This is a genomic window from Microbacterium sp. C7(2022), from assembly GCF_028823665.1.
Classification (GTDB): domain Bacteria; phylum Actinomycetota; class Actinomycetes; order Actinomycetales; family Microbacteriaceae; genus Microbacterium.
Window position 1 is genome coordinate 1 of record NZ_JAPEHV010000004.1, and the last position, 427032, is coordinate 427032.

At 67.2% G+C, this 427032-nt stretch carries 404 protein-coding genes, 3 tRNA genes, 2 pseudogenes and 1 riboswitch; of the genes and pseudogenes, 247 read left to right on the forward strand and 162 right to left on the reverse strand.

Features of this window, described 5'->3' with window-relative positions; all coding sequences use genetic code 11:
* Positions 1-290: 290 nt before the first annotated feature.
* The 4 genes and pseudogenes from ON062_RS06300 to ON062_RS06315 all read right to left on the reverse strand — a co-directional run.
* Positions 291-548 (reverse strand): annotated as a pseudogene (locus ON062_RS06300) (transposase); the annotation flags it as partial.
* Between the two features lie 253 nt (positions 549-801).
* Positions 802-1044 (reverse strand): hypothetical protein, encoded by a 243-nt coding sequence (locus ON062_RS06305; protein ID WP_274646290.1) that lies wholly within the window; start codon positions 1042-1044, stop codon positions 802-804.
* Positions 1041-2150 carry a tyrosine-type recombinase/integrase gene (locus ON062_RS06310; protein ID WP_274646291.1) on the reverse strand — a complete coding sequence of 370 codons (1110 nt, stop codon included), beginning with the start codon at positions 2148-2150 and terminating at the stop codon, positions 1041-1043. Before ON062_RS06310 ends, ON062_RS06305 begins: the two co-directional genes overlap by 4 nt.
* Complete coding sequence (locus tag ON062_RS06315) at positions 2147-2662, reverse strand: helix-turn-helix transcriptional regulator (RefSeq protein ID WP_274646292.1); 516 nt, start codon at positions 2660-2662, stop codon at positions 2147-2149. The genes ON062_RS06310 and ON062_RS06315 overlap by 4 nt, the downstream gene beginning before the upstream one ends.
* Positions 2663-2756: 94 nt before the next feature.
* Between ON062_RS06315 and ON062_RS13965 the strand changes: the two genes are divergently transcribed.
* The 3 genes from ON062_RS13965 (at position 2757) to ON062_RS06325 (ending at position 4923) form a co-directional block, all read left to right on the forward strand.
* Positions 2757-2999, forward strand: a complete 243-nt coding sequence (locus tag ON062_RS13965) for a helix-turn-helix domain-containing protein (RefSeq protein WP_368859977.1) — start codon at positions 2757-2759, stop codon at positions 2997-2999.
* 317 nt (positions 3000-3316) lie between these two features.
* Positions 3317-3676 carry a YciI family protein gene (locus tag ON062_RS06320; RefSeq protein WP_274646293.1) on the forward strand — a complete coding sequence of 120 codons (360 nt, stop codon included), beginning with the start codon at positions 3317-3319 and terminating at the stop codon, positions 3674-3676.
* Positions 3673-4923, forward strand: coding sequence for an RNA polymerase sigma factor (locus ON062_RS06325; RefSeq protein ID WP_274646294.1), 1251 nt, complete (start codon positions 3673-3675; stop codon positions 4921-4923). The genes ON062_RS06320 and ON062_RS06325 overlap by 4 nt, the downstream gene beginning before the upstream one ends.
* Before the next feature lie 147 nt (positions 4924-5070).
* Here the strand turns inward: ON062_RS06325 and ON062_RS06330 are convergent, their stop codons facing one another.
* Positions 5071-6321 carry an IS256 family transposase gene (locus ON062_RS06330; RefSeq protein WP_274646295.1) on the reverse strand — a complete coding sequence of 417 codons (1251 nt, stop codon included), beginning with the start codon at positions 6319-6321 and terminating at the stop codon, positions 5071-5073.
* A 308-nt stretch (positions 6322-6629) separates the two neighbouring features.
* On the opposite strand from ON062_RS06330, the gene ON062_RS06335 reads away from it, so the two are divergent.
* From ON062_RS06335 to helR, 6 genes are all read left to right on the forward strand, one after another.
* Entirely contained in the window at positions 6630-7055 is a 426-nt protein-coding gene (locus tag ON062_RS06335; protein WP_274646296.1) for a hypothetical protein, read from the forward strand.
* Between the two features lie 2 nt (positions 7056-7057).
* Positions 7058-7768: a hypothetical protein gene (locus ON062_RS06340; protein ID WP_274646297.1), complete on the forward strand. Its 711-nt coding sequence runs from the start codon at positions 7058-7060 to the stop codon at positions 7766-7768.
* A 109-nt stretch (positions 7769-7877) separates the two neighbouring features.
* Positions 7878-8627 (forward strand): ABC transporter ATP-binding protein, encoded by a 750-nt coding sequence (locus ON062_RS06345; protein ID WP_274646298.1) that lies wholly within the window; start codon positions 7878-7880, stop codon positions 8625-8627.
* A gap of 1 nt (position 8628) precedes the next feature.
* Positions 8629-9384 carry an ABC transporter permease gene (locus tag ON062_RS06350; RefSeq protein WP_274646299.1) on the forward strand — a complete coding sequence of 252 codons (756 nt, stop codon included), beginning with the start codon at positions 8629-8631 and terminating at the stop codon, positions 9382-9384.
* A gap of 279 nt (positions 9385-9663) precedes the next feature.
* Positions 9664-11160 (forward strand): DHA2 family efflux MFS transporter permease subunit, encoded by a 1497-nt coding sequence (locus ON062_RS06355; RefSeq protein WP_274646300.1) that lies wholly within the window; start codon positions 9664-9666, stop codon positions 11158-11160.
* On the forward strand, positions 11157-13376 hold the full coding sequence (helR, locus tag ON062_RS06360; protein ID WP_274646301.1) for an RNA polymerase recycling motor ATPase HelR: 2220 nt from the start codon (positions 11157-11159) through the stop codon (positions 13374-13376). The genes ON062_RS06355 and helR overlap by 4 nt, the downstream gene beginning before the upstream one ends.
* 28 nt (positions 13377-13404) lie before the next feature.
* Here helR and ON062_RS06365 read toward each other — a convergent pair whose 3' ends face one another.
* Positions 13405-14025, reverse strand: a complete 621-nt coding sequence (locus ON062_RS06365) for a TetR/AcrR family transcriptional regulator (RefSeq protein WP_274646302.1) — start codon at positions 14023-14025, stop codon at positions 13405-13407.
* 163 nt (positions 14026-14188) lie between these two features.
* Here ON062_RS06365 and ON062_RS06370 point away from each other — a divergent pair, with 163 nt between their 5' ends.
* Entirely contained in the window at positions 14189-14827 is a 639-nt protein-coding gene (locus tag ON062_RS06370) for an alpha/beta fold hydrolase (protein ID WP_274646303.1), read from the forward strand.
* A 284-nt stretch (positions 14828-15111) separates the two neighbouring features.
* On the opposite strand, the gene ON062_RS06375 is transcribed toward ON062_RS06370, so the two are convergent.
* Complete coding sequence (locus ON062_RS06375; RefSeq protein ID WP_274646304.1) at positions 15112-15300, reverse strand: hypothetical protein; 189 nt, start codon at positions 15298-15300, stop codon at positions 15112-15114.
* Between the two features lie 114 nt (positions 15301-15414).
* Between ON062_RS06375 and ON062_RS06380 the strand changes: the two genes are divergently transcribed.
* Positions 15415-15624 (forward strand): hypothetical protein, encoded by a 210-nt coding sequence (locus ON062_RS06380; RefSeq protein WP_274646305.1) that lies wholly within the window; start codon positions 15415-15417, stop codon positions 15622-15624.
* 269 nt (positions 15625-15893) lie between these two features.
* Positions 15894-16064: a hypothetical protein gene (locus ON062_RS06385; protein ID WP_274646306.1), complete on the forward strand. Its 171-nt coding sequence runs from the start codon at positions 15894-15896 to the stop codon at positions 16062-16064.
* 97 nt (positions 16065-16161) lie between these two features.
* Here the strand turns inward: ON062_RS06385 and ON062_RS06390 are convergent, their stop codons facing one another.
* The gene (locus ON062_RS06390; RefSeq protein WP_274646307.1) at positions 16162-16491 is read right to left on the reverse strand and encodes a hypothetical protein; all 330 of its coding nucleotides are present in this window, start codon (positions 16489-16491) and stop codon (positions 16162-16164) included.
* A 799-nt stretch (positions 16492-17290) separates the two neighbouring features.
* On the opposite strand from ON062_RS06390, the gene ON062_RS06395 reads away from it, so the two are divergent.
* From ON062_RS06395 to ON062_RS06425, 7 genes are all read left to right on the forward strand, one after another.
* On the forward strand, positions 17291-17554 hold the full coding sequence (locus ON062_RS06395; protein WP_274646308.1) for a hypothetical protein: 264 nt from the start codon (positions 17291-17293) through the stop codon (positions 17552-17554).
* A complete protein-coding gene (locus tag ON062_RS06400; RefSeq protein WP_274646309.1) occupies positions 17551-18096 on the forward strand; it encodes an HAD domain-containing protein in 546 nt (181 codons plus the stop codon). The genes ON062_RS06395 and ON062_RS06400 overlap by 4 nt, the downstream gene beginning before the upstream one ends.
* 102 nt (positions 18097-18198) lie before the next feature.
* Positions 18199-18381, forward strand: a complete 183-nt coding sequence (locus ON062_RS06405) for a helix-turn-helix domain-containing protein (protein WP_274646310.1) — start codon at positions 18199-18201, stop codon at positions 18379-18381.
* 2 nt (positions 18382-18383) lie between these two features.
* Positions 18384-21638, forward strand: a complete 3255-nt coding sequence (locus ON062_RS06410; protein WP_274646311.1) for a helicase-related protein — start codon at positions 18384-18386, stop codon at positions 21636-21638.
* Positions 21635-22300, forward strand: coding sequence for a DUF4391 domain-containing protein (locus ON062_RS06415; protein ID WP_274646312.1), 666 nt, complete (start codon positions 21635-21637; stop codon positions 22298-22300). The genes ON062_RS06410 and ON062_RS06415 overlap by 4 nt, the downstream gene beginning before the upstream one ends.
* A gap of 18 nt (positions 22301-22318) precedes the next feature.
* Entirely contained in the window at positions 22319-24271 is a 1953-nt protein-coding gene (locus ON062_RS06420) for a site-specific DNA-methyltransferase (RefSeq protein WP_274646313.1), read from the forward strand.
* A 4-nt stretch (positions 24272-24275) separates the two neighbouring features.
* Positions 24276-27353, forward strand: a complete 3078-nt coding sequence (locus ON062_RS06425) for a type III restriction-modification system endonuclease (protein ID WP_274646314.1) — start codon at positions 24276-24278, stop codon at positions 27351-27353.
* Between the two features lie 213 nt (positions 27354-27566).
* Here ON062_RS06425 and ON062_RS06430 read toward each other — a convergent pair.
* The 9 genes from ON062_RS06430 to dnaA all read right to left on the reverse strand — a co-directional run bounded on the left by ON062_RS06430 (position 27567) and on the right by dnaA (position 37622).
* Positions 27567-27639: transfer RNA gene (locus ON062_RS06430), tRNA-Ala, on the reverse strand.
* An 11-nt stretch (positions 27640-27650) separates the two neighbouring features.
* Positions 27651-27724, reverse strand: a tRNA-Ile gene (locus tag ON062_RS06435).
* Positions 27725-27809: 85 nt separating this feature from the next.
* Positions 27810-28214, reverse strand: coding sequence for a DUF3566 domain-containing protein (locus tag ON062_RS06440; RefSeq protein ID WP_274646315.1), 405 nt, complete (start codon positions 28212-28214; stop codon positions 27810-27812).
* Positions 28211-30766, reverse strand: coding sequence for a DNA gyrase subunit A (gyrA, locus tag ON062_RS06445; RefSeq protein WP_274646316.1), 2556 nt, complete (start codon positions 30764-30766; stop codon positions 28211-28213). The genes ON062_RS06440 and gyrA overlap by 4 nt, the downstream gene beginning before the upstream one ends.
* Before the next feature lie 40 nt (positions 30767-30806).
* Positions 30807-32843 (reverse strand): DNA topoisomerase (ATP-hydrolyzing) subunit B, encoded by a 2037-nt coding sequence (gyrB, locus tag ON062_RS06450; RefSeq protein WP_274646317.1) that lies wholly within the window; start codon positions 32841-32843, stop codon positions 30807-30809.
* 124 nt (positions 32844-32967) lie between these two features.
* The gene (locus tag ON062_RS06455) at positions 32968-33474 is read right to left on the reverse strand and encodes a DUF721 domain-containing protein (RefSeq protein ID WP_274646318.1); all 507 of its coding nucleotides are present in this window, start codon (positions 33472-33474) and stop codon (positions 32968-32970) included.
* Positions 33467-34624, reverse strand: coding sequence for a DNA replication/repair protein RecF (recF, locus tag ON062_RS06460; RefSeq protein ID WP_274646319.1), 1158 nt, complete (start codon positions 34622-34624; stop codon positions 33467-33469). The genes ON062_RS06455 and recF overlap by 8 nt, the downstream gene beginning before the upstream one ends.
* Positions 34625-34656: 32 nt before the next feature.
* Complete coding sequence (gene dnaN, locus ON062_RS06465) at positions 34657-35808, reverse strand: DNA polymerase III subunit beta (RefSeq protein ID WP_274646320.1); 1152 nt, start codon at positions 35806-35808, stop codon at positions 34657-34659.
* Positions 35809-36182: 374 nt separating this feature from the next.
* Entirely contained in the window at positions 36183-37622 is a 1440-nt protein-coding gene (gene dnaA / locus ON062_RS06470; protein WP_274646321.1) for a chromosomal replication initiator protein DnaA, read from the reverse strand.
* A 308-nt stretch (positions 37623-37930) separates the two neighbouring features.
* On the opposite strand from dnaA, the gene rpmH reads away from it, so the two are divergent.
* From rpmH to ON062_RS06515, 9 genes are all read left to right on the forward strand, one after another.
* Positions 37931-38068: a 50S ribosomal protein L34 gene (rpmH, locus tag ON062_RS06475; protein WP_005054680.1), complete on the forward strand. Its 138-nt coding sequence runs from the start codon at positions 37931-37933 to the stop codon at positions 38066-38068.
* 8 nt (positions 38069-38076) lie between these two features.
* Positions 38077-38412: a ribonuclease P protein component gene (rnpA, locus tag ON062_RS06480; protein ID WP_274646322.1), complete on the forward strand. Its 336-nt coding sequence runs from the start codon at positions 38077-38079 to the stop codon at positions 38410-38412.
* Positions 38409-38765: a membrane protein insertion efficiency factor YidD gene (gene yidD, locus ON062_RS06485; RefSeq protein ID WP_274646323.1), complete on the forward strand. Its 357-nt coding sequence runs from the start codon at positions 38409-38411 to the stop codon at positions 38763-38765. The genes rnpA and yidD overlap by 4 nt, the downstream gene beginning before the upstream one ends.
* Before the next feature lie 8 nt (positions 38766-38773).
* Positions 38774-39874 (forward strand): membrane protein insertase YidC, encoded by a 1101-nt coding sequence (gene yidC / locus ON062_RS06490; RefSeq protein WP_274646324.1) that lies wholly within the window; start codon positions 38774-38776, stop codon positions 39872-39874.
* Between the two features lie 36 nt (positions 39875-39910).
* Positions 39911-40438: a R3H domain-containing nucleic acid-binding protein gene (locus ON062_RS06495; protein ID WP_274646325.1), complete on the forward strand. Its 528-nt coding sequence runs from the start codon at positions 39911-39913 to the stop codon at positions 40436-40438.
* A gap of 4 nt (positions 40439-40442) precedes the next feature.
* Positions 40443-41093: a 16S rRNA (guanine(527)-N(7))-methyltransferase RsmG gene (gene rsmG, locus ON062_RS06500; protein WP_274646326.1), complete on the forward strand. Its 651-nt coding sequence runs from the start codon at positions 40443-40445 to the stop codon at positions 41091-41093.
* A 113-nt stretch (positions 41094-41206) separates the two neighbouring features.
* Positions 41207-42139, forward strand: coding sequence for a ParA family protein (locus tag ON062_RS06505; protein ID WP_274646327.1), 933 nt, complete (start codon positions 41207-41209; stop codon positions 42137-42139).
* Entirely contained in the window at positions 42139-43122 is a 984-nt protein-coding gene (locus ON062_RS06510; protein WP_274646328.1) for a ParB/RepB/Spo0J family partition protein, read from the forward strand. The genes ON062_RS06505 and ON062_RS06510 overlap by 1 nt, the downstream gene beginning before the upstream one ends.
* Positions 43123-43149: 27 nt before the next feature.
* Positions 43150-43488, forward strand: a complete 339-nt coding sequence (locus tag ON062_RS06515; RefSeq protein ID WP_274646329.1) for a tryptophan synthase subunit alpha — start codon at positions 43150-43152, stop codon at positions 43486-43488.
* 70 nt (positions 43489-43558) lie between these two features.
* Here ON062_RS06515 and ON062_RS06520 read toward each other — a convergent pair whose 3' ends face one another.
* The 5 genes from ON062_RS06520 to ON062_RS06540 form a co-directional block, all read right to left on the reverse strand.
* Positions 43559-44737, reverse strand: coding sequence for an IS30 family transposase (locus tag ON062_RS06520; RefSeq protein ID WP_274646665.1), 1179 nt, complete (start codon positions 44735-44737; stop codon positions 43559-43561).
* A 306-nt stretch (positions 44738-45043) separates the two neighbouring features.
* The gene (trxA, locus tag ON062_RS06525) at positions 45044-45490 is read right to left on the reverse strand and encodes a thioredoxin (protein WP_274646330.1); all 447 of its coding nucleotides are present in this window, start codon (positions 45488-45490) and stop codon (positions 45044-45046) included.
* Positions 45435-46418, reverse strand: a complete 984-nt coding sequence (gene trxB / locus ON062_RS06530) for a thioredoxin-disulfide reductase (protein WP_274646331.1) — start codon at positions 46416-46418, stop codon at positions 45435-45437. The genes trxA (ON062_RS06525) and trxB (ON062_RS06530) overlap by 56 nt, the downstream gene beginning before the upstream one ends.
* Positions 46419-46480: 62 nt before the next feature.
* Positions 46481-48106, reverse strand: a complete 1626-nt coding sequence (gene murJ / locus ON062_RS06535; protein ID WP_274646332.1) for a murein biosynthesis integral membrane protein MurJ — start codon at positions 48104-48106, stop codon at positions 46481-46483.
* Complete coding sequence (locus tag ON062_RS06540; protein WP_274646333.1) at positions 48103-50205, reverse strand: DUF6049 family protein; 2103 nt, start codon at positions 50203-50205, stop codon at positions 48103-48105. The genes murJ and ON062_RS06540 overlap by 4 nt, the downstream gene beginning before the upstream one ends.
* A gap of 108 nt (positions 50206-50313) precedes the next feature.
* On the opposite strand from ON062_RS06540, the gene ON062_RS06545 reads away from it, so the two are divergent.
* The 10 genes from ON062_RS06545 (at position 50314) to ON062_RS06590 (ending at position 63332) form a co-directional block, all read left to right on the forward strand.
* A complete protein-coding gene (locus tag ON062_RS06545; protein WP_274646334.1) occupies positions 50314-51843 on the forward strand; it encodes a methyltransferase in 1530 nt (509 codons plus the stop codon).
* 21 nt (positions 51844-51864) lie between these two features.
* The gene (locus tag ON062_RS06550; RefSeq protein WP_274646335.1) at positions 51865-53292 is read left to right on the forward strand and encodes a CCA tRNA nucleotidyltransferase; all 1428 of its coding nucleotides are present in this window, start codon (positions 51865-51867) and stop codon (positions 53290-53292) included.
* 61 nt (positions 53293-53353) lie between these two features.
* Positions 53354-54655: a GAF domain-containing protein gene (locus ON062_RS06555; RefSeq protein WP_274646336.1), complete on the forward strand. Its 1302-nt coding sequence runs from the start codon at positions 53354-53356 to the stop codon at positions 54653-54655.
* Positions 54656-54752: 97 nt separating this feature from the next.
* Complete coding sequence (locus ON062_RS06560; protein WP_274646337.1) at positions 54753-56303, forward strand: aldehyde dehydrogenase family protein; 1551 nt, start codon at positions 54753-54755, stop codon at positions 56301-56303.
* 4 nt (positions 56304-56307) lie between these two features.
* On the forward strand, positions 56308-56694 hold the full coding sequence (locus ON062_RS06565) for a DUF779 domain-containing protein (protein WP_274646338.1): 387 nt from the start codon (positions 56308-56310) through the stop codon (positions 56692-56694).
* Between the two features lie 28 nt (positions 56695-56722).
* The gene (locus ON062_RS06570) at positions 56723-57775 is read left to right on the forward strand and encodes a mechanosensitive ion channel family protein (RefSeq protein WP_274646339.1); all 1053 of its coding nucleotides are present in this window, start codon (positions 56723-56725) and stop codon (positions 57773-57775) included.
* Between the two features lie 124 nt (positions 57776-57899).
* Positions 57900-59537, forward strand: a complete 1638-nt coding sequence (locus ON062_RS06575; protein ID WP_274646340.1) for an ABC transporter substrate-binding protein — start codon at positions 57900-57902, stop codon at positions 59535-59537.
* Between the two features lie 66 nt (positions 59538-59603).
* Positions 59604-60692: an ABC transporter permease gene (locus tag ON062_RS06580; protein WP_274646341.1), complete on the forward strand. Its 1089-nt coding sequence runs from the start codon at positions 59604-59606 to the stop codon at positions 60690-60692.
* Position 60693: 1 nt separating this feature from the next.
* Positions 60694-61686 carry an ABC transporter permease gene (locus ON062_RS06585; protein WP_274646342.1) on the forward strand — a complete coding sequence of 331 codons (993 nt, stop codon included), beginning with the start codon at positions 60694-60696 and terminating at the stop codon, positions 61684-61686.
* The gene (locus tag ON062_RS06590; protein ID WP_274646343.1) at positions 61686-63332 is read left to right on the forward strand and encodes an ABC transporter ATP-binding protein; all 1647 of its coding nucleotides are present in this window, start codon (positions 61686-61688) and stop codon (positions 63330-63332) included. The genes ON062_RS06585 and ON062_RS06590 overlap by 1 nt, the downstream gene beginning before the upstream one ends.
* A 1-nt stretch (position 63333) precedes the next feature.
* Here the strand turns inward: ON062_RS06590 and ON062_RS06595 are convergent, their stop codons facing one another.
* A complete protein-coding gene (locus ON062_RS06595; protein ID WP_274646344.1) occupies positions 63334-64503 on the reverse strand; it encodes a hypothetical protein in 1170 nt (389 codons plus the stop codon).
* A complete protein-coding gene (locus ON062_RS06600) occupies positions 64500-65513 on the reverse strand; it encodes a hypothetical protein (protein WP_274646345.1) in 1014 nt (337 codons plus the stop codon). The genes ON062_RS06595 and ON062_RS06600 overlap by 4 nt, the downstream gene beginning before the upstream one ends.
* Positions 65514-65541: 28 nt before the next feature.
* On the opposite strand from ON062_RS06600, the gene ON062_RS06605 reads away from it, so the two are divergent.
* The 12 genes from ON062_RS06605 (at position 65542) to rplI (ending at position 75345) form a co-directional block, all read left to right on the forward strand.
* A complete protein-coding gene (locus ON062_RS06605; protein WP_274646346.1) occupies positions 65542-66741 on the forward strand; it encodes an acyl-CoA dehydrogenase family protein in 1200 nt (399 codons plus the stop codon).
* Complete coding sequence (locus ON062_RS06610) at positions 66738-67868, forward strand: CaiB/BaiF CoA-transferase family protein (RefSeq protein WP_274646347.1); 1131 nt, start codon at positions 66738-66740, stop codon at positions 67866-67868. Before ON062_RS06605 ends, ON062_RS06610 begins: the two co-directional genes overlap by 4 nt.
* Before the next feature lie 25 nt (positions 67869-67893).
* Positions 67894-69297 carry an adenosylhomocysteinase gene (locus ON062_RS06615; protein WP_274646348.1) on the forward strand — a complete coding sequence of 468 codons (1404 nt, stop codon included), beginning with the start codon at positions 67894-67896 and terminating at the stop codon, positions 69295-69297.
* Positions 69294-70601 (forward strand): amidohydrolase family protein, encoded by a 1308-nt coding sequence (locus tag ON062_RS06620; RefSeq protein WP_274646349.1) that lies wholly within the window; start codon positions 69294-69296, stop codon positions 70599-70601. Before ON062_RS06615 ends, ON062_RS06620 begins: the two co-directional genes overlap by 4 nt.
* Entirely contained in the window at positions 70598-71050 is a 453-nt protein-coding gene (locus ON062_RS06625; RefSeq protein ID WP_274646350.1) for a cupin domain-containing protein, read from the forward strand. The genes ON062_RS06620 and ON062_RS06625 overlap by 4 nt, the downstream gene beginning before the upstream one ends.
* A 34-nt stretch (positions 71051-71084) precedes the next feature.
* A complete protein-coding gene (locus tag ON062_RS06630; protein WP_308209616.1) occupies positions 71085-71945 on the forward strand; it encodes an ABC transporter substrate-binding protein in 861 nt (286 codons plus the stop codon).
* Between the two features lie 4 nt (positions 71946-71949).
* Complete coding sequence (locus ON062_RS06635; RefSeq protein WP_274646351.1) at positions 71950-72816, forward strand: amino acid ABC transporter permease; 867 nt, start codon at positions 71950-71952, stop codon at positions 72814-72816.
* On the forward strand, positions 72813-73547 hold the full coding sequence (locus ON062_RS06640; RefSeq protein WP_274646352.1) for an amino acid ABC transporter ATP-binding protein: 735 nt from the start codon (positions 72813-72815) through the stop codon (positions 73545-73547). Before ON062_RS06635 ends, ON062_RS06640 begins: the two co-directional genes overlap by 4 nt.
* Before the next feature lie 149 nt (positions 73548-73696).
* Positions 73697-74077, forward strand: coding sequence for a 30S ribosomal protein S6 (gene rpsF, locus ON062_RS06645; protein WP_274646353.1), 381 nt, complete (start codon positions 73697-73699; stop codon positions 74075-74077).
* 5 nt (positions 74078-74082) lie between these two features.
* A complete protein-coding gene (locus ON062_RS06650; RefSeq protein ID WP_274646354.1) occupies positions 74083-74595 on the forward strand; it encodes a single-stranded DNA-binding protein in 513 nt (170 codons plus the stop codon).
* Positions 74596-74627: 32 nt separating this feature from the next.
* Positions 74628-74882, forward strand: a complete 255-nt coding sequence (gene rpsR / locus ON062_RS06655; protein WP_274646355.1) for a 30S ribosomal protein S18 — start codon at positions 74628-74630, stop codon at positions 74880-74882.
* Positions 74883-74892: 10 nt separating this feature from the next.
* Positions 74893-75345: a 50S ribosomal protein L9 gene (gene rplI / locus ON062_RS06660; protein WP_274646356.1), complete on the forward strand. Its 453-nt coding sequence runs from the start codon at positions 74893-74895 to the stop codon at positions 75343-75345.
* Between the two features lie 120 nt (positions 75346-75465).
* Here rplI and ON062_RS06665 read toward each other — a convergent pair whose 3' ends face one another.
* The 3 genes from ON062_RS06665 to ON062_RS06675 form a co-directional block, all read right to left on the reverse strand.
* Positions 75466-76785, reverse strand: coding sequence for an HNH endonuclease signature motif containing protein (locus ON062_RS06665; RefSeq protein WP_274646357.1), 1320 nt, complete (start codon positions 76783-76785; stop codon positions 75466-75468).
* A 321-nt stretch (positions 76786-77106) separates the two neighbouring features.
* The gene (locus ON062_RS06670; RefSeq protein ID WP_274646358.1) at positions 77107-78999 is read right to left on the reverse strand and encodes a chaplin family protein; all 1893 of its coding nucleotides are present in this window, start codon (positions 78997-78999) and stop codon (positions 77107-77109) included.
* Between the two features lie 99 nt (positions 79000-79098).
* The gene (locus ON062_RS06675) at positions 79099-80256 is read right to left on the reverse strand and encodes a hypothetical protein (protein WP_274646359.1); all 1158 of its coding nucleotides are present in this window, start codon (positions 80254-80256) and stop codon (positions 79099-79101) included.
* Between the two features lie 464 nt (positions 80257-80720).
* Here ON062_RS06675 and dnaB point away from each other — a divergent pair, with 464 nt between their 5' ends.
* Both dnaB and ON062_RS06685 read left to right on the forward strand, forming a co-directional pair.
* On the forward strand, positions 80721-83291 hold the full coding sequence (gene dnaB, locus ON062_RS06680; RefSeq protein ID WP_274646360.1) for a replicative DNA helicase: 2571 nt from the start codon (positions 80721-80723) through the stop codon (positions 83289-83291).
* Positions 83291-83536: a hypothetical protein gene (locus ON062_RS06685; RefSeq protein WP_274646361.1), complete on the forward strand. Its 246-nt coding sequence runs from the start codon at positions 83291-83293 to the stop codon at positions 83534-83536. The genes dnaB and ON062_RS06685 overlap by 1 nt, the downstream gene beginning before the upstream one ends.
* Before the next feature lie 221 nt (positions 83537-83757).
* Here ON062_RS06685 and ON062_RS06690 read toward each other — a convergent pair whose 3' ends face one another.
* Positions 83758-84120 (reverse strand): carboxymuconolactone decarboxylase family protein, encoded by a 363-nt coding sequence (locus tag ON062_RS06690; RefSeq protein ID WP_274646362.1) that lies wholly within the window; start codon positions 84118-84120, stop codon positions 83758-83760.
* Between the two features lie 288 nt (positions 84121-84408).
* Complete coding sequence (locus ON062_RS06695; protein WP_274646363.1) at positions 84409-84546, reverse strand: hypothetical protein; 138 nt, start codon at positions 84544-84546, stop codon at positions 84409-84411.
* Between the two features lie 514 nt (positions 84547-85060).
* Here ON062_RS06695 and ON062_RS06700 point away from each other — a divergent pair.
* The 3 genes from ON062_RS06700 (at position 85061) to ON062_RS06710 (ending at position 86112) form a co-directional block, all read left to right on the forward strand.
* On the forward strand, positions 85061-85309 hold the full coding sequence (locus ON062_RS06700) for an addiction module protein (RefSeq protein ID WP_274646364.1): 249 nt from the start codon (positions 85061-85063) through the stop codon (positions 85307-85309).
* Positions 85306-85626 carry a hypothetical protein gene (locus ON062_RS06705; protein ID WP_274646365.1) on the forward strand — a complete coding sequence of 107 codons (321 nt, stop codon included), beginning with the start codon at positions 85306-85308 and terminating at the stop codon, positions 85624-85626. The genes ON062_RS06700 and ON062_RS06705 overlap by 4 nt, the downstream gene beginning before the upstream one ends.
* Before the next feature lie 216 nt (positions 85627-85842).
* Positions 85843-86112 carry a hypothetical protein gene (locus ON062_RS06710; protein ID WP_274646366.1) on the forward strand — a complete coding sequence of 90 codons (270 nt, stop codon included), beginning with the start codon at positions 85843-85845 and terminating at the stop codon, positions 86110-86112.
* Positions 86113-87061: 949 nt separating this feature from the next.
* On the opposite strand, the gene ON062_RS06715 is transcribed toward ON062_RS06710, so the two are convergent.
* From ON062_RS06715 to ON062_RS06725, 3 genes are all read right to left on the reverse strand, one after another.
* Entirely contained in the window at positions 87062-87256 is a 195-nt protein-coding gene (locus tag ON062_RS06715) for a hypothetical protein (RefSeq protein WP_274646367.1), read from the reverse strand.
* 130 nt (positions 87257-87386) lie between these two features.
* The gene (locus ON062_RS06720) at positions 87387-88433 is read right to left on the reverse strand and encodes a TM2 domain-containing protein (RefSeq protein WP_274646368.1); all 1047 of its coding nucleotides are present in this window, start codon (positions 88431-88433) and stop codon (positions 87387-87389) included.
* A gap of 42 nt (positions 88434-88475) precedes the next feature.
* Complete coding sequence (locus ON062_RS06725; RefSeq protein ID WP_274646369.1) at positions 88476-89108, reverse strand: hypothetical protein; 633 nt, start codon at positions 89106-89108, stop codon at positions 88476-88478.
* A 187-nt stretch (positions 89109-89295) separates the two neighbouring features.
* On the opposite strand from ON062_RS06725, the gene ON062_RS06730 reads away from it, so the two are divergent.
* From ON062_RS06730 to ON062_RS06795, 14 genes are all read left to right on the forward strand, one after another.
* Entirely contained in the window at positions 89296-91308 is a 2013-nt protein-coding gene (locus tag ON062_RS06730) for a hypothetical protein (protein ID WP_274646370.1), read from the forward strand.
* Positions 91309-91316: 8 nt separating this feature from the next.
* Complete coding sequence (locus tag ON062_RS06735; protein WP_274646371.1) at positions 91317-92927, forward strand: class I SAM-dependent DNA methyltransferase; 1611 nt, start codon at positions 91317-91319, stop codon at positions 92925-92927.
* Complete coding sequence (locus tag ON062_RS06740; protein ID WP_274646372.1) at positions 92924-94087, forward strand: restriction endonuclease subunit S; 1164 nt, start codon at positions 92924-92926, stop codon at positions 94085-94087. The genes ON062_RS06735 and ON062_RS06740 overlap by 4 nt, the downstream gene beginning before the upstream one ends.
* Positions 94088-94130: 43 nt before the next feature.
* Positions 94131-94643 carry a hypothetical protein gene (locus ON062_RS06745; RefSeq protein ID WP_274646373.1) on the forward strand — a complete coding sequence of 171 codons (513 nt, stop codon included), beginning with the start codon at positions 94131-94133 and terminating at the stop codon, positions 94641-94643.
* Positions 94644-94646: 3 nt separating this feature from the next.
* Positions 94647-95867 (forward strand): exonuclease domain-containing protein, encoded by a 1221-nt coding sequence (locus ON062_RS13935; RefSeq protein ID WP_274646374.1) that lies wholly within the window; start codon positions 94647-94649, stop codon positions 95865-95867.
* A 77-nt stretch (positions 95868-95944) separates the two neighbouring features.
* Positions 95945-96613 carry a hypothetical protein gene (locus ON062_RS06755; RefSeq protein ID WP_274646375.1) on the forward strand — a complete coding sequence of 223 codons (669 nt, stop codon included), beginning with the start codon at positions 95945-95947 and terminating at the stop codon, positions 96611-96613.
* 30 nt (positions 96614-96643) lie between these two features.
* Positions 96644-97948, forward strand: a complete 1305-nt coding sequence (locus tag ON062_RS06760; protein ID WP_274646376.1) for a hypothetical protein — start codon at positions 96644-96646, stop codon at positions 97946-97948.
* A 113-nt stretch (positions 97949-98061) separates the two neighbouring features.
* The gene (locus ON062_RS06765; protein WP_274646377.1) at positions 98062-101247 is read left to right on the forward strand and encodes a type I restriction endonuclease subunit R; all 3186 of its coding nucleotides are present in this window, start codon (positions 98062-98064) and stop codon (positions 101245-101247) included.
* Positions 101240-101869, forward strand: coding sequence for a hypothetical protein (locus ON062_RS06770; RefSeq protein WP_274646378.1), 630 nt, complete (start codon positions 101240-101242; stop codon positions 101867-101869). The genes ON062_RS06765 and ON062_RS06770 overlap by 8 nt, the downstream gene beginning before the upstream one ends.
* A gap of 31 nt (positions 101870-101900) precedes the next feature.
* Positions 101901-108392, forward strand: coding sequence for a DUF3320 domain-containing protein (locus ON062_RS06775; protein WP_274646379.1), 6492 nt, complete (start codon positions 101901-101903; stop codon positions 108390-108392).
* 109 nt (positions 108393-108501) lie between these two features.
* A complete protein-coding gene (locus ON062_RS06780; protein ID WP_274646380.1) occupies positions 108502-109239 on the forward strand; it encodes a tyrosine-protein phosphatase in 738 nt (245 codons plus the stop codon).
* A gap of 45 nt (positions 109240-109284) precedes the next feature.
* Positions 109285-109647, forward strand: coding sequence for an SdpI family protein (locus ON062_RS06785; protein ID WP_274646381.1), 363 nt, complete (start codon positions 109285-109287; stop codon positions 109645-109647).
* Positions 109648-109667: 20 nt separating this feature from the next.
* Positions 109668-110234 (forward strand): AAA family ATPase, encoded by a 567-nt coding sequence (locus ON062_RS06790; RefSeq protein ID WP_274646382.1) that lies wholly within the window; start codon positions 109668-109670, stop codon positions 110232-110234.
* 94 nt (positions 110235-110328) lie between these two features.
* Complete coding sequence (locus ON062_RS06795; protein WP_274646383.1) at positions 110329-110823, forward strand: GNAT family N-acetyltransferase; 495 nt, start codon at positions 110329-110331, stop codon at positions 110821-110823.
* Here ON062_RS06795 and ON062_RS06800 read toward each other — a convergent pair.
* The 6 genes from ON062_RS06800 to ON062_RS06825 are packed head-to-tail and all read right to left on the reverse strand — an operon-like array spanning position 110798 to position 114386.
* On the reverse strand, positions 110798-111586 hold the full coding sequence (locus ON062_RS06800; protein WP_274646384.1) for a gamma-glutamyl-gamma-aminobutyrate hydrolase family protein: 789 nt from the start codon (positions 111584-111586) through the stop codon (positions 110798-110800). The two genes, ON062_RS06795 and ON062_RS06800, sit on opposite strands and share 26 nt — an antisense overlap.
* Positions 111587-111616: 30 nt before the next feature.
* A complete protein-coding gene (locus ON062_RS06805) occupies positions 111617-112060 on the reverse strand; it encodes a GNAT family N-acetyltransferase (protein ID WP_274646385.1) in 444 nt (147 codons plus the stop codon).
* Positions 112061-112069: 9 nt separating this feature from the next.
* Positions 112070-112750: a Pr6Pr family membrane protein gene (locus tag ON062_RS06810; RefSeq protein ID WP_274646386.1), complete on the reverse strand. Its 681-nt coding sequence runs from the start codon at positions 112748-112750 to the stop codon at positions 112070-112072.
* 6 nt (positions 112751-112756) lie between these two features.
* Positions 112757-113182, reverse strand: coding sequence for an NAD(+)--rifampin ADP-ribosyltransferase (gene arr / locus ON062_RS06815; protein WP_274646387.1), 426 nt, complete (start codon positions 113180-113182; stop codon positions 112757-112759).
* A 53-nt stretch (positions 113183-113235) separates the two neighbouring features.
* Positions 113236-113616: an HNH endonuclease gene (locus tag ON062_RS06820; RefSeq protein ID WP_274646388.1), complete on the reverse strand. Its 381-nt coding sequence runs from the start codon at positions 113614-113616 to the stop codon at positions 113236-113238.
* On the reverse strand, positions 113613-114386 hold the full coding sequence (locus ON062_RS06825) for an EI24 domain-containing protein (protein WP_274646389.1): 774 nt from the start codon (positions 114384-114386) through the stop codon (positions 113613-113615). The genes ON062_RS06820 and ON062_RS06825 overlap by 4 nt, the downstream gene beginning before the upstream one ends.
* A 134-nt stretch (positions 114387-114520) precedes the next feature.
* Here ON062_RS06825 and ON062_RS06830 point away from each other — a divergent pair, with 134 nt between their 5' ends.
* On the forward strand, positions 114521-115192 hold the full coding sequence (locus tag ON062_RS06830) for a VOC family protein (RefSeq protein WP_274646390.1): 672 nt from the start codon (positions 114521-114523) through the stop codon (positions 115190-115192).
* Positions 115189-115680, forward strand: a complete 492-nt coding sequence (locus tag ON062_RS06835; RefSeq protein ID WP_274646391.1) for a hypothetical protein — start codon at positions 115189-115191, stop codon at positions 115678-115680. Before ON062_RS06830 ends, ON062_RS06835 begins: the two co-directional genes overlap by 4 nt.
* 23 nt (positions 115681-115703) lie before the next feature.
* On the opposite strand, the gene ON062_RS06840 is transcribed toward ON062_RS06835, so the two are convergent.
* The gene (locus ON062_RS06840) at positions 115704-116954 is read right to left on the reverse strand and encodes a CdaR family transcriptional regulator (RefSeq protein WP_274646392.1); all 1251 of its coding nucleotides are present in this window, start codon (positions 116952-116954) and stop codon (positions 115704-115706) included.
* A gap of 132 nt (positions 116955-117086) precedes the next feature.
* Between ON062_RS06840 and ON062_RS06845 the strand changes: the two genes are divergently transcribed.
* From ON062_RS06845 to ON062_RS06870, 6 genes are all read left to right on the forward strand, one after another.
* Positions 117087-118844: an aldehyde dehydrogenase family protein gene (locus tag ON062_RS06845; protein WP_274646393.1), complete on the forward strand. Its 1758-nt coding sequence runs from the start codon at positions 117087-117089 to the stop codon at positions 118842-118844.
* 43 nt (positions 118845-118887) lie between these two features.
* Positions 118888-120480 carry an AMP-binding protein gene (locus ON062_RS06850; protein WP_274646394.1) on the forward strand — a complete coding sequence of 531 codons (1593 nt, stop codon included), beginning with the start codon at positions 118888-118890 and terminating at the stop codon, positions 120478-120480.
* Positions 120477-122117, forward strand: coding sequence for a GMC family oxidoreductase (locus tag ON062_RS06855; protein ID WP_274646395.1), 1641 nt, complete (start codon positions 120477-120479; stop codon positions 122115-122117). The genes ON062_RS06850 and ON062_RS06855 overlap by 4 nt, the downstream gene beginning before the upstream one ends.
* Positions 122118-122263: 146 nt before the next feature.
* Positions 122264-122560, forward strand: coding sequence for a SelT/SelW/SelH family protein (locus ON062_RS06860; protein ID WP_274646396.1), 297 nt, complete (start codon positions 122264-122266; stop codon positions 122558-122560).
* Positions 122557-122958, forward strand: a complete 402-nt coding sequence (locus ON062_RS06865; RefSeq protein ID WP_274646397.1) for a PPOX class F420-dependent oxidoreductase — start codon at positions 122557-122559, stop codon at positions 122956-122958. The genes ON062_RS06860 and ON062_RS06865 overlap by 4 nt, the downstream gene beginning before the upstream one ends.
* A 53-nt stretch (positions 122959-123011) precedes the next feature.
* Positions 123012-123806 carry an alpha/beta fold hydrolase gene (locus ON062_RS06870; RefSeq protein ID WP_274646398.1) on the forward strand — a complete coding sequence of 265 codons (795 nt, stop codon included), beginning with the start codon at positions 123012-123014 and terminating at the stop codon, positions 123804-123806.
* A 28-nt stretch (positions 123807-123834) separates the two neighbouring features.
* Here ON062_RS06870 and ON062_RS06875 read toward each other — a convergent pair whose 3' ends face one another.
* Complete coding sequence (locus tag ON062_RS06875; RefSeq protein WP_274646399.1) at positions 123835-124878, reverse strand: isopenicillin N synthase family oxygenase; 1044 nt, start codon at positions 124876-124878, stop codon at positions 123835-123837.
* A gap of 255 nt (positions 124879-125133) precedes the next feature.
* On the opposite strand from ON062_RS06875, the gene ON062_RS06880 reads away from it, so the two are divergent.
* The 3 genes from ON062_RS06880 (at position 125134) to ON062_RS06890 (ending at position 128059) form a co-directional block, all read left to right on the forward strand.
* Complete coding sequence (locus tag ON062_RS06880; protein ID WP_274646400.1) at positions 125134-126651, forward strand: MATE family efflux transporter; 1518 nt, start codon at positions 125134-125136, stop codon at positions 126649-126651.
* Positions 126652-127001: 350 nt separating this feature from the next.
* The gene (locus ON062_RS06885) at positions 127002-127739 is read left to right on the forward strand and encodes an acyl-CoA synthetase (RefSeq protein ID WP_274646401.1); all 738 of its coding nucleotides are present in this window, start codon (positions 127002-127004) and stop codon (positions 127737-127739) included.
* Positions 127736-128059 carry an amino acid transporter gene (locus ON062_RS06890; protein WP_274646402.1) on the forward strand — a complete coding sequence of 108 codons (324 nt, stop codon included), beginning with the start codon at positions 127736-127738 and terminating at the stop codon, positions 128057-128059. Before ON062_RS06885 ends, ON062_RS06890 begins: the two co-directional genes overlap by 4 nt.
* 19 nt (positions 128060-128078) lie before the next feature.
* Here the strand turns inward: ON062_RS06890 and purB are convergent, their stop codons facing one another.
* Entirely contained in the window at positions 128079-129461 is a 1383-nt protein-coding gene (gene purB / locus ON062_RS06895; protein WP_274646403.1) for an adenylosuccinate lyase, read from the reverse strand.
* Positions 129462-129495: 34 nt separating this feature from the next.
* Positions 129496-130002 (reverse strand): low molecular weight protein-tyrosine-phosphatase, encoded by a 507-nt coding sequence (locus ON062_RS06900; RefSeq protein ID WP_274646404.1) that lies wholly within the window; start codon positions 130000-130002, stop codon positions 129496-129498.
* Between the two features lie 149 nt (positions 130003-130151).
* Here ON062_RS06900 and ON062_RS06905 point away from each other — a divergent pair, with 149 nt between their 5' ends.
* The gene (locus tag ON062_RS06905) at positions 130152-130439 is read left to right on the forward strand and encodes a hypothetical protein (RefSeq protein ID WP_274646405.1); all 288 of its coding nucleotides are present in this window, start codon (positions 130152-130154) and stop codon (positions 130437-130439) included.
* Positions 130436-131839, forward strand: coding sequence for a hypothetical protein (locus ON062_RS06910; protein ID WP_274646406.1), 1404 nt, complete (start codon positions 130436-130438; stop codon positions 131837-131839). Before ON062_RS06905 ends, ON062_RS06910 begins: the two co-directional genes overlap by 4 nt.
* Here ON062_RS06910 and ON062_RS06915 read toward each other — a convergent pair.
* Positions 131808-132203: a phage holin family protein gene (locus ON062_RS06915; RefSeq protein ID WP_274646407.1), complete on the reverse strand. Its 396-nt coding sequence runs from the start codon at positions 132201-132203 to the stop codon at positions 131808-131810. The two genes, ON062_RS06910 and ON062_RS06915, sit on opposite strands and share 32 nt — an antisense overlap.
* 83 nt (positions 132204-132286) lie before the next feature.
* Here ON062_RS06915 and ON062_RS06920 point away from each other — a divergent pair, with 83 nt between their 5' ends.
* The 17 genes from ON062_RS06920 to ON062_RS07000 all read left to right on the forward strand — a co-directional run bounded on the left by ON062_RS06920 (position 132287) and on the right by ON062_RS07000 (position 147745).
* On the forward strand, positions 132287-133393 hold the full coding sequence (locus ON062_RS06920) for a histidinol-phosphate transaminase (RefSeq protein WP_274646408.1): 1107 nt from the start codon (positions 132287-132289) through the stop codon (positions 133391-133393).
* Positions 133394-133403: 10 nt separating this feature from the next.
* Positions 133404-134567, forward strand: coding sequence for a thiamine pyrophosphate-dependent dehydrogenase E1 component subunit alpha (locus tag ON062_RS06925; protein ID WP_274646409.1), 1164 nt, complete (start codon positions 133404-133406; stop codon positions 134565-134567).
* Complete coding sequence (locus ON062_RS06930) at positions 134564-135547, forward strand: alpha-ketoacid dehydrogenase subunit beta (RefSeq protein ID WP_274646410.1); 984 nt, start codon at positions 134564-134566, stop codon at positions 135545-135547. Before ON062_RS06925 ends, ON062_RS06930 begins: the two co-directional genes overlap by 4 nt.
* Positions 135548-135575: 28 nt before the next feature.
* Positions 135576-136964, forward strand: coding sequence for a dihydrolipoamide acetyltransferase family protein (locus ON062_RS06935; RefSeq protein WP_274646411.1), 1389 nt, complete (start codon positions 135576-135578; stop codon positions 136962-136964).
* Between the two features lie 83 nt (positions 136965-137047).
* Positions 137048-138061 carry a metal ABC transporter solute-binding protein, Zn/Mn family gene (locus tag ON062_RS06940; RefSeq protein WP_274646412.1) on the forward strand — a complete coding sequence of 338 codons (1014 nt, stop codon included), beginning with the start codon at positions 137048-137050 and terminating at the stop codon, positions 138059-138061.
* A gap of 44 nt (positions 138062-138105) precedes the next feature.
* Positions 138106-138930: a metal ABC transporter ATP-binding protein gene (locus ON062_RS06945; protein ID WP_274646667.1), complete on the forward strand. Its 825-nt coding sequence runs from the start codon at positions 138106-138108 to the stop codon at positions 138928-138930.
* 13 nt (positions 138931-138943) lie between these two features.
* Complete coding sequence (locus ON062_RS06950) at positions 138944-139807, forward strand: metal ABC transporter permease (protein WP_274646413.1); 864 nt, start codon at positions 138944-138946, stop codon at positions 139805-139807.
* Positions 139808-139867: 60 nt separating this feature from the next.
* Positions 139868-140278, forward strand: a complete 411-nt coding sequence (locus ON062_RS06955; protein ID WP_274646414.1) for a Fur family transcriptional regulator — start codon at positions 139868-139870, stop codon at positions 140276-140278.
* Positions 140279-140357: 79 nt separating this feature from the next.
* Positions 140358-141287 (forward strand): permease, encoded by a 930-nt coding sequence (locus ON062_RS06960; protein ID WP_274646668.1) that lies wholly within the window; start codon positions 140358-140360, stop codon positions 141285-141287.
* Positions 141280-142044 (forward strand): TIGR03943 family protein, encoded by a 765-nt coding sequence (locus ON062_RS06965; RefSeq protein WP_274646415.1) that lies wholly within the window; start codon positions 141280-141282, stop codon positions 142042-142044. Before ON062_RS06960 ends, ON062_RS06965 begins: the two co-directional genes overlap by 8 nt.
* A complete protein-coding gene (locus ON062_RS06970) occupies positions 142034-143491 on the forward strand; it encodes a hypothetical protein (RefSeq protein WP_274646416.1) in 1458 nt (485 codons plus the stop codon). Before ON062_RS06965 ends, ON062_RS06970 begins: the two co-directional genes overlap by 11 nt.
* Entirely contained in the window at positions 143470-144192 is a 723-nt protein-coding gene (locus ON062_RS06975; RefSeq protein ID WP_274646417.1) for a DNA-3-methyladenine glycosylase, read from the forward strand. Before ON062_RS06970 ends, ON062_RS06975 begins: the two co-directional genes overlap by 22 nt.
* Before the next feature lie 140 nt (positions 144193-144332).
* Positions 144333-144569, forward strand: a complete 237-nt coding sequence (rpmB, locus tag ON062_RS06980; RefSeq protein WP_116195225.1) for a 50S ribosomal protein L28 — start codon at positions 144333-144335, stop codon at positions 144567-144569.
* Positions 144569-144739: a 50S ribosomal protein L33 gene (gene rpmG / locus ON062_RS06985; RefSeq protein ID WP_005051772.1), complete on the forward strand. Its 171-nt coding sequence runs from the start codon at positions 144569-144571 to the stop codon at positions 144737-144739. Before rpmB ends, rpmG begins: the two co-directional genes overlap by 1 nt.
* 3 nt (positions 144740-144742) lie before the next feature.
* A complete protein-coding gene (gene rpsN / locus ON062_RS06990) occupies positions 144743-145048 on the forward strand; it encodes a 30S ribosomal protein S14 (protein WP_274646418.1) in 306 nt (101 codons plus the stop codon).
* Positions 145049-145311: 263 nt separating this feature from the next.
* On the forward strand, positions 145312-145599 hold the full coding sequence (locus ON062_RS06995; RefSeq protein ID WP_274646419.1) for an HU family DNA-binding protein: 288 nt from the start codon (positions 145312-145314) through the stop codon (positions 145597-145599).
* 166 nt (positions 145600-145765) lie between these two features.
* Positions 145766-147745 carry a cytochrome c oxidase assembly protein gene (locus tag ON062_RS07000; protein ID WP_274646669.1) on the forward strand — a complete coding sequence of 660 codons (1980 nt, stop codon included), beginning with the start codon at positions 145766-145768 and terminating at the stop codon, positions 147743-147745.
* Positions 147746-147793: 48 nt separating this feature from the next.
* Here the strand turns inward: ON062_RS07000 and ON062_RS07005 are convergent, their stop codons facing one another.
* On the reverse strand, positions 147794-148975 hold the full coding sequence (locus tag ON062_RS07005) for a hypothetical protein (RefSeq protein WP_274646420.1): 1182 nt from the start codon (positions 148973-148975) through the stop codon (positions 147794-147796).
* A gap of 68 nt (positions 148976-149043) precedes the next feature.
* Here ON062_RS07005 and ON062_RS07010 point away from each other — a divergent pair, with 68 nt between their 5' ends.
* Complete coding sequence (locus ON062_RS07010) at positions 149044-150402, forward strand: ATP-dependent RecD-like DNA helicase (protein ID WP_274646421.1); 1359 nt, start codon at positions 149044-149046, stop codon at positions 150400-150402.
* 61 nt (positions 150403-150463) lie between these two features.
* Here ON062_RS07010 and ON062_RS07015 read toward each other — a convergent pair whose 3' ends face one another.
* Together ON062_RS07015 and ON062_RS07020 are read right to left on the reverse strand one after the other, a co-directional pair.
* A complete protein-coding gene (locus ON062_RS07015) occupies positions 150464-151117 on the reverse strand; it encodes a heme oxygenase (biliverdin-producing) (RefSeq protein ID WP_274646422.1) in 654 nt (217 codons plus the stop codon).
* A 90-nt stretch (positions 151118-151207) separates the two neighbouring features.
* On the reverse strand, positions 151208-151519 hold the full coding sequence (locus ON062_RS07020; protein ID WP_274646423.1) for a DUF2470 domain-containing protein: 312 nt from the start codon (positions 151517-151519) through the stop codon (positions 151208-151210).
* Positions 151520-151596: 77 nt separating this feature from the next.
* Here ON062_RS07020 and ON062_RS07025 point away from each other — a divergent pair, with 77 nt between their 5' ends.
* A complete protein-coding gene (locus tag ON062_RS07025; RefSeq protein WP_274646424.1) occupies positions 151597-152865 on the forward strand; it encodes a serine hydrolase in 1269 nt (422 codons plus the stop codon).
* A complete protein-coding gene (locus ON062_RS07030) occupies positions 152862-153731 on the forward strand; it encodes a DMT family transporter (RefSeq protein ID WP_274646425.1) in 870 nt (289 codons plus the stop codon). Before ON062_RS07025 ends, ON062_RS07030 begins: the two co-directional genes overlap by 4 nt.
* A gap of 392 nt (positions 153732-154123) precedes the next feature.
* Here the strand turns inward: ON062_RS07030 and ON062_RS07035 are convergent, their stop codons facing one another.
* Genes ON062_RS07035 through ON062_RS07045 form a run of 3 tightly spaced genes read right to left on the reverse strand, consistent with a single transcriptional unit; the run spans position 154124 to position 158344 of the window.
* On the reverse strand, positions 154124-155494 hold the full coding sequence (locus ON062_RS07035; protein ID WP_274646426.1) for an aminotransferase class V-fold PLP-dependent enzyme: 1371 nt from the start codon (positions 155492-155494) through the stop codon (positions 154124-154126).
* Positions 155495-155528: 34 nt separating this feature from the next.
* Positions 155529-157244, reverse strand: a complete 1716-nt coding sequence (locus ON062_RS07040) for an amidase (RefSeq protein WP_274646427.1) — start codon at positions 157242-157244, stop codon at positions 155529-155531.
* Positions 157241-158344 (reverse strand): agmatine/peptidylarginine deiminase, encoded by a 1104-nt coding sequence (locus tag ON062_RS07045; protein WP_274646428.1) that lies wholly within the window; start codon positions 158342-158344, stop codon positions 157241-157243. The genes ON062_RS07040 and ON062_RS07045 overlap by 4 nt, the downstream gene beginning before the upstream one ends.
* A gap of 73 nt (positions 158345-158417) precedes the next feature.
* Here ON062_RS07045 and ON062_RS07050 point away from each other — a divergent pair, with 73 nt between their 5' ends.
* The gene (locus tag ON062_RS07050; protein WP_274646429.1) at positions 158418-159050 is read left to right on the forward strand and encodes a TetR/AcrR family transcriptional regulator; all 633 of its coding nucleotides are present in this window, start codon (positions 158418-158420) and stop codon (positions 159048-159050) included.
* A gap of 64 nt (positions 159051-159114) precedes the next feature.
* Here ON062_RS07050 and ON062_RS07055 read toward each other — a convergent pair whose 3' ends face one another.
* From ON062_RS07055 to ON062_RS07065, 3 genes are read right to left on the reverse strand one after another with little or no spacing between them, the layout of a single operon-like run.
* On the reverse strand, positions 159115-159444 hold the full coding sequence (locus ON062_RS07055) for a TraR/DksA C4-type zinc finger protein (RefSeq protein ID WP_308209617.1): 330 nt from the start codon (positions 159442-159444) through the stop codon (positions 159115-159117).
* A 21-nt stretch (positions 159445-159465) separates the two neighbouring features.
* Positions 159466-159936 (reverse strand): hypothetical protein, encoded by a 471-nt coding sequence (locus tag ON062_RS07060; RefSeq protein WP_274646430.1) that lies wholly within the window; start codon positions 159934-159936, stop codon positions 159466-159468.
* Between the two features lie 38 nt (positions 159937-159974).
* The gene (locus ON062_RS07065; protein ID WP_274646431.1) at positions 159975-160181 is read right to left on the reverse strand and encodes a three-helix bundle dimerization domain-containing protein; all 207 of its coding nucleotides are present in this window, start codon (positions 160179-160181) and stop codon (positions 159975-159977) included.
* A 310-nt stretch (positions 160182-160491) separates the two neighbouring features.
* Between ON062_RS07065 and ON062_RS07070 the strand changes: the two genes are divergently transcribed.
* The 3 genes from ON062_RS07070 to ON062_RS07080 all read left to right on the forward strand — a co-directional run bounded on the left by ON062_RS07070 (position 160492) and on the right by ON062_RS07080 (position 161289).
* On the forward strand, positions 160492-160692 hold the full coding sequence (locus tag ON062_RS07070; RefSeq protein WP_274646432.1) for a hypothetical protein: 201 nt from the start codon (positions 160492-160494) through the stop codon (positions 160690-160692).
* Positions 160689-161030 (forward strand): type II toxin-antitoxin system PemK/MazF family toxin, encoded by a 342-nt coding sequence (locus ON062_RS07075; RefSeq protein ID WP_274646433.1) that lies wholly within the window; start codon positions 160689-160691, stop codon positions 161028-161030. The genes ON062_RS07070 and ON062_RS07075 overlap by 4 nt, the downstream gene beginning before the upstream one ends.
* 97 nt (positions 161031-161127) lie before the next feature.
* Positions 161128-161289, forward strand: a complete 162-nt coding sequence (locus ON062_RS07080; protein ID WP_274646434.1) for a hypothetical protein — start codon at positions 161128-161130, stop codon at positions 161287-161289.
* Between the two features lie 265 nt (positions 161290-161554).
* Here ON062_RS07080 and ON062_RS07085 read toward each other — a convergent pair whose 3' ends face one another.
* Positions 161555-162028, reverse strand: coding sequence for a hypothetical protein (locus ON062_RS07085; protein ID WP_274646435.1), 474 nt, complete (start codon positions 162026-162028; stop codon positions 161555-161557).
* Between the two features lie 10 nt (positions 162029-162038).
* Entirely contained in the window at positions 162039-162425 is a 387-nt protein-coding gene (locus tag ON062_RS07090; RefSeq protein ID WP_274646436.1) for a hypothetical protein, read from the reverse strand.
* A 376-nt stretch (positions 162426-162801) separates the two neighbouring features.
* Between ON062_RS07090 and ON062_RS07095 the strand changes: the two genes are divergently transcribed.
* From ON062_RS07095 to ON062_RS07110, 4 genes are all read left to right on the forward strand, one after another.
* On the forward strand, positions 162802-163668 hold the full coding sequence (locus ON062_RS07095) for a GyrI-like domain-containing protein (RefSeq protein WP_274646437.1): 867 nt from the start codon (positions 162802-162804) through the stop codon (positions 163666-163668).
* A gap of 105 nt (positions 163669-163773) precedes the next feature.
* Entirely contained in the window at positions 163774-164037 is a 264-nt protein-coding gene (locus tag ON062_RS07100; RefSeq protein ID WP_274646438.1) for a ribbon-helix-helix domain-containing protein, read from the forward strand.
* Positions 164034-164273 (forward strand): toxin, encoded by a 240-nt coding sequence (locus ON062_RS07105; RefSeq protein ID WP_274646439.1) that lies wholly within the window; start codon positions 164034-164036, stop codon positions 164271-164273. The genes ON062_RS07100 and ON062_RS07105 overlap by 4 nt, the downstream gene beginning before the upstream one ends.
* Positions 164274-164347: 74 nt before the next feature.
* Positions 164348-164719 (forward strand): hypothetical protein, encoded by a 372-nt coding sequence (locus tag ON062_RS07110; RefSeq protein WP_274646440.1) that lies wholly within the window; start codon positions 164348-164350, stop codon positions 164717-164719.
* Between the two features lie 21 nt (positions 164720-164740).
* Here ON062_RS07110 and ON062_RS07115 read toward each other — a convergent pair whose 3' ends face one another.
* Positions 164741-165040, reverse strand: a complete 300-nt coding sequence (locus tag ON062_RS07115) for a hypothetical protein (protein WP_274646441.1) — start codon at positions 165038-165040, stop codon at positions 164741-164743.
* 95 nt (positions 165041-165135) lie between these two features.
* On the opposite strand from ON062_RS07115, the gene ON062_RS07120 reads away from it, so the two are divergent.
* From ON062_RS07120 to ON062_RS07135, 4 genes are all read left to right on the forward strand, one after another.
* Entirely contained in the window at positions 165136-165657 is a 522-nt protein-coding gene (locus ON062_RS07120) for an NUDIX domain-containing protein (protein WP_274646442.1), read from the forward strand.
* A gap of 177 nt (positions 165658-165834) precedes the next feature.
* Entirely contained in the window at positions 165835-166524 is a 690-nt protein-coding gene (locus tag ON062_RS07125; protein WP_274646443.1) for a uridine kinase, read from the forward strand.
* A 111-nt stretch (positions 166525-166635) separates the two neighbouring features.
* Positions 166636-167688 carry a hypothetical protein gene (locus tag ON062_RS07130; protein ID WP_274646444.1) on the forward strand — a complete coding sequence of 351 codons (1053 nt, stop codon included), beginning with the start codon at positions 166636-166638 and terminating at the stop codon, positions 167686-167688.
* A gap of 175 nt (positions 167689-167863) precedes the next feature.
* Positions 167864-168082, forward strand: a complete 219-nt coding sequence (locus ON062_RS07135; protein ID WP_274646445.1) for a hypothetical protein — start codon at positions 167864-167866, stop codon at positions 168080-168082.
* A gap of 100 nt (positions 168083-168182) precedes the next feature.
* Here ON062_RS07135 and ON062_RS07140 read toward each other — a convergent pair whose 3' ends face one another.
* The 3 genes from ON062_RS07140 to ON062_RS07150 form a co-directional block, all read right to left on the reverse strand.
* Positions 168183-168452 (reverse strand): hypothetical protein, encoded by a 270-nt coding sequence (locus ON062_RS07140; RefSeq protein ID WP_274646446.1) that lies wholly within the window; start codon positions 168450-168452, stop codon positions 168183-168185.
* 116 nt (positions 168453-168568) lie between these two features.
* Entirely contained in the window at positions 168569-169012 is a 444-nt protein-coding gene (locus ON062_RS07145) for a hypothetical protein (RefSeq protein ID WP_274646447.1), read from the reverse strand.
* A gap of 102 nt (positions 169013-169114) precedes the next feature.
* Positions 169115-169576 (reverse strand): Lrp/AsnC family transcriptional regulator, encoded by a 462-nt coding sequence (locus ON062_RS07150; protein WP_274646448.1) that lies wholly within the window; start codon positions 169574-169576, stop codon positions 169115-169117.
* A 111-nt stretch (positions 169577-169687) separates the two neighbouring features.
* Between ON062_RS07150 and ON062_RS07155 the strand changes: the two genes are divergently transcribed.
* Both ON062_RS07155 and ON062_RS07160 read left to right on the forward strand, forming a co-directional pair.
* On the forward strand, positions 169688-170305 hold the full coding sequence (locus tag ON062_RS07155) for a LysE family translocator (protein WP_274646449.1): 618 nt from the start codon (positions 169688-169690) through the stop codon (positions 170303-170305).
* 28 nt (positions 170306-170333) lie between these two features.
* The gene (locus ON062_RS07160; RefSeq protein ID WP_274646450.1) at positions 170334-171014 is read left to right on the forward strand and encodes an alkylmercury lyase family protein; all 681 of its coding nucleotides are present in this window, start codon (positions 170334-170336) and stop codon (positions 171012-171014) included.
* Positions 171015-171069: 55 nt separating this feature from the next.
* Here the strand turns inward: ON062_RS07160 and ON062_RS07165 are convergent, their stop codons facing one another.
* A complete protein-coding gene (locus ON062_RS07165) occupies positions 171070-171330 on the reverse strand; it encodes a hypothetical protein (RefSeq protein WP_274646451.1) in 261 nt (86 codons plus the stop codon).
* A gap of 415 nt (positions 171331-171745) precedes the next feature.
* On the opposite strand from ON062_RS07165, the gene ON062_RS07170 reads away from it, so the two are divergent.
* From ON062_RS07170 to ON062_RS07200, 7 genes are all read left to right on the forward strand, one after another.
* A complete protein-coding gene (locus ON062_RS07170; protein ID WP_274646452.1) occupies positions 171746-172027 on the forward strand; it encodes a metal-sensitive transcriptional regulator in 282 nt (93 codons plus the stop codon).
* Between the two features lie 32 nt (positions 172028-172059).
* The gene (locus tag ON062_RS07175; protein WP_274646453.1) at positions 172060-172389 is read left to right on the forward strand and encodes a heavy-metal-associated domain-containing protein; all 330 of its coding nucleotides are present in this window, start codon (positions 172060-172062) and stop codon (positions 172387-172389) included.
* A gap of 256 nt (positions 172390-172645) precedes the next feature.
* On the forward strand, positions 172646-174652 hold the full coding sequence (locus ON062_RS07180; RefSeq protein ID WP_274646671.1) for a heavy metal translocating P-type ATPase: 2007 nt from the start codon (positions 172646-172648) through the stop codon (positions 174650-174652).
* Positions 174653-174687: 35 nt separating this feature from the next.
* The gene (locus ON062_RS07185; RefSeq protein WP_274646454.1) at positions 174688-175125 is read left to right on the forward strand and encodes a DUF6153 family protein; all 438 of its coding nucleotides are present in this window, start codon (positions 174688-174690) and stop codon (positions 175123-175125) included.
* A gap of 97 nt (positions 175126-175222) precedes the next feature.
* Positions 175223-175834 carry a DUF305 domain-containing protein gene (locus ON062_RS07190; RefSeq protein ID WP_274646455.1) on the forward strand — a complete coding sequence of 204 codons (612 nt, stop codon included), beginning with the start codon at positions 175223-175225 and terminating at the stop codon, positions 175832-175834.
* A 71-nt stretch (positions 175835-175905) separates the two neighbouring features.
* Positions 175906-176787: a F510_1955 family glycosylhydrolase gene (locus ON062_RS07195; RefSeq protein WP_274646456.1), complete on the forward strand. Its 882-nt coding sequence runs from the start codon at positions 175906-175908 to the stop codon at positions 176785-176787.
* A gap of 54 nt (positions 176788-176841) precedes the next feature.
* On the forward strand, positions 176842-177435 hold the full coding sequence (locus tag ON062_RS07200) for a DUF305 domain-containing protein (protein WP_274646457.1): 594 nt from the start codon (positions 176842-176844) through the stop codon (positions 177433-177435).
* 102 nt (positions 177436-177537) lie between these two features.
* Here the strand turns inward: ON062_RS07200 and ON062_RS07205 are convergent, their stop codons facing one another.
* Both ON062_RS07205 and ON062_RS07210 read right to left on the reverse strand, forming a co-directional pair.
* Entirely contained in the window at positions 177538-177810 is a 273-nt protein-coding gene (locus tag ON062_RS07205; RefSeq protein WP_274646458.1) for a DUF1905 domain-containing protein, read from the reverse strand.
* A 159-nt stretch (positions 177811-177969) separates the two neighbouring features.
* The gene (locus ON062_RS07210) at positions 177970-178707 is read right to left on the reverse strand and encodes an NYN domain-containing protein (RefSeq protein ID WP_274646459.1); all 738 of its coding nucleotides are present in this window, start codon (positions 178705-178707) and stop codon (positions 177970-177972) included.
* A gap of 83 nt (positions 178708-178790) precedes the next feature.
* Here ON062_RS07210 and ON062_RS07215 point away from each other — a divergent pair, with 83 nt between their 5' ends.
* Together ON062_RS07215 and ON062_RS07220 are read left to right on the forward strand one after the other, a co-directional pair.
* Complete coding sequence (locus ON062_RS07215) at positions 178791-179783, forward strand: nuclease-related domain-containing protein (RefSeq protein WP_274646460.1); 993 nt, start codon at positions 178791-178793, stop codon at positions 179781-179783.
* A 121-nt stretch (positions 179784-179904) separates the two neighbouring features.
* Positions 179905-181503, forward strand: coding sequence for a hypothetical protein (locus tag ON062_RS07220; RefSeq protein WP_274646461.1), 1599 nt, complete (start codon positions 179905-179907; stop codon positions 181501-181503).
* 9 nt (positions 181504-181512) lie between these two features.
* Here ON062_RS07220 and ON062_RS07225 read toward each other — a convergent pair whose 3' ends face one another.
* The gene (locus ON062_RS07225; protein ID WP_306802374.1) at positions 181513-181791 is read right to left on the reverse strand and encodes a metalloregulator ArsR/SmtB family transcription factor; all 279 of its coding nucleotides are present in this window, start codon (positions 181789-181791) and stop codon (positions 181513-181515) included.
* 144 nt (positions 181792-181935) lie between these two features.
* On the opposite strand from ON062_RS07225, the gene ON062_RS07230 reads away from it, so the two are divergent.
* From ON062_RS07230 to ON062_RS07245, 4 genes are read left to right on the forward strand one after another with little or no spacing between them, the layout of a single operon-like run.
* Positions 181936-183267, forward strand: a complete 1332-nt coding sequence (locus tag ON062_RS07230; protein ID WP_098408595.1) for an NAD(P)-binding domain-containing protein — start codon at positions 181936-181938, stop codon at positions 183265-183267.
* Between the two features lie 48 nt (positions 183268-183315).
* Complete coding sequence (locus tag ON062_RS07235; protein ID WP_144882518.1) at positions 183316-183675, forward strand: helix-turn-helix transcriptional regulator; 360 nt, start codon at positions 183316-183318, stop codon at positions 183673-183675.
* The gene (locus ON062_RS07240) at positions 183672-185588 is read left to right on the forward strand and encodes a cation-translocating P-type ATPase (RefSeq protein ID WP_274646672.1); all 1917 of its coding nucleotides are present in this window, start codon (positions 183672-183674) and stop codon (positions 185586-185588) included. Before ON062_RS07235 ends, ON062_RS07240 begins: the two co-directional genes overlap by 4 nt.
* Positions 185585-185893, forward strand: coding sequence for a hypothetical protein (locus tag ON062_RS07245; RefSeq protein WP_098408598.1), 309 nt, complete (start codon positions 185585-185587; stop codon positions 185891-185893). The genes ON062_RS07240 and ON062_RS07245 overlap by 4 nt, the downstream gene beginning before the upstream one ends.
* A gap of 135 nt (positions 185894-186028) precedes the next feature.
* Here ON062_RS07245 and ON062_RS07250 read toward each other — a convergent pair whose 3' ends face one another.
* From ON062_RS07250 to ON062_RS07280, 7 genes are all read right to left on the reverse strand, one after another.
* Entirely contained in the window at positions 186029-186433 is a 405-nt protein-coding gene (locus ON062_RS07250; RefSeq protein WP_098408599.1) for an arsenate reductase ArsC, read from the reverse strand.
* Positions 186434-186448: 15 nt separating this feature from the next.
* Positions 186449-187453, reverse strand: coding sequence for a metalloregulator ArsR/SmtB family transcription factor (locus tag ON062_RS07255; RefSeq protein ID WP_144882516.1), 1005 nt, complete (start codon positions 187451-187453; stop codon positions 186449-186451).
* Positions 187450-188538, reverse strand: coding sequence for an ACR3 family arsenite efflux transporter (gene arsB / locus ON062_RS07260; protein ID WP_144882515.1), 1089 nt, complete (start codon positions 188536-188538; stop codon positions 187450-187452). Before arsB ends, ON062_RS07255 begins: the two co-directional genes overlap by 4 nt.
* Positions 188535-188861, reverse strand: a complete 327-nt coding sequence (gene trxA / locus ON062_RS07265; protein WP_144882514.1) for a thioredoxin — start codon at positions 188859-188861, stop codon at positions 188535-188537. The genes arsB and trxA (ON062_RS07265) overlap by 4 nt, the downstream gene beginning before the upstream one ends.
* Positions 188858-189832, reverse strand: a complete 975-nt coding sequence (gene trxB, locus ON062_RS07270; RefSeq protein ID WP_098408603.1) for a thioredoxin-disulfide reductase — start codon at positions 189830-189832, stop codon at positions 188858-188860. The genes trxA (ON062_RS07265) and trxB (ON062_RS07270) overlap by 4 nt, the downstream gene beginning before the upstream one ends.
* A gap of 150 nt (positions 189833-189982) precedes the next feature.
* Positions 189983-190159 (reverse strand): hypothetical protein, encoded by a 177-nt coding sequence (locus tag ON062_RS07275; RefSeq protein ID WP_274646462.1) that lies wholly within the window; start codon positions 190157-190159, stop codon positions 189983-189985.
* 45 nt (positions 190160-190204) lie between these two features.
* Positions 190205-190588: a hypothetical protein gene (locus tag ON062_RS07280; protein ID WP_274646463.1), complete on the reverse strand. Its 384-nt coding sequence runs from the start codon at positions 190586-190588 to the stop codon at positions 190205-190207.
* A gap of 55 nt (positions 190589-190643) precedes the next feature.
* Here ON062_RS07280 and ON062_RS07285 point away from each other — a divergent pair, with 55 nt between their 5' ends.
* The 3 genes from ON062_RS07285 (at position 190644) to ON062_RS07295 (ending at position 193018) form a co-directional block, all read left to right on the forward strand.
* Positions 190644-191120 (forward strand): DNA alkylation repair protein, encoded by a 477-nt coding sequence (locus ON062_RS07285; RefSeq protein WP_274646464.1) that lies wholly within the window; start codon positions 190644-190646, stop codon positions 191118-191120.
* A gap of 75 nt (positions 191121-191195) precedes the next feature.
* The gene (locus ON062_RS07290; RefSeq protein ID WP_274646465.1) at positions 191196-192086 is read left to right on the forward strand and encodes an alpha/beta fold hydrolase; all 891 of its coding nucleotides are present in this window, start codon (positions 191196-191198) and stop codon (positions 192084-192086) included.
* A 53-nt stretch (positions 192087-192139) separates the two neighbouring features.
* Positions 192140-193018, forward strand: coding sequence for a hypothetical protein (locus tag ON062_RS07295; RefSeq protein WP_274646466.1), 879 nt, complete (start codon positions 192140-192142; stop codon positions 193016-193018).
* A gap of 224 nt (positions 193019-193242) precedes the next feature.
* On the opposite strand, the gene ON062_RS07300 is transcribed toward ON062_RS07295, so the two are convergent.
* A tRNA-Gly gene (locus ON062_RS07300) sits at positions 193243-193316 on the reverse strand.
* 56 nt (positions 193317-193372) lie between these two features.
* Between ON062_RS07300 and dcd the strand changes: the two genes are divergently transcribed.
* Positions 193373-193978: a dCTP deaminase gene (dcd, locus tag ON062_RS07305; protein ID WP_274646467.1), complete on the forward strand. Its 606-nt coding sequence runs from the start codon at positions 193373-193375 to the stop codon at positions 193976-193978.
* A 39-nt stretch (positions 193979-194017) separates the two neighbouring features.
* Here dcd and fdxA read toward each other — a convergent pair whose 3' ends face one another.
* The 9 genes from fdxA to ON062_RS07350 form a co-directional block, all read right to left on the reverse strand.
* Positions 194018-194341, reverse strand: a complete 324-nt coding sequence (fdxA, locus tag ON062_RS07310) for a ferredoxin (RefSeq protein ID WP_274646468.1) — start codon at positions 194339-194341, stop codon at positions 194018-194020.
* Positions 194338-195756, reverse strand: coding sequence for an FAD-dependent oxidoreductase (locus ON062_RS07315; RefSeq protein WP_274646469.1), 1419 nt, complete (start codon positions 195754-195756; stop codon positions 194338-194340). The genes fdxA and ON062_RS07315 overlap by 4 nt, the downstream gene beginning before the upstream one ends.
* Positions 195749-196567, reverse strand: a complete 819-nt coding sequence (cobA, locus tag ON062_RS07320; protein WP_274646470.1) for a uroporphyrinogen-III C-methyltransferase — start codon at positions 196565-196567, stop codon at positions 195749-195751. The genes ON062_RS07315 and cobA overlap by 8 nt, the downstream gene beginning before the upstream one ends.
* Before the next feature lie 63 nt (positions 196568-196630).
* Complete coding sequence (locus ON062_RS07325; RefSeq protein WP_274646471.1) at positions 196631-197944, reverse strand: sulfate adenylyltransferase subunit 1; 1314 nt, start codon at positions 197942-197944, stop codon at positions 196631-196633.
* Positions 197944-198909 (reverse strand): sulfate adenylyltransferase subunit CysD, encoded by a 966-nt coding sequence (gene cysD / locus ON062_RS07330; RefSeq protein WP_274646472.1) that lies wholly within the window; start codon positions 198907-198909, stop codon positions 197944-197946. The genes ON062_RS07325 and cysD overlap by 1 nt, the downstream gene beginning before the upstream one ends.
* On the reverse strand, positions 198906-199649 hold the full coding sequence (locus tag ON062_RS07335) for a phosphoadenylyl-sulfate reductase (RefSeq protein ID WP_274646473.1): 744 nt from the start codon (positions 199647-199649) through the stop codon (positions 198906-198908). Before ON062_RS07335 ends, cysD begins: the two co-directional genes overlap by 4 nt.
* Positions 199646-201421, reverse strand: coding sequence for a nitrite/sulfite reductase (locus ON062_RS07340; RefSeq protein WP_274646474.1), 1776 nt, complete (start codon positions 201419-201421; stop codon positions 199646-199648). Before ON062_RS07340 ends, ON062_RS07335 begins: the two co-directional genes overlap by 4 nt.
* A gap of 96 nt (positions 201422-201517) precedes the next feature.
* On the reverse strand, positions 201518-202219 hold the full coding sequence (locus ON062_RS07345) for a sirohydrochlorin chelatase (protein WP_274646475.1): 702 nt from the start codon (positions 202217-202219) through the stop codon (positions 201518-201520).
* A gap of 89 nt (positions 202220-202308) precedes the next feature.
* Entirely contained in the window at positions 202309-203001 is a 693-nt protein-coding gene (locus tag ON062_RS07350; RefSeq protein ID WP_274646476.1) for a MarR family winged helix-turn-helix transcriptional regulator, read from the reverse strand.
* Between the two features lie 112 nt (positions 203002-203113).
* Between ON062_RS07350 and ON062_RS07355 the strand changes: the two genes are divergently transcribed.
* On the forward strand, positions 203114-203746 hold the full coding sequence (locus ON062_RS07355; protein WP_274646477.1) for a MarR family winged helix-turn-helix transcriptional regulator: 633 nt from the start codon (positions 203114-203116) through the stop codon (positions 203744-203746).
* A 90-nt stretch (positions 203747-203836) separates the two neighbouring features.
* Entirely contained in the window at positions 203837-205777 is a 1941-nt protein-coding gene (locus tag ON062_RS07360; RefSeq protein ID WP_274646478.1) for a BCCT family transporter, read from the forward strand.
* Between the two features lie 12 nt (positions 205778-205789).
* Here ON062_RS07360 and ON062_RS07365 read toward each other — a convergent pair whose 3' ends face one another.
* Complete coding sequence (locus ON062_RS07365) at positions 205790-207100, reverse strand: MFS transporter (protein ID WP_274646673.1); 1311 nt, start codon at positions 207098-207100, stop codon at positions 205790-205792.
* A gap of 459 nt (positions 207101-207559) precedes the next feature.
* Here ON062_RS07365 and ON062_RS07370 point away from each other — a divergent pair, with 459 nt between their 5' ends.
* The 10 genes from ON062_RS07370 to cls all read left to right on the forward strand — a co-directional run bounded on the left by ON062_RS07370 (position 207560) and on the right by cls (position 218361).
* Positions 207560-208048 carry a cation:proton antiporter regulatory subunit gene (locus ON062_RS07370; RefSeq protein ID WP_274646479.1) on the forward strand — a complete coding sequence of 163 codons (489 nt, stop codon included), beginning with the start codon at positions 207560-207562 and terminating at the stop codon, positions 208046-208048.
* A gap of 5 nt (positions 208049-208053) precedes the next feature.
* The gene (locus ON062_RS07375) at positions 208054-209250 is read left to right on the forward strand and encodes a cation:proton antiporter (RefSeq protein ID WP_274646480.1); all 1197 of its coding nucleotides are present in this window, start codon (positions 208054-208056) and stop codon (positions 209248-209250) included.
* Between the two features lie 525 nt (positions 209251-209775).
* On the forward strand, positions 209776-211641 hold the full coding sequence (dnaK, locus tag ON062_RS07380) for a molecular chaperone DnaK (protein ID WP_274646481.1): 1866 nt from the start codon (positions 209776-209778) through the stop codon (positions 211639-211641).
* Positions 211642-211643: 2 nt separating this feature from the next.
* Positions 211644-212243 (forward strand): nucleotide exchange factor GrpE, encoded by a 600-nt coding sequence (locus ON062_RS07385; protein WP_274646482.1) that lies wholly within the window; start codon positions 211644-211646, stop codon positions 212241-212243.
* A 13-nt stretch (positions 212244-212256) separates the two neighbouring features.
* Positions 212257-213267 carry a DnaJ C-terminal domain-containing protein gene (locus tag ON062_RS07390; RefSeq protein ID WP_274646483.1) on the forward strand — a complete coding sequence of 337 codons (1011 nt, stop codon included), beginning with the start codon at positions 212257-212259 and terminating at the stop codon, positions 213265-213267.
* Positions 213268-213305: 38 nt separating this feature from the next.
* Entirely contained in the window at positions 213306-213746 is a 441-nt protein-coding gene (locus tag ON062_RS07395) for a heat shock protein transcriptional repressor HspR (protein ID WP_274646484.1), read from the forward strand.
* A gap of 85 nt (positions 213747-213831) precedes the next feature.
* Complete coding sequence (locus tag ON062_RS13940) at positions 213832-214938, forward strand: DUF998 domain-containing protein (protein WP_274646485.1); 1107 nt, start codon at positions 213832-213834, stop codon at positions 214936-214938.
* A complete protein-coding gene (locus tag ON062_RS07405) occupies positions 214935-215729 on the forward strand; it encodes a potassium channel family protein (RefSeq protein WP_274646486.1) in 795 nt (264 codons plus the stop codon). Before ON062_RS13940 ends, ON062_RS07405 begins: the two co-directional genes overlap by 4 nt.
* Entirely contained in the window at positions 215726-216841 is a 1116-nt protein-coding gene (locus ON062_RS07410; protein WP_274646487.1) for an AI-2E family transporter, read from the forward strand. The genes ON062_RS07405 and ON062_RS07410 overlap by 4 nt, the downstream gene beginning before the upstream one ends.
* Before the next feature lie 53 nt (positions 216842-216894).
* Entirely contained in the window at positions 216895-218361 is a 1467-nt protein-coding gene (gene cls / locus ON062_RS07415; RefSeq protein ID WP_274646488.1) for a cardiolipin synthase, read from the forward strand.
* A gap of 97 nt (positions 218362-218458) precedes the next feature.
* Here cls and ON062_RS07420 read toward each other — a convergent pair whose 3' ends face one another.
* The 3 genes from ON062_RS07420 to ON062_RS07430 form a co-directional block, all read right to left on the reverse strand.
* Positions 218459-218824 carry an SHOCT domain-containing protein gene (locus ON062_RS07420; RefSeq protein ID WP_274646489.1) on the reverse strand — a complete coding sequence of 122 codons (366 nt, stop codon included), beginning with the start codon at positions 218822-218824 and terminating at the stop codon, positions 218459-218461.
* Positions 218821-219273, reverse strand: coding sequence for a DUF6325 family protein (locus tag ON062_RS07425; protein ID WP_274646490.1), 453 nt, complete (start codon positions 219271-219273; stop codon positions 218821-218823). The genes ON062_RS07420 and ON062_RS07425 overlap by 4 nt, the downstream gene beginning before the upstream one ends.
* A gap of 103 nt (positions 219274-219376) precedes the next feature.
* The gene (locus ON062_RS07430) at positions 219377-219970 is read right to left on the reverse strand and encodes a hypothetical protein (protein WP_274646491.1); all 594 of its coding nucleotides are present in this window, start codon (positions 219968-219970) and stop codon (positions 219377-219379) included.
* 120 nt (positions 219971-220090) lie between these two features.
* Between ON062_RS07430 and ON062_RS07435 the strand changes: the two genes are divergently transcribed.
* The 3 genes from ON062_RS07435 to ON062_RS07445 all read left to right on the forward strand — a co-directional run bounded on the left by ON062_RS07435 (position 220091) and on the right by ON062_RS07445 (position 223781).
* Positions 220091-221308, forward strand: coding sequence for a glycosyltransferase (locus ON062_RS07435; RefSeq protein ID WP_274646492.1), 1218 nt, complete (start codon positions 220091-220093; stop codon positions 221306-221308).
* Between the two features lie 3 nt (positions 221309-221311).
* Positions 221312-222520: a glycosyltransferase gene (locus ON062_RS07440; protein ID WP_274646493.1), complete on the forward strand. Its 1209-nt coding sequence runs from the start codon at positions 221312-221314 to the stop codon at positions 222518-222520.
* Between the two features lie 271 nt (positions 222521-222791).
* A complete protein-coding gene (locus ON062_RS07445; protein WP_274646494.1) occupies positions 222792-223781 on the forward strand; it encodes a GlxA family transcriptional regulator in 990 nt (329 codons plus the stop codon).
* Between the two features lie 29 nt (positions 223782-223810).
* Here ON062_RS07445 and ON062_RS07450 read toward each other — a convergent pair whose 3' ends face one another.
* The gene (locus ON062_RS07450; protein WP_274646495.1) at positions 223811-225028 is read right to left on the reverse strand and encodes a DUF2254 domain-containing protein; all 1218 of its coding nucleotides are present in this window, start codon (positions 225026-225028) and stop codon (positions 223811-223813) included.
* Between the two features lie 147 nt (positions 225029-225175).
* Here ON062_RS07450 and ON062_RS07455 point away from each other — a divergent pair, with 147 nt between their 5' ends.
* Together ON062_RS07455 and rraA are read left to right on the forward strand one after the other, a co-directional pair.
* On the forward strand, positions 225176-227386 hold the full coding sequence (locus tag ON062_RS07455) for an ATP-dependent Clp protease ATP-binding subunit (protein ID WP_274646496.1): 2211 nt from the start codon (positions 225176-225178) through the stop codon (positions 227384-227386).
* Positions 227387-227820: 434 nt separating this feature from the next.
* A complete protein-coding gene (gene rraA / locus ON062_RS07460; RefSeq protein ID WP_274646497.1) occupies positions 227821-228288 on the forward strand; it encodes a ribonuclease E activity regulator RraA in 468 nt (155 codons plus the stop codon).
* Positions 228289-228394: 106 nt separating this feature from the next.
* Here rraA and ON062_RS07465 read toward each other — a convergent pair whose 3' ends face one another.
* Complete coding sequence (locus ON062_RS07465; RefSeq protein ID WP_274646498.1) at positions 228395-228991, reverse strand: nitroreductase family protein; 597 nt, start codon at positions 228989-228991, stop codon at positions 228395-228397.
* A gap of 108 nt (positions 228992-229099) precedes the next feature.
* A complete protein-coding gene (locus ON062_RS07470) occupies positions 229100-230380 on the reverse strand; it encodes an MFS transporter (protein ID WP_274646499.1) in 1281 nt (426 codons plus the stop codon).
* Between the two features lie 57 nt (positions 230381-230437).
* On the opposite strand from ON062_RS07470, the gene ON062_RS07475 reads away from it, so the two are divergent.
* The 8 genes and pseudogenes from ON062_RS07475 (at position 230438) to ON062_RS07510 (ending at position 238769) form a co-directional block, all read left to right on the forward strand.
* Entirely contained in the window at positions 230438-230977 is a 540-nt protein-coding gene (locus tag ON062_RS07475; RefSeq protein ID WP_274646500.1) for a transcriptional regulator, read from the forward strand.
* A 27-nt stretch (positions 230978-231004) separates the two neighbouring features.
* Positions 231005-231205, forward strand: a pseudogene (locus ON062_RS07480) (hypothetical protein); the annotation flags it as partial.
* 268 nt (positions 231206-231473) lie between these two features.
* Positions 231474-232463 carry an ABC transporter substrate-binding protein gene (locus ON062_RS07485; RefSeq protein ID WP_274646501.1) on the forward strand — a complete coding sequence of 330 codons (990 nt, stop codon included), beginning with the start codon at positions 231474-231476 and terminating at the stop codon, positions 232461-232463.
* A 95-nt stretch (positions 232464-232558) separates the two neighbouring features.
* Positions 232559-234094: a sugar ABC transporter ATP-binding protein gene (locus ON062_RS07490; RefSeq protein WP_274646502.1), complete on the forward strand. Its 1536-nt coding sequence runs from the start codon at positions 232559-232561 to the stop codon at positions 234092-234094.
* The gene (locus ON062_RS07495; protein ID WP_274646503.1) at positions 234091-235143 is read left to right on the forward strand and encodes an ABC transporter permease; all 1053 of its coding nucleotides are present in this window, start codon (positions 234091-234093) and stop codon (positions 235141-235143) included. Before ON062_RS07490 ends, ON062_RS07495 begins: the two co-directional genes overlap by 4 nt.
* Positions 235140-236159: a sugar ABC transporter permease YjfF gene (locus ON062_RS07500; RefSeq protein ID WP_274646504.1), complete on the forward strand. Its 1020-nt coding sequence runs from the start codon at positions 235140-235142 to the stop codon at positions 236157-236159. Before ON062_RS07495 ends, ON062_RS07500 begins: the two co-directional genes overlap by 4 nt.
* A gap of 61 nt (positions 236160-236220) precedes the next feature.
* Complete coding sequence (locus ON062_RS07505) at positions 236221-237747, forward strand: sugar ABC transporter ATP-binding protein (RefSeq protein ID WP_274646505.1); 1527 nt, start codon at positions 236221-236223, stop codon at positions 237745-237747.
* On the forward strand, positions 237744-238769 hold the full coding sequence (locus ON062_RS07510) for a LacI family DNA-binding transcriptional regulator (protein ID WP_274646506.1): 1026 nt from the start codon (positions 237744-237746) through the stop codon (positions 238767-238769). The genes ON062_RS07505 and ON062_RS07510 overlap by 4 nt, the downstream gene beginning before the upstream one ends.
* Positions 238770-238782: 13 nt before the next feature.
* Here the strand turns inward: ON062_RS07510 and ON062_RS07515 are convergent, their stop codons facing one another.
* Positions 238783-240150 (reverse strand): glucose-6-phosphate dehydrogenase, encoded by a 1368-nt coding sequence (locus ON062_RS07515; RefSeq protein WP_274646507.1) that lies wholly within the window; start codon positions 240148-240150, stop codon positions 238783-238785.
* Positions 240151-240170: 20 nt separating this feature from the next.
* Between ON062_RS07515 and ON062_RS07520 the strand changes: the two genes are divergently transcribed.
* Positions 240171-241994, forward strand: a complete 1824-nt coding sequence (locus ON062_RS07520; protein ID WP_274646508.1) for a glycoside hydrolase family 15 protein — start codon at positions 240171-240173, stop codon at positions 241992-241994.
* A 43-nt stretch (positions 241995-242037) separates the two neighbouring features.
* Here the strand turns inward: ON062_RS07520 and ON062_RS07525 are convergent, their stop codons facing one another.
* The 5 genes from ON062_RS07525 to ON062_RS07545 all read right to left on the reverse strand — a co-directional run bounded on the left by ON062_RS07525 (position 242038) and on the right by ON062_RS07545 (position 247058).
* The gene (locus ON062_RS07525) at positions 242038-243153 is read right to left on the reverse strand and encodes an ABC transporter permease (RefSeq protein ID WP_274646509.1); all 1116 of its coding nucleotides are present in this window, start codon (positions 243151-243153) and stop codon (positions 242038-242040) included.
* Positions 243150-244034 (reverse strand): ABC transporter ATP-binding protein, encoded by an 885-nt coding sequence (locus ON062_RS07530; protein ID WP_274646510.1) that lies wholly within the window; start codon positions 244032-244034, stop codon positions 243150-243152. The genes ON062_RS07525 and ON062_RS07530 overlap by 4 nt, the downstream gene beginning before the upstream one ends.
* 77 nt (positions 244035-244111) lie before the next feature.
* Positions 244112-244807 carry a response regulator transcription factor gene (locus ON062_RS07535; protein WP_274646511.1) on the reverse strand — a complete coding sequence of 232 codons (696 nt, stop codon included), beginning with the start codon at positions 244805-244807 and terminating at the stop codon, positions 244112-244114.
* Positions 244804-246087, reverse strand: a complete 1284-nt coding sequence (locus ON062_RS07540; RefSeq protein WP_274646512.1) for a sensor histidine kinase — start codon at positions 246085-246087, stop codon at positions 244804-244806. Before ON062_RS07540 ends, ON062_RS07535 begins: the two co-directional genes overlap by 4 nt.
* A gap of 131 nt (positions 246088-246218) precedes the next feature.
* On the reverse strand, positions 246219-247058 hold the full coding sequence (locus ON062_RS07545; protein WP_274646513.1) for an exodeoxyribonuclease III: 840 nt from the start codon (positions 247056-247058) through the stop codon (positions 246219-246221).
* 58 nt (positions 247059-247116) lie between these two features.
* Here ON062_RS07545 and pyrE point away from each other — a divergent pair, with 58 nt between their 5' ends.
* Entirely contained in the window at positions 247117-247695 is a 579-nt protein-coding gene (pyrE, locus tag ON062_RS07550) for an orotate phosphoribosyltransferase (RefSeq protein ID WP_274646514.1), read from the forward strand.
* Between the two features lie 45 nt (positions 247696-247740).
* On the opposite strand, the gene pntB is transcribed toward pyrE, so the two are convergent.
* From pntB to ON062_RS07570, 4 genes are all read right to left on the reverse strand, one after another.
* Positions 247741-249141, reverse strand: a complete 1401-nt coding sequence (gene pntB, locus ON062_RS07555; protein ID WP_274646515.1) for a Re/Si-specific NAD(P)(+) transhydrogenase subunit beta — start codon at positions 249139-249141, stop codon at positions 247741-247743.
* Positions 249138-250682: a Re/Si-specific NAD(P)(+) transhydrogenase subunit alpha gene (locus tag ON062_RS07560; protein ID WP_274646516.1), complete on the reverse strand. Its 1545-nt coding sequence runs from the start codon at positions 250680-250682 to the stop codon at positions 249138-249140. Before ON062_RS07560 ends, pntB begins: the two co-directional genes overlap by 4 nt.
* Positions 250683-250960: 278 nt before the next feature.
* A complete protein-coding gene (locus tag ON062_RS07565; RefSeq protein ID WP_274646517.1) occupies positions 250961-251536 on the reverse strand; it encodes a YdeI family protein in 576 nt (191 codons plus the stop codon).
* 62 nt (positions 251537-251598) lie between these two features.
* Entirely contained in the window at positions 251599-252408 is an 810-nt protein-coding gene (locus tag ON062_RS07570; RefSeq protein WP_274646518.1) for an HAD-IIA family hydrolase, read from the reverse strand.
* A 41-nt stretch (positions 252409-252449) separates the two neighbouring features.
* Here ON062_RS07570 and ON062_RS07575 point away from each other — a divergent pair, with 41 nt between their 5' ends.
* Complete coding sequence (locus ON062_RS07575; protein ID WP_274646519.1) at positions 252450-253394, forward strand: SDR family NAD(P)-dependent oxidoreductase; 945 nt, start codon at positions 252450-252452, stop codon at positions 253392-253394.
* Between the two features lie 35 nt (positions 253395-253429).
* Here ON062_RS07575 and ON062_RS07580 read toward each other — a convergent pair whose 3' ends face one another.
* The 3 genes from ON062_RS07580 to ON062_RS07590 form a co-directional block, all read right to left on the reverse strand.
* Positions 253430-254119 (reverse strand): metal-dependent transcriptional regulator, encoded by a 690-nt coding sequence (locus ON062_RS07580; RefSeq protein ID WP_274646520.1) that lies wholly within the window; start codon positions 254117-254119, stop codon positions 253430-253432.
* 58 nt (positions 254120-254177) lie between these two features.
* Positions 254178-255527, reverse strand: a complete 1350-nt coding sequence (locus ON062_RS07585) for an HNH endonuclease signature motif containing protein (RefSeq protein ID WP_274646521.1) — start codon at positions 255525-255527, stop codon at positions 254178-254180.
* A gap of 218 nt (positions 255528-255745) precedes the next feature.
* Entirely contained in the window at positions 255746-257053 is a 1308-nt protein-coding gene (locus ON062_RS07590) for an Nramp family divalent metal transporter (RefSeq protein ID WP_274646522.1), read from the reverse strand.
* A 184-nt stretch (positions 257054-257237) separates the two neighbouring features.
* Between ON062_RS07590 and ON062_RS07595 the strand changes: the two genes are divergently transcribed.
* Together ON062_RS07595 and ON062_RS07600 are read left to right on the forward strand one after the other, a co-directional pair.
* Positions 257238-257678 carry a thioredoxin family protein gene (locus ON062_RS07595; RefSeq protein ID WP_274646523.1) on the forward strand — a complete coding sequence of 147 codons (441 nt, stop codon included), beginning with the start codon at positions 257238-257240 and terminating at the stop codon, positions 257676-257678.
* Positions 257662-258192, forward strand: coding sequence for a DUF4395 domain-containing protein (locus tag ON062_RS07600; RefSeq protein ID WP_274646524.1), 531 nt, complete (start codon positions 257662-257664; stop codon positions 258190-258192). The genes ON062_RS07595 and ON062_RS07600 overlap by 17 nt, the downstream gene beginning before the upstream one ends.
* Positions 258193-258239: 47 nt before the next feature.
* Here the strand turns inward: ON062_RS07600 and ON062_RS07605 are convergent, their stop codons facing one another.
* Complete coding sequence (locus ON062_RS07605; protein WP_274646525.1) at positions 258240-258440, reverse strand: helix-turn-helix transcriptional regulator; 201 nt, start codon at positions 258438-258440, stop codon at positions 258240-258242.
* Positions 258437-258859, reverse strand: coding sequence for a hypothetical protein (locus tag ON062_RS07610; RefSeq protein ID WP_274646526.1), 423 nt, complete (start codon positions 258857-258859; stop codon positions 258437-258439). Before ON062_RS07610 ends, ON062_RS07605 begins: the two co-directional genes overlap by 4 nt.
* 135 nt (positions 258860-258994) lie before the next feature.
* Here ON062_RS07610 and ON062_RS07615 point away from each other — a divergent pair, with 135 nt between their 5' ends.
* A complete protein-coding gene (locus tag ON062_RS07615; protein ID WP_274646527.1) occupies positions 258995-259645 on the forward strand; it encodes a TrmH family RNA methyltransferase in 651 nt (216 codons plus the stop codon).
* Here the strand turns inward: ON062_RS07615 and ON062_RS07620 are convergent, their stop codons facing one another.
* Complete coding sequence (locus ON062_RS07620) at positions 259646-260350, reverse strand: GNAT family N-acetyltransferase (protein WP_274646528.1); 705 nt, start codon at positions 260348-260350, stop codon at positions 259646-259648. It abuts the gene before it with no gap.
* Positions 260351-260427: 77 nt separating this feature from the next.
* Complete coding sequence (locus ON062_RS07625) at positions 260428-261750, reverse strand: MATE family efflux transporter (protein WP_274646529.1); 1323 nt, start codon at positions 261748-261750, stop codon at positions 260428-260430.
* 68 nt (positions 261751-261818) lie between these two features.
* Between ON062_RS07625 and ON062_RS07630 the strand changes: the two genes are divergently transcribed.
* Positions 261819-263783, forward strand: a complete 1965-nt coding sequence (locus tag ON062_RS07630) for a M13 family metallopeptidase (RefSeq protein WP_274646530.1) — start codon at positions 261819-261821, stop codon at positions 263781-263783.
* Between the two features lie 168 nt (positions 263784-263951).
* A complete protein-coding gene (locus ON062_RS07635; protein ID WP_274646531.1) occupies positions 263952-264803 on the forward strand; it encodes a serine hydrolase in 852 nt (283 codons plus the stop codon).
* A 40-nt stretch (positions 264804-264843) separates the two neighbouring features.
* Here the strand turns inward: ON062_RS07635 and purU are convergent, their stop codons facing one another.
* On the reverse strand, positions 264844-265725 hold the full coding sequence (purU, locus tag ON062_RS07640; protein WP_274646532.1) for a formyltetrahydrofolate deformylase: 882 nt from the start codon (positions 265723-265725) through the stop codon (positions 264844-264846).
* 124 nt (positions 265726-265849) lie between these two features.
* The gene (locus ON062_RS07645) at positions 265850-266353 is read right to left on the reverse strand and encodes a MarR family winged helix-turn-helix transcriptional regulator (protein WP_274646533.1); all 504 of its coding nucleotides are present in this window, start codon (positions 266351-266353) and stop codon (positions 265850-265852) included.
* Positions 266354-266440: 87 nt separating this feature from the next.
* Here ON062_RS07645 and ON062_RS07650 point away from each other — a divergent pair, with 87 nt between their 5' ends.
* Positions 266441-266803: a hypothetical protein gene (locus ON062_RS07650; RefSeq protein WP_274646534.1), complete on the forward strand. Its 363-nt coding sequence runs from the start codon at positions 266441-266443 to the stop codon at positions 266801-266803.
* A gap of 37 nt (positions 266804-266840) precedes the next feature.
* Here the strand turns inward: ON062_RS07650 and ON062_RS07655 are convergent, their stop codons facing one another.
* From ON062_RS07655 to ON062_RS07670, 4 genes are all read right to left on the reverse strand, one after another.
* A complete protein-coding gene (locus ON062_RS07655; protein ID WP_274646535.1) occupies positions 266841-268580 on the reverse strand; it encodes a threonine/serine exporter ThrE family protein in 1740 nt (579 codons plus the stop codon).
* A 467-nt stretch (positions 268581-269047) separates the two neighbouring features.
* Entirely contained in the window at positions 269048-270634 is a 1587-nt protein-coding gene (locus ON062_RS07660) for a peptide MFS transporter (RefSeq protein WP_274646536.1), read from the reverse strand.
* A 59-nt stretch (positions 270635-270693) separates the two neighbouring features.
* Complete coding sequence (locus tag ON062_RS07665) at positions 270694-272094, reverse strand: MFS transporter (RefSeq protein ID WP_274646674.1); 1401 nt, start codon at positions 272092-272094, stop codon at positions 270694-270696.
* Positions 272095-272150: 56 nt separating this feature from the next.
* A complete protein-coding gene (locus ON062_RS07670) occupies positions 272151-273503 on the reverse strand; it encodes a peptide synthetase (protein WP_274646537.1) in 1353 nt (450 codons plus the stop codon).
* A 104-nt stretch (positions 273504-273607) separates the two neighbouring features.
* Here ON062_RS07670 and ON062_RS07675 point away from each other — a divergent pair, with 104 nt between their 5' ends.
* The 5 genes from ON062_RS07675 to ON062_RS07695 all read left to right on the forward strand — a co-directional run bounded on the left by ON062_RS07675 (position 273608) and on the right by ON062_RS07695 (position 277761).
* The gene (locus tag ON062_RS07675; protein WP_274646538.1) at positions 273608-274384 is read left to right on the forward strand and encodes an alpha/beta fold hydrolase; all 777 of its coding nucleotides are present in this window, start codon (positions 273608-273610) and stop codon (positions 274382-274384) included.
* 23 nt (positions 274385-274407) lie between these two features.
* The gene (locus ON062_RS07680) at positions 274408-275097 is read left to right on the forward strand and encodes a GNAT family N-acetyltransferase (RefSeq protein WP_274646539.1); all 690 of its coding nucleotides are present in this window, start codon (positions 274408-274410) and stop codon (positions 275095-275097) included.
* Positions 275098-275165: 68 nt separating this feature from the next.
* Positions 275166-275345 (forward strand): hypothetical protein, encoded by a 180-nt coding sequence (locus ON062_RS07685; protein ID WP_274646540.1) that lies wholly within the window; start codon positions 275166-275168, stop codon positions 275343-275345.
* Positions 275346-275367: 22 nt separating this feature from the next.
* Positions 275368-276501 carry an o-succinylbenzoate synthase gene (gene menC, locus ON062_RS07690; RefSeq protein WP_274646541.1) on the forward strand — a complete coding sequence of 378 codons (1134 nt, stop codon included), beginning with the start codon at positions 275368-275370 and terminating at the stop codon, positions 276499-276501.
* Positions 276502-276867: 366 nt separating this feature from the next.
* The gene (locus tag ON062_RS07695; protein ID WP_274646542.1) at positions 276868-277761 is read left to right on the forward strand and encodes a hypothetical protein; all 894 of its coding nucleotides are present in this window, start codon (positions 276868-276870) and stop codon (positions 277759-277761) included.
* Between the two features lie 116 nt (positions 277762-277877).
* Here the strand turns inward: ON062_RS07695 and ON062_RS13870 are convergent, their stop codons facing one another.
* Positions 277878-284063: an SGNH/GDSL hydrolase family protein gene (locus ON062_RS13870; protein ID WP_306802391.1), complete on the reverse strand. Its 6186-nt coding sequence runs from the start codon at positions 284061-284063 to the stop codon at positions 277878-277880.
* A gap of 571 nt (positions 284064-284634) precedes the next feature.
* Between ON062_RS13870 and ON062_RS07710 the strand changes: the two genes are divergently transcribed.
* The gene (locus ON062_RS07710; RefSeq protein WP_274646675.1) at positions 284635-286023 is read left to right on the forward strand and encodes a glycine--tRNA ligase; all 1389 of its coding nucleotides are present in this window, start codon (positions 284635-284637) and stop codon (positions 286021-286023) included.
* 81 nt (positions 286024-286104) lie between these two features.
* Here the strand turns inward: ON062_RS07710 and ON062_RS07715 are convergent, their stop codons facing one another.
* Together ON062_RS07715 and ON062_RS07720 are read right to left on the reverse strand one after the other, a co-directional pair.
* Positions 286105-286527: a DUF1801 domain-containing protein gene (locus ON062_RS07715; protein ID WP_274646543.1), complete on the reverse strand. Its 423-nt coding sequence runs from the start codon at positions 286525-286527 to the stop codon at positions 286105-286107.
* Positions 286527-287117: an HhH-GPD-type base excision DNA repair protein gene (locus ON062_RS07720; protein WP_274646544.1), complete on the reverse strand. Its 591-nt coding sequence runs from the start codon at positions 287115-287117 to the stop codon at positions 286527-286529. The genes ON062_RS07715 and ON062_RS07720 overlap by 1 nt, the downstream gene beginning before the upstream one ends.
* 83 nt (positions 287118-287200) lie before the next feature.
* Here ON062_RS07720 and ON062_RS07725 point away from each other — a divergent pair, with 83 nt between their 5' ends.
* The 9 genes from ON062_RS07725 (at position 287201) to ON062_RS07765 (ending at position 293503) form a co-directional block, all read left to right on the forward strand.
* Complete coding sequence (locus ON062_RS07725) at positions 287201-287644, forward strand: helix-turn-helix domain-containing protein (protein ID WP_274646545.1); 444 nt, start codon at positions 287201-287203, stop codon at positions 287642-287644.
* Positions 287641-287991 (forward strand): HepT-like ribonuclease domain-containing protein, encoded by a 351-nt coding sequence (locus ON062_RS07730; protein WP_274646546.1) that lies wholly within the window; start codon positions 287641-287643, stop codon positions 287989-287991. Before ON062_RS07725 ends, ON062_RS07730 begins: the two co-directional genes overlap by 4 nt.
* A 61-nt stretch (positions 287992-288052) precedes the next feature.
* On the forward strand, positions 288053-289564 hold the full coding sequence (locus ON062_RS07735; RefSeq protein ID WP_274646547.1) for an NAD(P)/FAD-dependent oxidoreductase: 1512 nt from the start codon (positions 288053-288055) through the stop codon (positions 289562-289564).
* Positions 289565-289662: 98 nt separating this feature from the next.
* Positions 289663-290091, forward strand: a complete 429-nt coding sequence (locus ON062_RS07740; protein WP_274646548.1) for a hypothetical protein — start codon at positions 289663-289665, stop codon at positions 290089-290091.
* Position 290092: 1 nt separating this feature from the next.
* Positions 290093-290494 carry a phage holin family protein gene (locus ON062_RS07745; protein WP_274646549.1) on the forward strand — a complete coding sequence of 134 codons (402 nt, stop codon included), beginning with the start codon at positions 290093-290095 and terminating at the stop codon, positions 290492-290494.
* The gene (locus ON062_RS07750) at positions 290484-290762 is read left to right on the forward strand and encodes a hypothetical protein (RefSeq protein WP_274646550.1); all 279 of its coding nucleotides are present in this window, start codon (positions 290484-290486) and stop codon (positions 290760-290762) included. The genes ON062_RS07745 and ON062_RS07750 overlap by 11 nt, the downstream gene beginning before the upstream one ends.
* A gap of 188 nt (positions 290763-290950) precedes the next feature.
* Positions 290951-291751: a uroporphyrinogen-III synthase gene (locus ON062_RS07755; protein WP_274646551.1), complete on the forward strand. Its 801-nt coding sequence runs from the start codon at positions 290951-290953 to the stop codon at positions 291749-291751.
* Complete coding sequence (cofD, locus tag ON062_RS07760; RefSeq protein ID WP_274646676.1) at positions 291751-292731, forward strand: 2-phospho-L-lactate transferase; 981 nt, start codon at positions 291751-291753, stop codon at positions 292729-292731. The genes ON062_RS07755 and cofD overlap by 1 nt, the downstream gene beginning before the upstream one ends.
* Before the next feature lies 1 nt (position 292732).
* Entirely contained in the window at positions 292733-293503 is a 771-nt protein-coding gene (locus ON062_RS07765) for a sulfite exporter TauE/SafE family protein (RefSeq protein ID WP_274646552.1), read from the forward strand.
* Positions 293504-293906: 403 nt separating this feature from the next.
* Here the strand turns inward: ON062_RS07765 and cofC are convergent, their stop codons facing one another.
* Genes cofC through cofG form a run of 4 tightly spaced genes read right to left on the reverse strand, consistent with a single transcriptional unit; the run spans position 293907 to position 299810 of the window.
* Entirely contained in the window at positions 293907-294752 is an 846-nt protein-coding gene (gene cofC, locus ON062_RS07770; protein WP_274646553.1) for a 2-phospho-L-lactate guanylyltransferase, read from the reverse strand.
* The gene (gene fgd / locus ON062_RS07775) at positions 294749-295768 is read right to left on the reverse strand and encodes a glucose-6-phosphate dehydrogenase (coenzyme-F420) (protein WP_274646554.1); all 1020 of its coding nucleotides are present in this window, start codon (positions 295766-295768) and stop codon (positions 294749-294751) included. The genes cofC and fgd overlap by 4 nt, the downstream gene beginning before the upstream one ends.
* On the reverse strand, positions 295765-297282 hold the full coding sequence (locus ON062_RS07780; RefSeq protein WP_274646555.1) for an NAD(P)/FAD-dependent oxidoreductase: 1518 nt from the start codon (positions 297280-297282) through the stop codon (positions 295765-295767). The genes fgd and ON062_RS07780 overlap by 4 nt, the downstream gene beginning before the upstream one ends.
* The gene (gene cofG, locus ON062_RS07785; protein ID WP_274646556.1) at positions 297279-299810 is read right to left on the reverse strand and encodes a 7,8-didemethyl-8-hydroxy-5-deazariboflavin synthase CofG; all 2532 of its coding nucleotides are present in this window, start codon (positions 299808-299810) and stop codon (positions 297279-297281) included. Before cofG ends, ON062_RS07780 begins: the two co-directional genes overlap by 4 nt.
* A gap of 104 nt (positions 299811-299914) precedes the next feature.
* Between cofG and ON062_RS07790 the strand changes: the two genes are divergently transcribed.
* From ON062_RS07790 to ON062_RS07800, 3 genes are read left to right on the forward strand one after another with little or no spacing between them, the layout of a single operon-like run.
* Positions 299915-300367: a hypothetical protein gene (locus tag ON062_RS07790; RefSeq protein WP_274646557.1), complete on the forward strand. Its 453-nt coding sequence runs from the start codon at positions 299915-299917 to the stop codon at positions 300365-300367.
* Between the two features lie 10 nt (positions 300368-300377).
* Positions 300378-301058 carry a phosphatase PAP2 family protein gene (locus ON062_RS07795; RefSeq protein ID WP_274646558.1) on the forward strand — a complete coding sequence of 227 codons (681 nt, stop codon included), beginning with the start codon at positions 300378-300380 and terminating at the stop codon, positions 301056-301058.
* 28 nt (positions 301059-301086) lie between these two features.
* The gene (locus ON062_RS07800) at positions 301087-301887 is read left to right on the forward strand and encodes a DUF1206 domain-containing protein (protein WP_274646559.1); all 801 of its coding nucleotides are present in this window, start codon (positions 301087-301089) and stop codon (positions 301885-301887) included.
* Between the two features lie 3 nt (positions 301888-301890).
* Here ON062_RS07800 and ON062_RS07805 read toward each other — a convergent pair whose 3' ends face one another.
* Together ON062_RS07805 and ON062_RS07810 are read right to left on the reverse strand one after the other, a co-directional pair.
* A complete protein-coding gene (locus ON062_RS07805; RefSeq protein ID WP_274646560.1) occupies positions 301891-302706 on the reverse strand; it encodes an ABC transporter permease subunit in 816 nt (271 codons plus the stop codon).
* Complete coding sequence (locus tag ON062_RS07810; protein ID WP_274646561.1) at positions 302703-304175, reverse strand: ABC transporter ATP-binding protein; 1473 nt, start codon at positions 304173-304175, stop codon at positions 302703-302705. The genes ON062_RS07805 and ON062_RS07810 overlap by 4 nt, the downstream gene beginning before the upstream one ends.
* A gap of 105 nt (positions 304176-304280) precedes the next feature.
* Here ON062_RS07810 and ON062_RS07815 point away from each other — a divergent pair, with 105 nt between their 5' ends.
* Both ON062_RS07815 and ON062_RS07820 read left to right on the forward strand, forming a co-directional pair.
* Positions 304281-305342: an enoyl-CoA hydratase/isomerase family protein gene (locus ON062_RS07815; RefSeq protein ID WP_274646562.1), complete on the forward strand. Its 1062-nt coding sequence runs from the start codon at positions 304281-304283 to the stop codon at positions 305340-305342.
* Position 305343: 1 nt separating this feature from the next.
* On the forward strand, positions 305344-306273 hold the full coding sequence (locus ON062_RS07820; protein ID WP_274646563.1) for a DnaJ domain-containing protein: 930 nt from the start codon (positions 305344-305346) through the stop codon (positions 306271-306273).
* A gap of 352 nt (positions 306274-306625) precedes the next feature.
* On the opposite strand, the gene ON062_RS07825 is transcribed toward ON062_RS07820, so the two are convergent.
* On the reverse strand, positions 306626-308251 hold the full coding sequence (locus tag ON062_RS07825) for a D-alanyl-D-alanine carboxypeptidase family protein (protein WP_274646564.1): 1626 nt from the start codon (positions 308249-308251) through the stop codon (positions 306626-306628).
* Positions 308252-308289: 38 nt separating this feature from the next.
* Positions 308290-308399: riboswitch (TPP riboswitch) on the forward strand.
* Here ON062_RS07825 and ON062_RS07830 point away from each other — a divergent pair.
* The 5 genes from ON062_RS07830 (at position 308391) to ON062_RS07850 (ending at position 313322) form a co-directional block, all read left to right on the forward strand.
* A complete protein-coding gene (locus ON062_RS07830; protein ID WP_274646565.1) occupies positions 308391-309047 on the forward strand; it encodes an ECF transporter S component in 657 nt (218 codons plus the stop codon). Its footprint overlaps the riboswitch before it by 9 nt.
* 57 nt (positions 309048-309104) lie before the next feature.
* Positions 309105-310571 carry an ABC transporter ATP-binding protein gene (locus ON062_RS07835; protein WP_274646566.1) on the forward strand — a complete coding sequence of 489 codons (1467 nt, stop codon included), beginning with the start codon at positions 309105-309107 and terminating at the stop codon, positions 310569-310571.
* Positions 310568-311356 (forward strand): energy-coupling factor transporter transmembrane protein EcfT, encoded by a 789-nt coding sequence (locus ON062_RS07840; protein ID WP_274646567.1) that lies wholly within the window; start codon positions 310568-310570, stop codon positions 311354-311356. Before ON062_RS07835 ends, ON062_RS07840 begins: the two co-directional genes overlap by 4 nt.
* A 93-nt stretch (positions 311357-311449) precedes the next feature.
* Entirely contained in the window at positions 311450-311677 is a 228-nt protein-coding gene (locus ON062_RS07845) for an RNA-binding S4 domain-containing protein (protein ID WP_274646568.1), read from the forward strand.
* A gap of 181 nt (positions 311678-311858) precedes the next feature.
* Positions 311859-313322 carry an HNH endonuclease signature motif containing protein gene (locus tag ON062_RS07850; protein ID WP_274646569.1) on the forward strand — a complete coding sequence of 488 codons (1464 nt, stop codon included), beginning with the start codon at positions 311859-311861 and terminating at the stop codon, positions 313320-313322.
* 248 nt (positions 313323-313570) lie between these two features.
* Here the strand turns inward: ON062_RS07850 and ON062_RS07855 are convergent, their stop codons facing one another.
* Positions 313571-313957: an MmcQ/YjbR family DNA-binding protein gene (locus tag ON062_RS07855; protein WP_274646570.1), complete on the reverse strand. Its 387-nt coding sequence runs from the start codon at positions 313955-313957 to the stop codon at positions 313571-313573.
* 64 nt (positions 313958-314021) lie between these two features.
* Here ON062_RS07855 and ON062_RS07860 point away from each other — a divergent pair, with 64 nt between their 5' ends.
* Positions 314022-315014 carry a hypothetical protein gene (locus ON062_RS07860; RefSeq protein WP_274646571.1) on the forward strand — a complete coding sequence of 331 codons (993 nt, stop codon included), beginning with the start codon at positions 314022-314024 and terminating at the stop codon, positions 315012-315014.
* A gap of 202 nt (positions 315015-315216) precedes the next feature.
* On the opposite strand, the gene arfB is transcribed toward ON062_RS07860, so the two are convergent.
* Positions 315217-315654, reverse strand: coding sequence for an alternative ribosome rescue aminoacyl-tRNA hydrolase ArfB (gene arfB / locus ON062_RS07865; RefSeq protein ID WP_274646572.1), 438 nt, complete (start codon positions 315652-315654; stop codon positions 315217-315219).
* A gap of 142 nt (positions 315655-315796) precedes the next feature.
* Between arfB and ON062_RS07870 the strand changes: the two genes are divergently transcribed.
* The 6 genes from ON062_RS07870 (at position 315797) to ON062_RS07895 (ending at position 321575) form a co-directional block, all read left to right on the forward strand.
* On the forward strand, positions 315797-316564 hold the full coding sequence (locus ON062_RS07870) for an SDR family NAD(P)-dependent oxidoreductase (RefSeq protein ID WP_274646573.1): 768 nt from the start codon (positions 315797-315799) through the stop codon (positions 316562-316564).
* 11 nt (positions 316565-316575) lie between these two features.
* A complete protein-coding gene (locus ON062_RS07875) occupies positions 316576-317412 on the forward strand; it encodes an enoyl-CoA hydratase/isomerase family protein (RefSeq protein WP_274646574.1) in 837 nt (278 codons plus the stop codon).
* On the forward strand, positions 317409-318248 hold the full coding sequence (locus tag ON062_RS07880; RefSeq protein WP_274646575.1) for an NAD(P)-dependent oxidoreductase: 840 nt from the start codon (positions 317409-317411) through the stop codon (positions 318246-318248). The genes ON062_RS07875 and ON062_RS07880 overlap by 4 nt, the downstream gene beginning before the upstream one ends.
* Positions 318249-318510: 262 nt before the next feature.
* The gene (gene rlmN, locus ON062_RS07885) at positions 318511-319782 is read left to right on the forward strand and encodes a 23S rRNA (adenine(2503)-C(2))-methyltransferase RlmN (RefSeq protein WP_274646576.1); all 1272 of its coding nucleotides are present in this window, start codon (positions 318511-318513) and stop codon (positions 319780-319782) included.
* A 305-nt stretch (positions 319783-320087) separates the two neighbouring features.
* A complete protein-coding gene (locus ON062_RS07890) occupies positions 320088-321098 on the forward strand; it encodes an aldo/keto reductase family protein (RefSeq protein WP_274646577.1) in 1011 nt (336 codons plus the stop codon).
* Between the two features lie 6 nt (positions 321099-321104).
* Positions 321105-321575, forward strand: a complete 471-nt coding sequence (locus ON062_RS07895; RefSeq protein WP_274646578.1) for an NUDIX domain-containing protein — start codon at positions 321105-321107, stop codon at positions 321573-321575.
* A 93-nt stretch (positions 321576-321668) separates the two neighbouring features.
* Here the strand turns inward: ON062_RS07895 and ON062_RS07900 are convergent, their stop codons facing one another.
* From ON062_RS07900 to ON062_RS07915, 4 genes are read right to left on the reverse strand one after another with little or no spacing between them, the layout of a single operon-like run.
* The gene (locus tag ON062_RS07900; RefSeq protein WP_274646579.1) at positions 321669-322646 is read right to left on the reverse strand and encodes a zinc-binding dehydrogenase; all 978 of its coding nucleotides are present in this window, start codon (positions 322644-322646) and stop codon (positions 321669-321671) included.
* Between the two features lie 17 nt (positions 322647-322663).
* A complete protein-coding gene (locus ON062_RS07905; RefSeq protein WP_274646580.1) occupies positions 322664-323125 on the reverse strand; it encodes a GbsR/MarR family transcriptional regulator in 462 nt (153 codons plus the stop codon).
* The gene (locus ON062_RS07910) at positions 323122-324735 is read right to left on the reverse strand and encodes an ABC transporter permease (protein WP_274646581.1); all 1614 of its coding nucleotides are present in this window, start codon (positions 324733-324735) and stop codon (positions 323122-323124) included. Before ON062_RS07910 ends, ON062_RS07905 begins: the two co-directional genes overlap by 4 nt.
* Positions 324732-325715 carry an ABC transporter ATP-binding protein gene (locus tag ON062_RS07915; RefSeq protein WP_274646582.1) on the reverse strand — a complete coding sequence of 328 codons (984 nt, stop codon included), beginning with the start codon at positions 325713-325715 and terminating at the stop codon, positions 324732-324734. The genes ON062_RS07910 and ON062_RS07915 overlap by 4 nt, the downstream gene beginning before the upstream one ends.
* Before the next feature lie 135 nt (positions 325716-325850).
* Between ON062_RS07915 and ON062_RS07920 the strand changes: the two genes are divergently transcribed.
* The 11 genes from ON062_RS07920 to ON062_RS07970 all read left to right on the forward strand — a co-directional run bounded on the left by ON062_RS07920 (position 325851) and on the right by ON062_RS07970 (position 336188).
* On the forward strand, positions 325851-326534 hold the full coding sequence (locus ON062_RS07920) for a DUF6345 domain-containing protein (RefSeq protein WP_274646583.1): 684 nt from the start codon (positions 325851-325853) through the stop codon (positions 326532-326534).
* A gap of 26 nt (positions 326535-326560) precedes the next feature.
* Positions 326561-327541 carry a hypothetical protein gene (locus tag ON062_RS07925; protein ID WP_274646584.1) on the forward strand — a complete coding sequence of 327 codons (981 nt, stop codon included), beginning with the start codon at positions 326561-326563 and terminating at the stop codon, positions 327539-327541.
* A gap of 79 nt (positions 327542-327620) precedes the next feature.
* On the forward strand, positions 327621-327992 hold the full coding sequence (locus tag ON062_RS07930; RefSeq protein ID WP_274646585.1) for a VOC family protein: 372 nt from the start codon (positions 327621-327623) through the stop codon (positions 327990-327992).
* A gap of 116 nt (positions 327993-328108) precedes the next feature.
* Entirely contained in the window at positions 328109-328801 is a 693-nt protein-coding gene (locus ON062_RS07935) for a GntR family transcriptional regulator (protein WP_274646586.1), read from the forward strand.
* Positions 328798-330318, forward strand: a complete 1521-nt coding sequence (locus ON062_RS07940; protein ID WP_274646587.1) for an MmgE/PrpD family protein — start codon at positions 328798-328800, stop codon at positions 330316-330318. The genes ON062_RS07935 and ON062_RS07940 overlap by 4 nt, the downstream gene beginning before the upstream one ends.
* On the forward strand, positions 330318-331220 hold the full coding sequence (gene prpB / locus ON062_RS07945; RefSeq protein WP_274646588.1) for a methylisocitrate lyase: 903 nt from the start codon (positions 330318-330320) through the stop codon (positions 331218-331220). The genes ON062_RS07940 and prpB overlap by 1 nt, the downstream gene beginning before the upstream one ends.
* 1 nt (position 331221) lies before the next feature.
* Positions 331222-332403 (forward strand): bifunctional 2-methylcitrate synthase/citrate synthase, encoded by a 1182-nt coding sequence (locus ON062_RS07950; RefSeq protein ID WP_274646589.1) that lies wholly within the window; start codon positions 331222-331224, stop codon positions 332401-332403.
* A gap of 182 nt (positions 332404-332585) precedes the next feature.
* Positions 332586-333800, forward strand: a complete 1215-nt coding sequence (locus ON062_RS07955) for a sugar MFS transporter (protein WP_274646590.1) — start codon at positions 332586-332588, stop codon at positions 333798-333800.
* A 62-nt stretch (positions 333801-333862) separates the two neighbouring features.
* Entirely contained in the window at positions 333863-334426 is a 564-nt protein-coding gene (locus ON062_RS07960; RefSeq protein WP_274646591.1) for a dihydrofolate reductase family protein, read from the forward strand.
* Positions 334427-334452: 26 nt separating this feature from the next.
* The gene (locus tag ON062_RS07965; protein WP_274646592.1) at positions 334453-335004 is read left to right on the forward strand and encodes a hypothetical protein; all 552 of its coding nucleotides are present in this window, start codon (positions 334453-334455) and stop codon (positions 335002-335004) included.
* A gap of 20 nt (positions 335005-335024) precedes the next feature.
* Positions 335025-336188: a thiolase family protein gene (locus ON062_RS07970; RefSeq protein ID WP_274646593.1), complete on the forward strand. Its 1164-nt coding sequence runs from the start codon at positions 335025-335027 to the stop codon at positions 336186-336188.
* Between the two features lie 72 nt (positions 336189-336260).
* Here the strand turns inward: ON062_RS07970 and ON062_RS07975 are convergent, their stop codons facing one another.
* Both ON062_RS07975 and ON062_RS07980 read right to left on the reverse strand, forming a co-directional pair.
* A complete protein-coding gene (locus ON062_RS07975) occupies positions 336261-336725 on the reverse strand; it encodes a type VI secretion system tube protein Hcp (protein ID WP_274646594.1) in 465 nt (154 codons plus the stop codon).
* 594 nt (positions 336726-337319) lie between these two features.
* The gene (locus ON062_RS07980) at positions 337320-340982 is read right to left on the reverse strand and encodes a choice-of-anchor I family protein (protein ID WP_274646595.1); all 3663 of its coding nucleotides are present in this window, start codon (positions 340980-340982) and stop codon (positions 337320-337322) included.
* Between the two features lie 249 nt (positions 340983-341231).
* Between ON062_RS07980 and pulA the strand changes: the two genes are divergently transcribed.
* The 5 genes from pulA to ON062_RS08005 all read left to right on the forward strand — a co-directional run bounded on the left by pulA (position 341232) and on the right by ON062_RS08005 (position 352026).
* On the forward strand, positions 341232-347468 hold the full coding sequence (pulA, locus tag ON062_RS07985; protein ID WP_274646596.1) for a pullulanase-type alpha-1,6-glucosidase: 6237 nt from the start codon (positions 341232-341234) through the stop codon (positions 347466-347468).
* Positions 347469-347625: 157 nt separating this feature from the next.
* Positions 347626-348405, forward strand: a complete 780-nt coding sequence (locus ON062_RS07990; RefSeq protein WP_274646597.1) for an enoyl-CoA hydratase — start codon at positions 347626-347628, stop codon at positions 348403-348405.
* Between the two features lie 127 nt (positions 348406-348532).
* The gene (locus ON062_RS07995) at positions 348533-349309 is read left to right on the forward strand and encodes an electron transfer flavoprotein subunit beta/FixA family protein (protein WP_274646598.1); all 777 of its coding nucleotides are present in this window, start codon (positions 348533-348535) and stop codon (positions 349307-349309) included.
* 8 nt (positions 349310-349317) lie between these two features.
* Complete coding sequence (locus ON062_RS08000) at positions 349318-350286, forward strand: electron transfer flavoprotein subunit alpha/FixB family protein (protein ID WP_274646599.1); 969 nt, start codon at positions 349318-349320, stop codon at positions 350284-350286.
* 6 nt (positions 350287-350292) lie between these two features.
* Positions 350293-352026, forward strand: coding sequence for a cytochrome b/b6 domain-containing protein (locus ON062_RS08005; RefSeq protein ID WP_274646600.1), 1734 nt, complete (start codon positions 350293-350295; stop codon positions 352024-352026).
* 14 nt (positions 352027-352040) lie between these two features.
* Here the strand turns inward: ON062_RS08005 and cofE are convergent, their stop codons facing one another.
* Both cofE and ON062_RS08015 read right to left on the reverse strand, forming a co-directional pair.
* Positions 352041-352796 carry a coenzyme F420-0:L-glutamate ligase gene (gene cofE, locus ON062_RS08010; RefSeq protein WP_274646601.1) on the reverse strand — a complete coding sequence of 252 codons (756 nt, stop codon included), beginning with the start codon at positions 352794-352796 and terminating at the stop codon, positions 352041-352043.
* A 27-nt stretch (positions 352797-352823) separates the two neighbouring features.
* Positions 352824-353330 (reverse strand): GNAT family N-acetyltransferase, encoded by a 507-nt coding sequence (locus tag ON062_RS08015; RefSeq protein ID WP_274646602.1) that lies wholly within the window; start codon positions 353328-353330, stop codon positions 352824-352826.
* 180 nt (positions 353331-353510) lie between these two features.
* Here ON062_RS08015 and ON062_RS08020 point away from each other — a divergent pair, with 180 nt between their 5' ends.
* The 8 genes from ON062_RS08020 to rocD all read left to right on the forward strand — a co-directional run bounded on the left by ON062_RS08020 (position 353511) and on the right by rocD (position 363552).
* Positions 353511-354950 (forward strand): HNH endonuclease signature motif containing protein, encoded by a 1440-nt coding sequence (locus tag ON062_RS08020; RefSeq protein ID WP_274646603.1) that lies wholly within the window; start codon positions 353511-353513, stop codon positions 354948-354950.
* A gap of 98 nt (positions 354951-355048) precedes the next feature.
* Positions 355049-355609, forward strand: coding sequence for a thioesterase family protein (locus ON062_RS08025; protein ID WP_274646604.1), 561 nt, complete (start codon positions 355049-355051; stop codon positions 355607-355609).
* Between the two features lie 58 nt (positions 355610-355667).
* Positions 355668-359489 carry a proline dehydrogenase family protein gene (locus ON062_RS08030; RefSeq protein WP_274646605.1) on the forward strand — a complete coding sequence of 1274 codons (3822 nt, stop codon included), beginning with the start codon at positions 355668-355670 and terminating at the stop codon, positions 359487-359489.
* A 120-nt stretch (positions 359490-359609) separates the two neighbouring features.
* Positions 359610-360044, forward strand: coding sequence for a hypothetical protein (locus ON062_RS08035; RefSeq protein WP_274646606.1), 435 nt, complete (start codon positions 359610-359612; stop codon positions 360042-360044).
* Positions 360044-360259, forward strand: a complete 216-nt coding sequence (locus tag ON062_RS08040; RefSeq protein WP_274646607.1) for a helix-turn-helix transcriptional regulator — start codon at positions 360044-360046, stop codon at positions 360257-360259. Before ON062_RS08035 ends, ON062_RS08040 begins: the two co-directional genes overlap by 1 nt.
* A gap of 1 nt (position 360260) precedes the next feature.
* Entirely contained in the window at positions 360261-361262 is a 1002-nt protein-coding gene (locus tag ON062_RS08045) for an NAD(P)-dependent alcohol dehydrogenase (RefSeq protein ID WP_274646608.1), read from the forward strand.
* A 191-nt stretch (positions 361263-361453) separates the two neighbouring features.
* Entirely contained in the window at positions 361454-362323 is an 870-nt protein-coding gene (gene ddaH / locus ON062_RS08050; protein WP_274646609.1) for a dimethylargininase, read from the forward strand.
* Between the two features lie 11 nt (positions 362324-362334).
* Entirely contained in the window at positions 362335-363552 is a 1218-nt protein-coding gene (gene rocD, locus ON062_RS08055; RefSeq protein ID WP_274646610.1) for an ornithine--oxo-acid transaminase, read from the forward strand.
* Between the two features lie 12 nt (positions 363553-363564).
* Here the strand turns inward: rocD and ON062_RS08060 are convergent, their stop codons facing one another.
* Complete coding sequence (locus ON062_RS08060) at positions 363565-365166, reverse strand: molybdopterin-dependent oxidoreductase (RefSeq protein WP_308209619.1); 1602 nt, start codon at positions 365164-365166, stop codon at positions 363565-363567.
* A gap of 124 nt (positions 365167-365290) precedes the next feature.
* On the opposite strand from ON062_RS08060, the gene ON062_RS08065 reads away from it, so the two are divergent.
* From ON062_RS08065 to ON062_RS08075, 3 genes are read left to right on the forward strand one after another with little or no spacing between them, the layout of a single operon-like run.
* Complete coding sequence (locus ON062_RS08065) at positions 365291-367045, forward strand: circularly permuted type 2 ATP-grasp protein (RefSeq protein ID WP_274646611.1); 1755 nt, start codon at positions 365291-365293, stop codon at positions 367043-367045.
* On the forward strand, positions 367026-367955 hold the full coding sequence (locus tag ON062_RS08070) for an alpha-E domain-containing protein (protein WP_274646612.1): 930 nt from the start codon (positions 367026-367028) through the stop codon (positions 367953-367955). The genes ON062_RS08065 and ON062_RS08070 overlap by 20 nt, the downstream gene beginning before the upstream one ends.
* On the forward strand, positions 367952-368797 hold the full coding sequence (locus ON062_RS08075) for a transglutaminase family protein (protein WP_274646613.1): 846 nt from the start codon (positions 367952-367954) through the stop codon (positions 368795-368797). The genes ON062_RS08070 and ON062_RS08075 overlap by 4 nt, the downstream gene beginning before the upstream one ends.
* A gap of 100 nt (positions 368798-368897) precedes the next feature.
* Here the strand turns inward: ON062_RS08075 and ON062_RS08080 are convergent, their stop codons facing one another.
* The 7 genes from ON062_RS08080 to ON062_RS08110 all read right to left on the reverse strand — a co-directional run bounded on the left by ON062_RS08080 (position 368898) and on the right by ON062_RS08110 (position 376625).
* Positions 368898-369056: a hypothetical protein gene (locus ON062_RS08080; protein ID WP_274646614.1), complete on the reverse strand. Its 159-nt coding sequence runs from the start codon at positions 369054-369056 to the stop codon at positions 368898-368900.
* 61 nt (positions 369057-369117) lie between these two features.
* The gene (locus tag ON062_RS08085; protein WP_274646615.1) at positions 369118-370095 is read right to left on the reverse strand and encodes a serine hydrolase; all 978 of its coding nucleotides are present in this window, start codon (positions 370093-370095) and stop codon (positions 369118-369120) included.
* A gap of 199 nt (positions 370096-370294) precedes the next feature.
* Positions 370295-371737, reverse strand: a complete 1443-nt coding sequence (locus ON062_RS08090; RefSeq protein ID WP_274646616.1) for a rhamnulokinase family protein — start codon at positions 371735-371737, stop codon at positions 370295-370297.
* Positions 371734-373770, reverse strand: a complete 2037-nt coding sequence (locus ON062_RS08095; protein ID WP_274646617.1) for a bifunctional aldolase/short-chain dehydrogenase — start codon at positions 373768-373770, stop codon at positions 371734-371736. The genes ON062_RS08090 and ON062_RS08095 overlap by 4 nt, the downstream gene beginning before the upstream one ends.
* Before the next feature lie 157 nt (positions 373771-373927).
* Positions 373928-374974 carry an alpha/beta hydrolase fold domain-containing protein gene (locus ON062_RS08100; protein ID WP_274646618.1) on the reverse strand — a complete coding sequence of 349 codons (1047 nt, stop codon included), beginning with the start codon at positions 374972-374974 and terminating at the stop codon, positions 373928-373930.
* Positions 374975-375090: 116 nt separating this feature from the next.
* Complete coding sequence (rhaI, locus tag ON062_RS08105; protein ID WP_274646619.1) at positions 375091-376257, reverse strand: L-rhamnose isomerase; 1167 nt, start codon at positions 376255-376257, stop codon at positions 375091-375093.
* Positions 376254-376625 carry an L-rhamnose mutarotase gene (locus tag ON062_RS08110; protein WP_274646620.1) on the reverse strand — a complete coding sequence of 124 codons (372 nt, stop codon included), beginning with the start codon at positions 376623-376625 and terminating at the stop codon, positions 376254-376256. Before ON062_RS08110 ends, rhaI begins: the two co-directional genes overlap by 4 nt.
* A gap of 86 nt (positions 376626-376711) precedes the next feature.
* Here ON062_RS08110 and ON062_RS08115 point away from each other — a divergent pair, with 86 nt between their 5' ends.
* The 3 genes from ON062_RS08115 (at position 376712) to ON062_RS08125 (ending at position 379357) form a co-directional block, all read left to right on the forward strand.
* Positions 376712-377725: a LacI family DNA-binding transcriptional regulator gene (locus tag ON062_RS08115; RefSeq protein WP_274646621.1), complete on the forward strand. Its 1014-nt coding sequence runs from the start codon at positions 376712-376714 to the stop codon at positions 377723-377725.
* Between the two features lie 97 nt (positions 377726-377822).
* On the forward strand, positions 377823-379013 hold the full coding sequence (locus ON062_RS08120) for a nucleoside hydrolase-like domain-containing protein (RefSeq protein ID WP_274646622.1): 1191 nt from the start codon (positions 377823-377825) through the stop codon (positions 379011-379013).
* A gap of 44 nt (positions 379014-379057) precedes the next feature.
* Entirely contained in the window at positions 379058-379357 is a 300-nt protein-coding gene (locus tag ON062_RS08125) for a D-arabinono-1,4-lactone oxidase (protein ID WP_274646623.1), read from the forward strand.
* Here the strand turns inward: ON062_RS08125 and ON062_RS08130 are convergent.
* Together ON062_RS08130 and ON062_RS08135 are read right to left on the reverse strand one after the other, a co-directional pair.
* Positions 379354-380766, reverse strand: a complete 1413-nt coding sequence (locus ON062_RS08130) for an MFS transporter (RefSeq protein ID WP_274646624.1) — start codon at positions 380764-380766, stop codon at positions 379354-379356. The two genes, ON062_RS08125 and ON062_RS08130, sit on opposite strands and share 4 nt — an antisense overlap.
* Positions 380763-381203: a MarR family winged helix-turn-helix transcriptional regulator gene (locus ON062_RS08135; protein WP_274646625.1), complete on the reverse strand. Its 441-nt coding sequence runs from the start codon at positions 381201-381203 to the stop codon at positions 380763-380765. The genes ON062_RS08130 and ON062_RS08135 overlap by 4 nt, the downstream gene beginning before the upstream one ends.
* 153 nt (positions 381204-381356) lie before the next feature.
* On the opposite strand from ON062_RS08135, the gene ON062_RS08140 reads away from it, so the two are divergent.
* From ON062_RS08140 to ON062_RS08160, 5 genes are all read left to right on the forward strand, one after another.
* Positions 381357-382208 (forward strand): alpha/beta hydrolase, encoded by an 852-nt coding sequence (locus ON062_RS08140; RefSeq protein ID WP_274646626.1) that lies wholly within the window; start codon positions 381357-381359, stop codon positions 382206-382208.
* A gap of 74 nt (positions 382209-382282) precedes the next feature.
* A complete protein-coding gene (locus ON062_RS08145; protein ID WP_274646627.1) occupies positions 382283-383332 on the forward strand; it encodes a biotin/lipoate A/B protein ligase family protein in 1050 nt (349 codons plus the stop codon).
* On the forward strand, positions 383311-384291 hold the full coding sequence (locus tag ON062_RS08150) for a site-specific DNA-methyltransferase (protein WP_274646628.1): 981 nt from the start codon (positions 383311-383313) through the stop codon (positions 384289-384291). The genes ON062_RS08145 and ON062_RS08150 overlap by 22 nt, the downstream gene beginning before the upstream one ends.
* Before the next feature lie 114 nt (positions 384292-384405).
* Positions 384406-385392 (forward strand): LLM class F420-dependent oxidoreductase, encoded by a 987-nt coding sequence (locus ON062_RS08155; protein WP_274646629.1) that lies wholly within the window; start codon positions 384406-384408, stop codon positions 385390-385392.
* A gap of 16 nt (positions 385393-385408) precedes the next feature.
* Positions 385409-386506 (forward strand): crosslink repair DNA glycosylase YcaQ family protein, encoded by a 1098-nt coding sequence (locus ON062_RS08160; RefSeq protein ID WP_274646630.1) that lies wholly within the window; start codon positions 385409-385411, stop codon positions 386504-386506.
* Positions 386507-386510: 4 nt separating this feature from the next.
* Here the strand turns inward: ON062_RS08160 and ON062_RS08165 are convergent, their stop codons facing one another.
* Entirely contained in the window at positions 386511-387146 is a 636-nt protein-coding gene (locus tag ON062_RS08165) for a TetR/AcrR family transcriptional regulator (RefSeq protein WP_274646631.1), read from the reverse strand.
* Positions 387147-387295: 149 nt separating this feature from the next.
* Between ON062_RS08165 and ON062_RS08170 the strand changes: the two genes are divergently transcribed.
* Entirely contained in the window at positions 387296-389578 is a 2283-nt protein-coding gene (locus tag ON062_RS08170) for a glycoside hydrolase family 3 C-terminal domain-containing protein (protein ID WP_274646632.1), read from the forward strand.
* Between the two features lie 235 nt (positions 389579-389813).
* Here the strand turns inward: ON062_RS08170 and ON062_RS08175 are convergent, their stop codons facing one another.
* The 3 genes from ON062_RS08175 to galT form a co-directional block, all read right to left on the reverse strand.
* Positions 389814-390656, reverse strand: a complete 843-nt coding sequence (locus ON062_RS08175; RefSeq protein ID WP_274646633.1) for an alpha/beta fold hydrolase — start codon at positions 390654-390656, stop codon at positions 389814-389816.
* A 526-nt stretch (positions 390657-391182) separates the two neighbouring features.
* Positions 391183-392373 (reverse strand): galactokinase, encoded by a 1191-nt coding sequence (gene galK, locus ON062_RS08180; RefSeq protein ID WP_274646634.1) that lies wholly within the window; start codon positions 392371-392373, stop codon positions 391183-391185.
* Positions 392370-393581 (reverse strand): galactose-1-phosphate uridylyltransferase, encoded by a 1212-nt coding sequence (gene galT, locus ON062_RS08185; RefSeq protein WP_274646635.1) that lies wholly within the window; start codon positions 393579-393581, stop codon positions 392370-392372. Before galT ends, galK begins: the two co-directional genes overlap by 4 nt.
* A gap of 208 nt (positions 393582-393789) precedes the next feature.
* Here galT and ON062_RS08190 point away from each other — a divergent pair, with 208 nt between their 5' ends.
* The gene (locus ON062_RS08190) at positions 393790-394803 is read left to right on the forward strand and encodes a LacI family DNA-binding transcriptional regulator (RefSeq protein ID WP_274646678.1); all 1014 of its coding nucleotides are present in this window, start codon (positions 393790-393792) and stop codon (positions 394801-394803) included.
* 75 nt (positions 394804-394878) lie between these two features.
* Here the strand turns inward: ON062_RS08190 and ON062_RS08195 are convergent, their stop codons facing one another.
* A complete protein-coding gene (locus ON062_RS08195) occupies positions 394879-395577 on the reverse strand; it encodes a ThuA domain-containing protein (RefSeq protein WP_274646636.1) in 699 nt (232 codons plus the stop codon).
* Positions 395578-395672: 95 nt separating this feature from the next.
* Here ON062_RS08195 and ON062_RS08200 point away from each other — a divergent pair, with 95 nt between their 5' ends.
* Entirely contained in the window at positions 395673-396866 is a 1194-nt protein-coding gene (locus tag ON062_RS08200) for a glycerate kinase (protein WP_274646637.1), read from the forward strand.
* Positions 396867-396948: 82 nt separating this feature from the next.
* Complete coding sequence (locus tag ON062_RS08205) at positions 396949-397923, forward strand: alpha/beta hydrolase (protein ID WP_274646638.1); 975 nt, start codon at positions 396949-396951, stop codon at positions 397921-397923.
* Positions 397924-398001: 78 nt separating this feature from the next.
* Here ON062_RS08205 and ON062_RS08210 read toward each other — a convergent pair whose 3' ends face one another.
* From ON062_RS08210 to ON062_RS08265, 12 genes are all read right to left on the reverse strand, one after another.
* Positions 398002-399450 (reverse strand): aldehyde dehydrogenase (NADP(+)), encoded by a 1449-nt coding sequence (locus ON062_RS08210; RefSeq protein ID WP_274646639.1) that lies wholly within the window; start codon positions 399448-399450, stop codon positions 398002-398004.
* A complete protein-coding gene (locus ON062_RS08215) occupies positions 399447-400661 on the reverse strand; it encodes a mandelate racemase/muconate lactonizing enzyme family protein (RefSeq protein ID WP_308209620.1) in 1215 nt (404 codons plus the stop codon). The genes ON062_RS08210 and ON062_RS08215 overlap by 4 nt, the downstream gene beginning before the upstream one ends.
* Entirely contained in the window at positions 400658-401557 is a 900-nt protein-coding gene (locus tag ON062_RS08220) for a 5-dehydro-4-deoxyglucarate dehydratase (protein ID WP_274646640.1), read from the reverse strand. The genes ON062_RS08215 and ON062_RS08220 overlap by 4 nt, the downstream gene beginning before the upstream one ends.
* Positions 401554-402510, reverse strand: a complete 957-nt coding sequence (locus ON062_RS08225) for an NAD(P)-dependent oxidoreductase (protein WP_274646641.1) — start codon at positions 402508-402510, stop codon at positions 401554-401556. Before ON062_RS08225 ends, ON062_RS08220 begins: the two co-directional genes overlap by 4 nt.
* Positions 402507-403859: a Gfo/Idh/MocA family protein gene (locus ON062_RS08230; RefSeq protein WP_274646642.1), complete on the reverse strand. Its 1353-nt coding sequence runs from the start codon at positions 403857-403859 to the stop codon at positions 402507-402509. The genes ON062_RS08225 and ON062_RS08230 overlap by 4 nt, the downstream gene beginning before the upstream one ends.
* 415 nt (positions 403860-404274) lie before the next feature.
* The gene (locus tag ON062_RS08235) at positions 404275-405276 is read right to left on the reverse strand and encodes a LacI family DNA-binding transcriptional regulator (protein ID WP_274646643.1); all 1002 of its coding nucleotides are present in this window, start codon (positions 405274-405276) and stop codon (positions 404275-404277) included.
* A 41-nt stretch (positions 405277-405317) separates the two neighbouring features.
* A complete protein-coding gene (locus ON062_RS08240) occupies positions 405318-406352 on the reverse strand; it encodes a LacI family DNA-binding transcriptional regulator (protein ID WP_274646644.1) in 1035 nt (344 codons plus the stop codon).
* A gap of 62 nt (positions 406353-406414) precedes the next feature.
* Positions 406415-407539 (reverse strand): acetylxylan esterase, encoded by a 1125-nt coding sequence (locus ON062_RS08245; RefSeq protein ID WP_274646645.1) that lies wholly within the window; start codon positions 407537-407539, stop codon positions 406415-406417.
* Positions 407540-407549: 10 nt separating this feature from the next.
* Positions 407550-408437, reverse strand: a complete 888-nt coding sequence (locus tag ON062_RS08250; protein WP_274646646.1) for a sugar phosphate isomerase/epimerase — start codon at positions 408435-408437, stop codon at positions 407550-407552.
* Positions 408434-409651 (reverse strand): dihydrodipicolinate synthase family protein, encoded by a 1218-nt coding sequence (locus ON062_RS08255; protein ID WP_274646647.1) that lies wholly within the window; start codon positions 409649-409651, stop codon positions 408434-408436. Before ON062_RS08255 ends, ON062_RS08250 begins: the two co-directional genes overlap by 4 nt.
* Positions 409652-409729: 78 nt before the next feature.
* A complete protein-coding gene (locus tag ON062_RS08260) occupies positions 409730-410923 on the reverse strand; it encodes a Gfo/Idh/MocA family protein (RefSeq protein ID WP_274646648.1) in 1194 nt (397 codons plus the stop codon).
* Between the two features lie 433 nt (positions 410924-411356).
* On the reverse strand, positions 411357-412349 hold the full coding sequence (locus tag ON062_RS08265; RefSeq protein ID WP_274646649.1) for an NADP-dependent oxidoreductase: 993 nt from the start codon (positions 412347-412349) through the stop codon (positions 411357-411359).
* A gap of 199 nt (positions 412350-412548) precedes the next feature.
* On the opposite strand from ON062_RS08265, the gene ON062_RS08270 reads away from it, so the two are divergent.
* The 4 genes from ON062_RS08270 to ON062_RS08285 all read left to right on the forward strand — a co-directional run bounded on the left by ON062_RS08270 (position 412549) and on the right by ON062_RS08285 (position 415422).
* Complete coding sequence (locus ON062_RS08270) at positions 412549-413379, forward strand: DUF4397 domain-containing protein (RefSeq protein ID WP_274646650.1); 831 nt, start codon at positions 412549-412551, stop codon at positions 413377-413379.
* Positions 413380-413408: 29 nt separating this feature from the next.
* On the forward strand, positions 413409-414050 hold the full coding sequence (locus tag ON062_RS08275; protein ID WP_274646651.1) for a class F sortase: 642 nt from the start codon (positions 413409-413411) through the stop codon (positions 414048-414050).
* Between the two features lie 21 nt (positions 414051-414071).
* A complete protein-coding gene (locus ON062_RS08280; protein WP_274646652.1) occupies positions 414072-414626 on the forward strand; it encodes an RNA polymerase sigma factor in 555 nt (184 codons plus the stop codon).
* Positions 414627-414747: 121 nt separating this feature from the next.
* The gene (locus ON062_RS08285; protein WP_274646653.1) at positions 414748-415422 is read left to right on the forward strand and encodes an anti-sigma factor; all 675 of its coding nucleotides are present in this window, start codon (positions 414748-414750) and stop codon (positions 415420-415422) included.
* A gap of 264 nt (positions 415423-415686) precedes the next feature.
* Here ON062_RS08285 and ON062_RS08290 read toward each other — a convergent pair whose 3' ends face one another.
* Positions 415687-416103 carry a hypothetical protein gene (locus ON062_RS08290; RefSeq protein ID WP_274646654.1) on the reverse strand — a complete coding sequence of 139 codons (417 nt, stop codon included), beginning with the start codon at positions 416101-416103 and terminating at the stop codon, positions 415687-415689.
* A 77-nt stretch (positions 416104-416180) separates the two neighbouring features.
* On the opposite strand from ON062_RS08290, the gene ON062_RS08295 reads away from it, so the two are divergent.
* The gene (locus ON062_RS08295; RefSeq protein ID WP_274646655.1) at positions 416181-416792 is read left to right on the forward strand and encodes a rhamnogalacturonan acetylesterase; all 612 of its coding nucleotides are present in this window, start codon (positions 416181-416183) and stop codon (positions 416790-416792) included.
* A gap of 494 nt (positions 416793-417286) precedes the next feature.
* Here ON062_RS08295 and ON062_RS08300 read toward each other — a convergent pair whose 3' ends face one another.
* The 4 genes from ON062_RS08300 to ON062_RS08315 all read right to left on the reverse strand — a co-directional run bounded on the left by ON062_RS08300 (position 417287) and on the right by ON062_RS08315 (position 421153).
* Complete coding sequence (locus tag ON062_RS08300; protein WP_274646656.1) at positions 417287-418294, reverse strand: LacI family DNA-binding transcriptional regulator; 1008 nt, start codon at positions 418292-418294, stop codon at positions 417287-417289.
* A gap of 120 nt (positions 418295-418414) precedes the next feature.
* Positions 418415-419128 carry a cupin domain-containing protein gene (locus ON062_RS08305; protein ID WP_274646657.1) on the reverse strand — a complete coding sequence of 238 codons (714 nt, stop codon included), beginning with the start codon at positions 419126-419128 and terminating at the stop codon, positions 418415-418417.
* The gene (locus ON062_RS08310) at positions 419125-420027 is read right to left on the reverse strand and encodes a PmoA family protein (RefSeq protein WP_274646658.1); all 903 of its coding nucleotides are present in this window, start codon (positions 420025-420027) and stop codon (positions 419125-419127) included. Before ON062_RS08310 ends, ON062_RS08305 begins: the two co-directional genes overlap by 4 nt.
* A gap of 139 nt (positions 420028-420166) precedes the next feature.
* The gene (locus ON062_RS08315; RefSeq protein ID WP_274646659.1) at positions 420167-421153 is read right to left on the reverse strand and encodes a Gfo/Idh/MocA family protein; all 987 of its coding nucleotides are present in this window, start codon (positions 421151-421153) and stop codon (positions 420167-420169) included.
* 120 nt (positions 421154-421273) lie between these two features.
* Between ON062_RS08315 and ON062_RS08320 the strand changes: the two genes are divergently transcribed.
* From ON062_RS08320 to ON062_RS08330, 3 genes are all read left to right on the forward strand, one after another.
* Positions 421274-422290, forward strand: a complete 1017-nt coding sequence (locus ON062_RS08320) for a LacI family DNA-binding transcriptional regulator (protein ID WP_274646660.1) — start codon at positions 421274-421276, stop codon at positions 422288-422290.
* A gap of 164 nt (positions 422291-422454) precedes the next feature.
* Entirely contained in the window at positions 422455-423234 is a 780-nt protein-coding gene (locus ON062_RS08325; protein ID WP_274646661.1) for a tyrosine-protein phosphatase, read from the forward strand.
* Entirely contained in the window at positions 423231-423887 is a 657-nt protein-coding gene (locus ON062_RS08330; protein ID WP_274646662.1) for a TetR/AcrR family transcriptional regulator, read from the forward strand. The genes ON062_RS08325 and ON062_RS08330 overlap by 4 nt, the downstream gene beginning before the upstream one ends.
* A 41-nt stretch (positions 423888-423928) precedes the next feature.
* Here ON062_RS08330 and pgm read toward each other — a convergent pair whose 3' ends face one another.
* On the reverse strand, positions 423929-425569 hold the full coding sequence (gene pgm, locus ON062_RS08335) for a phosphoglucomutase (alpha-D-glucose-1,6-bisphosphate-dependent) (RefSeq protein ID WP_274646663.1): 1641 nt from the start codon (positions 425567-425569) through the stop codon (positions 423929-423931).
* An 84-nt stretch (positions 425570-425653) separates the two neighbouring features.
* On the opposite strand from pgm, the gene pheA reads away from it, so the two are divergent.
* Complete coding sequence (gene pheA, locus ON062_RS08340) at positions 425654-426640, forward strand: prephenate dehydratase (RefSeq protein ID WP_274646664.1); 987 nt, start codon at positions 425654-425656, stop codon at positions 426638-426640.
* Positions 426641-427032: the final 392 nt, after the last annotated feature.

Sequence of the window (427032 nt, forward strand, 5' to 3'; positions counted from 1 at the left end):
GAGGTTCTCCCCTTTCACAAGACCGGAAACGCCACCAACCTCATGGCCGGGTACACCTAGAACTGAACCCGGCAGGCACCACGATCGGCAGTGTGTGGGTGGTTCTGCCGGCGGGGGAGCCCCCGCTGAGGTTACGCCTCCAGGAGCTCCAACCGAAGCAGCGCCGCCTGCTCGCCCGACTGACGTCGTGAGCCTCCCGGACCTGACGGGCACCCGCCCGCCGCGACTGCGAGATCGCGCACGAATGGGCGGGTGGGGTGTCGCCTGGTTGTTCGCTGCCGTGTTCCGGGCTGCTCCAGTTCGGTGAAGACTCCCGCGTCGATCCATTCGTCGCGTCGCCGACGGATCGTGGTTGCCGAGCAGGTGCTGTCCGCGATCTTCGCGTACGCGGCGCCGAGCACGAGGACCTGCACCAGCTTGTCGAACACGATCCGATCCGGCACGCGAGGCCGATGACACCCGAGCGGGTGATCATCGACGGGAGTCGGGATGAGCGCTTCAAGCTGGTGCCAGATCGGGTCAATGACCGAAGATGGAACAGCGGGCACGAGGTGTCCTGGAGACCAACGGATTCTTCACACGATCGTGGTTAACAGACCTCGTGCCCGTCACGACGTTAACGCGCCGCCATCACCACCTATCGGCGCGACCTCTAAGTCCACCGGCTGACCGCTTGCAGGGATCAGGTCGGGTACACGGAACCTCCAGTACTGCCCCTTGCCGTCCTCTTGGAGGTACTGGTCAACGCTCACGTTCGCCACGTTATCCGGAGACCACGGCGTTGGCCCAAGCCGAGACTACTCAGATCTCGTCGGTCTGTAGCGGGCTGGGTTCGTCACTGCTCACGGTGCTCGGCGGGTGAATCGTGTCGTGGACACGGGCCTGGATCCGTTGCAGCCGCTCAGCGCGTTCGCGACTGGCCATGAAGCGGATCGCTTCGCGGAGGAGCGCATCCCTGTCTCCGTCGGCGTAGATGTCCGCGAGCCGATCGAGTTCGGCGACGTCATGGGAGTCCATCGAGAACTCCACAATCTCACCGCTCATGATGCACTCGCCCCCACGAGCGCATCAAGCTTTGCCATCAGCGGAGCGAGGCCCGCCGGCGCTAGGTGCCCGTACTTGTCGAGAGTGATGGAGGGCTTCGCGTGGCCCATCGCACGGGAGACCGACAGGATGTCGCCGCCTGCCTCGGAGAGCGTGATGGCCGCGAACGTGTGTCTGAGACCATGCACCGTGATCCGCTTGATCGGCTCCGCCCGGCCGACGTTGGCTTGCGCGACGGCGCGAGTCAGCGCCTGACTCGGATAGGTCTTGGCGACAGCCCGTCCGGCTCGCCTCGGGCTGGCGAAGATCTCCGCGCTCTTTGGCCGATCGCCGATGACTGCGGCCAGCCATGGGCGAACAGTCTCGGGCACTGGCAACGTACGGCGACTCGCGCGAGTCTTGGTGGTGTCGGTGCCGCTCCCGGCGTTCTTGACCGTGAGTTGGCCCGCCACGAGGTCGCCGACGAGCAGCGATCGCGCCTCACCGCTGCGCAGCCCCATGAGGCCAAGGACGCCGAGCAGCGCCCGATCGAAATCCGACGGCGCGGCCGTGAGCACCGCCATGAGCTCAGCCGACGACCAATGCTCCACCTCGTGGTGTCCGAGCGACACCACGATCCCATCTGTCGGATCCGAGTCAACGAGCTTGTCCCGAATGCCTCGCTTGATCGCGGCGCGGAGGATCTCGAGCTGCTTCTTCCGCGGCTCCTTCGCTGAGCCGGAGCGCTGCGACCAGATCTCGATCTCTGTCGGTTCGAGCGTGGTCACCACACGCTCACCGAACTGCATGCGGACGACCGAGGCGTGGTAGGCGTCGGCTGCCAGCGTCGCCGGCGCCCGGTCGGCTTTCGCCGCGAGGTGCCGATCCAGCAGGGTCGCCACGGTGATCGAATCGCGTCGGATGCGAGTAGCCCTCGGCTGAAGCTTGTGCGTCGCGTCGTCCAGGTCCGCCTGGGCCTTCTGTGCTTCCTTGTAGAACTGCTTCGCCTGCTTTGCGTCGCGACCCGCTCCTTCGCGCCAGCGCCGCACCCACCGCGGCGCGTTCTTGGCACGCTTCTCGGCGATCTCTGCCTTCGAGAGGCCCTTCCAGAGGTCGTTCACGCTCATCCGGGCCACTGATCCGTTCGGAGCGTGTCCGCGACGTCGTCCCAGGCCTCCCGGTCAATGCTCTCGTGCTCGGCTCGATCGCGACGTTCGAGTTCGGCTCGCAGCTCCTCCGCCGCAAAGAGAGCTAGCACTTGTCGAGCGAGCGCAGACCTGCCGGTCACAACCGCCTGCGCGTTGAGATCAGAAGGAATCGGAGACACGGCGGATGCCTCACTGGCCTCCGCAAGCAGTTCGGATGCGCGTTGTCGATCATGCGCGCGCAGAACCTCAGGGTGGATGCGCAGCACCGATGCGAGTTTGACCAGAGTGCGATCCGCAGGGACGGCAACTTTGGCTCTGCCATCTCGATATCGGATGCCACTCAGCGCGATGTTCACGGTGCCAACACTGAGCCCCGTGGCCGAGGCCAAGTCGGCGACGGTGAGTCCCGACTTCTTGTAGGCGTCGCGAAGCATCGACGACTCGGCGGGCGGGACGAGCTCGCTTTCGGATGGTTCCTGTGACGTGGGCATGATCACTCTCGGTAGTCATCTGGTAGTGAAACTCTACACGAGACACGCTGCAGATTGCTACCAGATGTCACCCTTGGTATCTATTTTGGTAGTCATGAGCCCTACTACCACTCACCTTCGAACGACTCCCAATGACACCGCCCTCCTTAACGTCCGGGAAGCGGCCGACGCCCTCGGCGTCACGCCATGGTGGACCCGCCGGCTCATCGCCTCCGGCGATTTGCGTGCGATCAACGTCGGCGGCCCGGAAAAGTCCGCACGGTGGCGCGTGGTTCCCGAGGACCTCGCGGCGTTCATCCGGGCCCGCGAAAACCGCAGTAGGGACCTGCTCCGATGAGAACCGAGTACCGGATCCCGGGGTCGCTCCCCGCTGAGCATCTCGAGCGCTTGGATGTCGACGACACCGGGGATGCTGCCAACGGCGTCGATAAGGCTCGGACGACCGTCGGTTCAGATACGAGACCTGATCGGCAGCCGATCCCGCTATGCGTAGCGCGGACCCAGTTGCTTTCGAACATGCGTCGGCATGATGGTTCAAGTAGCACTTTCGCATGGAGTCGCCGATTCGAGAGAAAGATGTCGGATCAGGGGGGTGCCGTTCGTAGTACTGGTGAGAGGCGCCCATCCGGGTTGCCCTACGGAGAAGGAGGAACGATGGCACAGTACGCACTGATGGTCTGGGGACCGAGCGAAGCCGGCGAGTTCGACAGCTACCCGACGGCCGAGGAGCGAGACGCCCAGATGGCGGCGACCGGCGCATTCAACGCCAAGCTCCAGGAGGGTGGACACTTCGTCTTCGCGAACGGCCTCGCCGAAGCGTCGGCAAGCACCGTCGTCGACAATCGAGGCGCCACACCGATCATCACCGACGGGCCCTACGCGGAGTCGAAGGAGTACATCGCGGGCTTCTGGATCATTGAGGCGGCCGACCTTGACGAGGCGCTCACGCTGACGACCGAGGCATCGCGCGCGTGCGGGCGACCGCTGGAAGTCCGTCCCATGCACGGCGGATGACCGAATCCACGAGCGTCCAAGCAGCCATCGCCCGTGTTCACCAAGCAGAGTGGGCACGGGTGGTGGCTTTCCTGGCGCGCCGCTTCAGTGACCTCGATCTGGCGGAGGAGATGACTGCGGAGGCATTCGCCGTCGCCGTCGAACGGTGGCCGCGCGACGGTCTGCCGCCGAACCCCGGCGGGTGGATCACCACCACCGCGGCGCGAAAGGCAATGGATCGTGTGCGGCGCGAGGCGCAGCGCAGATCGAAATACGAGGAGGCGTTCATGCTCCACGAAGATTGTAGGGACGAGCCGGTTGGCGCGATTGACGACGACCGGCTCCGGCTGCTGTTCACTTGCTGCCATCCCGGACTGGCGATGGAGGCGCGAGTGGCACTCACACTGCGGATGGTTGGTGGACTGACCGTAACTGAAATCGGTCGAGCATTCCTGGTGCAGGAGCCCGCGATGGGTCAACGCATCACGCGTGCGAAGCGGAAGATCAAAGCCGCCCGGATCCCGTACCGTGTGCCCCAGTCCGAGGACCTGCCCGCCCGGATCGACGGCGTCCTGACGGTGCTCTACCTCATCTTCAACGAGGGTTACCTCGCATCAGGCGAGGACTCCGAACCGATCCGGCGGGACCTCACTGCGGAGGCGATCCGGCTGACGCGGCTCGTTAGAACCCTGCTCCCGCATGACGGCGAGGTGGTGGGCCTGCTGGCGCTCATGCTGCTCACTGAGGCGAGAGCGGCCACACGCCTATCGGTGACGGGCGAACTGGTGCGGCTCGACGAGCAGGATCGCGGCGCATGGGATCAAGAACTCATCGCCGAGGGTCTCGATCTGGTGCGCGAGTGTCTCTCCGCGGTCCCCGCATGCCGACATGCCGCCGGACGCTACCAGATCCTCGCTGCAATCAACGCTGTTCACACCTCCGTGCTCGATGCCCGCGACACCGACTGGTCACAGGTGGCCGCCCTCTACGATCAACTGGCCGAGGTTGACCCGAGCCCCGTCGTGACCCTGAACCGGGCCATCGCGATGGCCGAGTTGGATGGTCCCGAGGCGGCCCTGGGGGTGGTCAACCGGCTCCGTGCGAGGCTGGAGGGGTACCATGCCTTCCACGCCACCCGTGCAGACCTGCTTAGGCGACTCGGCCGTTCGACGGACGCGCGCGCCGAATACGATCGGGCAGTTGAGCTTGCGCGCAACTCCGCAGAAGTCGCCTACCTTGAGCGGCGTCGCGGCGAGCTCGCCGGCTGATCAGTGGACGGAGCCGCACGGGATCTTGAACTCCAGCTGGGACAGCTCCAGGCCTCATGCCAATGACATTACGTAGGGTGAGCTGCGCGATTCTTCGGTCAAGCCCCAGGTAGTGGTGTAGCTCGGGTCCCTTCGATCTGTTGATGGTCAGGCTGTGAGCTCGAGGGTGGTGTCGGTGTTCACCTCCTCGGTGTCGGTGTTGTCGACGAGGGTGAGGTGGGACTTCGCGAGGATCTCGAGGCCGAGGTAGCGGCGGCCTTCGGCCCACTCGTCGGTGATCTCGGCGAGCACGGCGCCGACGAGGCGGATGATCGCGTCCCGGTTCGGGAAGATCCCGACGGAGTCGGTGCGGCGGCGGATCTCGCGGTTGAGGCGTTCGTTGGGGTTGTTGGACCAGATCTGCTGCCAGAGCCCTTCGGGAAATCCGGTGAACGCGAGGATGTCCGCCCGTGCGTTGTCGAGGTGCTCGTGCGCGTCGGGCAGCTTCCCGTCGACGTAGTCCAGCAGCCGGTCGAACTGGGCGTGCACCGGCTTCGCGTCGGGCTGGTCGTAGACCGAATGCAGAATCGCCTTCACTGCGGGCCACATGGTCTTCGGCGTCACGCTCATCAGGTTCGCTGCGTAGTGGGTTCTGCATCGTTGCCAGACAGCGCCGGGCAGGTTCGCCGCGATTGCTTCGACGAGCCCGGCGTGAGCGTCGCTGGTGACGAGGCGGACCCCGCCCAGGCCGCGGGCGACGAGGTCGGCGAAGAAGCTGTTCCAGGCAGCCCCGGTCTCGCTGGTCGCAACTCGCAGGCCGAGGACCTCGCGGCGTCCGTCGGCGTTGACCCCGGTCGCGACGAGCACGACCGCGTTGATCACACGGCCGCCCTCACGAACCTTCATCGTGAGCGCATCGGCCGCGACGAACGTGAACGGGCCCGCGTCACCGAGCGGCCGGTGCCGGAACTGTTCGACGTGTTCGTCGAGGTCCGCCGCCATCCGGGACACCTGCGACTTCGACAGGGAGTGGATCCCGAGCGTCTTGACCAGCTTGTCCATCCGCCGGGTCGACACTCCGGCGAGGTAGCAGTCCGCGACGACGGTGATCAGTGCGGTCTCGGCTCGTTTGCGGCGCTCGAGGAGCCAGTCCGGGAAGTAGGTGCCCTGCCGAAGCTTCGGGATCGCGACGTCGATCGTCCCAACCCGGGTGTCGAGATCGCGGTGCCGGTAGCCGTTGCGCTGGGCGACACGGTCGCTGGAGCGTTGGCCCGATTCCGCGCCGACGACAGCGTCCGCGTCCGCGGACAGCAGGGCGTTGACCATGGTCTGCAGCAAGCTGCGCATCAGATCCGGCGACGCATCCGCCAGGGCTTCGCCGAGCAGGCCGGCAGGGTCGACAATATGAGGAGCGGTCATCGTGAAGATGCCTTTCGAGTGGGTTGTAGGAGATTCCTCGAAGGGACTACACGGTGACCGCACCCACGTCTACGACGGCGCGGAGCGGTCACCGCGAACTACACCACGCTAAGGGGCACTACTGATTCTTCAGACACTCGGCGGCAACCGAGCATTCTCCAGCCACTTGCATTGCGTGTGAAACCGTGCCCACGCAGGCAGGACAGGCCAAACCTTTGGGTGAGCCCGCTGCTTGGCCTGAAAAGGCTTCGGTGCGTTCGTCGTGTAACCTCAGGGGTGACAGTCGGTCGGAGAGGAGGGTCTCGATCATGGGAACTCAGCTGTTGGAGCAGGAGGTGTCCGACTGGGGCGCAGTGCTGGCGCACCGGCCCGACGAGGCGACGATCGCCGCCGTGCGGGCGAGGTTCGTTGGTGCCGGTGTCTCTGCTGAGGCTGTCGCGGCGGTCCTGCGCGACGGCGGAGAGTCGCTGTTCCGGGCTGCGTCCTCCGAGCATCCTGACTGGGCGGCGCGCTTTGGTGGACTGCTGGCTGCGGCGCTGCTGGCGGGCGAAGTGGCGGCCTACTCGTCCTACCTGGTCGCTCGGGCCTCCTCTGTGCGATCGGTCGCCGTTGATTCGCTCTTGGAGGACTTGAGTGCGGTGTCGGTGGCTTCGGAGCTGGGGGTGTCGCGGCAGAAGGTGTACGAGATCGCCCGCGGTGGGGCAAGGCTGCGAGAAGCGAGAGGACGGGACTGACCATGAGCGGGTGGTCTGATCGAGCGAGCGTGCCGGCGTCCGATTCGGCGTTGCATCCGCTCGACGTCGATGAGGCTCGGGGCTATTACCTTGTTGCCGCGTTGCTGCGGTGGTTCGTGTCGCCGTCGGTCCTCACGGCCCTGATGCTGCTGTTGTGGGTCGTCAGCGATAACGTGTGGACCCCGGTCGTGGGGCCGCTCCTCGGATTGACCGTGACAGCCTATGTCGAGCGCCGGTTTCGGTTTGATGCTTGGGCATACATCCCGCGCCGGCGCCAGGACGCTGGTCGCGATGAGCCGATCGTGCTGGCGGGGCTTGCTCGGGGCGCAGAGGTCGCGTTCCTCTTCGGGGCAGTGAGTGCTTTCGTTTCCAGCGTCGGTGTCCAGGAGGTGCCGACAGCAGCTGGCTCGGTTGCGCTGGGTTCGCTCGCCGGACTTGCCCTGGCGGTCGTTGTGACGTTCTGCTGGGATCACTCCGCGCCGCGCGATCACCGATTCGCGCCGTCGCCAACGATCGTGACCGACCTGGCCAGTGTCGCGACGCTCCTGATCCTCGGTGGGGGAATGCTCCTGCTCTCCGCGCGGATCGCGATCGATCTGGCGGGCACGATGATCGGGTTCGCGGTGATCGTGGGCGCCCTGACGGTGTGGCTGCTGTTGCGCCTCGTGCCGGTGCGGGTGCGGTGCATTCCACCGAATGTGGACATGCCCTGACGTCTAGGAGCTGTAACCCCAGGGTTGACACTAGACACTCGTTGTGTGATTCTAGTGGCAACCCAGGGATGACATCCGGTGCTCCTGGCTCGAGTCAGGATGGTGAACCATGCCCGTCATCAGCGTTGAATCGCTACGCAAGACGTTCGGCGACGTCGTCGCGATCGACGACGTCACCTTCGCCGTCGACGAGGGTGAAATCTTCGGCATCCTCGGTCCCAACGGTGCCGGGAAGACGACAACGGTGGAGTGCATCGCCGGCGCATGCATCCCGGACGCCGGCCAGGTCAGCGTTCTCGGCGTCAACCCTGCTCGCCAGCGGCGTTTCGTGCAGGACCGGGTGGGCTACCAACTCCAATCGACTGCGCTGCCCCCCGCGTTGCGGGTCGGGGAAGCCCTGGAGTTGTTCGCGACCTTCTACGAATCTGCCGCTGACACCTCGGAGCTGCTCGAACTGGTCGGTTTGACGGCGCAGCGCCGTCGTCCGTTCGGCAAGCTCTCCGGAGGGCAGCAGCAGCGGCTCTCGATTGCCCTCGCACTGGTTGGAAACCCGAGGGTAGCGGTCCTCGACGAGCTGACCACGGGTCTCGACCCCCAAGGCCGACGAGACGTGTGGCGGCTGATCGAACAGATCAGCGCGACCGGCATCACCATCATCCTCGTCACGCACTTCCTCGAAGAGGCCGAGCGGCTATGCGACCGGATCGCCATCATCGACCGCGGTCGATCTCGCTTCATCGGATCGCCCAACGAACTGATCGAGTCGACCCGCACCGTATCCCATTCAGCGCAGCGTCTCGAAGACGCCTACCTGAGTCTCCTCGACTCCGATGCCGCCGACCACCTCACAGGAGCCTGAGATGCGTTCCCTCACCGCGATTACCAAAGTTGAAACCCTGCTGTTCCTGCGCAATCCGACGAGCGTCTTCATGGCTCTGCTGCTTCCTTCCCTGCTGCTGCTGATGCAGGCGTACGTGATCCCCGGCACGATGGACCCCATCGGCGGCGCCGACGCTGCGTTCGCGGCGCTGCGGCCCATCGATTTCTTCGTTCCCGTGTCGGTGGCGGTGGCACTGGCGAGCGTCGCCATCACGAACTATCCCTCGTCAGTGGGTGCCTACCGTGAGTCCGGTGTGCTCCGGAGGTTGGGGGTGACGCCTGTGGGTGCTCATCGCATCCTCTTTGCACAATGGGCCGTAAGCGGAATATCCCTCGCGGCAGCGCTCGTGATCGCGCTCGCTCTGTCGCGGTTCGCGTTCGACGCCGCCACTCCCCGCAATCCCGCGGCGGCCGCGGCCGTCATCATCACAGGCACCATCGCCATGATGGCCCTCGGATCAGTGATCGCCGCCGTCGCCGCGAGCGCGCAGGTCGCCTACGGGCTCGGGCTGCTGGTGTTCATGGCTGCCATGTTCACCGCGGGCATGTGGACTCCCGGACCGCTGATGCCCGAGTCGATACGCATCATCTCAGGATTCACGCCCATGGGTGCCATGACCCAAGCCCTCACCGACGCGTGGTACACCGGCGCAGTCTCCGGAGCGCCCTTCCTTGTCATGTTCGCCTGGGCGCTGCCGTGTGGCGCGCTCGCCCTGAAGGTCTTCAAATGGAGGTGACACGTCCCGGCAAACCGCCCGATAGGAACGAAACTCAGGACGAATCACGGTGGCAGTGGCGCGGACGAACACGTCAATGCAGCACAGGTCAGCTCTCCCATGGTTAGGGATGCGCAAACAGAATTCGGGGCTCAACCAAGTGTTCGGGAGCCGCTAAGGCGGAGAGAATCTCGCCGCATTTTCAGAATATAGCGGAGACGGGGGCTTGCCGCAAGACCCCCCTGGCGAGGGATACTCGTTGGCTGCCGCGCTAAACCACTCGACTTTATAAGGGGAAATGTGTCTCCAATCCGCTCTGCCAGCCCGCTCATGGTCGCTCTGACGGTGATCGTCGGCACGGTGCTGATCGGCATCGACATGACGATCGTGAACATCGCGATCCCGCAGCTGACCCGCGACACGGGTGCGCCGCTGACGATGATCCAGTGGGTCGTCACGGGATACACGCTCGCGCTGGCCACAGTCATGCCCGCGACCGCGTGGGCGATCGCGCGGTTCGGTGCCAAACCGGTCTTTCTCGTCTCGATCGGCCTGTTCACCGCCGGGTCGGCGCTGGTGGCCGCGTCGTGGAGCCCGGAGTCGCTCATCGCGTTCCGCGTTGTCCAGGGCATCGGTGGCGGTTTTGTGATGCCAGCATCCATGACACTTGCGCTCGCTGCGACGCCCGGTGAGCAGCGCGGCAGGATCATGGCCGTGCTCGGGCTCCCCGTCCTCATCGGCCCCGTCCTCGGCCCCGTGGTGGGCGGGCTGCTGCTGGACAACCTGTCCTGGCGGTGGATGTTCCTCATCAACGTGCCCTTCGGGATCGCCAGCCTCCTCCTCGGACTGCGCAACCTCCCGAAGACACCGAAAGGCCCCGCCCTCCCCCTCGATGTGCGCGGGCTGCTGCTGCTCCCGCCCGCGATGGCATTGCTCGTCCTCGGGACCTCGTTCGCGGGCTCCAGCCTGCTGACCGCCCAGGTGCTGCTCCCGGTCGGCATCGGGCTCGCGCTGATCGCGTTCTTCATCCGTCACGCGCTCCGCGCGAACGCCCCGCTGCTCGACATCCGGGTGCTGACACAACCGTTCACCGGGTCCGCCGCGATCGTCCTTTTCCTGTTCACGAGCGGCTGGGGCGCGGGCATGCTCCTAGTACCGCTGTACTGGCAGGTGGTGCGCGGCGAGAGCGCAACCACCGCGGGACTGTTCGTAGCCCCAGCCGGGCTCGCGGCGGGCATCGCCATCCAGATCTCCGGACGGCTGATCGACCGCGTCGCACCGCTGAAGGTCATCGGCACCGGCCTGACCGTCGCCACGGCAGCCACGACCGCACTGCTTCTGCTGATGGGCACTGAAACCCCCGCCTGGATGCTGGTCGCGCTGTGGACCACCGTCGCGGCGGGGGCTGGGTTCACCATCATGCCGATGTCGACAGTCGCCACCCGCGCCCTCGACGGACCCGCCATCCCCGCAATGGCGACCGTGCTCGGTGTCATCAACTACATCTCCAGCGCAATCTGCATCGCGGTCGTCTCTGTCGTGCTCACCTGGCAGCTCGCCGCCCGCCTTCCAGACCTCCAGGGCGAAGGCATCGGCGCCCTGCTCGCGCTGGACCCGGACGAGTTCGCCGTCATCGCGCCCCAGGTCGCCGCGGCCGTGCAGTCCGCCCTCTGGGTGCCGGTTGCGCTCATGGCGGCAGCGCTGATCACCGCCAGCGTGGCACTGTGGAACGCGCGGGCACCGCAGAACGCGGACACCTCCGAGACCGCGCCGTCGACGACATCGGAGAACGCATGAACAGGACCGGACAGGACGTCTTCGATCTGCCCGAACGCCTCGCCGCGAAAGGCGATCCCGCACTCATCGGGGCCGACCGCGACCAGTTCGCGGCGATCGCCGCGAGCCTTGCCGACCGACGGACGCAGATGACCACGAGGCTTGACCAATTACGCCGGTCTCCGGGTGGCTCCGGGCAGGCGGCGATGGAACGCGACCTGGAGATCCATCAGCTGACTGCTCAGCTGCGGATGCTGGACCGGTTCGACATCGACCTGTGCCTAGGACGGATGAGCCCGGTCGATGGGAGCCCTCCCGTCTACATCGGGCGAACGGGGCTGACGGACGAGTCCGGGCAGCGGCTTCTGATCGATTGGCGCGCTCCCGCCGCCGAGCCGTTCTTCGCTGCCACGCTGCAGAATCCGATGGGGCTCGCCAGCCGTCGCCGCTACCGGTGGACCGGCGGACGGGTGACCGACTACTGGGACGAGGCGCTCACCGCTGCGGGGCTCGAGAACGATGCGGCACTCGACGATCAGTCGGCGTTCATCGCCACCCTCGACACGCACCGGTCGTCACGGATGCGGGACGTGCTCGCGACGATCCAAGCGGACCAGGATGCCATCATCCGGACCGACTCCCGCGGCGCCCTGATCGTCGACGGCGGGCCGGGCACCGGCAAGACCGTCGTCGCCCTGCATCGCGCCGCGCACCTGCTCTACTCCGAGCCGCGCCTGACGCAGGGTGGGGGCGGGATGCTGTTCGTCGGTCCCACCCCGGCGTATCTCGCCTACGTCGAGGACGTGCTGCCGAGCCTCGGCGAGGAGAGCGTGCGGATGTGCACGCTGCGCGATCTCGTCCCCGAAGGCGCCACCGCACGCGACGAGCCCGACCCGCGGGTGGCCAGGCTCAAAGAGACGCTGGATGCGGCCGCGCTGATCGAAGCGGCGGTGCGGGCCCGGGTCAGTCCGCCGCGCCGAGCGGTCCAGGTCGAGACGCCGTGGGCGGACCTGATCATCGGCAGAGCCCAGTGGGACGAGGCCTTCGACGCCGCCGACTCCGGCGCACCGGTCAACGAGGCACGCGACGAGGTCTGGGAGGAGGTGCTGGAGATCCTCGCCGATCAGCTGGACGATCCGGAGATCCCGGCACACGTGGTGCAGCGCTGGCTGCGGCAGGACGAGGAGCTCACCAGCGTCTTCGTGCGAGCCTGGCCGTTGCTGGACCCCGCCGACCTCGTCGCGAGCCTGTGGTCCTCGCCCGAGCTCCTCCAGCGATGCGCCCCGCAGCTCTCCGCCGACGACGTGGAACTGCTCCAACGTGAGGACCCCGACGCCTGGACCCTCGCCGACCTTCCCCTCCTCGATGCCGCCCGCCAGCGCATCGGCGACCCGGAGACCGTGCGGAGCCGGCATCGCCGCGAAGCGGTCGTCGCGGCCGCCCAGGACCAGATGTCGCACGTGATCGACGATCTCATCGATAGCGACGACAGCGAGATGCAGATCATGTCGATCCTGCGCGGTCAAGACGCGCAGAACGTCCTCGCAGGCGTGGACGCACCACCGGTCGCACACCCCGACCTGCTCGCGGGTCCGTTCGCCCACATCGTGGTCGACGAGGCACAAGAGCTCACCGACGCGCAGTGGCGGATGCTGCTCAGCCGCTGCCCCTCGCGCAGCTTCACCATCGTCGGCGACCGCGCCCAGGCACGACACGGCTTCCCCGGGACCTGGCAGGAACGCCTGGAGCGGATCGGGTTCCGCGACATCCGCCAGTCATCGCTCACCATCAACTACCGCACCCCCGAAGAGATCATGGCGGTCGCCGAACCGGTCATCCGCGCCACCATCCCAGAGGCCAACGTGCCGACCTCGGTGCGCAGCAACGGCATCCCCGTCGCCTACGCCCCGGCGACCGCGCGCGACGCGATCCTGACCGAATGGCTCGACCATCATGCCGACGGTCTTGCCTGTGTCATCGGCGATCCCGTGTTCGCCGGCACGGCGCGAGTGCGATCGCTGACTCCCGAGGGAGCGAAGGGACTGGAGTTCGACCTGGTCATCGTCATCGACCCGGAGAAGTTCGGCGACGGCATCACCGGCGCCGTCGACCGGTACGTCGCGATGACACGCGCCACCGAGCGACTCGTCGTCCTCACCACCTCACCAACCGACACAGATCGACCGGACGGGGACGTTTCGCCCGGGTCCGGAGGCTTGCACTCCGAGCATCACTGAGTTATAACCCGCGAAGCAGCCACTCGGGCTACTCCCTTGGCATTCCGTATGCACGAACAATCGTCGTGGCCACCGCCGCCGCGATAGCTCGCGCCTCCGGAAGGCGCGAGACACCGAATAGGAGCCCGGAGTCGATCGGATCTCCGATAAGCATCCATAGGAACTGCGATGCGACTGCATGAGGCTCGGCGTCTGTGATCGTTCCGCGCCGCTGCATGGCCGCGAAGTAGTCAATCAGCGAGTCCGTCGCGGCGACAACGGTCGTGCGTCGCCACAACTCCGCGAACAAGGGATGTCGTGGCTGCTCCGCGATCATGATGCGGCGTAGGGCCAACACTTCCGGGTCGAGGGCGGTCTGGACCAAGTCGACACCGATCGCGGTCAGAGCGTCGTGCAGTTCAGAGACATCGACCGTCGGGTCGAGAGGAGGGCCGCCGGTCGAGCGTCCCGCGATCACCCAATCGAGCACGCTCGTGAAGAGCTTCTCCTTCGAGTTGAAGTGGCTGTAGATGGTCACCTTCGACACTTCTGCAGCAACGGCGATGTCATCAAGGTTGGCCGCCGCAAAGCCGTGGCGCAGGAAGGCCAGCTTGGCGGCCTCCAGGATGGCATCGCGTTTGCGGGCGGAGCGAGCGGTTGCGGATGGCATGTACTCAAGAGTACGGTGACTTAATGAACTTGTGAGTACAGATTGGAGTGTCATGCAAGGCCAACTATCCCGTGCGGGGTACACCATCCACTTCGAGTCGTCGGGTGTGGGCCCGCGCCTGATCTGGGTCGATCCCGCTCTCGGGTCCAGTTCGATGCGGCCCATGCAGGAGGCGCTCGCAGGACTGGCAGAGCGATTCGAAGTGGTGACCTACGATCGGAGGGGCCGAGGACGAAACGAGAGTGCCGACATAGTCTCGGCGACCGCCGAGGTGGACGATCTCCTTGCGCTCGTCGAACACGTGGGAGGAACCGCTCTCATCGCCGGATTCTCGTCGGGAGCTGGACTCGTACTGCACGCGGCTGGTCAGTTGCCCGCCGCGACTGTGGTGCTAGTGGAGCCAGCGGTCGGCGGTACGCCTGACGAAAGCGGCCTCCGTGAGAGCGTACAGCGTCGGGTTGCTGATGGTGACTTGGAAGGCGCGGTCCGAGAGTTCTATGAGGCTACCGGAACGCCGGAGGAGATCATCCAGGGGCTGTCGGACTCACCAGTTTGGGGAGACGTCGTTCGCTGTGCGCCGACGCTGATCGCCGACATCGATCTTACGTTCGTGGACGATGATGTGCTCGCTGCGGTCCAGAAACCCGTGCATGTGATCGTCAGCGACGGCTCACCACCGGAGATCACCGGAATGGGCACGGAGTTGGCCGCTCGCGTGCATGCTCCCGTTTGGCGAGAACCAGGAGGGTGGCATGGTGTGGATGCGTCCGCCCTCTGCGCACGCTTGGTGGCTCTGGACTGATACCCCTGCTGTGAGGGCTAACGCCGCCTGGCGGCCGGAGAGTTCAGCCTGCGGGGGCATGGGCCCTCGCTTCCGCCCCTGCCCGTGCCTTCCGGGATGCAAGCGTCCGACAGAGCACCTGGTCAGCATCTGGCGGTGCTATAGGGCCGGCACGGGCTCGTCGAAGTTCCTCTGCACCTATCTGAACGATCGTCTGGTTCCACGCCTGAGTGTCGTCGATAGGTTGGGGTCCTAGGTGTCAAGGCCGGGCCCGGCATGGACGCGGGGTGGTCGCCGGAGCGAGGTCAGTTCCAGCCGGTAGTGGCCTGCACGCGAACCGCGAACTGCGCGAAGAGGTCGGCGCGAAGTGGGCATTCGAGACCGACCTCGACCCGCGACTCGAACGCAACTAACAAGACGGCTCGCGACCACTCCTCGCGACGGCTCCGCCGGCGCCAGGGATCGACAAGCAGGCTCACGATCTCCGGGAACATCGCGGAGCAGATCCGGGATCGGGAGGGGCACCCGAGAACGCCCCAGTGGGGCGTTGGAGGGCGAGGCCGCTTGCGGCCGAAGTAAGGCCCCCGAGGAGCGCAGCGACGAGTGGGGTGAGCGGGCACCGGAGCGAAGCGCAGGGGCACGCGAAGGGGCGGTCGGCTGTGCCGACCCGCCGTGACGAGGAGCGCAGCGACGACGGCACGGTGGCAGCCCCCCTTATGCCCTTTCTGTTCCCCCTCCGCATCTGGCGCGGCAGCGACAGATCGGGGATCGAGATCGTTGAGATCTCGCGGCAGAAGCGTGGATCATCCCTTCGTTGATCCATGGCCGCCGCAGGCGGATCCATCATCGTTACACGGATCAACGGCATCGCTTCAGGCGCGGAAAGACGGCGTAGTTGCGGATCATCGGTTTCATCGAAGATGCCACCGATGATCCATGGGGTGTGGAGCGCAGCGGAGCACACCGCCTCCAGGGGGATACACGCAGTGGAGCCTCCTGGTCCAGCCGTCGTCACGGCCCCGGAAGGGCCGTGCTGATTCTGATCTCAGCGGCACGGTGAGCGTCTCATCGAAGCAGCTCTGCCACCGTGATCTGGGACGGGTGTCTCGAAGTCGCACCGGTCGGCTACGACATCGTGCGTGACTCGTGCGAGCCTAGTGCGTCGACCGTGCCGCTCGGCGTCGTCTTCACGCGCGTGCGCAATTCGTGCGTCGTCGAAGACGCGATCGTGCGGGGCCTGCGCCACGCTCCTGCGTGAAACATGCGCGCGCTGGACCGTGCGGAACCCGTGCGGAACTCGTGCGGAACTCCTGCGGTAATCGAGCGCAAAACGATCGACGGGTGCGCGTGAACCGTTAGAGATAGATTCCGTGCGCGGTGAAGTAGGGGTACACGAACATCGGCTCGTCCGAGAGACGGATCGGGCGGTCGAGCTCAGGGAGATCATCGAGCTCGGCAAGGTTCGGATACTCGTTGATCACGCGGTCGAGGGCACCCTTCTGCGCGAGCAGATGCTTGAGCAGGTGTTTCGTCTCGGCGCTCACGCGCGTGAGATCAAGCGAGCCGATCTCGTCGCTGCGCCGACCACCGTCGTTCAGGAATAGGCGGTTGAGGTAGCGGAACAGCGCGTAGTAGTCGGCGGGGCGCCAGTCGCCTTGGTCCTCGTAGTAGATGCGCTCGCGCAACTCCGCCCCCTGCCCGTCCTGTCCGCCCCGGCGGAGTGATGCCGGATGCTCTCGACGTGACCATTCTTGCGGCAGGCTGCGCGCCGGGCCTCCAGGGTCTGTGACGCTTCTCGTGACGGATTCCCGACCGGGAGCGGAATGACCATAATTCGCTTCTCACCTGGGAAAATCATGGCGACAACGGATCCCAATCGTGACGGTTTCTTCGACCCTCCAAAGAGGGTCGTCACACGAAAATCCCAGGTAAATCGAGATTTCCAAGCATCTCGTGACGCTTGTTCCAAGTTCTGAAGAGATACGCACTACCCACACGCGTGCACGCGCGCGCACGCATGCAAACTCTCCCGAATCCGTCACAAGCGTCACATAGGAGGGGAGTTCACCGTCGACACGCGCAACAACCTGTGACGACTTCGCTTCAGGCTGCTACCGGAAGCGTCACCCACGCGTTCTCCTCATCCGGCGAGCTTTGGGGTAGATGCGCTGATCAGATGACTATTCCAAGGCAATCGGAGCTCGCGCTGACGTCTGTGACGGTTCCGCGTCACACGGATCATTGCCGTGCCATCCGGAGGCATGAGCCGCGACACGCCGGCGGCGCGGGGCAGAGCATCGTTTCGGCACTACCGTGCAGCCCGCGGAGCTGTGCGGCAAAGAAGCAGATCTCCTCATCTATGAGGATGAATCCATGCCGCGCCGCGGAGTTACCTGATTAGGGAGAGAATCCCTGTTCAGATCAATTATCTGAGCCCGGGCTTGAATACCAAGCGTCACGCTGGATCCGCCCTACGGTGTCCGCATGAACCAATCACAGAACACAACGGACGCGGTCGGCTTCGCGCGTAGCGCTATCGCTCTCGTGACCCGTAGTCGTCAACGGGATGAGCCATCGCCGAGTGAAGAAGCAGATGCCGAGGAGCGCGCATCAGCCGAACGAGAGCTGCAGTCGGCTCTGGAACAGCACGGCTCATCGTCCGTCATCCTGTGTGCGACCGACGAGGTGTCGCCTGCCGCCATGCGAGCGGTCGCCGCGAGCATCCGCTCTCTCGAATCAAGCCAATGAGCGCACGGCAACAGCCCCAGGATCCGGGCGGCCCCTCCGTGCTGATGGTGTTCGACGTGGATGGCACGATCTCTCGCTTCTATCGCGAGGAGGAGTACGCCGAGCACCATGATGATCCGAACTGGTACGAACTATTCCCGCTCGACGAGGCGGTCGTCGACGCGCTCGATGAGCTCGCCCACGTCCCCGGGGTCGACGTGGCGTGGCTGACCTCGTGGGCACCTGATCAGGACTACCTCGATCACTTGATCAACGGTTCACGATTCCGTGGCCGCCTCGCGGGACGCTGCGTGCCATGGATCGGCGAACCTGACAAAGGGTGGCGCCTGCGCAGTCTTCTCGCCTTTGCCGAGCAACATCGTCCGCGTGCGCTCGTCTGGGCTGACGACCAGTCGCCCGGCAACGCGGGCCAACGCATCGGCGATCACCTCACCATCCCGCGGCTCGTGTTGCGCCCGCACCGGAACGTCGGCCTGACCATGGATGATGTTCATCGCGTGCACGCGTTCGTCAACGAGCACGCACGCCAGCAGCCCTGGTGATGCGCCACGCCAGATTGCGTCGCTTCCAAGTCGACGTACGGGGCTCGGACTAGGCTCGGACATATCCGCAAAGATCGGGTTCATTCCGCATTGGGGGCGTGTATGTCCGAGCCGTGGCTGTCCGCCGACGACATCGCTGTGCACCTCGGCGTCACCAAGGACACGATCTACGCCTGGATCGCCGAGAAGGGGATGCCCGCGCACAAAGTCGGTCGCCTCTGGAAGTTCCAGGCGAGCGAGGTCGACGACTGGGTGCGTGGTGGCGGTGCGAGGAGCGGCGCCTGACCATGCGGATCATCGACAACGTCTCTGACGTCTTGGGTGACGACCTCAAGTCCGAGATCGGCCGCGGCTCGAAGGTGCGCATTGCCGCGTCGACCTTCTCGATCTTCGCTTTCGAGGCACTGCGCAAAGAGCTCGAGCACGTCGAGGAGCTCGAGTTCATCTTCACCTCGCCGTCGTTCAGCAACGGACAGGCGACGGACAAGCTGCGCAAAGACCGTAGGGAGTTCTTCATCCCGCATGCAGAGTCCTCGCTGTATGGTTCCGAGTTCGAGATCCGACTCCGTAACCAGCTGACGCAGCGTGCGATCGCCCGCGAGTGTGCGGCCTGGGTGCGTGAGAAGGTCACGTTCCGATCGAACGCCAGCGGCCATCAGATGCAGCAGTTCGCCGTGGTCGACGACCGCGCCGCATACATGCCGCTCCAGGGCTTCACCACCGCCGATCTCGGCTACGAGCGGGGCAACGCCGTCTCCAACATGGTCACGAAGTTCGAAGGCGCCCCCGAAACGAGCAACTTCCTCAACCTGTTCGACCAGGTCTGGGCGAGCCCGGGCCAGCTCAACGACGTCACCGAGGCCGTCTACGAACACATCGCGAGCGTGTACGCCGAGAACTCGCCGGCGCGCATCTACTTCCTCATGCTCTACAACATCTTCGCCGAGTTCCTCGACGACATCAGTGAGGACGTGCTTCCCAACGATCGCACGGGTTACCAAGACACCAAGGTGTGGCAGAGCCTGTACAACTTCCAACGGGATGCCGCGACGGGAGTCATCAACAAGCTCGAGACCTATAACGGCTGCATCCTCGCCGACAGCGTCGGCCTCGGAAAGACGTTCACCGCCCTGGCCGTGATCAAGTACTACGAACTGCGCAACAAGTCTGTGCTCGTGCTGGCCCCGAAGAAGCTCGCTGAGAACTGGACGAACTACAACGCCAACCTGACGACGAACATCTTCGCGAGCGATCGCTTCAACTACGACGTTCTCGCCCATACGGACCTCTCGCGCACGCGAGGCGAGTCGCTCGGCCTCCGGTTGGATCGCATCAACTGGGGCAACTACGACCTCGTCGTCATCGACGAGTCGCACAACTTCCGCAACGCCGACTACGCCGAAGAGAAGGAGTCGCGGTACCAGCGACTGATGAGGCAGGTCATACGTGAAGGCGTGAAGACCAAGGTGTTGATGCTCTCGGCGACGCCGGTGAACAACAGATTCAACGACCTCAAGAATCAGCTGCAGCTCGCGTACGAGGGCGAGAGCGACAACCTCGCCGCCAAGCTCACGCTCTCGACGTCGGTCGAGCGTGTCTTCCGTGACGCACAGACGGTGTTCAACGAGTGGTCGAAGCTGCCCGCGGAAGAGCGCACTGCCGACCGGATCCTGCAGATGCTCGACTTCGACTTCTTCGAGCTGCTCGACGCGGTCACCATCGCGCGGTCGCGCAAGCACATTCAGGCGTTCTACGACACGAGCGAGATCGGCCCCTTCCCGAAGCGTCTGCCGCCGGCATCCATCCGCGAAGCTCTCACAGACCTGCCCGACGTTCCCTCGTTCAACGAGATCTTCGAGCAACTGCAAGCCCTCGAGCTCGCTGTCTACACACCACTCAGGTACGTCTTCCCCAGCCGCATCAGCAAGTACGAAGACCTCTACAACGTCACGGCCGGCAACGCCCGCTCGAACCTCGGCCAGAAGGGGCGCGAAGAGGGTCTGAAGAAGCTGATGACGGTGAACTTGCTCAAGCGGCTCGAGAGCTCGGTCGAGGCCTTCCGACTCACGCTGGCGAAGATCGAGAGTGCAGTCGACAGCACCCTCATCCGACTGAACAACCATGCGGGAGCTATTCCCGAGATCCGCGACCTCGACGATCTCGATTTCGACCTCGACGATGAGGACGATGCCAACGTCGAGGCACTGTCGTTCGGCGAGAAGATCAAGATCGACCTCGACGATGTCGACATCGAGTCTTGGCAGCGCGACCTCTGGAACGACCGCGAGACGCTCCGAGAGCTGCTCGACGAGATGCAGAAGGTGACCCCTGACCACGATCTCAAGCTCCGAAAGCTCCGGCATCTCGTCGAGCAGAAGGCGGAGCATCCACTCAATGCCGACAACCGCAAGGTCCTGATCTTCTCCGCCTTCGCCGACACCGCGAACTACCTGTACCGCGAGCTCGCGCCGACGCTGCAGCAGGCAGGGCTCGAAAGCGCCGTGATCACAGGCGGCAGCCACGGCGCGAAGTCGACGCTCGGCACGGGCTTCGACTTCCAGCAGATTATGTCGATGTTCTCGCCACGGTCCAAGCAGCGTCACCTGACGATGCCCCACGAGACGCGCGACATCGATGTCTTGATCGGCACGGATGTGATCAGCGAGGGTCAGAACCTTCAGGACTGCGACTATCTCGTCAACTACGACATCCACTGGAACCCTGTGCGGATCATCCAGCGGTTCGGCCGGATCGACCGCATTGGGTCGACGAACGAAGTCATCCAGCTCGTCAACTTCTGGCCCGATATCTCTCTCGATGAGTACATCAACCTCAAGGAACGCGTCGAGAACCGCATGGTCATCGCCGACCTCGCAGGTTCTGCCGATGACAACGTGCTGAACCCCGAGGACTCGGATGCCGCGTTCCGCAAGGAGCAGCTGCGCAAGCTGCAGAGCGAGAACATCGAGCTCGAAGACGTGCGCGCGGGTGTGTCGATCACCGACCTCGGTCTCAACGACTTCCGGATGGACCTGCTCGCTTACATGGAGGAGTACGGCGGCATCGCGGCGGCCCCGCGGGGTCTGCACGCCGTGATCCCCGCGGATGCCTCGAAGGGACTCCTGCCGGGAGTGATCTTCGCGCTGAAGAACGTCAACGCCGACCCCGCAGTGAACCGTGGAAACAGGCTCCACCCCCACTACCTCGTCTACGTGGACGACAGCGGCGACGTCATCGCCAACCACACCGAAGCGAAGCGCCTTCTCGACCTCGTCCGTGCGGGATCGCGCCCCTACGACGAGCCCGTCTCCGATGTCACCCGCATCTTCAACGTGGCCACCCGCGAGGGCTCCGACATGGGCAAGTACTCGGCGCTCCTGACGGATGCGATCCGGTCGATGATCGACGTCGCCGAGGAACGCGACATCGACAGTCTGTTCAGCGGTGGCCACACCTCCGCCCTCACCCAGCAGATCGCGGGCCTCGACGACTTCGAGTTGATCGCGTTCATCGCCGTCGTCGACCCAGAGGGCGACTCATGACCGACATCCTGTACCAGTGGCCGGTGGGTGCCCGATTTGGTGCGCGTGTCCCCAAGGAGCGGTTCTACGAGCGCACAGCGTCGACGGCCGCGCTGCGTGAGAAGTTCGTCGCGGAGGTGAACCGCATCAGCTGGGCCTACAAGCTCGCAGCGGAGACCATCAACCTTCCAGGCTCGTCAGAAGTGCCTGAGATCGAGATCATCCAGTTGGACGCCAAGGCGAACGACATCAGTGCACAGGTACTTGCATCGATCGATAAGGCAATACCGAACCCTGTGATCTTCGAGATCCACCGCGACGACGCCCACGGCCGCGGCGTGCGGATGACAGCAGCACACAAACTGGCCGGCTCCCCTGCACCCAAGGCGAATGCCTACTTCTCAACGGGCTGGATGCGAAACGACACACCTCGCACCCCGCTACCAACCGCGATCACGATGACGGCGCTGTACTCAGAGCTCATCGGTCCACTCACGCCGCTCGCGCCTCGGCCTGGGGAGAGCCCCGCCGTCGTCGGCGAACGGCTCGATGCCGTGCGCCGACTCGAGCGCGAGATCAGCGCCCTAGAACGCAAGCTCCGGTCCGAACCGCAACTCAATCGCAAGGTCGAGCTGCGCCGCGAACTGCGAGCCAAACAAGCCGAACTGAACCAGACGAGGTAATCCATGGAGAGACTGCGAATGACTTCACCCGATCTCACCCGAGCCAACATCGACAAGATCGCAGCACTCTTCCCGATGGTTGTCACGGAGACGCTCGATGCCGACGGTGAGCCGTCGCGGGCCATCGACTTCGACCAGCTGCGCCAGGAGCTATCCGACCACATCGTCGACGGGGCTGCGGAGCGCTACCAACTTGACTGGCCCGGGAAGCGCGCAGCCGCGTTCGTGGCGAACGCGCCGATCGCCAAGACCCTCCGTCCGGCGCGCGACGAGTCGGTCGAATTCGACACAACGAAGAACCTCTTCATCGAGGGCGACAACCTCGACGCGCTGAAGCTGCTCCAAGAGTCGTACCTCGGCAAGGTCAACGTCATCTACATCGACCCGCCGTACAACACCGGCAACGACTTCGTCTACAGCGATGACTTCGCGGAGTCGAGCGCGGACTATCTGGAACGCTCTGGACAGAAGTCTGATTCCGGCGACCGGCTCGTCGCGAACCTGGATTCCAGCGGCCGGTTTCATTCGGACTGGCTCAGCATGATGTACCCACGCCTGAAGCTTGCGCGCGGTCTACTTCGCGACGATGGCGTCATCATCGCCGCGATTGGCGACCAGGAGCACGCGAGCCTACGTCTACTCCTCGATCAGGTGTTCGGAGCCGACAACTTCATTTCCGATGTGGTCTGGCAGGGAGGCCGCAAGAACGACTCTCGCTACGTGTCCAACGGCGCCGACTACATGCTGATCTACGCGAAGAACGAGGCGAAGCTCAGCGAGCTCGGCGTACGGTGGCGCGAGCCCAAAGTCGGTCTCGACACTGCGCTGGCCAAAGCCGCCTCGATCTGGTCGACTCGTCAGAGCGACGACGATGCCTCTGCCCAGTGGAAGGCATGGCTCAAGAGCAAGAAGTCCGCCGGTGAGATAACCGATTCAGTAGCGCGGTACGACCAGCTGCAGCCCGGAACCGGCCGACCGATGAACACATACGGCAACATCACATGGCCCGGAGGCGGCGGTGGCCTCACCTACGAGATTCTCCATCCGACGACTCGGAAGGCCGTATCGCTCCCAAAGACCGGTTGGCGCTTCCAGAAGCCCGAGATGGATCGCAGGATCGCGGCGGGGGAGATCTGGTTCGGCGCTGACGAGACCGCCATTCCTCGCGGGATCTCCTTTCTGGACGACACGAGTGAGCAGGTCGCGATCTCCGTGTTCGAGCAGGACCGGAAGGCCGCGAGCACCGACATGCGCAACCTGATGGGCGAGATCGTCTTTGAGAACCCCAAGGACCGGCGCGTCCTTGCGCGTTGGCTGCGTCTCGTTACCGGTGGGTCGAAGGACGCCGTCATCCTCGACCTCTTTGCGGGCTCTGGCTCCACCGGCCACGCCGTCATGGACCTCAATGCGGCAGACGGCGGGCGGCGCCGATTCATCCTCGTTCAGCTCGACGAAGCCGTCGACCACCCCGACTACGACACCATCGCCAGCATCAGTCGTGAACGACTCCGGCGGGCGGGTGCACAAGCGAAGCAAGCTGCTGGGTTGCTCGGTGACGATGTCGACTTCGGCTTCCGGTCCCTGCACGTGGCGACCACCAACATGGCTGACACGCTTACGACCGCGGACGACCTGGTGCAGGCAGCACTGTCCGACGCCATCGACAGCGTGAAACCGGGGCGCACAGATGAGGACTTGCTCTTCCAGGTCCTGCTCGGCTGGGGGCTCGACCTTGCCGAGCCGATCGAGATCGAAGAGGTCGCTGACCGACGAGTACTGTCGGTCGCCGATGAGGCGCTGATTGCGTGCTTCTCTCGTGATGTGAGTGACGCAGCCGTCAGGGCCATCGCCGCCCGGCATCCGCTCCGCGCGGTGTTCCTCGACGCGGGATTCGCTACGGACGCGGCTCGAATCAACGCCGAGCAGATCTTCCGTGAGGTATCGCCCGAGACCGAGGTAAGGGCGATCTGACCCGATGAAGCTCCAGTTCAAGGTCCAGCAGTACCAGACCGAAGCCGTCGACGCGGTCGTCAACGTGTTCGCCGAACAGCCATATGCAGACGGCGTGAAGTACCGCATCGATCCCGGCAAGAGCAACTCGGTGAGCCTCTTGGAGGACGCCGGTCTGCGTAACGCCGCCATCGCACTCACGCCACCGCAACTCCTAGCCAACATTCACGCAGTGCAGCGGGCGCGCGGGCTGGACCTCTCGACGGGCCTGAAGGACCCGGCTAAGAAGTCCGCGGCCCCGATCAACCTCGATATCGAGATGGAGACCGGCACCGGAAAGACCTACGTCTACATCAAGACGATCATGGAGTTGCACAAGCGGTATGGATGGTCGAAGTACATCGTCGTCGTGCCATCAATTGCGATCCGTGAGGGTGTGCAGAAGTCCTTCGACATCACCGCCGAGCACTTCCAGCAGCTCTACGGCACCAAACCTCGCACCTTCATCTACAACTCCTCGCGTCTTCATGAGATCGAGCGGTTCTCGTCAGACGCAGGCGTGCAGGTGATGATCATCAACGTCCAGGCATTCAACGCCACCGGCAAGGACGCTCGGCGCATCTACGAGGTGCTCGACGATTTTCAATCACGGAAGCCGATCGACGTGATCGCGGCGAACCGTCCGATCCTCATCATCGATGAGCCGCAGAAAATCGAAGGCGACGCGAAGAAACCCTCGAAGTCATTGGAGGCCCTGAGCTCGTTCAACGCCCTCTTCGCGCTGCGCTACTCCGCCACCCACAGGATCGAACGCACCAAGGTGCACCGACTCGACGCCATCGACGCGTATAACCAGAAGTTGGTGAAGAAGATCGCGGTGCGTGGCATCACCGTCAAGCACCTGGCGGGCAGCAGTGCGTATTTGTACGTGGACGGCCTCGAGATCGGTAAGGGCGCCGACTTCCCGAAAGCACGAGTCGAGCTTGAGGTGCAGACCGCTCAGGGCATCAAGCGGCAGGTGAAGCGTCTCAGCCAGGGGATGAACCTGCATGACATCTCCGGAGGGATTGAGGCCTATAAGGGTCTCTTCATCCGAGACGTGGACGCTACGCGGGACATCATTGAGTTGAGCAATGGTGACATCATCGGCGCTGGCGAGGTCACCGAGGACGTCGCCGAGGACCAGAAGCGACGCATCCAGATCCGCGAGGTCATCCGCGCCCACCTCGCTAAGGAGCGCGAGCTGTTCGCGCAGGGGATCAAGACGCTGTCGTTGTTCTTCATTGACGAAGTTGCCAAGTACCGCGACTACGAGCGCGAGGACACCCTCGGCGAGTACGCCAGAGTGTTCGAGGAAGAGTACGAGGCTGTGCTCGCCGACTACCTCGGCGAACTCGACCTGGATGAAGCGGCTGAACGCTATCGAGACCACGTCCAGGCGATCGCGGTGCGCTCGACCCACGAGGGGTACTTCTCGATCGACAAGAAGACCAAGCAGTTCGTCGATGGCAAGATTGCCGCCCGTGGCGACTTCGCAGGTCAATCGGACGACGTCGACGCCTACGACCTGATCCTGAAGAACAAAGAGAGGCTGCTCTCGTTCGAGGAGCCGGTCCGATTCATCTGGTCACATTCCGCGCTCCGCGAGGGCTGGGACAACCCGAACGTCTTCGTGATGGGCATGCTCAAGAAGAGCGACAACACCACGACGCGCCGGCAAGAGATCGGCCGTGGTCTGCGACTCTCGGTCGACCAGCACGGCGAGCGAATGGACAACCCCGTCACCGTCCACGACATCAACGAACTCACCGTTGTCACCGACGAGTCCTACACCGACTTCGTGACCGCGCTCCAGAAGGAGATCATCGAATCGCTGTCGGCGAGGCCACGCAAAGCAAGCGTCGAGTACTTCGTCGGCAAGCCGATCACGCTTGGCGACGGATCCACAAGCGCACTCGAGAAGACCGTCGCTCAGGCGCTCTACTTCCACTTAATCAAGAACGACTACATCGACGAGTCAGGCCTGGTCACCCAGGCCTACAAAGACGCGCGCGCCGACGGAACTCTCGCGACGCCGACCTCCGAGGTACTTAAGCCCGTCATCGACTTCGTCTGGCCGCTCGTCGACGCTCTGTACCTCGACGTCCCAAAGCCAACCGACGGTCGCAAGCCGAAGAAGATCCCGCTCAACGAAACGAACTTCAACAAGCGCGAGTTCCAGGAGCTCTGGGGACGCATCAACCACAAGGCGGTCTACCAGGTCGACTTCGACTCACAAGAGTTGATCGACAACTGCATCCGCGTGCTCGACACCTCGCTCAATGTCACGGTCATGCAGTACCTCGTCGAGAGCGGCAACCAAATCGTCGGCCTCGAAGTGGAGCAGCTGGAAGCCGGTACGGGTTTCAAAGTCTCGGAGACGAAGGTCGAGCACTCGGCCGTGTCAGCAGGTTCGACCGTCAAGTACGACCTTCTGGGCGAGATCGCGGAGAAGACGCAGCTCACCCGCCGCACGTGCGCGGCGATCCTCACCGGCATCCACCCGGGCACGTTCGCGAAGTTCAAGCAGAACCCCGAGCAGTTCATCACCGAGGCAGCTCGACTCATCAACGAGCAGAAGGCAACCGCGATCGTCGAGCACCTCAGCTACGACCCGCTCGACAACAGCTACGACTCATCGATCTTCACGGAGAACCAGACCGCACAGGACCTGTCCAAGGCGGGCGACAAGCTGAAGAAGAGCGTCTATGAGTATGTCGTCACCGACTCCAAGGTTGAGCGATCGTTCGTCGAACAGCTCGACGTCAGCGATGAGGTCGTCGTCTACTCGAAACTGCCTCGGGGGTTCTTCATCCCGACGCCGGTCGGCGACTACAACCCCGATTGGGCGATCGCCTTCCGCGAGGGCAGTGTCAAGCACGTGTACTTCGTCGCGGAGACCAAGGGCTCGATGTCCACTCTTCAGCTCAAGGGTGTCGAGGACGCGAAGATCGAGTGCGCCCGCAAGTTCTTCGCTTCACTGAACGAGAAGTCCAATGTGTCGGGCGTCACTTACGACGTCGTGAACAGTTACGACTCTCTGCTCCAGCTCGTCGGGGCGTGACGGGCGTATCAGGGCGCACGCGCGGCGCCCCGAGCGCGGAGGGCAAGAGGGCTCCGCGTGATCATGCGGGAGTTGAGGCACACGTAGGCGCACTCAACACAACACGCATAACTACCTTATAGCTACCGTTTCACTACCCGATGGACTGGCTGAGAAACAGAAAAACCCCGGAATCTCGCGGCATACGCGTGATTCCGGGGTTCTGATGTTCTGTGGAGCCTAGGAGATTCGAACTCCTGACATCCTGCTTGCAAAGCAGGCGCTCTACCAACTGAGCTAAGGCCCCGGGGCACTGCGTGGGGCTACCAGGACTTGAACCTGGGACCTCTTCATTATCAGTGAAGCGCTCTAACCGCCTGAGCTATAGCCCCGTTGTTTTCGCCGCTCTCGCGACGTCAACCTCCAAGACTTTACCTGACTTGGAGCGGATATGAAAATCGGTGTCTTCGGTGCCGGTCAGTTCGACGTAAAGCCGACCAACAGACCACCCGTCACCTTGACCGCGAGATTGTAGATGCCCGCCACCACCGCGCCGAGCACGGTGATCACCACGAGGTTGAGGATCGCGACAACAGCCGAGAAGGCCAGTACCTGCGGCAGGCTCAAGTACTGCGACAGCGTGAAGTTGTTGTCGGACAGCAGCCCGATGAGATCATCGGCCTGGCTGATGAGGCCGGTCGTCTGCACGACGAAGTAGACCATCACGAGGGAGACCACCGTGACGATGGCGATCGCGATCGCGGCCAGGAACGACAGTTTCACTGCCGACCAGAAGTCGATGTAGACCAGACGCAGGCGTACCTGTTTGGCGTTCGCCTTCTGACTCGACTTCTTGGCAAGCTTGTCGGCTACCGTACTCATTCGTCCGTGCTCTCTTCGGGGGTTTCGGGAGAGGCCTCGGGGGTGGCGGATTCTTCGTCCGCGGCCACGGCATCTTCTGCCAGGCCCCGCTCGCCGTTTCGCGCAATGGCGATGATGCGATCATCGCCACCGGCACGAGCGAACAGCACACCCATGGTGTCTCGGCCCTTGGCAGGCACCTCGGCCACGGCAGAGCGTACCACCTTGCCACTGGCAAGAACCACAAGAACCTCGTCGTCGGCACCAACGATCAGACCGCCGGCGAGATCACCGCGATCATCGTTGAGTTTCGCCACCTTGATCCCCAATCCACCACGGCTTTGCGTGCGGTACTGGTTCACATCGGTGCGCTTGGCGTAGCCACCCTCGGTCACAACGAAGACGAATCCGTTGTCGGTCACGTGGGAAGCTGACAGCAGGCTGTCGCGGTCGCGGAACGACATTCCCTTCACGCCTTCGGTGCTGCGACCCATCGGGCGCAAGGCGTCGTCGGTCGCCGTGAAACGCAGTGACATTCCGTGCCGGCTGATCAACAGGACGTCGTCGCCCTCGTCGACCAGAAGTGCGCTGACCACTTCGTCGCCCTCACGTAGCTTGATGGCGATGACGCCACCCTGGCGGTTGGTGTCATACTCGGTCAGTCGTGTCTTCTTAACCAGGCCACCCTTTGTGGCGAGCACCAGATACGTGGCGACGTTGTAGTCACGGATGTCGAGTACCTGAGCGATCTCTTCGTCTGGTTGCAGCGCCAGCAGGTTCGCAACGTGCTGACCCTTCGCATCACGCCCGGCCTCGACCACGTCGTAGGCCTTCGTGCGGTACACGCGGCCCTTGTTGGTGAAGAAAAGCAGCCAGTGGTGTGTGGTCGTGACGAAGAAATGCTCGACGACATCATCGGCGCGCAGCTGCGCACCCTTCACACCGCGACCACCGCGGTGCTGCGACCGGTAGTTGTCGCTGCGCGTGCGCTTGATGTAGCCGTCGCGCGTCACGGTGAGAACCATCTCCTCTTCGGGAATCAGGTCCTCATCGGTCATGTCACCGTCGAAACCGTGCATGATCTGCGTGCGACGGTCATCCCCGAACTTGTCGACGATGGCGGTCAATTCGTCTCGGATGATGGCGCGCTGGCGCGAGGGATCCGCGAGGATTGCGCGGAAGTCGGCGATCTGCGCTTCGAGCTCGGCAGCCTCGTCGATGATCTTCTGACGTTCAAGAGCGGCCAGGCGTCGCAACTGCATCTGCAGAATTGCATCCGCCTGGATGTCGTCGATTTCGAGAAGCGCCTTGAGGCCCTCGCGTGCGTCATCGACGGTGGGCGAACGACGAATGAGTGCGATGACCTCGTCGAGAGCATCGAGTGCCTTGAGGTAGCCGCGCAGAATGTGCATGCGCTCTTCGGCCTTGCGCAAACGGAACGTCGTGCGCCGAACGATGACTTCGATCTGGTGATCCACCCACAGAGAGATGAACCCATCGATCGACAGCGTGCGCGGCACGCCATCGACGATCGCCAACATGTTGGCACCGAAGTTCTCCTGCAGTTGCGTGTGCTTGTACAGGTTGTTGAGCACAACCTTCGCGACCGCGTCACGCTTGAGGACGACAACGAGGCGCTGTCCGGTGCGGTCACTGGTCTCGTCGCGGATGTCGGCGATTCCGGTGATCTTGCCGTCACGAGCGAGATCACCGATCTTGACCGCAAGGTTGTCGGGGTTCACCTGGTACGGCAGTTCCGTGATCACCAGGCACGTACGACCCTGGATCTCTTCGATCGCGACGACCGCGCGCATCTTGATCGAACCGCGGCCGGTGCGATACGCCTCACGGATACCCGTGGTGCCCAGGATCTGGGCGCCGGTGGGGAAGTCGGGTCCAGGGATGCGCTCGATGAGCGCATCGAGGAGCTCTTCGCGCGTAGCATCCGGATTCTCCAACGCCCACAGCGCACCCGACGCGACCTCGCGCAAGTTGTGCGGGGGGATATTGGTCGCCATACCCACGGCAATACCGACGGATCCGTTGACCAGCAGATTCGGAAAGCGGGCAGGGAGGACCGACGGCTCCTGAGTTTGACCGTCGTAGTTGTCCTGGAAGTCGACGGTCTCTTCTTCAATGTCGCGCACCATCTCGAGCGCGAGCTGAGCCATCTTGGTTTCGGTGTATCGGGGAGCGGCGGCGCCCATGTTCCCGGGCGAGCCGAAGTTCCCCTGCCCCTGTGCCAGCGGGTAGCGCAACGACCACGGCTGGACCAACCGGACGAGGGCGTCGTAAATCGCTGAGTCACCGTGCGGGTGATACTGACCCATGACTTCGCCGACAACACGCGCACACTTCGAGAACGACTTGTCGGGCCGGAACCCACCGTCGTACATGCCGTAGATGACGCGGCGGTGGACGGGCTTGAGTCCATCACGCACGTCGGGCAGCGCACGCCCGATGATGACGGCCATCGCATAGTCGAGGTAACTGCGCTGCATCTCGAGCTGGAGATCGACCTGGTCGATCTTGCCGTGCTCGTGGATCTCTTCGGGACGCTCTTGGTCAGTCATGAATCACTTTCAATGTCGATCGCCGGCTCGGCGTCGATGATCAGATGTCGAGGAAGCGCACGTCTTTCGCGTTGCGCTGGATGAATCCGCGCCGCGATTCGACGTCTTCGCCCATGAGAACAGTGAAGATCTCGTCCGCGGCGGCAGCGTCGTCGATCGTCACCTGGCGCAGGGTCCGGGTGTTGTGGTCCATCGTGGTTTCCCACAGTTCTTTGGCGTTCATCTCGCCCAGACCCTTGTACCGCTGGATGCCCGAGTCCTTCGGGATGCGACGGCCGCGTGCCAATCCGTCCGCGAGCAACGCGTCGCGCTCCTTGTCGGAGTACACATATTCGTGCGGCGCGTTGGTCCACTTCAGTCGGTACAGCGGGGGCATCGCCAAGTACACGAATCCCGCCTCGATCAGTCCACGCATGTAGCGGAACAGCATGGTCAGCAGCAACGTCGTGATGTGCTGGCCGTCGACGTCAGCATCGGCCATCAGGACGATCTTGTGATAGCGGGCTTTGTCGATATCGAAGTCTTCACCGATCCCGGTGCCGAAAGCCTGGATCATCGCCTGGACTTCTTTGTTGGCCAGCGCTTTGTCGAGCCGCGCGCGTTCGACGTTCAGGATCTTCCCTCGCAGCGCCAGGATCGCCTGGGTATGAGGGTCGCGGCCCGAAACGGCCGAACCGCCGGCCGAGTCACCCTCGACGAGGAAGATCTCGCTGATCGACGGGTCTTTGCTCGTGCAGTCCTTGAGCTTGTCGGGCATAGCGGCCGACTCGAAAACGCTCTTGCGTCGCGCGGTCTCGCGCGCTTTGCGCGCGGCCATACGAGCGGTGGCGGCGTCGATCGCCTTGCGCACGACGTTCTTCGCTTGCTGCGGGTTTCGTTCGAACCAGTCGCCGAGCTGGTCGCCCACGACCTTCTGGACGAACGCCTTCGCTTCGGTGTTCCCGAGCTTCGTCTTGGTCTGACCCTCGAACTGAGGCTCGGAGAGCTTGACCGAAATGACCGCGGTCAACCCCTCACGGACGTCGTCACCGGTGAGGTTGTCCTCTTTTTCCTTCAGCAAGTTCTGTGCTCGTGCGTACTTGTTGACAAGTGTCGTGAGCGCCGCACGAAAGCCCTCTTCGTGCGTGCCACCCTCGTGAGTATTGATGGTGTTGGCGTACGTGAAGACGTTCTCGGTGTAGCTCGTCGTCCACTGCATCGCGATCTCGAGAGCGATGTTGCGCTCGGTGTCTTCGGATTCGAAATCGATGATCTCTTCGTTCACGACTTCTGCATGGCGCACCTTGTTGAGGTGTTCGACGTAGTCGACCAGACCGCGCTCATACAAGAACGTGTCTTCTCGCGGCACCATTGTTGTCTCGCCAGGCTCGCCCTGTTCGACGAAAAGCTCTTCGCGTTCGTCACGCAGGCTGATCTGCAGTCCCTTATTGAGGAACGCCATCTGCTGGAAGCGCGTGCGCAGCGTGTCGTAGTCGAAATCCACGGTGTCGAAGATCGTGGCATCGGGCCAGAAAGTGATCGTCGTTCCGGTGTCGGTGCTGTCTTCGCCTTGCGCGAGCGGAGCGAGCGGCATTCCGCCGTCACGATACGACTGACGCCAGACCGAGCCTTGACGCTTGACCTCTACCTCAAGGCGCGTCGAGAGTGCGTTCACAACCGAAGAGCCCACGCCATGCAGACCACCCGAGACCGCGTATCCGCCGCCACCGAACTTGCCACCGGCATGAAGGACCGTCAGAACCACCTCGACGGTGGACTTCCCCTCGGTCCGGTGCATGTCGACCGGAATACCGCGACCGTTGTCGACGACACGTACCGCGCCATCGGCGAGGATCGTCACTTCGATCGTGTCGCAATAGCCGGCGAGGGCTTCGTCGACAGAGTTGTCAACGATCTCCTGCACCAAGTGGTGGAGGCCTCGCGCTCCCGTGGAGCCGATGTACATACCGGGGCGCTTGCGGACTGCTTCGAGTCCTTCCAGCACCTGGATGGCATCAGCCCCATACTCGTTCGGAACTGCCGACGCGGTGGGCGTTTCGGGTTCTTCGTGAACGCTCTCAGGGGTTTCAGACGTCATAAGGCTTCAAGCGCTCCACATCGATAGGCGAGGATGCCGACAGTCTACCAAGCGGAGCCGAGTCCGTGAGTGTTCTACGCCGCTGTGACGCGATGAAATTGCGTACGACGACCCGGATGGTGGTTTATCCGTAGGTATCGCGTGGGCCGCGCCCTGGAATCGTTCTCTGACCCCATTTCCACGAGGGGACGTCCGGCCCGATGAAGCGGATGGTCTCGACCCCGGCTTCTGGGAACCGTCGGACGATCTCCGACAGGATGTGCGCACGCATCAGCTGAAGCTGCTTGGCCCACGCGGTCGAGTCCGCTTGTACCGTCAAAGTTCCGTCGGTGAAGGCGACGGGACGAGTGCGTTCGGCAGTCTCTACGCCCGCAACTTCTGCCCATGCACGGACGACATCTTCGCGCGCCAGCTCCTTGTCCCACCCGGACTGCCGCGTGAGATCTCCGATGACATCGCCGATCCCCCGTGGATCTCGACCGGCAGCGAAAGGAACGTTCTCGTCATCCTCGGTTCGACGCCGTTTCTTGCGGAATGTGCGAGCCGAGGGCGCCAACCCCCGCAATCGCAGGTACGTCGCGACGGTTTCGGGGATGTCGGATGCCGCATCCGCCGCACTCGAGTCAGTCATCGAGCTGCTCCAGGATCGTTCCGTGCGCTACGCGCACGACGCGAGCCCGCAATTCACTCGGCACATCTTCTTCGACGGCCGCCGTCACGATCACCTGTTCGTAATCCGCGGCAACATGGGCGAGCCGGGTACGGCGGTCGGAATCGAGCTCGGCGAAAACATCATCGAGAATCAGCACCGGGTCACCCAGGCGTGATTCCGCTCGCAAGAGCTGCGCCGAAGCCAATCGCAATGACAGCGCGACGGACCAGGACTCGCCGTGTGACGCGTACCCCTTGACCGGAAGCCCGCGCACCCGCAACACAAGATCGTCGCGGTGCGGCCCCACAAGCGTAATTCCCCGGTCGAGTTCTGCGCTCTGTCGCGCGGCGAGGGCGGCGCGGAACGCGTCGGCGATGTGCCCGGCCGCGGCATCCGCGCCGTTGTCCGCCGATCCTTCCTCGGGATCTGCACCGGTGACCGAGAGCGACCATGTCGCTTCAGGCTGATGATCGGCGCCGGCGATCGCCGTGTACGACGCGGTCAGCGGACCGGCGAGTTCGGCTGCGAGAGCCAGGCGCGCCTCGATGATTTGGGTGCCCAATGCCACGAGCTTGTCATTCCACACTTCGAGGGTGGTGAGGGCGTCCCCCTTGATTCCGCGCGCCTTGGCTGACTTCAGGAGTGCATTTCGCTGCTTGAGGACACGTTCGAAATCGCCGATCACGCCCGCAAAACGAGGAAATCGCTGCACGAGAAGCTGGTCCGAGAAGCGTCGGCGTACCGATGGATCGCCGCGCACGATCTGCAGATCCTCCGGCGCGAACAGCACGACCTGCGCATAGCGGGGAAGTTCTGCCGGCTTGACGCCCGCGCCATTCACGCGCGCTTTGTTGGATCCCTGGCGGTTGATCTGAGCTTCGAGGAGGACCCGACGCTCGCCGTGCGCCAACAGCGCTCGAATGATTGCCGCATCGACACCGTCGCGCACCATGGGTGCGTCGTTCGAGACGCGATGTGAGCCGAGTGTCGCGAAGAAGCCAATCGCCTCGGCGAGGTTCGTCTTGCCTTGGCCGTTTCTTCCCACGAAGACGTTGGGTCCGCCCGCGAGAGTCACGTCGGCTTCCGCGTAATTGCGGAAGTCCACCAAACTCAACTGCTCGACGATCACCGCGACAGACTACCTGGCGCCTGCGACGTGAGTCACCGAAGCAGAAGGTTCGGCTGCAGCAGGTAGCGGAACGACTCCTCACCCGACTTGTCGACCGACGTCTGCGGGGTGATGAGCACAGGACTCAGCTTGTTCGCGTTGTCGCTGGATGTGAACGTGATGCGCACGAACTCGCTCTTCACCGCGCTGAGCGACTCGAGCAGGTACTGCGGGTTCAGGCCCAGCGTCACATCTTCGCCGACAAGGTTGGCGTCAACGGTCTCGGTGGCACGCGCCTGCTCGGTGCCCGAAGCATCCATCGACACACTGTCAGTGGTGAAAGTGAACCGCAGCGGAGCAGAGCGATCGAGAACGAGCGCGACACGACGCACAGCTTCTGCAAGCTCGGCCGTGTTCACCACGGCGTGGTGCTCGGTCTGCTCGGGGAACAGCCGCCGCACGGGCGGGAAGTTTCCCTTGATCAGCAGTGACGTCACCGTCTTGTTGCCGGCCGTGAACGCGATGATCTCGCGGTCGCCCGATCCTGAGAAGGCGATCGAGATGTTCCCACTGTGGGAGAACGTCTTGCCGACTTCGGTCAGCGTGCGCGCCGGGACGAGAGCAGTTGTCGCCTCGTCTGAGTCGGAAGCTCCCCCGTCCCACGGGATGTTGCGCAGTGCGACACGGTAACGGTCGGTGGCGACCAAGCTCAGATTCGTACCTGTCACCTCGAGCTGAACACCCGTGAGGACGGGTGTTACATCATCGCGCGATGCGGCGAACGCGACCTGGGCGATCGCCGTGGCGAAATCTTCCGCGGGTACGAGACCGGAGTCACCGGAAACCTCGGGGATTGCGGGGTATTCCTGAACAGGCATCGACGCGAGGGTGAATCGGGCCGATCCACACGTGAGAAGGATCCCGCCGTCTTCTTCCACCTCGATCTGGATCGGCGCGTTCGGCAAGCGACTTGCGATCTCAGAGAGCAGACGTCCGTGGACGAGAATCGTCCCGGGTTCGTCGACGGTGGCCTCGATGACGGTCCGCGCGGATGCTTCGTAGTCGAATGCCGCCAGCGACAATCCGGCGTCGCTGGCTTCGATGAGGACTCCGGCGAGGATCGGCTGCGGATTGCGCTGTGGCAGGAGCTTCACAACGAACGACACGGCCTCGCTGAACACATCGCGATTGACGTGGAACTTCACGAATGCTCCCTTGACTGCGGGTGGGGTTTTCTCATGCTAGTGCCCTGCGTTCGGCTTCGTGCACTTCGCAAAGGTCATTGGATCGGTCTTCACTAAAAGTATTTGTCATGGTGTTAACGGCTGTGGAAACTGTGGATAACTGTCGCGTTCCCAGTCGAGACACCGAAATCACATTCGTGTGAGTTGTGGATGCGCTGCGGATCCAACAGTGCACAGGGTTTTCGCGCATCCGTCGTTTTCCCCAGTCATCCACAGGCGCCGGTGTTTCGTGCACACGTCATCCGCAGGGTTGTGTAGTTATCCACAGGTTTTCCACACTGTGAAGAACGCACATATTGGCGCGCCGATGAGGTGCTGTCAAGAGTGATTCTTGATCAGCGTCCGTTGCGGCCGAGCTGCGTGGTGATTTCAGAGACCTGGTTGTAGATCGACCGGCGCTCTTTCATCAGTTCGCTGATCTTCTTGTACGCGTACATCACCGTGGTGTGGTCGCGGTTGCCGAAGAGCTGACCGATTTTGGGCAACGAAAGGCTCGTGCGCTCACGACACAGGTACATGGCGATCTGCCGCGCAGTGGCGACGGACTGGGAACGCGAGGACCCGTAGAGATCGTCGACGGTGAGCTTGAAGTACTGTGCGGTCGCCGAAATGATGTCGGTCGGCGAGATGATGTTCGCGTCGTCTTGATCCACGATGTCGCGGAGCACCGTCTGGGCCAGTGCGATGTCGAGCGACGATCGGTTGAGACTGGCGAACGCCGACACGCGGATCAGCGCGCCCTCAAGTTCGCGAATGTTGGATGACACAACTGTCGCGATGTACTCGAGCACCTCGTCGGGAATGTGGAGGCGTTCGGACTGCGCCTTCTTTCGAAGAATCGCGATACGCGTTTCGAGGTCGGGTGCCTGTACATCGGTGATGAGGCCCCACTCGAAACGGCTCCGCATGCGGTCTTCGAATCCGGTGAGGTGTTTGGGGGGAACATCGCTTGTGATGACGACCTGCTTGTCATGGTCGTGCAGCGTATTGAAGGTGTGGAAGAAGGCCTCTTGTGTCTCGGCACGGCCCTGGAGGAACTGGATGTCGTCGATCAGCAGAATGTCGACGTCTCGGTAGCGCGCTTGGAACGCGGAGCCGCGGTTGTTGGCGATCGAGTTGATGAAGTCGTTCGTGAACTCTTCGCTTGAGACGTACCTCACGCGGATTCCGCTGTACAAGTTCATGGCGTAGTCGCCGATGGCGTGCAGAAGGTGTGTCTTGCCCAGGCCCGAGTCTCCGTAGATGAAGAGAGGGTTGTAGGCCTTCGCCGGCGCCTCGGCCACGGCGACGGCGGCCGCATGGGCGAAGCGGTTCGATTGACCGATGACGAAGTTGTCGAACGTGTACTTCGGGTTCAGCCGGGTGTCATTGCGGGATGCCGCGGGGGCGGCATCCGTCGGTCGCTCCAGAGGCGACCGGGTGAGCCCGACGGCTTCCGACGCGGGCGGGGTCGGTTGTTCTTGCGCGGGTGTGGTCGGCGCGGGACGTGCATCACCGAGTTCGGGATTGACAACGACGCGGAATGTCGCCGTCGGCGGCTGATCGCCTTGGCCGACCTGCGCGAGCGCCTCCATGATCGGTGCACGCATGCGCTTGGTGAACTGTGCGCTGGTGAGATCGTTGGGAACGTCGAGGTATAGCGTCCCGCCCATGACACCCTGAGGTACGGCCAGACTGAGAAATCCGTGCAGCTGCGGCGTGATGCGGTCATCCGACGAGAGCACCTCGAGCACGGCGGTCCAGACGGGGACATCCGGAATATCGTGCGCTGACATGGCCCCCCCGGGTTGTTGATGACTCCAACTCGTTCCGCGGAAAAATCACGAGAAACCTGTGGATAACTGACGGAGCAACGCTAGTTCTCGCGGCCCGGTTCAGCAAACTCCACTGTAGATCGCGGCCGCGTGTCACTGCGCGCGTTCCTGAGAGCTTTCGGCATAATGGTGCGCTTGCGCGATCTCGGTTTGAGTTAATCGGCATCTCGACGTAGCCTTAATCGGTTGACTTATGCCCTTCGTGGGCTGTCCCTTGTACGAACGTCCCGGCAGAGCGTCCCGGTGACACCCTGATCCGGAGGATCCTCATGAGCAAGCGCACTTTCCAGCCCAACAACCGTCGTCGCGCCAAGAAGCACGGCTTCCGCGCACGCATGCGTACCCGTGCCGGCCGCAGCATTCTGTCGGCACGTCGCGCCAAGGGTCGCACCGAGCTCTCGGCCTGACCCGAGCGGTGCTGGCACGGCCGAACCGACTCACCCGCGGAGCGGATTACAAGGCCGTCGTCCGTCGGGGTCGTCGGTGTGCCGGTGCACACACGGTGACCTACGTCACCCCCGCAACTTCAGCTACGCCCACCCGGTTCGGCTTCATCGTGAGCCGCCAGGTGGGCGGTGCTGTTGTGCGCAACACCGTGCGTAGACGTCTCAAGGCGATCTGCGCCGAATCACTCGACTCGCTGACCGTCGGGAACAACATCGTGATCCGCGCCCTACCGTCCGCAGCCACGGCATCTTTCGCCGACCTGCGTGATGAGGTTGCGCGCTGTTTGGTTCGGAGAGCCGGATGAGTGTACTCCCGGCCTACGCGCGCGGCGATGCCCACCTCGCGGCATCCGATCTTCTTCAGACCATCCCACTGCTCCCCCGCAACGTCGCGCTGGGTCTGCTGCACGGGTATCGCGCGACGATCTCGCACACCTACGGCGATGTTTGCAAGTACTACCCGTCATGTTCGGCGTACGCCGTGGGCGCGTATCAGCAGCATGGAGTGTTCAAGGGTTTCGCGATGACGGCCGCGCGACTTGCCCGCTGTCATCCCTGGGCGCAAGGGGGCGTCGACGACGTGCCCGCGCATAAGAACTTTCGTCACGCACTCACCCCACACGGGTTTGTCGTGCCATCTCCCACCGGAAAGGACTGATCCTCCGCATGGATCTCTTGTTTGCAGCCACTCCGACCGCTGAGGCGTCGACGGGTGGAGGGTTCGACCTCTTCGGCATCATTCTCTGGCCACTGAAGTGGGCGGTGGAAGCGGTGCTCGTCTTCTGGCACTGGTTCTTCACGCTTCTGGGCCTTCCGGCTGCCGAGGGCATCACGTGGGTGCTGTCGATCGTCGGTCTCGTGATCGTCGTCCGCAGCGCGCTGATTCCGCTCTTCGTCAAGCAGATCAAGAGCCAGCGCAAGATGATGGAAATTGCTCCTGAACTGCGAAAAGTCCAAGAGAAGTATCGCGGCAAGAAGGATCAGCTCTCGCGTGAGGCGATGAGTCGCGAGACCATGGCGCTGTATAAGAAGCACGGCACGACTCCGGTCTCAAGTTGTCTGCCGCTGCTGGTGCAGATGCCGATCTTCTTCGCCTTGTTCAGCGTGCTCAACGACGTTCAGAAGATCGGCGACGACCCCACCTTCAGTGGTGTGGGTCTCCTCAATACCGAACTCACGCAGGAGTTCTACGACGCGAACCTGTTCGGCACCGTGTCGTTGCACGAGACGCTCATTGACGCCGTCAACACGGGCAACATCACGGCCATCATCACTTTGGTCACGCTCGTCGTCTTGATGATCGCCTCGCAGTTCTTCACGCAGCTTCAGATCATCTCGAAGAACCTGTCCCCCGAGGCCAAGACCGGCCAGGCGTACCAGATGCAGAAGATCATGCTCTACGTGCTGCCGTTCGCATTCGTCTTCTCGGGCGTCTTCTTCCCGCTGGGTGTCGTTATCTACTGGTTCGTGTCGAACCTGTGGACCATGGGTCAGCAGTTCCTCGTCATCCGTGAAATGCCGACTCCGGGATCGGATGCTGCGAAGGCGCGCGAAGAGCGTCTGGCACGCAAGGGTAAGGCGATCGACTCGTCCGGCAAGGTCGTCCCGATGGAGAAGTACCAGGCCGAGCAGCAGCGCATGCTCGAGGAAGCTGAGCGTGCGAAGGCGGCAGCACCCAAGCGTCAGCAGCCGGTGGGGAAGCAGCGGGCAAAGAAGCAGGCGGGTAAGGGCGGCAACTCCGGTCCCTCATCCCCTAACTCCAAGTGACGCTCTTCTTCGATTCGAATCCCTCGTGAGGTAATCATGACCACTTCTGACACCACCACCGAAGCATCGACGACCCACGTGTCGCACGAGCGAGTCCCCGCGACCGTTGAGCAGCTTGAGCAGGAAGGCGACATTGCGGCGGATTTCCTCGAAGCTCTCCTCGACATTGCAGACATTGACGGAGACCTCGACCTCGACGTGCGCTCGGGACGCGCGTACGTATCCGTCGAGGCGCCCGAAAGTGGCTCGGTTGAGCTGATCTCACAACCTGACACTGTTCAGGCGCTGCAGGAACTCACGCGTATCGCTGTGCAGACTCGCACCGGACGCTTCTCTCGTCTGATCCTCGATGTGGGTGGGTCACGCGACGCGCGTCAGCGTCAGTTGGCGAACCTCGTCGATCGCGCTGTTGCGCGTCTCGATGAAGGCGCATCACAGGCATCGCTTCCGGCGATGTCGAGCTACGAGCGCAAGCTTGTTCACGACATCGTCTCGGAGCGCGGTTATGTCTCCGAGTCCTACGGTGAGGGCGCGGATCGTCACACCGTAATTCGGCGCGGTTGATTCCATGAGCGACGATGTTTCACGTGAAACATCCGCAGTCGAGTCTGAACCCTCGACTGCGGTCGAGATCTTTGGCGATCGAATCGACCTCGCACGTCGATTCACAGCTGCGCTCGGTGAGTTCGGTGAAGAGCGCGGTCTGATCGGCCCTCTGGAGCCACCGCGTCTGTGGACACGGCACATCCTGAACAGCGCGGTCATTGCGCCGTTGTTCTCCCCGGGTCGTGTGGGTGACGTAGGTTCGGGTGCTGGGCTTCCGGGCCTCGTGCTTGCCATCGCTCGCCCCGACGTTGAATGGGTGCTTATCGAACCCATGGAGCGGCGTGTGGCATGGCTGTCAGAACAAGTCGCCGAGCTCGGGTTGGATAACGTTGAGGTCATCCGCGCTCGCGCAGAGGATTGGCAACACGGTCCTTCACTGGATGCCGTGACCGCACGCGCTGTCAGTGCACTCCGCACATTGCTCCCTATCACCGCTCCGCTCGTGCGCGATGGTGGTGAACTCATCCTCCTCAAGGGCGCCAACGCCGGAAACGAGATCGCGAGTGCCGAGAAGGCGCTGCGGAAGTTCCGCGTGACAGGTGCACGCGTTGAGATTGTCGGCGAAGGCCTCCTTAACGAGCCCTCACGTGTGATTCGTGGCACGGTTCGCTGATCACACCACACGATGTTTCACGTGAAACATCCACGATCGCCGCAGTCGTGCGGGGGGTGGAAGGTAGAGTGGAACACGTTGTTGCAGGCTCGCGAAAGAGAGAAGCGTTTCACGTGAAACACGCCGACGAGTCGGAGACGACATCCGCCTTCTCCCTCGACGACACTCCCCTCGCTCGAGAAATCGCCGACCTTTCTGCACGGCGCCGCGCTCTCGAAGCTGCCAACGTCACTCTCTCGGGAAAGACGCGCGTTCTTACGGTCTCGAATCAGAAGGGCGGCGTCGGAAAGACGACGACGTCCGTCAATATCGCGGCCGCGCTGGCGAGCGTAGGTGCGCGAGTGCTCGTCATCGACCTGGACCCGCAGGGAAACGCATCCACCGCGCTTGGGGTCCCGCACACGGCGGATACACCGAGCATCTACGACGTGCTGATTGATGAGTTCCCTCTCTCGGACATCATCCAGGAGAGTCCCGAGTCGGACCATCTGTTCTGTGCACCCAGCACGATCCACCTCGCCGGCGCCGAAATCGAACTGGTATCGCAAGTTGCTCGGGAGCACCGGCTGCGGACGGCGCTTGAGGACTATCTCGCGTCACCCGACAACACGATGGACTTCGTGCTCATCGATTGTCCCCCGTCGCTGGGCTTGCTCACGATCAATGCGTTCACCGCGGCATCCGAACTCATGATTCCGATTCAGTGCGAGTATTACGCGCTTGAAGGCCTGAGCCAGTTGCTGAGCACGGTGCGGATGATTCAGAAGCACCTCAACCCGCGACTGTTCCTCTCGACGATCATTTTGACGATGTTCGACGCACGCACGCGTCTCGCGCAGCAGGTTGCCGACGAAGTTCGCGAGCATTTTTCTCAACAGGTGCTCGACACCGTGATCCCGCGTTCGGTGCGGGTTTCTGAAGCGCCAAGTTTCGGTCAGACGGTCATCGCCTACGATGGCCAATCTGCGGGGGCGATCGCATACCGCGAAGCCGCGATTGAAATCATCCGACGCGACAACGCGTCACCCACAGAAGGGGGCGCCTGATGGCAAAGCGCACAGGACTCGGCCGCGGAATCGGCGCACTCATTCCCACTAGCGAGGCAGCAGACGATCGTCCCTCTGACGTCTTCTTCCCTCGTGCAGTCGCCACGGAAGATGTTTCACGTGAAACGGACGTTTCACGTGAAACATCTGAAGAGTCCGACGAGTTGGTTGCGGTACCGGGTGCCCGCCTTGCGCACATCGACCCGCACAACATCGTTCCGAACCCGCGACAGCCGCGAACGGAATTCCGCGAGGATGACCTGGCCGAGCTGGTGCACAGTGTTCGCGAGTTCGGTGTCCTGCAGCCCGTCGTCGTCCGCGCGAAGGAAGACGGTACCTATGAGCTGATCATGGGTGAGCGTCGCACGCGTGCGTCACGTGAAGCCGGGCTGACCTCGATCCCCGCCATCATTCGCGAGACGGCGGATGAGCACCTCCTCCGTGACGCACTGCTCGAGAACCTGCACCGATCCGAGCTCAACCCCCTCGAGGAAGCCTCTGCGTATCAGCAACTCCTCGATGACTTCGGGATCACCCAGGACGAGCTCGCGACACGCATCGGGCGGTCGCGTCCGCAGATCAGCAACACCATTCGTCTGCTCAAGCTGCCGGTACCGGTCCAGCAGCGTGTTGCCGCTGGCGTGTTGAGTGCCGGGCACGCACGGGCGATCCTCTCACTGGAATCCACCGACTCGATGCAGCGGCTGGCTGACAAGATCGTCAACGAGGATCTCTCGGTGCGCGCCGCAGAGGCGGCTGCGAAGCTGCCCGAGGCGGGTGCATCACGTACGCCGAAGCCTCAGGCCGGGTCGCGGCGCGCGCACCTCGACGACGTCGCCGAGCGGTTGGGTGATCGACTCAACACTCGCGTGAAGATCTCATTGACTGCGCGTAAAGGCCAGATCAGCATCGATTTCGCTAGCATCCAAGACCTCAATCGGATTCTCGACGAAATCGGTGAATCCGGGTACGGCGCGTCCTGAGTTCACGAGGGCGCGTACCCTTGATGAGTGGCCCACGAAGACAACGCGCCAAGACGTAGAGCGAGTCTCGAACTCCTGCGCGCTGAGGCGGCGGATGAACTCTCCGTGCTCGTCTCGGAGCGACTTCGCGGCGGCGAAGACCCGTGGGATTTCATGGAGGATCTCCCTTCGGTCGACGAGTTGGTCGTCTTCATCCTTCGCGCGGAGAACATCGCCGAAAATGGTGGCGCACGGCCGTCCGCCGCACGCCACTACCGTGTTCTGCGGCAAATCGCCCTCGACTATCCCCCGCTCACACCTGCCGTGTGGCGTCTTCTGGGTGACGCCAACACGCATCGTCGGTGGGATGCGAACGTGGGAGCCTGAGACCTGACAGACACGAAAGTCCCCGGTAGATCGGGGCGGATTCAAGGGGTCGTCGCAACACCGAAGCGAATTAGACAAGTTCTAGCAGACGCTCGGCTGGAGTCTTCCAGCCGAGCGTCTTGCGTGGGCGGCGGTTGAGTTTTTGGGCGACGTGCTCGAGGTCTTCGGGCCCGTAGATGGTGAGGTCCGTGCCTTTGGGGAAGTACTGTCGCAGGAGTCCGTTGGTGTTCTCGTTTGATCCGCGCTGCCAGGGAGATGCGGGGTCGCAGAAGTAGACGGGGACGCCGGTCGCGATCTTGAACGCCTTATGTGCGGCCATCTCTGCTCCTTGGTCCCAGGTCAGCGACCCGCGCAGGTGTTCCGGCAGGCTGCCGATCAGGCCTACGAGGACATCGCGGACGGTCTCGGCGGTGTGGTCGCCGTTGGGCAGGTGGCCGAGCATTACATAGCGTGTTTGCCGTTCGACGAGTGTGACGATTGCGGACTTGTTCAGCTGCCCGGTGATCAGATCGCCTTCCCAGTGCCCGGGAACCGCACGGTCCTCGACTTCTGCGGGGCGATCACTGATCATCACCATCGGATCGGTGAATCGGGACGTGCGATGCTCGAGTGACCGATGCGGCTTTCGGCGCGTGCGTCCGGTGCGCAACGCGCTCTGAATCTCGCGCTTGAGACCGCCGCGGGCCTGAACGTAGATGGCCTGGTAGATCGTCTCCGCGCTCACCCGCATGCCCTCATCGTCTGGATGGTCCTCGCGGATCCTGTTGCGGATCTGCTCCGGAGACCATTGTCCCCGCAGGCCATCAGTGACGTAATCCCGTAACCGGCCCGGCTGGGCGAGCATCGCCAGCTTCGGGCGAGCGCGAGCAGCTGCCGCGTCCCGATGCGCCGCATACGGCAGATACCGGCCAGCGATCGTGCGTGCGTCGAGCTCGCGTTTGATCGTCGACGCCGGGCGGCCCAGCTCTTTCCCGATTGCGCGGAGCGACAAGCCGTGCCGGCTCAGATCCGCGATCTTCTCCCGCTCGAGCAGTGACAGCAACCGGGATCCGACATGTTCCGGGACGGGCGGGATATCCGGCGAGGACGGCGACGTCATAGACTCCATCGTCGTCTCGCCGGTCGCGTAATTCACCCGACGGCCGTCCGGATAAAACCGCGAGTTCCGCGATCGACGCGCTCCGCGCTCCCAGTCTCGACCGGTGCGGATATTCACCCCGACCCGCGATGCCGCTTGTCGCTGCAGCACGCCCTGCTCCCTTAGTTGCAAGTACTCGGCCTTACGGTGATGTCCCAGACGCCGCGAGGACAATCCCGCCTGCCGAGCCCACCCGAACGCCGTGTTCCGATTGACGCCGAGCCGGCTCGCAACCACGGTCACGCTCCCGATCTCGTCCATCAACGCCAAGAACTGCGCCCTCAACGACGCTGACTCCTCCAAAGACGACACGGTGGTCGCAACCTCCCGAAACTCGGGGTGTTGCGACCACCGCTAGAACCCGCCTCGGTCTACCGGGGATTTCTCATACGCGGGATGAATCCCGCCGGGAGGCTGTCAGCCGATGAACTCGGCGAGGTCCTGCTCGAGAGCGAACTTCGGCTTGGCGCCGATGATCGTCTTGGCGACGTCGCCCTTGTTGAAGACCTTCATCGCCGGGATCGACGTGATTTGGTACTTCATCGCGAGGTCGGGGTTCTCGTCGACGTTGAGCTTCAGGATTGTGATCTTGTCAGGGTGCTCGCTCTGGATTTCGTCCAACACGGGCGCGACCATGCGGCACGGCCCGCACCACTCGGCCCAGAAGTCCACGAGGACGGGGCCGTCGGCCTGAAGAACGTCTTGCTCGAAGGTGGCAGAAGTCGTTGCCTTGGCAGTCATGGTGTTTCTCCTTTTGTGAGGTCTGTCTGTCCGAACGTCACCCGTGCGGAAATTGTTCCAGCGTGGATCAGACGTCGGCGCCGGCCAGGCTGTCGATCTGAGACGCGTCGGACTCGGGAGCACCGGCTTCGTTCAACGCGGCCAGGTAGTGCTCGACGTCGAGGGCTGCGACCGTACCGCTCCCGGCAGCCGTCACGGCCTGGCGGTAGGTCGGGTCGAGAACGTCACCGGCAGCGAACACACCGGGAACCGACGTGTGCGACGAGCGACCGTCCACCCAGATGGTGCCAGCGTCGGTGATGTCGACCTTGCCGTGGACGAGGTGCGTGCGGGGGTCGTTGCCGATCGCAACGAAAACACCCTGGAGCGGCAGCTCGCGCTGCGATCCGTCAACCGTTGACTCGACCAGTACGCCGGTGACGGCATCCTCTCCGAGGACTTCGGCGACACGAGAGTTCCACACGAACTCGATCTTGGGGTTGTCGAAGGCACGCTGCTGCATGATCTTCGAGGCGCGAAGTTCGTCGCGACGGTGAATGAGATAGACCTTCGATGCAAACTTCGTCAGGAATGTCGCCTCTTCGATGGCCGAATCGCCACCGCCGACGACCGCGATCTCACGCTCGCGGAAGAAGAAGCCGTCGCACGTGGCGCAGTAGGACACGCCACGACCCGAGAGCTTCTCTTCGCCCGCGACGTCGAGCTTGCGGTGGGCCGATCCGGTCGCATAGATGAGCGACGCACCCTCGAACGACTTTCCGCTGCCCAGAGTGACCTTCTTGACCGGGCCGTCGATGTCGAGCGACACCACATCGTCGTAGAGAACTTCGGTGCCGAACTTCTCGGCCTGCTCCTGCATCTTGGCCATGAGTTCGGGGCCCTGGATGCCCTCGGGGAAGCCGGGGAAGTTCTCCACCTCGGTGGTGTTCATCAGCTCGCCACCCGCTTCGACCGAGCTGGCGATGAGCAGCGGCTCGAGGTTTGCGCGAGCCGCGTAGATGGCGGCGGTATAGCCGGCCGGGCCCGAACCTATGATGATGACGTTACGCACGAGCGTCCCCTTCTGAAGTCTGCGGCGTGACGCACGATGGGCGCCACTTGCCTCAACCCATGCTAATCGCGAGACATTCCCCCGGGAATGACGCGTCGCAGCATCGCGACGGCCGGTGCGAGCTCGGGGGCGCGCAGCAGCATCAGCATCGGGACGTACACGACGAGTGCGACCGCGCAGATCACGCCGGTGCCGACGGCGCCGAGCAGTTGGCTCGAGACCATCCAGCCCTCCACGCCGCCGGACCACACGAACACCAGCCACCCGGCGATACCGGCGGGAATGGCCGCGAGAGTGAATCGGCCGAGCGCCAGCATCCATCTCGACACACCGATGTTGCCGAGGCGGCGGCGCAACAACCACGTGGCCACGATGACCTGCACCAGAGTGGCGCACGACTGTCCGAGTGCGACGGCCGAGGCGAGCATCGTGATGTCGATCACGTCACCGACGGCCAAGGCTTCGGCCACCAATGCGGTGATCACCACGAGGCTCGCCTGCACGATCGTGAAGAAGAACGGAGTGCGCGTGTCGTCGTACGCGTAGAACGTGCGCTGAATGACGAACAGAACCGCCAACGGGATGAGGCTGATCAGGTACGCCCCGAGGAGCCATGCGCTGCTGACGGCCTCGTCGGCCGAGGTCGTGAGGATTCGGGATGCCGGGACCGCCGCGGCCGCGACCCCCGCCGTGGCGACGACGACGAAGAGCCCCAGCGTGCGGATGCTCTGCGGAATGTCGCGGCGCACCTCGTCATGGCGGCCGGCCTTCGCGTGCTCGCTCAGCTGGGTGAAGTAGGGGGTCCCGATCGACAGCACGATGATCGAGTAGGGGAGCATGAACAGCAGCCACGCGTTCCCCGAGGCGAAGTTGGCTGGTCCGAGGTCGGTCGCGAGGGACAGCACGCGCGACTGGACGATGCCGGCGAGCTGACCCACGATGACCATCAGGAAGGTCCAGCCGGCTAGGCGCCCGATGTGCCGGAGGCCGATACCGCGCCAGCGAAAGTCGGGGCGAAGGCGCAGCCCGGCGCGGCGCCAGAAAAGCAGCAAGACCAGGGTTTGCGCCACGATTCCGAGTGTTGCCGTTCCGGCGAGGAGCGCCACCATCTGCGGCGTCCACCCGATCGCCGAGGACTGGCCGCCACCAAAGAGCACGATGAACGCGACGAATCCGACGATCGACACGACGTTGTTGATGATCGGCGCCCACGTGTAGGGGCCGAACACTCGTCGTGCGTTCAGCGTCTCACCCAGCAGGGCGTACATCCCGTAGAACAGAATCTGCGGCAGGCACCAGTAGGCGAATGCGGTTGCGAGGGCGAATTGGTCTGGGCCGAAGCTCGGGGCGTACAGCTGCACGAGCAGCGGGGCGCACGCTGTCGCCAGGACGGTGACCGCCAGCAGCGCGACGGTGCCGAGCGTCATGAGTTTTGAGATGAACGACTGCCCGCCGTCGGGGTCTCGCGAGGCGCGCACGATCTGCGGCACGATCACGGCCGCGACGAGGCCGGTCGCGACGATCGCGTAGATGTTGTTCGGCAGTTGGTTGGCGACGCCGAATGCGTCACTCGCCCGGCCGATCGAGCCGATCGCGGCGACGAGGACGGCAGATCGTACGAAGCCCGTCAATCGTGAGACAACCGTGCCGGCGCCGATCAGGACGCTTGCGCGCCCGACGCCGCTCACTCGTCGCCCTGCCTCTTGGACGCGCGCACACGCAACACGGTGCGCACGACACCCGCCACCAGGAGGCCGCCGACGACGATCGCGAGGGCGGCGATTCCCACGGTCTCCCACTCGGCGCGCACGTTGACTTGCACGCTCTCGCTGTCACCGATGGCCACGCTCGACGGACTGCGCAGCTGCAGCTCGAGGGTCACTTCGCCGTTGGCGACACGAGCCTGCACGGGTACTTCGACCCGCGTATTACTCGACGCCGTCGCGGTCACCGGGGTGGCACGCTGCACGTCGAGGCGCAGATCATCCGGCGCCGTGTAGAGGATCAAGTTGACCGGATAAGGCAGGTCGTTGCGAACCCAGAAGCCCAGGCCCGCCCCCGACCCGAACAGGTTGATCGTGCTACTGGGCAGGAGGCCCACCGAGTCGAGGGTCTCGGCACTGCCCAGGCGATGCTCTGCAGCGGCAACGTGCCACGCCTCGGTGTCGGCGGTCCACCCGACCGACAGCAACTGGAGCAGTTCGGCGCGCTCGGGGCCGGTGATCAGGCTCACGTCGTCGAGGATCGTGGCGAACCGGCCGAGTTCGGCCTCGTCGTCGAGCATGTGGGAGACCGTATCGATGCGCTCGGGCGATACTTCGGCGTCGACCACCTGGGCGCGCCGTGCCGATGCATCCGTGAGCTCGGTGAGGTCGGCCTCGATGAATCCAGGCGCATCGGTGATCGCGCTGATCGCGGTGCGCAGCGCAACGTGTGAGCGCGAGGCTTCACGCCCCACGGTGACCAGCAGTGGGACGCCCCGAGTGTCGGCGGCAGCGAGCACGAGGTTCGCGGTCGCCGCGGTGAGATCCGCCGCTCGAAGGGCGCCGCTGCCCTGCAGGGACGCGGACTGCAGATACGTCGAGACCGTGCTGTCGTAGACGAGTGTTCGTGCGTCGTCGATCCGGGCGCGGGCGCCCACGGTTGCACCGGCCGCGCCGGCGGCGATTTCGTGCGAACTGAGAACGGTGAACGACGGCTGATCATCGACGGTCAACGCGCCGAGCGTCGACAGCGCGTCGTCGGTGATGGCATCGGGCGCGGGCCAATAGATGTTCTCGACGGCGCCGCCGATGTCGGTGAGTGCGTCCGTCGTGGGAAGCGGGGACGCGGCATCCTCTCCCCCGTCTGAAGGCGACGGGGAGGCAGCAGGCGCGTTCGACGACGACATGTAGGGCGCGAGCGACCGGGGTGACAGCGGGCGTGACAGACCTGCGGAGAGCTGGACCGCAACATCCGCATCGCCGAACTGCAAAGCGAAGCGCGAATTCGGCAGTGCGAGCAGCTGGTCGAGCCAGTCGACGGCCGATGCCGGTGCGGCGCTGCCGAGGGCGCGAATCGCCGCAACGATCGCGGGGTCGATCGCGAGAATGGCGGGGGTACCGTCGACGGCGCGCAGTTGATTCGTGAGGTCACCCGCCGGTGCCGTGAGTTCTTCGAGCTCGTCGGCGGTGAGCAGGCCGGATGAGCGCGGCGCAGCGGTGATCGGCACGATGAGACCGACGGATGCCGCATCCGCCGTGTCATCCGGGATGATCATCACGCTGGTCGACGTGACCGTGGATGACTCATCCTCGTACGACGCGACCAGCGGGTACACACCCGCCGTCATGTCGGCCAGGGCCGGATCCTCAGCGGGAACGAGGATCCCCTTGGATGCCTCACTGTCGGGGTCGACGGAGGAGAGAGTCGCCGTAGCGACCTCGCTCGTCGTCGCGACCGAAGTATCGCCCTCTAGCCACGCCGCGAGAGTCCGTCGATCGGCGATCTCCTCGGTTCCGACGCTGAGCGAAACGGTGTGGTCCGGGGTGGGGCGCGTCGTGGCGTTCTGCAGAGTGACCGTGACCGTGAGCCCCTCGCCGGGTGTCACGATGCCATTGCCCACCGGTGACAGGGTGAACGCCGTGGTGCCGATGGGGATCGCCGGCGCGGGGGTCGGCTCGGGAGTCGGGGTGGATGCCGCGGCCGACGAGGAAAGAAGCGTCGACGTCATGAGGACCGTCGCCAAGAGCGCCGCACCAAGCGCACGGAGGCGGCGGGCGGGCTGAGTTGTCGTGGTCGCGGTCATGCTGTGGTTCGCTCCTGTGCGATAGGGGACCGCACGATCGACTGCGATTCTACGTTGACGAACCTCGGAGCCTCCCCAGCGCACCGCCGCGGACGGTTGAATGGAGTCATGTTGCCCGAACCTGACTCTCGGATCGCCAGCGCCCTCGCGACCGATCTCGCCACCGCTGGATTCACCTCGGAGGGGGTTCGCGACGCGTGGGGTGCCGCCGCCGATGACGCGATTGCGCGGGGGCTGCGTCGCCCCGCCGATCGCGCACTCGACGGGCGAGAGGATGCCCTGGCGACGCTGGCGCGACTGTTCGTGCTGGGGATGCCGCAATCCGTTGAGCGTGTGAACGCTGCGCTGCCCCGCGCGGGCGCCGGGGGCGTCGTTTCCCTGGGCCTCGCAGCGATCGACGACGATGTCGTGATACCTCAGGCGGTCGTGCGGCCCCAAACCTACGAAGACTCACACGGCACACGCGAGTGGTGGATTGCGAGCGACCTCGACGAGGCGGCGCTGGGCGGCCCCCTCCCCGAGGACCATGTGCTCGGTGTGGGCGGCGCGTCACTCACGCTGGCGGCCCTTCAGTTGCCCACCCCGGCGCTCCGCGCGCTCGACATCGGGGCTGGGTGTGGCATCCAGGCCCTGCGGGCTCGCAGGAGCGCGGCGAGTGTGGTGGCGACGGACATCTCGGCTCGAGCGCTGTGGTTCACGCGCCTCAATGCCGTCCTGAACGGAGTCGACAGCATCGACACTCGGCTTGGCAGCCTGTTCGGGCCGGTGGCGGGTGAACAGTTCGATCGCATCGTGTCGAATCCGCCGTTCGTGATCACGCCGCGGCACGGCGACGTGCCGGCGTACGAGTATCGCGATGGCGGAATGGTCGGCGACGACTTGGTCGCGGCCTTCGTTCGCGGCGTGGGTGCACACCTCGAGCCGGGCGGTGTGGCGCAACTCTTGGGAAATTGGGAGACGCGCGACGGGATCGACGGCCTCGATCGGGTGCGCGCATGGGTCGAATCCTCGGATATTCCGCTCGAGGCATGGATCGTCGAAAGGGAGAGTCTCGACCCGCTGTCCTACGCCGAATTGTGGGTACGTGACGGCGGAACTCTGCCCGGTACCGAGCGATTCGCCCGACTGATCGACGCGTGGCTCGACGACTTCACCGAGCGCACGGTCACGGCCGTGGGCTTCGGCTACATCCTGCTGCGGCGTCCGATCGACGGTGCTCCCACGCTCCAGCGATACGAGAAACTTCACCACGCGCTCGGCAGCGACAACCTCGGCGGGCATCTCGCTGAGGCGCTCGCGGCGCACGACCACATGGCCTCGCTCGACGACGCGGCGGTTGCGGCATCCATATTCCGCGTTGCCCCGGACGTCACCGAGGCGCGTCACCACCTGCCCGGGGCGGAGGACCCCACGGTGATCGAACTGCGCCAAGGCGGCGGCTTCGCTCGTTCACTGGGCGTTGACCCGGGACTGGCGGCGCTCGTGGGCGCGTGCGACGGAGACCTCGAGGTCGGTGTGCTGATCGACGCGATCGCCCAGTTGATGGAGGTGGATGCCGCGGCCTTGCGCGCCGATCTCATCCCCCGAGTACGAGAGCTGGCGTTCACGGGGTTCCTCACTCTGGTGGGCGAGCGCTGACCCCTCGGTAGGCTGGTACTCATGCTCAACATGGCCGAGGGCGTGGCGCGCCTCGGCGCGCTCGCCGAGTCTCCGATCGTTTCGACGCTCGCCCAGGCGTTCGCCGATGCCGGGTTCGACCTGGCTATCGTTGGCGGCCCGGTGCGCGACGCGCTGCTCGGGCGCTCGACGAACGATCTGGACTTCACCACCGACGCGCGCCCCGACGACATCCTGCGTGTGGTGAAACCCGTCAGCAGCATCCAGTGGGACATCGGCCGCGCGTTCGGCACGATCGGCGCGCGCGTGCAGGGTGAACAGGTCGAAATCACGACGTACCGCGCCGACAGCTACGACGGTGTCACGCGCAAACCCACGGTCGAGTTCGGCGACACGCTCGAGGGCGATCTGATCCGGCGCGACTTCACCGTCAACGCGATGGCGCTGCGGGTTCCTTCGCGCACGCTGGTCGACCCGACCGGTGGTGTCGAAGACCTCGTCGCCCAGCGCTTGCGGACGCCCACCGATCCTCGCGTGAGCTTCGGAGATGACCCCTTGCGCATGCTGCGCGGCGCGCGATTCTCGTCGCAGCTCGGCTTCGACATCGACCCCGCCACGCTCGAGGCGATGGGTGAACTGCGTCAGACGCTCGAGATCGTGAGCCCCGAGCGGGTGCAGGGCGAACTCGTGAAGCTGCTCCAGAGCGACGACCCGGTTCGCGGCATCCGCACCCTGGTCGAGACCGGGCTCATGAACGAGTTCCTCCCCGAAGTCCCCTCCCTGCGCCTCGAGGTCGACGAGCACCACCACCACAAGGACGTCTACGAGCACTCCCTCACGGTGCTGCAGCAGGCGATCGACCTTCACGCGCAGCGCAGCCCCGAGGCAGTCCCCGACCTGCCGCTGCGGCTTGCTGCGCTGCTGCACGACATCGGCAAGCCCGCGACCCGGCGACTCGAGTCCGGCGGCGGCGTGACGTTCTATCACCACGACGTCAAGGGCGCACGCCTGGCGCGCAAGCGCCTGCAGGCACTGCGGTTCGATACCGACACGATCAAGACCGTGACCCGACTGATCGAGTTGCACCTGCGCTTCTTCGGCTACGCCGAGGGCGCGTGGACCGACTCGGCCGTGCGGCGCTACGTGCGCGATGCCGGCGACGAGCTCGAGCGCCTACACATCCTCACGCGCGCCGACGTCACGACCCGCAATGCGCGAAAGGCCCGACGCCTGGCGAGCGCGTACGACGACATCGAGCGGCGCATTGTCGCGCTCGCCGAGGCCGAAGAGCTCGACGCCATCCGCCCCGAACTCGACGGCAACCGGATTCAGGAGGTGCTCGGCATCTCACCGGGCCGCGAGGTCGGTGAGGCGTACAAGTTCTTGCTCGAGCTGCGGCTCGACGAAGGCGTGCTGGGTGAAGACGAAGCCGAGCGCCGATTGCGGGAATGGTGGGAGAATCGGGGGTAGATCCGCTCCACCGATGCTGATCGGAGCCCGTATGTCTTCGCCGTGGTCGTCGAGACGTGAGGTGACACCTGAGTCCTCGCGTTTGCTGATCGAGCGCGCGCACGAAGAACTCGTGGCGGGCAACACCCACGATCAGCGATTGGGTGACGTGCGACCCCTCGTGCGGGACTCATGGCGCCGCGCGCTAGATTCCCTCGTCGGCGCCGAAGGGCTTCCCCCCCTCGACCTGACGGCGGCCGAGCTTGACGAGTACCGGCGCACCCACCCCTTGTCGGGCGTGATCGACATGGTGCGCGGGCTGCTGCTGCCGGGTGACGCGCTCGATTCGGGCGTGGTCGTCGCGGTCGGGGACGCCGCCGGTCGCTTGTTGTTCGTCGAAGGTGACCGCGCGATCCGCTCACTCACGGGCGAAATGGGCTTCGTGGCGGGCGCGAACTGGTCCGAAACGTCGGTGGGCACCTCGGCTCCGGGCACGGCCCTCGCTCTGGATCGTTCGGTGCAGATTCGCGGGGCCGAACACTTCAACCGGCTCGTGCACCCGTGGTCGTGCACGGCGGCCCCGGTGCACGACCCCGAAACTCGGCGCTTGCTGGGGGTGATCGATGTCACCGGAGGCGACCCGGCCGTCACGCCGCAGGCGCAGATGTTGGTGGATGCCACCGCCCGCGCCGTCGAAGGGGAATTGCTCGTCACGCGCCTGCGCGAGCGCGCCGAACCCGTGCGTCGACCATCGCGCTCTCGCACCCAGGCGCCGCGCCGCGAGACCACGCGCGCGACGTTGCGCGTCCTCGGCCGCGACCGAGGGATGCTCGAGATCGCCGATGACACCTCCGAAACGCTGCTCGAAGTCGGGCCGCGTCATGCCGAACTGCTGTTGATGCTCGCGACGCACCGCCAGGGCCTGTCAGCAGAGCGGCTCGGTGAACTCGTGTACGGGGAGGGCGAAGCATCCGTCACCCTGCGCGCCGAAATGGTGCGACTGCGCAAGGTGCTCGAAAAGCGCGCGCCCGCACTCGTGCCTGCATCGCGCCCGTACCGGTTGAACATCGACCTCGAGACCGACGCCCATCACGTGCTGTCGCTCCTCGATCGGGGTGCCCATCGCGTCGCGCTCGCGGCGTATCGCGGCGACGCTCTGCCGGATTCCGTCGCCCCCGGTGTCGAGGAGTTTCGCGCCTCGGTGCGCTCGACACTGCGCGACGCGCTGATGGCAGAGGCATCGATCGAGGTGCTGCTGGCATTCGCCGATACCGAGGTCGGCTCCGAAGACGTCGACCTGTTGCACCTGTGCCTGTCGATGCTGCCGCAGCGGTCGCCGCGCCGCGCAGGGCTGGTCACCCGTATCGAGCGCCTCGAGGGCTGAGCCTCACAGACCTGGGTGCAACTTCGTGCAACGTTGCGCGACCTACCGTCGACTCATCGCGACACGGACGTCGCGCATACGTCGAAGGAGACCAGCAATGACCATCGTCGAAGAAGGCGTCTCGAGCGTCTACGCCGCCCCCAACACTCGCGGAGCCGTCGCCGACTACCGCTCACGCTACGGCCACTACATCGGCGGCGAATGGGTCGAACCCATCGAGGGCCAGTACTTCGAGAACATCTCCCCCGTGAACGGCAAGCCGTTCTGCGAGGTCGGGCGCGGCACGGTCGAAGACATCGACCGCGCTGTCGACGTCGCGTGGCAGGCATTCGAGTCGTGGAAGCGCACCACGCCGGCCGAGCGCTCGGTGATCCTCAACAAGATCGCCGACCGGATCGAGGCGAACCTCGAAGCCATCGCGGTGGCCGAAACGTGGGACAACGGCAAGCCCGTGCGCGAGACCCTCGCCGCCGACATCCCGCTCGTGGTCGACCACTTCCGTTACTTCGCCGGAGTGCTGCGGGCACAAGAGGGGTCCCTCAGCCAGCTCGACGAAGACACCGTGGCGTACCACTTCCACGAGCCCCTCGGAGTGGTCGGGCAGATCATCCCGTGGAACTTCCCGATCCTGATGGCCACGTGGAAGCTCGCCCCCGCTCTTGCCGCCGGAAACTGCGTGGTGCTCAAGCCGGCAGAGCAGACACCGGCATCCATTCTCTTCCTGTTCGACATCATCGGAGACCTGCTGCCGGCCGGAGTGGTCAACATCGTCAACGGCTTCGGTATCGAAGCCGGCGCACCGCTGGCCTCGCACAAGCGCATCCGCAAGATCGCGTTCACGGGTGAGACCACGACCGGGCGTCTCATCATGCAGTACGCGTCGCAGAACCTCATTCCGGTCACCCTCGAACTCGGGGGCAAGAGCGCGAACGTCTTCTTCGACGACGTCGCCCGCGACACCGGTGACGACTACTACGACAAGGCGCTCGAAGGCTTCACGTTCTTCGCGCTCAACGGCGGCGAGGTGTGCACGTGTCCGTCGCGCGCACTCATCCAGCGCTCGATCTACGACCGGTTCCTCGGCGACGGCCTCGAGCGCGTCGGCAAGATCGTGCAGGGCAACCCGCTCGACCCGGCGACCATGCTGGGCGCGCAAGCGTCGAACGACCAGCTCGAGAAGATCCTCAGCTACATCGACATCGGCAAGGCGGGCGGCGCGAAGCTCCTCACCGGCGGCGAGCGGGTCGACCTCGGCGGCGACCTGAGCGAGGGCTTCTACGTGCAGCCGACGGTGTTCGAGGGCACGAACGACATGCGCATCTTCCAGGAGGAGATTTTCGGGCCCGTCGTTTCGGTGACGAGCTTCGACGACTTCGACGACGCCATCTCGATCGCCAACGACACGCTCTACGGCCTGGGTGCCGGCGTATGGAGCCGCTCGGGCGACACCGCCTACCGCGCCGGTCGCGCAATTGAAGCCGGTCGCGTGTGGACGAACACGTACCACCAGTACCCCGCGCACGCCGCGTTCGGCGGGTACAAGCAGTCCGGCATCGGTCGCGAGAACCACCTCAAGATGCTCGACCACTACCAGCAGACGAAGAACTTGCTCGTCTCGTACGCCGATGGCGCGATGGGCTTCTTCTAAGCCGATGAGCACCGAGTTCAGCAGGGTGGCTGTGACGGATGCCGCAGCCGCCCTGCTGCGCGATCTCACCGCTCAGCACGGGCCCCTGATGTTCCATCAGTCGGGCGGATGCTGCGATGGATCGGCGCCGATGTGCTACCCGGTGGGGATGTTCCTCACCGGGCCGTCGGACGTGCACCTGGGGTCACTCGAGGTCGGTCTGGACGACCCGATCGAGGTGTTCATCTCGCAGGCGCAGTTCGAGTACTGGAAGTACACCCACATCACCATCGACGTGGTTCCCGGCCGCGGGGCCGGGTTCAGTGTCGAGGGTCCGACCGGCAACCGGTTCATCATTCGGTCGCGCATGCTCGAGGAGGCTGAACTCGACGCGTTCGGGTTGACCGCCTAGCGTGGAGGGCAGTCAACGAAGGAGCGCGGTGGATATCGAGATTCTGGAAGAGACAGCCGACGTCGCGAGTTGGACCACGTGGGCCATGCTGCTGGGGGTGCTCGTCGGCATCGTCGTGGTGATCTCGGTGATCACCACGGTGACCCTCGCATTAATCGGTCGCCGCAAGCACTGGCCGGCCGAACTCAGTGAGCGGGTGCGCTGGCCGTTCCGGGTCACCCTGCTGCTCATCGCCGTGCTCGCCTCGACGGTCGCGATGCCTCTCGACGAGGCGCTGGTGCAGGGAATCTTCCACACTCTCGCCATCGCGGTGATCATCGCGGGGGCGTGGCTGTGCGCCCAGCTCTTCCTCTTCTTCGTCGATAGCGGCACGCGGCGTTATCGCCTCACCGAGACCGATACATTCTCGGCTCGAAAGATCCGCACGCAGCTGCAGATCGTACGGCGCCTCGTGATCGTGGTGATCGTAGTGATCGCCGCCGGCACGATCCTCATGACCTTCGATGCGGTGCGGGCGGTGGGTGCCAGTGTGCTGGCCTCAGCGGGTATCGCTTCTATCGTTGCCGGTCTCGCTGCGCAGACCGTGTTGTCGAATCTGTTCGCCGGGGTACAGCTCGCTTTCAGTGAAGCGATCCGTGTCGGCGATGTCGTGGTGGTGCAGGGCGAGTTCGGTCGCATCCGCGAGATCACGCTCAGCTATGTGGTGCTCGAACTTTGGGACCAGCGCACCCTGGTTCTGCCGTGCACGTACTTCACCACGACCCCCTTCGAGAACTGGACCAAGCTCGGCAAGGCGCTGCTCGGCACCATCTACTTCGACCTCGACTGGCGCATCTCGGTCGATGGCATGCGCGCAGAGCTCGAGCGCATCCTCGCCGAGACCGATTTGTGGGACGGCGTCTCGCACGGAGTTCAGGTGACGGATGCCACGGGTGGCAACCTGCAGGTGCGCATCGTCGTGAGCGCACGTGACTCCGGTCAGATGTGGGATCTGCGATGCCTGGTGCGCGAGCAGATCGCCGACTGGGTGCGCCGCGAGATGCCCGAGGGCCTGCCGCTGCAGCGCGTGACGATGGACTGATAGGACGCGTTTCGTTCTGGTTACGAATCGTTCACCCGATTGCTTCCGAACCCTCTGCGGAGAATGATGTGTCGAGGGCCGCGCCCACCGACGCGGTCGACTCCTTCACAGCAGAGGTAACACCATGTCACTGCACACCCCCGCGCGCGGCCGACTCGGCCTCGCCGCCGGAGCGCTCGGCGTTTCGGCTCTTCTCCTCGCCGGCTGCGCCGGCGGCGGCAGCACGGATGGCGACGGCGGTGACGCCGCGTCGGACGAGCCCATCATCGTCGGCACCACCGACAAGGTCACCACCCTCGACCCCGCCGGCTCGTACGACAACGGTTCGCTCGCCGTCCAGACGCAGGTCTTCCCCTATCTGGTGAACACCGACTACAACAGCACCGAGGTCGTCCCCGACCTGGCCGAGTCGGCCGAGTTCACGGCGCCCAACGAGTACACCGTGACCCTCCCCGCCGGCCTGAAGTGGGCCAACGGCAACGACCTCACCTCGTCAGACGTGAAGTTCTCGTTCGACCGGAACCTCGCCATCGCTGACCCCAACGGTGCATCGAGCCTGCTGTACAACCTTGACAGCGTTGAGGCACCCGATGACACCACGGTCGTCTTCACGCTGAAGACCGACAACGACCAGGTCTTCCCGTACATCCTCACCAGCTTCCCCGGCGCCATCGTCGACGAAGAGGTCTTCTCGGCCGACGCCGTCACCCCCGACGACGAGATCGTGGCGGGGAACGCGTTCGGCGGTCCGTACGCGATCACGTCGTACGACTTCAACAAGACTGTCGAGTTCACGCCCAACGAGAGCTACCAGGGTCTTCTCGACCCGGCCGAGAACGCGGGCGTGATCCTCAGCTACTTCGCCGACTCGTCGAACCTGAAGCTCGCCGTGCAGGAGGGCGACATCGACGTGGCGTACCGCAGCCTGTCGGCTACTGACGTCGACGACCTGAGCGGCAACGAGAACGTCCAGGTGATCGACGGTCCCGGTGGCGAGATCCGTTACATCGTCTTCAACTTCGACACGCAGCCGTACGGCGCGACCACGCCCGAGGCCGACGCTGAGAAGGCGCTCGCCGTGCGTCAAGCTGTCGCAGACCTGGTAGACCGTGAAGAGATCTCGGAGCAGGTCTACAAGGGCACCTACACCCCCCTGTACTCGTACGTCCCCGAGGGCTTCGCGGGCGCCACGGAGGCGCTCAAGGGGCTCTACGGCGACGGAGACGGTGGTCCGGATGCCGCGGCCGCCGCCGCGCGACTCGAAGCGGCCGGTGTCGAGACGCCGGTGCAGCTGAGCCTGCAGTACAGCCCCGACCACTACGGCCCCTCGTCGGGTGACGAGTACGCCCTGGTGAAGTCGCAGCTCGAAGCGGATGGACTGTTTGAGGTTGACCTGAAGTCGACCGAGTGGGTGCAGTACTCCAAGGACCGCACCGCCGACGTATACCCCGCGTACCAGCTCGGCTGGTTCCCGGACTACTCCGACGCCGACAACTATCTGACGCCGTTCTTCCTGACGAACAACTTCCTCGGGAACCACTTCAGCGATGAGCAGACCGAGGAGCTCATCCTGCAGCAGGCCGTCGAGACCGACCCGGCCGCCCGCACGGCGGAGATCGAAGACATCCAGGCGCGGGTCGCCGAGCTGCTGTCGACGGTCCCGCTCCTGCAGGGCGCACAGGTCGCGGTAGCCGGCACCGACGTCGACGGGGTCATTCTCGACGCGTCGTTCAAGCTGCGCTTCGCGCCGATCGTCAAGTAGCACCTGCGATGACGGGGGCGGCCCGCCCGGCCGCCCCCGTCACTCCTTCCCAGAGATTGGCCTCCTATGACCGGTGACGTCGCCTCGACGTCGGTCGAATCCCCGCCCGCGCTCGATCCCACGAAGACCCGATCGCACGGATCGTTCGGCCGATATGTGGCCATCCGATTCCTGCTGATGGTGCCCACGGTGCTCATCCTGGTCACCCTGGTCTTCTTCCTCATCCGCCTCACCGGCGACCCGATCACGGCAGCCCTCGGCGGCCGCCTGCCGGCCGATCAACTCGCCGAGCGCATCGCCGAGGCCGGCTACGACCGCCCGGTGCTGGTGCAGTATTTCGAGTACCTGGCGCAGATCTTCACCTTCGACTTCGGCACCACGATCACCGACAATCGCCCGGTGGCCGAGGTGCTGCTCACCTATGGCGGTGCCACCGCCGAGCTGGTGTTCTACTCCCTGATCGTCGCGTTCATCCTCGGCATCCCGCTCGGCATGGTCGCCGCGGCGCTGCGCGATCGCTGGCCCGACGCGATCCTGCGCGTGAGCGCCATCCTCTTCTACGCCACTCCGGTCTTCTTCTCGGGCCTGGTGGCGAAGCTCGTCTTCTCGGTATGGCTGGGGATCTTCCCGGTGAGCGGCCGCGCGAGCGTCCGCACCGAGATCGCCCTCACCCGCGAGGGTGGCACGGGCATCTACCTGATCGACGCGATCGCCTCGGGGAACCCCGCCTACGTGCAGGACGTGCTGATGCACGCTGTTCTTCCCGCGATGACGCTGGGCCTGCTGACGGCCGGCATCTTCCTGCGTCTCGTGCGCACGAACGTGATCGGCACGTACAACATGCCCTATGTGGATGCCGCGCGCTCGCGCGGTGTGAGCGAGTTCCGCCTCGTCCGCAAGCACGCTTATCGCCCGGCGCTCATTCCCATCATCACCGTCATCGGCCTGCAGATTGCGCTCCTGCTCGGCGGCGCGGTTCTCACCGAGACGACCTTCGAATGGCAGGGACTCGGGTTCCAGCTGGCGAAGTACCTCTCGGCGCGCGACTTCGTGGCAGTGCAGGGCATTGTCGCGATGATCGCGATCATCGTCGCCCTCACAAACTTCGTCGTCGACATCATCGCGGCGTTCATCGACCCGAGGGTGAGGTACTGACATGGCCAAGCGCCGCATCCTCGACCGTCTTCCGGTCGTCCATCAGCTTCGACAGAGCGTCGGCCTTCAGCGCGGCATGCTCGTCGCGGGGTTGCTGATCACCGCGTTCTTCCTGTTCTTCGCGCTGTTCGCCCAATGGGTCGCTCCGTATAGCTACGACCAGTTGCGCGGGCCCGATGGTAACTTCGGTGCGCAGCAGCCGCCGAGCGCCGAGCACTGGCTGGGAACGACCGTCGGCGGATACGACGTGCTGTCCCGTGTGATCTGGGGGGCGCAGACCGCGCTCCTGGTGATCGTCGTCGCGCTCGTGCTTTCGGTGTTCATCGGGATCCTGCTCGGCCTGGTGTCGGGTTACCTGGGCGGCTGGGTCGACCGCGTGCTGGTCGTTGTTGCCGATGCGATCTACGCCTTCCCGAGTCTGCTCCTCGCTATCGTCGCGGCGATTGCGATCAGCGGTGGGCAGTCCGGGTTGTGGCCCGGAATCATGGCCGCAGCGGTGTCGATCACCGTTGTGTTCATCCCGCAGTACTTCCGTGTCGTGCGCGCCGAGGTTGTGCGGGTCAAGTCCGAGGCGTTCGTCGAGTCGGCGCGCGTGATCGGAGCATCCACCCCGCGCATCATGTTCCGCCACGTGCTGCGCAACTCCACGCGCACGCTGCCGCTGATCCTCACGCTCAACGCCTCCGAGGCGATCGCGACGCTGGCCGCCCTCGGCTTCCTCGGGTTCGGCATCGAGCCCACCGCAGCAGCCGAGTGGGGCTACGACCTCAACAAGTCGATCAGTGACGTCGCCGCCGGCATCTGGTGGACGGCGATCCCACCCGGGATGGCGATCGTGCTCGCCATCCTCGGCATGACACTCATCGGCGAGAGCCTCAATGATCTGGCCGACCCGCGGCTGCGGGCACGTCGCCGCGCAGGCCGAAAGACGGCGGCGGACGCCGTGTCGACCAGCGAGCCCGTCTCGCGCCGAGAACTGGGAGAGGTTCCGTGATGGCCGACGCCGTGCAGATCCGCGATCTGAACATCATGTTCGCCACCGACGGCGGTGACGTTCGTGCAGTGCGGGGCGTGTCACTCGAGGTGCACCGGGGCGAGGTGCTCGCGATCGTCGGCGAGTCCGGTAGCGGAAAGTCCGTCACCGCGCGATCGATTCTGGGCCTGCTGCCAGAGACCGCCCTGACCACGGGTGCCGTCGTCCTCGACGGAACGGACGTCGTCGGACTCACCGGGCGCGAGTTGCACGAGGTGCGCGGCGCGAAGGCGGCGATGATCTTCCAAGAGCCGTCGACGGCGCTGAACCCGGTGTACACCGTGGGGTGGCAGCTTGCCGAAGGTTTGCGGGCCCACGGCAAGTACTCCAAGGCTGAGGCGAAGGCGCGGGCTGTCGAGATGCTCGGACGCGTCGGCATCCCCGAGCCCGACAAGCGGGTGAACGACTATCCGCACCAGTTCTCGGGTGGGCAGAAGCAGCGCATCGTGATCGCGATGGCGCTTGCGCTCGATCCGACGGTGATCATCGCCGACGAGCCGACGACAGCGCTGGACGTGACGGTGCAGGCTGAGATCCTCGACCTGCTGCGTCGGCTGCGCGACGAGGACGGCACCGCGATCGTGCTGATCACGCACAACATGGGTGTCGTCGCCGATCTGGCCGATCGCGTAGCCGTGATGTGGAATGGCGAGATCGTCGAGACGGCTCCGGTGAACGAGCTGTTCGCCGCGCCGAAGCACGAGTACACCCAGAAGCTGCTCGCCGCCGTGCCGCGGCTCGACATCGCCGACCGACGACTGGCCGAGCCCGAGCATCCGGTCGATCCGCTTGTCGAGGCGAAGGACCTCGTCATCGAATACGCGGGGCGCTTCCGCCGGGCGGCGTTCCGCGCGGTGGATCGCGTGAGCTTCACCATTGCGCCCGGCGAGGTGCTGGGGCTGGTCGGCGAGAGCGGGTCGGGCAAGACGACGATCGGGCGTGCGATCGCGGGTCTCACGCCTGTCGCGGGCGGGTCACTGCGGGTGCTCGGCACCGAGATGAACGGGGTGCGGGAGCGCGAGTTCCGGGCCAAGCGCAACGAGCTCGGCTTCGTGTTCCAGGATCCGGCGACGAGCTTCAACCCGTTGCTGACGGTGGCCGAAAACGTGGCGGAGCCTCTGGTGGTCCACACCGGTGCGCGGGATGCGTCCGATGCGCGGGACAAGGTCGACGAGCTGCTTGATGCGGTGCAGCTGCCGAAGGACTTCGGCGACCGATTCCCGCATGAGCTGTCGGGCGGTCAGCGTCAGCGGGCCTCGCTCGCACGTGCGCTTGCGCTCGACCCGAAGCTGCTAATCGCCGACGAGCCCACGAGTGCGCTCGACGTGTCGGTGCAGGCGCGCGTGCTCGAGCTGTTCGCCGAGCTGCAGGAGCGGTTCGGGTTCGCGACGCTGTTCATCACGCACGATCTCGCGGTCGTCGACATGCTCGCGCATCGCATTGTGGTGCTGCACCACGGCACGATCGCCGAAGAAGGTTTCACTGCCGACGTGTTGGGGAACCCGCAGGACGCCTACACCCGGCGCCTGATCGCCTCGCTTCCCGTGCCCGACCCCGCCGAGCAGGCGGTTCGTCGCGAACAATGGCGGGCGACGCTCGAGGGCTGACCTAGGGGGCGCCGAGCAGCCCGCCGAACAACGCCGCCATCCCGCCGAACTGCAGGAACAGCCAGAACAGCCCGAAGCCCCCGATGAGCGCGATCGCCACCCATGGGATGCGTCGCTTCAGGCGCTGACCGGGCTGGGCGACGCCGGGCGGCGGAGAAAGCGCAGGCGTCGGCGGGGTGAACGGCAGCGAGTCGTGCGCGGGCGCGGCATCCATACCCATTCGATCGTCCCTCAATCGATCGTCGCGCCAGCGCGCCCACTGCTGCAGCTTGTCGAGCAGGGCTCCGACCACCGAGAACAGCCACGCCCAGGTGGCCGGGTCGAGGGTGGAGAAGTCGCGTTTGGCGTAGAGGAACAGCCAGTCGTCGACGATCTCGACGTCGAGCGCGGCGGCGTTGTCGATGAAACGCGCCATGATGTCTGGGGTGAACAGGTAGAGCGCGTCGCGCTCGTACCCAGCCGGGCAGTAGAGCGAGAAGTAGCGGTCGAAGTCGCCCTCGAGACTGAGGCGCTGGTTCTTGTCGAAGGATGCCGGGAGGTTCGACCCGAACAGCGCATTGTTGCCCAGCGCGTCCAGCACGATGTGGGGAAGCGGCACGTCGAGCTTCACGGCGACATAGCCCCACGTGTGCGTCGTCTGGTTCTTGCCCGATCCCGTCGTGTAGCGGTAGTTCGCGAACTCGACGAAGCGGGGCTGGTATCCGCGCACCAGGTCGGTCGAGCGGCGTGACGATCCCTGGCCGAAGATCATCCCCGGCAGGCCGGGATTGTCGAAGCGCGGCTCGTACGCCATCGCGTTGTCGCGTGCGAAGCGATCGAGGCGGTACATTCGCTCGGCGCTCGCCGAGGACCCCCGCACGATGACGATCACAACGGCGACGGCACCGGCGACGAACAGGAGCGGCACGATGCTGAACGCGCCTCCGACCACCAGGCCCGGCATGCCCTCGCCGGCGAAAGCCGCGAACACGGCGGTGAACACCGTCACGAAGATCGGCAAGATGAATCCGACGAACACCACCCCGATGATGACCAGCACGATCACACTGGACGCCGAGCTGCCGAAGCCCGATGTCTTGCGGCCTGACGCGCGCATCGCGTCGCGGAACCGCTTCACCTCGGCCTTGTCGACGGGCGCCAGCAGCGCCGAGGTGTGGAAGGGGTAGCTCACCGGTTGACCTCGTCCGAGCTCCAGGTCAGCATCGCGCCTTCGCGGATGATGCCGGCCTCGATTCGGGGGTCGGCGCACAGGGCGCGGGCGAGTTCGACGGAGCCAGCGACGATCGTCGAATCCCAGTCGACTTCGCTCAGCATCACCCATGCTCGGTCGGCGGGCCAGATGATGCTCGGCGACTCGGCGCTCGGCTGTGCACCGTACTGTTCCATCTCGCGGTCGCGCCACGGTGCATCGAGCACCCACGACGGGTCAGCGAGCGCACTCGGGTCGCCCTCGAATAGGACGTGGCCGCGGTTCGGCAGCTGCAGACGCGGACCCTTCGACACGTCGTCGGGCAGGATGCCGGGCTGCCAGCTCGGGCGCCGGAACACGTTGTTGAGCAGGTCTTTCGCGGACGCCGCCAGAAAGTCCCGGTGGCGCTTGGCCGTGGCATCCGTCACTTCATCGTCTTCAGTGAAGGTGAGGATGCTGCGCGCCGGGCCGTACCCCACTCCGCCGACGAGTCCGCCCCAGCCTTCCCACACGGCGATGTATCCGTCATGCGGAGTCGAGGTGTGGGCGCGGGCGGTATCCATGACGGCGGCGAGTGTCTCGGCCGCAAGCTGTCCTTCACCCGGGGCGTCGTATTGCCAGCCGTCCGGACCGTTCACCTGCTGCCACCCGTCGGGATTCCACTCGTCGCCCGCCGCGCGCACGAGTGCCCCCCACTGCGCGTCGGCGTGCATTCGGGTGCCGAACGCGTCGGCGGCGTCGTGCCAGCGGATCGCGACGGTGTCGATGTCGTGCTGCGCCGCGGTGAACTCCTCCCACGCGCGACTGTTCTTCTCGTACGGCAATGCCGGCCACGCGGTGCCATCGGCGGGCTTCGAGCGCGTCGCCGGATGGAAGATGCGGGTGTAGGTGGTGAATCCGCGCGGCACGATGTCGTGCATCGTGCCCGCCCACGGGTCATCGATGCGAGCGCGCAGCCAGTCGCCTGCGGAGACGTCCGCGGTCCACTTCATGGCCATACGCTATCCAAAGGAGGCATCAATGGCTGATCACACCCGCGACCCCGAAGACATAGAGGCGCTGCGCGCGGCATCCGACATCCTCGGAATCGATGCGCTGCTGACCGAGGAAGAGCGCGCGACGCGCGACCGGGTGCGGGCGTTCGTCGACGACGTGATCCGCCCGAACATCGCCGACTGGTTCGACCGCGCGCACTTCCCCGCTGAGCTCGCCCCTGAATTCGGAAAGCTTGGTGTGCTGGGCATGCACCTGGACGGGTACGGATGCCCGGGCCGCAGCGCCGTGGAGTACGGCCTCGCCGCGCTCGAACTCGAGGCGGGAGACTCGGGGCTGCGCACCTTCGTCTCGGTGCAGGGGTCGCTCGCGATGGGCTCGATCCACCGCTGGGGCAGCGAAGAGCAGAGGGCCGAGTGGCTGCCGCGCATGGCGGCGGGTGAGGTGATCGGCAGCTTCGGCTTGACCGAACCGACGGCAGGATCGGATCCGTCCAGCATGAAGACGTTCGCCCGGCGCGACGGCGACGACTGGGTTATCACGGGCGCCAAGCGCTGGATCGGCCTCGCCTCCATCGCGCAGCTCACGATCGTGTGGGCGCAGACCGACGAGGGCGTGCGCGGATTCATCGTGCCCACCGACTCTCCCGGCTTTCAGGTGACGGTGCTCGAGCCGAAGGGGTCGATGCGCGCCTCGATCCAGACCGAGTTGCACTTCGACGAGGTGCGGGTGCCGGCATCCGCTCTCCTTCCCGGCGCCCGAGGGCTGCGGGGCCCGTTCTCGGCGCTCAACGAGGCACGCTACGGCATCGTGTGGGGCGCACTCGGCGCCGCGCGCGACAGCTATGAGGCCGCGCTGCGCCGGTCGCTGCGGCGCGAGCAGTTCGGGGTGCCGATCGCGTCGTTCCAGCTGACGCAGCAGAAGCTCGTGAACATGGTGGTCGAGTTGCAGAAGGGCGCGCTGCTGGCCCTGCAGATCGGGCGGATGAAGGATGCCGGAACCCTGACGCCCACCCAGATCTCGCTCGGCAAGCTCAACAATGTGCGCGAGGCCATCGAGATCTGCCGCGAAGCGCGCACGATCCTCGGTGGTGATGGCGTGCTGCTCGAGAACTCGCCGATCCGGCACGCGGCGAACCTCGAGTCGGTGCGCACGTACGAGGGCACCGACGAGGTGCACACGCTGATCCTCGGCCAGCACCTCACGGGCATCGGCGCGTTCCGGTGACCGAGGTGCGCGGCCCGCTGGAGGGTCTGGTCGTCGCCGACTTCACCCGCGTGCTCGCCGGTCCTTACTGCACGATGCTGCTTGCCGACCTGGGCGCGACGGTCATCAAGGTCGAGGGTCCGGCCGGCGACGAGACGCGGAACTGGACTCCGCCGGTACGCGACGGCGAGGCCACCTACTACCTGTCGGTCAATCGCGGCAAGCGGGCGATCACCCTCGACCTCGACTCTCCCGACGACCTCGCGACGGCGCAGGCGATCGCCGCGCGCGCTGACGTCATGATGCAGAACTTCAAGCCCGGATCGCTGTCGAAGTTCGGTCTCGACTACGACGCCGTGCACGAGGCCAACCCCGGCGTCGTGTACGTGTCGATCACGGGGTTCGGCGCGGCATCGGCTCTCCCCGGCTACGACGTGCTCGCGCAGGCCGTCTCGGGTCTCATGAGCGTGACCGGCGACCCGGGTGGCGAGCCGACGAAGGCGGGCGTTGCGATCGTGGATGTGGTGACCGGTCTGCACGCCGGCCTCGGCGCGCTCGCCGCACTGCGTCACCGTGATGTGACGGGTGAGGGGCAGCACGTCGAGGTCAACCTGCTGTCGTCGGCGCTGTCGGCGCTCGTGAACCAGTCTGGGGCGTACGCGCTCGCGGGTGTCGTGCCGCAGCGCATGGGCAACGACCACCCGAGCATCTTCCCGTACGGCCCCTTCCCCACCGCCGATGGCGACCTCGTGCTGGCGATCGGCAACGACATGCAGTTCGGCGCCCTGTGTCGGACGATCGGGGTTCCGGATGCCGCGGCCGACGCCCGCTTCGCACGGGCGGCGGACCGCAATCGCCATCGCGACGAACTGCGTCCCGTGCTGGTCTCGGCGCTCGCCGAGCGATCGGCGGCCGAGTGGGCGGGTGTGCTGGGCGCGGTGAACGTTCCGTGCGCGCCGATCCTCGGGATGGACGACGCGTTCCGGTGGGCCGAGGGTGCGGGGCTTGACCCGGTGGTGACGGCGGGCGGGGTTCCCGGCATTCGCAATCCCGTCTCGTTCTCGCAGACCCCGCCGGCCTATCCGCTCGCGCCGCCGGCACCCGATGCCGACCGCGCGTGGGTCGAGGAGTTCCTGGCACGAGGGTGATCCCCGTGCCGCTTAGGCTTGCGGGGTGGATCAGGTGAGTGCGGCCGAGCAGATGATTCGCCGTTTCGCACGGCAGACCAACCTGCTCGTCGCGGGACGACCGGCGTTGGTGAGATGCGTGCCAGGCGCTTCTGACGGCGTCGCCCGAGCGCTCGAGCGGATGCTGCGCGACCTCGGCGCGCCCCGAGGTCACGCCGGTGACCCCGGCCTTGTGGAGTACGTACTCGCTGCAGATGCGGCCGACAGCGAGATCTTGCTCGAGGGTGCCGCGCTGCCCGATCGCGCCGATGGCGCGGCACGCATCGCCTTCGCGGGGCGGCACATGCCCGTCTCGACCGAGATCGCCTCGACTCTCGATGTCGCGGGGGTGCGGATCGGCATCGCCATGGTCCTCGAGCCCAAGACCGCGCAGCTTGCGCTGCTGTTGCGCGACGCGGGTGCCGAGGTGGCGGTGTACGCCCACCCGGACGAGACCGATGTGGCTGTCGCCGACGCGCTACGCGCCGAAGGGGTTCCGGTCGTCGCCGACCCGACGCTCTCGGGCGCAGCCGAGAAGCAGGCTGCCACCGACTTCCTCGCGCGCGGCTTCGACGTATTCGTCGATGACGGGTCGCACCTGATCCGCCTGGCTCACGAAGTCGCCCCCGACCTCGTCGATCGCTGGTGGGGCGCCGCCGAAGAGACCACGAGCGGCCTCACGCCGCTGCGATCGATGGCCGCGCGCGGACTGCTACGTACCGGTGTCATGGCCGTCAACGACGCGCAGACCAAGACGCGCTTCGACAACCGGTACGGCACGGGGCAGTCGTGCGTGTTCGCGATCGCCGATCTGCTCGATCCGCTGCAGATCACGGTGCGCGACCAGCCGGCGCTCGTGATCGGATACGGACCCGTCGGCGAAGGCGTCGCGGCGCATCTGGCCGCGCTCGGCGCCGATGTCGCCGTTGCCGAACACGATCCGGTGCGCGCCCTCGTCGCCCGCCACGACGGATACCGCGTCGGTGATGCCGCGGCGCTCGCCGAAGGCGCCCTCGTCGTGTCGGCCACGGGCGTGCGCCACACCGTGACCCCAGATCTGCTCGCGGCCGCCCGCATCGTCGCGGTCGCCGGGGGCGTGCCCGACGAGGTCGACCTCTCCGCGGGCGCGCACGGAGCGCTCGTTCTCGCCGACGGCGGCTGCATCAACATCACGGCCGCCGAGGGCAACCCGATCGAGATCATGGACCTGTCGTTCGCCGTGCAACTCTCGGCGATCGCCCACATCGTCGCCGAGCGCCCCGCGGTGGGCGTGCACGCGCTCCCGGCGTCGGTGGATGAGCGCGTGGCGAAAGCGGCGCTGAGGCGGCGCGACGCGGAGGTCGTGGCATCCCACACGGATGACACCGACGACTGGCGCTCAACGCGCTACACCCGCGAGGACGCCTCATGACCGCGCCGGTCATCGTCTACTCGGCCGACCTCGTGGTGCCGATCACGGCGCCGCCGATCCCGCACGGTGCGATCGCCGTGCGCGCGGGCCGCATCCTTCACGTCGGCGACCGTTCGTGGGTGTGCGCCGAACTGGCGTCGCGCGGCATCGCGTACGACGAGGTGCACTGGCCCGGGGTCATCACGCCCGGGCTCGTGAACGCGCACACTCACCTGCAGTACACCGGCATGGCCGCCGTCGGTGCGGGCACCTACAGCGGATTCGACGCGTGGGACGACGCCTTCACCGACGCCTATCACTCGGGCAGCGATTGGAGAGCGGATGCCGCCACCGGCGCCGCACTCGCGCTCGCCGCCGGCACGACGGCCATCGCCGACGTCGTCACCGATCCCGAAGCGGCATCCGCTCTGCACGACGCCCGCGTGCACGGCATCACCTACTGGGAGGTGATGAGCTGGACGAACCAGGAGTGGGCGGCGCGCGGCCGGGCCGAAGTCGAGGCGCGGCTGGATGCCCTCCCCTCCCCGCCGGGAACCGGGCTCAGCCCGCACGCGCCCTACTCGCTCGACGTGCAGCCGTTGCACGAGATCCCCGACATCGTGCGTGAGCGCGGCGGCCGCATCCACCTGCACTTGGGTGAAGCGGCGCTCGAGCGCGAGTTCGAACACGCGCATCCCGACCCATGGCACAGCCGGCGACTCGGGAGCTTCCGCGAGCTGCGCGGCGCAGGCTTCGGCACGGGCGCGACGGAGTTCGTCGATCAGCTCGGCGTCCTCGGGCCGGACTGCCACATCGCGCACGGCGTCTACATGACCGCGCGGGACCGTGCGATCCTGCGTTCGCGCGGGACGACGGTGGCGCTGTGCCCGCGGTCGAACGCTGTCATCGGACTCGACGAACCGCCCGTGGCGGCGTACCTCGTCGAGGGCAATCCGCTCGCCGTTGGTACTGACTCGCTCTCGTCGAGCCCGTCGCTCGACCTGATGGCCGACGTTGCGGCGCTGCACGTGCTCGCCCGGTCGCAGGGGTACACGGGTCGCGATCTGTCTGAACTGCTGCTTCGCGCCGCTACCCTCGGCGGTGCCCACGCGATGGGCCTCGACACCGGCCCCGATCGCACCGGCTACCTGGCGGTCGGCGCGCTCGCCGACCTCACCTTCTTCGACATTGCGGTGACGACAGTTGACGACACGATCGAGCATCTCGTGACCGCCGGGACTGGCACCGCCAGTGCCACCGTGATCAGCGGCGAGGTGCGTCACGCCTCGACCGCGTTCACCGAGCAGACCGGAGTCACCGCATGAGCGCCATCACCGCGACCCCCGACACCCCCGCGACCGCACGCCGCCTGGGGCTCGAACCCCACCCCGAGGGCGGGTGGTTCCGGCGCACGTGGACGGCGCAGCATCCGATCTCCACCGACAACGGGCAGCGCCCTGCGGCAACCTGCATCCACTATCTGCTGACGCCCGGCGAGCACAGCGCGTGGCACGTGGTGTCGAGCGACGAGATCTGGCTGTGGCACGGCCCCGGCACCCTCGAACTGTCGCTCGGCGGGGACGGTGATCAGCCCGGCGAGGCTGCGCGCTCGATCCTCGGTCCGGATGCCGCGGCCGGCCACGTCGCTCAGGCGGTCGTTCCCGCGGGAGTGTGGCAGGCGGCCCGACCGGCGGGCGCCGAAGAGGTGCTGGTCAGCTGTGTCGTGTCTCCAGGTTTCAGCTTCGATGATTGGCGTCTGGCGAGCGTGAATTAGGCTTCTCGGTCGAACATTCTCTTCAAGGAGCCCCGTGATCTCTGCATCTTTGCGCCGTGCCGCCACCGTTTCGGCGGTTGTCGCCGCTGCCGCCCTCACGCTGTCGGCGTGCGCGTTCTCGAGCGAAGGCCCGTCCTCGTCGGCCGGCGTCGAGGAGGGCGAACTGGCCACCCTCACGCCCGGAACCCTGACCATTGCCACGGGCGACCCCGCCTACGAGCCGTGGGTGAGCGACAACGACCCGGCCTCGGGCGAGGGCTTCGAAGCCGCCGTCGCGTACGCGGTTGCCGAAGAGCTCGGCTTTGCCGCCGAGGATGTCGTGTGGGTCCGCTCGACGTTCGACAGCGCGATCGCACCGGGTCCGAAGGACTGGGACCTCAACATTCAGCAGTTCTCGGTGACCGAAGAGCGCAAGAACGCCGTCGACTTCTCGTCGCCGTACTACGTCACTGCTCAGGCCGTGGTCACCACTTCGACTTCGCCTGCCGCGTCGGCCACCAGCATCGACGAGCTCTCGGAGTATGTCGTGGGCGCGGCATCCGGAACCACGAGCTACACGATCGCCGCCGACCAGCTCGGAACCGACAACCTGCAGGTCTTCAACAACAACGACGATGTCGTGGCCGCGCTCAACTCGGGCACGATCGACGCGTTCGTCATCGACCTGCCGAGCGCGTTCTACCTCTCGGCCGCCGTGCTTGATGACGGCGTGATCGTCGGCCAGTTCGCCGACTCGAGCGAGGGTGGCGACGAGCTTGCGTTCGTGCTGCCGAAGGACTCCGAGCTCACTGCTGATGTGACCGCCGCCGTCGACGCGCTTGAGGCCGACGGCACGCTTGCCGCACTCGAGCAGGAGTGGCTCAGCGACGCGGTCGACGTCCCCGTCCTGAAGTAAGACCATGACCGACATGACGGCGGCCGCCGCGTGGCAGCCGAGCGATCTCGAACTCGCTCGGCGCGGCACGCGGCGCCGCCAGTCGGCGCGGTCGGTGCTGATCGCTCTCGTCAGCTCGATCGTCTTCGTCGGTCTTATCGCGATCGGCCTGGCCTCGAGCCCGGGCTGGGAGCGCGTCAAAGAGAGCTTCTTCAACTGGGACATCGCCGTCGCGAGCTTCCCGTCGATCCTTGCGGGCTTGTGGGTCAACGTGCAGGTGCTCATCGTGGCGGCCATCGCAGTCGCGATCGTCGGCACGCTGCTCGCCGTCATCCGCTCGTTGCGCGGGCCGGTGTTCTTCCCGCTGCGCGCGCTGGCGACGGTGTACACGGATCTGTTCCGAGGGATGCCGCTACTCATCGTGCTGTACGTAGTGGGCTTCGGGATTCCCGCCCTCGAAATCTTCGGGCGCGTGCCCGTCGTGCTGTGGGGCACGATCGCCATCGTGCTGTCGTACTCGGCCTACGTCGCCGAGGTGCTGCGCGCGGGTATGGAAGCGGTGCATCCGTCGCAGCGCATCGCGGCACGGTCGTTGGGCCTGAGCCACGCCAAGACACTGCGCATCGTCGTCATCCCCCAGGGCGTGCGCAAGGTCGTGCCGGCGCTCATGAATGACTTCGTCTCGATGCAGAAGGACGTCGGTCTGATCTCGGTGCTGGGTGCGGTGGATGCCGTGCGCGCGGCGCAGATCGAGGTGGCGCAGACCTACAACTTCACGCCGTATATCGTCGCGGGGTTGCTGTTCGTCGCGCTGAGTCTGCCGATGATCCGCCTGACCGACGCGGTGTCGGCGCGCTTGGCTCGCCGCGAGCAGATGGGCGGTGTCGTATGAGCGTGCTCGAGGTGCGCGGTGTGCGCAAGGCGTTCGGCGATCACGTGGTGCTCGATGGGGTCGACCTGGTGCTCGAACCGCACGAGGTGGTCGTGCTCATTGGTGCATCGGGGTCGGGCAAGTCGACGTTGTTGCGGACGATCAACCTGATCGAGCGGGTCGACGACGGACAGATCCTGTTGGGTGGGGACGACATCACCGATCCCGCGGTGGATCAGGATGCCGTGAGGGCACGCATCGGCGTCGTTTTTCAGCACTTCAACCTCTTCCCCCACATGCGCGTGATTGACAACGTCACCCTCGCGTCGCGGCAGGTGCACAAGGTCTCGAAGGCCGAGGCGCAGCGACGGGGCATGGAAATGCTCAAGACGCTGGGGCTCGACGCGAAAGCGCGCGAGTACCCGGATCGTCTGTCGGGTGGTCAGCAGCAGCGCGTCGCCATCGTGCGTGCGGTGATGACGAACCCTGAGTTGTTGTTGCTGGATGAGATCACGAGTGCGCTCGATCCCCAGCTCGTCGGCGAAGTGCTCGACCTCGTGCGGCTGCTGGGGAGTCGCGGGTCGACGATCTTGATGGCCACGCACGAGATGTCCTTCGCGCGCGAAGTGGCTGACCGGATTGTGTTCATGCAGGGCGGCCGCATCGTCGAGCAGGGTGCACCGGCGGACGTGTTCGACAACCCCCAGCATCCCGAAACCGTGCGGTTCTTGGAGCGCGTGCGGCACCACTGACGCGTGCGTTGGCCGTCTGAGGGCTCTTCGGGTAGTATTGGAGGGTTGTCTGGCTGCACCCCTGTGTGCGGAAGTCCCGACACGTGCAACACACCCTCCTGCTTTCGGGAAATGCCCGGAAGCCGTTCTAGTCCGAAGGAGGTGGGTTAGTGACGCACCAGTACGAACTCATGGTCATTCTGAACCCTGAGATCGATGAGCGCCAGGTCGCTCCGAACCTCGACAAGTTCCTCAAGGTCATCACGAACGATGGTGGCACCATTGAGAACATTGACATCTGGGGTCGCCGCCGTCTGGCGTACGAGATCCAGAAGAAGAACGAAGGCATCTACGCCGTCGTCAACTTCACCGCGACGAGCGAGACCACGCAGGAGCTCGACCGTCAGCTCGGCCTCAACGAGCAGGTCATGCGCACCAAGGTGCTCCGCGCCGAGGAAGCCATCGCCATGATCGCTTCTGAGAAGAAGCGCGCTGACGAGAAGGCTGCTCGCAAGGCTGCTGCTCCCGCCAAGGCCAAGAAGGACGCGTAACGCGTATGGCCGGCGAGACGATCATCACCGTCGTGGGAAACCTCACGGCTGATCCCGAGCTGCGTTACACGCAGAACGGACTCCCCGTTGCGAACTTCACGATCGCATCGACGCCGCGCAACTTCGACCGCCAGGCGAACGAGTGGAAGGACGGCGAAGCGCTGTTCCTCCGCGCGAGTGTGTGGCGCGAGTTCGCCGAGCACGTCGCGGGTTCGCTGACGAAGGGCATGCGGGTCATCGCGACCGGTCGCCTGAAGCAGCGTTCGTACGAGACGCGCGAGGGCGAGAAGCGTACGGCTATCGAGCTCGAGGTCGACGAGATCGGCCCGTCGCTGCGTTACGCCACCGCTCAGGTGACGCGTTCCGCCGGTGGTGGTGGAGGCCAGGGTCGTCAGGCTCAGGTCTCGGACGAGCCGTGGTCGACGCCGGGTTCGGCGAACGCGGGCGGTAACGCCGGCGGTCAGCAGGCCGACGCGTGGAGTGCTCCCGGCGCCTACGGCGACGACACCCCGTTCTGATTCAGATCTCAATTTCTCAGTAAGGAAACACAATGGCTGGAAAGTCAAGCGGCGACCGCCGCAAGCCGCGGAAGGGCGCGAAGAACGCCGCCCCGGCAAAGCCCACCCGCGTTGGCGTCATCGACTACAAGGATGTCGCGACGCTTCGTAAGTTCGTTTCGGAGCGCGGCAAGATCCGTGCCCGTCGTATCACCGGTGTCTCGGTGCAGGAGCAGCGTCTGATCGCGAAGGCGATCAAGAACGCGCGCGAAATGGCGCTCCTGCCTTACGCCGGCGCTGGCCGCTAAGGAGCATCCGATGGCAAAGCTGATTCTCACGAATGAGGTCACCGGGCTCGGTAGCGCCGGTGACGTAGTCGAGGTCAAGAACGGGTACGCCCGTAACTACCTCATCCCCCAGGGCTTCGCTGTGGCGTGGACCCGCGGTGGCGAGAAGCAGGTCGCGTCGATTCGCGCTGCTCGTGACGCCCGTGCGATCCACGACCACGAAGAGGCTGTGGCGCTGAAGGACTCGCTCGAGTCGAACAAGGTCAAGCTCGCCGTCAAGGCGGGTGCAGAGGGTCGCCTCTTCGGTTCGGTCAAGACCGGCGATGTGGCGGACGCTGTGAAGGCTGCCGGTCTCGGTGACCTCGACAAGCGCAAGATCCAGATCCCCTCGGCGATCAAGTCGACCGGGGAGCACGAGGCGACGGTTCGTCTGCGCGACGACCTGACCGCCGTGATCACCCTTCAGGTGGTTGCTGCTAAGTAGTAGCGATTTCTCGACCGTCGGGTCGAATCGGATGCCGCGGGCCTACGGGTCTGCGGCATCCGTCGTTAACGCGCGGGTGCCAGCGCGGGCCCACGCCGCGCGGGCCCAGCGCCGCGCGGTTCAGAAGGGCGCGTCAGTATCGCCGGATGGCCGGAAGACAGGGGTGCGGCGTTCGGGGTGCACGTCGTAGTGTCTGCCGCTGGGTGAGGTCCAGTGCATGGTGCCGCCGGTGTCGGGCAATTGCTCGACGGTCCATCTGCCGTGGTGTTTGACCCGATGGTGTGATTTGCAGATCGGGTTGAGGTTGTTGAGGCTGGTTGTGCCGCCGTGTTCCCAGGCCACTGTGTGATCGATTTCACAGCGGGATGCCGGTTGGTGGCATCCGGGAGCCATACATCGTTCGGCCCGCCATCTCAGCAGCTTTCGTAAGGCTGCGGGTGGTCGGTATTGGTCTCGTCCGACGGAGAGGACCATTCCGGTCTCGGGGTGGGTGAGGATTCGCATCCAATCGCTGCTCCCGCCGCAGAGTTCGCGTGCGCGTGCGTGCGGGATGGGCCCGATGCCTTCGATTTCGGCGGGTGCGTTCCCGCGTTCGGCGCGTTCCTCTTCAGTTTCGTCGAGCAGGGTGAGGGCTGGAACGGTGACGGTGACCGTGGCGCGGATGCCGGTGGGGAATGTGGGGTCGGTGGGGATTGTGCCGTCGATGAGAAGGTCGCAGGCGGTATCGCACCGGATCTGATCGAGAGTGCGTTCTTCACCCTCGACGGCGGCCCGGATGCGCGCGAGCTGGGTGTTGCGATTGTCGAGGGCGACCAGCTCGACCATGGGACCGTAGATGCTGTACCAACCCATCCCGTCTTCGGCCGGGCTCAGGACTGTGCGCCGGAGCTCGAGGGCTTCCTCATGCCGCTTCGTGAGGGTGATCGCGCGGGCCTGGTCGATGAGTTTGCGGAGCTTGACCCGGAACGTGCCGACGGGTTCGGTTTCGGCGAGTTCGATCGCTTCGGGCAGAAGGGCATCGCGCAGCTCGGGCTCGGCTGAGTCGAGGCCGGTGACGAGGATCTCGGCGTGGTCTTGCGTCATCCGTGCGCCGCGCAGTGAGTCGAGCACGACCGGGTACCGGTCGATGACACCCTCGGCGAGGGTGAGGAGTTTGTCGGCGCGATACTCGGTGATCCGCAATGCCGCGGCCAGTTCAAGGCGGATGCCGCGCTCGATCACGTCAGTCAGGTCGCGCCCTGCGAAGGCTGCCTCCGCGAGCGAGGTGCGATGCAGGTCATAGATGACGTGAAGCTGCTCGGCCGCGAGCCGGGTGATGTGTGCACCGAGCCCGACGACGCGATCCACCGAGTCCGGCGCCGCGTCCGGACCGCCCGCTGTTTCCGTGGCAAGGGTGCCGGGCGTGGCATCCGATGCGAGGAAACGCGGGTCGTTCGACATGCCTAAAGACTAGAACATACCTCCGACACTGGGTCCGGCTCGCGCTCACATTTCGGTGAGGCGGACCGTCGTGCATGAGACGGGCCCGGGGAACGTCCGCCTCACGCACGAGCGTCCGTCTCAGCGTTTAGCGCAGGTGTGAGCGCAGACGGTGAGCGCAGGGCGCGACGAACCCGCAGGGGGCCAGCCCAGGCACGGTGCTGGACCCCTGCGGGATGTCGAGTGGGGATGTGCGGGAGAGCGGTGGCTTGGGCCGCTCTCCCGCACGGCTCACGCGGAGCTACGCGGGCGTGGCGCTTGGGGTCGCCGCGCCCGGCGTCATCACGCGGAGCGTCGCCGTGACACGAATGCCGCCGCGGCGCCAAGCGCGAGCAACAGCATGCTCGTCAGCAGCGCGGGCAACACCCCCGTCCCTCCGGTCACGGCGAGTGGAGTGGCCGCGGATGCCGCCACCGTGCCGGTCATCGTGGTTGTGGTGCCGGTACCTCCGTTGGTGCCGGTACCTCCGTTGGTTCCGTTGGTTCCGTCGGTGCCGTCGGTGCCGTCAGTCCCATCGGTCCCGTCAGTCCCGTCGGTCCCATCGGTTCCGTCGGTCCCATCGGTTCCGTCGGTTCCGTCGGTCCCGTCGGTTCCGTCGGTTCCGTCGGTTCCGTCGGTGCCGTCCGTTCCGTCGGTGCCGTCCGTTCCGTCGGTTCCGTCCGTTCCGTCGGTCCCATCGGTTCCGTCGGTTCCGTCGGTCCCGTCGGTTCCGTCGGTTCCGTCAGTCCCATCGGTTCCGTCGGTTCCGTCAGTCACGTCGGTGGTGGCATCACCGATCACCGAGATCGCGTTTCCGTCGACCGTGATCGGCAGTGCGATGGGGACGAGAACCTGCAGACCGCCCAGGATGCTGCCCGCACCGCTGGTCGTTCCGACCGTCGATCCGCCGGTCATCGGACCGCCGGTCGCGCCGGTGGATTCGCTGTCTCCGATGACGGAGATGGCGTTGCCCACAACGCTCACGGGTGCGACCACCGGGGCGAGCACCTGGGTGCCGCCGAGGATGGAGTCCTCGCCGCTGGTCCAGCCGTCGGTGACGCCGCCGGTTGCGGCATCCGATCCCGAGCCCGAGGTGGCGCCGGTGGACGTGCTGTCTCCGATGACGGAGATGGCGTTGCCGATGACGCTCACGGGTGCGGTGATGGGTGCGACGACCTGCGTGCCGCCGGCGATGGAGTCCTCACCGTCCGTGGTGGCGACGGTCTCGGGACCCGTGCCGCTGGTTGCGGCATCCGATCCTGAACCCGAGGCGCCAGTGGATTCGCTGTCTCCGATGACGGAGATGGCGTTGCCCACAACGCTCACGGGTGCGACCACCGGGGCGAGCACCTGGGTGCCGCCGAGGATGGAGTCCTCGCCGCTGGTCCAGCCGTCGGTGACGCCGCCGGTTGCGGCATCCGATCCTGAACCCGAGGTGGCGCCGGTGGATTCGCTGTCTCCGATGACGGAGATCGCGTTGCCGATGACGCTCACGGGTGCGGTGATGGGTGCGACGACCTGCGTGCCGCCGGCGATGGAGTCCTCACCGTCGGTGGTGGCGACGGTCTCGGGACCCGTGCTGCTGGTTGCGGCATCCGATCCTGAACCCGAGGTGGCGCTGGTGGACTGGCTGCCTCCGATGACGGAGACAGCGTTGCCCGACACGGTGATCGGAGCGTCGACCGAGACGATGGCCTGCGTGCCCGAGAGCACGCCGTCCTCGCCTGAGGTCTCAGCGACGGTCGCGGGCTCGGATTCCGCGGGCTCGGATTCCACAGATTCGGATGTCGGTTCCGCAGCGGGCGCCGACTCTGACGAGCTGTCGCCGACGACCGACACCGCATTGTTCTCGACAGTCACCGGAACGCTGACGCTCACGATGGCCTGCGTGCCCGAGAGCACACCTTCGAGTCCGTCGGTAACGGTGATGCTCGGCTGAGGAGCCGGCGCGCTGGCCGGTTCGGAAGCCGGCTCGCTCGCAGGCTCGGCGGCCTGCTGCGAGGTGGAGTCGCCCAGAACCGATACGGCGTTGCCGCTGACGGTCACCGGGAGAGTGACGTCGATGAGGGCTTGCGTGCCCGAGGCGACGCCGTCCTCTCCTGTTGTTTCGGCCGCCTGTGCGACCGTGGCGCCGAACAGCGTGATGCCGCCGGCAACCAGCGTGCCCAGCAGGGCGCGCGTGATGAAAGTACGCATGATGATGTCTCCTTTGAAGACTGATCGATTGGTGCGCGCCAAGAGGGCGCGCGAAAGCCGCTGCGCGTCGCGTCAGGGGGAAGCGCGACCGGGGCGTGATCAGTCGGGGGAGACGTCGGTGCTGCCGAGGGGTGCCGGCGGCGCGTGCTCATCGTCTGGTCCAGCGCGTCGCACCCAGGCACGGTGAGCGACGAACGGAATCAGGGCGAGGAGCGCCCAGGCACCAGGACCCGCACCACTGGGTCCTGCGGAGGAAGCCGTCGACAGGCAGAGTCCTGGTATAGACGGCGAGTCTGCGGGCGCGAGAGCGCCGCGAGCAAGGGAGATGACGGATGCCACGGCCTGGCCGGCCGCGACCGTGAACTGCGCCGCGAGGGCGCCGTCTGCGGCCCATGAGAGCGGCGTTGCCGACGCGAAGCGCGCGAGCAGTGCGGCCTCGGCGAGTTCGGCGTCGGTCAACCTCGAGTCGGGCGCAGATGTGCTCGACGAGTCACCGGGCGCGGTGCCCGGTGACTCAGGGAGTGAAGGAGTCCCGGGAAGACCAGGAAGTGTGGGGAGCGTCGGCAGCACGCCGTCAGGCCCGGTGCTCGGGACCGACGGGCCGGTCGGAAGCACGCCATCGACCGTGGTCTCGACCGTTCCGACGGTGTCGACGAGTGTGCGGTCGACGGTCTGGGTCACGTCGGTGACGGCGCCCGGCAGTTCGGCCACGACATCGTCGAGTTCAGAGACGACCTTGTCGACACCCAGGTCGGTGACGATATCGCCGACGATCGGGACTTCTTTCACCGTCTCAACGACCGGCTCGGTGACCTTCTCGACGACCTTGGCTACCGGCTTCGTCACGGTTTCGACGACCGCCACGACCGGCTTCGCGACCTTCTCGACAACACCCTTGTCGACGACTTCTGCGACCGGCTCGGTGGCTTTCTGCACGACCTGCTTGACCGGTTCGGTGACTTTCTGAACGGGGGCCTTCACCGGCTCGGGGGCCTTCTCGACAACCTCGTCGACCACGTCGGTGACCGTCGTGGTGACGCTCTTGACCGTCGTGGTGACGGTGGAGGTCGTCTTCTCGACGAGACCCGTGACGGCACCCAAAACGCTACGTTCGTCGTCGGATCCGTCGGCTGCACGCGCATCTGCGGAGCCGAGTCCGAGGGTGAGGGAGAGTCCCAACCAGGCGAATGCGACACCGGCGCCGATCACGGCGAGTCGGGGCAGAGTGCCCAGACGATGTGCAACTGCGGTGTCCATTTCACCTCCCACGACGAGTAACGCCACGTCCATCCGGATGGGTGAACGCTTGAGGGTGCCTGGAACACCCACGATACGCGCGTGCATGCAGTGTGTCTACGAACTCGTGCAAAAAAGTCGCGATCCGGGGGAATCCGTGGGCGTGCGGGCAGTCGAAGTTGTGCACAGTTGGCGCTAGCATCCACAACCTTCAACTGACACTTCAACCCACAGTTCCTCCACAAGCTGTGAAAACTACAATCCCTGATCAAATAGGCTTTTGGTTGGCAAGAATGGCGAATCCACCGAATCTATCCACAGTGGTTGTGCACAGGAAGATCGGCGTTTCGCGCAGGCTCTCCACAGAGTTATCCACAGGCTGTGTTGCAGGTGTCCGACCCCCTCCATAGCGTGGGGTGCGGCTCGCGCGAGGGCAACCTCGCGCCCGCGAAACCCGACGCCGGCCGATACGGAGGAACGCACCTATGTCGATCGCCGACATCTCTGACGACCGTCTGGGTGGACCCCGCGAGTTCGAGCGCACGCCGCCGCACGATCTTCTCGCCGAGCAGAGCGCACTGGGCGGCATGTTGCTCTCGAAGGACGCCGTCGCCGATGTCATCGAGACGCTGCGCGGCACCGACTTCTACATCCCCAAGCACGAGCTGATTTTCGAGGCGATCCTCACGCTGTACTCGCACGGCGAGCCGACCGACGTCGTTGCGGTCACCGACGAGCTGATCAAGACGGGTGAGCTTCAGCGCGCCGGCGGGGCCGACTATCTGCACACGCTGACCTCGATTGTGCCGACGGCAGCCAACGCCGGGTACTACGCGTCGATCGTGTCGGAGCGCGCACTTCTTCGTCGATTGGTGGATGCCGGTACCCGCATCGTGCAGATCGGATACTCCGGTCAGGGCGAGGCGCTGGACCTCGTCAACAACGCGCAAGCCGAGATCTATTCGGTTACGGGTGCCGAGGCCGCGGAGGACTACGTTCCGCTGACGATCGCCGTCGATGCGGCGGTGGAAGAGATCGAGGCCGCGCGTGGGCGCGACGGCCAGATGACCGGCATCCCGACCGGGTTCAGCGGCCTGGACCAGCTGACGAATGGTCTGCACCCGGGGCAGATGATCATCATCGCCGCTCGACCCGCGATGGGGAAGGCGCTCGCTCTCGACACCCCGCTGCCCACTCCGACCGGGTGGACCACCATGGGTGCCGTCCGAGTGGGTGACGAGCTTTACGATCTGAACGGACGGCCCACGCGCGTGGTCGCGGCGACAGAGGTCATGCACGATCGACCCTGCTACGAGGTCGAGTTCTCGGACGGCTCGACGATCATCGCGGACGCCGAGCACCAGTGGCTGACCGAGTCGCGTTCTTCGCGGCGGGGCGCGGGCGACGCATCCATCGTCACAACAGAACAGATGCTGGCGACGTTGACCGTGGGGGCGGATGGCCGCGCGAACCACTCGGTCCCCAACGCTGCACCGCTGCGTGCACCCGAAGCCGACCTGCCGGTTGCGCCGTATGCGCTCGGCGCATGGCTGGGCGATGGGCACAGCGACGGTGCGCGGATGACCAGCGAAACCGACGAGATCCCGTTGCGCGTCGCGCGCAGTGCGGGACTTCGGGTCGAGTCTCGTGGCGGCATGCTGTACTCGCTCCAGCTCCTCGAGCGCGAGGCCAACGTCCGCGCATGTGAGGTCTGCGGCGTTGAGTTCACTGCGCGGCACCCGCATGTGCGCACGTGCGGCCGCACTTGCGGCCCCAAGAACAAGGGTGCGCATCCCGAGCGCCTGTCGTGTCCTGACTGCGGTGGTGCCTACTCCGGTGAGGCGCAGCAGTGTGCTGCTTGCTACCGTGACCACGGTTCGTTCACGGCTCTGCTTCGCAAGGCGGGCGTGCTGGGCGACAAGCACGTCCCGGCGGCGTACCTGCGGGCGTCGGAATCGCAGCGTCGAGAGTTGTTGGCTGGCCTGCTTGATACTGATGGCACCGTCGTCAAGGGCGTCGGCTCGTGCCAGTTCGCCGTCACGAGCAAGAAGCTCGCCGATTCGGTGTACGAGTTGATCGTCAGCCTTGGCTACCGTTGCGGACGCGCAACCAGGCGGGTGAAGGGTCGCTCAGAAGAGTCTTCGGTCTGCTACATCTTGAATTTCTCGACGCCCGACGAAGTGTTCTTCCTCGAGCGCAAGCGGGCGCTCCACCAGCAAGAACGTCCGATGAACACCCTGCGTACGGGCAGGCGCTATGTGAAGGCGATCCGCCCCGTCGCGAGTGTGCCGGTGCGTTGCGTGCAGGTCGACAACGACGATCACCTCTATTTGGCTGGTGAGTCGATGATCCCGACGCACAACTCGACGCTCGCACTCGACTTCGCTCGTACGGCGGCGATCGGCAACAACATGCCGACGATCTTCTTCTCGCTCGAAATGGGGCGCAGTGAGATCGCGATGCGTCTGATGAGTGCCGAGGGCGCGATCCCGCTGCAGGCGATGCGTAAGGGCACGCTCGACTCGCGCGACTGGACGACGATCGCCTCGACGCGCGGGCGCATCAACGACGCTCCCCTCTATATCGACGACTCGCCGAACATGACGCTGGTCGAGATTCGCGCGAAGTGCCGACGACTCAAGCAGCGCGTCGGCCTGAAGATGGTGGTGATCGACTACCTGCAGCTGATGACGAGCGGCAAGCGCGTCGAGTCCCGTCAGCAAGAGGTGTCGGAGTTCTCGCGCGCGCTCAAGCTGCTCGCGAAGGAGCTGGGTGTGCCGGTGGTTGCGCTGTCACAGCTGAACCGTGGTGCCGAGCAGCGGCAAGACAAGAAGCCCGCGTTGAGCGACCTGCGTGAGTCGGGCTCGATCGAGCAGGATGCCGACATGGTGGTGTTGCTACATCGTGAGGCCGCCTACGAGAAGGACAGCCCCCGCGCCGGCGAGGCCGACCTGATCGTCGCCAAGCACCGAAACGGCCCGACCGACACCATCACGGTCGCCTTCCAGGGCCACTTCTCCCGCTTCACCGACATGGCCCCCGGCGACTTCGGGTGATGTCGGATCCCGACGATCCTTGCGTAAACCGCGATACCGACCGGGCGATTTCGTTCTACGTTTACGGGGCGGATGCCGGTGAGATCATCTCCCAGAGAGACGTCGAACGAGATCGCCTCGAGAGACTTCATGAGACGTTCAAGCTCCGGCGGCGGGTCGACCGGGGCGTACTCGCGAAGAGTTTCCTCGTCAAACATGAGGCCCTTCCGGAGGGCAAGCCAGCGCTTGAAGTCCTTGGGAGTTGAACTTCCCTTGGTTGTTCGTTCGAGTTCGTGCTCACGTCGGAGCTGTTCCCAGGACGGGTCCGCAGGTTCAGCCTCTTCCACGGTCGCGAACGGACGCTCGGCGAGTTCGCTGATCCGTGCGTGACTGAAATGCGTGTCCGAGGTGACGAAGTCCACCTGGTCGAAGTCAAACCACGGATCATCCGTGAAGAGAATAGGAGCGTCCGCCCCGTCACGCCGAGTCAGTCTGCGACAGGCTCTGAGGCCGCGAGGAACTGCGACAGCGCGAGTTGCGCTTCGCCGCCGTAGACGATCGAAGGGCCTCCGCCCATCAGGATCGCGACGCCGATGGTCTCGTTGACCTGCGTGGGAGTCGCGCCCGCTTTGAGGGCGTCCTTGACGTGGCAGGCTATGCAGCCTTCGCAACGGATTGCGATGGCGATCGCGAGCGACATGAGCTCCTTGGTCGCGGCGGAAAGGGCACCCTCCTCGAGGGCCTTCTTGTGCAGGGTTGCGAACCCGTTGATCGTGCCGGGAATCTCGGCGGACAGGCCCGCCAAGCCCTTCATCACGTTGGCTTCGATCTCGACGAAGTTCTTCGACATGGCTCTTCCTTCCTCCGAGGCGCCGGGTCGGCGCCGATCGGCCCCCGAAGCGGGTGACTCCGGGGCCTGATCACAGAATAGCTTCTGTGGTCTGACCACACAAGGATCAGGGACATGTAGCGGCCTGGCCCCGCCTGGTGGGCCCCGGGTCGGCCCGGGGCTCGGAGCGACGAGCCGCGGGGCGCGATCACAGATACGGAGCGAAGTTCGACAGCACCACGGCGTACTCTTGATTAGCGCGGTCTGAAACGTCTCCCATCGAGGATTCTGGGTCAGGGCCTTCGTTCCTCAGGCATCGCGCTTTCCCGCCGTCATCCGCCACCGCAGACGGGCACGAAGGTCGCCCGCACCCTCATCCCCTCGTCGGAGGGGCGGTATCGAGAAGCCGAAGGACACGCTCCACGAGCCGGTCGCCGCCGTGTTCACTCGCTGACCTCGCCACGACGGACCAGAGGATGCGGGCGTAGTCGAGTGCCGCCTCCTCGCCGAACTGCCGCAGATCGACGGCGAACCAATCCGCGCCGGCGGATTCGACCGAGCGATGTCCTCGATGCTCTGGGATTGCTAGGTGACCGCGACGCCGCGGGCGCGATCTTGATCGCGCACTCGGTCGCGGAGATATCGCCGAGGTTGACCGGTGACGAGTTTTTGACGCGGGTTCACGAGACGTGGAAAGCGGCGCAGGTGTAGACAAGTCCTAGCCCTCGCGCCGGAATCCGCAAAGTATCGCGCCGCGAACGTCGACGAGTTGCCGCAAAGTAGCGCGGATTGCGAGCCGCGCGCGCAAACCAGATCGGGATCCGACAGTGATTGTAGGTTCCACGCCTACTTCGCGGTTTCTACGGACAGATGACGGCTACTCGGCGGTTCCGCCACATTCCGTGGACGGCCGCGACCCCACTCCCGGCGCGGTGTCCCTGGGCCGGCGTACACTCATGCCATGACGCCAAAGCTCGCTGAGTATATTGCCGCAGGCAAGCAGCTCACCGTCGATGAACGGCTCGAGGTCGCCCACGAGCTATTGATGAGTGTGCATGGCGCCGGGTGTGATGACGCGTCTACCGAAGATGAGTGGGTCGCGGAGGTCCAGCGACGCGCGAGCGACATCCTCTCGGGCGATGTCGCGGGGGTTGATGGTCCGGCGAGCCACGCGCGCATCCGGGCCGAACTTGCCGCACGTCGTCGGTGACGCGCACGTGGCGGGAGCATCCCGCGGCCGTTGAAGAACTGCGTGCTTCAGCCCTGTGGTACGACGATCGACGGGCGGGCCTCGGTGACGACTTCATGGATGCCGTCGGAGCCGCGATCGCCAGCATCCTCGATCCGACCATCACCTGGGGTCGATACCTCGGGCGCGAGAGCTCGCCGCAGTACTACTCCCGTAGCGTGCCGGGGTTCCCATACGACATCGTCTACCTCCAGATCGACGGCGGGATCTTCATCTTGGCGTACGCGCAGGAGCGGATGCGTCCCGGCTACTGGAGCGACCGGCTCAAGGACATCTGACACCTCATGAGAGTCGCCTGAGTCATCCCGGCCCGACCGTCTGCGCGGGCGCCACTCGGTCGAGTCTGTGTAGGAATCCGCCACTTGCCGTGGAATCCCGTCCGCGAGATCGATGTCATTTGCCGTGGAATCCCGGCAGTCTCCACCATCTCGAGCGGGAACCTACAGTGATGTTGTAGGCACTCTCCTCGGCGAGGCAGCGGCGATAATGGGGCAATGACTTCTTCCGTGGAACGCCAATCGAACCCGACCGCATGGGTCGCCTTCTGGCTCGCACTGGGCGGCCTTGTGCTGATGCCCATCCCGGTGTTCATCGGACTGATCCTCGGCGGAGGCCTCTCCATCGTCGCCGCGGTGTTTGCGGTGATTGGCCTTCTCAAGGGACTCGCGCGCGGAGGCACGGGCATCGCTCCGGTCGTTTTCGCCGCGATATTCATCGCACTCACGTGGGGTGGCATCTCGCTCGGCGGCGGCATCATTTGGTAACTGCCGCTGCGACGTCGGGGTCTTCCTGCTCGTCGTCGAGCGAGGGTCGATGCGCGGACCGGGCCGCGCCGTGCGAGCTTGACGGCATCGCCGCTCGTGTTCGACGTAGAGTAGCTCGCGGCTCCAGGCCTCGACGACGGTGAACGAGATGGGCGCGTACTCATGGGGGTCGACACCGACGTGAAACTGGCGCCCGTTGGGTCCGCGGTCGTGGGTGTGACGGCGCAGTAGCCGGATCCAGTCATTACAGTTCGATTCGCCCGAGCGCAACGTCCCCCAGGTGCAGCAAGTGCAACCCAAGTGGGACCCGAGGCGCGCTAGCGTCGCTTCCCGTGACCGGGTAGCCCGGCGCTAGCGGCTCTGACATCACCACCCCTGGGAACTTTCCCAACCTCGCGTGTACGAAATGGAGGGAGCCCTCCCTTGCACCACGCTCCCGTCGCGCGGGATCGGTGCGGACGGAGATCGTCGCGGTCGGGGAGCAAGCGGGGAACTGTCCTGCCACACTCACGACACTTGAGAGATGTTGGCACAGGTTCATCGGCAGCTGTGGCAGCGCTCCGCCTCGCTTCCGCCTTCCGCTGTCTCGCGTCAACGGGATTGAGTCGAATCGCCTGACATACCGTGCCAGCGGGGGTGACGTGGGTCGCGAGATAACCTCCCTCTGCAGGAACGCTCGTTCCACAGCCTGGGCACCGCACAGGTTTCGCCATCAACCCTCCCACTGCCAAGTATCGAGGACAAGCGGTGCTGATGCCATCGCCAGACCATGTGCTTCGACATAGACGCCCATCGCGAGGAGCAGATGCACGACGGTGTCAACGTGAGGCGTGACCGGATGGTTGGCACCCGCGATCCTGGCGTGGTGGTGCAGGGCGGGTCGCGCTGCTCGAGTCACCCGCGTGACCCGGGGACCTGCCCGCCACTGCGTCCCGCCCCCTCTCTCATATCAAGCCGCCACGCTCGTCAAGTGATAGCCGCGGCACGCGTCGCATTCGTAGCAGCGCACCTCTCGGCGCCGAGACGGCTGCTGTGCTTCCTCGGCCAGCAGGCGCAGGGTGGTGACATTGTGGAGCGCCGACACCGCCTCGCGGTGATCGCGAAAGCGAACCTTGCGGCAGGTGTGGGATCGGTGCAAAGACATGTGGATCACTTCCTTCGTGCGAGGGCGGATGAAAGCCTGCGGGTCACGGCTTGCAGCAGTGCAACGGTCAGGCGGCGGTGCAACGGCGGGTGGGTCGAGCCACACCGCGGTGACTCGACCCCGCGACGGATCACTCGATCGCGAGCGTCCAGTTCCCATCCGCGTTGACGCTCAGCACCGACGGCCCAGCTGACAGCGGGACGGTTCCTGAGTACGGACCGATCTCGTTCACCAGCAAGCCCAGGTTGAACAGCTCGGATGTCTCTTCGATCACGACGAAGTTGCGCTCGCCGTCGTGGGTCGCGGTCAACGCCCCTGCCCCGCCGTCATAGAGGAAGACGGCATCTCCGGCGCCGGAGTCCGCGACCATCGGCGCCGAGCCCATCGGGCTGATGCGGATGGTCCATGCACCATCGGCGGTCACCTGCAGACGCGCGCCCTCGGCGAGTGAGTTGAGTCCCCATGCGGTCGTTCCCGCGTACGAACCGATCGTGTTGACCAGCAGCTCGCCCGTCGAGTCGTTCGAAGCGTCGAGTACCGAGATCGCGAAATTGCGCTCGCCGTCGTGAGTTGCGACCACGATGCCGCCGGTCGATCCGTCGGGCAGAGTCAGCAGGGTGTCACCCGTTCCGGATTCCTCGACCGCCGCGAAGTCACCCCACTCGCCGTTCGCCCAGCCCGAGACACCGGCGTCTTCGGGCTCCTCGGCCGGCACCTCCTCGACTGTCTCCGGCTCCTCAGCAGCAGGCTCTGCGTCTTCGCTCTGTGCGACGACGGGCGCCGTGGTGTTCTCGTCGCTGGGAGCGCCTGAGTTTCCGCCGCCACCCAGGGCGCTGAGGCCGATGCTCAACGCGAGGACGGCGCCGGTCACGATCCATGCGACCACCCGGTGCTTGCCATAGCCCTCAAGAGGACGCCCCAGCTTGTCGCGGGTTGCGCCGGCGAGCACCATGATCAGGTCGACGAGGATCCAGATGCCGAGCCCGCCGAACGTGATGAGCTTGAGGATGCCGGTTCCTACCTTCCCGAGGTAGAAGCGGTCGACGCCGAACACGCCGAGCAACCATGCGAACAGCCAGGTCGCGATAAAGGACTTCGGTGGGGCCGCCGGCGGTGCCGCGGATGATGCGGCCATCGGTGCGGGCACCTGCGGGGCAGGCGTGTACGGGTCAGTCATTGTTCATTCTCCTTGGTGTGGGTGAAGTGGCAGCGAGCGGGCTCAGTACGCCCACTCCCACCCGTTGCTGGCGCCCATCGTCAAGACGACGGCGCCGTGGTCGGTGGGAAGGTCAAGAACGATCCAGCCCGAGACGCTCTGCGCGGGGCCGATGTCGGAAGGCAGCTGGTCGCTGGCATCCATGCACCACAGGCCGGTACCCATGGGGTCGTTCACGCGCTTGTCGTCGGCGTCGAACGCTTGCCAACCCCACTCGGAGAACGACACCGTGCCGATCTCGTCCTGTGCGAGTTCCGGAGTCGTTTCGATATTGAGGTGGATGCCGACGAGGTGCCCGTTCTCCGCCGAATCGGCGTACTCGCTGGTGCAGTCGATGTCGACCACGATGTCGGTGACTGCGAACTGCGCGGCCGTGACGTCACTGTCGCCGAGCGTGATGCCGGCCAGCTGCCCGACCTCTTTGACGAGATTCCCGCGGTCATTGATGATGCGTTCGCCGTACGTCGCGTCGTCGGCGAGGTCATCAGTCGGTGTCGGCGTCGCAGAGGGAGTTGCAGTCGCGACAGGCGCAGTCTCCGGAAGATGATCCGGGTCGGGCGCAGCCTGCCCCGCGGAACAGCCGGTCAGCGTCATCCCGGCCACTACGGCCAGCGGGAGCAAGAGTGAAGTTCGCATTGTCAGTCCTTTCTCGGAGCGAGCGGACGGACCGTCCCCAGTAGGTCCGTCCGCTCCGACGAGCTGATTCGTTCGTCGCGGAGCAAACGTACGGAAACTGCGCTGCCCGGCTGAGGACTCATCTGATAACCCCACTTATCGCATCCAGTTGGCCTGACGAGCATCCATCCGCGCTAGCGTGGCCACCATGATCACCGCGAGTACCGACCTGCGAGAGGCAGAGGGGCGTCCGGCCCTTCGGCTCTCACTGTCAGACGTCGCTGCGCTCGCGAAGGTGCGCCGGCCGGTGGCCTCGGTGTGGCGCACTCGCTTCGCGACAGGGGAAGATGCCTTCCCCGCGCCGATCACTCGCCGCTCTGGTGTTCCGCTCTTCGATGCGGCCGAAGTAGCCGATTGGCTCATCCGCACGGGGCACGGCAACAACCCCGAAGCACGCGCTGATGCTGCCGCCTCGGCCACGCCCGCCGACTTCGAGTGGGCCGATGAAGAGCATGTGGCCGAACTCGACGCGCTCATCGTGCTCGCGAGCCATCTTGATGCTTTGACGGGAGTCGACCCGACCGAACTGCGCCGGGGCGCCCGCGACATGGACCCGGACGACGCCTTCCTCACCCGTGAGGTCTCGAAGCACCTTGAGCGGGAGCAGGGGTGGACGACATACGCGGATGCCCTGATTGACGCTGCGTACTCGCCCGAGGGCGCCCTCGAGTTCTCCCGCACTCGCCTCGCCGCAACGACTGCCGCAGATGGCTCGGCGGGCGCTCTCGCAGAGACTGCTCTTGACCTGTTCGTCGATGCGACGAGATCGCTCGTTCAGCAGTCGGCTGCGACGTGCCTGGTGATCGATCGAGGCATCGATGAGAGCACCGCCGTGCGCACCGCCACGGGTCTTGCCGAGGATGTCGCGGTCTCGGTCGCGCCGTCCCGCCGGGAACGCAGCATCCGGCGCCACCTTTTCGGCTCCCGCGTGTGGATCGATGACCACATCGACGGCGGGGCCCCGGCAGTGCGGATCGCACGCGTACCGGGCGTACCTGGCGACAGTGTCGAGCGGATGCTCGCGGATGCCGATGACGTCGCCCTCTCTCTCCGCAGCGACGATGTGGCGGTGATCATCGGGCCGGCTCGCGCGCTGATCGACGCGTTGCCTCCCGATGTTCGAGCGTCTCGCGACGACGTTCTGCGGTCAGGGCGGCTCCGAGCGGCCGTGCGCTTGCCGCACGGCCTGGCGACCGCAGCGGCGCGGGAGCCGCTCGCGTTGTGGATTCTCGGCCCTACCGTCGGCGATGTTCCGCGCGGCGACCGAGTGACAGCGGTCGCCGATCTCATTGATCACGAGCTCACGGACGCGACGCGCGCCGACCTCGTCAGTGACGTGCTCGCGGGGATGGGCAGCCGCGCCGACGCTATGGCACGCACGTTCCGGTTCGCTCGCCTCGTCCGCACCGCGTCTCTGCTCGCGCGATCGGGTGCGCTCCTTCCCGCGCGCACAGCGCAGGCGACTTCCCAGACTCGGGCCGCGACGCTCGCCGCCCGCCTGGACGCCGCTGAGCGAATCGCCGGGTCTGACTTGCCGAAGAGCATCGCCCCCATCAGCGGGGACGCAAGCGCCGTGGCCCCCGCGATCCTCGGCGACCTGGTGTCGCAGCGCCACGCACGGATCGTGCCGGGGACAAGACTCGCGCCCGAGCACCTCGGCGACACCGGTCTGATCGTCATCACCGCCGAGAACCTGGGTAGCGAGCGCCCCAATCGCGGGCGCATCGATCCATTGGTGTTCGCACAACAGCATCCCTCGGCGCAGCTCTCCCGCCCCGGGGACGTCATCTTTCGCACCGCGCCGACGGCGATGGCATGGGTCGATCACGAGGGCTCGCATGTCGTTGCCTACCCCGCGCGCACCCTCCGGATCACCGCCGCCGACCCCGGCGGGCTCGTCCCCGAACTGGTCGCCGCCGACATCGCCACCCAACCCTCCGGGCCTGGTGCTTGGAAGCGGTGGATGCTGCGCCGGGTCGCCCCCGCGGCCATCGCGCCGCTTCGCAGCGCCCTCGCGGACATCACAGCCGCTCGCTCCGAACTCGAGAGCCGCGTCGCGAACCTGGACCACTACATCGATACGCTGACAGCGGCCGTGGCTGCCGGCGCCGTGACATTGACCGACCGGGATGCCGCGCCCGCGGCATCCGACATGCAGTAAGGAAGCACATGCCCCGCACACCGAAAGCCGCACCGCAGGCGCCGTCGACGATGAAAGAGCTGAAGGACACGCTCTGGAAGGCTGCCGACAAGCTGCGCGGCTCGATGGATGCATCGCAGTACAAGGACGTCATCCTCGGGCTCGTGTTCTTGAAGTATGTGTCGGATGCCTTCGACGAGCGCCGCGCGGCTATTCGCGCCGAGCTTGCCGCCGATGGCTATGACGATGAGCAGATCGCCGAGCTGATCGACGACACCGACGAGTACACCGGGCGCGGCGTGTTCTGGGTGCCCGCGAACGCGCGATGGGGGTTCCTCGCCGAGAACGCGAAGGGGTTCGGTCCGTCGATGGATGGTCCGGAGAAGTCCATCGGCGCGCTGATTGATGAGGCGATGGATGCCGTCATGCACGCCAATCCGTCGCTCGCGGGGACCCTTCCCCGCATCTTCAATCGCGACAGTGTCGATCAGCGCCGACTCGGTGAGCTGCTCGACCTGCTGAATTCGGCGCGCTTCTCGGGCCAGGGCCAGTCGGGCGAGAGTGGAAAGCGCGCCCGCGATCTGCTGGGCGAGGTGTACGAATACTTTCTCGAGAAGTTCGCCGCTGCCGAAGGCAAGCGGGGCGGTGAGTTCTACACGCCTGCCGGTGTGGTTCGCGTGCTCGTCGAGTTGCTGCAGCCGACCCATGGACGTGTCTATGACCCGGCGTGCGGGTCGGGCGGTATGTTCGTGCAGGCCGAGAAGTTCATCGATGCCCACCACGGTGAGGGCTCTGACATCTCGGTGTACGGGCAGGAGCTCAACGAGCGCACGTGGCGCATGGCGAAGATGAACCTCGCGATCCATGGCCTGTCGGGCAACCTTGGGCCGCGATGGGGCGACACCTTCGCCCGCGACCTGCACCCCGACCTGCAGGCAGACTTCGTGATGGCGAACCCGCCGTTCAACATCAAGGACTGGGCGCGCAACGAAGAAGACCCGCGCTGGCGCTTCGGTGTGCCGCCAGCCGGCAACGCGAACTATGCGTGGATCCAGCACATCCTCTCGAAGCTTGCCCCGGGTGGGCAGGCCGGTGTCGTCATGGCCAACGGCTCGATGTCGTCGAACTCGGGCGGGGAGGGCAAGATCCGCGCCGAGATCGTCGAGGCCGACCTCGTGTCGTGCATGGTTGCGCTGCCGACCCAGCTGTTCCGGTCGACCGGCATTCCGGTGTGCGTCTGGTTCTTCGCGAAGGACAAGGGTGCGCGAGCAGGCGAGGTGCTGTTCATTGACGCCCGCAACCTCGGCCACATGGTCGACCGCGCCGAGCGTGCCCTGTCCGACGAGGACATCGCTCGGATCGCGGGGACGTTCCACGCATGGCGAGGAGTCGATTCGGATGCCGCGCCCGAAGAATACGCGGACGTGCCGGGCTTCTGCTATTCGGCGTCACTCGCCGAGATCAAGGCCGCCGATTACGCACTGACGCCGGGTCGCTACGTCGGCGCAGCAGAGGCGGAGGACGACGGCGAGCCGATCGAAGAGAAGCTCGCGCGCCTGCGGGCCGAGCTCGAGGCGCACTTCGTCGAGTCGGCGCGGCTGGCTGAGGTCGTGCGTGAACAACTCGCGAGGGTTTCATGAACGCGCTTCCTGATGGATGGACCCGCCGACGCGTGGAGGAGTTGGTGCGGGTAACTCGAGGAGCTTCCCCGCGACCCATCAACGATTGGATCGCGCACGAAGGTACTCCGTGGGTCAAGATCTCCGATGCCACCGCCTCACGCGCGCGCGTGATCAGCGCAACTCGAGAGTTTATTCGAAACGAGGGACGGGCCCGGAGCGTAGTCGTGCATCCAGGCGATCTGATCGTCTCGAACAGCGCTACACCCGGGATTCCTCGATTTATGGGGATCGAGGCATGCATTCACGACGGTTGGCTCTTGCTCCGCGACCTTCGCGGGCTCGATCCGTCTTTTATGTACTACACGATCGAGAACGATCGATCATTGCTCTTGGAGCAGGGCAACGGGTCCATCTTCACGAATCTCAAGACGGAGATCCTGAAGCGGCATCAAATCGCGGTCCCCCCATTGGCTGAGCAGCAGGCGATCGCCGAGGTGCTGAGCGCCCTCGACGACAAGATCGCCGCCAACACGGCCCTCGCCGAGCGAGCCGATGAACTCATGCACCGCACCTTCAGGAGCATGACCGCGGCCAGCGAGGTTCCGCTCTCGGGCACTGCGGATTTCGTCAACGGAAAGGCTTTCACGAAAGGCGCGAGCGGAACCGGTCGCGTGGTGGTGAGGATCGCGGAGCTCAACGGGGGTATAAGCGGGTCGACGGTGTTCTCCGATGCGATTGTCGACGACAAGCACGTGGCACGGCCTGGAGACATTCTGTTTGCCTGGTCTGGTTCACTGACTCTTCACCGTTGGTTCCGTGACGAGGCAATCGTTAACCAGCACATCTTCAAGGTGATCCCGCGAGATAGATATCCCGCATGGCTCGTGTACGAGCTGGTGAGGCAGAAGCTCGTCGACTTCAAGGCGATCGCCGCTGACAAAGCCACCACCATGGGTCACATTCAGCGACACCACCTCGACGAGGTCGTGGGGATTCCCTTCTCGAGCGAGGTCGACCGTCTGAACCCGCTGATGTCCGCGCTCTGGGGTGCGGCGCTGAACGCCGAGCAAGAGTCGCGCACGCTCGCGGCAACCCGCGATGCGCTGCTTCCGCAGCTCATGTCGGGGAAGCTGCGCGTGCGCGATGCTGAGGAAGCGGCATCCGCCGCTGGGGTCTGATCCACACTTTCAACACAACTGTTCGTCTGGGGAAAGGGAAAGCATGGGGGTTCTGCTTGAGGTCGCTGTCGAATACGACAAAGACTGGACGGTCTGGTGGTGGGTCGGCGCGGCCGTGATCGGCGCGTTGGCGGTGGCGCTCGCTGCGACCGCCCCGACGCTGTGGGGCGTCATCGATGATCACGAGAATGAGGGCGGTCGCGGCGCGCTGCTGATGCGAATCCTTCTGAGCATTGCGGGGATCGCCGCTCTTGTCGTGCTTGTCGTTCTCCCCGGAACGATGATGAGGCACATCGAGATCCACTCGCACGTATGGTGGGTCGTCTTCGGCTGGGGACTCGCTGCGGTGTTCCTCTGGTGGGCGGGGTCAGCCTGGTACACCCGCTGGCTGGCGTGGGTACCCGCGATCGCGATCGGCGCCGGAGTGATCGTCGGCGCCGGCAACGACGCGTTGCATCGCCTGGCCTCGTGGATTCCGATGGCCGCGGGCACCTTGCTCACGCTCATCGTTGTGGGCGTGGTGGCATTGGTCCTCTACAACAAGGCGCAGGACTGAACCGTGGGTTTCGCAGTAGTCGACTTTGAGACCACCGGCATCCTGCCGTCTTACCATCACCGCGTCGTCGAGATCGGCGTGACGCACGTCGAAGACGATGGCACGGTTACCGCGCGGTGGGAAACGCTGATCAACCCGGAACGCGACCTCGGACCGCAGCACATCCACGGCATCCGCGCTGCGGACATTCTTGATGCGCCCGTCTTCAGTGACATCGCGGCTGAGTTCGCCGACCTCTTGCGCGGCCGCGTGTTCGCCGCCCACAACGCGGCATTCGACCTGCGATTCCTGCGGGCTGAGTTCGAACGCGCGGGGTATCGACTTGAAGGCGACGCGCCGAGCATGTGCACAATGAGGCTCGGCGAGAACTTCGGCCTCGGTGCCTCCGGGTCTCTCGCGCACGCATGCGCGACACATTCCATCGAGCTCGCCCACGCGCACAGCGCTGGGTCGGATTCGTTCGCTGCGGCGCAGCTTCTCTCGCACTACCAGCGCTCGAGCGCCACCTGGCCGGGTTGGGGTGACTACTGGGCCAGTGCCGCCGCCGCGGGTCGTGCCTACCGGTACCCGGTGGGCACGCCGACCGGCGTGCTCGGCAAGCCGCGCTCTGAAGCATCCGCTGCTCCGGCAAGCTTTCTCGAACGCATCTCAACCGATGCTGTGCGCGAGACGGTCGATGGGGCCGCGGCCGAGTACTTGGCGCTCCTTGACCGATGCCTGCTCGACGGGTTCATCTCGACGTCAGAAGGCGCGCAACTGGCCGAGGTTGCTGGAGAGCTCGGACTTGCCCGCGCCGCGATCGACGGCATTCACCGCGACTACTTTGTTGACCTGGAGCGTCGAGCGTGGGCGGATGGCGTCCTCACCGACGACGAGCGCGCAGACCTGCGAGCAGTGGGCGCATTACTCCAGCTCGATGAAGCGTCGATCGCTGCTGCCATCGACGATGAGCCGCCCGCGGCGGCCGCCGACTTGGAGAGAGCCGGACACTTCGAGGTGCCCGACGGTGCCGTCATCGTTCTCACCGGAGACATGGCGCGGGAGCGGTCGTACTGGGAAGCCGCTCTGCGCTCCCGTGGGTATGTGCCGCATCCGACGGTCACGAAGAAGGTCGCGCTCGTTGTCGCCGCCGACCCCGACTCTCTGTCTGGCAAGGCGAAGAAGGCGCGTGAGTACGGAATCCCGATCGTCGGCGAGAGCTGGCTTGAGGGCTTCCTCGCCTGACGGGCGACGACCGACTGTCCGACACCGGGTAGATTCACAGGACTGGAAAGTCGCATGCATCTGGGGAGATACAACGCATGACAACCACGGCCACGCCGCCAGCCTCGACCGCACGACCGCAGAAGCCGGCCAAGAAGACGCCGCTGTGGGCGAAGATCATGCTCGTCCTGGTGATCCTGGCGGCAATCGCCGGCGCCGCCCTGGTGGCCTTCAACGTCGGCAAGATCTTTGGGGCAACCGAGTCTCGCGACACGCAGGTGATCCGCTCGATCACCGGCGAGGAACAGGTGATTCTTGTCACGGCTGGCATGACCGACGTGCAGGAGGAGCGTGAAGACGGCCTGGAATTTGCGATCGGCGACTGGAGCCTGTTCACATTGCCCGGTAGCGACCGTTCTGTGTTGGTGCGATACGAGTACGACGCGAAGTTCGGCATCGAGGGCAAGGATGTGGAAATCGTCCAGACGGGCGACGACTCGTACCTCATCACGATCCCGGAATTCATCTACCTCGGCTACGCGAACCCCGATCTGAGTGTCGCCAACGAAGAAAACGGCCTTCTGAGCTGGACCACCCCCGAGATCGATACGACGACGGTGTTTGAAGATTTGCTTTCGCAGCAGGCCGTCGAGCAGCACATCGACGGATTCCGTCCGGTGCTCGAGGAGCAGGCCGAAACCTTCTACACCCGGATCGTTGAAGCCATCGATCCGGCGATCACACTCGAGTTCGAGTTCACAGACTGACTCCGCCAGCATCCGAAGAGAGACGACGACATGACCGATGAGACCGAAGCCCTCGCGGCCGCGGATGACGAGCTTCAGCTGATCAGTGACGGCGACGGGATCGTCGTGTTTGGCGATCCGAGCGCGGTCGACCGATTCGTCGCGTCGACAGGTGCGCCGTCGCGCGAACTGGATCTGCGGCCGCTCAACACCGTGCTGGCGAAGGGCGGGTCAGCGCTTCAGGCGACGTCCGAAATTTCGGCGAACGCGGGCCGCTGGATGAAGCTTACAGAAGAATCAGCGCGCGCTGCGCAGGTCGCCTCGCTGGGCTCGAAGAGTTCGAGGTTCGTGAAGCGCAGCGAAGGTGTCGTGCAAGCGACGACCCGCGGCGCCAACGGGCAGTTCACCAAGAACCTGCAGTTCATCAAGCCCGGGAAGGTCGGCGCGACGTTGACTAATCCGGCGCTCCTCACCGGCGTCGGTGGACTCATGGCGCAGTACGCCATGGAGCAGCAGATGGCGGAGATCACGGAGTACCTCGCGAAGATCGACGCGAAGGTTGACGACATTCTGCGTGCGCAGAAGGACGCAGTGCTCGCCGACATGATCGGCGTCGAGCTGATGCTTGACGAGGCGATGGTCGTTCGGGCAGAGGTCGGCCGCGTCTCCGAGGTGACGTGGTCGAAGATTCAGGGATCGGCATCCACGATCGCGCGAACCCAGGCGTACTCGCTCCGGCAGCTCGACGCGCTCGCCGAGAAGCTGGAGAAGGAAACGAAGATCGGCGACCTCGCTGAACTCTCCAAGGAGGCACAGGACACCGTCGTGGAGTGGCTCGCCGTTCTCGCGCGATGCTTCCAGTTGCAGGACGCCATGGCGGTGTTGGAGATCGACCGGGTGCTCGATGCATCACCCGAAGAGCTCGACCGTCATCGCCTTGCGCTGCACACAGCGCGCCAGCGGCGCACGGATGCGATCGCGAAGGCGACGACGCAACTCGTCGGCAGGATGGATCAGGCCGCAAGTCGCGCGAACGCGAAAGTCTTGCTCAATCCCATTTCAGCCAAGACCGTCGTCAACGCGAGCAACGACGTTGCTGCAGGTGTCAAAGACTTGCACCTCACGCTCGGTCTTGCCGATGAACGCGAGTTTCTCGAAGCTCGCCGGTGGTCCGCTGCCGCGGCCGATGTTCGCGACGGGGTCGTCGGCGCGGGCAAGGACGGGCTGCAGACGGCGGGTCGATTCGGGACAGAGACGCTGGAGAGCGCACGCATGTCGACGGGCCGCCTCGCGGAGAAGCTCGCGAACCGACTTCAGCGCACGGGGCAGGCCGACGATTCAGCCCAGGAAGACTGACGAAACGTGGGTCGCCTTGCAAGCTGCCGTCACGCTTTCGTGGGCGCCCGCACACTTCCGTTTGCGCTTGCATACATTCGTGCGAGCGGTGGCATCGGAGAAAGGGCCTCACTATGACAACCGCGCTCCCCGAGTCAGCATGGGAGAACGACGCTCTCGAGACGCTCTCCGAGCCACTCGGGTGGCGTCCGTCGAGAGGTGAGGCGATCGCTCCCGGCAGTGGGGAGCGCGAGTCGTGGGACGATCTGCTCATCCGGCCCCGACTGCTCGACGCCCTTCGCCGACTCAACCCCGGCGTGCCGGGCGAGTATCTGCAACAGGCCGTCGCTGAGATCGCAGCACCCAAATCGCAGGACGCGATCACCGAGAACCACCGGATCCACCAGTACCTCGTTAGCGGGTACCCGCTGAGCTATCTCGACTCGGACGGCGTCGAGCAAAACCCGCGACTTCGCCTGCTCGGCACGCAGCCACATGAGAACGACTGGCTCGCCGTCAATCAGCTGACGCTTCGCCAAGGCGACCTGCACCGCCGCTTCGACATCGTGCTCTTCGTCAACGGCATGCCCCTGTCCATCATCGAACTGAAACGCGCTGGCTCAGCGTCCACGGGTGTTGCTCCCGCGCACGCTCAGCTGCAGACCTATCTGCGCGAGTTCCCGATGGCATTCCGATTCTGCGTCCTCACGCTCGCCACTGACGGGCTCGAGGCGAAGTACGGGACGCCTTTCACACCGCTCAACCACTTCGCTCCCTGGAACGTCGACGACGATGGTGCCCCGCTCACGCAACCGCGCATCGAGCACGGGACGTCGGTGGAGCCCATCGACGACGCGCTCAACGGTCTGTACAACCAAGAGCGCTTCCTGCAACTCGTTCGCAGTTTCACCGCGTTCGACGAGAATGCGGACGGTCTCACCAAGCGGCTGGCGAAACCGCACCAGTACTTCGCCGTGACGAAAGCCGTCGGCAGCACCGTGCAAGCCGTCGAGACGAACGGTAAAGCAGGCGTGGTGTGGCACACGCAGGGGTCCGGCAAATCCATGGAGATGGAACTGTACGCGAATCTTGTGTCGCGGCATCCGAAACTCAAGAACCCCACCGTCGTCGTCGTCACCGATCGCACAGAGCTGGACGGACAGCTCTTCCAGACATTCGATCAGAGCCTGCTGCTCGCGGAGAAGCCCGTGCAGGTGCGAGAGCGTGCTCAACTGCGCGATGAGCTCGGCAACCGTGTGACGGGAGGCATCTACTTCACGACGCTGCAGAAGTTCGGGCTTACCGAGGCTGAGAAGCAGGCGGGCACACAGCATCCGCTCCTCACTGATCGACGGAACGTGATCGTCGTCGTCGACGAAGCCCACCGCAGCCACTACGACGACCTCGACGGATACGCCCGCCATCTGCGCGATGCGTTGCCGAACGCCACACTCATCGCCTTCACGGGAACACCGATTTCGTTCGCGGAGCGCGACACCCGCGCGGTGTTCGGCGACTACATCGACATCTACGACCTCACGCGCGCCGTCGACGACGGGGCCACCGTCCCGGTGTACTTCGAGCCCCGGCTGATCAAAGTCTCGTTCTCCGACGGCGCGAGTGAGGAAGACATCGATCGCGCGGCAGACGAGTACACGCGCGGCCTCGACGACACTGAGCGCGCCCGGCTTGAAGCATCCGTCGCTGTCGTCAACGCGGTCTACGGTGCACCGGAGCGCATCGACACGCTCGCTCAGGACCTCGTGAAGCACTGGGACGAGCGACGGGAGCGCATGAAGCCGTTCCTCGACTCGCCGGGGAAGGCGCTCATCGTGGGAGGCACGCGCGAGATCTGCGCACGTCTCTATTCTGCGATCGTCGCCCTCAAGCCGGACTGGCACTCGGACGCACTCGACAAGGGCCGCATCAAGGTCGTGTACTCGGGTTCGGCATCGGACCAGCCGCCAGTAAGCGATCACGTACGGCGCGACTCTGAGAACAAGGCGATCAAGGCGCGGTTGAAGGATGCCTCGGACGAACTCGAACTCGTGATCGTCAAGGACATGATGCTCACGGGTTTCGACGCGCCGCCGCTGCACACGCTGTATCTGGACCGACCTCTCAAGGGCGCGCTGCTGATGCAGACGCTTGCTCGGGTGAATCGCACGTTCCGCGGAAAGAAGGATGGACTGCTGGTGGCGTACGCGCCGCTCGCCGACAACCTGGCCAAGGCACTGTCGGAGTACACCGTCTCAGACCAGGAGAACAAGCCGATCGGCCGCGACATCGACGAAGCGGTGTCGATCGCCACTGAGCTGGTCGCACAGATTCGCGACATGCTCGCTGACTGCGATTGGCGCGCGTTGGTGCGCCAAGGCGGTTCGCGTGCATGGCGCACGGCCGCGACCATGGCGACGAACTACCTACGCGACGTCACCAACCCTCTGAACGCAGAGGAGCTTGGCACGGAGCGGTTGTCGTCGCGATATCGCACAGCGACGGGACAGCTTGCGCGGGCATGGGCACTTGCCTCAGGGCGGGATGCGCTCGCCGAACTGCATGACGAGATCGCTTTCTACGAAGAGGTGCGCGTGTGGATGGCGAAGTTCGACGCCGCCGAGCGCCAGTCGCGCGATGAGCCGATCCCCGAGGAGATCTCCCGCCTGCTCGGCACGCTGGTGGCTGACTCGATCGCACCCGGCGAGGTCGTCGACATCTATGATGCGGCCGGGTTACCGCGCCTGACTCTCGACAATCTGGGACCGGAGTTCCTCGCCAAAGCGCAGGCGGCGCCGAATGCCCACCTAGCGATCGAAGCACTGCGAAAGTCACTGACGGATGCCGGCTCGGCGGCGACACGGGGTAACCTCGTGCGGCAGCGTGCATTCTCAGAGCGGATCTCAGAGATCATGGCCCGGTACACGAATCAGCAACTGACCTCCGCAGAGGTCATTGCCGAGCTGGTTGAGCTTGCGAAGGACGTCGCGGCGGAAGCATCCAGAGGCTCAAACTTTACGCCCGCGCTGTCGAACGACGAGCTCGCGTTCTACGACGCGGTCGCCGCGAACGAGTCGGCGGTCACCGTCCAGGGCGAGGACGTGCTTGCGCAGATCGCGCGGGAATTGGTCGCCGTGATGCGGCGGGACGTTCGCACCGACTGGACGGTGCGCGACGACGTGCGAGCGAAGCTGCGCTCGTCCATCAAGCGACTGCTGGTGAAGTACAAATACCCGCCCGACAAGCAGCCCGAGGCGATCAAGCTCGTTATGGATCAAATGGAGGGCATGGCGCCGCGGTACGCGGAGGAGCGGCATGGGTAGCGTGATGGTCGAAATGGAGGGAACGAAGATGGTCCTAGCTGTTAGCGACGACGGGATGGTTGTGGAGCTCCGGAGCGATGGAACTTGGGCGGTTGCCTCAACGGTGAGCACCGCGTCGGGTGACTTCCGGGGGCTCTCTTGGGGCTCGTCGGTCGCAGATGTCCGGGCGCGAGAGCGCCGCGACGCCAAACTTGAAGGTCAGGACGTATTGGTGTTCCCGGAGCGGGTCTCCGACATGGAGGCGGACGCCGCATACATTTTCGTGGCAGGTCGCTTGACTCGTGCGAAGTACATATTCACCGAGAAGTTCACCAGCCCGAATCGCTATCTCGTTGCCTATCAGCAGGTGAAGACGCTGTTCTCAGGAAAATACGGAGAACCAGATGAAGACCTACCTGTATGGCACGACAACCATTACCGCGATGATCCTGATGGCTGGGGCTTGGCAGTCGAGCGCGGCGATCTGACGTTCTTCACTTCGTGGACGACAACGCGAACTGAGATTTCCCTGATCCTGCACGGGAACGACTACGAATCGCAACTCAGCGTGGAGTACACGTCCTCTGCGCTCAAAGCGTGGGCTGAATCCGTGCAGCTCGAAGCCGAACATGATTTGATCTGATGTTCAGCGCGGACCTGGCGCGAGGAGTGTGATGAACGAGCTCGATACACGAGACCATATCGAGGAGGCGTTGGCTGCCCTCGGTGAAGGGCTTGCGCCACTGGTCGCCGCTCGTTTTCACGAACTTGCGCCCTCCGTTTCGGAGTGGACAGACATCCTGGAGCGCAAGGACAGGCAGGCAGGACGCAGCTTTTCGCGATACAACCCACGCGACCTGTCGCTGATCCTGCGAGCGTTCACCGAATCGTTCGGGACGATCGGGTACCCGTTCGCTGGACTCCTCGGTAGGCAGGCGCAGAACTGGGCGAGCGAGCTACGCGACGTACGCAACAAGTGGGCCCACAACGAAGAGTTCTCAACAGCCGAGACCTATCGAGCGCTCGATTCTGCCGAGATGCTGCTACGCGGCTTACGCGTTGAACCGGAAGCGATCCGGGTCCACGAACTCAAGACTGCGGTCCTCGCAGCGATGGCCGCGGAGTCGGGCACGGTTGATGCGCCACCCGGACCGTCTATGAGCCCAGCCCCTATGACGGAAGCATCGCCCGCTGGCTCCCCGTCAGAAGACCCAGTGGTCGCTGCACCCGTCTTCGCGCCACCCGCTGCCTCTGGCGCGAGCGGCAGAGCTGTGATTTCGGTCAGCGCGCTGCCGGATCTGAGCTACGCACACGCCCGCAACGCCATCGCTGTGGTCGACGAGGTCCGCATTGACTACCAGGGTGATGAGATGCGTGGAGCGTCCGTAGAGATCGAGGCGATCTGTACCCTCGGATCTCTTGGCGACCCGAAGGTCGTGATCGCAGACCTCGACGGCACCACCCCGACGACCCTGCGAAACGCTGACCTGGTGCTCGATCCTGCGCGTATGCTCGCCGTCGAACATCCGACATCGGGTGTCGTCCGCGTCACTCTGCGCGACGCTCGTGGCTCTGTCGTCGCCCACCACGACACCGCAGTCACCGTTCTCGCCGCCAATCAATGGCGCGCGAACCCGCCACAACTGAGTCTCGAACTGCTCGCCTCGTTCGTTCAGCCCAATTCTCCGGCGATCGCACCTCTGCTGGTTGAGGCATCCGACCGCCTCCAAAGAGCAACCGGGAACGCAGCCCTCGACGGGTACCAGCAGGGCTCACCCGAGCGCGTGGATGCGATTGTCGAGGCGATCTACGAGAGCATGCGCGCACGCGACATCCGGTACGCGGAGCCTCCCGCAAGCTGGGGGCTGGAGGGACAGAAGGTTCGCACGCCGTCTGAAGTATTGGAGGGCAGGCTCGGCACATGTCTCGACACGACGGTGACGCTCGCTGCCGCGCTCGAGGAAGCGGGAATCAACTCCACCCTCTGGTTGCTCAGCGGACACATCTTCCTCGGGTACTGGCGTGACGACGCAAGCCTCGACGGGCCAGCGCAGATGGACGCGGCAGAGGTGGCGAACTACGTCGGTATCGGTCAGATCGAAGTCCTTGAGACCACGTTCCTCACCGGCGGCCAGGCTTCGAAGCCGTTTGCTGCCGCCCGCCGACAGCATCACCTCACGACCCTCGCCGGCGATGTTTCAGCGGTACAAGGGATCACCGACGTGATGCAGGCGCGCCTCGCACGCATCTACCCGTTGCCAAGCCGCGCCATCGACGCGTCGGGTGAGGTGAAAATCCTCGAGTACACGAGCGCGCAGACCCCGGAGGCATTGCACTATGTGCCGACCGATGCTGCGGTAGCGGGCGGGACGGCCAGTGATGTGCCGCCGCGTGTCTCGCTGTGGAAGAACGCGCTTCTTGACCTCAGTTTGCGAAACCGACTCATCAACTACGGCGACAAGTCCGGGTACCCGATCGCGATTCCGCAACCGTCGCTCGCCGAATTCGAAGACATGATCAACAAGGGCACGACGGTCACGTTGCTGCCCAGCGACCGTATCTCGACGATCGACGAGCATCGGGGTATCCGATTCGCGCAGGACCTGCCCGAGGCTACTCGGGCGGCGATTCTGACCGAGCGGAAACAGGCCTTTGTCGGTGTCACGGAGGCGACATACACAACCCGGTTGCGGGCTCTTGCATATAAAGCTCGCACCATCTTGGAGGAAACCGGAGCAAACAACCTCTATCTGGCGTTCGGGATGCTGCGATGGACCTTCAACGACCGTGAGCTACGCTCCCCGCTCGTGCTCGTTCCGGTGTCGCTTGAGGCCATCGGTGGGGGCAACGCCTTCCGCCTGAGCATCGACGAGGCTGGCGAGTCGACACCGAACTTCTGCCTCCTGGAGAAGCTTCGCCTGAGCTTCGGGCTCGACATTCCCGGCCTCGCCAACCCCTCCAAGGACGAGTCTGGCATCGATTTGTCTGCGGCACTTACGGCGACGCGTCGAGCCCTCACGGCGGCTCGGCTGCCGTTCACCGTGGAAGACACCGTTGACCTGTCGATCCTGCAGTTCGCAAAGTACCGGCTGTGGAAGGACCTCGATGAGAACTGGAAGGAACTTGCGCAGAACTCACTCGTTAAGCATCTGATCCGGACGCCGACCGCGGAGTACAGCGATCCTTACTCGGAGCCCACAGACGTCGACCTCGACGCTCTGAACAATGCCGTGCCGGTACCTGCTGACTCGTCTCAACTCGACGCTGTCGCGGAGGCGGAGGCCAGCCGCACGTTCGTGCTCGAGGGCCCGCCCGGGACAGGCAAATCGCAGACCATCACCAACCTCCTCGCGCATTCTCTCGCCAACGGCAAACGTGTTCTGTTCGTCGCCGAAAAGCGCGCAGCGCTCGACGTTGTTAAGGACCGACTCGACGCAGTCGGCTTGGGGCCATTCTCGCTAGACCTGCATGACAAGGGTGCGCGCCCGAACGCGGTACGTGCACAGATCCGGGCCGCGATCGACGCGATCGCACGGCCCGATGCAGCGGCACTCAAGGCAGACACTGAAACGGCGGCGACGAGCCGTGGGTCGCTGAAGCGATACGCGCAGCGCCTGCACGAGCCAAACTCTGCCGGGCTCTCGATCTACTCTGCACGCCAGCAGTTGTTGGCCTCGGCGGACGACATCGAACCACTCGAACTCCCCGCAACCCTGGTTGCGACCGGTACGGAAGAGCAGTTCGCCTACCTTCGTGACCTGCTCCGCACACTCCCCGAGACGGCCGACCTCGCCCATCCGTCACCGTCCCATCCCTGGGGTTTCGTGCCCGTATCAGAAGGCAACGCGCTGGACACCTCCGCTGTCCATGCCGCAGCGCAAGAGTTCGACGCGGCACTCCGTGACCTCCTTGCCCGCCAGGCCGATCCCGAGCTGCTCGCGCTGACGTCGGGGCCGGCGCACCTCGACTGCTGGGCTTCGCTCGCCAACGCCCCCCGTCACTCGCTCGACGTTGTCGACGCCTTGTACGCGCGCACCCTTTCGGGCGAGGTGTCGCGGATTCAGGAGCAATTGAGCTCCGCCACCAGCGACCGTCCGTGGTTCGCCACCGTCGGGCCCGAGGCACTTGATGGTGACCTTCAGAGCCTGCACCGCGCGGCGACCGAAGCTGACGGCTCAGGCTTCTTCGGCAGGCGAAAGAGGCAACGCGCCGTGCTTTCCGGCTTCGGTACCGCGCTGCGAGTCGAGGCACGTGCTTTCCCGGCCCGCGACGTCACCCCGCTTGTTATGGAGGTGGCTCGTGCCGCTGACGAAGTCGCAGCGTTACGAGCAACGCTCGCGGCACTGCCACTACCGCTCGTGTCGTCCGACTGGAACCCATACGTTCGCGAGGGCATTGAACCCGCCCAGTCCGCTCTTGCGTGGGGAGTCTGGCTGGGTGCAGCTCTGTCATCGAGCGACGGCCAACCGGATCTCCGTTCAGCGCTTCGCAGGTACTACGCCGCGAGCACGCCCGACCCAGACTTGTCGGGCGCCATTGCGCGCCTCGCGGCGGCCTGGCGCACCCTCGCAACTTCGAGCGGTCTGAGCGAACCACCGGGGGACGGCACTGACGCCTTCTCCGCGTGGGCTGGCGACTACGGGACATTCCAGATGTGGATGGCGACAGCGCGCGCCCGAAACCTCGCAACAGGTGGACCCGTCACACTTGATCGGTGGGTTGCGTTCCGGCGTCACATTGAGCCGCTCACTCGCTACGGAATGACCGCAGCCCACGCCGCGCTCCTGACAGGCGCTATGCCGGCGGATCTGGCTTCGCTCGCCCTCGACAAGGGCATCGCGCACGCTTCCGTTCTCGAACGCGCGGAGTCCCAAGCGATGACGGCCTTTGATGTCCCCGCACACAACCGCACGATTGATCGGTTCACCTCGAGCGCGACGGCCATTCGGAACGCATTGCCCCGTTGGATACCAGCCGAAATCATCGCAAAGCGTCGCATCGATCCGGCCTACGAAGGCGGAATGATGGGCGAGCTGAAACGTCAACTTGCTCGCCAACGGGGCGGGATGACAGTGAGGGCTCTCTTCGAGAATTATGGTGATCTGATCACACAGATCGCACCCTGCGTGCTGATGAGCCCAGAGTCCGTCGCTCGCTTCTTCCCCGCCAAGGCGAAGATGTTTGACATCGTCGTCTTCGATGAGGCGTCCCAGATCCGCGTCGCAGACGCGGTCGGCGCGATGGGACGAGGTACATCCGTGGTTGTCGTCGGCGATAGTAAGCAGATGCCACCATCGAGCTTCGCCGATGTTGGCGGCGACATCGAGTCGGATGCTTCGGCCGTCGCGGACGTCGTCGCTGACGAAGAGTCAATTCTCACCGAGTGCGTGCAAGCGCGCGTTCCGCGCAAATGGTTGTCCTGGCACTACCGCAGCCAGGATGAAGCCCTGATCTCGTTCAGCAACCACGCATACTACGACAGCCGATTGTCGTCATTCCCCGCACCGTGGCCTGCCGCCGATGCAAGGGACGACTTGGATCACGGAATCTCCATCGTGCGAGTCGCGGGAACCTTCAACCGCTCCGGACGCGGTCGTGACCTTCGAACGAACATCGTCGAAGCGCGTGCCATCGTGCGCGAGGTAGAGCAACGCTTTGCCTCATCCCTGCACGAGACTCCGTCGCTCGGCATCATCACGTTCAACGCCCAGCAACGCACTCTCATTGAGACGCTGTTGCGCGAGTCGCCCGACGCGCGCCTCGCCCAGGCGTTGGACGAACGAGACGGACTCTTCGTCAAGAACCTCGAAAACGTGCAGGGAGACGAACGAGACACCATCCTGTTCTCCGTCGCTTTCAGCGCGAACGATCGCGGCGTGATCCCGCTTAACTTCGGCCCCCTCTCGCGCGCTGGAGGCGAACGCCGACTTAACGTCGCGATTACCCGCGCCCGCCGACAGGTGATTCTGTTCGCGAGCTTCGACCCATCCGAACTACGAGCCGAGGAAACCGCGTCGATCGGCATCAAGCATCTGAAGGGATACCTGGAGCTTGCGGCGTCCGGAGTGGAATCCACCACCGACAGCGCCCATCGTGAACAGTTCATCGACCGCCACCGCGACGAGATCGCCGACGAGCTCCGGCATCGCGGGTTCGTGGTGCAGACGGATATCGGTCTCTCCGACTTTCGGGTCGATCTTTCCATTGCGGAGGCATCTAACCCGTCACAGCCACTCGTTGCGGTCCTCCTCGACGGAGAGAGCTGGCGATCGCGCCGCACGGTCGCAGACCGCGACGGGCTCCCCGTCGATGTACTGAAGGGCCTCATGAAGTGGCCGAGCGTTGAGCGAGTCTGGATGCCGGAGTGGCTGCAGCAGCGCGAGACAACCCTCGCGCGCCTCTCGGCTGCGGTGACAGCCGCCAGCGCGGTCCAGATGCAGTCTAGGAAGGAAGCTGAGGAGAACGCTGCCCGCGCGCCCGAGCCGGCACCCACGCTTACGCGCGCAGCGCACGCTCAACCCAACACGGACGAACCGGTCTCGCCGGTCCGTGCGGCGCCAGCACCCGTGGGAGCATCTCGCGAAACCGAGCTGCGCCACCAAGACTTGCGTCAGTACGTCGAGTGGGCGCCCAAGCGGTTTGGCTCCGTAGAGACACTCGACAGGCTTCCGCAGGGCGCCGCAGCAGAGAAGGTGCGGGCGGTACTGCGGGAGATCGTTCAGAAAGAAGGACCCATCCACAAGATGAGGCTCGCTCGCCTCGCCGCCGAAGCCTTCGGCCTCAACCGCGTGGCGGCCGCCCGGTCGGATGCGATCCTACGATGCCTTCCTCAGGAGAACCTGCGCGCGTCCGACAGGGCGTGCGCGTGGCCGACGGGGATCGACCCGCGCGACTGGCGAGAGGTTCGTCGCAGTCAACCTGGAGACGGTCGGAACCTCGACCATGTCCCGCTGGAGGAAGTCGCCAACGCGATGGCGGTCGTATCCGAGCTCGGAGGCGGAATGAACGAAGACGAGCTCAAACGGCAGGCGCTCGCGCTGTTCGGCGGGAAGCGAATGACTGAAGGCGTATCGTCACGCTTGGATGCCGGACTTCAGCGAGGCGTCGAGACCGGGAGGATCGAGCGGGACGATCGCGGACTCTTTCGGGCAGTAGCGCGAGACTGAACTAACCTCGCTTGGGGTTCCTGCGGACTCGTCCACTGTGAAGCTCGCTTTCGCGAGCAGGACAGTTCGTCTCGTCGCCGCGTTCACCTACCCGTGACAGGCTGGTGCAATGAGCACTGCTCTTGCGGTTGACGGTCTCGCGAATGCGCGAGACCTCGGCGGCATGCAGCGGGTTGACGGATCGCTGACTCCGGCGGCTGTATTCGTTCGCGCCGAGATGCTGGATCGCATGAGCGATTCTGGGTGGACCACGCTTCGCGACCTTGGCGTGCGCACAGTCATTGACTTGCGTCGACCGGACGAGGCCACCGGTGCCGCGCCTGAGGACATGACCCTGTTGCGTATCGACCTCGACGGCGATGAACGCGAGTTCTGGAAACCACTCGAGGCGGACGGGCGATGGGGCACCCCGCTCTACTACACCGCGCATCTGCATGAGCTGCCCCATCGGCTCGCACAGGTGATTCGGGCGATCGCGTCTGCACCGGACGGTGCGATCCTCTTTCATTGCGGAGCGGGGTGGGATCGAACAGGGCTGGTCGCCGCTGTCCTGCTCAAGGCGATAGGCGTCACTGAAGACGCGGCGGTCGCTGACTACCTCGCATCGTTCGCCAACGCCGACGCGATGACAGCGCTTCATCAGCGGTCGTTCGATGTCGACGAGCGCCACAGGGTGCTCGAAGCGTTCGGTCACACGCCGGACTCGGCGTTCCGTGAGATGTACCGACAGCTCGATGTCCACGAATGGTTCCGTCACGCCGGGATCGACGGAGACGACGCGCGCACGATCCTCACCTGGCGGGGGCACGTCACCGCGAGCGCTGATGCTGCCCGCTCGGATAAGTAGTGCTCTCGCGAGCACGCGTACCTAGAGGCAGGTAGCGTCGAAGCCGTGGAAAGCGAGTGGATTGCGAGAGGCGCGTTGCTGGTGACGATGGTCGGCGCGGGCGTCCTCCTGATCTGGATGGCCAACGCCGCGGCATCCGGGCGACTGAAGCGCAATCACCTCGCGGGCATCCGTGTTCCCAGCACGATGGCGAGTGAAGAGGCATGGCTCGCAGCACATGTTCGAGCTCGCACAGCAACGATCTACGCCGGCGTCATCAGCATCTTCGGTGGGGCAATCGCTCTCGTTCCCGTTCCGATGCCTGTCGTGACGATCGGGATCCTTGTTGCCGCGGTCATCACGCTCGGCTTCGTCCTCTACGGGGCGCGCGTCGGTAGCGCGGCGGCGAAAGCCACCTCCCAGTCCTGAATCACTCGATCGGTCTCACCGTGTTGCGCTTCGATGATCCCCTTCCGCTACGGCCCAGGCGGGTGCTGGTTGCGGGGGTATCCGGAGTAGGAAAGACAACCCTCGCGCGACGGATCGCGCAGGTCATCGATGCTCCTCACACCGAGATCGACGCGCTGTACCACGGGCCAGGCTGGGTTCCACGCGCCCAGTTCCTCGACGACGTTCGCACGTTCGTCGCGGCGGAGTCGTGGACAACCGAATGGCAGTACGCGTCCGCCCGACCGGTCCTCACGGAAGCTGCCGACCTGATGGTCTGGCTGGACCTTCCGTTCGCCACCGTGACCCTCCCTCGCGTCGTGCGCCGCACAGTACGCAGGCGGGTGAAGCGCGAGGTTCTCTGGAACGGCAACATCGAGCGCCCGTTTCGCACGATCTTCACCGACCGCGAGCACATCGTGCGGTGGGCCTTCGCCACGCGCAACAAGTATCGGGAGCGTATTCCCGCGCTCGAAGTGGATCAGCCGCAGCTGACGGTGGTCCGCCTTCAATCCCCCCGCGAAGTTGAGAGCTGGGTGACGGGACCCCTCGCAGACTCCACCCGCTAACCACCGACGACCGTCCGAAGTACGGTGTGAGGCATGCCCTTCGCCCACGCACTGACTGGGCCCACGGCTTCAACGGTCATGGCACGATGAGCGGGTGACCTTCAGCATCCGCTCTCCTGAACTGTCCGATGCCGCGGCCCTCGCCGAACTCCATGTCGCGACCTGGAAAGAGGCGTACACGCACCTCCTGCCCGCGGGCTACTTCTCGCAGGAGTACATCGACGGCCGCCACCGCATGTGGAATCGCGTCCTCAGCGACGCGCGCACCGACATGACCATCGCGGTGGCCGAGCTCGGCGGCCAGATCATCGGGTTCGCCTGGGCCGGGCCTGCGATGGGCATCGACCAGCAGGACCCGCCGCGCGACCGGCAGCTGTATGCGATCTACGTCTCGGCCGCGCACTACGGCACGGGCGCCGGGCAGGCGCTCCTCGATGAGGTCTTAGGTGAAGGCCCCGCGATGCTCTGGGTCGCGAAAGAGAATCCGCGAGCGACGGCGTTCTACCTGCGCAACGGCTTCCGCTTCGACGGGGTCGAGCAGATCGACCCGCACGCGCCGATGATTACGGATGCTCGGATGCTGCGCTGAGCACCACTTCGGGCTCGGCGACCGACGGCGCGGCGTGCGCGGCGTGCGCGGCCGGTGCGGTGCTCGCCGCCAAGTCGCGGAGCAGGGCCCGCAACTGCCGCGGGTCGCTACCGGGGTCTTCCGGATGCCACTGAACTCCCACGACCCACGGGGTTCCCGCGCGCTCGATCGCTTCGATGACCCCGTCAGACGAGGTCGCCGTCACGACCAGTCCTTCGCCGAGCTCGGCCACCGCTTGGTGGTGAGCCGACCGCACCGGGTGTTCGCCCGCGCCAAGTGCTGCGGCTACGCGCGTGCCGGGGAGTACCTCCACGGGGTGGGTGACCATGTCGACCTCGGGATTCGCATCGCGATGCATCCCGTCGCCCAGGTGCTGCACGAGGGTTCCGCCGAGCGTAACGTTCAGCAGTTGCATCCCTCGACAGATCGCGAGCACAGGCGTGCCGCGGTCGATGGCTTCGCGCATGAGTTCTGCTTCGAACGCGTCGGCGGAGGCATCGGCCGAATCCATCCACGCCCCGTCGGGCGCCTGCCCGTACAACGCCGGGTCGACGTCGGCCCCGCCAAGCACGATCACTCCCGTGGTGCCTGCGACGAGCGCCGCCGCCGAAGAATCTGGGTCGGCCGCGTTCACCCAGCGCACACCGAGCCCCGCCTCGCGAGCAACCTTCTCGGCCGCATCGGCCAGCATCCGCAATTCTCGGGCGAAGCCCGCGTCGTGGCGCGGTGTTGCGCTGGAGAAAGACATGACGACCGGGATCACGATCGCCATCCTAAGCGCGCGAAGGCGCTGCTACGCGCGAGTCATGGGGACGTGCGGGATCCCGTCCTCTTCGAACGGCGGACCGCTGATCTCGAACCCGTATCGGCCGTACCACGGCGCGAGGTGCGCTTGGGCGTCGAGGTGGATCGCCCGTTCGGGCCACTTCTCCACGGATCGCGCGACCGCTCGTTCCATGAGGTCACCCGCGAGCCCCGCGCCGCGCGCGGACTTCGTTGTCGCCACGCGCCCGATTCGAGCGGCATCCCCGTCGTCCAGCAGGCGCAGTGTCGCGAGCACGTTGCCCGAGTCGTCGGACACCCAGAAGTGTTCGGTCTCGGGCTCGAGGTCGCGCCCATCGAGTTCGGGGTAGGCGGCTGCTTGCTCGACCACGAACACGGCGACGCGAAGCCACATCATGCGGTACAGCGTCTCTGGGTCGATGTCGCGGAGCGCGGCGCGCTGGATTTCGGGCATCCGGCAACACTACCCAGCCGCAGCGGCGGAGACTCGCCGACGGGTGAGGGCCCAGGCGAGTCGGTCTAGCGCGACGACCGCGAGGGCGATCGCCGCAAGGATCAGGACGACGCGCCCCAGCGCGGGGATCATCCCGGCGACGCCCGCCGTTGTCGGGTCGAGGAACGGATAGGGCCACCGATCGTTGACGTCGGGCAGCAGCATCCCGCGCGTGATCATGACCACCCCGTAGCCGATTGGGAAGAGCAGCCAGAGCAGGGTGTCACGCCAGCGGACGATCCCGTGTGGACCGAAGACGAGCCAGTCGAGCAGCACCAGGGCCGGCGACACGTAGTGCAGCAGGAAGAGCCCGGTGTTGTCGATCGCCACAATCGGGTTGGGGTCGAGCAGGCCCGGGATCGGGCTTTCGCCGTGGTTGTTCAAGAAGTGCGAGATCAGGGCCGTGGTCAGCAGCCAGAACGTCACGGCAGCCCGCAGGCGTGGCGCGGGTGCGGCCGGCGCGCGGCGCTGCACCATAAGCACGAGCGTCGTAACGAAGTAGCCGAGCGCGATGAGATTGCTCTGGCTGGTGAAGAACGGGAACCGGCGCTCGCCGAGGAGGAGGCCCGCGACGATGACGATCACGATCGCCGCGCGCACCACGAACGCTGCGGAGAAGACGCCGGGGTTCCGTGAGTTCGCGCGCGCCATCATCGGCTAGTTGATGATCTCGGCGTCGCTGTCGAGGAGTGCTTTCAGCCGAACCCGCCACTCCTCGAGAGCAGCGGGTTCGAGGCGCGTCCAGTCGAGCACTTCCTCGACGACGACGAGCGGCGCACTGGTTCGGTACGAACGCGTCGGGTTTCCGGGGAACTTCTTGTCGGTGACGTTCGGATCGTTCTCGAATTCACCCGTCGGCTCGACGAGATAAACATGGGGTTCGGATGCCGCGGGGCCGAGCATCGCCGCGATCTCAGCGGCCAATCCCGCACCGTCTCGCGTCGCGGTGAAGTAGACGTGATTCATGATCACGTCGGGCTTGTAGTTCGACCGACGCCCCGCGACGACCTCGTCGCCCGTGCGCAGCTTCGCACGCGTGCCATGGAAGAACGGACCATCATCGAGTCGGCTCGCCTCGCTCATCGCGCCATTGTTGCACTTCTGGGCGCGTGAGCGGGGGCCCGCCACGGCGGCGCTCAGCCGAGCGGGTCGTCCGTCGAGAGCTGGTGCAAGAACTCGGCGTGACGCAGAAGGAACGCGCGCTCGTCGAGCCGCTTGCGGCGAAGCCAGCCCGAGACCTCGTTGTTGTGCTTGCTCGCGTTGCACGATGCGCACGCCGGAACCACGTTCGTGAGCGTGTACCTGCCGCCGCGCGAGATCGGGAGGACACAGTCCTTCTGCAGAGCCGCATCGGTTGCTCCGCAGTACGCGCACCCGCCCCAGTGCGCGACCAGCTCTCCCCATTCGTCGGCGGTGAGATCGTTGTCGACACGATCGAGCCGGCGCTGACGCCGCTTCGCGTAGCGGGCACGGGTCGTCGCCGACGCGTTCTTCGGAAACCGTCGCCGGGCGCTCACGTCGGCTCCTCGTTGCGGGGGGCTGTCGTGCCTGGCGAAGGGCTCGAACGCAGGGAGCGGGCGAGCAGCGTCGAGCCCGCGACGGCCGCCGGCATGGTGATGACCGCGCCCAAGGGGAGCATGAAACACAACTGCGTCGCCACGCCGAAGCCGAGAACTCGTGCGCGATGGTGACTTCGCGTGCGCTGACGTTCGCGGTGGTGGATGCCGCGGGCAGACAGTGCACGGGATGAGAGTTCGTCGGCGAGCAACCACCCCGTGAAGCACACACCGAAGACGAGGCTCAGGACGCTTCCGACCACGGGGATGAAACCCAAGAGCGCCGCCACGAGGGCGATACCGATGCCGCGCAGCAACAGGGAAAGCCCATCACGTACCGACGCCCAGAACCCGTAGCCGACGTCGATGTCATTGCTTTCCGGGTCGTGCTCGAGTTCGACCGCGCGCCAGATCCGCTCATAGAACGGCTCGCCCACGATCAACGTCACGGCGGTGAAAGACACAGCGATCAGCACGAGTGCCGCACCCATGACCGCCGTTCCGGCCGCGATGCGAATCACTGTCGCCCACAGCGTCGGCCACCCGGTGGCGAACGGCGTCATCGCCTCGGTGAGCCCGGGCAGTGAGGCCGCGAGTGCGATCAAGCCGGCCAGCAGAATCAGCGACACGATCGCCGCCGGTACGAGGCCAAGCGCCATCAGCCCGGGGCGCCTCCGCCAGTACGAAAAGCCGCGCCCGAGCGTACCCACACCCCGCAGGAACTCTCTCATCGTGCTCAGCCTAGGTGTTGCGACGTCGAGGCATCGGGCGCGCGGGGGCGCAGTGAGGCGGTCGCCTCTCTTGTGAGTGCCCTACCCCGTGAGTAGCGTCGAATGACCGTGGTGCACAAGCGAAGGAGCGGGCGATGACGGATCCGGCCGAGGAACCCGAGCTGATCTCGGCCGCTGCATTCCACCGGGCGCAGGGGGTCGCCGACTGGCGGGTCGTCGGTACGGGTGCGCAAGCCGTCTTCGTCGCCACGTCGTTCGCGGACGCAGCGCGATTGCTTGCGCCGATCATCGTGGCGTCTGAGAAAACCGGCATCCAGCCTGACATCGATGTTCGGCCCGAGGGCGTGGTCGTGGGAGTGCCCTTTCGCGACGGCGAGGGGCTTCCTGCAGCAGTGACCCGCTTCGCGGCAGCCGTCTCGGTTGCGGCCGCCGAGTTGCACTTAAGGGCCGACCCCTCGCGCGCGCAATCGGTCGGCATCTACGTCGCCCAGCATTCCCAGGCAGATACGCGCCCGTTCTTTACCGCGGCGCTCGGCTATGAGGTGCTCGGCGACACCGACGCCGTCCATCCCCTGCGCAGCGGGCCGCAGCTCGCGTTCAATCCCCTGACCGGCGACGTACCGTCGCGCGGTCGCACGCACTTCGATGTGTTCGTCCCCGCCGATCAGGCGCAGGCGCGAGTCGATGCCGCGCTCGCCGCGGGCGGAAGGTTGGTCGACGACTCGCACGCGCCCGCATGGTGGACTCTCGCATCGCCAGACAATCACGGCGTCGACATCGCCTCGTGGACCGACACCTACGAATGAACCTGACACTCACCGTCGGCGGGAGCGACAGCGCCGAACTCGTGCGCCGGATGCTCGGGAGCGGCATCCATCTCAATGAGCACGCCGAGACGCTCATGCGCGACATCGACTTCGCGACCGCCGATGTCGCGACTCTTCGCGTCGTGAGCCGATCCGTTGCAGAACTCGGTCTCACCGCAGGGGGCACGTTGCCCGAGATCTTCGCGTCCGCACGCGAGCAGGGCTTCGCGTTGTGCCCACCACAGATCGGCCCGTATCTGAGGCTCGCCCTCACGGCCCAGCAGGGGTCGACCGATGCCAACCTGTCGGTCGGCCGGGCGCCGGACGGATCGCTCACCGTGGCATCCGACCCCCTCCGCGACGACGACGAGTACCCGAAGGGTTTCTACCTGCGCGTCGTCGACGGCCAGTCGTGGCTGCGCGGCTATCGCTGCGACGACGAGTTCGTCTTCTCGCCCGGCGACCGCTTCGTGTTCCTGCTCCTCTGAGCGTTCGTGCTTCCCGAGAACATCTAGGCCACTGCCACCAGCGAGGTCGCCGCGAGCCGTGCGGGGTCCCGAGACGATCGCCCATCCGAGAGAAGGCGATGCACGCGCAGCGCCGCATAGAGGGCGACAGCGTCGGAAGGGCGCGACACCGATCGCCCGGTGAGCTGTTCGATTCGTCCGAGTCGGTAGCCGACGGTGTTGCGGTGACAGTGCAGAATCCGTGCGGCCTCGGCCGTGGACCCATCGGCGGCGAACCATGCATCGAGCGTGTCGAGAAGATGCGCCTGGTCAGTCGAGTCGGCCAGTGCCCCAAACACCGTCGCGGCGAGCTCCGACGCACGTTCGGGCTGCGATACCAACAGGACATCGATGGGGGCTGCCCCGTAGCGGTGCGCCCCGGCAACGCCCTGTGGCAGGCACTCGAGCGCAAGTCGTGCCTCGCGCAGTGCTCGGGGAGCATCGGCCACACCCGAAAAACCGCGCGAAATGCCGGCCCGCGAACCGGTCACCGCTTCGACCGCGCGTAGGGCCGATGCTTCATCGGCATCGCTGCGACAGCCGATCACCCCGACAAGCTCGGCGCTCCACGTCGACCACGTCGACGGAAGGCCGAGCTGGCGCACGCGCGCATCGATATGGGGAAGCGGGTCGCTGCCCTCAGCGTCGAGCTCGGCGCAGACCACCACAAATCGAGACGCGTCTGCCAAGCCCAGTGTGCGAAGGATGCTGACCGCTTCGCGCGCCGGAGTCTCGCCGCTCAACAAAGCGAGGAGCATCACGCTGCGCGTGTGCTGATTGCGCCGGTCGCGCTCGTCGGCGACGGCACGATATGCCTCGGCTGCGGCGCTAGAGAATCGGTCGATGATGCCCCACACATCTGATGACGCTCGCAGCAGGTGCTCTGATTGTTGACGAGTAGATGAGCGGCTCACCATCTCATCCCACAGGGCGAGGCCGGCCAATCGATACGCGTGCAACAGGCTCGCCAGGGGAATTCCATACTCGGCTTTCAGACGCCCGGCATCGCGAGCAGCTTGGAGCGACTCGCTCTCGCCAGCCATGCAGCGAAGCAACGCTTCGATATTCACGGTGACGATCTGACGCAACGCGCCATCGGGGATCGCCGCCTCGACGTAGGCGTGTTCTCCGGTGAGGATCTGCGCGACGACGGTGTCGGTGAGCGCGTCGGCCGACGCCATCAGTTCGCGGCACAGTGACTCGGTTGTCGACACGTGAGCGTCGTTGTTCCTGACCACTTCTTCGTGGGGTGACATGACGACACAGTACACCGCCGCGGCCGGGCGCCTTTGTGCAGCGGCACAAAAACCGGCGGTGAAGTACGGGCGCCGGCCTATGGAGCTTAACGACATGACGGCGCAGACTCGGTGCACGATCAAAGGAGATCTATGAGCACCATCGCTCCCGAGTCACCCTCGGCAATGGCCGACCACAGCGCCCTCGGACGCACCGAACGATCCGCCCTCGACCAGGCGATCAGCGACCTCGCCGCGGGCGAGCGCAGCTGGGCCGCGACGCCCCTCGCCGAGCGCGCCGCTCTCTTGCAACGCACTCACACGACGATTGCCGCGTCGGCAGAAGACTGGGCGCTCACCGCCGGTCGCGTGAAGGGGCTGAGCCCTGATTCGCCGTTGATGGGTGAGGAGTGGATCTCTGGCCCCTACCCGACGCTGACGGGGTTCGGGCAGCTCGCCCACTCTCTGGCCGCGCTCGCGGCTCGGAAGAGCCCCCTGGAGGGGACGAAGTTCGGTACCGCGCCGGGGCGACGCACGACCGTGAAGGTGCTGCCGCACAGCGCGTACGAGGCGATTCTGCTCCATGGCTTCCATGCCGAGGTCTGGCTGCGTCCGGGCATCGCCGCGTCGACGGCCAGCGCGCACGCCGGTCTGGCTCAGCACCACCCGGCGCGCACGAACGGCATCGGCCTCGTGCTCGGTGCGGGCAACATCACGTCGATCGCTCCGCTCGACGTCGCGTACGAGCTGATCGCCCACAACCGGGTCGTGTTGCTCAAACTCAATCCCACGATGGATGACATGCACCCCGTCTTCACGCGGGCGCTCGCCCCGCTGATCGAGGCCGGGGTGTTGCGCATCGTGCGCGGAGGAGCTGAGGCAGGTCGCTATCTCACCCGGCATCCTGACATCTCTCACGTCCACATCACGGGAAGTTCGATCACTCACGATGCGATCGTCTACGGCGCCGGGGACGAGGGCGCCCAGCGCAAGGCGGACAATGACCCTGCCCTCCAGATTCCCATCACGAGCGAACTCGGCGGTGTCGCCCCGGTGATCGTGGTGCCAGGAAAGTGGTCGAAGAAGGATCTGCGCTACCAAGCCGAGCACGTGGCGACCATGCGTCTGCACAACGGCGGATACAACTGCATCGCGGGGCAGGTGGTGTTCATCAGCGAGCACTGGCCGCAGAAGCACGAGTTCCTCGCCGAGCTTCGCGACGCGATGAACCGGGCGCCCGCGCGCCCCGCCTGGTACCCCGGCAGTGACACTCGGCTGGCTTCGGCGCTGGAGTCATACCCCGACGCGACCCGCACGGGCGAGAGCGGGTGCCGCGTTGTGGTGGAGCTTGATGCACAGTCGGATGCCACGCCTCTGCAGCGCACCGAGTATTTCGCGCCGGTACTGGGCGTGCGCGAACTCCCGGCAACCGGGCAAGACTTTCTCGACGCTGCCGTGTCGATCGCGAACGACGAACTGACCGGCACACTCGGCGCGAATGTCATCATTGCTCCCCGCGATCGCAAGCGCATGGGTGCGGGATTCGACCAGGCGATCGCCGCGCTGCGATACGGCACCATCGGGGTCAACGCGTGGACCGGCGTCGGCTACCTGACCGCAAACGCGCCGTGGGGTGCGTACCCGGGCCACACGTTGGACGACATTCAGAGTGGACGCGGTGTCGTGCACAACGCCCTGCTGATCGCCGACACCGAGCGCACCGTGGTGACCGGGCCATTCCGTCCGTTCCCTCGTTCCATCGCGGGGGGCGAACTCGCCCTGTTCCCGAAGCCGCCGTGGTTCGTGACCGCGCGCAGCGCCGCGGCCACGGGGCGCTTGCTCGCAGGCTTCGCCGCCGCGCCCGGTTGGCTGAAGATGCCGGCCGTCTTCGCTGCGGCCTTCCGCGCCTAACACCACTCGCCCGACCCGACCCGAACCCGTCAAAGGAGACGACATGCCCTTCACCAGCCCGCTCGCCGACGTTGAAATTCCTGACGTCAGCCTCTACGACTTGCTCTTCACCGGCATCCCGGACGAAGACCTCGACCGCCCCGCGACCATCGATGGAGCATCCGGCGCCGCAACCACATACCGTGGGCTCATCGCGCAGGTCGACGCCGTCGCCGGCGCGCTTGCCGCGCGCGGGATTGGCGTCGGTGACATCGTCGCGCTGCACTCCCCCAACGTCCCCGCGTTCGTCGCCGTATTTCATGGCATCCTCCGTGCAGGTGCGACCGCTACCACGGTCAATGCACTGTCTACCGGGGATGAGATGGCCCGGCAGTTGGCAGACTCGGGCGCCCGCATGATCATCACGGTGTCGCCCCTGCTGCCGGCAGCGCTCGCCGCGGCCGACGCGGTGGGGCTCGCTCACGAGAGCATCATCGTCATGGACGGTGCCGAGGGCCACCTGTCGTTGCGGGATCTGCTGGGCGAGGGCCACGCGGCGCCGACGGTGACGTTCGACCCCGCGACTCACCTCGCCGTCTTGCCGTATTCGTCGGGCACCACCGGGCGGGCGAAGGGCGTGATGCTGACGCACCGCAACCTCGTCGCCAACGTCGTGCAGATCGCCGACATGGTCGACGTCCACCGAGACGACCGGGTCCTCGCGGTGCTCCCCTTCTTTCACATCTATGGCATGACCGTGCTGCTGAACCTGACCATGCTGCGCCGCGCGGTTCTGGTGACGATGCCCAGATTCGATCTGGTGGAATTCCTTCGCATCACGCAGGAGCAGCAGTGCACGTACCTTTTCATTGCGCCGCCGATCGCGGTCGCGCTGGCGAAGCATCCGCTCATCGGCGAGTACGACCTGTCGAGCGTTCGCGTGGTGTTCTCGGGCGCAGCACCGCTGGACGGCGAGATCGGAGGAGCGGTGGCACGCCGCCTCGACTGCGAGGTGCGTCAGGGCTACGGCATGACCGAGATGAGCCCGGCCTCGCACATCATCCCCGCGGGTGCCGATGGCCTTTCGCTGTCGACGGTCGGCTACACGATCCCGAACATGACCTGCAAGTTGATCGATCCCGAGACGGGCGCCGAGATCGACGTGCCCGAAGCGGGTGTCAGTGCGCCGGGCGAGCTGCTTTGCAAGGGCCCGAACGTCATGGTCGGCTACCTCGGCAACCCCGAGGCCACGGCCGAAACGATCGACGAGGACGGCTGGCTGCACACCGGAGACATCGCCACGGTCTCGTCCGAGGGTGCGGTGACATTGATCGATCGACTGAAAGAACTCATCAAGTACAAGGGCTATCAGGTCGCACCGGCCGAACTCGAGGCGCTGCTGCTCACGCATGATGCGATCGCTGATGCCGGGGTGATCGCCGGTCATGACGACGAGGGTGAAGAGGTTCCGAAAGCGTTCGTCGTGCTTCAGCAAGGGCGCGAGCTCACCGCGGAGGACGTCATGGCGTTCGTCGCAGAGCGGGTCGCGCCGCACAAGAAGGTGCGCCAGGTCGAGTTCATCACTGCGATCCCCAAGTCGGCGAGCGGCAAGATCTTGCGAAAGGACCTGCGTGCAGGTCAGGAGGTGTCGGCATGAAGGCCGCCGAGCGGGCGCAGCAGCCCCATGATTTCGTTATCGTCGGCGCCGGTTCGGCCGGAGCGGCACTCGCCGGGCGACTGAGTGCGGATCCGTCCGTCAGCGTCCTGCTCCTGGAGGCGGGCCCCGCCGACAAGAAGATGGAAGTGCACATTCCGGCCGCGTTCGCGAAGCTCTTTCGCTCAGAGATCGACTGGAACTACGACACCGAACCACAGGAGCACTTGGCCGGTCGTCGCATCTTCTGGCCGCGCGGTCGCGTATTGGGTGGATGCTCCTCGGTGAACGCCATGATGTGGGTGCGTGGATTTCCCGAGGACTATGACGACTGGGGGCGAGCAGCCGGAGCCGAATGGTCGTGGGCGGGGCTCTTGCCGTACTTCCAGCGCGTGGAGGGAGTGTCGGCCGATGTGGACCGCGACAATCCCGATCAGACGGGCCGCGATGGCACCATGCGCGTCAACAACCAGCGAAGCCCTCGCAGCGTGACCCGCGCGTATCTCGCCGCGGCCGAACAGACCGGCATGCCCGTTGTTCCGGGGAACGGTGCCGATCAACGCGGCTTCAGCCAGACGCAAGTCAGCCAGCACAACGGGTCGCGATTCAGTACCGCGGATGCGTACCTGGTGCCTGCGCGTAAGCGCGGCAACCTCACCGTCGTGACCGATGCCCACGCGACACGAGTCGTGTTCGAGGGGACCACGGCTGTGGGGGTCGAATACGTCAGCGGTGGACGTACCTTCACGGCTCGCGCCACGCGCGAAGTGGTGCTCTCGGGCGGGGCGGTCAACACACCGCAGCTGCTGATGCTGTCGGGCATCGGTGATCGCGACGAGTTGACCACACTCGGCATCCCCGTCGTCGCGCACAGTCCCGAGGTGGGGAAGAACCTGCGTGATCACCTGATGGCGATTCTCGCCGTCGAAGCGAAGGAGGACACGCTGTTTCTTGCGGAGAAGCCGGGGCAACTCGTGCAGTACCTCACGCGGAAGCGAGGCATGCTGACATCCAACGTGGGTGAGGCCTACGGGTTCATCTCTTCGGATGCTTCGGTCGAGCTTCCCGACGTCGAGCTCATCTTCGCGCCGGTCGCGTTCATCGGCGAGGGGCTCGTCGCGCACGAAGGCCATGCCATCACCTTGGGCGCAATCCTGGTGCAGCCCGAAAGTACCGGCACCATCACGCTCGCCAGCGCGGATCCGTTCGAGAAGCCACTGATCGATCCGCGCTACCTCAGCGACCCGGAGGGCAAGGACCGTGCCGCACTCCTGGCGGGCCTGGCGCGCTGTGAAGAGATGTTGGTCGCACCCGCGCTTCGTGCCGTGACGAATGGGACCTTCGTCCAGCCCGCGGGCGGCGAGAAGATGACACGAGCCGAGAGAGACGAGATCGCGCTCGTCGATCATGCCCATACTCTGTATCACCCGGTGGGTACCGCGCGAATGGGCTCGGATGCCGAATCGGTTGTCGACGAAGAGCTGCGCGTGCGCGGCGTCACGGGATTGCGCGTCGCTGATGCGTCGATCATGCCCACGATCATCCGCGGGCACACGAACGCCCCGGCGATCGTGATCGGCGAAAAAGCGGCCGACCTGTTGCTGGGTGTGCGTGTGCCTGCTCGCGCGTCGGTCGCGTAGCGCACGACCCACGACACAGATCCACGACACGCAGGTCCCCATGCTGCGCGGTGCGGCATGGGGACCTTTGCGTGCCCGCTGATCGTCCGCCTCTGTGATGTCCTGTGCCGGGTACGCTCTCGGTGAGGTCGTATCGGGAGGAAGCCATGACGCACACCGTCGATGTCATGTACTGCACGCAGTGCAACTGGCTCGCGCGGGCGAGTTGGGTCGCGCAGGAATTGCTCACCACTTTCCCGAGCGAACTGATGGGCGGAGGGGTGCGCCTGGTTCCGGGAACCGGTGGCATCTTCGAGATCCACGCCGACGGTGAGCGCATCTGGTCGCGCGCCGACGATAACGGGTTCCCCGACATCGTTGATCTCAAGCGCCTCGTGCGCGATCGGATCGCGCCTGACCGCGTCCTCGGCCACGCTGATCGCGCACGGAAGGACACTGAATGACCATCGACGTCGCCGCGATGCTCTCCGAAGACGGCCATCGCTTTCTCAGCGACTATCACCTCGCCACGCTCTCGACGATGGCACGTGACTCGTCGTTGCACGTCGTTGCAGTGGGCTTCACGCTCGCCGATGGCGTGGTGCGCATCATCACCAGCGACGGCAGCCAGAAGGTGCGCAACATTGAGCGCGATCCGCGCGCGACCGTCGCCCAGGTGGCCGGAGCCGAGTGGCTCTCCATCGCGGGTCACGCGGTGATCGAGAGAGATCCGGATGCCGTCGCCCGCGCCGTCGAACTCTACGCGGCGCGCTACCGGCAGCCCCGGCCCAACCCGAAGCGGGTGGTCATCCGCATCGAGCCGACCAAGCTGCTCGGATCCTCGGGGCTGCGGTCGATCTGAGGGCGCGCGTCACGAACGGGCCACACAGCCCGGATTCGCGACACAATGGCGGAATGACCCCCGCCGTCGCACCCCTGACCGAGATGCCCGACCCGCAGTTCGTGATGTCGGGCGAGGGGGTCGCCATCGCCACATACACGTGGGGTGAGCCTGACGCCGACACCGTTTTGTGCGTGCACGGCTTCGCCTCGAGCACCCGGGATAACTGGGTGAACACCGGCTGGGTGCGTGACCTCACGCGCGCGGGCTACCGCGTGCTGGCCGTCGACCAGCGAGGTCACGGGGCCAGCGAGAAGCCCCACGATTCGCGCGCCTACTCGATGGCGGCGCTCGTGGGAGACCTCGTCACGGTGCTCGACACGTACCTGCTCGACGACATCAAGTACGTCGGCTACTCGCTCGGCGCCCGCGTCGGGTGGCAGTTCGCGGTCGACGTTCCCCACCATGTCTCGCGCTCCGTCCTGGGCGGAGTGCCTGACGGAACACCCTTGGCACGCCTCAAGATCGACCAGGCGCGATCATATGTCGAAGAGGGCATAGAGGTCGAAGACCCCGTCACCCGCAACTACGTCACGCTGGCCGAGCGGGTGGCTGGCAACGACATCAGGGCGTTGATCGCGTTGGCGGAAGGCATGCGGCTCGGTGACAACGACCCCGATCCGACGAAGCCGCCGCAGCAGCCGGTGCTCTTCGCCACCGGTACCGAAGACGCGATCTTCGAGCGGTCGAGGGCGCTCGCCGAGGCGACCCCGAACGGCATGTTCGCGCCGATCCCGGGACGCCACCACTTCAATACGCCGGGTTCGCGCGACTTCCGTCAGCGCGCCATCGCGTTCCTCGCCGACTGATCGGGCCGACGAGGAACGCGCGCGGAAGCTACCGCTGACTCGACAGCACGCGTGCCGACTCGCGTTCGGCCCGCTCGTTGCGGACTCCCGCGCGCGAGCCCGCGAGCTTGGCGGTGATGTGCTCGCCGATCGTCACCGGGTCGTAGATGCGCGGGTGCGCGTCGTCGATGAACGCCGGCAGCGTATCGATCACGGCATCCACATCACCGTCGTGGAAGAAGGCGACGCTCCGACGCCGCTCGATCGTGCCGTTGATGACCGGCGGCTTCACACGGTGCAGCGTCGACATCCACTGCTCGTTCGTCAGCCGGGCAGTGACGTCGCCGAGATTCACGAGGAATGCGTCGTCGTCCGGTGCCACGTCATGCCAGCCACCGTCCGAGCCGAGCACCTGCAGGCCGCGCACCTGGTCGGCCCACAGGATCGTGACGATCCCGAAGTCGGTGTGTTCGCCCATTCCGGTGAGGTCGCCATCGAGCGTGACATCGGTGCCGGGCGGAAGGGCGTAGTTGTTCATGCGCAGCACGTCGAGCGAGTGCCCGGCGCGTGCGGCGAAGTAGTCCTCTTCGACGCCCAGCGCGTCGGCGAAGATCCGCGTCATGGTGCGGGCGACCCGCGCCGTCTCAGTGAAGTAGGTCCAGATGTGCGACTCGAACCCGTCGATGGCGGGCCACACGTTCTCGGCGTAGTCGTTCTCGGGAAGGCCGACTGCCTCGGGGTAGCTTGCCGCGGTGGCGCCGACATTGAACGCCTCGAAGAAGTCGTTCATGCGGTTGGCCGATTCCACGCCCAACGACAGGCTGAGCGACTCGGACTTCGGGGGCGAGTAGCCGCGGTTGATCGACGGTGGCGTGCGGTACGACTTCTTCTGGTCCAGATCGAGGGCGAAGAACTGGTCGATGGACTCGGTCATCGAGCGGATGACGTCGTCAGGAACGCCGTGGCCGACGATCTGCATGAATCCGACCGTGCGACACGCCTCGTCGATCGCTCGTGCGACCGCGGCGCGGTCCTCGTCGGTGCCGCCGTTGACGTAGGCGGAGATGTCGACGCGGGGAACATGGAATGCCATGGATGACTCCTTCGTATGGGTTGCCTGTCGGCAACCGGTGATTGGTAGCCGCTACAGGTTTTCCCCACCCGTTCAGGTGTCGCTTCCGTGTGCGTAGTTCCGAAGGTAGCGCCGCGGTGTTGCGCGCGCGTTACGGTTCGCTCCACGTTGTGCCCGGGTGCGGCATCCAGACATTTTCAAGATTGAGTCGAATCGATTCGATATAGTGACTCGTCGCGTTCGCGATCTCCCGCCCCTCTTTTCCTGAGTACCGCTATGTCCACTTCCCTCACCACGGGCCGCCCCTGGCTCGTCATCCTGCTGTTCTCCGTCCCCTTGCTCATCGGCAACGTGGTGCAGCAGATGTATCAGGTCGTCGACGCCGTCGTCGTCGGCCGGCACCTGGGTATCGACTCGCTCGCAGCGGTAGGCGCCACCGGAAGCCTGCTGTTCTTGCTCCTCGGCTTCGCGTGGGGGCTCACCTCGGGCTTCGCGATCCCGACGGCCCAGGCCTTCGGCGCGGGGGATGCCGCAGCGGTGCGCCGCTCGGTGGCATCCGGAACCATCCTCACCGGCATCACGACCGTGATCCTCACCGTCGGAGCGCCGTTCCTCGCCGCACCCGCACTGCGCCTCATGCAGACGCCCGACGAACTGATGGCCGACGCGACGATCTTCGCGCAGATCAGCTTCCTGGGCGCGGGCGCCATGATGTTCTTCAACTACCTGTCGGCGATCATCCGTGCCATCGGCGACTCGCGCACCCCGCTGGTCTTCCTCACGATCGCGTGCGGGCTCAACGTGGCCCTCGTGGTCCTGATGGTCGGCCCGCTCGCATGGGGCATCGCCGGCGCCGCGATCTCGACCGTGGTTTCGCAGGCGATTTCGGTACTGCTCTGCCTCGAGTACGTGCGTCGTCGCGTGCCCGTGCTGCACATGCGCCGCGCCGACTGGAAGGTGACGCGCGCAGATCTCGGCGACCACCTGCGCCTCGGCCTTCCGATGGGATTCCAGGCGTCGATCATCGCGATTGGCACGCTCGCCGTGCAGGTTGCGCTCAACGAACTCGGTGCCGACGCAGTCGCGGCGTACACCACCGCCTCGCGCGTGGACGGACTCGCCGTGGCCCTGCTGCAGTCGCTCGGCCTCGCGGTGTCGATGTACGTCGCGCAGAACTACGGCGGCGGGCGGCCTGATCGCATCCGCCGCGGAGTCGTGCAGGGCGTCTGGATGTCGATCATCGCCAGCATCGTGCTCGGCGCCATCCTCGTGCTCGCCGGTGCGTCGCTCGTGCGCCTTTTCGTCGGCGATGGAGCAGAAGGATCGGATGCCGTCGTCGACCTCGCCGCGCAGATGTTGGTGGTCAACGGCGTGACCTACAGCGCCCTGGGGGTGCTGTTCATCCTGCGCGGTGCGCTGCAGGGGCTCGGCCACACGATGATCCCCACGGTGACCGGGGTCATCGAGCTGTTCATGCGCGTCGGCGCCGCCGTCGTATTGGGCGCGGTGTTCGGGTACATCGGCGTGGTGTGGAGTAACCCGCTCGCGTGGCTGGGCGCCGTGGTGATCCTCGTGCCCGCGTACATCCGCGCGCACCGCGAGCTCGGTCGCCTGCCGATCGCGCCGGCCGTGATCACCCCCACGACGCCGATCCCCGTGATCGGGCCTACCGACGGCTCGATGGTGGTCGATGCGATCGTCACGCAGTCGATCACCCTCCCGGTCACGGCCGACCGCCGCCACCTCGTGCGCGTCCTCGCGCGCCGCAAGTCCGTCCGCGCGCGGGTGAAGTAGCGGGCGGTTCCGCTGGTGCCGGTGCTGGTGGCCTTCCGCCTCTCCGCGGCAGCGCCCGCCCGGCGACAGCGCCCGCCCCGCGGCAGTTCCTGAGGAGGATTCGCTTGGAGAGGACAATCCACAGCAAAACGCTCCTCATGGAGTGAATCCTCCTCTCGGAGTGCTGCGGTGCTCGGAGTGCTGCGGTGCTCGGAGTGCTGCGGTGCTGCGGTGCTCGGACGCTGTGGTGGTGGCGAGCGCGGCGCGGGCGCGGGGCGCCGAGCAGGCCCCGCCGCCGGGCTCTCAGCGTCACGACCTAGACTGAACAGAAGCGCCTGCGCTCGCAGGCCGGTATTCTTCGCAGGACTCTTGTGACTTCAGCTGCTCGCACCCCCACGTTCGACGTGCGCCATGTGCAAATCGCGCGCGCCGCTTTCGCGGCGCTTGCCGCGGTGATGATCACGTTCTCGCCCGACCACTCGGCGCTCATCGGCACCACGGTCTTCAGCGGGTTCGCGGTCGCCACCGGTCTGGTGTTCCTGCTGTCGGTGTGGCTGGTCTACCCGGCAGGAGTGCGCTGGCCGTCGGTGCTGCTCGGCATCACGACGATGGTCGCCGGTATGGTCGGCAGCCTCGGGCCGGTGCGCACCATCAACGGATTCTTCGCCCTCGTCATCGTGTGGGCGGCGATCACCGGCATCATCGAAACCGCCGCGGGCGCGCGCACGCTGCGCCAGTTGCGCCGGCCCGCAGGCACCGCGCCGACGATCGGGGGCGTCGAGCAGCGTGTCGCGCCATCGGTGACGGATGCCGCCTCGCGGCCGACCGCGCGCGGTGAAGCCCGCGATGCGATCGTGGTGGGTGTCCTCACACTCATCCTCGCGATCGCCCTGCTCTGCGTCCCCACCGGCTTCGCCTTGCAATACAGCATCGAGGACGCACCCGAACCATTCACCCTGACGGGCATCATCATCGGCGTCGGCATCTTCGGCGGGTACGCCGCGATCGTCGCCGTGTACCTCGGCATCGCCGGGTTCTCGCCGCGTGCGAACGAGCCCGATGCGGCCGTCGTGGCATCCGTCTCTGCCGACCAGAAAGACTCCGCGTGAACGACCAGACTCCCTCTCGCCGTGAGCTCATGAAGCCGGTTCAGCTGCTCGGCATGGCCTTCGGCGCTGCCATGTTCGCCGGCATCGTGACCCTCATCTCGATGGGCTTCTTCCAGCAGCGCACCGCCGAAGAGGCGCAGGTCGCCGTCATCACGGCCCTCGTGGTCGCCGGCATCTCGTTTATCGCCGTGCTGCTGATCGTGTCGCTGCTGCTGCTGGCCGTCGACCCGGCCGACCTCACCAAGACGATCGACAAGCCGGTGCTGTTGCCCGAAGAAGAGACTCCCGACGAGTCGGGCACGCAGGCTCCGAAGGCCTGACGGTCAGCCCGGATCCCGATCAGCCCAGTTCGTCGACCAGCTGCGACGCGAGGCCGGTGTAGCCGGCGGGCGTGAGGGCGAGCAGGCGCTCCTTGGCGGCGTCGCCGATGTCGAGCCCGCGCACGAACTCGGCGAGCTCAGGGCCGCCGACGCGGCGACCGCGCGTGAGGTCCTTGAGCAGCGCGTAGGGGTCGGTGATCTGCGAGCGACCGGCAGCGATCTCAGCGCGCACCACGGTCTGGATCGCCTCGGCGAGGACCTCCCAGTTCGCGTCGAGGTCGGCCAGCAGCACGTCTTCGGCCAGCGAGATCTCGCCGAGACCGCGCGTGAGGTTGTCGAGAGCGAGCAGCGAGTGCCCGAGCGCGACGCCGATGTTGCGCTGCGTCGTCGAGTCGGTCAGGTCGCGCTGCATGCGTGAGGTCACGAGGGTCTGCGACAGCGTCGCGAGTAGCCCACCCGAGATCTCGAGGTTCGCCTCGGCGTTCTCGAAGCGGATCGGGTTGATCTTGTGGGGCATGGTCGACGAACCGGTGGCACCGGCGACGGGAATCTGCGTGAAGAACCCGATCGAGATGTACGTCCAGATGTCGGTCGCGAGGTTGTGCAGGATGCCGCCGGCGTGCCGCACGCGATCGTAAAGCTCCACCTGCCAGTCGTGGGACTCGATCTGCGTGGTGAAGACGTTGAACCCGAGGCCCAGGTCTTCGATGAACGAGCGCGACAGCGACGGCCAATCCACATCGGGCTCTGCGGCCAAGTGTGCCGACCAGGTGCCGGTCGCACCGGAGAACTTCGCCAGATACTCGCCCCCGGCGATCTGCTTCGCGACGCGCTCGAGGCGCCACGCGAAGACACCCAGCTCTTTCCCCATGGTGGAGGGGGTAGCCGGCTGCCCGTGCGTGCGCGACAGCATCGCGGCATCCCGGTGCTGAACTGCGAGGGCACCGAGCTTCGTGATCACCGCGTCGAGCTTCGGTAGCCAGACACGCTCGATCGCCCGCTGCACCGTGAGCGCGTACGCGGTGGAGTTGATGTCTTCGCTCGTGCACGCAAAGTGGGTGAGCTCGGCGATGGCGTCGAGGCCGAGTGTCGAGAGGCGGTCGCGCACGAGATACTCGACGGCCTTCACATCGTGCCGGGTGACCGCTTCTTTCGCGGCCAGCCAGTCGATGTCGTCCTGGCCGAACTTAAGGTACAGCTCGCGCAGCCGCGCCTTGTCGTCGGGCGCGAGCGGCGAGGTGCCGAACAGCGCGCGGTCGGTGAGGGCGATCAGCCACTCGACCTCGACCTCGACGCGGGCACGGTTGAGGCCCGCTTCAGAGAGGTAGTCGGCCAGTTCGCCGACGGCGGCTTGGTACCGGCCGTCGAGGGGGCTGAGGGGCTGAGGGGGGAGAGAAGTCACGATGCTCCCAAGGCGCATGGGGCGACCGGCGGCGTCAGGGCGTCGCGCGAATCGCGGGTTCGAGCTGCCGGAAGAGGGACCGGCTCGCGCTTTCGATCATACCGAGCACCTCGTCGAACATCTCGGGGCCCGCGTAGTAGGGGTCGGGAACGTCGAGGGTCTGCGCCGCGGGATCGAACGACAGCAGCAGTGCGATCTTGTCGGCGTCGCCCTCGGTGCGGGCCCATTCGCGCAGGATGCGTTCGTGCGAGCGGTCGAGGGCGATCACCAGATCGTTGTGCGAGAAGTCTCCGTGCGCGAACTGACGGGCGCGGTGGGCCGAACCGTCGTAGCCCGCGCGATCGAGGGCGTCGATGGTGCGATGGTCGGCGCGCTCACCCACGTGCCAGTCGCCCGTGCCCGCACTGGTCGACAGCACGCGGCCGGCCAGGCCTGCGGCATACGTGATCTGACGAAAGACGACGTCGGCCATCGGAGAGCGGCAGATGTTGCCGGTGCAGACGAAGACGACGCGAAAGGGCTCGGGCGCGCGCGCGGTCATGATGCCCATTCTGGCCCGATCGGCGCCGATTCATCGAGTGATTACGTGCGGGCGCGCATGGCTCCTCCCCAATCGGGCTTGTCGGGCGATCTTCCACAGATGCTCTTGGTGTCCGGATGCCGCGCCCCCGCGCGCCGCACGATGGGGCCATGTTCGCTTCTTCGTGTTCACCGCCGGCCGTGGACGCCCATGGCCAGCTGTCAATCGTTGCCCGCGAGCTCGAGGCGCTCACGCAGCCGCTGTGCCACATGCTGTTGCGTGCGAACGCGATGCGCGCGGTCGTGCACTGGAGGTCGAAAGCCGCCGAAGAGTTCGATCGCGCGGTGGACGAGTGGGCGACAGAGCTCTTCGCTGCGCTCGCCATGCTCGAAGACGCAGCCGCGGCCGCACGGCGAGAGCGCGACTACGCCGCGTTTCTCGCGTGGGGGTGCGAGTGAGCGGTGAGCTCGACATCCGGGGTGGCGGTGCGGTCGCCGTCGACACGGCGACGCTGCACTCGGCGGCGAGCGGGTTCGATGCCGTCGCCGTCGAGATCGCCGAGATCCGCGACCGTATCGGCGCGCTGCAGAACACGCTGTTCTTCTCTTCGGGCTACGCGTTGCGCTGTCTCGACGCCCTGCGGGTGCTCGACGCTCACTGCGCCGCGTCGGCGGCGCGGGGTGTGGTGATCGGCGATAACCTCCGCGCGGCGGCGGCCGTGTACGAACTGGTCGAACTCGACGCGGCACGTGCCGCGGCTGTGGCGGCGGGTGACGCCGTAGAGATCGGACGGCTCGAGGCCATGCGTCAGGCGATCGTGGCCGAGTACCCCGACGCGCCCGGCCTGGCGATGCTGGCGACCACCGAGCGCACGTTGCTGTGGCCCGGCGCCATCGTGCGTCAGGCGACCGAGGGTGGACACGACCTCGGCGACCTGTTCGAGAAGTCCGGTGCGATGAAAGGGCGCCCAGAGATGCTGGGCACCGTGGTTGGCGGCGTGGCGCTGGGCGGCGCAGCCATCGGCGGCGCGATTCTCGTCGGTGTCGGCGGATGGGGGCGCGTCCCGCGTGACACCGTGCTCAAGGGCAGCGGGCCGCCGGTCACGTTGACGGCCAAGCGCGCACCCGTGACGGCGGCGCCCGGCTCGCTGACGGCCGCCGGCCAGCGCATCCCGAGCGGGCAGGGCAGTCAGGTGCGCGTGGAGAAGTACACGATGGCCGACGGTTCGCGGCGCTTCGCGGTGTACGTGTCGGGGACGAAAACGCTGGCCGCAGTCGGCGACGAGCCATGGGACTCGCGTTCCAACGCCGAGCTGTACACCGGCCACCGCTCTGCGTCGTATGAGGCGACCGAGCAGGCGCTACGCGCCGCCGGCGCACAGCCGGGTGACATCGTCCACGCGTTCGGGCACTCGCAGGGCGCCATGATCACGGCGCACTTGGCACTTGAGGGCGACTACGACACGCGATCCCTGGTGTCATTCGGCTCGCCGGTCGAAGCCGATGTGGCCGAGTCGACGCTGAGTGTCGGCATCCGTCATACCGATGACCCCGTCGCTGCGCTCGCCGGGGGCGGGCACATGGAATCCGTGGGTGCTTCAGGAAGCTTCGTCGCCGAACGCGAGGCTCACCCTGCGGCCGACATGGAGGACCTTGCGCTCCGTGCCCACCTGATGGAGAGCTACCTCGAGACGGCTGAACTGGTTGATGACTCAGGTGACCCGCGCGTCGCGGCGTGGGAAACGGTGGTCGACGAACTGAATCAGGCGGTGAGCGTCGAGGCGACCGAATTCACCGCGACGCGCGTGACCGCCGGGCCCGGATCGGTCAGCGCTTCTTCTCCTGCGGTCGCAAGATGATGCCGAAGATCCAGTTGATGAGCGTGATCACGATGGCCGCGACGATGCCCCACCAGAAGTCCTCGACGCGCAGACCGAACTCCCAGAACTCGGTGATCCAGCCGGTCAGCCACAGCAGGAAGGCGTTGATCAGCAGTCCGATCAGGCCGAGCGTGAGGATGTACAGCGGGAACGCGAGCACCTTGATCACAGTGCCGATGATCGTGTTCACGAGCGCGAAGATCAGCGCGACGAGCAACAGCGTCAGCACCATCTGCAGCGTGTGGCCCGGCGCGAACGGGATGACGGAGACCTGCAACGCGGGGATCAGGGTGACGACCCAGATGGCGAAGGCGTTGACGACGATGCGAATGAGGAAGCCCATAGTGCGCATAGTCTCGCACGCGCCGCGGACTTCACGCACTACTTCATCGCCGGCGGCGTACGTCGCACTCGTAGACTCCTCTCGTGACCGACGCCGCAGACATCCCCGTTCGCGTCCGCCCTGAGATCGCCTCACTCCCCGCGTACAAGCAGGGGCGCCAGGCCGGGGCCGATGCCTTCAAGCTCTCGAGCAACGAGAACCCGTTCGACCCGCTGCCGGGCGTGCTGAAGGCGCTGAGCGAAACGACGAGTGTCAACAGATATCCGGATGCCACGGCCACCCGGCTGCGCACGCGCCTGGCTGACCGTTTCGGCGTCACTCCCGACGAGGTGCACGTCGCTGCGGGCAGCGTGTCGATCCTCGCCCAGCTGGTGCTCGCGGTTGCCGGCCCGGGCGACGAGGTCATCTACGCGTGGCGCTCGTTCGAGGCGTACCCCTGGCTCACCGTCGTCCCCGGAGCCGTTGGCGTGCAGGTACCGCTCACCGACGACGCACGGCACGACCTGCCGGCGATGGCCGAGGCGATCACCGATCACACGCGCGCCGTCATCCTCTGCACGCCGAACAACCCGACCGGTCCGATCATCACCCAGGACGAGTTCGACGCTTTCGTCGAGCGTGTGCCATCGGACGTGCTGGTAATCCTCGACGAGGCGTACGCCGAGTTCGTCACCGCACCCGGCGCCGTCAGCGGTGATGCCGTTCTCGCGCGCGGCACGCACACCAACGTCGTGGTGCTGCGGACGTTCTCCAAGGCATGGGGGCTCGCGGGACTTCGCGTCGGATACGCGATTGGGCACCACCGCATCCTCGATGCCGCGCGCAGCACGGGCATCCCGCTGTCGGTGACCGGTCAGGCAGAAGCGGCGGCGCTGGCGAGCCTCGATGTCGAAGACGAACTGATGACGCGCGTCGCGGTGATCGCCGAGCGTCGCGACCGCCTCGCCGCCGGCCTGCGCGAGCGCGGGTGGCGCGTCCCCGACGCCCAGGGGAACTTCGTCTGGTTGCCCACGTACGCAGAAACAATGGACGCGGCGGCAGCGTTCGAGGCGGGCGGTCTGATCGTCCGGCCCTTCGCGGGCGACGGCATCCGGATCTCTGTCGGCGAAGAGGAATCTGTTGAGATTGTCCTACGAATCGCGGAATCCGTTGTGAATGACCTCCCGTCCGAGCACTCTGGCCGACGATAGCGTAGGGATCGTGACGTCTGCAGATGCGGTGACGACCGACGCCCCAGCGGCCCCTGACGCGCCAGGACTGGTGCGCTTTCTGGCACCCGACGGGTCCTTCGCCCCGACGGATGCGGCAGAGCAGTACCGAGACCTCGTGGACGGTTTGACCGACTCTGACCTCGAGGGTCTCTACCGCGATATGGCGGTGATCCGAGCGTTCGACGTGCAGGCCACCAACCTGCAGCGGCAGGGTCAGTTGGCGCTGTGGCCGCCGAGCTACGGTCAAGAGGCTGCCCAGGTCGGCTCGGCCCGCGCCGCACGTACGCAGGACCACCTGTTCCCGTCGTATCGCGAGCACGTGGTCGCACGCATTCGTGGTGTTGACCCGATCAACATCCTGCGGGTGATGCGTGGGCTCACGCATGGCGGGTGGGATCCGAGCGACCCCCGCAACGGCAACACTCACCTGTACACGCTCGTCCTCGGTTCGCAGACACTGCACGCGACGGGCTTCGGCATGGGCCTGGTGTTCGACGGCCGGTGCGGCACGGGTGATCTCGACCGCGATGAAGCCGTCATCGTCTACTACGGCGACGGCGCATCCAGCCAGGGCGACGTGCACGAAGCGATGGTCTTCGCGGCCAGTTACCGCACGCCCGAGGTCTTCTTCCTGCAGAACAACCAGTGGGCCATTTCGGTGCCGGTGGCCACGCAGTCACCCGCCCCGCTGTACAAGCGCGGTGAGGGGTACGGCATGCCGAGCATCCCGCTCGATGGCAACGATGTCCTCGCCAGCTACGCCGTCACGCGCCGCGCCCTCGATGAGGCGCGCGCCGGTGAGGGACCGCGAGCCATCGAAGCGATGACCTACCGCATGGGCGCGCACACCACCAGCGACGACCCGACGAAGTACCGCTCGAGCGAAGAGGAAGAGTCGTGGCGTCGCCGCGATCCCATCGCCCGCATGCGCGCGTATCTGCTCGGGCGCGGCGCCACGGAAGCTTTCTTCGCCGACGTCGAGGCCGAGTCGGCCGCGGTGGCAGACGACATCCGCGTGCGCACGAACGAACTGGGCGGACTCGAGCAGTCGGCGATCTTCGACCACGTCTACTCGGCACCGCATCCGCGCATCGACGAGCAGCGCGCGTGGCTTGCTTCGTACGAGCAGACCCTCGAAGGGGGTGCCGAATGAGTGACGTCACGACGATGCCCCTCAGCCGCGCGCTGAACGCAGGCCTGCGCGCGGCGATGGCTGCCGATGACCACGTGCTGCTTATGGGCGAAGACATCGGCAAGCTCGGCGGCGTGTTCCGCGTGACCGAGGGGTTGCAGGCTGAGTTCGGCGATCGCCGCGTGCTCGACACGCCCCTGGCGGAGTCGGGGATCGTGGGCACGGCCATCGGGCTCGCCATGGCTGGCTTCCGCCCCGTGGTCGAGATCCAGTTCGACGGGTTCGTCTTTCCCGCGTTCGACCAGATCACGACGCAACTGGCGAAGCTGACCTACCGCCACGAGGGCGCCCTCCAGATGCCCGTCGTGATCCGCATTCCCTACGGCGGGCACATCGGAGCTGTTGAGCACCACCAGGAGAGCCCCGAGACCTACTTTGCGCATACTCCCGGATTGCGTGTGGTGGCGCCATCGACCGCGAATGACGCGTACTGGATGATTCAGGATGCCATCGCCTCGCCCGACCCGGTCATCTTCCTCGAGCCGAAGGCGAAGTACTGGCAAAAGGGCGAGGTCGACCTTTCGGCCCGCGCCGTCGACCTGCACGCCTCTCGCGTGGTGCGCCGCGGCACCGACGTCACGCTCGTCGGGCACGGCGCGATGGTGACGACCCTCCTGCAGGCGGCCGCGCTCGCCGAGTCCGAGGGCACCAGCTGCGAGGTCGTCGACGTGCGCTCGCTGTCGCCCGTCGACTACGGGCCGGTGCTCGACTCGGTGCGTCGCACCGGGCGCATGGTGTACGCGCAAGAGGCCCCGGGATTCGTCTCGGTAGGCAGCGAGATCGCGGCGACGGTCATGGAGAAGGCGTTCTACGCGCTCGAAGCGCCGGTGATCCGTGTGTCGGGCTTCGACACGCCCTTCCCGCCCGCGAAGCTCGAGGGCACGTACCTCCCCGACGCTGACCGCATTCTCGAAGCCGTCGATCGCGCGCTGGCGTATTGAGTCCGACCCCGCTGTTCAAGGAGAACCGATGAGCACTCCCGCAGAATCGACTTTCGTCCTCCCCGACGTCGGTGAAGGTCTCACCGAGGCCGAAATCGTCCAGTGGCGCGTCGCGCCGGGCGATGCGGTCGCCGTCAACGACGTCCTCGTCGAGATCGAGACGGCGAAGTCGCTCGTCGAGCTCCCGTCGCCCTTCGCGGGCACGGTCGGCGCTCTCCTCGTGTCCGAGGGAGAGACGGTGAACGTCGGGCATCCGATCATCACGATCGCGTCGGGGGCGGATGCCGCACCTGCCACGATCGGTCAGAGTGAGCACGGCGAGCCCGCCGATTCCGACGAAGGCGGCGGCGCTGTGCTGGTCGGCTACGGCACCGGTGGCGCGGTGAAGTCACGGCGCCGGAAGCCGGCGGCAACGGCGCAAGAGCGTGTGACGGCGTCGGTCGGGGTGATCGCCAAGCCCCCGATTCGCAAGCTCGCACGCGATCTGGGCGTCGATCTCGCGAGTGTCGTGCCCAGCGGCGCAGCCGGTGAGGTCACGCGCGACGACGTCCTGAAGCACGCGTCGCAGGCGAGTGTGTTCCGCAACATTGAGACGCCCGAGTGGGGCACGGTGCGCGAAGAGTCCATCCCGGTTCCGCGGCCGGTCAGTGCGCCGGATGCCGCTCCCGCCGCAGTCTCAGAGCGCTCGGCGGTCCCGGGTGAGAACGGCAACGGCGACCGCGAAGAGACGATCGCGGTGAAGGGCGTGCGCAAGGCGACGTCGTCGGCGATGGTGCAGTCAGCGTACTCGGCGCCGCACGTGAGCGTCTGGACCGACGTGGATGCCACGCGCACCATGGAACTGGTGAAGCGCCTCAAGGCCTCGCCCGACTTCGCCGACGTCAAGGTCTCGCCGCTGCTCATCATGGCGCGAGCCGTGATCTGGGCAGCCCGCCGCACGCCGATGGTCAACGCCGCGTGGGTCGATGGCGAAGATGGCGCGCAGATCACGATGCGTCGTTATGTCAACTTGGGGATTGCTGCCGCGACGCCCCGGGGGCTGCTGGTGCCGAACATCAAGGACGCGCAGGACCTCTCGATGCGTGATCTCGCCCGTGCGCTGGAGAAGCTCGTGCTGACGGCGCGGGACGGCAAGACGAGTGTGGCGGACCAGCAGAACGGCACGATCACGATCACCAACATCGGGGTGTTCGGCATGGACGCGGGCACGCCGATCATCAACCCCGGCGAGGCCGGAATCGTCGCCATGGGCACGATCCGCCAGAAGCCGTGGGTCGTCGACGGTGAAGTGCGCCCGCGGTTCGTGACGACCGTGTCGGGCTCGTTCGATCACCGCGTCATCGACGGAGACGGTATGAGCCGTTTCATCGCGGACGTGGCATCCATCCTCGAAGAGCCCGCACTCCTCCTGGACTGAGCCGTCCGCGCGGGCGCCAACGCCGCGTGGGTCAGCTCTGTTCTCAGTTTGAGAACGATTATCAATAGCGTTAGAGTGAGGGCATGAACACGTCACGCTCTCTTTCGCTGCTCGGCCTGGGCGCAGCATCCGCCCTCGCTCTTACCGGATGTGCGGCGGCCGCCGACACGACCGAGACGGCAGCAAACGCGAGCGACGACGTCATCACGGTCGTCGCGTCGACCAACGTGTACGGGCAGATCGCTGAAGAGATCGGCGGCGACAGCGTCGAGGTCACGTCGATCATCACGAACGCCGCGCAGGACCCGCACTCGTTCGAAGCCAGCGCGCGCGACCAGCTCACCGTGTCGGACGCCGACCTCGTGATCGAGAACGGCGGCGGATACGACGGCTTCATGGACGCGATCATCGAGTCGACCGAGACCGACGCGCACGTGATCACCGCGGTGGAGTTCTCACACGACTGGCCCGAGAACGACGGCCACGACGACGCAGAGGATGAGCACAGCGACGACGAAGACGACGACCATGCCGAAGATGACCACGACCACGCCGACCACGGCCACGTCGAGGGCTTCAACGAGCACGTCTGGTACGACCCGCACACCATGGTGCACGTCGCCGAAGCGATCGCCGATGAGCTGACCGAACTTGATCCCGAAGCCGCCGACGTGTTCGCCGCGAACTTCGACGCCTTCGCCGCCGAGATCGAAGCCCTCGAGGCCTCGCTCGCCGAGATCGACGACGCCCACGACGACGAGCACGCGTTTCTCACTGAGCCCGTCGCCGGCTACCTGGTGGCCGAAGCGGGCCTTGAGAACGTGACTCCGGATGCTTTCAGCGAGGCCGTCGAAGAGGGTCAGGACGTCCCGCCCGCAACCCTGCTCGAGGCGCTCGACCTGATCGCGGACGGCGATGTTCGCGTGGTCGTCACCAACACGCAGACCGGCGGAGCAGAGACCGAGCGCGTCGTGAGCGACGCCGAATCGGCGGGAATTCCCGTCGTGGCGTTTTCAGAAACGCTCCCCGAGGGCCAGACTTACATCTCGTGGATGCAGAGCAACATCGTGGCGCTGCAGGCAGCGCTCGAGAAGTGAGCGGGGGCCCGCTGCCCCTCGGCGAGCCTCACACGCACCGCGAGATTCCGGCAGACGCCCCCATCGCGCTCGAGATTCGGGATGCCGCGTTGCGGCGCGGCGGTCGCGAACTGTGGTCGGGGCTCAACCTCACCGTCCGTGCGGGTGAGCTCGTCGCCATCCTCGGGCCGAGCGGCTCGGGCAAGACGACTCTGTTGCGCGCGATTCTCGGCCTCGAGCAGCTGAGCGAGGGCGAGATCACCGTGCGCGGCCAGCGCGTGGCTTCGAAGGGCAACCGGGGGATCGGCTACATTCCGCAGTCGCGCCCTCTCCCCCGCGACACCGCGCTGCGCGGTCGCGACCTCGTCGCCCTCGGCGTGAGCGGGCATCGCTTCGGGCTGCCGATCCCGCGCCGCGGTGAGAAGCAGCGCGTCGACGAGTTGATCTCTGCCGTCGGCGCCACAGCTTTCGCCGATCGGCCGGTGGGCCTGCTCTCGGGCGGCGAACAGCAACGACTGCGCGTCGGGCAGGCGCTCGCCGACGAGCCGGGGCTGTTGCTGTGCGACGAGCCCCTGACCAGCCTCGACATGGCGAACCAGCAGGCGGTGGTCTCCCTCATCGACCGCCATCGGACCGAACGGGATGCCGCGGTGCTGCTCGTCACTCACGATGTCAATCCGCTGCTGCACCAGGTCGATCGCATCCTGTACCTCGCCCACGGGCGCTTCACCCTCGGCACTCCCGAGGAGGTGCTCAACTCGACGGTGCTGAGCGCGCTCTATGGCGTGCCGGTGTTCGTGCTGCGCGCCGGTCACCGGCTCGTCGTGGTCGGCGCGCCCGACGCCGAAGAGACGCATCATCACCACCACGACGAGGAGCCGAGCCTGTGAACGGGGGTGCTTCGTGAACTGGGATGCCATCGCCGACGCCATGTTCGGTGGACTGCCGTACTACGGCGAGATCTTCGCGCTCGTGTCGAACTCGGTGTGGGCCGGTGCCGTTCTCGGGCTTGTCGGCGGACTGATCGGCGTCTTCGTCATCCAGCGCGACATGGCCTTCGCCGTCCACGGCATCAGCGAGCTGTCGTTCGCCGGCGCCGCCGCCGCGCTGCTCATCGGCGTCGACGTCGTGACGGGCTCGATCGTCGGTTCGCTGATTGCGGCGGCCATCATCGGATGGCTCGGCGCACGCGCGCGCGATCGCAACTCGATTATTGGCGTGCTGATGCCGTTCGGGTTGGGTCTCGGCATCCTGTTTCTCGCGCTGTACGACGGCCGCAGCGCGAGCAGTTTCAGCCTGCTCACCGGGCAGATCGTGTCAGTGCAATCCGACCAGCTCGGCTGGCTGATCGTGATCAGCGCCTTCGTCTTGATCGCCCTGCTTCTGGTGTGGCGGCCCCTGCGGTTCGATTCGCTCGACCCGCAATCCGCGGCCGCGCGCGGTGTGCCGAACACCGCGGTCTCGCTGACGTTCATGCTGCTCCTCGGGCTGACCGTGGCCGTGGCCGTACACATCATTGGCGCTCTGCTCGTCATGGCGTTGCTCGTCACCCCCGCCGCAGCCGCCATGCGCGTGGCATCCGGCCCCCTCGCCGTCCCGCTGCTGGCGGCACTGTTCGGGTTCGTCTCGGCCGTCGGCGGGATTCTCCTCGCGATCGCCGGCACCCTTCCCGTGAGCCCCTACATCACCACCCTGTCGTTTGCGATCTACATCGTGTGCCGCGTGATCGGCGCTCGCCGCGACCGCGTGACGCGTTCGCGCGTATGACACCGCGCGCCCCGGGTCTTCCCAGCGAGGCCCTCCGGGATGGCCGGTAGACTCGCCCCCATGGCTCAGCGCAACACGTGGCAGCGCGAGCGGGTGCGCGAAGCGCTCGCTGACGCGCCGGGATTCGTGAGCGCCCAGTCGTTGCACGCTACGCTCCGCGACGAGAACACCGGGATCGGCCTGGCGACGGTCTACCGGGCCCTCGCGGGCCTCGCCGCTCAAGGTGACGCCGATTCGCTGCAGAGTCCCGATGGCGAGTCGCTCTACCGCGCGTGCACGAGTAGTGGTCACCACCACCACCTGATCTGTCGCTCGTGCGGCACGGCGGTCGAGATCGAAGCCACCGCCGTCGAGCAGTGGGCGCGGACGACGGCCGAAAGCCACGGCTTCACCGACGCCGAGCACATCGTCGACATCTTCGGCCTGTGCGCCAATTGTGCAAAGGCCCGCGACGCGCGTGTCGAGAACTGACACGAGGCCCGCCGCGACCTCGTCTTCGACCGGCCGCACCTTCATCGCGCTGGTGATCGGCGCGGCCGTGATCGCGGGGCTGTTCGCGATCGACGCGTTCGCGCCGGCGCTGTTCGACGACCCGCTGTCGACGCGGGCACAGGACGCCCTGACGCTATCGATCAGCGTGCTGATCGAGTCGCTCCCCTTCGTGGCGCTCGGTGTGGCGCTGTCGATCGTGGTGCAGGTCTGGATCCCGCCCGGAGTGATCGAGCGATGGATGCCACGGCGAGCGTGGGCGAGACGCGCGGTGCTCTCGTTGCTCGGCATGCTGATCCCTGTATGCGAATGCGGGAATGTACCGTTCGCGCGCGGTCTGCTCATGCGTGGATTCACCGTTTCAGAGACGCTGACCTTCCTCATCGCGGCGCCCATCGTCAACCCGATCGTGATCATCACGACACACCAAGCGTTCGGCTTCGACGACGGCATCCTGGTCGCTCGACTCCTTGGTGGGTACGCGATTGCCAACCTCATCGGTTGGCTGTACAGCCGGCATCCCTCCCCCGACGCGCTGCTCACCGACCGGTTTCGCGACACGTGCGAGCTCGTCACTCACGAGCCAGGCGGTCGCGGTCGTCGCTCGCTCGCTCAGTTCGTGATCGAGCTGCGTGCCGTCATGCCAGCGCTCATCATCGGCTCGGGGCTCGCGGGGCTGGTGCAGGTGATCGTTCCACGTGAAACGCTCCTCGCGATCGGGTCGAACCCCGCTCTGTCGATCGTCGCGATGATCGCACTGGCGATGGTGGTGTCGATCTGCTCGAACGTCGACTCGTTCTTCGCGCTCTCGTTCGCGTCGACCTTCACACCCGGCTCGATCGTCGCGTTCTTGCTTGTGGGCCCGCTGGTCGACGTGAAGATGCTGGCGCTGATGCGCACGACCTTCACCACCCGCACGCTCGCTGGCATCGTTGTTGTCGTCGTGCTTGCCGCATTCGCGATCGGAACGGTGGTGAACCTCGTTGCCTGATCTGCACTCTCTTGCCACGCGCTGGCTCGGCGTGGGCCTCGCGTCGATCCTGTCGGTGGTGACCCTGAGCCTGGCTTTCACCGATCGGCTCGGGCTCTACATCAACCCCGACTCGACATGGTTCGCCGTCTCGATGGCCATCTTCGTGCTCGTCGGCGCGATCGCGTCGTTCGCGTTGCCGCTCGGCGCCGAAGCCGATCACGGCCATGACCACGGGGATGCTCCCGCCCCGGCGGTCGCCCATGACCGAGGCCACCCGGGCGCGATCGCTGCGAGCGCGGTCGGCGGGGTCGCGGCATCCGGAATCGTCGTTCTCACTCTCGTCCTCCCGCCGGCGTCCCTCTCGGCCGAACTTGCGATGTCGCGCGATACCGGCGCCGCTCCGCTGTTCGCCGGGCAAGACACGGTCGCGCTCGCCACGACCGGAGACACTGACTCGTTCGGCGTCGGCGAATGGGCGAGCGTCTTCGCGACCGCTACCAACCCCGACGCGTTCGACGGCGACGAGGTCGAACTCACGGGGTTCGTCACGCCTGGCGACGGCGGCGAATTCGACCTGACGCGACTGGTCATCACCCACTGCGTCATCGACGCCCAACCCGCGAGCCTCCCGGTGGTGGGGGTGGATGCCGCACCCGAGACCGGCCAGTGGGTCACCATCACCGGCACCGTGCGGGCAAGCTCTGACGGACGCCTCGCGGTCGATGCCGCATCGGTGACACCGATCGACGAACCCGAGAACCCGTATGAGTTCTGATTCTTCACGCCGCGCGGGCACCCCGTCGACGCGCCGCGGTCGCGCGCGGCAGCGTCAGGGGCGCGCGTTCGTGCGCGCCTTCGCCATCGTTGTGGGTGCGCTCGCGGTCCTCGGTCTCGTGGGCGCGGCCGCGAACGTGACGCAGGGCCCTCGCATCACCGACGTGCAGCTCGATCCCGAGGCGGCGGTGGCGGCATCCGGCTCACGCCTCATCGTCACCACGTCGCAGTCGCTCGCCGAGGTCGATCCCTCGCAGGTGAGCGTCAACCCGGCGGCACCGTTCGCTGTCGATACTTCAGGGCGCAGCGTCGGCGTGCGCTTCGCGCTGCCGCTGTGGGACGACACCGAGTACACGATCACCATCGATGGCCTGACGGCGTTCGGCGGCGGGCCGGCCACGCGCGTGAGCGAGTCGTTCACGACGCCGGCGATCGATGTGCACCTGATGCGACGCGACGCCAACGGCGACACGATCTTCCGCACCGACCTCAGCGGAGAGAACGCCGTTGCCGTATTCACCGACCCGCACATCGAAGACTTCCGGGCGACCGCGACCCACCTCGTGATCTCGACGCGCACCGACGACGACCGCGCACGCGTGCTGATGACCGACCTCGACGGACAGAATCCGGTCGAGCTCCCTTTGCCCGGCGACGGGTTCGTCACCAACCTGCAGAGCGCCGATCGTGGCGAGCTGATCGGCTACACGTTCTCAGATGCGAGCCTGTCTGAGGACTCCGGCCGCGAAAGTATGCTCTTTACGGCATCTTTGAAGAATCCGGATGCCGCGCCCGTGCCGATCACCGTCGAAGGCGCCGATCCACGCATCGCCGACTGGCGGTTCGTGCCCGATACCGACAGCATCCTGCTGCTTTCGTTCGACGGCACGCTGCTGCTGGGAAGCTCCGAGGGGCTGGGCGCGACCGAGGGCAGCGACGGGGGCGACGGGACGAACCTCGGGACCGCGGTCGGCATCGAAGGCATCGCCCGCGGCTCGACCGTCGCGATTGTGGAGCGCGTTGATCAGCGAACGACGATCGACCTCACCGACGCGAGCGAAGCGCCGCTCGTCGATGCCGATGCCGGGCTCCCCCTCGTGACGAGCGTCACCCCGCTGCCCGACGGCACAACGCTGCGGGCCGGCGCCGTGCTCGAGGGCGACACCCCGACCGGCCGAACCGCCGTGGACTACGTTGACGTCGACGGCGCCACGACACCGCTGTTCGAGTTGCCGTCAACGGACGCACTGCTGCAGGTCTGCGCGTCGCCCAGCGCGCGGTATGCCGCGCTGATGATCGCGCCGGACGTGGTGAACAACTCCTACGACACGTACCAGCTGCCGTTGCCGTCGGTGGTCGAAACCCGGATCGTTTCGATCGCAGACGGCGCCGAGGTGGTGGCGATGACCGGATCGGCGATCTCGTGGTGCCAGACTCCCCCGATGTAGCCGGCGACTGGACGCCTGCGACCCGCGACCGGCTCGTCGGTCTGCCGGTCGATGTCGCACCGATGCTGTTGGGTGCGCTGCTGGAAACGACGGTGGACGGCGAGAGGGTGGTGGTGCGGCTGACCGAGGTAGAGGCGTACCACGGCCTCGGGACCGGCGACGTGCCGGACCCGGGCTCTCACGCCCGGATGGGACCCACCCCGCGCAATGCGACGATGTGGGGCGAGCCGGGGCACCTGTACGTATATCTCAGTCACGGCATACACTCGTGCGTCAACGTTGTGTGCGGGACGGACGGCACCGCCGGCGGAGTCCTCTTGCGCGCGGGTGAGGTCATCGGCGGTGCCGATGTGGCACGACGGCGACGCGCCGCGAGAGGGGCATCCGGTGTCATCGCCTCACGCGACCTCGCACGCGGACCCGGGCGGGTCGGGTCTGCCGTCGGCCTGCGTCATCCGATGCACGACGGGATCGATGCGGTCACGGGCGAGGTGCTCACGGGGGCGAGCGCCCGCTTGCTCCTTGCCGTCACGCTGCCGCCGGCGATCGCGAGCGGCCCGCGGGTGGGGGTCGCAGGGGTTGCGGGTACGGATGCTTTTCCGTGGCGGTTCTGGATCTCAGGCGACCCGACCGTCTCGGCGTTCCGCTGGGGGAGGGGCGCTGGCCCCGTCAAGGCGACACGCCCGGGCGTGCTAGACTGACTCTTTGTCTGCGCGCACTCCAGCACGCAGTACGCCTCCCACACCTCTTACTGACCGGAAACGGTCGTGTGTCGTGCGGGATGCAGACAAGGGATCTTGGGTGGAGCCGTCCGGCTTCACGGTATTAAGGAGAAATCACTATGGCAGCAGTGTGCCAGGTGACTGGAGCAGTTCCCGGCTTCGGTCACAACATCTCGCACTCGCACCGCCGGACGAAGCGCCGCTTCGACCCGAACGTGCAGAAGAAGACGTACTTCGTTCCGTCGCTGGGGCGCAGCATCAAGCTGAACGTCTCGGCAAAGGGCATCAAGGTCATTGACGCTCGCGGTATCGAGGCAGTCGTTCGCGACCTCCAGGCGAAGGGTGTGAAGCTCTAATGGCCAAGAAGGCACAGGACGTACGTCCCATCATCAAGCTGCGCTCGACCGCTGGCACGGGTTACACCTACGTCACGCGCAAGAACCGCCGCAACAACCCCGACCGCATCGTGCTGAAGAAGTACGACCCGGTCATCCGCAAGCACGTCGAATTCCGAGAGGAGCGCTGATCCATGGCTAAGAAGAGCAAGATCGCGCGCAACCAGCAGCGCCAGGAAGTCGTCGACCGCTACGCCACCAAGCGTGCAGAGCTGAAGAAGGCTCTGGTCGACCCCAACTCGACCGACGAGCAGCGCGAAGCCGCTCGCGTGGGCCTGCAGAAGCTGCCCCGCAACGCATCGCCGGTTCGCCTGCGTTCGCGTGACGTCATCGACGGCCGCCCCCGCGGTGTCCTCACGAAGTTCGGCATCTCGCGTGTCCGCTTCCGTGACATGGCACACCGTGGCGAGCTGCCCGGCGTGACCAAGTCGAGCTGGTAAGCACCCGCGACATACGTCGTTCGAAGGGCCCGGAGTCCTCGGTGACTCCGGGCCTTTCGCATACCACCAAACGCCTCACGCGTCCCACAAACCCCATGCGGACCGCGACACGCCGACGAATTGCGCCGATTCCCGCGGAAATCCGCGTTTTTCCGCGGGTTTCTGGCTATAGTCGAGGCGGTCGATCCGACCAGCCGGGGGGCTCTCAGCCGTCCGGTCCATGCAATGAGCGGGCGATTCCGCCCCCTTTGGAGGACATACCCATGGCCGACAAGTCCATCACCAAGACCGAACTCGTCGCGAGCATCGCGAGCGCCACCGGACAGAGCCAGGCCGCCGTTTCGGGCGTGCTCGACTCGCTCTTCGCCACCGTCTCGGAGGCCGTCGCCAAGGGCAGCAAGGTTGCGATCCCGGGCTGGATCTCGTTCGAGCAGGTTGCCACCTCGGCACGCACGGGCCGCAACCCGCAGACCGGTGAAGAGATCAAGATCCCCGCGGGCAAGCGCGTCAAGGTCACCGCTGGCTCGAAGCTCAAGGCTGCCGTCAAGTAAGACGCACCAGTCGAAAAGGGGGCACCGCGCACGCGGTGCCCCCTTTTCGCGCTTGGCCGGTTCTGACGAGGTCTGGGTGGGGCCGGGTGGGACGTAGGCTGAATGGGTGACTCGCACGCCCACTCATCGCGGCGCTCCCGCCGCGCGCGGAGCGGCCGAGCGAGGTATCCCCGCCACGGCGCTGCGCATCCTCGGCCCCGCGGTACTGCTCGCCGCCGCACTCGTCGCCCTGGTCGTCGCGCTCGCCTACGGTGGCGGCGCCGACCCGCTCACGATCGGTGACCCGGGTCCCTTCGCGCGGTGGGGCCTGCCGATCGCCAAACTGATGGTCAACGTCTCGGCCGCCGGTATGGCGGGTGTGCTCGTCACGGCGCTGTTCGCGCTGAAGGCGGGGGAGCGAGAGTTCGACATCGCGTTGGATACGGCATCCGTCTCTGCCGCGATCTTCACGATCGCCTCGGCGATGACCGGGTTCCTCACGTTCATCGACGCGTTCAACCCTGAGATCAACGCAGGCCCCGAGTTCGGTTCCCAGCTCGGCCGCTACCTCGTCGACACAGAGGTGGGCCGCACGTGGCTGATCACCACGGTCGCCGGCGCGGGCCTGACCGTGCTCACCTTCGCCGTCCGCTCGTGGACCGCCACGTTCTTCGTCGCCCTCCTGGCCCTGGCGAGCCTCGTCCCGATGGGCACGCAGGGGCACTCGGGTGACGCCGCCGACCACCACATCGCCATGACGGCGACGATCTTGCACATCATCGGCGCCGCCGTGTGGCTGGGTGGTCTGCTGCTGCTCGTGGTCGTCCGCCCGGCGCTCAAACGCGGCCCGCTCGCCGACGTGGTCGCGCGGTATTCGAGCATCGCGATCGCCGCGTTCGTGATCGTCGCCGGGTCGGGTGTGATCCGCGCGGTCGTCGGTCTGCGTTCGTGGGACGCCCTGCTGTCGCCCTACGGCGCGATCCTCATCGCGAAGGTCGTCGCGCTCGTCGCGCTGGGCATCCTCGGCGCCTGGTACCGGGGCCGGCTGATCTCGCGGCTGCGCGAGGACGCGGCATCCCGCATCTTCTGGATCCTGATCGTGGGCGAACTCGCGATCATGGGTATCGCGAGCGGTGCCGCTGCTGCGCTCGCACGAACGCCGCCTCCGCCGGGGGCAGAACCCGCGTTCGTGCAGACGCCGGCCGAGATCCTCACCTACCAACCGCTGCCGGATGAGCCCACCCCGATCGACTGGATCATCGGGTGGAACATCGACTGGCTGTGGGCGTTCATCTCCGCGTTCGCCGTCTTCTTCTACCTCGCCGGTGTGTGGCGCCTGCACCGCCGCGGCGACGCCTGGCCGATCTATCGCACCGTGCTGTGGGTGCTGGGCATGGCGATGCTGTTCTGGGTCACCGGCGGCGTGGTGAACGTCTACCAGGCGTACCTTTTCAGCTTCCACATGATCGGGCACATGCTGCTCACGATGGCGATCCCGGTGATGCTCGTGGCCGGCGCCCCCGTCACTCTCGCCGCACGTGCGATCCGTAAGCGCCAGGACGGCACTCGCGGCGGGCGCGAATGGATCCTCTGGGCCGTGCACTCGCCGGCCATGCGGGTGCTCACGAACCCGTTCGTGGCGGCGGGGCTGTTCGTCGGGTCGCTGTGGATCTTCTACTACACCGATCTCTTCCGCTGGTCGCTGTACGACCACCTCGGCCACGAGTGGATGACGGCGCACTTCCTGCTCACCGGGTATCTGTTCGTCCTCACCCTCATCGGCATCGATCCGGTGCCCTATCGCCTGCCGTACCCGGGCCGCCTGCTGCTGCTCATCGGTGTCATGGCGATGCACGCGTTCTTCGGCATCGCGATCATGATGCAAGAGGGCCTCATGGTCGCCGAATGGTTCGGCTCGATGGGGCGCACGTGGGGTGCGACTCCGCTCGAAGACCAGCGCGCCGGGGGTGGCATCGCGTGGTCGATCGGTGAGATCCCGACGCTGATCCTCGCGATCACGGTCGCCATCCAGTGGAGCCGCAGCGACTCTCGCGACCAGAAGCGCCGCGATCGCCACGCCGACCGCACCGGCGACGCCGAGCTCGAAGAGTACAACGCCAAGCTCGCTGCGCTTGCGGAGAAGGATGCCCGGGCGGCGCGTCGCTGAGGCGGTGCCCGCCCCGCGGGCTCAGCGCCTATCGCCCGCGCCGCGGACTCACTGCGTGTCGGTACCGCTCACCGCGATGGTGACGCTGCCGTCCGCGAGGACCCGGATGGTGCCGGTCAACCGGAACGGAACCTCGTCTTCGGTCGCGGTGATGCTGCCGTCGAAGAGTGACTGGATGTCGACGGAGATTCCCGCGACGGCGTCGGTGGCGGGGATGCTCCAGTTCGCGCCGTTGGGGACGAGCTCGATCGTCGGCTGGGCGAGGATCGACCACTTCGGCGTGCCGACGATGCGGTCTTCGACCACGTAGCCGAACGGGCACCCGGTCGGCTGGAGCACCTCTTGCGTCGCGCACGTGGTGAGGAACTCTTCGACCCGCTGCTGCACGACCTCGGTGAACTGCTCGGTCGGCTGGGCCTGAACGCGCACCGGCACTTCGGCGAAGGGGGCGTCCGAGAGCACCGCGACGCCTGCGGTCGACGCAATCGCGCTGTTCACCGAAACGGAGTACAGCCCGGGTGTGAACACCAGCAGATCGACGGGATCAGCCGGGTCGGCGTCGGCACCGTCGGGGGAGACCTGTCGCTTATCGAGAGCGAATCCGTTTACGTCGAAGGTCGTCGAGCCGCGCACGTCGAGCGTCAAGACCGCGAGCGGACTCGTCGCGAAGCGCCATGTCGGGGCGATCCCCACCTGGCCCTCGCGGATGACCTCGAACGTCGATGTGCCCTCGTAACGCCCGGCCTTGTACTCGACCGTGACCTCGTACACGTCGCCGTGGAGTACCTCAGAGATGACGTGCGCGTCGCTCAGCGACCCCATCGCGCTCGAACGCAGCAGAGCGTCGTGCGCGGTCGGGGGCAAGTCGGCCGACTCGAGGTCGGTCGAGGCCACCGAGACTCCGGGCACGGTCAGCGCCTCGGCGGCGTTGCCATCGGCGAGCAACGACAAGTAGCGCTCGACGAACGCGGTCGGCGAATACAGTTCACGCTGCACTGCGCCGAATGCTGCGGCGACAGCGGCAATCAGCAGGACGCCGATCACGGCGAGGATCGACAGATCGACCGCGAGCCGTCGCTTCGCTCGGCGACCGCTCGCCGGAGGTGACGTGGGGGTTCCGGATGCCGCGCCCTGAGGCCCGGCAGATGTGGCATCCGATCTGGGGCTCTCTGCGGGAGCCGCAGGCGCGAGCGCATCTGCGGCGGGATCCTTCACCACCCCTGAGTCCACCCCCACAGTCTAGGAACCCGAGGCTTCACGATGGCTGTGCGCCGACATCTGGTGGCTAACATGAATCGGTGAGCACCCCCGCCCTCTCTGCCGAACAGGAAGCACTGTTTCGCCTGATCGAGGACACCAACGAGCACGTGTTCGTCACGGGCCGCGCGGGCACCGGCAAGTCCACCCTGCTGCAGCACTTGGCCTGGAACACCAGTAAGCAGATCGCCGTGTGTGCGCCGACGGGTGTGGCCGCGCTCAACGTGGACGGCCAGACGATCCACTCGCTGTTCCGCCTGCCGATCGGGCTCATCGCCGACAGCCAGCTCGAGCAGTCCGACCCGGTGCGCAAGATCCTCAACGCGATCGACACACTCGTCATCGACGAGATCTCGATGGTGAATGCCGACCTGATGGACGCCATCGACCGTTCCCTGCGGCAAGCGCGCGGTCGGCGCGCCGAGCCGTTCGGCGGCGTGCAGATCGTGATGTTCGGCGATCCGTACCAGCTCGCCCCGGTCCCGCCGCGCGGCGACGAGCTGCGCTACATCCGTGATCACTATCGCTCGTTCTGGTTCTTCGACGCGAAGGTCTGGGTCGGGCAGGCGGCGAGTGACGGCATCCTCGACATCGGCGCCCACGGCGCACACCTCAACGTGCGCGAGCTCGTCGACATCCACCGGCAGTCCGACCCGGCGTTCAAAGCCATGCTCAACGCCGTGCGCTACGGGCGCGTCACCGCCGACATTGCGCAGGTGCTCAACGACACCGGTGCGCGCACACCCCCGGATCCGGCGGACGGCGAGCATCCGATCATCACCCTCGCCACGCGCAACGACATCGTCAACAACATTAATCGGCGCCACCTGAACGAACTGGTCGGGCGCGAGCAGACCGCCGTGGCCGAAGTCAACGGAGATTTCGGGCGAGGGGATGCCGCGTACCCGGCCGACCTCGAACTGAAGCTCAAAGTGGGGGCGCAGGTCATGTTCCTGCGCAACGACACGGGTCAGTTCGGTGAGCCCCCGCGCTACGTCAACGGCACCATCGGAACCGTCACGCGCATCGCGGGGGAGTCGGTGCGCGTGGATGTCGACGGCGATGAGTTCGACGTCGAACCCGCCGTGTGGGAGAAATTCCGCTACTCGTACAACTCGGCGTCGAAGTCGCTCTCTCGCGATGTGGTGGCCGAGTTCACGCAGTTCCCGCTACGACTGGCGTGGGCGGTGACGATTCACAAGTCGCAGGGCAAGACGTATGACCGCGCGGTCATCGATCTGGGGTCGGGCGCGTTCGCGCCGGGGCAGACCTACGTCGCGCTGTCGCGGCTCACTTCGCTCGACGGTCTGTACCTGTCGCGGCCGCTGCGGCCGAGCGACATCCGCGTCGACCCCGACGTGCAGCGCTGGTTGAGCGGCGCGCTGGCGCCGGGGCGGTAAGACGGCGGGCTGGCCGGGCGCGAGTGTTCCCGGGACAGGCGCCGGGTCGACCAGTCCCGGCTCAGGCGACCTGCGAGGCCTTCGCGTCGGCGAGATCTTCGAACAGCTCGGTGTTGAAGCGGTACGCCAAGAGCACCTCGTCGATGACGCGTTCTTGTTCGGCGGCGTCCCAGGGCGCGGCATCCAACTGCTCTCGATAGACGTCCTTGAATGCCTTCGGGTCAGCGATGTCATCGAAGAGGTAGAAGCCGATGCCGTTGGTCTCGAAGCCGAAGCGGCGCGCCATGAGGCGGCCGATGAACTGACCGCCCGACAGGTCGCCGAGGTAGCGCGTGTAGTGGTGAGCGACGAAGCCGCCCGCCCACGTCGCGCCGACCTCGTTGATGCGTTCGACGTAGCGCTGTGTCGTGGGCAGTGGGGAGATCTGATCGTGCCAGTCGGGGCCGATGAGGAATTCGAGGTCGGCCTCGAGCGCGGGAAGGCGCGTGAGCTTGTCAGAGATGAAGACCGACGCGACGGGATCGTTGCGCATCTGACCCGCGGTGCGCTCGAGCGCCTCGTAGATGAACCAGTGCTGAGCGACCAGTGCGACGTAGTCGTCGCGGGTGCCCTCGCCCTTCATGAGGTCAGACATGAAGCCGGCGGTTTCGCTCGACGAGTGCGCTGCGTTCGAACGCTCGCGTAGCGCGGTCGAGAACGGGATCGGGTCGCTCATGCGCCCATGATAAAGGATTAGGATCGCCTAACCTAGCGCGGTTTGCGGCTGGGGCGCGCAGGCGCGCCCCGATGCGTGCGCGTCGGCTTGTTACGCGTGCGGGCGCGGCGTGATGTTCAGGCGCGCGCACGCTTCGTCATACAGCGCCACGATCTCGCGACGGACTTCGGGGCGCTCGCTGATTGCTCCGCCGGGCCAGGGCACCTCGATCGTGTGCTCTTCGCCCTCGTCGGTGGCGATGCGCCACTGGCCCCGCTCGCCGTCGAAGCCGATCATGGTCGACGTCACCGCGGTGAACGACGGCGCGAATGCGCGTGCGATCAGCAGATTGTCATCGGTGTGGTCGTCGTTCATGTGTGCAAGCACAGCGGTGACCACGGCATCGTCGAACACAAACGTCATGCCATCACTCTATGCATGCGGGGTCTTGCCGGTTTGCCGGTTAGGCTGGTTCGGAGTGAATCACCGGGGGGTGAGCTGTGGGATTGCGCACGACACGACGACGCGTCGCCGGTGCTCTCGTTGCCGTGCTCGCCCTCGGCGCCGGACTCGTCGGCTGCTCCGCCAGCGCCCCGGTCACCATCGACATCCCCGAACAGGTTGATCAGGCATTTCCGGATGCCACGGCCGAAGCCCTGCAGACTGCTGTCACCGACGCGATGGTGCACTCCGGCTCACCCGGCGCGATCGTCGGCGTGTGGGCGCCGTGGAGCGGTGAATGGGTTGCAGGCCTCGGTACCTCCCAGGTCGATGGCGGGGCCGCCGTCACCCCTGAGATGCAGTTCCGCGCCGGGAAGATCACCCGAGCGATGACCTGCGACGTGCTGTACGGCGTGGTCGACGACGGGCTGGCCTCGCTCGACGACAGCGTGAGCGAGTACGTCGCCGGCGTGCCCGACCTCGCAGAGGTGACGCTGCAGCAGTTGTGCGACAGCACCTCGGGCGTCGGCTCGTTCGAGAGCACCGTGAGCTCGATGTGGCTGAACAACCCCGAGCGCGTGTGGAAGCCGATGGAGCTCGCTGCATTCGGTCTCGGCAAGGAACGCAAGTCGGGGCCGGGCGAGATCTACTCCAGCTCCGACACCGGGTACGTGCTGCTCGGCCTCGCGCTCGAGCACATCACGCGCAAGAGCGCCGCTGACCTCTTCGACGAGTACATCAGTCAGCCCCTCTCGCTCGAGGCGACCGGACTCGGCAGCGCCGCATACGGCGACGATGTTCTTCCCGGGCTCGTCTCGCGCAAGGTCGACGGCGAGTGGGACTGCGCGGCTCCGCTTGACATCACGTCGCTCTCGACGAGCAGCGGCTTCACCGATGCCGGCGCGGTAGTCAACATCACCGACCTCGGCCGGTATGCCCAGGCCCTGGCATCCGGAGCTCTCGTCGCGGACGAGTACGACCGTTTCACCGACCCGAAGCCCGTCAGCGCGAAGAGCGCTTCGTGGTTCACGACGACCGGCGGCGCGTATCAGGCCGGCTCGCTGATCGGTCAATACGGCTCCGTTCCCGGGTATCTGACCGCAGCGTTCGCCGACCCCGACACCGGGCTCGCGGTGGCCGTCGTCCTCAACAACTCGGCCGTCGGAGCCACATTCGCGCGAAACCTGGCGTGGGAACTCGCGGCCATCGCGTCGAAGGCGCCGGCCGCGTCGGGCCAGACGGCGCCCGAAGCCGGGCTGCCCTGGACGGCCGAGCAGTACGCCGAAGACATCGCCGACGCGGCCATCTGTAAAGCTCCGGCCGAGTGACACGAGCGCCGTCGGCCGCCGTCGTCCTGGTGGTCGTCGGGCTGTCGTGCCAAGAAATCGGCGCATCGCTCGCGGTGCTGCTGTTCCCCGAAGTGGGCCCGCTGGGCATGGTCATGCTGCGGCTGGTGTTCTCGGCCGTGGTGCTGTTGCTGATCGCGCGCCCGCGCCTGGTCGGGCACTCGCGGGCGGCGTGGCGGAGCGTGGTCGAGTTCGGCGCGGTGCTGGCGATCATGAACGGGCTGTTCTACCTGGCGCTCGAGCGCCTGCCGCTCGGGGTGACGGTGACGATCGAGGTGCTCGGGCCGCTGGTTCTGTCGATTGTGGCGAGCCGCCGGGCGTCGGCGTGGCTGTGGGCGCTGCTCGCCCTTGCGGGTGTGGTCGCGCTTGCCGGCGGCGGGTGGGACCGACTGGATCCCCTCGGCGTGCTGTTCGCGCTGGGCGCCGCGGCGAGTTGGGCGTTCTACATTCTGGCCTCGGCGCGCGTAGGTACGCAGTTTCCGCGGCTTGACGGGTTGGCCCTGGCGATGGCCGTCGGCGCGCTGATCGCATTGCCGTTCGGGATCTGGGATGCCGGCACCGCCCTCCTGCGGTGGGACATCATCGCGCTCGGAGCGGGCGTGGCGCTGCTGTCGTCAACCATTCCGTACGCGCTCGAGCTCGTTGCGTTGCGCCGGCTGCCCGCCGCGGCCTTCGCGATCTTGATGTCGCTCGCCCCTGCCACGGCATCGATCGCCGGGTTCGTGTTGCTCGGCCAGCACCTGTCGTGGCTCGAACTGGTGGGTATCGCCCTGGTGATCGCGGCGAGCATCGGGGCGGTGCGTTCGTCGGGGCGCGCCGCGCGCGAAACCGCCGAACCGGTGGGTTGACGCGCGCCGGCTTGCCGCGAGCTGACGCCCCGGCCGCCGCTGCGGGCTGACGCGCCGCGGCGCCGCTGCGGTCGAGCGCCCGGCGCTAGGGGAGGAGAACTCGCTAGGGGAGGACGGACTCGTCCTCCTGCGTCCTCCCGAAGGTGCATTCTCCTCCGCTGCGTCGCGCGCTGCGCGCTGCGCGCCGGGCGCCCCGCGGCGCTAGGGGAGGAGAACTCGCTGGGGGAGGATGAATTCCGGCTCCTGCGTCCTCCCGAAGGTGGATTCTCCTCCGCTACCGGTGCCACCTGGCTAGGGGTGCCGCCTCCCCGGGCCGGGCTGCGCCCCGCGCGAAACCGCCGAACCCGTGGGGTGACACCCGGGCCGGGCGCCGCAGCCCCGCCGCGCACCCGCTACATGGTGTCGAGGATCGCGGTGAGGTGCTCGAAGGTGGTGCGGGGGTTGAGGATCGCGAACCGGGCGTTGGTGCGGCCGCGGTGACTCGACGGAGTGACGAACGCGTGCTGCTCATCCAGCAGCCGGTTCGACCATGCGACGTAGTCGGCCTTCGTCCAGCCATCGCGCTCGAACACGACCGCCGACAGCTGCGGGCGCCGCACCAGGGTGAAACCGTCGCGCTGCTCGATCTCGTCGGCGATGCGCTGGGCGAGCTCGAGCGACGCCGTGATCGCCGACCGGTATGCCGCCGCACCGTAGGTGGCCAGCGAGAACCACAACGGCAACCCCCGCGGGCGGCGCGTGAGGTGCACGGCGTAGTCCGAGGGGCTCCAGTCGTCGGTTTCGGTGAGCGTGTCAAGGTATTCGGCGTGCTGCGTGTGCGCGCGGCGGCCGAGCTCGGGGTCGCGGTAGATCAGCGCACACGCGTCGAACGGTGCGAACAGCCACTTGTGGGGGTCGACGACCAGCGAGTCGGCGTGCTCGACCCCGGCGAAGCGGTGCCGTGCGAGCGGCGACAACATGCCCGCCAACCCGTACGCGCCGTCCACGTGCAGCCACACGCCGTACTCCCGCGTGACCTCGGCGATCGATGCGATCTCGTCGACGATGCCGAAGTTCGTCGACCCGGCGGTGGCGACCACGGCGAACACGCTGTCGCCGTGCTCGGCCAGGGCTTCGCGTACGGCGCTACCGCGCAGCATCCCGTCATCTCCCGAGGGCACCCCGACGACCTCGACATCCATGACGCGCGCGGCCGAGGCGATGGACGAGTGCGCCTCAACGCTGCACACGACGCGCCATCGGTCGGGCTGGATGCCGCGGGCCCGCGCCGCCTCGCGCGCGGCGACCAGTGCCGAGAGGTTTCCGAGGGTGCCGCCCTGCACGAACACGCCGCCGGCGGTGGCCGGAAGCCCGAACTCGGCGGCCAACCAGCGCAGCACCTCGTTCTCGGCGTGGACGGCGCCCGCGCCTTCGAGCCACGATCCGCCGTAGAGGGCGCTCGCCGAGACGACGACGTCGAACGCGGCGGCGGCTTTGGTCGGCGCCGACGGGATGAACGACAGGTACTGCGGGTCGTCGGTCGTGATGCACGAAGGCGCGAGCACGTGCTCGAACGTCGAGAGCGCCTTGCGCGCGCCGATCCCGTCTTCGCTGATCGTGCGGCCGGCGAGGCGCGACAGTTCGGCGGGCGAGAGGGGCTTGTCGAGCGGGTTCTCGGTCGCGAGCAGTCGGCCCCGTGAGTACTCGAGCACGAGGTCGACGATCGCGCGCGTCTCGTCGGTGATCTCGTGCATGCGGGCGGGGCCCGGGATGGCGTCGGTCATGTGCCGGTCTCCTTGATGACGGGGTGAGTGGATGCTACGCCGAGGCGGGCAAGCGCGGTGTGCGCGGCGGGGTGGTGCGTCGCGAGCCGGTTGCTTCGAACGCGGCGGCGAGGCTCAGCAGGGCCGTGTCGTCGTATGCGCGCCCGGCGAAGGTGAGGCCCACCGGCATCCCGATGTCTTCCATCGTGCCCATCGGCACGGTCACCGACGGGATGCCGAGGTGTCGCATCGCGAGGTTGCCGTTGGCGATCCAGACGCCGTTGCGCCAGCCGGCGTCGGCCGAGGCTTCGACCCGGTCCATATCGGCGGGGCCGACGTCGGCGACGGCGGGGAAGACGACGGCGTCGAGCGCGTGGGCGTCCATCCACTGCTCGAGGTCGATGCGCCGCGTCTCTTCGAGGCCGCGCAGGCCCTCGGGCAGCTCGGGGAAGTCCTCGAAGCGGGCTTCGGGATGCTGCCGCACCCAGTCCGGATACTCGGCGATGTCGTCATCGAACCCGGTGTAGCGATCGGGCAGCGCGCCCTCGGGGTGGGGGAAGATCGTCGCACCATCGACGTTCGCGAGCGTGGGCAGCGACGGGTCGCCGTTGGCGGCGAGGAAGTCCTCCCACGCCCACGCTGACAGGTCGACGATCTCGCGCTTCAGGTACTCGGGCGTGACGAGGCCGCGGGTGGCGATCGTGGGCGCGCCCGGGCGGTCGCCTTCGTAGTTCGACACGACGGGGAAGTCGACCTCGACGACGGTGACTCCGGCGGCTTCGAGGTCGGCGCGGGCGCGTTGCCACAGCGCGATCACCGAGTCGCGCGTGGTGATGGCCTGGCCGGTCGGGCCGCCGATTCCGCGGTTTTCGGCGGTGCCGGCCAGCGGATCGGCGTTGATGTACATGCGGGGGATGCCGACACGGGCGCCTTGCAGTGAACCGGCGCCGTCGGCGAGCCCTACGTACGAGGCTGGACGCACTTCGGACGCCGCGGGCAGCGTGATCCACGGCTGAGCGCGCCAGAAGTCGCCGCGCGTCTCGGCATCGTCGGCGACGATCACGTCGAGCACTTCGAGCAGGTCGGCCATCGTGCGGGTGTGCGGCACGACGACGTCCATCGTGGGGACGAGGGGCCAGTTGCCGCGGGTCGAGATGACGCCGCGCGAGGGCGTGTAGGCGCACAGCGCGTTGTTCGAGGCCGGTCCGCGGCCGCTCGACCAGGTCTCTTCGCCCAGTCCGAACGCGGCGAAGCTGGCCGCGGTCGCGGTGCCCGAACCGTTGGACGACCCCGACGCGAAAGGGGCCGTCAGCCAGTCGGCGTTGTACGGGCTCTCGGCGCGGCCGTAGACGCCGCGCTGCATACCGCCGTTGGCCATGGGGGGCATGTTCGTGAGGCCCAGGCAGATCGCTCCGCCCGAGCGCAGCCGCTCGATGGTGAACGCGTCACGCTGCGCGACGAGCTCTGCGAACGCGGGGCTACCGGATGCCGCGGTGAGTCCCTTCACCAGGTAGCTGTCTTTCGCGGTGTACGGGATGCCGTCGAGCGGGCCGAGCACCGCGCCCGCTGCGCGGCGCGCGTCGGATGCCTCCGCCTCGGCACGTGCGTCGGGGTTGTGCACCACGACGGCGTTCAGCGCCGTGTCGGTGTCGGGCCCGTTGTAGGCGGCGATGCGCGCGAGGTAGGCGTCGACGAGGGCGACGGCCGTGGTCTCGCCGCGCTCGAGCGCGGAGCGCAAATCGGCGATGGACGCTTCGACGACGTCGATCATTTCGCCGCCGCCTCGCCCGTCGCGCTCGCCGCCGCACCGGCAGCGCCCGTCGCGCCAGCGCCCGGCGCACCCTCGAGGGCCGGTTCCTGCTGGGTGATGCAGTGGATGCCACCGCCGCGCGCGAAGATCTCTCGGGCGTCGACGGTCACGACCCGGCGCCCCGGGTATGCGTCTTCGAGAATGGCGCGGGCCGTGGCATCCGCTTCTTCTTCACCGAAGCCGCAGGCGATGACTCCGTCGTTCACGACGAGGTGGTTGACGTAGCTCCAGTCGACGAAGTCCTCGTCGTCGCGGAGCGTCGCGGGAGCGGGGAGCGAGACGATGTCGAAGGGGCGGCCGGCGGCATCCGTCTCCTCCTCGAGTGCGCGACGGATCTCGACCATCGCAGCGTGGTCGGGGTGGCCCGGGTCGCGCTGGTCGTGCAGCAGGATCGTGCCGGGGGAGGGGATCGTCGCGACGATGTCGACGTGGCCGTTGGTGCCGAAGTCGTCGTAGTCGCGCGTGAGCCCGCGGGGCAGCCAGACCGCGTGCGTTGCGCCGATCGTGCGGGTCATTTCGGCTTCGACGCGCGCGCGGTCAGCGAAGGGGTTGCGGTGCGGGTCGAGCTGGACAGTCTCGGTGAGGAGGACGGTGCCCTCGCCATCGACGTGGATGCCGCCGCCTTCGTTCACGAGTAGGGAGCTGACGAGCTCGGCGCCGCGCTCGGCTGCGACGAAGCGCCCGATTTCGGCCGACAGGCGCCACTGGGCCCATTCGGGCGCGCCCCAGCCGTTGAACGTCCAGTCAACGGCTCCGAGGACTCCGGGGCGCTCGTCGTCGACGACGAAGGTGGGTCCCATGTCGCGCATCCAGAACTCATCGAGTGGGGCGATGAGGATCTCGATCTCGCTGCTGAGCATGCGGCGCGCACGATCGGCTTCGCTCGGGTCGACGACCATCGTGACGGGTTCGAACTCGGCGGTGGCGTGGGCGACTGCGGTCCACGCGGCGTAGCCGGCCTCGCGCTCCTGCGCGCTCTCGCCGAGAGTGATCCCTTCGCGAGGGAACGCCATCCACGTGCGGGCGTGGCGTGCGGTCTCTGCGGGCATGCGCCAGGTCATGGCATCCATCCTCTATCGTCATCGCTTATTGATCACTTGATCAATTGCTCTCGAGAGTACAGAATCGATGATCATGACGTCAACACCCCGTACCCGGCTGTCGGCTGACCAGCGGCGCGCGCAGATCGCGGCCGCGGCGCGAGAGCTGGCGCTCGCCGAGGGGCTCGCGGCCGTGACGCTACGCGCGGTCGCTTCGCGCGTGGGTGTCGCGTCGGGGCTCGTTGCGCACTACGTGCCGAGCATGGACGATCTCGTCGCAGACACGTTCAGCGACATCGTGAGCGCCGAGTTGGCGGAACTCGCGACGCTGTTGGACGCAATCGATGACTCGGTGGAGCGCGTGCGTGCGCTGTTGTCGACGCTGCTCGACGGATCACGCACCGACGTCACGCTCGTGTGGGTGCAGTCGTGGGCGATGGGGGAGCGCAATGAGGTGCTCGCTGCGGCCGTGCGCGCCCACATGGACGCGTGGCAGGGCTTCATCGCCGGCGTGCTCGAGCGAGGGGTCGATGAGCGGATGCTGCGCGTCGAAGATCCGCAGGCGGTGGCGTGGCTGCTGCTCGGCATGATCGACGGGCTGAGTGCCCACGGGCTGGTGCGGTGGGGCGAGCCCGCGGGGCGGCGCGCGCTCATGGCTCGCGCGATCGAGCCTTTGTTGGGTTTGGATGCCGGGAGTCTCGCGGACGAGAGGGAGAAGAGCCGATGAAGAATGCGATCATCTTTCACGGAACTGGTTGATCGCCTGATCCCGTGACGCGCGTTGAGTGCCGTCAGCTTGCGCAGGCGACGCACCTGATCGCGGTGGGCCGTGCCTCGAGGCGCCCCGGTGGGATGGGTTGCCCGCAGGTGACGCAGATTCCGTAGGTGCCGTCATGCCACCGGCGAAGCGCCTCGTCGATCTCTCGCAGCTCGTCGTCGACACTCGCGAGCAAGCCCTCGAGGCGCGACCACTCCGATGACAGCGGAACACCCTCGGGGTCGTGCTCGTCGTCGGCGGAGTCGGCGCTACGGTCGACGCGGAGGCGAGCGATCTCGGCGGTGAGTGCGTCGCGCCGGTGCTCGGCGGCGGCGCGTAGGGCGTGCAGGTCAGGGATTGTCACGTGCGTACTCGGTGGCCGCGCCTACTCGGACGCCGTGCCGGCGATGGAGATGACGTCGGGGAGCGTGTCGCCACTATCGGTGGCCACGCGCCGGAACTCGTCGCCATCGCGCACGTAGATGCCCGCGTCGGCGCCCGTGACGAAGTATTGGTCTGCGGCATCCCCCGAGAGCTCTGTGGGGGTGAGGAACAGGAGGTACTCGTCGTCGACCGTGAGGAGCGGGGCTGTCATCTGGCGCACCTCGACGGTATCGCCCACGCTGACCGGGCTGTTCTGTTGCGTGAGGTTCTGGCCGAGCGTGGGATTGTCGGGGGCGTTGATCACCTCGATGGTCGAGATCGTGGTGTCGCCGTCGTCTGTCTGGCCCGAGACCGTGCCGACGACGATTGCCGCACTATCGGCAGCGAGGGCGTCGATGCTCTCGTAGAGGGTGGCGCGGCTGCCGGATGATGTTTGCGTGCACCCGGTGGCCAGGGCGATCGTGACCGTCACCGCGACGAGCGCGGCGACGGACCTGCGACGACGACGACCTATGCGCATTCTGCTTTGACGCGCTTCTTCGCTTCGCGTTCGGCGAGCACCGGCACGAAATCGCGCACCTTTGCGGCGGACATTTCGGCGCGCACCTCGGCGACGATCTCGTCGATGCGCACCCGCGAAACATCGGGGTACTTCTCCGTCAGACCTTCGACGATCTCTCGGAACGCGACGTTTTCGTCGATCCCTTTTTCGGCCACGGTGCTCCTTTCTCATAGCATTCGTGCGAATACTACGCCGTATCGGTGACCGTGGGGAGAGGGCCGGGGAACGGGCCGGATTCGGTCGGCGCTGAGGCGCGGGTGGGGCGTTGCGCGCGTTGCAGAAAGCGGGCCCTGGTCGGGCATTCGTCCGGGCGGGGTATGTGAGACGGCGGGCCGCTGGGCGCCGCGCTGCCGTGTTCGCCGCGACCGACCGCTGGTCCGCTGAGTGCGTGGGAGGACCCGGTTCGGTTGCACGTCCATGTAGTGAGTGTTCTACATTTGTAGAACACTCACTATGCTGGCCGACATGGGTACCACGATCGGATTCCGTCCGACCCCGGATGACGAGCGTATTCTCCGCGAGGCGGCACAGTCTGGCGAGAGCACGTCCGACACCTTGCGACGCGCACTGCGGTTGCTGGACCACGAGCGCTGGCTGGAACAGTTCCGCGCCGACGCAGAAGTGCTTAAGACCGAGAACGTGAACTCGGAGCCTGAAGCCTGGTGATCCGAGGCGCCGTCTATCGCATCGACTTGGGCAAGACTCGCGGGCACGAGCAGGGCGGGAAGCGTCTGGGGCTGGTGGTGTCGCCATCCAACTCGCCGTTGTCCGTCGCCACAGTCATCCCGTCCTCGACATCCGAAGGCCACTCCATCCACCGCCCTGAAGTCGAGATCGCCGGGCGACGCACCCTCCTGCTCGTCGACCAGATCCGCTCGATCGACGTTGACTACATCGTGGGCGATCCCGTCGACTACCTCACCCGCGATCAGCTTGCCGAGGTAGACCTGGCCATGGCTCATTACCTCGGCACCCAGGACGTGGTCCGTCACCGAGCCCAGTAGCGGGCTCGTTCCGTTTCACGCCCACGAACGCCCGGACGAGGACCGGTCGGCGTGCAGTTTCGTTGCGTTCGCGCCGCCCCATAGTTACGATCGCCGTATGGATCCGAAGGACGATGAGGGCAGCATGCGGTACCGGTGCCTGGAACCGCCTATCCCGTTCGACCAGATGATTGAGTCCGTCGACGCAGCAGAGCACCCCGAAGGACAAGACGATGGCTACCGAAACCAGGAGTGGCTGATCCGCAACGCGGCCGGATGACACGCGCCCCCGCGCGGCGACGATATCGCGTCCGCTGAACGACCGCCCAGCGCGCAGACCGTTGCAACTTACGCCGACACCCATCCAGGTGGTGCAGTCTGTTTCGGGGTCGGCGGTCACTCGCGATCGGCGGTCGAGAGGAGATGGAGCCCACGTCCGCCCGCGCAGATGTCGTCTCGGAGTGGTGCCCTCGCGGGTCGCGACCGGCAGAGTCGAATGCGCTGTCCCGTCGCCCGTGAGTTCGGACGACAGGACAGCCCTCCGTTCACCCGTTCGCTGCGGGTTCGAAGCACTTCTGGACGTCGAGGCCGCTGTCCTCGACCTGCGCCAGAACCGTGTCGGCGTCCTTGCCCGGTTCGATGCCGATGTCCGTCAGACATTCGCGGTACCGGATGAACGTCTCGGACTCGTAGGAGTGGGCGATCTGCCATTGGTAGTCGACCGGTGCGAAGTCGACGTAGCACTTGTCGTACACCGGTTCCGCGTCGGCCAGGTAGGAGAACTCGTACACACCGCCGACGACGCGGGTGCCAGCGAGCTCCGCGCCGCCTTCCTCCATGCACGCCTCGAACTTCGCGAAGGCCTCGTCGTACACCTTCTGCGTGACGACTGTGACCCCTTCGGGGAGTGGGCCCGCCTCCGGGTTGGTGAATGCTCCACCCACCGCGGCCACACCGCCGATTGCTACCAAGCTGGCCGCGGCCACGAGAGCGCCAGTGATGATCGTTCGCTTCTTCATGTCTCACCCCTTACGAGTTCGTCGAGCCGACTTGGACGCCGCTGCCGTTGTAGGCCTTGTGGCGGCCGTCCCAGGTTCCGGACTGCGTCTTGGCGACCTGCGAGCCCTGGACCAGCTTCTGAGACCCCCAGTAGTACGGCCCGCCGGGGTACGCCTGGTAGTAGAGCTGGATGCTGACAGACGCGCCGCCAGCGCAGCCATTGTCGGCGTAGGTGTTCCCACCGGCGTTGGAGAAGGTGACCTGATACGTGCGGCCGGATAGCTGCCCGCCTCCCGAGCAGTTCACCACCGGGCTCCAGCCCAGGGCGTAGGCCGCCGGTGCGCCTCCCAGCAGCACAGCTGCAGCGAATGCGAGTACCGCCAAGACGCGCGGTGTCTTCCTGCGCCTAGATGTCATGCTGCAACCCAACCTCGTCGTTGAAAAACCCCCGCAACCGGGGATAATTTCGGAACATATCAGCAAGGACCTGGGACTTGTCAACAGCTGAAGGGCTAGCACTGGAGGCCGGTGGCATTTTGCGCGCCTTTCCGCTCGGCTCAGTGCGACTGGCGCCGGTACATGCCGTCGCCACGCCCATCGTCAATATCCGACACTGTCCGGGCCGAACCCCGTCGACCCGGAGCGATGGTACGAGCTGACCCCGCTTCCGTGCAGTGCCCGCACAAGGACCGGCATCCGTCCGTCGATGGATAGCCGCAGGTGATCGGATCGGACCGCGATAGTAGGGTGCCGATCGACGATGCTCGGCAGTGTGGATGTCGAAGGAGGCGCCATGATCGCGGAGCTGAACCGGTTGGTGGAGGTCGTTGAGGCACACCTCGGTAACGACACCGATGTGGCGACGTTGGCGACGACGCTGGGCACCACGGAGTATCACCTGAGGCGGATGTTCTCGTCGCTGGCCGGTATGCCGCTGTCGGAGTACATCCGACGGCGACGGATGTCGGTCGCAGCGGCAGACGTCCTCGGGGATGAAGACCTGCTGAGGATCGCGGTGCGATACGGCTACGGGTCCACCGAGGCGTTCGGTCGAGCGTTCCGATCCGTGCACGGTGCCGGGCCGAGTGACATCCGCCGCGATGGCGGCCCCCTTCGCACACAACCACAGATCAGGTTCCGCCTGACCGTCGAAGGAAACATCACCATGGACACACGCATCGCAGATCGACCAGCATTCCGCCTCGTGGGCCACGCCGCCCGCGTGCCTCTCATCCACGAAGGCATCAACCCGCACATCCAAGCGCACATCATATCCCTGCCCGCCAGCGAGCACGCGCGCCTTAAAGCCCTGAGCAACACTGACCCGGCCGGTCTGCTCCAAGTGAGCGTCGACGTCGACCCGGATTACATCGAAGGAACCGAGCTCACCTACCTCCACGGGGTCGCAGTCGACGAGGAGACTCCCCTGCCCGACGATCTCGATGCCATCGAGGTTCCCGCGGGCACCTGGGCGGTCTTCCGCACCGAAGGCGCCTATCCCGACGCACTGCAGGCCGCATGGGCAGCTACCGCAACCGACTGGTTTCCGTCGAACCCCTGGCGACTTCGCCCCGGCCCGTCTGTCGTCGCAGTCCTGGATCGCGCCGACGACTTCAGCACCGCCATCTGCGAACTCTGGCTCCCCGTGGAACTCGCCTAACTGGTGTGACCCGCGCGCACCTCAGCGGGCAAGTCACGGGCCCGCTGAGGTGCTGGCAATCGAGCAGCCGTAGACCCGCTCGCAATTTCGTATTACGATTCCGCCATGGGTGGTGAAGAGACGATCAACGGTGTTCCAGTTACGGAGGAGCAGATCGCGGCGTGGGCTGCGGAGGCTGAAGCCGGCTACGACGTGGAAACGCTCAAGCGACGCGGACGCGGACGACCCGGCCGAGGAGCGGAGCCCGCACAGGTCGTCGCGCTCCGGCTCACCGCGGACGAGCTCGCCGCCCTTGACGCTCGCGCCGAACGAGAACACAAGACCCGCTCGGAGCTCATCCGCGAAGCAATCGCCGCGTACGCCGCGTGAAGGTCCACGACTCCGCACTCAAACACGGCATCGCACCCGAGGACGTCATCCAGGCGGCGTCGTGGCCGCTATGGATTGACGACCTCGACGAGGACTTTCCGGCTCGCCAGCTCCGGCTTGGGTTCGACCGGCAAGGACGACTGCTCGAGCTTGTCGTCCTCGTCTTCGACAGCGGCAACGAACTCGTGATCCATGCGATGAAGGCCCGACCGCAGATGCTCGATCTGCTGCCGTAGCTCAACGAGGTAAGGGCCAGATTCACATCAAATCGCGCACGGTGAGGGACCGCTAAACGTGGCATGCTCGTGACGTGATGCAGCCCGACGACGTCGTCCATGTCGCCCTCTCGGAAGCGGAGCGTTACCTGCTCGACCGTGGGCTCGTCGAGTGGGGAGGCCCAGCGCGGTGCACCGAACCGATGGCGGCCGCCCTCGGGTTCGACAGTGTCGCCGACCTCCTCGAGTCGGGGTACCGAATAGCAGATGACCTGTCGAACGACCGACCCCTTACACGCCGGGACTGGACGCGCGCGTTGCTGGCTACTGAAGTGGTGTTCGCAAGCGATGTCCTCGGCTCCGGCCACGATTGGGAAGCGACGACCGGCCTCAATGACCACGCCACGTTTCGCACTCTTCGCGAACTTCAGCTGCGCCTCGCCGGGGTGATCATCCGTCCGCGGTAGACAGACAGCACACCGACCCGTTTAGGAGCCCTCGCGATAGGCGAGCTCCCAGTACTGAAGGACTACCTCGTCGCTGGGGAGTGCGCGCTTGACCTCTTCGTAGAGCCGTCTTGCTTCCTCTTCGTGCGCAGCGGCCATCGCGGCATTGGGCCAACCGTGTTGCCAGTCGAACAGCTCATTGAATTGGGATGCCCAGGCGCGGGCAGCGGCCGCGGTCGCTTCGGGAAGAGCCGGATCACCATCGGCGCACAGTCCAGCGCCTTCCTTGCCGCCCCAGAACGGCCAGTCAGCAGAGTAATCGTTCATGAGCCGGTACTGCATGCGACAAGTGTCGCGCAAGGCGACTGGGCTACGCGCAGCCCAGAGACCTCATTGAAGACGACCGGGAGCGAGCCTGCCCCGTGCACAATGGTTCCGTGAGTGCTGACGAGCTCTGGGACCTGCGTGACATTCGAGGGAAGCTCGTCGGGAGGACACACGCTCGGGGTGCCGCCGATTGGCCGGATGGAGCGTTCCACGCTGTAGCGGGCACGGTCGCTGTCCGCCGAGACGGGCTTGTGTTGATGACGCTGCGATCCTCGATGAAGGACCACCCACTGACGTGGGAGTTTCCGGCGGGCAGCGCACTTGCGGGTGAATCCAGTCTGGACGCAGCCGTACGTGAGTTGCGTGAAGAAACAGGGCTGTCGATTGATGCGGACTCTATGGTTGCCGTGGGTCGATTCATCGAGACACGAGCCCTGTTCGACCTCTTTGTCACGCGGCTCGGCGACCATGCCGATCTCGTGCTCGACGGCGACGAGGTTGCCGAAGCGGAGTGGGTGGCGGTGGAGGAAGCATGTCGACGTTGGCGTGCGGGGCTGATGGCCGCCCCGTGGGAGTCGCGACTCGCCCAGCTCTGGCCGCGACTCGCCGAGGTGATCGATCAGTCCCGCTAGCTTCCGCGATTGGAGCCAAGCCGCGGGGCTGCTCGCGTCGCAGTCTGTTGCGCGCAACGGGACCCGATTGCGAGCGAGGTGCGGCGGTCCTGTGCGCTGACGGTAGAACGTCCACGAGTGCCGACTGTCTTTCGCAAGAGAATGAGCCCTGGCAGGCGGCGGCAGTATGCTCGCAACATGTTGGACTCACCGATGACATTGCCTCGTGACGAACCGGTCGCGGGGCCATGGACAGCGATGTCCGATGACGAGTTCGCCGGCATTGTGCTCTCGATGGCACGTATGTCACCGGGTAGACCGCGCGTGGTCGCGGTGGACGGACGCAGCGCATCCGGGAAGACCACACTGGCGGACAACCTGGCGGCACGAGTCGATCGATCCGCGATCATTCACGTCGATGACGTCGCGTGGAACGAGCCCCTCTTCGCATGGGCAGACCTCCTTGCCGACAATATCCTCGCCCCGCTGCGCTCCGGCGAAGGCGCGTCATTTTCACCGCCCGCGTGGGCAGCGCACGGCCGTCAGGGCGCGATCGACATACCTGCCGGCTTGGGATTGGTGATCGTCGAGGGCGTCGGCGCCAGCCAGCGAGAGCTCAGCGACCTACTCGACGCCGCGATCTGGGTGCAGTCCGACTTCCTGCTCGCGCAGAAGCGGGGAATCGACCGCGACATCGCGCAGGGCGTTAACGGCACCGTCGAGCAGACGATCGCCTTCTGGCACGAATGGATGACGGAGGAACTGCGGTTCCTCGCCGACCAGAAACCATGGGAACGCGCGAACCTCATCGTCGCCGGCACCTCCACCCCCGCTATCCCCGATCACCAGATCGCGGTGGCAGCAGGTCATCTGAGACCCGCCCCATAGTAAACAGCAGGGGGCCTACGCACGCTCAGGGACCGCCGAACGTTCGCGCTTTCTATAGCTGATGCAGTCGCTATTCGCTAATGGCGCGGAGTGCTCCTGTCCGCTACGGTCGTGCCTGACGACCGTTCGAAGGAGTTCGCCGTGCGACTTGCCCCATTTGTCTCAGCCCTTTCGGTTGCAGCACTTCTGGGGACTCCACTCAGCGTCGCTGATCTGACGTCGCTCCCTTCTGACGCCTGCGCGAGCGCGACGGTCGCTGTTGCTGACGCCACCGCCGTCAACGGCTTGAACATCAACCAATGTGGACTCGGTGGTACGACGGTGACCGCGGGAGGGATAGAGGTTCTGATGCCCGCCGCTGGCCAAGCCGTCACAGTCGAAGAATTGGTTGAGGCCGGGTCGAGCGTTGTCACCGCATATCTCCATGTTGAGGTTTCCGACGACGGATTCGTGTCAGCGACCACGACACCTCCGCCGGTTGAGTCCACAATTCCGCTCGAGTACGGAGCTATCACCGCAACTTCTGCGAGGCCCCATTCGGTGCTGGTCGAAGCCGCGGCGTATTCCCGCTGCACTGACTACTCGCGATCGACATCTGCTTGGTATTCGCCATCGACCATCTACGTCAACAGCACCGAGCGTCGACCGTCAAACATAACGAAGACCGCGTTCGAGGGCGTGGTGACGGGCGGAATGGGCGTCTGGAAGAACGGCACCAATAATTGCGGCATCGCGCGGGCGCTCCATGTTCCGGGTGCAGTTGCGGTGGGAAGCTATACGTACGACGCGAACTTCACATCCACCGGCGGTTGCGGGACCGCGGACAATCGAGACGTCGTCGACTTCGGGCCCATTGCAGACAGCGGCGTTCTGGCTCGAACGTGCACATGGTCCACCGCAGGCGGCGCCCCCTACGACAAGGACATCCGGATCGACACCAGCACGCGAAGCTGGGTCACCACGACGACGGGATGTTCCGGTACAAAGTACGATCTACGCTCAGTTGTAACGCACGAGCTTGGCCACATGCTCGCGCTCGGTCACGCGACCGAATTCGGCGGCAACGATCTCACCATGAGCCCAAACTCGGCTCCGTGCAACAGTTCGGCGCGTACCCTAGGAGCTGGCGATGTTTCGTCGATCTACGTTCAGCCCGGCGGCTAGTGCCTCAGTCGTATTCGCCGCCGTCTTAGTCGTGACGGGGTGCACTTCGACTGCACCCGATCCGCCGGCTGGCACCGCAGAACATGCCTGCGAAGAGCCGCAGACATCCGTCACTCCAGACGCAGCTGCGCCCGGCGAGGAGATCAATGTCGTCGGGGAAGGGTGGGAAGTCTGTGTGGACACCCTGCCCGCGACGGCACCAACGCCCGAGCCAGCCGTTATTCGCTGGGTCCAAGGAGACGTCGTCGCTGAGTTGGCATCTGTCGATCTCCGCGACGGCCGCTTTGACGAGTTCGTTACGATCCCTTCGGACGCGGAGGTAGGCCCCGCAGTCATACGTGTGTTTGCCGAGGGCATCTTCCAGACCGAACTTCCGATCACGATCGAAAAGTGATCGGCGCCCAGCGGCGACAGGTTTGACTGAGCGCGTCTCGGCCCGCGCGCGACACGCCATCAACGCGCAGTGCCCGCAAGGGGATCCGAGAGGCTGCCCGTCAACGAGGCCCGGACAACGCAGCTTCCAGCACTGCGACTGCTTCTTCGTGGCCCCGCGCTATGAGTTGCTCGGCGTCGCGGATGCGCGCGGCGATATCGGGCGGCGTGGATGGAGACTCGAGCGTCCAGTAGGCGCTATCCAGCAACCCCCTCACGTAGAGGCTCAGCGCGAAACCTCCGTCCACCGGGAGGATGTGTCTGAAGTTGTCGACCGCCGCGACCGCAGCATCCAGGACCCTCGCTGCTCCAGGATCGCCGCTGCGCGCCAAGGTAAGCCCACGATCGAGCTCATCCGCGAGATCGCTTCGCGTTGAGGGAAGTCGGCGGAGCGCCTCAGCGCGGACGATGATGTCGGCATTCGGCGACGATCGAACAGAATCGGCTGTTATCGGAACTGCACAGTCTGCGCAGCGCGGAGGCTGCCTACCGTGGAATCGTCGAGATCCACCCGAATCACCTCGACCCCAAGGTCGATTAGTGCCTGGGTCAGCCAAGCCGTCGGCCGCTGAAGGTAGGACTCGACCTCGCGGTCCGCGACCGCGAGGATCAGCCTCTTCGCTCCCACCTGTCGACCGATCCAAGTCAACTTCAACGCATCGGTCGCGAGCTTCTTCGGCTGACCGCCCCGAAGCGCTCCTTGATGAGCGTATGCCTCGACCAGGATGGTGAGATCCGCGGTGGAGCCGTCAAGCTCGACGCGGCCGCCGTTGCCCGTCGCGACCGACGTCTTGGCGAGCGGCTCACCCAACTGCGCGCTGAGTGCGGCGATGATTGCGACCTCAGCCTGTCGCTGAGCTCGAGAGTCCGAGGGATGCCCTTCGCCAGTCACAACGATGAGCCTCCCACGATCACAGTCCTTCCGCACCCGGGGGTCCCTCTATCGTGCGATGCCCGCGGAGGGATCAGCAGGGATGCCGACGCGGTCGCGTGTTCACCTTGCCGCGATCGGGAGTGCTCGGTTCTCGACGACTTGCCGCATGACGAGAGTGGTGGTCAGTTTCTGCACGCCGGGAAGGGTGCTGAGTTGCTCGTCGTATAGGTGTTGGAAGTCGGGCAGGTCGCGGGCGACGACGCGGAGCAGGTAGTCGGGTTCGCCGAACAGCCGCTGCGCGTCGACGATGTGCGGGACCGCGTCGACCGCGTCTTCGAACTGGCTGATGATGGCCCGGGTGGCGCCTTGCATGGTGACGAACACCAGGGTCTGGAATCCGAGCCCGACCGCGTCGGGGTCGAGCACGGCACGGTACTCGGCGATGACGCCGCGCGCTTCGAGGTCGCGCAGGCGACGGTGGCAGGGAGACACGGTGAGCTGCACGCGTTCGGCAAGCTCGGTGATCGTCAACCGACCGTTCGCCTGCAACTCCGCAAGAATCTTCCGATCAATCGCATCCACAGCAAGAATCATTGCGCATAACGCTGGCCCTCGCCTGGAAGTTGCAACCATCACCCGCGGAAACGCTCCTAATCTCGTCCCTGCAACACTTCAGGCGGGCGAGGGAGGGTCGTGGTGCAGACAGGGGCGGTGCTGGCATTCTGGGGCGTGTCGATGCTGTTCGTGATCACGCCCGGCGCGGACTGGGCGTACGCGATCACCGCGGGCCTGGCCCGCCGCACCACCCCCGCGGTGCTCGGACTGCTGACCGGGCACCTGCTCGCGACCGTCATCGTCGCCGCCGGGATCGGCGCGCTCGTCGCCACCACCCCGACCGCGCTGACCGTCCTCACCATCGCCGGGTCGGTGTATCTCGTGTGGCTGGGTATCGGGACCCTGCGCCACCCGGCCGCCATTCACGCCGGGCCGGACGTGGCGGCGGTGCCGGCGTGGCGGTGGGGCGTGAATGGGTTCGGGGTCAGCGGACTGAACCCGAAACTGCTGCTGCTGTTCCTTGCCGTGCTGCCTCAGTTCCTCACCCCATCCACCGGGCTCCCGGCCGGGGTCCAGATCACGATCCTCGGACTCGTGCACGTTGCCAGCTGCGCCGTCGTCTACTTCCTCGTCGCGCACACGGCCCACCTCGTGCTCGGCACCAGGCCGACGGCCGCCCGCATCGTCAGCCGCGTCTCCGGCGCCCTGATGATCAGCATCGGCCTCATCCTGCTCGCCGAACGACTCCTACACTGACCCGACAGAAACCAACCGAAGGATCTCGATGCACACGCCCGAAGCTCGCCGCGTCCGCGACCTCGTCTACGCCACCCTCGCAGGTGAGGGTCGCGCCCCCTCGATCAACGAACTCGCCAGACTCACGGGGACGCCCGCCGACGAGATCGCCCAGACGCTGCGGGAGCTTGCCGACGCGCACGCGCTCGTCCTCTCCCAAGACGGCGACGCGGTCCGGATGGCGCATCCGTTCACCGCCGCCCCGATGGCGTTCGTCCTCACCCCGACCGACGGACACGACGACCGTCGCTGGTGGGGCGGGTGCGCATGGGACTCGTTCGGCATCAGTGCCGCCCTCAACCTCGACGTCCAGATCGCCACCGCCTGCCCGCACTGCGGCGCCCACATCAGCTTCGACAGCGGGCCGAGCACTCCACCACCGGCCGACCTCGCCGTCCGGTTCCCGCGCCCGGCGGCGCAGTGGTGGGACGACGTCGTCGCGACCTGCACCATGATCCGCATGTTCTGCACCCGCGACCACGCCGAACAATGGACGACTGAGCACCCCCCGGGCGCCGGGTACATCGCTGACGCGGTCACGGTGTGGCGCCTCGCCGGCCCCTGGTACGGCGACCGCGTCCACCCCGACTTCCAACCCCACACCCGCGACCACAACCAGCAACTGCTCGACAGCGTCGGCCTCACCGGACCGTTCTGGCAACTCCCGTAACAACGCGCTCCGCCCGCGAGGACCCACGACCCAGCATTGCTCGTAAGAGGATCGACTAGGGCCGGCTCGACCGAAGTCGTCGGACCTTGAGCGCCGTGATCGTGCAGACGATGACCGTCAGTGGGAGCCAGGGCCACAGCGATGTGTCCATCCCGATAATCGAGCGCTCAAATGTTCCACATGTCGACGATCCGCTGACAGGAGCGCCGGCGCACCATCCGCCTGTGACCACCGGCGCGAAGAAGACTGCCACGACGAGGACGCCTGCGATCCCGAGCCACAGCACAGGGGCAACGCGTGAACCGCTTCTGCTCATGGCCCCGATCAAATCAGATGACTACTCACTCGTGGAAGACGAGACATCACACCCCAGCCGAAGCGCCGCCCGCCGCCGTCCCCTCATCGCGCATTGCCCGTTTACGGATCGCCCTTCACACCGCAGGCGACACGAAGAACCCGTTCGGACTCACGGGATTTGGTTGCCGCCCACTCAACTGTCGTGCTTTGCGAGACATCCCCTGCGCCTCACGGCTGGGAGGCCAACGTCGCTCCTGAGGCGCTCCGGACGGCACTGGGTTCGTGTCTGTCCCGAGGGTTGAGTGCTTGATCGAACCCGCGGTAGGCCCCGTCATTGTTCTGCGGCAAACTCCAGGTTTGTTGAGCATCTCGGCGAGGGCGCGACGATGCGATAAGGGTTGTCCTGGATACCATAGGGGGGTATGGTACTTGCCATGAACGGCTACACGGCGAGCAAGGATGACCTGCTGAAGCGGCTGCGACGCGTGGAGGGTCAGGTTCGTGGGATCGCGCGGATGGTGGAGGAGGACAAGTACTGCATCGACGTCCTCACGCAGGTCTCCGCGGCGACGAAGGCACTCGAGTCTGTCGCGCTGTCACTGCTGGGTGACCATCTCTCACACTGCGTTGCCGAAGCAAGCGCCGAGGGTGGTGCCGTCGCGGAACAGAAGATCCGCGAAGCCAACGATGCAATCGCCCGTCTGGTCCGTTCCTAGCCCGCCTGCCCACGCACTATGAGGAGACGATGATGAACACTGAGAACCGCAACGACCTGGGCTTGAGGGACGCTGGCGCCGGCTGTGCGTGCTGCGCGATCGCATCGACGCCCGAGACCGTGGGTGAGGTCACGGCGGCGGTGACGTCCGAGGTGCTGGTGACGGGGATGACCTGCTCGCACTGCGTGTCGAGCGTCACCGAGGAGTTATCCGCGATCGACGGGGTAGAGGGTGTGTCGGTTGACTTGAACGCGGGCGGTGCGTCGCGGGTGACTATCCGCAGCTCGACGCCGATCCCTGCTACCGCTGTGGAGGCGGCGGTGGCGGAGGCTGGTTACGCCTTGGCCAGCAGCTCGTCATGAGCACCTTCGATGACGAGCTCGACCTCACCGGGATGACCCGCATCCGTCGAATGCGAACAGTGGAAGGACGCTCGTCATGAGCCAGCACGACCACGACGCACATCACCGCTCCACGCCGACCAGCGCAGGCGATGACGACGCCGCTCAGGGCGCCCGAGCGACGGTCGCAGAGTCCGAGACCGCTGGCGACCACCACGCACACCGCACATCCGCGCAGCACAGCACCGATGAGAGACACGGCGGCGTCCACGAGGGGATGCAGCACGGTGGCCATGGTGGGCACGCCGGGCATGGTGCGGACCATGTCGCACGCTTCCGTCGATTGTTTTGGATCAATCTGATTCTCGCCGTCCCGGTGGTGGCGTTCTCGGGCATGTTCTCGATGCTGCTCGGGTACCCGCTGCCCGACGGGGCATGGGTGGGCTGGATTTCACCGGTTCTCGGCACTGTCATGTACGTGTGGGGTGGTGCCCCGTTCCTGACCGGCGCGGTCAGCGAACTGCGTGCCCGTAAGCCCGGCATGATGCTGCTGATCGGGTTGGCGATCACCGTCGCGTTCGTGGCGTCTTGGGGCGCGAGCCTCGGGTTGCTGGATCACGAGCTGGACTTCTGGTGGGAGCTGGCGCTGCTGATCGTCATCATGCTCCTGGGGCACTGGATCGAGATGCGCTCGCTCGCGCAGACCACCTCCGCCCTGGATTCTCTTGCCGCTCTCCTCCCGGACGAGGCGGAGAAGGTGGACGGGGACACCACCGTCACGGTTGCGCCCGCGGATCTGCAGGTCGGCGACGTCGTTGTGGTGCGCCCGGGTGGACGAGTTCCGGCTGACGGTCGGGTGGTGCAGGGTTCGGCGAGCATGGACGAGTCGATGATCACCGGCGAGTCCAAGCCTGTCCGCCGAAGCGGCGGGAATGCGGTCGTGGCCGGCACCGTTGCCACCGACTCCGGCATCCGTGTCGAGATCAGCGCGGTCGGGGAGGACACCGCCCTCGCCGGCATCCAACGCCTGGTCACCGAGGCGCAGAACTCTTCGTCGAAGGCGCAGCGCCTCGCCGATCGTGCGGCCGGGTGGCTGTTCTGGTTCGCGCTGACCGCCGCAGCGATCACCGCCGTGGTGTGGACCCTGGTTGGGCTTCCTGATGACGCGGTGATCCGCACCATCACCGTGCTGGTGATCGCCTGCCCCCACGCTCTCGGCCTGGCAATCCCGCTGGTGGTGTCCATCGCCACCGAGCGGGCCGCCCGCGGCGGGGTGCTGATCAAGGACCGTCTGGCCTTGGAGAGCATGCGCACCGTGAACACGGTGCTGTTCGACAAGACCGGCACCCTCACCAAGGGCGCGCCCGCCGTCACCGCTATCGAATCGGTAGACGGGATCGACGCCGACCGGCTGATGGCCCTCGCGGCCGCCGCGGAGGCCGATTCCGAGCACCCGTTGGCTCGAGCCATCGTCGCCGCTGCGGGGGAGAAGAGCCTGTCCGTGCCGGGTTCGACGGATTTCGAGTCGTCACCCGCGGTTGGGGTGCGCGCGACGGTCGACGGCCAGGTGGTGCAGGTCGGTGGCCCGTACTTGCTCGAGCAGACCGACACGCAGGAGCTGCCCATCGCTGACACCTGGCGTGAGGAGGGGGCGATCATCCTGCATGTCCTCATCGACGGGAAGGTCGCCGGTGCGCTGCGGCTGGCCGATGAGATCCGCCCCGAGTCCCGGCAGGCTATCGACGCCCTGCACGCCGGTGACGTGCAGGTCGTGATGATCACCGGTGACGCCGATGCTGTCGCCGCATCGGTGGCTGCTGAACTGGGCATCGACCGGTTCTTCGCCGGTGTGAGGCCGGAGGATAAGGCGTCCAAGGTGAAGCAGCTGCAGGACGAGGGACGCAAGGTCGCGATGGTCGGCGATGGTGTGAACGACGCGCCCGCTCTCGCGCAGGCCGATGTCGGTATCGCCATCGGCGCCGGCACGGATGTCGCGATCGCCTCGGCGGGGGTGATCCTGGCCAGCGACGACCCCCGCTCGGTGCTGTCTGTGATCGAGTTGTCCCGCGCGAGCTACCGGAAGATGAAGCAGAACCTGTGGTGGGCTGCCGGGTACAACCTCATCTCGGTGCCCCTGGCCGCCGGCGTCCTCGCCCCGATCGGTTTCGTGCTGCCGATGTCGGTGGGCGCGATCCTCATGTCCCTGTCCACGATCGTCGTTGCCCTCAACGCCCAGCTGCTGCGCCGGCTGGATCTCAGCCCCGACGCGGTCATCCGACGCTGACGGGTGTGACGTACCGTGGAAGGGAGGGAGGTGACATGTCGCTGATCGCACTGACGGACCGGCTTCGCACCGGCCGGTCTGTGGCCCGCACGCTGCTGCTGCTCATCGCGGTCACCGGCGCGGTCATCGTGGGCCTGCTGGCCATGCACTCCCTCAACGCCCACACCGCGACAGAAGCGGGACACTCGACCACAGTCACCTCCGCCGCCCCAACCGATGCCACCGACCACCACACGGGGCATACGGCAACCGACGAGCCGTGCGCGGAGTGCGGCAGCGGACACTCCGACATGCTCGCGATGGCGTGCGTGCTGGCACTTCTGGCGACCGTGCTGTTGCTGATGCGGCCCGGCGCGGTCACGCGATGGTTGTCGATCCTCCCGCGACCGAAACCCTCGGTCCTGACGGCACTGTTCACCAGGCCGGCGCTGCGTCCACCTTCACTCACCGTTCTCTGCCTCAGCCGTACGTGATGCGCCCGAGCCGACCCCTCGTGTCCGGCTCCCGCACCCGCACGCCCGTCACCCTGACCGGCGCTGCTTTCACGTACCCCTATATTGGAGAACCCTGATGAAGATCCGTACCACCGCAACCGCCGCACTCACCCTCGCCGCCGCACTCACCCTCGCCGGCTGCGCCGGCGGCACAGGCTCAGAGTCCATGCCCGGCATGGACCACGGCAACAGCTCCGCCCCGTCCCCCTCGTCCGCAGCCACAGCGGACTTCAACGACGCGGATGTGATGTTCGCGCAGATGATGATCCCGCACCACGAACAGGCCGTCGAGATGTCCGACATGATCCTGGACAAGGAAGGCATCGACCCGGCCGTTCTTGCCCTGGCGTCCGAGATCAAGGCCGCGCAGCAGCCCGAGATCGACCAGCTGAAAGAGTGGCTGGACGAATGGGGCGCCGACAGCGACACCGGCACCATGGAAGGCATGGACCACGGCGGCGGCATGATGAGTAACGACGACATGGCGGCCCTCGATGCGGCTACCGGCGCGGAGGCGTCGCGGCTGTTCCTCGAGCAGATGACGATGCACCACGAAGGCGCCATCGAGATGGCGCAGGACGAAGTCGACAACGGGAAGAACCCGGACGCGATCGCGATGGCGCAGACCATCATCGACACGCAGACCGCGGAAATCGCCACCATGCAGGAGCTGCTCGGGAGCCTCTGACCCGTTGCGCGCGGGTCGGTGCAGTTACAGTGCGCCGACCCGCAAGCGACCGACTCCGAAAGCAACGCCATATGCTTCTTCATCGCACTCTGACATCGACCCTGCGGCATCACCACGCGCGTCGCAGCATCCTCGCTGCGGGCGCGGTCGCCGCGCTCATCTTCATCGCCGGGTGCGCTGCCCAAACGCCCTCCACCGGCGACGACCACGCCACGTCCACGATCGAACACGCGCATAACGTCGTCGCCGACCCGTCCGGGTCGGGGTTCCTGATCGGTACGCACGACGGCATCTACACCGCAACCGAAGACGGCAAACTCGGCCCCCGAGTCGACGGCCCCCGCTTCGACGCCATGGGCCTCACCGCCGTCGGCGACATCCTGCTCGCCTCGGGACACCCCGGCCGCACCACCCCTCCCGAACTCGGCACCCCACACCTGGGCATCATCCGCAGCACCGACACCGGTCGTAGTTGGACTCCGGTCGCGTTCACGGGAGAAAAGGACTTCCACGTCCTCGCGACCGCCCCGGACGGCACGGTGTACGGGCTTGCCACCGACTCCTCGGATGTGTTGGTGAGCACCGACGAAGGAGACACCTGGACACCTACGGGCGGTTCCATATCGGCGTTCAACCTGGTCGCGGACGCCACCGGCAGAGTCATCGCGTCGACACCCGACGGGCTACAGGTCAGTACTGACGGCGCAGCATCGTTCGGCCCGTGGGCGGATACGCCGCTCATCGCGCTGCTGGGCGTGTCACCGGATCATCAACGCGTCGTGGGGGTAGGCAGCGGCGGAAAGATCTGGACGACTACCGCCGGAGCCCCCTCCTGGAGCGAAGCAGGAACCGTGCATGGTCAAGCCCAAGCGATCGCCATCACCAACACTGGCGACCTGCTCGTCGTCGACGACAGCGGCCTCACGCTGCTCCCGTCACCCCCTTCGCCCTAGCAGCCCCCGCCACCTACGATCCTTCGCCACCTCACGAAACAAGGAGAGATACAGATGTCCCACCACGATGAGCACTCCGGCACTCACCAGGAGAAGCAGCAGAAGAACGGGTCCGTCAGCATGTACATCCGCTTCGGCGCGATGATCCTCACCGCTGTCGTCATCATGTACTTCGTGATGTTCGCCGGCTCCTGGGAATGGAGCCACATCCGCCTCAGCGAAAGCCGCATCTTCATGGCGCTCACCATGGGAGGCACGATGGTCCTCATCATGCTCGGCTGGATGCTCAACATGTACAAGAACACCAAAGCGAACATCGCGATCATCATTGCCGGCGTGGTCCTCATCGGCGGAGGGATCGCCCTCGACCGCAGCCAGATCACGGTCGACGACACCGCCTTCATGCAGGGAATGATCCCGCACCACTCGCTCGCCATCACCCGCTCAGAGCGTGCACAGATCCAGGACTATCGCGTCTGCCAACTCGCGGTCAACATCAGCGAAGCGCAGAAGCGCGAGATCCACGAGATGGACTGGCTCATCAACGACATCGCAGAGAATGGCATTGCTGCGACGGCCGAGCAGGCCGCGGACCGCCCCGTACCCACCTACGACGACACGGCGGATCGCACCTGCCCGCCGGAATGACGCCGCTGCCCCAAACGCCTCGTTGAGACTCGACGAGGGCCGACGAGGCGAACGCACGCTGCCCTCCGCTCAGCGTGCACGGCACGGAAGGGGATGGTTGCCTCAGCGGGTGGTGATGGTGACCTCGACAACGTCGCCGATCTCTTTGCCCAGCTGCTTTCGAACCTTGGCGTTGAGGGAAACCATGTGTCCGCCCTCGCCGGTAGGCAACGTGCCGACGTTCAGGAGGAAGACGTCGTCGATCTTGGCGTCGACCCGAATGCCCTTGCCGGTGCCGAAGATCTCGGTCGCGCCGGGGATCTCGACGCAGTTCCAGATCTCACCCTTGACTGGGACACCGATCTCCGCCTGAAACCTCACCTGGTGCGCGTCCATGTCGCCAGCCTATGCCGCTCCCGGCGCGGGCCCCGAGGACCGGAACGCCCTATGACCTGAGACGACGGCGCCGGCGGGTGGTCGCCGCGGCTCGTCGCACGCACACCACGGCCCGCCACCGTGCAATGCCCGCAAGCGGATCCGGCCGGCTGCGGTTGCCTACTTCTTCTGTGGGGAGAGCTTGACGCGTACGCCGCCACCGGGGCGGGGTCCGACCTCGAAGAGTCCGATCTCGCGGACGAGGTCGGAGAGTTTCGCGTAACCCCAGTTGCGAGAGTCGAAGTCGGGGCGCTGTTTGCGGACGAGCGATCCCACCGCCGCGAGATCGGCCCATCCGTCATCAAGGGACGCGCCGCCGATCGCTGCGCGGAGTGCGCTGACCAGGGGGCCGTCGGTGCGGAGCTTCGCCGTCGGGATGCGGGCCTTCAACGCTGCAGTGTCGGCGACATCGGTCGACGGTTCGGCGAGCACGTCGAGGTAGGTGAATCGGTCACAGGCGTTGCGGAACGCTTCAGGTGTCTTGCGCTCACCGAACCCGTAGACGGTAACGCCGTCTTCGCGGATCCGGGAGGCGAGACGGGTGAAGTCGCTGTCGCTGGAGACGATGCAGAACGCCTGGAACCGACCGGCGTACAGCAGGTCCATCGCGTCGATGATGAGCGCGCTGTCGGTGGCGTTCTTCCCTGCAGTGTTCGCGAACTGCTGCATGGGTTGGATGACGTGCTCGCTCGCCGCCGTCTTCCAGCTCGCGAGCTGCGGCTTTGTCCAGTCGCCGTACACCCGCTTGACTGACGCGGTCCCGTACTGGGCAATCTCGGTCATCACGGCGCCGACGCGTGTCGGGGAGACGTTGTCTGCGTCGATGAGGACGGCGACGAGGTCGTTCTGCTGGGCCACGAACACAGCATGCCAGGCCTCCCTGGCTGGGGCGCCCGCGTCCGGAGAGCTGAGCGTTGACGGGTCACCCATAGAATCGCGCCATGGTGCAGCCGATCGGCGAGGCGAACGACCGCCGCATGCTGCTCCGATACGCCGGCCGATGCCGCTTGTGCGGCGCATCGCTGACCGCCGGGACGGACGCGATCTATGAGCGCGATCGCAGGACGGTGCGGTGTATCGAGTGCACGCCCGCAACCAAAGCACCCGCTGAGGCCACGACTGTGGCCGAACTTCGGACCCAGCGACCGCCTGCGCCTGATGTCCTCCGGCTGCGGGCCCCGGCGTCGTCGGTAATCGCTGAAGCACTGCGGATCCAGTCGTCGGCCCCGGCGCGCACCGGGGCGCAGCGATTCTTCGGGCGGAGCCCGCTGAGTGTTGAGAGCCGACCCTGGTATCTCGGCGCACTCGGCGAACTGGAGGTCGCCCGTCTACTCGATCAGCTCGGTCCCGGATGGCTCACGATCCACGGCATACCCGTCGGCACCGCCGGCAGTGACGTCGACCACATCGTCATCGGGCCCGGCGGCGTCTACACGATCAATTCCAAGTTCCATGAAGGTGGGAACGTCTGGGTCGCATCCCGGCGGCTGCTGGTCAACGGGCAGCGCACGGACCACCTCCGCAACGCGGAATACGAAGCGCGACGAGTCGCGAAACTCCTCACGCAAGCGGCACGGCATCCTGTCGATGTCACTCCGCTGATCGCGATCGTTGCCGCCCGCAGCATCACCATCCGAGAACGGCCAGAACACGTCCTCGTCTTGAACGCTGCACGTCTGCCTCAGTGGCTGCAAAGCAGGACCGCCGTACTCACCGCCGGCGACGTCGACACGCTGAGCCGTATCGCGGCAGCACCCGCGACCTGGGGCAATCCCGCCATCCCGGAACCCGACCTCGTCGCGTTCGCGCACCTACGGACGGCTGTCGCCGCTGCGCGCAACCGCCGTCTCGGATGGGCGCTTGCCCTTCTGCTCAGCCCGTTCGCGATGCTGGCCACGCTGGCGCTCGGGATGCTAATCCCCGCGTTCCGATGACGGAGCGAGGGCACGAGCCGCCCCCTCCCGTGCAATGCCCGTATGCGGATGCCAAAGAGCCGCCGGCCGCCGATCGACCGGCCCATCTGGCATGCAGAGAGCGTCGTTTGGGATCACTTGCTTGGATGCTCCGCTCGTGCCGGTGCAGCGCACCATCGACGGGAAGCGGTACTGCCGTGAATGCTGGCGTGCTGATCCCCGTTCCTTCGACCATTGCTCCCGGTGCGGTCAGCACGCGACCATCGTCGTCCGTCGCCCCGAGCTCGTCTGCCTGGCCTGTTACACCGCGCCAGTCAAGACCTGCGGGCTCTGCGGAGAGCCCGGCCGGGTCGCATCCCATCTCGACGGGCGACGCGTCTGCGCCCGCTGCTACTACGCGATGCGCACGCCGCAACCCTGCCCTGAATGCGGGCGCAAGGTGTTCCTCACCGGGTTCATGAACGACCAGAAGGTCTGCGCGGATTGCGCCGGCACGCCGATCACGATGGCGTGTCCCGGCTGCGGTTCAATCGAAGAAGTGCGCAAGCATCGCCTCTGCGCCGAGTGCCGCCGCCCGATCACCATCCAGCGACTCCTCTGCGATGAGACCGGTGATATCCGCCCGGAGCTTCAGCCTCTTGCTGACTACCTGCTCACGCACCATGGCAAGGCGAATTCTCTGGAGCGGTGGCAGCACAAGAGCAAATGTGCCGCCGTGCTCCGCGAACTCGCCGAGGGGACCCTGCCTCTCGCCGCCGACGCGATCATGACCAGAGCCCAGTCGGGGCAGTCCGTGGCATTCCTCCTTTCGCTGCTGGTTCGCTCCGGCGTACTGCCGGAGCTTGACGTCGAGGCCGCGCGCTTCGACCACTGGCTCGAGAACTGGCTATCGGAGGTTGGGCACGCCGAAGACCGGCTTGTCCTGCGCCGGTACTGCACCTGGGAGTTGCTCCGTTCGACGCGCGCATTCCGGGCGGTGTCTCGCGGCCCGTCGAGCCCTGCGGCTGGCTTCCAACGGCAACGCGCAGCGCTCAAGTACTGTGCCGCGCTCCTGCACGAAATCCGATCGCAGCGCGAGACGCTCGCCACCTTCCCCCAACGCCGCCTCGACGCGTTCCTCACGGACTCCCCGAGTCAGCGGGACGCGTTGGCACCATTCACCCGCTGGTTGCGACGCCACCAGTTGAGCACCCTACGCGTCGAGTTCCGGCCGAGTCGCCTCGAGGGCCGGCACTACGAGTCCGACCATCGATGGCAGATGGCCCGTCGATTCCTCACCGATTCGGACATGGACTCGAAGACCCGTGCTGCGGGCCTGCTCGTTCTCCTCTACGGCATCCAGCTCACCCGCATCATCACCCTCACCCGCGATCAGGTCGACGCGACCTCCCAGCCCGTGAAGCTCACTATCGGGGCGGAACCTATCGAGCTCCCCAAGATTCTCGGAGACGCGATCATCGACCTGGTCGACGCGTCGATGCGCCATCCCGAAGGATGGCTATTCCCCGGCAGAAACCCGGGGCTCCATCTCACCCCGGGGCCGATCAGTCGCCGCCTCCGCGCCGAAGGGCTCCGCTCCGGAAGCGCCCGGACGACCGCCCTCATCGAACTCACCCGGCAGATGCACCCGCGGATCGTGTCCGACTTGCTCGGCATAACGCCGGCGTCGGCCGCCGCGTGGTCGCGCCTCGCCAGTGGGGACTGGTCCGACTACTCAAAGATCCGCTCGGTGTCCGACTGACAACGAAGCTCAGCCCAGCAGCGCCTTCGCCGCGTCGGCGAGCGTGCCGGTGGTCGGCTGGTAGTACGCCCATTTCCCGCGCTGCTCGCGCGTGACGAGGCCGGCCTCGACGAGCAGCTTCATGTGGTGGGAGATCGTCGGCTGCGACAGGCCCACGGGGTCGGTGAGGTCGCAGACGCACATCTCGCCGGCGCTGCTCCCGACGATCATCGAGAGCAGCTTCACCCGCGTCGGGTCGCCGAGGGCCTTGAAGACCTTCGCGAGGTCGTGGGCGGTGCCGTCGTCCATCGCCTGGCCGGGGGTGCAGCAGGAGTCGGCGCTGGTGTCGATGGTGACGGGCAGTGCGTTCATGGCTCTATTCTGCCCGACGTATTGACATCTGTCGATATGAGCGTCAGGATCGTCTTGTCTCACATCGAAGAACGTCAATGCATGGAGGTCGCAGTGAACCCTGTCGTCGTCATCGGTGCTGGTCCGCAGGGACTGGCCGCCGCAGCCCATCTGATCGAGCGGGGGCTCGAACCGCTCGTCCTGGAGTCCGGCGACGCCGCCGCTTCGGCTGTGGCCGAATGGGGCCACGTGCGCTTGTTCTCGCCGTGGACGGAGCTCACCGACCCCGCGTCGCGACGTCTGCTGGAGCCGACTGGATGGTCGGCCCCGACGCAGGGCTACCCGACCGGCGCGCAGTGGATCGAGCGGTACCTCGCGCCCCTCAGCAATGTGCTCGGCGACCGCGTGCGCTACGGGACGCGGGTCGTCGGCGTCGGCCGGGAGGGCCGCGACCTCTCCGTCGACGCCGGCCGCGCCGAGCAGCCCTTCGTCGTCCACGTCGAGCGCGCGGACGGCACCGAGGAGCGGATCGAAGCGCGTGCGGTGATCGACGCTTCGGGCACCTGGCGCACTCCGAGCCCTGCCGGAGCTGACGGGCTGCCCGCGCTCGGGGAACGCGCTGCAGTCGATGCGGAGCTCCTGGAGCATCGCATGCCCGCGATCGAGGACGCGACCGCGCTGGCTGGCCAGCACATCGTGGTGGTCGGCAACGGCCACTCCGCCGCGACGACGATCGGTACGCTCTCTCGCGTGGCCAAGCGCGAGCCGGGGACGCGGATCACCTGGGTGCTCCGGCGCGGCGCGGTCGGCAACACCTTCGGCGGCGGCAGCGCCGACGAGCTGCCCGAGCGCGGCGCGCTGGGACAGCGGGCGAAGAAGGCCGTCGAGGACGGGCTCGTCGATCTCGTCACTGGATTCCGCACGGAGCAGGTCGTCATCGATGGCGGTCAGGCGGTGCTCATCGCGGAGGACGGCCGCCGGCTCGACCCTGCCGCTCGGGTGTTCGTCGCGACCGGCTTCCGCCCAGACTTGTCCTTCCTCTCGGAGATCCGTCTCGACCTCGACATGCGCCTGCAGGCCCCGTCGAAGATCGCTGCGGAGGTTGATCCGAACGTGCACTCGTGCGGCTCCGTGCGGGCCACGGGCGCTGCTGATCTCGCCCAGCCCGAGTCGGGCTTCTACATCGTCGGTGCGAAGTCCTACGGGCGTGCGCCGACGTTCCTCGCTCTGACCGGGTTCGAGCAGGTGCGCAGCGTCGTCGCCGCGATCGCCGGGGACCACGAGGCCGCCGAGCGCGTGGAGCTCGCTCTGCCGGACACCGGCGTGTGCGGAGGCTCCGGCCTCTTCGACGCGCCGGACGAGTCTGCCAGCACGGGATCGTGTTGCGCGCCGGCCCCGCAGCTCATCCAGCTCGGCGTGGGTTCGGCCTCGTAGGTTCACTACCCATTCGGTTCATGTCAGTGCTGGCTGTATAGTCAGTGTGTGCTGACTATTGCTTCGCGTCTTGACGTCATGAACCGGCTCGGCCGGGCGATGGCGGACCCGACGCGTTCCCGGATCCTGATGACCCTGCTCGCCGGCCCGAGCTATCCCGCCGTGCTCTCGCGCGAGCTGAAACTGACCCGCTCGAACGTCTCGAACCACCTGACCTGCTTGCGCGACTGCGGGATCGTGGTCGCTGAGCCCGAGGGGAGGCAGACGCGCTACGAGATCGCGGACCCGCACCTGGCGGCGGCGCTGACCGCGTTGGTGGACGTGACTCTCGCGGTAGACGAGCACGCGCCCTGCATGGACGCGGCGTGCACGGTGCCGGGCTGCTGCGGGATGGGAGCGAGCGAGTGAGCGCGGCGTGCGGCTGCGAGCACGACGAGCTCGAGACCACCATCAGCGAAGAGGCTGAGGAGGCGGAACACCCCTGGTGGCGGGACCGCGGGATCATGGTCCCGGTCTTCTCCGGCATCGCCTTCCTCACTGGCCTGGTCCTGGAGTGGTCTGGGATGGAGATCCCGGCCTTGGTGTTGTTCTGGATCGGCCTGCTGCTGGGTGCATCGACGTTCACCCCGGGCGCGATTCGGAAGCTGTTCAAGGGTAAGCTCGGCATCGGGCTGCTGATGACGATCAGCGCGGTCGGTGCGGTGATCCTCGGCTATGTCGAGGAGGCCGCAGCGCTGGCGTTCCTGTACTCGATCGCCGAGGCACTGGAAGACAAAGCCATGGACCGCGCCCGCGGCGGGCTCCGGGCGCTGCTCAAGCTCGTCCCGGAGACCGCGACCGTCCGCCGCGACGGTACCTCGGTTGAGGTCCCGGCGAAGGATCTCCAAGTGGGGCAGCTGATGCTGGTGCGGCCGGGCGAGCGGATCGCGACCGACGGCATCGTCCGCACGGGGCGCTCCAGCCTGGACACCTCCGCGATCACCGGGGAGTCGATCCCGGTCGAGGTCGAGCCCGGCGACACGGTCTCAGCCGGTGCGATCAACACCGCTGGGGCGCTGGAGGTCGAGACGACCGCGGCCGGCACCGACAACTCGCTGACCACGATCGTCGACCTGGTGGAGAAGGCTCAGGCCGAGAAGGGCGACCGCGCCCGTCTCGCCGACCGCATCGCCCGCCCCCTCGTCCCGGGCGTGCTGATCCTCGCCGCCCTGGTCGCGATCATCGGGTCGCTGTTCGGCGACCCGGAGCTGTGGATCGCCCGCGCTCTCGTGGTGCTGGTGGCGGCGTCGCCGTGCGCGTTGGCGATCTCGGTCCCGCTGACTGTGGTGGCCGCGATCGGCTCGGCGAGCAAGTTCGGCGTGATCATCAAGTCGGGTGCCGCGTTCGAGCGGTTCGGCGTGATCCGTCACGTCGCCGTCGACAAGACCGGCACCCTCACCCGCAACGAGCCCGCCGTCGCCGCCGTCCTCACCGTAGACGGTGTGAGCGAGGCGGAGGCGCTGGCGTGGGCGGCCGCGTTGGAGCAGCACAGCACCCACCCGCTCGCGGCCGCGATCACCGCCGCTGTGCCGGATGCCCCTGCGGCGGAGGGTGTGACCGAGCAGGCCGGTCACGGCATCGAGGGCGAGCTCGACGGCGCGCGGATCACGGTCGGCAGTCCCCGCTGGCTGCACGCCGGGACGCTCGGCGACCGGGTCGCGGGGCTGGAGGAGCAAGGCATGACGGTCGTGATCGTCCACCGCGACGGCGTCCCGGTCGCCGCGATCGGCGTCCGCGACGAGCTGCGACCGGAGGTCCCCGAGGTCGTGCGCACCCTCGCGACCCAGGGCATCGGGGTGACCATGCTCACCGGCGACAACGCCCGCACCGCCCGCGCCCTCGCTGCGCAAGCAGGGATCGATGACGTCCGCGCCGAGCTGCGCCCCGAAGACAAGGCCGCCGCGATCGCAGAGTTCGGTGCGAAGGGGCCGGTCGCGATGATCGGCGACGGCATCAACGACGCCCCTGCGCTGGCCGCCGCGGACATCGGTATCGCGATGGGCGCGACGGGCTCCGACGCCGCGATCGAGTCGGCCGACGTGGCCTTCACCGGTCACGACCTGCGGCTTCTCCCGCGCGCGTTCGACCACGCCCGTCGGGGGCGGCACATCATCAACCAGAACATCATCCTGTCGCTGCTGATCATCACCGCGCTGCTCCCGCTGGCCCTGTTCGGCGTCCTGGGCCTCGCCGCCGTGGTCCTGGTGCACGAGATCGCCGAGGTCGTCGTCATCCTCAACGGACTGCGCGCCGCCCGGACTCGGAAGGAGCCGACCGCATGAAGGTCGAACTGCTGCACATCGTCGACTGCCCGAACACGGCAATCGCCGAAGCCAACGCACGCGCGGCGCTGGATGCTCTCGGGCTCGGGGCCGTTCCTGTCGAGCTGGTGACGATCCGAACCGAGGCCGAGGCGGCGAGCACCCAGTTCGGAGGCTCGCCCACGATCCTCCTCGACGACGTCGACCTGTTCCCGACGGCCCCGGTTCGCTCGCTGGCGTGCCGGGTCTACGCGACGGAAAGCGGGTACGCCGGAGCGCCCACGCAGGAGCAGATCGAAGCAGCGATGCGAGGCGCATCCCGGTAGAGCGAGAACGACCGGTGACGCGATCACTGGGTCACACCTCACGGCACAACGGTGTTCGCCGTAAAGTTCGCGGACCCGGAAACACACCGGAGGGGTAGGGCCATTGGCCTCTGCCCCTCCGCTGCTCGCAGCTCCTCAGACGAGCAGTTCGGCGAGGAGGGTCTCGACGCGGGCCTTGATGTCGTCGCGAATCGGGCGCACCGCATCGATGCCCTGCCCCGCCGGGTCGTCGAGCTTCCAGTCCTCGTACCGCTTGCCCGGGAAGAACGGGCAAGCGTCGCCGCAACCCATCGTGATCACCACGTCGGAGGCCTGCACGGCCTCGGTGGTGAGCACCTTGGGCTGTTCGGCGGTGATGTCGATGCCCTCCTCGCGCATCGCCTCGACGGCGACCGGGTTGATCTGGTCGGCGGGCATGGACCCGGCGGAGCGGACCTCGACGCGGTCGCCCGCCAACTCGCGGAGATAGCCGGCGGCCATCTGGGAACGGCCGGCGTTGTGGACGCAGACGAAGAGGACGGAAGGCTTCTGGTCGGTCATGGTTGTTCGCTTCTTTCAGTCGGTGAGGGTGGCGAGGAGGCCGCGGACGCGGCCCTCGATGTCCTGGCGGATCGCTTCGACGCCCTCGGGCGAGGCCAGCGCAGGATCGCCCACGGCCCAGTCCTCATAGCGGACGCCGGGGATGATCGGGCAGACGTCGCCGCAGCCCATCGTGACCACCACGTCTGCGGCGCGCACCGCGTCGTCGGTGAGCGGCTTCGGGAACGCCGTCTCGGCCTCCTGCGCGCCCTCGATCTCGGTGAGCAGCGAGCGCACGTGCGGGTGCACGTCCGACGCCGGGGCGGATCCTGCGGAGCGTGCGACGACGCGGCCGTCGGCGAGCTGGTTGACGATCGCGGCGGCGAGCTGGGAGCGGCCCGCGTTCTGCACGCAGACGAACAACACCTGCGGCACCCCGGCCGAGCGGTCCCGCGTCAGGTCGGCGAGGCGCTGCCGGGCGAACCGCTCGGTCAGCGGGATCATGTGCGCCGTCAGCTTCGCCGAACGCACCAGGCCGGCGTAGGACTCGCGCACGATCGCGATCACGAGGTCCCGGTTCAGCCCGGCCAGCTCGTCCGCGAGCTCCTCCGCGAGCCTGGTGACTCGGGCGTCCATCTGCTGCAGGGCCGCGGTCCGTGCCGCGGTGTCTTCGGGGTCGTCGGTGACGGCCGCGGCGGGAGCGAACGCGTCGAGGAGGGCTGCGACGGCGCGCTGTTTGCCCGGGGCGATGCGGTAGTAGACCCAGGTGCCGCGGCGCTCGGACAGCAGCATCCCGGTCTCCTTCAACACCTTCAAGTGGTGCGAAACGGTCGGCTGCGACACCTCGGCGAGGTCCGCGAGGTCGCACACGCAGGACTCGCCGCGCGGGTCGGTCGCGATCGCGGAGAGCATCCGCAGCCGCAGCGGGTCAGCGAGCGCTTTCAGTGCCCCGGCCACGGTCGTGGCGGCCTCGGTGCCGATCGCGTGCGCCGTGGACGGTGCGCACGCGTCGGCGTCAGAGATGACGGTCGTGTCGGTCATGACGTCCTCGATTCGGTGGCGTAGGGATCGGTGTGGAACCAGGCCTTCGCGGCCCAGAGTGAGACGTAGACCAGGCCCACGAGCACGGGCACTTCGATGAGCGGGCCGACGACCCCGGCCAAGGCCTGGCCGGATGCCGCGCCGAAGGTGCCGATCGCGACCGCGATGGCGAGCTCGAAGTTGTTGCCCGCGGCGGTGAACGCGAGCGTCGTGGAGCGCGCGTAGCCCAGACCGAGTGCCTTGCCCAGCAGGATGCCGGCGAACCACATCAGTGCGAAGTAGACCAGCAGCGGCAGCGCGATCCTGGCGACGTCCATCGGGTGGGAGGTGACCTGTTCGCCCTGCAGGGCGAACAGCAGCACGATCGTGAACAGCAGCCCATAGAGCGCCCACGGCCCGATCCTCGGGAGGAACTTCTCCTCGTACCAGTCGCGCCCCTTGCGCTTCTCGCCGATGAACCGGGACGCGAAGCCCGCGACGAGCGGGATGCCGAGGAACACGAGCACGTTCAAGGCGATCTGCCAGACCGAGATCTCCAGCCCCTGCGCATCCAGCCCCAGCCAGCCCGGCAGCACGGTCAGGTAGAACCAGCCCAGCACCGAGAACATCACGACCTGGAAGACCGAGTTGATCGCGACCAGCACCGCGGTCGCCTCCCGGTCACCGCACGCGAGATCGTTCCAGATCACGACCATCGCGATGCAGCGCGCGAGACCCACGATGATCAGCCCGGTCCGGTACTCCGGCAGGTCGGGCAGGAAGATCCACGCGAGCGCGAACATCACCGCGGGCCCCACGAGCCAGTTCAGCACGAGCGAGGAGACAAGAAGCTTCTTGTCGCCCGTGACGGCGGCGACCTTGTCGTAGCGGACCTTCGCGAGCACCGGGTACATCATCACCAGCAGGCCCAGCCCGATCGGGATCGAGATCCCGCCGACCTCCATCGCAGAGAGCGCGTCAGAAAGTGCGGGCACGAAACGACCGAGCAAGAGGCCCGCGACCATCGCGAAGCCGATCCACAGCGGAAGCCACTTGTCGAGGGTGGAGAGCCGTTTCGGGGCGGTGCGGGTCAGGGTGTCGGTCATGCGAGCAGCTCTTCGATCTTCGCGACGTAGACGGGTTTCGGGTGCGCGCCGATCAGCACGTCCACCCGCTCTCCGTTCCGGTAGAACCCGAGGGTGGGGATCGAGGTCACGCCGGCCGCGGTCACGGTCTCGGGGTTCTGGTCGGCGTCGACCTTCACGATCTTCACCCGGCCCGCGTAGTCGCTGGCGAGCTGGTCCAGGATCGGGGCGATCGCCTTGCACGGGCCGCACCAGGTCGCCCAGATGTCGACCACGACGGGTAGCTCGGACTCGATCACCTCAGCCCGGAAAGTAGCGTCGGTGACGGGAGTGACGATGCTCATGCGGAGACCTCCAAAGCAAGCTCAGGAACGGTGGTGGGTTCGAGGTTCGACAGGTAGTGCTGGGCGTCCTGCGCGGCCGCGCAGCCGGTGCCCGCGGCGGTGATCGCCTGCCGGTACGTGTGATCGACGAGATCCCCGGCCGCGAACACCCCGGGCAGGTTCGTCCGCGTCGACGGGTGCGCGACCCGCACATACCCGTCCGCGTCGGTGTCGACCTGCCCGGTCACGAGCTCGGAACGCGGGTCGTGCCCGATCGCGACGAACACCCCCGTCGCGTCGAGCGTGCGCTCGGCCCCGGTGACGGTGTCGCGCAGCGTGAGCCCGGTGACCTGCTCATCGCCGAGGATCGCAGCGACCTCACTGTTCCAGGCGACCTCGATCTTCGGGTCCTCCAGCACGCGCTGCGCCATGATCCTCGACGCGCGGAACTCGTCCCGGCGGTGCACGACGGTCACCTTCGACGCGAACCGGGTGAGAAACAGGGCCTCCTCCATCGCGGAGTCCCCGCCGCCGACCACGACGATCTCCTGCTCGCGGAAGAAGAACCCGTCGCACGTCGCGCACCAGGACACTCCGTGCCCCGACAGCCGCTCTTCTTCGGAGAGGCCGAGCTTGCGGTACGCGGAACCCATCGTGAGGACCACCGCCCGCGCCCGGTACGTCGCCCCGGCACCGGTCTCGATGGTCTTCACGTCGCCGTCGAGCTCGAGGCGGATCGCGTCGTCGTAGACGATCCGAGCGCCGAATCGCTCGGCCTGCGCCCGCATCGACTCCATCAGCTCCGGTCCCTGCACGCCATCGACGAAGCCCGGGAAGTTCTCCACCTCCGTCGTCGTCATCAACGCACCGCCCGCGGTCACCGAGCCCGCGATCACGACCGGCGCGAGACCCGCACGCGCCGCGTAGACCGCCGCCGTGTATCCGGCGGGACCGGACCCGACGATGACCAGTTCGACTTCTTGATTCGACATGCTTCTATATTGACATCTATCGAATCAATCCGCGAGTTCGCGATGGCTTTGTCACCGGATGTTCACTTACCGTGCTCAGGCATGGCCGCCAACACCCTTCGCGCGTGAACCTCCGCATCATCGACGAAAAAGGCGCGAAAAGTGCACTCTTCAACAATCGGACCTACCAGTAGTTCGCGGTACGTCGACGCCACGGTCGGCGAGGGTGTCGACGAAGTCGGCGACTTGCCTAGAGGTGGCGGCCCACGGCTTGCGCACGGTGTTTCCTACGCGCACCACCCGCTCAGTGGCGTTTCCGCCCTCGAGCGGGACCTCACGATCAGTCACTGAACCACGGTATCGAGCGGGCCAGAGCCAGGCCCATCACCGCACTCACCCCTCGATACCGGGAGGCGCTTCGCCGGTGACGCCGTCGATCACCTCGCGATCACCGAGGGGTCGGTCCAAGGGGACCTTGATGCTGTCCTGGCATGCATCGCCCGGAGAGCGCAGCGTGGATGTCACGGTGATGGTCACCGACTCGTCGTCCTCTTCGACTGTCGCGACGGGATCGCCGTTGCACGTTCCGATCACGACAACCTGGATGTCGCCGCCGTTCGACCATCCGACGATGGGCTGCGGCCCGCGTTCCTCGGTCGGCCGCTGTTCACTCTGCTCGGTCGGCTCGGCTGATGTGCATCCGGTGACGAGCGCAAGCAACGAAACACTGGCCAGGGCGAACCCGGCTCGACTCGAGGAGCGCGATCGCTGCGTCACGTGAATCACATTGCCACATCAGTGGCGCGTGTCGAAGAGGGGCGAGGATGGAGGGGTGGATTCCGCTGCCGCTGCCTTCATCGACCAGACGTTGCGCAACGAGGCATCGGAATGGCGAACGTGGGCCGACGGTGACGACTCCGTTGGCGGGCTGCGCGTGTACGGCGCATCGATTGGCGCGATCCGCGGCACGGTGCGGGACGCGCTGCGGCGGCATCGCGACCTCCAGCATGACGACATCACCGCGCTCGCGTCGGAACTCTGGGCGGTACCCGTTTTCGAGCGTCGCCTCGCTGCCATCGTGCTGCTTCAGGGCCAGGTCGACCTGCTCACCGGGAACGACCTCACCCGCATTGAGGGGTTCCTGCGCGACGCTCGCGTACCCGATCTGATCAACCCGCTCACCCTCGACGTCGTGCGCCCCCTGCTCACCCGACTGGCCGGACCCGAGTCCGAACGCGCCCACCGCATCGTGCACCGCTGGGCCGCCTCCGACGCGGAAGGACTGCGCGCCGCGGCCGCGTTGCTCTAACGGCACGCCGGCCACCGGCATCCGTCTCCGTCCTCAGTGCCCATTCGCCGTCACTCGAATGAATAGAGTCGGGGGATGCCGCACACGATGCCCTTCCGCGGGTTGCCGATCTCGCAGCGCGACGTCGAGTACGCGTATGGTCCGGATTCCGAACTCCGCGAGGGCGTTACGCCTGAACCCGCGCGCCGCGCGCTCACCGTGCCAGACGGCACCACGGTGTCGTACGTGGTGTTCCCCGGCACGGGGCCAACTGTTGTGATTCTGCATGGCCTGGCAGGCAGCGGTCGCGAGTTCGAACCGACAGCGCGGGCGCTGGCCGGGCGTCGGGTCATCCTCATCGACCAGCGCGGCCACGGGCACAGCACCCGCAACCCGGCAGACACCAGCCGCGCGGCTTTCGTCGACGATGTCGTCCGCGTGATCCAGGCCGAATCCGCCGAGCCGGTCGATCTGGTGGGACAGTCGATGGGCGCGCACACCGCGATGCTGGTCGCGGCATCCGAACCGAAACTCATTCGCCGTCTCGTTTTGCTCGAGTGCGACGCCGGCAGCGGAACACCCGAAGAGCACGCCGCCCTCGGCGAGTTCTTTCGCTCTTGGAAGGTGCCGTTCGTGGATCGGGATGCCGCGGCCGCCAGCCTGGGCGGTAGCCCCCTCGCCCACGCATGGGCCGCGGATCTCGAGCAACGCCCCGACGGGCTTTACCCCCGCTTCGACCCCGACGTCATGGTCGCGACGATCAGCGCTGTCGCGACTCCGCGATGGACCGAGTGGGAGCAGGTCACCACGCCCACGCTCGTGGTCTATGCCGAAAACGGCATGTTCACACCGGAGCAGAAGTCCCAGTTCGTCGCGCGCGGCGCGTACGCGACTCGCGTCGATCTAGCCGGGGGCTCCCACGACGCGCATCTCGACGCGTTCACGGAGTGGATCGCTGCGCTGTCGTCCTTTCTCGAGACCCGGTGAGTCGTCGCTGCTTGCTGCGCCGAAGAGCGCCTCAGAGTGGCTAGCGTGGGGGTGTGAAATCCCTTGTGAAAAGCTCCGCGCGGTCGCTCGGCGACTCTCGTTCCGTTGCGCACGGTGTGACGACATCCGCCGCGACGGCGGCGCTCACCCTCATCGATCCGCGGCGACTCAGCGTTCGAGGGCGCGCGGTGTACCGAGTGGGAGTTGCTGCGCTCACCGGCTGGATGCTGTGGGCGTCATTGCGCGACGAGTCGGGGCTGATCACGACCGGCGCGCGTGCTGGGCTCACCGCGGCATCCGTCGGGGGAGTCCTCGGTCTTGCCGAAGCGGGCGAAGCGATGGACGCGCGCCTGCAGGACGCGGTCGGAGCTGCGGGCGCACGCCGCCCGCGCGTGTGGATGGCCGCGGCGGCGGGTGTCATCGGGGTGCTCACGTGGTGGGCAGGGCGACGGATGCCGGAATCGCCGTTCGTGCCGATCGAAGACTTCCTCGACTCACGCGAGGAAGAGGTGCCGGCGCAGGTGCACGCGCTCGTCGAACGGCTGTTGAGCGGAACGGAAGACTTCGGTGCTGCCGAGCTGCGCGCCCAGCTCGCGGTGGCGCGCGTCACCGTGAGCCCGATGATGGATGACTTCTCGGGTGAGGCGTACTTCGCCGTGCCCGACGGTCTGCCGCGCGCCGTGCCCGGATCGGGCGACTTCGTCGTGAGCGGGCGCTTCCGCGCGCTCGACGATCGCACGTTCGACCTCACGCTCTCGCTCAGTGAAGGCGCGCTCAGCATGCTGTCGGTCTCGACCGGCAGTGACTGGGACGACGAGGACACCGAGGCCTGGTACTCCGCCGACCGCAGCCCCGCAGATCTGGGCTCCTGGCCGGATGCTGCCGACGTCACCCTGCTGATGGAGACCCCTGCCGGGCGCCGCGAACTCTAAGGGCCCACCCGAGGGTTCGCTTCGCACCAACACAAATGTCCTCCCGCGCGACCTTCGGCCGCACTTCGGAGCTTGGAGGGGATGACGGGAATCGTCCCCACCGCCTCTCCACACGCCGGCTTCGCCGTCGCGCGGAGCCTCGGGCGGCGTGGGCCCACCCAGGGGTTCGCTTCGCACCAACACAAATGTCCTCCCGCGCGACCTTCGGCCGCACGTGAGGACATTGGAGGGGATGACGGGAATCGAACCCGCGCTATCAGCTTGGGAAGCTGAAGTTCTGCCATTGAACTACATCCCCGGCAGACCTTTCGGCGTCCGGCCAGCATAACAAACGCACGCCGCTAGGCTGAACCCGTGCTGCTCTCTGATCGCGATATCCGCCTCGAACTCGACGCTGGCCGCATCGGTCTGGACCCGTGGGACCCGGCCATGGTGCAGCCCTCGAGCGTCGATGTGCGCCTCGACCGCTACTTCCGGCTGTTCGACAACCACAAGTATCCGTTCATTGATCCGGCCGAAGACCAGCCCGAACTCACGCGGCTCATCGAGGTCGACCCGAACGAGCCCTTCATCCTGCACCCGGGGGAGTTCGCACTCGGTTCGACCTTCGAGCAGATCAGCCTGCCCGACGACATCGCCGCGCGACTGGAAGGCAAGTCGTCGCTCGGTCGGCTCGGCCTCCTCACCCACTCGACCGCGGGTTTCATTGATCCGGGATTCTCGGGGCACGTGACCCTCGAACTATCGAACGTGGCGACCCTGCCGATCAAGCTGTGGCCGGGTATGAAGATCGGTCAGGTCTGCTACTTCCGCCTCACCTCGCCCGCCGAGAACCCCTACGGTTCAGGGCCCTACGGCAACCGCTATCAGGGCCAGCGGGGCCCGACGGCGTCGCGTTCTTTCAAGAACTTCCACCGCACCGACGTCGGATCGACGCAGGCGGGCTCGCTCGGCGGCTGAGTCGCCGACGGCCGGGTGTTTCGATGATCGGATGCCGCGTCAGTGCTCGCCCTGCGGGGGCAACGCCTCGATGACCGGGTGATCCTTGGCGAAGACGCCGGTCTTCGCGGCGCCACCGGGTGAGCCGATGTCGTCGAAGAACTCGACGTTCGCCTTGTAGTAGTCCTGCCACTCGTCGGGAAGGTCGTCTTCGTAGTAGATCGCCTCGACGGGGCACACCGGCTCGCACGCACCGCAGTCGACGCACTCGTCGGGGTGGATGTACAGCGAGCGCTCGCCCTCGTAAATGCAGTCCACCGGGCACTCATCGATGCAGGCGCGGTCCTTCACATCCACGCAGGGAAGCGCGATGACGTACGTCATGATTCGACCAGGGCCTCGTCGCGCGAGATCGCGACCTGCTCGTCACGCGGCACGACCTTGACGCGCTCGCGCGGGTAGCGGTGGTTCTCGCCCAGCGCGCGCTCGTGCGCGTCGAGGGCACGCCAGCCGTCCCACGTGGTGAAGGCCACGTCGCGCTCGGCGAGGAGGTCGAGCACGTCGCCCTGCTCAGAAGGCGTCGCCAGGAGGCCCGCCTGTGCGTCGGCAACCAGGTGCGACACGGTCTCCATGGCATCCGACTTCGTGTGACCGATGAGGCCGATCGGGCCGCGCTTGATCCAGCCGGTCGCGTACAGGCCGCGCACCGCGGTGCCGCCATCTTCGGCCGTCGCCGCCGACGCGTTGTCGGTGACACGACCCTCGACGTTCGGGATCACGCCGCGCACCTCGTCGAACGGCACGCCCAGCACGGGGGAGCCGAAGTAGCCGACGGCGCGGTAGACCTGGTCGAGCTCGAAGTCGCGGTACTCGCCGGTGCCCACGACGCTGCCGTCGCCGGTCGGCGTGGTGCGCTCGAAGCGCATGCCCTCGACGCGATCGGTGCCGGTCACCTCGACGGGTGCGTGGTAGAAGTGCAAGTGCAAACGGCGCGACGCCCCGGTCGACTCACGCGTGCGCCAGCTCTGCAGGATGCGCAGCATGACCTTCAGCTGGTTGGTCGCGGGAGTGATGCCCTCGAGGTGGGCGAAGTCTTCGTCCGACACCACGATGTCGACGTTCGGTACCTCGCCGAGTTCACGCAGCTCGATGGGGGTGAACTTGATGTCGGCGGGGCCACGGCGACCGAACACGTGCACGTCGGTCACCTTCGATGCCTCGAGGCCGGCGAGCACGTTGTCGGCGATCTCGGTGGGGCGCAGGTCTTCTGCGTGCTTGGCGAGAATGCGGGCCACGTCGAGCGCGACGTTTCCGTTGCCGATCACGGCGACCTGCTCGCCGTCGAGGGTCCAGTCACGCGGCACATCCGGGTGCCCGTCGAACCACGCGACGAAGTCGGCGGCACCGAACGAGCCCGGCAGATCGATTCCCGGAATGTTCAGCGCAGCATCCCGAATCGCACCCGTGGCGAAGATCACGGCGTCGTAGCGCTCCCGCAGTTCGTCGAGGGCAATGTCACGACCGACCTCGACGTTGCCGATGAAGCGGATTGTGCGTCCCGAGCCCGACTCGTTCGGGGCGTCGAGCATCTCGTGCAGCGAGTTGACGATGCCCTTGATGCGCGGGTGGTCGGGCGCGACGCCGTAGCGGATTAGGCCGTACGGTGCGGGGAGGGACTCGAACAGGTCGATCGCGACCGTGCCGCCGGCCTCGCGAACCGAGTTCGACAGGATGTTGCCGGCGTAGATTCCGGCCGGGCCGGAGCCGACGATTGCAACGCGCAGATTCAGATCAGTCACTGAGGGTGCCTTTCGGGGAGTGCTCCGCGATGAGACGCGCGGAAAGTTCGTTAGAGATCGCGAGCGAGCTCACGGCGAGCTCGTCGGGGGCATGGGGGCTCACGCGCACGACGTCGCCGATCACGACAACGGCAGGGGAGCGGATGCCGCGCTCGGCGGCCTGCGCGGCGATGGTACCCAGCGTACCGACCGTGATGCGCTCGCCGGGTCCGTACGCGTCTTCGATCACGGCGACGGGGCAGTCGCTGCCGCGCTCACCGCGCGCGAGGATGAGGGCCGAGTGGGCGAGGGTGCCCACGCCCATCAGCAGCACAACGGTGTGGTCGCGCCCGCCACCGATCTCGGCGATCTGGTCGTGGCCGGTGACGACGGTGAACGCCGTCGCGAGGCCGCGGTGGGTCACCGGAATGCCGGCGATGGCGGGCACCGAGATCGCCGAGGTGATCCCCGGCACGACTTCGACGTCGATCCCGGCCTCGCGGCACGCGTCGAGCTCTTCGCTACCGCGGCCGAACACGTAGGGGTCACCGCCCTTGAGTCGCACGACGTTCTTCCCCTCGCGGCCGAGCGAGACGAGCATCTCGTTGATGCCGTCCTGCGGCACCGCGTGGCTGCCCGGCAGCTTGCCGACGTCGAGCACCTCCGCGCCGATGTGCACACCCGCGGTCTGAAGGCCCGCCAGCACGCTGCGCGCGCCCAGGCGGTCGGCGACGATCACGTCGGCGGCTTCGAGCACCCGCAACGCCTTGACCGTCAAGAGGTCAGCGTCGCCGGGGCCCGCTCCGACGAGCCAGACCTTTCCGTGCGCCATGAGATCTCCTGAGGCTGGGTGTGGTGCCAGTTGCGGTGGCGCGATGCGCCGATGTGGGGTGCGTCAGTCGCGCGTGATTCCCGCGGCGAGCGTCGCGCCCGTCGAGGGGTGGATCACGAGGAACGAGCCGCCGTGGCGGTTGTTCTTGTACGACTCGAGCGGCAGTTCGCTCGCAAGCTTGAGCGTCACGCGACCGATGTCGTTCGTCTGCAGCGTGTCGGCGCTCTGGTGCGTGAGGGCATCGAGGTCGTATCGGGATTCGATGTTCGCCACGAGTGCCTGCACGGTCGCGGTGCCGTGCTTGACCAGCACGCGCGATCCGATCTCGAGCGCGCGGGCGTCGAGCTGGAACAGTTCTGCGTCGACTTCGCGACGACCTTCGGGAAGTGTTCCGGATGCCCCGATGAGCGCCCCGCGCGCGGTGTCGACGTCGTGCTCCAGCTCGATCGAGACCGACTGGGGTGCCGCGGCCTCGTCGACCGAGACACCCGCGACCCGGATGCCTGTGACCGTGGTGGTCGCCCCGGCCGGGAACACATCGACCGCGTCGCCCACGCGCACCACGCCCGAGGCGATACGCCCCGCGACGGCGCGGTAGTCACGCAGCTGCTCGGCCTGCGCGGGATCGGCGGCCACGTCCGGGGCCAACCCGCCCTGCGGGCGGAGAACCAGCTGCACCGGCAGACGGAACGGCTCGTTGTCCTGACCCGTCGCGTCTGCGGCCGGGAGGCTTTCGAGAAGTTCGAGCAGCGCGGGACCGGTGTACCACGGGGTGCGCGAGGAGTGCTCGACGATGTTGTCGCCCTCGAGGGCCGAGACCGGCAGCACGTGCAGATTCAGGATGCCGAGCTCGAACGCGATGCGCTGCGCTTGCGCCGCGACCACTTCGAACCGCTCCTGCGCGTAGTCGACCAGGTCGATCTTGTTGACCGCGACGATCACGTGCGGCACGCGCAGTAGCGCGACCACCGCGAGGTGGCGGATCGTCTGCTCGAGCACGCCCTTGCGACCGTCGACGAGCACCACGACAGCATCGGCCGTGGTCGCACCGGTGACCATGTTGCGCGTGTACTGCACATGCCCGGGGCAGTCGGCGAGGATGAACGAGCGCTGACCGGTCGAGAAGTAGCGGTACGCGACATCGATCGTGATGCCCTGCTCGCGCTCGGCGCGCAGACCGTCGGTCAGCAGGGCGAAGTCGAACTCGCCGTGCGCGAAGCCACGGTCGCTCGATGTGCGCGCGACCTGCTCGAGCTGGTCGGCGAGGATCGCCTTCGAGTCGTGCAGAAGACGGCCCACGAGAGTCGACTTGCCGTCGTCGACCGAACCGGCGGTGGCGAAACGGAACAGGGTGGAACCTGCGAGAGTGTCCGACATCAGAAGTATCCGTCCTTCTTGCGATCTTCCATGGCCGCCTCGCTCAGGCGGTCATCGGCACGGGTCGCACCGCGTTCGGTGATGGTCGACCGCGCGACCTCGCTGACGATGGATGCCAGGTCTGCGGCATCCGACTCCACCGCGCCGGTGCAGCTCATGTCGCCGACCGTGCGATAGCGGACGCGGCGCACCTCGACGGTCTCGTCGGCCGTCGGTGGCGAGAACTCGCCCACCGGGCGCCACATGCCGTCGCGCTGGTACACCTCGCGGTCGTGCGCGAAGTACAGCGGAGGCAGTTCGATGCCCTCGCGCTCGATGTAGCGCCAGACGTCGAGTTCGGTCCAGTTCGAAATCGGGAACGCGCGCACGTGCTGGCCGGGGGTGTGGCGGCCGTTGTAGAGGCTCCACAGCTCGGGGCGCTGGTTGCGCGGGTCCCACTGGCCGAACTCGTCGCGCAGCGAGATGATGCGCTCCTTGGCGCGCGCCTTGTCTTCATCACGACGAGCGCCGCCGAACACGGCGTCGTGGCGACCCGCGGCGATCGCGTCGAGGAGCGGCAGCGTCTGCAGCGGGTTGCGCGTGCCATCGGCGCGCTCTTGCAGGCGGCCGTCATCGATGTAATCCTGCACGCGCGCCACCTCGAGCGTGATGCCCAAGCGGGCCACCGTGCGATCGCGGAAGTCGATCACTTCGGGGAAGTTGTGCCCGGTGTCCACGTGCAGCACGGGGAACGGCACGCGGCCCGGCGCGAACGCCTTGGTGGCCAGGTGCAGCACGAGCACCGAGTCCTTGCCGCCCGAGAACAGCAGCACGGGGCGCTCGAACTCGGCGACCACCTCGCGGATGATGTGGATCGCCTCGGCTTCGAGAAGGTCGAGGGTGGTGAGCTCTCCGATACCCGCGGGCACGTGCGGCGCGGGCGTCGCGGCGCCGGTCGCGGTGGGGAGAGTGGTGGGAGTCGTCATACGTGCAGCCCGCATTCCGTCTTCGAGAGTCCGGCCCAACGGCCCGACCGGGGGTCTTCGCCGGGTGCGACCGGCTTCGTGCACGGCTCGCATCCGATCGAGGGGTAACCGTTGCTCACCAGCAGGTTCACCGGAACCTTGTGCTCGCCGGCGTAGTCCAGCAGGTCGTCGAACGTCCACGCGGCAACCGGGTTGACCTTGACCAGCCCGTTTCGCTCGTCCCACGTGACCAGGGGAGTGTTCGTGCGCGTGGGTGCTTCGTCACGGCGCACGCCGGTGAACCACACTTCGTAGCCGCTCAGGGCGTCCTTGAGTGGTGCGACCTTACGGCGCGCGCAGCACAGGGCGGCGTCGCGCTGGTAGAGCTTCTCGCCGAACTCGGCGTCCTGCTCGGCGACGGTCTGCTCGGGCAGCACATCCACGATGCGCACGTCGAGCACGCGGCCGACCTCATCGCGCGTGAAGCGTGTCTCAGCGAAGTGGTACCCGGTGTCCAGGAACAGCACGTCGACGCCGGGGAGGTGCTCGGCGACCAGGTGAGGGAGCGCGGCGTCAGCCATCGAGCAGGCCACGGCCGCGGCATCCACCGAGAAATTCTCGGCGACCCAGCGCACGACATCCGCGGGGGATGCTTCACCCTCGGCGAGGCTGTGCAACTCGCGCTCGCCGCGCTCGGCCAGTGCCTTCAGTTCTTCGTGCGACCGCTTGACGGCGACGCGCGGAGCAAGCGAGACGGTCATTGCAGTGCCTCTTCTTCTGCGCGGTGCGCCCACTGGGCGAACGTCTCGTCGGCGTCGGCATCACGGTCGACAAGGAAGCGGTTCACGACGCGGTCGACGTAGTCGGCGATACCGTCGGCAGCGACCTTGAGGCCGCGAACCGTGCGGCCAAGACCCGCCTCGTCGCGGTTGACGCTCGCGAGCCCGCCGCCCAGGTGCACCTGGTACCCGGGAACCTGCTCGCCGTCGATCGTGACGAGCTGACCCTTCAGGCCGATGTCAGCGGTCTGGATGCGCGCGCACGAGTTCGGGCAGCCGTTCACGTGCAGCGAGATCGGGTGCGGAAGATCGAAGCCCTCGAGGCGCTTCTCGAGGTCGAGCACGGCCGCCGTGGCGTAGGCCTTGGTCTCGACGATCGCGAGCTTGCAGTATTCGATGCCTGTGCACGCGATCGTGCCGCGGCGGATGAGGCTCGGGCGCGACGACAGGCCGAGCTCGTCGAGGCCGGCGACCAGCGAGTCGACCTTGTCTTCGGGGATGTCGAGGATGACGAGCTTCTGGTGCGGCGTCGTGCGCAGGCGCGACGAGCCGTGCGACTCGATCAGATCGGCGAGCTTCTCGAGCGATGGGCCCGACACGCGGCCGACAATCGGGGTGACGCCGACGTAGAAGCGGCCGTCCTTCTGCTTGTGCACGCCGACGTGGTCGCCGGGGGTCGTGGGCTTCGGTGCCGCCTCCGTGTCGGGGAGCTCGTACCCCAGGTACTCGTCTTGCAGCACCTGGCGGAACTTCTCGGGGCCCCACTCGGCGAGGAGGAACTTCAGGCGCGCCTTGTTGCGCAGACGGCGGTAGCCGTAGTCGCGGAAGATCTGCGCGACGCCGTGCCACACGTCGGCCACCTGGTCGGGTGCGACGAAGGCGCCCAGACGCTCGCCCAGGCGCGGGGTCGCCGACAGGCCGCCGCCCACCCACAGGTCGTAGCCGATGCCGAGCTCGGGGTGCTCGAGCGCGACGAACGCCACGTCGTTGATCTCGTGCACCACGTCTTGGCTCGGGTGACCGGTGATCGCCGACTTGAACTTGCGGGGCAGGTTCGCGAGCGTCTCGTCGCCGATGAAGCGTGACGTGATCTCGTCGATCTGCGGGGTGGGGTCGATGAGCTCGTCGGCCGAAATGCCGGCGACGGGCGAACCGAGCACGACGCGGGGAACGTCACCGCACGCTTCGGTGGTGCCGAGTCCGACGGCCTCGAGGCGGCGCCAGATCTCGGGCATCGACTCGACCTCGATCCAGTGCAGCTGGATGTTCTGACGGTCGGTGAGGTCGGCGCTGTCGCGGCCGAAGTCCTTCGAGATCTCGGCGATCACGCGCAGCTGCTCGGTGGTCAGCTGACCGCCGTCGATGCGCACGCGCAGCATGAAGTACTCGTCTTCGAGTTCGTGCGGCTCGAGCGTTGCGGTGCGGCCACCGTCGATGCCGGGCTTGCGCTGCGTGTACAGACCCCACACACGGAAGCGACCGTGCAGGTCGGTCGGGTCGATCGAAGAGAACCTACCCTTGGAGTAGATGTTCTCGATGCGCTCGCGCACCGCCAGACCGTTGTCGACCTGCTTCCACTCTTCGTTGCCGTTGAGCGGAGCCTTGCCATCGATCTTCCACTGCCCGTTGGGACGGTTCGAGGGGCGCGGCGGACGAGCGCGGGCGCCTTCTGGGCGCGACGCGTCTCCGCGTGTGTCGGTGTTGCTGATGGTCACGATGGCCTCCGAAATTCCGGGCGTCCCCGGAGTGGACATCGATCAGTCCACTCAAAGAGAGTAGAAGGCCGAACCTGAACGGCCTACCTGGGTGTCAACGGGCGTTAAGTGGCGTAACGCGGCGACACAAGGGAGTCATTCTTTCGGCGCCGCTGTGCGCGCTGTGGAGCGATAGCGATCGATGACCAGATCGACGAGTTCACGTGCCGGGGTGTCGTCGTCGAGCAGTGGGCGGGCGACCGGAGAGCCGTCGGCCAGCCGCACGGCGAGGTCGTGGAAGTAGCCCGGCGCCATGAGGTAATCGGCCACGACGACGCGCGTCGCGCGAGAGCGAGCGGATGCCACGGCAGCACCGAGCCGCGGTTCGGTGGCGGCCAAGAAGCCGACCGTGACGTCGGTGCCCAGGCGCTCGCCGAGCATGCGGCCGATGGTGCGACAGTCGTCGTTGGCGCGTTCGTCGCTCGAGCCCGCGACGGCTAGGACGACGGCATCCGCTTCTTCCTTCTCTTTCAGCCGGCGGATCAGGACGTCGACCAGGCGCTCGTCGGGGCCGAGCGCAGGCGCGATGGTGACGTTGTGGCGGTGCGCCGTCTGCTCGATGAGGTCGATGCGGACGTGGTAGCCCGCTGACAGCAACAGCGGAACGATGACGACCGGCTGCTCGTCGGGGATGCCCGCGAGGGATGCCGCGACATCGGGCTGCTGCACGTCGACGTGGCCGAGGCGCACCGTGATGTCGGGTAGCGCCTCGGCGACCTGGGCCACCAGCGCGGCGATCGCCGCCTGGCCAGCAGGCGACGACGTGCCGTGCGAAATGGCGAGCAGTGCGGGAGTCATCGGCTCCATTGTGCCGCGCGCGTGTGTCGCCCGGGTTTCGCTCCGCCCACGCGCTCGCGCCCGCCGGCGTGAGTGCGTGGGCGTCCGTTTCACGAGAGGGTGACGTTGCCTGCGGGGTGCACATGGATGTGCACGTCCATGCGGTGTGCTTTGTGGTGGTGGTGACCGCAGTGGTGGTGACCGCCGCGGTGGTGGATGCCGCGGCCTTCGCGGTCACGTTCGTGATGCCCGCACTCGCCCCCGTGCTCACCGCCCCCGCGCCCACGCTCACCGCGTCCGCGCCCACGCTCACCGCGCCCGCGCCAGCTACTGCCGCGGCCATTCCCGCGCGCACCACGATCCGGCCACGCGGATGCCGCGCCGCCGAACTCGTCGGCGATCGCCTCGAGCGCCGCGGTCATCGTGGCGTAATCCTCGGGAGAGACGGCGCCGGTGACGCGGTCACGGATGCCGCCCACGGCCTCGGCGAGGTCGCTGCGCGCAACCCGCCCCTCGTCGGTGAGCTCCCACGTGCCGTCCTCTTTCGCGGCAGCCCAGCCGCGCGATTCGAGACGGGCGAGCACTTTGCCCTTCCGTGCGAGCCGTTCGGCGAGTCCGGGAGCCTGCGCGTCGCCGGACAGCACGTTCAGGGCCATCCACTCGCGACGCGAGACGCCCGCGCCCTCGAGTGCGTCGGCGAAGGCGCGGGTGATCAGGGTGTCGACCGCGCGCAACCAGTAGCCGAGCGGACGTTCTGTGTGTTCGGAGGGCGTGCTTTCGGGGGTGAATTCTTCGTTTTTCATGAAAAGTCCTTTCGGGGCGACGCTGTGTCGCCGATCATTTCATGTCACATTGCATGCATATGTACTGTGACATGGGATATGAAATATGTCAAGGTGCATGTAAATTGGCAGGATGCCGCGCCCCTCCGCCTCTGGCTCCGAAGACCCCCACGTCGATGCGATCGCCGCAGCTCTCTCGCGGCTGCGCGGCCGCGGCCGGGGCCGCCCGTGGGCGATGCGCGACCCCCGCGACCCGGGGGATGTCGGAGTCAACCAGCACCGCGGCCGCGGATCGCTGCACGGTCCGGATCGCATGCACGGTCCGGACCGGTCGCACGGCCATCCGCGCGGCGGCGATGGAGGGCCCTGGGATCACGGCATTGGACATGGCGCCGGACCGGGCACCGGACACGGGCCCGGGCGCATCGGTGGCCCCGCGCGCATGAGAATGCTCGAGGCGTTGGCCGTGGCATCCGACCCCCTCACCATCGGCGAGATCGCGGATGCCGTCGGTGTCGACCAGCCGCGCGCGTCACGCCTTGTGCAGCAGAGCGTTGAGCTCGAACTCGTGCGGCGCGAAGTCGACCCAGACGATGCGCGGCGCACACGCGTTGCTCTGACCGAGGCGGGGCGCTCCGCAGTGCAGGCGTTCACCGGGGGGCGGCGCGCGGCAATCGACACCGCGCTCGCGTCGTTCAGCGAGGCCGAGCGCGCCGACCTGGCACGCCTGCTGACCAAACTCGCGGACGGGTGGCCGACCTCGTAGATTCCGAGTGCACGGACGGATGCCGTACCAGACGCGACAATCCTGCTCTTCGCCCTCCCGCTCGGGCGGCGACATCGCTAACGTGTGATCGTGACAGCATCCGACACGCAAACGACCGAAGGCCCAAAGCGCGCCAGCACGATCCTGCGATGGGTGTTCTGGCCCGCGGCCGTGGTCGCGCTCGCCTTCTCGCTTTTCGCCCTGATCGCGCCGAGCGCTGCTGAGGCACTGTTCAGCACGATCCAGTCATCGATCGTGAACGCGTTCAACTGGTACTACGTGCTCATCGCCGCATTCTTTGTGGCATTCGCGCTGGTGATCGGGTTCAGCAAGTTCGGTGACATCCGCCTCGGCGCCGACGACGACAAGCCCGAGTTCTCCCTCGGCGCGTGGTTCTCGTTGCTGTTCGCCGCCGGAATGGGCATCGGTCTGGTGTTCTACGGCGTGAGTGAGCCGCTCAGCCACTTCGTCACGCCGCGCCCCGGGCTCACCGGCACGCCCGAGCAGTTGGCGCAGGCCGCGCTCAGCCAGACCTATCTGCACTGGGGCGTGCAGGCATGGTCGATCTACGTTGTCGTCGGGCTCGGACTCGCGTATGCGATCCACCGGCGCAAGCGCCCGATCTCGATTCGCTGGACGCTCGAGCCCCTGCTCGGAAAGCGCGTGAACGGCGGCTGGGGTCACACCGTCGACGTGATCGCTCTCGTGGGAACGCTGTTCGGCGTTGCCACGTCGCTCGGCCTGGGTGTGCTGCAGATCAGCGCGGGACTCGACAGCATCGGCCTGTTCGAGCCGGGGGAGGCCGTTCAGATCGGCATCATCGCGGTCATCACCGTGCTCGTGTTGTTCTCGGTGTTGTCGGGTGTGACCAAGGGTATGAAGTGGCTCTCGTCCACCAACCTGATCCTTGCCAGCGTGCTCGTGCTCTACCTGTTGGTGTTCGGCGAGTCCGAGTTCTTGCTCCGCGAGTGGGTGCAGTCGATCGGTAACTACATCCAAGGTTTCATTGGCCTCTCGTTCAACGTCAGTGCGTTCCAAGGCGCGGCCGGTGAAGCGTGGCAGGCCGCGTGGACCTCGTTCTACTGGGGCTGGTGGATCTCGTGGGCCCCCTTCGTGGGCATCTTCATCGCGCGCATCTCGCGCGGCCGCACGGTGCGCCAGTTCGTCATGGGTGTCATCATCGTGCCGACGCTGATCACGATCCTGTGGTTCGCCGTCCTCGGCGGATCGGCGCTGTACATCGAACTCACCCAACCGGGTGCGCTCACGCAGCCTGACGGCACGGTCGACCTCAACACCGCACTGTTCCAGATGCTCGAGTTCATCCCGGGCACCCCGGTGCTGACGGTCGGCGTGATCCTGCTCATCACGATCTTCTTCGTCACGTCGTCCGACTCCGGTGCACTGGTGATGGGAATGATCGCCACCGGCGGGCAGATCAACCCCAAGAAGTGGGTGCGCGTGTTCTTCACGCTCACCACGTCAGTGCTGGCATCCGCACTGTTGCTGACCGGCGGTCTCACCGCTTTGCAGACGGCCGCGATCATCATCGCCCTGCCGTTCTCGGTCATCATGCTGCTCATGTGTTGGTCGACGGTGATCGCGTTCAGCCGTGAGCGGCGCGCGTACGACCGCGCCGCGCGTGCCCAGTTCGTCGACCAGATCGGCGAGTACTACGGGCTGGAAGTCGAGGCGCCGCTCGAGGCCGGTGCGCTGCATGAACCTTCGTGGGTGCGACGCATGGCTCGGCGCCTGGGGCTGAGGCACGATCCGATGACCGAAGCGGTGCCCGTCGTCACGGCGCAGATCGACGAGAACGACGAGCTTCGTCCCGTGCTCAACCGTGTGGACGGCGATGCCGCGCCGCGCCGCGCCAGCGCTCGCAGCCTCGAAGCCGCGAACGCGGAACCGGGGGGCGTGCCGACCGTCGATGTCGACTCGGTTGTCGACAACGACCCTCGGGCCCGCGGCGACGTCGAGGACGTGCCCGATCGCACCTCGGACGACGACGGCAAAGACCCGCTGCGCTGAGGTACGTGTTTCTCAGTCCTGCAGGCGCGGCTGCGAGGCCCGCACCGGCAGAAGCAGAAGCAGCCCGATGACCAACACGAGAACAATGCCCAGGATGCCGAAGTAGGCCTCGCCGGAAAGCGCGACGAACAACGCAAACATCGTGGGAGCGAGGAACGACACCGCGCGACCGGTGGTGGCGTACAGTCCGAAGACCTCGCCCTCGCGCCCCGGCGGGATGAGGCGCGCGAGGAAAGTGCGCGAGGCCGACTGGGCGGGGCCGACGAAAAGGCAAAGGGCCAGGCCCGCCGTCCAGAACACGATCTGACCACCGTCGTGGAGGAAGAACACCAACAGCCCCGAGATCACGAGGCCGCTGAGGGCGGCGACAATCACGGGCTTCGCCCCCAGGCGATCATCCAGCGCGCCGACGGCGATCGTCGAGATGCCCGCGACCACGTTTGCGGCGATGGCGAAGATGATCACTTCACCGGCCGAAAAACCGAACACCGAGGCGGCCAGTACGCCACCGAACGTGAATACGCCCGCCAGGCCGTCACGGAACACGGCGCTCGCGAGCAGGAACCACACGGTGTGGCGGCTCTCTCGCCACAGTTTTGCGATGTCGCGGCCGAGGCGGGCGTACGAGGCGAAGAAGCTCACGCGCTCGCGGCGCGCGCCCACGCCCTTGTATTCGGGCACCGTCAGCAGCACCGGCAGTGCGAAAACGCCGAACCAGAGCGCGGAGATGAGAACGGCGACGCGGATGTCCATGCCGTTCTCGCCGGTGATCCCGAACCATCCCACTTCGGGGGCGATGAAGCCGAAGTAGACGATGAGAAGCAGGACGATTCCGCCCACGTACCCCATGCCCCAGCCGAGGCCGCTCACGCGACCGATCGAGCGCGGGGTCGAGATCTGCGACAGCATCGCGTTGTAGTTGACGCCGGCGAACTCGAAGAAGATGTTGCCGACGGCGACCAGTCCCAGACCGAGCCACAGGTATGACGGGTCGGGTTGGACGAAGAACATCGCGGCGGTGAGCGCGACGACGATGTAGGTGTTGACGGCGAGCCACAGCTTGCGGCGCCCGGAAGTGTCGGAGCGCTGGCCGGTCACGGGTGCGAGCAAGGCGATGAGGAGCCCTGCCGCGGCGAGTACCCATCCGAGCTGTGCTTCGACCGTGCCCTCGGGGCCGAAGCTCGAACTGGTGAGGTAGACGGTGAACACGAACGTCGTCACCACGGCGTTGAATGCTGCTGAACCCCAGTCCCACAGACTCCACGCGAAGACGGCCCGTCGGCTGGTGCGCTCGGGCCCCTCGGTCACGACGGCGGCGGCCATCGCGTCAGTCGGAGTTACTCCGGAGAACTCGGGTGTGCTCATGTTCGTCACGCTATGGCCCTTTGGTGAACGACGCGTGGCTTCCTTGCCCCGTGTCGCAATCTCGCGATCCCCGCCAGGCTATGCCCGCGCGTCAATGCTTGACCAGCCGTGCCGTATCCCCGGGCCTTCCGCGCCGCGCGCGCCTTACCCGCGCGCCCGGCTCACGGCCTACTCGCGTCCTACGACGCTCCACCCCCAAGTCCCTACGACGCTCCACCCCCAAGATCTGTCGCGGTGAGGTACCGATCGTGGGGGCGGAGCGCCGTCGAAGGGTGCGCGGCGAGGTTCCGCCCCCACGATGTGTTGTGGGCAAGTGCAGTTCTTGGGGGCGGAGCGCCGGTTGCGGGGGCGGAGCGCCGGGTGCGGGATGCCGGGTGCGGGATGCCGCGCGGCCGCTGGCGGTGCGAAGATGGGCCCATGTCCGTTCACGTGGAGCGCGCGGAATTGCCAGGGATCGGCATCCGCCATGATCTTGAGACCGATGCGGGCAGGCGACTGTCGGTGGTGACCTTCCGCGACGGAGGGCGGGAGCTCGCGATTGCCGACGCCCAGGACCCCGATCGTGCGGCCGACACTGTTGCGTTGAGCGATGAAGAGGCAACGGCGTTGTCCGAAGTTCTCGGCGGCTCGGTCATCCTCACCCAGTTGGCGGGGCTGCGCGACCAGGTTGATGGGCTCTCGACCCGACAGATCACATTGCACGCCGACAGTCCGTTCGCGGATCGACCGCTCGGCGACACCCGTGCGCGAACCAGAACACGTTGCTCGATCGTCGCGATCGTGCGCTCGGGTGGGGTGTCGCCGGCACCTGGCCCGGACGACACGCTGCGCGTGGGAGACACGCTGGTGTGCGTCGGCACGAGCGAGGGGCTGCAGCAGCTGGCCGACATCGTCGACGGAGCCTGAGCGACATGGACCACGGGGCGCTCGTTCTGATCGAGATCGGCGCGCTCCTTCTCGGAATCGCGCTCCTCGGCCGGCTCGCAGCGCGCTGGGGAATCTCGCCGATTCCCCTCATTCTTCTCGGAGGATTGGCCTTCGGCGAGGGCGGGCTCCTGCCGTTCAATTCTGGCGGGGAGTTCATCGAGATCGGTGCCGAGATCGGCGTGATCCTCCTTCTCCTCATGCTCGGGCTCGAGTACACCGCGCAAGAGCTGCTCGGCAATCTGAAGGGCTCGCGCACGGCGGGGCTCATCGACATGTTGCTCAACGCGACCCCCGGCGCGATCTTCGCGCTCGTCATGGGCTGGGGTCCGGTGGCCGCGCTCGCGCTGGCCGGAATCACCTGGATCTCATCGTCGGGCGTCATCGCCAAGCTCTTGCACGACCTCGGCCGCTTGGCCAACCGGGAGACGCCCGTGGTGCTGTCGATTCTGGTGATCGAAGACCTCGCGATGGCGTTCTACCTTCCGGTGCTCACGGCCGTGCTCGTCGGCCTCGATCTGGCTGTCGGGCTGGTCACGGTTATCGTGGCGCTCGCCGCCGTAGTTCTGATTCTGTATGTCGCGTTCCGCCACGGCCATCTCGTGTCTCGTCTGGTGTGGTCGAAGAATGCGGAGGTGCTGCTGCTGTCAGTACTTGGCATCACCGTGCTGGTGGCCGGGTTGGCAGCGCAGGCGAGCGTGTCGTCCGCGGTGGGCGCCTTTCTGGTGGGCATTGCGATCTCCGGTCCGGTCGCCCGGCACGCCCAGCAGTTGCTCACGCCGTTGCGTGACCTGTTCGCCTCGGTGTTCTTCCTCTTCTTCGGCTTGTCCACGGATCCGGCCGACCTCGTCCCCATGCTCGGCCCGGCCGTGGTGCTGGCCGTGATCACCATGGCCACGAAGCTGGTCACCGGGTATTACGCGGCCGGGCGCGCGGGCATCGGCGAGGCGGGCCGGTGGCGTGCAGGCTTCGCGCTCATGCCGCGGGGCGAGTTCTCGATCGTGATTGCCGGCCTCGCCGTGGCATCCGGAATCGATCGCTCTTTGGCGGCGCTCGCGACCGCGTACGTTCTCATCACGATCGTGGCCGGTCCACTGCTCGCGCGGCTTCCGGACACGGAGTGGTTCTCGCGCTTCGCCGATCGTCGGCAACAACGGCGCCGCTCGCGTCAGCGCGCCGCGTAGCTCGAGCGCTGACGCCGCTCGGCGCATGGACCCGACCCGACCCGGCTCTGCGGGCTGGGTTCCGCCCCCAGGATGTGTCGTTGGTGCGCGCAGATTCTGCGGGTGGAGCGGGCGGCCGGGTGCGTGTTGATGTTCCGCCCCCAGGATGTGTCGCGGGCGCGCACGGATCTTGGGGGTAGAGCGAGCGGGGTGGAGCGGGCGGAGCGGGGCCTGGGTTCCGCCCCCATGATGTGTCGCGGGCGCGCACGGATTTTGGGGGTGGAACGGCGCGGGGAAGTGGGGGAAGTGGGGGTGGAGGCCGGGGGTGGAGGCCGGGGGTGGATGCAGCGGGGTTCGCCGCGACGGTCGGCGCGAGAGCGGCGGCGACGGCGAACTTGACAGCATCCGACTCAACTTCATTTGACATGTCGGAGCGACGGGTTTAGCCTTGAGTCATCACGGCTCAACCTTTGCCGTGACTTCCAGACTTTCCGCGAAACGCCAGGCCGTGGCATCCGCTCGGCCGCAAATGAAGGAGAAACACACATGGCACGTGCTGTGGGAATCGACCTCGGTACGACGAACTCCGTCGTCAGCGTCCTCGAGGGTGGCGAGCCCAAGGTCATCGCCAACGCCGAGGGCTTCCGCACCACCCCGTCGGTGGTCGCGTTCACGAAGGACGGCGAGGTGCTCGTCGGCGAAACCGCCAAGCGCCAGGCTGTCACCAACGTCGACCGCACCGTCGCATCGGTCAAGCGCCACATCGGCACCGACTGGACCTTCGAGGTCGACGGCAAGAAGTGGACGCCGCAGGAGATCTCGGCACGCATCCTCCAGAAGCTGAAGCGTGACGCCGAGGAGTACCTGGGTGACACGGTTACGGATGCCGTCATCACCGTTCCCGCGTACTTCAACGACGCCGAGCGCCAGGCCACCAAGGAGGCCGGCGAGATCTCGGGTCTCAACGTGCTCCGCATCATCAACGAGCCCACCGCCGCGGCCCTCGCGTACGGCCTCGACAAGGGCAAGGAAGACGAGCTCATCCTCGTCTTCGACCTCGGTGGCGGTACGTTCGACGTCTCGCTGCTCGAAGTGGGCAAGGACGACGACTTCTCGACCATCCAGGTGCGCTCCACCGCCGGTGACAACCGCCTCGGTGGTGACGACTGGGACCAGCGCGTCGTGGACTACCTCATCAAGCAGTTCAAGGAGACCACCGGCGTCGACGTTTCGGGCGACAAGATCGCTCTGCAGCGTCTGAAGGAAGCCGCTGAGCAGGCTAAGAAGGAGCTCTCGAGCTCGACCTCGACCAGCATCAACCTGCCGTATCTCTCGCTCACCGAGTCGGGCCCGGTTTCGCTGTCCGAGACGCTGTCTCGCGCGAAGTTCGAGGACCTCACCAAGGACCTGCTCGACCGCACCAAGAAGCCGTTCGAAGACGTCGTCCGCGAGGCTGGCATCAAGGTTTCCGACATCGACCACGTTGTGCTGGTCGGCGGTTCGACCCGTATGCCCGCCGTTGCCGAGCTCGTCAAGCGCGAGGCAGGCAAGGAAGCGAACAAGGGCGTCAACCCCGATGAGGTCGTCGCTGTCGGCGCCGCGCTTCAGGCCGGTGTCCTCAAGGGCGAGCGCAAGGACGTTCTCCTCATCGACGTCACCCCGCTGAGCCTCGGTATCGAGACCAAGGGTGGCATCATGACGAAGCTCATCGAGCGCAACACCGCCATCCCGACCAAGCGCAGCGAGACCTTCACCACGGCTGACGACAACCAGCCGTCGGTCGCGATCCAGGTCTTCCAGGGCGAGCGTGACTTCACGCGCGACAACAAACCGCTCGGAACCTTCGAGCTCACCGGCATTGCGCCGGCTCCCCGTGGCATCCCACAGGTCGAGGTCACCTTCGACATCGACGCCAACGGCATCGTGCACGTCTCGGCGAAGGACAAGGGCACCGGCAAGGAGCAGTCGATGACGATCACCGGTGGCTCGTCGCTGCCGAAGGAAGACATCGAGCGCATGGTGCGCGAGGCCGAGGAGAACGCGGCCGAGGACAAGAAGCGCCGCGAGTCGGCCGAGGTGCGCAACCAGGCCGAGACGCTGTCGTACTCGATCGAGAAGCTCATCAAGGAGAACGAGGACAAGCTGCCCGAAGACGTCAAGACCGAGGTTCAGGCCGACGTCGACGCTCTGAAGTCGGCGCTCGCCGGCGATGACGACGACGCGGTGAAGGCCGCGTTCGAGAAGCTCAACGCCAGCCAGGGCAAGCTCGGCGAAGCGATCTACTCGGCCGGTCAGGCTGAGCAGGCTGCCGGTGCTGCCGATGGCGACGCGGGTGCTCCCGAGGGCGAGACGGCCTCTGATGAGGATGTCGTCGACGCCGAGGTCGTCGAAGACGAGGATGACAAGAAGTAATCATGGCTGACAAGGACTTCGAAAACAGCGACGCCGACGAGCGTGGCGAAGACGAGGTCCTCGGCGAGGAGGGGTCGGAGGCACAGGTCTCCGACCCCGACCCGCAGGAGGAGCTCACGGTCGACGACATTCTCGGCTCAGCTCAGAATGCGGATGCCGCAGCCGAAGACACTGTCCTCGCTGACCTCGAATCAGCCCTGCTGAACGATCTCAAGCGCCTGCAGGCCGAGTACGCCAACTACCGGCGTCGCACCGAAGAGCAGCGCGAGGTCGAGATCGAGCGCGCGAAGGGTGCCGTCGCGAAGGGCCTGCTGTCCGTTCTCGATGACCTCGACCGGGCTGAGAAGCACGGCGACCTCGAAGAGGGCACCCCGTTTGCGACTATCGCCGCGAAGTTGCGCGGCGTGGCTGAGCGCATAGGACTGTCCACCTACGGTGCGGCGGGCGAGGCATTCGACCCGCAGCAGCACGAGGCGATCTTCCAGGCGCCCACGCCGGGTGCGACGGAAGCGACGATCCTCGAAGTGGTCGAGATCGGATACCGCCTGGGTTCTGTCGAACTGCGTCCGGCCAAGGTCGTCGTCGCCGTTCCGGCCGAGTAAGCCGAGGAGAGACATGGCCAGTCAGGACTGGTTCGACAAGGACTTCTACAAGATGCTCGGGGTGTCGAAAGACGTCAGCGATGCGGATCTGAAGAAGACCTACCGCAAGCTTGCGCGTCAGTATCACCCGGATTCCAATCAGGGGGATGCCGCGGCCGAGGCCAAATTCAAAGAGATCAGCGAGGCGTACTCGGTGCTCTCGGATGCCGATCAGCGGGCGGAGTACGACCAGATCCGAGCGATGGGGTCGGGTGCCCGCTTCACTTCGGGTGGTGCCGGAGCCCCCGGCGGCTTCGAGGACGTGTTCAGCATGTTCTCGCAGGGCCGCGGTGGTCGTGCCGGTGGCTCACCCGGAGCCGGCGGCCCCGACTTCGAAGACATCTTCTCGATGTTCAACCAGCAGCAGGGCGGCGGTTTCGGTTCTGGCCGATTCGGCCAGTCGACCGGAGGGTTCCGCGGCTACGGCGGCCCGACGCGTGGGGCGGATGTCACCGCGCGCACCACGATCGACTTCATCACCGCCACCAAGGGTGAGACCATCTCGTTGCAGGGCGAAGACGGCAAGCCGTTCAAAGTGAAGATCCCCGCCGGTATCGCCGACGGACAGAAGGTGCGTCTGCGTGGTCGCGGTCGCCCGTCACCCGATGGGGGCGAGAGCGGAGATGTCGTGGTGTCGGTAACCGTCAGGCCGCACCCGGTGTTCACCCGGGACGGGCTCAACCTGCGCGTGGTGGTACCTGTCACCTTCACCGAGGCAGCCCTCGGCGCCACAATCGAGGTGCCGACGCTCGGCGGTGATCCCGTCAAGCTACGCGTTGCGCCCGGCACTCCGTCGGGACGCGTGTTGCGCGTGAAGGGCCGCGGCGTGCAGAGCTCGAAAGGCACGGGTGACCTGCTGGCAGAGGTGCAGGTCGCCGTACCCTCGCACCTGGATGACGCGGCGCGCGAGGCGCTCGAGCGCTTCCAGGCGCTCGAGCCGAACGAGAACCCGCGCGCCGAACTGATGTCGAAAGCGCGCGGCTGAGTACGCTCGAACGAACGCGATGAGAGGAGGGGGAGTCCATGGCCGATGAAGACAAGATCGACGAGGATGCTCCCCTCCTCGCCATCGCGGTTGCTGCCGAGCTCGCGGGGATGCACCCGCAGACGCTTCGGCAATACGACCGCATTGGTCTCGTCGTCCCCGCCCGAACGCAGGGCGGCTCGCGCCGATACTCCCTTCGGCACGTCGAACAGCTGCGTGAAGTGGCACGCCTGTCGGCCGAGGGAATCAGCCTTCCCGCGATCGCCCGCATGCTCGACCTAGAGGACGAAGTCCGCGCGCTTCGCCGCCGCGTCGCGGAACTCGAGAAGCAGGTGCGCACCGAGATGGAGACGCGCCCCGGAGTGCGCGTCTTCGCCGCCGGGGCTACCGGTGCCGTTGTCCCGCTGCGACAAGGCGCGCGCGTTCGGCGCGCGACTGAGATCGTGCTGTGGACACCCCGTGCCGACGAGCGCCGCTGAGCGCCGCACACTGACGAGCCCACGACCCCCGCGTCCGGCGCGCGTGCACTGACGCGGTGGGGGTCGCCGGCGCTATGGTCATGGCGTGAGCACTCCGCAGTCCCCGACGCGTCGATCGTTGCGCATGCGCGTATCTGCGACCCCGCACGACGACCGCGAGCGTTCTCTCGAAACCCTCGCGCTCGGAATCGGCGCGGTCGCGTTCATCGTGGTCGGCCTGGTGGCGATAGTGACCTTCCGCTTCGCCGACGCGCCCATTTCGGGCCCGGGCTCGGTGGGCCAGTTCGCCGCCATCGCTTCGGGCGTGGCGGCGTTCGTCGCCTTCATCGCCGGGCGCTACGTCGTGCACGACCGCGAGGCCGGGCACACGATGACGGTGCTCGACATGATCGATGTCGTCGCACTCGCGTTCGCGCACGCCATCATCGCGCTGCTCAGTTGGACGTTGCTCTCGGTGATCCTCGAGGCAGGATTCATCGACGCGACCGTGTTTTCCCTGCCGCTGATCATCCTGTCGGCAACGGCGGGCGCGGTCACCGCGTACCTGGTGTTCTTCTCCGCCACGCACATGGACCTGCAGCTGCTCGCCATCATCCTGGCGTCCTTCCTCGCCGAGGGCGTGCTGACCGCCATGCTCACGGCGAGCGACCCGCATTGGTGGCAAGAGAACCTCAGCGCTCTCGGAATGACCGATGACCTCTCGGCGATGACGTTCAACCTGACGCTGATCGTCGCGGGCTTCATTGTCACCACGCTCGCGCGCTACGCGACGCGCGACATCCCGACGCCGCATCCGACAGGTCTGCGCAACGTGCGGCGTTGCCTCATCGTGGTCGGTGTCTTCCTGGGCCTCGTCGGTGTCTTCACGGTCGACGAGTTCTTCGGCATCCACACCGCGGTCGCCTCGGGCATGGTCGTCGCCTTCGCGACCCTGGTATTCGGGCTGCGTTCCTGGATTCCCGCGCTCCCGAAGGCATTCACGACGCTCGGGTACGTCTTCATCGCCGTCATCGTGCTGCTGGCGATCTTCTTCGCGGTCGGCTTCTACACGCTCACCGCGGTCGAACTCGTCGCCGGCATTTTGGTCTTCGCGTGGATCGTGCTGTTCATCCGCAATTCGGCTGCGCTTGAGAAGGATGCCCGTGACGAGCGCGCCGCGTCGGTGGCGAGCCCGCGGCAAGGCGACGCGTGAGGGGTCTCACCGAACACCGCTGGCGTGATCTCACGCGCTGGCCGCTCATCGTGGCATCCGTCGTCTTCACGGCCCTGTACTCGTGGAAAGTTATCGCGGACTTCGACGGCGACGCGTTGCTGATCGCTCAGGTGATCTTGCTCACGACGTGGGCGGTGTTCGTTGTGGACTACCTGGTGCGCTTGTGGCTCGCGACGGATCGGCGGACGTGGTTTCGCCGGCACCTCGTGGAGTTGACGATCGTCACCCTCCCGCCGCTGCGTCCCCTGCAATTGCTGCGCGTGCTCACCATTCGCGGGCGGGGCGCGACGGTGGGCACGCAGATCCGCAGCCGGCTGGCCGTCTACGGTGCGGGTACCGTCGCGTTGCTGATCTGGATCGGCTCGTTGTCGGTGTTGGATGCTGAGCGCCCGGCGCCCGGTGCCAACATCACCAACTTCGGGGATGCCGTGTGGTGGGCATTCGTCACCATGAGCACCGTCGGCTACGGCGACTTCTACCCCGTCACGCCGTTCGGCCGAGTCGTCGCCGTGGTGTTGATGTGCACCGCCGTCGCGGTGGTCGGCATCGTGACGGCGACCCTGTCGTCGTGGGTGATCGAGTATGCCGCGCGCGACAACGACCAGGACGAGCCGGCCACACGAGGGCAGATGCGCGCGCTGGCGCAGCAGGTGAACCGCATCGCTGAGAAGTTCGGTGCCCCGGATGAAGACATCGACGCCGACGCGGAACGCCTGCCCGATCCTGACCGACCGGGCAACACGCGGCAGGACGGTACGCTGGCGCCGTGAAACGTGCAGCCCCGACCCCTCCCGCCGCGCCCGCGCAGCCCCTTCTGTCGCCGACCGTTTCGGTGCTCCTGGGGCTTGCCGCAGCGGTGATCGCGCTGGCCGGACTGTACTTCGCGCGCGAGTTGGTCGGGCCGCTCGTGCTCGCCGCCGTTCTCGTCATCATCTGTCACCCGGTGCGCTTCCCCTTCGAACGTCGCGGGTGGCCGAGTTGGGCCGCGACGACGATGGTCATCGTGGTTGCCTACCTCATCCTCGCGGTGATGGTCGCGCTGCTGTTCTTCGCCGGAACCCAGTTCGCGCGCTTGGTCGTGGACTACGCCGACCAGCTCGAGCAGACGGTCGATGAGACGCTCGCGCTCCTGCAGTCGCTCGGCATCGAACAGCAGGCTGCCGATGGTGCGGCATCCCTCCTTGATCCATCGACGATCCTGTCGTTCGCATCCTCGCTCAGCGGCACCGTGCTGGGCGTGCTCACCGCGTTCTTCTTCCTGGTCGCCTACATCATCTTCATGGCCGCCGACGGCGCGCGTTATGCCCGCGCGGGGCAGCACTTCGGAGCATCCATCCGCCCCACCGTCACGAGGGTCACGGTCTTCAACGCGGGCGTGCGGCGGTACTACGTCGTCAACGCCACGTTCGGGGCGATCGTGGCCATCATCGACGGCCTCGCGCTGTGGGCGCTGGGCGTGCCCGCGCCGGCGGTGTGGGCGATTCTCGCGTTCGTGACGAACTTCGTCCCCAACATCGGTTTCGTGCTGGGCTTGATTCCGCCCGCGATTCTTGCGCTGGTGATCGGCGGGTGGCCGATGTTCTTCGCCGTGGTCGCGATCTACTGCGTGGTCAATGTCACGCTGCAGGTGCTCATCCAGCCGAAGTTCGTCAGTGATGCGGTGAACCTCAGCCTTACGCTCAGCTTCTTCTCCGTGATCTTCTGGACTTTCATCATCGGACCGCTGGGCGCGATCCTCTCCATCCCGCTCACACTTTTGGTGCGGGCGCTCGTGCTTGAGGGGGATCCGAGCAAGAAGTGGCTGCGCTGGCTGTCCGGTGATGTGGATGCCGTCGATCATCCGGTGCCCACGGCGCAAGGCGACACGCCACCGGCGCGGTAGCGTGATCAGGCGCCGTCCACCCACGGGCGGCCGGAGAGCGGAGTAGGGCGAGCATGGATGGCGTACTGGGCACCAATCTGACCTGGATCGGCGCGTTGCTGGTGAACCTCGTAGTGGTCATCATCGCGCTGATTGTTCTGCCCAGGCGACGCAAGCCGACCGCTGCCATGGCGTGGCTGCTGGCGATCTTCCTGTTCCCCTTCGTCGGCATCGTGCTCTATCTGCTCATCGGCAACATTCGTCTGCCGAAGAAGCGCCGCCTCGCGCAGCAGAAGATGGACGACATTATTCGTGAGCGGGCGACGGTGGGTGCCGCCGCGCTGGCGCCCGAGTGGCCGCCGCACTTCCGCACCATCGTCGAGCAGAACCACACGCTCACCCAGTTGCCGGCGCAACCGGGTAACCGTGCCGAGCTCTTCGGCGACTACGAGCAGTCGATCATCGAGATGGCGCGCGCGATGGACTCCGCGAAGCGGTTCATCCACGTGGAGTTCTACATCGTCTCGTTCGATGACACGACGGCACCCTTCTTCGCCGCGATGGAACGCGCGGTTGCCCGCGGGGTGACGGTGAGGTTGCTCGCCGACCACGTGGCATCCCGTCGCGTCGCGAAGGCCGATGAGACCTTTGCCGAGCTCGACCGCATCGGCGTCAAATGGGAGTGGATGCTGCCGGTGATGCCCTTCAAGGGCAAGTACCAGCGGCCGGACCTGCGCAACCACCGCAAGCTGGTCGTCGTCGACGGCACGGTGGCCTTCGTCGGCTCGCAGAACCTCATCGACCGCTCCTACAACTCACCGAAGAACATCTCACGGGGTCTGAAGTGGCAAGAGCTGGTTGCGCGATTCGAGGGCCCGGTTGTTGCGTCGGTGGATGCCGTCTTCCTCACGGACTGGATGATCGAGACCGGGGAACTGCTCGAAGATGAGCACGTCGCGGCATCCGATGTTCCGGCAGTAGACGACGCGGCGCTGGTGTGCCAGCTGGTGCCGAGTGGCCCCGGCTACGACACCGAAAACAACCTGCGACTGTTCCTTTCGTTGATCCATTCGGCCAGCGAAAAGGTCATCATCACGAGTCCGTACTTCGTGCCCGATGAAGCGATGGTGTACGCGATCACCACGGCGTGCCAACGCGGACTCGAGGTGCAGCTGTTCGTGTCTGAGGTCGGCGACCAGGGTCTGGTGTACCACGCACAGCGGTCGTACTACGAGACGCTGCTCGAGGCGGGTGTGCGGATCTTCCTCTACCCCGGCCCGTTCATCCTGCACTCGAAGCACTTCTCGATCGACGAAGACGTCGCCGTGATCGGGTCGAGCAACATGGATATCCGCTCGTTCAGCCTGAACATGGAGATCTCGATGATGGTTCGCGGCGAGTCGTTCGTCGCCGACATGCGCGCCGTCGAGCAGGGGTATCGCGACATCTCCCGCGAACTCACTCTCGAGCAGTGGCGGCAGGAGCCCGCGAAGTCGACGTTCCTCGACGGCGTCGCGCGCCTCACCTCGGCTCTTAACTGACCGGGGCCAGGGCCGAAGGGCGAACAGCAGACGCAACGAACGCCGGGCGGAACCGAAGTTCCGACACCGGCGTTCGTGAGAGCGGATGCTCGGGGTTTCAGCCGAGGAGCTTGGCCTTCGCGGCGGCGAACTCGGCATCATTGAGCACACCGGCGTCCTTGAGGGCTGCCAGCTTCTGAAGCTCGGCGACGACGTCCACGCCGGCGGCGGGCGCGGCCGGTGCCGGTGCGGGCGGAGCCGGCGGGGCGGCGTAGGCCTGCTGCTGGGCGACGGCATCGGCCGCGGCCTGCTGCATGGCGGCCTGCTGCTGAGCGGCCTGGTACTGCTCCTGCTCGTACTGCGACTGGGCACGGCGCTGCTGGTTGCGGGCGACGCCACCCGACACGGCGCTGGCGGTGCCAGCGACGACGGCGGTGCGTGCGGCGAGGCCGATGAGGCCCGGGCGACCGACTCGACGGATCATGACTCGACTCCTTCTGCTGCGACTTCTTCTTCAACCGCATCCACGATCGCGTTGACGATCGGTGCGGGGATGCGCTCCGAGCTGAGCACGACGCCACCGGATGCGGCGAGGTTCGACGCCAGCGTGCGGGCGAAGGTCAGCTCCAGCGCGATGAGGGCGGCGGCCGAACCGGGCGGGACGAGCTCGGCGAGCTCTTCGACGTCTTCTTCGCCGGCGATGCCGATCTCTTCGAGGGCGATGTCACCGAGGCCATAGTCGGTGTCGTCGTCTTCGATCTCGACGATCGACACGTTGCCCTGGTCATCCTTCGAGATGAGCAGGAAGTCGAGGAGGCGAAGGTGCCCGCTCTCTACCGGTTCCATGAGCGCGGACATCACGCCCGGATCCGGACGTTCACCCTCGAAACCGACGAGATACAGCTCGACGGGTCCGTACCGAAATTCGGCCATGGTTTTCCCTTCTTCGGGTCAGAGTTCTGACCCTGCGAGCGTAGCGCGCCAAGCTGACGGGGTCACCAGGAATTCGTGATGATTCCGCTGGATTTCACTCGCGTCACGCGGGGTCGATGCGCAGAACGCCGGCGCTTTCGCCCACGGCGACATCGTCGACGAGGCGCACGGTGCGGGCGAGGTCATCGAGCGACCCCATCACAGTTCCGAAGCGCTCGCGGTCGCCGCACACGGCGGTCACGGTGACGAAGTGGGTGCCGGTGTCCCACGTGTAGGTCGCGAACGGGGGAGTGCGCGGGTCGGCTGGCAGCGGCATGACGAGCTTCTCGCCGACGCCCAGATGGGAGCTTCGGAACGACTCGGTGTCGTCGTACTCCATCGGCATCATCGCGCGCGCGGTGCGTGCCTGCGGCGTCGCCTCCTGTACCTGCGCCATTGCGACGACCAGTTCGGCGTCGGCCTTCCACACCCACACCAGTACGCGTCCCGCGGCCTTGCGCAGCAGCAGCGGAGTCGCCTGACTGAGCGCCCACGCGGCTACGGCGCTGCCGGGGCGCGGGATGCCGGGTGTTGCCGTACTTCCCTGTCTCAGCAGCATCCGGATCGCGGCCTTTCGATGGCGGCGCCCGCGAAAGCCCAAAGAACCGGTTACGGGAACCCAGAGATGCGCGTCGGCGTCGGCCTGCAGTCGTGGCATGAATCCAGGGTACGCAGGGCGATGCTCCCGAGCCTGAGAAGGGGCCTCAGGTACAGTGGATGCCGCGTCTCGGCCACCCCGCGAGGCGCGACCCGCCGCACAGACAGGCCCGAAACCTCCGTGACCGAACCCGCGACGCCAGACGACTCCGCCGCCGACGCCGTGAGCCCGCGACCACTGAAAATCCTGATCGGGGCCGATACGTTCCTGCCCCACGTGAACGGTGCTGCGCGCTTCGCCGAGCGACTCGCCGCCGGCCTGGTCGAGCGCGGGCACGATGTGCACGTCGAAGCGCCGAGTGCTACCCACTCGCACCACGGAACGTTCGTGGAGACGATCGAGGGTCAGCCGGTCACGATGCACCGCATACCGGCGTGGCGCTACCTTCCCCATGACTGGCTGACGTTCGTTCTGCCGTGGATGTCGAAGCACTACGCGCGGCGCGTGCTCGATGAGGTGCAGCCCGACGTCGTGCACATCCAGTCGCACATCGTGATCGGGCGAGGCCTGTCGCGCGAGGCGGCCAAGCGCGGCATCCCGATCATTGCGACCAACCATGTGATGCCCGAGAACGTCCTCGACTTCACGACCCTGCCCGACTTCCTCAACCGCATCGTTTTGAAACTCGCGTGGGCTGACGCTGAGCGCACCTTCCGCTTGACGAAGGCCGTCACCACCCCCACCCGACGCGCGGCGGACTTTCTCGAGTCCACGATCGACATCACCGGGGTCGTTCCGATCAGTTGCGGGCTCCGTGCCAGCAACTACACCGCCGACCTCACCCCGCGCGACGGGAACCGGCTTGTGTTCGTGGGTCGCTTGACGACCGAGAAGCAGATCGACGTGGTGCTGCGTGCGATGACGCTGCTCGACCCCGCGCTCGAGGTGAGCTTCGACATCGTCGGCCAGGGCGATCAACGTCGAAATCTCGAATTGCTCGCCGAGCAACTCGGCATCAGTGGCCGTGTCCGGTTCCATGGGCACACCACCGATGACGAGCTGCGTGGCTTCCTCACGAACGCGAGCATGTTCGTCATCGCCTCGATCGCCGAGCTGCAGTCGATCGCGACGATGGAGGCGATGGCATCGGGTCTGCCGGTCGTCGCCGCCGATGCCGTTGCGCTGCCGCACCTGGTGCACGACGGAGAGAACGGCTACCTGTTCGAGCCCGGCAACGCCGAGGATCTCGCCGCGAAGATCACCACGGTGCTCACGCAGACGCCCGATGAGCGCGTGCGCATGCAGAAAGCGTCGCTCGACGGAGTCAAGGTGCACGACATCGCGCGCACGCTCAACACGTTCGAAGCGCTGTATCGCGGCGAGCCGATCCCGGAGTAGCCGATGCACATCGCGATGTTCGCCGATCAGCACCTCGAGTCCCTCGGCGGCGCACAGGTGTCGATGCGACTGCAGAAGCGGTTTCTCGAGCTCGCCGGCCACACGGTGACCGTCGTGGCGCCGGCAATGCACGGTACGCGGGAGGCGGCATCCGACCCGGCGTATCTTGACATGCCGTCGATGCCGATCACTCTCGACCGCGAGTATTCGCTCACGTGGCCCGGTGCGCGCACGGATCAGTGGGTGGATGCCGCGTTCTCGGCGCTCCCGCCGGTAGACGTGGTTCACGTGCAGGCGGATTTCTGGGGCGCCTTCATCGGCCACCGTTTCGCCCGGCGGCATGCGCTGCCGGTCGTGCACACCATGCACAACCGCGTCGACGTGGGAATCGAACACACCGCTCCCTTCCCGTCACTTGTGTTGCGTGCTCTGAACGCGTGGCAGGGGCGCGTGCTTGGGTCGAGCCCCGACCGGGTGCCCGGCGGGCGTGACGGCTGGTCGTTCCTTGCGCGATTCGCTGCTCGATCGGATGCCGTCACCGCACCCTCCTCTCACTTCGCACGTCGGCTCGAGGCGCACGGCGCCGTGCCGGCGTCGGGCTCCGTCGACGTCATCTGGAACGGTATCGACGACGCGGTGCTCGACGAGGTGCTCGCCGAACCCGCGGTCGGTGCTTTAGGCGAAGCCCGGCGTCCGAAGTTCGTGTGGCTCGGGCGTATGAGTCCCGAAAAGCGCCTGCTGCCGTTCCTCGAGGCGCTGGCGCAATCGGGCGTTGTGGCCGACGTCGGGGTGATCGGGGGCGGCGGGCAGCTGCGCGCGGCGCGCCGACTCATCGAGAAGCGCCAGCCCGTGGCATCCGTCACCTTCGCCGGCAGGCTCCCGTACGTCGAGACCCTGCGCCGCATCGCCGCGGCCGACGCGGTCGTGCAGACATCGATCGGCTTCGAGACGCAGGGGATGACGATTTTCGAGGCGGCATCGCTGGGGACGCCGTCGATCGTGTCGGACCCCGACCTCGCAGGCGAGCTCGGCTCGGGCCTGTGGCCCGTCGCCGACGATTCCGTGGCGGCGCTCGCCGACTCGTTGCTGCGCGCCGCGGCCGACATCACCGCGGGGGAAGCCCCCGCCGTCGACCCCGGGGTGCGCGAGGCGTTCCGGCAGTCTTCACGCACGGCCGCCATGGTCGAGGTCTACCAGCGCGTGACCGCGTAGCGCGAGGCGCCCGGGCCGTGGTCCGCCGCCGGTTCGCGGGTTAGGGAAGTCGCGTGCGGTCCATCGGGACGCGGCGGTATCCGTCGCGCGCCAGGGCGACGATCGTGGACGCGAGGGCGGCCACCGACAGCGCCGCGGTGAAGATGAGGATCAGCATGGCAGAAACGCTACGCTTGGCGTTCTCCTGCCACGAGTGGCAGAATGGCCACGATTCATTCGAAAACTGCCACGCCTGAACTTCCACGCTGAACTCTCACCCTGAGGACTGCCCATGCACACCGTCGCCTGCATCGTTCAGAACGGATTCGCCCCGTTTGAGTTCGGCTTGGCCTGCGAAGCCTTCGGTTTGGATCGCCAGGGTGACGGCATCCCGAACTTCGACTTCCGCATCGTCACGCCTGACCCGGGAGCGGTGCCGAGCTCGATGGCGTTTTCGATCAATGTCGAGAATGACCTCGCGTTTGCCGACGAGGCGGACCTGGTCGTGGTCACGCCCATTCCGCGTGCATCGTGGGGCGCGGTCGACGAGCGCGTGAGTGAGGTGATCCGCCGCGCGGTGGCGCGCAGAGCGTGGGTGCTCACCGTGTGCAGCGGGTCGTTCGCTGTGGCGGCCGCGGGCGTGCTGAACGGTCGTCGCGCGACGACCCACTGGATGTACGCCGAGACGATGGCGCAGATGTATCCCGAGATCGACGTCGATCCTGACGTGCTCTACGTGCAGGATGGGCGCATCATCACCAGTGCCGGCACGGCCGCCGGGCTCGACGCCTGCCTGCACTTGCTACGCCAAGAGCTCGGCGCAGAGATGACGAACATCATTGCGCGCCGAATGGTGATCGCTCCGCAGCGCGACGGTGGCCAGGCGCAGTTCATCGCGCAACCCCTGCCCGTGGCCACCTCGCACTCGCTCGCGCCCGTCACCGATTGGATGGTCGACAACCTGCGCCGCGACCTCACCGTCGAGCAGCTCGCCGCGCGCGCTCACATGTCGCCGCGCACATTCGCACGGCGCTTCCGGGCGGACTTCGGGACGACCCCCGCGGCATGGCTGGCTCGCCAGCGCGTTATCCACGCCCAGCGTCTGCTCGAGCGCACGGACTTCGGCCTCGACCGCATCGCGGACGAGTGCGGGTTCGGGTCGGCGGCAGTGCTGCGGCAGAACTTCGCCCGCATCCTCGACACGACGCCCACCGCCTACCGTGCCCGCTTCGGGTGCGCGCTCGACCCCGAGCCAGCTACGCACCTCGAATCAGTGGCCTGACCGCCGGTTCGCGCCCGCGGGAACACGGCTCAGCGCCAGAGCTCGCGATGCGCGCGCCGCAAAATGCGTGCATCATCCGCGGCGAGCGACGTCATCGCACGGCGCGCCGACTGGGTCGCGGCCGTGCGGAACACCCGAGCGTTGCCGGGGGAGGACGCCGCCAACCCCGCGAGTACCTTCTGCACCCGGAGGGCGACCTCGAGCATCCCGGAGCCGTCACGTGAGATCGGGCGGAACGCGTCTTCGACCAGGTCGCCCAGGCGCACCGGCGCGATCCACACGCGCGGGTACGTGATCTCGTCGTCGCGCTCTTGCCGCAGCATGGCCGTGAACACACGCTGCACGGCGCCGAGGACGTCGATCGCAGTGCCGGGATCGTTCACGGCAGGCGAGAGTGCGCGGCTGGCGATCTCAGACAGCGCGATCACGCCCAGGCGCGGATCCTGCTCGTAGGTGCGGTGCTGCTCGACGTGAAACGCCGCGCGCAGGCTGGCGGTGGTGGACTCGTCGGGGGCGCCGGTGACGCGGACTAGTGGCATCCGGGCGTCGGCGACGCGACCGGGCGTCGCGACGACGAACACCTGCAGTGAGGCCTGCGAGGCGATGCGATCGAGGGCGCGCACATCGATGTGCGTGATGTAGCCCGGGGTGTCGGCGAACACGGGCGTGGCCGTCGTCGGGATCGTGTACTGCACGCGCGCGCCGAGGCTGGGGCGGCAGGCGTACGCGGTGAGGGTGTCGGATGCTGCGCTCTCGACCCGATTGATGATGTCGGCCATGCGGCCGAAGTTCGACAGATGGGCGATCCAGCCGAGCAGAGTGACGACGATGATGACGATGATCACCAACGTGCCGAGGAACAGCAGCGTGCGCGCCTCGTCGGGGTAGTAACCCGTAGACAGCGCGATGATTCCCACGAGAGAGAAGGTGAACCCGCCCACGAAGGTCGACAGCACGTTCTGCGACGTCGTGTCTTGCACGAGCAGCTGCGTCGCGCGCGGTGTCGCGATCGTCGCCGCCGATGAGTATGCGGTGACCATCGCGGTGAGAGAGAAGGTCGTGACCGCCAGCATCGACGTGGCGAGAATCTGCAGCAGGTTGTCGACCGCACCCTGCCCGAGATCCAGCTCGGGAGAGATCGGGATCAGCGGGCCGATCCACCCGATGAGCAGGGCGTAGGCGACGGCAACCACCGTGAAGATGGCAGCGCGGAACCACACCTGGCGCGCCAGGCGGGCGAGGAACACCTTTACTCCGCTCGTGATGCCACCTCCGCGTGGTCGTTGCGGCTGATTCTGTGTTCACTCTAGGGAATGCTTGCCGTGGCATCCGCTGTTCTATAAACTTGAGTCAGCTTGGCTCAACTTTATAGACCTTGTGACCTCAGGAGAATCATGAACGCCACCCAGCAGCCCGGGCAGGAGGATGCGCGCAGCGCCCTCGAGCAATTCGGGATCAACCTCACCGACCGTGCCCGCCAGGGCAAGCTCGACCCCGTCATCGGGCGCGACAGCGAGATCCGCCGTGTCAGCCAGGTGCTCACGCGGCGTACCAAGAACAACCCAGTGCTGATCGGCGAACCCGGCGTCGGCAAGACCGCCGTTGTCGAAGGACTCGCCCAGCGCATCGTCGCGGGCGATGTCGCCGAGTCTCTGAAAGACAAAGAACTCGTCACCCTCGACATCTCGGCCCTCGTCGCCGGCGCGATGTACCGCGGCCAGTTCGAAGAGCGCCTGAAGAGCGTTCTGAAAGAGATCACCGAGTCCGACGGCCGCATCATCACGTTCATCGACGAGCTTCACGTGCTCATGGGCGCCGGAGGCGGCGAAGGGTCGGTCGCGGCATCCAACATGCTCAAGCCGATGCTCGCGCGCGGTGAGCTGCGCCTGATCGGGGCGACGACCCTGAACGAGTATCGCGAGTTCATTGAGAAGGATGCCGCGCTCGAGCGCCGATTCCAGCAGGTGTACGTGGGCGAGCCCACCGTCGAAGACACCGTCGCGATCCTGCGCGGGCTCAAGGAACGCTACGAAGCGCACCACAAGGTCGCGATCGCCGACGCGGCACTGGTGGCCGCGGCATCCCTCTCTCACCGCTACATCCCCGCGCGCCAGCTGCCCGACAAGGCGATCGACCTGATCGATGAGGCGGCGTCGCGGTTGCGCATGGAGATTGACTCGGCACCCCTCGAGATCGACGAACTGCGCCGTCACGTCGACCGGCTCAAGCTCGAAGAGCTCGCGCTGAAGAAGGAGAAGGACGACGCATCGAAGGAGCGCCTGGCCACCCTGCGCGAGCAACTCGCGGGCGAAGAGGCCCGGTTGGGGGAGCTGCAAAGTCGATGGGAGTCCGAACGCGCGTCACTCAACCGTGTCGGTGACCTGAAGACCCAGCTCGATGCCGCACGCATGGACGCCGAGCGCGCCCAGCGCGAGGGCAACCTCGAGCGGGCATCGCGACTGCTGTACGGCGAAATCCCGGCGCTCGAGCGCGCGTTGTTCGACGCCGAGAGGGAAGAACCGACCGGTGACCGCATGGTCGGCGACCAGGTGACCGACGAAGACATCGCCGCGGTGATCTCGGCCTGGACGGGCATTCCTGTGGGGCGGCTCATGCAGGGGGAGAGCGAGAAGCTGCTGCACCTCGAGTCGGAACTCGGGAAGCGGTTGATCGGCCAAAAGGATGCCGTAGCGGCAGTGTCGGATGCCGTGCGCCGCTCGCGCGCGGGCATCAGCGACCCGCAACGACCCACGGGTTCGTTCCTGTTCCTCGGGCCCACCGGCGTCGGAAAGACCGAACTGGCGAAGGCGCTCGCCGAGTTCTTGTTCGACGACGAGCACGCGATGGTGCGCATCGACATGTCGGAGTACGGCGAGAAGCACTCGGTGTCGCGGCTGGTTGGTGCCCCTCCGGGGTACGTCGGCTACGAACAGGGCGGGCAGCTGACCGAAGCGGTGCGGCGCCGGCCGTACTCGGTGGTGCTGCTCGACGAGGTCGAAAAGGCCCACCCCGAGGTGTTCGACGTGCTGTTGCAGGTGATGGATGACGGCCGGCTGACCGACGGTCAGGGGCGCACGGTGGACTTCACCAACGTGATCCTGATCCTGACGTCGAACCTCGGCTCGTCGATACTCATCGACCCGACGATGTCGCTCGAAGTGAAGCGCGAACAAGTGCAGGCGCTGGTTCGCCAGGCGTTCAAGCCCGAGTTCGTCAACCGTCTCGATGACATCGTGGTGTTCCAGGCGCTCACCGAAGATGACCTGTCGCAGATCGTCGAACTGACGGTCAACGCCCTTCACCGCCGGCTGCGCGATCGCCGGTTGACATTGACGGTGACGCCGAGTGCGCGGGCGTGGTTGGCGCAGCGAGGCTACGATCCTCTGTTCGGTGCGCGGCCGCTGCGCCGGTTGATCCAGACCGAGATCCAGAACCGGCTGGCTACGGCGTTGCTGTCGGGCGGCGTGCGGGACGGCGACACCGTGAGGGTCGACGTGGGTGCCGACGGTCGGGGCCTGGTGCTTACCAGTGAGGGGCCGCAGGCCGCGGCATCCGGGGCATCCGGTGTTGACGACGTGATCGAGGCCGAGCTGCTCGACGACTGAGGCGCGTTGGTTGTGTTTCTCGCGCCATAGCGGTGGCCCGCCTGCCTCGCAGCAGCAAGTCTGGCCGGTGCCTCGCAGCAGCAAGTCTGGCCGGTGCCTCGCAGCAGCAAGTCTGGCCGGTGCCTGCCTCGCAGCAGCAACTGAGGAAGATTCACCTCCTGAGGACGGAAACAGGTGTTTCGGTCCTCAGGAGGTGAAGTCTCCTCATACAGTGACGCGGGCTGGGGTGGCAGCGCCGCGGGCTTGGTGGCAGCGACGCGGGCTGGGTGGCAGCGCCGCGGGCTGGGCGGCAGTGCCTTGGGCTGGGGTGGCAGTGCCGCGGGCTGGGTGGTGGTGCCTTGGCGCTGGGCCCGAGTTGCTCCCGTGTGAAAGCGGAGCGATCTTCACACTCGGGATGCCGCGGAGCGGCATCCGCCTCGACCTAATGTGGGCGCATGACGACAAGCACCGCAGACCTGTACGACGAGCGTGGCGATGCGCTTGATTCGCTGTCGCTCCAACTGAGCGACATGGGTGGGCGCACCGCGTTCGACGGCCCGATCCGCACCGTGCGCTGCCATCGCGACAACGCGCTGGTCAAGCAGGTGCTGGCGACGCCTGGTCAGGGGGCGGTCTTGGTTATCGACGGCGGAGGGTCGCTCGAGTCGGCGCTCGTGGGCGACCTGATCGCCGGCTCGGCCGTGGAGAACGGGTGGTCCGGAGTGATCGTGCACGGCGTGATTCGCGACCGTCAGGCGATCGGGATGCTGCCGCTCGGCGTCAAAGCCCTCGGATCCAACCCACGCAAGAGTGCGAAGGATGGCGTCGGCGAGGTCGACGTGCCGGTCACGATCGCCGGCGTGGTTTTCACGCCCGGCCGCCACGTATGGGCCGACACCGACGGGGTCCTCGTCGAGCGCTAGTTCCACGTGCGTGAGACGGACCTACGTGCGTGAGCCGGACGCGGGGAGCATCCGCCTCACGCACGAGCGTCCGCCTCAGCGAGGTGGGGGGTGCGGGAGGAGGGGGTCAGACCGTCTCGATCAGCGTTTCGGCGAGCGGGCGACGCGCGCGGGGAGCGGTCTCGCGCTCGCGCAGCACGTCCGGCAACGCGGACGCGTCGCCCATGTCGCCGATGGCGAGAATGACCATCGGGGCGAAGCGCTCGTCGAGCGAGAAGGCCTGGCGAACGGCATCCCGATCGAAACCGCTCATCTGGTGCACGTACAGCCCGTCATGGTGGGCCTGCACGCTCAGGTGAGCGACGGCCTGGCCGAGGTCATAGACGGCGTGGCTGATCGCGGTGCCGTCTTCGGTCTCGGTCTCGGCGATCGCGACGATGAGCGCGGCGGCGTTGCCCGCCCATGCCTGGTTGAAACCGAACAGCGTCGCGACGAGGGCATCGTGCGTCGCGGTTCCGCGGCGGGCGACGATGAAGCGCCACGGCTGCAGGTTGTTCGCCGACGGCGCCCAGCGCGCGGCTTCGAGGGCGCTGGCGAGCTTGCCCTCGTCGATGGGGGTCGCGGCGTCGAAGGCGCGCGGGCTCCAGCGCGCGGCGAGCACGTCGAGGACGGGGCTGTCGGTCTGGGCGAGGCGGTCTGCGGTCAGGGTGGCGCTGGTGCTCATGGGGGTCCTTTATCGATGGTTCTCTGCCCGGACTCCCTTGGCCGTCTTCGATTCAACAACATCGACCTGAATGCATTCCCGGTGCGCGCGGTGCGACCGGTGCGAGACCTACGCCCGCTCGGCGTGTTCGGCGTCGGGTAGCTCGCGCATCGCCCAGAACGGTCCGATCACGACGAACAAGCACGCCAGTAGCTCGCCCGCAGCGGCAATCCACAGCGTGGGCACGACGCCGATCCAGGTGCCGAGACCGCCGGCGATCAGCGCGGCGATCGGCATGACGCCCCACACCACGAAGCGAATCGACGCGTTCATGCGGCCGAGCAGGCGCGGCGGCGTGATGCGCTGGCGGAAGCTCACCTGGGTGATGTTGTAGAGCAGCACCGTGAAGCTCATGACGAACCCCTGCGCCACGAGCAACGGGAAGGCCAGGTCGGGCACCAACGAGATGACGGGCAGGAAGAACGGTGCGACGCAGAATGCGATGGCACTCACCGGGATCGCGCGGGCTTCGCCGATGCGCGCCACGATGCGGGGCGTTGCGATGGCGCCGAGAAGGCCTCCAACTGCCGAGAGCGAAAACACCACGCCGAGCATCGCGGGGGACAGGCCCAACTCTCGCAGTACGAACAGCGGGAAAAGCGTGGTGGCGATGCTGCCGAAGAAGTTTGCGACACCGGTCGTCCCCACGATGCGGCGCAGGAGGGGATTGCCGAATACCCAGCGCAGGCCCTCGCCGATCTCGGTGATAAGGGGCCGTCGGTCCTCGACGGCGTGCGGCTGCTCGTGATCGCGCGTGAAGAGCAAGGCGATGAAGGATGCCACATAGGAGCCGACCGTGATGAGGATCGCGACCGGCGCGGCGAGCACGCCGACCAGCCATCCGCCGGCGGCCGGGCCGGCAAGGCCCGCCAACTGCTGGGTCGATTCGAGCTTTCCGTTCGCTTCGGAGATCTGCGTCGGCTTCACCAGCGACGGGATGATGCTCTGATACGACACGTCGAAGAACACCGTCGCGATACCCATCACCAGGGCCACCGCGATCATGTGCCAGATTTCGAGCACCCCGAAGAATGCCAAAACGGGGAGCATACCCAGCGCGACCGCGCGCACCGCATCGGCGACGATCATGACGTGCCGCTTGCGCATGCGGTCGATCCACGCGCCCGCCGGGAGTCCCACGATCAGGAACGCCGCGAACTGGGCGGCGCCGAGCACGCCGACCTCCCACTCGGTCGCGTGCAACATCAACACTGCGAGGACGGGGATCGCGAGCTCGGTGATCTGCACGCCGAACTGGCTGAACGCCTGACCCGTCCACATCGTGAGGAAGTTGCGGTCGTGCCACAGTGAGCGCTTTGGTTGTGTGGCACTGCCGAGTGATTGGGACATGTCAATCAGTGTGGGCGACTGATTGAACAAAGTCAATCGGTCTCGTAGGGTGAGGGGATGAGCGAGGGGTCTGCGAGCGAGCGCGAGGTTCAGGATGCCGCGGCCGAGGCGCGACTGCGGGCGCTCAGCTCTCCGCTGCGCCTGCGGGTGCTGCGGTTGTGCGCGTTCGAGTCCCGCACCAACAAGGAGCTCGCCGAGTTGCTTGGCGTGAATCCCGGCACGATGCTGCACCACGTGCGCACGCTCGTGCAGACGGAGTTTCTCGTCGCTGAGCCCGAGCGCGCTGGCGGGCGGGGGGCGAGGGAGGTGCCATACCGTGCGACGGGACTGTCGTGGCGTACCCCGATGAAAGACCAGAATCGCGTCCTTGTGGAGACGTTCCTGCAGCAGATCGACGGGCTCGCCGAGGATGAGATGGACACGGTGTGGCTGGGGCTACGCCTCAACGCCGAGCACAAAGCCGAGCTCGACGAACGCTTGTCGCGCCTGGTCACCGAGTTCAAGGAACGCGGGCCCGATGAGGACGGCACGGCGTACTCGCTCTTCGCCGCAGTCCACGTCGACCGCAACCCGCCCCGCGGTACCTCAGGGCTCTAGACATCTGCGTCGGTGACGAGGAGGTATCTCGACATGACCGTGGCGGTCGATGCCGCCGTGGACGATCTCAACGTGTGCGGCGTTGTCACGTAGATCTACAGCGACGACGAGTTTCCCTCGGATCATCGTGGTGTGGTGCGCGGCAACGGTCAGGGGCCAGACATCGCATGGTTCCGTGACCCCGCCGGCAACGTGCCCGCCGTCTTGCAGGACGAACCCCATGCCTGACGCTCGCATGGGCTGAGTTACCGCGAACAGACCGTTCGCGGTAAGAGGTAGCGCGGATGTGATCGCTCACTCGCGCGTGCCCTTTCCGTCTGGCCTCGAAGGCGGTGGAGGCCCGCACATGACCGCTTGTTATCGAAATGTTACCGCTAACACTCTTGGCGACTGTGAAATGTGAGGGCTAACATCACTGCAGTGCACCGGCGCATCCGGTGCGACACGCACCAAGTGGCCGGCAACGATGTCGGTACCCGACGAGGAGGTTTGGGAAATGATGAGAAAGAACGCGCTTGCCGGAATCGCCCTGCTGGGGGCTCTGGCCCTCACCGCGGTCGGATGCTCGAGTTCTTCGGGTGGCGACGGTGGCGGCGATGCCTCGGGCGACGAGCTGATCACCGTGGGCTTCGCGCAGACCGGTTCGGAGTCGGGCTGGCGCTCGGCGAACACCGAATCGATGAAGGAAGCGTTCTCGACTGAGAACGGCTTCGACCTCGTCTTCAACGCGGCCGACAACGACCCGGCCGCTCAGATCGCGGCGGTTCGCGACTTCATCAACCAGGGTGTGGACGCGATCGTGATCGCGCCCATCGTGGAGGACGGCTGGGATGACGTGCTGCAGGAGGCTGCGGATGCCGATATCCCCGTCATCCTTGAAGACCGCACCGTGAGTGCGTCCGAGGATCTCTACGTCTCGTGGGTCGGTCTCGACTTCGAGCGCGAGGGAACCTACGCCGGTGAGTGGGCCGTCGAGCAGTTCGGCGACACCGACACCAAGATGGTCGTGCTCGAGGGCACGACGGGATCGGCACCCGCCAACGACCGCGCAAAGGGATTTGATGACGCGATCGCCGGCAGCTCGATCGAGAAGATCGACTCGCAGACCGGTGACTTCACGCGCGACGGCGGCAAGACCGTGATGGAAGGATTCCTCCAGAAGTACGGAGTGGACGGCATCGACCTCCTGTACGCCCACAACGACGACATGGCGCTCGGTGCGATCGAGGCGATCGAGGCTGCCGGCGGTGTCCCCGGGGAAGATATCAAGATCATCTCGATCGACGCGGTCAAGGACGGCATGCTGGCTCTGATCGACGGCAAGATCAACTTCATCGTGGAGTGCAACCCGCTGCTCGGTGAGCTCGCCGCAGACCTCGTCACGCAGGCCCTCGATGGCGGAACGCCCGAGAAGGAGATCTACGTCGATGACGAGACCTTCACGCCCGAGCAGGCCGCTGAGGTCATTGATCAGCGCGCATACTGATCCTGCGCTGACCTTCTCCACACCATGACGTCAGCGCGTCCGCCGGGTGAACCTGCCCGGCGGACGCGCTCGACACCGTGAAAGGCACTCCACCCATGTACGCGGACACCGCAGTCCCACCCGTCGTCGAGATGCGCGACATCACCATCCGGTTTCCGGGTGTGCTCGCCCTCGACGGCGTGCACCTCACTCTTCGCCCCGGAGAAGTCCACTCGCTCATGGGCGAGAACGGGGCCGGCAAGTCCACGATCATCAAGGCCCTCACCGGCGTCTACGCCGTAGACGAGGGCACCATCACCGTCGCGGGGAAGCGTCGCGAATTCCACGGCACCGCGGATGCACAGGATGCCGGGATCTCGACGGTCTACCAAGAAGTCAACCTCTGCACGAATCTCTCGGTCGGGGAGAACGTGATGCTCGGCCACGAACCGCGGTCAGCTCGAGGAATCGACTGGAAAAAGGTACACGCGGAGGCGGCACGGCACCTGGGCGCCCTTGGACTCGACATCGACACTCGCTCGACGCTGGCGTCGCATTCGATCGCGATTCAGCAGTTGGTCGCCATCGGCCGCGCGATGGTGCTCGATTCGAAGGTGCTGATTCTCGACGAGCCCACGTCGAGCTTGGACCGCGATGAGGTCGCGCAGCTGTTTCAGGTCATGCGCGACCTGCGGGCGAAGGGCGTCGCTATTCTCTTCGTCTCACACTTCCTCGACCAGATATACGAGATCAGCGACCGTCTGACCGTGTTGCGCAACGGCACGTTGGTCGGGGAGTACCTGGTCAGCGATCTGCCACGTGGCGAACTGGTGTCGAAGATGATCGGGCGCGAACTCGACGACCTGACGGCCATTGCCTCCTCCGCCGAGCGAGACATCGATCGTACCGGAACGCCCGTGCTGCGCGCGCAGGGGATCGGGCGACGCGGAGTGCTCGAACCGGCAGACATCGAAGTGTATGACGGGGAAGTCGTCGGGCTTGCCGGCCTGCTCGGTTCGGGTCGTACCGAGCTGGCACGTCTGCTGTATGGTGCTGACCGCGCCGACTCGGGAACCATCGAGATCGACGGGACTCCCACGAAGCTGACCACTCCACGGAATGCGATCGACCAGCGCATCGCCTTCTCATCGGAGAACCGCCGACTCGAAGGGATCATCGGCGACCTGACGGTGGCAGAGAACATCATTCTCGGCATTCAGGCCAAGCGCGGCGCCCTGCGCAAGATCAGCAAGGCTGAGCAGGACGCCGTCGTTGAGGAGTACATCACGGCGTTGGGAGTCCGGCCCGCCGATCCGAATGTGCTCGCCCGCAACCTGTCAGGTGGCAACCAACAGAAGGTGCTGCTCGGACGCTGGTTGGCCACTGCGCCCGAACTGATCATCCTCGACGAGCCAACTCGGGGGATCGACGTGGGCGCGAAGGCCGACATCCAGAAGAAGGTTGCCGAGCTGTCGGCTCAGGGCCTGTCTGTCATCTTCATCTCGTCCGAGCTCGATGAGGTCCTCCGCATCGCCCAGCGGGTGTACGTCATGCGGGACCGCAGGGAAATCGGCGATCTCGCCTCACGCGACACCGATGCGGACGGTCTCATCGACTACATTGCCAACAGCGGGCGGGAGAGCGCGGCATGAAATCCATAGTGAAGCACCGGTTGTTCTGGCCAGCGATCGCCCTGCTGACCCTCATTCTGGTCAACACCATTGCGCGTCCGCAGTTCATCGCCATCACGGTGCGCGACGGACAGCTGTATGGCGCACTCATCGACATCCTCCGCAATAGCGCCCCGCTCATGTTGGTCGCCTTGGGCATGACGATCGTCATCGCCACGCGAGGGATCGATCTTTCCGTCGGGGCGATCATGGCCGTCTCGGGCGCGGTGGCGCTGACCATCATCGACTCTTCCGGAAACCCGGAGGACCTGGGCACCGTTTTCGTGGCGTTGGCCACCGCCCTAATCGTCGCGCTCGTGCTCGGCGCCTGGAACGGACTGCTCGTCTCTGTCGTCGGCATCCAGCCGATCGTCGCCACCCTCGTGTTGATGCTGGCGGGGCGCGGTGTGGCACTGCTGATCACCGACGGCTTCATCACCACCGTCAATAGCGCGCCGTACTCATTCATCGCGACCGGCTACCTGTTCTTCCTCCCCTTCGCGCTGCTCATCTCGATCGCTGTGATCGCGGTCGTCGCGGTCGTGGAGCGCCGCACCGCGCTGGGCGTGCTCACTGAGGCCGTGGGAATCAATCCCGAAGCAAGTCGCTTGGCGGGCGTGCGCGCGCGCGGCATCGTCTTCGGGGCGTATGCCACCAGCGGGGTGCTCGCAGGATTGGCGGGGATCATCTACAGCTCGAACATCAGGGCAGCGGATGCCAATGCCGCCGGCCTGTTCATCGAGCTTTACGCGATCCTGGCCGTCGTGCTCGGCGGTACATCCCTGATGGGCGGCAAATTCACGATCGCCGGAACGGTGATCGGCGTGCTGACGATCCAGACGCTGGAATCGACGATCCTCTTCCTCGGAGTGCCATCCGCGCAGAGCCCGGTGTTCTTCGCGGTCGTGGTCATCGTCGTGGTGTTGGTCCAGTCGCCGCGCATGCACCGGTGGGCGAAGAATGCGCTCCGATCAACGCGCAACCGACGAACCAGCTCGCCTGAGCGCAGCAAGGAGGTGGTGGGCTCATGACTCTGGGAGTCGACACCCCGGCCGTGACCCGTTCGATGGGCGCGCGGTACAGCACCTTCGTCAGTCGGCGCGCATCCCTGCTGCCGACCCTGGCGGCCGTCGTCATCCTGGTCGTGCTGCTTGTGGCGGCCCAGACCCAGTTCGACAACTTCCTCAGTCCTCGTAACATGTCGGCCCTGCTGCTCGACAACGCCTATCTGGTGGTGTTGGCCGTCGGCATGACGTTCGTGATCTTGACCGGGGGCATCGATCTCTCGGTCGGATCGGTGATGGCCTTCACCGGCATTCTTGCGGCCAGTCTGTTGTCGCAGGGACTGCCGGTCTGGCTGGTCATCCCCGTCGCGCTGGCGTGCGGCGGACTGATCGGGTGGATGATCGGCGTGCTGGTCCACTATTTCGACGTCCAGCCCTTCATCGCGTCTCTCGCGGGACTGTTCCTTGCCCGCGGTCTCGCCTACGTCGTCAGCTTGGCCTCGATACGCGTCGAGAACGAGCCGCTGCTGTGGCTGCAGCGCACACGGTGGACGGTCGGGGATTGGTATCTCACACCCACCGGTCTGATCGCGCTGCTCACCGTGCTGCTCGCGTTCTTCGTGCTCCACTGGACGCGGTTCGGCCGCACCGTGTACGCCGTCGGTGGCGGCGAGCAATCGGCGCGGCTGATGGGGTTGAAGGTCGCCCGCACCAAGGTCCTCGTGTACGTCATCAGCGGTGTGTGCGGCGGACTCGCCGGGGTCTTGCTGACGGCATACTCGGGAGCCGGGTACCCGCGCAACGGAATCGGGACGGAACTCGATGCGATCGCCGCCGTCGTCATCGGAGGGACGCTCCTGACCGGCGGAACCGGATACGTGCTCGGGTCGCTGATCGGGGTGCTCGTTTACGGCACCATCAAGAAGGTCATCTCGTTCATGGGTGCAGAGCAGTCTTGGACGCAGATCATCATCGGAGCGCTGCTGCTGCTCTTCATCGTCGTGCAACGCCTCATCGTCGCGCGATCGGCCCGACGAAGGTGACAGTACTGGTGCGTCCCGCGCTTCGCGGCGCGGGACGCACCGTGACCGGGATAATGGCCTGATGGACCCCGCCCGCCCGTTGCTGGAGCTTACAGACGGCACCGTGCGCTTCGGGGCCGACGCCGCACTGGACGCGGTGTCCTTCCGGTTGTTCCCAGGCGAGGTTCACTCGTTGATGGGTGAGAACGGGGCAGGCAAGTCCACGCTCATCAAGGCGATCACCGGCGTTCATGCCCTCGACGCCGGGACGTTGCGCGTAGATGGCGCCCTGGTGACCTTCGCGTCGCCGCACGACGCGCAGGCGGCGGGCATCGGGACGGTCTATCAAGAAGTCGATCTCCTGCCCAACCTCACGGTGGCGGAGAACATCTGGCTCGGCCGCGAGCCGCGCCGACACGGCCGAATCAACTGGCCCGCGATGCGCCAGCGTGCGCGTGAGGTGATGAGCGAGCTCGGGTTGGATATCGACCCCGCGTCGATCCTCGGGACGCACTCCTTGGCCATTCAGCAGCTCGTCGCGATCGCGCGGGCTATTTCGGTCGAGGTGAAGGTCCTGGTGTTGGACGAACCCACCTCGAGCCTGGACCTCGACGAGGTGGCCGAACTGTTCCGAGTCATACGCGATCTCAAGGATCGGGGAGTGGCGATTCTCTTCGTGTCCCACTTCCTCGACCAGGTGTACGAGATCTGCGACCGTTTGACGGTGCTGCGCGACGGGAGGTTTGTTGGTGAGTACCTCACCCGAGAGCTGCTGCGGATCGATCTGGTGCAGGCGATGCTCGGGCGCAGCACAGACTCGCTGCGCGCGGAGTCCCGGGACGGCGTAGAGACCGAGACGGCCGTGCCTGTGTTGCAAGCGCGCGGGGTGAGCACGGCCGCGGGCATCCGCGACGCGGACGTCGACCTGCTCGCCGGCGATGTGCTCGGGGTAGCCGGGCTGCTCGGTTCGGGGCGCACCGAGCTCGCGCGAGCCGTGACGGGGATCGACCGACTCGATTCGGGTGTGATCCGGATTGAAGGGCGCTCGAAGGCGCCCGGATCGCCGCATCGCGCCATCAGCATGGGGGTCGTGTACTCGTCCGAAAACCGGCGGGCAGAAGGCATCATTGGCGACCTCAGCGTTCGTGAGAACATCGTGCTTGCCCTGCAAGCTGAGCGGGGGATGCTGCGGCGCATCAGCCCGGCCCGTCAGCGTGAGCTGGCCGCCAGCTGGATCGAAGCACTCGATATCCGCCCCGCGGACATGGACCGCCCCGCGGGCACGCTGTCCGGAGGGAACCAGCAGAAGGTCCTTCTCGCTCGCCTGTTGGCTCTGTCGCCGAAGGTGCTGGTTCTGGACGAGCCGACGCGTGGAATCGACGTCGGGGCGAAGGTCGAGATCCAGAATCTTGTCGGCGAGCTCGCCGACAATGGACTGTCGGTCATGTTCATCTCGGCCGAGCTCGAAGAGGTGTTGAACGTCGGAAGCAGGGTTGCGGTCCTGCGCGAGGGGCGGATCGTTGACGTGCGTCCGTCGGCGGAACTCTCGGTCGACTCGCTGCTGGCGATGGTGGCACAGCCGTCTGAGGCGGAAGGCGACGTGTCGTGAGCGATGAGAGTGCATCGCCGCGTTCGGCGAACATTTTCGATGTCGCCCGGTTGGCGGGCGTTTCGCACCAGACGGTGTCGCGAGTCATCAACAACCTGCCGAATGTGCGTCCGGCTACACGCGAACGCGTGGAGAAGGCGATCGCTCAACTGCGGTATAGCCCTTCGCCCGCAGCTCGCGCCCTGGTGACGCGCCGCACACGCACCATCGGACTGGTCACCCCCGGAATCTCGGACCACGGGCCGACGTCGATCGCCATGAATTTCAGCTTCGCTGCGCGTGAGGCCCGCTACCACGTCGAATCGGTGAGCGTGCCCCCGGACGACCCCGCCAGCACGCGGGGCATGATCGAGAGCTTGCTGCGCCAACGGGTGGACGCGATTGTGCTAGTCGTCGTGCATCAGGAAGTGCTCGAGTCGGTGCAGGGGCTCGACGTCAGCATCCCGGTCATCGCCGCGGCTGCCTCGCCGAGGCCGAGCCCGCTGTTCGTCTCGATCGACCAGTATCGCGGTGCGCGCTCGGCGGTCAGGCACCTGGTCGAACTCGGGCACACCCGGATCGGGCACATCGCCGGTCCGGCGAATGCTCCCGATGCGATCGAACGCGCGCGAGGCTGGCGCGACGAACTGATCGCGAACCGGCTCGACGTTCCCACCCCGGTCGCGGGCGACTGGTCACCGATGAGTGGCTACCGCATTGGATCCGAGATCGACATCGAGCCGAACTCGGCGCTGTTCGTGGCGAACGATCACATGACCATCGGACTGCTGTCGGCCCTCCGTGAGCGCGGCATGTCGGTACCCGGCGACGTCAGCGTCGTCGGGTTCGACGACGTGCCCGAGGCAGCGTACCTGTATCCCCCCTTGACCACGGTCCGTCAGGACTTCGCTGCACTCGGGGAGTTGATGATGCAGAAGGTGTTGCTGGCCGTCGAGCAACCCGACACGGTCACGGCCGACACCCCGTTGCCCACCCATCTGGTGGTGCGCACGTCGACGAGGGCCGTGCCCGGAGCGCCGTGACCAGGTGAGCTGCTCAGGGCAGCGCCGGCCACCCCGCGGGGCCGTCGGTCCCAGCGGCGTACTCCTCCAGAGGAACATCGCCGCGGCGCCATGCGTCGATGATGGGCTCGAGGATGCGCCAGCACTGCTCGGCGGCGTCGCCGCGCACGGCCAGCGTCGCGTCCCCATCGAGGATGCCCGACAGCACCTCGCCGTAGGCCTTAAGCGCACCCTCACCCAGTTCGGCCTGCAGCATGGTGCGTTCGAGCTCGAACGGATCGTCGCCGCCGTTGACGTTGAGTTCGAGCGCCATGCGGTCGGGCCCGAGCGTGAAGCGCAGCACACTGCCCGGCTCCTGACCTGAGAACCCGTCGGGCAGGTGCCGCACCGGCCGGAAGGTCATCACGATCTCGTGTGCCTCGCCGCTGATCGCCTTACCCGAGCGCAGAGTGAACGGCACGCCCTTCCAGCGTGAGGTGCGCACCTCGAATGTCGTCTCGGCGAGCGTCTCCGTACCCCGCGTGGGGTCGACGCCCGGCTCGTCAGCGTACGAGGGAAGCTCGCGCCCGTTGACCGAGCCGGCGGTGTAGCGGGCGCGGCGCGACGAGCGCACCGCGTTGTCGTTCCACACATGGGTCGCGCGCAGCACGGCAGAGGTGGCATCCCGCAGATCCACCTCGTGCAGCGTCGCGGGCGGTTCCATTGCGACGAACGCGAGTACCTGCAGCAGGTGACTCTGGATCATGTCGACCATTGCGCCGGCATTGTCGTAGTAGCGTGCGCGGCCTTCCAGGCCCAGCGCCTCGTCGAAGCGGATCACGACGGACTCGATGTGCTGCGCCGACCACACCGGCTCGAACACGCGGTTCGCGAACCTCGCACCCAGGAGGTTGAGCGTCGTCGACCTGCCCAGGAAGTGGTCGACGCGGAAGATCTGGTTCTCGGGTACCAGCTCGCGCACCGTGGCATTCAGCGCGTGCGCGCCTGCGCGGTCGGTCCCGAACGGCTTCTCCAGCGCGAGGATGGTGCCCTCGGGCAGGTCGACCTGGCGGAGCGCATCGCACGCGGCGGCGGCGATCGCCGGAGGCACGGCGAAATACAGCGCGAGGCGGCCCTCGACGTCGGAGACCAGCTTCTGCAACTCGGCGGGCTGGGTGATATCGGCCTTGACGTACGTAGTCTCGGCGATCGCGTCGAAGGCGGCCGAGGCGTCGGTGGTGGCGAACGAGCGCCGCACCGTCTCGGTCCACTTCGCGTCGTCCCAGTCGTCGATCCCGGCGCCGCGCAGATGCACGCGACGGTTCGGTTCGAGCGTCAGCAGCTGCCCGAGAGCGGGCAGCAGCAGACGCGACGTGAGGTCTCCGGAGGCACCGAGGATGAGCAGCGTCGTCTGGATCGTCATGGCCCCAAGATAGCCCCGACGTGTATCGAACCTGGCAGAGTGTGCGCATGCCCGCTCCGATCGAGGACTACGCCATTCTCAGCGACTGCCACACGGCGGCGCTCGTCTCTCGCGACGGCAGCATCGACTGGCTGTGCCTGCCGCGCTACGACTCGCCGTCGATGTTCGGCTCGCTGTTGGGCGACGCTGATCACGGCAGGTGGATGCTGCGCCCGACCGACTCGGATGCCACCAGCACACGCTCTTACGAGGGCGACGGGTTCGTGTTGGTCACCCGGTGGACGACATCCACCGGCGTCGCCGAGGTCATCGACGTGATGCCGCACGGCGATCGTCGCGCCGACGTGCTGCGTCGCGTACGCGGCATCGAAGGCGAGGTGGAGTTCACGCAGGAGATGCGCATTCGCTTCGATTACGCGCGGGCCATCCCCTGGGTGCGTCAGGCCGGGACGGATGCCGCGCCCGCCCTCGTCGCGATCGCCGGCCCCGATGCGATCGTCGTGCGCGGGGCCGCGCTGCACCCGACGGATCACGCCCACGTCGGCACGGTCGTCGTGTCGGCGGGGAAGCGCGTGGATCTGACGTTGACATGGTTCCGCTCGCACGAATCGGTGCCTGCTCCGGTTGACACCAGCGCGGCACTCGCGAGCACCCACAAGTGGTGGGCGCATTGGGCCGAGGGCATCGAACACACGGGCCCCCACCACGAAGAGGTGGTGCGCTCGCTGCTCGTGCTGCGTGCCCTCACCCACGAAGACACCGGCGGCATCGTGGCGGCAGCGACGACGTCGCTTCCGGAGGATTTCGGCGGCGTGCGCAACTGGGACTACCGCTACGTGTGGCTGCGCGACGCGTCGCTGACGCTAGAAGCGCTGCTCGACCACGGGTTCGTCACCGAGGCGCAGCAGTGGCGGCGCTGGCTGCTGCGCGCGGTGGCGGGCGACCCCGCCGACGTGCAGATCATGTACGGGCTGTCGGGCGAGCGCGATCTCGCCGAACGGACGCTCGATCACCTGCCCGGGTACGGCGGTGCCGCCCCGGTGCGTATTGGCAACGGCGCGGTCGGGCAATACCAGGCCGACGTGATCGGCGAGGTGATGGTCGCGCTCGAGGCGGCACGCCTGGCCGGCGTCGAAGAGTCCGAGTTCTCGTGGCCGTTGCAGCGGGCGCTCCTGCAATCAACCGAAGACAACATCGACCGCCCCGATAACGGGATCTGGGAGATCCGCGACGAACCTCGCCTGTTCACCCACTCGCGGGTGATGATCTGGGCGGCCTTCGATCGAGGCGTGCGCGCCGTGCGCGAGCACGGGCTTGAGGGCCCGGCCGAGCGATGGGAAGAACTGCGTGATCGCATGCGTGCCGAGATCGACGCCAACGGATACGACCACGAGCGCGGCCACTTCGTGCAGGCGTATGGCAGCGGTGAGGTGGATGCTTCGCTCTTGCTCCTCCCTCAAGTGGGCTTCTGCGCAGCCGACGACCCGCGCATGCTGCGCACGGTGGAGGCTCTCGAGCGCGAGCTGCTTCACGATGGCCTGCTACACCGCTACCGCACGTCCAGTGGGGTGGACGGACTGCCCGGCAACGAGCATCCCTTCCTCGCCTGCTCGTTCTGGCTCGTCGAGCAGTACGCGGCGAGCGGCCGCATCGACGACGCCCACGCCCTCATGGATCGGCTGTGTGCACTCGCGAACGATGTTGGCCTGCTGGCGGAGGAGTACGATCCGATCGCCGAACGTCACGTCGGCAACACTCCGCAGGCGTTGTCGCACCTCGCCCTTGTGCGCGCCGCCGATGCCCTGGTCGGACACAGCGGACGCGCCGCAGACAGAAAGAACTGACCGCGGCGCGTCCGGTTTTGTGTGAGGTGTGTCGCGCGAGGCGTCAGGACCCGAGCGCCTCGCGAAGCTTGACGCGGGCACCCATGCGCAACAGCGAGTTCTGGTAGATCTTCGCGCCGAGCACGATCGCAGCCGCGCACGTGGCCAGCAGGATCGCCAGCGACACCAGTGGCTCCCACCAATCGGCCGTGCCGAGGAACATGCGCAGGGGCATGGCCACCGGGGCCGAGAACGGCACGTACGACATGATGCCGAGCACGAGCGGATTGTCGAAGAAGAAGATCACTAAGAAGTACGGGGCCATGATGAGCATCGTCAGGGGCATGGTCGTCGAACCGATGTCTTCCTGACGCGACACCATCGATGCCGCCGCGGCGAACAGCGCCGCGAGCAGGATGAAGCCGAACAGGAAGAAGATCGCGAACCACGCGATCGGTCCGCCCAGGCCCTGCAGCAGTGCCGTCTGCCCGGTGATCGTCAACCCGATCACCGCTATGGACGCCAACAGCAGAATCTGCGCCATGGCGAGCACCGTATTGCCGATCACCTTTCCGGCGAGGAGCGAACGCACGGGGATCGCCGAGATGAGCAGCTCGATCACGCGGGTCTGCTTCTCTTCGACGACGCTCTGCGCGATCGTGCCGCCGAACAGCGACGCGGCCATCAGGAACACGACGCCGAATCCGATCGCCGCGACGTAGCCCATGGCCCAGTTCATGGCGTCGGGGTTGAGGAGTTCGACCGGCGGCAGTTGCGCGAACTGCAGCAGCAGTGATGACGAGACGTCTTCGTCGCCGATGAGCGCGAAGCCGACGGGGGAGGCGGGGTCGGCCACGACAGCGGCATCGACTTCGCCACTGGTCACGAGGGCCTCGGCTTCGCCGCGATCGGCCACCTCGGTGATGTCGAGCCCTTGAGTGTTCTGTACGAGAGGGGCGGCGTCGCTCGTGACGGCGACCGGCGTCCCCTCGGCGCTGCTGGCAGACAAGCCCGCCCAGATGACCAGGGCCAGCGCACCGACCAGCAGGATCGCAGTCGAGATGATGAACGCCTTGCTGCGCAGCTTCGAGCCGATCTCGCGCTCGGCGACGAGCCACGTGCTCTGCGCGGCGCTGGGGCCGGCGGGTGCGGGTGCGGGGGTGGGGTGTGAAGCGCTCACTGGATGACCTCCTTGAAGATCTGCGCGAGGGTCGGATGCTGCGGGGCGAAGCTCGCGACGTCACCCCGATCAACGGCGAGGCGCAGCACGCGCTGCACGGTCTCGTCGCTGTCGGCGTCGAACACCGCGAAGCCGCCGTCGAAGTCGACGACCTCGATGCCCGGCTCACCGCGCAACCAGCCCGCATCGCCCGCCGAGACGAGTTCGTAGCGCCGTGTGGAGTGCTGAGCGCGCAGGGCATCTCGTGCGCCCGCCGCACGGATCGTTCCGTCGGCGATGATGACCAAGTCGTCGCACAGGCGCTCGACGACGTCGAGTTGATGCGACGAGAACAGCACGGCCGCGCCGGCCTTCGCGCGCTCATGGAGCACGCCGGCGACCACATCGACGGCGAGCGGGTCCAGGCCCGAGAACGGCTCGTCGAGGATGAGCACCTCGGGGTCGTGCACGAGTGCCGCGGCGATCTGCGCACGCTGCTGATTACCCAGGGAGAGCGTCTCGACGTCGTCGTTCAGGCGCTCGCCGAGCCCGAGCTGTTCGAGCAGTGCGGCTGCGCGGGCCGTGGCATCCGGCTTCGAGAATCCGTGCAGACGCGCGAGATACGTGATGTGCTCGTGCACCTTCATCTTCGGGTACAGGCCGCGCTCTTCGGGCATGTAGCCGAAGCGGCGGCGGTCGCCCGCGGTGAGGTCGGTGCCGTTCAGCGTGACCGAGCCCGCGTCCTTGCCGAGCACGCCGAGCACGATGCGCATCGTGGTGGTCTTGCCGGCACCGTTCCCGCCAACGAAGCCCGTGAGGCGGCCGGGGCGAACCTCGAACGAGACATCGTCGAGTGCGCGCCGGTCACCGTACACCTTGGTGATTCCTGTCAGTTGCAGCATGCATCTCACGCTACGAAGACCGTGCGGCGGCGTCCTCCCCCCACGGGGGGAGATCATGGCCCAGCGAGGGGGAGATTTCAGGTGAGACCGTGGCGGTGTGCGTAGACGACAGCGGCGACGCGATCACGCGCGCCGAGCTTCTGCAGCACGTTCGACACGTGAGTCTTCACCGTCGCCTCGCCGATGTACAGCTGCTGGGCGATCTCGGCGTTGCTCATGGCCTGCGCGACCAAGCGCAGCACCTCGGCCTCGCGTTCGGTGAGATCGGGCGTCGTCGCGGGCTCGGCGGGCGTGGCCTCCGCGGGCGCGGCCGCAGGACGGGCGGGCACCTCACCGGTGGCACCCGCGGCGAACCGCGCGATCACACGCCGCGTCACTTCGGGTGCGAGCAATGCGTCACCGGCGGCGGCGACGCGGACGGCGTTCACGAGCTCTTCGGGGCCGGCGTTTTTCAGCAGAAAGCCGCTGGCGCCCGCTTCGAGCGCCGAGAAGAGGTAGTCGTCGCGATCGAAGGTCGTCACGATCACCACCGCAGCGCGATGTTCGGGATCGGCGACGATCAGGCGCGTGGCGTCGAGTCCATCCATGACCGGCATCTGCACATCCATGCAGATGACATCGGGCTGGAGAGTGGATGCCGCTTCCACCGCGGCTGCGCCGTCTGCCGCTTCACCGACGACCTCGATGCCGCCGACGGATTCGAGGATCATGCGAAATCCGGTGCGCATCACCGCGTGGTCGTCGACCAGCAGCACGCGGATCGCGGGCGTCATGCGGCAACCCGCACGGGGACCCGCAGACGCACCAGGAACCCGCCGCGACTGCGGGGGGAGACGTCGAGAGTGCCGCCCGACGCGGTCGCCCGCTCGCGCATTCCGACGATGCCGAGGCCCATCCGCATGGGCGAGGCCACGCGACCGGTGTTGGTGATTTCGAGCTCGACGCCGTCTTCGTCGTATCGCAGGCGCACATCTGCCGTGACGTCCGGCCCGCCGTGACGTCGCGCGTTCGTGAGCGCCTCCTGCGCGATGCGGTACAGGTTGACTTGCGTCACCTCGGCGAGCTCGACCGGCTGGCCGAATACGGCGAACGTTGTCGGCATGCCGTTATCGGTCGCGTGCGCGGCGAGCGCACCCAGGTCCGTCAGGCGCACCGTCGAGGCGTCGGGAGCCTCGGCATCGTTCGTGCGGAGCGTTTCGAGCAGCTGGCGAAGCTCGGTCAAGGCACTGCGCGCGGATGCCTCGATGCCGTTCAATGCCGCCGCCGCGGCATCCGGATCCCTCCCCATCACCGCGCGCGCGGCGCCCGCTTGCACCCCCATTGCCGACACGTGATGGGCGACCACATCGTGCAACTCGCGCGCGATGCGCACGCGATCCAGCGCCACCGCCTGCGCGGCCGTCAGCTCGCGCTCGTTTTCGAGCTCGCGCGTGCGCTGCTCGAGAGTGAAGCGCGCGATCGCGGACGCGTAGGCGCGGTCACCCATGTAGTACGCGCCGCCGAAAAACGCCGCGTTCACAAGGAACTGGATCAGCATGAACGCCACGAAGGGGGAGAACAGCCCCGCGCGGGACAGCCCTTCATCGGTGGGAGCTGTGGCCGACTGGAACGTCGTGACCATGAGCCACAGAAACATTCCGACAATGATCCCGATGCGCACGTACATTGCGCGGCGGCGATCGTCGACCCACGCGCCGACCGAGTACACCGCGATGAAGAGAGAGATGTTGCTCACATACAGCTCAGGAATGCGGGCGGACACCCCGACGAAGAAGGCCAGCGCGATGATGATCGCCGCGATCTCGGGGTAGCGGCGCCGGAAGATCAGCGGCATCGTCAACGCCGCCGCGTACACCAGTGCCCATCCGACGCTCGGGGTCGCCTCGTCGCCGTAGAGCCCGGCGACGGTGCCGAGGGCAGCACTGAGGATGGCGCCCACGAGAAGCGCGAAGGCGAGCCAGACGTCTGCGCGGAGGTCTGCGGCGGTCGGGCGATCCCGTCGCGGCGGATCAGTGGCGACGGGCGGATGCTCGACGGGGAGTCGGGAAGACATCCCTCCACGGTACGGGGGAGCTGATGCCCTGGGCATCCCCCTGAGGGAGGAGAACGGGCGCTACTCGGGCGTTTCGTAGGCCATACCCGACGTGCGGCCGACGTGCTCGACGACCGCGGATGGGTCGCGCGTCAGAAGATCATCGGGCGATCGTCGTCGTCCGGGCCGTCGAGATCGAGATCGACGACGACCGGCACGTGGTCGCTCGGGATTTCGCCCTTGCGCTCATCGCGGTGGATGGCGGCGCCCGTGACCGCGTCGGCGAAGGCGGCCGAGCCCAGAATGAAGTCGATGCGCAGTCCCTGGTTGCGGGGGAAGCGCAGCTGCTTGTAGTCCCAGTAGGTGAAACCGGTCGGCACGAGCGGGCGGACGACGTCGCTGAGGCCCGCACGTTCGAGTGCCGTGAACGCATCGCGTTCGAGGGGTGAGACATGCGTAGAGAAGCCCGGCACGATGGTCGGGTCGCCGTTGTCGGCGTCGGTGGGGGCGATGTTGAAATCACCCACGAGCGCGAGCGGAAGGTCGGGCTGGGCCTCGAGGGTGGTGCGCGTGTATTCCTCGAGGCTCTTCAGCCAGTGGAGCTTGTAGTCGTAGTGCGGGTCGCCGAGGGCGCGGCCGTTGGGGACGTACAGACTCCACACGCGCACGCCGTTGATGGTCGCACCCATGGCGCGTGCCTCTTGAGGGGCATCCGGCCCTTCATGACCCTTCGCGAAGCCCGGCATGTTCGGGAAGGCGAGCTCGACGTCTTCGATGGGTTCGCGGCTCGCGATTGCGACGCCGTTCCACTGCGAGAGTCCGTGCGCCTCGACGTGGAAGCCCGCCTCTTCGAACTTCTCGTAGGGGAACTGCTCGGGCTTGCACTTGATCTCTTGCATCGCGAGCACATCGATGTTCTCGCGCACCGCGAATTCGACCGTGCGCTCGACGCGCGCTCGGATGGAGTTGACGTTCCACGTAGCCAGACGCATGAGGTCAAGCCTACGATCCGGCGCAGACGCTCAGCGCCGCGCGAAATAGACTTCTGGCATGACCGTCTCTTCTACGCCCGCGATCGAGTCCGACCGTCAGGCCCTCATCGGCCTGATCACCGACGAGGCGGTGTTCCACGGCGACTTCACTCTGTCCAGCGGCAAGAAGGCGACGTACTACGTCGACATGCGCAAGCTGACGCTCGACCACCGCGCCGCCCCGGCGATCGGTCGCATCATGCTCGATCTGATCCGCGACGTCGACGGCATCGTCGCTGTGGGCGGCCTGACGCTCGGCGCCGACCCCATCGCCAACGCTGTGATGCACGAATCCGCACGCACCGATGCGCCCCTCGACGCGTTCGTCGTCCGTAAAGAGCCCAAGGACCACGGCCGGGGCCGTCAGATCGAGGGCGCCGATGTGAAGGGCAAGCGCGTCGTCGTCGTGGAAGACACCTCGACGACGGGGCAGTCGGCACTCAAGGCGGTCGAGGCGCTGCGCCGCGAAGGCGCCGAGCCCGTCGCCGTCGCCGTCATCGTCGACCGCAAGACCGGCGCCCAGGCGGCCATCGAAGCAGAGGGCCTGCAGTGGCTTGCCGCCATCGACCTCGACGACCTGGGGCTCGCCCCGCAGTGATCCTCGGATGCCGCGCCCGCAGATCAGGCCGGGCGCGGCATCCGCTCACAGAGCCTTGAGGATGTCCTCGACGCGGTCCTTCGCGTCCCCGAAAAGCATCTGCGTGTTGTCACGGAAGAACAGCGGGTTCTGCACGCCGGCATAGCCTGAGGCCATCGAGCGCTTGAACACGATCACGTTCTCGGCATCCCACACCTTGAGTACCGGCATCCCGGCGATCGGGCTACCCGGGTCTTCGGCCGCGGCCGGGTTGACGGTGTCGTTCGCTCCGATCACGAGGGCGACCGACGTCGCCGCGAAGTCGTCATTCACCTCGTCGAGCTCGAGCACGATGTCGTACGGCACTTTGGCCTCAGCGAGCAGCACGTTCATGTGCCCGGGCAGACGCCCCGCGACCGGATGGATGCCGAACACCACTTCGACACCCCGTTCGCGCAGGCGGGCCGCGAGCTCGGCCACCGGGTACTGCGCCTGAGCGACGGCCATGCCGTAGCCGGGCGTGATGACGACGCGGCTGGCGCCGGAGAGCATCTCGGCGGCTCCTTCGGCGTCGATTTCGCGGTGTTCGCCGTGGTCCTCATCGCTCGACGTGGGGGCTTCGATGCCGAAGCCGCCAGCGATCACCGAGAGGAACGACCGGTTCATCGCCTTGCACATGATGTACGACAGGTACGCACCCGACGAGCCCACGAGTGCGCCGGTCACGATGAGCAGATCGTTGTTCAGCAGGAATCCGGCTGCGGCGGCCGCCCACCCCGAGTAGCTGTTGAGCATCGACACGACGACCGGCATGTCGCCGCCGCCGATCGAGGCCACCAAGTGCCAGCCCAGCGCGAGGGCCAGCGCGGTGACGACGATCAGCAGCCACAGGTCGGGCGTCAGGACATACCAGACCGTGAGCACGACGAACAGCACGAGGGCGCCCACGTTGAGCACGTTCTTGCCGGGGAGCATGAGCGGCTTCGACGACATCCGGCCCGACAGCTTGAGGAACGCCACGATCGACCCGGTGAAGGTCACGGCGCCGATGAACACTCCGATGAAGACTTCGGCGTGGTGGATGTCTTTCAGAGCACCGCTCAGGTCGGGCTCGTACAGGGCACCATTCCAGCCGACGAGCACGGCGGCGAGCCCCACGAAGCTGTGCAGCAGGGCGATGAGCTCGGGCATCCCAGTCATCTCGACGACGCGTGCGCGCCATAGGCCGATCGATCCGCCGATAAGGACGGCTGCGACCAGCAGCGACAGTCCGAGCATCCCTTGCGGGGCGCCCCATGCGTTCTGGAACAGGAGGGCGATCGTCGCGAGGAGCGCGATGGCCATGCCGGCGATGCCGTACGTGACTCCGGCTCGCGCGGATTCGTGGGTGCTCAGCCCGCGCAGCGACAGGATGAACAGCAGCGCCGCGACCAGGTAGGCGCCGGTCGCCAGGGATTCGGCGGTCATCGCTGCTCTCCCTTCGAGAACATCGCGAGCATGCGTCGCGTCACCGCGAACCCGCCGAAGATGTTGATGCTGGCGAGCAACACGGCTACACCCGCGAGCACCTGAACCAGCGGGTCAGGCGTCGCCAACTGCAGCATCGCGCCGACGACGATGATGCCTGAGATCGCGTTGGTCACGCTCATCAGCGGCGTGTGCAGCGCGTGATGCACCTTGCCGATGACGTAGAAACCGACGACGATCGCCAGCACGAACACCGTGAGGTGCTGCGGCAACGGCTCGGGAGCCACCGCAGCCAGCCCGAGCAGCGCGGCCACCCCGACCACCAAGGCCGCGATCCGCGCGCCCGGTGACATCGTGCGCTTCGGCTTCGCAGGGGCCTCGGGGCGGGGGGCGGATGCCGCGGCCGGCGCGGCCGAGACCTGCACCGGCGGCGGGGGCCACGTCGATTCCCCGTCACGCACGACTGTGATCGAGCGCTGCACGACGTCGTCGAAGTCGAGCGTGATCGTGCCATCTTTGCCCGGGGTGAGGAGCTTCAGGAGGTTGACCAAGTTCGTGCCGTAGAGCTGGGAGGCCTGCGCGGGCAGACGCGAGGCCAGGTCGGAGTACCCGAGGATCACGACGCCACCCTCGGTGACCACCTTCTCCCCGGCCACGGATCCTTCGACGTTGCCGCCTTGGGATGCAGCCATGTCGACGATGACGCTCCCCGGCTTCATCAGCGCGACGTCGGCGGCGGTCAGCAGCCGCGGCGCAGGGCGGCCCGGGATGAGGGCTGTGGTGATGACAATGTCGACCTCGCGCGCCTGCGCCGAATACAGCTCTGCCGCGGCGCGGTCGTAGTCGGCGCTGGTCGCCTTGGCGTACCCGTCGCTCGACTCCATCTGCTCATCGACCACTACCGGCAGGTAGGTGCCACCGATCGATCGCACTTGGTCGGCGACCTCGGGTCGGGGATCGGTGGCGCGCACGACGGCGCCCAGGCTCGACGCCGCGCCGATAGCGGCGAGGCCAGCCACACCGGCGCCTGCCACCAGCACTGTCGCCGGCGGAACCTTGCCGGCCGCGGTCACCTGCCCGGTGAAGAAGCGACCGAATTCATGTGCCGCCTCGATGACGGCGCGGTAGCCCGCGATGTTCGCCATCGAACTCAACACGTCCATCGATTGCGCGCGCGAGATGCGGGGAACCGCGTCGAGGGCGAGCGCGGTGATGCCGCGGGTCGCGAGGGACTCGCGCACGTCGGCGCGCAGCGCCGGGCTGAGCAACGCGATCAGGGTGGCGCCGTCGGCGATGAGGGCGACCTCGTCAGGCGTGGGCGGGTTGACCTTGAGGACGATCGGACTCGCCCATGCCGCAGTGCGATCGACGACCGTCGCACCGGCGGCCTCGTACGCCTCGTCGGGGAATGCGGATGCCGCGCCCGCGCCGGCCTCAATGACAACGTCGTACCCGAGGGAGAGGATCTTGGCGGTTGTGGTGGGTGTCGCGGCGACGCGCGTCTCGGTGTCGCGCTCGCTCACGATGGCGATTGTCGTCATACGGGCTCCTGTGCTCGTGACGGGGAGCGCGGTCATCGCGCTCGGGTGTGACCACCGAGTTTCGACCAAACTGCGCCGTCGAAAGCCGGATTACGGGTCATGTTACGCACAAGATCGGTCGTTCTTGCCGGGATGTGAAGTCCCGGCTGCGGATAACCCCGGCAGTGAGGGAGCTCAGTCGCGACCGCGACCGCGCCACCACTGCCACACGAACACCACGAGCGTGCCCGACAGAATGATGGCCGACGACACCAGCAGGAGAGTCTGTTCGAATTCGCTCATTGCGGGCGCTTCCCTTCTGCGGCATCCGCCACGATCTTCGCGATGCGCGCCGATTTCGTCGCCGGGCGCCTCGCCAACGCGATCTGCGACAGGCCGAACTTCTTCGTCGATGCCGGAAACGCATCCCATGCGGCGCGCGCTGCCGGTACCGCATCCAGTGCCGCGGTCAATTCCTCGGGCTCGATACCGGCCTCCGGGCCGTCGAGCAATTCCCACGAGCCGTTCGTGCGCGCAACGTCGACGGCACGGCGACCGGCATCCGTCATCTCACCCGTCGCCTCGAGGTCTTTCAGTCTGGCCTTGTTGGTCGCCGCCCACCCGCTGTTAGCTTTGCGCGGCGAGAACCACAACCCGCCGATGCGCTCGTCGAACGATCGCACCGGGCCATCGATCCATCCGAAGCACAGCGCCTGGCGAATCGCGTCTTCGTACCCGATGACCTCGACATCAGATCCGGCGCGGGGCCGCACGAGCCACGCGCCGGTCGAGGTCGCATGGTTCTTGGTTAACCAGGCGCGCCAGGCCGCGGCATCCGTCACCCACACACGCTCACCGTCGTCGAGGACACCCATACGGCGAGACTACTGGCGACGTGCGACAGGCGCTTTGGCGCGCCGGTCAGGCTTCGCGCCCGTCAGAGAATGTCGGGCTCTTCCGCTTCGATCGGCTCGCTCGCCAAGAGATCGGCGACCGAGTCGAGCACCTCGTCGGGGCGGAACGGATAGCGCCGGATCTCGGTCTGATCTGAGATGCCGGTGAGTACCAGCACTGTGTGGAGCCCGGCTTCGATGCCCGCGACGACGTCGGTGTCCATACGGTCACCGATCATGCCGGTGTTCTCAGAATGGGCGCCGATGCGGTTCAGGGCCGAGCGGAACATCATCGGGTTGGGCTTGCCGACCACGTAGGGTTCCATTCCTGTCGCCTTCGTGATGAGCGCCGAGATCGCGCCCGTCGCTGGCAGCACGCCGTCGGTGGACGGGCCGGTCGCGTCGGGGTTCGTCGCGATGAACCGCGCGCCCGCGCCGATGAAACGGATGGCCTTGGTGATCGCCTCGAACGAGTAGTTGCGCGTCTCGCCGACGACGACATAGTCGGGGTCGGTCTCGGTCATGATGAACCCGGCTTCGTGAAGTGCCGTGGTGAGCCCAGCCTCGCCGATGACGAAAGCGGTACCGCCGGGGGTCTGCGACTTCAAGAAGTCGGCAGTCGCCAGGGCCGACGTCCAGATGGCCTCTTCGGGCACGACCAGTCCCGACGCCCGTAGCCTCGCGCTCAGGTCACGCGGGGTGAAGATCGAGTTGTTCGTCAGCACCAGGAACGGCGTTCCGGTGTCTCGCCACTGCTCGAGCAGTTCGGCGGCGCCCGGGATGGGGCGATTTTCGTGGACGAGGACACCGTCCATGTCGGTCAGCCAGCATTCGATATCGGCGCGCGTCCGCATGTGCGCAAGCCTATGCCCCCGCGGGGCCTATCGTCATACACATGGCCAGCGCGACCTGGGACCCCGGCACCCTGCCCGACCTCACCGGCAAGGTCTACCTCGTCACGGGCGCGAACGCCGGTTTGGGCTACTTCTCGTGCGAGCAGCTGGTCCGCGGCGGCGCGCGGGTGATCATGTCGGGTCGCAGTCCGAATCGCTTGTCGGCTGCGCGGGCCGCGGTGCGCAGAAGGGTTCCGGATGCCGCGCCCGACGCCACGGAGTCGTTGATCCTCGACACGTCGAACTTCGGGTCTGTCCGGTCGGCGGCCGCGAGTGTGCGTGGGCGGGGCCCCTTGGATGGCCTGCTCTTGAACGCCGGGATCGTTCATCCGCCGAAGACGCGCGAGGTGACCTTCGATGGGCACGAGATGGTGTTCGCCACCAATGTGCTGGGGCACTTCGCGCTCGCCGGTACGTTGCTGGGCGCGTTGGGACGCGCGCAGGGGCGCATGGTGTGGCTCGGGTCGATGTCGACGTCGATGTGGAAGTACGACCCGGTCGATCTGCAACTCGTGGAGGGGTATTCGGGGTGGCGCGCCTACGTGCAGTCGAAGGTGGCGACCACGGCGCTGGGGTTCGAAGCGGATCGGCGGCTGCGCGCTGCGGGGTCGCCGGTGACGAGCGTCGTGGCGCACCCCGGATACTCGGTGAGCGGGCGCACGCCCGGCATCGTCGGCGTCAACGAGCCGACGCGGGGGACCCGATTCGCCGACAATCTGCAGGCGGCGGTGACGCAGTCGAAAGAGCACGGGGCGTGGCCGCTGGTGCGTGCGCTCGTTGATCCCACGGTCGAGGGTGGCGATTACTGGGGGCCGAAGGCCGTGATGCGGGGCGAGCCGACAAAGCAGCGCGCCGCGGCCATCACGCGCTCGCCCGAGGTCGCAGATCGCGTGTGGCGTGCGAGCGAGGCGGCGACCGGTGTGCACTGGGAGTTCGCCCGTACCTGACGGGCCGTTGGCGCGTGACCCCGGGCGCGGAATGCTCAGGCGGTGAGCCACACCACGGCGGCGACGCCGGGCGCGAGATCGACCGAAGATCCGTCGACCGTAAGGGTGGCGGCATCCTTCGTGCTCGCATCGGCGTTCACCTGCACCTCGCCGTTCGCCCGCACCGGGCCGCCTACGTGCACCTCGGCGCCCACGGTGAGACCCGCTTCGTCGGCGGCGCGCAGCAGGTCCACGTCGCGGTCGCTCACCCGCAACACGCGGCCGGTGTGCCCGGTGGCGGCATCGGCGAGAAGGACGAACGGTGGGCGGTCGACGTGCCCGTGCTCGTCGGGGATCGCGTCGCCGTGGGGGTCGAATCGCGGATGGTTGAGTCGTTCGTCGATGCCATCCAGCAGGCGGTCGCTGATCGCGTGCTCGAGGATCTCGGCCTCGTCGTGGACTTCGTCCCACGCGTAGCCGAATTCCTGAACGAGCCACGTTTCGATGAGGCGGTGGCGCCGCACCATCGCGGCGGCGCGCAGTTGGCCGGTGTCGGTGAGAGCGATCGGACCGTAGGGGCGATGGGTGACGAGTCCCTGCGCGGCGAGCTTCTGGACCATTTCGGTGACGCTCGAGGGCGCCAGGCCGAGCACGTTCGCGAGCTGCGACGGCGTGATGCGCGCATCTTGCCACTCAGTGTGGTGGTAGATCGTCTTCAGGTAGTCGTCGACCGCGGGGGATGCCACCCTCCCAGCGTACTGGGCGGGTCTCGCGGGCCTTGCGCCGAGGCGTTCTCGTCCGAGGTCAGAACGGGGGCGACGGCACGAACGTGACGCGCGGCGGTGGATCGTCGCGATAGGTGCGTCGGGACGGTGACGTCCATTGCAGGCTGCCGCCGGGGAGTTGGGTAACCGACCAGTCGGTGGCGTGTTTAAGTGTGTGATGTCGTTTGCATAGGCACGCGAGGTTCGTCACGTCGGTGGCCCCGCCGAGGGCGTGGTCGTAGGTGTGATCGTGATCGCACTGCCTGGCGGGTCTGCGGCATCCGGGGAACCGACAATGCACGTCGCGTGCCTGCAGGAAGCGCTTCTGTTCGGCGGATGGTGTGTACCGGTCGACCGCGAGGACGACCCCGGTGATCGGGTGGGTCATGACGCGGTCCCATCCTGTCGCGGCGCCTGCGAGTCGGCGAGCGGTTTCGGGGTCGATCGGGTACTGCCCGTCGAGGAGGGCGCCATGGGTGGTCGTTCCGGTGAGAGTGGTGACCGGCACCGTGATCTGCACGTGCGCGCGAATGGCGCCGAGACCGCCGGGGGTGAGATCGCCGGTGGGGTCGATCGCGGGCGCGCCCGTCAGGAGCATGTCGAGGGCGACATCCGCGCGAATCTGATCCAGCGTGCGCTCGTCGAACGCTGTCTCGGCACCGGCACCGGCACCGGCACCGGGCCTGACATGGCCGCCAGCCGACTCCACCTCGGCAGCGGCCACCCGCGCGGCCCGGTCAGCGTCCTTGATGGCCTTCCCGGCTTTCGTGAGTCGATCGTGTGCGCCGAAAATCTCGGCCGCCGGGCCGATGATCCCCAGAAACGCCATGCCGTCACCGAGGTCACTCGCCCACGCGCGTCGCGTCGTGAGGGCGATGTCGTGGCGCTCTTGCAACGTGCGCGGGTTGTGTAGCTCGGCCACCTGCTTCGCGTACGCCCGTGTGCGTGCCGGTGTCGACTCCTCCGCGAAAGGCAGGACGGCCTGCTCGAACGCGGCGCGTGAGGCCTCGTCGTCTTCGAGATCGCGGCCGGCTTCGAGGATGACAGCGACATGCCCGCGGTTGATGCGACCCTCCTGGAGGGACAAAAACGTCGACGAGTACTCCGACACCAGCCGATGCGCGTCGTAGAGATGGGTCTGCATCGTGCGGTCGTTCATCCGCATCGGCGCAGCGAGTTCGGCGGCCATCGATCGCAACGGCATGTCGCGTTCCCGCGACGCGTTCGACGCAACCCGTGCCTTCTGCGCTTCTGTCAGCGCGTACGCGTCGGCGAGCACACGTGCCTTTTGCGCCTGTAACTCCGCTTCGGCGGATGCGATGCGTTCCAGCTCGCCGACGAACGCGGCCGTGCGCTGCGCGTCTGCGCGGGCCTGTTCGTCGTCGATCACGAGGTGCTCTCCAGTGGTGATGTCGTACCTTCACACTAGAACGAACCTCAGACATTGGAGGAGGCTCGCACGCGTCGATGTTAGTAACTATGTTTTTGGCTCTCGTCGGGCGTTCTGGGGAGGAGGGGCGCCCCCGTGTACCGCGCCAACGAGCGGGGCATCACGGTGCTCGTCCCGACACATCGACAGCACTGTGGTGGCACCCTCGCGCTACCTCGTCACGCTCCGGTGAGCACCAACCACAGCAAAATCGCGTTGAGTGCGATGAGGAAGATGGATGCCGCGACCCCCGCGAGCGTCGTCATCAATCGGTTCCGGAACTCGCCGAGCACCTCTCGATTCGCCGTGACCGCCACGAGCGGAACGAGCGCGAACGGGATGCCGAAGGACAACACCACTTGGCTGAGGACGAGGGCCAACGTGGGGTCGAACCCGATGGCGAGAATCACGAGCGCCGGCACGAGGGTGACGAGCCGTCGAGCCAGCAGCGGCACGCGCACGCGCAGGAGGCCATGCATGATCTCGGCTCCCGCGTATGCGCCCACCGATGTCGACGCCAAGCCGCTCGCGAGCAGTCCGACGGCGAACAGGGTCGCCACGACGGGGCCGATGCCGTCGCGCAGCGCGGCGTACGCACCCTCGAGGCTGTCGGTCGCCGGGACGCCGGCGAGGTTCGCCGCGGCCAACAGCAGGATGCACAGATTGACCGTGCCCGCGATCGCCATCGCGATGGTGACGTCCCACTTGGTCGCGCGCAGAAGCCGTGACGTCGAGATACCGCGAAGTTCAGCCAGCTGAGGCTCTTGCAGCGGCATCCGCACCTCTGTTCGTGCGGGCGTCGCAGCGGGGGATGGTTCGACCGGGGTGCGGGCGGCGCGGCCCGGCGTGAAGCGGTCGCGCGCGAGCGCCGAGTGTGCGTAGATCGCGTGGGGCATGATCGTCGCGCCGAGGATGGATGCCGCGAGCAGCACCGATCCGGTGTCATCGAAGCGCGGCACCATGCCGCCCAGGACTCCGGCCGGGTCGGGTGGGGCGATGAACACCCCGAACGTGAACCCGATCGCGATGATCGCGATGAGTCCGATAACAACGAATTCGAAGCTCTTCGCCCCGCGGCGCGACTGCACGAGCAGCAGCACGATCGATACCGCGCCGGTGAGCGCTCCACCCCACACGAGGGGGACTCCGAACAGCAGGTACAGCGCGACTGCGCCGCCGATCACTTCGGCGATGTCGGTGGCCATGGCGACGAGTTCGGCTTGCAGCCAGTACGCGCGTCGCGCCCAGGGGTTGCGGATGCGGCGCCCCAGCGTTTCGGGGAGGCTCTGCCCCGTCACGATGCCGAGCTTGGCGGAGAGGTACTGGATCAGCCATGCCATCACGTTCCCCAGTACGACGACCCACACGAGCAGATACCCGTACACGGCGCCTGCGGTCATGTTGCTGGCGACATTGCCAGGGTCGAGGTAGGCGACGCCTGCGACGAGGGCAGGGCCGAGCAGCCATGCCGCGCGGGGTGTGGACACTGATCGAGTCTTCCCTCCGATCGCGGGATGCTTGCTCGAGAAATTTTTCGGCATGCCGAAACACTAGGCCAAATTTCGGCGTACCGAAATATGGCCTAGTGTGTAAACGGACCCGACCGCCGGCCATGCGACGAACTGTGACGCGGGCGGCCCGGGCGGCTCGTTCGCGACGTAGCGTTGTCGGATGGATCCTTTGGTTGCTGCCGCGCTCATTGCGGCCCTCGTCCTGATCGCGACGGCGGCGGGTGTGGCTACGCGCGTGACATCTGGGCGCAAGAGGCGCGTCGCCGTCGGTGACGTCACGGCGGACGACGTCGGGGTGCACGCGCTCGCTCCGGTGGCGACCGTAGTGCAATTCAGCACCGAATTCTGCTCTCGGTGCCCGGGCGTGAAGCGCGTACTGACCGGGGCATTCTCTGATGAGCGCGGCATTGTCTACACCGACGTTGATCTCACCCATCGTCCCGATCTCGCGTCACGCCTGAGGGTCCTGCAAACCCCGACCGTGTTGGTCGTCGACGCTCTCGGTCGCGTCGTCTCGCGCTACGCGGGGACGGTGCCCGTGGAATCCGTCCGTGCCGACATCGCCGAACTGAGGAAGGCCGATGATGTCGCGCTTGTCTGAATCTCCGGCAGCGCGACGCCCGCAGGCGATCGACCCGCGCGGGCCGCGATTCGCCGCGTGGATTACCGCGGCCCTGCTGCTCGTCGGGATCTTTTTATCGTTGCTGGGCACTGCGACACAGCCCGAAGCCACGTTTACTCAACGCCTGACTGACCCCGCATTCCTGCTCCTTGGGGGCATCGACCTGCTCTTCGTGTGGGGGTTCATGTCGCCCCGCACGGCGCCGTGGGGCGTTCTCTTCCGTACCGTCGTCCAGCCGCGCTTGGCGCCGACACGCGAGCGTGAAGATCCTCGTCCGCCGCGGTTCGCGCAAGTGGTCGGCTTCATCGTCGTGACGGCCGGCCTGGTGCTGCACCTGTTCGGCGTGCCGTGGGCGCTACCGATCGCGGGTGCCGCGGCGTTTGTGGCGGCGTTCCTCAACGCGGCGTTCGGGCTGTGCTTGGGTTGTCAGTTGTACCTCGCTTTCACGCGGATCGGGCTCATTCGTCCGCGTGGTGACCTGATCGGCGCGTGAGAGCGCGTCGTGGCTCCCGTCGCGAGGTGTGCTGCGGGTAGCCGTCGTCAGTCCCCGTGATTATCGGTGAATAGGTGCTCGATCGGATGCTCGAAGATCCGGGCGAGCCGGAAAGCGACGGGCAAGCTGGGGTCGAACTTGCCCGTCTCGATCGCATTGATGGACTGGCGTGAGACGCCGAGGCGCTGCGCCAGATCGGCCTGCGTCCACCCGCGTTCGGCGCGCAGTGCGGCAAGGCGGTTCTTCATCGGTAGCGGATCCGTCCTGCGACCACGGCGAGGGTGAAGATCACTCCCGGCACTACCAAGGCCACCCCAAGTTCTACGTCGCCGGTGACGAGACCCGCGCCATCGGCCAGGGCGTAGCCGAGGCCGGCGATCCAGCTGATGCCGAGGGTGAGCGCGAGCGCTTCGAGCAGGATCTTGCGCCACAGGTCGTCTTGTTCGCGCAGGAAGCGCGCGAAGGCCGCGATCCACGCGATGCTCGCGAGGGTAGCGATGGCAATCGCGACGCTGCTCCAGACCTGCTGCGTCGCGGCATCCCACAGGAGCTCAGGTCCGAATCGCGCGATGGCGACCGTCGCGAGCCATGCGGCTGTCCAGAGGAACAGGCGCAGGGTCGCCCTGTTCTGCCCGCGGTACGCGGCGCCGTCGTCGGGGGTCGGCATGGGCTCTTCCGTTCTCTTCGTGCGTGGGGCTTAGCTTCCGGCGCAGCCGAGTCAAGTACGCTTGACACGGTAGTTCGGGGCCACCTGTGTGTCAAGTTCACTTGACTTCCGCAGTGCGGCGATAGCCTTTCCTGCGTGACTCACGACGATGATGCGAGCGACAGCTCCCCGGTCGAGCCCCAGCTCCCGCATGGCGTCGGACCGTGGCCGGGTGGGCGCGACGCATGGCCGACCGAGCCGCAGTACGACCCCGAGCTCCTCGAGCACGGCGATCGCCGCAATGTGATCGACCGATATCGCTACTGGAGCATGGACGCGATCGTCGCCGACCTCGACGAGCACCGGCACGCGTTTCACGTGGCGATCGAGAACTGGCAGCACGACATGAACATCGGCTCGATCGTCCGCAGCGCCAACGCGTTCGGAGCCGCCGAGGTGCACATCATCGGTCGCCGGCGCTGGAACCGGCGCGGAGCGATGGTGACCGATCGGTACCAGCACGTGCGGCACCACGAAGACGTCGCGGCGTTTGCTCAGTGGGCGGATGCCGCTTGCCTCCCGATCCTCGCCATCGACAACGTCGACGGCTCGGTGCCGGTGAACGAAGCAGACCTGCCCGAACGCTGCGTGGTGCTGTTCGGTCAGGAAGGGCCGGGGTTGTCGCCCGAGGCGCTGGCCGCGGCATCCGGAGTTATCGAAATCACGCAGTACGGGTCGACGCGCTCGATCAACGCCAGCGCTGCCGGTGCGGTCGTGATGTATGAGTGGTGCCGCCGCTGGGCCTGATCAGGGTAGGCGCACCCCGACGAATGTCGTGTGGGTTCTCAGCGCGAACCCGAGCCGTTCGTACGTGCCGATCGCGCCGACGTTGGTCGCGGCGGCGTGCATGAACGCGCGGTCGCCGCGTTGCTGAATGTGGAACGCGACGTCGAGGACGAGGCGTGAGGCCAAACCCTGCCGACGGTGGGCGTCGTCCGTGGCCACGGCGCTGATCTCGGTCCAGCCGTCGGGTTTCAGGCGCTCGCCCGCCATGGCGACGAGCCGTCCGTCGCGACGGATGCCGACGTAGCGACCAAGTTCATACGTGCGAGGCAGGAATGGGCCGGGGCGATTGCGCGAGATGAGAGCGAGCATCTCGGGAACGTCCGCCTCGCCGAGGAGCACCGCCTCGGCATCGGGGGCCGGCGTGAGCCGGTCGGTCTCGACCAGTTGCACGCCGCCGCCGCGCCACAGTTCCTCCCATTCGACGGGAAGGGCGGGCACCTCGCCTGACAGGCTGATCTGTCCACCGGAGCCCACCAAAGCGGTCAGTGAGTCCCAGATGCGGGGGTCCTCCCATGTGCGCACCGCGACGAAAGGGGCCACGTCGATCTGGTAGCGGCGCACCAGATCGTCGCCTTCCGCGAACCGGGCGTGGCGCCCCTCCAGAGCGTTCCATGCGGCGTTATCGAGCACGTCGGCATCGAGATGAGAGGCGAGGGTATCTGTCATGACTGTCGTGCTCCGATGTGAGGATGGCGGGGGCCACAGAGGCAACACGGCTCGGCGCGGTGTCATTCCGGCGTGCGCTATGCGCCAGCGGTCATCCACGCGGCGCCGCGCACGCGCCACCCGAGCGTAACCAGTCGCGCCAGCATGTAGACGCCGAAGAACGCGACGGCCAGCCATGCGAGCCCGGCGGCGCCCACCGGGTGCAGCCACGAAACCAGCACTAGCGCCGGCAGGAAGGGCGCCAGATTCAGCACCCCCACGAGCGCCAGGTACTTCGCGTCGCCCGCGCCGATCAGCACGCCGTCGAGCACGAACACGATGCCGCACACCGGTTGCGCGGCGGCGAGCACGATCAACGCGGGCTGCACGAGGGCTGCGAGTTCGGGCGATCCGGTGAACAGCAGGCCGATGACCCCCGAGCACGCGCCGATGATGATCCCGACGATCACACCGAACCACGCACCCCAGGCCACCGTGCGCCGCAGTACCTGCCGCACGGTGGCGGTATCTTCGGCGCCCAACCCCTTGCCGATGAGCGCCTGCGCGGCGATCGCGAGCGCGTCCAGGGCGAACGCCGCCGTCGAGAAGATCGTGAACGCGACCTGCCAGCCGGCGAGTTCGTCGGTGCCGAGCCCGGTCGCCACGCCCACGGTTGCCAGGAGCGCCACGCGCAACGACACGGTGCGCAAGAACAGCCAGCCGCCGATCTTCGCCGACCCCCGAACGCCGTCTCGTTGCGGGCGGACGGATGCCGCGTGTCGGCGTGCCAGTCGTCCGATGACGATCGCGTACGCGGCGACCATGCCCCACTGCGCCACGACCGTGCCGACGGCGGAACCTGCGATACCCCACCCGAAGCCGTAGATGAACACCCAGTTGAGCAGGGCGTTCGCCGCGAACCCGAGGCCGGCGATCCACAGTGGGGTCACGGTGTCCTGTAGCCCACGCAACAAGCCCGTCGCGGCGAAGACGATCAGCATCGCCGGAAGCCCCCACATTGAGATCCCGAGGTACGTGGATGCTTGTTGCGAGACGGCGTCTGTCGCGCCGAACATGCCGACAAGGGCAGGGGTCAGCAGGTACCCCGACACGGCGAGGACTGCGCCCATGCCGAGGGCGAGCCACATGCCGTCGATGCCGACCGAGACTGCCTTCGACGCGTCGCCAGCCCCGAGGCGGCGCGCTACCGCGGGGGTGGTCGAATACGCCAAGAACACCATCAGGCCGACGATCGTCTGCAGTACGGCCGACGCGATGCCGAGTCCTGCAAGCGGATCCACGCCGAGGTGCCCGACCAGGGCCGAGTCGACGATCAGGAACAGCGGTTCGGCGATGAGCGCCCCGAGGGCGGGCACGGCGAGCCGCAGAATGTCGCGGTTCAGCGTGGCGGGAGCAGTCACGCTCACAGCCTACGGTCGCGCGCAGACGCGGCATCCGCTCGTCTGAGACGTCGCCTATCCTGGAGGGCATGACCGATGTCACCCGATCCGGTCTCGCGCTCGACGAACTGAGCGCTGAGATTCGCCCCCAAGACGACCTCTTCCGCCACGTCAACGGTGCATGGCTCGATCGCACCGAGATCCCCGACGACAAAGCCCGTTGGGGATCGTTCCACCTCATCGCCGAGCAGGCGGAGAAGGACGTGCACGCGATCGTCGAAGAATCGCAGGCCGCCGAGCCGGGCACCGAAGCCCGCAAGATCGGCGACCTCTACACGAGCTTCATGGACACCGATCGCATCAACGCGGTGGGAACGGACGCAATCGCCGAGCAGCTCGCCCGGGTCGAGGAGATCGATTCGATCCCCTCGCTGCTGCGCACGATCGGATCGCTCGAGCGCGATGGCGTCGGCGGCATCGTGTCGCTGTACATCGAGCCCGACCCGGGCAACCCCGAGCGCTACGTTCCGTTCTTCGTGCAGTCGGGGCTCTCGCTGCCCGATGAGAGCTACTACCGCCTCGAGAACTTCGGCGAGACGCGCATCGCGTTCCGTCAGCACGTTGAGCGGATCCTGACGCTGGCAGGGGTTGCGGATGCCGCGGCCGACGCCGATCGCCTCGTGGCCCTCGAGACCGAGATCGCGTCGCACCACTGGGACAACGTCAAGAGTCGCGACGCGGTCGCGACCTACAACCTCACTTCGTGGGACGACGTCCAGACGCTCGCCGGCATCGACCTCACGCCGTGGCTGGAGGGCATCGCGCCCGACCACGCCGCCGCGTTCGCCGAGGTCAACGTCTACCAGCCGAGCTTCCTCTCGGGCTTGGGCTCGCTGCTCGTCGAGGAACGCCTCGACGAGTGGAAGTCGTGGCTGCGCTTCACGATCGTTCACGGTGCCGCCGCGTTCTTGTCGGACGAATTCGTCGCCGAGAACTTCGCTTTCTATGGCACGCAGCTCACCGGGGTGCCGGTCAACCGCGAACGCTGGAAGCGCGGCGTCTCGCTGACCGAAGCCGCCATGGGCGAGGCCATCGGTCGCGTGTACGTCGAGCGGCACTTCCCGCCGGCGGCGAAGACCGAGATGGACGCGCTGGTCGCGAACCTGGTCGAGGCCTACCGCCAGTCGATCACCGACCTCGAGTGGATGAGCCCGGCCACGCGCGAGCGCGCGCTGGCGAAGCTCGACGCGTTCACGCCCAAGATCGGCTACCCGACGAAGTGGAAGGACTACTCGTCACTCGAGATCGACGCCACCGACCTGGTCGGTAACGTGCGCCGCTCGCACGTGTGGGAGCACGACCGTCAGCTCGCCAAGGTCGGGCAGCCCATCGACCGCGACGAGTGGTTCATGACCCCGCAGACTGTCAACGCGTACTACAACCCGCTGATGAACGAGATCGTGTTCCCCGCGGCCATCCTGCAGTACCCGTTCTTCGAGGCCGACCGCGATGCGGCCGCAAACTACGGCGGCATCGGCGCGGTGATCGGTCACGAGATCGGGCACGGCTTCGACGACCAGGGCAGCCGCTTCGACGGTGACGGGTCACTGCGCGACTGGTGGACCGACGAGGACCGCTCGGCGTTCGAAGAGCGCACCAAGAACCTCATCGCGCAGTACGACGCCCTCACCCCGCTCGGCCTGCCCGAAGAGAACAAGGTCAACGGATCGCTCACTATCGGTGAGAACATCGGCGACCTCGGCGGGCTCGGTATCGCACTCAAGGCTTACGAGCTCTCGCTCGGTGGCGAAGAGGCGCCCGTAATCGATGGATACACCGGCGTGCAGCGCCTGCTGCTCAGCTGGGCGCAGGTGTGGCAGCAGAAGGGTCGGGATGCCGAGACCATCCGGCTCCTCACGATTGACCCGCACTCGCCCAACGAGTTCCGCTGCAACCAGATCGTCCGGAACATCGACGCGTTCTACGATGCTTTCGACGTCACCGAGGGCGACGCACTCTGGCTCGATGCCGAGGAGCGCGTCACCATCTGGTGATCCCGGCGGGCGCGGTGCCCGTCGTGTGGTGACCTGAGCGCGCCACGACATTCCTTACCCCATCCAAAGATCCGCCAACATCGGAAGGAAGCCCTCTTGGGCACGTCCCCTGAACCCAGACGGGACGCTGAGTCGCTGCGGGGGTCGCGACGAAGCAGTAACCGACGCATGCCGCGGCGTGCAGCCATCGGTCGACGTACGTTCACGTCGACCCTGAAAGCGCTCGATGATCTGGCCGGTTCCGGTGCTCAGGTCTCGGTGCGCATTACCGATCTCGACCGCGGCACGTCGGTGCTCGCGGGCGACGACTTCGTCACCTTGCCCGTTGCCGGGTTGGGGGTGGTGCCGCTCCTCATCGAAGTGGCATCGGCGTTCGAGACGGGGTCTCTCGATCCGCTCGAGATCGTGGATCGATCCGACGTCGAACCGGTCGCCGTTGCCGGGGTGTGGCAGCACATGAAGGCGCCCGCTCTGCCATTGGTCGACCTGGCGGTGCTCACCGCTTCGACCGGCGATGCGCTTGCGGCCAATGCCTTGCTCGCCCGCGTGGGGCTGCCGGCCGTGCGGACGCGCATCGAACTGCTCGGGCTCGCCCAGTCAGCGCTGCTCGACAGGTTCCGCGATGTGCGCGGGCCCGATGACGCGCCGCACTTCGCGCTCGGTTCGGCGCGCGAACTCGCCGAGGTCTTCGCCGCCATGGTGAACTCGAAAGCCGTGTCGGCGGGGGTCAGTGCTCAGGTCGCGGAGTGGCTGAGCCTCAATCACGATCTGTCTCTCGTGGCATCCGCTACCGGACTCGACCCGTTCTCACACGAGAACGATGAGCACGGGCTGCTGTTCATCAACAAGACCGGCCGCGATTCCGGCATCCGTGTCGAGGGCGGCGTTCTCGCGGGCCCGCGCGCCGGCGTCTCATACGCGATGATCGTGTGCTTCGACGACCTCTCGATCCTTCACCGCATGCGCGCCCATGAGGCGTTCCGCACGCTCGGCGTCGACCTCATGGAGTACGTGCACTGACTCAGCCGCCGCGCTGACGGGGTTGGGTAGAACCGGCGCGTCAGAAGACGATCGTGTGGTTGCCGTGCCGGATGACGCGGTCCTGCGCGTGCCACAGCACCGCGCGGGAGAGGACCTGGCGCTCGACGTCGGCGCCGCGTCGGGCGAGCTCGGCCGAGGTGTCGGCGTGCGTGACGCGGACCGTATCCTGCTCGATGATCGGCCCCTCGTCGAGCTCGCTCGTGACGTAGTGCGACGTCGCGCCGATGAGCTTGACGCCGCGCTCCTTGGCCTTCTTGTACGGCTCGGCGCCGATGAAGGCGGGCAGGAACGAGTGGTGGATGTTGATCACCGGCACGCCGACCTGCTCGAGGAAGTCGGGCGACAGGATCTGCATGTAGCGGGCGAGCACGATGAAGTCGACGTTTCCGCGGAGGAGTTCGACGAGCTTCGCCTCAGACTCGGACTTGTCGGGACCTGGCACCGAGGGGACGTGGAAGAACGGCACGCCGAAGGAACGCACGTCGTCGGCCGCGGTGTCGTGGTTCGAGATGACCATCGGGATTGTGACGGGCAGGTCGCCGCGGCGGTGCCGCCACAGCAGATCGAGCAGGCAGTGGTCCTGCTTCGATGCGAGGATCGCCATCCGCTTGGGGGTGGACTGGTCGGTGATGGTCCATTCGAGGCCGAATTCGCCGCCGATCGTGCGCTCGAGGTCGGCCGTGATCTCGGGGAGGGCTGCGGTCAGTCCGGCGCGGTGGAACACCACGCGCTGGAAGTACGCGCCCCCGCGCGGGTCATCCGAGTACTGGTCGAAACTCGTGATGTTGCCCTGGTGTCGCGTGATGAGCGCCGACACCGCCGCCACGATCCCGGGGCGGTCCTCGCCGTGGACGATGAGGCAAGCGTGATCGGCGAGGGGTGAGGTGGGCACAGCGGTCATGCATCGATTCTGCCCTGTCGGGCGGATTGGTGAGACACGGCGCGTGCGGCGAGACACAGCGGCTGCCTCGGTGTCTCGGCGCACGGACCGTGTTTCGGAGAGTGGATGCCGCGCGGGGCGGCTCCTAAGCCTCGGGGCTGATCTGGTCGATCGCCTTCGTCATGTGTTCGAGGAAGCTGATGATCACATCGGCGTCGTCGTCGGAGAGGCCACGCGTGGCATCCATCATCCGCTCGTGCATTGCGCCGAGAGTCTTGCGCACCTCGTCGTCGGTGTGCGGAGTCGCGTGGAGGACGACCATGCGACGGTCGGACGGGTGTGGTGCGCGCGAAACGTGATCAGACCGGACGAGGCGATCAACCAGGGCGGTGGTTGAGGCGGTCGAGATCCCGAGGTATCGCGCGACGTCGGAGGGACTCACCGCAACGCCCTGGCGCTCGGCTCGCAGAATGAAGCGCAAAGCGAGAAGTTCGTTGTCTCCCATTGCCATGTCATCACGCGTGCGACGGCGCATTGCCATGTCGGCTGCGCGGTATACGCGCATTGCCTCGAGGACACGGCGGCCACGCGCGGCGTCCTCGCCGGCGTACCAATAGCCGTCGCGGGTGTCCTGCGCGAGATCTGTCATTTCACAAGAATAGCTCACTTGCCTATTGACTAGCTTGTCTAGTAGTTTCTCAAACTAGTTAGTTCACACATCGACAAGGAGTACACCATGGGCGTTCTGATCTACGGCATCTCAGAAGAGTCGATCGAGATCCCCGACCGCATCCTCGATCACCTTCGTGTTCTCTTTGCGACGAAGCTGCGACGCGGCGAGAGTTTTCCGGTCAACTTCAAGATGCGCGCAGATGCTCGCGGAGGCCGCGAGACTCTCTGGATCCACCCTTCCATTCCCGTCCGCTTCGTGTTCGAGTCAGACAACGCGACAGAAATCGACGAAAACTTGCTCCAGGAGCTCGCTCGCCGGTCGAACACCACCACGGGACTCGCCATCGATCTGAATGAATGGGATGCCGCGCGCATGCCGAATCCGCGATCGATTGCCCCTCGCCCCGAACTCGAGCGCGCGGCCTGAGCCGAGCGCCTCGACCGCGGGCCGAGGTCGCGGGCGGTCAGAGCGCGGGTTCGTCTTCTAAAAACTCGACGATCTCGCGGGGCGGGCGACGGAGCAGCGTGGTCGCGGCGAGGCCGATCAAGACTCCGAGCGCGATCGCGACCATGGTCGCCACCGTCGAGACGAGCGTCGTAATCCCCGCGGTGTCACCGTGCAAGAGGGTCGCCACTCCCGTAAGCCCCAGGGCGCCGGGCACGAGAAGCCAGAACGCGGGGAGGAAGCTGACGATGGTCGGCGGGCCGGTCTTCTGGCGTGACAGCAGGACGGCCACGGGGGTCATCGCGACGGCGCCGACGAGTGCGGAGAGGGGACCGTTGAGGAAGATCTCGCCGATGACCTGCGCGCCGTAAGCCACGTATAGGACGACGAGGATCCAGCCGATGGATGCCGGGCGAGCGCACTGGTACACCGACAGCGCTACGCCGAACACCGCGACGGCGATCCACGGGGCGACGGGTCCGAGTGGGCTTCCTCCCCACGTCGAGGTGAACGCGGGAACACCCAACAGGGAGACGGCGGCGACCAGTCCGGCACCCAGCAGGATGAGCCGCATTCCGCCGGCCGCCGCTCGGGCGGCGCCGGAGACGATGTCGCCGCTGGCGAGTTCGAGCACGGCGATGGTGAGCAACCCACCGGGCAGAAGCATGATGAGCGGTGCGATGAGCATCGGCGTGACGCCCGAGTCGATCCCGTGGGCGAACGCAAGGACGACCAGGCCGACGCCGAACGATACGCCCACCACGATCAGGCCCTGATACGTAGCGCTCACCCGCTGACCGGCGATCAACACGGCGCCGACGCCGACGCCGACGATCATGGCGAGGGCGACGCCGATGGCGGTTGCGCCCAGGAGAACAGCCAGCGCGCCCGACAGCAGCCCGTACGCGATTACTCGCTGCCAGGTCGGGAAGGGCGGCGGTTGCTCGTCGATGCTCTCCAGGCTGCGCCGCGCCCAGGCGGCCGATCCGCTGCGCGTGCGCGCTTTTCGGACGATCCGATCCACGAGGTCGATCTGGTAGAGCAGGCGTGTCGATTCGCCGGCGGTGACTGTCCGGGTTGACACTTCGGAGTCGTCGTTAGCGGCCGACACGGTCACCGACGTCGGTAGCACGACGATCTGCGCGCCCGGTTGTCCGTTGGTTGCGGCGATGTCCTGCATGGCATCGCGGACCATGCCGACGGGGTAGCCGCTGTCGATCATCGCGCGCCCCGCTGCGGTGGCTGCGCCGATCGTGACAGAGACCGGCGGACGCGCCGCACTGGCCGGGCGCGTCGACGTTTCGGTCGGTTGCGAAGGGTTGCGCGTGACTGCCCAGACGAACAGGCCCGAACCCAGCAGGACGACGATGGCGATGAGGAGCGTCGGCAACGTGACGGTCGATGTCGTGACGCCAGCGGGGATGGGTGGAATGGGAGTCGCGCTCGTCGTCGGGGTGGGCGTGGGTGTCGGAGTCGCGCTGGTCGTTGGGGTGGGCGTCGCCGTGGCGGTCGGGCTCGGGTCAGGCGTCGGCGTGATCGTCGGGGTCGGCTCAGCGGTCGGGGTCGGTGAAGCGGATGCCGTCGCCAACGGTGTCGGCGTGGTTTCGGCTGTCTCGGGCTCTGGCGTCGCACCCCCGGCGGGGAGGCTGCCGAACACGATGAACGTCGCGATCAACAGGAGCGCGACGACGGCGCCGGACCATGCTGTCGCGCGCACGCGCGTGTGCGCCGTCGCGGGCGGATGGGAGCGGTCTGGCACGGTCGAACCTCCGACCTGCACACTAACGCGGGCCGGCAGGCCGGCGCCACGGCCGCGCTACGGCCTCGGGCGCTACGGCCTCGGGCCCGCCGGGGCTACGCCTCGCGCCCGCCGGGGCTACGCCTCGGGCCCGCCGGGGCTACGCCTCGCGCCCGCCGGGGCTACGCCTCGCGCCCGCCGGCCGCGAGTGAGCACGAAACCTGCGAGCGGGCATCCGATCTGATGCTCATTCGCAGGTTTGATGCTCACTCGCCGGCGGGGCGGGGCCGCGTGGGGCGTGGGCTGGCGCGGGGCGCGGGGTGGCGCGGGGCGCGGGGTGGCCCCGCGGGGTGGCGCGGGGCGCGGGGTGGCCCGGCGGGGTGGCGCGGGGCGCGGGCTGGCGCGGCGGCGGGGTGTGCCGCGGGGGCGTGGGGTGCGGGGCGCGGGACAGCGAGACCGCGGGCGCCAAGGCCGCGGGGCGGATGCCGCTACCGCACGCCCTTCATGAGTTTCAGCACGGGCTTGACGGACGCCAGCAGCGCCAGGCCGATGATGATGGCGAGCACGCCGAGGATCGAGAAGTAGGGCACCTCGTTCGTCGGGTCGTAGTAGCCAGCCAGCCATCCGGCGACGGCCGTGCCCAGCGCCACCGACAGGAAGTACAGCGCCACCATTTGGGTGTGGAACCGCTCGGGCGCGAGCTTGGTGCTCACCGACAGCCCCGGAGGTGAAATGAACAGCTCGGCGACCGTGAAGACGAACAGGATCCCGACGATGGCCAGCAGCGGCGTCGAGTTCGGGGCGCCATTGGCCCACGGCAAGAACAGGAGGAACGCGACACCCATGATCATCGCGCCGAGCGAGAACTTCACCGGTGCGCTCGGCGCGCGCGTGCCGAGCTTCGTCCAGATCGCGGCGAAAACGCCAGAGAGGATGATCACGAAGATCGGGTTGATCGAGTTCACCCACGACACCGGCATCTCCCAACCGAAGATCGTGCGGTTCAGGCGTTCGTCCGAGTACACCGTGAGCACCGTGAACTGCTGCTGGTACAGCGACCAGAAAGCCGCGTTCACCAGAAACAACGGCAAGAACCCGATGACCCGCGAGCGATCGGTCGCAGAGATCGCGCGCGAAGAGATGATGACCCAGAAGTACGCGATGGATGCCACGATCGTCACCAGGATCACGATGCCGGCGAGGTTGTCGGCGCGGATCACGCCCAGCAGCACGAGCGCGACGACGACCACGACACCCGCGGCGCCGATCCCGAACGCCACGCGGTACTTGTCGCGCGGCAGCGGGTTGGCGACGTGGCGCGACGAGTCGGGAAGCTGCTTGCGTCCGAACGAGTACTGAATGAGCCCGATCGCCATGCCGACGGCGGCGGCGCCGAAACCCCAGTGGAAGCCGAGGTTCGTTTGCAGGACGCCGGTGATGAGCGGCCCGAGGAACGCACCGAGGTTGATGCCGAGGTAGAACAGCGAGAAACCGGCATCCCGTCTCGAATCCTTCGCCGAATACAAGGTGCCGACCACCGCGGTCGCGTTGGCCTTCAGCCCGCCCGAGCCGATGGCGACGAGGATGAGCCCGACGCCGAGGCCCCATACGTTCGGCAGTACGGCGAGTCCGATGTGCCCGAGCATGATGACGATGGCGCTGTAGAAGAGGACACGCTCCGAGCCGAGCATGCGGTCGGCCAGCCATGCGCCGAGGATCGTGGCGAGGTACACGCTGCCGCCGTACGCGCCGACGATGCCGGTCGCCACCGTGCGGTCGATGCCGAGCCCGCCTTCGGCGACGGTGTAGTACATGTAGATGAGCAGGATGCCCTGCATGCCGTAGAAGCTGAAGCGCTCCCACATCTCGACTCCGAAGATGTGGGCGAGCGCCCAGGGCTGCCCGAAGAACCGGGTGTCGCTGTCGCCGGGACCGCTCGTGGCTGCCGCATCGGTGCCGCTGAGCTCGGCGGCGATTTTTCCGCTGTCGCCGGGGCCTTCCGCCGCGGCCGCTGTCGCGCCATCCGGAGCACCGACGGGAACCTGTTCCGGATCTGGGGGCGTTCGCTCATCCATGAGTTGAGGCTAGCGCCGCGCGGATGCCGCGACCAGGTATGACGCGAACGATGTCGGCGCTACTCGGGCAGCGAGGGATGCGCTTCCTGCTCGGCCCGGTGTCGCGGAATGAACAGTGCGACGATCAGGGCGATGGCCGCAGCGCCGAGGCCCAGCCAGAAAGACAGCTCGAACGCGAAGGGAGTCGGCACGCTGACGCCCTCGAAATCGGCGGTGTTCGTCGCCAGCACCGCGCCGATCACAGCGGCGGCGGTACTGGTGCCGAGCGAGCGGAACAATGCGTTGAGTCCGTTGGACGCACCCGTTTCGGACTGCGGCACGGACCGCATGATCAACATCGGCATGGCGGCGTAGCCGAACCCGATGCCCGCGCCGATGAGCAGGTTGGCCACGACGAGCTGCCACACTTCGGATGCCCACAGCAGGGTGAATGCGTACGCGGCGATCAGTGAGATCGCACCGAGCACCAGCAGCAGCTTCGGGCCGACGGTGCTCGCCAAGCGTCCCGAGAACGGGGAGAGCACCATCATCACCAGCCCCGCGGGCATCACGACGAAGCTCGCGGCCAGCAGCGACAGCCCGAACCCGCCGGCGGCGGTGGGTAGTTCGAGGATCTGCGGGTACGACACGTTCGACGAGAACAGCGCGAAGCCCATGGCGATCGACGCGATGTTCGTGAGCAGGACGGGACGGCGGGCCGCAACCCGCAGATCGAGCAGCGGCTCGTCGATGCGCAGCTCGTACCACCCCCACGCGAGAAGGACGACGAGTCCGCCGATGCCGCACGCGAGCGTCGGAGCGGATGCCCACCCCCACTCGTTGCCGCGGGAGATCGCCAGCAGAATGCCGATCAGCCCGACCGCCAGACCCGCAGTTCCGACATAGTCGTAGGAGCCGGCGGTGCGCAGCACGCTCTCGGGAACGATCCACAAGACCAGAGCGAACACGGCGACGCCCATCGCCGCCGACACCCAGAACAGCAGATGCCAGTCCGCCCGCTCGGTGATCAGCGCGCTGACGGGAAGCCCCAGGGCGCCACCGACGCCCAGCGTCGCGCTGATGAGGGCGATCGCCGAGTTCACGCGATTCTCGTGCAGCACATCGCGCAGGATCGAGATTCCGAGGGGGATGACGCCGGTGACGGCGCCCTGCAAGGCGCGGCCCACGATCAGCCACACGATGCCCGGCGACACCGCCGCGATCACCGAGCCGAGAATGAGCAGGCCGACCAGGATCAGCACGATCCGCTTCTTGCCGTACATGTCGCCGAGCCGGCCCGAGATCGGGGTCATCACGGCCGCGGCGAGCAGAGTAGACGTCACCACCCACGCAGTGTCATCGCGGCTCGCGTCGAGCAACTCGGGAAGCTTGGCCTGGATCGGCACGACCAGCGTGAACATGAACGACGACGCAAGTCCCGCCAGCGCCAGCACCGCGATGATCGCGCCTTGCCGCGGCATCCGGGTGAGTCTGCTGCGTTCGTCCGGATGGCCCATCCGCTCAGGCTATCGGCGTTTCACCGGGGTGGGACGCGCTCCGGAACAGGAGTCGGATGCCGCGCGCCGGCCTCTGTGTCGGTGTCTCCGGGCACGGTGGCGGTGTCGCGCAGCGCGCTCTGCACGCTGTCGATCCACGTGCCCACGCTCTCTCGGGCGACAGGAGTGTCGGGGTACCGGCAGCGCAGGTGTACGCCCTGCTCGTTGACGATGAACCAGATCATCACACCGTCGGTGGGGACGACCGCTGAGACGTACTGCACCTCGAAGTCAGGGGAGACCTGCACGGGAAGCCGTCGCGTGTCGAGCCACGACACGGCGAACATGCCGGGGGTCGCGGGCATCCCCCCGTAGGGGGCGAGGATCGGGGCGAGCGGATACGAGCCCAGGCGGATCGCGTCCTTCACCGCGGCGGTGGCGCCGGAGGGGTCGTCGCACGAGAGGACGGCGTTCGTGATGTACCAGCCGGCGCTGTCGTGCCACTTCGCGTCGTGACGGCTGTGCACCGGGAACACTGCGCGCAGGCCGGTGCCGGTCATCGCGAGCGACACCTCGGTGAGCACGCCGACGGCGAGGGAGATGAGGCGCACGCCCGCGGCATCCGCCCGCGCCGACAGGCGCTCCAGCCCCGCGCGATCGAGCACGTCGCGCACCTCGACAACCTCATGGTGCGCGCGAGACACGTCGCCCAGCGGGAGGGGGAAGACCGGCATCAGCCCACCACCGGCATCCATCACCTCGCTCCAGCGTTCGCGGACGTCTTGCGGGGCCTCCGCCTGCGCGGCGAGGACGGCGGTGTGTTCGGCGAATGCCGCCGCCGGTGCGAGCTCGGCGCCCGCGAGGGCGTCGGCGAGGTCGCGCAGCAGCACCAGCAGCGACCACATGTCGACGTGGGAGTGGTCCGACCCGATGACGATCGCCGGGCGCGGATCCGCGTCGCCGGCGTCGGGCTGGATGACGCACACGCGGTGCGAGGGCTGCGCGAACGGGCGGCACCAGGTGTCGAAGACAGCGCGCACCACGTCGCGGGTGGCGGAGCCCTCGGGTACGTCGTGTGTGAGCCAGCTGCCCGGGCCGAGAGTGAGCTCGTGCAGAGTGAGCTCGCCCTGGTCGTTCCGCGTGAAGGCGGTGCGGAGCGTGCCGTGCCGGGCCACCACGCACTGCCACGCGTCGGCGATGGCATCGAGCGTCGTACCGACCGGCAACCGCGCAGCGAGCGCCATCCACGAACCGGGCCGATCGCCCTCGCCGACGTGCCGCGACTGGTCGAAGGACACGAGGAACTCGCGGCCGGTGAAGCCGCGCGCCTCAGGGGCGTAACTGTGCACCTGGCCATGTGGAAGCACCATCTGGGCGATATTCGTCAAGCGCATTGCGCCGTAGTCTAGGCGCACGACGTTTCACCGAGCGCACGGTGTGTCACTTCACGCACGGTGATTCATTTCCGCACGGCGATTCATTTCCTGCACGGAGGATCATGCCCACATTCGTCGTCACCGACGCCCGTCTCGACTACGACATCACCGGTGATGAGGGCCCGCTCGTCGTGCAATTGCACGGTCTCACCTCTTCTCGTGAGCGCGATGCGCACCTGGGCCTCGACCTCGGCCGCGCCCTTCGGGGTCATCGCGTGCTGCGCTATGACGCGCGAGGGCACGGCGGCTCGTCCGGCTCACGCAACGAACAGGACTACCGGTGGGAGTCCCTCGCCGGAGACCTCTTGGCGCTCCTCGATCACGTGGCTCCGGGGGAGAAGGTGCATGGCATCGGGCCGTCGATGGGGACCGGAACACTCTTGCACGCGGCGATCCGCGATCCCGACCGCTTCGCGACGCTGACGCTGGTCGTGCCGCCGACCGCGTACAAGGCCCGGCGCACGCAGGCCGAGCACTATCGCCACGGCGCCGATCTGATCGAGAGCCACGGATTGGCGGCCTTCCTCGCCCTCGGCGATGCCGCGCCGGTGCCGCCCGCGCTCGCCGATGCGCCCCAGACGTTCCCCGAAATCGCCGAAGACCTGCTGCCCACCGTGATGCGCGGGGCGGCCGCCACCGACCTTCCCGACCGCAAGGCCATCGCCGAGATCACCGTGCCGACGCTGATCCTCGCGTGGTCGGGCGACCCCGCGCACCCGGTGCGCACGGCTAATCGACTGCACGAACTGATCGAAGGCAGCCGTCTCGTCGTCGCGCGAACGCCGTACGGTGTCATGGCGTGGCCGGGTCTCTTCGCCGAGCACGTCATCACCGCCTAGCCCTCCGGGTGCACACTGGATCCATGGCGATCCAGATCCTCCCGCTCGAGACCGTCGACCAGGTGCACACCGCGTCGCAGGTGCTTGCCGACGTGTGGGGCGGTGACCGCGGCGGCATGCCGCCGAACCTGCTGCGCGCCCTCGCCCACGCCGGCAACTATGCGACAGGGCTCTACGACGACGGACGCATGGTCGGGGCATCCGTCGCCTTCTTCGCCGCTCCCGCCGAGCGCTCGATGCACTCCCACATCACGGGCGTGCTGCCGGGCTATCAGGGGCAGGGGCTCGGCAGGCAGATCAAGCAGCATCAGCGCGAATGGGCGCTCGCGCGCAGCGTCGGTCACATCACCTGGACATTCGATCCGCTCGTCGCCCGCAATGCCCACTTCAACCTGCGCGTGCTCGGGACCCGTGTCACCGAGTACCTCGTCGATCACTACGGGCCGATGGACGACGGCGTCAACCGCGGCGACGAGACCGACCGCATCATGGTGTCGTGGGCGCTCGCCTCGCCGCCCGTGCCGACCCCCGGGGGCGGCGACGTCGTGGCATCCGTCAAGGTTCCCCGCGACATCGAGTCGCTGCGGCGTCAGAGTCCCGCGGATGCCGCGTCCTGGCGCCATCGTGTCCGCGACGCCCTGGTGGGTCACCTCGCCGACGGTCTGACGATCGGCGGATTCGACGACGCGCGCGGCTACCTTCTCGTGCGCTGACGTATCAGCGCTCGCGCACGGCGCTCTCGGCAGGTGGTGACAATCATGTCGAGTGAAGGGATGCCGCCATGCGTGAGGCTATCGAGTTCATGATGCAGTCCGTGTCGGAGGCCCGCGATGAACGTCGTGAACGCCGGGCGCAGCGGTCGCCGAAGACGCCGCGACACCCGCGTCGCGCCACGTTCGTGCGACCGAGCGTCCTCGCGCGAGTGAGTGGGGCTGGGCGCATCGCGCGTCTCGCGCACTGACGGCCGGGCGTAGCCTGGGCGCATGCCCATCACGCGCGAGAGTGCACCCGTGACCGTCGACGGCTTCGAACTGCGGGTGCTGCACCTGCCGCTGGTGTCGCCGTTCACCACGTCGTTCGGCACCGAGTCGGTGCGAGAGGTCATGGTGGTCCGGGCTCTCACCGCCGACGGCGACGGGTGGGGCGAGATCGTCACCCAGGCGGCGCCGCTCTACTCGAGCGAGTACACCGAGAGCGCGTGGGACGTCGCGACCCGGTGGCTGATCCCGTCCCTGCTCGAGCGGCGCACCATCGCGGGCGAGCAGGTCGGCGGCATCCTCGAGCCCTTCAAGGGGCATCGGATGGTGAAGGCCGGGCTCGAGCTCGCCGTGCTCGATGCCGGGCTGCGCGCCGAGGGGCGCTCGTTCGCTGAGTACCTCGGAGCGGAGCGCGACCGCGTGCCGTCGGGCGTCTCGGTCGGCATCCAAGAGTCACCCGCGGCCCTCGTCGAGACCGTCGCCGGCTACCTCGAGCAGGGGTACGTGCGCATCAAGATCAAGATCAAACCGGGGCGTGACGTCGCCGACACCGCCGCCGTGCGTGAGGCATTCGGCACGATTCCGCTGCAGGTCGACGCGAACTCCGCGTACACGCTCGCCGACATCGAGATGCTCGCTGAACTCGACGCGTTCGACCTGCTGCTGATCGAGCAGCCGTTGCAAGAGGACGACATCGTCGACCACGCCACGCTGGCCGGCCGTGTGCGCACGCCGATCTGCCTGGACGAGTCCATCGTGTCGCACAAGGCGACACTCGACGCTCTCGCGCTGGGGGCGGCATCCATCATCAACATCAAGGCGGGGCGTGTCGGGGGCTACCTCGAAGCGGTGCGCATCCACGACACGTGCCGCGCCGCAGGGATCCCCGTGTGGTGCGGTGGGATGCTCGAGACCGGCATCGGGCGCGCCGCAAACGCCGCGCTCGCCGCCCTACCCGGGTTCACCCTTCCGGGCGACATCTCGGCATCGGACCGTTTCTACACGCAGGACATCGTGACTGAGCCGGCGGTGCTGGAGGACGGACACGTGCGGGTGCCGACCGGGCCCGGGCTGGGCGTCGAGGTGGATCTCGCGGCGCTCGGCGCGGTGACGGTCGCGCGCGAGGTCGTCCGGGCCTGATGTGGGGGGCGCAGTGTCGGCGGGCGTGGCGCGGGCCGCGGCGTGGCCGACGCAGTGTTGGTCACTCCTGAATGAGCGGGGCGACGTGATGTGCGTAACTCCTGCGATCCGCCTCGGGTGGGGCCGGTTCCTGCGTGGTGACCCCGGATCTGCGGCAGTTCTCCGGAGTTGCGGCGTCGCGGCGGCGGTGGCAGGGCTGGCCGCAGCGGGCCCGGTGTCGTGCGTGAGGTGAGGGGGCGGGGCGACATGCTGTGCGTAACTCCTGAAATTCCGCGCCGATGGCTCTCTGCGTGGCGCCGGAATGCGGGATCGGCGAAGTCTCTCCGGAGTTGCGGCCGTGCGATGGCTGCGGCAGGGGTGGCCGCAGTGGCTTTCGGTGTCGCGGGGTGCGCCGCGCCGGCGCCCGACACGGATCCTGCCGTGTTGCCCGAGGGCGTGAGAGTCGAGCTGATCCAATTGCGAGCCGACGTGGCACCACGCCAGGCTCAGCTGCGCATCATCAACGACTCGGACCGGTCGCTGACCGTCGGAGCCGTGCAAGTGGAAGACCCCCGCTTCGACGGCGCTGCGACTCGTGTCGACGCCGAGCGCACGTCGCGCGTGGCGGCAGGCGCCACGGTCGACGTGCGGGTGCAGCTTCCGCCCATGGCGTGCGCCGTTCCCGCTCGCGAACCCGGCGCAGGGACGGCAGCGGGCGATGGCACGTTGGTCGTGCAGATGGAGGTCCCTTCCCCGTCGGATTCCGCTGGCGCACCGGTTGTCGCTGAACCTGTGATGGCCAGCGATCCGCTCGGATTCGTCGAACCGCTGTATGAACGGGAGTGTCGGGCCGAGGCGCTCGCCGAAGCCGCTCGGGTGGAGTTCACCGAGTTCACCCCGTCGCAGGCCGGAGAGCCGGCCGCGCTCACTCTGGCCATCACCCCCATGGACGGCGGCGCGACGATCGTCGGCGTGCAGCGGACGAACCTGATCGACTTCGGCGCCGCCACCGTCGATGGTGCCTACCCCGTCGACCTCACCATCGACGCGAGCGACGAGGTGACCGTGATCGACCTGCCCATCGTTCCGTTCCGGTGCGATCCCCATGCCGTCCAGGAGGACAAGCGCGGCACCATCTTCGACGTGCGGGTCATCGTGGATGGCGAGACCGGCGAGACCGGCGAGACCGGCGAGAGCGGCGAGATTGCGCTGTTCGTCGGCGAGGACATGCGCGGCGAGATCCTGACGTGGGTGGCGCAGTGGTGCGGCTTCGCCGACTGAACGGCTACGCGCGTCGACACCTCGGGCGCGCTTCCGCGCGCGGTGCCCTCCCCGGCACGGCGACGGCCGGCCACCCCGAAGGATGACCGGCCGTCGCGTGTGCAGAGCGCGAGCGCCTACTTCACCTTGACCTTCAGCTCCTTCGAGCTCGTCACGCCCGCGGCGTTGCTGAACTCGACCACGTACGTGTACGTGCCCGGGGCCCGGTCGACCACGGCGGTCGAAGCCTGCTGCGCGTTCGGCGATGCGGCGACCAGCGACTGCTGGTCGATCACCTCACCGTTCTCATACAGCGTGTAGCTCGTGCCGTTGGTTCCCCACCACAGGTTGGACGTGATGGTGTAGTTGCCGTCCTTGTCCCAGTTGCCGTGCGAGAGCACGGGCACTGCGGGCGCGGCATCCTTCACCTTCACCTTGGTGGACGTCGTCGCCGTCACACCGGCCGCGTTGACCAGTTCGCCGGTGTAGACGTACGTGCCGTTCTCTTTGCCGGCGATGTCGACGGTGACGACCTGCGCCTGCGGAGAGTTGGCATCGAGCAGCTTGGTCGAGACCAGCTCGCCGTTCTCGTACAACCGGAACACCGACCCGTTGGTGCCCCACCAGAGGTTCATCGAGATGGTGAACGTGCCGTCGTGCAGCCCGTCTTCCCAACCCGAGTTGCTCGAGAGCACTCCGCGCGCGGGTGCCTTGGTCGCACCCTCGTCGTCGAACACCAGCAGCTGCACCGACGCTGCCGACACGACACCGTCGTGGTTCACCGCGGTGACCGACAGGGTGTGCGACCCGGTCAGGCCCGCGAGCGGGATCTCCTGACCCGGAGCGACAGCCTCACCGTCGAACGCGATGTCGAGGGTACGCACACCCGATTCTTCGTCGGATGCCGCGACCTCGACCGTGTAGGTCGCAGTGTCGGGCAGCAGGGTGCCGTCCTCGGGCAGCCCGGTGATCACCGGACCCGTGGTGTCGGATGCGCCCGAGGGTGATCCGGTCACGGCGATCGAGGGCAGGGGAGCGGCATCCATCCCTTCTCCGATGAAGAAGCTCGGGTGGGGCGGCTGGTTGTATCCCGTGTTCTGCCATGCGACGGCCACGCGGTACTGCATGTCGTGCATGAGCGTCGGAATGCGGATCTCGGTCTCATCCGTCGTGGAGTAGATGCGCAGCTCGGACGAATCCGCCGAACGCCACGCGATCTCTTCACGCCAGTCGCCGAACAGGTCGGCCTGCACGTTGGGCGTGCCCTTCGTGCCGTTGTTCGACCGTGCTCCCTCATCAGCCAGGATGACCTCCTCGGTCCCGGTCTCCCAGTTCCACTTCGAGATGGTGGGGTAGCCCCAGTACTCGTCCTGGTTGAAGGAGTGGTCGACGATCTCGCGAAGCGGGTCGCCGTCGAACCATGCCAAGAAGTTCGCCGCCGGGATGACGTCGCCGATACGGGTGCCGTCAGCGGCCATCATGTAGCCCTCGCGGCTGTTCCATGACGTGTCGCCACCGATCGCCCAGCTTTCGGCGCCGGCGTAGCGCGGGTCGATGTCACCTGACGCGGCGCGACCGGTGTCGACCGTTGCCGGGATGTCCCACAGGATCTCGCCGGTGCGAGCGTCGCGGAACGTGGCTCCCCGGTTGCCGGCAGCCGACATGTTCTCGTGAGCGGAGAAGATCTCGAGCCCCGGACGGCTCGGGTCGAGGTCTGACACGTGCTGCGCGTCGCCGTGGCCGAGGCCTGTCGCGTACAGCAGTGACCCGTCGTCGTCGATCGTCGCCGATCCGAAGATTACCTCGTCCTTGCTGTCGCCGTCGACATCCGCCACCGACAGTGAGTGGTAGCCCTCGCCGTATAGGCCATAGGCACCCTCGTCGTTCGAGTCGATGACCCAACGCTCGGAGAGTTCTGAACCGTCGAAGTCGTACGCCGCGACGACCGCCCGCGTGTAGTAGCCACGCGAGAAGACCGCCGACGGAGTTTCGCCGTCGAGGTAGGCAACACCGGCCAAGAACCGGTCGACCCTGTTTCCGTAGGTGTCACCCCACGAACCGACATCCCCGCGCGCCGGCGTGTAGTCGATCGTGTCGATCGCCGCGCCCGTCTGGCCGTCGAAGACGGTCAGATACTCGGGGCCCGTGAGCACGTAGCCCGAGCTGTTGCGGTGGTCCGCACCCGCCTTGCCGATCGGCTGACCGACGCCGTCGATCGTGCCGTCGCCCGTCTTCACGATCATCTCGGCTCCGCCGTTGCCGTCGAAGTCGTAGACCATGAAGTGCGTGTAGTGGGCACCGGCCCGGACGTTGACGCCCAGGTCGACCCGCCACAGGCGCTCGCCGTCGAGACGGTAGGCGTCGATGTAGACGTTGCCGGTGTAGCCGGCCTGCGAGTTGTCCTTCGCGTTGGAGGGGTACCACTTCACGAAGTACTCGTAGGTGCCGTCGCCGTCCACGTCTCCGACGCTCACGTCATTGGCCGAGTAGCTGTACGGCTGCCCGTCCTTCGTGTACGCGTCGGCCGGCTTCTGCAGGGGCACCGACAGGTACGACGCGCTCTGCACGCCGAACTCGTCGGTTTCGGTCGTCTCGATCTCGTTCAGCACCTTCGTGATGAAGTACGTCGAGTCCGCGTCACCCGAAGCATCGAGAAGGTTCGTCGAGTCGGTGATCGGCTCGTCGGTGATCTTCTTGCCGTCGCGATACACGTGGAACGACACGGATGCCGGATCAGTGCCGAGCAGACGCCACGTCACCAGCACTCCGTCGTCGGTCGACACCGCGAGCGGCGCACGGTCGAGGTACTCCGCCTGGCGCTGCAGCACGGTCGGGGCATCGGTTTCGAATTGATCGGATGCCGCACCCGCGCCTCCCGCGTTGACCGGAATGATCGTGTAGTAGTACGCGATCGTGGTCAGCACGTCGGTGTCGGTGAAGCGGTTCGTCGGTGCGATACCCACGAGTTCGCCCTGCTCGCCGGCCACCTCGGAGCGGAACACCAGGTAGTACGCGGAGTTCAGCGGAGCAGCCCATGACAGTTCGACCAGGCGCTTGTCGATCGTTTCGAGCGTCACATCCTGCGGTGCCGAGGGAACCTCGGCGTCCGGGTCGATGAAGGACACCTCGACGGTGGACGACGGCACCGACTCGAGGTCGGTCTGGTCGACGGCGGTGACGTGGTACCCGTAGTCGAGCCCTACCCGAGCGGTCGTGTCGACGAACGCGGGGGAGTCGACCGAGGCGATCTTCACCGGCTTGGCGTCGAACTCGGACTGACGGTAAACGCTCCAGGTCGCCGCGTCCGTGGCATCCCACGACAACGACACGCTCGGAGCGCTGGGGTCAGCGTCGATGTCGGTCACCTCGAGGCCGGTGGGCCCGAGGAGGATCGGCGTGATCTCGACTCCGTTGAAGCGGGTGCCCGCAGCAGCGCCGTAGGCCTCGATGTTGAGCTGTCCGTCGGTGACGAGGAACGGCCCGCGCAGCGTGTCGTTCACTCCACCGCGACCCGCGTTTCCGCTGCCAGCCTCTTGGCCCTCAATGCGGAAGCTGGTCTTGGTGGTTCCGATCCAGTCACCCGAGTAGGTCTTCACCGAGTACGTGCCGTTGGGTACGTCGAGGGCGAAGGTGTTCGAGTCGCCCGGCAGGACGAAGTCGCGCACCAGGTCGTTGGCGGCACCATCGGCGCTGCCGCGGTCGCGACCGGCGTTAGCAGCTGCGGGGTTCTCCCAGCCGTAGCCACGCGCTTCGGTGTAGCCCATGTTCGGGGTGACCTCGACGTAGCCCGCGGCGAGCGGGTTGCCCGACAGCTGGAAGTCGAACTTGTAGAGCGCCTGCTTGGTCGTGAAGGTGACCGTGGCGCTCGGTTCGGAGTCACCGCGGCCGTTCACCGCGACGACCTGATAGCGGTAGCCGGTGCCTTCGGCGAGCCCCTGCACGATCGACGTGGGCTGGCCCACCATGCCGACGAGCGTCCACGTGGGGTCGGGATCGGCGACAGCCTGGCGGAAGATCTTGTAGATGTCCGCGGTCGGCGAGGCATCCCACTGCAGCGTCGCGCCGCCGTTGCTGATCGCGCCGGCGACCAGGTTCTGCGGGGCGATCGGCACCTCGGCGGGCGGCTCGACATCGGCCACGCGCTCGGCGAGCGGGTCGTCGAGGTCGGCGACATCCTGCGCGATCAGGCGGGCCATCTGGATGGCTCCGTATTCCTGGAAGTGCGTGTCGTCCACGGTGCCCGACGGGCGGTTGGGGAACACGCCCGGATCGACGTGCAGGAACACGCCCTTGGCGGCTTCGGGGCCGATCTCGTTGAGGTAGGCGCGCGACGAGGCCGACAGGTCGACCAGCAGCACGTCCTCTTCCTCGGCGAGCTCGGTCATCTTCGCCACATACTCGGGGAAGCTGACGTTGAACTGGCCGTTGTCGGGGTTGAAGCTACGCCGCGAGACGGGGGTGACGAGGATCGGCGTCGCGCCGCGCTGGCGCGCACCTTCGACGTAGACCCGCAGGTACTCCTTGTAGTCCTCGGGGCTCGCGTACCGGTCGTCCACACCCTGCGTGGCGTCGTTGTGACCGAACTGGATCATCAGGTAGTCGTCGGGACGGATGCTGCGCAGCACCTCATCCAGGCGGCCCTGCGTGATGAAGTTCTTCGACGAGCGGCCGCCGATCGCGTGGTTCGCGAACGCGATGTCTGCCTCGAAGAAGCGGTCGATCATCTGCCCCCAGCCGGCCTGCGGTGCGTAGGCGATGGGGTCATAGGTCTGCACCGTGGAGTCGCCGGTGATGTACGCGGTGGTGATGGCCCCGGCGTTGCGCTCAGGCAGTCGCGTGATGGTGAGGGCATTGAGGGATGCCGCGTCGCCGCCGAACTCGAGAGTCAGCACGCCGTCGACCAGCGCGATGGGGAAGGCCATCTCGAGGTAGCTGCCGGCGTTCTGCGGGTTCGACTGCACCTTCGCCATGCCTTCGGCGGTGATGGTCGTCGTGGTGGCGGTCTCCTCGTCACCCGCGATCAGGGCGACGGAGTAGTCGCCCGCGCCGAGGTCTACCTCGAAGGTCGACCCGGCGACCGCCGTGAAGTCGGTGCGCAGCGCGTCACCGATGCCGCGATCGGCGTCGCCGCCTTCGGGCGTCTCGAGGAAGCCGTAGCCCCACTCGTCGTTGAACGGGGTGGCGCTGGAGACGCCGAGCGCTCCGTCGGCAACCGCGCCCGAACCGAAGTCGAACGTGACGACGTCGCCTTCCGGCAGGGGAGCAGGTGCGGAGTACACCGGTGAGACCACGGCGGTTGAGGCATCCGAAGCCCCTGCCTGGTTCTGCGCGGTCACGCGGTACGACCACTCCTGCGAGGTGTCGACGGTGTCGGTGTAGCCGGGGGTGTCGACAGTCGCGATCTCGGCGAACACGTCGTCGTCGCCGGCTCGCTCGACGATGTATTCGTCGCCGTTGGGGACTGCCGACCACGTGAGGACGACGTCCTCGCGTGTCACCTGTGCGACGGTGACATCGCTGGGGGCTCCGGGAGCCTCGAGCGCGGGGATGGAACCCGAGCGGACCTCGGCGGTGGTTTCGGACGCGCGGTCGTAGGCGCTGACAGCAGCCACGACGTACGCGTAGCTGCCGCCCTGGACGACGTTGTTGTCGCTGAACGCGGCTTCGGTCGAGGTGCCGATCTCGGTGAACTCTCCGGCGGCGTCGCCGGTCACGTCGGCACGTAGGATCTGGTAGCTCGCGGCGCCGTCGACGGCAGCCCACGTCAGGTCGACGCCGTTCCACGCGACGCGCGCGACGGTGAGGTCGGCGGGAACCTCGGGGATGACCGGCGCCACGACGATGCCGTTGGCAAGGCCCGCGATGCCGGCGCCCGAGAAGCCGACAGTGAGCTGGCCGTCTTCGACGACGGTGCGGAAGGTCTGGGTGACGGCGGCTTGCCGCGCCGAGATGCGACCCGCGCTTTCGCCTTCGAGCGTCACATCCGTGGACACAGTGCTCGTTCCGGCCAGCTGGTCACCGGAGGAGATCGTGACGTCGTAGTCACCCCCGGGGACGTCGAGCACGAACTCCCACGTGCCGCCGCCGATCCAGTCGTTCTCCATCGCGTTGGCCGGGGTCGTTGATCCCGTGCGGTCGCGGAAGATGAGGCTGGTGCCCTCCGCAGGCACGATGCCGAACCCGCTCTCGGGCGAATATGCCGTGGTTGGCGCGACGCGCGTGTACCCCTCGGCAAGCGGGGTGCTCGGGCCGCCGAGGTCGAAGCGCCACGAGCCGTCTTCTGCGGCCGCGGGCACCGCGGCGAAGGCAGGGGTGGCGGTCATGAGGGCGGCGACGACGGCGCCGGTGGTGGCGATGCCTGTCGCTCGCTTGAGCCCTCGCGAAGGCTGGGTGGCCCTTCGGCAGGGCGGGGCAGTGGATGCCGGGTTCGCTGCGTCGCCGGGGACGGCGCGTTCAGACGCGTGTGGCACGGTTCCTCCTGTTGTCTACATCGGCAAAGGACGACGACAACCCGCGCATCGGTGCGCATGGTCGTTCGTCGGGTGAACCGGGCGCGTACGGACTCGAGCCCTGTCCTGTTCAGTTGTGTGATTTGTTGTTCGCTCGTTGGAAAACGCATTCCCTCCGGGCGAGAACGGCAGTTTGACACGATTCACTCGGCAAGCGCAAGGAATTCGCGAAACGTTTTTACAACTTCGCGTCTACCCTTGCGCTCGCGGTGCGCGGTGGCCTACTCTCGCCCGGAGAACGCTTTCCAGCCCCCAGATCTCGCTGCCGGTGTGTATACGGACCGCACCGGCAGCGAGCCCGAAGACGCTCGCCTAGAATCGATGGATGCCGGTGCTCACCGGCATCCTGCACTCGTTGCACTTCTTTCCGACCATTGGAGCCACCGTGGCCGAGCAGTCTCGTCTCGACAAAGTCATCGCCCTCGCACGTCATCGCGGATTCGTCTTCCAAGCAGGTGAGATCTACGGCGGATCCCGGTCAGCGTGGGACTACGGCCCCCTCGGTACCGAGCTCAAGGAGAACATCCGTCGCCAGTGGTGGCAGACGTTCGTCCGCGGTCGCGGTGACATGGTCGGGCTCGACTCGTCGATCATCCTGCCCAAGCGGGTGTGGGAGGCGTCGGGTCACGTCGCAACCTTCACCGACCCGCTGGTGGAATGCCTGCAGTGCCACAAGCGCTTCCGCGCCGATAACCTCATCGAGGACTTCGAAGCGCGCAAGGGCCGTAAGGCCGAAAACGGCCTCGGCGATGTGCCGTGCCCGAACTGTGGCACCAAGGGTCAGTACACCGAACCGAAGGCATTCTCGGGCCTGGTGAAGACCTACCTCGGTGTCGTCGATGACGAGTCGGGACTGCACTTCCTGCGGCCCGAGACCGCGCAGGGCATCTTCGTCAACTTCTCCAACGTTCTGACCGCTTCGCGCAAGAAGCCGCCGTTCGGAATCGGCCAGGTCGGAAAGGCATTCCGCAACGAGATCACGCCCGGAAACTTCATCTTCCGCACGCGTGAGTTCGAGCAGATGGAGATCGAGTTCTTCACGCCGCCGGCAGAAGCCGGCGAGTGGTTCGATCACTGGGTCGAGGCCTGCTGGAACTGGTTCGTCGATCTCGGCGTGAACCCCGACAACATGCGCCGCTTCGACGTTCCCGAAGAAGACCGTGCGCACTACTCGGCTGGCACGATCGACGTCGAGTACCGCTTCGGCTTCACCGGCAAGGAGTGGGGCGAACTCATGGGTGTCGCCAACCGGACCGACTACGACCTCGGCTCGCACACCGAAGCATCCGGCCAGTCGCTCACTTACTTCGATCAGGCGTCGGGGGAGAAGTACACCCCGTATGTGATCGAGCCATCGTTCGGACTCACCCGCGCCATGATGGCCTTCCTCGTCGACGCTTACGACGAAGAGGAAGTGCCCAACGCCAAGGGTGGCGTCGACACCCGCACCGTGCTGCGCCTTGACCCGCGCCTTGCGCCGGTCAAGGTTGCGGTGCTTCCGCTCAGCCGCAACGAGCGGTTGTCGCCGCTGGCGCGCGAGGTGGCCGACACGCTGCGCGGACGTGGCTGGAACGTCGACTTCGACGACGCCGGCGCGATCGGTCGCCGCTACCGCCGTCAGGACGAGGTCGGCACGCCGTTCTGTGTCACGGTCGACTTCGACTCGCTCGATGACAACGCCGTGACGGTGCGCGATCGCGACACGATGGCTCAGGAACGCATCGCGCTCGATGGTCTCGAAGCGTTCCTCGCCGAGCGCCTGCGCGGCGCGTAGTACGACGCGCGTCCGGAGGGGCGCGTCAGTCGCCGGGCGGCGACCGCTGGGCTGAGCCGCTCAGTCGCTGCCCCGGGCAGATCAGTCGCTGAGGGTGATCTGCGCGTAGGAGTCCCCACCCCGGCGCACGAACTCCTCGGTCTTCACGATGAGCCTGCGAAGAACCTCGAGGTCGACGGCTTCGACGTCCTTGATGTAGAGGCACCCGACGCCGGTCGTGTGCGGTCCGAGCAGGGAGAGATCGTCGGCGTGCTCGTCGGTCCGGTTGAGGTAGATCGTCGTGGCCTGCTTGCGCGGCGCGAACGCAACCACCGGCATATCGCCCTCGTTGCCGGTGGGGTAGCGGTAGTGGCACGAGCCGAATCCGACGATCGTTCCCCACAGTTCGGGTTCGCGTCCCGTGATCTCACTCATGAGCGCGAGCACTGTCTCGGCATCCCGCTGCCGTTTCGCTGGCGTGACCCCCGCGATGAACGCGCCGACACTGCCTCCGGTCTTCTGCATCAGACGCCACCACCGCCAGAGACCGGTGCTTTCGCCGCGGCCTTCATCGCGCGCTTGTGTTCGCGCACCTTCGTCAGCGACTCAGGTGAGACGATGTCGGCGACGCTGCGGAACGAGTCTTGTTCACCGTAGGGGGCGGATGCTTCGCGCCACCCGTCTCCGTTGTATCCATACTGCTTGCCCAGCAGAGCCAGGAAGATCTTCGCCTTCTGCTCACCGAACCCGGGCAGGGCCTTCAGTCGCTTCAGCACGGTGCGTCCGTCGGGGTCGTCACGGGTCCAGATCGCGGCGGCATCGCCGCTCCAGTCGTCTGCGATCGATTGGCAGAGTGACTGCACGCGTCCCGCCATCGAGCCGGGGAAGCGGTGCACGGCGGGGGTCTTCTTGAACTCCTCGACGAACGCGTCGGGGTCGTGCGCGGCGATGGCGGATGCGTCGATCGCTCCCACGCGCTGCTGGATCTTCAGTGGCCCGGTGAATGCCGTCTCCATCGCGATCTGCTGGTCGAGCAGCATCCCGATGAGGAGGGCGAGCGGGTCGTCGGTCAGGAGCCGGTCGGCGTCGGGATCGCCGGTGATGTGAAGGGCCATGACACCAGTCTCTCGCATGGGTGGAAAGGTGTTCGTGCGTCTGTGCTCTTCCCTCGGATCAGTCTCTGCAATATCATCATGATATGAGTGAAGATCTACGCGAGATGCGCGAGCGAGCTGAGCTGAGCCAATCGCAGCTCGCGGTGCGCAGCGGTGTGGCGCAACCGAACATCGCCGCGTACGAGTCTGGGCGGCGAATTCCGTCGTCGGCGATGGTCGATAGGCTGCGGTCAGCTATGCGCCCTCTGCCGCATGAGGCGCTCGAACGGCATCGTGACGAGCTCAAGGAACTCGCGGCGGAGCACGGACTGAGCAACGTGCGGGTGTTCGGCTCCGCAAGTGATGGGACGGACACGACGCAGAGCGATCTCGACATCCTTGTCACCCGCTCGCCGCACGTCGGGTTGCTGACGATCGCCGAGTTCACCCTGGCTGCTGAACAGCTGCTGGGTGTTCCGGTCGACGTAGTGACAGACGGAGGGCTCCCCGCTGGTCATCCAATCTTGCGCTCAGCAGTGGCCGCGTGAGCGAGAGAGATGAACGGGCGCTACGTGAGATCGTCCGGCTGTGTGAAGATGGCACACGACTCGCTGATCGAGGTCACGAGTGGTATGTCTCGGACGATCTCAATACACCAGGGCTCGCCGCCGAATCGATCATCATCAAGATCGGTGAGAACGTCGCACGGCTGAGCGCTGAAATGATCGTCGCCAACCCGCAGGTGCCCTGGTCGAGCATCAAGCGCATGCGCGATCGGCTTGCGCACCACTATGAGGCGACTGACTACGACGCAGTGTGGGCCACGATCAGCGTCGAACTGCCGCGCGTGGGCGAGGCGATCACCTCGCTCCTCGCCGACGCAGCCGGCGATTGATCACGCACCCGCCCATGGTTAGTCGAGAAACCTCACGGGCGCCGGATGCGAGGATGGTCGAGTGGTGCACACCGGTGACAGCTTCGATGACCTCGTCTCCCATGCGCGCGATGCGCACGTCGCGGTGATCGGTGGCGGCATCGCCGGTCTGGTCGCCGCGCACGAATTCGCGAAGGTCGGCATCGCCACCACGGTGTTCGAAGCATCACCGAGACTCGGGGGCGTGATTCGCGGTGCAGAACTCGGCGGCATCACCGTCGACGTGGGAGCGACGTCGTGGCGAGCCGACAGTGAGGCCGTGAACTCCCTGATCTCAGAACTCGGACTGCAGGATTGCGTGTGTGCTCCGGTGGTCGACACCACATGGATCTGCGACCCGGCCCAGGGGTGGGCTGCCCCCTCACCGCAGGAGTCGGTGCTCGGCATCCCGGCGAACCCGTGGGACGAGTCGGTGCGTCGCATCATTGGGTGGGGCGGTACCTGGCGTGCGTACCTGGATCGCCTGCGCCCGCCCATGACGATCGGTGTCGCGCGCAACCTCGGGTCCCTGGTGCGCTCGCGCATGGGCGCCAAGGTGCACGACCGGCTGGTCGCTCCGCTGACCTTCGGACGATTCGGAATCTCGCCCGATGACGTTGACGTCGACGTCGCAGCGCCCGGCCTCAACGGCGCGCTCACGCGCACCGGGTCGCTCAGCGGTGCCGTGTCGGATCTGCGGGTCGATCACCGCACCGCGGGTCTGTCGAGCCTGGAGGGCGGGATGCTGCAGCTGGTCACCGCACTCGAGCAACGCCTGCGCGATCTTGGCGCACGTATCCACACCAGCACGACCGTGTCGGGGGTTTCTCGTACGGCCGATGGGCGGTGGCGCGTGGAGTTTGACGCCGAATCGGGCGACGCCGAACTCGTGGACGGCGACGAGCCTGTCGGATCGACCTCGCTCACCGCCTCGGCCGTGGTGTTGGCCGGCTCGCGCGAGAGCACGGAGCGGCTCACCCGCAGCATCCTTCCCCGACCGCTCGAGCCCGCGATGCACCCGGCCGTCCTGCGCGAGATCGTGACGATGCTCGTCGACGCGCCCGCGCTTGATGCGGCGCCCCGGGGCGCAGAGGTGTACGCCGTACCGGGCGAGACCGGCGCCACGACGGCGTCGGGCGTGGTGCACCAGAGTGCCCGGTGGGAGTGGCTGCGCCGCGCAGCCGGCGAGAGCCGCCACGTCATCAGCGTCGCCTTCGACGGGTCTGCGGATGCGCATCCGTCGTTGGTCCGGGGGGACGGCGACCTTGCCGAGTTTGCTCGGGGCGCGGCATCCGACCTTCTGGGAGTCTCTCTCGACGCGCGTCACGTGATCGCGTGGCGCCGCGATCTGTTCACGCTCGAGCGCCCCTCGACCGCACGCGGGCATGCCGAAGAATCCGCTCGTGATCGCCGTCTCGTGCAGGGCGCCGGAACGCTCTCGGTCGTCGGCGCGTGGGTCGCCGGAAGCGGGCTCGCCAAGGTCGCCGCCGACGCGGTGGAAGAAGCTGACCGCGTGCGGCGCACGCTGCTGTGGGGCGCCGAGGGCGCTTCATAGCGCGGGTTCGGACATCGCGCAATGACCGATGCCGGATTTGGCATATAGGGCTACGCTGGGAAGCCACGCAGGCGCACCCCCGACCCTAAGGAGGCCCCATGAGGGGCAAAGCAGGACTCGCACTTGGTCTCGCCATCGGATACGTGCTCGGCACGCGGGCGGGTCGCGAACGCTACGAACAGATCAAAGTCCAGTGGCTGAAGCTCTGGGAACTCGACGTCGTTCAGGACCAGGTCGACAAGGTCACCGACTTCGCGAAGTCGTCGGCGATGGCACTGCCGTCGACCCTCTGGAACTCGGCCGTGAAGGTCACCAAGGCTGCCGCGACCAAGGGCAGCCCCGGCCAGAAGCTCGACGCCTTCATCGACACCAGCCGCGAGAGCGCCGAAGAGGTCGCAGAAGCGGCGGAAGAGACGGCTGCCGCAGTGAAGGATGCCGCAGAGTCGGCGAACTCGTCGACCTCGACGGCCAAACCCGCGGCGAAGTCCTCAGCGAAGAAACCGGCGACCAAACGCACCGGAGCCTGACATGCCTATGCCACGTGGATACCGAGACCGGTCAGAAGACGGTCTGCTGACACTTCTGGGCGATTTGCCCGAACTCATCCGCAATCTGCTGATCGCCGAAGTCGACGCCGCGAAGGCGTGGGCCGCGCGCGCGGCGAAGGACGGCAAGTGGGGTGCGATCTGGGTGTTCATCGCCCTTTTCGTCCTCTTCTGGTCGATTCCCGTCCTCGGGACGTACATCATCGCGGGGCTTTCGTCATGGTGGCCCGTGTGGCTGTCGGCGCTGGTGGTGTTCCTCGTGATGCTCATCGCGACGGTCGTATTCGCTCTGCTGGGCTTCCTGCGATTCAGGAACATGGTGAAGCGGCAGAACCCCGTGCAGTCGATCGCCCAAGACTTCAAGGAGATGAGCGATGAGCTCTGAGGTTCCCCCCACCCAGTCGCGCACTGTCGTCCGCACCGATATCACTGATCCGGTCGAGAAAGCCCGCGCTGAGCTGAAGGCGGCACTGGCGGCGATCGAGATCAAGACGAATGTGCCGCGCCGTCTCGCCGACAAGCTTGACGAGACCGGGGTGAAGATGCGCCGCCTGCAACAGCGCAACCCCGAAGCCGTTGTCGCGCTTGCCGTGGCGGCAGCCGCGGTCGTTGGCGGCGCCGTGTGGGCAATCACTCGCGCACTCTCACGCTGACGGCAGATATCGGCTCTATCACGTTGTCGTGCTGAGGCGGAGCGGGACCAGAATTCCCGGGGTATGCTCAGGAACGGCAGTGCAATGGTGCGAATGCTGCCGACCAGCGCGTCAGCCCGATTCACCTGACGCGCGTCGGCTGCGCGAACTCTCGTGACGGCCGGCTGCACCACGAGAGCCGATCCCCAATGAACCCAGCCACACAACCGATCTCCACCAAGCCGCTCGCTGGTTGGCGCGTGCTCGTGCCCCGCGGCGGCCCGTGGGGCGACAGCGTCGCCGCGAGTCTGCGCCGACAGGGTGCGACACCGGTCATCGCTCCGCTGATTAACTTCGCCCCGACGAACGATCAGGAAACGCTCGAGCAGTCGCTCGCCGACCTCGCCGCGGGAAAGTTCGATTGGCTGACGGTTACCAGCGCCACTACCGTGGACGTGCTGTACGCGTACCGCGCCGAGATTCCGGCATCCACTCGCGTCGCTGCCGTGGGAGAGACTACGGCAGCCGCGTTGCAGGCCGTGGGATACCGGGTCGATCTGGTTCCCGACAACGACAACTCGGCGGCGGGGATGGCGGAGCAGATGCTCGCGTTGGAATCTGAGCCACGTGACATCCTGACGCTCCGCAGTGAGATCGCCAAGCCCGTGCTCACCAAGAAGCTGAAGACTGCGGGCCATCGGGTGCGCAGCGTGGTGGCGTACCGCACCGTGGGCGTGCCCGTCACCGAACGCATCGCGGAAGACGTCCGTTCGGGGCGTATCAACGCGATCCTCGTCACCAGTGGCTCGGTCGCCCAGCAGGTGCGCGAACAGTTCACCGAGGTACCGGACACCACGCTGATCGCGGCGATCGGGCCGCGCACCGCGCGCGACGCCCGCAAGTCGGGGCTTTCGGTGGATGTCGTGGCTGATGCACAGACCGTGGATGCGCTGATCGATGCCGTCGCCGCGTTCTCGCTGCCGCACGCGGCTGACGAACTCGCCCCGTGATGGGGGCCCCTCGGGTCGTCGTTCTCGCGGGCGGCGTAGGAGGATCGCGCTTCGTGCTCGGCGTGCGCGAGGCCTTGCGGCGCCGCGGGCTGGCGGACACCGCAGCGTCGCTCACCGTCGTCGTCAACACCGGGGACGACCTGTGGCTGTCGGGCGTGCGACTGCAGCCCGATGTCGACTCGATCACGTATGCGCTCGCCGGAGTGAACGACACTCAGCGCGGGTGGGGACGCGCTGGGGACTCCGAGCGGGTCAACGCCGAGCTGCAGGAATGGGGCGCTGGCTGGCCGTGGTTCACGCTCGGTGACCTCGACCTCGGAACCCACCTCGCGCGCACCGGCTGGCTGCGAGAGGGGCTCACCCCGAGCGATGTGCTGGAGAAGATGTCGCACCGGTGGGACCTCGGCGCGCGACTGCTGCCGATGACCGACAGCGAGGTCGACACGTGGGTCGAGCTCGAGGGCGGGGTGCGTCAGCACTTTCAGGAGTGGTGGACGCGCCACCGCGCGACCCTCGCGCCTGTGGCCTTTCACAACCCAGGCATCGCATCGGCCGTGCCGGCACCCGGTGTCGCCGAGGCGATAGCGAACGCCGACATCGTGCTTCTTGCGCCGTCGAATCCGGTCGTGTCGATCGGACCAATCCTGGCGGTACCGGGCATCCGAGAAGCGCTAGTGGCGACGCGTGCCCGTGTCGTTGGGGTATCGCCCGTCATCGGTGGCAAAGTCGTGCGCGGCATGGCGGACGTGTGCCTGGCAGCGATCGGCGTCGACACGAGCGCTGCCGCCGTCGCGGAGCATTATGGCGCCCGCAATGCGGGTGGACTGCTGGACGCGTGGCTCATGGCGGAAGAAGACGCGGCCGATGCTTCGCGGGTCGCCGAGCGCGGCATCCGATCGCTCGTGACACCCCTGTGGATGACGGACGCTGACACCTCGGCGGCACTCGGTGAGGCCGCACTCGCCGCGGCAGGCGTGTGACGTGAGCGATCTCGGCGCGTGGGCGTGGTGCGCGCTGGCTGCAGCGGCGCTGATCGTCGGGCTGTCGAAGACGGCGGTGCCCGGCGCCGGCACTCTCGCCGTCGCCCTTTTCGCGGCCGTGCTGCCGGCGAAACAGTCGACGGGAGCGCTGCTGATCCTGCTGATCGTTGCCGACGTGTTCGCCGTGACGATGTACCGGCGTCACGCCGACTGGCGCACGCTCTGGCGCTTGGCGCCGGCCGTCGGGGTGGGAATCGTGGCGGGCGCGGTGTTCATGGCGTTCGCCGATGACGCGTGGATGAAACGCACGATCGGCGTGATCCTTCTCGCGGTGATTGCCATCACGCTGTGGCGCCGGCGTGTGTCGGCGGGCGGCGTGGCTCGGGGAGCGTCGCCTGTGTCGGCGGATGCGCCCCCGCGGCGCGTGGCTGCTGTCACCTACGGGTCGCTGGGCGGATTCACCACGATGGTCGCGAACGCCGCCGGGCCGGTGATGTCGATGTACTTCCTCGCGTCGCGGTTCGAGGTGAAGGCGTTTCTGGGGACGGCGGCGTGGTTCTTCGCGATCGTCAACGTCGCGAAGGTCCCGTTCTCGGTGGCGATCGGCATCATCACGCCGCAGTCCCTGGTGCTCGACCTGGTGCTGGTCCCGGTAGTCGTGGTGGGGGCCTTCCTCGGGCGATGGGTGGCCGACCGGATCGACCAACGCGTGTTCGAGCGCCTGGTGATCGGGTTCACCGTGGTTGGCGCGGTCTACCTGCTCGTGAGCTGACCGCCGCCTGCGCCCGCTGGCTCGCCGCCGCGCGGGCTGGGTTGGTCGGGGCTCGCGCCCGCCTTCACTGGGTTCGCCGGGGCGACGGGCGCGGGGCCGGGCGTGGGGCCGGGCGTGGGCGACCTCCCGCCGTTCGGTTGGCGCACTTTGCGGTGTTCGCCGGGTCGGCCCGGCGTGTTGTGACAAACGAACCTGGCCGGGGTGAGTGTGCCCGCTGTTCGGTTGGCGCACTTTGCGGTGTTCGCCGGGTCGGCCCGGCGTGTTGTGACAGATGAACCCGGCCAGCAACGCCGGGGTGGTCCACTGGGGGCTGGCGGCACCGGGGGCAGGTAGCTCCGGGCGCGGGGGCAGGTAGCTCCAGGCGCGAGGGCAGGTAGCTCCAGGCGCGAGGGGCAGCGCGGGGTTAGGTGGGCGATGCCGAGGCGAAGATGCGCGCCGTGCGAGGGCCGAGCCCCAGGCGCGCAGCGTCGGTGAGGTGCTCAGCGGTGTCGACATCGCGCCGCAGCGTCGACTCGGCCGGAACGGCCAGGGGCGTGCACCCGCTTGACACGTGCCGCGCGAACGAGTCGTCACCGAACGCGGATCGCCACTCGATGCCTCGACCCGCCGTCACGAGGGTCGAACCCGTGCCGTCCGCGTCTGCGACGACGCCGCGATCGACGGATGCCGCGGCCCGAAGCGCCACGGAGAGATCGGCCGGCCGCAACGCGGGCACGTCTGCGAGCAGCACCGCACACCGGCGCGCACCCTCGGCGCGTCTCGCGGTGGCGACGCCGAGGGTGATCGCCTCGTTGAGGCCACCGGCATCCGACTCATCGACGAACCCCAACCCCGGAATGTCGAACGCGTGCAGGGGGAGTTGGGGGTCATCCGTCACGACGATCACACGTTCGACCTGGTCGCAGGCAGCCGCCGCCGCGATCGTGTCGAGGGCGATCGCGCGAGCCAGCGACACTCGGTCGACTCCGGGCACATCCAGGCGCGACTTTCCGCGGGTGGGAGCCTTCACTGGAATGACAAGTGCCCAGCCGAGGACCTCGCTTGGGTCGCCCGCGCCCGCGCCCGCGCCCGCGCCCGCGCCACCTGCGCCTGCGCCTGCGCCTGCGCCCGCGTCCGCGCCCGCGTCCGCGCCACCGGCGCCCGCGCCTGCGCCTGTGCCTGCGCCCGCAGCCGCGTCGCCCGGGCCACGGCCCGCGGCCTCGTTGCCTGAGCCCGCGTCGCCCGCATCCGCCCCGGGAACCGCGCTCACTCCCCGAACCGCGCGCGCAGGCGCGGGAGGATCTCGGCGCCGTACATGCGGAGGAACTCCTCCTGGTCGTGCCCGGGGTCGTGGAACACCAGGTGCCGGAATCCGAGATCGACGTACTTCGCGATCTGCTCGACGTGCTCGTCGGGGTCGGTCGAGACGATGAACCGCGATGCGGCGCGTTCGATCGGCAGCTCGGCCGCGCGCCGCTGCATCTCGATCGGATCGTGCACGCCCATCTTCTCTTCGGGCGACAGCGCCAGCGGCGCCCAGAAGCGGGTCTTCTCCAGCGCGGTGTCGTGATCCGGGTGGTACGACACCTTCACTTCCATCAGGGTGTCAATGTCGTCGGCGTCACGACCCGCCTTGCCGAGCCCGTCGTGCAGCGCCGGGAGCAGCGTGTCGGCGTACAGCGAGGGGTCCTTGCCGCTCGTGGTGATGAATCCATCGGCGATGCGCCCGGCGAGGCGTGTCGCGGCGGGGCCGGCGGCGCCGATGTAGATGGGCACCTTGTTCGCGGCATCCGGTCGGTCATAAACCGTGGCATCCTTCACCGAATAGTAGGTGCCGTCGAAGGTGACGCGCTCGTCCGCCCACAGCTTCTCGATCAGCGTGATCGCTTCTTTGAGGCGCTGGAAGCGCTCGGGCGGCTCGGGCCATTCCAGTCCGAGCGTGACCTCGTTGAGCGCCTCTCCGGTGCCGACGCCCAGGATCACGCGCCCCGGGTACATGACCCCGAGCGTCGCGAACGCCTGCGCGATGACGGCAGGGTGATACCGGAACGTCGGTGTGAGCACCGAGGTGCCCAGCAGCACGCGCGAGGTGCGTGCGCCCACGGCACCGAGCCATGGCAACGCGGCCGGAGCATGCCCGCCGTCGTGCATCCACGGCTGGAAGTGGTCCGACAAGAACACCGAGTCGAAGCCCATCTCCTCGGCCAGCACGGCGAAATCGACGAGTTCGGTCGGCCCGAACTGCTCGGCCGATGCCTTGTACCCGAAACGCAGGGGAACGGTCATGATGATCCCTTCTCGGCACGCGCTTCGGCGTGCTCATCCACGGTGAGAAACTCCGAGCCGTCGGCCCGAGCCAATCGTGCCCGAAACGCGTCGACGGTCCCCGGCCACAGCAGCGTCAGACGGCCGGACCTCTCGTCCACGTACCAGTTGCGGCATCCGCCGGTCATCCAGGGGGTGGATGCCGCTGCCGCCGCAATCTCGTCGGTGTACGCCGCCTCGGCCACCGGGTCGACGCGTACCACTTCGCGCCGCGCGCGCACGAGGCCGCGCACCGCATAGGCCGCTTGCTCCTCGATCATGAGCACCGACGACGAGTGCCCGAGCGCGGCGTTCGGCCCGTCGAGCACGAACATGTTCGGGAATCCTGCCACCACGGTCGAGCCGAACGACGTCATCCCACCCGACCAGTGCTCGGCGAGCGTCGTGCCCTCCTCCCCGGTGACGAGCTCTGCGTACGGCTGCTGCGTCGTGGCGAACCCGGTGGCGAGCACGAGTGCGTCCGCAGGGTGCTCAGCGCCGGTCTGTGAGACGAGGACATCATCACGAACGGATGCCAGTGCAGAAGGTTCGAGGGTCACGGCGGGCGACGCCACGGCGGGGTAGAACTCGTCCGACAGCAGCACGCGCTTGCAGCCGAATGCGTACTGCGGTGTCAGCTGCGCCCGCAGGCTCGGGTCATCCACCTGCGCGGCGAGGTGCGCGCGGGCAATGGCGGTGGCTTCCGCCGCGGCGGTGACATCGCCCGACCTCGACGCGAAGCGTGCCTCGCCCTCGGCGTACAGGCCGGCGCGCAAGCGTGCCAGCTCGCCGGGCCGAGTGGCGAACCGCTCACGCTCTTCGGCGGAGTAGGGGTGTGCTCCGCGGGGCATGATCCAGGGAGGAGTGCGCTGGAAGAGCGTGACGTGCCCGGCGGTGCGGGCAAGCTCCGGGACCAGCTGGACGGCGCTCGCGCCGGTGCCGACCACCGCCACTCGCAGGCCGGTGAGATCCACGCTGTGGTCCCAGCGTGAGGAGTGGAAGATCGGACCGGGGAAGGTCTCGAGGTCATCGATGTCGGGGATCTCCGGCTCGGTGAGCCGCCCGCATGCCAGCACGAGGGAACGCGCTGTGAGTGCGCCGGATGCCGTGCGGATGCGCCAGCGCGAGGTTGTGGCATCCCACTGCGCGTGCAACATCGCCGTTCGTAAGAGGAGGCGATCGTGCAGCCCTTCGCGGCGCGCGACGTGTTCGAGATACGCGTGGATTTCGTCACCGCGGGCGTATAGGCCCGACCACGTCGGATTGGGGTGGCTCGCGAACCCGTAGAGATGGGCGGGTACGTCGCACGCGACGCCCGGGTAAGTGTTGTCGCGCCATGTGCCGCCGAGGTCGTCGGCGCGCTCGAGCATGACGAAGTCGTCGATGCCCGCGCGGCGGAGGGCGATCGCCATGCCGATCCCGGCGAATCCGGCGCCGATGATCGCGACCTCGTGGTGCCGGGTCGTCGCGGCCTTGGCCGTTGCCTCAGCCGTCACGAGCGCACCTGCCGGTAATCGGTCGTGCGCTGACGGAACGGCCGGAACATGCGCGATGCGATGGTGCGCGCGTCATCCAGCGGCAGCTCGCGACCGTGCTCGATGCCGGCTTCAGGCTTGACGCGACCGTCGAGCAGTGCGCCGCCCAGGTCGTCGCCGCCGGCGCGCAGGAGCTGGGCCGCGGTGTCGCGGCCCACGCGTGTCCAGGGGATCTGGATGTGCGGGATGCTGCCCGACAGCATCAAGCGCGAGACTGCCGCCGTGGCTCGGTGCTCGTCGAGGGCTGTGCGGTCAGCGACGAGGGGCACACCGCCGACAGGGCCGGGTAGTGGGATCGGCACGAACTCCGTGAATCCACGCGTGTCGTCTTGGATCGCGCGCAGCTTCTGCAGGTGGGCGATGCGCTCCTCGGCGGTTTCGACATGACCGTAGAAGAGGACGCTGGTCGAGCGGAACCCCTCGCGGTGCGCGGCGGTGATGCCCTCGACCCATCGGTCGATCTCGACATCGGTCGGCGCGACGAGGCTGCGCACCCGCTCGCTCAGCACTTTCACGCCGGTGCCGGGGACGGTGTCAACGCCCGCATCCCGCATGGCGGTGAGGGCGCCGCCAAGGCCGAGGCCGCCGCGGTCGGCGAGATCCCACACGTCTTGCGGGCGGTACGCGTGCAGGTGGATTCCAGGCGCTGCGGCACGCAGCGTGCGCACCAGGTCGAGGTAGCGCTGCGGATCGACGCCTGCGGGTAGCAGCCCTTGCACGCAGATTTCGGTGGCACCCAGATCGACGGCGTCACGCGCGATCGCGGCGGCGTCGTCGAGCGTGAAGTGCGTCGGGTCGGTCGACGGCGCCTCTCGCAGACCGGACGAGGTCAGATTGCGGTTGACCACGAGCGTCACCGCCTCGCCCACGGTGTACCGCCGGACGTCGTCGGCGGTTCGCGTCAACTCGTCGAGCGCCGCGCCGGTTGCCATGAGCAGCTGCCTCCACTCGGCGTCGTCGAGGCTGCGCGGATCGGTCGCTGCTCGCTCGGCGAGGCCCCGTGCCGGGCGCGCGCGGTCGGCCGATGTGCTTGGTGCGGGGCGCTCGGGTAGGCCCGGCGTGCTCGGTGCCGAACTCCTGTGATGCGGCGGGTTGCGAGTGTCGGTGGCCGTTTCGGTGCCCGAATCGGCGAGATCTCCGGAGTTAGGCACAGTGGCGGCGGGGGCGGCGGCGGAGGCGGCGTCGGAAGCGGCGGAGGTGGCACCGGCGGCGGCGTCGGAAGCGGCGGAGGTGGCACCGGGCTCGGCCGCCAGTCCGGTCTCGGCGTCAGCCAACGCCGCCACCGGCGCGCGCATCGCCGGATCGAGCCACGTATCGGGGTCGCCGACGAACTCGGGGTGGGCAGTCAGCCGCTCGCGCAGCGTGAACCCGAGTTCGGCGGTGCGCGCAGCGAGGTCGTCGAGGTGCGGCCACGGCCGCTCGGGGTTGACGTGGTCTGCGGTGAGCGGCGAAACGCCACCCCAGTCGTCGGCGCCGGCGCGTACGAGCAGGTCGAACTCCGTGACATCCGACAGGTTCGGTGGCACCTGGATGCGCATGCTCGACCCCATCACCAGTCGCGCGACGGCGACAGCTGCGATGTACTCGATCAGCTCGGCATCGGGCGCACCCTGCATGGCCGTTCGCGGTTTCGCGCGGAAGTTCTGCACGATCACCTCTTGTACATGCCCGTGCCGGGCGTGGGCGTCGCGCAGTGCGATGAGCGACTCCGCACGGTCGCGGAGCGACTCTCCGATGCCCACCAAGATCCCGGTCGTGAACGGAATGCGCTCCGCCCCCGCATCTTCGATCACCCCGAGCCGCACCGCGGGGTCCTTATCCGGCGAGCCGTAGTGCACCTGCCCAGGCTCCTCGTAGAGGCGGCGTGACGTAGTTTCGAGCATCATGCCCATCGACGGGGCTGTGGGGCGCAGCATCCGCAATTCTTGTGCTGTCATCACACCGGGATTCAGGTGCGCGAGCATTCCCGTCTCGGCGGTGACGAGGCGCGCGATGTGGGCCACGTAGTCGAGCGTCGACGCGTAGCCATGGTCATCGAGCCACGCGCGTGCCTCGGACCACCGGTCTTCCGGGCGGTCACCGAGCGTGAGCAACACTTCTTTGCAGCCCATCGCCTGGCCCTGCCGCACCACCGCGAGCACCTGCGCCTCTGACATGAACGCGGGCTTGTTCTTCTTGAGAAGCTGCCCGGGGGTGTCGACGAAGATGCAGTAGTGGCAGCGATCGCGGCAGAGTGTCGTGAGGGGGACGAAGACCTTGCGCGAGTAAGTGATGATCCCGGGGCGTCCGGCGGCGCGCAGACCTGCATCGCGCAACGCGCCGGCGAGGTCGAGCAACGTGTCGAGATCGTTCGCGGTGGCACCCAGCAAGGCCTCGACGTCGTCGATGCCGAGTGACTCGCTGGCCCGTGTGCGCGCGATGGCCTGAGCGCGCTCGATGGCGGCGGCGAACGACGTGCGTTGCGCCTGCGATGGTTCGAGCAGGGTCACCGAACCAGTCTTGCACCGCTTGTCGGTGCCGGCTTCGCACGATCGTTGCGTTCCTGAAAGCAAATTGCCGCAATTCCGGATGCCGCGGCTGGCAGACTAGGGCCATGGTCACGATGTTGCTCGACTCGACACGGCTCGAAGTCGTGCTGTCGGTGACCGAGCGGGCCCTGGCGTTTCGCAAGACCAACGTCGTGATCGAACGATCGGCGATCACGAAGGTGCAGCTCGTCGATGATGCATGGACGTGGCTGCGCGGCGTCGCGAGTCCGGGAACGCATCTGCGCGCAGTGGTGGCCATGGGAACGTGGCAGTCCGCCGCAGGCGCGGATTTCGTCATCGTGCGCCGTCATCGTGCGGGTGTCGTCATCGATCTCGAGACGCACGATGAGTTCGAGCGTGTCGTGCTGACCACTCGCCACGGCTTGGAACTGGTGCAGGCATTGCGCGTGAACGTCGCGACCGATGAGGCACCCGCTGACGTCACTGCGCTGGCCACCGGGCCTATCACTCGGCCAACACGGGCGCGTTCGTCGCAGAAGGCCGCCCCGGCCGTTTGATTCGGTACTTGTGAGACACACCACTGCTGCCGATCCTCGGCGCCCGACCGCCCTCGTGGTCGGTATCTCAGCGATGGCACTGTTCGTCGTGCTCCGCTTCGTCGTCGCCTCGAACGGATATGACCCGTTACCGATGGACGTCTGGTGGGACGACCTGGTCGGCGAGGGCGACAACGCCATGCTCCTTGTTCTCGCGTGGATCCCGGGGATCGTGGGCGGCACGCTGGGAATGATCGTGATCGGCGTGCTCGTCGTCGGCGTGTTCTGGTGGCGCAGAAAGCGAGCGGATGCCGCGACCCTCGCGGTCTCGATTGTCGTCGTGGTCGCGCTCGGCGCGCCGATGGCGGCGGTACTCGCACGCAACCGGCCCGAGGATTCCCTCGCCGAAAGCATGGCAACTTCTTTTCCGTCGGGGCATACGGCGGTGGCGACGACGTTCGCGGTGATGCTCGGTCTGCTGCTGCGCCGCGGCTACGTCTGGGCCTGCGGGGTGGTGTGGGTCGTCTGGATGATGTGGAGCCGCACATACCTGCACGCGCACTGGCTCAGCGACGTCGTTGCCGGCATGTGCGAGGGCATCGCGGTGGCGACGCTCGTGTGGTGTGCCAGCGAGGTGATCCGCGAGCGACGCGCTCTACGTCATCGCGCGCCTCTTGACGAAACCGAGCCGCCGCGTCAAGCCCCTGTGTGATGCCGTGCGCGGGCGCTAATCTTCGACGATGGCAACCCCCAAGAACGCCGCATCCCAGGCGCAGGATTCGACCGTGTTTCGCGTGCTTGCGCGCATCGGCTACGTGGTTCTCGGCATCGTCCACCTCGTGATCGGTGCGATCGCCATTTCGATCGCGACCGGTGGCGGCGGTGAAGCCGACCAAGGCGGAGCGATGGAACAGTTGCGGCAGAACCCGTTCGGTTATGTCCTGCTGTGGATCATCGCTGTCGGCCTCTTGGCCCTCGCTATCTGGCAGATCGCCGAAGCGGTGTTGGAGCGCAACTCCGACAGCAAGAAGAAGTGGGGGTATCGCATCAAGTACATCGGCACGGCGATCGCCTACTTCGCTATCGCCTTCACCGCGCTGGTGTACGCCCTCGGCGGGCAGTCCGACTCGTCGGAGTCGTCGACGTCTCTGAGTGCGCAGATTCTCGCCGCCCCGGGCGGGGTGTTCTTGCTGGTTCTCGTCGGCCTCGGAGTCGCGGCGGTCGGTGCGGCCTTCATCGTGCGCGGCGCGACCAAGGCGTTCGAGAAGAACCTCGCCCTCCCGGCCGGGGTGGCGCGCAAGGGCATCGTCACCTTCGGCATGGTCGGCTACATCGCCAAGGGGATCGCCGTCGGTGTCGCCGGCATCCTGTTCATCGTCGCTGCTGTGACGCACGATCCCGATCAGGCAGGGGGATTGGATGCCGCGCTGCACACTCTTGCGGGCTTGCCCTTCGGTCCCCTCATCCTGTGGATCGTGGGTGCGGGGCTGGTGGTCTACGGACTCTTCTGCTTCGGGCGTGCTCGTTACGCCAAGATGTGAGGCTCAGCTCACGTCTCGGCGCCAACTAAACAGCGCGCCCAGAACCAGGAACACCACCGCATAGCCGAGGAGCACCAGGCCACCTGCCCACCACTCGAGCGCGTCTGAGGAGGCGGGCATCGCGACGTTCAGCACGCTCGCACCGACGAGCGTGTCGCTGGCGGCACCGGGCAAGTATCGGGTGAATGGTTCGATGTCTTCGGCGAAGGCTGCCGCCGTGCGCACGATCGGCTCGACGAACTGGGTGAACACGAGCACGCCGACGATCGCGCCCACCTGGTTGCGGACGAGCGTGCCGACGCCGATTCCGATGAATACCCACAGGACGAACGCGAGCATCATGCGGCCGAGCAGCGCCCAGGTGTCCGACGTGCCCAGGGCCGTGTCGATGTCGAAGGCCGCGAGGATTCCGGCCGAGGGAGCGACGGCGGCCACGATTCCAACGGCGCCGTACAGTGCCCCGATGAGGATGCCCGTCGCGATCTTCGCCGCCAGGACGGTACCTCGACGCGGCACCGCGAGAAAGGTCGGCGTCAGCGTCTTGTGGCGGAACTCCGTCGTCACCATCAGCGTGCCGATGAGCAGCGGGAACACGTACCCGACCGATGTCGCCGTGCTGTACAGCAAGGCTGGTATGGCGTCTTCGGGGAACGCCGGGGCGTCGGGGGAGAGCCCGCCCGCGCCAGCCTGAGCGATGACGAAGCCCAGGGCGCCGGCCGTCGAGGCGACGTACACGACGAGCACCAGCGCGAGGATCCACCACATCGAGGTGGTGAACTGCTTGGTCGTCTCGGAGCGCGTGGCGGTGAGGAGGCTCATCGGTCGGCTCCTTCTGCGTCAGCGTCTTGTCGGTCGCCGTCCGACTCGTCGGGTGGGGTTTCCTCCGCCGCGCCTTCCGTGCCCGCGTCGAACGACGCGAAGAATCGGTCGGCCTCGTCGTCGGCCTCGGTGCGCACGTACTCGTTCAGCAGGTCGTCATCGTCGTCGAGTTCGTTCGGGGTGCCGTCGAACTCGACGTCCGTCGCATTTTGCTCACTCGCGACGATGTCGATGACCCCGGTGGATGCCACGGCAAAGGATGCCGTATGCGCGGGCGCGGTTTCTTCCGGCGCGAGTTCCTCGACGGCGTCCTCCTCCAGCGGCGCGGGAGCCTCTTCGGGTGCGGCGTCTTCCGGCGCGGCCCCGTCGTCGGGCGCGGCCTCGTCGGTGGTGGCGGCTTCAGGCGGCGCGGCCGCTTCATCGTCCGACCGCGCTGCTGCTGCGAGCCCCTTTTCGTCGGACGGCGCTGACTCATCCGCGGTTGACGCTGCAAGCGCCTCTTCGGTCAACGGTGCGAGCTCCGCCGCCGCCATGACCGCGGCATCCGGCACCGCGCCGTCGGCGCTCGGGTGAGTGCGCGTACCGTTGACGAGGTCGAGGAAGACCTCTTCGAGTGCGGGGCCGCGCCGGTGCAGCGACGACAAAGCGACGCCAGCGCTGGCGGCGATCGCGCCGACCTCGGTCGGTGTGAGCTGCGACACAGTCAGCCCGCTGCGCAGCAGTTGGTACTCGGCACCCGCCGCGCCAAGCGCCGCGCTCAGCGCGGCCCGGTCGGGAGAGTCGACAACGGTCGCGTGCTCACTGTCGTCTGACAACTCCTCGATTCCGCCCTGGAACACCAGGCGGCCGTGCGAAATGATGAGCAACGCGTCCACGGTCTGCTGCACCTCGGCGAGCAAGTGCGACGACACGAGAACCGTGCGCCCTTCGCGTGCGAGCTGTTGCAGAAAGCCGCGAATCCAGCGGATTCCTTCGGGGTCGAGACCGTTGGTCGGTTCGTCGAGCACCAAGACGCCCGGATCGCCGAGCAGTGCGGTTGCCAGGCCCAGACGTTGGCGCATGCCGAGGGAGTATCCGCCGACGTTTCGGCCAGCGGCATCCGACAATCCGACGAGGTCGAGTACCTCGTTCACGCGCGTCTTCGGCAGGCCCGCGGCGCGGGCGTAGACCGCGAGATGATTCGCACCCGAGCGGCCCGGGTGAAAGCTCGACGCTTCGAGGACGGCGCCTACCGATTGCAGCGGATGCCGCAGCGAGCGGTACTCGCGCCCGCCGATCGTCGCGCTCCCGGCGCTCGCGCGTACGAGGCCGAGCAGAATACGCAGGCTCGTCGTCTTGCCCGCACCGTTCGGACCGAGGAACCCGGTCACGAGCCCCGGCTCGACGCGTGCGGTGAGCGAGGACACAGCGGTGATGCCGCCGAAGCGCTTGGTGAGACCCGAGAATTCGAGCAGTTGTCCGTCGGGCATGCCGAACCCTCTCCTCGTTGTGAGTGCTTCCCCATATCTTTGCGGAAAGTTCGCGTTCTGTCCGGAAAACCGTTGGCCCGTGTCGTCGCCGGTAGTGTGGCGCAGGTGAACGCTGGAATCGAGCCCACCATCCTGTCGCGATCGCGGGCCGGTGTCGGGCACCTCACCCTGAACCGTCCGCGGGCCATCAATGCACTCAACCTCGAGATGGTCACCGAAATGCTGCGCGTGCTCGACGCGTGGGAGCACGACACCGACATCGACATCGTCGTGATCGATGGCGCGGGCGAGCGCGGCATGTGCGCCGGCGGCGATGTGCGGGGGCTCTCCGAACAGGTGCGCGGGGGTGCGCTCGAGGGCGCGGTCGAGTTCTTTCGCGCCGAATACGCGCTGAATGCCCGGATTGCCGAATACCCCAAGCCCATCATCACCTTCGCTGATGGCGTGACCATGGGCGGCGGCATCGGCGTCGCCGGGCACGCGTCGCTGCGCATCGTGACCGAGCGCTCGCAGCTCGCGATGCCCGAAACCCGCATCGGGTTCACCCCCGACGTTGGCGGATCGTGGTTGCTCGCGAAGGCGCCCGGCCGCATCGGCGAGTACCTGGCACTCACGAGCGGGGTCATGGACTACTCCGACGCGATCTACGCCGGGTTCGCTGACAGGTTCGTGCCGGCCGACCACCTCGCCGCTCTGTACGACGCGTTCGAGACGCGAGCCGACCCCGCCAACCCGGCCGAACTCTCGCTGCTGTTCGACGAGACTCCGCCGCCATCGCGCCTCGAGGCCGCGCGCGAGTGGATCGACGACGCGTTCTCGCGAGACACGGTGGCTGACATCATCGCGAGACTTCGCGAGATCGGCGAGGACGCGGCATCCGACACTGCTGACGTCCTCGAGCAGCTCTCGCCCACCGCTCTCACCGTGACACTCGCGGCGGTGCGTCGCGCGCGCACGCTCACCGGGCTGCGCGGCGTGCTCGAGCAGGAGTACGGACTCGTGCTCTGGTTCGCGGCCACTCAGCCCGATCTGGTCGAGGGGATTCGTGCTCAAGTGATCGACAAAGACCGGATGCCGCGGTGGAACCCCGCTGCGCTGTCTGATGTGCCCGCTGACATCGCCGAGCAGGCATTCGCGTACCGCCCCGTGACGGCGCTCTGGGGCTGACGTGTTCGACAGCCCACTGTCGGCCTCGGCGTACGAGGTGTTGCAGGTCGACCCCACCGCCGACGAGGAGGCCCTGCGCAAGGCGTACCGCCTGCGGTTGCGGCAGACTCACCCCGACACCGGCGGCGACGCGGCCCTGTTCGTGCAGGTTCAGCGGGCGTGGGAGCTCGTCGGCACCCCCGACGCGCGCGCGTCATACGATCGCGGTCACGGCTTCGGCGCGCAGGCGGCACCCGAATGGTCGGGCTGGAAGCCCCAGCCGCGTCAGACACGTGACACGCGGCCGCGCGCGCGTTCGTTCGGTCAGCCCGGTGGCTGGCGGCGCGAGCGCTACCTGACGCTCATGCGCGAGTGGGTCGGCCGCGGAGTGTCGCTCGACGATCCCTACGATCCCGCGCTGGTGCGCTCGGCGCCGCACCACATCCGCCGACTGCTCGCCGACGCGCTCGCCGAGGAAGAGACAGCGCGCATCGTCGCAGACCTCGGGATGGGCTACACCGTGTGGCACGACGTCGATGCTTCGGGGAGGGATGCCCGTCCCGACGTCAAGGTCGATCACATCGTGTTGGGTCCGAGCGGTCTCTACGCCGTGCTGTCCGAGGATTTCGGGGGTCCGGTGCGCGTGCGTCGCGGGGAGATCATCGGTGACACGGTGTCTGGTGCGCCGATCGGCGACCTTGTCGCGCGCCTGCGCGTGGTCGCCCGCGCCGCGCGTGTGAAGTTCAGCGGCGCGATCGTGGTCCTTCCCGACGATGACGTCATGGAGATGATCGACGAGATCGGCAAGGTGCGTGGCACGCCGATCGCCGTCGTCGGGCGCTCTTCGCTGTCGGCGGTGCTGCGGCGCGGCATCACCGGTGCGCGATCGATGGGTGGCAACGAGGTCTTCGACGTGCGTACTCGGCTACAGCAAACGGTGCGGTTCAGCTGAGCGGGGCGCTTGGCGCCCACCCCGGCGCTTGGCGACCACCCCGGTCACGCCCGACCCGCGTGCGCGCGGCAACCACGCCGGGTTCATTTGTCACGACACGCCGGGCGGACGCTCTGTAGACCGCAAAGTGCGCCACCTGAACCGGGGTGGGCCTGCCCGAACCGCGCTCGCCCCGGTTCATTTGTCACGACACGCCGGGCGGACGCTCTAAACACCGCAAAGTGCGCCATACGAACCGGGGTGGGAGAGTGCGACCCGGGGTGGGAGGGTACGACCCGGGGTGGGAGGGTGCGACCCGGGGTGGGAGAGTCCGGCCCGCGGGGCGCGGGGGCGGACGTTGTGCGCGCGGGCGTCAGCTGGTCAGGCCGAACAGTTCGAGCGGGTGCGTGATGCGCCACCATGCCGAGGGTTGTTCGATGTCGTCGGCCAACTGTAGGTCGACCGTCGTCGAGTCCAGCGGGCCCGCGACGGCCAGGGTCCCCACGGCGTCGCCTGCCATCGACGCGTCACCGAGCGAGTAGTTCACCGTCACGTCGCCGGAGTCGCCGTTCCACAGGATCACCGACGCATCACCCGCGGTCACGATGTTCACCGGCTCGGCCCACAGCGTCTCGACCTGGCCCGCTACGGTGCCCGCCGTGACCGACGGCACCGGCTGCAGTTCGCTCTCGACCTGGTCGTAGATCGCGCGGGATGCCTCGGTGCGGGCCTCGTCGTCGACCTGGTCGAGCACCGAGGCGTAGATCGTGACGGGGGTGCCGGCGACGGTGACCTGCTTCGCTGACAGCAGGTTCCAGCCCGCCAGGGTGCCGGTCTTGATGCCGAGCACGCCCTCGTCTTCCAGAAGTGTGTTCGTGTTCTCGACGAGCCCGGCCCCGGGCAATTCGACCTCGGCGGTGGCGACGATCTCGGCGATCACCGGGTCGGCGAGGGCCTTCTTCGCGAGGGCGATCAGGGCATCGGGTGAGGCGACGTTGCCCGCGTCGATGCCGGTCGGTTCGACGACAGTGATTCCGGGCACGCCGTGCAGATCGAGCCACGCGTTGGCAGCATCGGCGAACACCTGGTCACTGGGGAAAAGATTGCTCGCGAGGCGGTCGGCGTAGTTGTTGGCCGAGCCGATCAGCATGCCCTGGAGCATCTGGTACTGCGTCAGGCTGCCACCCACCGGCACATCGAGGGCAGACTCGCCGCGCGCCCGGTACTGCCAGTACGACAGCATGTCGTTGTAGGTGAACGAGTAGCTCGGGCCTTGCTCGCCGACGTCGAGGGGCATTTCGTCGAGCACGATGAGCGCGGTGACGACCTTGGTGATGCTCGCGATCGATGTCTCGGAGGTGCTGCTCTCGAGAACATCCGAGATCCCGGCGACCGCGACAGAGGCGCTTCCCTCGTCGGGCCATGCGGGGACGGCCGCTGCTGCGGGGGCGGATGCCACGTCCTGCGCGACGATCGTCGGTGCCACCGCGTGGAGGGGCCACAGGAGCGTGGTCGCGGCGTAGCCGCCGAAGAGGACCACCGCGATGATGATGGGCGTGAGCACGCTCGCGCGCCAGATCGAGCGGCGCGGAGCATCGGCGAGCAGATCGGCACCCGCGGGTAGGTATCCCGATGTCACGGTGCCCAGGTCGCCCGCGGGGCGGCGCTGCGCGATGGTTTCTTCGGTGACCCACGTCAGGGCGAGCGTGTCGAGGCGGGGTGTGTCGGCCTCGGAATCGGCATCGTCCGCCGCGATGACGGCGGTCTCGGCGGCGGCATCTAGCGAGTCGTTGGCGGCGGCATCCACCGAGACATCGGCGTCAGCTTCCACTGTGCGATCAACGTCGATGTCGGTCGCGCTGGCGTCGTGGGAATCGCCGGTCTCGGCATCCGCGAACACCGGATTCGCCAGTGTGTCGTCGGGCTCGAACGACAGGTTCTCGTACTCCGCGGCGCGCCGAGATCGCCGCGTGGGCGACGGCGCGTCATCCAAAGTCACCCCGTCAAGATACCGTGCCCATGCAGGCGTATACTCATCGACACAACCACGGGAGTCCGGCGAGCCGGGCTGAGAGGGAGCGAATCGCGCTTCGACCGTCGAACCTGATCCGGATCATGCCGGCGCAGGGAGGAGAGAAATGCACACGTCTACGTCTACGTCCACGTCCGCATCCACGTCGGCCACCGGCCGCGGAGCACAGCCGCGCGTTCTGCGCTGGCGCGTCGTCGATATCGTCGTCGCCAGCGTCATCGGCGTGGCATCCGGTTTGATCTTCCTGGCATGGAACGTCGCCTACCGCGGCCCCGGGGCTGTGCTCGAGTCGACGCTGCCGGGCCTGCAGGGCCTGCTCGATGGCCCGTGGCTGTTCGCCGGGGTGCTGGGCGCGCTCATCATTCGCAAGCCCGGCGCTGCGCTCTACACCGAGCTGCTCGCCGCCGCCGTCTCGGCGCTCACGCTCGTCGGCAACACGTGGGGTGCATTCCTCACCCTCGAGGCGGGGTTCGTGCAGGGTCTGGGTGCTGAGCTCATCTTCCTCGCGTTCTTCTACCGCCGCTGGTCGCTGCCGGTCGCGATTCTCGCCGGTATCGGCGCGGCCCTCGCCGGCGGGATCAACAACCTGCTGCTGTGGTACGCCGGCGCCGACATCACGTTCGTGGTCACGTATCTCATCAGCACGATGATCTCGGGCGCCGTAATCGCCGGCGCCCTGTCGTGGGTGCTCGCGCGCGGTCTCGCCGCCACCGGAGCGCTCGACCGCTTCGCGTCGGGTCGCGAATCCCGCCAGCTCGTCTGAGCCGGTGCGGGTGGATGCCACGACGCGGCGGATCGGTCCGATGAACGATCCGATCCGATGAACGATCTGCGCGTCGCCCCGGCCGCCGTGCACGCGCGCGGCTGGGGGTGGCGGCACGCGAGCCGCGCGGCCTGGGCCCTGCGAGACGTCTCGTTCAGCATCGCACCAGGGGAGCGCGTCCTGCTCTTGGGTGCGTCCGGCGCAGGCAAGTCGACGCTCCTGCACGGCCTAGCGGGAGTCCTCGGTGGCGACGAAGAGGGTGAAGCTACCGGCGAATTGCTGATCGACGATGTGCCCACGGCGGCCGCGCGCGGTCGCGCCGGCCTGGTGCTGCAGGATCCCGACTCGCAGGTGATCCTTGCGCGGGTCGGCGACGACGTCGCGTTCGGATGCGAGAACCTCGGTGTGCCGCGCGGCGAGATCTGGCAACGGGTGGATGCCGCGCTCGACGCCGTCGCGCTCGATGTGTCCCTCGACCGGCCGACCTCGGCGCTGTCGGGCGGGCAGAAGCAACGCCTCGCGCTCGCCGGTGTGCTGGCTATGCGCCCGGGGCTCGTGCTGCTCGATGAGCCGACCGCCAATCTCGACCCGCAGGGTGTGGCTGAAGTGCAGCGAGCGGTTGCCGCGATGCTCGAACGCACCGAGGCGACACTGGTCGTGGTCGAGCATCGTCTCGATGTCTGGCTGCCGCTCGTGACGCGTGTGATTGTGCTCGGTGAATCGGGAGTGATCGCCGACGGCACGCCCGGCGAAGTCTTGCACGGTCGCGGCGCCGAACTCGCCGCCGCCGGTGTGTGGGTGCCGGGGCACGGTGCTGTGGCGCCACCGCCTCCGGCTCGCGCGCCGGGCGAGGCGCTGCTGTCGGCGCACGATCTGGCGGTGTCGCGGGTGAAGGGCCACGCCGTGGCATCCGGAATCTTCCTCGACGTGCGCGCGGGCGCAGCGCTGGCGATCACAGGCCCGAACGGTGCCGGCAAGTCGACGCTCGGGCTCACGCTCGCCGGGTTGCTGCCGCCGCATTCGGGGGCGCTCGAAGCCTCTGCGGAGTTGAGGGCGGATGCCGCGCCCTCGCCGATCCGGTGGACGTCGAAGCAGCTGCTGACGCGCATCGGCACGGTCTTTCAGCATCCCGAACATCAACTGCTGGAGAAGACGGTGCGCGCCGAACTCGAGGTCGGGCCGCGTGCGCTGGGGCTGCCGGACCCGGAGATCCAGGCGCGCGTGGATGACGTGCTCGAGCGACTGCGGCTCGAGCGTTTGGCGCGTGCGAACCCGTACACGTTGTCGGGCGGCGAGAAGCGGCGGCTGACTGTCGCGGCCAGTCTCGTCACGCGGCCGCGCGTGCTCGTGCTCGACGAACCAACTTTCGGGCAGGACGCGCGCACGTGGGCTGAGCTCATGGCACTGCTGGCGCGCCTGCGGGACGAAGGGTCAGCGATCGTGGCGATCACGCACGACGAAGATGTGGTCAGGGCATTGGATGCCACGCGCTTCGCCTTGGTTGGACAGGCGGCACCCGCATGACTCTCCTTGACGCCACCGCGCGCACGAGCGCGATGGGGCGCATCAATCCCGTCGCGAAGCTCGGCGCCGCGATGCTCATCACCGTGCCGCTCGTGCTGACGCTGGACGTGGTTTCGGCGACCGTCGCGCTCGTGCTCGAGCTGTTGCTGATGCCGTTCGCGGGGCTGTCGTGGCGCGAGTTCTGGCGCCGCACGTGGCTGGTGTGGGTGCTCGCGCCGCTCACCGGACTCACGATCGCGCTCTACGGGCGCACCAGCGGCGAGATCTACGTGCAGTGGTGGGCGATCGTCATCAGCGATGGATCGCTGTACCTCGCGCTCGCCACGACGCTTCGCGTGCTCGCGATCGCGCTGCCGTCGGTCGTGCTGTTTGCCAGCGTCGACCCGACCGACCTCGCCGACGGGCTCGCGCAGATTCTGAAGCTGCCGGCGCGTTTCGTGTTGGGCGCGCTCGCCGGACTGCGCATGGTCGGGCTGTTCCTCGACGACTGGCGCTCGCTCGAACTGGCGCGCCGCGCACGTGGTGTGGCTGACCGGGGGAGACTGCGCCGGTTCTTCGGGATGGCGTTTGCGTTGCTCGTGCTGTCGATCCGGCGCGGAGCGAAGCTCGCCACGGCGATGGAGGCGCGCGGGTTCGGCTCGGATCAGCCGCGCACGTGGGCACGAACCTCGGTGTTCGCCGGCCGCGAGTGGGCGCTGATGGCTGTGGGGCTCGCGATCGCCGTTGTCGCGGTGGCCGCAGCCGTCGCCACCGGGGCGTGGAACTTCATCCTCGGGCCGGAGTGAAATTCGTCGGTTTGGCGTGAGGCCGCCGGTTTCGTCGTGAGGCCGCCGGTTTCGTCGTGAGGCCGCCGGTCGGTCGTCAGTTAGCATTTCGGCATGACGAACCCCGGCCCGGTCACCGACGTTTCGATCGGTGGCGACAGCATCCGCTTGGGACAATTCCTGAAGTTCGCCGGCGTCCTCGACTCGGGCGGAGACGTGAAAGAAGCCATCATCGACGGCTACGTCACCGTTAATGGCGAGGTCGATCGCCGCCGCGGGCGGCAGTTGCAGGTCGGCGATGTGGTGGCCTTCGACGGCCGCCGCGTGCGCGTGGTCGCGTAGCGCAGGTGGCCTTCCTGGGGTAGTGCTTGGCGCGTTCGCGCAGCGGCCGCGAAGCAACTTCGCAACAGACCCTCCTCCCCAATCGCCCGTGTCAGGATGACATCACCCGATCTGTGGAAAACTCCCCTGATCGGGTATTCCTGGCTGCGCCAATGTCTGAGGCCCTGAGCAGAATAGGGGTATGAATCCGCAGCCGGGCACCGAGAGAACTGAGCTGATCGATCAGCTCGAATTGCTCGCGGCCGAGGTGGGTCGGGTCATGCACGAGCTGAAGTGTGACCCCGCGCTGGTCGCCTGCTCGAACGAGGACCTAGTGCGGGTACTCACCACGTCAGGACAGATTCTCCGTCATACCGAAGGCGCTCTCATCGCCGCGGTCGACCAGGTCGCGGTGCGTTCGAGCAGTCCTGAGGTGTCTGAGCGGATGACGATTCAGCACGGGTGCCACGACGTCAGCGAACTCACTCAGCGCGCCACGCTCGCCGCTCCGGCGACGGTGGCCCGGTGGCGCCGGGCGGGTAAGGCGATCCATCGCGAAACGTCGATGGTGTCGGGTGAACTGCTGCCCGCGGTGCTGCCCCAGCTACGGGAAGCGATGATCACCGGTCATGTGGGTGTCGACGGACTGCTGGCTGCGGCCAAGCCGCTCGCCGATCTCGCACGCCGTGTCGACCATGGGCCGCTGCTCCAGGCGGACGCTGCGCTTGCCGCCGCGGCGCGAGGCGAGGGCGCCGAAGGGCCGGTTTCGGCCTGCGCGGATCTGCTGGGAATCCATGCAACGGTGTGGGCGAGCGTGCTCGACCCGGATGGAACCGAGCCGAAAGACACCAAAGCGGCCCAGCGGCGCGGCATCACGCTGGGCGCCGAGGTCGACGGGATCGTCCCCGTCCGTGGCGGGCTGCTGAGTGAAGTCGCGGCGATGCTCGTGCGCGTTACAGATGCCACCGGCTCGCCGCGCACGCAGCACGACACCGGCGGGGTGCGCTTCGTGCCGAGCGATGCAGACCCCGGTGATGATCCGTACGAAGATGCGGTCGGTCCGCTTGATGACCGCACGACGGCTCAGAAGCGTCACGACGCGTTTGCGACCGCGCTGATGGCGGCCGCGGCATCCGGTTCACTCCCCACGATCGGAGGCGCTGCGCCGACGCTCATCGTTCACGTGCGGGAGGAAGACCTCGTCGAGGGTCATGGCACGGCGCACAGCGACGCCGGTGCGCCCCTTCCGATGCGCGCCGCACACGCGGTCGGTTGCGCCGGAATCGTGCAACGCGTATTGCTTGGCCCCGAAGGGCGCATTCTGCGGATCGGGACCGCGGAGCGCGTGTTCAACAAGCACCAGCGTCGGGCGATCGCGCTTCGCGACGGCGGGTGTGTGATTCCCGGATGCGGCGTCCCGCCAGCGTGGTGCGAGATCCATCACGTGCACGAACACGCGCAGGGCGGTGCGACCCACACCGACAACGGTGTGTTGATCTGCTGGTTCCATCACCGCTACCACCAGCAGGCCGGGTGGGCGATCCGGATGAACCGCGGCATCCCCGAGATCCGCGCACCGCGCTGGTACGACCCGGACCAGCGGTGGCGAACGGTCACCACCTCACCCACGCGACTGCGGGACACCCTCGGGGCTGCGCCGCCGTAGCGAGGCGCCCGCCCGGCGGGCGCAACGGTAGGGGTGTGGGGATGAGTGCCGGGACGCGTTGGCCGCGGGGGTCCGGGTCAGATTGGATCGGCGTGCGGATCAGACAGGTTCCGTTGTGCGGATGAGGCCACACGTCAGGCATGACCACGCGACAAGGAAGCGTTCGTCGTCGAGGACTTCGAACCTCAGGGGATCGCCGCACGTAGGGCAAGCGCGCGGGTTCGGCCGTGTCGACTGCCGGCGCGCGGTCATGCGTCGTCTCCGTCGAATTCGCGGCGCAGGTACTTCGGTGCCTGCACACGCCATGCCTCGGTGACCAGCTCGGCCAGGTGGTCACCGTCGATGCGGGCCATGCGGAACGCGACCTTGGGCTCGCCCCACGACGTCGTGCGAAGAAACACATCCGGCGCCATGTCGATCAGCGCGAGCGCGTCGAACTCATCGGCGACCTTCACGCCGACGACGAGCTCAGCCGCGAGGATTTCACGCGCCTCGGCAGGGATGCTCGGCCAGGGATGGCATTGCCACGCGTACAGCTTTCGTCGCACGAACCACGCAGCCCCGCCCGTCATCGCGCGCTCCTCGCTGCCGGGAAGAGCGGATGCAACGCGTCGCACATCGTCAAGAGTGGCCACGGCCACAGCCTACGACTCGGTGCGGACACCGGATCGGGTGTCTCCGCGTGAGAAGATGCTCGCGATGGACACCGCGACCCAGGATGAACTGCGCGAGCTGCGGGCGCGTGCCTATGGCCCAGACGCCGACATCGACCGGGATCCGGCGGCGCTTCGACGCTTGCGCGAACTCGAGGCAGTGCACGGCGCGGCCCTAACCAACGGAGCGTCAGCGAACGGCCCGGCTGGCAACGACTCGGGTGTCAACGGCTCGGCTGTCAACGGCTCGGCTGTCAACGGCTCGGGTGTCAGTGTCGCGGGGGCGGGCGCGGCATCCGCCCCCTCTGGCTCTGCTGGGCCCAGCGCGCGCGTGTTGCCTCCCGTGGCATCCGATCGCGCAGCATCCGCCCCGACGACATCGCCTGCGGCACCGACGCCCGCGGCGGGCCCGACGAACGCGGACTTGATTGCCATGTTCCCCGAGGCCGCCGATAGGCAGGTCGACCCAGGGGCTGCGGCGCAACCCGTGACGCCCGCCGCGCCGGCCGCCGAGGGGGCGGGCAGGCGGACGCGAGGACGAAAGCTTCCCCTCCGCATCAAGGTGTGGTGGGCGCTCTCGGTCGTTGGGGCGGTGATTCTGACGGCCGCGGCAACGTGGGGCATCAACGCGATGGCGCCGGTTCAGACATCGAGCGGTGCCCCGCAAATCGCCACGCTCGAGCCGGTCACGGATGTCGTGATTCCCGACGGGTGGTTCGGCATGGGCGCGAGCTCGAACATCTATCAGTACTACGGCCTTACCCTGTTCGAGTCCATAGGTGGATTCGGTGTCGATGGCACGCGCTGCTTCACCGCGATCGCGACGGATGACCTGCCAGAGGACGACGCCGAAGCGAACAACTGGTCGATCAACGGCATGGCCTACTCGGGATGCAGCGTCGGCAGCTTTCCGGCGATCATCCAGTTACCGATCGACGTGAGCATGCCGCGAGAGCTGACCGATGAGTTCCCCGATGGCGGAGCACTGCAGTTCATCATGGACGGCGACCGCGTCGGAGTCTTCTACGACAGCGAGTGACGCGCGCCGTTTGCGCGCGCACCGTCGCCGCTCGCGCCTCGGACCGCGACGAGTGAGCATGAAACCTGCGAATCGGACAGAAAACGGATGCTCGCTCGCAGGTTTCGTGCTCATTGGCGAGCGGGGTGCCGCGGGGGAGGGCGACGAGCGGGGTGCCGCGGGGCAGGGCGAGGCGCGACACCGAGGCGAGGGGCCGTCCCGGTCAGTCGTGTGGGCGTTGGCGTAGCCGCTTCACGTCGCCGCGCTGCTTTTTCGCCGTCACACGACGCTCCTTCGAGCCGCGCGTGGGCTTGGTCGCACGTCGAGCGGTCGGTGGTGGGCGCAGCCCGGCGGCGATGAGCGCAGCGAGCCTCGCCCGCGCGGCATCCCGGTTCTGTAACTGCGCACGGTGCTCGGATGCCGCGACCGTCAACACGCCGTCGATGAGCCGGTCGCCCAGAAACGCCCGCAGCCGCTCGCGCTGCGGGGGCGAAAGCGTGGCAGAGCGCGCGACGTCCCAGCTGAGTTCGACGCGGGAGTCGCTCGTGTTCACTCCTTGCCCGCCCGGGCCCGACGAGCGAGAGAAGCGCCACGACAGCTCCGCTTCGGGAATGAGGACTCCCGGAGTGATCTGGAGCCCGGGACGGTGTGCGGCGGGCATGGACCTATCTTCCCCCGGACGGAACTCGCTCGCCGTGAGACGCAGTGCCACGTAGAGTGGGATGCAGTCGCGGCGCACGCGGCTCACGTACGGGCAGCAGCGCGCCGCCCGGCGCCCATCGGGCACGTTCGAAGGAGAGCACATGGAGATTCGCGGCACAGCGGCACTCATCACCGGGGGTGCCAGCGGGTTGGGCCTCGCCACAGCCCGGCGCCTCGCCGACGCGGGCGCATCCGTGACGATCATCGACCTTCCCACCTCGGCCGGCGCCGAGATCGCCGCTGAACTCGGCGGACACTTCGCCGCGGCTGACGTGACCGACGCCGAGCAGGTGGGCGCGGCCGTCGAAATCGCCGCAACCGAAGCCGGCGCCCCGCTGCGCATCGTGGTGAACTGCGCCGGCATCGCACCGCCCGCCAAGGTGCTCGACCGCGACGGCAACCCCACCTCACTGGCGGACTTCGAGCGCATCATCCGCATCAACCTCGTCGGCACGTTCAACGTGATCTCGCAGGCTGCCGCCGCGATCGCCCGCACCGAGCCGACCGAGGGTGGCGACCGCGGAGTCATCATCAACACCGCGAGCGTCGCCGCATTCGATGGTCAGATCGGCCAGCCGGCGTACAGCGCGAGCAAGGGCGGCGTCCACGCGATGACCCTGCCGATCGCCCGCGAGCTGGCTCGATACGGCATCCGCGTCAACACCATCGCCCCCGGGATCATGGAGACCCCGATGCTGATGGGCCTGCCCCAGGCTGCGCAGGACTCGCTCGGTCAGCAGGTCCCGTACCCACAGCGACTCGGGCGCCCCGACGAGTACGCGAAGCTCGTGGCATCCATCATCGACAACGGCTACCTCAACGGCGAGACGATCCGGCTGGACGGTTCGATCCGCATGGCACCCAAGTAAGGACTCACCTCATGAGCGATTCGATCATTGTGAACGTCTCGGACGGGATCGCGCGCGTCACGTTCAACCGTCCCGCATTCCTCAACGCCATGAACTTCGAGATGGGCCGCCGGTGGCGTGACGTCGCGCACGAAGTGACGAGCGACCCCTCGGTCGGAGCGGTGATTCTGGATGCCGCAGGCCCGGCATTCTGCGCTGGCGGAGACGTCTTCGAAATGGGCACGTCGGGCGCGACGGGTGCCGACGTTACCGCGGCCGCGAACACGATTCACGAGGGAATCCGCACGTTCGTCGAGTCGGACAAGCCGATCGTCGCGGCCGTGCAGGGCGCCGTGGCCGGTGGCGGGCTGGGCCTGATGCTGACGGCGGATTACATCGTGGCGGCGGACTCGTCGAAGTTCGTGAGCAAGTACGCGAACATCGGGCTGACGCCTGACCTCGGCGTCTCGACGTTGCTCACCGAGGCCGTCGGTGAGCGTCGCGCGTTGCAGTTGGTCCTGCAGGACCGCACGCTGTCGGCTGCGGAGGCTCTGGAGTGGGGCATGATCGCCGAGGCTCTGCCTGCTGCCGAGGTCGCAGCCCGAGTCGAGGAAGTCGCCGCGTTCTGGCTTTCGGGCGCGACTGCCGCTTTTGGGCAGGCCAAGCGCCTCGTACGCACCGCGCGCGTTCGCTCGTTCGCCGACAACCTGGACGACGAAGCCAAGACGATCGGTGCGGCGTTCGATACAGAGGCGTCGAAGGTGCGCGTCGCGGGATTCGTTGCCGCGACCGCCAAGCGCGCCGCCGCGGACTCGACTGCCGCGAGCTCGGCGGCAGCGAGCTCGACCGCGTCGGAGGAGAACCGATGACCGCCACAACGCTCGCCGGAAAGACCATCCTGATGTCCGGCGGCAGCCGCGGCATCGGCCTGGCGATCGCCTTGCGCGCCGCGCGTGACGGGGCCAACATCGCGCTCCTGGCCAAGACCGACACGCCGCACCCGAAGCTCGAGGGCACCGTTCACACCGCTGCTGAGCAGATCCGCGCCGCCGGTGGACAGGCGCTGCCGCTCGTCGGAGACGTGCGCAATGACGACGACGTCACCGAAGCCGTGATCACGACGCAGGGCGAGTTCGGCGGTATCGACATCGTCATCAATAACGCGAGCGTCGTCGATCTGTCGGGCACGCTCGAGCTGTCGATGAAGAAGTACGACCTGATGCAGGACGTCAACGTGCGGGGGACGTTCATGCTCTCGCGGGCGGCGATTCCGATGTTGAAGGATGCCGAGAACCCGCACATCCTTTCTCTGTCCCCGCCCCTGAACCTGTCGCCGCGCTGGCTCGGTGGCCACACCGGATACACGCTCGCCAAGTACGGCATGACGATGGCGACGCTGGGCATGGCGGCCGAATTCGTCGAAGACGGCATCGCTGCCAACGCGCTGTGGCCGGCGACCACGATCGCGACCGCCGCCGTGCAGTACGCGCTCGGAGGCGACCGCATGATGAGGGCCTCGCGCACTCCCGAGATCTACGCTGACGCGGCGCACGAGGTTCTCACGCGGCCCGCCCGCGAATACACGGGCCAGACTTTGATCGTCGAAGACGTGCTGCGAGAAGCGGGCGTCACGGACTTCTCGGGCTACGCTGCCGTCCCCGGTACGCCCGATGCGGAGCTGTTCCCGGACATATTCCTCGACTGACTTTCCCGCGACGCCGCGCTAGCGGTTCAGGGCGTGGCGCCAGCGGTCCAGGGCCTGGCGCTAGCGGTCCGGGGCCTGGCGGTAGCGGTCCAGGGCCTCGGGGTCGACGGCGATAGCGTTCACCGCGCCACGAAGGATCCGAGCACGATGTCGACGATGCCGTCCTCCGCTCCTTCACGATAGCCCTGGCTCGGCGAGGCGGCGCCGGTCCGAACCGCGCGCACACCTGCGATACACAGGCCTCGTCGCCTACCCTGAAAGCATGACCGATTCTCGTCCGCCCGCCCGTGGCATCCGTTCCACCGGCCCCTCGAACCCGCAGGTGCGCCCCGCGACCGAGGGGTGGACGCAGAAGAAGGATGCCGAAGGCCGGCCGCTCTTGCAGTTCGCCAGCCCGAAGCGGGGCAAGCCTCCCGTGCACCTGGCGGATCTCACGCCCGACGAGCGCGTCGAGAAAATCAAGGAACTCGGTCTGCCGGGCTTTCGCGCCGGGCAACTCGAGAAGCACTACTTCACGCATTACACCTCCGACCCCGAGCAGATGACCGATCTGCCGGCTGCGCAGCGAGATGAGCTCGTCAGCGGGATGCTGCCGCCGCTACTCACCGAGGTGAAGCGACTCGAGACTGACCGCGGTGACACGATCAAGTTCCTCTGGAAGCTGCACGACGGAGCGCTCGTCGAGTCAGTTCTGATGCGCTACCCCGGCCGCATCACCCTGTGCGTCTCATCGCAGGCGGGGTGCGGCATGAACTGCCCGTTCTGCGCCACGGGCCAGGCGGGCCTCACGCGCAACATGTCGACCGCCGAGATCGTCGACCAGATCGTGCGGGCGAACCGGCTGATCGCCGACGGAGGCCTCGGCGGCAAGAAGCGCACCGATCACAGCCTCGACCGAGTGTCAAACATCGTGTTCATGGGGATGGGTGAACCGCTGGCCAACTACGCCCGCGTCATGCAGGCCGTGCGCGTCATGACCGACAAGAAACACGGCCTCGGGATGAGCGCTCGCGGCATCACCGTGTCGACCGTCGGGCTCGTGCCAGCGATCAACAAGCTTGCCGCCGAAGACATCCCGGTGACCTTCGCCCTCTCGCTGCACGCGCCCGACGACGGGCTGCGCGACGAGCTGATTCCGGTCAACTCGCGCTGGAAGGTCGACGAGGCACTCGATGCTGCGCGCGGTTACTTCGACAAGACCGGGCGACGCGTCTCGATCGAATATGCCCTGATCAAGGACATGAACGACCATGCGTGGCGTGCAGACCTGCTGGCGAAGAAGCTCAACGATCGCGGGCGCGGTTGGGTGCACGTCAACCCCATCCCGCTGAACCCGACGCCGGGGTCGATCTGGACGGCATCCGAGGTTCCGGTGCAGAACGAGTTCGTACGCAGGCTGAACGAGGCCGGCATCCCGACCACCCTGCGCGACACCCGCGGCAAAGAAATCGACGGGGCGTGCGGCCAGCTCGTCGCCACCGAAGACGACGCCCGCGCAGCCGAAGCGACGCCCGAGCCGCAGCCGACCGCGTAGCGCGCCGCTCGCGCGCGGCGTACCCTGCTCGCCCGCCGTGCTCGCGCCGCGTTCGTTGGGCGCATGTTGCGGTATTCCGAGCGTCGGCCCGGCGTGTCGTGACATATGAACCGGGGCGCGCGCGGCGCCCGCGCGTTCGTTGGGCGCATCTTGTGGTGATTGATGCGTCGGGCCGGCGTGTTGTGACATATGAATGTCGGGGTCGGGGTCGGGGTCGGGGTCGGGGTCGGGTGGCCGGGGGTGGCCGAACGCGCGGCGCTGTCAACCCCGCCCGACGCCGCCCGGCGCGGGGATACGCTGAAGCAATGGTCAACTATCGGTATCTCGGCAAGAGCGGCTTCAAGGTGACGGAGATCACGTACGGAAACTGGGTCACCCACGCGTCCCAGGTGGAAAACGACGCGGCGATCGCCACGGTGCACAAAGCACTCGACCTCGGCATCACGAGCTTCGACACCGCCGACACCTACGCGAACACCGCGGCAGAGGTCGTCCTCGGTGAGGCGCTCAAGGGCCAGCGCCGGGAGTCGCTGGAGATCTTCACCAAGGTCTACTGGCCGATCGGCCCCAAGGGCGCCAACGACCGAGGCCTGTCGCGCAAGCACATCCACGACGGCATCAACGGTTCGCTCCAGCGCCTCGGCGTCGACTACGTCGACCTGTACCAGGCGCACCGCTACGACTACGAAACCCCGCTCGAAGAGACGATGCAGGCGTTCGCCGACATCGTGCGCCAGGGCAAAGCCCTGTACATCGGCGTCTCGGAGTGGACGGCCGAGCAGCTCCGCGAAGGCCACGCCCTGGCGAAGCAGCTCGGGTTCCAGCTCGTGTCGAACCAGCCCCAGTACTCCGCGCTGTGGCGTGTGATCGAGGGCAAGGTCGTCCCGACGTCCGAAGAGCTCGGCATGTCGCAGATCGTCTGGTCGCCGATGGCGCAGGGTGTGCTGTCGGGCAAGTACCTGCCCGGTCAGCCCGTGCCCGCGGGTTCGCGCGCGACGGACGAGAAGAGCGGGGCGACGTTCATCAAGCGGTTCCTCGACGACGACGTGCTCGCCGCCGTCCAGAAGCTGAAGCCGCTCGCCGAGCAGGCAGGCCTCACGATGCCTCAGCTCGCCATCGCATGGGTGCTGCAGAACCCGAACGTCGCAGCCGCACTCGTGGGCGCATCCCGCCCCGAGCAGCTCGAAGACAATGTCAAGGCCTCCGGTGTCACCCTCGACGCCGACCTGATGGCGGCGATCGACGAGGCGCTCGCGCCGGTGGCGGTAACCGACCCCGAGGAGACGTACAGCGTCTCGCCTGCCACGCGCCCGTGAGCTGACGTGGTCACGACCAGCGCCGGCATCCTGCTGTATCGCCTGACTCCAGTCCCTGAAGTGCTCATCGCGCACATGGGCGGGCCGTTTTGGGAACGCAAGGATGCCGGCGCGTGGTCGATTCCCAAGGGGGAGTACGACCCCGATGAAGAGATGGCATTGGATGCTGCGCTGCGCGAATTCCGCGAAGAGTTGGGCATCGATGCGCCTGACGGGCCGTTCGCCGAGCTGGGAACGTTTCCGTACTCGTCAGGAAAGCGGGTGACGGTGTTCGTCGCCGATGGTGCAGAGCTGTCGCTCGACGAGCTTGCGTTCGGCGAGTTCGAGATGGAGTGGCCGCCTCGCTCGGGACACACGCGCACGTTTCCCGAGGTGGATCGGGTGGAGTGGATGACGACGGATGCCGCGCGCGAACGCCTCATCGTCGGTCAGCGCCCCGCGTTGGACGCGCTCGCCGAGCACCTCGCGCGGGTCTGAGTCGCGCTTGTCCGCGCGCCCCAGGTGGGTTCGGGCGGGTCTGATTCCGGTGGCGCGCTCGCGCTGAAGCCCTGACCCCCGCGAACGCCCGGGTCAGGGCTTCAGCAGAATCTTGCCCGCGCGGCCCGGCTCGCCGTTGGCGGTCACGGCGGACGAGATCTGCTCGAGCGGATAGATACCGCCAACGGGCAACGTGAGCGCGCCCGACGCGATGCGCGTGAGCAGTTCGCCGAACAGGGCGCGGCGCTTGTCGCCCGGCATTTCGTCGCCGATCTTGCTCGCCCAGAACCCGCGCACCGTGAGGTCGCGGAAGATGATGTCGCCCGAGGCGATCCGCAGGATCGGCGATTGCATGGCCCCGAAGACGACCAGCGTGCCGCCGTCGGCGAGCAGGGAGAGCATCTTGCCGGCCGCGGCATCCCCCACCGATTCGACGCCGAAGCGCAGCGGCGCACCGCCGGTGACTTCTTGCACGCGCGCGCGCCAGTCGTCGGCGTCGGTGGCGACAGCGTCGCCGATTCCCTGCGCGGCGAGTTCGTCGACTCCCTCAGCGCGACGGACGAGGGAGAGGACCCGGATGCCGCGTGCGGCCGCGAGCTGTGCGACGAGCCGCCCGACGGCACCGTTTGCCGCGTTCTGCACGATCCAGTCGCCTTCGCCGACACCCAGCCAATCGATGAGCGCGATCGCGCTGAACGGCATCGACACCAACTGTGCGGCGGATTCGTCACTCACGGATTCGGGCACGGGGATGAGGCCCGCTGCCCGGGCGATCACGTATTCGGCCCACACGCCGAACGTGCCTCCGGTCGCGACGCGCTGACCGACTTGCAGGCCGGTGACGCCGTCGCCGAGGGCATCGACGACGCCGACCGCTTCGGTGCCGGCGCGCGCGGGTAGATCGGGCACGAAGCCGTAGCTGCCCTTCGCTGTCCACAGGTCATGGTTGTGGATCGGCGACAGCAGAATCCGCAGGCGCACTTCCCCCGGCCCCGGCTCGGGCGTGGCGATCTCTTCGACGGCGAGAACCTCGCTCGGCTCGCCGAACTGGTGCTGGATGATGGCGCGCATGGTGCCTCCTGGGTGTGTCACGTGCTCTCGTGCCACTCTTCCACGAGCGCGGGAAGGCGAGACGCGAGAAAGCGCAAGAAGTCGGCGCTGTCATGCGCACGCTGCGCAGACACGGGGGCATCGCCGTTTTCGTCGGCGATCTGATCGATGAGTCCCGCAAGCCCGGTGTACAGCGGCAGGTTGGCGGTGATGACGTCACCCCACGCGTCGTCGGCGAGGTCGTAGCGGTCGCGGCGGTCGCCCGGCCGCGACAGCCGCTGCACGAGGCGCATCGCCTGCAGGTAGCGAACGGCGCCCGACACGGCCGCGGCCGAGACGCCCAGGCGTTCGGCGAGCTGCGCGGCGGTGTAGCCGTCGTCCGGCGAACCGACAAGGGCCATCATCACGCGCGCGGGCATGCGCGCCATGCCGGCGGCGGCCAGCAGACCCGCCGCTTGCTCCGCAGGCGCGGAGCCCGGATGCTCGTCGCCCAACATCATCCCGCCGGCGCCAGTTCGCGTCGCCTCATGAGTCCGAGGGTGGTGCCGAGCGCTATGACCGTGACGCCGATCAGCCACCACAGGCCGCGCACGTCGATGGCATCACCGTCGACGATCGGACCCACACCCACGGGGGACAGGTGCGTGGCCCACTCGGGCAGGCCGAATACGGGGCCGAACAGACCCAGTACCGCGCCGACGACCACGAGCATCCACCCCAGGGGAATCGTCAATCGCGGGGCGAAAGTGAACACGAGTGCGGTGACCATAATGAAGACGGATGCCGCCACCGCCTGCCCGCTCGCGGTTACCCACACGTCGCGCATGACGTCCCAGGATCCGTCCTGCCCGGCGATCCCGAGCGCGGCCCCACCAATCGCGGCGCCGATCACGATCACGGCGGCGAGTACGGCAACGACGATGTAGTCGGCGAGCCAGCGCACCCGATCCACCGAGGTGGCGAGCACGATCTCAGCGGTGCCGCGGGCTTCTTCGCTGCGTGCGCGGCAGATCACTTGCACGCCCGCGCACGCGGCCAGAATGCCGAGCATGGTGAAGAAGGTGGTGACGGTCGCCTGTTGCACGTCGCCGGCCCCGGCGATCTGGTTCAGGATGTCTTCGACGGCGGGGTTGTCGGCGCCGATTTCTTCGACCAGCGAGGCGAGGGTCGTCGACAGCATCCCGATGATGAGACCGCCGATGGCCCAGCCGAGCGCGGCGCCCCGGGTCAAACGCCACACGAGCCCGGTCGACGACGACAGGGCAGGTGTGGCATCCGCTCGACCGTGCCGCTCGGGCACGAAGCTCTCACCGAGGTCACGCGTCGTCGCAAGTGCGATCGAGATCCCGATGAGGATCGCGCCGAGTCCCACGCACAACAGCAGCGGCCACCAGGCGTCGTCGGCGAACGGCCGTGTGTTCTCGGCCCACCCGAACGGCGAGAGCCACGCGAGCCACGAGCTCTCCATGCGGGTGAGGTCGTCGCTCGGCGTCCCGATCGCGTTGCCGAGCCCGCACATCACGAACGTGGTGAGCAGGATCCACACCGAGAACGAGTTCGCGCCGCGAGACGTGCGCATCAGCTGTGCGCCAAGCAGCCCCACGCCGAGGAACGTGATGCCGACGGCGCCGGCGGCTACGCCGGAAAGCAGCGAACCGTTCAGGTCCTGACCGGTCGCGACGAACGCGAGTGTTGTGAGCGCAGCCAGCGCGAGGTTCGCCACGGTGCCGTGAAGCACGGTCGCCATGACCGGCAGAGTGCGGCCAGCGCGCGTCGCGCCGACGAGTTCGGCGCGACCGTCTTCCTCCTCGGCGCGCGTGTGTCGCACGGCGAGGAACGTGCTCATGAACGCGGCCAGCATTGTCAACCACGGAAGGATGAGGAACAGCATGAACGCGCCCTCGTCGGCACCCGACGGAAGCCCGCGGAAGAGCAGGATCACCGGGTTCGCGAGCGCTGCTGCGAGCAGCGACGTGCGCTCTTGCTCGGTGCTGAAGGAGGATGTCACACCCGCGTACGACAGGTACGCCATCGCCGCGGTGCCGATGATCCACAGCGCGAGTTGGCGCCCGTCGCGCCGAAGTCGCTGAGAGAGAAGGATGCCGATCATCGGCGGGAGCGCGCCGAGCGGCGGGTCAGCGGCGAACCGGATTCTGGCCGGTCGGCATCCGGCGCCTCGGCGCCCGGCACCTCCGGGTCCGGGCCGTAGTGGCGGAGGAACAGTTCCTCCAGCGACGGAGGTGTGATGCGAAGGCCAGCGACGTTCCACTCGGTGAGGGTGGGCAGCACCGAGGTGATGTCGTCGCTGTCGACGGTGAAGGTCACCCGACCCTGCGTCACGGCCGCATCATGCGCCTGCGGGAGAGCGGCCAGGGCCGTGGCATCCGATCCCTCAAACGAGACCTCGGTACGCGTGAGATGACGCAGATCGGCGAGTGTGCCCGTCTCGACGATGCGCCCCGCGCGAATGATGCTCACACGGTCGCACAGCAGTTCGACTTCGGAGAGGATGTGGCTCGACAGCAGTACCGTCGCGCCGGCCGCGGTCACACGTGCGACCTCTTCGCGGAAGACGACTTCCATGAGGGGATCGAGGCCGCTCGTGGGCTCGTCGAGGATGTACAGATCCGCCGGAACGGCGAACGCGGCGATCAGCGCCACCTTCTGCCGGTTGCCCTTGGAATACGCGCGGCCCTTCTTGCGCGGGTCGAAGTCGAACGCTTCGAGCAGTCGCTGCTTCTCGTCGCGGTAGGCCGCGCTCTTGCGGTCGGCGCCGCGCAGGCGCGAGAGGAAGTCGATGGCCTCGCCGCCGGAGAGGTTCGGCCATACACTCACGTCTCCGGGTACGTACGCGATGCGCTGATGGAGGGTCGCCGATTCGCGCCACGGGTCGGCGCCGAAGACGGTGGCCTCGCCGGACGTGGATTTCGACAGGCCCAGGAGCACGCGGATCGTGGTGGATTTTCCGGCGCCATTGGGCCCGAGAAAGCCGTGAATCTGACCGGCTTCGACGGTGAGGTTGAGGCCGTCCAAGGCGCGAACCTTGCCGTAGTGCTTGTGCAGGTTCTGGGTGTGAACGACAGCGGTCATGACCCGGACTGTACGCCGATTCCATAAATTTGTGAATACTCGCGGTGATGGGTCTCGTGTATCACGGGCCCGTGGCATCCGCTCTTCCCCTCGAACCCGCACCGCTCAGGGTGCGGACGACGGAAGGAAGCCATCATGGCCAAATCAGTCGGATCCTGGTGGATCAAGGACGGTGTCGACGGTCGTCGAATCGAAGCCCAGGGGTTCGCATCGACGCTGTCGTCGCTCAGCCAATTCACCTGGACGCACGACCACGGCGACGACGACGTTCTCGAGCAGGACTTCACCGCCTCGACATATTCGGGGCTGCACTCCGATCAAGTCGACGCGATGCAGATGTCATCGCACGGAAGCCCCAGCGGCTTCAGCGTGTGGGATGGCACGGTCAGCACGAGCGACGCGGTCGACTTCGGAAAGTACGACCTCGAGTTCTTCGCCACTCACGCGTGCCAACTGCTGCGGCACACGTCAACCAACTCGGTCGGGCGGTGGATTCCCGCGTTCCAACGCCTGCACTACATGCTCGGGTTCCACACGAATTCGTGGTCGGGCGGCGGGCAGAACGCGCGCGGCGAATACTTCGCCAAGTACGCCGCGTACTACTTCTACTGGTCGCTGTCGTGGATCTACAAGGTCGACATCCCCGTGCGCGAAGCGTGGGCCGAGGCTAACGAGCAGGTCGAGGGCAGCCAGGCCCAGTGGGCGTACCTCCGAGCATCCGCTCCGGGGATCCCCACCTATAACGAGAAGCTCCGCGTCGCGGAAACTACCGACCCGGTGAGCAACCGCAGCTTCTTCACCAACCGCGGAACGTGCTGATCGGCACGTGAGGAAAGGACACGATCATGGCACTCACACGAGATGACATCGTTTTCGCCGGCCGCGAGCCGCGCATTCCCGCCAGCTACCCGGTGACGCGCTTCGCGGCGCCGTGCCTCGCAGACAGCGAGCGATCCACGCGCGTGCTCGCCGACGTCCTCGGGATCGAGGTGGCGACGACCGTTGCCCTCCCGACCGGTGTCGCGGCCGTCGGAAAAGCAGGACAGATCGAGCACTTCGCCGCGAGCGGTGGTGTGCGGGCGCGCAACGTCGAGCGCCTCACCGCGTTCGAGGATGAAAAGCGCGACTGGGCCGATCTGAAAGAGGAGCGCACCCGCGAGGGCGTCCGGTTCAGCCTCGGCGAGGAGACAGCCGCGCGGCTGACCCGCCTCGCCGACGCGGTGCTCGACAAGGCCGGTCTCGCAAGCGACGGTGCGAGCTCGCGCATCGTGCTCGAGCAGTGGGCGCAATTCGACGAGCGAGGCAAGGAAGTAGCCGCCGGCGTCGGCCGCGCGACGGTCGCTGTCACCTATGAGGTCGCGGGCGTTCCCATGCTGGGGGCGGGGGCGAAGAGCAACCTGCACTTCGATCCCGAAGGCGCAGGCGGCGCGCTGGCGCGCTTCTTCCACGTCAACCGTCGATCCGACGAGGTCGGTGAAGTGCGCACAGCGCCGTTCGAGTTGGCCCTGGACGGGCTGCTCGAAGAGTCGTGGACGTCGCGCGAACTCTCGCCGGGCGACGCGAAAATCGAGATCCAGTCGGCGACGACGGGGCTGCTGGCGCTGCCCGCGCACGTACCCCAGTCGCACGCGCTGCCGGTGCTGTCGGTCGAGGGCGTGGTGCACGGCGACTTCGGTGGGCTCGATCAGCTCCACTTCGCCCGCTACTTGCCGTTGTTCGATGCGAAGGATGCCGCGCGCCGCGGCTTCGCTCCCGGTGTCGATCCGGCGATCGGCCTGTACGAGCCCGACAAGGCGAGGACGCAGCCGCGCCGACAGGTGGCGTGAACACGGCGCCTGCTGAGGGTCTTGTGGTGGCCCCCGTTCACACGTGAGACTTCTGGTGTCACGCGAAGAGGGGGCCATCATGGCGCACGGAGACATCACCCACATCGACATCCCGGTCAGCGATCTGGCGAAGGGGAGCGCGTTCTACGGCACCCTCTTCGGGTGGCAGATCGCCGAGATTCCCGGGTATGAGGGATATCCGATGTGGCAGGCGCCCAATAAGGTCTCGGGCGGAGGCCTCGCGCCACGCGAGCCCGGGTTCGAGCAGCCTCGGTCGTACGTTGAGGTCGATTCGATCGAGGCGATCCTCGCCACCGCCAAGGACCTCGGCGCCGAGGTGCTCCGCGGTAAGGAGCCGATCAGCGAGACCAGTTGGTGGGCGGTCATTCGCGACCCCGACGGCAACGTCATCGGCCTCTACGAAGGCGTCACCGACACCGGCGGGGAGTGACGCCGGGGAGCGACGCCGCTCCGGGATGTATACCAAGGGCGCGATTGGAAGCTGATGGTGGCATCCCCGTCCGCTTTGTGTATACACTGAGGGGCGAGCCGACGGGAGGGTGAGACATGCGCGCGAGCGATCGAGCGTACGACACGCTTCTCGAAGAGATTCAGTCCGGCGTGTTGCGGCCCGGAGTCGTGCTCGGCGAAGTCGAGCAGGCTGAGCGGCTCGGCGTGAGCCGCACGCCATTGCGCGAGGCGTTGCGTCGGCTGGGTGCAGATGGCTTGGTCGTGCAGCGCTCGCCGCGCGTGACGGTCGTCTCGGCGATCGATGAAACAGACATTCGCGAGCTGTTCGAGGTGCGTCGCGCGCTCGAAGAATCCGCGGCCCGCCTGGCTGCGGCTCGCGGCGAGGTGGCCGTGTTCGCAGCGCTCGCGGACCGCTTCGCTGAGTTCGTGGGGGAGGGCCAGCGCGCGGCCGCGACGTCGAACGGCACGCGCTCCGATGCCGACGCCTACTATGCCGCGATCGCCGATTTCGATGCCGCGCTCGACGCCGCCGTGCACAACGACTACCTGACGGCCGCGCTGCGCACGGTGCGCACCCACCTGGTGCGGGTGCGGCGCCTCGCGCGAGACAATCCCGCGCGGCTCGCGGCATCCGTCACCGAACACCGCCTCATCGCGCATGCCATCGCGCAGCGCGACGCAGACCTCGCCGCTCACGCGACGCACGTGCACCTGCACAACGCGCTGAGCAGCATCCTCGACACCCTCGATGCCGCGCGCGGCGCCGACATCCATGAAGGAGCAGCATGACCACGAACCACCACCTCCGCGTCCACCGCAGCGATGAGAACCTCGCGCGCGAAGGCCAGCTCGCATGGCGCATCGCCGAGGTCGCCGCAGACCCGGTCGCGGTTGACGACGACGTGGTCGACATGATCATCAACCGCATCATCGACAACGCATCGGTGGCCGCGGCATCCCTCACTCGTGCGCCGGTCAGCGCGGCGCGCCAGCAGGCCCTCGACCACGCCGTGTCGGTCGGTGGCGCCGGCGCGACGGTGTTCGGCTGCACCCTCGACCGCAAGACCAGCCCCGAGTGGGCGGCGTGGGCGAACGGTGTCGCGGTGCGCGAACTCGACTACCACGACACGTTCCTGGCCGCAGACTATTCGCACCCGGGCGACAACATCCCGCCCATTCTCGCCGTGGCCCAGCACGTCGGCGCCGACGGCGCCGCTCTCGTGCGGGGCATCGCGACCGGGTACGAGATCCAGATCGACCTCGTGCGCGCCATCTGCCTGCACAAGCACAAGATCGACCATGTCGCCCACCTCGGACCCTCGGCCGCCGCCGGAATCGGCACGCTCCTGGGCCTCGACACCGAGACGATCTACCAGGCCGTGGGTCAGGCGCTGCACACCACGACCGCCACTCGCCAGTCGCGCAAGGGCGAAATCTCGACGTGGAAGGCGCACGCCCCCGCGTTCGCCGGCAAGATGGCCGTCGAAGCGGTCGATCGCGCGATGCGCGGCGAGACGTCGCCATCGCCCATCTACGAAGGTGAAGACGGCGTGATCGCCTACCTTCTCGACGGCCCCGAGGCCGCGTACGAGGTGCCGCTCCCCGTCACCGGTGAGGCCAAGCGCGGCATCCTCGATTCATATACGAAGGAGCACTCGGCCGAGTACCAGGCGCAGGCGTGGATCGACCTCGCACGCAAGCTGCACAACGAGGCATCCTTCGACCCCGCCGACGTCGAGTCGATCGTGCTGCACACCTCGCACCACACGCACTACGTGATCGGCTCGGGCGCGAACGACCCGCAGAAGTACGACCCCACCGCATCGCGCGAGACGCTCGACCACTCGATTCCGTACATCTTCGCCGTTGCTCTGCAGGACGGCGGATGGCACCACGTCGACTCATACACTCCCGAGCGCGCGGGTCGCGAAGACACCGTTGCGCTGTGGCACAAGATCACCACGGCCGAGGATGCCGAGTGGACCCGCCGCTATCACTCGGAAGACCCCGACGAGAAGGCGTTTGGCGGGCGCGTGGTCATCACTCTCGCCGACGGCACCGTGATCGAAGACGAGATCGCCGTCGCCGACGCTCACCCGCTTGGGGCACGTCCTTTCGCGCGCGAGCAGTACATCGCGAAGTTCCGGACGCTGGCCGAACCCGTACTCGAGGCCGCAGAGATCGAGCGGTTCCTGTCGCTCGTGCAGCGTCTGCCGGAGCTTTCGGTCGACGAGGTGCGCGAACTGTCGATCGTGGCGAAGCCGGGTGTTCTCGCCGCGGCGCCCGCGCCGAAGGGTCTGTTCTAGTGCTGTATTCGTCCGTTTCGCCGGCCGACAAGCGGCGCGCGTTTCGTGAACGGCTGGCATCGGGGGAGTTGCTGCGCTTTCCCGGTGCGTTCAACCCGCTTTCGGCGCGGCTCATCGAACGCAAGGGCTTCGAGGGCGTGTACATCTCGGGCGCCGTGTTGTCGGCCGACCTCGGACTCCCTGACATCGGGCTGACGACGCTCACCGAGGTCGCCGGCCGTGGTCAGCAGATCGCACGCATGACCGATCTACCCGCCATCATCGATGCCGACACCGGGTTCGGTGAGCCGATGAACGTCGCCCGCACGATCCAGACGCTCGAAGATGCGGGGCTGGCCGGCACGCACATCGAAGACCAGCTCAACCCCAAGCGTTGCGGACACCTCGATGGCAAGTCGGTCGTCGACCAAGACACCGCCATCAAACGGATCCGCGCGGCGGCCGATGCCCGGCGCGACCCGAACTTCCTGATCATGGCGCGCACCGATATCGCCGCGGTCGAGGGAGTGGATGCCGCGATCGAGCGGGCGAAGGCGCTGGTGGATGCCGGAGCCGACGCCATCTTCCCCGAAGCGATGCGTTCCCTCGCCGAGTTCGAGGCCGTGCGCGCAGCGATCGACGTGCCGTTGCTGGCGAATATGACCGAGTTCGGCAAGTCCGAGTTGTTCTCGGCCGACCAGCTGCGCGACGTCGGGATCAACATCGTCATCTGGCCGGTGTCACTCTTGCGGATGGCGATGGGCGCGGCATCCCGAGCCCTCGATACGCTCACCGAGGAGGGGCACCTCACCTCGCAGTTGGGAGCGATGCAGCACCGCGCCGACCTGTACGACCTGGTCGACTACGAGGAGTACAACCACTTCGACCAGGACGTGTTCAACTTCCACATCACGAAGGACTGACATGACAGACATCAAGAAGGGACTCGCGGGGGTCGTCGTCGACTACACCGCCGTCTCGAAGGTCAACCCCGAGACGAACTCGCTGCTGTACCGCGGGTACCCCGTGCAGGAACTCGCCGCCACGCAGACGTTCGAGGCCGTGGCGTATCTGCTGTGGCACGGAGAGCTGCCGACGGATGCCGCGCTCGCCGAGCTTCGGGCGACCGAGCGTGAGCACCGCGCGCTGCCCGACGATGTGAAGGCCGCCATCGATCTGGTCCCCGTTGGTGCACACCCGATGGATGAGGTGCGCACGGCCGTCAGCCTGATCGGGGCGCGCGACCTTGCGGGGCTCGGATCGGTGATGGATGCCGGGGGCACCGCCGAGGAGAACCTCGAGCGCAGCATCCGACTCTTCGCCGTTCTTCCCGCGATCGTCGCGTACGGCCAGCGTCGCCGGCGGGGCGAAGAGCTCGTCGCCCCTCGCGATGACCTCGACTACGCGGCGAACTTCTTGTGGATGACCTTCGGCGAGGAAGCCGATGACGTCGTCGTCGACGCGTTCAACCGCTCGATGATCCTGTACGCCGAGCACTCGTTCAACGCCTCGACGTTCACCGCGCGCGTCATCACGTCGACGCTGAGCGACCTGTACTCCGCTGTCGTGGGCGCGATCGGCGCGCTGAAGGGTCCGCTGCACGGCGGGGCGAACGAAGCCGTTTTGCACATCTTCGATGAGATCGGCTCGGCCGACAACGTCGTCGCGTGGCTCGATGACGCGCTCGCCTCGAAGCGCAAGATCATGGGCTTCGGTCACCGTGTCTACAAGCGAGGTGATTCGCGCGTGCCGACGATGAAGGCCGCGCTGGACACCTTGGTCGAGCACTACGACAAGCCCGAGGTGGCCGCGTTGTACGACGCGCTCGAGAGCGAGTTCGTCGAGCGCAAGGGGATCTACCCGAACCTCGACTACCCGTCGGGGCCTGCGTACAACCTGATCGGGTTCGACACGCTGACCTTCACGCCGCTCTTCGTCGCGGCGCGTGTGACCGGGTGGACCGCGCACATTATGGAGCAGGCGGCATCGAACGCGCTGATCCGCCCGCTATCGGAGTACAACGGCGAAGACGAGCGTCACATCGAGGGTTGCGTGCCGGATGCGGCGGTTGTCGAGGCCGCGGAGCGTCCGGCTGAGGCGGAGTAGCGGCTCGGGCTGGGTTCGGCGCGGGAGGTGCCGGATCGTGAGGTGACCGTTGCGGTGCGCACGCCGGTCGCTGACCTGAGCGTCTCGTTCGAGGGGCGCACGCCGGGAATCTGAGGTGCTCGCGACCTGAGGGCGCGTGCCCGTAGGGTGATCCTATGAGTCAGGTCGCAGGGTAGCTGCAGGTGTATTCCCTGCTTCTGGCGATCATCTACATCGCCTTCATCAGTCTCGGGCTCCCCGACTCTCTCGTCGGCGCCGGCTGGCCGGTCATGCAGCAAGACCTCGGCGTGCCCATCGCCTTCGCGGGCATCATCACGATGATCATCGCCGCGGGCACGATCTTCTCGAGCCTCGCCTCCGAGCGAGTGACTCGCCGTTTCGGCGCCGGGCTCGTCACGGCCGTCAGCGTCGGCATGACCGCGGCTGCGCTGGTCGGTTTCTCGTTTAGCGACGCGTTCTGGATGCTGTGCTTGTGGGCAATCCCGTACGGACTCGGCGCGGGAGCGGTGGATGCCGCGCTCAACAACTACGTCGCGCTTCACTACGCGGCCCGGCACATGAACTGGCTTCACGCGTGCTGGGGGCTCGGTGCCTCGATCAGTCCGTTCGTGATGAGTTACACGATCGCCTCGGGGATGGGGTGGAGTAGCGCCTACCTCATCATCGGAGTGATCCAGGGTGTGCTCACGTTCGCGCTGCTTGCGAGCATTCCGCTCTGGGGCAAAGTCAATCCGATCGTGCGCGAGCAGGGTGCGGATGCCGCTCCCGGCGATCCCGCGAGCGATGCCGCCGGGCGCGGAAGCAGCCACGTGCCGCTCGCGACGGCGCTCCGCATTCCCGGGGTCATCCTGATCCTCACGGCGTTCTTCGCCTACTGCGCGCTGGAGAGCACCGCAATCCTCTGGGCGTCGACGTACCTCGTGAACGATCGTGGCGTCGCCGCCGCGACAGCCGCTGCCTTCGCCTCCCTCTTCCTCCTCGGAATCACTGCGGGCCGGTTCTTGGCGGGCTTTGTCGCCGACCGAGTCGGCGACCGCTGGATGATCCGCGGCGGGTTCGCCGTGGTGGGCCTCGGCGGGGTGATGCTGGCGCTTCCCGTCGAGACGAACTTCTTCGCGCTCGCGGGACTCGTTGTCGCCGGGCTCGGGTGTGCACCCATCTACCCCGCGATCATCCACTCCACTCCGGTGAATTTCGGTCGTCGCAACTCGCAGGCCATCATCGGCATCCAGATGGCCGCCGCGTACACCGGATCGACCTGCGCGCCCCCGCTGTTCGGTGCGATCTCGGCGGGCACCGGCATGTGGATCTTCCCGCTGTTCCTCGGGGTTCTGGTCGTTCTGGGGCTGGTCATGTCGGAACGTCTGAATGCGCTCGTTGCGCGCAAGGCCCTGTGATCCGCGGCACTTCGGTGAGACGATTCCCCTGAACGCCGTCAGGCGCACCTCGGGAGCACAAGATGAGACCGCTCAGATACTCGATCAACGTCACCCTCGACGGCTGCTGTCATCACGAAGCCGGCCTCCCGCCCGATGACGAGTCGATGGCGTACTGGACGGCGCAAATGCAGCGCGCCGATGCGCTTCTCTACGGCCGCGTGACCTACCAGATGATGGAGTCGGCCTGGCGAAAGCCCGAGACGGGCCCGTGGCCGGAGTGGATGAGCGAGGCAGACATTCCGTTCGCTGAAGCGATCGACCGCGCCAAGAAGTACGTGGTGTCCAGCACGCTGCCCGCGGTTGATTGGAACTCCGAGCTCGTGAGCGGCGACCTGGGGGAGGCGGTTCGCCGGCTGAAGCAAGAACCGGGCGAGGGGCTGTGGGTCGGCGGCGTGACGCTGCCGGTGGCGCTCGCGGATCTCGGGTTGATCGACGAGTACGAGTTCGTCGTGCATCCGATCATTGCCGGGCACGGGCCCACGCTCCTCGCCGGCCTCCGTGACCGCATCGCGCTCGAACTCATCGACCGTCACGAGTTTCGGTCGGGCGCCACCGTCATGCGCTATCGGCCGGTGCGCGGCTAACGCCGGATCTGCCCTACAGTCGCGGCATGCGTATCGTCGTCTCGGGGACTCATGCCAGCGGGAAGAGCACGATTGTCTCCGACTTCGCTGGCCGTCATCCCGAGTACGCGGTGTTGCCGGATCCGTTCGAGCTCGTGGATGAGTTCTGGGACGACGCGAGCGCAGCTTCTTTCGTCGCCCAGCTTCGCGTTTCGGCGGCCCGGCTTGACCTCGACCACACCCCGGGAAGCCTGATCGCCGAGCGGGGTCCGGTCGACTTCCTTGCCTACCTGCTGGCGATGGATGACCTCGCGGGCGAGTCGGGCTCACGCGAGCTGATGAGCCGCGTGGCGGAGATGACGAGGGAAGCGATGCGGAACGTCGACCTGCTTGCTGTGCTCCCGCTCGCTCGGGGCGATGGGATCTTCGTCGCAGCTGATGAGAACCTTCCGCTTCGGCAAGCGATGAACGATGTTCTCCTCGACCTCATCGCAGAAGAGGACGTGGTGGGCGCTGATGTGCGGGTCGTTGAGCTCACGGGGGATCGCGCCGCGCGACTGGCGAGCCTCGAGGAAGCCGTGGCGGCCCGCGTGTCGTAGGCCCGTGCAAGGATCGAATCATGCACACCGCGGTGATCGTTGACGTCGTCCGTACCCCCGCAGGCCGCGGCAAGCCTGGCGGATCGCTGAGCTCGTGGCATCCGATCGATCTTGCCGCATTCACCTTGCGCGCGATTCTCGAACGCAACGGGCTGGAGTCGACACAGGTCGACGACGTGATTCTCGGATGCGTGAGCCAGACCGGCGATCAGGCGATGAACATCGCGCGTCAGGCCGTGCTCGCCGCCGGGTTCGACGAGAGCGTGCCAGCGACCACGATCGACCGACAGTGCGGTTCGAGCCAGCAGGCTGCTCACTTCGCCGCGCAGGGGATCATGGCCGGCGCGTACGACATCGTGATCGCCGGTGGGGTCGAGTCGATGAGCCGGGTGCCGCTCGGGTCCGCGTGGGTGGATGCCACGCCCTCGCCCCTCATCGCCGGTCGCTACCCCGAAGGTCTGGTCAACCAGGGCGTGTCGGCCGAACTCATCGCCCAGCGCTGGGGCCTCAGCCGCGCAGACCTCGACGCCTACTCGGCGGAATCGCACGCCCGCGCCGCGCGTGCATGGGAGGAAGGTCGCTTCGCGTCGCAGGTGATTTCGGTCGGGGATGCCGCCACCGACGAGACCGTGCGACCGGGCACCACCGTCGAGAAGCTGGGTGGGCTGCCCACGGTGTTCCGCACCGACGAGCTCGCCGAACGATTCCCCGAGGTTGGCTGGGCGATCACGCCAGGCAATTCGTCACCGCTTACGGATGCGGCATCCGCTGCTCTCATCATGAGCGAGGAGATGGCGAACCGGCTCGGGCTGACCCCGCGTGCGCGGTTTCACTCGTTCGCCGTTGTCGGGGATGACCCACTGATGATGCTCACCGGGCCGATCCCGGCGACCCATCGGATTCTGCAGCGCAGCGGGCTGACGCTCGACCAGATCGACGCGTATGAGGTGAACGAGGCGTTCGCGCCCGTGCCGCTGGCGTGGGCGCGCGAGTTCGACGCCGACCCGGCGCGGCTCAACCCGTGGGGCGGAGCGATTGCGCTCGGCCACGCCGTCGGTGCGTCGGGGACGCGACTGCTCGGCACCCTCGTCGCCTACCTCGAAGCCACCGGCGGGCGCTACGGACTGCAGACGATGTGTGAGGGCGGCGGCATGGCCAACGCCACGATCATCGAACGGCTCTAGCGAGCGGGCGGACTGCGGCGCCGGCGGGCTGAGCCACTCGCACAATCGCGCTACGTGTTGCGCACCGCGGCGTCACCACCTGCGGTTGCGCGCGAAGTCCCACCCTCGCACGGTCGGCACGGATTGTCCGCGCGCGCTGCCAGCGACGCTGAGCCGGACGCGCTCGGCCTCGAGAGCGAACGTCTGAACCGAAGCATCCGACGCATCGATGTCGAGCGACGCGACGACCACATTCTCGAGCGTCCAGCTGAGTACCACCGTGCTCGCGCCCGACTCGTTCGGCGCTTCGACGTCAAGCGTGGCGGTCGAGATCGCCGTGCCCGCGGCGATCGCTTCGAACAACAGAGCGGATGCCGCCTCCACCGGAGCAGTCACGCTCAGCGGCCGCGCCGCGACGTTCATGCGGCGCCGCCCCGCACCCGGGTCGACCTGGGCGACGCCCCACGACGCCGCGCTCACCTCGATCCACCCCTCGCGGCCCGCCCGTGTCGACGCCCCTTCGATCCCCTTGAGCTGCAAATACATGTCCTGTGCCACGATGCCTCCTTCGACCGCCGCTGTTGAGCACAGCATCCCACCCCGCGCTGATCTGCACTAGGCCCTCACGCAGCACGGACCCGCTGCGCGCCAAGCTCCCTCCGGGGGTGGCACCGGGCCGCCGCATTGACAGCTGAGCCCGGTGCGCTGATTTTCGGGAGGAGAATCCGATAGCGGAGGACGAATGCGGGCGGGACGGTCCTCCTGTAGGCGGATTTACCTCCGCTGGCACGCGCGGCCACACGCGCGCGCCACACACACGCGGTGACACACGCGCAGCACACGCGCGCCACACACACGCGGTGACACACGCGCAGTAGCGGCGCGGCGCGCGACCTGCTGAGCGACCGCGATGCTTCGGGAGGAAATCTCGGTAGCGGAGGACGAAACTCGACGTGGCGGTCCTCCCGTAGCTCGATTTCCTCCGCAAGCATGATGTAGCCGACCGTCTGCTGGCGCGCGGCCAGGCAACGCGGCGCGCAACGCGCAACGCACAGCGGCCCCGACCCGAAGGTCGAGGCCGCGATGCGTGGGCTACCGGATGCTACGCCGAGGCACGCGCTGCTCGCGCTGCGCGCAGCGGCAACTCCGGTGCTACGCCACGGGGCGACGGCGCGCCATGAACAGCACGCCTCCGGCTGCGACGAGCAGGGCAGCCAGCAGCGCGAGGCCCAGCGGAAGCTGCGCGCCTGTCACCGCGAGCGATCCGGCCGCGACGACGGTCACGGGAACCTCGATCGGCTCGAAGCCCTCGGACTCGATGACCAGCGTGTGTGCGCCCACTTCGAGGTCGGCCGGAATGTCGACCACGAACGAGACTGTGCCGTCTGCGTTTGCGGCCGGGATGCCGGTGATCACGATCGGGTCACTGAACAGCGTCGCACCCACCTGCTGGCCGGGCTCGAGGCCCGACAGCTCGACCGGCAGTGAACCACCCTGCTCGACCGTGCCCGTGCCGATGTTGACCTCGGCCCAGTCCGTCCCGGTGCCCGGAGTGCCCGGATCAGTCGGGTCAGTCGGGTCGGTGGGATCGGTCGGGTCAGTGGGATCCGTGGGATCGGTCGGCTCGACGGCCACGGCGCGACCGAGCGGTGCCGGGTCGACGACGTCGAACTCAGCGAAGAACGCGATGGTCGCCTGCAGGTCGACCTGCCCGGTGTCAGTGCGGTCGGTGCCGTCCGCGAAGGTGAAGAAGCTGTCGCCCCCACCCGCGAGGAACGAGTTGGTGACCACGGTGAACTCGTCGTCCGCAGCAAGCGGCTGGCCGTTGAGCGTCATCGACACGATGTGCTCGCCGGCGGCGGCATCCTCGATGTACTCGTAAGTGAACCCTTCCGAGATGCCCAGATGCAGCTTCGGACGCTCGGCGCCGGGCTGCCACTGCTCTTCGAGGATCTGCTCGAGCTGCGCGCCGGTTAGCGTCACCGTCACGAGCGTGTTCGCGAAGGGCTGCACGTTGGCGATCTGACGGTACGTGAGCGTGCCGTCCTCACCGAAGAGCAGGTCATCGCGCAGACCGCCGGGGTTCATGATGCTGATCTGCGCCGGCGCACCCGCGTACTCGTCGTTCGACGTCGCCCACAGGTAGATGTCGGCGACCAGGTTGCCGAGCGTCGATTCGACACCGCGGTCCGCGCCCGACGGGGTGCCGCCGCGCAGGATGTCGGCGCTGATCGCACCGGACTCGACATCGCCCAGCACGTCGGCCTCGGCCTTCGCGTCGGCAACGATCTGTGCGACCGTCTCGTCCGCCGGGTACGCGGCCGCGCCCGCGACAACGAGAGGCACCAGGGCAGAGTCGATCGAGATCAGCTCCTTAGTGTCACTGTCGACCGTGATCTCCAGCTGGCCCAGCGTCGTGCCGTACTGGTGCGCCTGGATGACGGGACGCTCGGTGCCCTCGCTGTCGGCGACATCGCACGTGTAGCTCTGGTGCGTGTGGCCCGAAACGATGGCATCGATGGCGGGCGAGGCGTCGCGGATCAGGTCTCCGTAGCTCGACGCGTCCGTTGCGACATCAGCGCAGTCCGAGGCCGCCGAGCCACTGTGCGTGAGCAACACGATCACGTCGGCCAGGTCGCCAGCCGTCAGCTCAGCGGCCACGCGGTTCGCGGCCTCGAGCTGGTCACCGAACTCGATGGTCGCGATCCCGGTCGGGCTCACGATGTTCCGGGTGTCTTCGGTCACGGTGCCGATGAACGCCACGCGCACGCCGTCGACCTCTTCGATGACGTACTCGTCGAGCGCCGGCTCGCCGCTCGCGCGGTCGTACACGTTGGCGCCGAGGCCCTGTGCGGTCGAACCGAAGCGCGGCAGCACTCGATCGGTGATGTCGGCGAAGCCCTGGTCGAACTCGTGGTTTCCGACGGCGCCCAGATCGAGGCCCGCCGCCACGAGGGCGTCGATGGTGGGGTTGTCCTGCGCGACGTTCGAGGTGAACGTCGACGCGCCGATGTTGTCACCGGCCGAGACGAACAGCGTGTTCGGGTTCTCGGCTTCGAACGCGTCCACGGCGCCGGCGAGCACTGCGGCACCGGCGACACCGTTGCGGAAGTCCGCCTCGATGCGCCCGTGGAAGTCGTTGATCGTGAGGACCTGGATCTCAGTGGTCGCAGGCGCCAGCGCGTCGGTGATTTCGAAGACCGTGGTCGTGCCCGAGACCTCGTTGCCGACAGCCAGGAGCGGAGTGCCGGTCGTGGACTCATCGGCCGGGATGAACGCGATGCTCTCGGGCCCGAGGTCACCGGCGGTGGCGAGGTCGCCGCCGTCTTCGACCGACTGGCTGAAGTCGCGGTTGTTCAGGTACGTCACGAATGACGCCGCGTTCGGGTCGGTGATGTCGTATGCCGCGACGCCGCCGACGCGCTCGAAGCCGACGAAGGCGTACGTACGTCCACTCAGTTCGCCGATCGTGACGCTTTCGGCCTCGGGGCCCTTGTCGTCACTGCGGCCCTCGAGGTTCGACTCCGAGTGGTTGGAGTTGAAGAACGCGGGGGATGCCGCGTGGGTGACCTCTTCGAACGAGGTGCCCGAGTCCCACACGAGGTCGCCCGACGTGGTCCAGATCGAGAACGAGCGGCCGCCGAACGAGTAGAGCTCGCTGTAGCATCCGCGCTCTTCGTCGAAGCCGTTCTCCTTGGTGACGTTGAGGCGCCCCAGGGCGGCGTCGCCGAGCGAGTCGGCCAGCGGACTGTCGTCACACACGGGGCCGTAGCCGTCGTCGGCGAGGTCCTTCACGCGCACGGGCTCCTCATACTCGCCCCACTCGCGTGCGTCGCCCTCGTTCGCGGTGACGAGGTAGGTGGTCTCGCCGACCGAGTACGACGAGATGGCGTCGGGCATGTACATGCCGTAGAGGCCCTGGTAGGTCGCGAGGTTGAACGTCGGCGCATCGCGCGGGTCGCGGTCGCTCGCGTCGAGCCCGACCACGCCGTGATCCTTGAAGCCGAGCGCTTCGATCGAGGTCACCGTCGCCGAGGCGAGGTCGACAACCGCAATCGCGTTCGCCTCTTGCAGGGTGACATACGCGGTGCCGTCCACGACGGTTGCGTACTCGGGCTCGAGGTTGCGGCTCACCGGGTAGTCCGCCTCGGGAGCGGGACCGAACACGCGCACGTCCTCGGGCAGCGCACCCTCGGCCTCGAACGAGTGGAAGTCGGCGATGCGTACGTCCGACTGTGCGGCGGCGGCCACGCTCGCCGGTGCGGCGACGACGGCGACGGACCCTTCGGGGTCGGCCGAGAAGTCGTCGGCCGGTTCGCCCTCGTTCGCCACGACGATCCACTCGCCGTCGGGGGAGAACGTGACCATGTCAGGCAGTGATCCGACCGAAACGGTTCCGAGAGCAGCGGATGCCGCGTCCTGCGCATTCGCGTCGAAGAACACGATGTGACCAGCGCTGACCTTGTCGCCCGCCTCGAAGGCGATGACGCCGAGTCCGTCCTCGCGGATGGCGACCGAGTTGGCGACGCCGTCCGAGGTGAGGGTGAAGAGCTTGGTGATCACGGTCGGGTCGGAGTAGTCGAGCACGTCGACGGCACCGGCCTGAGCGTTCACCACGAACAGGCGGTCGCCGAAGGCCTGCACGATCTCGGCGGCGGATTCGTCGAACACGCCGGTCTCGAAGGTGCCGATCGGGGCGAACGACAGCGCGGCGTCGGCGGCGGAGTAGGTGACGGGTGCGGGGGTGACCGCGGCGTTGGCCGCGGTCACCGGCGCAATGGCGAGAGCGCAGGCGACGGCCGCAGTCGCGGTCATCGCGGCAGCGCGACGGGGGATATACGAAGGCATCGAGATCCTCGGGTCAGGTTCGTCGCATGCCGGATGCATGCGCTCCTCCTGGGTAATCGCGCCGGGTGACCGTGGGGTGAACGAGCGGCAACCGCCGGGTGCGAACATGACAGGGCTCTCACAATGTAAGCGCTTGCAATTTCCTCGCGTGCGCTGCTAGCGTCGGCACCACACAGCCCTGGCACGTCGTCGTGCCCTCCCTCCCCAGGAGAACCCGTGTCGAAGACGACTCTCACCCGTGTCCATCGCCCCATCGCCGTGCTCGCGGCCCTGACTCTCGCTCTCAGTGGGTCACTGGTGGCGGCGTCCGCCGGCCCCGCGATCGCAGCCGATCGAACGTTCACGCTCGTCGGCAGCCTTCAGGAAGCGATCGGATGCACCGAGAATTGGCAGCCCGACTGCGCGGATTCCGAGCTGCTGCCCACTGACACCGAGGGTCTGTACGCGGCAGAGTTCACTGTGCCCGCGGGCACCTACGAGTACAAGGTGGCCGTCGACGGCGGGTGGGACGAGGCGTACGGACTAGGCGGCGGGAGTGACAACATCCCGCTCACCATCGCCGGAGACTCGACGCTGCGCTTCCTCTTCGACGACACCGAGCACCGCGTCGGAGTCGAGGTGCTCTCGCTGCGTGAGGGCTACTCGGACGCCGATGGCGAGCTCGTTGAGGCGCCTGTCCGCCAGGCCGGGAGCGCGGAGCAGTTCTACTTCGTGATGACCGACCGCTTCGCGAACGGGGACACCAGGAACGACGGTGGTGGCCTGGACGGCGACCGCCTGGTGACCGGTTTCGACCCGACCAACAAGGGTTTCTACAACGGCGGCGACCTCGCGGGCCTTCACGAGAACCTCGACTACATCGCGGGCCTGGGCACGACCGCGATCTGGCTCACGCCGAGCTTCAAGAACCGCCCGGTGCAGGGGGTCGGTGATGATGCGAGCGCCGGGTACCACGGCTACTGGGTGACCGACTTTACGCAGATCGACCCGCACCTGGGGACGAACGCTGAGCTCGAGGCGTTCATCGCCGACGCTCACGCGCAGGGCATCAAGGTCTACTTCGACATCATCACCAACCACACCGCCGATGTGATCTCTTACGCCGAAGGCGAGTACGCGTACATCGACCAGGCGACGAGCCCCTACACCGACGCCGCAGGCGTCGCCTTCGACCCGGCCGACGTCGCCGGCACCGGATCGTTCCCCGAATTGGATGCCGCCACCTCCTTCCCGTATACCCCGGTCATCGCCGAGGGCGACGAGGACCTCAAGGTTCCCGCATGGTTGAACGACCCGACGCTGTACCACAACCGGGGTGACTCGACCTGGTCGGGCGAGTCGGTCACGTACGGCGATTTCTCGGGTCTCGACGACCTGATGACCGAGCACCCGACCGTTGTAAGCGGTTTCATCGCCGTGTATGAGGACTGGATCGACCTGGGTATCGACGGCTTCCGCATCGACACGGCAAAGCATGTGAACTTCGAGTTCTGGGAGGAGTGGTCAGCCGCCGTCCTCGATTACGCGCACGCGGCCGGCAAGGACGACTTCTTCATGTTCGGCGAGGTCTACGACGCCGATCCGGTCAAGCTCGCCCCCTACGTTCGCGACACCGACATGAACTCGGTGCTCGACTTCACGTTCCAGTCCGCCGCGGTGAGTTTCGCCGCCGGCAACAGTGCCAAGGGGCTGCAGAGTCTCTACGCGGGCGACGATCGTTACACGACCCCCGACAGCTCCTCGACGGCGTTGCCGACATTCCTCGGCAACCACGACATGGGGCGCGTCGGGTCATTCCTGCAGTCGACATCGCAGCCCCTCGAGCGCGACCTGCTCGCCCACGACCTCATGTTCCTCGGCCGCGGCCAGCCCGTCGTCTACTACGGCGACGAGCAGGGCTTCGTCGGCGCGGGCGGCGACAAGGACGCGCGGCAGACGCTGTTCGCCTCTGAGGTAGCCGAATACCAGAACCAGCAGCTGATCACCGGCGAGACCGTGGGTTCCGTCGACCGCTACGACACGGACGTGCCGATCTACGAGCACATCGCCGACCTCGCCGCGTTGCGCGACGCGCACCCGGCGCTGGTCGACGGTGCGCAGATCGAACGGTACGCCGACAACGGCGGCGGCGTGTACGCCTTCTCGCGCGTCGACCGCGACGAGAAGGTCGAGTACCTGGTCGCGCTCAACAACACCACCTCCGATAAGAGCGTCGAGGTGCCTACCCTCACCGCGGGCGGCTCCTTCACCGCCGTTTACGGCGAGGGCGCCGACGTGAGCGCCGATGGCGAAGCCGTGGCATCCCTCACCGTCCCCGCGCTGTCGTCGGTGGTCTATCGCGCAGATCGCGAGGTCACCGCGCCGACCACACCGCTCGATCTGACCGTCGAGGCGCCAGCCGCGGGCGCGGCGCTGGAAGGATCGGTCGGCATTTCGGCCGACGTCGACGATGTCACGTGGGCTGAGACGAGCTTCGCGTGGCGCGTGGTCGGCGGCGACGAATGGCACGCGCTCGGTGTGGCCGAAGACACCTCGCCGCGGGTGTTCCACGACATCGCCGGTCTCGCGGCCGGCACGCTCGTGGAGTATCGCGCAGTGACGACGGATGCCGCGGGCGGGCATGCCGCGGCATCCACCTATGCATCCGTCGGCAACGCCGTCACGCTCGAGGTCGAGGAAGAGCCGGAGTCGCCGATCGACATGGTGACGGTGCCGGGCAACCTCAACAGCGAGATGGGCTGCGCGGGTGACTGGAGCCCCGGGTGCGAAGCGGCGAAGCTGACGCTGCGCGGCGACGGGATCTGGGAGGGCACGTTCGACCTGCCTGCCGGCGACTACGAGTACAAGGTCGCGATCAACGGCAGTTGGGACATCAACTACGGCGCGAACGGCGTCCCCGGTGGCACCGACATCGCGATCTCGCACGAAGGTGGGGAGATCACCTTCTACTTCGACCCGCGCAGCAACATCGTGCAGTCGACGGCCGAAGGCCCCATCGTCACTATTCCGGGGGCACACCAGAGCGAGCTGGGATGTGGCGGCGACTGGCAGCCAGACTGCCTGGCCACGCTCATGGCCGATGGCGACAAGGATGGCGTCTACGAGTTTTCCACCGACTCGATTCCCGCTGGTGCCTACGACGCGAAGGTCGCTCACGGGTTGGGCTGGGGCGAGAACTACGGCGTCGGGGGTGCGCGCGACGGCGCCAACTACTCCTTCTCGGCCGCCGATGGTGAGCGGATCGTGTTCCGCTACACGCTCGAGACGCACATCCTCGAAATCGAGGTCAGCAACCCGCCGCTGGCCGGCACGGGCGAACTGCGCGCCCACTGGATCGATGCGACCACGATCGCGTGGCCGAACGATCTCGGGGCACCCGCGGGTGACGCGTCGTGGCAACTGCATGCATCGCCCACGGCCGAACTGGCGCTCGTGGACGACCAGATCACCGGCGGGGAAGCGTTCGACCTGACCCTCATCGAGGGCGGTCTGACCGCCGGGCAGAAGGACACGTTCCCCGCGCTCGCCGGGTTCGTCGCCCTGCGCATCGATGACGTCGACCGCGAGCAGGCGAGTGAGTTGCTGAAGGGCCAGCTCATGGTCTCGCAGCGAGGCGGCGACGGCTCGCTCAGCGGCTACACCGGCGTGCAGATTCCGGGTGTTCTCGATGACCTGTATGCGGATGCCGCGGCCGACCTCGAGATGGGTGTGACTTTCCAGGGGAACAAGCCGACGTTCCGGCTGTGGGCGCCGACGTCACAGTCGGCGACGCTGCTGACGTGGGATGCCGGTTCGACCGCGGACCCGCAACGACACGAAGCCGCGTGGGACGCGGCATCCGGAACCTGGACCGTGAAGGGAAAGAACGCGCTCAAGAACGACGAATACCTGTGGGAAGTCGTCGTGTACGCGCCGACCACGGGCGCCATCGAGACGAACCACGTCACCGACCCCGCGTCGGTCGCGCTGACTGTGAACTCCGAGCGGAGCGTCGCGGTCGACCTGGACGACAAGAAGTGGCGCCCCAAGGCGTGGGAGAAGGCGAAGGCGCCGGTGATTGACAAGCCGGTCGACCGAGCGATTTACGAGTTGCACGTGCGCGACTTCTCGATCACGGATTCGTCGGTGCCCGAGCAGGAGCGCGGAACGTACGCTGCGTTCACGCGTGACAGTGCCGGCACGAAGCAACTGCGACAGTTGGCCGACGCGGGCATCAACACGGTCCACCTGCTCCCGACGTTCGACATCGCCACGATCGAAGAGGATCGAGCCGCACAAGCCGTGCCCGATTGCGACCTCGCCTCGTTCGCGCCCAACTCTGCTGAGCAGCAGGCGTGCGTCGAAGCGGTCGTCGACCAGGACGGCTTCAACTGGGGCTACGACCCGTACCACTACTCGGTGCCCGAGGGCTCGTATGCGGTGAACCCCGACGGCGGTGAGCGCGTGGCGGAGTTCCGCTCGATGGTGGGTGCGCTGCACGACATGGATCTGCAGGTGGTCCTCGACGAGGTCTACAACCACACCGCGCAGTCGGGTCAGGGTGAGAAGAGTGTGCTCGATCAGGTGGTGCCCGGGTACTACCACCGGCTGAACCTCGCGGGCGGCGTCGAGACCTCGACGTGCTGCCAGAACGTTGCGACCGAGCACGAGCTCGCGCAGAAGCTGATGGTCGACTCGGTCGTCACATGGGCGCGCGACTACAAGGTCGACGGATTCCGGTTCGACCTCATGGGGCACCACTCGAAGGCGAACATGCTGGCGATCCGCGATGCCCTCGACGAGCTCACCCTTAAGAAGGATGGCGTCGACGGCTCGAAGATCTACCTGTACGGCGAAGGCTGGAACTTCGGCGAGGTCGCGAACAACGCGCTGTTCGAGCAGGCCACCCAGGGGCAGCTCGGCGGAACCGGCATCGGCACGTTCAGCGACCGACTCCGCGATGCCGTGCACGGCGGTAGCCCGGTCGACGGCTCGTCGACCTTCTTCCAGGGCTTCGGCACGGGGCTCTCGACCGACCCGAACGGGCAGTCTGGCGTCCCCGGTGACCCCGAGGGAGACCTCGCGCACAAGACCGATCTCGTCAAGCTTGGTCTGGCCGGCAACCTGCGCGACTTCTCGTTCACGGCTGCCGACGGCACGCAGAAGGCGGGCGACGAGTTCGACTACAACGGGTCGCCCGCGGGCTACGCCGATCAGCCCGACGAGGTGATCACGTACGTCGACGCGCACGACAACGAGACGCTCTACGACCTCGCCGTGCTGAAGCTGCCGGTCGACACGTCGATGGCTGACCGGGTGCGGATGAACACGCTCATGCTCGCCACGACCACCTACGCGCAGACGCCGTCGTTCTGGCACGCGGGTACCGAACTGCTGCGCTCGAAGTCACTCGATCGCAACAGCTACAACTCGGGCGACTGGTTCAACCGCATCGACTGGACCGGGCAGGAGTCGACCTTCGGCTCGGGCCTCCCGCGCGCCGCGGACAACGAGGACAAGTGGTCGATCATGGCGCCGCTGCTGGCGAACCCCGACCTGAAACCCGGGGCGGAGGGCATCGCCGCGGCAGAGGCCGCTGCGCTCGACCTGCTGCGCACGCGCGAAGAGGTGGATCTCCTGCGGCTCGGGTCCGCCGAGCTGATCGAGCAGAAGGTATCGTTCCCCGCGAGCGGGCCGGATGCCGCGCCCGGCGTGATCGCGATGCTCATCGACGACACGGTCGGGGCCGACGCCGACAAGAAGCTCGACGGTGCTTTGGTTGTGTTCAACGCCTCGCCCGAGCCGGTCACCCAGCGTCTCGAGGGGCTCGAGGGGCGCGGCTTCGCGCTCGCCGAGTCTCTCGCCGACGGGGCGGATGAGGTCGTGAAGACGACGGATTGGGATGCCGCCACCGCCGAGATCACGATCCCCGCGCGCACCGCTGCCGTGCTGGTCGACGAAGCGCCGGTCACCGACCCCACGGACCCGACCGACCCCACCGACCCCACGGACCCGACCGACCCGACCGACCCCACGGACCCGACCGACCCGACCGACCCCACGGACCCGGGCACTCCGGGCACCGGCACGGACTGGGCCGAGGTCAACATCGGCACGGGCACGGTCGAGCAGGGTGGTTCACTGCCGGTCGAGCTGTCGGGCCTCGAGCCCGGCCAGCAGGTGGGTGCGACGCTGTTCAGTGACCCGATCGTGATCACCGGCATCCCGACCGCAAACGCAGACGGCACCGTCTCGTTCGTGGTCGACATTCCGGCCGACCTCGAAGTGGGCGCACACACGCTGGTCATCGAGTCCGAGGGCTTCGAGCCGATCGAGGTCCCGGTGACCGTCGTCGCTGCCGGGTCGCTCGCGGTGACGGGCGCGCAGCTGCCGCTGGGTCTTGCCCTGTTGGCTGCTGTGCTCGTCGCAGCCGGAGGCGTGCTGTTCATGGCACGTCGTCGCCCCGTGGCGTAGCACCCGTTGCCGATGCGCGCAGCGCGAGCATCGCGTGCCTCGGCGTAGCATCCGCTGATCTCACGCATCGCGGCCTCGACCTTCGGGTCGAGGCCGCTGTGCGAGCGCTGGCGTGGTGATCCCCGTCCTTCTCTACTAAGCGCGACAAGATCGGAGTATGACGACGACGTACGACACGATCCTCACCGAGACCCGCGGGCGAGTGGGGTGGATCACGCTCAACCGGCCCGAAGCGCTCAACGCCCTCAATACGCAGGTGATGAAGGATGTCGTCGACGCGGCATCCGCCTTCGATGCCAACCCGGGCATCGGCGCGATCGTGGTCACCGGATCAGAGCGCGCCTTCGCGGCCGGCGCTGACATCAAAGAGATGGAGTCCAAGACCGGGCTCGACATGGTCATGGACGACCACTTCGGGCAGTGGTCGCGTTTCGCAGAAGTGCGCACGCCCGTCATCGCGGCGGTGTCGGGTTACGCGCTCGGCGGCGGGTGCGAACTGGCGATGATGTGCGACATCATTCTGGCGGCCGATACGGCGAAGTTCGGCCAACCCGAGATCACCCTCGGCGTGATCCCCGGCATGGGCGGTTCGCAGCGGCTCATCCGCGCAGTCGGGTACTACAAGGCCGCCGATCTCGTGCTGACGGGGCGAATGATGGATGCCGCCGAAGCGGAGCGTTCTGGTTTGGTGTCGCGCGTGGTCGCGGCATCCGATCTGCTCGAAGAGGCCGACAAGATGGCGCAGGCGATCGCGGCGAAGTCGCTCCCGTCGGTGTATGCGGCGAAGGCCGCGCTGGATGCCGCGATGGAGACGCCCCTTGCGGAGGGTCTGCGATTTGAGAAGCACGTCTTTGCGAGCCTGTTCGACACCGCCGACCAGAAGGAAGGCATGGCTGCGTTCCGCGAGAAGCGCCAACCGAACTTCGGCAATCGCTGAGGTCGACTGAGGATCGCAACAATCGGCGGCGCGGGAATCCTGCCGGGCATGACGGGGCATGACAACTCGTTGGGGGCGCGTCGGTGCGCCCTATTAGGATCAACGGGACGAACGGAAGCGGAGCGCAATGAAGATTGTCGTCCTGGTCAAGGAAGTCCCGGATACCTACGGTGACCGCAAGCTGAACCTCGAGACCGGCCTGGCCGATCGCGAGGCGAGCGAGCGCGTGCTCGACGAGATTGGCGAGCGCGCCCTCGAGGTCGCGCTGAGCTACGCCGACAAGAACGCCGGCACCGAGGTGGTCGTACTGTCGATGGCCTCGGAAGCGGCATCGGCCACGGTTCGCAAGGGTCTCGCGATGGGTGCGGCTTCGGCCGTGCAGGTGGTGGATGCCGGATTGCTCGGCGCCGACCTCGGCTTGACCGCCGAGGTGCTCGCCGCCGCTCTGCGCAAGACCGGTTTCGACCTCGTGATCGCTGGCAACCAGTCGACCGACGGTTCGGCGGGCCTGATCCCCGCGATGGTCGCCGAACTGCTCGATGTGCCCAATGCCACCTTCCTCTCGTCGGTCGAGATCGGCGAGACCGCGGTGAGCGGCACGCGTGCGAGCGACGGTGCCACCGCGCAGGTGAGCGCCGAATACCCCGCCCTGATTTCGATCACCGAAGCGCTGCCGGATGCCCGATTCCCGAACTTCAAGGGGATCATGGCCGCCAAGAAGAAGCCGTTCGAGACCCTGTCGCTCGCCGACCTCGACATCGACCCCGACGACCACAGCGCGTCGCGGTCGATCATGACGGCCGTCAGTGAGAAGCCGCCGCGTGAAGCCGGCGTGAAGATCGTCGACGAGGGTGACGCGGGCACGCAGCTCGCCGAGTTCCTCATCCAGAACCGACTCGTCTAGGAACAGCCATGACCTTCGCCGAAGACTCCATCCTCGTTCTGCTCGACGTCACCCCCTCGGGTGAGCTCGCCGCGTCCGCCGCCGGGCTGCTGGGCGCCGCCGCATCAGTGGGTACTCCCGTCGCCCTTGTCGTTTCGTCTGCCGACGGCCTGGCCGAAGCCGCGGGCGCGCTCGGTGCGGCATCCGTGCTCGTGGCGCCCGCGGGCGAGGGACTGACTGTTCCCGTCGCCGACGCGCTGGCAGCGGCATTTGCTCTCGTTCGACCGGATGCCGTGCTGGTGTCGCACTCGATCGAAGGGCGTGAAGCGGCGGCGCGCTACGCCGCGCGCACCCGCTCGGGTGTCGCGGTCGACGCGGTCGGCGTCTCGCGCGACGATGAGGGCGTGGTTGCTCACCACTCGGTGTACGGCGGTGCGTACAACGTCGACTCGGCGGTGACGTGGGGCGCCGGTGTGATCACCGTGCGCCAGGGCGCGATCGACGCCCGCGCGGAAGCGGTGGCGTCGCCTGACGTGCAGACCCTCGAGGTCGAGGCGTCGGGCCGGCGGGCTGCGACGATCTCGGACGTTCAGGCGGCGGTCGTGTCGTCGACGCGCCCCGAACTGCGCGGTGCCGCCAAGGTCGTTTCGGGTGGTCGCGGACTCGGCTCGGAAGAGAAGTTCGCGCTGGTCGAACAACTCGCTGACGCCCTCGGTGCTGCCGTGGGTGCGTCGCGTGCCGCGGTCGATGCGGGGTACGTGCCGTATTCGGCGCAGGTTGGTCAGACGGGGGTCTCTGTGGCCCCGCAGCTGTACGTTGCGCTGGGGATCTCGGGCGCGATTCAGCACAAGGCAGGCATGCAGACCGCCAAGACCATCGTGGCGATCAATAAGGACGCTGATGCGCCGATCTTCGAGATCGCCGACTTCGGCGTCGTGGGCGACCTGTTCCAGGTCGTGCCGCAGCTGATCGAGGCGCTCGAGGCGAAGAAGGCGTAGGGATCGATGGCGACGTACGGCCAGACGCTGCGCCGCGGGCTCCCGCGTGTCGCGGGCGGAGAGGCGTGGCCCGCCGCGGGTGACGCGCCCGTTGCGGGGGTTGGTTCTGCCGGCGCTGGCGCTACCGCCGCGGTACTCGGGGTAGCGGAGGCCACCGGCGCGCAGACGTCGACCCCGGCCGCGCTCGTTGAGGCGCCCGAGAGTTCGTTGCCCGTCGCTGCGACGGAGAGCGTCGCGGGTGCAGGGACCGATTCCGCAGGCGCGGTTGCCGCTGGCGCGGGTGCTGCTTCGGCGGCGCGCACGTTGCGACGCGGGTTGCCTCGCGTTGCGGGTGGCGAACCTTGGCCGCCGGCCGATGCCACCGCGGCCGCGGGCGCCGGTGCAGCTGTTGCGAGTGCCGCTGGCTCTGCGACCCTCGAGAACGCGCAGATTGCGGGTTCGGCCTCGAGTGCTGCTCCATCGGTCGATTCGACCGTCGCGGAGGCTCCGATCGCCGCCTCGTCTGTGCTGGCCGGCGCGAGCGCCGATGCCGCCGACGAGGCTGGCGCTACCCTGCGCCGCGGCCTCCCGCGTGAGGTCGGCGGTCAGCCGTGGCCGCCCGCCGATGCGCACGTGCCGGCTCCGCGTCCGGCGTCGAGCGACGTTGCGGACGCGGTCCCCGTCGCGGCCGCGGCTGCCGCGGCATCCACACCTTCCGCGCCCGCAGTTCCCGGCACTGCTCTAGCGACTGGCCCGCGCGAGGCGCTGCCTTTCACCCGCACCGTGTGGGAGGGACGATACGCGCGCACCCGGCCCGAGCCGAAGTCCGAGCCTGCTCGCATCGGTCCGTTCACTCGTGGGCAGTGGGCGGGCGCCGTCGTCGTCGGCGGACTCGGATTGCTCTTCGCCGCGGCCATGGCCGTGTTCGCGGTGCGTTGGCTCATCACGATCGAGCCGTTCGCGAGCTTCATCGCGACGTACCCGGGCGAGTACCACCTGCCCGAAGGTGCCCCGGTGGGACTGCCCGCGTGGCTGGGATGGCAGCACTTCTTCAACGTCTTTCTCATGGTCCTGATCATTCGATCGGGATGGCAAGTGCGCACCGAGAAGCGTCCGTCGGCATTCTGGTCGCCGAAGACAAACAACCGGCGCAAGATCAGCTTGAACCTCTGGTTCCACCAGTCGCTCGACATTCTGTGGGTCGTCAACGGTGCGATCTTCGTCGTGCTGCTGTTCGTCACCGGCCAGTGGATGCGCATCGTCCCGACCAGTTGGGAAGTGTTCCCCAACGCGATCTCGGCGGCACTGCAATACGTGTCGCTGGACTGGCCGACCGAGAACGGGTGGGTCAACTACAACTCGCTGCAGCAGCTCGCCTACTTCACGACGGTGTTCATCGCCGCGCCGCTCGCGGTCATCACGGGCGTGCGCATGTCGGGCATCTGGCCGAAGGACGCGAAGGCGCTGAACAAGGCGTACCCGGTCGAGTGGGCGCGTGCGGTGCACTTCCCGGTGATGCTCTACTTCGTGTTCTTCATCTTCGTGCACGTCGTGTTGGTCTTCGCCACGGGGGCACTGCGCAACCTGAACCACATGTACGCCGCGCAGGGATCGGTCGATCCCGACGCGTACGCGATGAACTGGACTGGCTTCTGGATCTTCTCGCTGTCGCTCGTGGTGATCGCCGGCGCGGTCGCCGCAGCCCGACCGCTCGTGCTCGCGCCTATCGCGCGCCTGTTCGGCACCGTCGTCGCCCGCTGACGCGCGGGCGGGGCTTACTGGCCCTCGGCCCGCCCGTCGGCGAGGCCGGCCGCATAGGCCTCGTCGGTGCCGAGCCGGAACATGTCGCTTTCCCACGCGCGCACGATCGAGCGCGCGCCGGGCAGATCCAGTTCGCCCACCAGGTCACCGCGACCGCGCACGACGGCGACCGGCATGCGACTCGCCTTGCCCTTCACGAGGTCCGTCGCTGCGGCGATCTCGTCGGCGACGCACGGCATGGTCACCATGAGGGGCCGGCCCTCGGCATCGGTCTGACCGCGCAGATCCTCGAAGACATGCACTCCGCCAGCGCCGATCGCGTGGTCCGTCTGCCCCTCGCGCCACGCGCGCCCGAGCGTGTCTGTGATGATCACACCCACCCGTGCCGCGAAGCGTTCGCGCAGTGCGCTGGCGATCGAGCGCGCGGTCGCGTCAGGGTCTTCGGGTAACAGCAGCACGGTGCCCTCGGGGGTGTTCGACGCGTCCACGCCGGCAGCGGCAGAGATGATCCCGAGCGGGTTCTCGACGATACGCGTCACGTGCCCCGAGGGGGTGGTGCGGGATGCCACGACCCGCACAGTCTGCGAGGTGATGGCATCCTCTCGATCGTCCGCCCGCACGAAGCGGCCCTCGGCCTTCGAGACGATCTTCGACGTGATCACCACGATGTCGCCGTCCTCGAGTGAACCGGCGGCGTCGCCGATCAGTGTCGCCAGGTCATCGCCTTCGCGGATTTCGGGCAGGCCCGCGAGAGCCCAAACCTGCAGCACGACGGCGATGAAGACTTCGACCCGCGATCAGCGGACGAAGCGCACCTCGGTCAGCGTCTCGCCGAGGAAGGGCTCGGTGTGAGTCGCGCCATCGAGGGTGAAACCGTTGCGCACGTAGAAGCGGTGCGCGCGGGGGTTGTCTTCGGCGACCCAGAGGTAGACCTCTTCGTCGCTCGCGATGACGGCGTCGAAGAGCTTCTGGCCGATGCCCGTGCCGTGGAAGCGGTCGAGCAGGTAGATGAAGTACAGCTCGCGGAACCGCGGGGCGTCCTTGTCGCGGGCAGGTCCCGAGCCGGCAAAGCCGACGATCTCGCCGTCGACGAGCGCGGCGAACATCTTGAAGTCTTCGCCCTGCACGGCCCAGTGGGTCCAGAGTTCTGCGAGGCGCTTGGGTGAGACCGCTTCGAGCGCGGCCTTGCTGATGAGGTGGTCGTACGTCTCGTGCCAGCAGGTGGCGTGCACGCGCCCGAGGGCTTCAGCATCGACGTCGCGCACTGGACGGACCACGGTGTCGGTCTGCAGTTCGGCTTCCATGGCCAGACTCTACGCCGGGGTGCGCGAGAGAAGAAATCGAGCGGATGCTACTTCCTGTGCCCTCCTCCACAGGCAGCGGTTCCAGGCCCCATTTGCGAGCTATCCACAGGCGGGAATTATCTACGTGATCAGGGTATCTCTGGGAGTCTCAATGTCTGACCCCCCTGTGAGAATAGGCACATGCAAGACCTCATCGAGACGCTTCACTCGCTGGACGGTGTCCTGGCTGACACCGTCGGTGATGCACTCGCGGGCGGTGCTGTCACGGCGCTGTGTGATGCCGAGGTTCTCGAGTGTTTGGCCATCGCCGCGAGCATCTCGCGTCGTGCCGAGGCGCTGCTGGTCGAGAGTGTGGCGGACGCTCAACGACGGTGTGATCTCGTGGCGCACGCCGACAGAATGACGACGGCGTACGGATGCCGGTCGGTGTCAGAGCTCGTGCAACGAGCGACGCGCGTGTCGGGCCGAACCGCAACAGATCTGATCAAGGTGGGCCGCGCGATTGTGCGTGACGTCGCGCCCACCAGCGGTGACCGCCTGCCCGCGGATTTTCCTCAGATGCGCGAAGCGCTGGCTGACGGTGTGGTCGGCGTGGACGGGCTGCTCGCCGTGATTGTGCCGCTTGCGCACACGGCCGGCGCCGCGGGTCGCGCGGCGCACCTGGCTGCCGACGAAGAACTCGCAGCGGCCGCGCGTGGCGAAGGGGTGGATGGCGCCCCGCCCGCCTGCGCCGACGACCTGCGCGCACAGGCATCGGTGTGGGCGATGTACCTCGATCAAGATGGTGCCGAGCCGCGGGAGGCGAAGGCGATGCGCAAGCGCGGTGTCACGCTCGGTGTCTGCCGCGACGGCGTCGTGCCGATTCGTGGCGGTCTGTTGCCCGAAGTTGCGGCCCAGCTTGAGCGCATTTTCGACTCTGTGCTGAACCCCAAGGTTGAGGGCGCGCCAGCACCGCGCGGTCCGGTGTTCGCGGACTCCGTCGATGACGGCGATCGCGACGAACCGATCGAGAGCGTGGCCGACGACCGTACGCGAGCGCAGAAGCAGCATGATGCGTTGGCGACAGCACTGACGATCCTGGCCGGTTCTGGTGGGTTGCCCACGATCGGCGGCGCTGCTCCCACGCTCGTCGTCTCGGTCCTCGCGAGCGACCTTGAGGCCGGTCGGGGCTTCGCACACCTGACTGAGTGCGATGAGCCGCTGTCGCTTTCTGCCGCCCGCCACATTGCCTGCACGGGTGGCGTGCAGCGGGCCACCGTCGACGAGAACGGTCGTGTGATCTCGTTGCTCACGTTCGATCGTGTCTTCACCCACCATCAGCGCAAGGCGATCGGGCTACGTGACGGCGGGTGCGTGATTCCGGGATGCCGCATCCGGGCGAACTGGTGCGAAGTTCACCACGTCGAAGAGCATTCGCGGGGCGGCCCGACTCACATCGACAACGGCGTCCTCCTCTGTTGGTTTCATCATCGGACTCTCGACACCAGCGGATGGAAAGTGCGGATGAACCACGGAGTGCCCGAGGTGCGAGGGCCGCATTGGTGGGACTCGACGATGAGATGGCGGCCAGTGACAAAGTCGCCGGTGCGCATGCGCGAACGGGTGGCTCGACGCACGTAGACCCGGGCACGGGTTGGCACCAGGGTGAGGGCGCGGGCACTGTCGGAAACCCACAATGGAATCGCCGATCGGACGGCGCGTCACTACGATCGCAGCTCGTGAACGTGATCTGGCGAACGATGCTGACCATCTGGCGCGCCAAGGTGCTGTTGCGCCGCCGCGGACCGGTGGATCCCACGCGCGTCGGGCGGGTGCGGCTGCGCGTGCTGCCCACCGACATCGACCTGCTGCGACACATGAACAACGGCCGGTACGCGTCGCTGTTCGACCTGGGTCGGTTCGACCTGCTGATTCGCACCGGTATCTGGGATGTCTTGAAAGAGCGCGAGTGGTACGCCGTCGTCGCGAGCGAGACCATCACGTTCCGCAAGTCGCTCGAGCTGTGGCAGAAGTTCACGGTCGAAACCCGCCTGCTCGCCCACGACGACAAGTCGGTGTACATGGTGCACCGAGCCGTGGTGAAGGGCGAGATCTACGCCGAGATGATCGTCCGCGCGCGCTTCCTGCGCCGTTCGGGCGGAATCGTCCCCCACGAGGAGCTGTTCGAGGCGCTGCACCGGCCCGACACCCTCTCCGCCCTCGACCCGTGGATTCTCGACTGGGCGAAGGCATCGGCGTTGCCTTCGACGCGCGCCGAAGCACCCAGTATCTGGGAGTAGCGCGGACGCGCGTGCGCCGCTCCTCGCCGGAACGGCGAACAGGGCGCATGCTGGAGGCATGTCGACACGACCGACGTCCCCCACGCCCGCATCGTCACCCGTCCCGCCGGAAGACCTCGTTGAACGGGCGGTCGTCCTCGCGCGCGGGTGGGTCGATGAAGCGGCGGATGCTGAGGTCGACCCCGCCGCGGAACGGCTGGCCGGCGTCCTCAAAGACCCGCACGGCCTGCCCTTCACGCTGGGCTTCGTCGACGGAGTAATGCGTCCCGAGTCGGTGACGGCCGCGGCATCCACTCTCCATCGCGTCGCCCCTCTCGTGCCCGACTTCTTGCCGTGGTACCTTCGCGGCGCCGTGCGTGTGGGCGGCGCTGTCGCGCCGGTCATCCCGAGCCCGACGGTGCCGATCGCCCGACGGGTGCTGCGCCAGATGGTGGGGCACCTCGTCGTGGATGCGCGCCCCGAAAAGCTCGGCCCGGCGATTTCGGCCCTGCGCGAATCGGGCGCGCGGCTGAACCTCAACCTGTTGGGTGAGGCCGTGCTCGGTGAGCGCGAGGCGCAGCGCCGGCTCGACGGCATCCATGACCTCATCCGTCGTGATGACGTGGACTACGTGTCGGTCAAGGTCTCGGCGATCGCCAGCCACGTATCGATGTGGGCGTTCGACGAGGTGGTCTCGCGAGTGATCGAACGGCTGCTGCCGTTGTATCTCGAGGCCGCCGAGAACGGCACATTCATCAATCTCGACATGGAGGAATACCGCGACCTCGACCTGACCGTCGCCGTGTTCACGCGCCTGCTCGCTCACCCGCGCCTGCGCGACATGGAGGCGGGCATCGTGCTGCAGGCTTACCTGCCGGACGCATTGCCGACGCTGCACGAGCTGACTGAGTGGGCGCGGGGGCGCGTGGACTCGGGCGGAGCGCGCATCAAGGTCAGGCTCGTCAAAGGCGCGAACCTCGCGATGGAGTCGGTGGATGCCGTGATGCACGGCTGGCCGCGCGCGACATACGACACGAAACTCGACACGGACGCCAATTACATCCGGTGCCTACGCTTCGCCCTTCAGCCTGACAACATCGCCGCGGTGCGCGTCGGCGTCGCGGGGCACAACCTGTTCGACATCGCCTATGCGCGCCTGCTGGCGGTGGAATGGGGAGTCGCCGACGACGTCGAGTTCGAGATGCTGCTCGGAATGGCGCAGGGACAAGTCGAGGCGGTCTCGCGAGAGGTCGGCGCGGTGCTGTTGTACGTGCCGGTGGTGCGCCCCGACGAGTTCGATGTCGCGATCAGCTACCTGGTGCGCCGGTTGGAGGAGAACGCGTCGAGCGAGAACTTCCTGTCGGCGGCGTTCGAGCTGGCAGATGATGCGTCGATGTTCGAGCGCGAACGCGACCGATTCCTCGATTCGGTTGAGCGCGCCGACGACTCTCGACTGATGGTGGGAGCGCGCCGCGGGCAGGACCGCGGTGCGGAGCAGGAAGCAGCGGAACGGGAAGCCGCGGGGCAGGATGCCGGTGCGGCACCCGCCGTCGCGCGCCGCCGGCATGACGACGGCGCACATGACACCGTCGTGACGCCGCGCGCACAGGCTCGCCGCGCGCGCAATGATCCCGCGGCGATGGACGACGGCCTGACGCAGGCGGTTCTCGGGATCGCGCAATCTGCCTCGCCCGGCGACACTGCCCCGCTCGCGCCCGCGGGTATCGAACAGCGCTTCGGTGCCGACAGTTATGTCGAAACCGCCGTGTTCGCCCCGCGAGAATCGAGCCAGCGGGCTGTGGGTGCACCCGGCTTCCGCAACACCGCCGACACCGACCCAGCACTCCCAGCCAACCGCGCGTGGGGGCGCCGCATCATCGCGGCCATCGACGCGTGTGCGCTCGGCGATGACACGATCGCCGCCGCGCGCGTGAGCGAAGCCACGGATGTCGACCGCATCATCGCGAGCGTGCAGCACGCCGGCGAGCGGTGGGGTGCGATGCCGGCGACCGAGCGCGCCGCAGTGCTGCAAACGGCCGGGCGAGAGCTCGAAGCGCGCCGCGCGCAGTTGATCGAGGTCGCGGCATCCGAAACCGGAAAAATCCTCGCCGAGGCCGACGTCGAAGTCAGCGAAGCTGTCGACTTCGCGCACTACTACGGGGCGATGGCACGTGAGCTCGACCGCGTGAGCGGAGCGGTGTTCCAATCCGCGCGGGTGACGGTGGTGACGCCGCCGTGGAACTTTCCGCTCGCCATCCCCGCGGGGGGAGTGCTGGCCGCGCTCGCGGCAGGTTCGGGGGTCGTCTTCAAGCCGGCGCCGCAGGCGCGGCGGTGCGCGGCCGTCGTCGCCGAAGCGCTCTGGGCGGCCGGCGTGCCGCGGGACGTGCTCGCGCTGGTCGACATCGAAGAGGGTGCGCTGGGGCAGCAGCTCGTTGCACACCCCGACGTCGACCGGGTGATCCTCACCGGCTCACTCGAGACGGCGCAGCTGTTCCGGTCGTGGCGGCCGGATCTGCCACTGCTCGCCGAGACCAGCGGGAAGAACGCGATGATCGTGATGCCTACAGCCGACCTCGATCTCGCCGCGGCCGATGTCGTCAAGAGCGCGTTCGGGCATGCGGGGCAGAAATGCTCGGCGGCATCCCTCGTGATCGTCGTCGGATCGGCGGGCCGATCGAAGCGCTTCGCGCGACAGTTGGTGGATGCCACAACCTCGCTTCGCGTCGGGCTGCCGACTGATCCGCGCACCGAAGTCGGCCCCGTGATCGAACCGCCGACCGGCAAACTCGCGTGGGCTCTCACGACTCTCGACGAAGGGGAGGCATGGCTGGTTGAGCCACGTGAGCTGTCGGCCGAAGATGTGGGCCCGGAATTCGCCGGGCGCGTGTGGACGCCGGGCATCCGCACCGGAGTACGGCCGGAGTCGCGCTTTCACCGTGAGGAGTTCTTCGGCCCAGTGCTGGGGGTCATGCACGCGGCATCCCTCACCGAAGCCATCGAGATACAGAACGGTGTCGACTACGGGCTCACCGCCGGGCTGTACACGCAAAGCCCGGATGATCTCGCTTACTGGTTGCGCGAGGTCGAGGCGGGCAACCTCTATGTGAACCGTGGGATCACCGGCGCGATCGTGCAGCGGCAGCCCTTCGGTGGATGGAAGCGCTCTTCTGTCGGCCCCGGCACCAAGGCTGGCGGCCCGAACTATTTGGTCGGCCTCGGATCGTGGCGGGCGAGTGCGGGGGCGACGGCTTCGGCCACCCTGCACTTGCGGGGTCTCGATACCCGCATCACCTCGATCATCGAAGCCGCGCAAGCCACCCTCGACTACGAGGCCTTCGAATGGCTGCGCCGGGGCGCGCTGTCGGATGCCATCGCATGGGACCGCGAGTTCGGCCAGGTCAAGGACGTCTCGGGGCTCGGCGTCGAGCGCAATCTGTTCCGGTATCGCCCTGTGCCAGCGGTGGCGGTGAGAGCGACGTCGGATGCCACATGGCAGGCGCTCTTGCGGGTGGTGCTGGCGGGGGTTCGCGCTGGTACGTCGATGGTGCTGAGTGCGCCGGTGGGATTACCCGCGGCCGTGCGGCGCGCGTTGAGTGATCAGGACGTGCCGGTGTTCGTCGAGTCCGACGCGGAGTGGATCGAGCGGATGGGTGCGCGCGCCGAGCCCGAGCAATCACCGCGGCCCGATCGGGTGCGTCTGGTCGGGGGTGCCGATTCGGTGCGTGCGTTGCATCGTGCGCTCGCCGAGGCGACCGGGGGAGACCCCGACCTGGCGGTTTACGACAACGAGGTGACCACGGCGGGACGCCTGGAACTGCTGCCGTTCTTGCGTGAGCAATCGGTGACCATCACGGCGCACCGATTCGGCAACCCCGACGACTGGTCGCAGGACGTGATCTGAGGACTACCGCTTGGCCTGGCCGGAAAGTCGCGGTGAGCCGCGTGTAAAAAATTATTGACAAACCCTGCGGGGCGGGCCTACCTTCAATGTAAAGAAAACCCGACATCGGAGGGAGGCGTCATGGGGTACGCCGAACGAAATACGTGGGCGCAGCTCATCGCGAGCGTCCTCGGCACCGCGGTCTATCTCGTGATTGTCGTGCCGCAGCTGTTCACCACACCCGTAGGCGAGATCGCGTGGCAGTGGCCGATGGTTTGGACCATCGGGGCGGCGGTCGCGGCATCCATTGCCCTCAGCATTCTGTGGGGCATCGTCGCCGGCATGCGCGACCCCGATGAGGAGCATCGCTCCGACCAGCGCGATCGCGAGATCGAGTGGTTCGGCGACCGCGTCGGCCAAGCGTTTCTCGTCATCGGTGCTCTCGCCGCCCTCATCATGGCGATGCTCGAGGTCGAATGGTTCTGGATCGGTAACACGCTCTTTGTCGGCTTCTTCCTGTCCGCCGGCCTCGGCGGACTTGCCCGCCTTCGCGCCTACCACGAGGGCTTCCAGTGATGGTGCGCCCCACCAAGGTGTCGAACTCGATCCGCGCCACGCGCGAGGCGGCCGGAATGACCCAGGCCGATCTCGCCCGAAGGCTCGGCGTGACGCGCCAGACGCTCATCGCGATCGAGCAGGGCAAGTACTCGCCCACCCTCGAGCTCGCGTTCCAGATCTCCCGCGTGTTCGACGTGGGGCTCGACGATCTCTTCCAGTACCCGGAGGACTGACATGAACCACACTCTTCCCCGCACTATGCGCGCGTGGCGACAGGAGCGCTACGGCGGCCCCGATGTGATGCGACTCGACACTGTCGACGTCCCCACGCCTCGCCGCGGCGAAGTGCTCGTGCGCGTGCGCGCGGCGTCGCTCAACTCGGGCGATGTTCGGGTCATGCGAGGTGAACCGTTGGTTGTGCGCGCCGCGTTCGGTGTGCGTCGTCCGCGGCAGCAGGTGCGGGGAATGGATGCCGCGGCCACCGTCGTCGCCCTCGGCGAAGGCGTCGACGACCTGGCCGTCGGTGACGAGGTGTTCGGTGAGCTGCCCGGGGGAGCGCTCGCCGAGTACGCGATCGCGCCGGCGCGCCGTGTGATCCGGCGCCCGGACGCGCTTGCTCCCGAGGTCGCGGCGGCCCTGCCGGTGGCAGGCGGCACGGCGCTGCAGGCCGTCGATCGCGCGGGTGTCGCGCCGGGCGCCCGCGTTCTGGTGATCGGTGCCTCGGGCGGCGTCGGCACCTCGACCGTGCAACTGTGCGCGCACCGGGGTGCCGACGTCTGGGCGCTGTGCGGCGAGCGCAACCGTGCGCTCGTCGAGTCGCTCGGTGCGTCGAAGACGTTCAACTACCGGGCGGTTCAGCCGGGTGCGCCCGAACTCGGCGAGGCATCGTTCGACGCGGTGTTCGACATCGCGGGCACCGCGCCGTTGACGGCGCTGCGCCGACTCGTGCGCGATGGCGGCCGCGTCGTGCTGGTTGCCGGCGAAGGAAACCGCGTGTTCGGGCCGCTGGGGCGCTTGGCAGCGGCATCCCTGATCTCCCTCGGATCTCGGCGAAAGCTCGTGCCCCTCGCGGCGGCCCCGAGTCGCGAGCTGCTCACCCGCTTGGCCGACCTCGCCCTCGAAGGCGCGCTCGCACCGGTCATCGAACGCGAGTGGACGCTCGGTGAAGCCGGCGCCGCGATCGCGCACGTCGACGCGGGACACACCGCGGGTAAGGTGCTCGTGCGCAGGGAATAGCCGGGGCGGAGTCAGAGGTCAGAGCCAGGGGCGGATGCCGCCACCTGGCAATCCAGGGGGCGCCCACCCTGGCGTGGCAGAATGGTCGAGGCGTGCCCGAGGCGCCCCCTTCCCCGTCGATCCCGTGATCGCGTGACGAAGGGCCGCCGGGCCCCTGGACAGCGTCCGCCGCCCCTTCACGAGGAGCACCCATGTCCACGCAGACCACCGCACCTGACAGCACCGGCCAGACCCGTATTGCCCAGCGCCGCACCTACCTGATGTGCCGGCCCGAGTACTTCACGGTCAGTTACACGATCAATCCGTGGATGGAGCCGGCCAACCCCACCGACACCGAGCTGGCCGTGCGGCAGTGGCAGGCGCTGTACGACACCTACATCTCGCTCGGGCACGAGGTGCACCTGATCGACCCGATCGAGGGCCTGCCCGACATGGTCTACACCGCCAACGGCGGTTTCATCATCGACGGCGTCGCGTACGGGGCGAAGTTCCGCTACGCCGAGCGTCAGCCCGAGGGGCCCGCGTTCATGGAGTGGTTCGCCGCGAACGGCTTCACCGTCGCCGACCCCGAAGCCGTCAACGAGGGAGAGGGCGACTTCCTGCTCGCCGGCGATGTGATCCTCGCCGGGACCGGATTCCGGTCGACCGACGACAGCCACCGCGAGCTCGAGCGGGTCTTCGGCAAGGACGTCGTGTCGCTCACCCTCACCGACCCGCGGTTCTACCACCTCGACACCGCGCTGTCGGTGCTCGACCCCGTCCAGGGCGAGAACGGTGTGGAGCGCGCGAACATCGCCTACCTGCCGGGTGCGTTCGATGAGGCGAGCCGCCGCCTGCTCGAGGAGCGCTTCCCCGACGCGATCCACGTCTCGGATGACGACGGTGCCGTGTTCGGCCTCAACTCGTCCAGCGACGGCTACAACGTGATCATCTCGCCGCGTGCGAAGGGTTTCGAGCGGCAGTTGCGTGAGCGCGGCTACAACCCGGTCATGGTTGACCTGTCCGAACTTCTCCTCGGAGGGGGCGGCATCAAGTGCTGCACCCTCGAACTGCGACGCTGAATGGAGCTGTCATGACGACGCCCACCCACACTCAGGCCCTTCGCGTGATCACCGACGCCGAAGACCACCTCGCCGAGAACTACAACCCGCTGCCGGTGGTCGTCGCGCGCGGGGAAGGGTCGTGGGTCACTGACCTGGAGGGCAAGCGGTACCTCGACCTGCTGTCGGCGTATTCGGCGCTCAACTTCGGGCACGGGCACCCTGCGATCCTCGCGGCCGCGCACGAGCAGCTCGACCGCCTGACACTCACCAGTCGTGCGTTTCAGAACGACCGTCTCGGGCTGTTCGCCGAGGCACTCGCGGCGCTGTGCGACAAGGACCTCGTGCTGCCGATGAACACCGGCGCCGAGGCGGTCGAGACGGGCATCAAGGTCGCGCGTGCGTGGGGTTATCGCGTGAAGGGGATTGCTCCGGATGCCGCGACCGTCGTGGTCGCGAACGGAAACTTCCACGGCCGCACCACCACGATCGTCGGCTTCAGCGACGACCCCACCGCGCACGATGACTTCGGACCGTACTCCGCCGGATTCGTCAGCGTGCCGTTCGGCGACGCGGCGGCCATCGAAGCGGCGATCGACGAGAACACCGCCGCGGTGCTGATCGAGCCCATCCAGGGCGAAGCGGGCGTGGTGATTCCGCCCGAGGGCTATCTGCGCGCGGTGCGCGAGATCTGCTCGACGCACAACGTTCTGATGATCGCCGACGAGATCCAGGCCGGGCTCGGCCGCGTGGGCACCACCTTCGCGTGCGATCGTGAAGGCGTCGTGCCCGACGTGTATCTGCTCGGCAAGGCGCTCGGCGGTGGCATCCTGCCCCTGTCCGCTGTGGTCGCCGATCGCGATGTTCTCGGCGTGATTCGCCCGGGCGAGCACGGTTCGACCTTCGGCGGCAACCCGCTGGCGGCCGCGGTCGGGCTGCGCGTGGTCGAGATGCTCGAATCGGGCGAGTTCCAGACGCGGGCTGCCGCGCTGGGCGAGCACCTCGAGGCGCGCTTGAACGACCTTGTCGGCAGCGGCGTGACCGCCGTGCGGGTGGCGGGTCTGTGGGCCGGGATCGATATCGATCCCGGGGTCGGCACCGGGCGTGAGGTGGCCGAGAAGCTGCTGTCGCGCGGCGTGCTGGTGAAGGACACGCACGGTCAGACGATTCGCATCGCGCCGCCTCTCGTGGTGCGCGCCACCGAGCTCGACTGGGCGGTCGAGCAGCTACGGGTCGTGCTCGCCGGCTGACGCGGTCGGCGCTCAGCCCACGCTGATGTTGAGTTGCTGCCAGCCGGTGGCGCCATCCGGGGCAGGGAACGCATCCACCTCAGTCTGCGTCTCGCCGAGCGCGTTCGTCGCGCGACACCGGATCGCGTGATCGCCGGGCTCTGCCGTCCACGGGATGCTCCATTGCACCCATGTGTCGTCCGAGATTGCCGTTGCGAGCGAGGCCTCACGCCACGCGCCGCCGTCGATCTGCACCTCGACCTTCGACACGCCGACGTGCGGGTGCCACGCGACGCCGGCGATCACGGTCTCCCCGGCGCTCAGTCCCTGGTTGCGCCGCGGCACGTCGATGCGCGACTGCAGCTTGATCGGACCCCGCTCTGACCACCCTCGATCAGACCAGTACGCGCGGTCTTGATCGAACCGCGTGACCTTGAGCTCTGTGACCCACTTCGTCGCCGACACGTAGCCGTACAGCCCCGGCACCACCATGCGCACCGGGAACCCGTGTTCGGCGGGCAGGGGCTCGTCATTCATCCCGACCGCCAGGATCGAGTTGCGGTCGTCGGTGAGAACCTCGAGGGGAGTGGATGCCGTGAACCCGTCAATCGACCGAGAAAGCACCATGTCGGCATCCGCCGTCGGCTTCGCCCGCGCGAGCAACTCGCGGATTGGGTAGCCCAGCCACTTCGCGTTGCCGATCAGGTCGCCGCCGACGGGGTTCGAGACGCACGACAGCGTCGTATAGCTCTCTTCCAAGGGGAGTGCGAGCAATTCATCCCACGTGATGGTCACCTCTTGCTCGACCATTCCGTAGATCCGAAGGCTCCAGTCCGCCGGTGCGAGATCGGGCACGATCAGCGCGGTGTCGATGCGGTAGAACTGCGACGTCGGGGTGACCACCGGAGCCAGCCCCGAGATGCCCAGTTCCGCGCTCGCGGGTGGTGCGGCAACGGCTCGGGCCGCCGCGGGGAGCGTCAGCGCTTGCCGGATCGAGCTCGTCGCTCGCGTGGTCGCGTGAACGGTCGAGCCGGCAATCGTCGCCACGATGCCGGCGGCGGTGGCCCCGCCAGCCCAGAGAAAGAAGGTCCTGCGGTCGGCGGTACCCGGTGCGTCTTCGGACTGCGTGGGGGATTCGGATGCCGCGGCCGCCGCAGCGCGCGGGCGTAGCATCCGACTCAATACGCCAAGCATCACGCCCGCGGCGATCGCCGCGACCACCGACGGAATCCACGCGAGCGGACCCGCGTCGGCGCGCGTGATCGCGGCGAGGACGCCGCTCACGCCGAACGCCGCGATGATCGCCATGCCCCAGGGCGAACGGCGTGACTCGAGCCATCCGGCGAGCGCGGCAAGGACGAGCGCCACAATCGCGATGCCGACGAACAAGGCGATCTTGTCGGCCGTGCCGAACAGGGCGATCGCGGTGTCTTTGGCCCACGTGGGGGCGGCATCGACGAGCGCATCGCCGATCACGGCGAACGGACTGGACTCGGGCGCGACCAGCGCTGCGGTGAGCTCGCCGGCACCGACGCCGAGGGCGATCGACGCGATTCCCGCCCACCACGTCAGGGGCGCGGGCGCGCTGCTGCGCGGCGCCTCTCTGTGCTGCACGCTGGCCGTCTCGGTGCTCACTGTTCCAGGCTACGTCGTGGGCGCGACGGGAGGAGGGTACAGCCATTGAGGAGTAGGGACAGATGTTCGCGGCGGATCGCCCCCGGAAACACTTCGGCAACACGGTGCGGACTAGTCTCGTGACATGGGAGATCTTTTCGACGGGTACGGCTCGACGCTCACGCCACGCAAGACGGCATCGGGTGTTCCGGCGTTCGACGAAATGTTCGGCAACGGCGCCCATCCCGGCGCCCCGGCCGAGTCGCGTCAGGACTATCGCGAGCTGTATCAGCAGCTCGCGCAAATGACGCAAGAAGAACTGCGCGGGCGTACCGAATCGCTCGCCAGCTCGTACCTCGCCCAGGGTGTGACCTTCGACTTCGCGGGCGAAGAGCGCCCGTTCCCCCTCGACGCCGTGCCTCGCGTCATCGCGTATGACGAGTGGTCGCACATCGAGGCCGGTGTGAAGCAGCGCGTGCAGGCGCTCGAGGCGTTCCTCGACGACGCCTACGGGCACCAGTACTGCGTGCGCGACGACGTTCTGCCCGCCAAACTCATCGCTTCGTCGCAGTACTTCTACCGCCAAGCCGCTGGCATCCACTCCGCCAACGGTGTGCGCATCCAGGTCGCCGGGATCGACCTGATCCGCGACGAGAACGGCGAGATGCGCGTTCTCGAAGACAACGTGCGCGTGCCCTCGGGTGTCAGCTACGTGATCTCGAACCGTCGGGTCATGGCGCAAACCCTGCCCGAGTTGTTCGTCTCGATGCGCGTGCGCCCGGTCGGCGAGTACCCCAACAAGCTGCTCGCGGCCCTGCGCGCCTCGGCCCCTGCGGGCATCGAAGAGCCCAACGTGGTCGTCCTCACCCCCGGCGTCTACAACTCTGCGTACTTCGAGCACACGCTGCTCGCACGCCTCATGGGTGTCGAACTCGTCGAAGGTCGCGATCTGCTGTGCATCGGCGGCAAGGTGTTCATGCGCACCACGCGCGGCCCCAAGCGTGTCGACGTCATCTATCGCCGCGTCGATGATGACTTCCTCGACCCGCTGCAGTTCCGCGCCGACTCGATGCTCGGTGCGCCCGGCATCATGCTGGCCGCGCGGCTCGGCAATGTCACGATCGCCAACGCGGTCGGCAACGGCGTCGCCGATGACAAGCTGCTCTACACCTACGTGCCCGACCTCATCCGGTACTACCTCGCCGAAGAGCCGATCCTCAAGAACGTCGACACGTGGCGGCTCGAAGATCCGCTCGCGCTCGAAGAGGTCCTCGATCGCCTGGATGAACTCGTGGTCAAGCCCGTCGACGGCTCGGGTGGCAAGGGGCTCGTGGTGGGGCCGGATGCTTCGCCCGCCGAACTCGAAGCGTTGCGCAAGCGACTGCTCGCCGATCCCCGCGGATGGATCGCCCAGCCGGTGGTGATGCTGTCGACCATTCCCACCCTCGTCGAGGACGGAATGCGGCCGCGTCACGCAGACCTGCGCCCCTTCGCCGTCAACGACGGAGAGGACGTGTGGGTGCTGCCGGGCGGACTCACGCGCGTGGCGCTGCCCGAAGGTCAGCTCGTCGTCAACTCGTCGCAGGGCGGCGGCTCGAAGGACACGTGGGTGATCGGCGGCTCGGCCCCCGGACACGTGGAGTACGGGCAGGGCCGTGGTCTTCCCGGCCTCGTGGCCGATCAAGCCACACCGACGTCGGCTATTCCGATCATCTACCCCGACGACGCGCCGCCACCGACCTCGTCGATCCCGATCGTGTACGACGGGCAACCGCAGCCCTCGCATTCGCCGCAGGATCGACCCAGATCGACCACCGAGCAGCAAGAGCAACAACAACAGCAGCGCGACGACGCTGCCGCTTCGGAGGAGATGACCGGCAATGCTGTCGAGGATCGCTGAATCGCTGTTCTGGATCGGACGCTACATCGAACGCAGCGACGGCACCGCGCGCATCCTCGATGTGCACCTGCAGTTGCTCCTCGAAGATCCGTGGATCGACGAGGACACCGCGTGCCGTTCGCTGTTGGGAGTGATGGGCTCGCCCGTCAGCACCGACGGTGAGGTGCGCCGCGAAGACGTGCTGCAGCACCTCGCCGTCGACCGCATGAACCCGTCGAGCATCGCCTACGCGCTCACCGCCGCGCGTGAGAATGCACGCCGCGCGCGCGAGATCGTCTCGACCGAACTGTGGGAGACGCTCAACACCACGAACGCCCGCATGCCGCGACGGCTTCAGACCGATAAGGTGCACGAGTTCTTCCAGTGGGTGCGTGAGCGCGCTGCGCTCTCGGTCGGCATGGTCGACTCGTCCACCTCGCGCGACGAGGCGTGGCAGTTCTTCACCCTCGGGCGCAGCATCGAACGCACCGACATGACGGCGCGAATGCTCGCCACGCGATCGTTGACCGAAGCATCCGGCCCCTCATGGACGACGATCCTTCGCTCGTGCGGCGCATACGAGGCGTACCTGCGCACGTACCGCGGGATGCCCAGCGCTCGCAACGCGGCGGAGTTCCTGCTGCTCGACCGGCTGTTCCCCCGATCGATCATCTACTCGATCCAGCGGGCCGAAGAGTGCATGAGCGCGATAGACCCCCGCGCCGACCGCGTGGGGCACTCCAACCAGGTGTTGCGCGCTCTGGGGCAGATCCGCAACGACCTCGAGTACTCGCCGTTGACCGAGATCCTGCAAGAGCTTCCGTCGCACATGCAGGCCGTACAGACCGTCACGCGCGAAGCATCCGAAGCGATCCGATCTCGCTTCTTCCCGACACAGGCAGAGCCCAGCTGGATCGGAGAGATCTCATGAAGCGCCTTCGCATCGAACACCAGACCGGCTTCGGCTACCAGGGCGAGGTGTCGGCGTCGTACAACGAGGCGCGCATGCTCCCGGGCTCGACCGACAGCCAGTTCGTGCTCAACTCGTCGCTCGACATCGAGCCCTCGACGAGCGTTAACCAGTACGTCGACTACTTCGGTACGCGCGTGGCCGCCTTCGACGTGCTGTCGGGGCACGGTTCACTCACCATCACGGCGAAGTCGCTCGTCGAGGTGCGCCCGCGCCCGATCGAGCACGTGGAGTACTCGTGGGCCGACCTCGAGCGCGACTCGAGCAAGCTCATCGAAACCGTCGAACAGCTGTCGCAGACCAATCGCACGCGCCCGCACGCCGAGGTTGCTGACCTCGCGCGTCGCATCGCCTCCGAACACACCCACCCGGGCGAAGCCGCGCACGCCATCGCGCTCGCTATCGGGGATGCCATGGAATACATGCACGGCGTCACGGGTGTGCACTCCACGGCCACCGAGGCGTGGGAAGCGCGCAAGGGCGTGTGCCAAGACATCGCGCACATCACCCTGGGTGCGCTGCGCGCCGTCGGGATCCCGGCCCGGTACGTGTCGGGCTACCTGCACCCGCGCCCCGACGCTGAGGTCGGCGTCGCCGTCACGGGTGAATCGCACGCCTGGGTCGAGTGGTTCGCAGGGGATTGGTGGGGCTTCGACCCTACGAACAACATCGAGATCGGCGATCGCCACGTCCTCGTGGGGCGCGGTCGCGACTACGGCGACGTGCCACCCCTGCGCGGTGTGTACGCCGGCCCGTTCAAGTCGAACCTGCATGTGAAGGTGACGATCACCCGCGAGGCGTGATCACGGGGCGCCGCGTGTGCCCCGCACCCGCGTGTGCCCCGCACCGTACCCGCGTGACGCGGACGCTCGTGCGTGCCGCGGACGCTCCGCGGCGCCGCGGTCAGGCGGGAGCGTCGTCGGGGTCGAGCGTCTTCAGCGTGTCTTCTTCGGCGGGGTTGTCTGCGTCGAGCTGTTGTTCGGTGGTGTCGTCGCCGCCCGTCGGGGCGTCCTCGGTGGGGGCGCTGTGGGCGGAGGCGTCATCGGTACGAGCGTTGTCCATGTGACCACGCTATGCCGCTGAGAGCTCGGCGCAAGGCCTGCGAGAGCCAGCGGCTGAGCCGCTAGAGTCCGCTGATCACCGCGTTGTCGAGTTCGTCTATGTCGACGCCCGGGCGCTGCGCGCGGTTCGTCAGCAGCACCCATGCCACACCGGCGCTCGGGTGCACCCAGAACTCGGTGCCCGCCCAACCCCCGTGCCCAAAGCAGTCGCGGTCGACAAGACCCGGCGCGCGTGTGCGCAGGTTCCACGTGAAGCCCCAGTCCTGGCCACGCTCGACCGGGTACGGGTCGAGCCGCGGGATGTCGCCGGTGAGGGGACGAAGCATCATCGCCAAAGTGGCGGGAGCGACGACGTCGCCCTCGTTCCGCAGCAGCGCCGAACCCAACTGGAGGAGGTCGCTCGCGCGCCCGAGGAGTCCGGCACCGGGGTTCCGCCCTGCCAAGAAGCGGTCGAGGTCAAGGCCGGCGGCCGCGGCATCCGTCACTTCATGAGGGTTGGATGCTTCGTCCAGCGTGAATCCGTCGGCGCCGATCTGTGTCGCCCACTCGGCGACTGCATCGGGCCACGAGACGCCGGTCACGTGCTCGGTCATCGCGGCGATGCCCTCGAACGCGAGGGTCGAGTAGCGCGACGCCGAGCCGGCGGCGAAGTCGCGCCCCTGCGTGACGAGCAGTTCGCGCAGCGGCTTGGCCGGATCAAGAGGCGGCTCGGAGATGCCCGACGTGTGACTGGCGAGGTGCGTGAGCTTGACGGCATCTTCGCGATTCTGACCGAACTCGGGGATGGCCGTACTCAGCGCCGTTTCGGGTGTGAGCAAGCCGCGCTCGATCGCGCGGGCGGCGACCAGGCCGACGAGTGGCTTCGTGATGGAGAAGAGGCGATAGTGGTCGTCGACCTTCGCCGTGCGTGTGCCGGTCGCCCCGAACGCGTCGAGCGCCACGACGCCTTCGGCGGTGGCGATGCCGACCACCGCGGAGGGCAGGCGCTCATCGCTCACGTGGCGGCACGCCCAGTCGAACGCAGCGGAATATGCAGTCATGTCACGACCTTATCGACGCTCCGGTCCCGGGTCGTGCCGTCCCCCGCGCCCTCGGGGCACGCCCCACGCCCCACGCCTCTGCCGTCGAGAGCACACGAACTCGCCGAGTACACGGCTTTTGCTACGCGGATAAGCCGTGCACTCGGCGACAACACGTGTACTCGACGGGGAAGAGGGGAAGGGTGGGCGGGTGCGGGCATCACGCGGAACGCGGGGCGAAGTGGACGGGCGTGAACGAGCGCGTCACCGCGGCGCGGAGCGTTTCGAGCGTGGCATCCGGCCCGAACCATCCGTGGGCGCGTGCTTGCACCAGCACATTGCCGATCGCGGTCGCTTCCATGGGTCCGGCGACCACCTCGACGCCCGAGCGATCCGCGGTCGCCTGACACAGCAGGCGGTTGAGCGAACCACCGCCGACGATGTGAATCACGTCGATCTCGCGGTCGGTGAGCTCGCCCGCCGTGCGCACCGCGTCGGCGAACGCCTGCGCGATGCTCTCGACGATGCTCCGCGTCAGACCCTCGTGGGTCGTCGGCACGGTGTGGCCGGCTTCCCGCAACACCTCGGCGATGCGCGCTGGCATGTCACCCGGAGCCGACAGGCGCGGGTCATTCGCGTCGAAGATCGCGGTGCCGTCGCCGGCGAAACTCGCGGCATCCAGCAACTCGGGCAGGTCGATCTTCGTGCCCGACTCCTCTTCCCACGCGCGCACCGACTCGCTCAGCAGCCACAGACCCGTCACGTTGTGCAGGAATCGCACGCGCCCGTCGACGCCGCCCTCGTTGGTGAAGTTCGCCTCGCGCGCGGCATCCGACGTCACCGGAGCCTCGAGTTCGACGCCCACCAGGCCCCATGTGCCGCACGAGATATACGCCGCGTTCGGCGAGGTCATCGGCACGGCCACGACGGCCGATGCGGTGTCGTGCGACCCGACGGCCACGACATCGAGAGCCGCGCCCACCTGCTGCGCGGCCTCACCGGTCAGCGTGCCGATCTTCTCGCCCGGGCTCACCAGAGGGGGCAGAACGGATGCCGCCACCCCCAGTTCGTCGAGCAATGTGGCATCCCACTGTCCGGACTCGACGTTGACGAGGCCCGTGGTCGACGCGTTCGTCCGCTCGGCGGCGAGCGCGCCCGTCAACAGGAACGCGACGAGATCGGGGATCAACGCCACGTGGTCGGCGTCAGCGAGACCCGCGTCGGCAGCGAACTGATACAGCGTGTTGAACGGGAGGAACTGCAGCCCGTTCCGGCGGTACAGCTCATCGAACGGCACGGTCGCGTGAACCTTCGCAACACCGCGCTCGGTGCGCTCGTCGCGGTAGTGGAACGGCTCGCTCACCAAGGCGCCGTCGCGCAGCAGACCGTAGTCGACCGCCCACGAGTCGATGCCGATGCTCGCGATCGCCGGCTCACGCCGGAACGCCTCGGCGAGCCCGTCGACGATGTGACGGTACAGCGCCGAGAAGTCCCAGTGCAGACCGTCGGCATGGGCGACCGGACCGTTCGGGAAGCGCGCGACCTGCTCGAGGTCGAGCACGCCATCCTTCACGCGGCCGATCATCACCCGACCGCTGGTCGCACCCAGGTCGACCGCGGCGACGGCACCGCTCACGGGTGCGGCTGTCGTGGCATCCGTCATCGCAGGAACGCCGCGGCGACGCCCGAGTCGACCGGGATGTGCAGGCCCGTGGTGCGGCTGAGCTCGGGGCCGGTCAGCACGTACACCGCGTCGGCGACGTTCTCGGGGACGACCTCGCGCTTGAGGATCGTGCGGTTTGCGTAGAACTGGCCGAGGTCCTCTTCGGCGACGCCGTAGGTCGCGGCGCGGTTGGCGCCCCAGCCGGCGGCGAAGATGCCCGAACCGCGCACGACGCCGTCGGGGTTGATGCCGTTCACGCGCACACCGTGCTCACCCAGCTCGACCGCGAGGAGGCGCACCTGGTGAGCCTGGTCGGCCTTGGTCGCCGAGTACGCGATGTTGTTGGGGCCGGCGAAGACCGAGTTCTTCGACGAGATGTAGATAACGTCGCCACCCATGCCCTGCTCGATGAGCGCCTTCGCGGCGGCCTTCGCAACCAGGAACGAGCCCTTCGCCATGACGTCGTGCTGCAGGTCCCAGTCCTTCTCGGTGGTCTCGAGCAGCGGCTTCGACAGCGACAGGCCGGCGTTGTTGACCACGAGGTCGATGCCGCCGAACGCGAGCAGAGTCGCGTCGATCGCCGCCTGGACGCCCTCGGCGTCGGCCACGTTGGCGGCGACGCCGATTGCGACGTCGGTGCCGCCGAGCTCGGCGGCTGCGGCCTGCGCCTTCTCGAGGTCGAGGTCGGCTACGACGACACACGCGCCCTCGGCGGCGAGGCGGGTCGCGATCGCCTTTCCGATACCGGATGCCGCGCCCGTCACGAATGCGATGCGGCCCTGGTGGGTCTTCGGCTTCGGCATCCGCTGCAGCTTTGCCTCTTCGAGTGCCCAGTACTCGATGTTGAACTTCTCGGCGTCGCTGATGGGCGTATAGGTCGACAGGGCCTCGGCGCCGCGCATCACGTTGATGGCGTTGAGGTAGAACTCGCCGGCGACACGGGCGGTCTGCTTGTTGGCACCGTACGAGAACATGCCTACGCCGGGGACGAGCACGATCAGCGGGTCGGCGCCGCGGATCGCGGGGCTCTCGGCGGTCGCGTGCGCGTCGTAGTACGCCTGGTAGTCGGCGCGGTACGCCTCGTGCAGTTCCTTCAGACGCGCGATCGAGTCTTCGACGGACGCGTCGGCGGGCAGGTCGAGCAGCATCGGCTTGACCTTGGTGCGCAGGAAGTGGTCGGGGCAGCTCGTGCCGAGCTCGGCCAATTCGGGCGCCTTCGCGGACTCGAGGAATTCGAGCACGCGTTCGTCGTCGGTGAAGTGGCCGACCATCGGCTTGTCGGTCGACGCGAGGCCACGGATCGTTGCCGCGAGCGCGGCCGCCTTCGCGGTGCGCTCTTCGGTCGCGAGGGCGCCGAAGCCGGGGCGCGGCAAGCCGAACGGTGCGGCATCGCCGTTCGCGTCGATGTAGGCCTGAGCTGTCTCGATGATCCACAGCGAGTTGCGCTCGGACTCTTCGGACGTGTCGCCCCACGCGGTGATTCCGTGACCGCCGAGGATGCAGCCGACCGCCTGCGGGTTTTTCGCCTTGATCTCAGCGATGTCGAGACCGAGTTGGAAGCCGGGGCGGCGCCACGGCACCCACACGACCTTGTCGCCGAAGATCTTGGCGGTGAGCGCTTCGCCGTCCTTCGCGGTGGCGATCGCGATGCCCGAGTCGGGGTGCAGGTGGTCGACGTGGTTCGCGTCGACGAGGCCGTGCATCGCGGTGTCGATCGACGGGGCCGCCCCGCCCTTGCCGTGCAGGCAGTAGTCGAAGGCGGCGACCATCTCGTCCTCGCGCTCGAGGCCGGGGTAGACGTTCACGAGCGCGCGCATGCGGTCGAGGCGCAGCACGGCGAGGCCCTGCTCCTTGAGAGTGCCGAGGTCGCCGCCCGAACCCTTCACCCACAGCAGCTCGACGGGCTCACCGGTGACCGGGTCGGTCTCGGTGCCCTTGGCCGACGTGTTGCCGCCGGCGTAGTTGGTGTTTTTCGGATCTGCGCCGAGCCGGTTGCTCCGGGCGATCAAGTCGGCAGCGGTGGGATTCGTCATGCGATGTTCCTTCGGTCTGTTGGTCTGAGTTGTCTGAAAGTTGGTGGTTGCTCGGCCCGTCGTCGTTACCCCTCGCTCCGCCCCCAAAATCTGTCCGTTTCCCCAGCAACTTTTGGGGGCGGAGCCGGGGCGGGTCGCGGCGGTCGGTGCTCCGCCCTCAGGATCTGTCGGGCGTGAGGACAGATTGTGGGGGTGGAGCGGACGGGGCGGGTGGAGCGGAGGAGGTGGATTGCGAGGGGGACGGGAGGGAAGCGAGCGCGCGAGCGAAGCGCTCGATGGTGATGGGTGCCGCGGCCTCGGCCGGCCGGTTCAGGTGGCCGTGCTCGGTACCGGCCTCGGCCAACACCGTGACCTCGCGGCCGGCGGTGGCGAGAGTCGCGGCGAACGCCTCGCCTGAGACGCGCAACTCGTCAACCTCACCGTTCACGATGAGCGTCGGCGGGAACTGGGCTACGTCCTCGGCGGTGGCGAGGCCCGGGACGGCGCCGAGAGGGGCACCCGTCACATCGCCGCCGAGGTAGTTCTCGTACATGCTGAGCACGGCAGCCGGCCCGAACCGGTCGGCGCCGGGCTGGGCGTCGAGCGCCGCGCGAAGCGCCGCATCAGGTGCGGGTTGTACCGCGAGCAGCGTCGGGTATGCGAGCACGACGAGCGCGGGCACCGGAACCCCCGCGGCCGGAACTCCCGCAGCCGGAGCCTCGGCGGTTGGAGCCTCTGCGCCGGGCGCGTCAGCCCCTGCGACCACAGCAGCGGGATCCGCAACTGAGTTCGCGCCGGCCGCAGCGACACCCGCACCCCCGCGACCGAGCAACCGCAGGACGGCGCCGGCGGCGATGTTCGCGCCGGCGCTCGCGCCGCCGATCGCCAGTCGCGTGATGTCGATCCGCAGGCGCGAAGCGTTCTCGCACGCCCAGGTCCACGCGGCGATCATGTCGTCGGATGCCGCGGGGTAGTGGTGCCCCGCCCGCGGAGCGTCACCGCGACCCGACGCCCACGCGCCCGAGACGGGAGCGAGTCGGTAGTCCACCGACACCACGGTCGTGCCACGTGCGGCGAGCTGCCTGGCGACCCAGTCGCCCTCGGGCATGTCGACGTCGCCGAAGGCGAATCCGCCGCCGTGCGCCCACACCAGGCCGGCGCCGTTCGGCTCCCGCGCCGGATAGACGCGTACGAGCCCGTCGGCTGCGGAGTACGGTTCGCTCATCGTTGTCCTGTTCGGAGGTGGGTCTCGTGAGGAGGTGGGTCCTGTTCGAGGCGGGTCCTGTTCGGTGGTGGTGCTGAGGCGGCGGGGATCGGGGCCCGCCGCCTCAGCAGTCTGAATCAGGCGCCCCAGCCTGCCTGGGTTCCGCCAACGCGGTCGGCCGCGATCTGCTGCTGGTATCCGGATGCCGCGTACGCGGCCATCGGGTCGGCCGGCAGTCCGCGGCTCTCGCGCCATTCCGCCAGCGCGGGACGCACGTCGGTGTAGAAGGCGTCCATGAACACGGCGTTCGCGGCGAGCACGTCGTTTGCCGACTGAGCGGCATCCAGAGCCTCACGATCGACGAGGAGCGCGCGCGCCGTCATCTCCTGGACGTTCAGCACCGAGCGGATCTGGCCGGGGATCTTGTCTTCGACGTTGTGGCACTGGTCGAGCATGAAGGCCACGTCGGGGTTGTTCAGGCCCCCGCCGCGCACGACTTCGAAGATGATGCGGAACAACTGGAACGGGTCGGCCGCACCGACGATGAGGTCGTCGTCAGCGTAGAAGCGCGAGTTGAAGTCGAACGAGCCGAGCTTTCCGAGGCGCAGCAGCTGCATCACGATGAACTCGATGTTGGTGCCGGGGGCGTGGTGGCCGGTGTCGAGGCAGACCGATGCCTTGTCGCCGAGGGCGACCACCTGGGCGTACGAGGTGCCCCAGTCGGGAACGTCGGTGTGGTAGAACGACGGCTCGAAGAACTTGTACTCGAGCACCAGTCGCTGGTCGTCGCCGAGGCGCGCGTAGATCTTCTGCAGCGAGTCCTGTAGGCGGTCCTGGCGGCCGCGCATGTCCATCTGGCCGGGGTAGTTCGAGCCCTCGGCGAGCCAGATCTTCAGGTCACGGGAGCCCGTGGCATCCATGATGTCGATGCATTCGATGTGGTGGTCGATTGCCTTCTGACGGATGCGGTCGTTGTGGTGCGTGAGGGCGCCGAACTTGTAGTCCTCGTCCTGGAACGTGTTGGAGTTGACGGTCCCGAGCTTCACGCCGCGGTCCTCGGCGTAGGAGCGCAGACCCGCGTAGTCGTCGACCTTGTCCCACGGAATGTGCAGGGCGACGCTCGGCGCGAGGGCGGTGTACTTGTTCACCTGTGCGGCGTCGGCGATCTTCTCGAACGGGTCGCGCGGGGTGCCCTCGGTGGTCCACACGCGGAAGCGCGTGCCAGAGTTGCCGAACGCCCACGAGGGGAGTTCGATGCCCTGCTCTTCGAGCGTGGCGAGGATGTCGGTGGTGAGAATGCTCACGATGCGTCGCTTTCTGTCGTGGCGGTGAGTTGGTCGTGAAGGTTGAAGACTTCGGTCAGGGGCGTAGCGGCCTGGTCTGGGCGGCCTTCGAGGCCGACGAAGAAGCGGCCCATTTCGGCCTCCCATCGCGCGGCGACCTCGGAGTTCGCCAGATACGCCTGCGCGGCCGCGTCGTCATCGGTCTCGTAGTAGCCGATCAGTCGGCCGCCGTCGCCGAGAAACAGCGAGTAATTGCGTCGTCCGGATGCCGCGATCTCGGCGAGCATGTCGGGCCAGACGGGCGAGTGGCGGGCGATGTATTCCTCGAGAAGCTCGGGCTTCACCTGCAGTTGAAAGCAGACTCGCGTCGTCGCGGTGGTGCTCGTCATTGAGGGGCTCCTGGATGGCAAGAGGTGTGAATCGTTTCAAAGCATACGTGCCATGTATCGTTTTCGCAACGGGAAGTGGGTGAATCGTGTCAGTCAGCGTCAAAGACGTCGCCCTGGCGGCATCCGTCTCTGTGGGGACAGTGTCGAACGTGCTCAACCGGCCCGAGAAGGTGTCACCGGCCACGGTCGAGCGCGTGCACACCGCGATCGCCGAGCTCGGCTTCGTGCGTAACGATGCCGCTCGTCAGTTGCGCGCCGGTCGCAGCCGCAGCATCGGCCTGGTGGTGCTCGACGTCGGCAACCCGTTCTTCGCTGAGATCGCGCGCGGGGCAGAAGAGCGCGCCGCTGAAGAGAACATGACCGTGCTGTTGGGCAACAGCGACGAGCGCCAAGATCGCGAGCACGCATACCTCGACCTCTTTCGTGAGCAGCGCGTGAACGGCGTGCTGGTCTCGCCGACGACCGAGGATCTGTCGTCGCTCGAGCGGCTCCGCGACGGCGGGGTTCCGGTGATCCTCGTCGATCGCGAGACATCGGATGAGGGCTTCGGGTCGGTCGCCGTCGATGACATCGAGGGCGGCTTTCTGGCCGTGGGGCATCTTCTCGAGGGCGGATGCCGCCGCGTGGCGTTTCTCGCGGGGCCGATGGGCATTCGTCAGGTGCGAGACCGGCTCGAGGGGGCCCGTCGCGCGGTGGCGCAGCATCCGGACGCCGTTCTCGAGGTCATCGAAGTGCCCGCGCTCACCGTGCTGCACGGCCGAGAAGCAGGCCAGATCATCGCCGGGCGCGCACCGGCCGACCGGCCCGATGGGGTATTCGCAGCGAACGACCTTCTCGCGGTCGGCGCCCTGCAGGCGTTCGCGATCATGGGCGACATCGCCGTCCCCGACGACATCGCGCTGATCGGCTACGACGACATCGACTTCGCGTCGGCGACCGTGGTGCCACTCAGTTCGATTCGCCAACCCGCGCATTTGATCGGGTATTCGGCCGCCGACCTCTTGCTGAAAGACCTTGCGCAGCCGGACGGCGACCACGAGCGCGCGGTGCGATTCCAGCCCGAACTTGTGGTGCGCGAGTCCACTCGGCGCCCGCGCTGACGGCCTCACTTCGCCGGCTGTGCGTTTGTGACTGTCTGGGGATCGACGTAGGGTCGAAGCGCGGGCAATCGTGAGAACACGCCCGCGGAGGTGCTCGATGATTGACCACGTAGAGATGATGGCGGCGAGCACGGCGACCCGTCGCGGAACCGAGCGGCACGTGGTGCCCGACCCTCCCGCTCCGGTCCGTCCCCTCGCCGACAGGCCGCGCACGATTGTCACGATCGACTCGGCATTCGATGACCCGCCCTCGCTGATCGGGCTGCTGTTGTTCAGCACCGAGATCCGGCTCGAGGCGATCGTTCACCCCGACAACCCCTTCGTGGGCAAGGCGCTCGACAAGTACGAAGACGCCTACCCGAACCTGTCGGCGCACGACCAGCGCTACCCCGACCCTGACTACGTGCGTTCGCTTGAGCGCGACACTCGCGGCGTCGACGGCGGCGTCTCGCCCGCGGCTGAGCTGATCGCAGACATCCTGCTCGGCGAAGAGAACGGTCCGGTGTATCTGCAGGTGTGGGAAGGCGGCGGCTCGGTCGAGGCAGCCCTCGGCCTCATCGAAGAACGCCACGGCGAGGACGACGACTGGGACAGCATCCGGTCTTCTGTGTCTTCGAAGGCGATCATCACCACCCTCGTCGAGCCGGAATCGGTCTTCGGCGGCGCGCTGCTCGAGGCGTGGCCCGACCTGCGCATTGTTGAGGTGACGAGCGATCTGTGGACGTATCCGCACATGCTGCCCCTCATTTCGCCTGGTCTTCGTGGGCATGAGCACCCGAGCTACGGCGGGTGGGGAGGACGCGCCCGCCCGATCGACGAAGACCTCGACACATGGACCGTCGAAGGCGTCAGTGACAGGGCCGATGAAGAGGCAGGCGTCGGGCCCGAGGGTGAGACATCGGTCTCTCGCTGGTTCGACGATGCGCAAGCCGACTTCGCCGAGCGCGTGCGGTGGAGCACGACGCCCGAGTACGCCGAGGGTAACCATCATCCCGAGATCGAGGTGACCACGGGGCTCGACGTCGAGGTGCGCGCGGGAGGCCGTGTGGCGCTGATCGCGTCGGTGTCGGATCCCGATGGCGACGACGTATCGATCCACTGGTGGCACTATCGCGAGGCGAGCACGTACCGAGGACCGATCGAGGTCAGCGAGGCGGGTGAAGTCGCGCGTGTGCAGGTGCCCGAGTCGGCGCGCCCCGGCGACACGATCCACATCGTCGTCGAAGCGACCGACGACGCCGAGCGACCCCTCAAGACGTATCGTCGCGTGATTCTCACCGTCGGCTAGTTCTGGGCCCGCTCGACCTGCGCGCCGCCAGCGAACTGCGCACGATGGCCGCCGACGACCTCTGGCTGAGCCCCGCGTCTGGGCGCGACAGCATCGCCATCCACTTCACGTGGGTGAATGATCCTGCAGGCGTCGCCGCCGTGCTACCTGACGTCGAGAGCGCGCTCGCGCCGTTTCGTGCCCGGCCGCACTGGGGAAAGGTGCACGCCTTTGACCGGCCGGCGATCGAGCGGGTCCACCCGCGCCTCGCCGATGCCCGCGCGGTGTTCGAACGCCTCGACCCGGACGGCCGGTTCGTCAACGAACACCTGGTGCGGGTCGGCGCGCGCGAGGCGCGTAATTAGGCCGCGGGCGGGCGCGTGGTCTGCGTGTCGGTGTTCGTGCGCGCGGGCGCTGGTCCACGCGCGGGTGCGCGGCGAGCGAAGTCATCGTCGGTGGGCAGCGGGATCGGGGTGGTCTGCGCAATCTGGTCGCTGAACTCTTCGGGCGCCGGCACAACGCTCAGCGGTCGTGTCTCGTCGATCGTGAGCCGGAAGCGTCGCTCTTCGTTGCGGTGGAGGCGGCCGGATGCCACGAGCCACGTCGCTCCGATGGTGAACGCCACGATGGCGGCGCCGGCTCCGAGGAGGATGGCCGCGCGCGGGCCGAACTCGTTTGCGACCCAGCCGATCACGGGTGCGCCGACAGGAGTGCCACCCATGAGGATCGCCATGTACAGGGCGAGCACGCGGCCGCGCAGGGTCGGATCGGTGGTCGTCTGCACATAGCCGTTAGCGGTGGTGAGCATCGTCACCACCGCGAATCCGGTGAACATGAGCGTTGCGGCATATAGCCAATACGACGGCATGAATGCCGACACTGTGCCCGCCGCGGCGAACAGAAGCGTGGCGCCGATGACCACGCGAATGCGTGCCCGATCGCGGCGTGCGGCGAGCAGGGCGCCGGCGAGCGAGCCCACCGCGAGGATCGAACTGAGGAGCCCGTACCCGTCGGCGTCTCGCCCGAACTCGAGCGCCATGGTGGAGGCGAAGATCGGGAAGTTCATACCGAACGCGCCGATGAGGAACACCATCGCGAACGTCACCATCAGGTCGGGTCGCTTCGCGACGTACCTGAAACCGTCCGCCAGTCGCGACGACCCCGGCGCCTTCACGCGCGGGATCAACTCGTGAGGGCGGATGAGTGCGAGTGCGCCGAGCATCGCCAGGAACGTCACGGCGTTCACCACGAATACCCACCCGGTGCCGACGGCGACGATCACGATTCCGCCCACCGCCGGGCCGATCATGCGAGCCGCGTTGAAGGATGCGGCGTTGAGCGCGACCGCATTCGATGCGTTCTCGCGGGCGACGAGGTCGGAGACGAACGCTTGACGGGTCGGATTGTCGAAAGCGGCCACGACGCCGAGCGCGAGGGCGAAGCCGTACATCAGCGGCAGCGTCATGACGCCCGCGAACAACAGTGCGCCGATGGCGAGCCCGAGCGCCATGAGCGCGCCCTGGGTGACGAAGAGCAATTCGCGGCGGTCGAAGCGATCGGCCACCAGACCGGTGACGCCGACGAGCAGGAGCGGCGGTGCGAACTGCAACGCCATGGTGATGCCCATGGCACCAGCGTCGTTGTCGGTCAGCTCGGTCAGCACGACCCAGCTGATCGCCGTGGCTTGCATCCACGCGCCGACGTTCGACACGAGGGCGCCGATGAACCATACGCGGTAGTTGAAGACCGAGAACGAGCGGAACATGGCGCTCATCGGGCGGCCATCCGTTGCATGATGAGCGCCGCGTCGGCGAGGGTCTGCCGCTCGGCATCCGTCAGTTCGGCGAGGGCTTCTTCGACCCACGCATCACGGCGACTGACCGTTTCGTCTACGACCGCGCGCCCGTTCGGGGTGAGTGAGATGACGACCTTGCGCTTGTCGTTCTCGTCGGCGGTGCGCGCAATATAGCCCGATTCCTGCAGGCAGTTCACCGTTCGATTCATCGAAGGTGCGGTTACGCGCTCGCGATCGGCGAGCTCGCCGAGTGTGTGATCGCCGTGCACCCAGAGGGCGGCGAGGACGGCGAATTGGCCGTCGCTCATCGAATCGACAGCGCGCTGCGTGCGCATGCGTCGGGCGAGGCGGAATGTGGCTGTGCGCAACTGCGCCGCCGGCGTGGGCAGGCTCGGAGAAGTATCAGAGTTCGTCATCGTCAACTCGTTAGCATAGCTCATTAGTCTTGCTAAGCAAATGAGTTGACGTGGTCATCTGCGTTGTCGACGCCGGGTCAGATCGCGGTTCGCCCGACTATCTAGCGAATGTGGATGCCGCGACTTGCCGCCGCCGTGCTTAGACTTCTCGGCATGCCCGAGTTCATCGATGCACACGGCATCGCGATCGTGTACGACGTTCATCCCGCATCAACCACCCCCCGCGCAGTCGTCCAGCTGCTGCACGGTGTCGGCGAACACGCGGGGCGATATGCAGCACTGGCTGAGGCCCTCGCCGCGAACGGCTACATCGTGTACGCCGATGATCACCGCGGGCACGGCCGAACGGGGATGAAGCAGCACGACGGTGACGCCGACAAGCTGGGCCGCCTCGGCCCCGGGGGTCTGCGGGCCGCGCTTGCCGCCACGTGGCAGTTCACGCGCCTCATTCGTGACGAGAACCCTGACCTACCGCTGATCCTTCTCGGTCACTCGTGGGGATCATTCCTCGCACAGATGCTCGTGAACGAGCATCCGGAAGCCTATGACGCGCTCGTCCTGAGCGGTTCCGCGCTCCGTTGGCCCGGGTCGCTGAACGGCGGCGACCTCAACGCGCCGTGGAAGGCGAAGGATGCGATGGGCACCGAGTGGCTCGCATCCGACCTCGCGGTGGGCCACGCCTTCCTCGAGGACCCTCTGACCACCAGCACGCCGCTGCTGCAGTTGTTCGGCGTCGTCGACGCGGCGCGGCTCTACGGATTGCCGCGCAAGGATCTCGGCTACGACATTCCTGCTTTGCTGATGGTGGGGCGTGACGACACCGTCGGCGGCCCGCGCAGCGTGCACAAGCTGGCCGCCGCGTACCGGGAGCGCTCGCACCTGACCGACGTGACCACGCTCGTTTACCCCGACGCGCGCCACGAGATCTTCAACGACGTGACGCAGGAGGACGTGCGCGGCGATCTGCTCGCCTGGCTCGACACCCGCTTCCCTGCCCGCGACTGACCTCGCCGCCCGACACTGACGCGATAGCGAAGTCCGCCCCTCGCTCGGGGAAGCGCGGGCAATAGGCTGAACCCATGCACGGCGAATACAAGGTTCCCGGCGGCAAGCTCGTTGTCGTCGACCTCGAAGAACAGAACGGTCGCATCGCCGACTTCCACCTCGCGGGGGATTTCTTCCTCGAACCCGATGACGCGCTCGATGACATCGACCGTGCGGTGAACGGGCTCCCGGTAGAGGCCGACGTCGCGACGATCGCCGCCGCGGTGCGGGCCGCTCTGCCCGAGGGCGCTCAGTTGTTGGGCTTCACGCCCGAGGCAGTCGGGACCGCCGTGCGCCGCGCCCTGGTGACGGCACCCGGCTGGAAGGACTTCGACTGGGAGGTTGTGCACGAGCGACCGGTGTCTCCGGCCATGAACCTCGCGCTCGACGAGGTGCTTACCTCCCGCGTGGGGGACGGGCGGCGCCGGCCCACCCTGCGACTGTGGGAGTGGAACGAATCCGCCGTCGTGATCGGCTCGTTCCAGTCGCTGCGCAACGAGGTGGACCCCGAGGGCGCCGCGCGTCACGGCTACGACGTCGTCCGACGGATTTCGGGCGGCGGGGCCATGATGATGGGTGCCAACTCGATCGTCACGTACTCCCTGTACGTGCCTGCATCACTCGTGCAGGGCCTCACGTTCGCCGATTCGTACGCGTTCCTCGACGACTGGGTGCTGCACGCACTGCGCTCGCTCGGCATCGACGCCACCTATCAGCCGCTCAACGACATCGCCTCGCCGCAGGGCAAGATCGGCGGCGCCGCCCAGAAGCGTTTGGCCAACGGCGGTGTGCTGCATCACGCGACACTTAGCTACGACATGGATGGCGAAGTGATGACGCAGGTGCTGCGCATCGGGCGCGAGAAGCTCAGCGACAAGGGCACCACCTCGGCGGCGAAGCGCGTCGATCCGCTGCGACGCCAGACGGGCCTGCCGCGCGAGGCGATCATCGACCGGCTCAAGCACACGTTCGCGACGATGTACGGGGCGGTGGAGGGCGAAATCACCGCCGACGAGTATGCCGAGGCCGAGGCGTTGGTGCAGTCGAAGTTCGCGACGGACGCGTGGCTGCGCCGCGTTCCGTGACCGAGATCGCATCCGCGCCGGACGGCCGCGGCGACGTCGAGATTCACCACGGCGACAACCTCGAGATCATCCGCGGGTTCGACGATGGCGCCTTCACCCTGATCTACCTGGACCCGCCCTTCAACACGGGGCGCACGCAGGAGCGCGCGCTCGAAACGGCCACCAGAACTTCACCACAAGACGGCGAATCCACCGCCGATGGCGAGATTTCCGAGCAACCGGGCGCAAAAGCGCGGAGTTCTGCGCACGATGACCGCCCGCCCATCGTGCGGCGGGGCTTCCATGGGCTGGAGTACCAGCGATTGCGCGGCGATCTGCGGGCGTACGACGATCGCTTCGACGACTACTGGGGCTTCCTCGAGCCGCGCTTGGTCGAGGCCTGGCGCTTGTTGGCCGACGATGGCACGCTCTACGTGCATCTGGACTACCGCGAGGCGCACTACGCGAAAGTACTGATGGACGCCCTTTTCGGGCGCCAGCAGTTTCTCAACGAGCTCATCTGGGCGTACGACTACGGTGCGAAGACGCGCAAGCGGTGGCCCACGAAGCACGACACGATCCTGGTGTACGTCAAAGACCGCACGCGTTATTGGTTCGACTCTGAGGCCGTCGACCGCGAGCCCTATATGGCGCCTGGCCTCGTCACTCCCGAGAAAGCGGCCCGCGGGAAGCTCCCCACCGACGTGTGGTGGCACACGATCGTCCCGACGACCGGTCGCGAAAAAACGGGCTACCCCACGCAGAAACCCGAGGGGATCCTCCGCCGCATCGTGCAGGCCTCGAGCAGGCCGGGCGACCGCGTCCTCGACTTCTTCGCTGGCAGCGGAACGACGGGGGCGGTGGCGTCTGCCCTCGGCCGCGATGCCGTGCTTGTCGACAGCAGTGGCGACGCGGTCGCGGTGATGAGAAGACGGATGCCGCACGCGCGCATCGCGTCGTCGTCGCCGCACAGCGACTGACCACGCGTCGGGGCTGACCCCGCGACGGGGATGAGCGCCCACGCCCTGCGACTGGCTACGCTTCGCTCGCCCGCCACCGGGAGCGATCCCACGACACGCCCTATGCTGAATCCCATGCGTTTCGGAACCTTCATCCCCCAGGGCTGGCGCCTGGATCTCGTCGACATCGACCCTTCGCAGCAGTGGCAGGTCATGGCCACGCTCGCGCAGAAGGCCGACGAGGGGGCGTGGGAATCGCTGTGGGTGTACGACCACTTCCACACCGTGCCGCTGCCAACCGAGGAGGCCACTCACGAGGCCTGGACGCTCATGGCGGCCTTCGCGGCATCCACCAGTCGCATCCGCCTCGGCCAGATGTGCACCTGCATGTCGTACCGCAATCCGGCGTACCTCGCGAAGGTCGCGGCCACGGTCGACATCGTGTCGCAGGGCCGCACCGAAATGGGCATTGGCGCCGGGTGGTACGAGCACGAGTGGAGGGCCTACGGCTACGGCTTCCCGAAGATCGGAGAGCGGCTCGGGATGCTGCGCGAGGGCGTCGACATCATGTCGCAGGCGTGGAAGAACGGTCGGGCAACCCTCGACGGGAAGTATTACCAGGTCGATGACGCCATCGTGCAGCCGCAGCCGCTGCAGGAGGGCGGAATCCCGCTGTGGATCGCAGGCGCAGGCGAGAAGGTCACGCTCAAGATCGCGGCTCAGTACGCCGACTACACCAACTTCGCCGGCTCGGTAGAAGAGTTCGATCACAAGAGCGCGGTGCTGCGCGAGCACTGCGAAGCGCGCGGTCGCGACTTCGACACCATTACCCGGTCGTCGAACTTCAACACGATCGTCGGCGCGACCGAGGCTGAGGCGCGTGATCGCCTTGCGGCAATCAAGAGCCGCCTGCTGCCGCACGTCGGCCAGGAGCGCGCCGACGCGATCGAGAACGACTACCTCTCGTCGCCGGCCTTTGGCGCGGTCGACCAGGTCGTCGAGCGGCTGGCTGAGCGCGAGGCGCACGGGCTGGGTTATGCGATCCACTACTTCCCCGAGGCGGCGTACGACCGCTCGGGCGTCGACCTGTTCGAGCGCGAGGTGATCTCCGCGCTGCGCTGACCGCGCGGAGGGCATCGTGGTGCGCACGCTCAGTCGCCGTGACGCGCGACGCATCGCGGTGCGTGCGCAGCAACTCGATGCCCGCCGCCCCGGTGACGTCGTCGAGGTCGTCGAGCAACTCACCCTGCTCAACATCGACCCGACGGCGGCGGTCATGCCGTGTGAGCACCACCTGCTGTGGAGCCGCATCGGCGAGCCGTATGACACGGGAATGCTCACCGCCGCTGCCGAACGTGACCGTGCGGTCTTCGAGTTCGAGGGCGCCTACCGCGCCATGAGTGATCTGCCGCTGTTCGCCGCGGAGATGCGCGCGTGGCCGCGGTACGAGAAACCTCGCGACTGGCTCGCGGCCAACCCGCAGTTTCGGCAGGACATTCTCGACCGCTTGGCCGCGGAGGGCGAGTTGCCCACCTCGCACATCGCCGACACCGCGCAGGTTCCGTGGCCCTCGAGCGGCTGGACCAACAACCGCAACGTCACGCAGATGCTCGAGATCCTGCTCGCCCGCGGAGAGGTCGCGATCGCGGGGCGCGACGGGCGCGAACGCCGGTGGGATCTCGCCGAGCGCGTGTATCCGCCCGACATCCCCGAGATCCCGCTTGATGAAGCGCGTACCCTTCGCGACGAGCGACGGCTGAGCTCCCTCGGGATCGCGCGAGCGAAGGCGGTCGCCGTCCCGATCGAGCGCACCGATGTGGGGCGCGCCGGCGTCACCGTGAGCGTCGAGTCGGTGTCGGGGAGATGGCAAGTGGATGCCGCAGCCCTCGCGCTCCTCGATGAGCCCTTCGAGCCGCGCACGGTCCTGCTCTCGCCCTTCGACCGGTTGGTGTTCGACCGCGCACGCGCTCGCGAGCTGTTCGAATTCGACTATCTGCTCGAGATGTACAAGCCGAAGTCTGCGCGAAAGTGGGGCTATTTCGCGCTGCCGATCCTGCACGGTGACGAGCTCATCGGAAAGCTGGATGCCGCGGCTGACCGCAAAGCCGGTGTGTTCCGCGTTGCCGCCATCCATGAGGATCGCGTGTTCGACGACGAGGTGCGCGCTGCGGTGAACTCAGAGATTCGCGACCTCGCGACGTGGCTGGGTCTGGAGCCGCAGGGGATCGAGGAGTAGCCGGTCAGTCCGCGGTTGGTTGATCGGCGGCGGCGGATTCGGCAGGCGTGCCGCCTTCGAGCGCCTCGAGGAGCGCGCTGATGATGCCGGCCATGTCGATGCTCGGGTCCTGCAACCACTGAACTTGCAGTCCATCTGCCACTGCTTGCAGCACGCGTCCGAACGTGTCGGGATCGAGGGGCTCGCCGGAGGCGGGGAGCGGGCGTGCTGCCGCCATCGTCTCGCGAATGCCACGGCTGCGCTCGGTGAAGTAGTCGTGGGCTGGGTGGGTGGGGTCGGTGGCCTCTACCGACATCTGTGCATACAGGCGGACCAGCCCGGGGACGTCGGCATTGTGCTGCATCACGCGGATGAATCCGGTGCGCAGCTCGTCGGGGGCCTGCGCACCTGGCCCGATGCCGTAGACCGACTGGTCAACGGCATCCCTCTTCCGAAGGATTTCGACGAACAGCTCTTCTTTCGAGTCGAAGTAGTGAAGAAGTCCCGCCTGGCTGAGGCCAACGGCATCCGCGAGCTCTTTGACTGATGCACCGCGGTACCCCTCGCGGGCGATCACGTCGAGCGCGCGATCGAGGATCTCTTCGCGTTTGGCGATGCCCTTCGCGTACGAGCCACGCCTTTGTGCTGGTCGTTCTGCCATGCAGCAAGTAAACCGGAACGACTCTTGGTTTTCAAAACCAAATGCCGTAAGGTTTCTACATCGGCGCTCGCGCCGCACAAACCACCGCTGACAACGACGTCGCCCGACGCCCAGCGGCACCCGTCATCACCTACGACGAAAGGCCCCTGATGACTGACATTGCCGACCTCACCCTCGAAGAGAAGGCGTCGCTGACAAGCGGTGCCAGCTTCTGGTACACCAAGGCCATCGACCGCGTCGGCGTTCCCTCGCTGATGGTGACCGACGGCCCGCACGGACTGCGCAAGCAGCGCGAAGGTGGAGACCACCTCGGCCTCGGCGACAGTGTTCCCGCGACCTGCTTCCCGCCCGCGGTTGGGCTCGGCTCGTCGTGGGACGTCGAGCTCGTTGAGCGCGTCGGGCAGGCGCTCGGTGTCGAGACATCGATCGAGAACGTCGCTGTCCTCCTCGGCCCGGGTATCAACATCAAGCGCTCGCCGCTGTGCGGCCGCAACTTCGAGTACGTCTCGGAAGACCCCATCGTCTCGGGCGTGATCGGTGCAGCGCTGGTGAAGGGCATCCAGTCGCAGGGTGTGGGCACGTCGCTCAAGCACTTCGCCGCCAACAACCAGGAGCACGACCGCATGCGCGCGTCGAGTGATGTCGACGCGCGCCCGCTGCGCGAGATCTACCTGCGCGGTTTCCAGCGCGTCGTCGAGGACGCTCAGCCGTGGACCATCATGTGCTCGTACAACCGCATCAACGGAACCTACGCCTCGGAGGACCCGTGGCTGCTCACGCAGGTGCTGCGTGATGAGTGGGGCTTCGAGGGTCTGGTCGTGTCGGACTGGGGTGCTGTCAACGAGCGCGTCCCGGGTCTCAAGGCAGGCATGGATCTCGAAATGCCGTCGTCGAACGGTGTGACCGACGCGCAGATCGTCGCCGCGGTGAACGATGGCTCGCTCGAGGAGCGCTACGTCGACATCGCCGCCGGTCGCGCGCTCGACCTGGTGCGCAAGGCGCAGGCCGGCGCCGGCAAGGTCGAGGGTCCGCTGGACGTCGACGCTCACCACGCCCTTGCTCGTGAGGCTGCCGGCCGCTCGATCGTTCTGCTCAAGAACGACGACGCCGTGCTGCCGCTCGACGCCTCCGCGTCGATCGCCGTGATCGGTGAGTTCGCCGAGAAGCCTCGTTACCAGGGTGCCGGCTCGTCGATGATCAACCCCACGCGCCTCGACAGCGCACTCGACGGAATCAAGGATGCCGCGACCGGTACCGTCACCTACGCCAAGGGCTTCAGCCTGGCGGTGACCGCGGCCACCGACGAAGAGCTTGCGGCGCTGCGCGACGAAGCGGTGGCTGCAGCATCCGCCGCCGACGTCGCCGTCGTCTTCTTGGGCCTGCCGGCTCGCCTCGAGTCGGAGGGCTACGACCGCACCGACATCGATCTGCCCGCCGAGCAGCTCGAGCTCCTCGACGCCGTCGTCGCCGCCAACTCGCGCACCGTCGTCGTGCTCTCCAACGGAAGCGTCGTGGCGTTGCCATTCGCCGACAAGGTGCCGGCGATCCTCGAAGCATGGCTGCTCGGTCAGGCCGGTGGTACCGCCACGGCAGACGTGCTGTTCGGTGCAGTGAACCCCTCGGGCAAGCTGACCGAGACGGTGCCGCTGCGCCTCGAGGACAGCCCCGCGTACCTCGACTTCCCCGGCGACTTCTCGCACGTGCGTTACGGCGAGGGCCTGTTCGTGGGCTACCGGTGGTACGACTCGCGTCGCTTCGAGGTGGCCTACCCCTTCGGCCACGGTCTGTCTTACACGACCTTCGCGTACGGGGATGCCACGGCGGCCGTCGCCGCGTCGGGTGACATCGAGGTGCGTGTGACGGTAACGAACACTGGTGAGCGTGACGGCCGCGAGGTCGTGCAGGTCTACACGTCGCTGCCGACGTCGCAGGTGCAGCGCCCGGTGCGCGAGCTCAAGGCGTTCGCGTCGGTCGCCCTCGCCGCGGGCGAGAGCCGCGAGGTGGTACTTACGGTGCGTCGTAAGGACCTCGCCTACTGGGACATCCGCATCGACGGTTGGGTCGTCGAAGGTGGCGAGTACGTCGTGGATGTGGCGGCATCCAGCCGTGACCTTCGCTCGTCGACGGCCGTTGCCGTCACCGGCGACGAGGTCGTGCTGCCGCTGTCGCGCACGTCGTCGCTCGGCGAGGTTTTCGCGCACCCCGTCGCCGGCCCGATCATCCAAGCGGCGATGGCCGAGATGATGGGCGCGATGAACGGCGCCTCGTCGGTCATGCCCGAGGGCGTCGACATGATGGAGATGATGGGCTCGTTCCCGCTCGGCCGCATCGGCATGATGGCGGGCCTCGCCGGAGGCGACGCTGCCGCCGGTTCGAGCGACGAGATGATCGACGGACTGATCGCGGCCGCCAACGCGCCGCAGCAGGCGTGATCTGACGACGCGGGACGGGGTCGCCGGGGAGGAATCCTCGGCGACCCCGTTTCTCTTTGTGGTGGCGCTTCGTGTGGTGACGCTTCGTGCGGCGGCGCTTCGTGCAGCTGGGTGCCCGACGCGCCCGTGGCTGCCGGCGCGCCCACCTGGTCACCCGTGGCCGATGGCGCGGCAGACTCCCGTGGGGCCCGTGGCTGCCGGCGCGCCCAGACGTCGCGGCTACCCGCCGGGCACCTCAGGCGCGCAAGAACGCCAGCAGCGCCTCGTTCACCTCGGCGCCGTGAGTCCACAGCAGGCCGTGGGGCGCGCCCTCGATCTCGACGTAGGTCGCCTCGGGAAGCAGATCCTTGAAGCGGCGCGCCGTCGCGTCGATCGGCAGGATGTTGTCGGCCGTGCCGTGCAGGATGAGCGCGGGCACGTCGATGGCGGGGATGTCCTGACGGAAGTCTGTCGGCCACGTCAGCGGGGCTGCGGCGATCGCCGCGTTGCCGGCCATCGTCGCCGTGTGCACGCTCGCGTCGACCGCGGCCTGCGAGATCCGCGAACCGAGTGTGTCATCGAGGTTGTAGAAATCGGCGAAGAATCCCTCGATGAAGGCATAGCGGTCCTCGCGAATCGCTTGGACGAACCCGTCGAAAAACTCCTGAGGGCCGGCCCCGTCGGGGTTGTCGTCGGTGATGAGCAGGTACGGCTCGAGCGATCCGAGGAACGCCGCCTTCGCGACGCGCGCGCTGCCGTAGCGGGAGAGGTAGCGGGCCACTTCTCCGGTGCCCATCGAGAATCCGACGAGCACGGCGTCGCCGAGGTCGAGGTCTTCCATCAGCGCGTGCAGGTCTGCCGCGAAGGTGTCGTAGTCCGATCCGTCAGCGGTCTTCGTCGACGAGCCGAAGCCGCGGCGGTCGTACGCGATCACGCGATACCCGGCATCCAGCAATGCCGCCTGCTGTTTGCCCCAGGACTCACCGTTCAGCGGGAACCCATGGATCAGCACCACCGGCTGCGCGTCGGAGGGACCCTGATCGGTGTAGAAGATGTCGATGTCGACCGAGTTCTCGGTGCCGACCGTGAGAAATGCCACGTGCGCTTCCTTTCGGATCGCAGACGGATGCTGCAACCTCTCGCCACGCTAGGACGTGGCATCCGCTCGCGCCACCAGGTTGACATCTCGACGCCAGACGTTCACCCGCCGTGTCTCGCTTGCGCGGGCGCTGCCGCCCGCCAGTGCCGTCCGCCCGTGCCGTCCGCCCGCGCCCGCCCGTGTCGCGTTCCCACCTCACCCGGCGCTCCGCCCCCAGGATGTGCGCCGAGGCGCGACGGATTGTGGGGGTGGAGCGGCGTGGGTGGGTGCCCCGTGGGTTCTGCCCCCAGGATGTGCGCGTGGGCGCGACAGATCCTGGGGGTGGAGTGACGTCGGTGGGTGCCCCGGGCGCTCCGCCCCCAAGATTTGTACCGCGGCGCGACACTTTGTGGGGGCGGAGCGGGGTGGGTGGGTGCCCCGTGCGTTCCGCCCCCAGGATGTGCGCCGAGGCGCGACAGATTGTGGGGGCGGAGCGGAGGTGGTGGGAGGTGAGGTGCGCGAGCCGGGGGCGCGGGGCCGCGCGGCGCTACGCGTCGCGGCCGGCGCCGGGGGAGGGCGTCACGGTGAAGATGTTCGGCGCGGCGAAGCCGGCGTCGCTGAATGCCGAGGCAACGGCGTCCGTCACCTTCTCCGCCGAGTCGGAAGACACGAGAGCGATCGCGGCACCGCCGAAGCCCCCGCCGGTCATGCGCGCACCCACGGCACCCGCCGCGAGCGCGGCGTCGACCGCGGTGTCGAGTTCGGGCACCGAAATCTCGAAGTCATCGCGCATCGACACGTGGGACGCGACAAGCACGTCGCCGATCGCCGCCGGACCGGCTTCGCGAAGCGTGCGAACCGTGTCGAGCACACGCTGGTTCTCGGTGACGACGTGGCGTGCGCGGCGCAGCGTCACCTCGTCGACCAGGCTCTCGAGCCGCTCGAGGTCCTCCGTCGACACGTCGCGCAGCGCCGGAACGCCCAGCGCAGCGGCCGCGCGCTCACACGCCGCGCGGCGCTCGCCGTAGCCTCCGGTCGCGTGGCTATGCTTGACGCCGGTGTCCATGACGAGGAGTTCGAGGCCCGCGGCGGCGAAGCCGAGGTCGATCACCTGAGCGTCGAGCGAGCGGCAGTCGAGGAAGGTCGCGGCATCCGCTCGCCCGAGCATCGACGCCATCTGGTCCATGATCCCGGTCGGTGCGCCCACGGCGTCGTTCTCTGCGCGGCGGCCCACCTTCGCGAGCTCGACGCGGTCAAGGTCAATGCCCCAGGTCTCGGCCAACGCGGTGGCAGTCGCGCCTTCGATCGCGGCCGACGATGACAGGCCCGCGCCGACGGGAACGTCAGAGGCAAAGGCCAAATCGACACCCGTGACGGTCGATGCGTCGACGCCCGCCGCTTGCAGCAGCGCCCACGCGACACCGAGCGGGTAACGCGCCCACTCGGTGACCTCGTCGCGTCGCGCGGGGAAGAGGTCGTCGAGTTCGGAGAGGGCGACCTCGACGGGCGTCTCATCGAAGGTCGAGGCGACCCGGATCATGCCGTCCCCGCGCGTCGCGAGTGCCACGTGCGTTCGGTACTCGATCGCGAACGGGAATACGAAGCCGTCGTTGTAATCGGTGTGCTCGCCGATGAGGTTCACGCGGCCGGGCGCCGACCAGGTCGGGGCGTCGACCGCGCCGGCGACCTCGGTGAGCAGAGTGCGTGCGGCCGTGGCCGTGTCGATGGGCGTGGTCATTCGGTCACCTCGGGGATGGATGCAACGGCGTCGCGCAGTGCGGCGGCGGCCGTCTCGGGGGGAATGTCGCCGATCCATGCGCCCATGGCGGCTTCGGATCCGGCGAGGAACTTGAGCTTGTCGGCCGCGCGCCGCGGGCTGGTCAGCTGCAGGTGGAGGCGGGCGCTGTCGCGTCCGCGGTTCACCGGGGCCTGGTGCCATGCCGCGATGTACGGCGTTGGCGTGCCGTACAGGGCGTCGACGCCGCGCAGCAGGCGAAGGTACAGCGGCGCGAGTTCTGCGCGCTCGGCATCGCTTGTCTCGGTGAAGTCGGCGACGTGGCGGTTCGGAAGAAGATGCACCTCGAGGGGCCAGCGCGCGGCGAACGGTACGAAGGCCGTCCAGTGTTCACCGGCGAGGATCACGCGCTCGGAGGCCCGCTCGAAGTCGAGAATTCGCGCGAACAGGTCGGCGCCCTCGCGCTCGATCTGGCGCAGCAGGCTCGTGGTGCGCGGGGTGATGTACGGGTACGAGTAGATCTGGCCGTGGGGGTGCGGCAACGTCACGCCGATTGCCTCGCCGCGGTTTTCAAACGGGAACACCTGCTGCACGCCGGGCAGAGCAGACAGGGCCGCGGTGCGGTCGGCCCAGGCCTCGATCACCGTTCGCGCGCGGGTGACGCTCTGCGTGCCAAATGATCCTTCGTGCTCGGGGCTGAAGCACACGACTTCGCAGCGTCCGACCGAGGTGCGGGTGCGCCCGAGTCCGGGGGCGTCGAGGTCGTCGAGGTTGCGAGGTGCGTCGTCGGCCTCGGGCGCGGTGCCGAGCGCCGAGGCCAGCGCGGGCCCGAAGGATGGCGACTTGTTCTCGAACACCGCGACGTCGTAGCGCGAAGGAATTTCGGACGGGTTCGTCGGTGTCTGGGGCGCCAGCGGGTCGAACTCGGCAGGCGGCATGAACGCGCGGTTCTGGCGGGATGCCGCGACCGAGATCCAGTCACCCGTGAGCACATCGCGTCGCATCGTGGCGGTGGCGGGGCGAGCGCCGAGGTCGCGCGTGTCGATGCCGCGCTCGGCGCCGAGCGTCGTGTCGGGGTCGTCGTAGTAGATCAGGTCGCGACCGTCGGCGAGGAGCGTGGGGCGCTTGACGACGCCGTTGCCGAGCGTGGTTGCGGGGCCGGCGAGCTCGCCGGCTGCGGGGGTGTCACTGCGAAACTCAGGTGTGTTCACGTCAACACGGTAGCTGACAGGGCATGGTAACGTCAACATCGAGCGGATTTCAGGAGTTTCGCAGACTGGGCCGGAGCCGCCGGAGCCGCCAGGGCAGTTGTCGGGTGGGTGCCGCCGGGGGTTGGTGGGCTGGCGGCATGGCCAGGGGCCCGGATGCACGGCCGAGTGGCGGAGCAGGAGCGGAGGCGAAGTGGAACGACGAGTGTCGATGGCCGATGTCGCCGCACGCGCGGGGGTCTCGGGGCAGACGGTCTCTCGCGTCGTGAACGCCAGCCCGCGCGTCGACCCGGCGACGCGACAGCGGGTCGAGGCTGCTATGGCTGACCTGGGATACCGCCCGCATCGCGCCGCGCGCGCGCTGCGCACCGGGCGAACCCACACCATCGGCCTGCTCGTTTCTACGCTCGCCACCGTAGGCAACTCGCGCATGCTTCAGGCTGTGGCCGATGCGGCCGCAGCGCGCGATTTCGCGTTGACTGTGATGACGCTCGGCGCCGCGGGCGACGCCGATGTGTCTGACGCTTTCGCTCGCCTCGCCGAACAGGGGGTGGACGGCGTCGTGGTGCTGAACGAAGCGACGGCCGCGGCCCGCGAGGCGCGCATTCCGGCGGGGCTCCGGGTTGTCGTGGTCGATGCGCCGCCGGCGGATCTCGAGAGCGTGGCTTCGGTCGACGCGTCAGCCCCCTACAACACCGTCCAGACCGATCACGCCGCCGGCGCACGCGCCGCGGTCGACCACCTCCTCGACCTCGGCCACGCTACCGTGTGCCACGTCGCCGGGCCCGCCGACTCGTTCGCCGCCGCGCAGCGCGAGCGCGGGTGGCGCGACGCGCTCACAGCGCACGGCTCCGCGGTGCCGGGGCTCATTCGGGGCGACTGGTCAGCGGCATCCGGATACACCGCGGCCGCAGCCGTGGTGGCAAGCGGAGCGACGGCGGTCTTCTGCGCGAACGATCAAATGGCGCTGGGGTTGTTGCGGGGGGTGTCGGATGCCGGGCTCGACGTCCCGCGCGACGTGAGCGTCGTCGGGTTCGACGATGTGCTCGACGCCGAGCAGTTCCGCCCACCGCTGACAACGGTCCGGCAAGAGTTCGACCGACTCGGCGAGCGGGCGGTCGCCGTGCTCGTCGACGCGATCGAGCAGCGTGACGCGGGCGTTCGCGAGACGGTGCCGACGACCCTGATCGTGCGGGAAAGCACGGCGCCGCCCGCGGCCGTCTGACGAGATAGCCGCGCCCGCGACGCGGCTGGCAAACGGGCGGGCTCGCGAGGCTGCTGGCCCCGGCCGCCGCAGCAACTAGCGCCGCCGGACGGCCCACTCCGCCGCGCGCTGCAACATGCCGCGTAGCTCCGGCGACTCGTACGCTCGGGCCTCGTGCCCGAGCGCGCAGACCACGGCTCGAGCGGCATCCTCGCGCGTCCACACCACCGGATGCACAACACCCTCGAGGGTGTGAGCGGCCAGCACGTGCACGTCGTCGGCGCGTACGAGGTCGGTGTACATCTCGTCGTACAGCGAGATGCCGGTCACGCCGTCGGTGATCGGGTGACCCGGGTCGACGATCTCCACCTCTGATTGGGCGATGGGCGGATGCCACGAGGTGCCAGGCCGCCATTCGCCACCGACCACCTCGACCCAGCGCGGATAGTCACGCAGCGACGACACCGCGGTGTGGATCGCCACCACTCCGATTCCACGCTCGAGCGCGGCGTCGAGGGATGCCGTGGCAACAGCGATCGCAGCGGGATCAGCCACGTCGGTCACGCCGTCGTTGTTGCGGGCGGGGTCGCCCGTGTTCACCACGAGAAGGTCGACCGAGTCGAGGCCGCCGAGCGCGGCATCCACATCTTCACGGACTTCGACGCTCCATCCGGCGTCGCGAAGCAGTGCGGCGAGGCAGGCCGAGGTCGCGCCGAACGGGTGCCACGGGTCGGCGTAGCGACCGTTGCCGCTCAGGATGAGTGCGCGGGAGGGGTTCTCAGTCGAGGTGTGCATCGCTACCATTGTGCATGGGATAGCGCTTTCCCCGCGACGGCTCGAGATTCGACCAACGGGGGCGGCGCCCACGTCTGCCCGAGGAGAATGTCTGCATGGCCCGCACCATCGTGATCGCGCCCGACTCGTTCAAGGGCACCATCGGCGCCGCCGACGCGGCGACCGCCCTCGCCGCGGGTTGGCACAGCGTCGCGCCCGGTGACACCGTGCGCCTGCTGCCCATGGCCGACGGAGGCGAGGGTACGGTCGACGCGTTCGCGGCCGCCGTTCCCGGCGCGCAGCGCGTGCCCGTGAGGGTGATCGGGCCCGAGGATGCCGCAGTCGAGACATCCTGGCTGCTCCTGCCGCCCACGTCGGAAGCGCCCGCCGGCACAGCCGTGGTGGAACTCGCCTCGACCAGCGGCATCGAACTGCTCGGCACGCCGCCGCGCCTGCGGGCGCTCGACGCGCATACGTACGGGTTCGGCCAGGCGATCGCGGCCGCGCTCGCTCACGGAGTTTCGCGCCTCGTGCTCGGCATCGGCTCGAGCGCGTCGACCGACGGAGGGCTCGGCATGCTCGTCGCGCTGGGTGCGCGGGTGACGGATGCCGCCGGCAACCCTGTCGCACTCGGTGGACGCGGGCTCGCACAGGCGTCGGCGGTGAACCTGACCGGCCTTGCGGCGCTGCCGCCCGGTGGTGTGCAGGTGCTGACCGATGTGACGAATCCACTGCTGGGTGAGCGGGGGGCGGCTGCGGTGTTCGGTCCGCAAAAGGGGGCGACCCCGGATGACGTTGCCGTGCTGGATGCGGCGCTGGAGCGGTGGGCGGGGCTCGTCGGTGTCGTGGCCGGTGCGGGTGCTGGTGACGCAGCTGGTGCTGGTGCCGCCGTTGGGGCCGCCGGTGCGGTGCGGGCCGACGCAACGACGCCGGGCGCCGGCGCTGCGGGCGGCACCGGGTTCGGTTTGCTTGCGTGGGGCGCGAGCCTGGTGCCCGGATCGGATGCCGTGGCTGACCTGATCGGCCTGGCCGACGTGGTCGCCGCTGCCGACGTGGTCGTCACGGGCGAGGGCTCGTACGACGGGCAGTCGGCGGCTGGCAAGGTTCCCGCGCACGTGGCGAGTCTGGCCGCGCATGGCGGGGCGCGTGCCGCTTTGGTCGCGGGGCGCATCGCTCCCGACGCCGACACGGCGACGTTTGCCGCTACGGCGTCGTTGACCGACCTGGCCGGGTCTGCAGCGCAGGCGATGGCCGACCCCGCGCGCTGGCTGGAAGCGGCTGGCGCGGCGCTCGCCCGCGCGCTCGCATAGCGGCAAGACCGCAGTCGCGAACCCGCGGACGGTTGATACGGTCGAGGATGCCGCGCCCGCCGCGCCGCAGGAGGAGCATCCGATGTCCAACACCCCCCGTGACGCGTGGCAGTGGATCACCGCGAGCCTCGGCGCGCTCGCAATCGTCGTCGTCGCGTGGGCATGCCTGACTTCGTGGGGCGGCGTCGTGCACGGGCACCCCGCGTACGCGGTGCTTCTCGGAGTGACCGCGGTCGGCGGCGTTGCCGCGATCTGGCTCTCGTTGCGCCGCCGGAAGCGCGCACGTCGATCCGGCGCGTGGCGCGTCACCGGCCGCATCGCGCTGATCGCCCTCGGCCTCGCGTGGATCGCCGTGACCGCGTGGCTGCGTCCGTACTCGGCGATCGAGCCGGCACTGCCGGCCATGCAGTCCGACGGCGTCGCTACCGTCACCGAGACGGGGACGCAGATCGTGATCGAACCCACCGGTGGCGCAGACGCGACAGCGGTGTTCTTCCAGCCCGGGGCGCTCGTCGATCCGCGGGCGTACGCGGCCGTCCTCCGGCCGCTCGCCGAGGCCGGCCACCGCGTCGTGATCACGAAGCAGCCCTTCGGCATCGCGTTCTTCGCGCTCGGCGCGTTCGATGCGACTCGCACGCAGTACGGCGATGTGAACGGTTGGGTCATCGGCGGGCATTCGCTCGGCGGCACCGTCGCGGCTATTCAGGCGGACGGGGCTGATGGCAACGGCGGCGGCAGTGACACGGATGCCGCCCCCGCCGTCGGCCTGTTGTTCTTCGCGTCCTATCCCGCGGGCGACATCAGCGACACCCTCGTCGTGCCGGTCGAGTCGATCTCTGGCTCGCGCGATGGGTTGGCGACGCCGGAAAAGATCGACGCTTCACGCGCGGACCTGCCGGCGGACACGAACTTCACAGTGATCGAGGGCGGCTCCCATGCCCAATTCGGTGACTACGGCCCGCAGGTCGGAGACAACGAACCCGAGATCAGCGACGACGACGCCCGCGGGCAGATCAGCGCAGCATCCGTCGCATTCGTTGACGCGCTCGTCGACTGACGCGACCGCAAGGCCGGTGGCCGGCGCGCCCGGATTTCTGAGCGCCGGGCGCCAGCGGGGAGCGGGATGCCCCGCGGCTCAGGGGACCCGCAGCACCCCGTTGCGGCGGTGTGGCAGCGTCTCAAGCGCCGCGTCGCGCAGCGACTCGGGCAGCAGGCGCTCGGGGGCATCCTGGAACGTCAGCGGCCGCAGGAACCGACGGATCGCCGTCGCGCCCACCGACGTGTGCAGCGATGTCGTCGCCGGCCACGGTCCGCCGTGGTGCTGCGACCACGTCACCGCGACGCCAGTCGGCCATCCGGCGAACAGCACGCGACCGGCCTTGCGCTGCAACACCTCGAGCACCGCATCCACGTCGTCGCCGTCTTCGCTGTGCAGCGTCGCCGTCAGCGAACCGGTAACCGCCTCGAGCGCCGAGAGAAGTTCGGCCTCGTTCGAGTAGCGCACCAGCAGCGTCACCGGGCCGAAGCACTCCTCGAGCAGGGTCTCGGGCCGGGCAGCGACGGCCACAGCGTCGGTGCTCAGCACGATCGGACGCGCCGAACCCGCCGCGGGCTCCTCGCCCTGTGCGACGACGGCGACCGATGCGTCGGCTTCGAGGTGCGCGATCCCCTCGGGGAACGCATCCGTGATGCGGTCGGTCAGCAGCGGACCGCCGGTCGACGACGTCGCGAAGGATGCCACGAGGTCTTCGAACCCGGCGCCGGCGGGCACGAACACCACACCAGGCTTCGTGCAGAACTGACCGACGCCCATGGTGAACGATCCGACCAGGCCCTGCGCGAGCGTCTCCCCGCGCGCGGCGACGGCAGCGGAGGTGATCACGACGGGGTTGACGCTCCCCAGCTCTCCGTAGAACGGGATCGGGTCGGGGCGGCCGGTGGCCAGGTCGAACAGTGCACGCCCGCCGCTGATAGAACCCGTGAAGCCGGCGGCCTGGATGGTCGGATGCTGCACCAACGCGTTACCGGCTTCGCGCCCTTCGACGAGTGAGAACGACCCCTCCGGTGCGCCGCCGGCGCGCAGCGCCTCGGTCACGATCTCGGCGGTGCGGTGCGACAAGCGGACGTGCCCCGAGTGCGCCTTCACGATCACCGGGTTGCCGGCGGCCAGGGCCGAGGCGGTGTCACCGCCGGCGACCGAGAACGCGAACGGAAAGTTCGACGCCGAGAACGCGGCGACCGGGCCGACGCCGGTGAGGATGCGGCGAAGTTCCGGCCGCGGCGGGGTGGCCGTGGCATCCGCATCATCCACCGTGAGTTCGAGGTAAGACCCCTCTTCGACGACGGTCGCGAACAGGCGCAACTGCCCGGTCGTACGGCCGACCTCGCCGCGCAGGCGCGTCTCACCGAGGCGCGTCTCTTCGTCGGCAATCGCCACGAGTTCGTCGATGTTCGCATCCAGCGCATCGGCGATGCCGCGCAGCCATCCGGCGCGCTGCGATGCGGACGATGCCCGCCAGATCGGTGCGGCACTCGCGGCCGCGGCAGCAAGCTGGTCGATCGTCTGGGTGGTCGTGGTGCTCATGATTCCTCCGGAGAGTTCGGGAGTGAGGGGTGTGAGAAGCTGATGCCGAGCCCCACATGCGGGGTCTCGGTCATGTATCCGTCGGCGATGGTGATGGGTGAGGGTCCGTCCAAGGCGCCCAGGGTGCCGAATCCGGCATCCTCAACATCTTCGACCATGGATTCGGGCACGCCCTCGACCGCGGGCAGGGCGAGGGCGAGTTGGCCCGACAGCTCGGGCAGCAGGTGCGGGTGCAGGGTCGCGCCGTAGGCGGCGGCGATACCAGCGATGCCGAGGAACGGCGTGATCCCGCCCACCCGCACCACGTTCGGTTGCACGATCTGCGCGGCGCCGGTGCGTAAGAAGTCGTCGAAGCGGTACGCGTTATGCAGGTTCTCGCCGACGGCGATCGGGATGCCGGACGATGCAGCCAGACGCTTGGACAATTCGATGTGACCGCCCAGGTCATCCGCGCGCAGCGGCTCTTCGATCCACACGGGGTCGACTGCGGCGAGCACCTCGAGGTTGCGCGTGGCGCGTTCGAGATCCCAACGCTGGTTCGCGTCGATCATGAGTGCACGGTCGGGCCCGAGCACCGCGCGCACGGCCTGCATGCGCTCGAGATCTTCGGCGACGTCGGGTTTGCCGACCTTCACCTTCACGGCGTCGAACCCGGCGTCGACCCAGCGCTGAACCTGGGAGACGAGCTCTTCGGTCGAATAGTGCAGGTTGACCCCGCTGCCGTATGCCTTCACGCGCGTGCGCGGCGCCTCGAAGAAGCCCGCCAGGGACGTGTTCTCGGCCCGCACCGCGGCATCCCACAGGGCGAGATCCCACCCGGCCAGGGCAATCGTGGCGATCCCGCCGCCCCCGGCTTCGTGCAGGTGCTCCCACATTCCCTGCCAGGCCTGACCGGGTTCGGCAGAGCGCCCGACGACGGCGCTCGCGATGTCGTTCGACAGCAGAGCGTGCACGGCTTCGGCCCCGATCTGCGGGGTCCACGAGAACCCCCAGCCCTCGGCGCCGTCCGAGCGGGTGACGTGCGTGGCGATGACCCCGACGCTCGTGACGTCGGCGGCCCACGGGCGAGTGAGGGGGACGCGGATCAGACGCGCGTCGAGGGACGTGACGGTGACGGGCGCAGTGCCGGGTGCGCCTGCTGAGCCCGCTGTGCCCGCCGTGCCGGGTGCGCCCGCTGCTCCTGCCGCGAACGCAGTGGTGCCCTTGCTCACAGCAGCGCGCGACCCGCGGCGAGGATCTCGCCCAGGCGCGCCTCCTGCTCGGCGGTCGGGTCGACCAGGGGGGCGCGCACCGAGCCGACCGGCAGGCCGCCGAGGCGCAGTCCCGCCTTGATCAGCGAGACACCGAAGCCCGGCGTCTCATCGCGCAAGTTCACCAGGGGCGAGTAGAACCCGTCCAGAAGGGCCGCGCGGCGCGCTTCGTCGCCGTCTGCGTACGCGCGGTAGTAGGCGTTCGCCACCTCGGGAATCATCGCGAACGCCGCCGACGAGTACAACGGGATTCCGATACCCCGATACGCGCCCTGCGTGAGCTCTGCGGTCAGCAGACCGTTGAAGAACGCGAAGTCATCACGCCCCTCCTCGGCGACGGCCCGCACGATTTGCTGCGCCACGCCGACGTCCCCGGTGCCGTCCTTGAACCCGACTACCTTGGGGTTCGCCGCCAGGCGCCGCATCGACGCCACCGAGTACTGCGCGTTCGCGCGATGGTAGACGATCACCGGAAGATCGGATGCCGCAGCCACCGCTTCGATGTAGGCGACGAGCCCCGCCTGGGGGCTGCCCACCAGATACGGCGGCAAGACGAGAAGGGCGTCGGCGCCAGCATCCGCTGCGCTCTTCGCCAACGCCACCGCGTTGCCGAGCGGGCCACCTGTACCGGCGATCACCGGCACCGCACCGGCGACGGTCTCGGTGGCGACGCGCACCACGTGTGCTGCCTCGTCGGCCGACAGGGCGTGGAACTCACCCGTGCCGCAGGCCGGGAACACTCCGCCGGGGTTGTGCTCGAGCGTCGTTGCGACGTGCTGGCGCAACAGGTCGTCATCGACCCGATCGGCGCTGTCGAAGGGGGTGACGGGGAAGAAGAGGATGCCGTCGAAGTTCACGTCAGCACGTCCTTTCGGGATTCGGGGGAGAGCGAGGGGGTGAGGCGCGTATCGGCGATGTCGGGGAGTTCGGCGCTCCAGCGGTGCTGGGGCGCCCAGCCCAGCATCCGACGAGCCTTCGCGGTCGAAAACGCGGGCGCATCGCCGGTGAGCTCAGCGGCGAGCGCCTCGGTCCCGGGGACGTACTGGGGTAGGAGCTCTGCCAACGGCCGCGTCGCCAGCGCGTCATCGGCGCCGACGAAGAACGTCTCGGCGTTGGGGATCGTGCCAATCGCGTCGAGCAGAACGTCGATGAAGGATGCCACGTCGCGCGCATCGACGTAGTTGAACAGTGCGGGGGCTGACAGTGCGGGATCGGCCAGGCGCTCACGCACTGTGTGGCCCTGCTGGGTGAGAGCGCCGTCCCACTCTTCGGGGGCGATCACGTAGCACGGACGGAAGGCGGCGAACCGCGTGGCGTCGCCGGTCTGGCGCGCGAACATCGCGAGCGTCTGTTCGACCAGGTGCTTCGACAGTGCATAGGCGTTCCAGGGCTTCGGTGTCGTGGTCTCATCCAGCGGAAAGCGGTCGGGCAGCCACCCCGCCGGGGCGTTGTACCCGAGCACGGTCGGACTCGACGCGGCGACGATCTTGGGAATCCGCGCGGCGACACCGGCGCCGATCACGTTTACGGCGAGTGCCGAATTCGTGCGGATGATGACGTCTTCGGGTGCGCTGAACGGAACCGCGATCGCGGCGAGGTGGATGAGCGCGTCGGCGCCGAGCGAGCCGATGGCGGCGGTCGTGGCATCCGCATCGGTCAGATCAGTCTCAACCTGCTCGATGCCTTCGAGCTCGGCTGCGTCTGACGCATGACGATCGATCGAGACGATGTCGTGCCCCGCGTCAGCGAGCCCGCGAACGAGGCTGCGGCCCAGGCGCCCGGCGCCGCCCGTGACGAGAATTCGGCTCATGAGCGGTGCCGCGCGGCGGCGTCTTCGACGAGGAATCGGATGCCGAGGTCGGCGACCTGGATGGGTTGGCGGGTCTCGAGGGAAAGGTTGCCGGCGATGCCGGTCGCGATCGAGCGCACACCGTCGCGCCAGTCGGCGGCGCGGGCGAGCGGGTCGGACGGGTCGGCGCCGACGAAGATGTCGCGCAGCAGGAGGGCGTCGCCGCCGCCGTGTCCGCCTGCGCCGTTGACGATGGGGACTTCGTATGCGGCTTCCCAGTGCTTCTGGACGAGCAGGCGCTCGCCTTCGGGGCGGAGAGAGCCGGACTCGCCAGCGTCGGTGGCGGAAGGGTCGAGCACGGGGTGCAGGCCTTCGGATTCGAGGACGGCGCCACGTTCGACAACTTCGAGTTCGGCGCGTCCCTCGGTGCCGTTGATGGCGACGCGGTACCCCTCCCAGGGGGCGTGTGCGTTGAGGGAGTAGCTGAGGGTGGCGCCGCTGAGGTAGTCCACGACGAGGGCGAGGTTGTCTTCGATGGTGATGCCGTCGCTGAAGACGTCGAGGTCGCGGCGGTAGCCGTCGTGCTGCTCGGCGTCGAGGTAGAGAGCCTTGAGCCGTTCGTCTTGCCGCATGTCGAGTTCGAACGCGTCGGCGCCGTCGTGACTGCCGCGCTCGGGGCGGCCGGTGATGCCGCGGTCGGCGGCGTTGTCTGCGCCGTAGAACTTCAGGGCACCGGAGGCGTATACGCGGCGGGGTGCGGAGCGGATCCACCAGTTGACGAGGTCGAAGTGGTGGCTGGACTTGTGGACGAGCAGGCCGCCGGAGTTCTTTTTCTCGCGGTGCCAGCGGCGGAAGTAGTCGGCGCCGTGCTTGGTGTCGAGCATCCACGAGAAGTCGACGCTGGTGACCTGCCCGATCGTGCCGTCTTGGATGATCTGGCGCAGTGCGGAGTTGCGGGGCGAGTAGCGGTAGTTGAACGTGATGACGACCTCGCGCCCGGTGCGCTCGATCGCCTCTTCGATGCGTGCCGCGCTCGGCGCGTCGATCGTGAGGGGCTTTTCGACCACGACGTCGGCGCCGGCATCCAGCGACCGCACGATCAGCTCGGCGTGCAGGTCATCGCGCGCGGTGATGATGACGCGCTCGATGTTCTCGGTGCGGATCATCTCTTCGAGCTGGTCGGGGGTCCACACGCTCGGGGCTGCGGCGCCGGTGGCGACGATGGCGTCGACGGTGACCTGGGCGCGCGCGGGGTTCGGCTCGCAGATTGCCGTCAGGGTGGCGATGTCGGCGAACGTCTCGGTGATCGCGTGCACGTACATGTGTGAGCGATGGCCCGTTCCGACGATCGCATACCGGCGCTGGTTCAATTCCACTCCTTCAGGAAACGTTTTCTCAGCGTAGCACGTGTGGGTGCGCGTTCGGGCGGGCGGGGCTGGGCGCGGGCCGGCGCTGGTGCCCATCACCCCGGCGTTCGTATGGCGCGACACGCCGGTGGGGGCGCCGGTTTCCCGCAAAGTGTGACGAATGAAGGGACGCGCGCGGGCGCTGGGTGTGGGGCGCGGGCGCGGGGGCCACCAGCGGTCGGTTCGTATGGCGCAACACGCCGGTGGGGGCGCCGGTTTCCCGCAAAGTGTGACGAATGAAGGGACGCGCGCGGGCGCTGGGTGTGGGGCGCGGGCGCGGGGGCCACCAGCGGTCGGTTCGTATGGCGCAACACGCCGGTGGGGGCGCCGGTTTCCCGCAAAGTGTGACGAATGAGTGGGATGGGGCGCGCCGCCTGCGTCAGGCGGGCGCGGGGCCGGTGCTGCCGCGCACGACGAGCTCGGGGTGCAGCGACACCGAGTCGGCGGCATCCTCACCCTCGAGCAGCGCGTGCATCGCCGCCCATGCCTGCTCGCCGAGCTCAAGCGCTGGCACGGCCGCCGTGGTGAGCGGCGGCGACGTGTACTGGGCAAAGGGGATGTCGTCGAACCCCACGATTGACAGGTCGTCGGGGACACGGCATCCGCTCGCTTGAACGGCGCTGAGCAGGCCCATCGCCACGAGATCGTTGAACGCCAGGGCCGCAGTCGCGCCGGATTCGAGGACGGTGGGTGCTGCGCGAGCCCCTCCGTCGAAGTCGACCCCTCCGGCCACTTCGGTGATCGTCACATCGGGGTGGCTATCGGTGAACTCGGCGATCGCGGCGAGGCGCGCGGTGTTGGCGACGCTGCGCTCGATCCCGGCGAGGAACACGATGCGCCGATGCCCGAGCTCGTACAGGTGCGCGAGCTGGTCGCCGAGCGCGGCGCGATAGTCGGCCCGCACGATCGGCAGGGTGCCCGCGCCCGTCCTGTTGACCACGACAGCGGGTCGGATGCCGCCGGCCACGCGATCCAGCTCCTCTTGCGGCATGCGCGGGGAACACAGGATCACGCCGTCGGTGCGCCGGCGAGTCGTCGTGGCGAGCACGCGCTCTTCGTCGACCGACTCCGCCGAATCGGCGACGAGGACGTGGTAGCCATCGGCGGCGGCGGCGCGACTGACGCCGCGCAGGATCTCTTGGAATGTCGGGTTCGCCAGGTCGGGAACCACGACGGCGATCGTCTGGGTGCGCCCGAGCACTAGGCTGCGCGCGAGCGGGCTCGCCGTGTAGTTCAGCTCGGTGGCCGACGCGCGGACGCGCTCGGCGAGCACCGGATCGACCGTCGGGTTGTCGTTCAACGCGCGCGACACCGTCGACAGCGACACTCCGGCGTGCGCGGCGACATCGGCGATGGTGACGCCTTTGGGTGGGCGGGCCATGCGGTTCCTCTCGGGCAGCGGGGTCTCGGGTCGCGGCGGCCTCAGCCGCGCTCGGGCGTGCTCCCCCGGATGATCACCTCGAGCGCGAGCGGCGAGGCCGCGGCATCCCACTCTTCATCGACCACCGCGTGCAGCAGGCGATACCCGAGCTCTTCGAGCGGCACGCGCACAGTGGTGAGGCCGGGGCGAATGTCACGACCGGTCGCGATGTCGTCGAAGCCGGCCACGGCGATGTCGGATCCGACCGAGCGCCCCGCGTCGCGGATCGCCGACATGATGCCGATCGCGACCACGTCGCTGACACCGAAGATGAGCGTCCCCTCGGCGAGTCCTTCGGCGAGCAGCTGCGCGCCGATCTCGTATCCCGCGTCGCGCGTGAACCCGCCGCGCACGACGCGGTCGACCGTTCCGCCGGCCGAGGTGAAACCGTCGGCGAACCCCGCAATGCGATCGTCGGAGGTCCGGATGCCGCGGGCGGCACCGACCACGACCGCGTGGCGATACCCGCGCGAGGCCAGGGCCGTGCCGAGCGCAGCCGCCCCGCCGGCGTTGTCGACGGGGACCGATCGCACGTCGTCGGACGCGCGACCGAGCGCGACGACGCGCCCGCCCATACCGGCGAACGCGTCGAGTTCCCTGCGCAGGCCCGCGGCGTCGCCCTCGTCGGTTCGGGATGCTGCGAGGATCAGCCCGCGCGGGCGTTGGCCCCGCAGGGCGCGCACGAGTTTGACCTCGCGCTGCGGGTCGCGCTCGGTGATCGCGATCGTCACGACGAGGGATGCTTCGTCGGCGCCGCGCGCGACGCCCGACGCGATCTGGCCGAAGAAGGGGTCAGCGATGTCGGCGACCAGCAGTGCGACGATCGCTGACGCGCCTCGCGCGGTTGCCTGGGCAGACAGGTTGGCGGTGTAGCCGAGGGATTCGGCGGCCGCTTCGACCTTGACGCGATAGCTCTCGGCGACTTTGCGGGTCGAGCCGTTCAACACGCGTGACGCTGTCGCGAGCGAGACGCCGGCCTCGCGGGCGACGTCGTGCAGAGTCGCCGCGCTGCGTGAATTCGGGAGGGTGTCGCTCACAGAGCCGAGTCTAGGGGGTTGGTCTGTGGGGCGGCGAGAGGGGAGCAAACGTTTTCCTTCGGTCAAGAGCGGGGAGTGGATGCCGCGTGCGCGGCGAGCCAGGCCCGCGCGGCATCCTGCATCTGCGCGGTCCATTCGTGGCCAGCGTCAAAGAACGCTCCGGTGTAGCGGGCGTCGAGACCGGCGCTCAGGCGAGCATGAGCCTCGGTCATGCCCTCCCTCGGGAAGAGCGGATCCGTGCGGCCGTACTGCACGAGCACGTCGCCTGCCGTCATCGCGGCGAGGCGAGGCAGATCGCGCCATGCGGCGAGGCCGGGGGAATGCAGCAACCATGAATGTGCATCGAGGTACTCCGGTACCAACGCGGATCCGGTCGACATCATGCACGACACCACGGTGGCTTTCACGCGTGGATCGAGCGCCGCAGCGAGGATGGCGCGACCGCCGCCGCCCGAGAGGCCGAAGACTCCCAGGCTGTTCGCGTCGACCTCGGAAAGGCCCGCGAGTACATCGAGCGCGGTGAGATCGTCGGCGGCGACCATGCCCGCAAGCGACGCCCCGAGCACGCCGAGACCTTTTGCGAGGTGGTCTTCGTGCAGCGACGAGACGGCGTCGAATCGTTCGTCGTCGGTCGGGGCATCGCCTTGTTCGCGCCAGCGGGCGTCGAGCGCCTCGGCCAGCGCCGCGAGTTTCGGCGTCGGTTGCGACAGGTCGAACGCGCGCGACCCCCACGAGAACGTGTCGTGCACGAGCACGGCGAACCCGTCTCGCGCGAGGTCGTTCGCCAGCGCTCGGCCGTCGTAGTACTGCCCGCGCAGGCGCTGAGCCGAAGGATGCGCGGCGCGGTCGGTCACCACCAGCTGCTCTGCGCCCGTCGAGCGCACGCCGCCATGGCAGTGAAGGCCGAGCAGCCCCGGGAGGTTGCCGTCGTGGTCGGCGGGGGTGAGCAGGTACGCGCGCGTGCGCGGCCCGAATCCGGTGTGCCACGACACCTCACGGCCGGCGACGCCGTCCAGCATCCACTCTCGATCTACCGAAACTCCCGCGGCCGCCGCCGTCGCAGGGACGCGGAGTCCCAGAATCTCGGCGAGACGGGCGCGGGGCTCGTCACCCGGAAACGCCGCGACGGGCACGTTCGCAAGGTGTGCCGGAAGATCGGCATACCCCGCGAACGGCCCGTCGCTCATGCGTTTGTCGTCAGCGTGGGAGGGCTGACCCGAGGTGCGGTGACACGGCACCGGCGAATCCGGCCGCGGTGCGCTGCACGGCAGTGAGGGGATCGGTCGCCCAGATCTCCTCGTTGAAGATCTCGACCTCGATGTCGCGGTCGTAGCCCGTCTCGATCACGGCGCGAGTGAGCGAGGCGAAGTCGATCACGCCGTCGCCCGGGTAGTGACGGCTGAGCAGCACGTCGGCGGGCAGCGGAGTCTTCCAGTCGCACACCTGGTAGGTCGCGATGCGCCCTTCGCGGCCGGCGCGCGCGATCTGGTTCAGCACGTCAGGATCCCACCAGATGTGGAACGTGTCGACGGTCGCGCCCACGACCTCGGGCTCGAAGTCGGCGGCGATGTCGAGCGCCTGACCGAGCGTCGAGACCACGCAGCGGTCGGACGCGTACATCGGGTGCAGCGGTTCGATCGCCAGCGTCACACCCGCGCTCTTCGCATAGGGGGCGAGCTCGCCGATCGCATCACGCACACGCGAGCGCGCGCCGACGACGTCGCGGTCGCCTTCGGGCAAACCCCCAGCGACGAGTACGAGGATCGCCGTTGATCCCTCCGCACCCGCCGCAGCCAACGTTGCGGCCTCATCGATCGCGACCTTGTTGTCGTCGATTGACGCGCGGCGCGCGGGGCCCTCGGGCATCGTGAAGAAGCCTGAACGGCAGTGCGTGGTGAAGCGCAGGCCCGAATCGGTCAGCATCTTCGCCGCGGTGGCGAGGCCGACTTCTTGTACCGGCTCGCGCCACAGACCGATCGCCTGCACGCCTGCCTCGGCGGTCACGCGCAGCGCGGTGGCGAGATCGGCGTACTTGATGGTGGCCTGGTTGATCGACAGGCGCGGGTCGACGAAGCCGCCGGTCATGACAGCACCCCCGGAACGTCGAGACCGTTGTGCCGCAGCATGCCATGCCAGCGGATCGTCGCCAGCTCGGGGCGCTCGAGCGCGTGAGCGGCGTTCGCGAGCTCGACGATGCGGGACAGGTGGGGGAGGCTCCGTGCCGAGTGCAGACCGCCGACCATCTGGAACGCATCCTGGTGGCCGTTCAGCCACGACATGAACGCGACACCGGTCTTGTAGTAGAAGGTCGGCGCGGCGAAGATCTGACGGCTGAGCTCTTCGGTCGGGCCGAGGATCTCGAGGTAGCGCGCCGGGTCACCGGCATCCAGAGCCTGAATCGCGGCGGAAGCAGACGTGGTCAACGCCGCGAACGCACCGAGCAGGGCGTCCGAGTGCTGGCGGGGGCTGTCGGGGTTGCGGTCGGGCTGGATGGCGTCGGGAACGTCTTGCCCGCCAATCAGGCCGACGTAGTTGAAGTCGTCACCCGTGAACATGCGCACACCCTCGGGGAGGCGCTCGCGCACCGACACCTCGGACGCGGCATCCAGCAAACTCATCTTGACGCCGGCGACCTTGTCGACGTTCTCGTTGATGATCTCAAGCAGAACATCGGATGCCGCGCGCCAATCGGTCGAGCCGAAGTAGCCCTCGAGCACCGGATCGAACGCGGTGCCGAGCCAGTGGAGGACGACCGGGACGGTGGCGGACTGCAGCACCTCGCGGTAGACGCGACGATAGTCATCGGCCGACGTGGCGACGCGCGCGAGATGGCGGCTGGCCATGAGAACGGGGCCTGCGCCCTGCTCTTCGGTGAAGTGGAGCTGCTCCTTATAGGCGTCGATGACCTGCTCGAGCGAGATGTGCTCGTCGTCTACGTGGTCGGTGTTGACTCCCACGACGACCGAGCCGCCCTCTTCGCGCGCCGTCTGAGCGGAGCGCGAAATGAGCTCGCGGGTGGCCGCGGCATCCAACCCCATATTGCGCTGGGCGGTGTCCATCGCGTCGGCGACGCCGAGCCCCCACGCGTAGGCGTGGCGACGGAAAGCGAGGGTTGCGTCCCAGTCGACGTCGGCGGGCTGGCCCGGAGTGTTGTCAGCGGTGATCTTCGGAACAACGTGCGCGGCAGCGTAGGCGACGCGGCTGCGCAGGGAGCCCTCGGGGCGGGTGTACCCGGGCGCCTCGGCGAGGGTGACGGCGGAAAGCTCGCCGGCGGCGGAGAGGAGAGTGAGGCTCGTCATGTCGATTCTCTGGTGTGGCGGATGGGATTCCCGCCGGGCGCAGCGTGACGCGTGCGCCCGGCGGGGACGATCAGACGGTCAGTTGAGGTCGAGCGAGGGCAGCTCGACCTTGCGGCCTTCGCGGCTGGACTGCAGGCCGGCCTCGGCCAGCTGCACGCCGCGCGCACCCGCGAGCAGGTCGAACGCGTACTCGGTACCGAGGACGTACGACTCGAGGAACTCTTCCCACTGCTGGCGGAAGCCGTTCTGGAAGACGTCGTTCGTGGGAACCTCGGCCCAGTCGGCGTCATAGTCGTGGTTGTCGGCGAGGTCGGGGTTCCAGACCGGCTTCGGCGTCGCGTTGCGGTGCTGGATCTTCGCACCGAACAGGCCAACAACGGCCGAGCCGTGCGTCCCATCGACGTGGAACTCGACCAGCTCGTCGCGGTTGACGCGGACCGTCCAGCTCGAGTTGATCTGTGCGACAGCGCCGCCCTCGAGCTCGAAGATGCCGTATGCCGCGTCTTCCGCCGTGGCGGTGTAGGGCTCGTTGTTCTCGTCCCAACGGGTAGGGATGTGAGTGGATGCCTGTGCGTAGACCGACTTCACCTCGCCGAACAGGTTCTCGAGCACGTAGTTCCAGTGCGGGAACATGTCGACGATGATGCCGCCGCCGTCTTCGGTGCGGTAGTTCCACGACGGGCGCTGCGCGGGCTGCCAGTCGCCCTCGAACACCCAGTAGCCGAACTCGCCGCGCACCGAGAGGATGCGGCCGAAGAAGCCCGAGTCGATGAGGCGCTTGAGCTTCTGCAGACCCGGGAGGTAGAGCTTGTCGTGCACGACGCCGGTCTTGACGCCAGCCTCGCGGGCGAGGCGGGCGAGTTCGAGTGACTCTTCGACCGACTCGGCGGTGGGCTTCTCGGTGTAGATCGTCTTGCCGGCGGCGATCGCCTTGCGCAGCGCCGTGGCACGGGCCTTCGTCACGAGGAAGTCGGCGTAGATCTCCCACCGGGGATCGGCCAGAGCCGCGTCGAGGTCGGTGGTGTAGTCCTCGATGTCGTGCTTGGCTGCGAGGTCTGCGAGCTTGGCCTCGCTGCGGCCGACGAGGAGGGGCTTGACGGTGACCTTCGTGCCGTCGGAAAGCTCGATGCCGCCCTGGTCGCGGATCGCGAGGATCGAACGCACGAGGTGCTGGCGGTATCCCATACGGCCCGAGACGCCGTTCATGATGATGCCGATCTCGCGAACGGCCGGGCGTGCGTCGGTGGCCTGGGTGAGGGTCGTGTCGGTCACGATGGGCCTGCTTTCTGTGAGGTTCTGCCGCGACGTCGCGGTCGCGGTGTGTCTGCCCGCCGTTCGCTGGGCGGGTAAGCGCTTTCCAACAGTGTGCCATGGCGCGTGCGCGTGCGCAAGCGTTTTCCGCTGGACGGTGGTTTTCGCGCGTCGGTCCGCCGCGGGCGCCCGGCGTTCCGCCCCCAGGATGTGTCGCGGGGCGGTGCGGATTCTGGGGGTGGAGCGTGGAGGTGGCTGTGCCGTTGGCGTTCCGCCCCCACGAATTGTCGCGGGGCGGTGCGGATTCTGGGGGTGGAGCGCAGGCGAGACGGAAGGCCCGAGCGAAGGCCCAGGCGAAGGCCCGAGTGGAGGCGGGAGGGACACCCGGCGCGTGTGGAGAGCATCCGGCGCCGGCCTCGCGGTCGACCCGGCGAGGGATTCGGCGGCGAAAGAGTCAGGCCATCGCTTCGTGAATATCGCGGGCCTTCAACACGCGGTAGGGCGAGACGGGGTGCGTCGCCAAGATTATTTTTCCCCGAGCGTGCAGTCGACTCAGGTCCTCGTATGCCTCGACGATGTCCCCGAGGGCGTACAGACCTGAAATGAGGAGAACGAAAGCTCGCTGCTCTGCCAGCCGGGCGAGCCGTTCCAGTTGCGAGGTGCCGTGGGCGACGGAATCTGCATCGTCGGCCAGAAGGCGAAGCTCGACATCCCGCCTGTCCGTGCTTGAGCGGTATCGATCCGCCGGCACACCGAGACGTTCTGCGGTGTCGCTACCGTCCTTACCGAAGTTGTCGATGAACGCGGTTACTCGTCCGTGGGCGACGCGGTCGATCCTTTCGGCAAGCCCTTCGCCGTACTTCACGGGAATGATGCCGAGCTGTCGTAGGTAGTCGAAGTTGCGCTCGCCGCACGTACCGATCACGCGCGCACCTGCATGCTTTGCCAGTTGAGCTTCAATGCTGCCGACACCGCCAGCGGCCGCGGAGATCACGACGGTGTCGTCGGAGCCGATGCGCAGTTCATCGAGTGTGTCCAGCGCCGTACAACCGGCGAGGTACATGCCCCCAGCCATCTCCCACGAGACGTTTTTGGGCTTGCGCACCAACGCTGCCTGATCGACGACGACGTGTGTGGCGTGTGCGCCCGTGCGCACATGCCCGATCACGTCTTGCCCTGGTCGAAAAGCCTCGACGCCCGGACCGCATGCCCGGACAATCCCGGCGAAGTCGCTGCCAGAGCGTCGTGGCCAAGGATCGTCTTGCCAACTGGGCTCATTGCCGTTGCGCAAGAACACCTCCATATGGTTGATCCCGCTGGTAACGACCTCGACGGCGACTTCACTGGGGCCGGGGCTTCGCAAGGGGCTCTCATGCCTCTGCAGCACGTCCGCGTCACCGTACCGCGTGTATACGAACGCTGCCGTCTGGGCAGTCTTTGCACTCATGACGTCTCCTCGTTGTTGCGTCGGTTTCTGGCGCACAGGCCCATTGGGTTATTCGCTCCACACCCGCGCTTTGGATGCACTCGGAGGAAAAAACGCGAACTTTGAGGAATGTCGGCTTGAGTGCATCCAACGCTGCAGGTCTCGGGGAAAGAACTCACAACGGCGCAATGGTCGCGTCGTCACCTACGAGGAGGAACCAATGCGCAAGACAGCAGCAGGACTGGCCATCGGCATGGTGGCCGCATTTGGCGTTGCCCTACCGGCATCCGCCATTTCGGAGAGCAGTGCAGACGTATTCGTCCTGCACGGCATCCCTGACACCCCGGTGGATGTCTATGTCGACGGCGAACTGACGCTGGATGACTTCCAGCCCGGTGATCTGGCGGGGCCGCTCGATCTCCCGGCGGGTGACTACGAAGTCGCGTTGACGGCGACGGATGCCGCGGATGACAGTTCGCCTGTATTGGGGCCAGTCACGTTGAGCGTGGAGGCGAACATGAGCTACACGGCAGTCGCTCACTTGTCTGAGAGCGGAGAGCCGACAGTAACCCCCTTCGTCAACGACATCTCGGCGACGGCCGCAGGGGAAGGTCGGCTGACAGTTCGACACGTTGCCGCCGCTCCGGCGGTCGACATCCTCGCCGGCGGCGACGCGGTCGTATCGGGACTAGCGAACCCCGAAGAGGCTTCCCTCGATCTCGCAGCGGGAACGGTCTCGGCCGCTGTGGCGTTGGAGGGAACCACCGACCCCGTTATCGGACCGGCAGATGTCGCCGTCGATGAAGGCGTGCTCACGATCGCCTACGCGTGGGGCAGTGCCGAGGACGGCAACCTCGATCTCGCGGTTCAGACCATTGACGGACTGCACTCCAGCCCCGACGGCGTGCCGTCAGGTTCGGCGGGATACCTGGCGGAGCGTGACGCGCAAACGCCCCTGGTGTGGATGCTTGCTGGTTGCACGATCGTGGCAGCGGTCGCCGTCGGCGCGGCGGCCATGGCTCGTCGCACCGCGGGTAGCGAGCGCGCATGATCTCGGGCACACCGCGAGGGTCGATTCCCATGAAACGAAGCCGCACCGCAGCTTCGACGATGGCGATCGCTCTCGCGGTGTGCCTATCTGCGTGCGCGGCGCCCACCGGTCAGAGCGATGCGCAGTCGCGACCCTCGCCCACGCCTACCGTGACTGCTGCTCCCGCCCGCACCCCCGCGGTCGAGGTCCCGGTGACATCGAGCGCGCCCCGAGAGGTGGAGCCCCGGGTCGCTCCCACGAACCTTCTTATCTCAGATATTTCAGTGGACATGCCGGTCGTTCCCGTGGGCGTTGACGGGGGGTCGCAGATGGAGCTACCCGTCGATCCTGCGATCGCCGGGTGGTATCGATTCGGGCCGGATGCGAACGCTGACGAGGGTCATATGGTGCTGTCCGCACACGTGGATGCTCCGAATTACCCCATCGGGCCGCTCGCCGGACTGCGCGACCTCGACCCGGGCGCGTCCATCGTTGTGGAAGATGAATCCGGCGCGCAGAGGGAGTACCGGGTGGCGTCGGTGACGTATTATCCGAAGACGGATCTTCCTGTTGACGAACTCTTCGATCGTGAAGGGGAACACGCTCTCGTGGTCATTACATGCGGGGGGCCCTTCGATTCCTCCACAGGCCGGTATCGAGACAACGTCGTCGTCGTCGCCGTTGCGGCGTGATAGTCGGCTGAGGAGGATGAAGTGAGCGAAGCAGTCGACGAGAAAGCGTTGGACGCGCGGTTCATCGACGGCGACGAGCGCGCGCTCGAAGAGGTATACCGGCGGTGGTCGCCGGTGGTGTTCACTCTCGCTTTGCGCTCACTCGGTGACCGTGCCGACGCGGAAGACGTCACCCAACGTACGTTCGTGTCGGCGTGGACCTCGCGCGAGTCCTTCGACCCGAGTAAGGCAAAGCTGTCGACCTGGCTGGTGGCGATCGCCCGTCGTCGTGTGGCCGACGCTCATGAATCTCGCGCTCGAGTGATCGCAGTCCAACAGGAAGCGATGCGATTGACACGACCGGACGATCTCGTGCGAGAACCACCAGACTTGGCAGAATCCATTCTGGTGGCCAACGAGATCGAGCAGCTCGAGCCTGATGCGCAGAACGTTGTGCGCCTCGCTTTCTTCGACGATCTGACTCATGCACAGATCTCCGAGAGGCTCGGAATGCCGCTCGGCACGGTGAAGAGTCATATTCGAAGAAGTCTCGGGCGAATGCGCGAACGATTGGAGGTGAACGATGTCGCATCTTGAACAAGACCAATTAGCGCTGCTCGCGCTCGGCGAGCCTGTTGCTTCGATGTCAGACTGCGCGCACCTTTCGTCGTGTGCGGAGTGTAAAACGGACCTTCGCGCGTTGAGTCGGGCGGTAGGAGTGGCGCGCTCGACACTGGCTGACGACAAGCTTGAGAGCCCACCCGAGCGAGTCTGGGCCGGGATCGCAGAGGAACTCAACCTTTCTATACGCGGCGATGCGAGCGACGAGGGGTTAAAGGACGAAAACACCCCTTCAGGCCATGCGTCCCCCGACGAGGGTGATCGTGATGTGGCTCACGATGAGGTCGCGGGGGAATCGGATGCCACGCCCCGAACACGTCGCGATCACGCTGCGCGACGGCCGCGCGGTCGATGGCTGTGGGCCCTTGCGGCGTCACTCGTGGTTGTCGCCGGTGTCGGTTGGGGCGCGGGGGCGCTCTTGCCCACCCCGCCCACCTCGATTGCTCAGGCAGTGCTCGATCCTTTCCCGGACCACCCCGGAGCAACAGGGACAGCAGACGTCGAAGAGGATGAAGAAGGTTCGCGGCGACTGGTCGTGACGGTTGGAGCGGACGCGCGGCCGGACACTTACCGCGAAGTGTGGCTGATTCGAAACGATGCCGGTGCGCTGATCAGCTTGGGTGTGTTGGACGGCGATTCGGGGACGTTCGTGATTCCGGACGGCCTTGATCTCGAGGAGTACAACTTGGTGGACGTTTCGGTCGAGCCCATCGACGGCGATCCCGCGCACTCCGGGGACTCGATTGTCCGAGGGCAGCTCTCCCAGGCCTGACACTGGCGCGCCGCTTGGCGCCTGGCGCCACCTAGCGCCCTGCCACCCTCATTCCGCCCCCAAGATCTGCGGCCGCCAGGCGCAGATCTTGGGGGCGGAGCTTGAGGCGGGTTAGCCGTCGGCGCTCCGCCCCCAGGATGTGTCGTGCGGGCGTGCGGATTCTGGGGGTGGAAGTTCGGGGGTGGTGGCGCGGCGGAAGTGCGGGGGTGGTGGTCCGGCGCAGGTTCGGGGGTGGTGCGGGTGCGAGGAACGTGAGGGTCGCGCTCAGTCCACCGAGCGCAGCAGCACGCAGCCGTGCGGCGGGAGGCCGAGGTGCAGCACGGTTGAACCGGGAGCGACGCCGCGCGCGGCATCCGACTGCTCGTGCACCGCGCTCGCCGAGAGCGTCGACCCACTCCACACGTCGACCACATCGACGACAGAAGACCCGAGCCCCAGCGAACGAGTGTCGAACGGCTCGCGCCGCGCGTCGCTCGAGAGGTTGAACACCGCGGCCCACCGCGAACCGGCCGGCCCATCGGCCGCCCACACCACGAGGTCGCGCTCGCGCAGCAGTTCTCGGTTGCCCGAGAAGACCGCAAGACGTCGAGCACGGCGTCGTTGGTGAGAAGCGCGATCGTGCCGGGGTCGCTCGAAGGCAGGTCGCCGCCCACCATAAGCGGCGAGCGCGCCATCACCCACAGGGTCACCATGGTGCGGCGCTCGTCGGGGGTCAACAGGTCGTCGCGGGGCTCGCCGCGTTCGGCGCGGAGGCGCCCATGACCGGTTGGGGTTCTTTCATCGAGCAGGTCGTCGAGGCGCCGGTGCGCAACCTCGCCTTCGGCGGTGCGACGACGCAGTCGTTCATCGACGCCGGCTCGTGGCAGGCGGTGCTGGATGGTGTTGCGGCCGACGATGTCGTGCTCATCCAGTTCGGGCACAACGATCAGAAGGATCCGGCGCTCGATTCCCGCGGCGGCTACAGCGATCGCCTGCGCGGATTCGTCGCCGACGTGCGTGCGCGCGGCGCGCAGCCGGTGTTGTGCACCTCGACCGAACGTCGCTGGTTCGAGGGCGATCGCGTGACTCCGACGCATGGCGACTATCCGAACGCGGTGCGCGACCTCGCCCGCGAGGTGGATGTTCCCCTGATCGACCTCACGGCGTTCACGACGTGGATGTACGAGGATGCCGGGCCCGTGGCATCCAAGGATCTTCTGTGTCACTTCGCCCCCGGCGAGAACGCGCACTGGCCGGAGGGCCTGGCCGACGACACGCACTTTCACGAGCGCGGTGCGCGGAGGATCGCGGCGTATGTCGGGTGGATGCTGCGGGGGATCGAGCGCCGCGACGGCGACCTGCCCGCCCGGGGGTCGCAACTCGTGTCGTGACGCGGGGGCGGTGCGAGTCCCCACCCGGGTGCACTCTCTCCCGCGCGACCCCGCACCTCGGCCTCACCACCCCGTCGTTTCCACCCCGCCGCGTGCTTACCCCGCCGCACCCCGCGACTCGGCCTCACCCGCGCGCCCCGCGACGCTTGGGGAGGAGATTTCGGCTGGGGAGGATGAAAGGGGCTGAAAGTCTCCTCCCGAAGCGAGGTTTCCTCCGGTGGATGCCCGCGGCGCGCCGGGTGCCGGGGTCGGGGCGTGCGCCGTGACCTCACCCGGAGCTCCTTCCTGTCCTCGCTCGAGGCAAGCCGAGCCACCCCGCGACGCTTGGGGAGGAGATTTCGGCTCGGGAGGATGAAAGGGGCTGAAAGTCTCCTCCTGAAGCGAGGTTCCCTCCGGTACGCGGGTGTGTGGGTGGCAGGTGCGCCGGGTGCGCGGGGTGCGCTGGTGGCAGGTGCGCCGGCGGTACCGCGCGTGCGCGCCAGGACCGCGCGCGCTCAGCCGGTGGTGGATTCCCGGACGGCCAGCTCGGGCTGGTAGACGACATTGCCCATGTCGTGACCGGCCTCACCGGCGATGCGCGCGATGAGGAGTTCAGTGGCGGTCCGCCCCATCTGACGCGCGGGCTGGCGCACCGAGGTGAGCGGAACCGCGGCGATCGCGGAGAACTCGATGTCGTCGTAGCCGACCACCGCGATGTCTTCGGGCACCCGCACACCGTGGGAGATGAGGCCATGAAGGAGACCGATCGCGAGGTGGTCGTTGGACACCACCAGACCGTCGGGTCGGTCGCTCGGCCGCCGCGCCGCCAGTTGCTCGCCGAAGTGCCGGCCGATCTCAGAGGTGGTCCGCTGCGTCCAGATCGGCTCGAGCGTGGCACCGGGGGCGGCGGCGACGGCGGCACGCGCGCCGTCCAAACGCTCGCGCACCTGCCGCACTTCAGAACGTGCACCGACATACGCCAGGCGCCGGCGGCCGCTCTCGAGCAGATGCTCGGCGGCGAGGCGCCCACCGGCGACATCGTCGAACGATACCGAGGGCAGCTCGCCCGTATCGTCGACCGCATCGACGAGCACGACCGGAATACCCCGGCGCCGAAGGCGATCCAGCCACGGGCCGGTCTCGCCGAACGGGCTTACGATCGCGCCCTCGACCTGCACGCGCTCGAAAAGCTCGAGGTGGTCCCGCTCCTTGGCTGCGTCGTCGCTGGAGTTTCCGACCAGAATGCGCAGACCCGCAGCGGATGCCGCGTCCTCGGCGCCGGCGACCATGTCGGCGAAGAAGGGGTTGGCGATGTTGATCACCGTCATGCCGAGCAGCCCGCTGCGGCCCGCTCGCAGTTGCTGGGCGGCTTGCAGGGGGACGTAGCCGAGCTGATCTGCCGCGGTCCGGACGCGCTCGGCCAGCGCATCGCTGACCATGTGCGGGCGATTCAGCGCGTTCGACACGGTGCTGATCGACACGCCCGCGCGCTCGGCGACATCGCGAATACCGATTCGCTTCATGTCGCCACCTCTTTGCTCGCGGACTCCCTCATGCTAGGCGCTCGCGAAGCGCGCCTCGTGCGACGCGGCCGTCCCGGCCCCGAAGCGGCCCGCTGCCGAAGCGCCGTGCACCGGCGGCGCCTACTCCCACTCCCACGTCTGCAGGCGCCCGCACATGCCGTAGGCGCGCGGCCCGGGATTCGGCGTGGCGCGCGCGACTGCGGCATCCGTCATCAATCCGCTCTCACCGGCGGCAAGTGCCGCCAACTGCGCGCGCGTGCGCGAGGTCTCGGCCTCGACCGTGCTTTCCCAGCGCTGCTGCCACTGCGCGACGCGCGGCTGAACGAGCACGGCAGCACGCTGATGCAGCTCGCTCATCACCGAAGCCGCGCCGCGCGCGTCGATGGCTTCGCGCAGTTCGAGGTAGCCGCGCATCGCGAGGTCGCGCCGGGCGCGGGCGGCGTCGGCGCGCACGGCGGGATCCGACGGCAGCGCCGCCGCCGCGGCATACGCCTCGGGGTCGTCGAGCACCGCGGACGGAAACGTCAGCACTGCGTCGCCGGCCTCGGGAAGCCCCGAGTTCTGCATGACCACGATCAGTGCGAGGTCGCCGTGGTTGACCAGGCGGTGCACGGTCCCGGGCGAGAACCACACCACTTCGCCCGGTGTCAGCGCATGTACCTCGTGCCCGGCGGGCGTCAGCGTGTGCACCTCGCCCGACCCGCCAGTGACGACGTACCCCTCACTGGACGCGGTGTGCAGGTGGGGCGAGCCGCCGCGGCATCCGTCCTCTGCTTCCCAGTCGTAGACGTGCAGGTCGCTGACGGCGACGCCGCCGGGAAACAGGGGGGTCATGGCGCGAGTTCCGCAGCCAGCGCGCGCACGTCTTCGGGCGACGGGATGCTGTCAAGAAAAACGTGCCGGTGAGACAGCGACACCTCGTCGCCGGGCGCGAGCACGATCGGCTCATCGAATGAGGCCGAGGGGCTCATGATCGGGAACGGCTCGCTGCGCACGAACCACTTTATCGGCGGAGCGCCCGTCGAGCTGCCCGCGAACGCGATGACCGTCGCTCCGCCGTCGACCTCGTCGTGTTCGCCCGACAGGGCCAGCCATGGCGTGATCGCGCCCATCAGAGCATCGGCGTCGTCAGAGTCGACCGACAGTACGCGCCCGCCGGTCCATGCGCGCGGCATGCGGATCGCGAAGCCGGTGTAGCCGGCGTTCGGGCGCCCCTCGGTGGTGGGGCTGCCGAGCTCGAGTTCGCGGACTGAAATATTGCGCAGCGTGGTCGAGAAGTCGAGCGCCCACAGCCCCCGCGCGGTGTCGAGCCCGTGGAAGCGATGCGTCCGGGTCTCGGTGAGCCACTCGTCGCCGGCCTGTGTGATCCAGGTGAGTTCTTCGGTGAAGCCGACCTCGGCGCCTGCGTCGGTGGTTGCGGTGAACCGCTCGTGTCGCATCGAACCCACGTTGTCCTGCAGGGTGTAGCCCGAGTCGCGGTGGTAGGTCGGCCCGCCCCAGAAGTTCTGGCCCGACACCGCCGTCCACGTCATCTGCAGGCCCTTGTGCCAGCGGTGATCCCACGGGCGGAAGGCGGTCAGCTCGGCGCCGTCGAGTGCGCGCAGTGGGTGCAGGTATGGCTTGGGGCCCTCCGACGCTGCGCCACCCGGGTCGAAGCGGTAGCGGGCGATCTCCACTCCCGCGGCGGTGATCACCGCGTCGGTGTCGTCGAGGGTGAGGGTGAAGTCAGACACGTGCGGGCTCCTGAATCATGCGTCCGTGATGCAGGGTGCGGGTGGCGGCATCCGGATCGCCCCCGTGCATCGCGTGGGTGAAGGGATCTTCGGGGGTCAGCTCGTCCCGGCGCACCGCGCGGCCGGTGAGGGCCGACTTTTACATTCCGGCGACGAGTTCGAGCGAACGACGCCCGTCCGCCCCGCTCGCGGGCGGGCGCTCGCCGCGGCGGATCGCATCGACCAGCACGCGCAGTTGGGCCGCGTGCGAGCTTGCGAGATCGTCGGCCGGATGCCACGACGCCACGGTCTGGTCGTCGATGTGCGCAGCGCCGGTCCAGCGCCAGTGCGAGTTGTCGTAGCCGTAGAGGTGCTCGACCTCGACTGTGGCGTCGTCGAAGTCGAAGCGCAGCAGGCTCGACTCGCGCGGCGAGAGCAGACTGTTGGTGACCGTGCACAGGGCGCCCGAGGCGAAGCGCACGACCGCGGCCGAGACATCCTCGGTCTCGGTGTTGCGCGCGAGCGTGCCCATCAGTGCGGTGACTTCGGTCCACTCACCGAGCAGCGACAGGGCGAGATCCATCTGATGGATGCCGTGCCCCATCGTCGGCCCGCCACCTTCGGTGGCCCATTTGGCGCGCCACGGCACCTCGAAGTAGGCGTCGTCGCGGTACCAGAGCGTGTGGCACTGGGCGACGCGTGGCGCCCCGAGCGTGCCCTCGTCGATGTGGCGGCGCAGGCGCGTGGCGGCCGATCCGAACCGGTGCTGGAACACGTAGGTGGCGTACGGGCCATCCGCGCCCTCGTGCGACGCGATCTCGTCGTAGTCGGCGAGTGACAGGGCGGGGGGCTTTTCGCACCACACCGACGCGCCGGCGTCGAGCGCGGCGATCGCGGCGGCCTTGTGCGCGCCGGGAGGCGTGGCGACGACGACCAGGTCGGGCTTGGCGGTGGCGAGCAGCGTGTCGAGATCGGTGAACGCCTCGGTGTCGAACTCGGCGGCGGTCTCGCGGGCGCGCTCGCCGTCGATGTCGACCACCCCGACGATCTCGACCTCGTCGCTTAGGGCGGCGAGAGCAGGAAGGTGGATGCCGCGGGCGATGCCGCCGGTGCCGACGACGGCGGCGCGAAGAGGCCGAGGGGTCATTGCGGAGTGCTCCTTTGCGAGGCGTGAACCGAAAAAGTTACCGTTCACTATTTGGCTGCTACGGTACTGGTGACACCCCCGCCGGTCAAACTCGAACCGGCGCGAACCCGGAGGCCGCGCATGACGTCAGGCGACAAGCCCGCGACGATGCGCGATGTCGCGCGGGTAGCCGGCGTGTCGCACCAGACGGTGTCGCGGTATCTCCGCGGCAACGGGGGACTGAAGAAGCCGACGGTCGAGCGCATCAGCGCCGCGATCGACGAGCTGGACTATCGCCCCAACCTGATTGCGCGCTCGCTTCGCACGCGCCGCACCGGCCGCGTGGCGATCCTGCTGCCGACGGCGGGCACGTTCATGCCGTCGCGTCTGGTCGCCGGCGCGCTCGCCGTCGCGCGCCGCGAGGGCTATGCCGTTGAGGTGCTGAGCGTAGAGGGGGGGATGGATGCCCGTGCCGAGCGTGCCCGCGAGCTCGCCGTCTCGGGTCAGGTCGAGGGTGTTCTCGCGTTCGCGCCACTGCCCGCGGATGTGCGGGGATCGCACTCCGGAACGGTGGTGATGGCATCCGACGATCTCGACGATCGTGCACGCACGATCGGTGGTCTGGCAGACGGCGCCCCCATCGCGGAGCTGATGGCGGGTCTCGTCGCCGATGGGCACACGCGCTTCGCGCACATCACCGGCCCGCTGGATTACACGTCGGCGCTCGCGCGTCGCGACGCGTACCTCGCGACCGTCGCCGAACTCGGCGTGGAGTCGGTGCTGGTGCACCAGGGGGACTGGTCAGCAGAGTCGGGGGCTGCGGGAATCGCGGCGTTGCGGGGGTTGGGCGCGTCGGCGCCGGCGGCAGCGGCGGTGATCGCGGCGAACGACATCGTGGCGGCCGGGGCGATCCGCGCCGCCGTTGATGCCGGCTGGAGCGTGCCCGGCGACCTCAGCGTCACCGGGTGGGACAACCATGTGATCGGCGGACTGTTGTCGCCGCGCCTGACTACGGTCGACGCCGACCAAGAGATGCTCGGTGCTCGCGCCGCCGAACGCTTGATCGCGGCCGTGCGAGGCGAGACTGCCCCATCGGCGCCGGCCGAAAGCGTGCATCGAATTGTGTGGCGGGACTCCACGGGCCCGGCGCCTCGGTAGCGGGCCGCCGCACCGTTTGTTCACCCGGAGTTTCGATACGAGTCCGGCGATCTCGTAATTGCCGGTCACCCGCGTCGTGTGGGATGCCGAGCAGGAGCCAGCCTCGCTGTGCCTCGTCGCCACCGACAGCGACTGAGTGCATTCATCAGAAAGAAGGTTCAGTAATGACGATCACACTCCCCGCAAGCCCCCTGACCAACCTGCGCGACCTCGGCGGTATCGCCGTCGCTGGCGGATACGTGCGAGCCGGCGTCGTCCTGCGCGCCGACGATGTGGCGCTCATCGACGCCGACAGCGCCGAGGCGCTGATCGCCGACGGTCTCGGTCTCGTCATCGACCTGCGTTCGCCCGGCGAAGCCGAGCGCACCGGACGGGGCGTGCTGGAGCAGCATCCGGTCGATTACCTCCACCTGCCGCTGACCCAAGAGGTCGCCGACCCGCGGGCGCTCGCGCTGTTCGCCGAGATCGGGCGGGCCGCCGACCCCGAGCGCGCGATGGGCACGTGGTACGCCACTCTCGTGCGTGAGCGAAGCGCCGATATCGTGCGCGGCATCGAAGTGATCGCCGGCGCCGACACCGCCGTGGTGTTCCACTGCGCGGCAGGCAAGGATCGCACGGGCGTGTTCGCCGCGAGCATCCTGTCGGTCCTCGGCGCTGACCGCGCGGAGATCGTCGCCGACTACACACGCACGGGCGAGAACCTCCCCGCGTTGCTGGCGCGGATTGCCGCGACCACGCAGGCGCAAGTGGAGGCATCCGGGCTCGCAGGGATGGCCGACCGCGTGCCGCACGTGCTCATGAGCGCGCCCGCCGCAGCGATGGAGGCCATGCTCGACGATCTCGACGCAGACGGCGGACTTGCCGCGGTGCTGCGCGAGGCCGGCCTTGGTGATGACACGATCGAGCGCCTGCGCGAGCGGGCGGTCGTGGCGCAGTCGGCATGAGCGCGACCATGACGCGGGCGGCTGGGGCTGGCGCTGTCGTCGGGGCCGGCTCGGTGGTCGGAACTGGCGCTGTGCGCCGGCCCGGCCGCCCGCGGCGCGCGGACATCGAGCAGCGCGTCCTCGATACGGTGATCGCACTCATCGACGCCGAGCGCGACATCACCGTCAACGCGGTCGTCGAGGGGAGTGGCGTCAGCCGCGCCGCGGTGTACCGGCGGTGGCCAACGCTCGCGAAGCTCGTCGCCGCGGCGCTCGACCGTGGCCGCGCCGCTGTCGAGGTGCCCGAGGATCTGCCGCTGCGCGAGATCTTCACCTACGGGTATCCGCAGAGCGCCGACGATGCGCTGCAGGGGTACCCCGAGTCGCGCCTGCGCCAGCGCGTGCGGCTCGGTTTGGGCGACCGTGCGTTGCAGCGAGAGACGTGGGAGTCGCACGTGTCGCGCCGGCGCGAGCCGATGCGCCGGGCCCTGTTGCGGGGGCGCGAGCGCGGCGAACTCCGCCCCGACGCCGACATCGAAGCGGCGCTCGACCTCGTCGCCGGGGTGTACTACTACCAGTTCGTCGTGCGCGGCGACAGCCTCGACGACCCCGCCACCCTGGCGCGTTGCAGCGCCGCGGTCGATACGATCTGGCGCGGTATCCGGGCCGAGTGAGGTGCGGCGCGCACGTCGCCGCACCTCACTCGGCGCCGATCTCAGCCGCCGAGCGCGGCAGACACCACGGCGCGCGCCTCGGCCTGCACCTCGGCGAGGTGCTCGGGCCCGCGCAGCGACTCGGCGTACAGCTTGTAAACGTCCTCGGTGCCCGACGGCCGCGCCGCGAACCACGCGTGCTCGGTCTGCACCTTGAGCCCGCCGATGGCCGCGTCGTTGCCGGGCGCGTGCGACAGCTTCGCGGTGATCGGCTCACCGGCGAGATCGGTCGCCGTGACGGCATCCGGAGACAACTTCGCCAGCGCAGCCTTCTGCTCGGGGCTGGCCGGCGCGTCCACGCGCTGGTAGGCCGACGAGCCGAATTCGGCCTCGAGTTCGGCGTAGCGCTGCGACGGCGTCTTGCCGGTCACGGCGAGGATCTCGGCGGCGAGCAGGCACAGCAGAATGCCGTCCTTGTCGGTGGTCCACACCGAGCCATCGCGGCGCAAGAATGATGCACCCGCCGACTCTTCGCCGCCGAACGCGACCGACCCGTTGAGCAGCCCCGGAACGAACCACTTGAATCCAACCGGCACCTCGAGCAGCGTGCGGCCGAGCGACGCGGCCACGCGGTCGATGATCATCGACGACACGAGCGTCTTGCCGATCGCCGCGTCGGCGGGCCATCCGTCACGGTGCGAGAACAGGTAGTCGATCGCCACCGCGAGGTAGTGGTTCGGGTTCATCAGGCCCGCGTCGGGCGTGACGATGCCGTGGCGGTCGGCGTCGGCGTCGTTTCCGGTCAGAATGTCGAACTGATCGCGGCGCGCGACGAGCGATGCCATCGCCGAGGGGGACGACGGATCCATGCGGATCTTCTCGTCCCAGTCGAGCGTCATGAAGCGCCACGTCGGGTCGACGTCGGGGTTCACGACGGTGAGGTCGAGGTCGTAGAGATCAGCGATGAGCGCCCAGTACTCGACCGATGCCCCACCCAACGGGTCGGCGCCGATGCGCACTCCGGCCGAGCGAATGGCGTCGATATCGATGATGTTCGCGAGGTCGCGGACGTATGCGTCACGGAAGTCGTACTCGCCGATTGCGTCGCCGTCGAGGTCCTTGAACGGCGTGCGCGCGACGCCCTCGAGCCCCGCCTCGATCAGCGCGTTCGCGCGGTCGGCGATCCAGCCCGTGGCATCCGTGTCGGCGGGGCCGCCGTGCGGCGGGTTGTACTTGAAGCCGCCATCGCGGGGCGGGTTGTGGCTGGGAGTGACGACGATGCCGTCGGCGCGGCCGGGGTCGTCTGTGGCGCGTCCGGCGTTATAGGTGAGGATCGCGTGCGACAGCGCGGGGGTGGGCACCCACGAGTCGCGCGCGTCGACCCGCACGTCGATACCGTTTGCGACGAGCACCTCGATGGCGCTGCGCTCCGCCGGTAGCGACAGGCCATGCGTATCGCGGCCCAGAAAGAGTGGCCCGGTAATGCCCTGCGCCGCGCGATAGTCGACGATGGCCTGCGTGGTGGCGAGGATGTGGTCTTCGTTGAAGCTGCCGCTGAGGCTTGATCCGCGGTGCCCGCTGGTGCCGAACGCGACGCGCTGCGCGGCGACACTCGGATCGGGTTTTCGGTCGTAGTACGCCGAGATGAGTTCGTCGATGTCGACGAGGTCGGATTCTTCGGCCGGCTGTCCTGCACGAGTCATGGCACCAGTCTGCCCCCTTGAGGCGGACATGGCCCGACATGTCGGAAAAGTTTCAGCCGATCCGCCGACGATAGGCTGATCACCGTGACTTACGACCCGGCCGGGCACGCGGCATCCACTTCTGACGCTCCCGAGCGTCGCACCTACAGCTACCTCGGGCCGGCGGGAACCTTCACCGAAGCGGCGCTCGCGCAGGTGCCCGAAGCGCGCGGCCAGATTTGGCGGCCCGTGCGAAACGTGGGCGAGGCGCTCGCCGATGTGGTCGAGGGGCGCTCGCACGCGGCGATGATCGCGATCGAGAACTCGGTCGACGGCGGGGTGTCGACGGCGCAGGATGCTCTCGCCACCATGCCCGGACTGCGCATCGTGGGCGAGTATCTGGTGCCGGTCGATTTCGTGCTTGTGGCTCGACCGGGCACGGCGCTCGATGATGTCTCGCTGATCGCCGCGCACCCCGTCGCCTACGCGCAGTGCCTGCCGTGGCTGACTGGTGCGCTGCCGGCGCATGCGCACATTCCCGCGGCGAGCAATGTCGCCAGTGCGATCGGTCTTCTGGACGGATCGAGTGATGCGGATGCCGCGATCGCCGCGCCGGGAATCGTCGCCCACCACGACCTCGAGGTCCTCGCGACGCACATCGGTGACAACCCGAATGCCGTGACGCGCTTCGTGCTGGTGAGCCGCCCGGTGACACCCCCGGATCAGACCGGCGCCGACAAGACGTCGCTCATCGTCGAGTTGCCCGACGACCACCCCGGCGCCCTGCTCGAGATGCTCGAGCAGTTCGCCACGCGGGGGATCAACCTGTCGCTGCTCGCTTCGCGCCCGATCGGCGACGCGCTCGGACGCTACCGCTTCGTCATCGACGCCGACGGTCACATCCTCGACGAGCGCATGGCCGACGCACTGTTGGGCCTGCGGCGCTCGAGCCCGAAGGTGATCTTCCTCGGGTCGTACCCGCGTGCCGACCGCGCGGTGGTGCGCTACCCCGAGCGCTACGCCGACGACATCTTCGTCGAGGCGCGCGACTGGCTGCGCGACCTCATCAGCGGCGCCGTCGAAGAGGACTGACCCCGGGGCGGGGCTCGCGCCTAGCGTGGCCCGCGGCCACGGGCGGCTCGCGCCCCGTCGCCGCTCGCACTCCGGGTCACGGCCACGCGCTCACGCGCGCCGTCGTCCCGCGCGTGGCCATGTGCACCGCGCCCCCTGGTTCGTTGGTCGCATTTTGCGGGCTTTGGGCGCTTAGCCCGGTGTGTCGTGACATATGAGCGGGCGGGCTGCGACGGTGTGACCACGCGCACCCGGCGCCACCGGTTCGTTGGTCGCATTTTGCGGGCTTCGGGCGCTTAGCCCGGCGTGTCGTGACATATGAACGAGTTGCCAGCGCGAGGTCAGGGAGGCGGGGCGCGGGTGAGTCCCATAGCGTGGTGTCAATTCCCGCGGGGGTCCTCGGCGTTGTAGAC

Excerpts from the sequence above, each read along its gene's own strand:
- ON062_RS06305 (WP_274646290.1), bottom strand. The coding sequence starts at position 1,044 with ATGAGCGGTGAGATTGTGGAGTTCTCGATGGACTCCCATGACGTCGCC.
- ON062_RS06310 (WP_274646291.1), bottom strand. The coding sequence starts at position 2,150 with ATGAGCGTGAACGACCTCTGGAAGGGCCTCTCGAAGGCAGAGATCGCC.
- ON062_RS06315 (WP_274646292.1), bottom strand. The coding sequence starts at position 2,662 with ATGCCCACGTCACAGGAACCATCCGAAAGCGAGCTCGTCCCGCCCGCC.
- ON062_RS13965 (WP_368859977.1), top strand. The coding sequence starts at position 2,757 with ATGAGCCCTACTACCACTCACCTTCGAACGACTCCCAATGACACCGCC.
- ON062_RS06320 (WP_274646293.1), top strand. The coding sequence starts at position 3,317 with ATGGCACAGTACGCACTGATGGTCTGGGGACCGAGCGAAGCCGGCGAG.
- ON062_RS06325 (WP_274646294.1), top strand. The coding sequence starts at position 3,673 with ATGACCGAATCCACGAGCGTCCAAGCAGCCATCGCCCGTGTTCACCAA.
- ON062_RS06330 (WP_274646295.1), bottom strand. The coding sequence starts at position 6,321 with ATGACCGCTCCTCATATTGTCGACCCTGCCGGCCTGCTCGGCGAAGCC.
- ON062_RS06335 (WP_274646296.1), top strand. The coding sequence starts at position 6,630 with ATGGGAACTCAGCTGTTGGAGCAGGAGGTGTCCGACTGGGGCGCAGTG.
- ON062_RS06340 (WP_274646297.1), top strand. The coding sequence starts at position 7,058 with ATGAGCGGGTGGTCTGATCGAGCGAGCGTGCCGGCGTCCGATTCGGCG.
- ON062_RS06345 (WP_274646298.1), top strand. The coding sequence starts at position 7,878 with ATGCCCGTCATCAGCGTTGAATCGCTACGCAAGACGTTCGGCGACGTC.
- ON062_RS06350 (WP_274646299.1), top strand. The coding sequence starts at position 8,629 with ATGCGTTCCCTCACCGCGATTACCAAAGTTGAAACCCTGCTGTTCCTG.
- helR (WP_274646301.1), top strand. The coding sequence starts at position 11,157 with ATGAACAGGACCGGACAGGACGTCTTCGATCTGCCCGAACGCCTCGCC.
- ON062_RS06365 (WP_274646302.1), bottom strand. The coding sequence starts at position 14,025 with ATGCCATCCGCAACCGCTCGCTCCGCCCGCAAACGCGATGCCATCCTG.
- ON062_RS06370 (WP_274646303.1), top strand. The coding sequence starts at position 14,189 with ATGCAGGAGGCGCTCGCAGGACTGGCAGAGCGATTCGAAGTGGTGACC.
- ON062_RS06375 (WP_274646304.1), bottom strand. The coding sequence starts at position 15,300 with ATGTTCCCGGAGATCGTGAGCCTGCTTGTCGATCCCTGGCGCCGGCGG.
- ON062_RS06395 (WP_274646308.1), top strand. The coding sequence starts at position 17,291 with ATGAACCAATCACAGAACACAACGGACGCGGTCGGCTTCGCGCGTAGC.
- ON062_RS06400 (WP_274646309.1), top strand. The coding sequence starts at position 17,551 with ATGAGCGCACGGCAACAGCCCCAGGATCCGGGCGGCCCCTCCGTGCTG.
- ON062_RS06405 (WP_274646310.1), top strand. The coding sequence starts at position 18,199 with ATGTCCGAGCCGTGGCTGTCCGCCGACGACATCGCTGTGCACCTCGGC.
- ON062_RS06410 (WP_274646311.1), top strand. The coding sequence starts at position 18,384 with ATGCGGATCATCGACAACGTCTCTGACGTCTTGGGTGACGACCTCAAG.
- ON062_RS06415 (WP_274646312.1), top strand. The coding sequence starts at position 21,635 with ATGACCGACATCCTGTACCAGTGGCCGGTGGGTGCCCGATTTGGTGCG.
- ON062_RS06420 (WP_274646313.1), top strand. The coding sequence starts at position 22,319 with ATGACTTCACCCGATCTCACCCGAGCCAACATCGACAAGATCGCAGCA.
- ON062_RS06425 (WP_274646314.1), top strand. The coding sequence starts at position 24,276 with ATGAAGCTCCAGTTCAAGGTCCAGCAGTACCAGACCGAAGCCGTCGAC.
- ON062_RS06440 (WP_274646315.1), bottom strand. The coding sequence starts at position 28,214 with ATGAGTACGGTAGCCGACAAGCTTGCCAAGAAGTCGAGTCAGAAGGCG.
- gyrA (WP_274646316.1), bottom strand. The coding sequence starts at position 30,766 with ATGACTGACCAAGAGCGTCCCGAAGAGATCCACGAGCACGGCAAGATC.
- gyrB (WP_274646317.1), bottom strand. The coding sequence starts at position 32,843 with ATGACGTCTGAAACCCCTGAGAGCGTTCACGAAGAACCCGAAACGCCC.
- ON062_RS06455 (WP_274646318.1), bottom strand. The coding sequence starts at position 33,474 with ATGACTGACTCGAGTGCGGCGGATGCGGCATCCGACATCCCCGAAACC.
- dnaA (WP_274646321.1), bottom strand. The coding sequence starts at position 37,622 with ATGTCAGCGCACGATATTCCGGATGTCCCCGTCTGGACCGCCGTGCTC.
- rpmH (WP_005054680.1), top strand. The coding sequence starts at position 37,931 with ATGAGCAAGCGCACTTTCCAGCCCAACAACCGTCGTCGCGCCAAGAAG.
- yidD (WP_274646323.1), top strand. The coding sequence starts at position 38,409 with ATGAGTGTACTCCCGGCCTACGCGCGCGGCGATGCCCACCTCGCGGCA.
- yidC (WP_274646324.1), top strand. The coding sequence starts at position 38,774 with ATGGATCTCTTGTTTGCAGCCACTCCGACCGCTGAGGCGTCGACGGGT.
- ON062_RS06495 (WP_274646325.1), top strand. The coding sequence starts at position 39,911 with ATGACCACTTCTGACACCACCACCGAAGCATCGACGACCCACGTGTCG.
- rsmG (WP_274646326.1), top strand. The coding sequence starts at position 40,443 with ATGAGCGACGATGTTTCACGTGAAACATCCGCAGTCGAGTCTGAACCC.
- ON062_RS06510 (WP_274646328.1), top strand. The coding sequence starts at position 42,139 with ATGGCAAAGCGCACAGGACTCGGCCGCGGAATCGGCGCACTCATTCCC.
- ON062_RS06540 (WP_274646333.1), bottom strand. The coding sequence starts at position 50,205 with ATGACCGCGACCACGACAACTCAGCCCGCCCGCCGCCTCCGTGCGCTT.
- ON062_RS06545 (WP_274646334.1), top strand. The coding sequence starts at position 50,314 with ATGTTGCCCGAACCTGACTCTCGGATCGCCAGCGCCCTCGCGACCGAT.
- ON062_RS06550 (WP_274646335.1), top strand. The coding sequence starts at position 51,865 with ATGCTCAACATGGCCGAGGGCGTGGCGCGCCTCGGCGCGCTCGCCGAG.
- ON062_RS06560 (WP_274646337.1), top strand. The coding sequence starts at position 54,753 with ATGACCATCGTCGAAGAAGGCGTCTCGAGCGTCTACGCCGCCCCCAAC.
- ON062_RS06565 (WP_274646338.1), top strand. The coding sequence starts at position 56,308 with ATGAGCACCGAGTTCAGCAGGGTGGCTGTGACGGATGCCGCAGCCGCC.
- ON062_RS06575 (WP_274646340.1), top strand. The coding sequence starts at position 57,900 with ATGTCACTGCACACCCCCGCGCGCGGCCGACTCGGCCTCGCCGCCGGA.
- ON062_RS06580 (WP_274646341.1), top strand. The coding sequence starts at position 59,604 with ATGACCGGTGACGTCGCCTCGACGTCGGTCGAATCCCCGCCCGCGCTC.
- ON062_RS06585 (WP_274646342.1), top strand. The coding sequence starts at position 60,694 with ATGGCCAAGCGCCGCATCCTCGACCGTCTTCCGGTCGTCCATCAGCTT.
- ON062_RS06590 (WP_274646343.1), top strand. The coding sequence starts at position 61,686 with ATGGCCGACGCCGTGCAGATCCGCGATCTGAACATCATGTTCGCCACC.
- ON062_RS06600 (WP_274646345.1), bottom strand. The coding sequence starts at position 65,513 with ATGAAGTGGACCGCGGACGTCTCCGCAGGCGACTGGCTGCGCGCTCGC.
- ON062_RS06605 (WP_274646346.1), top strand. The coding sequence starts at position 65,542 with ATGGCTGATCACACCCGCGACCCCGAAGACATAGAGGCGCTGCGCGCG.
- ON062_RS06620 (WP_274646349.1), top strand. The coding sequence starts at position 69,294 with ATGACCGCGCCGGTCATCGTCTACTCGGCCGACCTCGTGGTGCCGATC.
- ON062_RS06625 (WP_274646350.1), top strand. The coding sequence starts at position 70,598 with ATGAGCGCCATCACCGCGACCCCCGACACCCCCGCGACCGCACGCCGC.
- ON062_RS06635 (WP_274646351.1), top strand. The coding sequence starts at position 71,950 with ATGACCGACATGACGGCGGCCGCCGCGTGGCAGCCGAGCGATCTCGAA.
- ON062_RS06640 (WP_274646352.1), top strand. The coding sequence starts at position 72,813 with ATGAGCGTGCTCGAGGTGCGCGGTGTGCGCAAGGCGTTCGGCGATCAC.
- ON062_RS06650 (WP_274646354.1), top strand. The coding sequence starts at position 74,083 with ATGGCCGGCGAGACGATCATCACCGTCGTGGGAAACCTCACGGCTGAT.
- rpsR (WP_274646355.1), top strand. The coding sequence starts at position 74,628 with ATGGCTGGAAAGTCAAGCGGCGACCGCCGCAAGCCGCGGAAGGGCGCG.
- rplI (WP_274646356.1), top strand. The coding sequence starts at position 74,893 with ATGGCAAAGCTGATTCTCACGAATGAGGTCACCGGGCTCGGTAGCGCC.
- ON062_RS06665 (WP_274646357.1), bottom strand. The coding sequence starts at position 76,785 with ATGTCGAACGACCCGCGTTTCCTCGCATCGGATGCCACGCCCGGCACC.
- ON062_RS06670 (WP_274646358.1), bottom strand. The coding sequence starts at position 78,999 with ATGCGTACTTTCATCACGCGCGCCCTGCTGGGCACGCTGGTTGCCGGC.
- ON062_RS06675 (WP_274646359.1), bottom strand. The coding sequence starts at position 80,256 with ATGGACACCGCAGTTGCACATCGTCTGGGCACTCTGCCCCGACTCGCC.
- dnaB (WP_274646360.1), top strand. The coding sequence starts at position 80,721 with ATGTCGATCGCCGACATCTCTGACGACCGTCTGGGTGGACCCCGCGAG.
- ON062_RS06685 (WP_274646361.1), top strand. The coding sequence starts at position 83,291 with ATGTCGGATCCCGACGATCCTTGCGTAAACCGCGATACCGACCGGGCG.
- ON062_RS06690 (WP_274646362.1), bottom strand. The coding sequence starts at position 84,120 with ATGTCGAAGAACTTCGTCGAGATCGAAGCCAACGTGATGAAGGGCTTG.
- ON062_RS06700 (WP_274646364.1), top strand. The coding sequence starts at position 85,061 with ATGACGCCAAAGCTCGCTGAGTATATTGCCGCAGGCAAGCAGCTCACC.
- ON062_RS06710 (WP_274646366.1), top strand. The coding sequence starts at position 85,843 with ATGACTTCTTCCGTGGAACGCCAATCGAACCCGACCGCATGGGTCGCC.
- ON062_RS06715 (WP_274646367.1), bottom strand. The coding sequence starts at position 87,256 with ATGTCTTTGCACCGATCCCACACCTGCCGCAAGGTTCGCTTTCGCGAT.
- ON062_RS06720 (WP_274646368.1), bottom strand. The coding sequence starts at position 88,433 with ATGACTGACCCGTACACGCCTGCCCCGCAGGTGCCCGCACCGATGGCC.
- ON062_RS06725 (WP_274646369.1), bottom strand. The coding sequence starts at position 89,108 with ATGCGAACTTCACTCTTGCTCCCGCTGGCCGTAGTGGCCGGGATGACG.
- ON062_RS06730 (WP_274646370.1), top strand. The coding sequence starts at position 89,296 with ATGATCACCGCGAGTACCGACCTGCGAGAGGCAGAGGGGCGTCCGGCC.
- ON062_RS06735 (WP_274646371.1), top strand. The coding sequence starts at position 91,317 with ATGCCCCGCACACCGAAAGCCGCACCGCAGGCGCCGTCGACGATGAAA.
- ON062_RS06740 (WP_274646372.1), top strand. The coding sequence starts at position 92,924 with ATGAACGCGCTTCCTGATGGATGGACCCGCCGACGCGTGGAGGAGTTG.
- ON062_RS06745 (WP_274646373.1), top strand. The coding sequence starts at position 94,131 with ATGGGGGTTCTGCTTGAGGTCGCTGTCGAATACGACAAAGACTGGACG.
- ON062_RS06755 (WP_274646375.1), top strand. The coding sequence starts at position 95,945 with ATGACAACCACGGCCACGCCGCCAGCCTCGACCGCACGACCGCAGAAG.
- ON062_RS06760 (WP_274646376.1), top strand. The coding sequence starts at position 96,644 with ATGACCGATGAGACCGAAGCCCTCGCGGCCGCGGATGACGAGCTTCAG.
- ON062_RS06765 (WP_274646377.1), top strand. The coding sequence starts at position 98,062 with ATGACAACCGCGCTCCCCGAGTCAGCATGGGAGAACGACGCTCTCGAG.
- ON062_RS06770 (WP_274646378.1), top strand. The coding sequence starts at position 101,240 with ATGGGTAGCGTGATGGTCGAAATGGAGGGAACGAAGATGGTCCTAGCT.
- ON062_RS06775 (WP_274646379.1), top strand. The coding sequence starts at position 101,901 with ATGAACGAGCTCGATACACGAGACCATATCGAGGAGGCGTTGGCTGCC.
- ON062_RS06780 (WP_274646380.1), top strand. The coding sequence starts at position 108,502 with ATGAGCACTGCTCTTGCGGTTGACGGTCTCGCGAATGCGCGAGACCTC.
- ON062_RS06805 (WP_274646385.1), bottom strand. The coding sequence starts at position 112,060 with ATGCCCGAAATCCAGCGCGCCGCGCTCCGCGACATCGACCCAGAGACG.
- ON062_RS06810 (WP_274646386.1), bottom strand. The coding sequence starts at position 112,750 with ATGGCGCGCGCGAACTCACGGAACCCCGGCGTCTTCTCCGCAGCGTTC.
- arr (WP_274646387.1), bottom strand. The coding sequence starts at position 113,182 with ATGAGCGAGGCGAGCCGACTCGATGATGGTCCGTTCTTCCATGGCACG.
- ON062_RS06825 (WP_274646389.1), bottom strand. The coding sequence starts at position 114,386 with ATGAGAGAGTTCCTGCGGGGTGTGGGTACGCTCGGGCGCGGCTTTTCG.
- ON062_RS06830 (WP_274646390.1), top strand. The coding sequence starts at position 114,521 with ATGACGGATCCGGCCGAGGAACCCGAGCTGATCTCGGCCGCTGCATTC.
- ON062_RS06835 (WP_274646391.1), top strand. The coding sequence starts at position 115,189 with ATGAACCTGACACTCACCGTCGGCGGGAGCGACAGCGCCGAACTCGTG.
- ON062_RS06840 (WP_274646392.1), bottom strand. The coding sequence starts at position 116,954 with ATGTCACCCCACGAAGAAGTGGTCAGGAACAACGACGCTCACGTGTCG.
- ON062_RS06845 (WP_274646393.1), top strand. The coding sequence starts at position 117,087 with ATGAGCACCATCGCTCCCGAGTCACCCTCGGCAATGGCCGACCACAGC.
- ON062_RS06850 (WP_274646394.1), top strand. The coding sequence starts at position 118,888 with ATGCCCTTCACCAGCCCGCTCGCCGACGTTGAAATTCCTGACGTCAGC.
- ON062_RS06855 (WP_274646395.1), top strand. The coding sequence starts at position 120,477 with ATGAAGGCCGCCGAGCGGGCGCAGCAGCCCCATGATTTCGTTATCGTC.
- ON062_RS06860 (WP_274646396.1), top strand. The coding sequence starts at position 122,264 with ATGACGCACACCGTCGATGTCATGTACTGCACGCAGTGCAACTGGCTC.
- ON062_RS06865 (WP_274646397.1), top strand. The coding sequence starts at position 122,557 with ATGACCATCGACGTCGCCGCGATGCTCTCCGAAGACGGCCATCGCTTT.
- ON062_RS06870 (WP_274646398.1), top strand. The coding sequence starts at position 123,012 with ATGACCCCCGCCGTCGCACCCCTGACCGAGATGCCCGACCCGCAGTTC.
- ON062_RS06875 (WP_274646399.1), bottom strand. The coding sequence starts at position 124,878 with ATGGCATTCCATGTTCCCCGCGTCGACATCTCCGCCTACGTCAACGGC.
- ON062_RS06880 (WP_274646400.1), top strand. The coding sequence starts at position 125,134 with ATGTCCACTTCCCTCACCACGGGCCGCCCCTGGCTCGTCATCCTGCTG.
- ON062_RS06900 (WP_274646404.1), bottom strand. The coding sequence starts at position 130,002 with ATGACCGCGCGCGCGCCCGAGCCCTTTCGCGTCGTCTTCGTCTGCACC.
- ON062_RS06905 (WP_274646405.1), top strand. The coding sequence starts at position 130,152 with ATGTTCGCTTCTTCGTGTTCACCGCCGGCCGTGGACGCCCATGGCCAG.
- ON062_RS06915 (WP_274646407.1), bottom strand. The coding sequence starts at position 132,203 with ATGGGCTTCCTCATTCGCATCGTCGTCAACGCCTTCGCCATCTGGGTC.
- ON062_RS06930 (WP_274646410.1), top strand. The coding sequence starts at position 134,564 with ATGAGTGACGTCACGACGATGCCCCTCAGCCGCGCGCTGAACGCAGGC.
- ON062_RS06935 (WP_274646411.1), top strand. The coding sequence starts at position 135,576 with ATGAGCACTCCCGCAGAATCGACTTTCGTCCTCCCCGACGTCGGTGAA.
- ON062_RS06940 (WP_274646412.1), top strand. The coding sequence starts at position 137,048 with ATGAACACGTCACGCTCTCTTTCGCTGCTCGGCCTGGGCGCAGCATCC.
- ON062_RS06955 (WP_274646414.1), top strand. The coding sequence starts at position 139,868 with ATGGCTCAGCGCAACACGTGGCAGCGCGAGCGGGTGCGCGAAGCGCTC.
- ON062_RS06970 (WP_274646416.1), top strand. The coding sequence starts at position 142,034 with ATGAGTTCTGATTCTTCACGCCGCGCGGGCACCCCGTCGACGCGCCGC.
- rpmB (WP_116195225.1), top strand. The coding sequence starts at position 144,333 with ATGGCAGCAGTGTGCCAGGTGACTGGAGCAGTTCCCGGCTTCGGTCAC.
- rpmG (WP_005051772.1), top strand. The coding sequence starts at position 144,569 with ATGGCCAAGAAGGCACAGGACGTACGTCCCATCATCAAGCTGCGCTCG.
- rpsN (WP_274646418.1), top strand. The coding sequence starts at position 144,743 with ATGGCTAAGAAGAGCAAGATCGCGCGCAACCAGCAGCGCCAGGAAGTC.
- ON062_RS06995 (WP_274646419.1), top strand. The coding sequence starts at position 145,312 with ATGGCCGACAAGTCCATCACCAAGACCGAACTCGTCGCGAGCATCGCG.
- ON062_RS07015 (WP_274646422.1), bottom strand. The coding sequence starts at position 151,117 with ATGAGCGACCCGATCCCGTTCTCGACCGCGCTACGCGAGCGTTCGAAC.
- ON062_RS07020 (WP_274646423.1), bottom strand. The coding sequence starts at position 151,519 with ATGACGTTTGTGTTCGACGATGCCGTGGTCACCGCTGTGCTTGCACAC.
- ON062_RS07035 (WP_274646426.1), bottom strand. The coding sequence starts at position 155,494 with ATGACCGACGCCATCCCGGGCCCCGCCCGCATGCACGAGATCACCGAC.
- ON062_RS07040 (WP_274646427.1), bottom strand. The coding sequence starts at position 157,244 with ATGATCGACGTCGTCGAAGCGTCCATCGCCGATTTGCGCTCCGCGCTC.
- ON062_RS07045 (WP_274646428.1), bottom strand. The coding sequence starts at position 158,344 with ATGACCTGGCGCATGCCCGCAGAGACCGCACGCCACGCCCGCACGTGG.
- ON062_RS07050 (WP_274646429.1), top strand. The coding sequence starts at position 158,418 with ATGACGTCAACACCCCGTACCCGGCTGTCGGCTGACCAGCGGCGCGCG.
- ON062_RS07070 (WP_274646432.1), top strand. The coding sequence starts at position 160,492 with ATGGGTACCACGATCGGATTCCGTCCGACCCCGGATGACGAGCGTATT.
- ON062_RS07080 (WP_274646434.1), top strand. The coding sequence starts at position 161,128 with ATGGATCCGAAGGACGATGAGGGCAGCATGCGGTACCGGTGCCTGGAA.
- ON062_RS07085 (WP_274646435.1), bottom strand. The coding sequence starts at position 162,028 with ATGAAGAAGCGAACGATCATCACTGGCGCTCTCGTGGCCGCGGCCAGC.
- ON062_RS07090 (WP_274646436.1), bottom strand. The coding sequence starts at position 162,425 with ATGACATCTAGGCGCAGGAAGACACCGCGCGTCTTGGCGGTACTCGCA.
- ON062_RS07095 (WP_274646437.1), top strand. The coding sequence starts at position 162,802 with ATGATCGCGGAGCTGAACCGGTTGGTGGAGGTCGTTGAGGCACACCTC.
- ON062_RS07100 (WP_274646438.1), top strand. The coding sequence starts at position 163,774 with ATGGGTGGTGAAGAGACGATCAACGGTGTTCCAGTTACGGAGGAGCAG.
- ON062_RS07115 (WP_274646441.1), bottom strand. The coding sequence starts at position 165,040 with ATGCAGTACCGGCTCATGAACGATTACTCTGCTGACTGGCCGTTCTGG.
- ON062_RS07125 (WP_274646443.1), top strand. The coding sequence starts at position 165,835 with ATGTTGGACTCACCGATGACATTGCCTCGTGACGAACCGGTCGCGGGG.
- ON062_RS07160 (WP_274646450.1), top strand. The coding sequence starts at position 170,334 with ATGCACACGCCCGAAGCTCGCCGCGTCCGCGACCTCGTCTACGCCACC.
- ON062_RS07165 (WP_274646451.1), bottom strand. The coding sequence starts at position 171,330 with ATGAGCAGAAGCGGTTCACGCGTTGCCCCTGTGCTGTGGCTCGGGATC.
- ON062_RS07170 (WP_274646452.1), top strand. The coding sequence starts at position 171,746 with ATGAACGGCTACACGGCGAGCAAGGATGACCTGCTGAAGCGGCTGCGA.
- ON062_RS07175 (WP_274646453.1), top strand. The coding sequence starts at position 172,060 with ATGAACACTGAGAACCGCAACGACCTGGGCTTGAGGGACGCTGGCGCC.
- ON062_RS07180 (WP_274646671.1), top strand. The coding sequence starts at position 172,646 with ATGCAGCACGGTGGCCATGGTGGGCACGCCGGGCATGGTGCGGACCAT.
- ON062_RS07185 (WP_274646454.1), top strand. The coding sequence starts at position 174,688 with ATGTCGCTGATCGCACTGACGGACCGGCTTCGCACCGGCCGGTCTGTG.
- ON062_RS07190 (WP_274646455.1), top strand. The coding sequence starts at position 175,223 with ATGAAGATCCGTACCACCGCAACCGCCGCACTCACCCTCGCCGCCGCA.
- ON062_RS07195 (WP_274646456.1), top strand. The coding sequence starts at position 175,906 with ATGCTTCTTCATCGCACTCTGACATCGACCCTGCGGCATCACCACGCG.
- ON062_RS07200 (WP_274646457.1), top strand. The coding sequence starts at position 176,842 with ATGTCCCACCACGATGAGCACTCCGGCACTCACCAGGAGAAGCAGCAG.
- ON062_RS07205 (WP_274646458.1), bottom strand. The coding sequence starts at position 177,810 with ATGGACGCGCACCAGGTGAGGTTTCAGGCGGAGATCGGTGTCCCAGTC.
- ON062_RS07215 (WP_274646460.1), top strand. The coding sequence starts at position 178,791 with ATGGTGCAGCCGATCGGCGAGGCGAACGACCGCCGCATGCTGCTCCGA.
- ON062_RS07225 (WP_306802374.1), bottom strand. The coding sequence starts at position 181,791 with ATGGACGACGGCACCGCCCACGACCTCGCGAAGGTCTTCAAGGCCCTC.
- ON062_RS07230 (WP_098408595.1), top strand. The coding sequence starts at position 181,936 with ATGGAGGTCGCAGTGAACCCTGTCGTCGTCATCGGTGCTGGTCCGCAG.
- ON062_RS07245 (WP_098408598.1), top strand. The coding sequence starts at position 185,585 with ATGAAGGTCGAACTGCTGCACATCGTCGACTGCCCGAACACGGCAATC.
- ON062_RS07250 (WP_098408599.1), bottom strand. The coding sequence starts at position 186,433 with ATGACCGACCAGAAGCCTTCCGTCCTCTTCGTCTGCGTCCACAACGCC.
- ON062_RS07255 (WP_144882516.1), bottom strand. The coding sequence starts at position 187,453 with ATGACCGACACGACCGTCATCTCTGACGCCGACGCGTGCGCACCGTCC.
- arsB (WP_144882515.1), bottom strand. The coding sequence starts at position 188,538 with ATGACCGACACCCTGACCCGCACCGCCCCGAAACGGCTCTCCACCCTC.
- trxA (WP_144882514.1), bottom strand. The coding sequence starts at position 188,861 with ATGAGCATCGTCACTCCCGTCACCGACGCTACTTTCCGGGCTGAGGTG.
- trxB (WP_098408603.1), bottom strand. The coding sequence starts at position 189,832 with ATGTCGAATCAAGAAGTCGAACTGGTCATCGTCGGGTCCGGTCCCGCC.
- ON062_RS07290 (WP_274646465.1), top strand. The coding sequence starts at position 191,196 with ATGCCGCACACGATGCCCTTCCGCGGGTTGCCGATCTCGCAGCGCGAC.
- fdxA (WP_274646468.1), bottom strand. The coding sequence starts at position 194,341 with ATGACGTACGTCATCGCGCTTCCCTGCGTGGATGTGAAGGACCGCGCC.
- cobA (WP_274646470.1), bottom strand. The coding sequence starts at position 196,567 with ATGGCGCACGGAAAGGTCTGGCTCGTCGGAGCGGGCCCCGGCGACGCT.
- ON062_RS07325 (WP_274646471.1), bottom strand. The coding sequence starts at position 197,944 with ATGTCGGACACTCTCGCAGGTTCCACCCTGTTCCGTTTCGCCACCGCC.
- cysD (WP_274646472.1), bottom strand. The coding sequence starts at position 198,909 with ATGACGACTCCCACCACTCTCCCCACCGCGACCGGCGCCGCGACGCCC.
- ON062_RS07335 (WP_274646473.1), bottom strand. The coding sequence starts at position 199,649 with ATGACCGTCTCGCTTGCTCCGCGCGTCGCCGTCAAGCGGTCGCACGAA.
- ON062_RS07340 (WP_274646474.1), bottom strand. The coding sequence starts at position 201,421 with ATGTCCACTCCGGGGACGCCCGGAATTTCGGAGGCCATCGTGACCATC.
- ON062_RS07345 (WP_274646475.1), bottom strand. The coding sequence starts at position 202,219 with ATGACTCCCGCACTGCTCGCCATTTCGCACGGCACGTCGTCGCCTGCT.
- ON062_RS07350 (WP_274646476.1), bottom strand. The coding sequence starts at position 203,001 with ATGAAAAACGAAGAATTCACCCCCGAAAGCACGCCCTCCGAACACACA.
- ON062_RS07355 (WP_274646477.1), top strand. The coding sequence starts at position 203,114 with ATGCCGCGCCCCTCCGCCTCTGGCTCCGAAGACCCCCACGTCGATGCG.
- ON062_RS07365 (WP_274646673.1), bottom strand. The coding sequence starts at position 207,100 with ATGGCCGCCGCCGTCGTGACCGAGGGGCCCGAGCGCACCAGCCGACGG.
- ON062_RS07370 (WP_274646479.1), top strand. The coding sequence starts at position 207,560 with ATGTCCGTTCACGTGGAGCGCGCGGAATTGCCAGGGATCGGCATCCGC.
- ON062_RS07375 (WP_274646480.1), top strand. The coding sequence starts at position 208,054 with ATGGACCACGGGGCGCTCGTTCTGATCGAGATCGGCGCGCTCCTTCTC.
- dnaK (WP_274646481.1), top strand. The coding sequence starts at position 209,776 with ATGGCACGTGCTGTGGGAATCGACCTCGGTACGACGAACTCCGTCGTC.
- ON062_RS07385 (WP_274646482.1), top strand. The coding sequence starts at position 211,644 with ATGGCTGACAAGGACTTCGAAAACAGCGACGCCGACGAGCGTGGCGAA.
- ON062_RS07390 (WP_274646483.1), top strand. The coding sequence starts at position 212,257 with ATGGCCAGTCAGGACTGGTTCGACAAGGACTTCTACAAGATGCTCGGG.
- ON062_RS07395 (WP_274646484.1), top strand. The coding sequence starts at position 213,306 with ATGGCCGATGAAGACAAGATCGACGAGGATGCTCCCCTCCTCGCCATC.
- cls (WP_274646488.1), top strand. The coding sequence starts at position 216,895 with ATGGATGGCGTACTGGGCACCAATCTGACCTGGATCGGCGCGTTGCTG.
- ON062_RS07420 (WP_274646489.1), bottom strand. The coding sequence starts at position 218,824 with ATGATCCGTCGAGTCGGTCGCCCGGGCCTCATCGGCCTCGCCGCACGC.
- ON062_RS07425 (WP_274646490.1), bottom strand. The coding sequence starts at position 219,273 with ATGGCCGAATTTCGGTACGGACCCGTCGAGCTGTATCTCGTCGGTTTC.
- ON062_RS07430 (WP_274646491.1), bottom strand. The coding sequence starts at position 219,970 with ATGCCACGACTGCAGGCCGACGCCGACGCGCATCTCTGGGTTCCCGTA.
- ON062_RS07440 (WP_274646493.1), top strand. The coding sequence starts at position 221,312 with ATGCACATCGCGATGTTCGCCGATCAGCACCTCGAGTCCCTCGGCGGC.
- ON062_RS07445 (WP_274646494.1), top strand. The coding sequence starts at position 222,792 with ATGCACACCGTCGCCTGCATCGTTCAGAACGGATTCGCCCCGTTTGAG.
- ON062_RS07455 (WP_274646496.1), top strand. The coding sequence starts at position 225,176 with ATGAACGCCACCCAGCAGCCCGGGCAGGAGGATGCGCGCAGCGCCCTC.
- rraA (WP_274646497.1), top strand. The coding sequence starts at position 227,821 with ATGACGACAAGCACCGCAGACCTGTACGACGAGCGTGGCGATGCGCTT.
- ON062_RS07465 (WP_274646498.1), bottom strand. The coding sequence starts at position 228,991 with ATGAGCACCAGCGCCACCCTGACCGCAGACCGCCTCGCCCAGACCGAC.
- ON062_RS07470 (WP_274646499.1), bottom strand. The coding sequence starts at position 230,380 with ATGTCCCAATCACTCGGCAGTGCCACACAACCAAAGCGCTCACTGTGG.
- ON062_RS07475 (WP_274646500.1), top strand. The coding sequence starts at position 230,438 with ATGAGCGAGGGGTCTGCGAGCGAGCGCGAGGTTCAGGATGCCGCGGCC.
- ON062_RS07485 (WP_274646501.1), top strand. The coding sequence starts at position 231,474 with ATGATGAGAAAGAACGCGCTTGCCGGAATCGCCCTGCTGGGGGCTCTG.
- ON062_RS07490 (WP_274646502.1), top strand. The coding sequence starts at position 232,559 with ATGTACGCGGACACCGCAGTCCCACCCGTCGTCGAGATGCGCGACATC.
- ON062_RS07495 (WP_274646503.1), top strand. The coding sequence starts at position 234,091 with ATGAAATCCATAGTGAAGCACCGGTTGTTCTGGCCAGCGATCGCCCTG.
- ON062_RS07500 (WP_274646504.1), top strand. The coding sequence starts at position 235,140 with ATGACTCTGGGAGTCGACACCCCGGCCGTGACCCGTTCGATGGGCGCG.
- ON062_RS07505 (WP_274646505.1), top strand. The coding sequence starts at position 236,221 with ATGGACCCCGCCCGCCCGTTGCTGGAGCTTACAGACGGCACCGTGCGC.
- ON062_RS07515 (WP_274646507.1), bottom strand. The coding sequence starts at position 240,150 with ATGACGATCCAGACGACGCTGCTCATCCTCGGTGCCTCCGGAGACCTC.
- ON062_RS07530 (WP_274646510.1), bottom strand. The coding sequence starts at position 244,034 with ATGCTGCAACTGACAGGAATCACCAAGGTGTACGGTGACCGGCGCGCA.
- ON062_RS07535 (WP_274646511.1), bottom strand. The coding sequence starts at position 244,807 with ATGACGCCCGCGATCCGCGTGCTGCTGGTCGACGACCACGCGGTGATG.
- ON062_RS07540 (WP_274646512.1), bottom strand. The coding sequence starts at position 246,087 with ATGTCTTCCCGACTCCCCGTCGAGCATCCGCCCGTCGCCACTGATCCG.
- ON062_RS07545 (WP_274646513.1), bottom strand. The coding sequence starts at position 247,058 with ATGCGTCTGGCTACGTGGAACGTCAACTCCATCCGAGCGCGCGTCGAG.
- pyrE (WP_274646514.1), top strand. The coding sequence starts at position 247,117 with ATGACCGTCTCTTCTACGCCCGCGATCGAGTCCGACCGTCAGGCCCTC.
- pntB (WP_274646515.1), bottom strand. The coding sequence starts at position 249,141 with ATGACCGCCGAATCCCTGGCGACCGGCGCCTACCTGGTCGCGGCGCTG.
- ON062_RS07560 (WP_274646516.1), bottom strand. The coding sequence starts at position 250,682 with ATGACGACAATCGCCATCGTGAGCGAGCGCGACACCGAGACGCGCGTC.
- ON062_RS07565 (WP_274646517.1), bottom strand. The coding sequence starts at position 251,536 with ATGGGTGTCCTCGACGACGGTGAGCGTGTGTGGGTGACGGATGCCGCG.
- ON062_RS07570 (WP_274646518.1), bottom strand. The coding sequence starts at position 252,408 with ATGCGGACGCGCGCCGATATCGAATGCTGGCTGACCGACATGGACGGT.
- ON062_RS07575 (WP_274646519.1), top strand. The coding sequence starts at position 252,450 with ATGGCCAGCGCGACCTGGGACCCCGGCACCCTGCCCGACCTCACCGGC.
- ON062_RS07595 (WP_274646523.1), top strand. The coding sequence starts at position 257,238 with ATGGATCCTTTGGTTGCTGCCGCGCTCATTGCGGCCCTCGTCCTGATC.
- ON062_RS07600 (WP_274646524.1), top strand. The coding sequence starts at position 257,662 with ATGTCGCGCTTGTCTGAATCTCCGGCAGCGCGACGCCCGCAGGCGATC.
- ON062_RS07605 (WP_274646525.1), bottom strand. The coding sequence starts at position 258,440 with ATGAAGAACCGCCTTGCCGCACTGCGCGCCGAACGCGGGTGGACGCAG.
- ON062_RS07610 (WP_274646526.1), bottom strand. The coding sequence starts at position 258,859 with ATGCCGACCCCCGACGACGGCGCCGCGTACCGCGGGCAGAACAGGGCG.
- ON062_RS07620 (WP_274646528.1), bottom strand. The coding sequence starts at position 260,350 with ATGACAGATACCCTCGCCTCTCATCTCGATGCCGACGTGCTCGATAAC.
- ON062_RS07630 (WP_274646530.1), top strand. The coding sequence starts at position 261,819 with ATGACCGATGTCACCCGATCCGGTCTCGCGCTCGACGAACTGAGCGCT.
- ON062_RS07635 (WP_274646531.1), top strand. The coding sequence starts at position 263,952 with ATGCCGCGGCGTGCAGCCATCGGTCGACGTACGTTCACGTCGACCCTG.
- purU (WP_274646532.1), bottom strand. The coding sequence starts at position 265,725 with ATGACCGCTGTGCCCACCTCACCCCTCGCCGATCACGCTTGCCTCATC.
- ON062_RS07645 (WP_274646533.1), bottom strand. The coding sequence starts at position 266,353 with ATGACAGATCTCGCGCAGGACACCCGCGACGGCTATTGGTACGCCGGC.
- ON062_RS07650 (WP_274646534.1), top strand. The coding sequence starts at position 266,441 with ATGGGCGTTCTGATCTACGGCATCTCAGAAGAGTCGATCGAGATCCCC.
- ON062_RS07660 (WP_274646536.1), bottom strand. The coding sequence starts at position 270,634 with ATGGATGAGCGAACGCCCCCAGATCCGGAACAGGTTCCCGTCGGTGCT.
- ON062_RS07665 (WP_274646674.1), bottom strand. The coding sequence starts at position 272,094 with ATGCCGCGGCAAGGCGCGATCATCGCGGTGCTGGCGCTGGCGGGACTT.
- ON062_RS07670 (WP_274646537.1), bottom strand. The coding sequence starts at position 273,503 with ATGCGCTTGACGAATATCGCCCAGATGGTGCTTCCACATGGCCAGGTG.
- ON062_RS07675 (WP_274646538.1), top strand. The coding sequence starts at position 273,608 with ATGCCCACATTCGTCGTCACCGACGCCCGTCTCGACTACGACATCACC.
- ON062_RS07680 (WP_274646539.1), top strand. The coding sequence starts at position 274,408 with ATGGCGATCCAGATCCTCCCGCTCGAGACCGTCGACCAGGTGCACACC.
- ON062_RS07685 (WP_274646540.1), top strand. The coding sequence starts at position 275,166 with ATGCGTGAGGCTATCGAGTTCATGATGCAGTCCGTGTCGGAGGCCCGC.
- menC (WP_274646541.1), top strand. The coding sequence starts at position 275,368 with ATGCCCATCACGCGCGAGAGTGCACCCGTGACCGTCGACGGCTTCGAA.
- ON062_RS13870 (WP_306802391.1), bottom strand. The coding sequence starts at position 284,063 with ATGACCGCCACCCCTGCCTTCGCCGCGGTGCCCGCGGCCGCAGAAGAC.
- ON062_RS07715 (WP_274646543.1), bottom strand. The coding sequence starts at position 286,527 with ATGCAGAAGACCGGAGGCAGTGTCGGCGCGTTCATCGCGGGGGTCACG.
- ON062_RS07720 (WP_274646544.1), bottom strand. The coding sequence starts at position 287,117 with ATGGCCCTTCACATCACCGGCGATCCCGACGCCGACCGGCTCCTGACC.
- ON062_RS07725 (WP_274646545.1), top strand. The coding sequence starts at position 287,201 with ATGAGTGAAGATCTACGCGAGATGCGCGAGCGAGCTGAGCTGAGCCAA.
- ON062_RS07740 (WP_274646548.1), top strand. The coding sequence starts at position 289,663 with ATGAGGGGCAAAGCAGGACTCGCACTTGGTCTCGCCATCGGATACGTG.
- ON062_RS07745 (WP_274646549.1), top strand. The coding sequence starts at position 290,093 with ATGCCTATGCCACGTGGATACCGAGACCGGTCAGAAGACGGTCTGCTG.
- ON062_RS07750 (WP_274646550.1), top strand. The coding sequence starts at position 290,484 with ATGAGCTCTGAGGTTCCCCCCACCCAGTCGCGCACTGTCGTCCGCACC.
- ON062_RS07755 (WP_274646551.1), top strand. The coding sequence starts at position 290,951 with ATGAACCCAGCCACACAACCGATCTCCACCAAGCCGCTCGCTGGTTGG.
- cofD (WP_274646676.1), top strand. The coding sequence starts at position 291,751 with ATGGGGGCCCCTCGGGTCGTCGTTCTCGCGGGCGGCGTAGGAGGATCG.
- fgd (WP_274646554.1), bottom strand. The coding sequence starts at position 295,768 with ATGACCGTTCCCCTGCGTTTCGGGTACAAGGCATCGGCCGAGCAGTTC.
- ON062_RS07790 (WP_274646557.1), top strand. The coding sequence starts at position 299,915 with ATGGTCACGATGTTGCTCGACTCGACACGGCTCGAAGTCGTGCTGTCG.
- ON062_RS07800 (WP_274646559.1), top strand. The coding sequence starts at position 301,087 with ATGGCAACCCCCAAGAACGCCGCATCCCAGGCGCAGGATTCGACCGTG.
- ON062_RS07805 (WP_274646560.1), bottom strand. The coding sequence starts at position 302,706 with ATGAGCCTCCTCACCGCCACGCGCTCCGAGACGACCAAGCAGTTCACC.
- ON062_RS07810 (WP_274646561.1), bottom strand. The coding sequence starts at position 304,175 with ATGCCCGACGGACAACTGCTCGAATTCTCGGGTCTCACCAAGCGCTTC.
- ON062_RS07830 (WP_274646565.1), top strand. The coding sequence starts at position 308,391 with ATGCACACGTCTACGTCTACGTCCACGTCCGCATCCACGTCGGCCACC.
- ON062_RS07835 (WP_274646566.1), top strand. The coding sequence starts at position 309,105 with ATGAACGATCTGCGCGTCGCCCCGGCCGCCGTGCACGCGCGCGGCTGG.
- ON062_RS07840 (WP_274646567.1), top strand. The coding sequence starts at position 310,568 with ATGACTCTCCTTGACGCCACCGCGCGCACGAGCGCGATGGGGCGCATC.
- ON062_RS07845 (WP_274646568.1), top strand. The coding sequence starts at position 311,450 with ATGACGAACCCCGGCCCGGTCACCGACGTTTCGATCGGTGGCGACAGC.
- ON062_RS07850 (WP_274646569.1), top strand. The coding sequence starts at position 311,859 with ATGAATCCGCAGCCGGGCACCGAGAGAACTGAGCTGATCGATCAGCTC.
- ON062_RS07860 (WP_274646571.1), top strand. The coding sequence starts at position 314,022 with ATGGACACCGCGACCCAGGATGAACTGCGCGAGCTGCGGGCGCGTGCC.
- arfB (WP_274646572.1), bottom strand. The coding sequence starts at position 315,654 with ATGCCCGCCGCACACCGTCCCGGGCTCCAGATCACTCCGGGAGTCCTC.
- ON062_RS07870 (WP_274646573.1), top strand. The coding sequence starts at position 315,797 with ATGGAGATTCGCGGCACAGCGGCACTCATCACCGGGGGTGCCAGCGGG.
- ON062_RS07875 (WP_274646574.1), top strand. The coding sequence starts at position 316,576 with ATGAGCGATTCGATCATTGTGAACGTCTCGGACGGGATCGCGCGCGTC.
- ON062_RS07880 (WP_274646575.1), top strand. The coding sequence starts at position 317,409 with ATGACCGCCACAACGCTCGCCGGAAAGACCATCCTGATGTCCGGCGGC.
- rlmN (WP_274646576.1), top strand. The coding sequence starts at position 318,511 with ATGACCGATTCTCGTCCGCCCGCCCGTGGCATCCGTTCCACCGGCCCC.
- ON062_RS07890 (WP_274646577.1), top strand. The coding sequence starts at position 320,088 with ATGGTCAACTATCGGTATCTCGGCAAGAGCGGCTTCAAGGTGACGGAG.
- ON062_RS07900 (WP_274646579.1), bottom strand. The coding sequence starts at position 322,646 with ATGCGCGCCATCATCCAGCACCAGTTCGGCGAGCCGAGCGAGGTTCTC.
- ON062_RS07905 (WP_274646580.1), bottom strand. The coding sequence starts at position 323,125 with ATGATGTTGGGCGACGAGCATCCGGGCTCCGCGCCTGCGGAGCAAGCG.
- ON062_RS07910 (WP_274646581.1), bottom strand. The coding sequence starts at position 324,735 with ATGATCGGCATCCTTCTCTCTCAGCGACTTCGGCGCGACGGGCGCCAA.
- ON062_RS07915 (WP_274646582.1), bottom strand. The coding sequence starts at position 325,715 with ATGACCGCTGTCGTTCACACCCAGAACCTGCACAAGCACTACGGCAAG.
- ON062_RS07920 (WP_274646583.1), top strand. The coding sequence starts at position 325,851 with ATGGCCAAATCAGTCGGATCCTGGTGGATCAAGGACGGTGTCGACGGT.
- ON062_RS07925 (WP_274646584.1), top strand. The coding sequence starts at position 326,561 with ATGGCACTCACACGAGATGACATCGTTTTCGCCGGCCGCGAGCCGCGC.
- ON062_RS07930 (WP_274646585.1), top strand. The coding sequence starts at position 327,621 with ATGGCGCACGGAGACATCACCCACATCGACATCCCGGTCAGCGATCTG.
- ON062_RS07935 (WP_274646586.1), top strand. The coding sequence starts at position 328,109 with ATGCGCGCGAGCGATCGAGCGTACGACACGCTTCTCGAAGAGATTCAG.
- ON062_RS07940 (WP_274646587.1), top strand. The coding sequence starts at position 328,798 with ATGACCACGAACCACCACCTCCGCGTCCACCGCAGCGATGAGAACCTC.
- ON062_RS07950 (WP_274646589.1), top strand. The coding sequence starts at position 331,222 with ATGACAGACATCAAGAAGGGACTCGCGGGGGTCGTCGTCGACTACACC.
- ON062_RS07960 (WP_274646591.1), top strand. The coding sequence starts at position 333,863 with ATGAGACCGCTCAGATACTCGATCAACGTCACCCTCGACGGCTGCTGT.
- ON062_RS07965 (WP_274646592.1), top strand. The coding sequence starts at position 334,453 with ATGCGTATCGTCGTCTCGGGGACTCATGCCAGCGGGAAGAGCACGATT.
- ON062_RS07970 (WP_274646593.1), top strand. The coding sequence starts at position 335,025 with ATGCACACCGCGGTGATCGTTGACGTCGTCCGTACCCCCGCAGGCCGC.
- ON062_RS07980 (WP_274646595.1), bottom strand. The coding sequence starts at position 340,982 with ATGACCGCGACTGCGGCCGTCGCCTGCGCTCTCGCCATTGCGCCGGTG.
- ON062_RS07990 (WP_274646597.1), top strand. The coding sequence starts at position 347,626 with ATGACGACGACGTACGACACGATCCTCACCGAGACCCGCGGGCGAGTG.
- ON062_RS07995 (WP_274646598.1), top strand. The coding sequence starts at position 348,533 with ATGAAGATTGTCGTCCTGGTCAAGGAAGTCCCGGATACCTACGGTGAC.
- ON062_RS08000 (WP_274646599.1), top strand. The coding sequence starts at position 349,318 with ATGACCTTCGCCGAAGACTCCATCCTCGTTCTGCTCGACGTCACCCCC.
- ON062_RS08005 (WP_274646600.1), top strand. The coding sequence starts at position 350,293 with ATGGCGACGTACGGCCAGACGCTGCGCCGCGGGCTCCCGCGTGTCGCG.
- ON062_RS08015 (WP_274646602.1), bottom strand. The coding sequence starts at position 353,330 with ATGGAAGCCGAACTGCAGACCGACACCGTGGTCCGTCCAGTGCGCGAC.
- ON062_RS08020 (WP_274646603.1), top strand. The coding sequence starts at position 353,511 with ATGCAAGACCTCATCGAGACGCTTCACTCGCTGGACGGTGTCCTGGCT.
- ON062_RS08030 (WP_274646605.1), top strand. The coding sequence starts at position 355,668 with ATGTCGACACGACCGACGTCCCCCACGCCCGCATCGTCACCCGTCCCG.
- ON062_RS08035 (WP_274646606.1), top strand. The coding sequence starts at position 359,610 with ATGGGGTACGCCGAACGAAATACGTGGGCGCAGCTCATCGCGAGCGTC.
- ON062_RS08040 (WP_274646607.1), top strand. The coding sequence starts at position 360,044 with ATGGTGCGCCCCACCAAGGTGTCGAACTCGATCCGCGCCACGCGCGAG.
- ON062_RS08045 (WP_274646608.1), top strand. The coding sequence starts at position 360,261 with ATGAACCACACTCTTCCCCGCACTATGCGCGCGTGGCGACAGGAGCGC.
- ddaH (WP_274646609.1), top strand. The coding sequence starts at position 361,454 with ATGTCCACGCAGACCACCGCACCTGACAGCACCGGCCAGACCCGTATT.
- rocD (WP_274646610.1), top strand. The coding sequence starts at position 362,335 with ATGACGACGCCCACCCACACTCAGGCCCTTCGCGTGATCACCGACGCC.
- ON062_RS08065 (WP_274646611.1), top strand. The coding sequence starts at position 365,291 with ATGGGAGATCTTTTCGACGGGTACGGCTCGACGCTCACGCCACGCAAG.
- ON062_RS08070 (WP_274646612.1), top strand. The coding sequence starts at position 367,026 with ATGCTGTCGAGGATCGCTGAATCGCTGTTCTGGATCGGACGCTACATC.
- ON062_RS08075 (WP_274646613.1), top strand. The coding sequence starts at position 367,952 with ATGAAGCGCCTTCGCATCGAACACCAGACCGGCTTCGGCTACCAGGGC.
- ON062_RS08080 (WP_274646614.1), bottom strand. The coding sequence starts at position 369,056 with ATGGACAACGCTCGTACCGATGACGCCTCCGCCCACAGCGCCCCCACC.
- ON062_RS08085 (WP_274646615.1), bottom strand. The coding sequence starts at position 370,095 with ATGACTGCATATTCCGCTGCGTTCGACTGGGCGTGCCGCCACGTGAGC.
- ON062_RS08090 (WP_274646616.1), bottom strand. The coding sequence starts at position 371,737 with ATGACGGATGCCACGACAGCCGCACCCGTGAGCGGTGCCGTCGCCGCG.
- ON062_RS08095 (WP_274646617.1), bottom strand. The coding sequence starts at position 373,770 with ATGACGAATCCCACCGCTGCCGACTTGATCGCCCGGAGCAACCGGCTC.
- ON062_RS08100 (WP_274646618.1), bottom strand. The coding sequence starts at position 374,974 with ATGAGCGAACCGTACTCCGCAGCCGACGGGCTCGTACGCGTCTATCCG.
- ON062_RS08110 (WP_274646620.1), bottom strand. The coding sequence starts at position 376,625 with ATGACGAGCACCACCGCGACGACGCGAGTCTGCTTTCAACTGCAGGTG.
- ON062_RS08120 (WP_274646622.1), top strand. The coding sequence starts at position 377,823 with ATGATTGACCACGTAGAGATGATGGCGGCGAGCACGGCGACCCGTCGC.
- ON062_RS08125 (WP_274646623.1), top strand. The coding sequence starts at position 379,058 with ATGGCCGCCGACGACCTCTGGCTGAGCCCCGCGTCTGGGCGCGACAGC.
- ON062_RS08130 (WP_274646624.1), bottom strand. The coding sequence starts at position 380,766 with ATGAGCGCCATGTTCCGCTCGTTCTCGGTCTTCAACTACCGCGTATGG.
- ON062_RS08135 (WP_274646625.1), bottom strand. The coding sequence starts at position 381,203 with ATGACGAACTCTGATACTTCTCCGAGCCTGCCCACGCCGGCGGCGCAG.
- ON062_RS08140 (WP_274646626.1), top strand. The coding sequence starts at position 381,357 with ATGCCCGAGTTCATCGATGCACACGGCATCGCGATCGTGTACGACGTT.
- ON062_RS08145 (WP_274646627.1), top strand. The coding sequence starts at position 382,283 with ATGCACGGCGAATACAAGGTTCCCGGCGGCAAGCTCGTTGTCGTCGAC.
- ON062_RS08155 (WP_274646629.1), top strand. The coding sequence starts at position 384,406 with ATGCGTTTCGGAACCTTCATCCCCCAGGGCTGGCGCCTGGATCTCGTC.
- ON062_RS08165 (WP_274646631.1), bottom strand. The coding sequence starts at position 387,146 with ATGGCAGAACGACCAGCACAAAGGCGTGGCTCGTACGCGAAGGGCATC.
- ON062_RS08170 (WP_274646632.1), top strand. The coding sequence starts at position 387,296 with ATGACTGACATTGCCGACCTCACCCTCGAAGAGAAGGCGTCGCTGACA.
- galK (WP_274646634.1), bottom strand. The coding sequence starts at position 392,373 with ATGACCACGCCCATCGACACGGCCACGGCCGCACGCACTCTGCTCACC.
- ON062_RS08190 (WP_274646678.1), top strand. The coding sequence starts at position 393,790 with ATGGCCGATGTCGCCGCACGCGCGGGGGTCTCGGGGCAGACGGTCTCT.
- ON062_RS08195 (WP_274646636.1), bottom strand. The coding sequence starts at position 395,577 with ATGCACACCTCGACTGAGAACCCCTCCCGCGCACTCATCCTGAGCGGC.
- ON062_RS08200 (WP_274646637.1), top strand. The coding sequence starts at position 395,673 with ATGGCCCGCACCATCGTGATCGCGCCCGACTCGTTCAAGGGCACCATC.
- ON062_RS08205 (WP_274646638.1), top strand. The coding sequence starts at position 396,949 with ATGTCCAACACCCCCCGTGACGCGTGGCAGTGGATCACCGCGAGCCTC.
- ON062_RS08210 (WP_274646639.1), bottom strand. The coding sequence starts at position 399,450 with ATGAGCACCACGACCACCCAGACGATCGACCAGCTTGCTGCCGCGGCC.
- ON062_RS08225 (WP_274646641.1), bottom strand. The coding sequence starts at position 402,510 with ATGAGCCGAATTCTCGTCACGGGCGGCGCCGGGCGCCTGGGCCGCAGC.
- ON062_RS08235 (WP_274646643.1), bottom strand. The coding sequence starts at position 405,276 with ATGGCCCGCCCACCCAAAGGCGTCACCATCGCCGATGTCGCCGCGCAC.
- ON062_RS08245 (WP_274646645.1), bottom strand. The coding sequence starts at position 407,539 with ATGAGCGACGGGCCGTTCGCGGGGTATGCCGATCTTCCGGCACACCTT.
- ON062_RS08250 (WP_274646646.1), bottom strand. The coding sequence starts at position 408,437 with ATGACCGGCGGCTTCGTCGACCCGCGCCTGTCGATCAACCAGGCCACC.
- ON062_RS08255 (WP_274646647.1), bottom strand. The coding sequence starts at position 409,651 with ATGACGAGCCTCACTCTCCTCTCCGCCGCCGGCGAGCTTTCCGCCGTC.
- ON062_RS08265 (WP_274646649.1), bottom strand. The coding sequence starts at position 412,349 with ATGAGTGCAAAGACTGCCCAGACGGCAGCGTTCGTATACACGCGGTAC.
- ON062_RS08270 (WP_274646650.1), top strand. The coding sequence starts at position 412,549 with ATGCGCAAGACAGCAGCAGGACTGGCCATCGGCATGGTGGCCGCATTT.
- ON062_RS08275 (WP_274646651.1), top strand. The coding sequence starts at position 413,409 with ATGAAACGAAGCCGCACCGCAGCTTCGACGATGGCGATCGCTCTCGCG.
- ON062_RS08295 (WP_274646655.1), top strand. The coding sequence starts at position 416,181 with ATGACCGGTTGGGGTTCTTTCATCGAGCAGGTCGTCGAGGCGCCGGTG.
- ON062_RS08300 (WP_274646656.1), bottom strand. The coding sequence starts at position 418,294 with ATGAAGCGAATCGGTATTCGCGATGTCGCCGAGCGCGCGGGCGTGTCG.
- ON062_RS08305 (WP_274646657.1), bottom strand. The coding sequence starts at position 419,128 with ATGACCCCCCTGTTTCCCGGCGGCGTCGCCGTCAGCGACCTGCACGTC.
- ON062_RS08315 (WP_274646659.1), bottom strand. The coding sequence starts at position 421,153 with ATGACCCCTCGGCCTCTTCGCGCCGCCGTCGTCGGCACCGGCGGCATC.
- ON062_RS08320 (WP_274646660.1), top strand. The coding sequence starts at position 421,274 with ATGACGTCAGGCGACAAGCCCGCGACGATGCGCGATGTCGCGCGGGTA.
- ON062_RS08325 (WP_274646661.1), top strand. The coding sequence starts at position 422,455 with ATGACGATCACACTCCCCGCAAGCCCCCTGACCAACCTGCGCGACCTC.
- ON062_RS08330 (WP_274646662.1), top strand. The coding sequence starts at position 423,231 with ATGAGCGCGACCATGACGCGGGCGGCTGGGGCTGGCGCTGTCGTCGGG.
- pgm (WP_274646663.1), bottom strand. The coding sequence starts at position 425,569 with ATGACTCGTGCAGGACAGCCGGCCGAAGAATCCGACCTCGTCGACATC.